This is a genomic window from Vandammella animalimorsus (assembly GCF_002285265.1).
Taxonomy (GTDB): domain Bacteria; phylum Pseudomonadota; class Gammaproteobacteria; order Burkholderiales; family Burkholderiaceae_C; genus Lampropedia.
Map to the genome: position 1 here is coordinate 1 of NZ_NSJB01000003.1, position 362,125 is coordinate 362,125.

Below are 362,125 nucleotides of genomic sequence, written 5' to 3' on the forward strand. Positions count from 1 at the left end.
GCCCGCCCCGCCCGCGCCCGTGCCACCCCCGCCAGCGCCACCGGCGCCGCCGGCTGCGCCCGCCGCGCCTGTGGCCCCCAGCGCGCCGGTGATCGAGCGCCACGAGGCCCGCAATGCCGCCGCCGTGCGCAATGCCGGCATCAGCTATCCGTCACAAAGTCAGCGCCTCAGAGAAGAAGGCGTGGTGCGCGTGCGCGTGCTGGTGGGCGCCAATGGCCGCATCAAGGAGGCCGTGCTGGCCAAGAGCAGCGGCTTCGACCGGCTCGACCGCGCCGCCATCGAAGGCCTGCTGCGCAATGGCCGCTTCACGCCCACCACCCGCAACGGCGTGCCCATCGACGACTGGTACATCCTGCCGGTGAGCTTCAAGCTCCAGCGCTGAGCGCCAGGGCGCGTCATTCCCCCAACACCTTTCACCACTGGTTTTGCTTTTTCCCTCAAGGAGTATTGATTCATGGGTTCCGAATTTGGATTGGTCAGCGCCTGGAACCAGGCCGATGCCGTCGGGCGCAGTGTCGCCGTGCTGCTGCTGCTGATGTCGGTGGCCACCTGGGTGGTCATCCTGGTCAAGGGCCTGGGCCTGATGCGCTACAAGCGCATGGTCAAGGCCAGCAAGGACTTCTGGCACAGCGAAAACCTCGATGCCGGCATCCAGAAGCTGGGCAGCCAGGCCGACAACCCCTTCCTGCTGCTCACGCTCGAAGGGCGCGACGCCGTCAACCACCACCGCAACACCCAGGCCCACCTGCACGACAGCCTGGACATCAGCGACTGGGTCACGCGCAACCTGCGCTACTGCATCGAAGGCTTTACCGCGCGGCTGCAGGCGGGCCTGTCCATCCTGGCCACCGTGGGCTCCATCGCGCCCTTCGTCGGGCTGTTTGGCACCGTCTGGGGCATCATCCACGCGCTTTTGGCCATCGGCGCCAGCGGCCAGGCCACCATGGACACCGTGGCCGGCCCCATTGGCGAGGCCCTGGTCATGACTGCCGCCGGCCTGGCCGTGGCCATCCCGGCCGTGATCGGCTACAACGCGCTGGTGCGCGGCAACAAGTCGCTGCTGCTGCAGGTCAACGGCTTCGCCCACGACCTGCACGCCTTCTACGTCACCGGCGCGCGCGTGGCCCACGGCAGCGAATCGGCCAAGGTGCTGCAGCTCAAGCGCAGGGGGTAAGCAGCCATGGCCTTCTCCAACCCCGAGCAGGATTCGGGCGACGTGCTCAGCGAAATCAACATGGTGCCGCTGATCGACATCATGCTGGTGCTGCTGATCATCTTCATCATCACCGTGCCGGTCATCAAGCACGCCGTGAACATCGAGCTGCCCCAGGCCAGCACCGAGCAGGAAAAGATCGAGCCCGAGACCATCAGCCTGAGCATCGACCAGGACGGCCAGTTCTTCATCGACAACAAGCCCATGACGGACGAGCAGCTGCTGGCGCACTTGCGCCAGGCCTCCACCAAGGAGCCCGAGCCCGCGCTGCACATCCAGGGCGACAAGAACGCCCGCTACGACCACGTCATGCGCGCCATGGCCATGGCGCACGAGGCCGGGCTGAGCAAGATCGGCTTCATCACCGAGCCGGAACAGGCCGCAGCGCCCTGAGGCGGCCTGCCCCCCGGCGCAGCGCACAAAAAACGGCTTGCGATCGGGCCCACTGCTGCCCGGCCCCATCGGGGCCTGGCAAGCAGGCCACAGGCCGCGCCAAACCATGCCCGCGCCAAGCCCCCCGGCTTTTCTTGGCCAGACGAGAGACAGCAAGCTGCAGCGCCGGGCGCGCATCCCGGGGCTGCGGCCCACCCCTGAGCAGGCGGCAGCGACCGGGCGCGGGCGCAATCGCCCGCAGCCGCGGCCAAGGTTGCATAAGTGACTGGAGCGACCAGGCCCGCGCGGTAGGATGCGCGGCATTTTTGCGCTGCGGCCTGGCACTGGCCGCGGCGCTTGCCGCACCACCTACGCCCAATTGCACACCATGAGCCTGCGCGACACCCTGGACTTTCTGCTCTACGACTGGATCGATGTTCAATCCCTGAACCAGCGCCCGCGCCACGCCGATCACTCGCGCGAGACCTACGACGCCGTGCTGCAGACCTGCGAGCGCATTGCGCGCGAGAAGTACGCGCCCTTCAACCGGCTGGTCGATACCGAGGAGCCGCACTTCGACGGCGAAAAAGTCATCCTGCCGCGCGCCACCTACGAGGCGCGCCAGGCCTATGCCGACTCGGGCATGCTCAGCGCCGCGCAGGACTACGACATCGGCGGCATGCAACTGCCCTTCGTGGTCGAGTCGGCGGCCAACACCTTTTTTGCCAAGGCCTCGATCAGCATCGGCTCGAACATGCTCACCAGCGGCAATGCCAATTTGCTGATGGCGCACGGCAGCGCCATGCAGCAACGGGTGTTCGCGCACAACGAGTTCAACGGCCGCTTCACCGGCACCATGTGCCTGTCCGAGCCGCAGGCCGGCTCCTCGCTGAGCGACGTGGCCACGCGCGCCGTGCCCGATGGCGCGGATTTCGAGGCCGACCCGCTGGGCCCGCGCTACCGCCTCAGCGGCAACAAGATGTGGATTTCCTCGGGCGACCACGAGCTGGCCGAGAACATCGTGCACCTGGTGCTGGCCAAGGTGCCAGGCCCGGACGGCAAGCTGGTGCCCGGCGTCAAGGGCATCTCGCTGTTCATCGTGCCCAAGCACCTGGTGGATAGCGACGGCCAGCGCACCGGCGAGCGCAACGACGTGGCTTTGGCCGGGCTGAACCACAAACTCGGCTGGCGCGGCACCACCAACACCTTGCTCAACTTCGGCGAGGGCAAATACCCGGTGCGCGGCAGCGCCGGGGCCATCGGCTATCGCGTCGGCGCCGTGGGCGATGGGCTGCGTTGCATGTTCCACATGATGAACGAAGCGCGCATCGCCATCGGCATGGCCGCCACCATGCTGGGCTACGCCGGCTACGAGGCCAGCCTGGAATACGCCAAGGCCCGCCCGCAGGGCCGGCCGCTGGGCGCAGCCGGCAAGGATGCGGCCAGCGCGCAAGTGCCCATCATCGAGCACGCCGACGTGCGCCGCATGCTGCTGGCGCAAAAGGCCTATTGCGAAGGCGCGCTGGCGCTGAACCTGATGGCCGCGCGCCTGGTGGACGAGCAGCACACCGGCGCGCCCGAGAGCGCCGCGCAGGCGCGGCTGCTGCTGGAAGTGCTGACCCCGATCGCCAAGAGCTGGCCCAGCGAATGGTGCCTGGAGGCCAACTCCCTGGCCATCCAAATCCACGGCGGCTATGGCTACACGCGCGACTTCCCCGTCGAGCAGTACTGGCGCGACAACCGCCTGAACATGATCCACGAGGGCACGCACGGCATCCAGGCCAACGACCTGCTCGGGCGCAAGGTGCGCATGGAAGGCGGCGCCGGGCTGGCGCTGCTGGGCCAGCGCATCGAGGCCACAGCCGCCGCTGCCCAGGAGAGCGAGGCGCTGGCGCCGCTGGCTGCGCAGCTGCGCGCGGCCTGGCAGCAGGTGCTGCACGCCACCGAGGCCGCCTGGCAATGGGCACAGCGCACTGGCGATGCCAGGCGCACGCTGGCCAACGCCGTGCCCTACATGCAGGGCTTTGGCCACACCGTGCTGACCTGGGTCTGGCTGGACCTGGCGTTGGCCACGCTGCGCGCCGATGCGGCCCTGCACAGCCCGGCCGCGCAGGGCCGCATGGCCTGCGCGCGCTACTTCTTCGCCTACGAGCTGCCCAAGATCGGCGCCTGGCTGGGCGTGGCCGCCGCCGGCGACATGACCTGCGCCGAGCTGGACGCCGCCGCGTTCTGACCCTCGCCAATGCCCGCCAAAGATCACCCCGAAATCACCCCAAAAGATCACTCCCCGAGGAGACCCCGACATGACCCGCACCATCCAACAACTGTTCGACCTCAGCGGCAAGACCGCGCTCGTCACCGGCGGCTCGCGCGGCCTGGGCCTGCAAATGGCCCAGGCGCTGGGCGAGGCCGGCGCCAAGGTGCTGATCAGCTCGCGCAAGGCCGCCGACCTGGAGGAAGCCGCCGCCGCGCTGCGCGCCCAGGGCATTGATGCGCAGTGGCTGGCCGCCGATGCCTCCAACCCCGAAGACCTGGGCCGTCTGGCCGCCCACGCCCAGCAGCAGCTGGGCCAGGTGGACATCCTGGTCAACAACGCCGGCGCCACCTGGGGCGCGCCCGCGCAGGAGCACCCGCTCGAGGCCTGGGACAAGGTCATGAACCTGAACGTGCGCGGCTACTTCCTGCTCAGCCAGCTCATCGCGCGCCAGAGCATGATCGCGCGGCGCAGCGGCAGCATCATCAACGTCGCCTCCATCGCCGGCCTGGGCGGCAACCCGGCGCAGATGACCACCATCGCCTACAACACCTCCAAGGGCGCGGTCGTCAACTTCACGCGTGCGCTGGCCACCGAATGGGGCGCGCTGGGCATCCGCGTCAACGCCATCTGCCCGGGCTTCTTCCCCAGCAAGATGACGGCCGGCACGCTCAAGGCCATGGGCGGGGCCGATGCCGTGGCCCGCCACGCACCGCTGCAGCGCCTGGGCGATGACGAGGACCTCAAGGGCATCACGCTGCTGTTTGCCTCCGACGCGGGCAAGCACATCACCGGCCAGCTGATGGCCGTGGACGGCGGCGTCAGCGCGCTGATCGGTGGTTGAGAGCCACACACGCCAAAGGCCATCCCCATGAGCACCGCATACGACCTGGCCCACGCCAGCCCCGCCCAGCAGGGCGCAGCCCAGAAGGCGCTGGACAACCTGGGCTTTACCGTGCCCTTCATCGAGCACCTGGGCATCGAGTTTCTCAGCTACGGCGAAGGCGCCTCGCACCTGCGCATTGCGCCGCTGCCCGAGCACATGAACGCCTACGGCATGGCGCACGGCGGCGTGGTCATGACGCTGCTGGACGTGACCATGGCCTTTGCCGCGCTGGAGCCCGATCGCCCCGGCCTGGGCGCCATCACGGTGGAGATGAAAAGCACCTTTTTGCGCCCCTCCACCGGCGTGCTCACCGCGCGCGGCCGGCTGATCCACCGCACCCGCACGCTGGTGTTCCTGGAGGCCACCGTCTTCAACGGCGAGGGCCAGCCCAGCGCCCAGGCCAGCGGCACCTTCGTGCTCAAGGAGCGCCCCGCCGCCGCGCCAGCCCCCAGCGCCGGCAGCGCCCACAGCGCAGAAGGCGCCGGTAGCGCAGGCAACGCTGGCAGCGGCAACACTGCCAGCCGCTGAGGCGCCACCTTTTCCCATCCCATCACATTCCATTCCCATCGCAAGGAGACCCCGCCATGCCAAGCAACCGCCAAATCCTGCTGGACAACCGCCCCCAGGGCGAGGCCACGGCCAGCAACTTCAAGCTGGTGACCAGCCCAACCCCTGAGCTGCAAGACGGCCAGGTGCTGGTGCGCCACCACTACCTCAGCCTGGATCCGTACATGCGCGGGCGCATGAACGACTCCAAGAGCTACGCGGCCTCGCAGCCGCTGGGCGAGGTGATGATCGGCGGCACCGTCGGCGAGATCGTGCAAAGCCGCAGCGACAAATACGCCGTGGGCGATCTGGTCGTGGGCATGGGCGGCTGGCAGGAATACAGCGTCGTCGATGCCGGCCAGAGCGGCATGCTGCGCAAGGTGCCGGCCGGGCCGGTGCCGCTGTCCGCTTACCTGGGCGCAGTGGGCATGCCCGGCGTGACGGCCTACTACGGCCTGGTGCACATCATCGACCCCAAGCCCGGCCAGACCGTGACCGTCACCGCCGCCTCCGGCGCCGTGGGCAGCGCCTACGCCGCGCTGGCCAAGGCGCGCGGCTGCCGCGTCGTGGGCATTGCCGGCGGGCCCGACAAATGCCGCTACGCCGAGCAGGAGCTGGGCTTTGACGTCTGCATCGACTACCGCGCCCACAACCAGGACGTGCGCTCGCTGGCCAAGGCCCTCAAGGACGCCTGCCCCGATGGCATCGACGGCCACTTCGAGAACGTCGGCGGCTGGATCCTGGACGCCGTGATGCTGCGCACCAACGCCTTCGCGCGCATTGCGCTGTGCGGCATGATCGCCGGCTACGACGGCCAGCCCCTGCCCATGCTCAACCCCGCGCTGATCCTGGTCAACCGCATGCGCGTCGAAGGCTTCATCGTCAGCGAGCACATGCACGTCTGGCCCGCCGCCCTCAAGGAGCTGGGCGAGCTGGTGGCCAGCGGCAAGCTGCGCCCGCGCGAATCCATCGCCCAGGGCATCGAGGCCGCGCCCGAAGCCTTCCTGGGCATGCTGCGCGGCAAGAACTTCGGCAAGCAACTGGTCAAGCTGATCTGAGCGCGCCTGCCAAGGCGCTGCGCACTTAAAGAAGGAGAACCGCCATGATCCGCGACTTCGATGGCAAGACCGCCGTGCTCACCGGCGCAGGCTCGGGCTTCGGGCTGGAATGCGCGCGCATTGCCGCCGCGCGCGGCATGCACCTGGTGCTGGTGGACGTGCAGCAGGACGCGCTGGAGCGCGCCGCCGCCGAGCTGCAGCCGCAACTGGCCGCGCGCGGGCGCCAACTGCTGGCCCAGCGCGTGGACGTCAGCGACGCCGCCGCCATGCAGGCCCTGGCCCAGCAGGTGCAGCAGGCGCTGGGCGCGCCGCACTTCGTGTTCAACAACGCCGGCGTCTCCGCCGCCGGCTTGGTGTGGGAGAACACGCCCCAGGAATGGGCCTGGGTCATGGGCGTGAACCTGATGGGCGTGGTGCACGGCGTGCACAGCTTCACCCCCATGATGCTGCAGGCCGCGCGCCAGGATCCAGCCTGGCGGGGCCACATCGTCAACACCGCCAGCATGGCCGGCTTGCTCACGCCGCCCAACATGGGGCTGTACAACGTCAGCAAGCACGCCGTCGTGGCCCTGACCGAAACGCTCTACCAGGACCTGCGCCTGGTCACCGAGCAAATCGGCGCCAGCGTGCTGTGCCCCTACTTCGTGCCCACCGGCATCGCCGACAGTGGCCGCAACCGCCCACAGGCGCTGGCCGGGCAAGCGCTGACTGCCAGCCAGCGCGTGGGCCAGGCCATGGGCAAAAAAGCCGTGCAATCGGGCAAGGTCAGCGCCGCCGACGTGGCGCACATGGTCTTTGACGCCATCGCCCAGGATCGCTTCTACATCTACAGCCATCCCCAGGCCCTGGGCCCGGTGCAGACCCGGCTCGAAGACATCATGCAGCAGCGCAATCCCAGCGACCCCTTTGCCCACAAGCCTGAAGTGGGCGAGCAGCTGCGCCAGCAGCTGCGGCAGTGAAAGCCTGCTCCAATCTCGGCGCAAGCGGGCCTGAAAGCCTGTGCCCACGGCTGCCGCCCACCGGGCGGCAGCGCCGCTACCTCACGCCCACACGAGACACGCCATGCCCGCCTTCGCCCTCACGCCCGCCACCGCTGCCCTGCTGACCATCCCGCCGCTGCTGTGGGCCGGCAATGCCGTGGCCGGGCGCATGCTGGCGCCGCTGGTGCCGCCCATCACGCTGAACCTGCTGCGCTGGGCGCTGGTGGCGCTGCTGCTGTTGCCGCTGGGCTGGCGGCTGTGGGCGCTGCGGGGCCAGGCCCTGGCCAGCCTGCGGCCGCTGCTGCTGATGGGGCTGCTGGGCATCGGCTGCTACAACGCCTTGCAGTACATGGCGCTGCGCAGCTCCAGCCCCATCAACATCACGCTGGTGGCCGCCAGCTCGCCCATCTGGATGATGCTGGTGGGCGCGCTGTTCTTTGCCGAGCGCCCCAGCTGGCGTCAGGGCCTGGCCACGCTGTTCTCGCTGGCCGGCGTGCTGCTGGTGCTCACGCGCGGCAGCTGGCAGCAGTTGGCGGCGCTGTCGCTGGTGCCCGGCGATTTGCTGATGCTGCTGGCCGCGCTGTGCTGGGCCGGCTACAGCTGGCTGCTGCTGCGCGCGCCCGTTGCCGCCGCGCTGCGCGGCGACTGGGCGGCCTTTTTGCTGGTGCAGGTGCTGCTGGGCATTGGCTGGTGCGCGCTGGCCGCCGGGCTGGAATGGCACAGCGGCGCGCAACCCATCCACTGGGGCCTGCCGCTGGCCGCAGGGCTGCTGTTCATCGCCCTGGGGCCGGGGCTGATCGCCTACCGCTGCTGGGGCATGGGCGTGCAGCGCGCCGGGCCGACGCTGGCGGCGCTGTTTTCCAACCTCACGCCGCTGTTTGCCGCGCTGATGTCGGCCCTGCTGCTGGGCGAGGCCCCCCAGCCCTACCACGGCGCCGCGTTTGCGCTGATCGTCACCGGCATCGTGATCTCGGCGCGGCGCTGAAAGCGCCTGCAAGCATCTGCAAGATGCCGGCGCGCCCCTTGCCCTGGATGCGCGCAGGGGCCGCCGCCCTCACCCCGTGTTGCGCAGCGCTGCGGCGATGCCGTTGATGCTGATGTGGATGGCCGTTTGCACGCGCTCGTCGGCCCCGCCGGCGCGCCAGCGTTCGAGCAGTTCGACCTGGATGTGGTGCAACGGGTCGATGTAGGGGAAGCGGTGGCGGATGGAGCGCGCCAGGCCGGGGTTGCCCGCCAGCCGCTGGCGCTGGCCGGTCAGCAGCTCCAGCGCGGCCACGGTGCGCTGCCATTCGGCGCTGATCTGGGCGAACACCGCCTGCGCCAGCGCGGCCTCGGGCACCAGGCGGCTGTAGCGCTCGGCCAGCACCAGGTCGCTCTTGGCCAGCACCATGTCCATGTTGGAGAGCAGGGTTTGCAGGAAGGGCCACTGGCTGGCCATCTCTTGCAGCAGGGCCTGGCGCTGGGCGGGCGTGGCCAGCGGCGGCAGGGGCTGGCCGCCGGGCGGCGTGGCCGGCTGGGCCTGGCCTTCTACAAAAGCCTGCACGGCGCTGCCAAAGCCATACCAGCCCGGCAGCGTCAGGCGGCTTTGGCCCCAGCCAAAACTCCAGGGGATGGCGCGCAAATCCTGCAGGCGCTGGCCGGGCTTGCGTGAGGCCGGGCGTGAGCCGATGTGCAGCTCGGCGATTTCGCGCACCGGCGTGGCGTTGAAGAAGTAGCGGGCGAAGTCGGGCGTCTCGAACACCAGCGCGCGATAGGCGCGCATGCTGGCCTCGGACAGCGCCTGCGCCACGGCCAGGTAGTGCGCGGGCACAGGCTGGCGTTGCGGCAGCAGCGTGGCCTCCAGGGTGGCGGCCACCAGGGTTTCCAGGTTGCGGCGGCCAATCTCGGCGTTGGCGTATTTGGAGGCGATGACCTCGCCCTGCTCGGTCAGGCGGATCTGGCCGCGCACGGTGCCCGGCGGCTGCGCCAGGATGGCGTCGTAGCTGGGGCCGCCGCCGCGCCCGACGGCGCCGCCGCGACCGTGGAACATGCGCAGCCGGATCTGCCCGCCGTGGCGCTCGCCAATGTCGGCAAAGCACTGCACCAATGCAGTGCCGGCCATGTACAGCTCCCAGTGGCTGGTGAAGATGCCGCCGTCCTTGTTGCTGTCGGAGTAGCCCAGCATGATGTCCTGCTCACCGCCCGAGCGCAGCATCATGGGCGCAATGCCGGGGCAGTCGTAGTAGCCCTGCATGATGGCCGGGGCCTGGCGCAAATCGGCAATGGTCTCGAACAGCGGCACGACGATCAGGCTGGCCTGCGCCTGCTCGCTCAGGCGGCCTTGCACCAGGCCGGCTTCCTTGAGCAGCAGCAGGGCTTCGAGCAGGTCGCTAACGCTCTCGGTGTGGCTGATGATGCAGTGGCCAATGGCCTGCGGGCCGTAGGCCTGCAGCATCTCGCGTGCGGTGTCGAAGATTTCCAGCTCGCTGCGCGCCAGGGGCGAGTAGGCGTGCTCGGGCACGCGCAGCGAGCGCGGCTCATCCAGCAGTTGCAGCAACAGCGCCTGGCGCTGGGCTTCGTCCAGCGCGCCGTAGTCGGGCGCCAGCCGCGCCACGCGCAGCAATTCGGTCAGCACGGCCTCGTGCTGGTCGGAGCTTTGGCGCAAATCCAGCGTGCTCAGGCAAAAGCCGAATACGTCCACCTTGCGCATCAGCGGCAGCAGGCGCTCGGGCATCAGGGCCTGGCCGTGGTGGGCGTGCAGCGAGTCGGCAATCACCTGCAAGTCGGCCAGCAGCTCGCCCGCATGCGCGTAGGCCGGGCGCGGCATTTGCATGGGCCGGGGCGCGGGCAGTGGCGCGCTGCCAGGCCCGGCATCGCCCAGTTGCGCCAGGGTGGCGGCCAGGCGCGCGTAGATGCCGCTGAGGGCGCGGCGGTAGGGCTCATCGGCGCGGTGCGGGCTGTCGTCGCCCGAGGCGTCCGCCAGGGCCTGCAAGGCGGCGCTGACAGGCACGCGCCGCTCGGACATGGACAGCTCCGCGCCCAGCGCATGCACCTGGGCCAGGTAGTGGCGCAGCGCCACGCCGCTTTGGCGCGCCAGCGCGTAGCGCAGCGTGTGCGCGGTGACGTTGGGGTTGCCGTCGCGGTCGCCGCCAATCCATTGGCCCATGCGGAAAAAGCTCGGTAGCGCCAGGCGCGGCGGCGCGGGCTGGCCGGGCAGCAGCAGGGCCTGCAGCTGGACGTACAGCTGCGGGACTTCCTCCAAAAAGGTGGCCTCGTAATAGCTCAGCGCGTTGTCGATCTCGTCGTGCACCGTCAGGCGCGAGTAGCGGTTCAGCCGCGTTTGCCACAGCTGGGTGATGCGCGCGCGCAGCGCCGCTTCGTTGGCCGCCAGCCGCGCTGGCAGGCGCGCGTCGGGCTGGCCCAGCGCCGCGTCGCGCTGCGCCTGCTGCTGCAGGCGGCCGCGCTCGGCCAGCAGCTGGGCGATGCGCTTTTCCGTATCCAGAATGCTTTTGCGCTGTACTTCGGTAGGGTGGGCGGTGAGCACCGGCGAGACATAGGCCTGCGCCAGCGTCGCCAGCACCTGCGGCGCATCGACGCCGGCTGCGCGCAGCCGCGCCAGCGCATCGGCCAGGCTGCCGCGCGGATGCTCGCCGCGGCGCTCGTGCACCTCGCGCCGGCGCAGAAAGTGCTGGTCCTCGGCCAGGTTGGCCAGGTGGCTGAAGTAGGTGAAGGCGCGCGCCACCGTGACGGTGTCGTCGTTGCTCAGGCTTTGCAACAGCGGCTGCAGGCCGCTGCTGGCCTGGCCTGCCTCAGCCTGGCTCGCCCGGCGGTCGGCCACGGCCAGCTGGCGGATGCGCTCGATCATCTCGAAGGCGGCATCGCCATCCTGCTCGCGGATCACCTCGCCCAGCAAACGCCCGAGCAGGCGGATGTCCTCGCGCAGCGGCTGCTCCTTGTCCTGCTCGTGCGTGTGCTGCTGGGCTGCGTCTGTGGGCTCTTTGGTGTGCATGGCGCTCAATCTCCCAGTCGAAAAGCAAAGTGCATATGGTAGGGCCCGGCTGGCAAACCGCGCGTCGCACGCGCTGGTGCGCTGTGCGCTATGCGTCAGCGCGCGCCAGGTGCCGCTCCAGCCTGCGCAGCCCCAGGGTGAGCAAGAAGGTCATCAGCCAATAGGCCAGGGCGATGGCCAGATAAGGCTCCCAATAGCGGCTGTAGGCGCCGGCCACGGTGCGCGCGGCGTAGGCCATCTCGGCCAGGCCGATGGCCGAGACCAGCGAGGTGTCCTTGAGCAAGGCAATCATGTTGTTGCCCAGCGGCGGCAGCATGCGTCTGAAGGCCTGCGGCAGCACGATGTAGCGCATGCTTTGGGCGGGCGTCATGCCCAGCGACAGCGCAGCCTGGCGCTGGCCGCGCGAGATCGATTGGATGCCGGCGCGAAACACTTCGGAGATGTAGGCGCCGGAGTTCAGCGTCAGCGCCACCACGCCCGAGAGCAGCGCGCCGTAGTCCTGCTTGAGCTGGCGTGCCAACTCGCCGCTGACCAGCAGACCGTCCTGCGGATGGATGAACACCGGCATCACGGCAAAGTGCATCAGCATGATTTGCACGAACAGCGGCGTGCCGCGAAAAAAGCTGACGTAGGCGGTGGACGGCCAGCGCAGCACATAGCGGCACAGGCCACGCCAGGGCGCATGGCGCGCCTGGGCCAGCCTGGCCAGCGCCAGCAGCAGGCCCAGCATGCAGCCCATGAGCACGCAGGCCAGCGTCATGCCCACGGTGATCAGGGCGCCGTGCCAGAACAGGGATTGGTATTCGACCAGGATGTCGGCGCGGAACCAGCCGAACCAGGCCGTGGCGTTGTCATTCATGGTGGGTGGGGGCCGGCGCGCCTGTGGCGGCCAGCTGGGCAAGCAAGATCGGTTGTTTTGATAAGTGCGGCGCAGGCCGAAAAACAGGCACCAGCCCAAGGCCGAGCGCAGCGATGGCCCGGGCAAAGCCCCCTTCTGCCAGCGCCTGTGACGGTGGCCGGCCAGGGCGGGCAGGCCCACACACAGTGGGCCTGCTTCGTTCATCAAATTTCGCTGCGGCTGTTTGAGCGCAGCGGCAAAGCCGCGCAGCGAGTTTCCGCAGCATCCGCCCTGGCAGGCCATCGGCACAGGTCGCCCCGGCGCGCAGCGCCGGGGTCGCGGGCAGCGGGGTCGCCTTCTTTTGCCTCCTTTTCTTGGCGAGACAAGAAAAGGAGGTGCGCCGCCGGGCGCACATCCCGGCCTCGGCACTCAACACCGGCGCAGACGGCAGCTACTGGGTGCCCCTGCGCAGGTTGGCGCTGCACGGCTGCAGCGCGAAACTGGCAGAGCGGCGGCTCACGCCCCGCCCTCACGGCATCACTGCGCGATGTAGTCCTTGTCGAACCACTTCTTGTAGAGGCGGTTGTAAGTGCCATCGGCGCGGATGGCGGCCAGGCCGGCGTCGATCTTGGCGCGCAATTCGTCATCGCCCTTGCGCACCACGATGCCGAAATACTCCTTGGGGAAGTTGGGGTCGTCCACCGTCTTCAGCCCTGGCGTCTGCGACACGCGGTAGGCGATCACGCCGTTGTCGCCAATGGCCGCATCCACGCCACCAGCGGCCAGCTCGGCAATGATCAGCGGCGTGCTCTCGAAGCGGCGCACGTTCGGGCTGGTCTTGCCCAGCTCGCGGCTGGCCACGTCGTCGCCAGTGGAGCCGCTGACCACCGCCACCTTCTTGCCGGCGATGTCCTTGAGCGAGGCGATGGCGCTGTCCTGCGGCACGGCAATGAGCTGCTTGGCATCGAAGTACGGGGCCGAGAAATCGAAGCTTTGCTTGCGCTTGTCGTTGATGGTCACGCCAGAGATCACCAAATCCACATCGCCGTTGTTGAGCGCGGCAAAGATGCTGGAAAACGGCGTGTTGACCAGGCGCACCTTGAGCTGCTGCTGCTGCGCAATGGCGTTGATGATGTCGATGTCGAAGCCGACGATTTGCTTTTCCTTGTTCTCAAAGGCAAACGGCGCGTAGGTCGCGCTGGAGCCCACCACCAGCTGGCGGGCCTGCTCGGCCTGGGCCGGCGCCTGGGCGGCAAACAGTGCCGAAGCGGTGAACATCAGTGCGGTCAGGGTACGTTGAAAGCGCATGATCTGTAAGCTTTGTTTGACAAATAAAGAGGGCGGCGAGTATGACACGAAGCAGGCCTTGCAACCGCGACCTGGCCGCCCTTGCGCAAGTTGCGCGAGAGAGGGCCTGCGTGCCCAGCGCACCGCGCGCCTCTACAGATTCGTACAGCCCTCCCCTTGAGCAAGATGGGCAAGTTCTGCGGCCTACACTTGCGCCTACCTTGAGAATCTGACCCAAGCCTTTACTTTGTTGCCATGAAGCCTGCCAGCACTGCCCCTTCGGCCCATGATGCCACCCCCGCCACCACCATCGAACTGGCCGTCAGCGGCATGAGCTGCGCGGCCTGTGTCGGGCGCGTCGAGCGCGCGCTGGGCGCCGTGCCCGGTGTGGAGCAAGCCTCGGTCAACCTGGCCACGCAACGCGCCACGGTGCGCGGCGCCGCCAGTGGCCAGGCGCTGCTGGCGGCCATCGAGCGGGCCGGCTATGCCGCGCGGCAATTGGACGGCCCGGCCGGGCTGGAGGATGCGCAAGCCCAGGCCGAGCAAGAGGCCGAGCGTGCGCAGCTGCAGCGCGACTGGCTGCTGGCCACGCTGCTGGCACTGCCAGTGTTCGTGCTGGAGATGGGCGCGCACATGGTGCCGGGCATGCACCACTGGATTGCGCAGCACATCGGCGAGCGCAACAGCTGGCTGCTGCAATGCGTGCTGACTACGCTGGTGCTGCTGGGGCCGGGGCGGCGCTTTTACCGCCAGGGCATCCCGGCGCTGCTGCGCGGCGCGCCGGACATGAACTCCCTGGTGGCCGTGGGCACGCTGGCGGCCTATGGCTATTCGCTGGTGGCCACCTTTGCGCCACACTGGCTGCCACAGGGCGCGAGCCATGTGTATTTCGAGGCGGCGGCGGTGATCGTGGCGCTGATTCTGCTGGGGCGGATGCTGGAGGCGCGCGCCAAGGGCCGCACCTCGGCGGCGATTGCGCGGCTGCTGCGCCTGCAGGCCAAGACGGCGCGCGTGCGCCGTGGCGAGCAATTCGTCGATCTGCCCATTGACCAGGTGCTCGCCGGCGACGTGCTGCAGGTGCACCCGGGCGAGCGCATTCCGGTCGATGGTCAATTGCTCGAAGGCCAGAGCTTTGTAGATGAGTCGATGATCTCGGGCGAGCCGGTGCCAGTGGCCAAAACGCCAGGCCAGCAGCTGGTGGGCGGCACCGTCAACCAAACAGGCGCCTTCACCATGCAGGCCACGGCCGTGGGCGAAGCCACGGTGCTGGCGCAGATCATCCGCATGGTGCAGCAAGCCCAGGCGGCCAAGCTGCCCATCCAGGCGCTGGTGGACAAGGTGACGCTGTGGTTCGTGCCAGCCATCATGCTGATCGCAGCGCTGACCTTTGGGGCCTGGCTGCTGCTGGGCCCGGCCCCGGCGCTGACGCTGGCGCTGGTCAATGCCGTGGCCGTGCTCATCATCGCCTGCCCCTGCGCCATGGGCCTGGCCACGCCCACTTCCATCATGGTCGGCACCGGTCGGGGGGCGGAGCTGGGCATCCTCTACCGCAAGGGCCAGGCGCTGCAGGCCTTGCACGAGGTGCGGGTGGTGGCGCTGGACAAGACCGGCACCCTGACCGAGGGGCGCCCCACGCTCACCGATCTGGAAACCACTGGCGGCTTCACGCCCGAGCAGGTGCTGGCCCATGTGGCGGCGGTCGAGGCGCGCTCGGAGCACCCGATTGCGCGCGCCATCGTGCAAGCGGCCGAGCAACAGGCGCTGACGCTGCCAGCGGTGCAGGCCTTCGAATCCGTCACCGGGCTGGGCGTGCGCGCCGAGGTGGGCGGGCAGCGCGTGGAGATCGGCGCCGACCGCTTCATGCAGCAGCTCGGGCTGGACTGCGGCGTGTTTGCCTCCACCGCCCAGCGCCTGGGCAGCGAGGGCAAGACGCCGCTGTACGCCGCGCTCGACGGACGCCTGGCGGCCATCATCGCCGTGGCCGATGCCATCAAGCCCAGCACGCCTGCGGCCATCGCCGCGCTGCACGCACAAGGGCTGAAGGTGGCCATGATCACCGGCGACAACGCCCGCACCGCCCAGGCCATCGCCCAGCGCCTGGGCATCGATGAGGTGGTGGCCGAGGTGCTGCCAGGCGGCAAGGTGCAGGCCGTGCAGGCGCTGCGCGCCGCGCATGGCCCGGTGGCCTTCGTCGGCGACGGCATCAACGACGCCCCGGCGCTGGCCGAGGCGCATGTGGGCCTGGCCATCGGCACCGGCACGGACGTGGCCATCGAATCGGCCGACGTGGTGCTGATCTCGGGCAATCTGCAGGCCGTGCCCAACGCCATCGCGCTCTCGCGCGCGACCATGCGCAACATCGGCCAGAACCTGTTCTGGGCCTTTGCCTACAACACTGCGCTGATCCCAGTGGCCGCTGGCCTGCTTTACCCGCTATGGGGCGTGCTGCTCTCGCCGGTGTTCGCCGCCGGCGCCATGGCCTTGTCCAGCCTGTTCGTGCTGGGCAATGCGCTGCGCCTGCGGCGCTTTGTGCCACCGCTGGCAGCTTAGAGCGTGTATGCACTTTGCGCGAATCGCAGCGCACGCCGCGCTTCGCGCAGGCCTTTGTTGACTCACGATTTCTTGTTCGTCTGCCGGCTGTGCGCTGCAGCCGGCGCGGGCAGCGTGCCCTGGTGCAGGATGCCGCGGTGGTAGAGCAGCGGCGCCAGGGCCTGTGGGCACTGGGCCGGGTCGGCGCCGGGCAGCTCGCGCGGCCAGGCGCCACGGTAGCCCACGCGCTCGACCTGGCCGATGAAAATGGTGTGGTCGCCCGCCAGGTGCTGGGCGTGGCGGCGGCATTCGAACCAGGCCAGCGCACCAGGCAACAGCGGCACGCCGCTGGCAGCGCGGACGGTTTGCAGGTTGCGAAAGCGATCCAGGCCCGGCGTGGCAAAGCGCTGCGCCAGCAGCAGCTGGTCGGCAGCCAGCACGTTGATGGCAAAGTGCTGACAGTGCAAAAAGTCCTGCAGGTGGCTGGAGGCGTTGAGCAAACTCCACAGCACCAGCGGCGGCTCCAGCGACACCGAGGCAAAGGAGCTGACCGTCAGGCCCGCAGGCTGGCCCTGGGCGTCTAGCGTGGTGACGATGGTCACGCCGCTGGCGAAGCTGCCCAGCGCATCACGGAAGTGGCGGGTGCTGAAATGGCTTTGCAGGTGCTCGGCGCTGTCGGGCATGGTCAGGGGCGCTCCCAAAGACGGCGGGGGGGGAAGTCAAAAAACGTGGTGCGAGCAGGGCCTCATCGCAGCAGGTTCAGCCCTGCTGCTGCGCCTGCACCAGCGCCTGCAGCGCCTGATCGAGCGCCTCGTCGCGCGTGAAGGGTTGCAGCTGCGCGGCCAGCGCATCCAGCGCGGCGGCCCCTTGGCGCTTGAGCTGCTGCACGGCCTGGCCGGCTTCGCGCCCGCTGGCGTAGGCCAGGCTTTGCAGCAGCGGCGCACCGCGGGCGGTGGTGAGCTTGAAGTAGAACTGGCCGTCGGCTTCGCGGTATTGCTTGATCTGCGGCGGGGCTTCGGCCGCGGCGGCATCCGGCGCGGCGGGCCGGGCCAGTGGCTGGCGCAGGTCGCACAGGCCCACGGCGCGCTTGAGCTCTGCCAGATAGGGCGCGGCCTGGGCGCGGGCTTTTTCGGCGCCGCGCTGCAAGATGGCCTCGATGCGCGCCGGGTCGGCCATCAGAGCATCGAACTGCGCGCGCATCGGAGCAATCTCGGCGTCGATCAGCTCAAAGAGTTGCTGCTTGGCCTCGCCCCAGGCAATGCCCTGGGCGAAGGCTTGGCGCATGGCCTCGGTTTGCTCGGCGCTGGCAAAGGCCTGGTAGATCTGGAAGATGGCCGAGCCTTCGCTGTCCTTGGGCTCGCCCGGCGCGCGCGAATCGGTGGCAATGCCCATGATGAGCTTGCGCAGTTGCTCGCGCGGCGTGAACAAGGCGATGGTGTTGCCGTAGCTCTTGCTCATCTTGCGCCCGTCCAGGCCGGGCAGCGTGGCCACGTGCTCGTCCACCAGCGCCTCGGGCGGCACCAGCAGCTCCTGCCCGTGGCCGTAGATGTGGTTGAAGCTGGCGGCCATGTCGCGCGCCATCTCGATGTGCTGCACCTGGTCGCGCCCCACGGGCACCTTGTGCGCCTTGAACATCATGATGTCGGCGGCCATCAGCACCGGGTACATGAACAGCCCGGCGGTGACGTCGGCGTCGGGGTCGGCGCCCGTCTCGGCATTCTTGTCCACCGCGGCCTTGTAGGCATGGGCGCGGTTGAGCAGGCCCTTGCCGGTGACGCAGGTCAGCAGCCAGGTCAGCTGCGGGATTTCGGGGATGTCGCTTTGGCGGTAGAAGGTCACCTGCTCGGGGTCCAGCCCGCAGGCGATCCAGGTGGCGGCGATCTCCAGCGTCGATTGCTGGGTCTGCACCGGGTTTTGCGACTTGATCAGGCTGTGCAGATCGGCCAGGAAGAAGAAATGCTCGGCGCCGGGCTGGGCCTGCGAGCGCACCGAGGGCCGAATGGCGCCTGCGTAATTGCCCAGGTGCGGGATGCCCGAGGGGGTGATGCCGGTGAGGAAACGGGTGGTCATGGATGGCAAGCGGAAAAGAGTGAGTGGCAGCAGGCAGCGCCCGCATCATGGCAGCGGCAGCCCCAGCCATTGCAGCGGCTGCAGCAGCACCTGCAGCCCGGCTTCAAGCAGCGGGTAGAGCCAGTAGCGATCGAGCAGGTTCAGCCACAACAGGCCCAGCACGATGAAAAAGCCCAGCGGCTCCAGCCGCGCCAGATAGTGGGCCGGGCGCGCGGGCAGCAGGCCCACGGCAATGCGCCCGCCATCGAGCGGCGGCAGCGGAAACAAATTCAGCGCCGCCAGCACCAGGTTGACCATGATGCCGGCCCAGGCCATGCGGGCGAAGAAGGGCTCGTACAGGCCCTGCTGACCCAGCCACAGCAGCACAGCCAGCAGCAGCGTCCACAGCACGGCCTGCAGCAAGTTGGACAGTGGCCCAGCCAGCGCCACCCAGACCATGTCGTAGCGCGGGTTGCGCAGCTTGCGCGTATTCACCGGCACTGGCTTGGCGTAGCCGAACATCAGCGCGCCCTGCGAGGCGAACAACAGCAGCAAGGGCAGCAGCACCGTGCCAAAGGGGTCGATGTGCTTGAAGGGGTTGAGCGTGACGCGCCCGAGCAAGGCCGCCGTGGGATCGCCCAGGCGCCGCGCCACATAGGCGTGCGCGGCCTCATGGATGGTGATGGCCAACAGCACCGGCAGCGCCATCACCGCTGCATTTTGGATGAAGGAGGAGAAATTCACGGCGCGCGATTCTCGCAGAAGATGCGCGCCATTGCCTGCTGCAGGGCGGTAAGCAAGCTTTGCCATGGACTGGCGTTTTTTCTGCCCGTGCTGGGGATTGGGATAAAATCCGCCCTCGGCCCTGTGTGGGCCTGTCCATTGGGTCGTGGCGATTTTTTCTATCAGTTGCGCGGGCTGCGGGCTTTGATCTCGCAGCTTTTTTTTGCACTGCAGCACCCATGGCAGGCCCCTGCCAAGCAGGATTCTTTGATCCAGACAACGCTTATCTTTTATGAAAATCGCACAAGAAATCCGCGCCGGCAACGTCATCATGCATGGCAAGGATCCGATGATCGTCCTCAAGACCGAATACGCACGCGGCGGGCGCGGCGCGGCAACGGTGCGCATGAAGCTCAAGGCGCTGCTGTCGAACATGGGCACCGAGGTGGTGTTCAAGGCCGACGACAAGATCGACAACGTCATCCTCGACAAGAAGGAGTGCACCTACTCCTACTTTGCCGACCCGATGTACGTGTGGATGGACAGCGAATACAACCAGTACGAGGTCGAGGCCGCCAACATGGGCGACGCCCTGAACTACCTGGAAGACGGCATGAGCGCCGAAGTGGTGTTCTACGACGGCAAGGCCATTTCGGTGGAACTGCCCACCAGCGTGGAGCGCGAGGTCACCTGGACCGAGCCGGGCGTCAAGGGCGATACCTCTGGCAAGGTGCTCAAGCCCTCGAAGATCGCCACTGGCTTTGAAGTGGCCGTGCCGCTGTTCGTCAACCAGGGCGATCGCATCGAGATCGACACGCGCACTGGCGAATACCGCAAGCGCGTCTAAGCCCTTTGCGCGCTTGTGCGGCGCGCGGCAGGCTGGCCGCGCACCCCTTTGAAACCCTTGGTAGCCGATAGATCGAGACCCTGGCGCTGATCGCCGCCAGAGGCCAGGTGTGCGTGTGCACCAAGCCCCTCACGACGGGGCCTGGCGCGCCGGCGGCAGAGAGTGCGTGGAGATGGCGTCATACAGCCCCGAGGCCGTGCGTGCAGCACCTGCCCAGCGCCCTGAAAGCCTGCCCCAGACGCTGCCCCGGCCCGCCCTGTGCGTCTTCCACCCCAGTGTGGGGGACTTTGGCCACGAGCGCCGCAGCCGCGGCGGCGGGCGCGCAGGGCGTTCCGTTTGATTCTTTTTTGCAGGACTTCCCTACCATGTCTGATCTATCCCTCCAGCAATTTCTGGGCCACATCGCCCAACGCAACCCCGGCCAGCCCGAGTTCCAGCAGGCGGCCACCGAAGTGTTCGAGAGCCTGTGGCCCTTCATCAGCAAGCACCCGCAATACGCCGAGCACAACCTGCTGGAGCGCCTGGCCGAGCCCGAGCGCGTCATCATGTTCCGCGTCTGCTGGGTGGACGACGCGGGCAAGGTGCAGGTCAACCGCGGCTACCGCATCCAGCACAGCATGGCCATCGGCCCCTACAAGGGCGGCCTGCGCTTTCACCCCTCGGTCAACCTCTCGGTGCTCAAATTCCTGGCCTTTGAGCAGACCTTCAAGAACGCGCTGACCACGCTGCCCATGGGCGGCGGCAAGGGCGGCTCGGACTTCGACCCCAAGGGCAAGAGCCAGGGCGAGATCATGCGTTTCTGCCAGGCCTTTGCCGCCGAGCTGTTCCGCCACGTCGGCGCCGACACCGACGTGCCCGCCGGCGACATCGGCGTGGGCGGGCGTGAGATCGGCTACATCGCCGGCTACATCAAAAAGCTCACCAACCGCGCCGACTGCGTGCTCACCGGCAAGCCGCTGAACCTGGGCGGCTCGCTGATCCGCCCCGAGGCCACCGGCTACGGCACCGTGTACTTTGCCGAGGCCATGCTCAACGAGGCGCGCAACTCCTTCCAGGGCATGAAAGTGGCCGTCTCCGGCTCGGGCAACGTGGCGCAGTACGCCATCGAAAAAGCCATGGCCCTGGGCGCCACCGTCGTCACCTGCTCGGACTCCAACGGCACCGTCTATGACCCCGCCGGCTTCTCGCCCGAAAAGCTCGCCATCCTGATGGACATCAAGAACGTGCAGTACGGCCGCGTCAAGGACTACGCCGCCAAGGTCGGCGCCGAGTACATCGAAGGCAAGCGCCCCTGGCACATCCCGGCCGAAGTCGCCCTGCCCTGCGCCACGCAAAACGAGCTGGACGAGAGTGACGCCAAGACGCTGATTGCCAACGGCGTGGTCTGCGTGGCCGAAGGCGCCAACATGCCCTGCACCATCGAAGCGGCCAAGGCGTTTGAAGCCGCTGGCGTGCTGTTCGCGCCCGGCAAGGCCAGCAACGCCGGCGGCGTGGCCACCTCCGGCCTGGAGATGAGCCAGAACGCCATGCGCCTGGCCTGGACGCGCCAGGAAGTGGACCAGCGCCTGTTTGGCATCATGCAAAGCATCCACCAGGCCTGCCTGCAATACGGCCGCCGCGCCGACGGCAAGGTCAGCTACATCGACGGCGCCAACATCGCCGGCTTCGTCAAGGTGGCCGACGCCATGCTGGCCCAGGGCGTGGTCTGAGCCCGCTCTGCCGCAGCGCGGCGCGCTGTGGCACAACAGGAGCCCCATACCGATGGCGGACATCCAGCACAACGGCCTGCTCGACAGGCCGTTTTTCATTCTCACCGGGCCCACGGCCAGCGGCAAATCCGCCCTGGCCCTGGCCCTGGCGCAGGCGCTGGCGCCCACGCAGCGGCTGGAGATCGTCAGCGTCGATTCGGCGCTGGTCTACCAGGGCATGGACATCGGCACGGCCAAGCCCACGCGGGCCGAGCGCGCCCAGGCGCCGCACCACCTGATCGACATCCGCGCGCCGCAGCACAGCTACAGCGTGGCCGAGTTCCTGCGCGATTGCCGCCAGTGCATCGACGAGATCCTGGCGCGCGGCGCCTTCCCGCTGCTGGTGGGCGGCACGCTGATGTACCTGCAGGCCCTGCTGCACGGCCTGGACGCCCTGCCCCCGGCCAATGCCGCCGTGCGCGCCGAGCTGGAGGCGCGCGCGCAGCGCCAGGGCTGGCCGGCGCTGCATGCCTGGCTGGCCCAGGTCGATCCGCCCACGGCCGCGCGCCTGGCGCCGCGCGACGCCCAGCGCATCCAGCGCGCGCTGGAGGTCTGGCAGCTCACTGGCCAGCCGCTGTCGCAGCTGCAGCAGCGCGCCGGGCAGGCGCAGCCCGCCCTGGCAGGCTGGATCGCGCAGCGCATGCTGTCGGTGGAGCCGGCCGAGCGCGCCTGGCTGCACCAGCGCATCACGCAACGCTTTGCGCAGATGCTGCAGGACGGTTTTCTGGACGAAGTGCGCGCGTTGCGCGCCAACCCGCTGCTGCACGCGCAGCTGCCAGCCATGCGCGCCGTGGGCTATCGCCAGGCCTGGCAGATGCTCGACGGCCAGCTGCCGGCCGACACCTGGGTGGCGCAGGCCGAAGCCGCCACGCGCCAGCTGGCCAAGCGGCAAATGACCTGGCTGCGCAGCATGCCCAGCCGCCAGGTGCTGCACAGCGACCAGCTCACCGCCGAGCAACTGCTGCTGCAAGCCCTGCCTCGCCTGCAGCGCGCCATCTCCAGCGCCGCCGATTTGCCATGATGGGGCCCGGTTTGGTTGAAATCACCGCCAACACAGGTGACAATCGCGCTCTTGCGCGCAGCGGCCTGTGCTGCTGCGCTGTTTTTGTGTCCTTTGATTTTTCATTGCCTTGGGTACTTCGATGCTGAACCTGAAAAAACTCTTGCTCGCCCCCGTCGTTGCTTCTTTGCTGGTGGCCCACGGCCACGCCCAGACCACTGGCGAGGCCGCCAAGGCCGGCGCCAGCGCAGGCACCATCGTCGTGGGCCTGGACGACAACTTCCCGCCCATGGGCTTTCGTGACGAGAAAAACGAGATCGTCGGCTTTGACATCGACATGGCCCGCGAAGTGGCCAAGCGCATGAACGTCAAGGCCGAGTTCCGCCCCATCGACTGGGGCGCCAAGGAGGCCGAGCTCAACAGCAAGCGCGTGGACGTGCTCTGGAACGGCCTGACCATCACCGAGGAGCGCAAAAAGCACATCGGCTTTACCGCCCCCTACATGGAAAACCACCAGATCATCGTCGTGGGCGCCAAGTCCGACATCACCAACAAGGCCGGCCTGGCCGGCAAGGTGGTGGGCGCGCAGGAAGGCAGCAGCGCCGTCGAGGCCATCAACAAGGAAGCGGACGTGGCCAAGAGCTTCAAGCAGCTCAAGACCTTTGCCGACAACATCACCGCGCTGATGGACTTGGGCACAGGCCGCCTCGATGCGGTGGTGGTCGATGAGGTCGTGGGCCGCTACTACGTGGCCAAGCGCGCCAATGATTTCCGCGTGCTGGAAGAGAACTTCGGCACCGAGGACTACGGCGTGGGCATGCGCAAGGGCGACGCCGAACTGCTGCAAAAGGTCGACGCCACGCTGGCCGAGATGAAGAAGGACGGCACGGCGCAGAAGATCTCCGAGAAGTGGTTCGGCGCCAACGTCATCAAGTAAGCCGCGCTGGCAGCGGCGGGCGCGCCACGTCCGATGCTCGCCCGCTGCCGCACACCCACCGCTTTTCGCGCCTTGCGCCGCCTGTTGGCGGCGCGGCGTGAAAAGCGGCTTCTTTTTGGGCCTGGCTGGCACCGCATGGCAGCGGCAGCCGGGCCCCTGCGGCCCCGCTGCCGCCCCCTCTTGCCCCTTTGTCATGAACTACGTCCTCTCGATGCTGCCGGCCCTGTGGGACGGCCTGCAGGTGACGCTGACGCTGTTTGCCATCACCCTGTCGCTGGCCATTCCGCTGGGACTGCTGCTGGCACTGGCGCGCGTCTCGCGCCTGGGGCCGCTGAGCGCATTGGTCAACGGCTACATCTGGCTGATGCGCGGCACGCCGCTGCTGCTGCAGATCTTTTTCATCTACTTCGCGTTGCCGGGCATGGGCATCACCCTGCCGGACTTTCCCACCGCCGTCGTGGCCTTCGTGCTGAACTACGCGGCCTATTTCGCCGAAATCTTTCGCTCGGGCATCCAGTCGGTCGATCGCGGCCAGTACGAGGGCGCCAAGGTGCTGGGGCTGAGCTACACCCAGACCATGCGCCGCATCGTGCTGCCGCAGATGGTGCGCCACATCCTGCCGCCGATGAGCAACGAGACCATCACCCTGGTCAAGGACACCTCGCTGATCTACGTGCTGGCGCTCAACGATCTGCTGCGCGCGGCGCGCCTGATCGTGCAGCGCGACTTCAACACCACTGCCTTCGTGGTGGCCGCCGTCTTCTACCTGCTGATGACCTTGGTGCTGACCTGGCTGTTCCAGCGCCTGGAGCGACACTATGCCCGCTACGACCAGTAAGCCCCAGCCCCAGACCATGATCCGCGCCCAGGGCCTGGGCAAATCCTTCGGCGCGCAGCGCGTGCTCGACGGCGTGTCGCTGGACCTGGCCCAAGGCGAGGTGGTGGCCGTCATCGGCCCCTCGGGCTCGGGCAAGAGCACGTTTTTGCGCTGCCTGAACCACCTCGAAACCATCGACGCGGGCAGCATCCACGTGGACGGCCAGGCCCTGGCCGAGACCGACGCGGCCACCGGCCAGGTGCGCTACGCGCCCGATGCGCAGCTGCGCCGCATCTGCCGCAAGATGGGCATGGTGTTCCAGAGCTTCAACCTGTTTCCGCACATGACGGTGCTGGAAAACATCATCGAGGCGCCCATGACCGTCAAGGGCCTGGCGCGCGATGCGGCCATCGCCCAGGCCGAGGCGCTGCTGACCAAGGTCGGCCTGCTGGCCAAGCGCGACAGCTACCCCGGCAGGCTCTCGGGCGGGCAAAAGCAGCGCGTGGCCATCGCCCGCGCGCTGGCCATGGAGCCGCAGATCATGCTGTTCGACGAACCCACTTCGGCGCTGGACCCGGAGCTCACCGTCGAAGTGCTGCGCACCATGCGCGCCCTGGCGCAGGAGCGCATGACCATGCTGGTGGTGACGCACGAAATGGGCTTTGCGCGCGAAGTGGCCGGCCGCGTGGTCTTCATGGACCAGGGCCAGATCCTGGAGAACGCCCCCTCGGCGCAATTCTTCGCCAACCCGCAGCACGAGCGCAGCCGGGCCTTTTTGTGCCAGATGCTGTAGGAATCTGTGCAAAGCCTTGGCTTTGAACAGATTCCTGCCCGCAGGCCCATTGCCCAGATTCACCCACCATCCCAAGGCTCAAAGCGCAGCTGCCGCAGCCGGGCGCGGTGCTGGGCATAGTCGGGCTGGATGCGCTCGACCCAGGCCCAAAAGCGCGGGCCGTGGTTCATCTCGTGCAGGTGCGCCAACTCGTGCACCAGCACGTAATCGAACAGCTGCGGCGCGCACTGCGCCAGCCGCCAATGCAGGCGGATGTCGCCGCGGGCGCTGGCGCTGCCCCAGCGGGTCTGGGCATTGGTCAGCGCCAGACGGCGGGGGGCCACCCCCAGCAGTGGCGCGAAATGCGCGCAGCGCTGTTGCAGTTGCGCCATGGCCTGCGCGCGCAGCCAGCGCTGGGCCGCCTGGGCGATGGCGCTGGCGCTGGCATCACGGCGCAGCGGCAGGTGCAACAGCTGCCCGGCCTGGCAAGCCTCATTGCCCTCTTGCCTGGCATGGCCCAACCAGGCGGCGCGCCCGGCAATGCGCGCGCCGCTGGCCAATGCCACAGGCTGGGCCAGCGGCTGCAGCAGTGCGCGCCGCCCAGCCAGGCCCAGGGCAATGCGCAGCAGCTGGCCTTGCCAGACCAGGCCGCAGCCCTCGGCCCAGACCGCCGCTGCGCCAGCGCCCAGAGGGCCGTCTTGCCCCATCTTCTGCAAGGCCTGCCATTGGCCGATGAGCCAGCGCGCCCGCCCTTGCAGGATGGCTTCGAGCTGCGCCGCCCCCAGCCAGTGCGGCGCGCGCACCTGCAAGCCCAGCGCGCTCACGCGCATGCCCACGCTGCGCCGCTTCGCGCCTTGCCAGTGGTAGGCCACGCGCAGCGTCTGGCCGCCATGCTGCAGCACGACGTGGCGGTTGGCCTGCGGGTGCCGCCACAGCGCGCTGGCCGCGCTCGCGGGCTGTTGCGACTGGGTTTGGGGCAGCGCCAGCTCAGCCTGCTGCATCGGACGCGCCCTGCCCAGTCGGAGCCTGGTCTTGGGCCGGATAGGCCTGCGGATCAATGCGGCGCATCTCGGTCTCGATCCATTGCTGCACCTCGGCCATGACCTGCGGCGCGCTCTTGCCCTCGGTACTGATGGGCGCTCCGATGGACACATCCACCGTGCCGGGGTACTTGACGATGGCGCGCGGCGCCCAGCAACGCGCCGAGGCCACGGCCACCGGCACCACCAGCGCGCCCGTGTCCACCGCCAGCCGCGCGCCGCTGGACTTGTAATCGCCGGCCTGGCCGCGCGGCACGCGCGTGCCTTCGGGGAACATGATGACCCAGTTGCCCAGCGCCATGACCCGCTGGCCCTGGGCCAGCACCTTGCGCAAGGAGCGGATGCCCTGCTCGCGGTCGATGTGCACCATGTCCATGCGGCCAATGCCCCAGCCGAAGAAAGGGATGGCCAGCAACTCCTTCTTGAAAACGTAGGACAGCACGACGTGGCGCAGCACCAGCGGCATCAAGAAGGTCTCGTAAGTGGACTGGTGCTTGGCCAGCACCACGACCTTGGGCGTCTGGCCCTGGGCCTTGTCGTAGGCCGGCAGGTGCTCCAGGCCGCGCACGCGGTGGTCGATGCCCAGCAGCCAGCGGGCGCTGCGCACGCACACGTCCAGCCAGGCCACGCCAATGCGGTAAATGGGCTCGCCGCGCACGAACAGCGCCACCGCCAGCAGCGCCAGGGCATAGGGCACCATGCTGGCGCCCATGAGCAGCAGGTGCAGCCAGGAGCGCAACGCGGCCCAGGCATAGGCCAGGCCGCGCGGGCGCGCGGGCAACAGGGGACGGTGTTCATTGGGGGGCGGCAAGGGGGCTGGCATGCGAGAGCTGGGTCAAAATTGACGGGCAAACGCTAGGGGTTGTTGAGATTTAGCGTTGCGGCAGTGTTTTCCGCAACCGCTGCGTTGAAAATGCTTGCAAGGCGTCCGGGCCTTGCGCGCGTTTCCGCCTTGCATCTGCGGCTTTTGTCTCGAAAAACCGCTTCGCAAACCCAATCTCAACAACCCCTAGCGCCTGCTCATCCGGTCTGAGAGTTTTGCAGGAACGGGGTGTGCTGCAGTGCGTGCAGCGCCGTGTCCACGATGCGCGGCGCGGTGCGGCCCAGATCGAGCTGATCCGGCCTGAGCAGCCACAGCTTGACCAAGCCGAACACCAGGGATTTGAGGTACACCGCCGCCAACGCGATGTCCAGCGTCTGCGGCAGGCGCTGCTGCTGCACGCACAGGCGCAGCGCGCTGTGGATTTGCTCGCGCCACATGTCCTGATAGCGATCCATCACGCCCAAAATGGCGGCATTGTCCTCGGTGTGCTCGCACTTGAGATAGAGAATGCGGCAAAACTTGTGGTGCTGCGCATTGTGCTCGATGCGCTCGAAGTTGTTCAGCAGCGCCTGGCGCAGGCTTTGCAGCATGTCCGGCGCCTGGTTGCGGATGTCCTCTGCCAGGCTGTGGCTGAGATCTTCAAAAATGTGCTGGAACAGCGCATCGAACAAGTCCTCCTTGTTCTTGAAGTGCCAGTACAGCGCGCCGCGCGTCACGCCGGCGCACTGTGCAATTTCATTGAGCGAGGCGCGCGAGACGCCGCGCTGGTCGAACACGTCCAGCGCGGCGCGCATCAGCTGGTCGCGGGTTTCCTGGGCCTGGGCTTTGGTTCTGCGCATGTCGGGAGTTTCAAAACGCGGGGGATCTGCGACCGCCCTGGCAGAGCCATGCTGCGAGGTCTTCGGGCCGTTGCGAGGCGGGATTATAAATTCATCCGTGTATGTATATTTTGAGCAAAGCCGTATTGGATGATTTAAACATCCATTCATGCATGTATATAATCGCACGCTCGCAAGGCTGGCTCACGACGGCCCACGGCGGGCCAAAGCCTTCCAGCGACCTGACAGCACAGGCCTTGCCGCAGCCCCACTCCATCGCACACGCCAACAAGAACAGGATTTGCACATGGCGACTTCTCTGACACAGTTTCATGCCGCTGTGCGGCGCGCATGCTGGGCGGCGCTGGCCGCCGCCGGTACTTTGGGCCTGAGCGCCTGCAGCGACAGCCAGGCCAATGACGCGCCAGCGCAGCAGCAACAGCAGCAGGCCAAGGGCGAGCAGCCACAGCAGGCCCCATTGCCCGAGGTGCGCGTGGTGACGGTGCGCTCGCAGTCGGTGGGCACCCGTGCCGAGCTGCCCGGTCGCCTGGCCGCGCACCGCGTGGCCGATGTGCGCCCGCGCGTGGGCGGCATCGTGCAAAAGCGTTTGTTCAAGGAGGGCAGCTACGTCAAGGCCGGGCAGGCGCTGTACCAGCTCGATGACGCGCCCTACGTGGCGGCGCTGGAGAGCGCCCGCGCGCAACTGGCCTCGGCCCAGGCGGCGCTGGCCAAGGCCAAGGCGGATTTGCAGCGTTACAAGCCGCTGGCGGCGGCCAATGCCATCAGCCAGCAGGAGTACGACTCGGCCGTGGCCACGCAACGCTCGGCCCAGGCCAGCGTGAAGGCGGCCCAGGCGGCAATCAAGTCGGCGCAGATCAATGTGAACTATTCGCGCATCACGGCGCCGATTTCGGGCTACATCGGCCAGTCCTACGTCTCCGAAGGGGCGCTGGTGACGGCCGGTGACGCCAACAAGCTGGCCACCATCCAGCAAACCCACCCGATGTACGTGAACGTGACGCAGTCGGCCAACGAGGTGATGCAGCTCAAGCAGGACGTTGCCGATGGCAAGCGCCAATTGGTCGATGGCGCGGTGCAGGTGGGCATCAAGTTTGAAAACGGCAAGGAGTACCCGCACAAGGGCCGCTTGCTGTTTGCCGATTTGACGGTCAATGAATCGACCGGCCAGGTCACGCTGCGCGCGGAAGTCCCCAACCCCGACAACGTGCTGCTGCCCGGCCTGTACGTGCGCGTGGGCCTGCCCCAGGGCGACATCGGCAATGCCTTTCTGGTGCCGCAGCAGGCCATCACGCGCGGCAAGCAGGATGTGGCGCTGATCGTCGATGCGCAAGGCCAGATGCAGCCGCGCATGGTGACGGTGGGCGGCCAGCAGGGCGCGTATTGGATCGTCACCGGCGGCCTCAACGAGGGCGACAAGGTGGTTGTCGATGGCGCCATGATTGCGGGCATGAGCGGCGCCCGGCAGGTGCAAACGCGCGAGTGGACGCCCCCTGGCGCGGCGGCGGCCTCTGGCACAGCCCCCGGCGCAGCCCCGGCTGGCGCAGATGCGGCGGCCAAGCCCGGCGCGACCGCGCAGTAAACAGGCCATAGCGCCCCGTCCAGAACCAGGAGCTTGCATGGCCCAGTTTTTCATCAATCGCCCCATTTTTGCGTGGGTGATTTCGATTTTCATCGTCATCGCCGGCGTGATCGGCATCCGCAACCTGCCGGTGTCGCAATACCCGGCCGTGGGCGCGCCCACCATCACCTTGTCGGCCGCCTATCCCGGCGCTTCGGCGCAGGTGATGGAGGACAGCGTGCTGGCCGTGATCGAGCGCAACATGAACGGCCTGGAAGGGCTGGATTACATGAGCACCAGCGCCACGGCGGACGGCACGGGCTCGGTCAGCCTGACCTTCACGCCCGAGACCGACGAAGACCTGGCGCAGGTGAGCGTGCAAAACAAGCTCTCCGAGGTCACGGCCCTGCTGCCCGCCACCGTGCAGCAAAACGGCGTGCGGGTGAGCAAGTCGCGCTCGAACTTTTTGATGGTGCTGATGATGTCCTCGCAAACCATGGGCAGCGAGGAGGTCTCCGACTACATCGAGCGCAACATCAAGCCAGCCATCCAGCGCATCGACGGCGTGGGCGAGGCGCGGCTGTTTGGCTCCGAGCGGGCCATGCGCGTCTGGGTCGATCCGGCCAAGCTGCAGAACTACAACCTCTCGTTTGCCAACGTGACGGCGGCCATCGGCGCGCAGAACGCGCAGATTTCCGCTGGCGCCATTGGCGAGCAGCCCGTGGCCCAGGGCCAGGCCATCACGGCCACCGTGTCCGTGGATGGGCAACTGCGCACGCCCGATCAGTTCGGCAACATCATCTTGCGCTCCACCACGGGCGGGGCCAATGTGTATTTGAAGGACGTGGCGCGCATCGAGCTGGGCAGCCAGAGTTATGGCTCATCCACCACCCTCAACGGCCAATCGGCCGTGGGCATGGCGGTGATGCTCTCGAGCAGCGGCAATGCCATGGCCACGGCCGAGGCGGTGCGCGCGAAGATGGCCGAGCTGCAAAAGTTCTTCCCCGCCGATCTGCAATGGTCGGCCCCGTATGACACCTCCACCTTCGTCAAGCTCTCCATCGAGGCGGTGGTCAAGACCTTGCTCGAAGCCATCGTGCTGGTGTTCATCGTGATGTTCATCTTCCTGCAGAACATCCGCTACACGCTGATTCCCACCATCGTCGTGCCCATCTCGCTGATGGGGGCGTTTGCGGGCATTTGGTATCTGGGCCTGTCCATCAACGTGCTGACCATGTTTGCCATGGTGCTGGTGATCGGCATCGTGGTGGACGACGCCATCGTGGTGGTGGAAAACGTCGAGCGCATCATGAGCGAGGAGGGGCTGCCGCCCCTGCAGGCCACGCGCAAGGCCATGGGCCAGATCTCCGGCGCGGTGATCGGCATCACGGCGGTGCTGATCTCGGTGTTCGTGCCGCTGGCCATGTTCAGCGGCGCCACGGGCAACATCTACCGCCAGTTCGCGCTGACCATGGCGCTGGCCATTGCCTTCTCGGCCTTTCTGGCGCTGTCGCTCACGCCGGCGCTGGCAGCCACCTTGCTCAAGCCCGTGGCCAAGGGCCACCACATGGAAAAACGCGGCTTTTTCGGTTGGTTCAACCGCAACTTCAGCAAGCTCAACCGCGGCTATGAAGGCGTGGTGGCGCGGCTGCTGCGCCGCTCGGCCAGCCTGATGGTGGTGTATTTGGCGCTGGCCGCTGGCGCGGCATGGATGTTCACGCGCCTGCCCACCTCCTTCCTGCCCGAGGAAGACCAGGGCTCTCTGATGATGATCGTGCAACTGCCCTCGGGCGCGACCAAGGAGCGCACCGACGCCACGCTGGCCGTGGCCAGCCAGATCGCCAACAAGCTGCCGGAAGTGCAAAGCTTTGTGGGCGTCTCCGGCTTCAGCTTCGCAGGCGCGGCGCAAAACACCGGCATGGGCTTTCTGACCCTGACGGACTGGCAGCAGCGCACCGCGCCGGGCAGCGACGCCGCCTCGGTGGCAGGCAAGTTCACCGGCGCGCTGATGGGCAGCGTCAGCGATGGCTTTGCGCTGGTCATCAACCCGCCGGCCATCTTCGAGCTGGGCAACAGCTCGGGCTTTGAGATGTACCTGCAAGACCGCAGCAACGCCGGCCACGAGGCCCTGCTGGCCAAGCGCAATGAGCTGCTGGGCAAACTGCGCCAGAACCCCATGTTCGACCCCAGCCAAACGCGCGCCTCCGGCCTGGAGGATGCGCCGCAGGTGAAGATCGAGATCAACCGCGAGGCCGCCGCCGCGCAGGGCATCGACTTCGCCAGCATCCGCAGCGTGCTGGCCACGGCGCTGGGCTCGTCCTACGTCAATGACTTCCCCAACAACGGCCGCTTGCAGCGCGTCATCGTGCAGGCCGAAGCCACGGCGCGCATGCAGCCCGAGGACATCCTGATGCTGACCGTGCCCAACAGCGCCGGCCAGGCCGTGCCGCTGAGCACCATCGCCAGCGCCAGTTGGCAAAAGGGCATGCAGCAAAGCGTGCGCTTTAACGGCTATCCGGCCATGAAGCTCGAAGGCGCGGCGCGGCCCGGCTCGGGCTATTCCTCGGGCGATTTGATGGCCGAGGTGCAGCGCCTGGTCGACGAAATGCCCGGCTTCAGCCTGGAGTGGGCCGGCCAATCGCGCGAGGAGGCCAAGGGCAGCACGCAAACCCTGCTGCTGTACGGCTTTGCCATCCTGGCCGTGTTCCTGGCGCTGGCCGCTTTGTATGAGAGCTGGTCCATCCCGCTGGCGGTGATCCTGGTGGTGCCGCTGGGCTTTCTGGGCGTGGTGCTGGGCGCGCTGGGGCGCAACTGGTTCAACGCCCAGCTCTTTGGCCTGCCAGGGGCCTACCTCAACGACATTTACTTCCAGGTCGGCCTGATCACGGTCATTGGCCTGTCGGCCAAGAACGCCATCCTCATCATCGAGTTCGCCAAGGACTTGCAGCAAGCCGGCCGCAGCGCGCTGGAGGCCGCGCTGGAAGCGGCGCACCTGCGCTTTAGGCCCATTTTGATGACCTCGCTGGCCTTCATCCTGGGCGTGGTGCCGCTGTACCTGGCCAGCGGCGCCAGCGCCGCCAGCCAGCGCGCCATCGGCACGCCCGTGCTGTGGGGCATGCTGGTGGGCACCTTGCTGTCGGTGTTCTTCGTGCCGATGTTCTACGTCGTCGTGCGCAAGCTCTTCAAGGGTGGCAAGCCGCGCGCCGGCACGGATGGGGGCCAGGCCGTGGTGGCCGATGCCGCCGCCACACAGCGCACGCCCCATGCCGCCTGACCGAGAGGAGAATGCCCCCATGAACCCAAACCGTCCCGCCCTGCCCCGCCCCCTGCAGCCCCGGCAGCGCCGCCTGCTGCAGCGCCCTGCGCTGGGCGCGCTGGCTGCGTTGGCCGTGGCCGCCGCGCTGCCCGGCTGCGCCATGATCCCCGCCTATGAGCAGCCCGCCGTGAGCGTGCCGCAGCACTTTGCCTACGACACGCCCGCGCCGCAGGATCAAGCACCCATCCAGGCCGCATCGCTGGGCTGGAAAGACTACTTTGCCGATGCCCGCCTGCACCGCCTGATCGAGCTGGCCCTGGCGCGCAACACCGATTTGCGCAAGGCCGCGCTCAACGCCGAGGCCGTGCGCCAGCAGTACATGATTGCGCGCGCCGAGCAACTGCCGGCCCTGGGCGCCAGCGCCGGCGGCTCGCGCGCGCGCGTGGCCCAGGACCTCAGCCCCAGCGGCGCGGCCTACGTGGCCTCGTCCTACAGCGTGGGCCTGGGCATCACGGCCTACGAAATCGACCTGTTCGGCAAACTGCGCAGCGCCAGCGAAGCGGCGTTGCAGGCTTATCTGGGCAGCGCCGCCAGCCGCGACAGCGCCCATCTGGCGCTGGTGGCCGCAGTGGCCAAGGCCTACTTCAACGAGCGCTACGCTCAGCAGGCCATGGCGCTGGCGCAAAGCGTGCTCACCACGCGCGAGCAAACCTACGAACTCACGCAGCTCAAGCACCGCTCAGGCGTGGTCTCCGCGCTGGACCTGCGCCAGCAGGAGGCGCTGATCGAATCGGCCAAGGCCGACTACGCCGGCGCCGTGCAGGCGCGCCAGCAGGCGCTCAACGCCCTGGCCATGCTCATCAACCAGCCGCTGCCCGAGGACCTGCCCGAAGGCCTGCCGCTGGCGCAGCAGTTCAAGATCGAGCGCCTGCCCGCCGGGCTGAGCTCCGAAGTGCTGCTGAACCGGCCCGACATCCGCGCCGCCGAATTCGCCCTCAAGCAGGCCAACGCCCAGATCGGCGCGGCGCGCGCAGCCTTCTTCCCCAGCATCCGCCTGACCAGCAGCGTGGGCACCGGCTCCAGCGAGCTCAGCGGCCTGTTCGGCGGCGGCAATCACACCTGGAGCTTTGCGCCCGCGATCACGCTGCCGATCTTCAACTGGGGCAGCCTGCAGGCCAACCTCGACGCCGCGCGCGTGCGCCAGCAGGTGCAAATCGTGCAGTACGAAGGCGCGGTGCAGGCCGCCTTCCAGGACGTGGCCAATGCCCTGGTGGCACGCGAACAGCTCCAGCAGCGCCACGCCGCCAACACCCGCCAAAGCCAGGCCTACGAGCAGGCCCTGCAACTGGTGCGCCTGCGCTACCAGCACGGCGTGGCCAGCGCGCTGGATCTGCTCGACGCCGAGCGCAGCAGCTACGCAGCCAACATGGCGCTGCTGGCCAACCAGCTCACGCAGCTGGAGAACCTGGCCGATCTCTACAAGGCCCTGGGCGGCGGGCTCAAGCCTTGATGAGCGCCCACGATCTTGGCGCGAGTGGCCTGGCGCAAGTGGCCTGGTTCTGACGAAGGGCCGAGCCCAGCAATGGCCCGGGCAGAGATCCCTTTTCTGCCTGCGCCTGTGCGCATCGGCAAAACGAAGGGGGCGCAGGCAGCAGGGTCTTTTTCTTTGGTCACTTTCTTTGTTCAAAAAAAAGAAAGTGACTGCGTCGCCGGATGCTCATCCCGGCCTCAGCCCTCAAAGCCGCCACACGGCCGCCACACACGGCCACTACCGGGCGCCATCTTCATGGGGCGCTCGCACTGGGCAGCAGGCCCGCCTGCATGAACGCAGGCGCTCAACGCCCCCGGCGGCCCGGGCCGCGGCCTGCCGCGCCTGGCCGGCCCTTGCCGCCACGGCGCCCGACCATGGCCCCCAGCCCATCGGCGCCGATGTAGCCCTGGGCGGATTTGGGCTTGCCGCGCGGCGCGCTGCCAGCGCTGCCAGCGCCGCGGCTGCGCGCCGACGGCGCCGGGCCCGAGGGCTTGTTGCGCCCTCGGCTGCGGTCGGCCGGCGCACTGCGGCCCGCGCCCCGCTGGCCCGGCGCGCTGGCCTGGGGCCGGGGCATGCCGGCCTCCTCCATCAGGCGCGCCACGTCGCGCTCGGGCAGCTCCAGCCACATGCCGCGGCGCAGGCCGCGCATCAGCACCACGCTGCCATAGCGCACGCGGATCAGGCGGCTGACGGCGTGGCCGACGGCCTCCATCATGCGGCGCACCTCGCGGTTGCGGCCTTCGCTGATGGTGACCTTGTACCACTGGTTGACGCCCTCGCCGCCGCCGTCCTGGATGCTGCCGAAGGCGGCCTGGCCGTCTTCGAGCATCACGCCCTCGAGCAGTTGCTGGCGCTCGCTGTCGCTCAAAGCGCCCAGGATGCGCACGGCGTATTCGCGCTCCAGCCCGTAGCGCGGGTGCATGAGCCGGTTGGCCAGGTCGCCCGAGTTGGTCAGCAGCAGCAGGCCTTCGGTGTTCAGATCCAGCCGGCCCACGGCCTGCCACTTGCCATGCGCCAGGTGCGGCAGCTTGCGGAATACGGTCGGGCGGTTTTGCGGGTCTTCGCGCGTGACCATCTCCCCGGCCACCTTGTGGTAGGCCAGCACCCGCACTGCGGGCGGGGCCACGCGCAGGCGCAGGGGCTTGCCGTTGATCTTGATCTGGTCGCCATGCTGCACGCGCTGGCCGACGTGCGCGGGCTGGTCATTGACGGTGATGCGCCCCTGGGCGATCAGCGCCTCCATCTCCAGGCGCGAGCCCACGCCGGCCTGCGCCAGCAGCTTGTGCAGCTTGGGCTGCTGGGCATCGGGCTGCAGCACGCGCTTGTGCGCCTGGCGCTCGGGCCGGCTGGATGGGGCGGCGGCTGGCGCGGCCTCGGGCGCTGCGCCCTGGCGCGGGCTGCGGCGCGGGCGGGGCGCAGAGGGCACAGCGGGGGCAGAAGCCGCTGGCGGCCCGCCCCGGCCTTTGCCGGGCTTGCGGCTTGCTGCGTTGCGGGAAGGTTTCTTGGCTTGCATGGTGGTGGCTTTCGCTGGGCTGGCCGCCCGGCACCGTTCGGGCCGGGCGGCGGGGTTCTGGGATGCGCCTGCAGAGGGCTTGCCCTCACGAGGGCTGCAGGCCCTGGGATGGTCCCGGTGGCTCGGGCTGCTCGGCGGGCGGCATGGCGCTCACTGCTTCGACGGCTTGGGCCATGTCTTGGGTTTCGGGCTGCTGCGCCTCGGTCTCGGTCTCGGTCTCGGGCTCGGTCTGGGCCTGTGGCTGTGTCTGTGGCGGCCATGGCTGCTGGGGCCCATCCTGGGGCGGCTGCTGGGCTGGCGCGGGCTCCAAGTCCTCGGCAGGGTCTTCTGACGCTTCTTCCCAAGCCGCTTCAAGCGGCGCTTGGGCCGTGTCTTCGCGCGCACCCTCACGCGTATCTTCGCGCACATCTTCGGCTGGCGGCGCAGCAGAGGCCTCGGCGGCTTCGAGCGCGCTGCCTTCGTTGCCCTCGCTGCCGCCAGCTGGCGCAGCCGCAGGGCCCAGGCCCAGCTGCTGCAGCGTGGCCTCGCTGACGGCATCAACCTCGGGCAAATCGCGCAGCGAGGCCAGGCCCAGGTCGTCCAGGAACTGGCCAGTGGTGGCAAACAGCGCCGGGCGGCCCACGGATTCGCGGTGGCCGATGACTTCGATCCAGCCGCGCTCCTCCAGCTGCTTGATGATCTGGCTGTTGACGGCCACGCCGCGGATTTCCTCGATGTCGCCGCGCGTGACGGGCTGGCGGTAGGCGATCACCGCCAGGATTTCCATCGCCGCGCGCGAGTAGCGCGGCGTGCGCTCGGGCTCAAGCCGGGCCAGAAACGGCAGCACATTCGCGCGGCTTTGAAAGCGCCAGCCGCTGGCGACCTGCACCAGCTCCAGCCCGCGGTGCGCCCAGTCGATTTGCAGCTGCTCAAGCCAGGCCTGGATTTGCTCGGCATCGGGCGGCTGCTCGAACAAGGCCTGCAGGCTGGGCATGGCCATCGGCGCCGGGGCGCACAGCAAGGCCGCCTCCAACACGGAGATCGGATCGACAGGGGGGGCTGGCACAGAGTTCATGAATCACGGCAAATGGGATGGAAGGCGCAGGCCAGGGCGCAGCGCCAGCCGCTGCGGCGCGCATCAGCGATTGTCGGCGAACTGGCCTGCGCCGGGCGACTCGGCCTCGATCCCCTCGGCGGCCTCGGCAACTTCAGGCCAGGGCAGCTGCAGCGCCTGCAGCAGCTGCTGCATGTCCTGCGGCGGCGGCGCGCAAAAGCGCAGCGGCTGGCCGTGCAGCGGGTGCGCCAGGGCCAGCTGCCAGGCATGCAGGGCCTGCCTGGCAATGGCCGGGTGGGGCTGGCCACCGTAGGTGGCATCGCCCACCAGGGGCCAGCCCAGGTGCTTGGCGTGCACGCGGATCTGGTGCGTGCGGCCGGTGTGCAGGGCGCAGTGCAGCAGCGCAAAGCCGCCCTGCCGCGCCAGCAGGCGCATGTCGGTCTGCGCGGGCTTGCCCGGGTGGCGCTGCAGATCGACCACGGCCATGCGCAGGCGCTGCTGCGGGTCGCGCCCGATGGGGGCATCGACGCGCAGCGTCTGCCCGGCCTCGGGCCAGGCGCGTGCGCCGGGGCCGGCATGGGCCACGGCCAGGTAACGGCGCGCCACGGCGCGCTGCGCAATCTGCGCCACCAGCGCCGTGGCCGCCGGCAGGCTTTTGGCCACGACCATCAGGCCGCTGGTGTCCTTGTCCAGCCGGTGCACGATGCCCGCGCGCGGCAGCGTGGCAAAGACCGGGGCATGGGCCAGCAGGCCATTGAGCAAGGTGCCGCGCCAGTGGCCTGCGGCCGGGTGCACGACCAGCCCGGCCGGTTTGTTGAGCACCAGCAGCGCCTGGTCTTCGTAGACGATGTCCAGCGCCATGGGCTCGGGCACGAAGGCCTGGCTTTGTTCCGTGGGCTGCAGCGCCACGCGCAGGCATTGGCCCACGGCCACTTTCTGCGCAGGCTTGAGGGCGACCGCGCCATCGAGCCAGACCTGGCCGCTGCGGATGAGCTGCTGCAAATGGCTGCGGGAGAACTCCGGCGCCAGCTCCAGCAGCGCCTTGTCCAGCCGCGCGCCATGCAGCGCGGCGGCCACGGGCTGCTCGCGCAGCTCGCCGCTCAGATCAAACTCGGGCTGCGCCGCGCCCTGCAAGGATTCCAGATCGCTCATACCAAGGCGCGAAATGCCGCAGTCCCCCGAGCGCCGATCGGACTGGGGCGCAGCACACAAGCCAGGCAAGCTTCAGCGCTTGGGCAGATAGCCAGCGGGGTTGACGGGCTTGCCCTGACGGCGCACTTCGAAGTGCAGCTTGACGCGATCGGCATCGGTATTGCCCATTTCGGCAATCTTCTGCCCGCGCGCAACGCGCTGGTCTTCCTTGACCAGCAGCACGCGGTTGTGCGCATAGGCCGTCAGGTATTCGTCGTTGTGTTTGAGGATGATGAGGTTGCCGTAGCCGCGCAGGCCCGCGCCGGCATAGACCACGTGGCCATCGGCGGCTGCGACGATGGGATCGCCGGCCTTGCCGCCGATGTCGTAGCCCTTGTTGGTGCTCTCGTTGAAGCCTGCCAGCAAGGGGCCGTTGGCCGGCCAGGCCAGCTGAATGCCGCCTGCCGGGGCCGCCGGCGGGGTGCCGGCCGTCACGGTGGGGATGGGGGTGTTGCTGCGCACGACCGGGGGCTCGGCGGCCGAGCCTGCCGGCGCGATGGGGCGCACCTCCACGCCGCCGCTGGGCGCGCCCGATGGGCTGGACGCACCGGCGGCGCCAGCCACGGCCACAGGCGCCACGGCCGAGCCGCCGCCTTGGCCCGCGCCCGCCGCTGGCGGCACGGCGCCCGGCGGCACTACGCGCAGCACCTGGCCGACTTCGATCACGTCGGCATTGACCAACTGGTTCCAGGCGGCAATGTCCTTCCAGCTCTGGCCGGTCTCCAGGCCGATGCGGATCAGCGTGTCGCCGGGCTTGACGGTGTAGTGGCCCGGCGGGGCCGGCACGAGGGGCGCCACGCTGCCCACCTCACCCATGCCGGCGCGGTCTTCGACAGGCGCCTGATTGAGCGAGACGCTGGAGCAGCCCGCCACCAGCAAACAGGCAGCGATCACGCTGCCCGTACCAAACCATGGTTTTTGCAATTGCATCATCGAATCTTCCCTAAGAACCTGTTCACGACCTCGGCGCGAGTGGGCAAGAAGCGGTTGAGGATGGGCTGCAAGGCACAAAACGCAGCCGGGCCCAGTGGCCCGGCGAGGATTTGCGGGAGCTGCAGACTGCACGCAGCCGCAGCCGCACGCAGGCACTGCGATCCATGCAGGACATCCTAATCAACGCCGGATTTTAATGGAACGAAGTGTACGGCCTCCAGGGCCTGTTGCCGCAGGCCGGCGGGCGTTTTGTCCAGCACCATCAGCACCTGGGCGCCGCCCTGGGCCACGGTGGGGGCGATGATGCGCCCGCCCATGGCCAGCTGCTCGACCCAGGCCTGCGGGATGGCCTGGCCGCCTGCGGCGCAGACGATGGCCGCATACGGCGCGCCGCTGGCATAGCCGGCCATGCCATCGCCAAAGAGCAGGTGCAAATTGGCCACGCGCATGGGCCGCAGGTTGTGGCGCGCGCGCTCGTGCAGACCGCGCAGGCGCTCGATGGAATAGACCTCGGCGGCGATCTGGCTGAGCACTGCCGCCTGGTAGCCGCAGCCCGTGCCCACCTCCAGCACGCGCCCGGCGATGCGCCCGCCGCCAGTTGCCGTGTCCAGCAGCAGCGAGAGCATGCGCGCCACGACCGAGGGCTTGGAGATGGTCTGCCCAAAGCCGATTGGCAGGCTGTTTTCGTCGTAGGCCTTGCCGCCCAGCGCGGAGTCGATGAAGGCATGGCGCGGCACCTGGCGCATGGCTTCGAGCACCAGCGGATGCATGCCCGGCAGCGCCTCCAGGCGCTTGACCATGCGCTCGCGCGCGCCCTGCTGGCTGGAGGCATCGAGCGCTGCCGCCGGCTGGGGGGGCTGGCGCCAGGCGGCCGCCGGCGTGGCCAGCGCAGGCTGCGCCATGCTGCTGCGCACGGCGGCGGCAGCGGCGGGCCGCGCCAATGCGCCGGGCGCGCCGGGCAAGCTGGCGCGCGCTGGCGGCACTGCGGGCGCTGGCAGCACCTGGGCCGGAAAGCGGGCTTTCTTCTGCATCACGCCCCCGTTTGCGGCCAGGCCGCAGCGCCAAAGCCAGGCACATTCAGCCGCGCCTGCCAGGCCTGCAGTTGCGCGTGGTCGCTCAAGTCCACCTGCAGCGGCGTGACGGCCACATGCCCCTGGGCCGTGGCGTGGAAGTCCGTGCCCTCGCTGGCATCGCTGGCCGCGCCGCAAGCGCCGATCCAGTACATGGTCTCGCCGCGCGGGTTTTGCTGGCGGATCACGCGCTCGGCGGCATGGCGCCGCCCCAGGCGGCACCAGCGCAGCGGCCGCAGCGAGTTCAGCGGCAGGTTGGGAATGTTGACGTTGAGCAGCCAGGGCGTCTGGCCGATGAGCTGTTGCGCGCGCAGCTGCGCCACCAGCAAGGCCGCAGCCTGGGCAGCGCTTTCCAGATGGGCCCAGCCCTTGTCCACCTGCGACAGCGCCATGGCCGGGATGCCGAACAGATAGCCTTCCATGGCCGCGCCCACGGTGCCCGAGTAGATGGTGTCATCGCCCATGTTGGCGCCGTTGTTGATGCCCGAGACGATCAGATCGGGCCGGTAGTCCAGCAGGCCGGTCAGCGCGATGTGCACGCAGTCGGCCGGCGTGCCATTGACGTAGCGAAAGCCCATGGGCGCCTGATGGACGTACAGCGGCGCATTGAGCGTCAGGGCATTGGATTTGGCGCTGTTGTTGTGCTCGGGCGCGACGACTTCGACGCGCACATCGGGCAGCGCGCTCAAGGCCTCGTGCAGCGCCACGATGCCTGGGGCCAGGTAGCCATCGTCATTGCAAAGCAGGATTTTCAGCATGCGCGAAGTGAGATCAAAAAAGGGCCTGCACACAGGCCGGTGGGCAGCGGCGGCGGCTCTTGGAAAGGCAAGGTTCAGGGCTCCAGCAGGCTTTCGATCTGCTCATCCCAGAACACCGTGTGCACCTGCCACTGCGCCTGCGGCTTGTAGAAGGTGCAGGCCACGCGCAGGCCGTGGTGCTGCAGCTTGAGCAGGTACAGGTGCTGCACCACGCTTTTGCCGCCCTGGCGGCTGCGCACCCATTCGTGGCCCAGGATCTTGCCGCCACCGGCCAGCAATTGGCGCAACTGCCCTTCCGTCTCGGCCGCCAGCTGCGCCAGCTCGCGCTCGGGCAGCGGCCAGTGCGGCGCCAGCAGCTCAAAGGCGGCGGCAATCTGCATCTGCGCCATGCGCTGCAGCGCAGCATCGCACAGCGCGCGCGTGTGCTGCGGCTTGTCCAGGCGCTGGGGTGGCGTGGCTGCGGGGGATGCGGCAGTCTTGTTGCCTGCCCGGGACGCTGCCTGCGCACCCTGCCGATCTGGCCCGCCTTGGGCCGGCTGCTGCGGCAGCAGTGGCGCGTCCATCAACGGCACCACGCTGTCGCCGGGCAGCAGCGGGGCCTCGAGGGACGGGGCGCTGCCTTGCGACTGCGCCCAGGCCAGCGCACTGGCGGCTGCGCCTGCGGCAAACAGCAGCGCCCAGCGCCGTGCCATACGGCCTGGCCGGGCCATCATTTGATGCGCCGCAGCGCCGGGCGCTTGCCGGCCGGGCCGGGGGCACTGGGCGGGGGCGGCTCGTCATCGCCAGGGCCATGCTCGCCACTGGGCGGCGCAGGCTGCGCTGGCGGCGGCACGGCGCGCAGCACCGGGCGCGGCGCGGCCGCTGGCGGAGTGGATGGCTGCTGGGGCGGCTGGGCAGCGGGCGCGGCGTCATCGGCCACGGCCTCGCCCTGACCTTGATCCCCTTGATCCAGCTCTGGGCCGCTGGACGCCAGCACGGTATCGGGCACGGCAAACGCCATGCCCTGGCCGTTTTCACGCGCATAAATGGCCATGACGCGGTGCACCGGCACGAGGATGTGGCGCAGCACGCCGCCAAAGCGCGCCTGAAATTCGATGTAGTCGTTGCCCAGTTGCAGCTTGGAGGTGGCGTCGTAGCTGATGTTGAGCACGATCTCGCCATTGCGCACGAACTCAGGCGGCACACGCACCGAGCCATCGACCTTGACGGCCAGAAAGGGTGTCAGCCCGTTGTCGGTGCACCATTCGTGCAGCGCGCGCAGCAGATAGGGCTGCGTCGAAGGCAGGGGGGTATCGTCGTCAGCAGAGCTCATGGCAGCAGCAACCAGTGGGCATGGCACCGCTGGCCGATGCAGCGGCGGGGAGAAGGCCTGGCGCGCAGCGCCGTTTTCACGTGCAGCGCAACAGGCAAAAAGGCGATGCGCCCCAGGGCAAGATCAAAGACTTGCGCCTTCAGCGGCGCATGACCTTTTCCGAGGGCGTCAAGGCCTCGATGTAGGCCGGGCGCGAGAACAGGCGCTCGGCGTACTTGAGCAGCGGCGCGGCATTGCGGCTGAGCTCGATGCCGTAGTGCTCCAGGCGCCACAGCAGCGGGGCGATGGCCACGTCCAGCATCGAGAAGTTCTCGCCCAGCATGTATTTGTTCTTGAGGAAGTTGGGCGCCAGCTGTGTCAGGCGATCGCGGATGTGAGCGCGCGCCTTGTCCTTGGCCTTGGCATCGCCGGACTCCAGCGTGCTCACGTGCACGAACAGCTCTTTCTCGAAATTGAGCAGGAACAGGCGCACGCGGGCCCGGTCCACGGGGTCGCCAGGCATCAGCTGCGGGTGCGGGAAGCGCTCGTCGATGTACTCATTGATGATGTTGGACTCATACAGGATCAGCTCGCGCTCGACCAGAATCGGCACCTGCCCGTAAGGGTTCATCACACCGATGTCGTCGGGCTTGTTGAACAAGTCCACGTCGCGAATTTCGAAGTCCATGCCCTTTTCAAACAGGACAAAACGGCAGCGGTGGGAGAACGGGCAGGTCGTGCCCGAATACAAGACCATCATTGGTAGGAATTCCTCAAAAAAATCAACGCCGAGCCAGCGCCGGATTGGCCGATCCATGCCAAGGCCAACCACCTGTGCGACCAACCCGCGCGGCGCCCCCGCAGGGCAACGCGGCATCATACAAAATTCACACTGGCGATTTCAAGCCAGGGCCAGCCCGCCTGCGACGGGCCGCGGCAGGGTTTGTGCCGTTGGCAGGCGCCCTGGCCCCAGGCGTTTTTGTAACAGGGCGCTTCAGCGCCCATGCCGTGCGGCGCTGCGCCCTGCGGCCAGGCGCAGGCAGCGGCCCGGGCCCCTGCGCATGCAGCCAAGTACCGGCTTCACAGCAGAAAACCTTCTCATTTGCAGCCATTGCGGGCAAAAACGCCATACATCCGGCGTTTTCGGATGCCGCGTCGGTGGCGTCTGGGCCGAGCGCAACCGGCTGCCGCACTCGCACAGGCTGTCAAACAAGATGTTTCCATTCTCATGCAACCGCCGCCAAGGCGGCGCACAACAATGGCGCCCATCGTCATTACAGAGAGGATATCTGCATGAGCTTCTTCAAGGAATTTCGCGAATTTGCCATCAAGGGCAACGTCATCGACCTGGCCGTGGGCGTCATCATCGGCGGGGCATTCGGCAAGATCGTCGACTCCGTGGTCGGTGATCTGATCATGCCCGTTGTCGGCCTGGCATTTGGCAAGCTGGATTTCTCCAACCTGTTCATCACCCTCGGCGAAGTTCCCCCCGGGACAGCTCCCTCGCTCGAAGCCTACCGCGCAGCCGGCGTGCCCGTGCTGGCGTACGGCAACTTCATCACCATTGCGCTGAACTTCCTGATCCTGGCCTTCATCATTTTCCTGATGATCAAGCAGATCAACCGCCTCAAGCGCAGCGCCCCACCAGAGCCCGCAGCCACGCCCGAGGACATCGTGCTGTTGCGCGAAATCCGCGACAGCCTGCGCCGCTGAACCCCAGGGTCCCAAGCCGGCACACAAAACAAAAGCGCTCTGCCAGGAGCGCTTTTTTCATGCCCGCGGCCGTGCTGCCCCGGAGCCAAGGACAAGCGCCTTACGCCGGGTTGTCGATCTCGATGAATTCGTGCTCCAGGCCCAACTGGCCGGCGATGTGGCCGGCCAGCGCCGGCATGCCATAACGCTCGGTGGCGTGGTGGCCAGCGGCGATGAAGCTCACGCCGCATTCGCGGGCCAGGTGCGCCTGGGGCTCGGAAATCTCGCCTGTGACAAAGGCATCCACGCCGGCATCAATGGCTTTTTGGAAATAGCCTTGAGCGCCGCCCGTGCACCAGGCCAGGGTGCGGATGCTGCACCCGGCGTTGATGCAAATGGGCGTGCGGCCCAGCCTGCGCTGCAACTGCTCGGCCAGGGCCTGGCCATTGGCATAGGGCGTGGCCAGCTCTGCGCGAAACACCAGTGATTTCTCGCGCAATGGCGCGCCCGCGCCCCAGCCCATGTGCAGGCCCAGCTGGGCGTTGTTGCCCCACTCTGGATGGGCATCGAGCGGCAGATGGTAGGCCAGCACGTTGATGTCGTGCGCCAGCAAGCGCTGCAGGCGCTGCTTCATCCAGCCGGTGACCGTGCCGTCCATGCCGCGCCAGAACAGGCCATGGTGCACGACGATGGCATCGGCGCCTGCGGCGATGGCCGCGTCGATGAAGGCCGCGCTGGCCGTCACGCCGCTGACGATCTTGCCAATTTGCGGCTTGCCCTCGACCTGCAGGCCATTGGGGCCATAGTCGTCGAAGGCATCGGGGTCGAGAACCTGGGCAAAGGCATCGAGCAGGCGGTCGCGGGAAACAGTCATGGGGCGCTTTCAATCATTCAAGCCAACAAGCAGCACACAGCGCGGGCAGCAACGCACGCTGCCAGGCCACGCAAGGCGCGCCAATCTACCACCGCTGCAGCTGCCAGCGACCCAGACGCGCAGCGCCAGCGCGCTGCATATGCTCATGCCGCATTGTTATTTGTTGCCCTGCAACAAAGCGGCTAAGCTGCGCGGCGCCCGATCAGGATCGAAAGGATTCGGGCCCAGCCACACACCAAGGAACTGACCATGCCCGAAAACCCAACGCCACCCCAAACCCAGGCCGCAGCCAGCGACCGCGCCGCCCACTGGAAGCTGCAAACCATTGCCGTGCACGGCGGCTACACGCCCGATCCCAGCACCAAATCGGTGGCCGTGCCCATCTATCAGACTGTGGCCTACGCCTTTGACAGCGCGCAGCATGGCGCGGACCTGTTCGACCTGAAGGTGCCAGGCAACATCTACACGCGCATCATGAACCCGACCACCGATGTGCTGGAAAAGCGCCTGGCGGCGCTCGAAGGCGGCGTGGGCGCGCTGGCGCTGGCCTCGGGCCAGGCGGCCATCACCTACGCCATCCAGACCATTGCCGAGGCCGGCGACAACATCGTTTCGGCCAGCGCGCTGTATGGCGGCACCTACAACCTGCTGGCCCACACCCTGCCGCAGCTGGGCATTGGCACGCGCTTTGGCGACACGGCCGATCTGCGCAGCTTCGAGGGCCTGTTCGACGCGCGCACCAAAGCCTTGTACGTCGAATCCATCGGCAACCCGCTGGGCAATGTGACCGACATCGCCGCGCTGGCCGATCTTGCACACCGCCACGGCGTGCCCTTGATCGTGGACAACACCGTGGCCACCCCCTATCTGCTGCGCCCCTTCGAGCACGGCGCCGACATCGTCGTGCACTCGCTGACCAAATACCTGGGCGGCCATGGCACCAGCCTGGGCGGGGCCATCATCGACTCCGGGCGCTTTCCCTGGGCCGAGCACAAGGAGCGCTTCAAGCGCCTGAACGAGCCGGATGTGAGCTACCACGGCGTGACCTACACCGAGGCGCTGGGCGCAGCAGCCTACATCGGCCGCGCGCGCGTCGTGCCGCTGCGCAACATGGGCGCCGCGCTCTCGCCATTCAACGCCTTTTTGATCCTGCAAGGCATTGAAACCCTGGGCCTGCGCATGGAGCGCATCTGCAGCAACACCCTGGCCGTGGCGCAATACCTGCAGCAGCACCCCAAGGTGCAATGGGTCGGCTACGCCGGCCTGCTCGGCCACCCCGACCACGCGCTGGCGCAGAAGTACCTGGGCGGCCAGGCCTCTGGCGTGATGACCTTCGGCGTGCGCGGCGGCCGCGCCGCGGGCGAGCGGTTTCTTGACGCGCTGCAGCTGTTCACGCGCCTGGTCAACATCGGTGACACCAAATCGCTGGCCACCCACCCGGCCAGCACCACGCACCGCCAGCTCTCGGCCCAGGAGCTGACCCAAACCGGCGTCAAGGAAGAAACCGTGCGCCTGTGCATCGGCATCGAGCACATCGACGACCTGATCGCCGATCTGGAGCAGGCGCTGCAGGCCGTTTGATGGCCCGCCGCAAGGCGCATCGCCCGGCGCCTTGCACGCCCCCCGGCGCTGTGCCGCTGCGGCCAGTCATCACAGCCAAGGGCCGACGGCTTGGCCCGGCCGCATCCTGCGGCATGATGCGCGCCTATGCCCGAAACTGCCCGCCCCCGCCCTGCGCTGCTGCGCGTCCTGTTGATTGCCATGGCCCTGGTGGCCTTTGCCACGGTGCTGCTGCGCACGGCCTGGATTTCCGACGACGCGGCCATCACGCTGCGCACCGTGCTCAACACCATCCATGGCTGGGGGCCGCGCTTCAACCTGGACGAGCGCGTGCAGGCCTACACGCATCCGCTGTGGTTTCTGGCCCTGAGCGCGCTGAGCCTGCTGTGGCGCGGCGATGTGTTTGCCGCCAACCATGCGCTGTCCATCGGCGTGTCGCTGGTCACGCTGGCGGCCTTGTTGTGGGCCTTGGCGCCGCGTGTGCCGCAGCTGCTGTTGGTGACGCTGGCGGTGCTGTTGTCGCAGGCTTTCATCGATTTCTCGACCTCGGGGCTGGAAAACCCGCTGGCGCATGCGCTGGTACTGCTGGCCTATGGCTGCGCTGCCCATGCGCTGCGCCAGGGCCCTGTCAGCGGCACATTCCGGCCCGCCCCCCTGGCCACCTGCGCAGGCCTGTTCATCGCCTGCGGCCTGGCCTATCTGACCCGCCCGGACCTGGCCGTGCTGCTGGCGCCGCTGGCGCTGTGGCTGTCCTGGCAGCTGCGCAGACAGCCCAAGGCCCTGCTGGCCGCCTGGGCCCTGGGCGCATTGCCCGTGCTGGCCTGGACGGCCTTCTCCCTGTATTACTACGGCTGGCCGTTGCCCAACACGGCCTACGCCAAGCTGGGCACTGGCATTGCCTGGGATGAGCGCGTGGCGCAAGGGCTGCGCTACCTAGCGCACAGCGCCCGCACCGACCCGCTGACGCTGCTGGTCATCGCCCTGGGGCTGGTTGCCGGCCTGCGCCCCCGCACAGGCGCGCCAGCGCGCGCACTGGCCTTGGGCATTGCGCTGTACCTGGCCTACGTGGTGTCGATCGGTGGCGACTTCATGGCCGGGCGCTTTCTGACCGTGCCCTTCTTCGCCGCATTGATCGCTCTGCTGGCCAGCGCGGCGCACACAGGCAACACGCCACAGCATCCCGCCTGGACGTTTGCGGGCGCTGCCCTGCTGCTGGCCTTGGGCCTGGGCGTGCCGCGCACGCCCACGGTATTGAGCGACGCCAGCTACCACGCGCCCGAGATCAGCCCCAGCGGCATTGCCAACGAGCGCGGCCACTACTATCGCGACACCGGCTGGCTGCGCGGCCAGTTGCGCGCGCCCGAGGCCGCGGCCTGGCGCGCCAGCGGCCAGCGGCAGGTGTATGCCATCTGTGGCGGCCTGGGCTTTACCTCCATCCACCAAGGCCCGCACGCGCACTTGATCGACACCTGCGCGCTGGCCGATCCGCTGCTGGCCCGGCTGCCAGCCAAGGCCAGCACGCCGTGGCGCATCGGGCATTTCTACCGCGTGCTGCCGGCCAACTACATCGCCAGCATCCGTCAGGATCAGAACCTGCTGAGCGACCCAGCCCTGCACAGCGCCTACGACACGCTGCGCACACTCACGCGCGCGCCGCTGAACGACCCACAGCGCCTGCGCCAGATCGTTCAGGCCAATCTGTTCGGGCTGGACATGGGCGATACCAGCGCCTACCGCCAGGGCCTGCTTCCCACCAGCAGCAGCGTGCACCGCGTGGCGCTGGGCGCGCTGCAGGCGCGCTTCGACCTCGGCAAACCCTTCTACACCCAGCACTATCAAATCTTCGAGCACGCGCTGGAGATCGAACTGCCCCGCCCCATGGCCTTGGATCAGCTGGAGCTCTCGCTGGACCCAGGCGATGCATACCACGTCAGCGCCTGGGTCGATGGCCAGTGGCAGGCCATCGGCCACGTGCCCCCGGCAGCGTCCGTGGTCATGACCAACCACGTACTGCCAATGCCGCATGGCCCCATCACCACTGAGCGGCTGCGCATCACCGGCAGTGGCGGCGATGGGCTGTACGTGCTGGGCCACGCCATTGCCAGCCTGCAGGGCCAGGTGCTGGCCGTTGATACGCCAGCGCGTTGATCGTTGATGTCCTTGGCCGGCGCGCGTTGCGCGTCTGCCGCCAGCAGATTGGCTCAGCCTTTGCTGGCCTGCCTCAAGATGCGCAGCGCCAGCCGCAGCGCGGTGCCGGGCGCGACCAGTTGGTTGACGGTGCCGGCGATGGCGATCTGGCGCTGCGGGCAGTGCAACGCCAGGGCGCCAGACAGGCCCAGGTGCCCGAGCAGCGGCGGCGCGCGGCGCAGCGGATCGAGCAGCCAGGGTAGCTTCAGCCGCTGCAGGCCGACGCCCGCCTGCATGGGGAAAAACACCGACAGAGGGCGAAACACCTGCAGCTCGCGCAGATCGCTTGCAGGAAACAGCTCGCCACCGAAGAAGGCCTGCACGAAGCGCAGCAGCTCGGGCGCGGTGGACACCATGCCGCCATCGGCGCGGAAGGAGGCCATGGCCAGCGGCCGGTGCAGTGGCCGGACGTGGTCATAGATGTCGCGCGGTGTGCGGTCGGCAGGGTCTTGGTAGAGGTAGGTGCGCGTCAGCCCCAGCGGCGCGCAGATGTGCTGCGCGTAGCAGTGCGCCAGGGGCTGGCCCGTCAGCTGCTCGATCAACAGGCCCAGCAGCTGGTAGTGGCTGTCAGAATAGCACGCACGCCCGGTCGCGCCAGTTGGACGGGCCGGGCCAATCTGGCGGCTGCGCGCCAGTGCCTCGGCGGCGCTCCAGCCAAAGTCCGGGCCGCGCCGCAGCTGGCGCAGCCAGCACCGGCCCTGGGCATCGGCCCCCTCAAAGTAGTCGGGCAGCCCGGCAGTGTGGGCCAGCAGCTGGCGTGGCGTGAGCGTTGCGGGCAGGCTTTGCAGCAGGGCCGCGTCCGGATGGCGCGCCAGATGCCGCGCCACCGGCTCGTCCAGCGCCAGTGCGCCCGCGCGGCGCAGCTGCATGATGAGCGCGGTGGTGAACAGCTTGGTCACGCTGGCGATGAAAAACGGCGTGTCCAAATCCAAGTCGCCCGCTGCAGCGCCATTGGTTTGACCTTGGTGGCTCAGGCAAAAGGCCGCGCCGAAAATCCGGCTGCCATCGACGGTTTTGGCCAGTGTGTGGGCCAGCCAGGTTTGCAAATCCTGGGCGCCGTGTCGACTCATGCCTGGGCCTTGTCTCGCTCTTGTATGGGTGGGTCGGGCGTTTGAACGGCGGGTCAAAAACCGTGCAAAAGCTCAGCCATGCGCGCGCCCCAGCAGCAGGTTTTCAAACGGGTGCTGGCGCTTGAAGCGGTAGGCGCCAAAGTCGCGCTCGTCGGTGGTGAGGATGCGGCCGTGGCCCAGGTGCTCGGCCAGCAGCACCAGCGAGGTATCGGCCAAATCCATGGGCAGGGCTTGGTAGCGCGCCATCAGTTGCGACAGGCGCGCGTTCTGGGTGGCGGGCCAGTGCCAGGTGGCGATGCTGCCGTCGGCCACTTCGTCCAGCAGCGCGCGGGCGGCGTCGGGGCCGATCCAGCGCATGAGCAGGTGCGTGGCCTCGGTCAGCACGGGCCAGGTGGTCACCCAGCCCTCGGCCTGCGTGCCCAGCGCCGCCACGGCGCGGCTGTGCCAGGCATCGCGCCGGTCCACCAGCGCATAGAAAAAGCCGGCGTCGGCAATGATCATGCGCGGCCTTTTGGGGCGGCTTTACCAGCGCTTTTGGCGGCGCTTTGGGTTGCCTTGGGCCCGCCCTCGCCCGCCGTGGCAGGTGTGGCTGGGTACGGCGGCTGGGCAGGTTCAGCCACTTGCCAAGCCGGCGCGGCGGCGGGCGGCGCGTATTTGCCGGCCCAGCCTTCGGCCAGGCGCGCCTTGTAGCGGCCGGCCACGTCGGCGCGGCCGCTGTCGCCCTGGCCGATGAACGCGCCCAGGTGCCGCAGCCCGCTGCGCTGCGCGCGCACGGTATCGTAGTAATGCTGCACGCTGGTGCGCAGCACCTCGCTCACGCCCATGCCGGTCACTTCGGCCAGATAGGCCACTTGCTGCTGGGCTTCTTCATCAAAACGGGCATTGACACGCATGGCGCACTCCTTGGTCAACGGCAAAACGGCTTGTCATGCATTGTATGACAAGCCGTTTGGTTTGTGCAGAGCCTGTGCGCAGAGATTGTCAAACCATCAGCCGCATCTTGCGCGCGGCTTCGGTCAGCTCATCGCGGAACTTGGGATGGGCAATGGCGATGAGCGACTTGGCGCGCTCGTGCGCGGTGCGGCCGCGCAGCTGGGCCACGCCGTATTCGGTGACCACGTAGTCGATGTCGTTCTTGCTGGTGGTCACGTGCGTGCCGGGGCTGAGCACCGGGGCGATGCGCGAGATGGTGTCGTCCTTGGCGGTGGAGGGCAGCACGATGAAAGCCTTGCCGCCGCGGCTGCGGTTGGCCGCGCGCACGAAGTCGGCCTGCCCGCCCGTGCCCGAGTACACCTTCACGCCCTGCGACTCGGAGCCGCACTGGCCCAGAAAGTCGATCTGCATGGTGGCGTTGATGGCAATCAGGTGGTCGTTCTGGCCGGCCAGGTAGGGGTCGTTGGTGAAATCGACCGGGTGCATTTCCAGCGCCGGGTTGCGGTGCATGAACTGGTAGAGCTTCTTGCTGCCCAGGCCGAAGGTGGCCACCATCTTGCCCGGCAGGTAGTTCTTGCGGCGGTTGTTGACCACGCCCGCTTCCACCAGCGTCATGATGCCGTCGCCGATCATCTCGGTGTGCACGCCCAGGTCTTTCTTGTCGGTCAGCTGCATGACCACGGCGTCAGGAATGGCGCCGTAGCCGATTTGCAGCGTGGCGCCGTCGGGGATCATCTCCGCCACGTACTTGCCAATGGCCTGCTGCACCGGGCCGATAGTGGGCAGGCCCACCTCGAACACCGGGTCTTCACTTTCCACCAGCGCCGCCACTTGCGAGATGTGCACGTGGCAGTTGCCGTTGGCAAAGGGCACGTTGGGGTTGACCTCCAGCACCACGGCGCGCGCCTTCTTGATGGCGGCCATGGTGTAGTCCGGCCCAAGGCTGAGGGAGAACCAGCCGTGCTCGTCCATGGGCGAGGCCAGGCTGAACACCACGTCGGCGGGCATCAGGCCGCGCTCGATCAGCGCCGGCATTTCAGAGAAGTACGAGGGCCGGTAATCCACCCAGCCCTCCTGCCCGCCGGGGCGCGACGCACCGCCGAAGAAGTAGGCCACGTGGCGCACGTGGCGCACGGTCTCGGGGTCGAAGTAGTCGTACTTGCGCACCGGCAGGATTTGCGAGACCGTCACGCCCTCGAACTCGCGCCGCTGCGCCGACAGCGCCTCCAGCAGCTTGGGCGGCTCGGCCACGCCGGTGGGCACGACGATGGTGTCGCCGTTCTTCACCACGCGCACGGCGTCTTCGGGGCTGCGGCGTTTTTCGCGGTAGAGGGTGTCAAAGCGCATGGGCTGTTCCTTTGGCTTGATGTCGAGAATGGTTCGCAAATTCAGCAAAGCGCGATCATGGCACAAACCATCGCCCACAGTGGCCGTACCCGATCAATAGCCGGGCTTGGATCCCTTGCGGCGCTGGGCGAACAGGCCCACGCCACGCGCACCCTGGCGGGCGAAACGCTCACGCCGCGCCTGCTTTGGGTCCACCAACAGCTCACGGTAGGCTTCGATGCGGTCGCCATCGCGCAGCACTTCATCGGGCTGCGTGCGGCGCCCCCAAATACCCCAGCGCCACTGGCCCTGCAGCGCCTGCCAGGTCTCCTCATCCAGCGAGCAGGGCCGCTGCTGCAACAGCAGCGCCACGGCCTGCGCCAGCGTCGTGCCCTGCGGCAGCTGCAGCAGGCGCTCTTCGATGCAGCGCGGCGCCAGGCACAGCGCCACCTCCACCTGCAGCATGGGCGGCGCGCTCGAGTCGCTGGCAGCAACTGGCGGGCGGGGGGCACTCATAGCGGCTTCGACTCGTGCAGGTCTTGCTCAAGCGGGCTTGCCATAGAGCTGCTCGGCGCGCTGCACAAAGGCCTGCACCAAGGTATTGGCGATCTTGTCAAACACCGGCCCGACCAGCAGACGCAAGGCGGCGGAGTCGAAGTCATAGCGCAGCACCAGGCCGACCTTGCAGGCCTGCGATTGCTCGGCGCTTTGCCCGCCGATGGGCTGGAAGGTCCACTCGCCCTGCAGCGTGGAAAACGGCCCGCGCACCAGCTGCATGCGCACCTGCTCCTGCCCCACATGCTCGTTGCGCGTGACAAACGACTGGCGCACCCGCGCAAATGCCATGCCCACCTCCGCCAGCATGCCGTGCTCGTCTTGCTCCAGCACGCGGGCCTGATCGCACCAGGGCAGAAATTGCGGGTAGCTCGCCACATCGGTGACCAGCGCAAACATTTGCGCGGGGCTGAACCAGACCAGCGCGGATTTCTCGACGTGTTTCATGGGCGCTCGCCAGCGAGCCAGGCCGGGGCAGCCAGGCCGCATTTGCATACAATGGCCGGTTTCGCAGGCGGCGCTGCGCCCGGCGCGGGCAAAGCGGCGATTCTAGCGCCGCCCTACCTGCCCAAGCCACGCACACCAAGCGGACGCGCCGCGCAGCGCCCTCGCACCCCATCCCAGCCCATGGCCAGCAAAGACAAAAAATCCCCCCCCAGCCGCATTGCCGAGAACAAGCGCGCCTTCTTCAACTACTTCATCGAAGAGCGCTACGAGGCAGGCATGGTGCTGTACGGCTGGGAGGTCAAGGCGCTGCGCAGCGGCAAGGCCCAGCTCACCGATGCCTACGTGGTCATCCGCGATGGCGAGCTGTTTCTCATCGGCGGGCAGATCAACCCGCTCAAGTCGGCCTCGACCCACGTGCGCCCCGAGCCCGATCGAACCAAAAAACTGCTGCTGCACAAGGACGAGATCAAGCGCCTGGTGGGCAAGGTCGAGCAAAAAGGCTACACGCTGGTGCCGCTGCACCTGTACTGGAAGAACGGCCGCGTCAAATGCGAAATTGCGCTGGCCAAGGGCAAGGCCGAATACGATAAGCGCAACACCATCAAGGAGCGTGAAGGCAAGCGCGAAGTCGAGCGCGCCATGAAGTCGCGCCAGCGCTGAGCCGGCTCGCACCATCTTCTTTGCGCCCGCCCATGCCCACAACCCCGACTAACCAGATTGGCAACACAGGCGCCAGCGGCCCCGCCCCGGCCGACTTGCTCAAACGCTGTCGCCGCGCGGCGCTGGCGATGCTGCTGGCCGCCAGCATGGGCGCTGGCGCGCAAACCGCCCCGGTGCGCACAAGCGCCGAGCCGGCAGGCGCCTTGCCCGCCGCGGGCTTCGTGCTCATCACGCCCGATGGGCAGGCCCATGTGCATCTGTCCCGCCCGCTGGCAGCGGGCGAGCGCCTGTGGGTGCAATGGCCCGATCGCGCAGGCCAGCCCAGCTGCTGCCGGCGGCTGGCTGCCGATGCGCTTCAGCCCGTGAGCGCATCAGCGCAGAGCGCTGGGGACGACAAACCGCAACACCCCGTGGTCATGGCGCTGGATGGCAGCACGCCCGCGCACTACCGTCTGCGCGTCACCGACGAACTCGCTGGGGACAGTTTTTTGGGCATGGCGCTGGCAGCGCCGCGCGTGCGCGCCCAAGGTGCCTACGCATTGCACGCCGCGCCAGACATCCGCGTGCGCATGTGCGCAGGGGCCGAGGGCCTGAACCTGCTGACGCAAGCCGGCCAACGGCGCCAGGCGCTTTACCTGGGCCTGGGCTATCCGATCGAGTCATCCCACCCCTGCACGCTGCAAGACGAAGACTTCATTCGCCGCGCAAGTCAGTAAGAACCTGTTCAAAGGCTGAGCGTGTGCTGGAAAGCGCCGCCTCAGCCGGGGGCGGGCACCAGGCGCGGGATGCGCGCACGGCAGTTGGGGTAGGCCTGCTGCACCGTCACCTCGATCAGGCGCGCGGCCGAAGGCCAGTCCTGCCAATAGTCGCCCACTTCGTCGATCACGCGCGCCGTGCCGTTGATGCGCACGCGCGTGGCGCTGGCAAAGTCGATGAACAGCATGCCGATGCGCGGGTTGGTCAGCAGGTTGCCGATGCTGTTGAAGAAGTTGTTGCCGGGGTAGTCGGGGAAGACGATGGTGCGCTCATCGGGCACGGCCAGCAGCGGCTCCGGGTCGTTCGGCGGGCTGTGCTGGCGGCCGCGGTAGCTGCAATCGCAATCGCCGCGGTCATTGGCGGTGGCAATGAAGAAAAAGGGCTGGGCCTTGAGAAACGCGATCAGGCGCGGGTTGAGCCGGTCGCGCACCGAGGCGGCCAGCCCGCGCGTGAGGCGCGCCACGCCATAGCGCTGATGGGCTTGCAGCTCGCCGGGGTGGAAGACGCCGAAGCCGGGGTCGTCGTGGATGGATTCGCTCATGGCGGATACCTTTGCGAAAGGCCTCAAGAAAAAACGGCGGGCAAGCTGCCCGCCATTTCGGCGCATTTTCGGCGCATGCCAGCCCGCCTGGGCCGCCGCGCGGCGCGCGCCCGCGAAACAGGCAGGCGTCGCGCCATCGGCCTGGGTTGCCGCGGTCAGAAAAAGCCCATCGCGTTGGCGTTGTAGCTCACCATCAGGCACTTGGTCTGCTGGTAGTGCTTGAGCGCCATCTTGTGGTTCTCGCGGCCGATGCCCGATTGCTTGTAGCCGCCGAAGGCCGCATGCGCCGGGTAGAGGTGGTAGCAGTTGGTGAACACCCGTCCGGCCTGAATGCCGCGGCCCATGCGGTAGGCGCGGGTGCCATCGCGCGTCCACACCCCGGCAGCCAGGCCGAAGATGGTGTCGTTGGCAATGGCCAGCGCCTCTTCCTCGTCCTTGAAGGTGGTCACAGCCGCCACCGGGCCAAAAATTTCCTCTTGGAACACGCGCATGTCATTCTTGCCCAGCAGCATGGTCGGCTGTATGTAAAAGCCCTTGTCGATGCTGCCGCCAAGACTCCCGCGCGCACCGCCGATCAGCACCTTGGCGCCTTCTTTCTGGCCCACATCGAAGTAGCCCAGGATCTTGTCCAGCTGCTGCTGCGAGGCCTGCGCGCCCACCATGGTGTTGGTATCGAGCGGGTGACCCAGCTTCATCGTCTGCACGCGCTTGACGGCCTTGTCAATGAACTTCTCGTAGATCGACTCCTGCACCAGGATGCGCGAGGGGCAGGTGCAGACCTCGCCCTGGTTGAGCGCGAACATCGACAGCCCCTCCAGCGCCTTGTCCAGAAAGGCGTCGTCGTGGTCCATCACGTCGGCAAAGAAGATGTTGGGGCTCTTGCCGCCCAGCTCCACGGTGCTGGGGATGAGGTTCTCCGCCGCGCACTTGAGGATGTGCTTGCCCACCGGGGTGGAGCCGGTGAAGGCCACCTTGGCGATGCGCTTGCTGGTGGCCAGGGCGTTGCCCGCCTCCTTGCCGAAGCCGTTGACCACGTTGACCACGCCCGGCGGCAGCAAGTCGCCAATCAGCTCCATCAGCAGCATGATGGAGGCGGGCGTCTGCTCGGCAGGCTTGAGCACCACGGTGCAGCCCGCGGCCAGCGCCACCGGCAGCTTCCAGGCTGCCATCAACAGCGGGAAGTTCCAAGGAATGATCTGCCCCACCACGCCCACCGGCTCGTTGAAGTGGTAGGCCACGGTGTCTTTGTCGATCTCGGAAATGCCGCCTTCCTGCGCGCGCAGGCAGCCGGCGAAGTAGCGGAAGTGGTCGATCGCCAGCGGCACGTCGGCGGCCATGGTCTCGCGCAGCGGTTTGCCATTGTCGATGGTCTCGGCCACGGACAGGCGCTGGAGGTTCTGCTCCATGCGGTCGGCAATGCGCAGCAAGGTGTTGGCGCGCTCCTGCGGCGAGGTCGCGGCCCACTTCGGGAAGGCCGCGTGCGCCGCGTCCAGCGCCAGCTCGATGTCCTGCGCGCCCGAGCGCGCCACCTTGCAAAACGGCTGGCCGGTGATGGGCGAGACGTTCTCGAAATACTCGCCCTTGACTGGCGGCACCCACTTGCCGCCGATGTAGTTGTCGTAGCTGGCGCGGTAGGGGAAGTCGGTGTCGATGCCCATGCGCTTGAGTTCCTTGGCGTCCATGCGTGTCTCCTTCTTTTGAAAAATGCGTGGATGGTGAAAAGCCCGCCTGCGCAGCCAATCGCACAAATCGCACAGGCAGTACAGCACCCAAGGCAATATCCATACCAATTGCAGCGCACTGCGGGTTTATCCCAGGGCCTGCCGCCTTCATCGGCCCGCCTGCGGCCCCAACGCCGCCCGCCAAGGCCCCATTGGCCGCCCGACATGCTGCTGGGGGTACTGGCACCACAAAGTACAAACAAGCAACCCTGTACCGTTTTGGCACAGCCCGATGCGCCAAAACGGCACAGCTGCGCAGTGGCCGCAGGGTCAAATGCCCGCGTGCTAGGATGCCAGCCGCCCCGCAAGACGACGGGGCGCAATCCATGGCCTGCCCCACACGCCACGCCTGACGTGCCGCAGCTGACGTGCCATCTGCCAGGCCATGCAGCACACAGACCCGACACCCAAGTCGGGCTTTCCCAAGGAGACACCACATGGGAGCAATGCCTTTTCACGCACAGCAGCACCGGGCACCCGTGGGCGCCGACGCACTGCTGCAGCAGGCGCGCCGCGCACTGCAAACCGGCGCCCTGCCGGCCGAAGAGCTGTTGCCGCCGGCGCTGGCCTACGTCTCGCGCTCGTGGCAGCGCAGCGTCCAGGCCGGGCTGGACGCCTTTGCCCGCAGCACCCCCGCGCCGCACCACAGCCGCTTCGAGCTGGCCCGCGCCACCGAACGCCAGCACGAGCTACTTACCCACGCCCGCCCGGTGATGGACTACCTCATGGGCCAAACGCGCGAGCATCGCGGCATGGTCATCCTGGCCGATGCCGATGGCCTGCTGCTGCACGCCCTGGGCGATCTGCACTTCCTGCAGCGCGCCGAGCGCGTCGCGCTGGCGCCCGGCGCCTCCTGGCATGAGGCGCACCGCGGCACCAACGCCATCGGCACCGCACTGGCCGAGGCCGCCCCCGTCATGGTGCACGGGGCCGAGCACTTCCTCGAATGCAACGGTTTTCTCTCCTGCGCGGCCGCGCCCGTGCGGGCGCCCGATGGGCAGGTGCTGGGCGTGCTGGACTTCTCCGGCGAGCGGCGCCCGGCCTCGCCCCACTTGCTCGGCATGGTCAGCACGGCCGCGCACATGATCGAAAACCGCCTGTTCCAGGCCCGCCACGGCCATCAGCTGCGCCTGCATCTGCACCCATTGCCCGAAGGCCTGGGCACCGCGGCCGAAGGCGTGCTGGCCATCTCCGAGCAAGGCCTGATCGCCGGCGCCAACGCCGCCGCCCTGCAACTGCTGGGCCTGCAGGCGGCCGGGCTGAGGCAGCTGCACCTGCAGCACCTCTTCCAGACCGACCTGGAGCAACTGCTGCGCAGCGCCCATGCCGCGCAGCCGCTGGTGCTGCAGCGCGCCGCCCCGGGCCAGCCCACCCGCCTGCATGCCCGCGCCTGGCTGGCCAGGCCTGCGCGCCGCCAAAGCACAGCTGCCACGCCCACCCAGCCCGGCACATCCACTCAGCCCAGTGCCCGGCCCAGCGCCCTGCCCGCCCCCTTGCAGGCGCTGGACACCGGTGATGCCCACTGGCGCGGCCTGCTGGAGCAGGCCGCCAAAGTCTGCAACCACCCCATCGCCCTGCTGCTGCAAGGCGAATCGGGCACCGGCAAGGAAGTGCTGGCCCGCGCCATCCACCAGGCCAGCGGCCGCGCCGCGCAGCCACTGGTGGCCGTCAACTGCGCCGCCCTGCCGGAAAACCTCATCGAAGCCGAGCTCTTCGGCTACGCCCCAGGCGCCTTCACCGGCGCGCGGCGCGAAGGCGCGCCCGGCCTGATCCGCCAGGCCCACGGCGGCACCTTGCTGCTGGACGAAATCGGCGACATGCCCCTGGCGCTGCAGGCGCGGCTGCTGCGCGTGCTGCAAGAGCGCCAGGTCACCCCGCTGGGCAGCGGCCAAAGCGTGGCGGTGGACTTCGCCCTGATCTGCGCCAGCCACCGCGACCTCAAAGCCGAAGTGGCCGCCGGGCGCCTGCGCGCCGACCTGTACTGGCGCATCAACGGCCTGAGCCTGCACCTGCCGCCGCTGCGCCAACGCAGCGACTGGCATGCCCTGGCCCAGCGCCTGCTGCAGCAACACGCCCGCGAACAAGGCCGCTGCGCCTGCCCCACACTGAGCGATGAACTCGAACGCGCCCTGCGCCACTACCCCTGGCCCGGCAACCTGCGCCAACTCGACAGCGTGCTGCGCACCGCCGCCGTACTGGCCGCAGACAGCCCGCACATCGACTGGCAACACCTGCCCGGCGACCTGCGGCAAGAACTGCAGCGCCCACCAGCGCCACACGCCCCATCCGGGCCACAGCCCAACGCCCCGCCCGCATCCGCCCCGCCCACAGCAGAGCCCCCAGGGCAGCCAGAGCAACCACAGCCGCACGCCGCCGGCACCATGCCACTGGCACAGCACACCCTGCTAACCCTGCAACGCGCCGTGGCCGACGCCGGCGGCAACATCTCCCAAGCCGCACGCAACCTGGGCATCAGCCGCAACACCTTGTACCGCCACCTCAAGCGCCAGCGCTGAACAGCCGCCGTTACAACATAAAGGCTGCTTTGCAAAGCTCGCATTTGGAGCGGATACACACGTCCGTTTGCAGTGCAGTTTCTGGCCTGTCGCTGCAGTTGCGCGTTGGATTGACGCCGCCTGGGCTGCGGCAGAGAATCCGCGCTCTTTGTGGCCAGGGCCGGGGCTGTTGCCTTGCACTCTGGCGTTTTGTTTGCCTTGTTTTTCTTGCCCGCCGATGATGGCCGCCTTGGCGCAGGCCGGTTGCGCCAGCGCGGTGGGCGATGACTTTTGCCATGACTTCTGCTGCCTGCATTGCCATTTCCGAATCTGCCTGCACTGCCGCCGCCGGCGCGGCGCTGCTGAGCCCCGATGAGATCCGCACGCGTTTTTCCAGCGCCATGTCGGCCATGTACCGCGATGAGGTGCCGCAGTACGGCGCCTTGCTGGAGCTGGTGGCCCAGGTCAATGCGCAATACCTGGAGCAGCACCCCGAGGAGCGCGCCGCGCTGGCCGCGCAGCAGGAGCTGGAACGCCTGAACCTGGAGCGCCATGGCGCCATCCGCCTGGGCACGGCGCAGGAGCTGGCCATGGCGCGGCGCATCTTTGCCGTCATGGGCATGCACCCGGTGGGTTACTACGATTTGTCGGTCGCGGGCGTGCCCGTACATTCCACGGCCTTTCGCCCCATCAGTGACGAGGCGCTGTGCAAGAACCCGTTTCGCATCTTCACCTCGCTGCTGCGCCTGGAGCTGATCGAGGATGCGGCGCTGCGCGAGCAGGCCGCGCAGATCCTGGCACAGCGGCGCATCTTCACGCCGCGCGCCATCGCGCTGCTGGAGCAGGCCGAGCGCGCCGGCGGGCTGGACCAGGCACAGGCCGATGAGTTCGTCGCCGAGGTGCTGCACACCTTCCGCTGGCACAGCGAGGCCACGGTGGATGCGGCCACCTACCAGCGCCTGCACGATGCGCACCGGCTGATTGCCGATGTGGTGTGCTTCAAGGGCCCGCACATCAACCACCTCACGCCACGCACACTGGACATCGATGCCGTGCAGCGCGCCATGCCAGAGCGCGGCATGGCTGCCAAGGATGTGGTCGAGGGCCCGCCTGCGCGCCAACACCCGATCTTGCTGCGCCAGACCAGCTTCAAGGCGCTGCAGGAGCCCATCCGTTTCGTGGGCGCCGATGCCCCGGCCAGCGCCGGCACGCACACGGCGCGCTTTGGCGAGATCGAGCAACGCGGCGCGGCGCTCACGCGCAAGGGCCGCCAGCTCTACGACGCGCTGCTGGCGCGCGTGCGCGAGATCGGCAACGTCGGCAGCTCCGACGCCGGCTATGCCCAGCGTCTGCAGGCCGTGTTCGCCCAGTTCCCCGACGATCTGCAGCAGCTGCGCCAGCAGGGGCTGGCGTTTTTCCGCTACCGCGTGCTCGATGCCGCCCAGCTGCAACGCCTGGCTCAGGCCAACGATGCGCCACTGGATCTGGAGCAGGCCATCGCCTGCGGCGCGGTGCAGGCTAGCCCCATCACGTATGAGGACTTCCTGCCCGTCAGCGCGGCGGGCATCTTCCAATCCAATCTGGGCGGCGCCGAGCAAAAAAGCTATGCCGCCAACGCCGCCCAGGCCGCGTTCGAGCAGGCGCTGCAGGCGCCGGTGCTCGACGAGATCGAGCTCTACGCCCGCGCCCAGGCCGACTCGCTGCAGCAGCTGCAGCAGCAGTTTGCGCAATGCCGCGCCGCCGCCGCGGCCTGCGCCTGACAGGCTGAGCCGCACACCATCGCCATGACCGACTTGCCCAAGCCAAGCCCAGCGCCGCAGCAGGCGCAGGATCGCCGCCGCAGCCACGGCCTGTGGGCTGCCAGCGCCCCGCCCGCACCGGTCACCAGCGCGCTTGAAGGCTTGGCCGAGGCCGACGTGGCCATCGTCGGCGCGGGCTACACCGGGCTGTCCGCCGCGCTGCATTTGAGCGAAGGCGGCGCGCGCGTGGTGTTGCTGGAGGCCCAGGAGATCGGCTTTGGCGCTGCCGGGCGCAACGTCGGCCTGGTCAACGCAGGCCTGTGGGTCATGCCCCAGCGCCTGCCCGAGCTGCTCGGCCCCATCTATGGCCCGCGCCTGCTGCAATTGCTGGGCCAGGCGCCGCAGTTGGTCTACGCGCTGGTGGACAAGCACGGCATGGACTGCGAGGCCGTGCACCGTGGCACGCTGCATTGCGCTGTCGGCGCCAGCGGGCTGGAGGAAATCCGCCAGCGCCACCAGCAGTGGCAGGCGCTGGGCGCGCCGGTGCAATTGCTCGATGCCCAGGCCACGGCCCAGGCCACGGGCACCACGCTCTACCAGGGCAGCCTGCTGGATTTGCGCGCCGGCACCATCCAGCCGCTGGCCTATGCGCGCGGCCTGGCGCGCGCGGCCATGGCCGCAGGCGCGCGCATCCACACGCACAGCCGCGTCAGCGCCGCTGAGGATGCGGGCAGCCACTGGCTGCTGCACACGGCCGCCGGGCGCGTGCGCGCGCCCTGGGTGATCGTGGCCACCGATGCCTACACCGGCGCGCTGTGGCCGCAGCTGCAGCGCGAGCAAATCCGCCTGCCCTACTTCAACCTGGCCACCCGGCCCTTGAGTGCGCAGCAGCGCGCGCGCATCCTGCCGCAGGGCCACGGCGCCTGGGATACGCGCCAGGTGCTGGCCTCACTGCGCTGCGATGCCGCCGGCCGCCTGGTGCTGGGCAGCGTGGGCGCGCTGCGCGGACTGGGCGCGCAGCTGCATCCGCACTGGGGGCACAAGGTGCTGGCGCGCTGGTTTCCGCAGCTGGGGCCGGTCGAGTTCGAACACGCCTGGTACGGCCAGATCGGCATGACCGGCGATGCCCTGCCGCGCTTTCACCAGCTGGCGCGCAACACCATCAGCTTCAGCGGCTACAACGGCCGCGGCATTGGCCCGGGCACCACGTTGGGGCGCGAGCTGGCGCGCCTGGTGCTGGGCCAGATCGACGCCACGCAACTGCCCGTGCCCGTCACCGAGCCGCAGCGGCCCGCGCTCAAGCCGCTGCGCGAAGCGGCCTACGAATACGGCGCGCTGGCCGCGCACGCCACCGACCGCCTGCGGCCGCCGGCTTCGGCCTGAAGCCCTTGCCAACAAGGCAAGGCATGGTTGCAACTTGCGGCGCGGCGCCAGCGCCTGTTCAGTTCAATCAGCGCCTTGCTGGGCTGCGCCGCCTGCGGCCACGCTGGCCAGCTGCACCGGCGCGTGCTCGGCGTCGCCAGCCAGAAACAGCGCCCGCGTCGGATAGGCGAACTGCGCGCCGTGCTCAGCCACGATGTCCATGATCTTGAGCATCACCTGCTCCTTGATGGCGTGAAAGCGCACCCATTCGGTCGTCTTGGTGAAGCAATAGACCATGAAGTCCAGGCTGGAGTCGCTGCAGGCATTGAAGTGCACGATGATGGTTTGCTCCGTGGCGATGTCCGGGTGGCTGTGCAGCATGGCGCGCACCGCATCGCAGATGGCGGCCATCTTGTGCTGGTCTTCGTAGCGGATGCCCATGGTCTCGTGGATGCGCCGGTGCAGCATGCGCGAAGGGTTCTCCACCACGATGCTGGTGAACAGTGAGTTGGGCACGTACAGCGGGCGCTTGTCGAAGGTGCGAATGCGCGTGATGCGCCAGCCGATGTCCTCCACCGTGCCCTCGATCTGGCGGTCGGGCGAGCGGATCCAGTCGCCCACGGTGAAGGGCTTGTCCAGATAAATCATCAGCCCGCCGAAGAAGTTGGCCAGCATGTCCTTGGCGGCAAAGCCAATGGCCATGCCGCCAATGCCGCCAAAGGCCAGCACGCCCGAGACCGAAAAGCCCAACGTCTGCAAGGCCACCAGCGCCGCGGTGATGACCACCGACAGCCGCAGCAGCTTGCCCACGGCATAGACCGTGGTCTTGTCCACCGGGCGCTTGTTGCGCTGGGCGTCGGTCAGGTTCGCCTCCATGTTGCGGATAAAGCGCAGCACGAACAGCGCCGCAATGGCAATCAGCAACACGCGCCGGACTGCATCCACATGCGCAAACAGCGCATTGCGCTCAATGGCATTGAGCAAGGCCACTGCGGCCGACAGCCCGATGACCCACACCATCAGCCGCAGCGGCAGGCGCGCCGCCTGCAGCAGCGCATCGTCCCAGATCGAGCGCGTATGGCTGGTGACGCGGCCAAAAAAATCCAGCACCCGCAGCAGCACGAAATTGCAGCACACCGTGGCAAACACAATGGCAAACAACTGCACGGCCCAGATGCTGGGGTCGCTGGAGACCTGAAGATAAGAAGCAAGCAAACGCATAGAGAAAAGGTTGAATCACAGTTCGCAATCACAGCCCGAAGGCGCGCCCTGGCGCGTGAGCGGCCCGGCTGCCAGCCAGGCGCAGCGGCCGCGCCCTGTGCCGCCGGGCGGGCGATATTAACCGCGCCATCCATCCATAAAATGCTGGCGCCCCATAGCAATCTGCCCGCCCCCATGCCTTCTTCCACCACAACCACTTTTCTCTCCGGCCTGGCGCTGTCGCTGTCGCTCATCATGGCCATTGGGCCGCAAAACGCCCACGTGCTGCGCATGGGGTTGCTGCGCCAGCACGTGCTGCTCACCGTGCTGATGAGCGTGGCCGCCGACTGCCTGCTGATCTTCATCGGCGTGTACGGGCTGGCGCAGTTCGGCCACATGCCCGACAAGGTGCATGGCGCGCTGGTCGGCGCCGGCGTGCTGTTCTTGCTGATGTACGGCTGGCAGGCGCTGCAGCGCTTTTGGCGCGCGCAGCGCACGGCGCGCCACCAGGATGCCGCCGCCCAGGCCATTGATGATCTGGTGCAGGCGCCCGCCGCGCCGCTCATGGGCCGGGGCCAGGCCACGGCCACGGCGCTGGCGTTTTCCTGCCTCAACCCCCATGCCTGGCTGGACACGGCCGTGCTCATCGGCTCGGCCTCGCTGGCCTATGGCAGCCAGGCCATGGTGTTCGGCCTTGGCGCCATGGCCGCATCGCTGCTGTGGTTCACCTGCCTGGGCGGCGCATCGGCCTGGCTGGGCCAGCGCATCAACACGCCACGGCTGTGGATCTGGCTCGATGGCCTGGTGGCCGTGATGATGTGGGGCCTGGCCTGGTTCCTGGCCCGCAGCCTGTTCAAGTCATAACCCAAAGGCACGCCATGCTCATTGCCCCAGCTACCGCCGCCGAATGCCCGCGCCGCGCCGCCGCGCCCGATGCCCGCCTGGCCGGCCTGCTTGAGCAGGCCAACCGGCCCGATGCCCCGCTGCAATCGGCCCAGCTCACGCCCGCACTGGCGCGCGATGGCCTGGCCGGGCTGACCCACTCCCTGTGCGCCCCCGGGCCAGACATCGCCCAGGTGCGCCAGGCCACGCTGCCCGGCGCCGATGGCCCCATCGCCCTGCGCCTGTACGACCCCGCGCCGGCTGAGGCCAGCCTGCCCATTTGCCTGTATCTGCACGGCGGCGGCCACATGGCCGGCAGCATCGCTGTGTACGACCCCATTTGCCGCCGCCTGGCCATGCAGGCGCAATGCCGCGTGCTCGCACTCGAATACCGCCTGGCCCCGGAGCACCCCTACCCGCAGGGCCTGAAAGACTGCGCACAGGCCCTGGCCGCCCTGCCCGCATGGCTGGCCGCGCAGGGCCTGGCACTGCCAGGGGGGTTGGCCGGTGGGCTGACCGTGGCCGGCGACTCGGCCGGAGGCGCACTCACTGCCAGCCTGGCCGCACTGGCCCAGCAGCGCGCCGAGCTGCGCTTTGCCCGCCAGATCCTGATCTACCCCAGCCTGGACTACACCATGGCCCTGCCCTCGATCGAGGAAAACGCCAGCGGCTACCTGCTGGATGCGCGGCGCATCCGCTGGTACTTCGAGCAGTATTTCCAGAGCGCGCAGCCACCACAGCGCCGCGCCGCCTCGCCCCTGCACATGCCCGCCACCGCCGCGCTGCCGCCCACGCTGCTGTTCACCGCCGGCTTCTGCCCCCTGCGCGACGAAGGCTATGCCTACGCCCAGCAGCTGCAGGCCCAGGGCGTGCCCTGCACGCACTGGCACCTGCCGGGCATGATCCACGCCTTCATGAACATGCAGGCCCTGGTGCCCGATGCCTGCGATGCGGTCTATCAGCGCATGGGCCAGTTCATGCGGGCTTGAGCGTGTCCGCCCAAAGCCTCGGATCGCCAGGCAATTTGCCGACTTCATGTGTCGCGCAGGGCGCAAAAACTCACAGCAGCGCCTAAACCCTTGATGAACGCGGGCTTCAATCCCGGTTTAAAGGAAGCGGCCTATCATCGGTCTTTCATGGCGATGGCCTTGGGAAGGTCTGCACAAAATCACCGTGCCGTGTGCCAGGCCTGGTCAGCGCCCTCATTCATCACACTTTGGAGGATTCCCGTATGAACCGTGCATTCCTGCTGGCGTTTTTGGTTGGTCTTGGCGCCACGGCCTGTGGTGGCGGCTCTGACAGCCCAGCTCCCGCGCCCGCCCCTGCTCCGGCACCGGCCCCCACGCCAGCGCCGACGCCCGCCCCTACGCCAGCGCCGACACCTGCGCCTGCGCCGGGCCCGCAGCAGCCTGTGGCCGCGCTGTTTGACTACTCCGGCACCTGGAGGGATCACGATGAGCGTTGTGAATGGAGCCGCGCCGGTTACTACAAATGGGATGTGGATGTGGTGACGAAGAAGTCCGCCACCTTCTTCGAGCGCCAGGAGCACACGCTGGCCTACAACAACCCGCAGTGCACGGGAGCTCCGCTGCACACCACCCCGAAAGAGGTGGAGTACCTGAGCGTGGTGGGCCAGGGCCAGCTGGCCGATGGCACGCGCGTGGACTTGATCGACGAGAAGCGCCAGCCCAATGGCCCGGTGGTCGAGAAGTGCGTGGCCGTCATCCAGGATGGCAAGCTGTTCTCCGAGTGCCATGACGCGCCCCGTGGCTACCCCACGTATGTGGAGCGCCATGAGTGGGACGTGCGCCTGCCCTGATGCTGATCGCCTGATGCCCTTGCCGGCCTGCGCCGGCGCAAGACATCGCAGTGGCCAAAGGCTGCTGCCCAGGCATGAAAAAAGCGGCTTGCCCATGGGCAAAGCCGCTTTTTTCATGCGCAGGCCCGCGCCATCTTTCACATATCAAGCCGTGCTGCGCTCGATGTCCGCGCCCAGGCCGCGCAGCTTGGCTTCGATGGCTTCGTAGCCCCTGTCGAGGTGGTGCAGCTCGCCCACGATGGTCTGGCCATCGGCCACCAGGCCGGCGATGACCAGGCAGGCCGAGGCGCGCAGGTCGGTGGAGCTGACGGCCGCGCCGCTGAGCTGGGCGCCGCCTTCGATGACGGCCACCTTGCCATCGGCCTGGATGTGCGCGCCCAGGCGCGCCAGTTCGCTGACGTGCATGAAGCGGTTCTCGAAGATGGTTTCGGTGATGGTCGAGGTGCCCTGCGCCACGCAGTTGAGCGCCATGAACTGCGCCTGCATGTCGGTCGGAAAGCCCGGGTATTCGGTGGTGCGAAAGCTTTGCGCCGTGAGCTTGCCCGACGCCGCGCCCGGGCTGCGCACGCGGATGCCCTGCGCCTGGCACTCGATGTCCACGCCCATGTCGCGCAGCTTGTCCAGCACCGCGCCCAGGTGCTCGCAGCGCGCGCCGCGCAAGAACACGTCGCCGCCGGTGGCGGCCACGGCGCACAGAAAGGTGCCCGCTTCGATGCGGTCGGCCACCACGCTGTGGCTGCAGCCCTGCAATTGCTCCACGCCCTGAATGCGCAAGGTGGCGGTGCCATGGCCTTCGATGCGCGCGCCCATGGCGATGAGCATCTCGGCCAGGTCGATGATTTCGGGCTCCAGCGCGGCATTGCTCAACACGGTCTCGCCCTCGGCCAGCACGGCGGCCATGAGCAGGTTTTCCGTGCCAGTGACGGTGACCATCTCGGTGGTGATGTGCGCGCCGCGCAGCCGCGACATGCCCTGGGGCAGACGCGCGACGATGTTGCCGTGCTCGACCGCGATCTCCGCACCCATGGCCTGCAGGCCGCGGATGTGCTGGTCCACCGGGCGCGAGCCGATGGCGCAGCCGCCGGGCAGGGCCACGGTGGCGCGGCCGGCGCGCGCCATCAGCGGCCCCAGCGCCAGGATGGAGGCGCGCATGCTGCGCACCAGCTCATAAGGGGCTTCGGGCTCGCCCAGCTGTTGCGCCCGCAAGCGCACCGTACCCTGGGCATCGTGCTCGGCCTGCACGCCCATGTGCTGCAGCAGCTGCAGCATGGTGCGCACGTCCTGCAAGCGCGGCACGTTGTGCAGCGTCACGGCCTCGCTGGTGAGCAAGGCGGCGCACAGCAGCGGCAGCGCCGCATTCTTGGCGCCGGAGATGGGCACTTCGCCTTGCAGGGCGCGACCGCCACGGATCAACAGTTGTTGCATGGTGTTTGTTCAATCGGCAGAGGTTATTGCGCGTCCTGCTGGGCTTGCCATTGCGCGGGCGTGAGCGTTTTCATCGACAGGGCGTGCACTTCATCGGTGTGCAGGCGCTGGCCCAAGGTGGCATAGACCAGACGCTGGCGCTGGATCAGACTCAAGCCTTCGAAGGCGGGTGAGACGATGGTGGCAAACCAATGGCGGCCATCGCCTTGCAGCTCGATGTGCTGGCATTCAAGGCCTTGCTGGATCAGCAATTGAAGTTCTTCGGCGGTCATGACAGGGCAATGTGTGTGTGGATGAACGTGGCGTGGGCAGCAGGCCGCTGGCGGCGCGCGGCCATCAATGGCGGATTTTGTAGCCGATCTTGAGCAGGTGCAGCGCCAACCAGCTGGCCAGCGCCCAGGCGCCGCCGGTGATGGCCAGGCTCAGCAGCGGCGAGAAATCGCTGTGGCCCAAAAAGCCGTAACGGAAACCGTCGATCATGTAGAAGAACGGGTTGAGGTGGCTGATGGCCTGCCACAGCGGCGGCAGCGAGCCGATGGAGTAGAACACGCCGGAGAGAAAGGTCATCGGCATGATGAGAAAGTTCTGGAACGCGGCGAGCTGATCGAACTTATCGGCCCACAGCCCGGCGATCAGGCCCAGCGTGCCCAGCAGGCCAGCGCCGATGATGGCAAACAGCAGCGCCCACAGCGGATGGGCCAGGCTCAAGGAGGCGAACAGCAGCGTCACCAGCATCACCCCCAACCCAACGGCCAGGCCGCGCAGGATGGAGGAGCCGACAAAGGCCACATACCAGGCGCGATGCGACAGCGGCGTGAGCAGCAAGAACACCAGATTGCCGGTGATCTTGCTCTGGATCAGCGAGGAGGAGCTGTTGGCAAACGCGTTTTGCAACACGCTCATCATCACCAGGCCAGGCACCAAAAAGCTGGTGTAGTTCAGCCCGCCATAGACGGTGACGCGGCCATCGAGCACGTGGCCGAAGATCATCAGATACAGCAGCGCCGTGAGCACCGGCGCGGCGATGGTCTGAAAGGCCACGCGCCAAAAGCGCTGGACTTCTTTGATCAGCAGCATCTGCCAGCCAAAGGAAGGTGGGGCGGGGGTCGGGGGCATGTTCGATGGAAAAGGCAAAGAGCAAGAGGGGCTGGGGTGGCGCCAGGCCTGGCGGCCAGCGCGGGCAGGATGGGGTCAGTGGCCGCTGCCGTCTGGCGACTCGCCCATGATGGAGACGAACACATCTTCCAGATCGGCGCGGCGGATTTCCATGTCCTGCAGCTGCACACCCGCTTCGCGCAGCTGCGCCAGCAGCCGCTCCACATCACCGGGCTCGCGCGCCGGAATCTGCACCACGCGGCCAGTCACGCGCGCCTGTGCCGCCAAGGCCTCGGGCAGCGGCTGATCGGTTTTGAACTGCAACACGCTTTGCGTGGCGGCCGCCAGCAAGGCGGTGGTGTCTTCCAGAGCGATGATGCGGCCGCGCTTGAGCATGGCAATGCGATGGCACAGGGCCTCGGCCTCCTCCAGGTAATGGGTGGTCAGCAGCACCGTATGGCCTTCGCGGTTGAGGCGGTCGATGAAGTGCCACAGCGTCTGGCGCAGCTCCACATCGACACCGGCGGTGGGCTCGTCCAGCACGATGATCGGCGGCTTGTGCACCAGCGCCTGCGCCACCAGCACGCGGCGCTTCATGCCGCCCGAGAGCTGGCGCATGTTGGCATCGGCCTTGTCGCTCAGCCCCAGGTGGTGCAACAGCTCGTCGATCCAGGCCTCATTGCGGCGCACGCCGAAATAGCCGGACTGAAAACGCAGCGTCTCGCGCACTGAGAAGAACGGGTCGAAGGCCAGCTCCTGCGGCACGATGCCCAGCCGGCGGCGCGCCTGGGCGTAGTCTTGCTGCACGTCAAAACCCTGCACCGTCACCGTGCCCGAGGTGGCCTTGGCCAGCCCGGCCAGAATGGCAATCAGCGAGGTCTTGCCCGCGCCGTTGGGCCCCAACAGGCCGAGAAATTCGCCTTCGCGGATCTCCAGGCTGACCTCATGCAAGGCCTGGAACGGGCCGCGCGGCGTGGGGTAGATCTTGCTGACGGACTGAAAGGAAACGGCGGCATGGGTCATGGTGGGCGCCGATTGTAGGTCAAGGCCTTGCCCTGCCGCCTTGCGCATCTGCGGCCAGGCACGGATCGGCCGGGGCAACCGATACAATGCCCCGCGCATGACATCCACAGGCCCAGCCGCCGCTGCCTGCTCCCCCATCTCTCCAGCCATTTTCGTGCCTGCCTCACCCGCTGCGCCATCCCGGCCCGCATCTCTGCCCACCGCTTCGCCCACCGCCCGGCCCAAGCGGCAGCGCACACGGTCATGGCTGAGTGGCGGCGCCAGCCACGTCCGCTACGACCATCGCCAGCGCCCTGCGCGGCTGGATGTGCGCTGCCCGCGCTGCGGCCGGCGCGCGCTGGCCGCGCCGCCGGCGGCCCTGCTCGATGCCATGCCCGATGCGCGCATCGCCACTGACGGCAATGCCTTGTGGGACCAACCGTTTGACCTGCGCTGCACCGCCTGCCTGTATCGCGCGCAAGGCGTGGCCTACGGCCAGTTGCCCCCGCTGTTTCACCAAATCAGCGTGGGCGGCCGCACCCTGTGGGCCTGGAACAGCGGGCACCTGGACATGATTGCCCAGGCCCTGCAAGGCCAGGACGTGCGCCGCCACCCCTATGGCTTTTTTGCCACCTACATCCAGCGTGGTTGGATGCAGTGGCGCAAAAAATTCATCCACGCCATTTCCCAACACCAACGAAAGCACAGCACATGAAAATCGCCATCCTCCCCGGTGACGGCATCGGCACCGAAATCGTCGCCGAAGCCGTCAAGGTGCTCCAGGCCCTGGGCCTGCCGCTCGAAATGGAGCAAGCCCTGGTCGGCGGCGCGGCCTACGCCGCGCACGGCCACCCGCTGCCCGAGGCCACGCTGAAGCTGGCCAAGCAAGCCGACGCCATCCTGTTCGGCGCCGTGGGCGACTTCCAGTACGACACGCTGGAGCGCCACCTGCGCCCCGAGCAAGCCATCCTGGGCCTGCGCAAGGAGCTGGGCCTGTTCGCCAACTTCCGCCCCGCCATCTGCTACGAGCAGCTCACCCACGCCTCCAGCCTCAAGCCCGAGCTGGTGGCCGGGCTGGACATCCTCATCATCCGCGAGCTCACCGGCGACATCTACTTCGGCCAGCCGCGCGGGCGCCGCACCGCCAGCGACGGGCACTTCCCCGGCAGCCAAGAAGCCTTCGACACCATGCGCTACTCGCGCCCGGAGATTGAGCGCATCGCCCACGTGGCCTTCCAGGCCGCACGCAAGCGCGGCAAGAAAGTGCTCTCGGTGGACAAGGCCAACGTGCTGGAGACCTTCCAGTTCTGGCGCGACGTGATGAGCGAAGTGCACCAGCAATACCCGGACGTGCAGCTTGAGCACATGTACGTGGACAACGCCGCCATGCAACTGGTCAAGGCGCCCAAGAACATCGACGTGCTCGTCACCGGCAACATGTTTGGCGACATCCTGAGCGACGAGGCCGCCATGCTCACCGGCTCCATCGGCATGCTGCCCAGCGCCAGCCTGAACGAGAAAAACCAGGGCCTGTACGAGCCCAGCCACGGCAGCGCGCCCGACATCGCCGGCAAGGGCATTGCCAACCCGCTGGCCACCATCCTCAGCGCCGCGATGATGCTGCGCTACTCGCTGAACCAGCCCGAAGCGGCCGAGCGCATCGAGGCCGCCGTCAAGAAAGTGCTGGCCAGCGGCCTGCGCACGGCCGACATCTACAGCGAAGGCACGAAAAAAGTCGGCACCGCCGAAATGGGCGACGCCGTGCGCGCCGCGCTGTAAGAGTCTATTCAAGGCACACACGCCAGCCGCAGCATCAGAACGCCATGAACAACGCCCTGCCCCCAGCGCCAGAGTCGCCCCAGCCCGCCGCCCAGGACCACACCACCAGCCCCGGCCCGGTCGGCCAGCTCTCGGCCAGCGAAGTGCTGGTGCAACTGCTGGCGCGGCTGGACAAGCCCTCGTTCTCGGTGCGCGAGCTCATGGCCTTGATGGGCGACAAGGGCCTGCTGATGCTTTGCGCGCTCATGACGCTGCCCTTCCTTTTCCCGGTCTCCATCCCGGGCGTGTCCACCGTGTTCGGCTGCGCCATCTTGCTCATTGCGCTGTCCATCAGCCTGGGCCGGCTGCCCTGGCTGCCGCCCTTCATCGCCGACCGCCAGCTCAGCGCCGAGCGGCTGCGCCCGGTGCTGCAACGCGGCCTGGGCGTGCTGCGCAGGCTGGATGCCATCCTCAAGCCGCTGCGCATGCACCGCCTCACCGGCGGGCCCATGCGCAACCTCAACGGCCTGGCCATCATGTTTGCCGCCGTGCTGCTGATGCTGCCGCTGAGCCTGGTGCCGTTCTCCAACACCCTGCCGGGCATCGCCATCTTGTTGCTGTCGCTGGGCGTAGCCCAGCGCGACGGCCTGCTGGTGCTGGGCGGCTACCTGGTCACGCTGGGCTCGGTGGTGTACTTCGCACTGCTGGCCTGGGCAGCCTGGAAGGCCGGCAGCCATTTCTTCATCTGAACGGAACGCGCCCGCGCGCCCCATACCCTGGCACAGGCACAAGCCAGCAAGGCGGCGCGCCCACACCCCAGGCCGTGATTCGCCCCCGCATCACGACTTGCCTCCAAAGCCCAGTGCAGGCAGAGCATTGTGCGGTCTGGGCGGGGACATCGGGCTGCCAGGGGCCAATGCCACCGCCTCCCGTCAAGCCTGGCGCTTGCCCGGCAAGGCTTTGCAGCACGCTCAATCGACCCGAGGCCATGCACGGGCAGCCCATGCGGGAGGGGGGTTGAGCAAGCTCTGCGCCAGGGATTGACCCTGCCATGCCCCCCAAAAAAAACTGCCCCGCAAAAGCGGGGCAGGCATGACGGGGAAAATGACTCACGCAAAAACGCGATCCATTTCAAATGACAGGCCCGAAGGCCATCAACATGCTTGCCGGGCAAGCCTCTGAAAGACAGGGCCTGTCATCTCCTTCCGCCGGCCAAAGCGCGATCAGTCGCGGCGCAAGCGCAGAGCGCCCATGACGGCTGCCACCAGGGCCAGCAGCATCAGGCCCCATGGGCCCATCACAGGCACCGGCGTGGGCGAGAGTGCAGCAGCCGAGGACAGCATGATGGTCAACCTGGCCGTTGTGGCAGCGTCATAGCTGGCATTGCCCGCCTGCTTGATCTCAAGCACGCATTCGCCAGCGGCCAGCATCGTGACTTCACCGCTGTTGGCATCGACCGTGCACACATCGGGCGTGACGCTGCTGTAGCTCAGGGGCTCACCCGAGGCCCCGCCCATGATGCCGCTCAACATGAACTTGCCGCCAAGCACAAAGGTTTGCGCAGGCTGGGCCGGGGACGTGATCGTCTGCGGCTGCTTGCCAATGACAATGGTTTGGCTGACCGGCGCTGCCGCGCTGTAGTTGTCGTTGCCAGCTTGGTTCGCCGCGATCGTGCAATCGCCAGCGGCCAGCATCGTGACTTCACCACTGTTGGCATCGACCGTGCACACAGTGGGTGTGGTGCTGCTGTAGGTGACAGGGTTTTTCGAGTCACCGCCCTTGACGCCACTCAGCGTGAACGTGCCATTGGGGCTGAAGGTCTGCTTCTGCTGGGCCGGGAAGGTGATGGCCTGCACCTGCTTGCCAATGGCAATGGTTTGGCTGACCTGCGCTGCTGCGCTGTAGTTGTCGTTGCCAGCTTGGTCCGCCGCGATCGTGCAATCGCCAGCGGCCAACATCGTGACCTTGCCTGCGGCATCGACCGTGCACACAGTGGGGGTGCTGCTGCTGTAGGTGACAGGATTTTTCGAGTCACCGCCCTTGACGCCACTCAGCGTGAACGTGCCATTGGGACTGAAGGTCTGCGCAGGCTGGGGCGGGAAGGTGATGACCTGTGGCTGCTTGCAGTATTCACTGCGGCTGAGATCCACCATGGTCTTGCCCAGATTGGTGCGCTGGTTTGCCAGCAACTGATCTGGCGCCCAGTTGCTGGAATCGCCAGTCAGAAAAACGCATGCGCCTTGGCCCTTGTTGTTTTGGGCCTTGGGAATGAACAGCCCATAGGCATTGGTCTCTGTGCCTGGATCCGGGGCGGTGGTGGTGCCGTGGTGCAAGTACAGCGCATTCTCTGCAGGCACTTTGGTGATCAGACGATAGTCATGGCCGCGCATGGGATCCACGGCTGTGAATGCGCTGCGGTACGGAGATTTGCCATTCAATGGCAGCGAAGCATTGCCGCCAGGGAAGCGGTAAGGCTGGGCACTGAGGTCCATGCTCCAGCCAGTGGCCTCGTTCACAATGCCAACCAGCTGCTTGAGATTGCGGTCCCATTCACAACAGCCATCGGAGAAGATGGCGAAGGTCAGATTCGGGTTGTTCAGCATGGCCTGCTTGAGCACAGGCAGATGTACGGCATCCATGGGCTGGTAAATCGTCATCAGCACGACCAGATCCTTGCCGGCAAACAGGCTGCCATCGATGGCCGTGGTCTGGCTCAACAGGCCTCGCTGGTCGTCCACAGTGGCGCCAGCGTTTTGCAGACTATCGCGCACGCCGTTGAGGTAATAGGCCCCGCCTCCACCAGGCTCATGGGTAGAAAGAAAAAGCACTTGCTGCGCATGCGCGGCAAGTGCGAAAAAGAAAATGGCACACAGGCTTGAGATTTTTTTTAGCATGAACAAGCGTCTTTCAGGGAATGCCAGATTGGCTCTGCAGTGAGAACGCGCCGAGGCAATGCACCCCTTCGCTCTCTGCAGGAAACAGCGGGAAACAGCGCCAGACAAAACCGATCGCAAGCGCCGGATTTGCAGCGCAACCTTGGTAGGCCGTGCAGGACTTGAACCTGCGACCAAGGGATTATGAGTCCCCTGCTCTAACCAACTGAGCTAACGGCCCGATCTGCGGCTATGCGCGCGCCCATGCGCACATAGCGCCCAGCCGACTGGCCCGCACCCGGCTGAACAAAGCGCGCGATTGTAACTGCGAACGCAGTGCCGCAACAGCCGCCACAGGACGGCCGTTGCAGGCGCAGGCGGCTATTTGGGGCGGCTGAGTGCGTTAGTCAGCAAGCGGGCGGTGATGTCGACGATGTGCACCATGCGCTCGTAAGGCATGCGCGTGGGGCCGATGACGCCCAGTGTGCCGACGATCTGGCCGTCCACTTCGTAGGGGGCGCTGACGATGGACAGCTCGGAGACGGGCACGGCCTGGCTTTCGCCGCCGATGTAGATCTTCACGCCCTGGGCCTGGCCGGTCACGTCCAGCAGTTGCAGGATCTGGGTTTTCTGCTCGAACAGGTCGAAGGCGCGGCGGATGCTGTCCATGTCCTTGGAGAAATCGCTCACGGCCAGCAGGTTGCGCTCGCCGGAGATGACCACGTCCTGCCCGGCTGGCTGGGCGCCGCTGGCCGGGTCGCCGATGGCCGCCTCCATCAGCGCCGCGATTTCGCCGCGCAGGCGGTTGATTTCGCTGCGCAGGCGCTCGCGCACCTGGTCGACGCTCAGGCCGCTGTAGTGGGCATTGAGGTAGTTGCTGGCCTCCAGCAGGTGCTCTTGCGCAATGTCGTCCCGAGTGTGTACGAGCTTGTTCTGCACATTGCCGTCGGGCGAGACCAGGATGACCAGCACGCGCTGCGCCGACAGGCGCAGGAATTCGATGTGGTGCAACACGGCGCTTTTCTGCGGCGCCACGACCACGCCGACGAATTGCGACAGGTTCGACAGCAGCTGCGCGGCGCTGGTGATGACGCGCTGGGGCTGGTCGGGGCTGAGCGCCGCAGGGGCGCAGCCATCGTGCAGCTGCTCGTGCCAGCGCTCGCGCTGCACGGTCATCATGCTGTCGACGAACAGGCGGTAGCCCTTGGGCGTGGGCACGCGCCCGGCCGAGGTGTGGGGGCTGGCGATCAGCCCGAGCTCTTCCAGGTCGGCCATGACGTTGCGGATCGTCGCCGCCGAGAGCTCCAGCCCGGAGGACTTGGCCAGCGTGCGCGAGCCCACGGGCTGGCCGTCCTCGATGTAGCGTTCGATCAGGGTGGTCAGCAGGACCTTGGCGCGCTCATCCAGCATGGCGGCATCTTCCTTGCAGTGCGCTTCAGCAGTCCTGCTGCCCCAGCCCCGCCTGGGCGCCCAGGGCCTGCAACTGCTGGCGCAATGCGGCCACTTCTTCCATCAGGTCGGTGGTCAGTGCGGCCAGCTGTGGGTCGGCGTCGAAGGCATGCTCCAGGTGGGCGATGCGCCGCGCGCGCACCAGCGTGGCGCTGGCAAAGCGCCATTGGCCTTCGCCAGCGACCGCCTCGGCCTGCAGCACACCGGCCTGCACGCGCGCCAGCACCCAGTCGGGGGCCATGCGGCAGCCGCTGGCGAACTGCTCCAGCGACAGCGCCGCATCGTCGAGCAGCTCGATCAGGTCTTCGGAAATCAACGTCACGGCAGTGGTCGTTCTCGTCATGGCGGGCTCCTTGTTCTTGTCTCAGGCGCGGCGCAGGTCAAAGCCAGGGTAGGCCTCGCGCAATGCGGCCCAGGCGGCCTGCTGCGCCTCGGTCACGGCGCCGGGCACGGCCAGGTCCAGCTCCAGATAAAGATCGCCCGCAGTGCCAGCGGCGTTGGCCGCCGGGATGCCGCGCCCTTTCAGGCGCAGCCTGCGGCCGCTGCTGGAGCCCGCAGGCACGCCCACCTCCACCGTCGCGCCATCGGGCGTGCGCACCTGCACGTTGGCGCCGAGCACGGCTTCCCAGGGCGCAACGCGCAGCTTTTGCGTCACGTCGCGGCCCTGCACCTGCCAGCGCGCGTCGCTGCGCAGCTGCACTTCCAGAAACAGGTCGCCGGCCGCGCCGCCGTTCAGGCCCGGGCTGCCCTGGCCGGCCAGGCGAATGAGCTGGCCGGGCTTGACGCCCTTGGGGATCTTGACTTCCAGAGTGCGTTCCTCGGGCACGGGCTGGCCCTGGGCATCCAGGCGCATGCCGCGCAGCGTCAGGGTGCGCATGGCGCCCTGGTAGGCGTCGGGCAGCTCAAGCTCGATGTGCGCGTGCTGATCCTGGCCGCGCAGCGGCCCGGCCGCCGCGCCTCGGGCCTGGCCCTGGCGGGCACGCGCGGCGCGGCCGAACAGTTCCTCGAAGAAGGCGCTGCGCGCGCCCTGCTCACCTGCGGCATCGAAGTTGCCAAAGCCCCCGAAACCGCCAAAGCCATCGAAGCCATCAAAGCCTTGTGCGCCCTCCTGGCCGGAAAAGTCAAACCCAGCATTCCAGCCCGGCGGCGGGCGCACATCGTCGCCCGAGCGCGCGCCTGCCGCCCAGGCCTGGGCCCCGACGGTGTCGTAGGCAGCGCGCTTTTCGGGGTCGGAGAGCACGGCATGGGCCTCGTTGACCTCGGCCATGCGCTGCGCCGCATCGGGCGCCTTGCTCACATCCGGGTGGTATTGGCGCGCCAGCTTGCGGTAGGCCTTCTTGATGTCATCGGCGCTGGCGCTTTTGTCCACACCGAGGATTTGGTAGTAGTCCTTGTATTCCATGCGTTGCTGTGCTGTGGTGCAAGCGGCGAGCGCCTGCTGTCATGCCCCCTCGTGATCGCCAGGTCTTCCCGCCGCTGGCGGCACATTGCCTTGCAAAGCGGCTGCCCGGGCATCACGTCACGCCCATCAAATGGGGGCGCGGCCGGGCTTGTCAAGCGGCGCGGGCATTGTGCCCAAAAAGAAAGGCTGCGCCCCAAAGCGCAGCCTGTGCATGTGCATGGCGCGCGCCTGCGGCGCGCGGCCGGTGGCGCTCAGCGCCCGGTGGTCAGCGAGCGCTTGACGCGGATTTCCTCGAACTTGGTGCCGCCGATCATGGCGATCTTGGCGCTGCTGGCCTCGCGCTCGAAACCGGCGGTCTCGTGGAATTTCAGCGCGCGCTCGTTCTGCACCGGCACCCAGGCGGTGACGTTGGTGCAACCTTCTTCGTGCAGGCCCTCGCGCGCGGCATCCCACAGCGCAGCGCCCACGCCCTTGTTCCAGTGGTTGGGGGAGATGTAGATGGCCCAGATTTCGCCGGTGGTGGGGCGGGTCTTCTCATCGCGCGAGCGATCGAAGCCGACGAAGCCGACGATCTTGTCGTTCTCGATGGCGACCTTGACCTGGGGCTCGCAATACTCGATGGCTTCGCGCCAGTAGGCGATGCGCTTTTCCAGGCTGATGGACTTCAGGTGCTCGTCCGGCACCAAGCCTTTGTAGGCGGCTTGCATGGCGGCAGTGTGGATCTGGGCGATGGCTTTGGCATCACGAAGCGTGGCGGCGCGGACCTGAATGGCAGACATAGCGAAATGCAAAAAAGAACGATCAGTGTGTGAAAAAACGGCGTATTCTGCACCCAAGGGCCGGCAAATATCAATAGCCTCAAGGGCTTGACAGACAAAATCCGATGACAATTGCGCCGCCCGCTTGCGCCTGCGCGGGATTTGCGCCAGCGCCGTTTTCGCGCTTGGGAAGGTCGGCTCGAATCCAGATCAGTGTGCGCTGCGACTCGTGCAGACACATCCCTCAAGCCGCCGCAGCCAACAAGGGCTTGGTCAGGTCCTGGTAGCTACCCGGCTGGTAGCCCGCTGCGGTCATGAAGCTGGCACTGGCCAGGGCATCGGCCGGGGCCATGGCGGCCATGGCAGCGATGAGCTGCTGCGCCTGGGCGGCGCTGCTGCTCAGTGCGCTGTCCAGTGCGCTGCTTGGCGTGCTGCCCGGTGCGCCGTCTGCTCCTTCCCAGGCCTGGGCATGCCATGGGATTTGGGCCAGGCCGTGCTGGGGCTGCCAAGCCTGGGGCTGCAGGTCTTCGAGCGTCCATGCGGCGTTGGCGGCGCTGGCGGGCTTGGGCAGGGCCTGGGCGGCGGCCAGCAGTGCGGCGATGTCGGCACGCGCTGCTGCGCTGGGCTGCGCGGTCAGGCCTTGGTCGGCGCTGCCGTGTTTGCTGCCTGTGCCGTCAACTGTGCCGCTGCCGGGGTTGATGCCGGTATCGGTGCCGGTATCGCCGCCCTGTGTGCTGCCGCTGTCTGGCGCCGCGCTGTCGATGGCCTGCTGGGCGATTTGCTATGCGCTCAGCGAGACACCGTCGCTGAAGCGGATTTCTTCGATGGCCATGGCGCCGGCGGCGAATTGGTCTTGCACGATGAGCAGGTCCTGGCCGCCCACGCCGTAGTGCAGGTGCAGGTCTTGGCTCACACGGCGCAGTTGCCAGCTGTCGCTGGAGGCCAGTCCCCGCAGTTCGATGATGTCGTGCGCGGCGCTGTCGCCCAGCACTTCGATGAGGCGGCCTTGCCCGTCGCCAGCTTGCAGGATGTAGAAGTCGCTGTCGCTGCCGCCGCGGATGCGATCATTGCCCGCGCCGCCATTGAGCACATCACCCGCACGGCTGCCGTGGAGCATGTCATCGCCAGAGCCGCCGAGCAGCCAGTCGCCTGTGGCGGCACCTTCACTGTCGATGTCGTCTTCCATCGCCATGGCATACAGCACGTCGTCGCCAGCGCCCCCTTTGAGCTTGTCGCGCCCGGCGCCGCCAACGAGCACATCGTGGTCATTGGCGCTTGCCCCTGGTTCGCGCACGTCAGGGCCGGCCAGAATGAAATCCCCGCCTGCACCGCCATCGATGAAGTCATTGCCCAAGCCGGCCAGGGCAATGTCGTGGCTCTCGCCCAGGCTGATGTGGTCTGAAAAGGCGCTGCCGTTGACATAGTCCCGCTTGTCGCCAGTGCTGATCTGCACTGGCCGGTCTGCCGCCTCAAATGTGTCGTAGTAACGGTCTCCGCCCAGCGTCACCACATGGCGCTCGGGCTCGCCCAGCTCGTCGCTCAGCTGCAGGCCCAGGCCCTGGCCCTTCCAATCGAGCACATGGGCCAGTTGCCGCCACTGCGTGCCGTCGAGCCGGTACACCCCCAGCGTGTGTCGCCCGGCTGCGCCTGCCTGCCCCTCTGGCCCTTGCGATTTGGTGTGCACACCGTTTGGCAGCACGTCGATACGGGTGCGGCCATCGGCGCTGTAATAGCTCGTGCTCTGGCTGTGATAGCGCTTGTAAACACCCGAAATTGCGCTGCCATCCACTTCCAGGTGCCCATCGCCATCGACGTCCACTATCGTGTCCACGCCCGAGTCATCGCTGCTGAGCACGTAGGTGTCGTGGCCTTGGCCGCCTTCAAGATGGTCGCTGCCGCCCTTGCCCTCCAGCCGGTCTGCCTCATCGCCGCCGTAGAGGCGGTCATCAAACCCCTGGCCCTGCAGGTTGGAGCCCCCGGCTGCGCCAAACACAATCTGGCGGCGGTGGCTGCCAAAGCCTTGCAACACTTCTTGCTCGCTGCCCATGTCGTAGTAGCGCAGTCGCTGTGGATCCCGCAGCACACTGCCATTGCCCTGCTGCAACTCCTGGGTTTGCGCAATCAGAAAAGCCGCGCGGTCTTGCAGCCAGCGCTCGGTCAAGCGACCGGTGCCAGATTGCGCGTCGTAAATCTGCAAATGGCTGGTATCCAGGCCCACTGCGGCAGTGTCCACACTGAGAGCCGACAGCGCCTGCAAGGCATTGCGCACATCCACATCACTGCGGGCCATGCGCACCAGCTGCTCCTGCTCCATGGGCAGCATGCGGGCTCCAATGCCTTCGCGCTGCTGCGCGCTTATCGGGCTGAAAAAAGCGTAGGCCGCATCCTGAAACTGCGCATGCTTGGTTTGCCACAGCAAGGCTTGGCCCTCATACGCACTGCGCATCATGTCCAGGAAATTGGCCGGCCCCACATCGGCCATCAGGTTCACCGCTGGGCTGATCGCTGGCGAAAACGCTGCCACATCCTTGACCAAGCCAAGCCAATTGTCATTGGCCAAGTTGATTTCGATCTGCGCCGCAATGGATCGCAGATAGGCATCGTTGCCAGGCAAAAGCCTTCTTGTCTGCACAAAAGCGATGAAGCGCGCCAGCTCGTACGCAGCCACAGCGCCAACCTCGAAGGAGCTGGCCTTCCATGCCGCCTCATAGGCCGCAGTGGCAAACAAAATATTCTTGAAGTCATCGAAGGAATCGAGCCGCTGGTTCTCTGGGCGGCTGGCCGCCTCCAGCCCATCGCGGGCGGGCTCGGCCAACAGACGCCAGCTTTCAAAAGGCTCTTCACCGCCCAGCAAATTAAATCCCAGCGTGCCCGACCAGCCGGTATTGAAGACCACGGCATCATCTGATTCTGACAGATGGTCTGCATAGAGGTTGATGCCAATGGAACTGGCATCGTCTCTGGCAATCTGCACAATCGTTGGCACCGTCCAAGGGTCGTATCCATCAACCGATCTCAGGCCACTCAGCGACAGATAAAGATTCAACGTCACGCCATTGGACGCTTTTTGCATTTCCTCTGCAGAAAAATGGCGCCCTAATCGCAAATAACCTTGATAGTCAGTAAAAGCTCTAATAAAAGTGCTGTGCAAGCCAGCACCACCATTAGCACTAATGGCCACATCCGTCCACAATTTTACACTTTTGAAGTCTTGCAAGTCCGGACCTGTGACTGTACCTGCATCAATGTGTGCTCCCAAGATTTCAGATAGCTTGGTATAAAAAGCAACCCAATTTCCATGCGAGGAGGGTTCATCAAACTCAGGTGGGGCGCTTTCACGCGCCATTTTCAAAGTATTTCTTTCAGAATCTGAAAAAACGTACTTCTGATATTTTTGACTCATGACTCACTCCTCTTCCTCTATCAAGATAGTTGACAAAAAATCACTGATTTGCGTACTAATGAGATGAATATACGGAACCTGACTGCCTTGCAGCCTAATTGTCGCTCCAGTTTGACCGCTCCGACTATCCCACACCACCCCTTCACACCCCTGAGCGCTGCCAGGAGCTTGCGAAATTCTTGCATTGATCAACCAGCCTACATCTTTTGAATACTTTATTCTTTCGCTTACAGAAATTGATTCTGGCATCTCAAACCAACACTTGAAGATAGCAGGCCTCTTCCACCTTGGATGCTCAGTTCCTCTTACCCCCCAAAAAACAAAACCCTGAGCAACCCCATCAGAATGCTTCAAATCAGCCAAAGAATCTACGCCAAAATTCGGATATAAATCAATAGGATATCGAGAATGGGGAATTTTTGAGACCCATCTCCAGTCCTCATTAAATTTTTTAATATTGTCGCGAAAAGACTGGGACGGATTTTTGTAAGAATTGACGGAAATTCCATTAACAAGAACGTTTAATAATTTTTCTTGATCTTCATCATAATGAAGAATTTTTACCTTAAATAATCTCGGATAAGCGCTTAGAGCCTTACTGTCTTTGCAGCGCCAAAATTCACCTTCATCCGCCCTGATCAATAAACCGGAGATGGTTTCCACAACATCTTTTCCCTGGTGCTGAAACACTCGAATCTTGCAAGGGTTTTTCGCCGCTGCCAGCCGAGCCTCCAATCTGGCATCCATACGCAGCTTGTACGAGGTAATAAAATACGCCATGCCGCCTACCCCAAACACCATCAAGGCCACCAGCAATTTTTTTTGCCATTCCGGAATTCGCAATCTTTCGAGCATACCTCAATAACCGAACCATGAAATGATTGCAGCCCTCAGCACCAAGTTAAAAACCAAAATCAATTTAAAACATAGAAATCAGAAATTATTCTTTGGACTCTATCCTTGATTCGCCTCCAGTCTTTCAAATACATCTTATGATACCTAACCTCAACAGCCGTCGCTGATGAGGGCATATACAAGTGATGTCGACAATAGGAAAGCCTTGTATTGCTATTAAAGCACTCTACAACATCGGAAATTTCCTCACCCACATCCATCTTATAATAATAATTTTTATTATCCATATATGAAAAATCATCACTAAGATCCTGCTCCGGAAAACACCACTCCAAATCAAATACCCGACTTTGATTTTTCTTGTAATAAAATTTATTCTCAGCCAACCCTGTAAAACAAGGAGAAGAAAGACGCTTCATCTTGCGGTGACGATCTGGATAATTACTCCCAGAAAATACATAAATTGTTGTCCCATCCTCGAATTCCCCAATCTTCATCCTATCGCCCTGCCCACTGATCAGATATTCAAAATTGGTTCTCAATATAAATCCATTGATGATGTGCTCCTGCGTTTTGGGGTTCTTGGCATCGTCGTAGGACAATAAAAAAGCCCATCTCTTAGGCACTTCCACGGTGACCCCACCCAGGTCGCCACGGTAGTTCGCCCCTTTCTGGGACAGCTTGATGGACACGGAGTAATTTTCCTCACCGAATGGCGTACTTTCTTTCAGGATTTTTTGCAAATCCCGTATTTCCTTCATGACCTGGCTTTGGCTGACTGCGACCGGCCTTTGCTGGTCTGACAAGGCTTTTTTGGCGCGGTCGACTGCGCCCAGCAAGGCGATGACAATGCCTACGCCAAGAATGACGGCAATTGCAATGCGCCTACGGTTTCCAAAGATGTAATGCATGCTGCTCAGGCTGTGGGATAAGCTTTTGGATCACGACGAAGGACGGGCATAAAGCCATTGTGTTGAGGCTCGCATCTTGTACGAGTCACTGACAGGAAATACCACCATGCTGCGATTCGTTACGCTTTATAGCCCACCACTGCAAGCGGGTACAGCGGGTTAATGTCAAACATCGTCAAAGCGCAATGCAGAATGCATTAATCACCACACAATTGGCTTGAATTGGCGCGCAAGACATGGCGCGCGATTGGGCAGCCGTGTGCATCCCTGGCCAGCGCATGCAGCTGCGCACCGGCATATTCGCTGGCAAGCTCCAACTCCAGGGCCGCCGGCTTGGCAAACTGTGGGAAGGCCTGCACAAATCGCAGCGCCGTGTGCATCTGCGGATTCGGGCGGTCTGCGGCGTTGCTCGTCCTCGCAATGGCGGGGGCCATTGCTGCGGCTCGCGCCTTGCAGCCCATCCCGAACCGCAGCGCCCACTTTGCCGCTGGATTCGTGCAGGCCTTCGCTTGAATTATTCGGCGCTTGCTCTACACTTTCGCGCTTTTTCCGCGCCCTGGCCGGCATGCAGGCGGCATCTGCTGCGGCCTGCCCGGGCGCTTGTTGTGTGCTCATGAAATCGCTGCTTTCGGATCTGGCCGTGCTCTGGCGCATGCGCTCGCTGCTGCGCGTGCTCACGCGGCGCGAGCTGGCCGCGCGCTTTGCCGGCTCGGCCGGCGGCATCGTCTGGGCCTGGGTGCAGCCGGTCTTGACGATCGCCTGCTATTTCATCGTCTTCGATCTGGTGTTTGCCATGCGCCTGGGCGAGCACGCGCCGGCCGAGCGCGTGGGCACGTTTCTGATCGTGGGCATGGTCGGCTGGATGGCCTTTGCCGAGATGACCCAGCGCGCCATGCACAGCCTGGTGGACGTGGGCGGATTGCTGCAGAAGAATCCGCTGCCGCCGGTGCTGTTCCCGACCCGCTCAGTGCTCACCAGCGCCCTGGTCTACATCCCCCTGTTCCTGCTGCTGGCGCTGGCCTACTGGCCGCAGCACGGGGGCAGCAGCGCGCTGCTGGCACTGCCCGTGCTGGTGGGGCTGCAGGTGCTGCTGGCCTGGATGCTGGGCTTTTTGCTGGCCATGCTGATGGCGGCGCTGCGCGATGTGGCGCAAATCGTGGCCTTTGCGTTCTCGATCGGCGTGTTTGCTGCGCCCATCCTGTTTCCGCTGACGATGTTCCCCGAGCGCTGGCGCTGGCTGCTCTGGCTCAATCCGATGACGCCTTTCGTGCTGGGCTACCAGCACATTCTGCTGGGCGGGCATTGGCCGCCCGTGAGCATCTGGGCCGCCGTGGCCGCAGGGTTGCTGCTGGCGGCCTGGCTGCTCGATACCGTGTTGCGCCGCAGCCGCGATCAATTGGTGGACTGGCTATGAGCGGCAGCAGCACTCCCCAGGCCCAACCCGGCAGCGGCCCCGTCGTGCTGCGCGCCAGCGGCATCGGCAAGGAGTACAAGCTCTACGACTCGCCGCGCCAGCGCCTCAAGGCCCTGCTCACCGGGCGCGCCTACCACCGCAGCCACTGGGCGCTGCGCGATGTCTCGTTCGAGCTGCGCCGCGGCCAGTGCATCGGCATCATCGGCGACAACGGCGCGGGCAAGAGCTCGCTGCTCAAGCTGCTGGCCGGCACGCTGCAGCCCTCGGCCGGGCAGATCGAGCGCCTGGGCCGCATCACCGCCATTCTGGAGCTGGGCGCGGGCTTCCACCCGGATTTCACCGGGCGCGACAACTTGTATTTCGGCGGCAGCATGATTGGCATCGGCCACGAGCAGATGCGCGCGCTGGAGCCCGAGATCATCGCCTTTGCCGGGCTGGGCGACGCGCTGCAGCGCCCGGTCAAGACCTATTCCTCGGGCATGGTGGTGCGCCTGGCCTTTGCGCTGATGACGGCCGTGCCGCCGGACGTGCTGATCGTCGACGAGGCGCTGGCCGTGGGCGATCAGGTGTTCCAGAAAAAATGCGTCGAGCGCATCATGGCCTTCAAGGAGCAAGGCTGCACCATCCTGTTTTGCTCGCACAGCCCCTACCACATCCGCACGCTGTGCGACCAGGCCATGTGGCTCGATGGCGGGCGCATCAAGGAGTTCGGCCCGACCGAGCCCGTGCTGGGCGCCTACGAGATGCACACCCGCCTGCGCCAACAGGCCGAGCAGGCCGAGCAAGCCGCGCCGGCCGGGCCCGCGCAGCCTGACACGGCCGATGCCCAGGCACAGCCCGCCCCCGCGGCAGCGCCTGCCAATGCCCAAGCCACGCCCGCCGAAACCAATGCCACCGACGCGCAGGCCGCCGCACCCAGCGCAGCGCCCGAAGCCAACGTGGCCCATCTGCTGTCGGTGGTGATGGCCCACACCGATCCGGGCGAGGAAATCCCGCTGCTGCAAAGCCGCGATCTGGTGGTCACCATCACGGCGCGCGGCCAGGGCGATGAGCGCCCCAACATCGGCTTCATGCTGGAGCAATCCAAGGGCGTGGGCATCACCTCGCTGGCCACGCACGAGGAAGGCGCCGCGCCGCGCCAGCTCGCCGATGGCAGCTGGCAATCGGTGCTGACCTTTCCCGATCTGCCCCTGCACAGCGGCCAGTACGTCATCAGCGCCTTCTTGTTCGATGCCAGCGGCCTGGTCGTCTACGACGAGTGGCTGCGCTTCAAGCACTTTCGCTTCGTCACGCCCACGTTGATGCCCGGGCTGGTCAAGCTGCCGCACCACTGGTCCTAAAGCGCAGCGCCTGCGGTTTTCCCTTTGCCCACCACTTCATTGCCATGATGCCCATCACTGACCCCGGCGCCGCGCAGCAGCTGCTGGCGCAAGGCCAGGCCGCGCTGCAGCGCGGCGATCTGCCCGCTGCTGCCCAGGCCCTGGGCGCCGCCCGCGGCCACGCCGACACGCGGCTTGCGGCCCACAATCTGATCGAGCAGCACCGGCTCGACGGCGCCTTTGGCGCCTGGACCGGGCTGGACTGCACGATCTCGCCGGCCGACGACATCTTCCATTTCTTCGCCGGCCACCCCACCTCCATCAACCCGCTGCGCGACTACTTTGCCGATGGCTGGCGCACGCTGGCCGAGCTGATGCTGCTGATGGAGGCTGCAGGCAAGCCGCTGCTGGGCACGCAGCACTTTCTGGAGTTCGCCAGCGGCCACGGGCGCTTTACGCGGCATCTGGTCAAGGCCCTGGGCGCGCCGCGCGTGACGGTCTCGGACGTGGTGCCCGATGCCGTGGCCTTCGCCCGCCAGACCTTTGGCGTGGCCGGTTTCGTCTCCAGCAACGACCCGCAGGCCCTGGCCTGGCCGCGCCAGTGGGACGTGGTGTTCGTGCTCTCGCTGTTCAGCCATCTGCCCGCCTCACGCTGGAGCCCCTGGTTGGCGCATTTGTATGCTGCCGTGCAGCCCGGCGGGCTGCTGATCTTCACGACCCACGGCGCCGAGGCGCTGCGCAAGCAAAACGTCCAGCTCGACGAGAGCGGCTTTCGCTTCTTTGCCTCCAGCGAATCGAACGCCATCGACGCCCAGGAATACGGCACGACCTTCACCTCCAGCCAGTTCGTACGCCAACAGATCGCCCAGCATCTGCCGGGCAGCCAGCTGCTGTGCCACCAGGAGGCCTGCTTCTGGAGCCACCAGGACGCCTTCGTGCTGCAAAAGCCGCAACCCGCAGGCTAAGTACTGAACAGCCATGCGCAGCGCCAGCCCGACCATGCCCGCCGCCGCAGGCTGCCACCACAGCCGCCGGCCTGCCAGGCCGTTGCTGCCCGTGCGCTGGCTCATGGCCCTGCTGCTGGCGCTGGCCCTGCTGGCCGGGCTGGGCCAGGCCCGCGCGGTCACGGCCCCTGAAGCCATCGCCGCCACGGCCCCCAGCCAGGCCATCCCGGCCGAGACGCAGCAACAGCAGGCCGGCCAGGCTTTTCTGGAAAGCGTGCAGCTCGATGCCCAGCGGCGCCTGACGCTCTCTGGCTGGGCCGGGCTCTACCACGGCAACGCCTTCATCACCCAGGCCACCGTCTGGGTTGGCGACACCGCCATCTACACCGGCCGCCTGGGCTACGCCCTCGACCGGCCCGGCGTGGCCCAGCACACCGGACGCGCTCTATGGCAAAGCAGTGGTTTTTCCCTGCCGGTGCGCATTCCGGCGCACATCGCCGCCGGCCCGGCGCGCCTGCGCATGCAGGTGCTGGCCACCGATGGCAGTCGCATTGATGTGGTGCCGCTGCACGGCAGCGAACAGATCGACATCCCCCCTGCGACGCAGGCCCCGGCCGCTGCGCGCTGGATGCTGGGCCTGGCCCTGGCGCTGCCCTTGCTGGCCTGGTGCCTGGGCCTGGAGCGCCCGCGCCGCGCCGCCGGCCTACCCCCCTCGCCAACGACACCCGCCCAAGCCAGCGCCGCGCTGGCCGCCGATGCAGCGGGCGCGCGCCGCTTCGGCCTGGCCCTGCTGGCATCGCTGGCGCTGTTGGTCGGCGCTGGCTGGACGGGCTCCTCACTGCCGCTGTTGCTGGAGCAGGCCAACCGCGCCGCGCCGCTGGTGGCGCACGATGCCCAGCTGCTCTACGGCCAGGCGCAGGCCGTGCGCTCGGACGAGTGGCTGGTGGTCACGCCACTGGCCATCAGCCAGGCGCACGCCACGCCGCGCTGGCCGGGCATCAACCCCCTGCACGGCTGGCCGGGGCAGAACATGCATGTGGTGGGCATGACGGGCGTGCCCATCGCCCACTGGGCGACCCTGGCGCGCCCGGCCACTTGGGGCTTCTTTGTGCTGCCGCTGCGTCAGGCCCTGGCCTGGGCCTGGTGGCTGCCATTCTTTCTGTGCTTTGCCACGCTGTGGTGGCTGCTGCGCCGCACGTTTGCCCTGCCCTGGCGGCAGGCTGCGCTGCTGGCCACCAGCGTCAGCGCCTCGGGCTATGCGGTGAGCTGGTCGGGCTGGCCTGCCTATGCCATTGGCCTGGCTGCGGCCGTTACCCTGGCGGCCCAACAGCTGCTGCGCAGCCGCGGCCCCATACAGGCCGGGCTGGCCGCCGTCGCCCTGGGCTGGGCCGGTGCGGCGCTGGTGCTGCTGCTTTACCCGGCCTGGCAGGTGCCGCTGGGCTATCTGATGGCACTGCTGGGCCTAGCTTGGGCCTGGCAACAACGCCAGCAATTGCCCATGCTGCAAGCGCCGCAGTGGCGGGCCCTGGGCCTGACCGCCGCTCTGGCCGCGCTGACGGCCGCCGCCTTGCTGCTGGCCTGGCTGAACGAAGGCGGCCCGGCCATCGAAGCCTTGCGCCAGACCATCTACCCCGGCGCGCGCTCCACCGACCTGGGCGGCTATGTCGACCCCTGGCATCTGCTCAAGGGCATGACCAATCTGGTGACGCTGCACACCTCGTCGCTGTGGTCCATCCCCAGCGACTCGGGCGGCTACATCTACGTACTGCCGCCGCTGGCGCTGGCCACGGCGCTGCGCTGCTGGGCGCTGCGGCGTGTGGATGCCATGGCCCTGGCGCTGTGGCTGTTCATCGCCTGGCTGCTGGCCTATATGTTCATCGGCCTGCCCGGCTGGCTGAGCAAGGCCTCGCTGTGGAGCCTGGCGCCGGCATTTCGCACCGACATCGCGCTGGGCCTGGCCCAGGCCCTGGTGCTGGCCTGGCTGCTGGCACCGGCCAATCAGCCCACCACCGGCCAGGCCTGGCAGCAGGCGCCGCGCTGGCTGGCGCTGCTGGCCGGCCTGGGCTTTGCCTGGCACACGCACCAACTGCTGGGCATGCAGCCCCTGCCCAGCCAGGACTGGCTGCTGCCCGGCAGCTGGTGGCTGATCTGCGCCCTGGCCGGCCTCATCGCCGCCTGGCTGGTGCGCGGCCAGATCATGCAGGCCGTGACCCTGCTTTGCCTGTGGGGGTTGGCCACGGCCTTGCCCTTCAACCCACTGGGCCTGGCGCCCAGCCATTTGCGCCCAGCGCCCGCCTTGCAGCAGGCCCTGAGCGATTGGCCTGCGGCTGCGCCGTCGTCTGGTCAGGCAAGCAGCACGGGCCCTCGACTGGCCGTGGTCAGCGAACCTGCCTGGGCCAACGCATTGGCCGCCAGCGGCGTGGCCGTGCTCAACACCACCTTCTATGAGCCGCCCTTGGCCCTGTGGCAGCGGCTGGATCCGCAGCAACAGCTGCGCGAGCAATACAACCGCTATCAGCACCTGCACATCGTGCTGCAACCCCAGCCCAGCGCCGCTGCCGGCTGGAGCGCCGCGGCACCGAACATGGATCGGGTCGAGCTGCGCCTGGATCCGCAGCGCTTCGATTTCCGCCTGCTGCCCATCGACGCCGTACTGGCCAACTGGCGCGATGCAGGGCAACTGCAGGCCAATCCCAGCCTGCAGGAGCGGGCCAGGCAAGCCAATGCCAGCCAAACCGCAGATGGCGCCCAGGACGATGGCTGGGTGCTGTTTGCCGTGCAATCTGGCCAATGAATCGCCGGCCCTTGCCGCGCCCAGGCCCCGGGCACGCCGCGCGCCCATCCAGCCAACCCTATCGGCGCAAAAAAACAGGCCACACTTTCGTGTGGCCTGTTGGCATTTGGTTGCGCGAGGAGGATTTGAACCTCCGACCTTTGGGTTATGAGCCCAACGAGCTACCAGGCTGCTCCATCGCGCGGTAAGCCGCTAGTATAGCACCGTTTTATTCTGCCGCTTGCTTTTCTGCAGAAATTTCTTCCTGCTCTTCGGGGCGGTCGACCAGCTCCATCAGCGCCATGGGGGCGTTGTCGCCCACGCGGAAGCCCATTTTCAGGATGCGCGTGTAGCCACCGGGACGGGCCTTGTAGCGAGGGCCCAGCTCGGTGAACAGCTTGGTGACGGCCTCGCGATCGCGCAGGCGACTGAATGCCAGGCGGCGGTTGGCCACCGAGTCGTTCTTGGCCAGGGTGATCAGGGGCTCGACCACGCGGCGCAATTCCTTGGCCTTGGGCAAGGTGGTCTTGATCAGCTCGTGGTGAATGAGCGAATTGCTCATGTTGCGCAGCATGGCCTGGCGGTGTGCGCTGGTGCGGTTCAGTTTACGAAGTCCGTTGCGGTGTCGCATAGTGTTTCCTTATCAAAATGGCTGCGGGCCGGATCAGGTACCCGCAGGTGCAACAAAAACAGGGGGTAGGTCAAGAGAGTCTGTCTGGCAAGCCCAAGGCTGTGAAGCCTGGCTGGGCGGCAAGCCCAGGAAAAGGGGTAAGCCCCTTCACCCAAGCATCCGTCGCTGCGCCCAAGGACATCACTCCAGACCAGCGGGCGGCCAGTTCTCCAGCTTCATGCCCAGGGTCAGGCCACGCGAGGCCAGCACTTCCTTGATCTCGTTGAGCGATTTGCGCCCCAGATTCGGGGTCTTGAGCAGCTCGTTGTCGGTGCGCTGGATCAGATCGCCGATGTAGTAGATGTTCTCGGCCTTGAGGCAGTTGGCCGAACGCACCGTCAGCTCCAGCTCGTCCACCGGACGCAGCAGGATCGGGTCGAAGGTCGCGGCGCTGCGCGAGGCAGCAGGCGCATCGAAGGCGGCCAGATCGCCATCGTCAAGCTGTGCAAACACGGCCAGTTGCTCCACGAGGATCTTGGCCGAGGTGCGCACCGCATCTTCGGCCGTGATCGCGCCATTGGTCTCGATTTCCATGACCAGCTTGTCCAGGTCGGTGCGCTGCTCCACACGGGCGTTTTCCACTGTGTAGTTGACGCGCAGCACCGGCGAGAACGAGGCGTCCAGCACGATGCGACCGATCGACTTGTTCGACTCATCGCCAAAGCGACGCACCGTACCGGGCACATAGCCGCGGCCTTTCTCGACCTTGATCTGCATGTCCAGCTTGGCGCCTTGCGACATGTGGGCAATGACGTGCTCGGGGTTCACGATCTCCACATCGTGCGGCGTCTGGATGTCCGCCGCCGTGACCACGCCTTCGCCGTCCTTGCGCAGGCTCAGCGTCACTTCATCGCGGTTGTGCAGCTTGAAGACCACGCCCTTGAGGTTCAGCAAGATGCCGACCACGTCCTCTTGGATGCCATCGATGCTGGAGAACTCGTGCAGCACGCCCGCGATCGTGACCTCGGTGGGTGCATAGCCAATCATCGACGACAGCAGGACCCGGCGCAGCGCGTTGCCCAAGGTGTGGCCATAGCCACGCTCGAACGGCTCGAGCTCGACCTTGGCTCGGTTGTGGCCGATTTGTTCCACGCTGATGGTCTTGGGCTTTAGCAAATTGGTCTGCATATTTACTTCCTGTCAATACCCCCGGCTCGTTACACCGGTAAGGCTGGTGAAGCGAATAAACCGCGAACGGAGTCGCGGTTCAAATGAGTGATTCCATTTCCCGATGAAGGCTGCACACGAAGTGTTGCTGTAGACATTGGCAGGCCAAGGCCGGCGGGTGCTCCAGCAGCAATGCTTGCATCGAGAAATGGAATGAATCAGGCCGGATCAACGCGAATACAGTTCGACGATCAGCGATTCGTTGATGTCTGCACCGAACTCATCACGATCGGGGGCTTTCTTGAAAGTGCCCTCTGCCTTGTCGACAGCCACTTCCACCCAGCCCGGGAAGCCCAGTTGCTGTGCCAGTTGCAGCGCTTCCTGCACACGGGCCTGGTTGCGCGACTTCTCACGCACAGCCACCACGTCACCGGCCTTGACTTGGTAGGAGGGAATGTTCACCGGCTGACCATTGACCAGGATCGCCTTGTGCGAAACCAGCTGGCGCGCCTCGGCACGGGTCGAGCCAAAGCCCATGCGGTAAACGACGTTGTCCAGGCGCGACTCCAGCAGCGACAGCAGGTTGGAGCCGGTGTTGCCACGGCGGCGGTCGGCCTCGGCGAAGTAGCGGCGGAATTGCTTTTCCAGCACGCCGTACATGCGGCGAACCTTCTGCTTTTCACGCAACTGCAGACCGTAGTCGGAAGTGCGCGCACCGGAAGTGCGGCCATGCTGACCGGGCTTGGTATCGAACTTGGCCTTGTCGGCGATGGAGCGACGAGCGCTCTTGAGGAACAGATCCGTGCCTTCACGGCGGGACAGTTTGGCCTTGGGCCCAATATAACGTGCCACTTGATTTCCTTTGATTCAGCTGCTGCATGGCCCACAGCCATGCAGGAGCCACACGCGCCTCATCGCGGCAACGGTGGCGGTGGTCTTGACGAAGAGATTAGATGCGACGGCGCTTTTGCGGACGGCAGCCGTTGTGCGGAATCGGGGTCACATCGGAGATCGATGTGATGCGAATGCCCAGGGCGCCCAAGGCGCGCACCGAAGATTCACGACCGGGGCCTGGCCCCTTGATTTCCACATCCAGGTTTTTGATGCCGTGTTCGATGGCGGCGCGGCCAGCCACCTCGGAAGCAACCTGGGCAGCGAACGGGGTCGACTTGCGCGAGCCCTTGAAGCCCTGGCCACCGGAGGAAGCCCACGACAGAGCGTTGCCCTGGCGATCGGTGATGGTGATGATGGTGTTGTTGAACGATGCATGAATGTGGGCAACACCATCCGCAATGTTCTTGCGGACTTTCTTGCGCACACGCTGCGACGCGGAAGAGCCTTTAGCCATTGTGTTCCTTCAATGCCAACTGGATAAATCGCGACCCATTCCATTGCCCATCCCAGAGAAACCGATGATGGGCATACCACCCCCATTGAGCAGCGCAGCTGCATACTGCACCACGCCTGCTCATGCGGCAGCAACTGAGGCCAGGAATGGATGGTCGAGGTAATTACTTGACGCCCTTGCGCGGACCCTTGCGGGTGCGTGCATTGGTACGGGTACGCTGGCCACGCATGGGCAGGCCACGGCGATGACGGAAGCCACGATAGCAGCCGATATCCATCAGGCGCTTGATGTTCATCGTGGTTTCACGGCGCAGGTCACCCTCGATCGTGAACTGGGCGATCTGGTCGCGAATCTTCTCCAGGTCGGCATCCGTCAGGTCCTTGACCTTCTTGGAATACTCGATGCCTGCGGCTTCGCAGATCTTGCGTGCGCGCGAGCGACCGATGCCATAGATTGCCGTCAAGCCGATTTCTGTGTGCTTGTGCGGCGGTACGTTGATACCAGCAATACGTGCCATAACCGTCCTCTAATTCCTCAACCCTGACGCTGCTTGTGGCGCAGGTCTGTGCAGATCACGCGCACCACACCATTGCGGCGAATGATCTTGCAATTTCTACACATCTTCTTCACAGAAGCGGAAACTTTCATTGCGAACTCCCAAAATCCAAAAAGCCAAGATTCTCAAAAATCAATCCGAGCATGCAGGCATTCAAGACAACAGTTCCTCAACGGGCCGTGAGCTTGAAATTGCCCTTCTTCAGCAGCGACTCGTACTGCTGCGACACCACATAGTTCTGCACCTGCGCCATGAAATCCATGGTCACGACGACCAGAATCAGCAACGAGGTACCGCCGAAGTAGAACGGCACGTTGTACTTCAGTGTCAGGAACTCGGGGAAGAGGCAGACGGCAGTGATATAGATCGCACCTGCCAGCGTCAAGCGGGCGAGGATTTTATCAATATATTTCGCTGTCTGCTCGCCTGGACGAATCCCGGGCACGAAAGCGCCACTCTTCTTCAGGTTGTCTGCCGTTTCACGGCTGTTGAACACCAGCGCCGTGTAGAAGAAACAGAAGAAGATGATCGCCGATGCCAGCAGCAGTACATAGATGGGCTGACCCGGCGTGAGCTTGGCCGCCGCATCGCGCAGGCCGCGCATGAACCAGTTCGACGACTCGCCACTGCTGAGCCAGCTCACCAGGGTGGCCGGCAGCAAAATGATCGAGGAGGCGAAGATCGGCGGGATCACCCCTGCCATGTTCAGCTTGAGCGGCAGGTGCGACGCCGGGCTGGCATACATCTTGTTGCCGACCTGACGGCGCGCATAGTTCACCAGGATCTTGCGCTGCGCCCGTTCAACAAAAACCACGAAATAGGTCACCAGCACCACCAGGGCCATGATGAACAGCAGCGTGACGATGTGCATCGCACCTGTGCGCACCAACTCCAGCGTGCCCGAAATGGCGCTGGGCAAGCCAGCGGCAATGCCAGCAAAGATCAGGATCGAGATCCCGTTGCCGACGCCTCGCTCAGTGATCTGCTCGCCCAGCCACATCATGAACAGCGTCCCCGCCGTCAGCGAGACCATCGTCGTGACCTTGAAGCTCAGACCTGGATTGAACACCAGGCCAGGCTGGCTCTCCAGCATCACGGCAATGCCCATGGACTGGAACAGCGCCAGCACCAGCGTGAAATAGCGCGTGTACTGCGTGATCTTGCGCCGCCCCGCTTCCCCATCCTTCTTCAGAGACACCAGTGCGGGCACCACATAGGTCATCAACTGAATGATGATCGATGCGGAGATGTAGGGCATGATCCCCAGCGCCAGCACCGAGAAACGCTCCAATGCACCACCGGAGAACATGTTGAAGAGGTCGAGGATGCCCTGCGAGCCCGAGAACATTTCCTCAAGCCGCGCAGGATTGATCCCAGGCACCGGCACATGCGTGCCGATGCGGTAGACCACCAGCGCCAGCAGCAAAAACACCAACCTGCGGCGCAGGTCGGCAAATTTGCCGGGTTTTGCCAATTGAGCGGAATTCGTTGCCAAGATCAAGCCCCATTCATGGTAGGTCAATGCAGTGCAAGCCGTGCCTTGTGGCCTCAGCCTGACTTTCTTGTGGAAACGCCAGAGCCACACCCCACAGACAGAGCCGGCCGCTGGCCGGCTCTGTCACTGTACGCTTGTCGCGCAAGATGTGCCAATTCAGGCCAGCGAGCCGCCGGCAGCCTCGATCGCAGCCTTTGCCCCTGCCGTGGCGCCAATGCCGGTCAGCTTGACAGCTCGGGTCAGCTCCCCGGACTTGACCACTTTGACCACCTTGGCGATGGAACGCACCAGACCTGCCTGCTTGAGCACCAGGATGTCGACCTCGGCAGCGCCCAGGCGCTCCAGTTCGGCAAGTGTGACCTCGGCATTGAACTTCAGCGTCGTGGACTTGAAGCCGCGCTTGGGCAGGCGGCGCTGCAGTGGCATCTGACCGCCTTCAAAACCGACCTTGTGATAGCCGCCGGCGCGGGACTTCTGCCCCTTGTGACCGCGGCCTGCTGTCTTGCCCAGGCCGGAGCCAATGCCGCGACCGACACGGCGCTTGGCATGCTTGGCTCCCGCTGCGGGCTTGATGGTATTGAGTTGCATCATCCACCCCTTAGAGGACTCGGACCAGATAGCTGATCTTGTTAATCATTCCACGCACTTCGGGCGTGTCCTTGAGTTCACTGACGCTGTTGAGCCTGCGCAGGCCCAGGCCGCGCACCGTGGCGCGGTGCGATTGATTCGTACCAATCGGACTGCGAACCAGTTGAACCTTGATGGTTTGGTTTGTAGACATCGTGTGCACCTCTCTCAGGCCAGCAGGTCTTCGACCGACAGGCCACGCTTGGCGGCGATTTCTGCCGGCGTCGTCGAGCGCTTGAGCGCATCCAGGGTGGCGCGAACCATGTTGTAGGGATTGCTCGAACCGTGGCTCTTGGCCACGATGTCGGTGATGCCGACCACTTCGAACACGGCGCGCATCGGACCGCCAGCGATGATGCCAGTGCCCTTCGGGGCCGGCGCGAGCATGACGCGCGCAGCACCGTGCTGACCATGCACGCCATGGTGCAGCGTGCCATTCTTCAGCGAGACCTTGATCATGCTGCGGCGCGCTTCTTCCATGGACTTCTGCACAGCCGAGGGCACTTCCTTGGACTTGCCCTTGCCCATGCCGATGCGGCCATCGCCGTCACCCACGACGGACAGCGCAGCAAAGCCCAGGATACGACCGCCCTTGACCACCTTGGTGGTGCGGTTGACGGAGATCATCTTCTCCTTCATGCCGTCATCACGGCTGTCGTCTTGCGTTTTTGCTTGGTTTTTGGTTGCCATTGCCATTCGCCTCAATCAGAACTGCAAGCCCGCTTCGCGCGCGGCTTCCGCCAGCGCCTTCACGCGGCCGTGATATGCAAAGCCAGCGCGATCGAACGCCACCTTCTCAACACCGGCGGCCTTGGCCTTCTCTGCAATGCGCTTGCCCACGGCGGTGGCGCCTTCGGCGCTACCGCCCTTGACGGAGCCGCGCAACTCTCCTTCGAGCGAAGATGCCGTGGCCAGAACCTTGGCGCCATCCTCGGAGATCACGGTGGCATAGATATGCTGGTTGGTACGATGCACCGTCAGGCGTGCAACGCCTTGCTTGGCAATGCGTACGCGGGTTTGACGGGCACGGCGCAAACGCTGTTCTTTCTTGTTCAACATCTTGCAGCCCCTTATTTCTTCTTGGTTTCCTTGATCGTGACCACCTCATCCGAATAGCGGATGCCCTTGCCCTTGTAGGGCTCGGGGGGGCGCACTTCACGCACGACGGCCGCGAACTGGCCCAGCACCTGCTTGTTCGCGCTCTTGAGCACGATCTCGGTGGGCGTGGGCGTTGCCGCCGTCACACCTTCGGGCAGATCGAATTCGACCGGATGCGAGAAACCCACGGCCAGGTTGAGCTTGTTGCCGCTGACTGCAGCCTTGAAGCCCACGCCCACCAGGTTGAGCTTGCGCTCGAAGCCCTTGGAGACACCGACCACCATGTTGTTGACCAGCTGGCGCAGCGTGCCTGCCAGAGCATCCGCCTGGCGCGACTCGTTGGCGGGGGCAAACGTCAGCACACCGCCGTCCTGGCTGATCTTGACCTGCGCGTTGTCGGCCACGGACAGCTGGCCGCCAGAGCCCTTGACGGCGATCTGACCGTCCTTGATCGTCACTTCGACGCCGGAGGGAATCACCACGGGTGTTTTTGCAACTCGAGACATTTCAATATTCCTCCAATTGCGCATCAGGCCACGAAGCACAGCACCTCGCCGCCGACACCGGCAGCACGGGCTTTGCGATCGGTCATCACACCCTTGGGCGTGGTCACGATGGCCACACCCAGGCCATTCATCACCTGCGGGATGGACTTGCTGGGCTTGTAGACACGCAAACCAGGCTTGCTCACGCGCTCGATGCGCTCGATCACCGGGCGACCTGCGTAGTACTTGAGATCGACGCGGATGTCGGCCTTGGCGCCATCGCGCACAACTTCGAAACCGTCGATGTAGCCTTCGTCCTTGAGCACCTGCAGGATGGCCTGCTTGAGCTTGGAGGAAGGAACCGTCACGGAAGGCTTGGAGACCATTTGCGCATTGCGGATGCGGGTCAACAAGTCGGCGATAGGATCACTCATGCTCATGATTCATTACTCCCGTCTGCTTACCAGCTTGCCTTGATGACACCGGGGATATCGCCCGACATGGCCAGCTCACGCACCTTGGCACGCGCCAGACCGAACTGGCGGAAGGTGCCACGCGGACGCCCCGTCATTTCGCAGCGGTTGCGCTGGCGTGTCGGGTTGGCGTTGCGCGGCAGCTTCTGCAGCGCCAGGCGGGCTTGGTAACGCTCTTCGTCGCTGCGCTTGGCATCGTCGACGATGGCCTTCAATTCGGCGCGCTTGGCAGCGTACTTAGCCACCAGCTTCGTGCGCTTGAGCTCTCTTTCAATCAATGCTTTTTTAGCCACACTGCACCTCAATTCTTGAACGGGAAACGGAACGCAGCCAACAGCGCCTTGGCTTCCTCGTCCGTCTTGGCTGTGGTCGTGATGCTGATGTTCAGGCCACGCAGCGCATCCACCTTGTCGTACTCGATCTCAGGGAAGATGATCTGCTCTTTGACGCCCACGTTGTAATTACCGCGACCGTCGAAAGACTTGCCCGAAATACCACGGAAGTCGCGCACGCGCGGCAACGCGATGGTCACGAAGCGATCGAGGAATTCGTACATGCGCACGCCACGCAGCGTCACCATGCAGCCGATGGGCTGACCTTCGCGGATCTTGAAGCCCGCAATGGCTTTGCGCGCCTTGGTCACCACGGGCTTCTGGCCGGCGATCTTGGTCAGATCGGCCACGGCGTTTTCCATGATCTTCTTGTCGGCGACTGCCTCGCCCACACCCATGTTCAGGGTGATCTTGGTGATGCGCGGCACTTCCATGACCGACTTGTAGCCAAATTGCTTGGTCAGGTCGCCGACGACTTTTTCACGATAGAACTGTTGCAGACGCGCCATTTATGCCACCTTGATCGCTTCACCGCTGGAGCGGAACACGCGCACGCGGCGCGCACCCTTGTCCGCCGACAAATCCACCTTGATCGCCACGCGATCGGCCTTGCCGGTCGCGGGGTTGTAGATCGCCACGTTGGACTGATGGATGGGCATGGTCTTGTCCACGATGCCACCCATCTCACCCTTCATCGGATTGGGGCGCACGTGCTTCTTGACCACGTTCACACCCTCGACGACCAGATAGTTCTCATCCTTGCGCGAGAGCACCACGCCGCGCTTACCCTTGTCGCGACCGGTCAACACGATGACTTCATCGCCCTTGCGAATCTTGTTCATGCCACACCTCAAATCACTTCGGGAGCCAGGGACACGATCTTCATGAAGCGCTCGCTGCGCAGCTCACGCGTGACCGGGCCAAAAATACGAGTGCCAATGGGCTCAAGCTTGGCATTGAGCAGCACGGCCGCATTGCCATCGAACTTGATCAGCGAGCCATCCTGGCGGCGAATGCCCTTGGCAGTGCGCACAACGACGGCGTTGTAGATTTCGCCCTTCTTGACGCGACCGCGCGGCGCAGCCTCTTTGACGCTCACCTTGATAATGTCGCCAACGCTGGCATAGCGGCGCTTGGAACCACCCAACACCTTGATGCACAGCACGGACTTGGCGCCCGTGTTGTCGGCAACCTCTAAACGAGATTCTGTCTGGATCATTTGATTTAATTCCCAACTTAACCTGCGCTCATGAACGCAGTCGCATACGGCAAGCCGTCATGCGCTATGCGCCACACAGTCAGTCTTGGACCCGTCGCCGCAGCCGATGCCATCAACGCGCAGGCAGCAAGAGCCCACACCCAAAAAGCATCGCCCACGTCGTTTGGGCAGATACCCGCCTCGGGCGCTACCAGCAGCAAACAGCACCATGCCAAGCACAGCACCCGCAGCAAGCAGCCAAAAGGCGAAGCTGGCGATTATCGCGCGCAATCCTCTTGCACGTCAAGACTTTTTGTGCAATCGGGCCCGGATGCGGCTTTGCCACGCCAGCTCCAAGCCTCGCAACTCCGCTTGCGTTGCCTTGAAGCAACAGGCAGCCTGCCTCAGGCCAGCCCCTGGTACTGCTGGCACAGCGGCTCGAACGGTGCGGCCGAGACGGGCTGGCCCAACTCTTCGCTGAGGATTTGCGCCACGCGCGCGCTGGCCTGCTGCGCCGCGCTGGCGTGCAGGAACAGCAGGCGGTTGCGCCGCGCCAGCACGTCTTCGACAGTGCGGGCGTATTCGTGCCGCGCGGCAAAGCGCACCATGGCTTCGGTCAGGCCGCTTTGCGGCGCCAGCTGGGCATCGGCGCCTGGCAGGGCCTGCACCCAGGCGGCCTCATCGCCATAGGCGGCCAGGCCCTGCACCTCGCCCAGCCCAGCGGCGGGCGCGGCCTGCGCCTGGCTGCGGTGGCCCACCAACGGCAGCTGGCGCGTTGCGCTGGGCGGCAGCTTGGCCGGCAACAGCTGTGCCAGCTGGCAATGGCGCAGCACGTCCTCGGCCATGGCGCGATAGGTGGTCCATTTGCCGCCCGTGACCGTCACCAAGCCGCTGCCGGCCACGTGCACCGTGTGCTCGCGGCTGATGCTCTTGGTGCCGCCGGCCTCGCCCAGGGGTTTGACCAATGGCCGCAGCCCGGCCCACATGCTCAGCACATCGCCAGGGCCTGGGGCCTGGGCCAGATAGCGGCGCGCTTCGTCCAGGATGAAGCCCACCTCCTGCTGCAAGGGGCGCGGCTCCAGCGGGGTGTCGGGCCGGGCCGAGTCGGTCGTGCCCAGGATGACCTTGCCCAGCCAGGGCACGGCAAACAGCACGCGGCCATCGCGCGTCTTGGGCACCAGCAGGGCGTGCTCGCCGGGCCAGAAGCGGCGATCGACCACCACGTGCGTGCCCTGGCTGGGGCTGACCATGGGCTGGGCAGCCTGTCCGTTCTGGGCTTCATCGAGGTTGCGCACGGCATCGACCCACACGCCCGTGGCATTGATCACGCAGCCGGCTTCGAGGCGCAGCGGCGCGCCCGTTTCCTCGTCCTGCGCCTGCGCGCCGCACACGCGCCCGGCGCTGTCCTTGAGCAAGCCGGTGACGCGGCAGTAATTGAGCAGCAGCGCGCCATGCAGCGCCGCCGTGCGCGCCAACGCCAGCGCCAGGCGCGCGTCGTCGAACTGGCCGTCCCAATACTGCACGCCGCCGCGCAGCTGCTGCGGGTTGACATTGCCCAGCAGCGCCTGCACCTGCGCACGCGACAGGAACTGCGTCGCCCCCAGGCCCTGGCCAGCGGCCAGCATGTCGTACACGCGCAGGCCGGCGCCGTAGAACGGCGTCTCCCACAGGCGGTACGAGGGCATAACGAAAGGCAGCGGCCGCGCCAGGTGCGGCGCATTGCGCAGCAAGATGGCGCGCTCCTGCAAGGCCTCGCGCACCAGCGCAATATTGCCCTGCGCCAGGTAGCGCACGCCGCCGTGCACCAGCTTGGTGGCGCGCGAGGAGGTGCCCTTGGCGAAGTCGTGCGCCTCCAGCAGCGCCACCGACAGCCCGCGCGCGGCCGCATCCAGCGCCACGCCCAGGCCGGTGGCGCCACCGCCGATGACCAGCACGTCAAAACGCCCGGCCGCGGCCAGGGCTTGCAGGATCTGCGCCCGGTCGGTCACGGCCGGGGCGGCGCAGTTGTGGGGGGCGGAAGCAGCGGAAGAAGCGGACTCGTTCATGGATCAGCAGCCCCGCGCAAGGCGGCGGGACGAGAAGCGATGGCAAAGCCGCTTATTGTGCCCCGGGATGGGCCGCGCCCTGCCCTGCCGCGGGCGCAGTCGCAAGCGCCGCAGCAGGTGCGGGCGCGGCAAACCACTGCGGCACGGCACCGGCCATGCGCGCGAAGACGGTGTGCACATCCAGCGCATCGGCGCCCAGCAGGGCCTGCAGCACCGTGCGATTCTCGAACAGGCCGTGCAGATAACAACCCAGCACATTGCCCGGGCCATTGGCCCAGGCCAGGCCAGGCAGCACCGTTTGCAGGCCGTGGCCGCCAGCCAGCATGGCCGCGTAGGCCTGGGTCTGGCCCTGGTGGATTTCATAGGCCGTCAGCTCCAGCCCGGCCAGCGCCTGCCAGGGGCCTTGCAGCGCGCCCAGGCGATAGCGCCCGTGGCGCACCTGTTTGTGCGGCTCGAACTGCGTCACCAGCGGCAGCAGGCCCAGGCCGGGCTGGTTGCCCTGCGCGTGCTGCGGGTCGATCAGGCTCTCGCCCAGCATCTGCAGGCCGCCGCAAATGCCCAGCACCGGCTTGCCTGCCTGGGCATGGGCGGCGATGGCCGCATCCAGCCCATGCTGGCGCAGCCAGAGCAAATCGGCCGCCGTGGCCTTGGAGCCCGGCAGCACGATCCAGTCCGCCCCGGTCAGCTCTGCCGCGCTGCGCGCCCAGACCAGGCGCACGCCGGCGGCCTGCTTGAGCGGCTGGAATTCATCGAGGTTGCTGCTGCGCGGATAGGCCACGATGGCCACGGTGCGCAAGCCTGCGCCCGCGCTGCCCGGCGTGCTGCTGACGCGGGCGTCGAACAGCCCGTCTTCCTCGGGCAGGCCGTGGCGCGGCCACATCGGGATGGTGGCCACCACCGGCACGCCAGTGCGCTGCTGCAATTGCTGCGGCGCAGGCGCCAGCAGGCGGGCATCGCCGCGGAACTTGTTGAGCACAAAGCCCTGGATCAACGCCCGGTCGGCCTCCTCCAGCAAGGCCCAGGTGCCGTACAAGTGCGCGAATGCGCCGCCGCGGTCGATGTCCGCCACCAGCAGGCAGTGCGCCTGGCAATGGCGCGCCACGCGCATGTTCACCACATCGCTGCGCGCCAGGTTGATTTCCGCCGGCGAGCCCGCGCCTTCGATCACCACCACCTCGTAGGCGGCGCGCAGCCCGTCCAGCGCCTGCGCGATCACCGGCCAGACGCGCGGGCCGCGCTCACGCCAGGGCAAGGCCGTCAGCTCGGGCTCGACCTGCCCCAGCAGCACCAACTGGCTGTGCGTGTCGGCCTCGGGCTTGAGCAGCACCGGGTTCATGTCCACCTGCGGCACCACGCCAGCGGCCAGCGCCTGAAAGTACTGTGCGCTGCCGATTTCGCCGTAGCCGCCGTCCGGCCTGGCCACCACGCGGGCGTTGTTGCTCATGTTCTGCGCCTTGAATGGCGCAACGCGAAAGCCCTGGCGGCGGTACCAGGCGCACAGCGCCGTGGCCAGCCAGCTCTTGCCGGCACCGCTGCTGGTGCCCAGCACCATCACGCACAGCGCGCTGCGCTGGCCCGGTTGCGGCACAGGCAGATTGGGAAGTTCGGAAGCAGACATGGGATTGAATGGACAAGCAAGAAAGCAGCCGGGGCGCAGCCAGCGCGCATTGTTGCAGGCCGCGGCCGCATCGGGCGCATCGGGCGTATCAGCCCCCGCCCGCGCCCAGGGCCTGCCAGGCGCGCGCCAGGGCCTGCTGGCTGGCCGGCGGCTGCACGCTCAGGCGCCAATGCCCGGGCAGCCCCATGGAGCCGGTGTCGCGCACCTTGATGCCTTGCGCCCGCAGCGCCTGCTGCCACGCGCCCAGCGCCTGCGGCGGGCCGGGCCGCACCACGAAGTAATTGGCCAGGCTGCCGGGCAGCACCTGCCAGCCCAGGGCGCGGCACAGCGCCAGCTGCGCGCGCTTCCAGTCGCGCAGCTGTGCGCGGCTGGCGGCCAGCCATTGCTGCACCGGCGCCTGCATCCAGGCCTGCAGCAAGGCCACGCCGTGCGCGCCCAGCGGCCAGGAGGGCGCCAGCGCATCGAGCTGCGCCAGCATGGCCTGCAAGGATTGGCGCGCCGCCGCATGGGCCAGTTGCGGCGCAATCGCATAGGCCGCGCGCACGCCCGTCAGGCCCAGCGCCTTGTTGGGCGAGAACAGCTGCCAGCAGGCCTTCTGGCGCAGCCGCGCGCCGGTCAACCAATCGGGCCAATCGGAACCGGGCGCACCGGGCGCACCGGGCGCGCCGTCACCCAGCTCATCATCGGGCAGCAGCATCAGGGGGGCATAGGCCGCATCCAGAAAGCGCCGCGCCGCCTGCAGCGAGCCGGCCTGGGCCATCCAGTGGGCCAGCCGCGCATCGGCTGCGCCCAGCGGGCTGGAGGGCATGCACAGCCATTGCAGATCGGCCTCGCCGGCGGCCTGCTGCGGCCCTGGGCCATCCTGCACGGGCCGGTGCGACACATGCCGCACTTGCAGCCCCAGGGCCTGGGCCTGCTGGGCATAGTCGCCATAGGCCGGGCGGGGCACGGCCACCGTGCAGCAGCCATTCAGCCGCGCCCAGACGTGGATGCGGTGGATCAGCTCGCTGGTGCTGGCGCCCAGCAGCAGCCGCTGCACCGGCACGCCATGCCAGGCGGCCAGCGCGGCGCGCAGCTCGGTGTAGTGCGGGTCCGGGTAGTGGCGCGCATCGGCCTGCTGCACCGCCTGCAAGGCCTGCGGGCAAGGGCCGCAGGCGTTGCTGTTGGTGGAAAAGTCCAGCGGCGCCAGGCCCTGCGCATCGGCCCCGCCATGCTGGCGGCCCAGGCCCAGATCCGGGGTTTGCCCGGTCGGCGGCATCACAACGCTCCTTTGACGCTGGCGCCGGCCGCCAGCGCCCACAGTCCACACAACGCGGCCAGCAGCCAGGCAGCCAGCAGCCACAGGCCCAGCGCGCGCCCGGCCAGGGCCTGGGCCAGCGCCACCTGCGCCGGCTGGGGCGCGGGCGCTTGCGGGTGCAGCACATAGGCCCCGGGCTTGCCCAGCCGGCAGCCCAGCAGCAAGGCCGCGGCGGCCATGGGCCAGCCGCCGTTGGGCGATGGGGTCTTGCGCGCCTGCGCGCCCAGTTGCCGCCAGGTCTGCCTGCGCCAGCCGCCCTGGGCCGGGTTGGCCAGCATCAGCAGCAGCGCCGTCAGGCGCGCGGGCAGCCAGGACAGCGCGTCATCGGCGCGCGCAGCCCATTTGCCAGCCCACTGCCAATCGCGCCCGCCGCGCTGGCCCGGGTAGCCCCACATGGCATCGGCGGTATTGGCAAAGCGGTACAGCGCCGCGCCGGGCAGGCCCAGCAGGGCGAACCAGAACAGCGGCGCAACCACCGAGTCGCTGAGGTTCTCCGCCAGGGTTTCGATGGCGCTCTCGCGCACCTGGGCCGCGTCGAGCTGGGCCGTCTCGCGGCTGACCAGCCGCGCCAGCTGCGCCCGCCCGGCGGGCAGCGATTGGCCCAGCGCCTGCTCCACGGCCTGCACCTCCTGGCTCAGCATGCGCCAGGCCAGCAGCGGCTTGAGCAGCGCGCCCAGCAGCAGCGTCAGCGCCAGGCTGGCCAGCAGCGGCGGCATGCGGCCCTGGGCCTGCCAGGCCGCCTGCAGCAATGCAGCTTGCAGCGCCCAGGCCAGCGCCGTCCACAGCAGCGCCAGCGCCAGCCAGGCCAGCGCGCCGCGCCGCAGCCGCTGGCGCGCCTGGGCCGCGCCCTGCGCGCGGCCGCCAAACAGCCAGGGCTGCAGCCGCTGCAGGCTGCGCCCCATCCAAACCACCGGGTGCCAGCGCACGGGCGGCTCGCCCAGCCAGCGGTCCACGAGCAGCGCCGCGCTCATGCCCAGCGCCAGCACCAGCGGCCAGGCGCCCGGGGGCCAATGCCATGCGTCCATCGTCTGCCCTGGCGTGTGCAAGCTCAGTCTTCGATGCCGCGCTGCGCCGGCACGCCGACCTGGTAGGCGTGCTTGACCAGCTGCATTTCCGTGACGGTGTCGGCCAGATCGATCAAGGCCTGCGGGCAGCGCCGGCCGGTGAGCACCACGTGCACCTGCGGCGGGCGCTCGCGCAGGGTTTGCAGCACCTCCTGCAGCGGCAGCCAGCCGTAGATCAGCGGGTAGGTGATTTCATCGAGCACGACCATGAAATATTCGCCGCCGAGGATGGCCTGGCGCGCCTTGGCCCAGCCCTCGCGCGCCAGCTCGGCCGAGTGATCCAGGTCGCGGCTCTTCCAGCTGAAGCCATCGCCCAGCCCTTCGACGGGCACGCCCAGCTGCTCGAAGCTGCGGTGCTCGCCAAAGCGCGCCGAAGGCACTTTGACGAACTGGTAGATCTGCACCGCCTTGCCGCGCCCATGCGCGCGCAGCGCCAGCCCGAAGGCTGCGGTGCTCTTGCCCTTGCCGTTGCCGGTGTTGATCAGCACCAGCCCGCGGCGCTCGCCCTGGGGCTTTTGCCGCACCCGGTCCACCGGGGGTTGCTCGATCTGGATGTCCATTGCATTGCTCCTTGTCTTGAGGGTTCAAAGCCGCGGCAAGGGCTGGGCCAGGGCCTTGATATCGATGGCCTGGCCGGCCGCCACCAGCAGCACGTGGCGGCAATGCTGCGCCAGGGCCTGGTTGAGCAGGCCCAGCTCATCGGCATAGGCGCGCACGGCCCGCCCCAGCGGCATCACGCCCCAGCCCATTTCATTGCTCACCAGCACCACCGGCCCGCGCGCCTGGGCCAGGGACTGCAGCAGCGCAGCCTTGGCCGTGGCCAGTGCGGCGCGGCGCTGGCGCAGCAGTGCGGCCTCGTCGGGTGATGCATCCAGCAATCCGCCCTGTGTCGCACCCTGTGCCGGGGCGGGCGCGGCGGGCTCGGCGGGCATCAACCAGTTGGTCAGCCACAGCGTCAGGCAGTCCACCAGCAGCAGGCGCTGCGGCGCGCTGTGCGCGGCAATGCTGGCGGCCAGTTGCAGCGGCTCTTCCAGCGTCTGCGCCGCCGGCAGGCGCTGGCGGCGCTGCTGGCGGTGGCGCGCGATGCGCGCGCGCATTTCCTCGTCCAGCGCCTGGGCCGTGGCAATCACCAGCACCTCGCGCCCGGGCTGCTCGGCCAGCCAGGCGGCGGCCAGTTGCTCGGCATGGCCGCTCTTGCCGCTTTTCTGGCCGCCCAGCAGCAGCACATGGGCCGGGCCAACGGCCTGCTGCGGCAGGGGCTCATGCGCCATGGCCAGTCCCTGCAGGCGCTGCTGCAGGCGCTGCCGCCTGCGCCGCGCCTGCTGCATCTGCTGCATCTGCGGCCCCTGGCCCGAGCAGGCGCAGCACGGCCTGCGGGCTGGAGGGAAACCAGGCATGAAAGTAACTGGCCGTGAGGCTGCCCAGGCGATAGACGGCCTCGCCCGCATCGGCGCGCGCTGCGGCCGTGGCGCGGCGGTGCGCCGGTCGCTGCGTGCGGCCCCAGGCCGGCAGCTCGGTCTGCAGTCGGCTGTAGTGGAAGGTGTGGCCGCGCAAAGGCGGCTGGCCCGCTGGGGCATCGGGCGGCAGCCACTGCTGCGGCCCCAGAGCGGCCAGGCGCTGCTGCATCACAGCCTGGGCCGGCAGCAGGCCCCACAGCGGCTGCCGCTGCCCATCGGCCTGCTGCAACTCGGTGCACAGCGCCACCATGCCGCCACATTCGGCCCAGATGGGCTTGCCCTGCGCCCAGTGCTCGTGCAGGGCCTGGCGCAGCCCGGCATTGGCGTGCAGGCGCGCAGCGTGCAGCTCGGGGTAGCCGCCGGGCAGCCACAGCGCATCGCAGGCCGGCAGGCCATCGCCGGCCAGCGGCGAGAACCACGCCAGCCGCGCGCCCAGCGCCTGCAGCAGCTCCAGATTGGCCGCGTAGATGAATGCAAACGCCGCATCACGGGCGATGGCCACGGTCTGCCCGCGCAGCGGCTGGCGCTGCAGCAGCGCCGGGGCGGCGGCCAGGGCCAGCGCGTGTTCGGGCGGCAGGGCATGGCCCCGCGGGCCACTGGCCGCGCCTGTGGCGTCAGCGCCGGATGCGGGAGCGGCTGCGCGCGGCTCTGGCCCTAGCGCAGGCACAGGCTCAGGCGGTGCAAAGACCGCCTGCCAGCGCTGCAAGGCGGCGCCATCCATTTGGCCCAGCGGCGTCTGGGCCAGCGCATCGGCGGCCAGATCCAGACGCGCCAGCGCATCGCGCAGCTCAGCGCTGGGCACCAGGCCCAGGTGGCGCTCGGGCAGCAGCGACAGCGGCTTGGCGCCCGCTGCGGCCTGCGGCGGTGGCATCTGTTGCAACGGTGGCGTCTGTGGCTGCACCTGCTGCAACTGCAAGGGTGGCAAGGCCCCGAGCCAATCGCCGCCGGGCTCCAGCGCCGCCTGCAGCAATTGCGCGTGGTGGGCGCTGGCCACGCCATTGCACAGCACCCCGGCCCAGCGCAGACCGCTGCGGTAATGCTTGAGGCCATGCACCAGCGCCGCGCAGGTCTGCGCCATGGCCCCGGCCTGCAGCACCGGCATGACGGCAATGCCCCATTGCTGCGCCAGATCGGCGGCGCTGGGCGTGCCATCGAACAGGCCCATCACGCCTTCGATGAGGATCAGGTCGGCCTGGCTGGCCGCCGCGTGCAGGCGCGCGGCCACGTCCTGCGGGCCGGTCATCCACAAATCCAGGTTCTGCACCGGCGCGCCGCTGGCCAGCTCGTGCCAGTGCGGGTCGAGAAAATCCGGCCCGCACTTGAACATCCGCACCCGCCGCCCCTGGCGGCTGTGCAGGCGCGCCAGCGCCGCCGTCACCAGGGTCTTACCCTGGCCCGAGGCCGCAGCCGCCACCAACAAGGCCGGGCAATGGGCCACGGCGGCGGGCCGGGCCTGCTGCGGGCCGGCGGCCTGGAGGCCCGCTGCGGGCTGCTGCTGCGCTGGCATGGTCTTGGTCATCTCCTGTAGGGGGCTTTCTGGTGCGGCGGCGATTGTAGGGCGCGCCAGCCGGCCTGCCGCGCCCTGCGCTGCCACGCCGATCGAACGTCTTGCCTGAAGTTGGCTACAAACGCAAAACGCAGCCATGGCAAGGCTTTGCAACGCCGCGGGCCGCCCCAATCTGCTCCATTGCTCGCCGCGCAGAGACATTGAGCAGGTCCTTACGGCCCCACTGTCACCACAAGCGCTTTCCCGCATTGCATCCGCATGGGCTCGCCGCTATGCTGCGCAGCCCGCAGCGGTGGCGCTGCCTGCGCGCGCGCCTTGCGCCTTGATCGGGCTTGATCGGCCTTTTGGACGCGCGCCCCTCATTCATTGCAACCGAAAGGAGACTTTTTCCATGACACAGAACACTTGCCGCCCCAGCCGTGGCCTGGCTCTGCGCGGCATTGCCTGCGCCAGCATGCTGGCCCTGGCCGCTGGCGGGGCCCAGGCTGCCGAGCCCAAGCTGACCGATGGCCTGGTCAAGATCGGCGTGCTCACCGACATGGCCGGCCCCTACTCCAGCATGGGCGGGCCGGGCTCGGTGGTGGCTGCGCGCATGGCGGTGGAGGACTGCCTCAAGGCCGAGTGCAAGGGCATGAAGATCGAGGTGGTCAGCGCCGACAACCAGAACAAGGCCGACATCGCCGCCTCGCGCGCGCGCGAGTGGCTGGATGTGCAGCAAGTCGATGCGCTGGTGGACTTGACCAACTCCGCCGGCGCGCTGGCGGTGCAGCAGATCATCAAGGAGCGCGGCGGCATTGCCATGTACTCCGGCCCGGCCACCACGCGCCTGACCAATGCCGACTGCGCGCGCAATGGCTTTCACTGGATGTTCGACACCTATTCGATCTCGGCCGCGCCCGTGGCGGCCATGACCCAGGCCGGCGCGAAGAAGTGGTTTTTCGTGACGGTGGACTACGCCTTCGGCCACTCGCTGGAAAAAGACGCCACCGAGGTGCTCAAGGCCAATGGCGGCGAGGTGGTCGGCTCGGTGCGCCACCCGCTCAATGCCAGCGATTTCTCCTCCTTCCTGCTGCAGGCGCAGTCCTCGGGCGCCGATGCCATCGCGCTGGCCAATGGCTCGCAGGACACGGTCAACGCCATGAAGGGCGTGCATGAGTTCGGCCTCTCGGGCGGCAAGCAGCAGGTCACGGCGCTGCTGGTGTTCCTCTCGGACGTGCGCGCCATGGGGCTGGAGACGGCCAAGGGCCTGAAATTCTCCGAGGGCTTTTACTGGGATCTGGACGACAAGACGCGCGAGTTCTCCAGCCGCTTCGAGCAGCAGTACCGCGGCAACAAGCCGACCATGGTGCACGCGGGCGTGTATTCGAGCACGCTGCACTATCTGAAATCGGTGGCCGCCGCCGGCACCGACGACTGGAAGGTCGTGGCCGAGAAGATGCGCGAGCTGCCCATCGAGGATGCGGTGATGCGCAATGCCTCGATCCGCGACGATGGCCGCGTGATCCACGACATGTATGTGTTCCAGGTCAAGACGCCCGAGGAATCCAAGGGCGAATGGGATTACTACAAGCTGGTGAGCACCATCCCCGCCGACAAAGCCTTCCAGCCGCTGGCCACTTCGAGCTGCCCGCTGGTGAAGAAGTAAGCGCCAGCTCGCCCGCAAGTAGCCTGCAGCTGGCCTGCGCCGCATTCGCGCGCAGGCCATCTGCAGGCCTTTGCTTGGAAACACGCCCCTGCCCGGCTTGCCCAACAGGCCCGGCGGGGGCGTGTGGCTTCATAGCTCCATAGAATCTGGCCTTTGTCCTTCGCGCCTGCCGAGCACACATGAACACCCTCTCCCACCGCGCCACCCAGACACGCCCGTTTTACGTCATGGAAGTGGCCAAGGCCGCGCAGCGCCTCATCGAGGAGCGCGGCAACACGCCACCGATGCGCTACTTGAACATCGGCGAGCCCGATTTCACCGCCCCGCCCCTCGTGCAGCAGGCGGCCATCGCGGCCATCGAGGCCGGCCACAGCCAATACACCGCCGCGCTGGGGCTGGATGCACTGCGCCAGGCCATCAGCGGCTGGTATGCCACGCGCTTTGGCGTGCAGGTCGCGCCCGAGCGCATCGTCATCACCGCCGGCGCCTCGGCCGCGCTGCACCTGGCCTGCCTGGCGCTGCTGCAAGAGGGCGACCAGGTGCTGCTGCCCGACCCCTGCTACCCCTGCAACCAGCAGTTCGTGCAGGTCGCCGGCGCGCAGCCGGTGTGCATCCCCGTCGATGCGTCCAGCCGCTTTCAGCTCACGGCCGAACAGGTCGCGGCGCACTGGGGGCCGCAGACCCGCGGCGTGCTGCTGGCCTCGCCCTCCAACCCCACCGGCACCTCGATGCCGTTTGCGCAGCTGCGCGCCATCCACGATTTCGTGCGCGCCCGCGGCGGCGTGAGCCTGGTCGATGAGATTTACCTGGGCCTGTCCTACGACAGCGAGTACGGCCAGACGGCCCTGGCCCTGGGCGAGGACATCATCAGCGTCAACAGCTTCAGCAAGTACTTCAACATGACCGGCTGGCGCCTGGGCTGGCTGGTGGTGCCGCCGGCGCTGGTGGCGCCCATCGAGCGGCTGGCGCAAAACCTGTTCATCTGCCCCAGCACCATTGCCCAACATGCGGCGCTGGCCTGCTTTCACCCCGACAGCATCGCCGAGTACGAGCGCCGCCGCGCCATCTTTCGTGAGCGGCTGCAGAGCTTCATCGCCCCGCTGCCCGGCCTGGGCCTGCAGGTGCCCGTGCAGCCCGACGGCGCGTTCTACGTCTGGGCCGATTGCCGCGAGGCGGCCCAGCGCCTGGGCGTGCAAGGCAGCTGGGACTTTGCCTTTGCGCTGCTGGAGCAGGCGCGCATCGCCGTGGCCCCCGGCAAGGACTTCGGCCAGCACGGCATGGAGCATTTCGTGCGCTTTTCCATCGCCACCTCCAACGACAACCTGCGCGAGGCCATGGCGCGCATGCAGCAATTGCTCGGGCGTTAAGGCAACGCGCTGCCCAGGCCGTTGGGCGCTGCGCCCCCCGGTGGCGCCCCAGGGCGGCGGGGCATCGGTTCTATAATCGCCATTTCCCCCATCCCCCCAGACATGACCAAATTCGTCTTCGTCACCGGCGGTGTGGTGTCGTCCCTGGGCAAGGGCGTCGCTGCCGCCTCGCTGGCTGCCATCCTGGAATCGCGCGGCCTCAAAGTCACCCTCATCAAGCTCGATCCGTACATCAACGTCGATCCGGGCACCATGAGCCCCTTCCAGCACGGCGAGGTGTTCGTCACCGACGACGGCGCCGAGACCGACCTGGATCTGGGCCATTACGAGCGCTTCATCGAAACGCGCATGAAGCAGGCCAACAACTTCACCACCGGCCGCATCTACCAGAGCGTGCTGGAGAAAGAGCGCCGCGGCGACTACCTGGGCAAGACGGTGCAGGTGATTCCGCACATCACGGGCGAGATTCAGGAATTCATCAAGCGCGGCGCGGGCATTGGCACGCCCGACGCGGTGGACGTGGCCATTGCCGAGGTCGGCGGCACGGTGGGCGACATCGAATCGCTGCCTTTCCTGGAGGCCGTGCGCCAGCTGGCGCTCAAGCTCGGGCCCAACAACAGCGCCTTCGTGCACCTGACCTATCTGCCGTGGATTGCCGCCGCCGGCGAGCTGAAAACCAAGCCCACGCAGCACACGGTGCAAAAGCTGCGCGAGATCGGCATCCAGCCCGACGTGCTGCTGTGCCGCGCCGACCGCGCCATTCCGCAGGACGAGCGCGACAAGATCAGCCTGTTCACCAACGTGCCGGCCTGGGGCGTGATCTCCATGCCCGACGTGGACACCATCTACAAAGTGCCGCGCCTGCTGCACGAGCAGGGCCTGGACGGCCTGATCTGCGACAAGCTGCGCCTGAACACGCCGCCGGCCAACCTCAAGCGCTGGGACGATCTGGTGCACGAGACCGAGCACCCGCAGGGCGAGGTGCGCGTGGCCATGGTGGGCAAGTACGTGGAGCTGAGCGACAGCTACAAGTCCGTCAACGAGGCGCTGCGCCACGCCGGCATGAAAAACCACGTGCGCGTGCGCATCGACCACATCGACTCCGAAACGCTGGAAGGCCCGGCAGGCGCCGCCGCGCAGAAGCTGGCCGCCTACGACGCCATCCTGGTGCCCGGCGGCTTTGGCGCGCGCGGGGTGGAAGGCAAGATCGCCACCGCCCGCTACGCGCGCGAGCACCAGGTGCCCTACCTGGGCATTTGCTTAGGCATGCAGGTGGCCACCATCGAATACGCGCGCCACGTGGCCGGCTTGCGCAAGGCCAACAGCACCGAGTTCGACCCGCACACGCCCGAGCCGGTGATCGCCCTCATCGACGAGTGGGAAGACCAGGACGGCAGCATCCAAAAGCGCGACGCCAGCAGCGACCTGGGCGGCACCATGCGCCTGGGCGCGCAAAGCTCCGACGTGCAGCCCGGCACACTGGCGCACCAGATCTACGGCGACGTGGTGACCGAGCGCCACCGCCACCGCTACGAGGCCAACACCCACTACCTGGACAAGCTGCGCGAAGCGGGCCTGGTGATCTCGGCGCTGACCCAGCGCGAGCACTTGACCGAAATCGTCGAGCTGCCGCAAAGCGTGCACCCCTGGTACATCGGCGTGCAATTCCACCCCGAGTTCAAGAGCACGCCCTGGAACGGCCACCCGCTGTTCAACGCCTTCATCAAGGCGGCGATCGACCGGCAAGCCAGCGGAAAAACCAGGCCGCCGCGCGCCTGAAGCGGCGCAGCCGCCCGCCAGCCACCATGACCCACCCAGCGCCGCCAGTGCAACAGCCCGTCACCGTGGACATTGACGATGACCTGCTGGCGCTGGCGCAAGACACCGCTGCACGCCAGCGCATCACGCTGGGCCAGGCGGTATCGCACTGGATGCGGCTGGGCGCACAAGCCGCCGCCGCGCACACCGCCGAACAAGCCCCTCACGAGCGCCATCCACCCGCTGCGGCGCACCCGCCGCGCACCTCACTCACCACGACGCCCCCACCCATGAACCTCTGCGGCTTTCCCATCGGCCTGGATCGGCCCTTCTTCCTCATCGCCGGCCCTTGCGTGGTCGAATCCGAACAGCTGCAAATGGACGTGGCCGGGCAGCTCAAGGAGATCACCGCGCAGCTGGGCATCCCCTTCATCTTCAAAAGCAGCTACGACAAGGCCAACCGCAGCAGCGGCGCGAGCTTTCGCGGCCCGGGCATGGAAAAGGGGCTGGAGATTCTGGCCAAGGTGAAGAAAGAGCTGCAGCTGCCCGTGCTCACCGACGTGCACACCGAGGCCGAAATCCCTCAAGTTGCCGCCGTGGTGGACGTGCTGCAAACCCCCGCCTTCCTGTGCCGCCAGACCGACTTCATCCGCGCCGTGGCGCAGTCGGGCAAGCCGGTGAACATCAAGAAAGGCCAGTTCCTTGGCCCGCACGACATGAAAAACGTCATCGACAAAGCCCGCGCCGCCGCGCGCGAAGCGGGCCTGCCCGAAGACAACTTCATGGCCTGCGAGCGCGGCGCCAGTTTTGGCTACAACAACCTCGTTTCCGACATGCGCAGCCTGGCCATCATGCGCGAGACCGGCGCGCCCGTGGTGTTCGACGCCACCCACAGCGTGCAACTGCCCGGCGGTCAAGGCACTTCAAGCGGCGGCCAGCGCGAAATGGTGCCCGTGCTCGCGCGCGCGGCCGTGGCCGTGGGCGTGGCCGGCCTGTTCATGGAAACGCACCCCGACCCGAACAAGGCCCTGTCCGACGGGCCCAACGCCGTGCCGCTCAAACACATGAAGGCGCTGCTGCAAACCCTGCTGGCGCTGGATGCGGTGACCAAGCGAAACGGTTTTCTGGAAAACGACTTCAGCGCATGAGCGAGCACGCCCCGCCCAGCCCACAGCAAGCCAGCCAGGCCATCCGGCAATGCCTGCCGCAGGCGCGTGCGGCCTGGCTGTTTGGCAGCGCCGCACATGGCGGCGCGCGCTTTGGCCCGGGCAGCGACATCGACATCGCCGTGCGCCTGCCGCAGCCCCTGGGCGGGCCCGCGCTGCTGCACGCCGCAGAGCAACTGGCGCAGCGCCTGGGCCATGAGGTGGACTTGCTCGACTTCGACCGCCTGCCCACCGTAATGCAGGTGCAAGTCATGCACACGGGCGAGCTGCTATTCAACGACAGCGGCGCAGAGCACCTGGACCACTGCAGCCGCATCCTGACCGAATACCAGCACATCCAGCGCTGGCGCCAGCCCATGGTGCAGCAGCTGCTGGCACAACTGCAGCAGGCCCAGCCATGAACGCCACCGCCTTGCAAGACGCCCTGGCCCAGAAGGCCGACCGCATGCAGCGCTGCATCGCGCGCGCCCGTGAGGAGCTGCGCCTGGCCGGGGCGCATTTCGCCAGTGATTTCACCCGGCAGGATGCCGCCATCCTGAACGTGCAACGCGCCTGCGAGCTGGCCATCGACATGGCCAATATGTTCATCGCCCACCACCAATGGGGCCTGCCGCGCAGCGCGCGCGAGGCCTTTGCGCTGCTGGGCGAGCACCAGTTGCTGCCAGGCGAGCAGGTGCAGGCGCTGCAGCACATGGTCGGCTTTCGCAACATCGCCGTGCACCAGTACGATGCGCTGGACATGGACATCGCCGCCGCCGTCATCGCCCACCGGCTCGATGCCCTGACCCAGCTGGCCGCCGTGCTGCTGCAGCGCAGCCTCGATAGCAGCGCCCCTGAAAGCCCCTGATCCATGCCGCCAGCGGCGGCCATCGCCATACCCCAGAGGAACACCCCCATGCCCTACGGCTACGTCATCGCCAACGTCCACGTCACCAACCCCGAGCAAATGGCCGAGTACCGCCAGTGGAGCACCCAGGCCGCCCAGGCGCACGGCGGCGAATTCATCGTGCGCGGCGGCCAGCAGCAGGTGCTTGAAGGCCAGGCCCACGCGCGCACCGTGGTGCTGCGCTTTCCCAGCTACGCGGCGGCGCAGGCGTTCTATGATTCGCCCGAATACCGCAAGGCGCGCCAGGTGCGCGAAGGCGCGGGCGTGTTCAACATGCTGTGCGTCGAAGGGCTGTGAGCCCCTGTCGCTCAAGGCCTTTGCGCGCCTGAAGCCCGCCGCAGCGCCCGTTTTTCATCTCCCATTGACCTGAGCAAAGGAAACCACCATGAGTGCCATTGTTGACATCGTCGGCCGCGAAATCCTCGACAGCCGCGGTAACCCCACCGTCGAGTGCGACGTGCTGCTGGAGTCGGGCGTGATGGGCCGCGCCGCCGTGCCCTCGGGCGCATCCACCGGCGCGCGCGAGGCCATCGAGCTGCGCGACGGCGACAAGGGCCGCTACCTGGGCAAGGGCGTGCTCAAGGCCGTGCAGCACATCAACACCGAAATCTCCGAGGCCGTGCTGGGCCTGGATGCGGCCGAGCAGGCCTTCCTCGATCGCACGCTGATCGACCTGGACGGCACGGACAACAAATCGCGCCTGGGCGCCAATGCGCTGCTGGCCGTGTCCATGGCCGTGGCCCGCGCCGCCGCCGAGGAAACCGGCCTGCCGCTGTACCGCTACTTTGGCGGCATGGGCGGCGTGACCCTGCCCGTGCCGATGATGAACGTCATCAACGGCGGCGCGCACGCCAACAACAGCCTGGATCTGCAGGAGTTCATGATCATCCCCAGTGGCGCGCAGAGCTTTCGCGAGGCGCTGCGCTGGGGCGCGGAGGTGTTCCATGCGCTGAAGAAAATCATCCACGACAAGGGCATGAGCACCGCCGTGGGCGATGAAGGCGGCTTTGCCCCCAGCGTGGAAAACCACGAGGCGGCCATCGGCCTGATCCTGCAATCCATCGAGGCGGCCGGCTACCGCCCCGGCGAGCAAATCGCCCTGGGCCTGGACTGCGCCTCCAGCGAGTTCTTCAAGGACGGCGTCTACACCCTCGAAGGTGAAGGCGGCCTCAAGCTCTCGGCGGCCGAGTGGACGGAAAAACTCTGCACCTGGTGCGAGAAATACCCCATCGTCAGCATCGAGGACGGCATGGCCGAGGGCGACTGGGACGGCTGGAAGCTGCTGACCGCGCGCCTGGGCAAAAAGGTGCAGCTGGTGGGCGATGACCTGTTCGTGACCAACACCAAGATCCTCAAGGAAGGCATCGACAAGGGCATTGCGAACTCCATCCTCATCAAGATCAACCAGATTGGCACGCTGACCGAGACTTTCGAGGCCATCGAAATGGCCAAGCGCGCGCGCTACACCGCCGTCATCAGCCACCGCAGCGGCGAGACCGAGGACTCCACAATCGCCGACATTGCCGTGGGCACCAACGCCGGCCAGATCAAGACCGGCTCCTTGAGCCGCAGCGACCGCATGGCCAAGTACAACCAGCTGCTGCGCATCGAGGAAGACCTGGGCGACGTGGCCGTCTACCCCGGCGCCTCGGCCTTCTACAACCTGCGCTGAGCGCTGGCGCGCCCCTGAACGCACTGCAAGACGGCCCTGCCATGCGACTGCCCCTGCGCCTGCGCCATCTGACCACCGTCGCGCTGCTGCTGCTGCTGGCCTGGCTGCAGTGGCAGCTCTGGACTGGGCGCGGCAGCTACCCCAACGTCGAGCTGATGCGCGAGGAAATTGCCGTGCAGCGCCACTCCAACGCGCTGATGCGGCAAGACAACGAGCGCCTGCTCAACGACATCGCCGACCTGCGCGAAGGCCGCGAGATGATGGAGGAAATCGCCCGCCAGGAGCTGGGCATGATCCGCCCCAACGAAGTCTTCGTGCAATACACCAAGCCCTGAGCGCCAAGCCCCGGGATTAGAGCCCGTTCTGCTCGAACGTTGACAAATCCAGGACCTGGCCGCGGACTGGCATCGCACATTGCACATCGCAATCTCGCGGGTCGCTCTCGTCATGCCCGCGAAGGCGGGCATCCAGCGCCCCCCTTGCGCACGAGCGGGGATTGGCCAACGGCAGCGCCGCCCCTGTCAGCGTCGCAGCTGGACACCCGCCTTCGCGGGTGTGACGCGAACCAGCGGCGCTTGCAGGAAATGTCTTTATAAGAACCGAAACCGCTCTAGACAGGCAGGCCCACGGCCATGACGCCCAGCATCGCCAATCCCCCCGCACTGCTGCGCCAGCTGCTCGATGCGGCCATTGCCGCTGCGCAACCGGCGCAGCAACTGGCGCGACACCTGCCGCCGCTGCCGCCAACCATCGCCGCTGGTGAGGGCCGGGTACTGGTGCTGGGCGCCGGCAAGGCCTCGGCCGCCATGGCTGCGGCGCTGGAGCAGGCCTGGCCCCAGGCGCCACTGGGCGGGCTGGTGGCAACGCGCTATGGCCACGCCGCGCCCTGCCGGCGCATCGAAATCGTGCAGGCCGCGCACCCCGTGCCCGATGCCGCTGGCCAGGCCGCCGCGCAGCGCATGCTGGCGCTGGCGCACAGCGCCGGCGCGCAGGATCTGGTGGTGTGCCTGTTCTCCGGCGGCGGCTCGGCGCTGCTGCCGCTGGCCCTGCCGGGGCTGACGCTGGCCGACAAGCAGGCCCTGAGCCAAGCCCTGCTGCGCAGCGGCGCCAGCATCCAGGAGATGAACTGCGTGCGCCGCCACCTCTCGGCCATCAAGGGCGGGCGGCTGGCGCTGGCCTGCGCGCCCGCGCCAGTGCTCAACCTGCTGATCTCCGACGTGCCCGGCGACGAGCCGGCCGACATCGCCTCCGGCCCCAGCGTGCCCGATGCCAGCAGCTGCGCCCAGGCGCTGGACATCCTGCAGCGCTACCACATCGCCGTGCCCGAGGCGGCGCGGCAGCTGCTGCAATCGGGCGCGGGCGAAAGCATCGCCCCGGGCGACGCGCGCCTGCCAGCCATCACCACGCGGCTGATCGCCACCCCGCAGCAGGCCTTGCAGGCCGCTGCCGCCGCTGCTCGCCAGGCCGGGCTGCACGCCTACATCCTGGGCGATGCGCTGGAGGGCCAGGCCGCCGAACTGGCCCGCGCCCTGGCCGGCATGGCCCGCTACGCCCAGCGCCATGCGCCGCAGCCCACCCTGCCCTGGCAGCGCCCCTGCGTGCTGCTCTCGGGCGGTGAAACCACCGTCACGCTGGCTGGCAACGGCGGTCCGGCTGCCGCGCCGCGCAGCGGCCGGGGCGGGCGCAACGCGCACTTCCTGCTGGCCCTGGCGCTGGCGCTGCGCGGCGCGCCAGGCATCCACGCGCTGGCGGCCGACACCGACGGCGTGGACGGCAGCGAAGCCATCGCCGGCGCCTGCATCGGCCCGGATACACTGCAGCGCGCCCGCCAGCAGGGGCTGAGCGCCCAGCAGGCGCTGGACGGGCACGACGCGCACCGCTTCTTCGAGGCCCTGGGCGACGCCATCGTCACCGGCCCCACGCGCACCAACGTCAACGACTTTCGCGCCATCCTGATCCTATGACGCACGCCGCCCCCCGCCGCACGAACGCGCCCCCCAACGCCCGCCACACCCAGGCCAAGATCGTGGCCACCATCGGCCCGGCCACCGACGACAAGGCCCGCATCCGCGCACTGCACGAAGCCGGCGCCGACGTGTTCCGCCTGAACTTCAGCCACGGCAGCCATGCCGACCACCAGCGCCGTCACGCCTGGATCCGCGAGATCGAGGCCGAAAGCGGCCGCCCCATCGCCATCCTGATGGACCTGCAAGGCCCCAAGCTGCGCATCGGCAGCTTTGCACAGGGCTCGGCGCTGCTGGAGCCAGGCCAGCCCTTCCGGCTGGACATGGACACGGCCACACCCGGCAGCGAGCAGCGCGTGGCCATGCCGCACCCGGAAATCTTCGCCGCGCTGCGCCCGGGCACGGAGCTGCTGCTCGACGACGGCCGGCTGCGCCTGCGCGTGGCGCACTGCGGCGCAGACTATGCGCACACCGTGGTGACCGTGGGCGGCGTGCTCAGCAACCGCAAGGGCGTGAACGTGCCCGGCGTGCTGCTGCCCATCTCCGCGCTGACCGACAAGGACTGCGCCGACCTGGAATTCGGCCTCTCGCTGGGCGTGGACTGGGTGGCCCTGTCCTTCGTGCAGCGCGCCAGCGACATCGCCGAGCTGCGCCAGCGCATCGCCGGGCGCGCGGCCATCGTCGCCAAGCTGGAAAAGCCTGCCGCCATCGACGCGCTGCAGAGCATCGTGGCCGAAACCGATGCCGTGATGGTCGCGCGCGGCGACCTGGGCGTGGAAATGCCCGCCGAGCAAGTGCCCGCCATCCAGCGCCAAATCATCCGCGCCTGCCGCCGCCAGGGCCGCCCGGTCATCGTCGCCACGCAAATGCTCGAATCCATGGTTGGCTCGCCCGTGCCCACGCGCGCCGAAGCCTCGGACGTGGCCACCGCCATCTACGAAGGCGCCGACGCCGTCATGCTCTCGGCCGAATCAGCCTCGGGCCACTACCCGCTGCAGGCCGTGCAGATGATGCAGCGCATCATCGAGCACAGCGAAGCCGACCCCACCTGGCGCGAAGGCCTGCAGGCCAGCCAATGCGCGCCCGAGCCCACCGTCGCTGACGCCATCGGCCTGGCCATGCGCCACGCCATCGCGCTGCTGCAGGCCCCGGCCACCGTGGCCTACACCAGCTCCGGCTACGCCGCGCTGCGCACCGCGCGCGAGCGCCCGGCCGCGCCCATCATCGGCCTGACCCCGCACCTGGCCACTGCACGGCGGCTGGCGCTGGTCTGGGGCGTGCACCCCATCATCACCCCCGAGCTGGCCGTGGGCACCAGCGTCGAGCACATGGCCGAGGTGGCCGAGCGCAGCGCCTGCGACGCCGGCTTTGCCGGCCCGGGCGACTACCTGGTGATCTCCGCCGGCCTGCCCTTTGCCACGCCCGGCACCACCAACCTGCTGAAAATCATCCGCATCGCCGCGCCCGCCACCGGCGGCGCAGCAGCACCATGAAAGCGCCATGAAGATCGACCTGGCCTGCCAGCTGCCCTGCAGCATGGCCCAAGCCGCCGCCCAGGCGCGGCGCCCCCGCCTGCTGCACCACGTGGCCCACCCGCTGGTGCGGTTTCGCCCCCAGCAGCCGCAGCAACTGCCGGACACCTGGCAGGAAGGTTGCTATGAGATGCGCATGTATTTATTCAAACTGATTCCGCTGGGGCGGCAAAGCATCGTGATTTCATTTCCGGAACACGGCGGCGGCTTTGCGCTGCGTGACAACGGCCATGGCAGCCTGGTGCGCCGCTGGGATCACCTCATCACCCTCACCCCCAACGGCGCCGGCACTTGCTACCGCGATCAGGTCACCATCGAGGCCGGCTGGCTGACTGGGCCGGTATGGCTGTTTGCCCAGCTGTTCTACCGCCACCGCCAGCGGCGCTGGCGGCAATTGGCAGCGCGGGATTTCAAGGGGATTTAGAGCGGTTTCGATTCTGATGAAGACATTTCCTGCAAGCGCCGCTGGTTCTCGTCACACCCGCGAAGGCGGGTGTCCAGTGGCGACGCGGACAGACGCGCTGCCGTTTGCCAATCCCCCACTCGTGTGCAAGGGGGACGCTGGATGCCCGCCTTCGCGGGCATGACGAGCGAGCGCGACCTGCGAGATTGCGGTGCCAGTCGGCGGCCCGGTCTTGGATTTGTCAATGTTCGAGCAGAGCGCGCTCTAAGAATCTGCTCAAAAGCACTCCACCGCGCTGCGGCCAGAAAACGAGGCCAGCGGCAGGCTCACAGACGTTGAGCGACGCGCCCCCGCGCGCTCACCGTTCACGCCTCGCAGGCCTGGGCCAGTGGCGGCTGCGCCCACACCGGTTGCAGATCGGGCGGCAGCGGCGGCAGGCGGCCCAGCTCCACGCCGCCGTCGGTGGCGGGTGGGCGGTGAAAGTCGCTGCCGCGCGAGGCCAGCAGGCCGTGGCTGCGAGCCATGGCGGCCAGCTCGGCGATCTGCGCGGCAGGCTGCGGGCCGGAGATGACTTCGATGGCCTGGCCGCCGCTGGCCTTGAAGTGCTGCAGCAGAGTTTGCAGGGCCGGCGGCGGCAAGTCGTAGGCCAGCGGATGCGCCAGCACGGCCAGGCCGCCGGCGGCGCGGATGGCGGCGATGGCCTGCTGCAGCGGCAGCCATTGCGTGGGCACGAAGCAGCGGCCCTGCTCGCCCAGATAGCGCTGGAAGACCTGCTGCTCGCTGCCGGCCTGGCCGCTGTGTACCAGGTAGCGCGCCAGGTGCGGCCGCGCCAGCTGGCTGGGCTGGCCGCCGGCCTGCGCCAGCGCGCCTTGCCAGACGCCGCGAAAGCCGGCCTGCTCCAGGCACTGCGCCATGCGCCAGGCGCGCTGCACGCGCAGTTGCTGGTTGGCCGCCAGCGCCTGCTGCAGCGCGGCGTGGTCAATGTCCATGCCCAGGCCGACGATGTGCAGGGTGCGGCCTTGATACAGCGCCGAGACTTCCACCCCGCTGACCCAGGCCAGCCCCAGCGCACGTGCGGCCTGCGCGGCCTGCCGTTGGCCGGCCAAGGTGTCATGGTCGGTCAGCGCCCACAGCGCCACGCCCTGTCGTTGTGCGCGCGCGGCCAGCTCGGCCGGAGCCAGCGTGCCGTCCGATGCGGTGGAGTGGCAGTGCAGATCGGCCGCCAGCGCGGCGGCATCGCCCTGCTCCGGCGCGCCGGGCCGAGGATCCGGCCGATGAGCTGGCCTATCAGCCGGCCGCTCAGTCTGCCTATCAGTCTGCGTAGGGGTTGGCATAGCCCAGCCGCTCGAGGATGCGCACTTCCTGCGCCTCCATGGCTTGTGCGTCGGCCTCGCTGGTTTCGTGGTCCCAGCCCTGGGCGTGCAGCACACCATGCACCACCATGTGCGCGTAGTGCGCCTCCAGCGTCTTGCCTTGCTGGAGCGCCTCTTGAGCGATGACAGGGGCGCACAGCACCAGATCGGCCATGACCAGCGGCTGCTGCGCGTAGTCGAAGGTCAGCACATTGGTGGCGTAGTCCTTGTGGCGGTAGCTGTGGTTGAGCGCGCGCCCTTCCTCGGCATCGACGATGCGCACGGTGATTTCGGCATCGCGCTCCAGCGCATGGCGTATCCAGCGCGCCACGCGATGGCGCGGCAGGGCCTGGCGGTGCTGGCGCGCCTGCTCGGTGGGTGCGAATTGCAATGACAGCGACAGTTGCGGCAAGGCCATGGCGTCACTCCTGCGGCGCGCCTGACGCGCCTGACTCGCCTGGCGCCCCTGCGGCGCGCTGGCAGCCCTGCAGCAGCGGCACGTCCACGGCGGCGCTGCCTGGGGCCTTGATGCTCAGGCCGCCAGCGCCATCGCCCTGCCCGGCGCGCCAGCGGTAGCTGGCCTGCTGCGCACCCTGGGCCTGGGCCACGTAGTGCGGCTGCAGCGTTTGCACCACGGGCTGCATGGCGATGCGCTGCCCGGCAAATTCCACAATGGCGCGGCCTGCCAGGCGGCCGCCCTGGTGTTCGTAGCGCACCTGCAGTTGCTGGCCATCGGCGCAGCGGTAGTTCACCTGCTGCACCTGCGATGGCCGCTGCGGCTGCGATGGCGGCTGCGCCGGCGCGGCCGCCGCGCGCGCCGCCGGGCGGGCAGCCTGCCCTGCCGGGCCTGTAGTGCAGGCAGCCAGCAGCGCAGCGCCCAGCCACAGCCCGGCCCAGGGCCATGCGGCGCGGCGCGCCTGCCTGACTGCTGCTGCGACTGCAACTGCGGCAGCAGTGTGTGCGGGTGTGGGGGGCGGTACGTCACGCATGGCCGGCCTGCTCCTGTGCACCATCGCTGGCCGCTGCCGTGGCTGCAGCGCGGGCCGGGCTGGCGGCCTTGGCCCCTGCCTTGCCCCCTGCCTTTCCCCCTGTTTGCGCGGCAGCGGGGCGCGGGGCCACGCGGTCGTAGGCATCGACGATGCGCGCCACCAGCGGGTGGCGCACCACGTCGCCGCTGTCGAACTGCGTGAAGGCAATGCCCTTGACGTTCTTGAGCACGCGCCGCGCATCGAGCAGGCCGCTGACCGCGCCCTTGGGCAGGTCGATCTGGCTGGCATCGCCGGTGATCACCGCCTTGGCGCCAAAGCCGATGCGGGTGAGGAACATCTTCATTTGCTCGGGCGTGGTGTTCTGCGCCTCGTCAAGGATGACGAAAGCGTTGTTGAGCGTGCGCCCGCGCATGAAGGCCAGCGGCGCGATCTCCAGCGCGTTGCGCTCGAAGGCCTTTTGCACGCGCTCAAAGCCCATCAGCTCATAGAGCGCGTCGTACAGCGGGCGCAGGTAGGGGTCGACCTTTTGCGTCAGATCGCCGGGCAGAAAGCCCAGGCGCTCGCCGGCCTCCACCGCCGGGCGCGTGAGCACGATGCGCTGCACGGCATTGCGCTCCAGCGCATCGACCGCGCAGGCCACGGCCAGATAGGTCTTGCCGGTGCCGGCAGGGCCAATGCCGAAGGTGATGTCGTGCTCGGCAATGTGGCTGAGGTAAACGCTCTGGTTGGGCGTGCGGGCGCGCAAGTCGCTGCGCCGCGTGGACAGCCGGGCCGCGCCATCCTCGCCCTCGTGCACGCTGGCCGCATCGCCGGCGAGCATCAGCTGCACGTGCTCGGCCGAGATGGCGCGGCCGGCCATCTCGTACAGCGCCTGCAGCACCTCCAGCGCCTTTTGGGCATTGCGCTTGGCCCCTTCGATCTTGAAGGCGCCCTCGCGGCGGCTGATGGCCGTTTGCGTGGCCGCCTCGATGGTGCGGATGTGGGACTCCATCGGCCCCACCAGATTGGCCAGGCGCTGATTGCTGGCCGGCACGAAAGCATGGCGCAAGACTGTGGACAAGTGCGGACTCTCCCAAAGTGAAAAAACTCCAGCCGGACTCTGCGGCACCCTCTGCCGTGCAAAGTAGACTGCGCCTGCATTATCGCGGCGGCCGCGGCTGCTGCGGCCCATCTCAAACAGGCTTGCCATGATCGGAAAACTCACTGGAACCCTGGCGGAGAAAAACCCGCCGCACATCCTCATCGACTGCCAAGGCGTGGGCTACGAGGTGCTGGTGTCGATGAACACCTTCTACCACCTGCCCGCGCCGGGCGAGCGCGTCAGCCTGGCCACGCAGCTGATCGTGCGCGAGGACGCCCATCTGCTCTACGGCTTTGGCAGCGCGCAGGAGCGCAGCTGCTTTCGCGAGCTCATCAAAGTCTCCGGCCTGGGGCCCAAGACGGCGCTGGCCGTGCTCAGCGGCCTGACGGTGCAGGAGCTGGCCGCGGCCATCGCCCAGCAGGAGCTCGGCCGCCTCACGCGCATCCCGGGCATCGGCAAGAAAACCGCCGAGCGCCTGCTGCTGGAGCTCAAGGGCAAGATTGGCGACGCCGCCGATGCCAGCCTGCCCGCAGCGGCCGGCCAGCAGGCCGCGCCGGAACACGCCGACATCCTGCAGGCCCTGCTGGCGTTGGGTTATTCCGACAAAGAGGCCCAACAATCGTTAAAAAATCTACCAAACGCGATAAGTGTAAGTGAAGGTATCAGGTTCGCCCTAAAATCGCTCTCGAAGTGAGTTTGCGCATCGCCACGGCGCCCCGCTCTGGCCATGCGGGCAGAGGCATACATCGTTTTCCAACTGGAGAGGCACATATGAAGAAACTGAACATCCATGCCGCGCTGGCAGCAGCCATCGGCCTGAGCGGCGCGCACTGCGCCAGCGCCCAGGAAGCCGCGTTTGCGCCGTCCTACTACGCCCACGAGCAGGCCCCGCAGGCCAATGCCACATTCACGCCCGCCATCACCAAGCAGGCCCGCATCGCCCCAGCCGCCAAGCTGATCGCGCTGGGCGCCATGGATGAGCGGGCCCTGATCACCAAGCTGGCCAGCGCCCCCATGGCCGGCGCGCACCAGGTGGGCACAGCCCGCGCCAGCGCCGCCACCGGCACCGCCAAGGCCACGGCCCAGCACCTGCAGTGGCAGGCCCTGCCCAGCGGCGCGCACGCCGCCGCGCTGCAATACCAGTCGGACAACGCCTTCGCGCTGCGCCTGGGCCTGCTGGTCGATGCCCTGCCGGCCACGGCCATCGTGCGCGTTTACGCGCCCGGCCAGGCCGAGGCCGCCATTGAAATCAGCGGCGCGCACATTCAGGAAACCCTGGCCCTGAACGCCCGCAACAGCGTCGGCGCCGCTGGCCTGACGCCCGAGCAAATCAACACCTACTGGCTGCCCACCATCGCTGGCGATGCCGCCGTGCTCGAAATCGAAGTGCCCGCCGGGCTGGATCCGGCCAGCGTGCAAGTGGCCATGCCCACGCTGTCGCACTTCTTTGAGTCGCCCGAAGTGGCCCTGGCCCAGATGGACAAGCTCGAGCGCATCGGCATGTCCGAAGGCTGCAACTACGACGCCACCTGCGCCACGGAAATCAGCGAAGTGCGCAAATCCGTAGGCCGCATGCTGATGACCGTGGACGGCAACAGCGGCTACTGCACCGGCACCCTGGTGGCCGACCAGGCGCGCTCGGGCACGCCTTACTTCATCACGGCCGAGCACTGCATCAGCACCCAGCCCGTGGCCTCCTCGCTGGAGACCGACTGGCGCTTCCACACCGAGACCTGCACGCCTGACAGCGGCGTTTCCAAGGAGCACAACCGCCTGTTTGGCATCGAGGCCGGCGCGCGCCTGGTCTATTCCGAGCGCCGCTTCGACACCACCTTGCTGGTGCTCAACGCGCTGCCGCGCGGCAATGTGCTGTTCTCCGGCTGGTGGGCCAACCGCGAGCTGAACCAATCGGTCTATGGCATCAGCCACCCCAGGGGTGATCTGCAAAAAGTCAGCTACGGGCGCATCAGCAGCTACGCCTCGTGCACGCCCTTCGATGCCGACGGCCTGACCTCCTGCCGCCCCGGCACGGCCGACTTCAGCGACTTCTTCAACGTCAACTACAGCTACGGCACCACCGAGCCCGGCAGCAGCGGCTCGGGCCTGTTCGCGCGCCATGCCGATGGCAACCACTACCTGATCGGCGTGCTCAGCTCGGGCAGCGCCTCGTGCAGCATGCGCGATGGCTCCAGCGTCTATGGCCGCTTCGACATGGCCTATGCCGATGGCCTGAAGTACTTCCTGGGCGAGAAAAACAGCACCTACCCCACGCTGCGCCCGATCTACCGCTTCTACAACCACGCCAGCGATTCGCACTTCTACACCCAAAGCCCTGAGCAGCGCGACATCGTGATCAACAACATGCCCGGCTTCACCTACGAGCATGAGCAGTTCATGGCCTACACCTACCAGGCCCCTGGCACAGTGCCGGTGCACCGCTTCTACAACCACGTGGTCGGCTCGCACTTCTACACCGCCAACGAGGCCGAAGCCCAGACCATGCGCACCCAGTTCGCCGACAGCCACATCTACGAAGGCGTGGCCTGGTTCGCCCGCACCACCCCGGGCGATGGCACCAGCCCGGTGATGCGCTACTTCAACACCCACCGTGGCACCTACTTCTACACCATGATCCCGGAGCAGCAACGCTTCATCGAGCTGAGCATGCCCTACTTCCGCAAAGATGGCGCGGCCTACTACGCCTGGCCCATGACCAGCCAGTAAGCAAGCCAAGGGGCAGCCCAGCGCCCCAACCCACAGGCCCCGCAAGGGGCCTGTTTTTTTGCGCTGGCGGCTTTGTCCATGGCGGCCCTTGCCCAGCCCTACAATGATTTGGAGCAGGCGCTCAGGCGCGCCGCAGCGCGCCGCAAGCCTTTGCAAACAACACCGAAGAGGGGCAAATCCATGGCACACAGGCTTTCACCGATTAGCACCCGCCTGCGCCGCAGCCGCGCCTGGCTGGCCGGGGCTTTGGGCGCGTTGGCAGCGCTGGGCGCGCAGGCCGCGCAGATCACCTCCATCACCCCCGCAGACGTGGCCAACCACCCCAGGCAGGTGCTGGTGACGCTGAGCGAGGCGGTCGTGCCCATCGGCCAGCCACAGGCCACGCCGCCGGTGACGCTGCAATGCGATGGCGCCCAGCCCAAGGGCCAGGGCCGCTGGCTGCACGAGCGCCAATGGGCCTACCAGTTCGAGCAGCCGCTGCCCGGCGGCATGCGCTGCCAGGTGGCGCGCAACCCGCAGTTTCGCGACCTGGGCGGCCAGCCCCTGGCCGAGCTGGCCGAACACCGCTTCAACACCGGCGGCCCCAGCATTGTGGACATCCACCCCTCGCACTGGGATGGCGTGATCGAGGAGGAGCAGTACTTTCTGCTCACGCTCAACAGCCCCGTCGATCCGGCCAGCCTGGCCAAGCACGCCTGGTGCCAGATCGAGGGCGTGGGCGAGCGCGTTGCGCTGCGCGTGCTGCCCGATCAAGAGCATCAGCAGATGCGCGAGCTGCTGCGCGAGCGCCGGCGCAGGCACGATGAGCACACCGGCCCAACCCTTGCCGTGGCCTGCCAGCGGCGCATGAGCCCCGGCGCCACCTTGACGCTGGTCTGGGACAAGGGCATGGCCGCCCCCAACGGCGTCACCACCGAAAAACGCGAGCACTACGACTACACCGTGCGCCCGCAATTTGCCGCCACCTTCAGGTGCACGCGCGAGAACGCCAGCAAGAAATGCATCCCCATGCTGCCCATGGATTTGCACTTCAATGACGACGTGCCCATGCAGTGGCTGCCGCACATCGTGCTGCGCGCCGGCGATCGGCAATGGCTGCCCAGCGTGGAGCTCGATGACGGCAGGCTCACGCCCGAGCAATGGCAGGCCCAGGCCAAGCAGCTCGAAGGCCGCCACATGAATTGGCTGCGCTTTGATGGGCCATTTCCTGAGAACACGCGCTTTGAGCTCGTGCTGCCCACCGGGCTGCAGGACGACTCCCAGCGCCTGCTGAGCAATGCCAGCGCCTTCCCACTGCAGGTGGCCACCGATGCCGCGCCGGCGCTGGCCAAGTTCGCCACCGGCGACTTTGCCATCATCGAGCGCTTTGCCGAGGGCTACCACCAGGCGCCGCTGCTGCCCATGACGCTGCGCAGGGTCGAGCAGGAGCTGCCGCTGCGGGTGCTGCGCCTGGACAGCGATGCCGAGATCATCGAATGGATGTACCGCACCGAGCAGCTGCGCCCGGGCGACTACGTGCATCGCCACTATGCGCAAAGCCTGGGCCTGTCGCCCCTGCCCACGCGCTCGAAAAAGCGCGACCCGGATGAGCGCGAGCCCAATTTCGTTCAGGCGCGCATGATCGGCCTGCTGGAGCACCAACCCCAGGCGCAAAGCCGCAGCATCGCCCCCAGCCCAGGCAATGCCGATCGCCAGGCCACGGAGGTCATCGGCATCCCGCTGGAGCCGGGCTTTCAGGTCGTCGAGCTGGCCTCGCCGCTGCTGGGCAGCGCGCTGCTCGACCCCAAGTTCGACGCGCCGCGCACGCTGTACGCGCGCACCACGGTGCTGGTGACCAACCTGGCCGTGCATTTCAAGCTCGGCGCGCACAACTCGCTGGCCTGGGTCACCTCGCTGGATACGGGCAAGCCCGTGGCCGGCGCGCGCGTGCAGGTCAACCAATGCGACGGCAGCGTGGTCGCCCAGGCCACCACCGATGCGCAAGGCCTGGCGCGCTTCGACGACGTGGCCGGCATGCCCGAGTGCGAGCGCGCCGAAGACCGCTACTGGCACCGCCACGCCTACCTGGTCAGCGCGCGCTCGCCCGACGGCAAGGACCTGGCGCTGGTCTGGAGCGACTGGCAGCGCGGCATCGAGCCCTGGCGCTTCCAGCACAGCTACAGCGACCACCTCCAGCCCCAGAACAAGACCAAGCTGCACACGGTGCTCGATCGCAACCTGCTGCGCGCCGGCGAAACCGTGTCCATGAAGCACTACGCCCGCGCCGAGGTGCCCAGCGGCCTGGCCACCCCGGCCGCCAACGCCCTGCCCGATACCTTGTTCGTGCGCCACCACGGCAGCCAGCGCGAGTTCGAGCAAAAGCTGCAATGGGAGCGCACCGCCGGCGGCGGCATGGTGGCCACCAGCAGCCTGAAGCTGCCGGCCATGGCGCCGCTGGGCCGCTACAGCATCAGCCTGCAACGCCAGGGCCCGAACCAGGTGAGTGCCACCACCGCCCAGTTCCGGGTCGAAGAGTTCCGCCTGCCGGTGCTGGAAGGGCGCATCACGCCCCTGGCCGCGGCCGAGGGCAAAGCGGCCGAGGGCGGGGCGCTGGAGATGGCCCTGCAGCTGTCCTACCTCAGCGGCGGCCATGCCTCGAACTGGCCGGTGAAGATCTCGGCCATGCTCGAGCCGCGCTGGTTGCAGTTCGACGACTACCACGACTATCAGTTCACGCCGCCGGCCCGGCCCAGCGAGCGGCCAGATGGCCACGGCCCACACGAGCAGGACGGGCCATCGTCCAGCGAACCGCGCCGCCTGCTGCTGGACAAACACCCGCTGACGCTGGACGCCCAGGGCCAGGGGCGCTTTACCGTGCCGGCCGCGCCCGCGCAGTATGCGGCGCAGCCGCACCAGCTGCGCATCGAGGCCAACTTTGAAGACCCCAGCGGCGAGACGCAGACCATCACCCGCCTGCAGCCCGTCTGGCCCAGCGATGTGCTGGTGGGCATCGCCACCGAGGAGTGGATCTCGGTCAAGAAACCGCTGAAGGTGCGCGCCATCGCGCTCTCGCCCCAGGGCCAGCCGCTGGCAGGCCAGGCCATCACCGTGCGCGCCCGCGCCCACACCACGCTGAGCACGCGCAAGCGCATGGTCGGCGGCTTCTACAAGTACGAGCACCACCACGAAACCCAGGATCTGGGCACCGTCTGCGAAGGCCGCAGCGACGCCCTGGGCCGCTTCGATTGCACGGCCGAGCTGACGCAGCCCGGCGAGATCGAGCTGGTGGCCAGCGTGCAGGACGCGCAGGCGCGCCCCTTCAGCGCCGCCACCAGCATCTGGGTCACGCGCGAGGGCGAGCAGTGGTTCGATGCCGACTCCTCCGACCGCATGGACGTGCTGCCCGAAAAACCCAGCTACCAGCCCGGCCAGACTGCGCGCTTTCAAGTGCGCATGCCCTATCGCCAGGCCCAGGCGCTGGTCACTGTTGAGCGCGAGGGCGTGCTGCACAGCCAGATCATCGAGCTCTCGGGCCAGGACCCGAGCTTCACGCTGCACATCGACCCGAGCTGGAGCCCCAACGTCTACGTCAGCGTGCTGGCGCTGCGCGGGCGGCTGCGCGAGGTGCCCTGGTACAGCTTCTTCACCTGGGGCTTTCGCTCGCCCATTCTGTGGTGGCGCGCCTGGCGCAGCGACACCGGCGAGGCCGTGCCGCCCACCGCGCTGGTGGACTTGAGCAAGCCCAGCCACCGCCTGGGCGTGGCGATGCTGCGCGTGGGCGAAGACGGCCACCGGCTGCGCGTGCAGGTCACGCCCGACAAGCCGCGCTACCAAAGCGGCGAGACCGCCACGCTGACGCTGCAGGCCCAGCTGCCCGATGGCAAGCCCGCAGCCCATGCCGAAGTGGCGCTGGCCGTGGTGGACAAGGCCTTGCTGGAGCTCTCGCCCAACCCCAGCTGGGCGCTGCTCAAGGCCATGATGGGCGAGCGCGCCTGGCGCGTGCAAACCGCCACCGCGCAGATGGAAGTGGCCGGCCGGCGCCACTACGGCCGCAAGGCCGTGCCCGCAGGCGGCGGCGGCGGCGAGGGCGAAGGCCAGCACGCCACGCGCGAGCTGTTCGACACCCTGCTGCTGTGGCAGCCGCGCATCGCGCTGGACGCCAACGGCCGCGCCAGCGTGCAGGTGCCGCTCAACGACAGCGTCACCACCTTCCACGCCCAGGCCATGGCCGATGCGGGCGTGCAGTTCTTCGGCGAGGGCAGCGCCGAGCTGCTGGCCACGCGCGATCTGCAAATCATCAGCGGCCTGCCGCCCGTGGTGCGCGAGGGCGACCGCTACGACGCGCGCCTCACGCTGCGCAACACCACCGACCAGCCGCTGACCGTGCAGGTCTCGGCGCGCCACGGCCAGCAGGAGCTGCCCGCCAGCAGCGTCAGCCTGGCCGCCGGCGCGGCGCAAACCGTGCAGTGGCAGGTCACCGCGCCCATGCTGGAAGGCGACCAGGCCCAGGCCAGCCTGGACTGGCAGCTGCAGGCCCAGGCCCAGCAAACGCCGGGCAATGACAAGGCCGCCCCGCAGGACAGCCTGCGCATCACGCAAACCCTGCTGCCGGCCGTGCCCGTGACGGTGCGCCAGGCCAGCCTGCGCCAGCTGGGCGCGGCCAGCGAGGCGCCGCTGCAACTGCAGGTGGCCATGCCCGAAGGCGCGCTGGAGGGGCGCGGCGGCATCGTGCTGCAGGCCCAGAGCCAGCTCGGCGGCGACCTGCTGCCCGGCCTGCAGCGCTGGTGGAAGCACTACCCCTATGCCTGCCTGGAGCAGCGCCACAGCAAGGCCATCGGCCTGCTCGACGAGCAGCTGTTCCAGTCCGTGCAGGCCGATCTGCCCAGCTTCCTGGACGACAACGGCCTGGCAGGCTACTTCCCGCCCAGCAGCCGCTACCCGGGCAGCGTGCCCCTGACGGCCCATTTGCTGCAGGTGGACGCCGTCATGCAGCAGCTGGGCATGCACCCCATGCGCATCGACGCCGACTCGCGCCAGCGCATGCTCAAGGCGCTGGAAGACTTCGTGCTGGGCAGGCTCGATCTCAAGGCCCCGCCCTACTACCCGAATGCACGGCATGAGCGCAGCGCCGAGCGCCTGATGGCCCTGGCCGCACTCAGCATGCACGGCGCGGCCCAGCCCAGCATGCTCGAACACCTGGAAATCACCCCCAGCGCCTGGCCCACCTACGCCGTGCTGGACTGGCTGCAAATCCTGCGCAACCTGCCCAGCCTGCCCCAGCGCGCCAAGCTGCAGGCCCAGGCCGAGCAAACCCTGCGCAACCGCCTGCAGCACACCGGCACGCAGCTGAGCCTGAGCCAGGACGGGCCGCACCGTGGCTGGTGGCTGATGCAAAGCCCCGACAGCGACGCCGCGCGCCTGCTGCTGCTCACCGCCGACCTGCCCGGCTGGAAGGACGACGCCGGCGCCCTGGCCAGCGCCCTGCTGGCGCGCCAGAGCAACGGCGCCTGGCGCACCACCACTGCCAATCTGTGGGGCCAGCTGGCGCTGCGGCGCTTCTCCAACCTGCACGAGAGCGAGCCCGTGGGCGGCGCGCTGCAAGCCCGCCTGGGCGGCGAGCAGCAGCAGCGCGACTGGCCCGCGCCCTCGACCAGCGAAGGCCAAGGCGCAGCGCACGGCGAAGGCAAGGGCATATCGCGCCTGCAAATGCAGTTTGCCTGGCCCGACGCCATCGCCCGCCTGGGCGATGCCCAGGCCGCCGCGCAGCTGGAAGTGGCGCAGCTGGGCACAGGCCGGCCCTGGCTGACCATCTCGGCGCTGGCGGCCATGCCGCTGACGGCCCCAGTGCACAGCGGCCTGCGCGTGGAAAAGCGCATCACCCCCGTGGTGCAGGCCACGCCCGGGCGCTGGAGCCCCGGCGACGTCTACCGCGTGCACCTGCTGCTCGACAGCGCCGCGCAGCTGAACATGACCGTGCTGACCGACCCCATCCCCGCCGGCAGCACCATCCTGGGCAGCGGCCTGGGGCGCGACTCGGCCATCGACAGCCAGGCCGGCGGCGACGAGGGCCACGATGACAGCTGGTGGCGCATCGCCTGGGTGGAGCGCAAGCACGACGCCATGCGCGTGTACTACCACGGCCTGCCCGCCGGGCAGACCCGCTACAGCTACACCGTGCGCCTGAACCAGCCCGGCCAGTTCCAGCTGCCGCCCACGCGCGCCGAAGCCCTGTACATGCCGCAGTTCTTCGGTGAAACCCCCAATGCCCAGTTCAGCGTGGCCGCGCCCGCGGCGCAGTAAGCGCCCGCAGCGCAGTCAACACAGTCAACGCGGCGCGGCGCGGCGCCTGCTGGCTGGCGGCCTGCTGCTGGCCGGCTTGGCGCTGACAGGCGCGGGCGCGCCGGCGCTGGCCGATGGCCTGCCCAGTTTTGAGCAGGTGCGGCAGGAATTCCATTCCTCCGAAACCTGGCTGCTGGACCGCCACGGCCAGCGCCTGCAGCGCCTGCGCACCGACTTCAGCGTGCGCCGGGGCGACTGGGTGGCGCTGCAGGCCGTCTCCCCCGCGCTGCTGCACGCCATCGTGCTGACCGAGGACAAGCGCTTTTACGAGCACAGCGGCGTGGACTGGGCCGCCGTGGGCGCGGCCGCCTGGGGCAATCTGTGGAACGAGCGCACGCGCGGCGCCTCCACCATCACCATGCAGCTGGCCGGCCTGCTCAACGAGGCGCTGCGCAGCCGCCCCGGCGGGCGCAGCTGGGGGCAGAAATGGCGCCAGCTGTGGTCGGCGCGCGATCTGGAGCAGGACTGGAGCAAGGCCCAGGTGCTGGAGGCCTATCTGAACCTGGTGCCCTTTCGCGGCGAGCTGCAGGGCATCGACGCGCTCTCGCGCAGCCTGTTCGACAAGGCCCCGCACGGCCTGGACCAGCGCGAGGCCGCCATTGCCGCCGCGCTGCTGCGCGCGCCCAACGCGCCCGTGGCGCGCGTGGCCGAGCGCGCCTGCCTGGTGCTGCAAGCGGCCCAATCGCCCTGGGGGCGCGACTGCAAGGCGCTGGCCTTCTACACCGAAGCGGCCCTGCGCCGCCGCCATTTCGAACCCGAGCAAGGCGATGCGCCGCACTTTGCCCGCTACGCGCTGCAGCAATACCAAGAGCAGCAAGCGCAGCAAGGGCCGCAAGATCAGCCACTGCCGGCCGAGCTCCCCAGCTCCCTGGACGCGGGGCTGCAGCGCCACGCCGCGCACACGCTGCGCCGGCAACTGCAGCAGCTGCAACACCAGAATGTGCGCGACGGCGCCGTGCTGGTGCTGGACAACGCCAGCGGCGAGGTGCTGGCCTGGGTCGGCTCCTCCGGGGCGCAGCTGAGCCAGGCCGCCGAAGTGGACGCCGTGCAGGCGCTGCGCCAGCCCGGCTCCACGCTCAAGCCCTTGCTCTACGCCCAGGCCATTGCGCAGCGCCGCCTGACGGCCGCCTCGCTGCTGGACGACTCGCCCGCGCGCATCCCCACCGCCTTCGGCCTGTACGTGCCGGAAAACTACGACCTGCGCTACCGCGGCTGGGTCTCGGTGCGCCAGGCGCTGGGCAGCTCGCTGAACATCCCGGCCGTGCGCGCGTTGGGCATGGTCACGCCCGAGGCCTTCGCCCAGCAGCTGCGCGCGCTGGGCTTTGCCCTGCCCGAGCCGGCCGGCTTTTACGGCCACAGCCTGGCGCTGGGCGGGGTGGACGTCAGCCTGCTGCAGCTGACCAACGCCTACCGCACCCTGGCCAATGGCGGCCTGCACGGCGCCGTGCGCAGCGCCCGCGCGCCAGCCAATGCGCCGCGCCCGGCCGACGATGCGCCACGCATCTGGGACGAGCGCGTGGCCTTCATCGTCGGCGACATGCTCTCGGACCGCCACGCCCGGCTGCTGACCTTCGGCACCGACAGCGCGCTGGCCACGCGCTTTTGGAGCGCCGTCAAGACCGGCACCAGCAAGGACATGCGCGACAACTGGGCCATCGGCTACACGCCGCGCTTTGCCATCGGCGTGTGGGTCGGCAATGCCGATGGCTCGCCCATGCACGACGTCAGCGGCATCTCCGGCGCGGCCCCGGTCTGGGCCAGCGTGGCTGCCTACCTGCACGCCCGCCACCCGGCCGCTGCGCCCCAGCAGCCTGCGGGCCTGGTGCGCCTGGGCGTGCAATACCAGCCAGAAAGCCCCGATGCCCCGCCCCCGATCGACAGCAGCCGCCAGGAATGGTTTCTGCCCGGCACCGAGCAGGCCCTCTTCACCCTGCCCGCGCCCACGGCCTCAGGCCATGCCGCCAGCGACAGCGCCGGCCACGCCACGGCTGCGCGCATCATCGAGCCGCAACCGGGCACCATCATCGCGCTGGATCCGGACATCCCGCCAGCCAACCAAATGCTGCGCCTGCAAACCCAGGCCGCGCAGGCGCAATGGTGGTTCAACGGCCAGCGCGTCACCGGCCTGGCCGATGCGCGCCGCTGGTACTGGCCCCCCATGCCCGGCCGGCACCACATCGAACTGCGCAGCGCCGATGGCCGCACCGTCTACGACCAGGTTCACATCGAAGTGCGCGGCGCCTGGCTCAAAACCGATGCGCCTTGAGCGCCTCAAACGCCGCAAAAGAAGAAAAGCCCCAGCAGCGAGAACGCCAACGGGACACTTGTCGCGCCTCAGTTCTCCGGCTCGAAACCTGAAGCAGACGGCGCATCCGGATGCAACCAGGCTGGCATGTCGCGCCGCTCATGCAGCACGCGCCAGACATCGACGTGATCTGATCGCGCGACGTAGAACACCCAATAGGGATAGCGCTTCAAAGGCCAGCTGCGCAGGCCGGGCAGGTCCAGCTCGTGCGCGTAACGCGGCGAGCCGGTGGCCGGATGGCGGGCGATCTGGGCATAGGCCTGCTCCAGCGCGTCAATGAAGCCCAGCGCAGCGGCCATGGCCTGTTCGCGCAGATAGTGCTCCAAGGCCTGGTCAACGTCCCGCCTGGCCTGGGCCCGGGGGATGACAGGCGGCAGGGCCTTCATCCCCGCGCACGCTGCACCTTGGCGCGCAGCGTGTCGAAATATGCGCCATCGGCAGGCGCGCCCGGCGCAGAAGCGGCGCCGGCCAGCAGCAGGCCGCGCAGTTGCTGGCGATCCTGATCGCGGCGGATCAGCTCGCGCACATACTCGCTGCTGGTGCCATAGCCACGCTGGCTGACCTGCTCATCGACAAAGGACTTCAGGCTTTCGGGCAGGGAGATGTTCATCGTGCTCATGGCGCCGCATGCTAGGCGCAATGGCAAATTTTGGCAAGGCAGGCGTGCGGGCCCGTCGGCAAGGCTTGACCAAGCCTGCTCACTCAGCCCCATCCAAGGGCTGCACCGAAAACGGCACGCGCTGGGCCACGGCGCACATCAGCTCATAGCCCACGGTCTGCGCGCAGGCGGCCACCTCGTCGATGGGCAGCAGCGCGCCGCCGTGCTCGGCGCTGGCCTGGCCCCAGAGCACGGCCTCGCTGCCAATGCCGCTGCCGCGCCCGGCCGCCAGCGGCGCGCTCAGATCAACGGCCAGCATGTCCATGCTGATGCGCCCCAGCGTGCGGCTGCGCACCCCGTCGATCAGCACCGGCGTGCCGGTGGGGCACAGGCGCGGGTAGCCATCGGCATAGCCGCAGGCCACGATGCCCAGCGTCATCGGCTGCGGCGCGGTAAAGCATGAGCCATAGCCCACCGTCGCCCCAGCCTGCAGCTGCTGCGTGGCGATGATGCGACTGCGCAGGCTCATGGCCGGCTGCAGGCCCCAGCTGGCGGCCGTGCCGGCCGGGTAATCGGGCGCACTGCCGTACAGCGCAATGCCGGCGCGCACCCAGTCCAGATGGGTTTGCGGCGCGCTGCCAAAGCGCAGCACGGCGGCGCTGTTGCAGATCGTGCGCTCGCCCGGCAAGCCCTGCGCGGCCTGCTCGAACAACGCCTGCTGCGCGGCGATGCCACCTGGGCCATCGGCATCGCTGAAGTGCATCATCAGCGAGATTTCATCGACCTGCGGCAAGGCGTTCAGCCGCGCCCAGGCGGCGCGAAAGCCCGCCGGGGCAAAGCCCAGCCGGTTCATGCCGCTGTTGAGTTTGAGGAACACTCGGTGGGGCGCATGCGTCTTGTGCGCGGCCAGCATGTCGATCTGCTCCTGGCAGTGCACGGTGTGCCACAGCGACAGGCGCGAGCACAGCTCCAGGTCGCGCGGCTCGAACACGCCTTCGAGCAGCAGGATGGGCCCGCGCCAGCCCAGCGCGCGCACGCGCTGCGCCTCCTGCAAATCCAGCAGCGCAAAGCCATCGGCGCCGCGCAGCGCCTCATAGACCCGCTCAATGCCATGCCCATAGGCATTGGCCTTGATCACCGCCCACAGCTTGGCATCGCCTGCGCGGGCGCGCACCGTAGCCAGGTTGTGCCGCAAGGCAGGAAGATGAACAGTGGCTTGGATGGGGCGCGGCATGGGCAAACAGCAGACAAAAGGGCCAAAACGGCGCGCGTATTGTGGCACCCGGAATACGCGTTCAACGCCTCGGTACGAGCAAGCACAGTCTCCAATCGCAGCAGCCTGCAAAAAAGTTTTTGACAACGTTTCGCGATTAGCCTGGCACGCCTACAATTCGCGCCCCCGCAGCTTGGCCCCTCTGGCACTGCGCGCTTTTTTTTGACTTTGCAGATTTTTTTGCACCATGACTTCACGACGCTTTCAACTGCAGGCCACTGCACTCGCTGCTCTGCTGTGCGCCACAGGCGCTGCTCAGGCCAAAACCTGGGTTCTGTCCTCCGACAAGGAAGGGCTGTCCAGCTACGACACAGGCATCAGCATCGTCAACTCCATCTACAGCACATTTGAAACTGCTGCTGGCGGCCCCGCAGAAACCGTTGACGGTCGCGGTCTGCTGCATGCCAGCGCAACCGAGGCCATGCCTGCCGACGTACCCGCCGATGTGGACATCGTGGTGGTCGCCTCCGTCCAACCCAATCAAACCGTCACGGGTGTGCAGCACGGCGTTGATGCCGCGCGCTTTGCCCAAGTCATGGATTGGGCCAAAACCCGCAGCGATCTGACCTTCGTCTTCCTCAACGACGGCTGCTGCCGCCCTTCGGACACTGGTAGCGTAGCGGGCTTTCTCAGCAACAGCCTGGGCCTGAGCGGCGCGGACGAGATCACCATAGTCGGCAGCGTGGCCCCCCAAGGCAATTCCGTCTATCTCAACACCAACTCGCCTTACAAAGACAGCTTCGCTGCCCTTGCCCCCCTGGCTGTCGAGGTCTATGGCAAATACGTCAACGTCCCTGCTCCCTACGCCGTCTATTTGGCCCCTGCCGCTGCCAATACCCCGCCCGCATCCATGCCAGCAGCAGCGGACAAAGTGCAGGCCTATGGCGTCGTCGTCCCCCGCGCAGCCACCAATGGCAGCGCTTGTGTGATCGCTTTTACCGACACCAGCCAATTTGCTCTGGCCTCCGCCCCGGCGCAAGCAGGCCAACTGGCCAATAGCATCATGGCTGCCGCGAAAGACTCTGCGGGCGCCTGCCAGGTGAAAACTGTGGCGACTGCCGATCTGGTGCCCTCCATCACCCTCTCTTCGCCCCTGCAAGTAGGCGGCAGCGGCACGCTCACCGTCAAGGTGGACAACCTCGGCCAAAGCGACAGCGCCGCTGGCGGCAAAGTCGTGGTCACTCTGCCAGCACAGGCGCAAGTGGATGACACTGCCTTGCCCACGGGCTGCAGCAAACCAGCGCCCTCGCAAGTGGAATGCACGCTGGGTGCCATCGCCGCACAAAGCCACAAAACATTCGCACTGCCCATCACCATCGTTGGCTCTGGCGCAGACAACACATTCAAGGCCCAAGTCATCGGCGGCTCCGCCCAAACCGGCGAACTGGCGCCCCAGTTGCAAAACAACGGCCCCATCGAGAGCAAAGTCACCATCGCCGCTCCCACAGCCACCATCAGCGGCCCGGCAAGCGCCCAACCCAACGCAGCCACCACCGTCACCGGCACCGCCACCGGCCTGGCCGATGGCACAGTCATCAATGTCACCGTCGATGGCACCACCGTGCAGGCCACAGTGAATGGTGGCCAGTTCTCCGCCAGCTTCCCCAATGGCTTCCCTGTAGGCCAGTACCCTGTGACCATCACCGGCCCCGGCGGCCAGAACCTGTCGCTGACTGCGCCGCACAGCATTGACGTCCAGGCGGCCCCTGCCTCGGCCACCATCAGCGGCCCAGCCACCGCCCAACCCGATGCAGCCACTACCATCACCGGCACCAGCAACGCCACTGACGGCACCATCATCCAAGTCACCGTCAACGGCACCACCGTGCCCGCTACCGTCAACGGCGGCCAATTCAGCGCCCTCTTCCCCAATGGCTTTCCCGCAGGCACCCACGCGGTGACCATCACGGGCGCCACGCTGACTGCACCGCACACCATCAATGTGACGGCTGCCCCCACAGCACCCAGCAACGCAGCACCCGTACCGGCGCTGAACGTTTGGGGCTTGGGTGCCCTGGCGGCCCTGTTGGGGGCGGCAGCCCTGCGCCGCCAGCGCAAGCGCAGCTAATTTCACGCCCCCATTGCTCTTCCAACCAGATCAGCGCAGGCAGCAATGCCTCGCACGCATGGTTTGGCGATTAAGCACGGGGCATGAATTGCATGAGTCACTTTGTGCGGCTACAGGCCACAGCACACACAGCGCCCTGCGGGGCGCTGTTTTTTTGCCGGGCCGCCAGGCTGGGCCATTGGCTTTGCCCCATGGCAGTAGTGATATAACCGACCGCTTTGCTGCCCGTGGCGCTGGCGCGCTGCAGGCATCCTCTGCCCCACTTGCGGCCGCTGCGCCTGCCTGTCATGAAACCTGGCTTTTCCACCATCATGTCCGCCCAGTTCTTCAGCTCTCTGGCGGACAATGCCCTGTTCGTGGTGGCGGTGGAGTTGCTGCGCCGCAGCGGCGCGCCCGAGTGGCAAAGCGCGGCGCTGGTGCCGATGTTTGCGCTGTTTTATGTGCTGCTGGCGCCGTTCGTGGGCGCCTTTGCCGATGCGCAGCCCAAGGGCCGGGTGATGTTCATCAGCAATGCCATCAAGGTCGTTGGCTGCCTGATGATGATTTCCGGCACGCCGCCGCTGCTGGCTTATGCCATCGTGGGCCTGGGGGCGGCGGCCTATTCGCCGGCCAAGTACGGCATCCTCACCGAGTTGCTGCCGCCTTCGCTGCTGGTCAAGGCCAATGGCTGGATCGAGGGGCTGACGATCGCCTCCATCATCCTGGGCGTGGTGCTGGGCGGCGCGCTGGTCAGCGATGCGGTCCATTCCTGGCTGCTGGCGCTGCAGCTGCCGGGGCTGGAGTCGGCCCTGCACAACCCGGTGCAGGCGGCCATGGCCTGCATCATCGTCATCTACGCGCTGGCGGCCTTCATCAATGTCTTCATCCCGCGCACCAGCGTGGCGCGCCGGCCGATGTGGAAGGGCTCGAACCTGGGCGTGCTGGGCAGCTTCCAGGCGATGATGCGTGACTTCGTCACCTCCAACAACCGCCTGTGGAACGACCGCCTGGGCCAGATCGCGCTGGCCACGACGACGCTGTTCTGGGGCGCCTCGGGCAATCTGCGCTACATCGTGCTGGCCTGGAGCGCCGTGGCCCTGGGCATGGGCACGACCGAGGCCTCGTCGCTGCTGGGCATCGTGGCGCTGGGCACGGCCGTGGGGGCCGTGGTGTCCTCGGCGCGGGTGCGGCTTGAGCGCGCCACCAGCGTGCTGCCCGTGGGCGCAGCCATGGGCGCGGTGGTGATGCTGATGCATTGGGTCGGCAGCCTGTATGGCCACTGGCACACGCCGGCGCACTGGAGCGGCCACCTGTACTGGGTGGTGCCCATCTTCGTGCTGGTGGGCCTGCTGGGCGGCTACATGGTGGTGCCGATGAATGCGCTGCTGCAGCACCGCGGCCACACGCTGATGGGCGCGGGCCGCTCCATCGCGGTGCAGAACTTCAACGAGCAGGCCTGCATCCTGGCGCTGGGCCTGCTGTATGTGCTGGCCACGCACCTGGGGCTGTCGGCCCCGGCGGCGATGACCGCCTTTGGCGCCGTGGTGCTGGGCATGACGCTGCTCATCATGGCCTGGCACCGGCGCAATCTGCGCACCGACGGCGCGCGCATCGCCCACGATCTGGAGATGATCCGCCAGGACCACCACCGCCTGGACTGACTGCTGCGCCGCCAGCCCCAAAGCCCCAAAGCCCCAAAGCTGCCATGCCCCAAGCCCCAAGCCCCCAGGCCGATGCCTGTGCCCCCGCGCTGGCACAGGCCATGATCCTGGCCGCCGGCCGCGGCCAGCGCATGCGCCCGCTGACCGACCACACCCCAAAGCCACTGCTGATGGTGCGCGGCCAGCCATTGCTGGCCTGGCACCTGGCGGCAATGGCCAGCGCAGGCATCGACTGCGTGCTCATCAACACCGGCTGGCTGGGCGAGCAAATCCCGGCGCGCCTGGGCAGCCATTTCGTGCCCGCCGATGCCGGCCATCCGGGCGCGCCTCAGCCCGCGCCGGCCGCCGTGCAGCTGCGCTACTCGCGCGAGGACCTAGACTTTGGCGGCGGCATCGAGACCGCCGGCGGCATCGCCCGTGCATTGCCCCAGCTGCAAGAGATGTTCTGGCTCATCGCCGGCGACGTGTATGCGCCGCAGTTTCGCTTCGATCCGCAGGCGCGCGCGCGCTTTGCCACCAGCGATGCGCTGGCGCACCTGTGGCTGGTGCCCAACCCGCCGCACCACCGGCGCGGCGACTTCCTGCTCGAGCGCGGGCTGGCGCGCCCATTGCCCGAGCCCGCCAGCGCCAGCGATGCGCAACCAGGCCCGCCGCATTGCCGGCACTACACCTACAGCACCATCGCGCTGCTCAAGCAGGCCTTGTTCGCCCCGCCCTGGTGCGAGCTGCCGCGCGGCAACCCCGAGGGCCAAGCGGCCGCGCTGGGGCCGCTGCTGCAGCGCGCCGCACGCGCCGGGCGCGTCAGCGCCAGCCTCTACCACGGCGACTGGACCGATGTGGGCACCCCGCAGCGCCTGGCGGCGCTGAACCAGCCGCCGACCTGAACACAGGCTGGCCGCGCACCCCTCCTCCAATTGGCATTTGGTAACGAGTCCAGCGCGGCGCAGCCGCCGTGGGCGCGCCACATTCGATTAGTATTGCCGCAGCGCATGGGCATCCGCCATGCATCGTCCGTCCAAGAAAAGGCCCTTGACCCATGTGGGATCGCATCAAGCAGCTCTGGAACAAAGCCCCCCGTCCGCCGCAAACCCTTCAGCTGCCGGAGCAGGAGCAGCGCAGGCTGCTCGCGCAAGCCCAGCAGGCCCTGGAGCAAGGCCAGTACGCCCAGGCCGAGCGCCAGGCCCATGAGCTGGCCGGCTCCAGCATCGACGAGCTGTCCGAGCAAGGCATGCGTCTGCTGGGGCTGGTGTACTTCCACCAGCAGCAATACCTGCAGGCCTGGCCCATCTTCCAGAAACTGGCCCAGCGCACCGGCAGCGTCAACGACTGGTTCAACGTCGTCACCTCGGCCACATTGGCCGGCGAAATCGCCCAGGGCGCCAGCGCCTTCGAAAGCGCCCTCAAGGCCCACGACAGCAGCGACGACAACCCCGCCCTGAGCGCCGCCAGCCTGCACCTGTACTACGCCTGCGCACTGCGCGACCGCGGCGAGCACGCCAAGGCCTTCGAGCACGTGCAGGTGCTGCGCGCCCTGTACGAAAAGCTGCCGCAGACCGACGCCCACACGCTGGAGCTGCGCAACTTCCCGCGGCTGGACGCCGTGCTCGACATGATGGCCGACGTACTGGCCCACTCCGGCGACATCCCCGAGGCCGAGGCCTGGCTGCGCAGCTTTGGCCAGCAGCTCAAGGGCGGCAACGTCCACAGGGACATCGCCCAGGCCATCGAACGCCTGCACCGCAACGCCCCGCCCGCCCCCGCCGCGCAAGCGGCAGAGGCAGACGCAGCGCCCGCCGCAGCCCCGGCACCGGAGCCAACCCCTGCCGCCAGCGCCCCCTCGGCCGATACCGGCGCCGCACAACAAAGCCTGCCCCTGGAGCGTCAGGACAAAGAACCGCGGCTGGACTAGGAGTTGTTGAGATTCAGTATTGCGGCGGTGTTCTCGGTCAAAACTGCGCAGCTGCAACGTTGAAAACGCTTGCAAGGCCGGAACACCTTGCAAGCGTTTTTGCCTTGCATCTGCGGCTTTTGCCTCGAAAAACCGCTTCGCAAACCCAATCTCCCCTCCCCTAAGAGCCCGTCTGCTCAGCGCAAGCGCCCGGTGCGCAGGTCGCACTGCATGGCCTGGCCGGCCTGGAAGTCGGCGATGCGCAGGCCCGAGTCGGGGTGGGTGGACAGCCAGTCCCAACCCGCGCTTGGCTTGCGGCCGGCTTGCCCCTGGCCCTGCGGTGCAGGCATGGGGGTTTCGGTGACGGCGGCAAACAGTCTGGCCAGCGGGCGGGTGTCCATCTTCTGGTGGCGCATCAGCGCCATGGAAAAGCAATCGGCCTCGCGCTCGTGCGCGCGGCTGTAGGCCAGCGTGGTCAGGCTGGTGCTGGCCAGCGCCACCCAGCCGGAGACATCGCTCAGCGCCATGCTCAGCACGGCATTGAGCACGGTCTGCTCGATCAGCGCGCGGCTGGAGTGGCGGTGCACGATGTGGCCGATCTCGTGCGCCAGCACGCCCAGCAGCGCGTCGTCGCCCAGCTTGTGCTTTTCGGCCAGGGCCACCATGTCATCGGTGAGCACCATCACGCCGCCGGGAAAGGCCAGCGCATTGGCGCCGATGAACTCGCTGGCGCGAAACTCCAGCCGCCACACTGGCTGATAGCCGCGGTAACGCCGCAGTGGCTCTGGGATATCGGCCAGCATGGCCTCAAAGCGCTGGCGCAGCGCCAGTTGGCGCGCCGCTGGCAGGCCGCTGGGCTTGAACACCCCGCCATCGAACTGGGCCAGTGCCTGCTGGCTGATCTCCAGCTCCCAGGCGATGGGCACGAAGCGCGCCAGTTGCGTGGCCAGCACCGGCGTGCCATAGCGAAACAGCAGCGCCAGCAGCAGCACGCTGGCGGCGGTAAAGCCCAGCAGCAGCTTCCAGCCCAGTTGCAGGCGCTCGGCCACCTTGCGCTTGCCGCCTGCGCGGCTGTAGGCCTCGTGCCACTGCGCGGCGCTTTGCACTTCCAGCGTGCCGTGCTCGCCCAGGGCCACGGTCAGGCGGTTTTGCGCCGTGCCGCGGCCATAGGTTTGCGGCCATTGCACCTGGCGGTGCGCCAGGCACAGGCCGTCGCCGGCCGCATCCAGGGGTTCGATGACCAATTGCGGGCCGCCGGCGGCCGGCTCGATCATGACCAGCACGCGCCGCCCGCGGCTGCTCAGGCCGTCATACCACAGCGCCTTGAGGGCGCGGCCAGGCTGGGCGTCGGTGGGCGCGCGATCTGCTTGCATGGTGTGAACAGGCCCCGGACCTTCAGGTGATGATGTCAAAACCGGCAAAGTCGGCGATGGCATCGGCCAGGGCGCCGCCTTCCTGCTGGATCACCAGCAGGCTCTTGATCTGCGAGACGCCGCCACGGATGTAGACGGTGGTGGAGTTCCACTTGGCGCGGTATTCGCGCACCCGGGCAAAGGGCCGGTAAAAGCCCAGCGTCAGCAGCGTCAGCAGCCAGTTCTGCAGGCGCAACCAGACGAAGCCCGGCACGCTCAAAGCGCAGCGAAAGCGCGCGATGTCGCTGATGCCGGTGCGGTTCCACACCAGCCGGTGCTGGGCCGCCTCGCGGTAGGCCAGCGCGGCCTGCACAGCAGTCAGCAGCGCCACCCAGCCAAACAAAAAGGCCAGCAGGATTTTCTCGAAGGATGGGGTCCAGCTCTCCAGCCGCTCCTCGTCGAATTGCTCGCAGGCCTGCGCCAGCGTGCTGTCTTGCGGCTGCCCGCCTTGCTGTTGTGCTGCTGGCGCTCGGGGCTGCTGCGCCTGCTCGGCCTGGCGCTGCATCTGCTGCAGGAACTCCTGCCATTGCTCCTCGGAGACGCCCTCGGGCCGCTCCATCTCGCGCAAGTCCTCATAGGTTTGCTGTTGCTGCAGCTGCACGGCGCACTGGTAGGCCTGCACCAGCCCGCTTTGCGCAAGCAAATAGCCCACGCCGCCGGCCATCACGGCCAGGCCCAGCAGGCCGATCAGCGTGCTGGCCAGCCAGATCTTGACGAAATCCCAGTAGCTGGCGCGGAACACGCCGCCTTCGATGCCCAGATAGCTGCGCTGCACCAGCAGGCGCTGGTAGTTGAACAGCACGCGCACCACGCACAGCCAGCTCACCAGCAGCGCCAGCGCAATCAGCGCCCAGCTGCCAGGGCTCAGGCCCAGCCAGGTCATGGGGCGGGTTTCCTCCAGCAGGCTGGGCGAGGTGAAGGTGGCGATCATGTCCAGCCCGACGTAGGCGAAAAACCAGCTGGCGGCCATCAAAAACACCGGCCAGCTGGCCCAGTAAATCTCCTTCCAGTTCGTGCCAAAGCGCAGCCGCAGGCCCCGCCAGCGCGTGGCCGTGACGCGAAAGCGCTTGGCGCTGCCCCACAGAAAGGGAATGGCCACGGCCGCGCTGCTCAGCGCCAGACCCACCAGCAGCAGGTTGTCGTGGCTGATGGCCCAGTCAAAGAGCTTGTACAGCCCCAGGAAGATGAAAAAGCCAATCACCATGCGCTTGATGCTGGCGTGAAACTCCAGCGGGCTGCGCGCGATCACGCTGTGGCTGAAGAAGTATTCGGCCGTGCGCTTGCGCGCCCAGGGCGTGTAGATGCCCAGCGTCAGGATCAGCAGCAGCACATTGACGAACCAGACACGGAAATACTGCGCGCCCGCGCCGGTGAACTTCAGCGGGTAGGCTTTGACGGGGATCTTGGATTTGTCGCCCCTGGCCACGGCCGGGCGCGCGGCCCTGGGCGGCGGCACGGCTCCATCGGGCGGTTGCGCTGGCGCGCTGGCGGCATCCTCATGCAGGCGCGACTGCGCCACCAGCTCCCAGTGCTCCGGGTCTGAATCAGGCCTGACAGGCGGCCCATTGCCGTGCAAATCGTTCTCGCTCATGCGCTTCCCCCAATCCCCCATGTACGCGCGCTTGTTGTCTTGCGCGGCCTGTTGCAAAAGGCAAAAGCCACGCCATGGCTGCAAACGCAAGCAAGTGTAACGTTTTGTCGCCCACTTCACGGCAAACGCAGGCCTGCGCCCGTGGCAGGCGCCTGTGGGCCCCCCTGCCCTGGCGCAGCCCAAGGCTTTTCAGAGGCCGCGCAGCGGCGCACAATCGCTGCTTTCGCGCGCACTCCAGCCGCGCCGCGCCCCGCTTGCCGCCCCTGCCGATCGTGAAATTCCGTGCCTACTGGCGCCGTGCCCGCCCGCTTTCAGGCCGCACCCGCACTGCGCGCAACAATCTGTGGTTGAGCCTGGTGCTGGCCTTCGTGGCCGGCGGGGCCAATGCCGGCGGCTTTCTGGCCGTGCAGCAATACACCTCGCACATGACAGGCATCGTGGCGCACATGGCCGACTCCATCGCGCTGGGCGCCTACCACGCGGCGCTCTCCGGCCTGGGCGGGCTGCTGTCCTTCATCATGGGCTCGGCCTGCACCGCCATCATGATCGGCTACGCCCGGCGCCACCGGCTCGAGAGCGAATACGCCATGCCGCTGCTGCTGGAGGCGGCGCTGCTGATGCTCTTTGGCGCGCTGGGCGCGCGCCTGCAGGCCCTGCCCTCGCTGCTGTTCATCCCCATGACGGTGGTGCTGCTGTGCTTCATCATGGGGCTGCAAAACGCCGTGGTCTCGCAACTGGGCGGCGCGCAGATCCGCACCACGCACGTCACCGGCATCGTCACCGACATGGGCATCGAGCTGGGCCGGCTGCTGTACTGGAACCGCACCGACCTGGGCGACGAGCAGCGCAAGGTGCGCGCCAACCGCCGCCACCTGGCCATGCTCGGCGCGCTGCTGCTGTGCTTCTTCGTCGGCGGCGTGGTGGGGGCCGTGGCCTTCAACACCATCGGCTACGTGTTCACGGCCGCGCTGGCGCTGATTCTGGTGACCCTGGCCAGCGCGCCGGTGCTGCTGGATCTGCGCATTGCCTGGCGACGCTGGCGCAGCGTGCGCCGCCGCCACCGCTGAGGACAATCCGCCCGGGCCGCGGCGCCCGCCTTGCCGCTGAGTTGGCGCAGCCCATCCCTGAGGCGGCGCGGCACAGGGCCGCTACAATCGCCCAGCCCATGCCGCGCCGCCATCGCGGCACACCCGGCCAGGCGCTCTGGGGCACAGCGCGCGATGCACCGGGGGGCTTGTTCAAACCTTGCTTGGCCGCTGCTTGCGTGCGCCATGCCTGCGCGATTTCCTATGCACACCACTGACCTGCTTCGCATTTGCAGCGCGGCCGCGCTTGCGGCCTTGCTCGCAGCCTGCTCCAGCACCTCGTCCGACCGCTCCGCCAACTGGTCGCCCGACCGGCTCTACACCGAGGCGCGCAGCGAAATGAATGCCGCGAACTTCGAGAAGGCCGTGCCGCTGCTCGAGCGCCTGGAAGGGCGCGCAGCGGGCACCACGCTGGCGCAGCAGGCGCAGATCGACAAGGCCTACGCCCAGTACCGCAATGGCGACAAGGCCGAGGCCATCGCCACGCTCGATCGCTTCTTGCAGCTGCACCCGACCAGCCCGGCGGCCGATTACGCGCTCTACCTCAAGGGCGTGGTCAACTTCAACGACAACCTCGGGCTGTTTTCCTGGCTGCACCGCCAGGATCTGTCCGAGCGCGACCAGCGCGCGGCCAAGGAATCCTTCGAAGCCTTCAAGGAACTGGTCGAGCGCCACCCCGATTCGCGCTACGCCCGCGATGCGCGCCAGCGCATGGTCTACATCGTCAATGCGCTGGCCGCGTACGAGGTGCACGTGGCGCGCTACTACTACTCGCGCGGCGCCTACGTGGCGGCCATCAACCGCGCCCAGCTGGCCATCCAGGACTACCAGGACGCCCCGGCGCTGGCCGAGGCGCTGCAGATCCTGGAGCGCTCCTACGACAAGCTGGGCATGACCGAGCTGCGCGACGACACGCGCCGCGTGATCGAGAGCTCCTTCCCGCAGGGCCTGCCCGGCGCGCAGCCGGCGCAGTCCAAATCCTGGTGGCGCTTCTGGCGCTGACCCCGCCAACCTGCTGAGCCGCTGACCACTACGAAAGGGCGCTGTCATGACACCTCTGCGAACCGCTTGCCGCACCTTGTTGCTGAGCGCCGCCCTGGCCCTGGGCGCTGGCGCGCCGGCCTGGGCCTGGATGAGCACCGATGGCGGCATGAGCCTGTCCATCGGCGCGGGCAATTACCTGCTCAGCAGCCAGGTGCTCAAAAACAGCTCTGGCGGCAGCAAAAAGGCCCAGGCCTCGCGCAAGGCCGCGCCCAAGCCCAGCGCCTACCGCTACCGCTACGCCCCGGCCGTCAGCCAGCAGGTGCGCGCAGAGTTCATGCAAGGCATGCGCCAGCGCATCAAACAATCCAGCGCGGGCGATGCCACCAGCCTGGCCATCGTCAACGCGCTGGCCGATTACGACGGCATTGCCTCCATGCGCGAGCAATTCAAGCGCATGGGCCACGACCCCGACAGCGTGGCCACGGCCATGGCCTTCTGGCTGCTGGGCAATTACCGCATCGTGCACGACATCGACATGGCCCAGATCGAGACCGCCGGCCTGCTCAAGCAGCTGCAAAGCGTGCTCAGCAGCGATTCAGGCATGCTCAAGCAAAGCGATGCCGACAAACAGCGCATGGCCGAGCTGCTGCTGTGGACGGCCATCGTGCAGCAAATCGCCTACAACCAGGCCGATGAAAAAAACGACGCCAGCGCCAAGGCCCAGGTCGCCAGCCAGGCGCGCGCCAGCCTGCAGCGCGTGGGCTTTGACGTCGATGCGCTGCAGCTGGACTCCAGCGGGCTGCGCCTGCGCTGACGCCCTGCCCCACCGCCGCCATCAACAGCCCCCAAAGCGCCATCAGCACTGCATGATGGCGTAGCCGTGCAGGCGCTCGTGCTCGGCCAGCGCAAAGCGGTCGGTCATGCCGGCGATGAAATCGGCCACGCTGCGCGCCGCGCCTGCGTCGCTGCCGGCCTGCTGGGCGCGGGCGGCAAACTCCGGCGGCATGCGCTCGGGCGCGGCCAAGTAGTGCTGGAACAAATCGGTGATGACCTGCTGGGCGCGCTCGGTGGTCTGCTGCACCTGCGGGTGGCGGTACAGGTGCTCAAACAGCGCCTGCTTGAGCTGCACGGCCTGGCGCTGCATGGCCTCACTGAAACGCAGCAGCGGCGGCAGCTGGCGCACGGCATCGGCGCTGGCCGGCCGGTGCTGGGCCAGGTGCGCGCCGGTGGTGTCGATGACGTCGTAGATCTGCGCGCTGAGCATGCGGCGGATGGTCTCGTACAGCCAGCGCCGGGGCTGCTGGCGCAACGCCGGAAACTCATCGGCGGCCTGGGCGTGGTGCTGGGCAAACAGCGCCACCTCCTGCAGTTGCTCGGCCTGCAACAGGCCCGAGCGGATGCCGTCGTCGATGTCGTGCGCGTTGTAGGCGATGGAGTCGGCCAGGTTGCACAGCTGCGCCTCCAGGCTGGGGCTGGGCCACTGCGCATCCAGAAAACGCCGCGCGATGCCGCCGGGCTCGCGCGCCTCGATGGCGCGGGCATTGCGCGCCGAGCAGTGCTTGAGGATGCCCTCGCGGGTTTCAAAGCACAGGTTCAGCCCATCGAACTGCGGATAGCGCTGCTCCAGCACATCGACCACGCGCAGGCTTTGCAGGTTGTGCTCAAAGCCGCCAAAGTCGCGCATGCAGGCGTGCAGCGCATCCTGCCCGGCATGGCCAAAGGGCGTGTGGCCCAGATCGTGCGCCAGCGCAATGGCCTCGACCAGATCCTCATCCAGCCCCAGCGGCCGGGCGATGGAGCGCGCCACCTGCGCCACCTCCAGCGAATGCGTCAGCCGCGTGCGGAACATATCGCCCTCGTGGTTGAGGAACACCTGCGTCTTGTAGACCAGGCGGCGAAAGGCCGAGGAATGCACGATGCGGTCGCGGTCGCGCTGAAAGTCGCTGCGCGTGGGTGCGGCCGCTTCGGCCACGCGCCGCCCGCGCGTGTGCGCGGGCTGGCAGGCATAAGGCGCGTGACGCGCGCTGGCGGGGGCGGAGCTCATGGGCGGGTGGTTTCTGCAAGGCATCACAAAGGGGTTTGGGCAACAGAGGGCAGTAAGCGCGCGGCGCATTGTGCCGTCTATCATGCGCTGCTGCGGCCACAGCGCCGCGCCCAAGAGCCGTGCAGGAGATGAACAACATGCGCATGCCCACCGCCGCGCCATTGGAGCGCTACTGGATCGTCAACCCGCACACCGTGGCCGAGGCCAATCTGCGCATGGGCGCGGCCTTGATCATGGTCATGGGCGGGAGCATCGGCGCGTTCTCGCTGCTCAAGATCGGCGGCTGGTTCAGCCTGCTGGCCCTGCCCTTTGCGGCCCTGGCGCTGCTGGCGGCACTGGTCTGGGGGCGGCTGTTTGCCTTTGCCTTTTTGCACCCCCAGCGCCGCCTGGCGCAGATCGACCAGCACGGCCTGCGTCTGGCGGTGGATCACAGCGTGCTGGCCGGCTTCTGGCCCCGCCAGCAACTGGGCCCGCCCATGCCCTGGCAGCAGCTGCAGGCCGTCTACGCCTACCAGACGCAGCGCATGGGCGAGCACGGCATGCTGTACTTCAGCCACCTGGCCGTGGTGTTCAAGGATGGCCAGACCCAGCGCTTTGACACCGACGTGCTGGGCCAGCACGCCGTCAGCGAAGACATTGCCGCCGCGGCCCAGGCCGTGCTGGCCGGCCAGCGCCCGCCCGCCGCGCCGGATGTGGCGCTGCACATCCGGCCGCTGGGCTGGCTGGTGGCGGCGCTCGGCCCGCTGTGCGTGCTGCTGCTGATCGCCCTGCTGGCCTTCAAGAGTGAGCTGCAGCCCATCCTGGGGCCCCACTTCAATCGCACCAGCGACTACGCCATGACGCTGCTGCTCCTGCTGATGTGCGCCCGCCTGGCGCCATCCTGGCAGGCGCAACAAGTGGAGCTGCCCGAGCGGCGGTAATGCGAGCAATGGTGCTTTGTGGCGCAAAGCAGCCGGTCTCGTGACGGCCGCGTGCAGCAGCGCCTGCCGAGCCGGCCACAGGCTTCAATGGCCCAATGACCAAGATTGGAGATTGACGTGCATGCGCATTGGCAGCGGATTCTGCGCTGCTGGCTTGGATAAGCCCAAGCATAAAAGCAAGTAGATATCCAAGAAAAAACCAATAACAAATCAATCAGTTAGGGATTTCTTCTTGGCTAACCCCTGGCTTTTCAATCCTTCTTGGCGCCTGGTTCTAGACAAGCTTGCTGCGCCGTCAGGCGCCATTGGGGGCGGGTCTTGCTGCCCGTGTTCACGATGATTGCATCGCGGCGCATGACCTGCAGCAGGTTCTTGATCTTGTTGGCCTTTTGCTGCTCGTCGAGCACCCCTGCGAGTTTGCCCAGCAACAAGTCATTGAGTTCCCCCCTGCTGGCCTGGCCGTATTTCTGCAAATACTCGATCACCAGCTGCTGGTAGTGGCGATCGTCCAGGCCGCGTTGATGGATGTACACGGCCCTTTGATCGGTCCAGTCCGCCACCTTGGATGAAATCAGGTAGTTCGGCGCTCGCCCTTCAATCAGGCCAGATTGTCTGAGCTCCGAGGCATCTTGCTTGCCGATCGGTTGCTTTTTCTGCACCTTGTCGAGCAGCAGAACCTGGCGCAACTCAAGATCGGCGCGCTTCATCAGCAACCGGGTGTATTTCGAATCCATCACCCGCCCCGGGATCGTCACCTCCACCCGTGGATGGCCTTGGGGACTCGTCTCGAATACGAAATCGGGCAAGGGAAAAAAGCGCTCACGTTGAGTCTGGAACATGCGGCGAATACCGCTGCCGACCTGATCGACCATGCGCAAGCGGATCATGCCGTCAATCAGCCATTGGTTGCGGTAGTGCTCAGGGGGAGACTGGTGCTCCAGCATCCACTCCACACTCGGGGGAATGAACTGCCCGAGATTGGTGAACACCAGCCTGTCGGGATGCTCTACGACGTTGACCTTGCCGCCAAGGCGGTAGTCCTGATGCGCGATGCAGTTGTGCAGAGCCTCCCGAATGACCCAGGCGTCGTATTGCTGCACCGCCACGGGAAACAGTGCGCCACCGGGCATCTCCTCGATCACATCGTTGCGAATCTGGCGAAAAATTCGCTCCGTGGCCAGCAAGAAAGGCATTCCGAAAGGGTGTGAAGGGCCTGCGGCATTGTCTGCGCCGCGCCGAATCCAGCTCAACTTGGCGTCCGCCGGGGCCAGGAAGTACGCCGCCTCATCCTTGCCAAGCAGCAGCAGTGCTGCCCGCGTGATGCGCCCAGCCTTGGTCAGGCGCGCCTTGTTCAACAGGGTCACCACATCCCAGCCCTGGACCTCGGCGCGAATGCGCTCATGCCGCTGTGTATCGGGCTCTGCCTTCAACAGGTATTCGGTAAAGCGCAAGCGTGCTGCGTCCAGCGCCTCCGGATCCAGATCTTCCAGCGTCGCATCAGGCACGATTTCGCCCGACCAATCGGTCTTTTGATCCAACAAGCCCCAAATGCGCGACTCCTTGTCGGGATGCTCACTCAGGCTGGTTTTGTGGCTGTCGATCCGGATGTGGCGCACACCGGCAAATGCCAACGGGGCCGAGCGCGGCGCCCAGATCTCCAGCACCACCACCCGACCTTGCGGGTGCTGCACTTCGTGAAACTCAAAATCCGGCTTCGGCCGTATTTTCTGCGTCAGCCACATGCCCAGCGATTGATTGCCCTCGCCCTTGGCGTTGAATGGGTCAAACGCTGTTCCTGTCACCTCATGCGTCTTGTCATCCACGCCCCACACCACGTAGGCCCGCTCGTGCTGCGCCAGCACTGCCGCATTGGCCAGGGCGGACACATACACGCCGATGTCCTGCGGCTCCTTCCAGTTCGACTTGAACTCCACCGTGCTGCTCTCCCTCGCCTGGGCGCGCAGCCGATTGACCAGCTCAATCAGATCGGTTTGCTCCACTATCACCAACTCCTGGCATCGGCCATCACGCGCCAGGCTGCGCCAGTGCCTGCAGCAGCAGGGCCTGCACGGTGGCGTCGTCCACCTTTTGCGTGATGGCCTTGCCCGGTTGCTGCAGCACGACAAAGCGCAGCGCCCCGGCCTGGGTTTTCTTGTCCACGCGCATCAGCTCCAGGTAGCGCTGGGCGCCGGCGGCGACATCGGCGGCCAGCGGCGGGGCCTGCACGGGCAGCCGGGCCTGTTGCAGCAGGGCCTGCAGGCGGGCGGCGAAGTCCTCTTGCACGGCCAGGCCCAGCCGTTGCGACAGCGCCGTGGCCAGCACCATGCCGGCGGCCACGGCGTGGCCGTGCAGCCATTGGCCGTAGCCCATGCCAGCCTCGATGGCGTGGCCGAAGGTGTGGCCGAAGTTGAGGATTTCGCGCAGCCCGGCCTCGGTTTCGTCGGCGCTGACCACGGCGGCCTTGATCTCGCAGCTGCGCCGGATGGCATGGCGCAGCGCATCGGTGCGGCGCGCCATCAGCTCGGGCATGTGCTCTTGCAGCCAGTCGAAGAACGCCATGTCGTAGATCGGGCCGTATTTGATGACTTCGGCCAGGCCGGCGCTGTATTCGGCCGCCGGCAGGGTTTGCAGCGTGTCCAGGTCGCAGACCACCAGGCGCGGCTGGTAGAAGGCGCCGATCATGTTCTTGCCCAGCGGGTGGTTGATGGCGGTTTTGCCGCCCACCGAGGAGTCGACCTGCGCCAGCAGCGTCGTGGGCACTTGCACGAAGGGCACGCCGCGCATGTAGCAGGCGGCGGCAAAGCCGGTCATGTCGCCGATCACGCCGCCGCCCAGCGCGTACAGCACGGTCTTGCGGTCTGCGCCCTGCGCCAGCAGCACATCGAAGATTTGGTTGAGCACCTGCCAGTTCTTGTGCACCTCGCCGTCGGGCAGCACGATGGTCTCGACCTTGGCGTAGTGCGGCTGCAGGCGCTGGCGCAGGGCCTGGGCCAGCAGCGGCGCCACGCGCTCGTTGCTGACGATGTAGGCGCTGCTGCCGGCCGGGAAATGCGCCTGGGCCTGCTGCCACAGGGCCTGGCCCTGGCCGATGAGGATGGGGTAGGAGCGCTCGCCCAGCGCGATCGGCACGAGGTCGATGGCGGCGTCCGCTGCGCTGGTCTGTGGGGTCGATGGGTTCATGTGCTTGGCGTGCCGCCCTGGGGCGGGCTGAAAAACAAGGGGACGAAAAACAAGCAGCGGCGCGGCCCCTCAACCGGGGCTGCCGCCGGGTGCGTGGCTGGCTGGCTGCGGGCGAATGCCCAGCGGGCGCAGATAGCGTTCGATGACCTGCAGGGTGCCGCGCAGGCCCAGGCCCTCGACCTGCACGGTGCAATCGGCCGTGTCCTGGTAGAGCGGCTGGCGCTGGGCGTGCAGCTCGCGCAGCCGCTGCAGCGGGTCGGCCACCTGCAGCAGCGGGCGCGTGCGATCCTGGCGCACGCGCTGCAGCAGCATCTCGGGCGGCGCGCTGAGGTAGATGGCGTGGCTGTGCTGGCGCAGCGCGGCGCGGTTCTCGGGCCGCAGCACGATGCCGCCGCCGGTGGAGATGACCAGGGGCTCGCTGCATTGCAGCTGCTCGGCCAGCACGCGGCTTTCAACGTCGCGAAAGGCCGCCTCGCCCATGCGCTCGAAGTATTCGGCGATGCGGCAGCCGATGTGCTGCTCGATGACGTGATCCAGATCGACGAAGGGGCGCCCGTAGTGCCGCGCCAGCTTGCGCCCGATGGTGGTCTTGCCGATGGCCGGCATGCCGATCAGCGCGATGTGCAATGCCATGCCTTGGCCTTCCCTGTTCAGGCCGCGGCGGCCTGCTGCGCCGCTGCCGGCAGCAGGCGCGCCACCAGTGCACCCTGGGCCGGCCCTTCGAGCGGGAACCACACGCGCAGCGGGTTGCCGGCGGCCACGTCGATCGACGCGCCGTCGGCGTTTTGCATGGTCTCCAGCTTGATGAGGCGGTTGCCGCTGGGGTGGATGATCTCCAGCGTGTCGCCCACGGCGAAGCGGTTTTTGGTTTCCACCTCCACCCAGCCATCGGCGCGCACGCCGCGCACTTCGCCCACGAACTGGCTGCGCTGGGCCACGGAGTGGCCGGTCTCATAGTTCTGGTAGCTGTGCGCCGGGCGGCGCTCAAGCAGGCCGCCGGTGTAGCCGCGGTTGGCCAGGCCCTCCAGCTCGGTGATCAGCTCGGGGTTGAAGGGGCGGCCGGCCACGGCATCGTCGATGGCGCGGCGGTACACCTGGGCGGTGCGCGCCACGTAGTACAGGCTTTTGGTGCGGCCCTCGATCTTGAGCGAATCGACGCCGATGCGCGTGAGGCGCTCGACGTGCTCGACGGCGCGCAAGTCCTTGCTGTTCATGATGTAGGTGCCGTGCTCGTCCTCCATGATGGGCATGAGCTCGCCAGGGCGGCCCACTTCCTCGATCAGATAGACCTGATCGGCCTTGGGGTGGCGGATGCCGTCGCCGCAGGCGGAAAAGGCCTTGTCGGCTTCTTCCTGCAGGCCCTGGAAGCTGAAGTCCCGGCCCAGTTGGTCGATGGCCAGCGCCTCGCCCGTGTTCGGGTCGACGGCGGCGGCGTGGGTCTTGTAATCCCAGCGGCAGGCGTTGGTGCAGGTGCCCTGGTTGGGGTCGCGGTGGTTGAAATAGCCCGAGAGCAGGCAGCGGCCCGAATAGGCAATGCACAGCGCGCCGTGCACGAAGACTTCGATCTCCATGTCCGGGCAGTCCTGGCGGATTTGCTCGATTTCTTTGAGGCTTAATTCGCGCGAGAGGATGATGCGCGAGACGCCCACCTTCTGCCAGAACTTCACCGAGGTGGAGTTGGTGGTGTTGGCCTGCACCGAGAGGTGGATGGGGATGTGCGGCCACTTCTCGTGCACCAGCATGATCAGGCCCGGGTCGGCCATGATGAGCGCATCGGGCTGGAGCGCAATCACCGGCTCGATGTCGCGCAAATACGTGCGCACCTTGTCGTTGTGCGCCAGCAGATTGCTGGTGACGAAGAATTTCTTGCCGCGCGCGTGGGCTTCCTCGATGCCTTGCTTCAGCTGCTCCAGGCGGAACTCGTTGTTGCGCGCGCGCAAGCTGTAGCGCGGCTGGCCAGCGTACACGGCATCGGCGCCAAAATCGTAGGCGGCTCGCATCTTTTCCAGCGAACCGGCCGGCAGCAGCAATTCAGGGCTGAATGTGGTGGTCATGGTGCAATCCCATACAGGCAGGCAGCGGCGCGGCGTACGACGTACGAGCGATCACGGCCGCAGCCAAGGCCGCGATTATCCCCGGCCAGGCCAGCGCCTGCCATGGGCGCGCCAGCGGGGCAGACAAAAAATTGCCGCACTTTGCCGAAGGCGGCCCAAAACACCCCTATAATCGCGAGCTTCGGCAAACAGGCGCGTAGCTCAGTTGGTTAGAGCACCACCTTGACATGGTGGGGGTCGTTGGTTCGAATCCAATCGCGCCTACCAATGCTGCAACAGCAGCATTGGCCAGGGCCATATGCCAGGCTGCGACGACCTCCTGATCAGGAGGTTTTTTTACGCCTGCCGCACCGCCCGCGCGCAGGCCACGGCCACAGGCTGCGCTGGCGCACCCCAGGAGGCATGCATGAAACAGCACATCGTCGTCTTCAGCGGCGCGGGCATCAGCGCCGAGAGCGGGCTGCGTACCTTCCGCGATTTCGACGGCTACTGGCACGAATACCGCATCGACGAAGTGGCCACCCCCGAAGGCTATGCCGCCAACCCCGCGCTGGTGCTGGAGTTCTACAACCTGCGCCGCCGCGAAGTGCGCGCCGCCCAGCCCAACGCCGCGCACCTGGCGCTGGCGCAACTGCAGCAGCGCTACGAGGTCACGGTCATCACGCAGAACATCGACGACCTGCACGAGCGCGCGGGCTCGGCGCGCGTCATCCACGTACACGGTGAGATCACCAAGGGCCAGAGCAGCCGCGACAGCCAGCTGGTCGTGCCACTGAGCAAGCCCGACATCACCCTGGGCGAGCTGGCGCCCGATGGCAGCCAGTTGCGCCCGCACGTGGTCTGGTTCGGCGAGGCCGTGCTGTGCCTGGACGAGGCGCTGCAGGCCATGGCCAGCGCCGACAAGGTGCTGGTCGTGGGCACCTCGCTGTCGGTCTTTCCCGTCGCCGCGCTGGTGCAGGAGGCCCCGCCCCATGCCGAGAAAATCCTCATCGCGCTGGACGTGCAGCAGGCGCCGCCGCACTACCAGTTCCGCCCTGGCCGCGCCACCGAGCTGGTGCCGCCGCTGGTGCAGCGCTGGCTGCAGCAGGCCGCCTGAACCTGGCCTGACGCCAGGTCGCTACCACCCCCACCAAGGCCGTCATCAAACCCATGCCAACCACCACATCGCCCCCGCTGGTCGTCGATCTGGACGGCACGCTGATCCTGACCGATTCGCTGCAAGAGCTGGCCCTGGCGCAGTGCAAAAGCAATCTGTGGCAGGCACTGCGCATCCCCGCCTGGCTGCGGCAGGGCAAGGCCCAGCTCAAGCAGGCCCTGGCCGAGCGCAACCGGCTGGACGCCGCCAGCCTGCCCTACCACCAGGAGCTGCTGCAATGGCTGCGCGCCGAGCAGGCCCAGGGCCGCACGCTGGTGCTGTGCACCGGGGCCGACCAGCGCGTGGCCCAGGCGGTGGCCGAACATCTGGGCCTGTTCAGCGCCGTCATCGCCAGCGATGGGCAGCACAACCTCACCGCCGCCCGCAAGGCCCAGGCCCTGGTGCAGCGCTACGGCGCGCAGGGCTTTGACTACGTGGGCAATTCGCGCGATGACCTGCCCGTCTGGCAGCAGGCGCGCCAGGCCATCGTCGCCAACGCGGCCCCTGCCGTGCAGCAGGCCGCGCAGCAACAAGGCAATGTGGCGCGCAGCTTCCCCGCGCCCGCGCGCGATGCGCGCAGCCTGCTGCGCATGCTGCGCCCGCACCAATGGCTCAAGAACCTGCTGCTGTTCGTGCCCCTGCTGGCCGCGCAGCAGTTCGGCAACGGCGCGGCCTGGGGGCAGCTGCTGCTGGCCTTTTTGTCCTTCAGCCTGTGCGCCTCGGCGGTGTACATCGGCAATGATTTGCTCGATCTGCAAAGCGATCGCCAACACCCGCGCAAATGCCAGCGCCCCTTCGCCAGCGGCCGCATCCCCTTGGCCTGGGGCGTGGCGCTGGCGCCGCTGCTGCTGGCCGCCAGCCTGGGGCTGGGGCTGCTGGTCGGCCCGGCCTTTCTGGGCTGGCTGGCGGCGTACTTTGCGCTGACCTGCTGGTATTCGCTGAGCCTCAAGCGCCTGGTGCTGCTCGATTGCCTGACGCTGGCCGGGCTGTACACGCTGCGCATCGTCGCCGGCGCGGCGGCCGTGGGCCTGGTGCTCTCGCACTGGCTGTTCGGCGTCTCGGGCTTCATGTTTCTCTCGCTGTCCTTTCTCAAGCGCTACACCGAGCTGCACATGCTGGCGCAGCGCGGCAGCGGCCAGGCCAGCGCCCACGGGCGCGGCTACCTGGCCCAGGATGCGCCGCTGGTGCAGGCGCTGGGCGTGGGCACGGGCTACGCCGCCGCCGTGCTGCTGGCCCTGTATCTGGACAGCAACACCGCGCGCACGATGTACCGCCTGCCCGAGGCCATCTTCCTGGCCATTGCCGTGCTGGTCTATTGGATCAGCTGGCTGTGGCTGCAGGCGCACCGCGGCCAGATGCACGACGACCCGGTGTTCTTCGCCATTAAGGACCGCACCAGCCTGCTGTGCGGCCTGGCCTTTGCCGCCACGCTGGCGCTGGGCATGCTGGGCCTGCCATGGGCATGAGCGCCAAGCAGCGCCAAGCCGCGCCGGCCACCGTGCCCGTCAGCGCCTGGGGGCAGCTGCAGGCGGCCGAGCACCAGCTGCTGGCGCCCGATGCGCTGGCCCCGCAGCAGCCCTGGCCGCAGGCGGCGCAAGGCGCCAGCGTGCTGCCGCACGGCATGGGGCGCAGCTATGGCGACGTCTGCCTCAACCCTGGCGGGGCGCTGTGGCTGGGCCGCGCGCTGGATCAATGGCTGGAATTTGACGCCCAGCAAGGCCTGCTGCGCTGCCAGGCCGGGGTGCAGCTGGGCGAGATCCAGCGCCTGCTGGCACCTCGCGGCTGGATGCTGCCCGTCACCCCCGGCACGCAGTTCGTCACCGTCGGCGGAGCCATCGCCAACGACGTGCACGGCAAAAACCACCACGTCATGGGCAGCTTTGGCGAGCACGTGCGCGCGCTGACGCTGCTGCGCAGCGACGGGCGTCGCATCGCCTGCGCCCCCGGCCAGCATGAGGACTGGCTGCACGCCACCATCGGCGGCCTGGGCTTGACCGGGCTGATCACCGAGGCCACGCTGCAACTGCGCCGCGTAGCCGGCCCCTGGCTGAAGGCGCAAAGCATTGCCTTCGAGCGCCTGGCCGATTTCTATCCGCTGGCCGAGCAGTCCGAGGCCGATTGGGAATACACCGTGGCCTGGATCGACTGCCTGCACCGGCAGGGGCGCGGCATCTTCATGCGCGCCAACCACTGCCAGGCGCACGAGGCCACGCCCGCGCACGCGCCCCGGCAGCCCCAGCGCAGCATGCCCGTCACGCCGCCGCTGTCGCTGGTCAACCCGCTGAGCCTGCGCGCCTTCAACTGGGCCTACTACCACCTGCAGCGCCGCAGCGCGCAGGCCACGGCAGGCCAGGCCGGCGGCGCCATCAGCCATTACCGGCCATTTTTCTACCCGCTCGATGGGCTGGCGCACTGGAACCGCATGTACGGGCCACGGGGCTTTTACCAGTACCAATGCGTGATCCCGTTCGCGCCCGCGCCGGGCTCGGCCGGGCCGGCCGGGGCCGATGCCATTGCCGCGCTGCTGGCACAGATTGCGCGCAGCGGCCAGGGCTCCTTCCTGGCCGTGCTCAAGACCTTTGGCCAGCGCCCAGCGCCCGGCATGCTCAGCTTCGCGCAGCCGGGCATCACGCTGGCGCTGGACTTTCCCAACCGGGGCCAGGCCACGCTGCGGCTGTTCGATGCGCTGGACGCCATCGTGCGCGCCGCCGGCGGGCGCCTGTACCCGGCCAAGGACGCGCGCATGCCCGCCGAGCTCTTCCAGGCCAGCTACCCGCAGCTGGCGCAGTTCCTGCCCTACCGCGACCCGGGCATCAGCTCGGCCATGTCGCGCCGCCTGCTGGGCGCATGAGCCAGGCGGCCCGCAGCCCCTGCAACGCCCGCATCCCCCCGCACCACCCACACCACACCATGAGCACAAGCCAATACATCGTCGTCATCGGCGCCACCTCCCACATTGCCCAGCAATGCTGCCGCCTCTGGGCCGAACAAGGCCCTTGTGAGTTCCTGCTGGTGGGCCGCGATGCGCAGCGCACCGAGCAGGTCGCGGCCGACCTGCGCGCGCGCGGCGCGGCCGTCAGCGCCCAGGTGCAAACGCTGGATTTCGACGACCCGGACGCCGCAGCGGCCCTGGCGCGCAGCGCACAGGCCCGCGGCCGCGTGGACATCGTGCTCATCGCCCACGGCGCGCTGCCCGATCAGGCCCAATGCCAGAGCGAGCTGCGCGCCGCGCAGCAGGCGCTGCACATCAACGGCCTGTCGCCCGCGCTGCTGGCCGAGGCCTTTGCCGGCCCCATGCAGCAGGCCAACCATGGCCGCCTGTGCATCATCGGCTCCGTGGCCGGGGATCGCGGGCGCAAGAGCAACTACGTCTATGGCGCGGCCAAGGGCCTGCTCGAACGCTACGCCCAGGGCCTGCAGCACCGCCTGGCCGGCACGGCCGTGCGCGTGACGCTGGCCAAGCCCGGCCCGACCGACACGCCGATGACGGCCCGCCTCAAGCAAGGCGGCGCGCGCCTGGCCAGCGCCCAGGCCGTGGCCCAGCGCATCGTGCGCGCCATCGAGGCCGGCCGCCCCGTGGTCTACGCCCCAGCCCAATGGGCGCTGATCATGCTGGTCATCCGCAACCTGCCGCGCCGGGTGTTTCACAAGCTCGATATTTGAGATGCGCCTGAGCCTGCTCTACAGCCTGTTTTGCGCCCTGGCCATTGCCGTCAACATCGGCACGCAGGAGGCCGTGGTGCGCCTGGGCCACTGGCTGCAGCAGCAGCTGGACATGGCCACGCCGCTGCCGGGCCTGATCCTGCTGTCCATCGCCGCGGGCACCGCCACGGGGCTGGTCGTCAAATACCTGCTGGACAAGCGCTACATCTTCCGCTTCCAGCCCCAAAGCGCCGCGCACGACGGCAAGACCTTTGTGCGCTACACCCTGATGGGGCTGGCCACCACGCTGATCTTCTGGGGCTTCGAATACGGCTTCTGGCTGATCTTCCAGAGCGCGACCATGCGCTACCTGGGCGGCGTCATCGGGCTGGTGCTGGGCTACGTCAGCAAATACCACCTGGACAAGCGGTTCGTTTTCAACCCTGCCGCAGCGGGATCGCAGGGCCGTTCGGCCTGAGTGCCTGGGCCTGAGTACCTGCCACGCACAGCCATGCCCGCCACCGACACTGCACCGCCGCCCCTGGCCTGGGACATCTTCTGCCGCGTCATCGACAACTACGGCGATGCCGGCGTCTGCTGGCGCCTGGCCTGCGACCTGGCCGGGCGCGGCGATGGCGTGCGGCTGTGGATCGACGAGCACAGCGCGCTGCGCTGGCTCAGCAGCGCGCCGGCCTCGCTCTGGGATGCGCCGCCGCCCTGGCAGCACCAGGGCGTGCGCATCCTGCCCTGGGCGCTGGCCGAAAGCCTGGCCCCTGGGCAACTGGCGACGCTGGCGGCGCTGGCGGCGCTCACGCCAGCTTCGCCCGCACAGCCAGCGCCGCGCCAAGTGCTGATCGAAGCCTTTGGCTGCGAGATCCCCGACGCCTACCTCAGCGCCCTGGCCCAGCTCGCTGGCGGCCAAGCCGGCCCTGCCAACGCCATTGGGCCGCGCCCCTGGCCGCTGTGGCTGAACCTCGAATACCTCTCGGCCGAACCCTACGTGGAGCGCATGCACCTGCTGCCCTCGCCGGTGATGTTCGGCCCGGCCGCAGGGCAGCGCAAGACCTTTTTCTACCCTGGGCTGACGCCGCGCACCGGCGGCCTGCTGCGCGAGCCGACTCTGGCGCAGCGCCGGGCGCGCTTCGATGCCACGGCCTGGCGCCGCGCCTTCCTGCAGGCGCAACCCGCCGCCGCACAGGCCTCCAAGCCGATCGACCACGCCACCCAGGCCAGTTGGATCAGCCTGTTCGCCTACGAACCCGCCTGCCTGCCGCAGTGGCTGCGCGCCTGGGCCCAGGCCGCGCAGCCCGTGCAGCTGCTGGCCGCGGCCGGGCGCTCGCAAGCCTGGCTGCGCCAGTGCTGGCAGCAGCTGGGCTGGGCCGGCGCGCAGCAGGGCGCGCTGACGGTGCACTGGCTGCCCTTCATGCCGCAGGCGCAGTTCGACGAGCTGCTGTGGGCTTGCGACCTGAACATCGTGCGCGGCGAGGATTCGCTGGTGCGCGCGCTGTGGGCCGCGCGCCCCTTTTTGTGGCACATCTACCCCCAGCACGACAACGCCCATCACGGCAAACTGCAGGCCTTCATGGACTGGCTGCAACCGCCTGAGCACTGGCGCGCCGCCTTGCTGCAACTCAACGGCATGGCCAGCGCCAACGCGCCGCCGCAGCCCTCGCCCAGCAGCGCCCTTCAAGGCACACAACAGGCAAGCTGGGCGCACTGGCAGGACTGCGCGCGCGCCGCCTGCAGCCGCCTGCAGGCCCAGCCCGACCTGGCCACGCAGCTGCGCGCCTGGGCCGCCACCGGTGCGCAGCAGCCCACGTAGAATGCCCGCCATGCTCCAATACCACACCCTCCCCGTCACCGCCTTTGCGCAAAATTGCAGCATCGTGTGGTGCGATGAAACCCGCGAGGCCGCCATCATCGACCCGGGCGGCGATCTGCCGCAAATCCGCGCCGCCATCGAGCAGCTGGGCCTGACGCCCAAGGCCATCTGGCTGACCCACGCCCACATCGACCACGCCGGCGGCGCGGGCGAGCTGGCGCAGGCGCTGGGCCTGCCCATCATTGGCCCGCACCCGCAAGACCAGTTCCTCATCGACAGCCTGCCCGCACAAAGCCAGGCCTATGGCTTTGCGCCAGCGCAGACCTTCACGCCCGCGCGCTGGCTGGGCGATGGCGATCAGGTGCAGATCGGCCAGCAGGTGCTCGACGTCTACCACACCCCCGGCCACACCCCCGGGCACGTGATCTTCCACGCCCCTGCCAGCGGCCTGGCCTTCGTCGGCGACGTGCTGTTTGCCGGCAGCATCGGGCGCACGGACTTTCCGCGCGGCAACCACCAGCAGCTCATCGACAGCATCGTGCACAAGCTCTGGCCGCTGGGCGACCAGACGCGCTTCGTGCCCGGCCACGGGCCCGAGAGCAGCTTTGCCCGCGAGCGCGCCAGCAACCCCTTCGTCGGCGGCACCTGAGCCCCGGCGCCACGGCGGCCCCCTGCCCTGCCGGGCCGGTGCGCCCGCCTCCCCTGCGCGCCACTGCCAACGCATTGCCCTGCATCCCGCATGCCCAGCCCCACACCGCCGCCGCCCGCCGCCGCGCCTGCCACGGCCGCCACGGCCGCGCCCGCCATGCACTGGTTGCAGGCGGCGCAGGTCTATCTTGAGCCGGCCTGCCTGCGCATGCTGCTGCTGGGCTTCTCGGCCGGGCTGCCCATGCTGCTGGTGTTCAACACGCTGGGCTTCAGGCTGCGCGAGGCCGGCATCGACCGCAGCACCATCGGCTTCATCAGCTGGGTGACGCTGGCCTACGGCTTCAAATGGGCCTGGTCGCCGCTGGTCGATCACCTGTCCATCCCCTGGCTGACGCGCCGCCTGGGGCAGCGGCGCAGCTGGCTGCTGCTGTCGCAGTGCTGCGTCATGCTGGCGCTGCTGGGCATGGCGCTGCTCGATCCGCGCCAGCAGCTGGGCGCGCTGACGCTGTGCGCCGTGGCGGTGGCCTTTGCCTCGGCCACGCAGGACATTGCGCTGGACGCCTACCGCATCGAAACCGGCGATACCCAGCGCCAGGCCGCCATGGCGGCGATGTACCAGGGCGGCTACCGCGTCGCGCTGATCTGGGCTGGCGCAGGCGCGCTCTGGCTGGCCGCGCGCGGCGAAAGCGCCGGCCAGACAGGCTACCAACAGGCGGCCTGGGCCTTTTCCTACATCGTCATGGCCGCCACCATGCTGGTGGGCATGATCGCCACGTTGCTGGCGCCTGAGCCGCAACGCCCGCCGGCAGCGCCCATGCGCGATCTGCGCCAATGGCTGGCGCAGGCCGTGGTCGCGCCCTTTGCCGACTTCATCGGCCGCTACGGCCGCCAGGCGCTGCTGATCCTGGCGCTGATCTCCGTCTACCGCATCAGCGACATCGTCATGGGCGTGATGGCCAGCGCCTTCTACGTGGACATGGGCTACACCAAGGACCAGATCGCCGCCGTCACCAAAATCTACGGCGTGCTCATGACGCTGCTGGGCGCCTTCGCCGGCGGCTGGGTGGCCATGCGCATCGGCGTGCTGCGCGTGCTGATGCTCGGGGCGCTGCTGTCCTCGGCCACCAATGTGCTGTTTGCCTGGCTGGCCCAGCAGCAAGGCCCGCACTTCATCGGCCTGGTGCTGGTGGTCTCGGCCGACAACCTGGCCGCGGGCCTGGCCTCCTCGGCCTTCATCGCCTACCTCTCCAGCCTGACCAACGTGCGCTACTCGGCCACGCAGTACGCGCTGTTCAGCTCCATGATGACGCTGCTGCCCAAGTGGCTGGGCGGCTTCTCGGGCCAGTTCGTCGATGCCCACGGCTACGCCCAGTTCTTCACGCTCACCGCCTGCCTGGGCCTGCCCGTGCTGCTGCTGATTGCCTGGATCGCCCGCCTCGACGCGCGCGCCGCGCCCCATCGGGATGGCGGCCCGGCGCAGCCAGGCAGCGCCTGACGCCCCCGTTTTTTGCCCCCGCCCCGATTGGCCCACCCCATGCGACAACTCTGGCACGACCTGAGCGCCTCGACCGCCACCGCCGGCTTTGTGGCCGTGCTGGTGGCCTTCACCAGCTCCACGGCCGTGATCTACCAGGCCGCGCAGGCGCTGGGCGGCACGCCGGGGCACATCACCTCGTGGATCTGGTCCATCAGCCTGGGCTGCGCCGTGGTGGCGCTGCTGCCCTCGCTGCTGCTGAGAAAGCCGGTGATGCCCGGCTGGTCCGTGCCGGGGGCGGTGGTCATCGCCACCACTGCCGCCTCGGGCGGCTTCACGCTGGCCCAGGGCGTGGGCGCGTTCATGATGAGCGCGGCGCTCATCGTGCTGGTGGGCGCCACGGGCTGGTTCGAGCGCATGATGGGCCGCATCCCGCTGGCCCTGGCCAACGCCCTGCTGGCGGGCGTGCTGGGGCGGTTTGCGCTCGATGGCTTTGGCGCGGCCCGCACCGCGCCGCTGCTGCTGACGCTGATGCTGCTGGCCTACCTGGCCGCGCGCCGCTGGCTGCCGCGCTACGCCGTCATCGTCACCTTGCTGGTGGGCATGGCCCAGGCCACGCTGGCCGGGCAGATGCAGTGGTCGGCCATTGGCCCGCTGCAGCTGGCGCGGCCCATCTTCGTCTGGCCCGAGTTCAGCCTCAGCGCCTTCATGAGCATGGCCTTGCCGCTGTTCATCGTCACCATGGCCTCGCAAAACCTGCCGGGCGTGGCCGTCATGCGCGCCACCGGGTACTTCATGCCCGTCTCGCGCCTGATCACGCTCACCGGCTTGGTGACGCTGGCGCTCTCGCCCTTTGGCTGCTTTTCGGTCAACCTCTCGTCCATCACCGCCGCCATCTGCATGGGGCCGGGCGCGCACGAGGACCCGGCCCGGCGCTACAGCGGCGCCGTGGTCTGTGGCCTGCTGTATTTGCTGGTGGGCTGCTTTGCCGGCATCATCACCGGCTTGCTGCTGGCCTTTCCGCAAGAGCTGGTGCTGGCCATTGCCGGCATCGCCCTGCTGGGCAGCATCGGCAGCGGCCTGGCCCAGGCCATGGCCGACGAAAGCCAGCGCGAAGCGGCGCTGATTTCCTTTCTGGTCACGCTCTCGGGCGTGAGCATCGCCGGCATTGGCTCGGCCTTCTGGGGGGTCGTGGCCGGCGCTGCCGCCTTGCTGATCCAGCGCTGGCGCGCAGCGCCCCCATCGCAGCCGTGAACACGCTCTAACTTAAGGAGAATCGCCACCATGGAGCATCCCACCCCCGAAAGCCAGCAATTGCTGCTGGCGCTTTGTCAGGCCCTGCGGCAAGACCCGGGCCTGATCGCGCCGGGCGCGGCCTGGCACAAGCTGATCGTGGTCGGCGTGCAGGGCAAGGGCCACAGCCGCATGTACGGCTACCGCTTTGACGCCCAGGGCGAGGACGAGGCCGTCTCCCCCGACGACGGGCACGCGCAAGACGCCTTGCGGCATTTGCAGCAGGCCATGCAGGCCGAGCACCCCGCAGGCCGCGCCTGGCAGGCCTGCCTGATTCGGCTGGGCAGCGACGGGCGCTTTGGCGTGGAGTTCGAATACGACAACGCGCAGCGCTGGGCCGTCACGCCGGCCAATTACCAGCAGCGCGTGCAGGAGTTTGCGCAAATGCCGGTGTGAGTGCCTGCTCAAACTCTCTGCACGGCGGGCAAGAGCGCAGATGTGAGCAGCCTCGTTGGCAACCCTCGAAGGGGCATCCAGCCTTGCTGCGGTTGCCGCCTTGTGCTCGGCCCCTGTAGGCCCCAATGCGATCTGCTTGCATAGTGCGCACAGGCCCTGAGTTTGAACTTCTCATGAAGTTGGTATCAAAAACCACCGCCGGGGACGCACAGCCCACCCGGCAAGCGGCACTGCCCAACTTGACGAGCACCGCTCTCTGGCCGTCTTTTGATGCCAAGATCGCCAATCTTGCCGACAACAGAACGTAAAAACCCGGCACGCCACGGCCGGGCCGATGCGCTGCCTGCAACGCGCCAGTCAGGGCCCGCGCACATCACCCATCTGAAAAGCCCAGCGCAGCTCACAGGGGCTTTGCCGGGTCTGTAGACTGTCGCCCGTCCAGAACCTCTACTCAGGAGTCACACCATGAAACTTATCCAAACCGCCGTTGCCGCCTCGCTGGCTTGCCTGTCGCTGTCGGCCATAGCCAGCGGCCATTCCGTCACCTACGCCTGCGAGGGCGGCAAGCAAGTGCAAGTGCGCTACCAGTTCAACAAGGCCGGCATCCCCACCCGCGCCGAAGCCCACATTCGGGGCGCCAAGCGCGTCATGGCCTACGACATGAACCGCTCGGACGACGTGGACACCTTCTTTGCCAACAAGTCCGGCTATCGCCTGTCCTCAGACTACATGGACGCCAAGAACTTCCGCAAGAGCAGCATCATGATCACGGCGCCCAATGATGAAATCCTGTTCAAGAGCTGCACGGCCCAGTCGGGTGCTTCATCGTCCGGGCGAAATGCAGGCGGCTCCCAAAACACCCTGCAAGTGGCCTATACCTGCAACAACGGCCGCCTCTCGGTGGCCTACCAGTTCAACTCCGCCGGCATCCCCGTCAGCGCCACGGCCCAGTTGCAAGGCAAGCGCCGCACCCTGAACTACGACCTGAACAACTCCAGCAACGTGGAGACTTTTTTCACGGCCCAGGGCTACCGCCTGGCCACCGATGGCATGACGCGCGACAACTTCCAGTCGCTGCCCATCATGGTCACGGCCCCGGGCAACAAAATCCTGCACAAGTCCTGCACGCCGAACTAAGCACGACAGCCTATGCCCAGCGCCCTGGCGTGACGGCATCGGCCTGCAGGCAGAAAAAACACCAAGAGGCCCCATCGGCCCTTGGTGTTTTTTCTGCGCCGCGCGCCATGACGTTGCCGTGGCCAATGGCGTGTTTTTTGCCGAGGCCCTATTGCAGCAGCTGCTCGATGCCCCGCAAGTCGAACGGGTGGCCATTGATGCTGGAGTGACCGCCCTGGTACTGCAAGACCGTGCGGATTTGGCCTGCCTCTTGCCGCACCAGGCCTTGCTGCACGAGCAGCTCCAGGTTCTCCTGGCCCTGCCAGTGCAGGGCCAGCGGCTGAGCAATCTCCAGCTGCACGCTGGCATGGAGCTTGGCCAGCAGGCTGTGCGGCAAGAAGCCCAGGTCAATGGCATGCAGCTGCGGCGCGCTGGCCTGGCCGCTCAGCGCCCATTGCCCTTCGGGCAACTGCCCCGCCAGGCGCTCAACCTTCAGGCGCAGGCCCTGCGCCAACAGCGCGGCCAGGCGCTCGCGCACCTGGCCTTGCTCGGCCAGCGGCAATTGCTCCCAGGCCGTCGAGGCCCCCATTTGCGCCAATAGCCAGCGCCAGCCCCAAGAACCTAAAGCCTCATAGCTAGGCAAGTGCAACTGCTCCACGGCGGCCTTGAGCTCCAGCGCGCTCAATGCCGGCTGATTGTTCGGCTGGCCGGCTGGCTGCTCGCCCCGCGCCTGCGGGCCATCGCCGGGCAGTTGCAGCCGCTGCAATTGCACCTGCAGCGGCAGGCGCAGCCATTGCCCGTCCTGGGCCTGGATGCCAAAGGCCAGCGCCAGGCCCTGCAATTGCCAGCCGCCCGCCTGCTGCCATTGCCCCAGGCTGTAGCGGCTTTGGCCCAGGTAGCTGTGCTGCAGGCCTGCGGCCCGCTGGTAGTCGTCACGCCCATGCAGTTGCTCGATGTGCAGCAGCTGCACGCCTTGGGCATTGCGCAGCGTCATGCCGCCCCATTGCAGGGCGCTGCGCAGGCTGCGCCCGTCAGGGCCGCGCTCGCCCTCCCAGTGCAAAGGCCGCATGTGCAGTGTTTGCGCCGCGCCCTGGGCATCCTCCCAAGGGCGTTGCCAGGCTGGGCCGGCCAGCCGCCAGTGCACGCTGCCGCCGTAGCCCAGCACGGCGTCGAGCACATAGGGCGGCGCATCGCCCAAACTGGGGCGCAATGCGGCCTGCCCCGCCGGGCTGAGCACTGGCGTGCTGCGCACAGCCACCCAGCCAGCGCGGTGCGGCGCGGCCAGCAGCGGCAGATGGCGGATGCGGTGCTCCAGCACGATGGTCTGGCCGCGCAGCCCTTGGCCGAAGAACCATTGCTGCTGCGGGGCGGTGGCCGTTGGGAGTACTGATGAGGTCGCGCCATGCTCCGGCGGCTCGATGCGCACGACGCTGCGCGCGCTGGAATGGAACAGGCCGCGCTCGTACTGGGTCAGCTGCGCCGAGACCCCCAGCGCGGCGCTGAACGCAGCGTGGGCCTGCTGCACATGCTGCTGCGTCTGCAGGCCCACATACCAGGCTGCGGCGCTGTAGCCCAGCCCCAGCAGCGCAACCAACAGCACCGCCGCCCCCACCATCTTCTTGCGCATAGGCCTGCCATTCCTCCATGTCTTTGCTGTGCGCGGCATTGTTTCACAGGCTTTGCCTGGCCAGCGCCATGGTGCCCGCTATAGTGCCGGCTTTTCAGCAAGGCACGGTCTGCACGAATCGCTGCGCCGCAAACCGCCCGGCTGCGGGGATGAGCGCGGCGCGAGGATTTGGATGACAGCCCACAGCCCCTCACAGCGCGCGCACCGGCCGGCACGGCCCGTGGCCAGCGCGCCATCTTCCAAGGAGTTTCATGTTCACCGGCATCATCACCGCCATTGGCCAAATCCAGCATGTCGAGGATCTGGGCAGCAGCCAGGCCCATGGCAAGCGCTTGAGCATCGCCTGCCCGCCGGGCTATCTGGACGACGTGGTGCTGGGCGACAGCATTGCCCTGAATGGCGCCTGCATGACCGTGACGGCGCTGGCGCTGGATGCACAGGCCTTCGTGGTCGAAGTCTCGGCAGAATCGCTGCGCCTGACTGCGGGGTTGGATCAAGTCGGCGAAGTCAATCTGGAAAAGGCCTTGCGCGCAGCCGACCGCCTGGGCGGGCACATCGTCAGCGGCCACGTGGATGGCATCGGCACCGTCAGCGCCCTGAACCCGGTGGGCGAAAGCCATGAGCTGCGCATCCTCGCCCCCAGGCAGCTGATGCCCTATCTGGCCGTCAAGGGCTCCGTCACGGTGCAAGGCGTCAGCCTCACGCTCAACAGCGTGCGCGATCTGCAGGAGGGCTGCGAGTTCAGCATCAACCTGATTGCCCACACCATGGCCCACACCACCCTCAAGCACCTGCGCCCGGGCAGCGCCGTGAACCTGGAGGTGGACCTGATCGCCCGCTACGTGGCCCGCATGCTGCAGACCGGCAGCGCCCTGCCAACCGGCCAGCCCCGCTAGAGCGGTTTCGATTCTGATGAAGACATTTCCTGCAAGCGCCGCCTTCTCTCGTTCTCGTCACACCCGCGAAGGCGGGTGTCCAATCGCGGCGCGCTGACAGACGGTGCTGCCGTTTGCCAATCCCCGCTCCGTGCGCAAGGGTGGCGCTGGATGGCCGCCTTCGCGGGCATGACGAGGCCTGCGAGATGGCGATGCCAGTGCGCGGCCAGGTCTTGGATTTGCCAACGTTCGAGCAGAACACGCTTTAGAGGCTGCGCCAACAAAAAGCCTGCTGGCATCACTGCACAGCAGGCTTTTTGCTTTGACAAGCGCCCGCTCGCATCGGCAGGCGGGCAGGCTTGCTTTGGTTTTGCGCAGGGTCTGTAATCAGGCCGCTGCGTCCGCACCGCCTTCGGCAGCCGGTGCGTCTTCTTCCACAGCCGGGGCGGCCGTGGCCGTGGCCAGCACGGGGTTGATGGCGGCCAGGCGCTTGACGGCGCTCACACCGCGGGGCAGTTTGATGTCGCGCAGGCGCAGCACGCCGTTCTTGCCCAGCTTGCTCAGGTTCACCAGGATGAATTCCGGCAGATCGGAAGGCATACAGCTCACGTCGATTTCCGTCGTGACGGTGCTCACCACCTGGCCTTCGACCTTGACGGCAGGGGACTCTTCAGCGCCTTCGTAGTGCACGGGCACTTTCATGTGCAGGCGGGTGCGCGCGTTGACGCGCTGGAAATCCACGTGCAGCACGAGCTGCTTGTAGGGGTGGTATTGCACATCGCGCAGCAGGACTTTCTCGGTCTTGCCGTCCAGCTCCAGATCCAGCACGCTGGAGTGGAACGCCTCTTTCTGCAGCGCAAACCACAGCGGGTTGTGATCGAGCTCGATCATCGTCGGCTCTTGATCGCCGCCGTAAATGATGCCGGGCGTACGGCCCGAATGACGCAGGCGGCGGCTCGCACCCGTGCCCTGCTTTTCACGTGCAAATGCAACTACTTGCATGTTTTCTCCTGATAGAGGCAGGTCGCGACCAACTCTGCCCCGGTTTGAGAGACTGCCCGCCAGGCACTGTGGCCCACAGGCAACCTCGAACAACGCACGGCCACAAAGCCATGCACGAAAAATCCCAGTCGCACCCTGGCACTGCCAGGCCCGACCTTCGGTATTCAGAACAGCCCGCCTTGCTCCTTGAACAGGCTCATCACCGAGTCGCCACGGGCAATGCGCTGGATGGTTTCGGCAATCAGCGGCGCCACCGTGAGCTGGCGAATCTTGCTGCAGGCGCGCGCCTGCTCGCTCAAGGGAATGGTGTTGGTGACCACCACCTCATCGAGCGCCGAGCCGGCGGCAATGCGTTCGATGGCCGGGCCCGAGAAGATCGGGTGCGTGCAGTAGGCATGCACGCTCTTGGCGCCACGCTCTTTGAGCACTTCGGCGGCTTTGACCAGCGTGCCGGCAGTGTCGATCATGTCGTCCATCACGACGCAGTTGCGGCCTTCGATCTCGCCGATGACGTTCATGACTTCGCTGACGTTGGCCTTGGGGCGGCGCTTGTCGATGATGGCCAGATCGCAGCCCAGCTCCTTGGCCAGTGCGCGCGCGCGCACCACCCCGCCCACGTCGGGCGAGACCACGATCAAATCCTCATAGCGCTTTTTGTTCAGATCGCTCAGCAGCACCGGCGAGGCGTAGATGTTGTCCACCGGGATGTCGAAAAAGCCCTGGATCTGATCGGCGTGCAAGTCCATGGTCAGCACGCGCGCCACGCCCACGGTCTGCAGCAGGTTGGCCACCACCTTGGCCGAGATCGGCACGCGGGTCGAACGCGGCCGGCGATCCTGGCGGGCATAGCCGAAATAGGGGATGACGGCGCTGATGCGCTCGGCCGATGCGCGCTTGAGCGCATCCACCATGATCAGCAGCTCCATCAGGCTGTCGTTGGTCGGCGCGCAGGTGGGCTGCACCACGAACACGTCGCGCGCACGCACGTTCTGCCGGATCTCGACCGTCACTTCCCCATCGGAGAAGCGCCCCACGTGCGCCGCGCCCAGCGATGTGCCCAGGTGCTCGGCAATCTCTTTGGCCAACGCGGGGTTGGCGTTGCCGGTGAACAGCATGAAGTCGGAGTGGTGGGAAACGCTCATAAGGCCGCCGCAATACTCAGCTTGAGGAGGAGACGAAGTTTTTTTCTGTCAGGGCCGGTGCCAGCAAACCCGCAGCAGCCGTCAGAAAAAACCATCAGCGCATTGGGGCACAGCCATATACAGCGCACCGCCAACGCGAGAAAACCCGTCAATCTAAAACAAAACGCCGCAAATGCGGCGTTATTCATCAGATCAAGCAATCAAACGATGGCAGGGGAGGAAGGATTCGAACCCTCGAATGCCGGAATCAAAATCCGGTGCCTTAACCAACTTGGCGACTCCCCTGCAAAGCCCATGCGCAACAGAGCACACAGACAAGAAACTATGCAGCACAGATCCAATCACTCAGCGGATGGCTTGGCAATCCATTGCAAAGCCTGACCGCCCAGCCTGAAGATGCGCCCCGCGCCGCTTCAAGCACATTGAGCAAATGCTCTTGGCTGCAATTCTGCGGCACTCTTGCGAACACTGCAGAACCAGAGCCCGTCATTCTAGCCTGAAATCCTTGCCCTGAAAGCCAATCGACGGCTTTTTTTATTTCGGGGCAGAGATTTTGTGCCACGGGCTGCAGGTCATTGCGACCAAATCCAAAAGGATCAGCACTGAAGCGCGAGATTGTAGCACGCTCGCTGGCCCTCTGAAGCGCTGGATGCGAAAAAATTGCCGCCGTGGCCACGCCGGCGGCAGGCTTGATGACGATGAAGCGCGCCGGCGGCAAGGCCTGCTCGCCCTGCAGGGGCGTGAGCTGCTCGCCAATGCCTTCGACCCAGGCGTTGCCGCCGCCCAGAAAGAACGGCACATCGGCGCCCAGCTGCAGGCCGATGTCCTGCAGCCGCTGCACCGGCCAGTGCAGGCCCCACAGGCGGTTCAGCGCCAGCAAGGTGCTGGCCGCATCGGATGAGCCCCCGCCCATGCCCGCCTGGGCCGGGATGTGCTTTTCCACCCGGATGTGCACGCCGCGGCGCTCGCCAGCGGCCTGCTGCAGGGCAGCGGCCGCGCGCACGATCAAATCGCGCTCCGGCAAGGGCTGGCCCAGGTCCTCACGGCTGATGCGCGGGCCTTCGGGGCGCAGCGCAAAACTCAGCCAGTCGCACCAGTCGATGAGCACGAAGGCCGATTGCAGCAGGTGGTAGCCATCCTCGCGGCGGCCCAGAATGTGCAAGAACAGGTTGAGCTTGGCCGGCGCGGGCACGCGCAGCAATTCGTCCGCGGCCGCCGGCGGCGCGGGCGCGTCACAGGCGGTCATCGGCATGGAGAATCACCCGCAGGCTCGCCCGCGGCAACGGTTGTTCGCGCAGCGCGTGAATGCGCCCTTGCCCGTAGCGCGACAGATCGACCTGCCAGCCCGGCTCCTGCCTGGCCTGGCCTGAGAGCCAGTCAAACAGCGCCGCAATGGGGATGGGCGCGCCGAACACCTGCGCCACCAGCGCATCGAGCGACTCGCTGGCGATTTGCTCCGAGCCCTTGTCCAGCAGGGCCTGCTGCGGGTTCCAGCGCAGGCGCGCAATGATGTTGCCCAGCGGGTTGTAGACCTCCAGCTCGCCTTGCTGCGGGCTGCCGCGCAAGGCGAATTCGGCGCTGAAGGACTGTGGGCGCTCTTCTTCGGTGTTCAGGGCGATGCGCCCGCGCCAGATGCCCTGGCGCAGCACGTAGGGGCGCGGCGCGGCGCAGGCGGCCAGCAGGCAGGCCGATACCAGCGCCGCCAGCCATGTGCGCCGGGTGCCGTGCGCCGCAGTCTGGGCCGCGGCCCTGTCGCAACCGGCCTTCATGGCGCCACCGCCGGCTCTTGCGGGCCAGGCGCCGGCTCGGCGGGCTCGGCAGGGCTGGGCGCCTCATGGCCGAGCACCAGCTCCAGCAGCGAGGGCCGGGCCTTTTGCCGCGCCTGTGCGGGATGGGCCTGCAACAAGGGGCTGCTCGCCCCGGCCAGGCGCCCGATGGTCTTGCGCAGCACCTCGTTGCGGGCGTTGCTTTGCAGGCCGCGCTCCCAAACGGCATTGGCCTCGCCCTGCCGCCCGAGCTGCCACAGCACTTCGCCCAGATGGGCGGCGATTTCCGCGTCCGCCTCGGTGGCGAAGGCCTTTTGCAACAGATCCAGGGCCTGCGCCAGATTGCCCTGGCGGTATTCCAGCCAGCCCAGGCTGTCGGTAATGTAGGGGCTGCCGGGCTCGAGCTCCAGCGCCTTGGTGATGAGGCGCCGCGCTTCGGCAAAGCGCACGCCCCGGTCTGCATAGGAGTAGCCCAGGGCATTGAGTGCATGGGCATGTTCGGGCGTGCGCGCCAGCAGGCTGCGCAGGCGCTTTTCCATCTCCTGCACACGGCCCAGGCGCTCGGCCATCAGCGCGTATTCGTAGAGCAGCTCGTCGTCATCGGGCTGCTGACGCAGCATGCTCTGCAGCAGGGCGTAGGCCTGCTGGTATTGGCCGCTGTCGCGCAGCAGCTGCACTTCGACGCGCGCCTTGAGCTGCTGGGTTTTCTCGTCCGGGGCGGCGATGGCGCGCACGACCTGGCGCGCCAGATCGAACTGCCCCTCCTCGGCCAGGATCTGCGCACGCTGGAGCTGCGCGCGCAGCAGCGTCTGGGGGTTGCCGACTTTTTCCAGCGCGCGCTGCGCCTGCTCATGCCGGCCCTGCAGATCGGCCATGTGCGCCCGCAGGATCTGCGCTTCATCCAGGCCACGCTGGCGCAGCGCCGGCCTGGGCACGGCGTCCAGCGTCTTGACGAAGACCACCAGCGATTGCTCGGCCGCGGCGAACTCCCCCTGCGCGGCCTGCAGCGCGGCCTTGGCGATCCAGGCCTCGGGCATCTGCGGCTGCTTGGCCAGCAGGCGCTCGAGCACCTGCAGCGCCTGGGTGTTTTCTTGCTGCGCCACCAACAGGCGCGCATAGGCCAGCAAAAAGGGCGTGCTCGCCGCATCCTGGCTGGCGTAATCCTTGAGCAGTGCCTGCGCGCTTTTTTCGCCATGGGCGGCCAGCTCCAGGGCCAAAAAACCCAGGCCGCTGGCCTGGGGGTTGACCGCATGCGCCTGGTTCAAGGTCTGCAGGGCCTGCGGCACATCCCCGGCCTGCAACTGCATGCGCCCCAGCGCTGCCAGGGCATCGGCCCGCCAGGGCGATTCGGGCTGGAGCTGGTCTTCCAGCGCGGCCTGCACCACCTGCAGGGCCTGGCGCTTGTCCGCCACGCGCTGATAGAGCAAGGCGATGGCCTGCAGGTTTTCGGCCATTTCATCGCCCTGCGACAGGCGCAATTCCTGCTTGAGATGCCACTGGGTTTGCGGCAGCTGGTTGAGCAGCACCAACACCTGCAGCACGGCCTTGTTGGCCTCGCGCGAATGCGGCAGCGTCCGGTGCCAGCTCTCGGCCGCGCGCAGCGCGCGGCGGCCATCGCCGAGCTGAAAGGCCGACTGGATGGCGCGCTGAAACAGCTCGTCCTGGCGCCGTGTCTGCGCGGCATGCAGCAGCAGCTCGTAGCTGGCCTGCCAATCACCGGCCTGCCCCAGCAACTCGCCCACCAGGGTTTCGTAAAAGCTTTGCGCCATGGCCCGCGAGCTGAGCAATGGCGGCTGGGGCTGCTCCTCCTGCACAGCCGTGTGCAGGCCCTGGGCCGGCGCATCGTGCACGGTGGCGGCCTGGCAACCGGCTGTGAGCACCGCTGCGGCCAGGCTGCTGGCCAGCAGGCCAGAGAGCCTGCCCACCTCCGTGCGGCGGGCCAACGGCACGGCCTTGGGCTGGCCGCTGCGGCCTGCACCGGGCCTGCGAACAGGCTCTGAACTTTGATCGTCTCTTTGCATGAGACGATAATAATTCAATTGCCCGCAGCGTCTGGTTTGGCCTGCGGGCTTTTGCACGCCATGCCAGAACTCCCCGAAGTCGAAGTCACCCGCCAGGGCATTGCCCCGGCCATTACCGGTCAGCGCATTGCCGCGCTGGTGCTGGGCAAGCCATTGCGCTGGCCGCTGGGCTGCGCGCCTGCGGCGCTGGCCGGCCGCACCGTGCAGGCCGTGCGCCGCCGGGGCAAGTACCTGCTGCTTGAGCTCGATGGCCCCGACCTGTTGCTGCTGCACCTGGGCATGTCCGGCAGCGTGCGCATCCTGCCGCTGGGCACGCCCGCCGGGCCGCACGATCACGCCGATCTGGTGTTCGGGCATGCGCTGCTGCGCCTGCACGATCCGCGCCGCTTTGGCGCGCTGGTGTATGCGCCCAGCGCGGATGCGCCCATCGTGCACAAGCTGCTGGGCCGCCTGGGGGTGGAGCCGCTGTCGGAGGACTTCACCGCCGCGCATCTGGCTGCCGCCCTGCGCGGGCGGCGCGTGAGCATCAAGCAGGCGCTGCTGGCGGGCCAGGCTGTGGTGGGCGTGGGCAATATCTACGCCAGCGAGGCCTTGTTCCTGGCCGGCATCGACCCGCACACGCCCGCCGGCCAGCTGCGCCGCCCCCGGCTGGAACGCCTGCACGGGGCCATCGTCCAGGTGCTCAACGAGGCCGTGCAGCGCGGCGGCAGCAGCCTGCGCGATTTCGTCGCCAGCGATGGCAGCCACGGCCACTTCCAGCTGGCCGCCCGCGTTTACGGCCGCCAGGGCCAGCCTTGCCCGCGCTGTGGCGCGGCCATCCGGCTCAGCACGCAGGGCCAGCGCAGCACCTACCACTGCCCGCGCTGTCAGCGCTGAACACGGAGCGCGGCCCTGCGCACCGGGGCAAAGCCCATGCGGTGCGCGCTGCAAGGGCCGTGTTGCTGCAAGGCCGCCAGGTGCAAGGCCGTGCCATAGCCCTTGTGCTGCGCAAAGCCGTATTGCGGCCACTGCCGGTGCGCCTGCATGCACCAGGCATCGCGGTGCACCTTGGCCAGGATGGAGGCCGCCGAGATGGCCTGCACCTTGGCATCGCCACCCACCACGGCCACGGCACTCATCGGCAGGGCCGGCGTGCGGTTGCCATCGACCAGCACCAGCTGCGGCGCGATGGCCAGGCCGGCCACGGCGCGCTGCATGGCCAGCATGGTGGCCTGCAGGATGTTCAGGCGCTCGATTTCCTCCACGCTGGCCTGGGCCACGCAGAACGCCAGGGCCTGGGCCTCGATGGCCTGGGCCAGTTGCTCGCGCCGGCGCGCGCTCAAGCGCTTGGAGTCGGCCAGGCCGGCAATGGGCCGGGCCGCATCGAGGATCACCGCCGCCGCAAAGACCGGGCCGGCCAGCGGCCCGCGCCCGGCCTCGTCCACCCCGGCCTGCAGCGCAGGCCCTTCGGGCTGCAGCGGCAGCTCGGCCTGGCCCTGGGCGGCTTCAGGCGTGCAGCAGTTGTTTGAGGACATGGGCGCTCAAGGCGGCGGTGTCGGCCTGCAACGATTGATGCAACGCCGTCAAGGCCTGCTGCAGCCGCTGCCAATCGGCATTGCGCTGCCGGCTGGCGTGCAGCCACTGGGCGCATGCCTGGGCCAGTGCGGCCGGGGTGGCCGCCTCTTGCAGCAGTTCGGGCACCAGCTCTTGCTGCAGCAGGATGTTGGGCAGGCCCACCCAGGGCTGCAGTTGCTTGCGGCGCATCAGCATCGCGCTCACCGGGTGCATGGCATAGCTGATGACCATGGGCTTTTTGAACAGCGCAGCCTCCAGCGTGGCCGTGCCGCTGGCGATCAGCGTCACGTCGCAAGCCTGCAGCGCCAGATGCGATTGACCGCTCAGCACGCGCAGCCGCCCCTGCAGCTGGCCCTGGCCTTGCACGATGGCCTGCACCCGCGCCAGCTGCGCCGGCACGCAAGGCAGGATCAGCTGCAGCCGGGGCTGCTCGGCCAGCAAGCGCTGCGCGGCGGCGAGAAAGCGCGGCAGCAGGTAGTCGATTTCCTTGCTGCGGCTGCCCGGCAGCAGCGCCAGCACCGGAGCGCCCGGCTCCAGTTGCAGCTGCTGGCGCGCCGCTGTGGTGGCCTGCTCGGCCTGCTGCGGCGATTGCAGGGCAATGGCCTGGGCCAGCGGGTGGCCGACGAAAGTGGCCTCGATGCCATGTTGGCGCAGCAGCGCAGGCTCGAAGGGGAATAGGCACAGCACATGGCTGGCGGCGCGGCGGATGGCGTGCACGCGCTCGGGGCGCCAGGCCCAGATCGATGGGCAGACGAAATGCACGGTGGGAATGCCCGCCGCGCGCAGGCGCTGCTCCAGGCCCAGGTTGAAATCCGGCGCGTCCACGCCCACGAACACATCCGGGCGCTGCGCCAGCAGGCTGTCGCCGAGCTGGCGGCGAATGCGCAGCAAGCCGGCCACGCGCTTGAGCACCTCCCAGCTGTAGCCGTGCACGGCCAGCCGCTCGGCCGGCCATTGCGCGTCAAAGCCCTGCGCCTGCATGTGCGGCCCGCCGATGCCCCAGCTGCGCAGGGCCGGCCACAGCGCCGGCACGTGCGCCTGCATGCCTTGCAGCAGCAGCGCGGCCAGCAAGTCGCCCGAGGCCTCGCCGGCCACCATGGCCAGGCGCAGCGGTGCGGCGGCAGGGTTGGGGCTCAACGCGCGATGCCCCGCTCGGCCTGCTGCAGGAACATCAGCATGCCCAGCAGCTCTTCCCAGCCATCGCCCTGCACGGCGCGGGTCTGCAAGTCCTGCAATTGCGCGCAGGCGTCCTGCAGGGTGCGGCCCTCGCGGAACACGATGCGATAGGCGGTTTTGAGCGCCGCAATCTGGTTGGCGTTGAACTGGCGCCGGCGCAGGCCCTCGATGTTCAGGCCGCGCACGGCAAACGGGTTGCCGCCTGCGAGCACGTAGGGCGGCACGTCCTGCGAGACGTGGCTGGAAAAACCGATCATGGCGTGCGCCCCGATGCGCGTGAACTGGTGCACGCCCGTCAGGCCGCCCAGAATGGCCCAGTCGCCCACGTGCACATGGCCGGCCAGCGCCACGCTGTTGGCCATGACGGTGTGGCTGCCGACCTGGCAGTCGTGCGCGATGTGCGCATAGGCCATGATCCAGTTCTCATCGCCCAGGCGGGTGACGCCGCCGCCCTGCACCGTGCCGGTGTTGATGGTGGTGAACTCGCGGATGGTGTTGCCATCGCCGATGTACAGCTCAGTGGGCTCGCCGGCGTATTTCTTGTCCTGCGGCGGGCCGCCGATGCTGGCGTGTGCGTGGATGGTGTTGCGCGCGCCGATGCGGGTGCGGCCATCGATGACGCAATGCGCGCCGATGTGTGTGTCGGCGCCGATGTGCACATGCTCGCCAACCACGGCGTAGGGGCCGATGCGCACGCTGGGGTGCAACTGGGCGCCCGGGTGCACGATGGCGCTGGGGTGGATCAAGGGGTCAGCCATAGGGGATTCGCGTTGCGGGCAGACAAAATGCGCGGCGCGGGCGTGCTGAGAATCTGTTCACGAGCCGCTGCGCGGCAGGCCATCACAGCGGCGCACACAACGCCATTCATGCCGCATGGCATTGCCAGGCCAGAGAAGAAGCTAAACGCCAAGTACCGGGCAGATGCAGGCCACTTGGCAGGCGGGCGCGCAAGGCCGCGCGCTGCCATGGGCCACGGCCATCAACCGCGCTCGACCGGGCGCATGGTACACATCAGGTCGGCCTCGGCCACGACCTGGCCATCGACCTTGGCCACGCCCTTGTACTTGTAGATGCCGCCGCGCACGCGGTCGATGCTGGCCTCCAGCACGAGCTGATCACCGGGCACCACCGGGCGCTTGAAGCGCGCGTTGTCGATGCCGACGAAGTAAAACACCTTGTCCTCGCCCGGCGCCTCGCCATAGGTCTCGAAGGACAGCAGCCCGGCCGCCTGGGCCAAGGCTTCGAGCACCAGCACCCCGGGCATGACGGGGTTCTTGGGAAAGTGGCCGTTGAAAAAGGGCTCGTTGACGGTCACGTTCTTGTACGCAACGATGCGCTCGCCCAGATGAATTTCCGTCACCCGATCCACCAGCAAGAAAGGGTAGCGGTGGGGCAGAAGTTCGAAGATCTTGTGAATGTTCATGATGGTCGTCATGCCGATGGTTGTGGCGGCTGCCCGCCCTGCAGGGCCGCCAGTTCTTTTTCCAGCGCCTTGATGCGCTCGCGCATTTTCTTGAGTTGGCGCAGCAGGGCCGCATTTTGTTCCCATTTTGCGTGGGGCTCGAACGGATACACCCCGGTATAGCGCCCCGGCTCGGTCAGCGAGCGCGAAATGACGGTCGCCCCCGAGACGTGGGTGTTGTCGGCCAGCTCGATATGGCCCACCACGCCCACACCACCGGCCAGGGTGCAGTTGGCCCCGATCTTGGTGCTGCCCGAGATGCCCACGCAAGCGGCCATGGCGGTGTTCTCCCCCACCTGCACGTTGTGCGCGATCTGAATCAGGTTGTCGAGCTTGACGCCGTTGGCAATCACGGTATCGCCCAGGGCGCCACGGTCGATGCAGGTGTTGGCGCCGATTTCCACATCATCGCCAATGCGCACCGCGCCAAGCTGCTCGATCTTGACCCAGACCTTGCCGCCAGCAGCGGCCGGGGCCTGCGCAAAGCCAAAGCCATCGCCGCCGATCACGGCACCGGACTGCACGATGCAGCGCGCACCGATCTCACAGTTGCGCTCGATCGTCACGCGCGCGCCGATGCGGCTGTGCGCACCAATGCGCACGCCCGGGCCGATCACCGTCAGCGGGCCGATGCTGGCCGTGGCATCGATCTGCGCCGAGGGATCGACCACCGCGCTGGGGTGGATGCCCGGCGCGGGCAGATCGCCCAGCCGCTGGCGCCACCATTGCGTCAGACGCGCGAAGTACAGATAGGGGTCGTCGGCCACGATGCAGGCCCCGCGCGCCTGGGCCTGCTCGGCATGGGCGGCCTGCACGATCACGCAAGCGGCCTGGCTGGCCTGCAGCAGCGGCAGCAGGCGCGGGTTGCTCAAAAAGCTGATCTGCGTCGGGCCGGCAGATTCCAGCGCCGCAATGGCCGTGATCGGCGTTGCGGCATCGCCATGCAACTGCCCGCCCAGTGCCGCGCAAATTTCTCCAAGCGTTGCCGCTGTCACACGTCGTTCCTGTCTGAAGAAGTCCCCGCGCTGCCCCTGGCCTGAGCCATTGGCACGAGCCTGCCGACACCAAGCCCCATGGGCTTGTCAGCGAGCGGGAAAAGATTGGGCGCCGATGTGCGCCTCAGAGCCTGTTCGCCGAAATTTTGAACAAGGCTCTTGGCTGGCCCATGCCTGGCAAGGCAGGCATGGGCGCAAAGCGCGCCACGACGGGCCCGCCTCAAAAAGCATCAGAAGGGGCGGTCTCACCCCACAAAGAGACGGCACGCTGCAGACGCCGCGACGGTCTCAATGTGGCAAAGCTGCCGCTGTGCCCAGCGCCGCGTGCACACGCCCACTTCTGCACAGCAGCAAGGCCACGAACTGCGCCGCCTGCCAGCGCTGCTGCCAAGCCCTGCCCTTCTATGGCCTTACCGCTCAGCGGCTGCCGTTGAGTGCGCGGATGACCTTGTCGGTGATGTCGTGCTGCGGGCTGACCCAGACGGCCTCCTGCAGGATCACGTCGTATTTCTCGCTTTCGGCCACTTGCTGCACCACGGCGTTGGCGCGTTCAAGCACCTTGGCCAGTTCCTCGGTCTTGCGTGCGGCCAGGTCCTCCTGGAATTCGCGGCGCTTGCGCTGGAATTCGCGATCCTGCTCCATCAACTGGCGCTGGCGCTGGGTGCGCTGGCTCTCCGAGAGGGTGGCGGCCTCGCGCTCGAAGCGCTCGGACGCGGCCTGCAGGCTGTTGCCCAGGTTGACGATTTCCTTCTCGCGGCGCGAGAACTCCTGCTCCAGGCGCTGCTGCGCGCTCTTGGCCATGTTGGCGTCACGCAGGATGCGGTCGGTGTTGACAAAGCCGGCCTTGAAGCTTTGCGCCATGGCAGGCGCACAGGCCAGGGCCGCTGCCAGAACGACGGCGGAAGAGAGTTTGGAGGTCAATGCTTTCATGACAGACGCTTTGAGGACAAGGGTTAAAAGGAAGTCCCGATCTGGAACTGGATTTCTTCGATTCTATCGCCAGCTTTCTTGCGGATCGGATGGGCGTAGGCAATGCGCAGCGGGCCCACGGGCGAAATCCAGCTCAGGCCCAGGCCGGTGGAGGCGCGCAGGTCGGAGAAGCTGACTTTCTCGTGCTCGCCAAACACGTTGCCGGCATCGACGAAGGCGAACACGCGCAGCGTGCGGTCGTTGCCGGCGCCCGGGAAGGGCGTGATGAACTCGACGTTCATGTTGACCTTCTTGGCGCCGCCCAGCGATGCCCCGATCAGGTCGCGCGGGCCCAGCGTGCCTTGCTCGAAGCCACGCACCGAGCCCAGACCGCCCGAATAGAAGTTCTTGAACACCGGGAAGGGCTGGCCGCTGAAGCCCTTGCCCCAGCCCAGCTCGCCGTTGAAGGCCAGCGTGTAGCGCTTGCTCAGCGGCAGGTATTGCTGGTACTGGTAGTTGCTCTTCAGGTAGCGCGTGTCGCCAGCGAAGGACCATTCGCTGTTGAAGCGCTGGTAACGCCCTTCGTTGGGCGCCAGCGCGCTGTCGCGGCTGTCGCGCGACCAGCCGATGGTGAAAGGCACCGAGGTGCTGCTGTAGCCAAAGGTGTCGGCGTAGTGCAGATAGGCCGCAGGGATGGCGGTGCCGGGCTTGATACGGTTGCGCTCCACGCCCAGGCCGAAGTAAACGGTGTCGATCTCACTGAAGGGCACGCCAAAGCGCAGTGCGCCGCCGTAGGTGACCAGCGAGTAATTGCCGCCCATGCGGTCGTAGGGTTTGTCGGTGCGGTAGTAGGCATCGAGCGTGCGCGACACACCCGACTGCGTGAAGTACGGATCGGTGGTGCTGAACACCAGCGTGCGGTTGTACTTGCTGGTGTTCAAGTCCACGCCCAGGTAATGGCCCGAGCCCATGAAGTTCTCCTGCTTGAGCGCAAAGGAGAACGAGAGCTTGTCGGCGCTGGAAAAGCCCGCGCCGATCTGCACCGAGCCGGTGGGCTTTTCGGCCACGGTGATCTGCAGATCGACCTGATCGGGCACGCCCGGCACCTCCTGGGTCTCGACTTCGACCTGGGTGAAATAGCCCAGCCGATCGACCCGGTCGCGCGAGAGGCGAATCTTCTCGCCGTCGTACCAGGAGGCCTCGTACTGGCGGAACTCGCGGCGGATGACCTCATCGCGCGTGCGCGTGTTGCCGGTGACGTTGATGCGCCGCACGTACACGCGCGCCTGCGGCTCCGAGCGCAGCACGATGGCCACGGTGTTGCGCTCGCGGTCCACCTCGGGCTGGGCCTGTACGCGGGCGAAGGCGTAGCCATAGTTGCCGAAATGCTCGGTGAAGGCCTCGCGGGTGTTGGTCACCTCCTCCTCGTTGAAGGGCTGGCCGGGGCGGATCTGCACCAGCGACTTGAACTCATCGTCGCGCCCCAGATAGTCGCCCTCCAGGCGCACGCCGGAGACGGCAAAGCGCTCGCCCTCGTGCACGTTGATGGTGATGGAGATGCTTTGCTTGTCCGGCGAGATCGCCACCTGCGTGGAGTCGATGCGGAAGTCCAGGTAGCCGCGCTGCAGGTAGTGCGAGCGCACGGTCTCCAGATCGGCGTTGAGCTTGGCGCGCGAGTAGCGGTTGGACTTGGTGTACCAGCTCAACCAGCCGCCCGTGTCCTGGTCCATCAGGCCCTTGAGGGTGGATTCGCTGAAGGCCTTGTTGCCGGTAAAGCGGATGTCGCCGATCTTGGCCACGCCGCCCTCGGTGACGGTGAACACCAGGTTGACGCGGTTGCGATCCACCGGCGTGACGGTGGTCACGACCTGCGCGCCGTAGTAACTGCGCGAGAGGTATTGGCGCACCAGCTCCTGCTCGGCGCGATCGGCCAGCGAGCGATCGAACGGCCGCCCTTCTGCCAGGCCCACGTCGCGCATGGCATTGACCAGCGCCTCGCGGTCGAATTCGCGCGTGCCGGCGAACTCCACGCTGCCGATCACCGGGCGCTCCTGCACCACGACCACCAGCACATTGCCATCGGCCTCGATGCGCACGTCATTGAACAGGCCCAGCGCAAACAGCGCGCGGATCGAGTCCGAGGCCTTGTCGTCCGTGTACTGGTCGCCCACGCGGATCGGCAGTGAGGCAAAGACCGTGCCCGGCTCGACGCGCTGCAACCCCTCGACGCGGATGTCGCGCACCATGAAAGGCTCGATGGCCCACAGCGGCAGGCTGCAGGCGCAGGCGGTCACGGCCGCTGCCGCGCGCATGGAAAAACGTTTTAACAAGTGGTTCATGGATTGCATCAATCGCGCGCCACGGCGCCTGGGCCGGGCGCGCCAACTAGGGCAGCAGCCGCGCCAAATCATTGAACAGGGCCAACGCCATCAACATGAAAAGGGCTGCAATGCCCAAGGCTTGCAGCCGCTCCTGCCAGAGCGCGGACACTGGCCTGCCAGTGACCGCCTCCCAAAGATAATATATCAGGTGCCCGCCATCGAGCATGGGCAGCGGCAGCAAATTCAGCACCCCCAGGCTGAGGCTGACCACCGCCAGGAATTGCAGGAATTGCGCCATGCCCAGGCGCGCCGATTGACCGGCATATTGGGCAATGCTGACAGGGCCGCTGAGGTTTTGCAGCGATGCCTGACCCAGCACCATGCGGCCAAACATGCGCAGCGTGAGCGCGGCCATCTCGCCACTGAGCTGCACGCCGCGCGCCAGCCCGTCCCAGGCGCCATAACGCACCCGCACCAGGGCCGTTGCAGGGCCGGGGCCCAGGTAGGCGCCCACTTCCGCCCAGCGCCGCTCGCCCTCCTGCCGCAGGCGCGGCTGCACCTGCAGCAGCAGCTGCTGGCCATTGCGCAGCACCGTCCAGCGCTGCACGGGCATGGCGGCCGCTGGCGCGCCGGGCAGGCCATCGCCCGCCTGGCCGGGTAGCGCATGCAGCAGGGCGATGAGCTGCTGCACATCGCCCATGGGCACGCCGTCCACGGCCTGCACGATGTCGCCCGGTTGCAGCCCGGCCTGCGCCGCCGGGCTGCCCGGCTGGATGCTGCCGAGCTGCGGCGGCGCCAGCGGCGCGAGCAGCCCGATGCGGCGCACCGCCTGGGCATCCAAATCCTGCAGCTGCAATGCCGACAGGGGCAGGCGCAGTTCCTGCTGGCCATCGCCACGCTGCACTTGCAGCCACACGTCCTGCTGCAGCAGCGCGGCGCGCTGCAGCGCCCAGCTCAGCTCGTCGAAAGACTGGATGGCCTGGGGCCGCCCGCCCTGCCCCACGCGCAGCTGCAGGACCCGATCGCCCTGGCGCAGGCCTGCCTGGGCCGCCAGCGAATCGGCCTCGGGCGTGGCCAGCAGCGCCTGCGGGGCCTGCACGCCCCACCAGTTGACGGCCGAAAAGCACAGCACCGCCAGCAGCAGATTGGCCAGCGGCCCGGCCAGCACGATGGCCATGCGCTGCGGCAGTGGCTGCCGGTTGAAGGCGCGCGCCAGCTCCTCTGGCGGCACGGGGCCTTCGCGCTCATCGAGCATGCGCACGTAGCCGCCCAGCGGCAGGGCCGAGAGTACGAACTCGGTCTCATTACCCGGGCGCCGCCAGCGCAGCAGCGGCCGCCCCATGCCGATGGAAAAGCGCAGCACCTTCACGCCGCAGGCGCGCGCCATGCGGTAGTGGCCATATTCGTGGATGGTCACCAGCAGGCCGATGGTGACGAGAAAGGCCAACAAAGTCAGCATGGCCGCGCCTGCAGGGTGTGCGCCATGGCTTCAGCCCAGGCGCGCCACGCTGGCCTGGGCCAGGCGCCGCGCCCGCTCGTCGAGCTCCAGCAAGGCCGGCAGCGAATCCACGGCCCCGGTGGCGCAGTGCTCCAGCGTGTGGGCGTTGACGGCATGGATGCGGTCAAAGCGCAATCGGCCTTGCAAGAAGGCTTCGACCGCCACCTCGTTGGCGGCATTGAGCACTGCCGTGCTGCCGGCCGGGCCCTGCAGCGCCTGCCAGGCCAGCGCCAGGCAAGGAAAGCGCCGCTGGTGCTGGGCTTCGTCAAAGGATTCGAACGTCAGCGCGCGCAGCGCCATGAAGTCCAGCCGCGCGCTGCCGGACTCCATGCGCTCGGGCCAGGACAGGCCGTAGGCAATGGGCACGCGCATGTCGGGCGTGCCCAACTGCGCGACGATGGAGCCATCGCGGTACTGCACCATGGAATGGATCACGCTTTGCGGGTGGATGAGCACCTGCAGCTGCTCGGGCGGCAGGTCAAACAGATAGCGCGCCTCGATCACCTCCAGCGCCTTGTTCATCATCGTGGCTGAGTCCACCGAAATCTTGCGCCCCATGCTCCAGTTGGGGTGGGCGCAGGCCTGCTCGGGGGTGACTTCGGCCAGCGTGGCCGGATCGCGCTGGCGAAACGGCCCGCCCGAGGCGGTGAGGATGATCTTCTCCACGCGCGCCGCCCAGGTCTCGGGCGACTCGGGCAGGGATTGGAAAATGGCCGAATGCTCGCTGTCGATGGGCAACAGCGTCGCCCCATGCGCGCGCACCTGCTGCATAAACCAGGCGCCGCCCACCACCAGCGCCTCTTTATTGGCCAGCAGCAGTTTCTTGCCGGCCTGCACGGCCGCCAGCGCCGGCGGCAGGCCGGCCACGCCGACGATGGCCGCCATCACGGCATCGACCTGCTCGTGCGCGGCCAGCTGCGCGATGGCCTGGCTGCCGGCCAGCACCTGCGTGCCGCTGACGCCCTGCTCGCGCAATTGCTGGCGCAGGGCCTGGGCCACGTGCTCCTGCGGCACGGCGGCGTAGCGCGGCTGAAATTGCACGCACTGCTGCACCAGGCGCTGCACGTTGCGCCCGGCCGTGAGGGCAAAGACTTCGAAACGCTCGGGGTGGCGCGCCAGCACATCCAGTGTGCTGACCCCGATCGAGCCGGTGGAGCCCAGCACGGTGATGCGCTGGCGCTCGGTCTGGGACGGAGCCTGGGGCTGAGCCATGAACTGCTGCACCATCACACGGCCCTCGCCAGCAAGGCCAGCACCAGCATGCCCATGGGCATGACGGGCAGCAGGCCGTCGATGCGGTCCAGCATGCCGCCATGGCCGGGCAGGATGGCGCTGCTGTCCTTCACGCCTGCGGCGCGCTTGATCAGCGATTCCAGCAGATCGCCCAGCACGCTCATGGCCGTCAGGGCCAGGCACACCCCGATCATCATGGTCAGGCCCTGCTGGCGCACCAGCCCGTAAAAGCTGCGCCCCCAGTCCGCGGCCAGCGAGCGATCCAGCCACAGCCACAGAAAGGCCAGCAGCACGACGCCGATCATGCCGCCAAAGACGCCCTCCCAGCTCTTGCCGGGGCTGACCGTCGGCGCCAGCTTGCGCGCCACCAGCTTCTGCCCAAAGGTGCGGCCGGCAAAGTAGGCGCCGATGTCGGCCATCCACACCAGCGCCATCAGCGACAGCAGGTAGTTGATGCCCAGCTGGTAGGCCCGCAGCACGGCCACCCAAACCACGGCAAACACCACGATGCCCAGCAGCAGCCGCAGCGCGCGCGGCAACGCCAGCCAGCCGGCCGTGCCTTCACGCAGCACGAATACCGCCCCCACCAGCCAAGCCATGGAAAAGAGCAGCCAGAACAGGCTGGGCTTGCTGACCTCTTGCACGCCGTTGAGCGCGGCCACCGTGCAGCCCAGCGCAAACACCAGCCCGACCACCTTCGCGGCCATGCCGCCAATGCCGTTGAGCCTGGCCCATTCCCAGGCCGTGATGCTCAGCACCGCCGTCACCAGCACCACGAAAGGCCAATCCCAGGGGGCGAACAGGCAGACCAGAATCACTGCCAGCAAGGCCAGGGCGGTGATGATTCTTTGCTTCAGCATCCAGGAATCCCCAATAGAAAAAGAAAGCTGCGGCGCAGCATGTTCAGCGTTCAGCGTTCGGCAATCAGGCTGCAGCCGTTGGCATGGCCAGGATCGGCAGCCACGGCCAACAGAGCCGCTCCCCATCTGCCACCCACTGGCACCGAGATTTTGAGCAGATTCTCAGCGCGCCACCTGCTCGCCCGTCTTGCCGAAACGGCGCTGGCGCTGTGCATAGTCGTGCAGCGCGGCATCCAGGTCCTGGGCGTCGAAATCGGGCCAGAGCACATCGGAAAAATACAGCTCCGTATAGGCCAGCTGCCACAGCAGAAAATTGCTGATGCGCAACTCGCCGCCGGTGCGGATGAGCAAGTCCGGATCGGGCACGTGCGCCAGCGCCAGCGCAGCCGACAGGCTGTCCGCATCGATGGGCTGGCCCTGCTGACGCAGGCGCTCGGCGGCCTGGGCGATGTCCCAGCGGCCGCCGTAGTTGAAGCACACGTTGAGGATCAGGCGCTCGTTGCCCGCGGTGTCCTGCTCGGCCTGCGCCAGGCTGGCGCGCACCTTCTCGCTCAGGCGGGAGCGATCGCCCACGCAATGCAGGCGCACGCCATTGGCCTTCAGGCTGGTGACTTCCTTGGCCAGCGCCGAGGCCATCAACCCCATCAGGCCATCGACCTCATCGGCAGGCCGGGCCCAGTTCTCAGAGGAAAAGGCAAACACCGTCAGCACCCGCACGCCACGCTGACCGCACAGGCCCACGCAACGGCGCAGCGCATCCACGCCTTTTTTGTGCCCCGCCAGGCGGGGCAGCATGCGCCGCTGGGCCCAGCGGCCATTGCCATCCATGACGATGGCAATGTGCTGGGGCAAGGCAGATGAGACTGAGGTCATCGACACTCCAAACAGCATGCAGGCAGCACGGCTTCAAGCAGGGGAACAACCAGAATGCGCCGCGCCCTGCCCTGCCTGCACGGCGCAGGCCCGACGCAACACGCAAGCCCTGCAGGATCGCTGCGCGGTCTCTCGGCAAAGCCTGCCCCCGCGCCATGCCCGCCATGCCGTCGATGGCGGGCACGAAAAGGAGCGAAACCGGCCTGCGCAAAGATCGTGAGCCCAGGCTCAGACTTCCATCACATCCTTTTCCTTGGCCTCGACCAAGGTGTCGATTTCCGCGATGAATTTGTCGGTGAGCTTTTGCACGTCGGCCTCGGAGCGCTTTTGCTCGTCCTCGGAGGCCTGCTTGTCCTTGACCAGCTTCTTGACTGCATCGTTGGCATCGCGGCGCAGGTTGCGCACGGCAATCTTGGCGTTCTCGCCCTCGCTGCGCACCAGCTTGGTCATTTCGCGGCGGCGCTCCTCGCTCATCGGCGGCATGGGCACGCGGATCAGCTCGCCCATGCTGGCCGGGTTCAGGCCCAGGTCGCTTTCGCGAATGGCTTTTTCAATCTTGGCGGCCATGTCCCGCTCCCAGGGCTGCACGCTGATGGTGCGCGCGTCGAGCAGGGCCACGTTGGCCACCTGGCTGATGGGCACTTGCTGGCCGTAGTACTCCACCTGCACGGTGTCGAGCAGGCCCGGGTTGGCGCGCCCGGTGCGGATCTTGGCCAGCTGGTTCTTGAAGGCAGCGATGGACTGCTCCATCTTGCCCTGGGTGGTTTTGCGAATATCGGCAATCGTCATGGCAATTCTCCTGGTTTCATGTCGGCGGCAAGTGGTCCAGGGCCTCAGAGCAGGCCCTCAGGCATAGACCAGCGTGCCCTCGTCCTCGCCGCGCACCACGCGCTGCAGGGCACCGGGCTTGACGATGGAAAAGACCTTGATGGGCAGCTTCTGGTCGCGGCACAGGGCGAACGCCGTGGCATCCATGATGCCCAGGTTCTTCACCATGGCCTCGTCGAAGCTGATGCGGCTGTAGCGCTGGGCCTGCGGATCCTTCAACGGGTCAGCGCTGTAGACGCCATCGACCTTGGTGGCCTTGAGCACCAATTGCGCGCCCACCTCGGCGCCGCGCAGCGCCGCGGCTGTGTCGGTGGTGAAGAACGGATTGCCCGTGCCTGCGGCAAAGACGACGATCTTGCCCTCTTCCAGATACTGCAGGGCCTTGGGGCGCACATAGGGCTCGGCCACCTGGTCGATCGAGATGGCGGACATGACGCGCGCGGGCACGCCCTTGCGGTCGATGGCATCGGCCAGCGCCAGCGAGTTCATCACCGTGGCCAACATGCCCATGTAGTCGGCCGTGGCGCGGTCCATGCCAGCGGCGCCGCCGGCCATGCCGCGAAAGATATTGCCGCCACCGATGACGATGGCCAGCTCAACCCCCATCTGGGCCACGGCGATGATCTCCTGCACCATCCGCTCGATGGTTTCCCGATTGATGCCAAAGGCATCATCGCCCATCAGGGCTTCGCCAGAGAGCTTGAGCAAAATGCGCGAATAGGCGGGGGTGGGGGCAGAGTCGGTCATCACGGGTGCGGCTGGTCAAATGTCACGGGGGCACTGGCTTGGCGATCTCCATTGATTGCGCAACAGCGCGGGCAGCGAGATCGCCAAGAGCCACCGGGCCGGGCTGCAGCAAAGCGCGCCCGCGCCCGGCTCAACTGGCGGCGGCGCGCCCCTCGAACAGGCCCATGCCACACCGCACGCCAGGCTCTCAGAGCATCAGCCCTTGGCCGCAGCCATCTGGGCAGCCACTTCGGCGGCGAAGTCGTCGACTTTCTTCTCGATGCCTTCGCCCACGACGTACAGCGTGAAGCCGTGCACCGTGGTGCCTTTTTCCTTAAGCATCTGGCCCACGTTCTGCTTGTCGTTCTTGACGAAAGGCTGGTCCAGCAGCGCCACTTCCTTGAGGTACTTGGCCACGGCGCCATCGACCATCTTGGCCACGATGTCAGCGGGCTTGCCCGACTCGGCCGCCTTGCCCTGGGCCACGCTGCGCTCTTTCTCGATCAGCTCGCCGGGCACGTCCGCGCCGGACAGCGCCACGGGCTTCATGGCCGCCACGTGCATGGCCACGTCCTTGGCGGCGGCTTCGTCGCCATCGAACTCGACGACCACGCCAATGCGCGTGCCGTGCAGGTAGTGCGCCAGCTGCTTGCCATTGGCAAAGCGGGCAAAGCGGCGCAGCGACATGTTCTCGCCGATCTTGCCGATCAGGCCCTTGCGCACTTCTTCCAGCGTGGGGCCAAAGCCGTCCTGGCTGTACTCCAGCGCGCCCAGCGCCTCCAGGTCAGCGGGGTTCTTTTCTGCCACCAGGCGGGCCGCCGCATTGGCGAACTCCAGGAAGCTGTCGTTCTTGCTGACGAAGTCCGTCTCGCAGTTGACCTCAACCATGGCGCCAGTCTGGCCCTGCATGGCCACGGCAATCACGCCTTCGGCCGTCACGCGCGATGCGGCCTTGCCGGCCTTGGTGCCGAGCTTGATGCGCAGCAGCTCTTCGGCCTTGGCCATGTCGCCATCGGCCTCGACCAGGGCCTTCTTGGCCTCCATCATGGGCGCATCGGTTTTTGCACGAAGCTCTGCCACCATACTTGCTGTCACTGCAGCCATCACGTTCTCCAATCCAAATCAGTACAAAAATCAAACTTCTGCCGCTGGCATACGAAAAAGGGGCACTCTGTGCGACGCCCCCTTTTGATCGATGCGCGCCGCCCTGGCGAGAGTGCCAGGCGGCATCGCGGCGCGGTGCGCGGGAGCTGCGGCTTACTCGGCCGCCTCCTGCACTTCGACGAATTCATCGCCTTGCTCGCCAGCGGCGAGCTTGACCACTTCCTCGACGGCGTTGTTGCGGCCCTCGATGATGGCGTCGGCGATGCCACGGGCGTACAAGGCCACGGCCTTGGCCGAGTCGTCGTTGCCGGGGATGACGTAGTCGATGCCTTCGGGGTTGTGGTTGGTGTCGACCACGCCGATCAGCGGGATGCCCAGCTTGTGCGCTTCAGACACGGCGATCTTGTGGTAGCCCACGTCGATGACGAAGATCGCATCGGGCAGCGCGCCCATGTCCTGAATGCCGCCGATGTCGCGCTCGAGCTTTTCGATCTCGCGCGAGAACATCAGCTGCTCTTTCTTGCTCATGGCCTCCAGGCCGGCTTCCTGCTGGGCCTTCATGTCCTTGAGGCGCTTGACCGAGGTCTTCAGGGTCTTGAAGTTGGTCAGCATGCCGCCCAGCCAGCGCTGATCCACGTAGGGCATGCCGGCGCGCTGGGCCTCCTGGGCGACGAACTCGCGCGACTGGCGCTTGGTGCCCACGAACAGGATGGTGCCGCGATTGGCCGCCAGCTGGCGCGCGAACTTCTGCGCCTCCTGGAACTTGGGCAGCGTGGCCTCCAGGTTGATGATGTGAATCTTGTTGCGATGGCCAAAGATGAAGGGGGCCATCTTGGGGTTCCAGAAACGGGTTTGGTGGCCGAAGTGCACGCCCGCCTCCAGCATTTCACGCATGGTGATCGACATAGCTGTCTTGTGCTTTCAAAGTCCGAAGGTTGATTTCCTAGACCGGCCCCGCACCAGCGAGCCGCGCTGCCATTGCCGAAAACACAATGGCAGCCAGCCCGCGCAGCACCCTGGATGAACCGGCCTGCTATTTGCCTTGCGCAATGCCAGCCTGCCAAAACCATTCAAGGTCATGACGCAGGCCGCATCAAGCAAAACCGGTGGATTTTAGCACAGCCGCCGCGCGCCGCAGCTTCGCGCCCAAAAGCCGGCGCTGGCCCCATGTTTTGTGGGAAAATCGCGTGTTTTGCGTGCGCTTGGCGGCCAGGCCGATCCACTGGATTGCCAACCGTGCAGAGACTTTGCACAGGCTCTCAGGCGCGGCACAGGCCGCGTTTTTGCTTTTTCACCCGGCATTTCTTCTTTTTGGGTTTCCCCATGATTCAGATCACCCTTCCCGATGGTTCGCAGCGCCAGTTCGAGCGCGCCGTCACCGTGGCCGAGGTGGCCGCCGCCATTGGCCCCGGCCTGGCCAAGAACACCGTGGCTGGCAAGGTCGATGGCCGCCTGGTGGATGCCAGCGATCTGATCGAGCGCGACGCCAGCGTGCACATCATCACCCCCAAGGATGAGGAAGGCGTGGAGATCATCCGCCACTCCTGCGCGCACCTGGTGGGCCATGCCGTCAAGCAGCTCTACCCATCGGCCAAGATGGTCATCGGCCCGGTGATCGACGAGGGGTTTTACTACGACATCTCCTACGAGCGTCCCTTCACGCCCGAGGACATGGCCGCCATCGAGCAGCGCATGAAGGAGTTGATCGCCAAGGACTACGACGTCATCAAGCGCATGACGCCGCGCGCCGAGGTCATCCGCATCTTTCAAGAGCGCGGCGAGGACTACAAGCTGCGCCTGATCGAGGACATGCCCGACGAACAGGCCATGGGCCTGTACTTCCACGAAGAATACGTGGACATGTGCCGCGGCCCGCACGTGCCCAACACGCGCTTTCTGAAGGCCTTCAAGCTCACCAAGCTGGCTGGCGCCTACTGGCGCGGCGACTCGCGCAACGAGCAGCTGCAGCGCATCTACGGCACGGCCTGGGCCGACAAGAAGCAGCTCGATGCCTACATCCAGCGCATCGAGGAGGCCGAAAAGCGCGACCACCGCCGCCTGGGCCGCGAGCTGGATCTGTTCCATCAGGACGAGCACTCGCCCGGCACCGTGTTCTGGCACCCCAAGGGCTGGATCATCTGGCAGCAAGTCGAGCAGTACATGCGCCGCGTCTACCAGGAAAACGGCTACCTCGAAGTCAAGGGCCCGCAAATCCTGGACAAGACCCTGTGGGAGAAGACCGGCCACTGGGACAAGTACCGCGAGAACATGTTCATCACCGAAAGCGAAAAGCGCGACTACGCGCTCAAGCCGATGAACTGCCCCGGCCACCTGCTGATCTTCAACCAAGGCATCAAGAGCTACCGCGACCTGCCGCTGCGCTATGGCGAATTCGGCCAATGCCACCGCAACGAGCCCTCGGGCGGCCTGCACGGCATCATGCGCGTGCGCGCCTTCACGCAGGACGACGGCCACATCTTCTGCACGCCCGACCAGTTGCAGGCCGAGGTGCAGCACTTCACCCAGGTGCTGCAGCGCGTCTACCGCGACTTCGGCTTCACCGACATCATCTACAAGGTCGCCACCCGGCCCGAGAAGCGCATCGGCACCGAAGAGAGCTGGGATCAGGCCGAGGCCGCGCTGATCGACAGCCTCAAGGCCACCGGCGTGCAATACCGCATCGCCGAGGGCGACGGCGCCTTCTACGGCCCCAAGCTCGAATACACGCTGCGCGATGCCCTGGGGCGCGAATGGCAGTGCGGCACCATCCAGGTCGACCCCTCGATGCCCGAGCGCCTGGACGCCCAATACGTCGGCGAGGACGGCGCGCGTCACCGCCCGCTGATGCTGCACCGCGCCATCGTCGGCAGCCTGGAGCGCTTCATTGGCATCCTCATCGAGCACTACGCCGGCGCCCTGCCCGTCTGGCTGGCGCCGCAGCAGGTCAGCGTGCTCAACATCACCGACGCCCAGGCCGACTACTGCCGCGAGCTTGTTGTAAAACTCCAAAAAGCCTTGCCGCACCAGCCCATCCGCGCCGAGTTGGATTTACGCAACGAAAAGATCACTTATAAAATACGCGAGCATGCCTTGCAGAAAGTGCCGTTCATCCTCGTGGCCGGCGACAAGGAAAAAGCCGCAGGCACCGTGGCAGTGCGCGGTCGCGGCAACCAGGATTTGGGGGTCATGCCGCTGGAGCAATTCATCGCGCTGATCAGCGAGAAAATTGCCGCCAAGCAATAGCACAGAAAGGGCCTTGCCGCCCGCCAATCCGCCCGGCCCTGCCGGGCGGCTTCTTGCAACCAACCATTTGAAGGTGAGAGCCATCGCTACTGAATACCGTGACCGTCGACACCGCGAAGAGCGCAAGCATCGACTCAACCGTGAAATCAATGCGCCCGAGCTGCGCGTGACCGGGCCAGACAACGAGCCCATCGGCGTCATCAGCCTGCAGGAAGCCCTGCGCATGGCCGGCGAGCTGGATGTCGATCTGGTCGAGATCGCGCCCACCGCCAATCCGCCCGTGGCCCGCCTGATCGACTACGGCAAGTTCAAGTACCAGGAACAAAAGCGCGCTGCCGAGGCCAAGGCCAAGCAGACCGTCATCGACATCAAGGAAGTCAAGTTCCGCCCTGGCACCGACGACGGCGACTACAACATCAAGCTGCGCAACATCCGCCGCTTTCTTGAAGACGGCGACAAAGTCAAGGTCACGCTGCGTTTTCGCGGCCGCGAAATCACCCACCAGAATCTGGGCCTGAACCTGCTCAACCGCCTGCGCGAGGAGCTGGGCGAGGCCATCGTCGTCGAGCAATTCCCCAAGCTCGAAGGGCGCCAGATGATCATGATGATCGCGCCGCAGAAGAAAAAAGCCAGCGGCGGCGGCAAGCCAAAGGCCACCGCCCAGCAGCCCCAGCTCAGCAGCGAAGCCGCCTCGGACTGATTCAAGCAGCGCCCCGGCCAGACCATCGCCCGCTCAAGGGCTGAGCCACAAGCGCCACCCACGCGCCGCACGCCATCACAGGCTGCGGCGCGTCGCCGTCTGCGCCGCGCCCTGCCGCCACATTCCCGATGCGCCAGGCGGGGCATGCCGATCGCTGGCGCACGCAGCCAGCGCTATCATGCAACTGGCGCGGGCTTGGCCACACGGCAGGCCCGCCGCCACATTCCCGAGGGGAGCCCCGCGCCAAGGGGCTGAGAAACTGTTGGCCAGCACGCCCGCAGCGCCTGCGGCATGCCCGGCAGCACAGTGACCCTTTGAACCTGATCCGGATCATGCCGGCGAAGGGACGGACACGCGCCCCGCACAGCGCCCACTGTCGTGCCCCCCTCGCAGGCCCAGTCCACACCGACGAGGAGCACACCATGACCGCCTTCACCGAACAACTGCGCCAGGCCAACCTCCAGACCTGGGAGCAGGCTGCCGAGCACCGCTTCGTCCAGGAGCTGTTTGCCGGCACCATCGACGATGCCGTCATGGCCCACTACCTGATCCAGGACCACCGCTTCCTCGACAGCTTTCTGACCTTGCTGGGCAGCGCCATCGCCACCGCCGACACCTTCGAAGCGCGGCTGCGCTTTGGCCGCTTTGCCGGCATGGTCTCGGGCGACGAAAACACCTACTTCCTGCGCGCCTTCGAAGCCCTGGGCGTGAGCGAGGCGCGCAGCCAGCAAGAGCCCGACACCGCCCCCACGCAGGGCTTTCAGGCCATCATGCGCGAGGCTGCCGCCACCCGAAACTACGCCGCCGTGCTGGCCGTGCTCAACGTCGCCGAATGGCTCTACCAGGACTGGGCCACGCGCGGCAACAAGCCCCTGCCCGAGCACTTCGTGCACGCCGAATGGGTCACGCTGCACAACAACCCCTTCTTCAACGACTTCGTGGCCTTCCTGCGCGCCGAGCTCGACCGCATCGGCCCGGCGCACAGCGACATCGCGCACGACTTCTTCCGCCGCGCCGTGGCGCTGGAGCTGGCCTTCTTCGACGAAGCCTACAACGCCTGAACAGGAAGCGCCCGCCCATGACGACCGTCTTCGAGCGCCTCAAGGCTGCCGCCCTGTCCGACTGGAACCGCTACGTCGACCACCCCTTCATCCGCCAGATGGAAGCGGGCACCCTGCCCCAGCCCGTGTTCCAGCAGTACCTGATCCAGGACTACCTGTTCCTGATCCAATACGCGCGCGCCCACGCCCTGGCCATCTACAAAAGCCGCACGCTGGAAGACATGCACATCGCGCAGGGCGGGCTCAATGCCATCCTGGGCGAAATGAACCTGCACGTGCGCCTGTGCGAGCGCTGGGGCCTGAGCCCAGCCCAGCTGCAGGCCGCGCCCGAGCACCAGGCCACCGTGGCCTACACCCGCTACGTGCTCGACTGCGGCCAAAGCGGCGACCTGCTGGACCTGAACGTGGCCCTGGCCCCATGCATGATCGGCTACGCCGAAATCGGCCGCCGCCTGGCCCCGGCCCTGGCCGCGCGGCCCGAGCACCCCTACCGCGAATGGATCAGCGAGTACTCCGGCCAAGCCTTTCAGCAAGCCGCCCAGGCCTGCATCGCCCACATGGACAAGCTCGCCGCCCACGCCATGACCGAGGCGCGCTTTGCCGAACTCACCGCCATCTTCGCCCAGGCCGCCCGCCTGGAGGCCGACTTCTGGCAGATGGGCTTCGAGCTGGCCGACCACAACGCCTGAGGGCCTGCCCTCACAGCCCTCGCGCCTGCGGGGCCGCCCATGCCAAGGGCGTCCCGCAAGCCGCCCTGCACTGGTTTCCCCCGATGGACTGGGCACCTGCTGGGCAATATTTTTCTTCTGCAAGCTCCACAGGCCCAGGTGCTGCTATCAGCGCCTGGGCTGGGGATCTCTTATTCGAAGTGCGCCGACCCAAAGGCCGATTCAGAACGAAGGCCAAGCCAGGCGCCCCAGTCTTCCAGGAGGAACCATGAGCACCCGCACACCCGCATTCCGTCCCTTTGCCGCCTTGGCCGGCGCCTGTGCGCTGGCCGTTTCACTGGGCGCTGCCAGCGCCGCATGGGCCAGCGAGCCCATCAAGCTGGGCATCGTGCAGCCCATGACCGGGCCGAACAAGCAGTACGGCGAGCAGATCGTCGCCGGTGCCATGACCGCCATCGAAACCATCAATGCCGCAGGCGGCGTCAAGGGGCGCAAGATCGAGCCCATCCTGATCGACGATGGCTGCGAGCCCAAGCAGGCCGTGCCGGCGGCCAACCAGGTGATCAAGTCCGGCGCCAAGTTCGCCGTGGCCCATGCCTGCTCGGGCACGGCCGTGCCCGCCGTCAATGTGTATGAGGAAGAGCGCATCGTGGGCATCACGCCCGGCGCCACCTCGCCGCTGGTGACCGACACCATCAAGCCGCATTTCTTCTTTCGCACCGGCGGGCGCGACGATCAGCAAGGCCCGTTTGCTGCGCGCTACATGCTCACGGCGATCAAGCCCGGCAAGATTGCCGTGCTGCACGACAAGCAGACCTATGGCTTTGGCGTGGCCAATGAAGTGCACAAGACGCTCAAGGAGCAAGGCGCCAACATCGTCATGTTCGAGAGCATCAACGCCGGCGACAACGACTACTCGGCCGTCATCACCAAGCTCAAGGCCCAGGGCGCGGACATGGTCTATTACGGCGGCTACCACGCCGAGCTGGGCCTGCTGCTGCGCCAGGCGCGCGAGCAGGGGCTGCAGGCGCAGTTCATGGCCCCCGATGGCGCAGCCAACCCCGATCTGGTGGCCATTGCCGGCCATGCCACCGATGGCCTGCTGGTGACCATGGGGGCCGATTTCACCAAGCGCCCGGAAAACGCGCAGATTCTTGCCGCCTTCCAGAAGGCCGGGCGCGAGCCCGAGGGCACCTTCCAGCTGCCGGCCTATGCCGCTGTGGAGGTGATTGCGCAAAGCATCGCCGCCGTCGGCGACGACCCCGTCAAGGTGGCCGATCACATGCACAGCAGCCGCTTCGACACGGCCGTGGGCGCGGTCGAGTACGACGCCAAGGGCGATCTCAAGACCTTCGAATTCGCCGTCTACCGCTGGGACGCCCAGGGCCGCCGCCAGCAGGTGCAGTGATGGTGCAATAAGGCCGCCACTGCGCCGTGCGCGTAGCGCGCATCAGGTGCGCGCCGCCTCGCGCAGGGTGACGAACTCCTCGGCGCTGGTGGGGTGAATGCCGATGGTGGCGTCGAACTGGGCCTTGGTGGCGCCGCATTGCAGGGCCACGGCAAAGCCTTGCACGATTTCGCCCGCGTCCTCGCCGACCATGTGCAGGCCCAGCACGCGGTCGCTGGCCTCGTCCACGATGAGCTTCACCAGAGTGCGCTCGGCGCTGCCGCTCAAGGTGTGCTTGAGCGGCTTGAAGTCGCTGCGGTAGACGCGAATGGCGCCGCCGCGCTGGCGCGCCTGCTCCTCCGTCAGGCCCACGGTTCCGATGGGCGGGTGGGTGAAAACGGCGGTGGGGATGTTCTCGTAGCTGAGCGTGCGCGCCGCCTGGCCGGGGGCGGGGCCGAACAAATGATCCACCAGCGCCATGGCTTCGGCCAGAGCCACGGGGGTCAAGGCCATGCGGCCCACCACGTCGCCCAAGGCATGAATGCTGGGCACGTTGGTGGCGTAGTGCCCATCGACCTCGATGTGGCCTTGTTTGCTTTGCTTCACGCCCACGCCATCCAGGTTCAGCCCGTCGACCAGCGGGCGGCGGCCGGTGGCGTAGAGCACGGCGTCGGCCTGCAACGCGCTGCCGTCGCTCAAGTGCACGCGGCGCTGCTCGCCCACGGCCTCGATGCGCTGGATGTCGGTCTGCACGCGGATGTCCACGCCATGCTGGCGCATCTGCGCGGCGGTGAAGTCGCGCACCTCGTCGTCAAAACCGCGCAGGATTTGCTCGCCACGGTAGAGCAGCGTGACCTGGGCCCCCAGGCCGTGGAAGATGCTGGCCATTTCGCAGCCGATGTAGCCGCCGCCGGCCACCACCAGCCGCCGGGGCAAGCTGGGCAGGTCGAACATGTCGTCAGACGTCAGCGCCAGTTCGGCCCCGGGCACCTCGGGCTTGAACGGGGTGCTGCCCGTGGCGATCAGGATGTGGCGGGCGCTGTGGCGGCGGGTGCTGCCGTCGGCGGCGCGCACCTGCACGGTGTGGGCGTCGATGAGCGAGCCATGGCCTTGCAGGCGGGTGACGCCGGCGCCGCTCATCAGTCCTTCGTAGATGCCGTTCAGGCGGGCGATCTCCTTGGCGCGCGCGGCCTTGAGCGCGGCCCAGTCCAGCGCGGGCGTGCCGGGCAGCTGCCAGCCGTAGCCGCGCGCTTCTTCAAAGCCCTGCGCGTAGTGCGCGGCGTAGCTGTAGAGCTTCTTGGGGATGCAGCCCAGGTTGACGCAGGTGCCGCCCATGCGGGCGCTCTCGGCCAGGGCCACGCGCGCGCCGCGCTGCGCGGCAAAGCGGGCCGCGCGCACGCCGCCGGAGCCGCCGCCGATGACGAAGAGGTCGAAGTCGTGGGCGTCTTGGGAATCTTTGGAATGGGTCATGGTGGTGGGAGTGGGGTGCGGCGCGCCTGGGGCGGCGCTGAGAACCTATTCAAAGCCTTTGCATGAGAGCAACAGGCGGTGGGCTTGAGTCGCCTCGCCTGCCCATGGGAAGGGCCTGCGCCAGCTTCACCGGGCAGGCCCTTGGCGGGCGCGGCGGGCTCAACCGCTCGCGCAAAGCCGCAAACAGCGGCGCAGCGGCTCAGATGTCGAACTTCACGCCCTGCGCCAGCGGCAGCTCGCGCGAGTAGTTGACGGTGTTGGTGGCGCGGCGCATATAGGCCTTCCAGGCGTCCGAGCCGGACTCGCGGCCGCCGCCGGTTTCCTTCTCGCCGCCGAAGGCGCCGCCGATTTCAGCGCCGCTGGTGCCGATGTTGACGTTGGCGATGCCGCAATCGGAGCCCGACGCCGACAGGAAGCGCTCGGCCTCGCGCAAGTCGGTGGTGAAGATGGCCGAGGACAGGCCCTGGGGCACGTCGTTCTGCAGCGCGATCGCCTCCTCCAGGCTGTCGTAGCCCAGCACGTAGAGGATGGGGGCAAAGGTCTCGTGGCGCACGGTCTCGCTCTGGGCCGGCATCTCGACGATGGCCGGGCGCACGTAATACGCGCCTGGGGCCTTGTCGGCATCGACGCGCTCGCCGCCGAACACCTGGCCGCCTTCAGCGCGCGCGCTGGCCAGGGCCTTCTCAAAGGCCTCGAAGCTGGCCTTGTCGATCAGCGGCCCGACCAGCACGCCCTCTTGCAGCGGGCTGCCGATGGGCAGCTTGGCATAGGCCGCCTTGAGGCGTTCGAGCAGCTGCTGCTTGACGCTGTGGTGCACGATCAGGCGGCGCGTGGTGGTGCAGCGCTGGCCAGCCGTGCCCGCTGCGGCAAAGGCAATGCCGCGCAGCGCCAGATCCAGATCGGCGCTGGGCGTGACGATCACGGCGTTGTTGCCGCCCAGCTCCAGCAGCACGCGGCCAAAGCGCTGGGCCACGCGCGGCCCGACCTCGCGACCCATGCGGGTGCTGCCCGTGGCCGAGACCAGCGCCACCTTGGGGCTGTCCACCACCACCTCGCCCAGCGTGCGGTCGCCCAGCACCAGCTGGTTCAGATGCGCCAGCGCAGCGCCGTCGCTGCGGTCAGCGCCAAAGCGCTTGAGCGCGCGCGCGAACAGGGCCTGCGTGGCCAGCGCCGTCAGCGGCGTTTTTTCAGAAGGCTTCCACACCACGGCATTGCCCGCCACCAGCGCCAGCGCCGCATTCCAGGCCCAGACGGCCACGGGGAAGTTGAAGGCCGTGATGACGCCCACCACGCCCAGCGGATGCCAAGTCTCCATCATGCGGTGGCCGGGCCGCTCGGAGGCGATCGTCAGCCCGTAGAGCTGGCGCGACAGGCCCACGGCAAAGTCGCAGATGTCGATCATCTCCTGCACCTCGCCCAGGCCTTCGGTGAGGATCTTGCCTGCCTCCAGCGCCACCAACTGGCCCAGCGCCTGCTTCTCGGCGCGCAGCTCCTCGCCCAGCAGGCGCACCAACTCGCCGCGCTGCGGCGCAGGCACATCGCGCCAGGCCAGATAGGCCGCATGCGCCTGGTCGATGCTCTGCTGCACCTGCGCGACCGTCTGCGTGTGCAGCTGGCCGATGACTGAGCCGTCGATCGGGCTGTGCACCGCCAGATTGCCGCCGGTGTACAGGGCCGGATCGACGCCCAACTGTTGCAACAGGGAACGGGTGAGTTCAGATGGCTTGGACATGGTGCGGGCAACCCTTTCGATGAGATCAAAAAAACGGCGAGCGCACACGGCGCGCGCCAGACAGTGCGGCTGTGCCGCAGGCAACTATACAGCGCCCAATACCTCTGCCCCTCATTGGAAACCCTGGCCCGCAGGCTGGCCACGGCAGGGCCATGGCGGGGCCATGAAAGCGGTGTGACACAGAAGGGGCGGGCGCAACGCGTTCTTGACGAATCTTGCGCCCGCAAGCGGCGACTTCGCAATCGCGCACCGCGCGCTGGCCGCCCTGCTTCAATCCACGCGCCCGCGAGGGCGCGACGCGAGCGAATCGACGATCTCGCGCATCAAGAACGAATTTCAACTCACGCGCCCGCAAAGACGCGACTGTGGCCGGTCAGCAGATAAGAGCCATCAATAGCTCAATCCACCCAGCCACAAGGCAAGCCATGCAAGGGACAAAGCCAAGCGCCCATTCACAAGATCCAAGCAAAGCGGCGGCCTGGCCAGCCGCCCCTTCTGCCTGCGCCTGTGTCGCGCCCGGGCCTGGGCGAGCAGGCCCGGCCGCGACACAAGGTCATCCCGTAGCGCAGCAAATGGGGCGCAAAGACCGCCATCAGGCCATTTGCGCCAAGCGCTGCTCCATCGCCGCGCGCGTGGCTTGGAGGGCCTCGGGCAGGCCTTGCTCCAGTTGCTTGAACAGCTCATCGTGCAGCGCGAACTCGGCCTGCCAGGCGGCGGCGTCGATGCTGGTGACGGTGGCGAATTGCGCGGCGTCAAAATCCAGCCCCGTCCAGTTGATTTCGCCGTATTGCGGGCTGATGCCGAAGTGGTTTTCCTGGCCCTGGGCCTGGCCTTCGATGCGGTCGATCATCCACTTGAGCACGCGCATGTTCTCGCCATAGCCGGGCCAGACGAATTGGCCATCGGCATTCTTGCGGAACCAGTTGACGCAGAAGATGGGCGGCAGCGCAAAGCCCTTGGCCTGCAGGCCCGCACCGGTATCCAGCCAGTGCTGGAAGTAGCCGCTCATGTTGTAGCCGCAAAACGGCAGCATGGCGAAGGGGTCGCGCCGCACCACGCCTTGCGCGCCAAAGGCGGCGGCGGTGGTTTCGCTGCCCATGGTGGCGGCCATGTAAACGCCTTCGGCCCAGTCGCGCGCCTGGGTGACCAGCGGCACGGTGGTGGAACGGCGCCCGCCAAAGAGGAAGGCGTCGATCTTCACGCCCGCGGGGTCGTCCCAGGCCTCGTCCAGCGCGGGGTTGTTGGTGGCGGCCACGGTAAAGCGGGCGTTGGGGTGGGCGGCTTTGCGCCCGGCCTTGCCGTCCTCGGGCGTCCAGTCCTTGCCTTGCCAGTCGATCAGGTGTGCGGGGATGTGGCCGCCCTGGTCTTTTTCCATGCCTTCCCACCACACGTCGCCATCGTCGGTCAGCGCCACGTTGGTGAAGATGACGTTTTTGTCCAGGCTTTTCATGCAGTTGGGGTTGGTGAGCATGTTGGTGCCCGGCGCCACGCCGAAGTAGCCCGCCTCGGGGTTGATGGCGCGCAGGCTGCCGTCAGCCTGGGGTTTGATCCAGGCGATGTCGTCCCCAATGGTGCTGACTTTCCAACCCTCAAAGCCCTTGGGCGGCACGAGCATGGAGAAGTTGGTCTTGCCGCAGGCGCTGGGGAAGGCAGCGGCCACGTGGTATTTCTTTCCTTGCGGTTTTTGCACGCCGAGGATGAGCATGTGTTCGGCCAGCCAGCCCTGGTCCTTGCCCATCTTGGAGGCGATGCGCAGCGCAAAGCACTTCTTTCCCAGCAGGGCGTTGCCGCCGTAGCCCGAGCCGTAGCTCCAGATCTCGCGCGTTTCGGGGTAGTGGACGATGTATTTCACATCGGGGTTGCAAGGCCAGGGGGTCTGGTCTTTTTCGCCTGCGGCCAGCGGCGCGCCCACGGTGTGCATGCAGGGCACGAATTCGCCGCTCTCGCCCAGCACGTCCAGCGCGCCCTGGCCCATGCGGGTCATCAGCTTCATGTTCACGGCCACGTAGGCGCTGTCGGTCAATTGCACGCCGATGTGGGCGATGGGGCTGCCCAGCGGCCCCATGGAGAAGGGCACAACGTACATGGTGCGCCCGGCCATGCAGCCGTCAAACAGCGGCTCCAGCGTGGCGCGCATCTCGGCCGGGGCCATCCAGTTGTTGGTGGGGCCGGCGTCCTCCTGGCGCTCGGAGCAGATGAAGGTGCGGTCTTCCACGCGGGCCACGTCCGAAGGGTCGGTGCGCGCCAGGAAGGAGTTGGCGCGCTTGGCGGGGTTGAGGCGGATGAAGGTGCCCGCTTCGACCAGCTCATCGCACAGGCGCTGGTACTCGGCATCGCTGCCATCGCACCAGTGGATGCGCGCGGGCTTGCACAGCGCGGCCATGTCGGCCACCCAGGCCAGCAGCTTGGCATGCCGCAGGCCGGCAGGCGCATTGAGCGCCGCCGCAGCGGGCGTCGGTGTAGAGGAATGCATGCTCGATCTCCTGAAGTAAAAAAACCGTCGTGCGGTACGGCCTGCAACGCCATGGGCCGCCAGCGCCGCCTGCCCTGCGCCGGGCAGGACAGGACAAAAACCGAGGATTTTAAAGAGCCTGACACAAAAAACCGAACGGGCAGGCCCAGCGCTGGCTGCGTCAATCGGTTGAACAGAGCCTGGCCCAGACCATGTGCATGTCCAGATTGCGCCGCCCCCAGGCAGTGCGCAGCAGCAGCCGCATCGGCCACGGGTAGCGGTGGCCGCAGGCCTGGCTCAAGCCTTGGTGCGCCAGCACCTGCAGGCCGAAGCTGGCCAGCTGCGAAACATCGCTGATGCCCCACTGGAATGCGGGCGGGTTCTGGCCCATTTTCTTCAGCGAGTCGTGCTGCCTTTGCCGCCCGACCAGCTTCTTGGGCAAGGCATCGAACACCAGCTGCGCCTGCGGCAGCTTGCGCGCCAGCCGGGCAAACCACGCTTGCAAGGTCTGGGCATCAAAGTACATGAACACGCCTTCGGCCACCAGCAGCACGGGCTGGCCGTGTGCGGCGGCCGTGTCCATCCAGGCCTCATCGAGCATGGAGGCGGGCAGGTACACATTGCCGGACTCGGGCAGCAGCTTGCGCCGCAGCGCAATGGCTGGCGGCAGATCCAGCTCGTACCAGGCGGTCACGTCTGGGCGGCCCAGGCGCTCGTAGCGCGCATCCAGCCCGGCGCCCAGATGCACCACCACCGCCTTGGGGTGCAGGGCGAGGAACTCGCGCACGTAGCCATCGAGCAGCACCGCCCGACCACAACAGCCGGCCTGCGAGGCCTTGGCACTGGCAAAGACGGAAAAATCGAAGTCGATCTGGCCCAGCATGCGCTGGGCCTGGGCATCGCGCAGCAGCGCATCGGGCCGCTCGCATTCGACGGCCTTGGCCCACAGCGGGATCAGCATGGTGGCCGAGAGCTCGCAGAGATCGGCGGGGGAGATTTTTGGGGCGCTCATGGCCTGCTCCTTTTCAAAACGGTGGCGGTGAAAGGCAGGGCAGTCTTGCGGCAGCTCCTGGCCCACTGCGCAGAGCAGCGGGACGGCAGGCATGGCAAGACAACATCGTGGAGCGACCCAAACCAGGCCATGGTGGTTGTGCGTGCCGGCGCTATTGTTCCCGATTTGTCGCGCTCGATGCGCAGCACTGCCCTGGGGCAATGCTGAACAAGTCCCCCGCGCACGGTGCGTCCCTGTCTGGGGCGGTCTGCTGCGTTACAAATCCTCGCAGTAGCATGAGCTATTGCTGTGGTTTGCGCCTTGCATTCCATCCCCACACAGGGCGCGCGCCGCACTGCGGAGACTTATTCAGCACTGCCCTGACGCGCTGCGGCGCGGCAAGCGCTGTGATACAAATGCAAGCTACTTTGAAAGGGCACTTGCCATGAAATTTTCTGCGCTGAAATTTGCCATGCTGTACAGCTCGCTGTTACTAGCCAGCGCCCCAACCTGGGCCGGCATCGACTGCGATCGGGCGCAGACGGGCCCGGAAATTGCCATCTGCTCCGACCCCAAACTCAAGGCCTTCGACGACTATCTGGCCCAGGCCTACAGCCGCATTCGCAGCGTCCTGCCCGAGGCACTGTTCGACGAGGTGCGCCGCAGCCAAAGGCAGTGGATCGCGCAGCGCGATGCGCAGTGCGGCGCGGACGTGCCCTGCCTGATGCGCGAGACCTACGAGCGCACGGCCGCCCTCAACGGCTTTGCCCAGCGCTATGCCGAGCAGCAGCGCGGCGCGGGCATGGGCGAGGCCGGCAGCGGCCGCAACCACCCAGCGCCTGGCATGGTCTCCAGCCCGGCATGGCCAGGGCCGGCCCCGGCACAGACGGCGCCGCAGACTGCGCCACAACCCGATGCCCCAAGCCCCATGACGGCGCAGCGCAGGCCCGCGCCCGATGCCGCAGAAACGCCCGGAAAAAGCCTCAGCCCCAAGCAGATCTACCAGGTGGGGGCGCAGTCCATCGTCGTCATCGCCGCCTACGCCAAGGGCAAGGACGGCGTCAGCCAGGGCAGCGGCGTGGTGATCGCCCAGGACGTGGTGGCCACCAACTGCCACGTGCTCGAAGGGGCCGACAACGCGGTCGTGATCTTCCAGGGCCAACCCCACGAGGCCGAGCTGGTCACGGGCAATCGCAAGATGGACTACTGCATTCTGCGCACGCGCGGCCTGCCGGCCCAGGTGGCGCGCATCGGCCGGCTCGACGAGCTCACGCCCGGGCAGCGCGTCTACAGCATCGGCTCGCCCCGCGGGCTGGAGCTGACCATTGCCGAGGGCCTGCTCTCGGCCGTGCGCAAGCAGGATGGCGTGCCCATGATCCAGACCTCGGCGGCCATCTCGCCGGGCTCCAGCGGCGGCGGCCTGTTCGACGAATACGGGCGCGTCATCGGCATCACCACCTTCTTGCTCAAGGACTCGCAAAACCTCAACTTCGCCCTGCCCGTGGAGCTGGCCGAAGTGCTGTTGCGCTGAAATACCTGCCGACTGTCGACGCGCTCGCAGTGAATAGGCAGGCAGCGCCTTGGGGCAGGCTTTGCCGCGCCGCAGGCCGCCCCAAGCCGCTGGCTTGCCCGCCGCGCCGCACACCAACGCCCCGCACCCCACGGCCCGCCGCATGACCATCGCCCTGTACCTGCTGACCGCCGCCCTGGCGCTGCTGACCCTGCTGCCGCTGCACCCGGCGCGGGTGTGGTGGGTGCGCATCTGGGATTTCCCGCGCCTGCAACTGGCGCTGCTGCTGGCGGCGCTGCTGCTGGCCCAAGCCCTGTGGCTGGACTTCTCCCGCTGGCACGCCTGGCTGGCCGTGGCCACGACCGCGCTGTGCGCCCTCTACCAAGTCTGGTGGATCCTGCCCTACACGCCACTGTGGCGCCATGAAGTGCGCTGGGCCGATGCCCACGAGCAAGGCCCGCGGCTGCGCATCATGGCCGCCAACGTGCTCACCCCCAACCGCAACGCCGACGCCGTGCTGGCCCTGGTGCGCCAGCACCGCCCCGACGTGCTGGTGACGCTGGAGACCGACGCCTGGTGGGAGCAGCAGCTGCAGCCGCTGCGCCAGCACTACCCGCACTACGTGGCCTGCCCGCAGGACAACCTCTACGGCATGCACCTGTACGCCCGCCTGCCGCTGGACGAGGTGCAGGTGCAATACCTGGTCGAGCCGCACGTGCCCTCCATCCACGCCAGCTTGCTGCTGCGCCCCGCCCAGGGCGCGCAGCCCGAGGTGCGGGTGCGCATGCACTTTCTGCACCCCGCGCCGCCCAGCCCGACGGAAAACGACGAATCCACCGAACGCGACGTGGAACTGCTGATGATCGCCAAAAGCCTGCAGGGCGAGCGCGGCCCGGTGATCGTGGCCGGCGACCTCAACGACGTGGCCTGGTCGCCCACGACGCGGCTGTTTCGCAAAATCAGCGGCCTGCTCGACGCGCGCGTGGGCCGGGGCATGATCAACAGCTTTCACGCCCGCTACTGGTTCGCCCGCTGGCCGCTGGACCACATCTTCCACAGCGACCACTTCGAGCTGGTGCGCGTGCAGCGCCTGCCCAGCATCGACTCGGACCACTTCCCGATCATGATCGAGCTGCAATACCACCCGGCCAACTCCGGCCAGCAAGAAGGCCTGCAAGCCAACGCCCAGGACCACCGCCAGGCCAGCCAAACCCTGGCCGAGCAAGGCGCCAGCGCCGCCGACGTGCCCGAGCCCCAGGCGCGCGGGCACTGAGCGCCTGCCGGCCATGACCAGCGCCAGGCTTGCCAGCCCACAGCCGCCCGGCCGCCACCATCCCGCCGCCACCCCAGACACCCACACCATGCCCAGCCGCACCAACCCACCCCTGCGCCATCTGCTGTACCTGCACGGCTTTCGCTCCTCGCCGCAATCGACCAAGGCCCAGCTCACGCGCGCCTGGTTCGCCCAGCACCACCCGCAGGTGCAAGTGCTCACGCCGCAGCTGCCGCCCTCGCCACAGGCCGCCGCGCAGCTCATGCTGGAGCTCACCAGCCACTGGCCCAGCGGCAGCCTGGCCGTGATGGGCTCCTCACTGGGCGGCTACTACGCCAGCTGGTTCGCCGTGCAGCGCCAATGCCCTGCCGTGCTGCTGAACCCAGCGGTAGAGCCAGCGCGCGACCTGGCGGCCTACATCGGCCAGGTCGCGCAATGGCACCAGCCCGAGGAATCTTTCGATTTCCGCCCCGAATACATCGACGAGCTGCGCGCCCTGGATACACGCCACGTACGCCCGCCCCCACCCACGCTGGTGCTGATGGCCAAGGGCGACGAAGTGCTGGACTGGCGCGAAATGCAAGCCCGCCACCCCGATGCCCAGCACATCGTGCTCGAAGGCGGCGACCACGCACTGAGCCAGCACTTCACCCCCCAACTGCCCGTGCTGGCACAGTTCCTGCTGTATCTGGGCCAAGCACCGGCCAGCGCAGGCTAAAGCGTGTTACGAAACACACCAGAAAAATATGGACAGATTCTTACTGACGATCAATGGCCTGATACTTTTCTTGACCGCCCTGTATGTCAACGAAACAAGCCATACCCACAGAGACAAAAGCCTGGCCTTTACTTTATTCTTCAACACATCCATCACATTCTTTTTATTTCTAATCATTCTTTTCATCATATCCATTTTTTCAAAAAATAAAAATAAATTTTCAACCCTCATGATTCACGTTTGCGCAATCATATTCTCATCCCTCATTGGAGTTCTTTCGACATCAGCCCGATTTTTACTCAAATGAAATTTTCACTAACCACCATTAGCCAATGATTGACTCAACGCTTGCACGCATGAGCCAATACGCCCAAAAATAAACTGACAGAAAAACTCAGCAGACAATGTCACTTTGAAATCCTGACCCGATGCAAGCAACCCATCCACCGGCCTCAAAAATTCTTGGAGCATCAAGGGATCTGCAAATGAAAAGAGCAAAAATACTATACGTAATATCTTTCATATTATTTCTTGTTGGCCAAGGCATGAATTTTGGACCAGCATTTCAACTACTCCACATCTTTTCCATTGCCTTGGTGATTTATTCTGGACTAATGGTGTACAAAGAATCCGAATCAGACCCCGGGGAGGCCCACTTATTCACACTCTCGTTCGCCCTTCTGCTAATTTACAGCATATACACTTCTATTTTTGGGTTTGTTTTCAACTTATTTATTGAAATATTTTTGTACATCGTCGGATTTTCAAATATATTCTTTTTATTTAGAGTCCTTTCCTTGAGGGTCAGGAAAATGAATAATAATTGATCTGAACCTAGAGGAAAAAAATTTTTCAATGCATGGCAACTTCTTGAGCTCTCAGAGAAACAGGTGCTGCCACCGTTTTGTTTTGAAGAGACACTTTCGGGTCAATCACAGCAATAACGATTTCTTCAAAGACTGCAAACACATCAACGACACCAAGTCTTTCTGGAGCTACGCAAAGCATCGAATGGCACAGTCCAGTGTGTAACTTGGGACAAGTTCGAGTTGCATCTCAAGAAAACCAAATCCCGCTCCAATCGCCTGCACCTTGACCTCTGCAATACGCTGCTTAAAATGCTCAGAGACGTCCCTTTGTAAAGCGTTTACCCCTTAAACCCAAAACGTTTACCCCTCAACAAAGTTTATGACAATATATTTCCTTTCCTTTTTATTATTCTTATCAGGCTGCACACTCAACAGGCTTGATGCAGGCCAAGAACCATGCGGAATCAAAAGTACCAATGAAGAAAATTCACTCAAAGATCCTCAAAATCATTCAAGAGATACCATCAAGTTGAATGACGTTGACGCTGAAGAATTATTGGCTCTAAAAATTTCTACGGAGAAGTTTTTTAAATCGAATGACACCTCGAACACATGGGATATAGATGACTGCCACTACCAAAAGAGTGGCGACAAATACTACGCATCCTGCGGCAGGAAAGGGGTTGACAAGTCCACCTGGACAGGCATACATGATGTTTTCATGATTTTTGACGAAAAATTTAATTTAATTGAGACGAATTAAAATTCCACAGAAATTATCCCACTCATCGCTTACCCAAACCTCACCGCCTACTCAAATCTCACTTGAGCACACCCAGAATTAAAATTTATAGCTGAGCAAAGCATCCCAGCACCTGCATACGCTATTTCTTCGTTCTCGCTCACTCTCATCCGTACAGGCGCATTCTCCATTACACCATCCTGGCCACCTTACCCATACCCTGGAGATCAACCGTGAAAAATATTATTTACTCCTTAACTTTCATCTTAAGCGGATGCGCCCTTCTCATTGAAGGCCCCAAAGACAGTGCCGGGGAAGGAAATTGGGTGAAGGTTGGCTCCTCAATTCTTGGCATAGTCAAGAAATATGAAATTACCAACGTGAAGCCAAACGACCCTAAAGAGTGGATTATTGAAGGCTTTCCATCGGGAGCATACACAGTTGGATTTAATTACTCAGAAAATCAATGCAAGAGTGAAATTTCTAGCTTATGGATTAATTTTTCAATTAGTTCGAAAGAAAAAATTATTGTTAATGAATCAGGATTTTTGGAGGAACAGGAATTCGGTTTTGGCCCTCCTGGGGATGAGCCTTATTACAGCCTCCTGGATGACACCAATAATGAGAGACTTATTGTTGGTTTGACCCCTGACGTCAAATACAATGTGAAATTTTTTTGGAAACAGGTAGGGAGCGAGGTAAATGATTGCTCAATGACTTTGAAATTTCTGATTTCAAAATTGCATTTTGGAGCTAAATAGAGGAGCCTTGTCTGCTGCCCGCCAATACATTTTCACCTGCATTCAACTCCATTTCTCACAAAATCAGGTGTTAACAATACGACCAGGACAGCAGCATCACCCACATCCAAAGACAGACAGGCGCTGACATCCAAGGCGGCACCGACTACCGCTACGACCCGCTCGACCGTCTCATCCAAGCCAGCCCCAGCCTCAGCCTGCAAGGGCTGGGCCTGCCCCACGAACACTACAGCTACGATGCCGTGCACAACCGCACCGCCAGCGCCCACCAGCCCGGGCCCTGGCAATACGCCAGCGGCAACCGCCTCACTCAATGGGGCCAACAGCAACAGAGCACCAGCTACCAATACAACCACAGCGGCCACATTACCCCAAAACCCAGGCAGAGACCAACAGCCCAGGCAATCCAGGCAACCCCAACGCCACAACCACCACCGGCTACCACTACGACGCCGCCCAGCGGCTGGTGCACATCGAACAAAACGGCCAGACCATCGCCCGCTACCACTACGACCCAAAAGGCCGGAGAATTGCCAAAACCACCGGCCAGGGCAGCGGGCAAACCACCACCTGGTACATCTACGCCGAAGAAGCACTGATTGCCGAAATCAACGAGCAAGGCCAAACCCAAAAAAGCTACGGCTTGGAACCGGACTGCCCCTGAAGCACGAAAATCAAATAAATGTGCGATTTAAATTTTCAAAGCTGTATGCTGGCTGCATGTGATCATGTAATGACCCACTGATTTCCTGCTCAGGTGTTACCTTCACTAGAGGAGACACCCAATGAGTGCAGTAATGGACGAAGAAATCAAACGTTGGACAGCGCGGCGCAAGTCGGCGCTGGTGCTTGAGATCATCCGGGACAAGACGACGGTGGCCGAGGCGAGCCGTCAGTTCGACCTGACTCCGGCAGAGGTTGAGGCTTGGGTAGAGGACGGCAAGCGAGGCATGGAGAATGCCTTGCGCGCCAAGCCCGAGGACGTTCGCCAGCAGTACGAGCGCCAGCTCAAGGAATTGTAGGAAGCCTATGGCGAAGCCATGCTGGAGCTGCGCGCCCGAAAAAAGCTGGCCGCCCTGCTGGGTACGGACGAGACCTGATGGTCACGATCCAGCAGGGGCTTCGGGAAGATGGTTTTGAAGTGTCGATGGTCAAGCTGTGTCGCTGGTTCGGCGTGGCCAGGCGCAGTGTGTACTACCGGCCAACCCAGGCGGCACCGAAGGTCAATCCAGCTTTAGCCGAGCCGATCAAGGCACTGATTGAGGCCGAGCCCTCGTTCGGTTATCGCACCGTGGCCGGTTTGCTTGGGATGAACAAGAACACAGTGCAGCGCATCTTCCAGCTCAAGGGCTGGCAGGTGCGCAAGCGTGCAGTGGGACGACGGCCACGTATCCAGGCGCTGCCTTCGGTCGCTACTGCCCCCGACCAGCGTTGGGCGACCGACCTGTGTCGGGTATGGGGAGGACGTGATGGCTGGCTGACGTTGGCACTTGTTATCGATTGCCATACCCGGCAATTGCTGGGCTGGCATCTCTCACGCAGCGGCAAGGCCAGTACCGCGGTGGCGGCATTGGAGCAGGCGCTGATTGCCCGCTATGGCGCGCTCGGGCGCGTGCCTGAGCCGTTCCTGCTGCGCTCGGACAACGGCCTGGTGTTTACCAGCCGCGATTACACGCGGCTGGTTCGCAGCTATGGCTTGCAGCAAGAGTTCATCACCCCGCATTGCCCGCAGCAAAAGGGCATGGTGGAACGCCTCATCCGCACCCTCAAAGAGCAATGCGTACACCGTCATCGCTTTGAGAGCCAGCAGCATGCCATGCGTGTGCTGGGCGACTGGATCCAGTTCTACAATCACCGACGCCCGCATCAGGCGCTCGGCATGAAAACACCCGCTCAAGCGTATGCTTTAGCAGCCTGACCTGTGCAGAAAGTGGTGGGTCATTACAATCAAGCAGGGTCGCAAAATACAGAATTTGAAGATGGCTGCAGAGCTATTACCAACGCTTAGTACAAGGCCGAAAAAACAATGGGATTCAGTGCCTTTTGCACCCCAGAACGAAAAGATCGGCGTCCCTGCAACGAAGAATTTCAAGATTATTGGAATCCTTCATAACCGCCCCCAATATTTACGAAAATTAATCATGAAAAAATTATTTTTAAGCCTTCTACTCTTTTTCTTGGGGGGCTGCTCGTCCGTCACGAAAGTCAACTATCAAGGGAGCAGTCTATGGCGCCCCATGAATTTCGGAATTCATTATGTATTGAAGAAGCCAGCTTTCTTGATAGAGGTGTTTGATGAAGAAAAATCTTATATCGCGCTTGTCCCTCCAAATACTAAGGACGCGTGGCATGTATCCCCAACTTCCATTGATGCATACTTAGCCAATCCTAAAGACTTGTCGTGGAACGGCGCAACAAATTCCGGCGGGGATAAAAAAGGAATTTTGGATTACATTAATAGATGGCATCCGGGATTTCCAAAAGAAGTTTTTGAAAAATTGAAAGATGCTCCGCTTTATGATTATTTTGATTTACTAAGAGACCATCCTGATCCATTTTTTAATCTCAATGCTTATTATTGCTGCAGAGCCGTTGGCATTGCCGATATTGACGCAATTATTGTTGCGCATGAGGCATATGCTGTAGACTATTTTAGTCCAATTTCATCCCCTGTAAACCATAGGAGGTACATGCGGTTTGCAAAATATAAAAATGAAAAAGATTTGATCGTCAATATTGACTCTGTGCTGGGGAAGAAGTTTCTCGAATATTTCGAAGAGGTCAATTAAAAAGAAAATTATGCCCAGTAAAAGCTTACGAGACCCAGGTATCCCACCCACTATCCACCGAAACTTTTCACCCGCCTTCATTCCCGTTTTTTCATAAACCGGAATGAAGCTTGCAGTTGAATAGGCCACAAACCCCAACACCAACGCCTACCACTACATCCACAGCGACCACCTGGGCACACCGCAAATCGCCACGGACAAAAACGGCAACCAGACCTGGGCGCAAGTGAGCGAAGCGTTTGGCAAGGCCACTGTCTCAGCCAACGCCAGCACCGAGATCAACATCCGTTTGCCTGGCCAGTACTACGACAAGGAAACGGGCACGCACTACAACTTCCATCGGCACTATGACCCGAGCACGGGGAGGTACTTGCAGAGTGATCCGATTGGGTTGCAGAGTGGATTTAATTTATACGTTTATGCGTCAGCAATGCCTTGAAAAGACTAGATATGTTAGATGATTCTTGCGATGAATGCTCCCCTGAAACGGATGAGCAATGTTGTGATCAATGGGAAAAAAGTGTTGCCAACAATATCAGAGTTGGAGCGCAACCCATTTGTTGCAATGGTCGCCTTGTTGCCTGTATGCGGAAAATATATATTCGAGAAATAAATACGAAGATGAAGCAAGTGCGCCATTGAACATGAGAGATATCATTTTAGAGACATGGAGCCCTGCAATGAAAAGCCTTGTGTTTATGTGGCGATTTGGCGAAAATATTGATTATAAGGAAGGGGAGTGTCAAGCATATAAGGCGCAGTTCATCTGTTTGCAAAAGAAGCTTTCTGGATGTACATCTCAAGCTTGCGTGGTGGTCATTACCGCAGAAATAAACTCAATGGAAAAGAGGGTTTCTCAAAAGCCACCAATGGGTTATTCTTGCGTGTTTTGATGGACTTAAAGATACGAGAAAAATTTTGATACTTGCAATGTTTGCTTCCGGATGCACAATCCACGATAACTTTAGTAGATGCAGTGTTAATTATATTGATGAGGTTATTGCACTAGAGTTACTCAACAAAGATCCTGGCAATCACAAAAAACACTCTATAGAAGATGTCTATATGCAGATTGATAGGGTTAACTGTGGCTACGTTGTATCTTATACATTCTTGCCACTAACTCCCGAAGGAACGCTTGTTTATATTTATGATAAAAATTTGCGGCTTGTGCATTCTTATTAATTCCAAACAAGACATCTTTACAGAGTGATCCGAGTGGTTTACAGAACGGAGTGAATAACTTTTCTTATACAGAAGGCAACCAAAATAAAAGAGTGGATTTTTATGGGTTGAGCAGCGAACCATGTGATGGGTGTGAGCCAAAAACTGATGAGGAATGTTGTTCATTTTGGCAAGGTTCTCTGGTAAAAGATTCCATCGCAGGAAATGTTGTTTGTTGCAATGGGCGTCCTGTCGCTTGCGGAAGAAGACCGCTTAGGCCGACAAGAGCAAACATAAAGGATGATGAATGCGTGATAGAGCACGAGAAATATCATTTTAGAGATCTTCAGCCTTGCGATACAGCAAAAGGCTGCATCTATATAGCGAGTTTTAGACATGACGTTGACCCAACAGAGAGGGAGTGTCTGCGCACACGCGGCTGGTCAAGAGTGTTTGAAAAGAAAGATTCGCGAATGCGCAAAAGTTGGAGATGTTGGATGCGTCATTTTGCCTCAGGCATCTATAAGTCAAAGCCAAAGACTTCAGCAAGATAGATATCGCTGTAAAGTCATTTAGTATTGTTGGTGCTTATGAAAATCTATCGTTTTGTTTTTTTGTTATTTTTGTCTGGTTGCGCACTCAATGACGCTGCAAATCAGGGGTTATGCAGGATTGAATGCATCGGAGAGAAAAAGGCATTTGAAATGCTAAACTCTATAAAATTAGGCGATATGCTTAGGTTCTCAAAAGAGAGTCATAAGGTAGCTATTGAAATATTACCTTGTGGATACAGGCTTGTTGTCGAGGGCAGAGATGAATTATCTCTTGAAAGGTTTGGGGAGTTTTTTTTCGATAAGGATTTTAATTTTATATATGGATTTAATTGATTGGAGGGGTTATGGGCTTGACGTGTTCTGACGGCGCATTATTTCGTCTGCTGGCATTTTTGTCTTTATTTTTTGTATTTTTGACAGGCTGCTCCAATAATAAATCAATCAAAAAACCCTGTGAGATGAAGATTGTACCCGAAGAGGTTATTCTTGAGAGGGCTGGTGATGGAAAAAATTCTTACGATAGGGATAAATGGGATGTTTATAATGACGTATTAGATTGTGGATATCGGATTATTCTAAGAAGAAAGGGAAATGAGTCTTCAGGTGTTAAGACAATTATATTGGACAAAGACCTTAACTTTGTTTACTCGTTTCGGTGATCTGAGTATTTTTATTTCAATTCTCGTCGGAGTGCTTCCGTTTGCCCCATTTTGGGTGCCGAGCGTCAGTGATTTCATACAGCAATCTTTCAATTTTCTGCCTGTTTTCTGTCAATTTGGTGCATAAAGGATTTCATACGCTTCAACACCCAATCCATTCCCCATGAAGAGCACGGACATCCCCCCACATGCCCACTGCTTTCCAGCCCCTCGCAGCAGCCCCAGCCGCCGATCTATGCCCTGGCTGCTAGCCCTGTCGCCCCTGCCCCCCTTGCCAGCGCAAGCGCAGCCGCATCTGTCGGGCACGGCCAGCCCCTGGGTAGCAGAAGTCGAACTGGGAGTGGGCCTGCAACTGAGCGCCAGCGCGCCCAGCGTGCGCCAGCCCAATGGCGAATACCGAGAAACCCACATCGACCTTCGCGTCAATACCCTGGGCGGGCTCATCGATATCGCGCGCAGCTGGAGCCAGGGGCGCTGGTGGCTCAACCCCGCCTGGGCGCCGCTGAACTTCGAGCTCGACCCGCTGGACGGCAGCGCCCGCCTCATCGAGCGCGCAGGCCTGATCTACGAGCGAAGCGGCAGCAACGAAATCTTCATCTCCAAAGCCAACAGCGACGCGCCCGCCTCCATCCGCAAGACCGCCAGTGCCTCTTGCAGCGGCCAGAGCGGGCCAGAGCGGGCAATAGCGCGGCCGGTCAGCCTGGCAAGCAGGCGACTGCCTGTCATTGGGCGCGCCGTGCAGAGTCCATAGAATCCAGCGCCAAAGGTTTCAGAGTCTGCTCCAAGTCTCTGGGGCCGGACGCACAAAAAAACATGCCGCCGCGCGTGCAGGCATGCGGAGACTTTGCATGATCGACAAGATCGTTCCATCCATTGAGGCGGCCCTGGCCGACGTGGCCGATGGCGCGACCATTCTGGTTGGCGGCTTTGGCACGGCCGGCGTGCCCGAGGCGCTGATCGACGGGCTGATCGCCCAGGGCGCGCGCGAGCTGACCATCGTCAACAACAACGCCGGCAATGGCGATTCTGGCCTGGCTGCGCTGCTCAAGGCCGGGCGGGTGCGCAAGATCATTTGCAGCTTCCCGCGCCAGGCCGATTCGCATGTGTTCGATGCGCTCTACCGAAGCGGCCGCATTGAGCTGGAGCTGGTGCCGCAAGGCAATCTGGCCGAGCGCATCCGCGCCGCAGGCGCGGGCATCGGCGCTTTTTTCTGCCCCACGGCCTACGGCACGCAGCTGGCCCAGGGCAAGGAGACGCGCGTCATCGATGGCCGGCACTATGTGCTTGAATACCCCATCCACGGCGATGTGGCGCTGATCCAGGCCGAGCGCGGCGACCGCTGGGGCAATCTGTGCTACCGCATGGCCGCGCGCAACTTCGGCCCGGTGATGGCCACCGCCGCGCGCACCACCATCGCCACCGTGCATGAGGTGGTGCCGCTGGGCGCGCTGGATCCGGAGAGCATCGTCACCCCCGGCATTTACGTCGATCGCGTCGTGCCCATCGCCCGCCGCGCCACGCGCCGCGCGGCGCACGGCGCCAGCGCCCCCACCCCCGCACAGCAGCAGGCCCGCCCATGAACCCAGTCGCATCCCCAAAGGCCGGCACGGCCACGCCCTGGCAGCGCCGCAGCAAGGACGAACTGGCGCGCCGCGTGGCGCAGGACATCCACGACGGCGCCTGCGTCAACCTGGGCATCGGCATGCCCACGCTGGTGGCCAACCACATTCCGCCGGGCCGCGAAGTCCTGCTGCACAGCGAGAACGGCATCCTCGGCATGGGCCCGGCGCCCGCGCCCGGGCAGGAGGATTACGACCTCATCAACGCCGGCAAGCAGCCCGTCAGCCTGCTGCCCGGCGGCTGCTTCTTTCACCACGCCGACAGCTTCGCCATGATGCGCGGCGGGCATCTGGACATTTGCGTGCTGGGCGCCTTTCAGGTCTCGGCCACTGGCGATCTGGCCAACTGGAGCACGGGCGAGCCCGGCGCCATCCCCGCCGTGGGCGGCGCCATGGACTTGGCCATCGGCGCGCGCCAGACCTGGGTGATGATGGATTTGTGCACCAAGGATGGCCAGAGCAAAGTCGTCGCCCAATGCACTTATCCGCTCACGGGCCTGGGCTGCGTCAAGCGCATCTACACCGACCTGGCCACGCTGGAGTGCACGCCCAGCGGCCTGCGCCTGATCGACACCGTGCCCGGGCTGAGCCCGCAGGCGCTGCAGGCCCTCATCGGCCTGCCGCTGCAGCCGCCGGCCTGAGCGCCTGTTCCACCACCCCCTTCCTTTCAGCAAGGAGCGCCCGCACCATGAGCCAGACCCAAGCCTTTCTCTGCGACGCCGTTCGCACCCCCATTGGCCGCTATGGCGGCAGCCTCTCGGGCGTGCGGCCCGACGATCTGGCCGCGCACGTGCTGCGCGCGCTGCTGCAGCGCAACCCCACGCTGGATGCCGCCGCCATCGACGACGTGCTGCTGGGCTGCGCCAACCAGGCCGGCGAGGACAACCGCAATGTCGCGCGCATGGCCGCGCTGCTGGCCGGCCTGCCCGAGGGCGTGCCCGGCGCCACGCTCAACCGCCTGTGCGGCTCCGGGCTGGACGCCATCGCCACCGCCGCGCGCGCCATCAAGGCCGGCGAGGCCCAGCTGATGCTCGCCGGCGGCGTCGAGAGCATGAGCCGCGCGCCCTTTGTCATGCCCAAGGCCGACAGCGCTTTTGCGCGCCACAACGCCGTGTACGACACCACCATCGGCTGGCGCTTCATCAACCCGGCCATGCGCGCCCAGTACGGCGTGGACTCCATGCCCGAGACCGCCGAGAACGTGGCAGATGAATACCGCATCGCCCGCGAAGACCAGGACCGCTTCGCCCTGGCCAGCCAGAGCAAGGCCCTCAAGGCCCAGGAGGCCGGCCTGTTCGACGCCGAAATCGCCCCCGTGACGCTGCCGCAAAAGAAAGGCGAGCCCATCGTCTTTGCGCGCGATGAGCACCCGCGCGCCACCACGCTGGAGGCCCTGGCGCGCCTGAAGGCCATCGTGCGCCCCGATGGCAGCATCACCGCCGGCAACGCCAGCGGCGTCAACGACGGCGCAGCCGCCGTCATCGTCGCCAGCGAGGCCGCTGCCGCTCGCCACGGCCTGACCCCGCGCGCGCGCATCGTCGCCAGCGCCGTGGCCGGCGTGGCCCCGCGCGTCATGGGCATCGGCCCGGCGCCGGCGGTGCAAAAGCTGCTGGCGCACACCGGCATCGGGCTGGATGCCATCGACCTGATCGAACTCAACGAAGCCTTTGCCGCCCAGGCCCTGGCCGTGCTGCGCCTGCTCTCGCTGCAAGGCGACGACCCGCGCGTCAACCCTTGCGGCGGCGCCATTGCGCTGGGCCACCCGCTGGGCGCCAGCGGCGCGCGCCTGGCCGGCACGGCCATGCACCAGCTGCAGCGCAGCGGCGGGCGCTACGCGCTGTGCACCATGTGCATCGGCGTCGGCCAGGGCATCGCCATGCTGCTGGAAAAAGTCTGAGCAACTAGAGCCATGGCTTGCCATGGCCAAACAAGCACACCTCTCAAGGAGACAAACACCATGAAACGCATTGCCACTACCACACGCCCCCTGCCCGCCCCCGCCCTGCCCCGCCGCCGCTGGCTGGGCCGCGCCGCACTGGCCCTGGCCGCCTGCGCCTGCCTGTGGGGCGCGCAGCCCGGCGCAGTGCAGGCGCAGGACTTTCCCGCCAAGGCCGTGACCATCGTCGTGCCCTTCCCCGCAGGCGGCACCACCGATTTGCTGGCGCGCATCCTCGGCCAGCACCTGAGCCAGCAATGGGGCCAGAGCGTGGTCATCGACAACAAGGGCGGCGCCGGCGGCAACATCGGCGCCCAGGCCGCCGCGCGCGCCGCAGCCGATGGCTACACGCTGCTGATGGGCACCGTAGGCACCCACGCCATCAACCAAAGCCTGTACAAGAAACTGCCTTACGACCCGGTCAAGGACTTCCAGCCCCTGAGCCGCGTGGCCCTGGTGCCCAACCTGCTGGTGGCGCACCCGCAGCAGCCCTACAAAACCGTGCAGGAGCTGCTGAGCTACGCCCGCGCCAACCCCGGCAAGGTGGACTTTGCCTCCTCGGGCAATGGCACCTCCATCCACCTCTCGGCCGAGCTGTTCAAGCAAATGACCGGCGTGGACATGCAGCACATCCCCTACAAGGGCAGCGCCCCGGCAGGCGCCGACCTGCTGGCCGGCCAGGTGCACATCATGTTCGACAACATGCCCTCGGCCATCCAGAACGTGCGCGCCGGCCGCCTGGTGCCGCTGGCCGTGACCACGGCCACGCGCTCGGCGCAGCTGCCCGATGTGCCCACCATCGCCGAGGCCGGCGTGCCCGGCTTCGAGGCCTACTCCTGGTTCGGCCTGTTCGCCCCGGCCGGCACGCCCGAGCCGGTGATGCAGCGCCTGAGCCAGGCCATCACCAAAGCCTTGAGCGACCCGCAAGTGGTGCAGAAATTCGCCGAGCAAGGCGCCGTCGCCCACCCCGAGACCCCGGCCGAATTCACCGCCTTCATCAGCGCCGAAGCCAAGAAATGGCAGGCCGTGGTCAAGGCCTCCGGCGCCAGCGTGGATTGAGCGCCCGCGCTGGCGCCGCAGCGCCCACCCGGCGCGCCTGCGGCGAATCGGCCGCCCATTCTCCGCAAATCATGCGGAGAATGGCTTGCACGAAACAGGTCGCCCGCGTGTAATGCGCGCATGGCATGTGCAACACCCACCTATATCTGGCAACACGCGCAATGGCCCCATTGGCGCTATGACCTGCAGGCGCTGAGCGGGCCGCTGGCCCAGGTCAGCCGCGCGCAAGGTCTGCTGCTGGGCCGGCTGGCCGATGCCGGTCTGGCGCTGCGCGCCCAGGCCAGCTTGGCCGCACTGACCGAGGACGTGGTCAGGACCAGCGCCATCGAGGGCGAAACCCTGAACGCGGCATCCGTGCGCTCGTCCATCGCCCGGCGTCTGGGCGTGGACATCGGCGCGCTGGCCCCCATCGATCGCAGCGCCGAGGGCGTGGTGGACATGGTGCTCGACGCCACCGCCCGCAGCGCCGAGCCCTTGAGCGCCCAGCGCCTGTACGGCTGGCATGCCGCCCTGTTCCCGACCGGTTACTCCGGCATGACGCCCATTGCCATTGGCCGCTGGCGCGATGATGCCGACGGCCCGATGCAAGTGGTCTCCGGCCCGCTGGGCCGGCGCCGGCTGCACTTTCAGGCACCGCCCGCACAGGCCTTGCCTGCCCAAATGCAATACTTTCTGGACTGGGCCAATGCCGATGGCCATGAACCGGCGCTGCTCAAGGCCGGCCTGGCCCATCTGTGGTTCGTGACCCTGCACCCCTTCGACGACGGCAACGGCCGCATCGCGCGCGCCGTCGGCGACTTGTTTCTGGCGCGCGCCGATGGCAGCCCGCAGCGCTTCTACAGCCTGTCAGCGCAACTGCAACGCGAGCGCAAGGATTACTACGCCATCCTGGAGCGTACGCAGCGCGGCGACCTCGACGTCACCGACTGGCTGGCCTGGTTCCTGACTGCGCTGGAGCGCGCCATCGCCCACGCACAGGCCACGCTCGATGCCGTGGTGGCCAAGGCCAACTTTTGGCGGCACTGGGCCGGCACGCCACTCAACGAGCGTCAGATCAAGGTGCTCAACCGGCTGCTCGATGGCTTCGAGGGCAAGCTCAGCAGCAGCAAGTGGGCCGCACTGGCCAAATGTTCGCCCGATACCGCATTGCGCGACATCACACAGCTGCTGGAGTTGGGCATGCTGCAGAAAACGCCGGGCGGCGGGCGCAGCACCGGCTACGCGCTGGCCTCCCCCTCGGAGCCTGTTCAAAGTCTCGGCACGGGTAGGTAACAAGTGGTTTGGGATGGGCCGCAAGGCGCCAAGCGCAGACGGACCTCGTGGCCCGGCGAGGCTTTGCGAGCGCGGCAGCCCCCCGAATCCACCTGGTTTTACCCGCCGTGCAAAGACCTTGGGCAGGCTTTCAGGGCATGGGCCAATCCAGCGCGCTGATCTCCTGCGCCAGCGCCAGCAGCTCGCTGGCGGCCTGCTGCACCAGCAGCGCGCCCTTGGCGGCGCTGGCGGCCAGGGCGTTGCCCGCTGCGCCCTGGCGGTTGTAGTCCTGCATCATCCAGCCCATCTTGGCGCTGTGGCCGTTGCCCAGGATGCGGTAGCGCTGCGCGCGTTGCTCGGCGCTGGTGCGAAAGTGCTGCGCCTGGGCCATGCACACCTGCTCGGGGTGCAGGTGCAGCATGATGGACGTTTCTTCCTCGCCGCCGTGGATGCCAAAGCGCGCCTCATGCGCGCTGGTCTGCGCCTGTGGCGCCTGGCTGCGCGGCAACTGGTACCAGCTGCTGCTGTAGGTCAGCAAGCCATGCGCCTGGCGCAGCTGGCGCGCCACGATGTCCATCACACTGGTCTGCCCGCCATGGCTGTTGAACAGCAGCAGGCGCTGCACGCCGCTGGCGGCCACGCCGGCACCAATGTCGTTCCACAGCGCCAGAATGGTGCTGGCCGACAGGCTCAGCGTGCCGGCAAAGGCGGCGTGTTCGGGGCTGAAGCCAATGGCCTGCAGCGGCAGGAACAGCACCGGCGGGCGCTGCGCCGGCGGCTGTTGCGCCCAGAGCTGCTGCGCCGCCTGCACAATACCGCGCGTGATCGCGGCATCGACGCCCAGCGGCAGGTGCGGGCCATGCTGCTCGGTCGCGCCCAGCGGCAGCACTGCCACGGTGCGCGCCAGCAGCGCCGTGCCGGCGCGGGCGCTGAAGTCGCGGGTGCTCAGGGCGTCCCACTGGCAGCTGGGCCAGGCGTCGGGCTCGGGGGCGGGCGGTGTGGCGGCGGACATGGCCGGCATTATCGGCCTTGCCAGCCCGCTCAAAGGCGCTCGGCACGGAACCTGGCGCGGCCTGTGCGCTCCAAGCGCGCCGGGCCCCTGCCCGGCGCCCTGCCCGACCCTTTGCCCGGCCCCTGCCCAATTCCTCGGCAGCGCCGCCCGGGCATGGCGCCATGCGTGAATATGAACAGTGAAGAATTGCAGTGAAAAACCACCATCCGATCGTGAATGAAGCATCCCCCCGCCCGCTGCGGGCCCAGGCCCTGACGGGGCAGGCCCGGCGGCAATGGCGCGCCGCGCTGCCGGCGCTGGCCTGGCTGGCCGCGTTGCTGCCCACAGCGCAGGCCCAGCAGCAGCCCATTGCGCCCAGCCAGGCGCCCGCGGCCTTGGAGCTGGCCGCCGCCGCGGCGCAGACCCCATCGCCGGCCCCGCTGGCGCTGCGCCTGAACGGCAGCAGTGCGGCAGCGGCCGAGGTGCGCACGCCGCACGTGCACGCCCGGCTGCTGGCCGATGCGCCCGAGGGCATTGCGCCGGGGCGCAGCTTCAGCCTGGGCCTGCTCATCGACCATGCGCCGCAATGGCATACCTACTGGCAAAACCCGGGCGATTCGGGCATGGCCACCGAGCTGCACTGGCAACTGCCCGATGGCTGGCAGGCCAGCGGCATCGCCTGGCCGGTGCCGCAAAAGCTGCGCATCGGCGAGCTGGCCAACTACGGCTACGAGCAACAAGTGCTGCTGCCGGTGCGCATTGAATTGCCCGCCCACTGGCAGCCCGGCGGCGCCAGCCAGGTGGAGATCGGCCTGGAGGCCAGCTGGCTGGTGTGCCGGCTCGAATGCATTCCCGAGCAGGGCAGCTTTCGCCTGAGCCTGCCGCTGGACGTGCCGCTGCAGGCGCATGCGGCGCAGTTTGCGCAGGCCCGCGCCGAATTGCCGCAGGCGCTGCCCGATGCCAGCGGCAGCGCCGCCGCGCAGGGCGAACGCCTGAGCCTGCGCGTGCAAGGGCTGCCCGCCGCGCTGCATGGCCAGCAGCTGGAGGTGTTTGCGCAGCAGCCGCAGGTCATCGCCCACGGCGCGCGCGCCGGGCAAGGCTGGCAGCAGCGCTGGGAGCAGGGCAGCTGGGTGGCCGAGCTGCCGCTCTCGCCCGATCGCGAAGACAGCCCGGCCACGCTCGATCTGCTGCTCACGCCGCTGGCGCGCAGCGAAGGCGGCCAGTGGGATCCGCAGGCGCACGACAGCGCCAGCGCCGGCCCCAAGGGCTGGGCCGTGCAAGTGCCCGTCACCGCCGGCTGGCGCAGCGCCGATGCGCTGGCCCTGCCCGCTGCCAGCACCCCGCCTGCCGCCTCCAGCGCCTCCGGCATGTCCGGGGATGGCGCAGGCCCGGGCGCTGGCACAGGCACAGGTACAGGCAGCAACGCCGCTGGCACGGCCACAACCCCGGCTGCGCCAGCCCCGTCGGCCGCGCTGGACTGGAGCCTGTCGCGCTGGGGCCTGATGCTGCTGCTGGCCATGCTCGGCGGTGCCGTGCTCAACCTCATGCCCTGCGTATTCCCGGTGCTGGCCATCAAAGCGCTGGCGCTGGCGCGCTACGGCAAGGACCGCACCGCCCAGCGCCAGAGCGCCTGGGCCTATGGCGCTGGCGTGGTGCTGTCCTTTGCCGCCATGGGCGCGCTGGTCATGGCGCTGCGCGCCGGCGGCGCGCAACTGGGCTGGGGCTTTCAACTGCAATCGCCCTGGTTCGTCGCCGCCTTGACGGTGCTGTTCACCGTCATGGGCCTGGCGCTGGCCGGCGTGATCGGCCTGCAGCTGTGGCTGCCCGCCGCCTGGCGCGGCGGGGCCACGCCGGGCGCGGCGCGCTCGCCCGTGCTCGAATCGCTGGGCGCGGGTGTGGTGGCGGTGCTGGTGGCCTCACCCTGCACCGGCCCCTTCATGGGCGCGGCGCTGGGCGCCACGCTGAGCCTGCCGGCCTGGGCGGCGCTGGCCATCTTCGTGGCCATCGGCGTGGGCATGGCCCTGCCCTTCATGGCGCTGGTGTGGTTCCCCGCGCTGCTCGATCGCCTGCCCCGGCCCGGCGCCTGGATGGAAACCTTCCGCACCGCCATGGCCTTCCCGATGTTTGCCACCGTCGTCTGGCTGCTGTGGGTGCTGGCCAGCCAGGTCGGCAGCAACGCCATGATCGCCTGGCTGTTCGCGCTGTGGGCGCTGTGCTTTGCGCTGTGGCTGCTGGGCAAGCGCCCGGCGCTGCAGCGCGGCCTGGCGCTGCAGGCGCTGTGGCTGCTGGCGCTGGCCGTGCCGCTGGCCGTGGCCGCCAGCGGCGGGCGCTACTTCAGCCAAAGCACGGCCGCCGCGCCCGAGGCCCAGGCGTTGGGCGCCCCAGCCGCCGCGCAGGGCTGGCAGCCCTGGTCGGCCCAGGCCCAGGCGCAGGCCCTGGCCGACGGCCAGCCGGTGTTCGTCGATTTCACCGCCAGCTGGTGCATCACCTGCCAATACAACAAGGCCACCACCCTGGCCGATGCCGAGGTGCTGGCCGACTTCCGCGCCGCCAATGTGCGCCTGCTGCGCGCGGACTGGTCGCGCCAGAGTCCGGAGATCACCGCCGAGCTGCAGAAACTGCAGCGCAACGGCGTGCCCACCTACGCGCTGCACGCGCCAGGCCAGCCGCCGCAAGTGCTGACCGAAATCCTCGACAAGCAGGCACTGCGCGCCCAGTTGCAGGCATTGCGCTGAGGACTTGGGCCTGTTGTTCAACCCGCAGCCTGCCACGGCCGCCAGCGCCGGCCAGGCCAGGCTTTGCGGGCGCGGCAGAGCGCCCAAATCCGCTTGATTGCCTGCTGCACCCAGGCCTTGATCAGGCTCTTAGAGCAGTTTCGATTCTTATGAAGACATTTCCTGCAAGCGCCGCCTTCTCTCGTTCTCGTCACACCCGCGAAGGCGGGTGTCCAGTTGCGACGCTGACAGGGGCGACGCTGACGGGGCGGCGCTGCCGTTGGCCAATCCCCTCTCGTGCGCAAGGGTGGTGCTGGATGCCCGCCTTCGCGGGCATGACGAGAGCGACTTGCGAGATGGCGATGCCAGCCAGCGGCCAGGTCTTGGATTTGTCAACGCTCAAGCAGAACACGCTCTAGGTCAGGCTGGTATCGACCACGCGCTTTTGCAGCGCCAGGTATTCCTGCGACTGCATTTCGTTCAGGCGCGAGACGGTGCGCGGGAACTCGTGCGCCAGCGGGCCTTGCAGATAAAGCTGCTCGGGCGCGACGGCGGCCGAGACCATCAGCTTGACGCTGCGGTCGTAGAGCACGTCCACCAGCCAGGTAAAGCGCCGCGCCTCCGAGGCCAGGTTGACCGACATCTGCGGGATGTCCGAGACCAGCACGGTGTGGAACTGGTTGGCGATCTCCAGATAGTCGTTCTGCGAGCGCGGGCCGCCGCACAGTTGCCTGAAGTCGAACCAGATCACGCCGCCAGCGCGGCGCTTGGCCGGGATGCTGCGCGACTCGATGCGCATCAGCGGCTCCTCGTCGGCGCTTTCGGCCAGTTGCTCGAAGGCTGCGGCCATGGCGGCGTCGGCCTCGGGGCCGTTGGGGCAGTGGTAGAGCTGCACGTGCTGCAGCGTGCGGCGGCGGTAGTCGGTGCCGTTGTCCACGTTGACCACTTCCATGCGCTCGTTGAGCAGGGCGATGGCCGGCAGGATGCGATCGCGGTGCAGGCCGTTGGGGTAGAGCTCATCGGGCCTGAAGTTGGACGTGGTGACAAAGCCCACGCCGTTGTCGAACAGCGCCAGCAGTAGCTTGTAGAGGATCATCGCGTCCGTGATGTCGGCCACGTGGAACTCATCAAAGCAGATCAGCTTGTAGCGCTTGGCAATGCGCGCGCCCAGCACGTCCAGCGGGTTTTGCGTGCCCTGCAGGGCGTGCAGCTCGCGGTGCACCTCGCGCATGAACTCATGAAAATGCAGCCGCACCTTGCGCTGAATCGGCACCTGCTGGAAAAAGCATTCCATCAAAAAACTCTTGCCGCGCCCCACGCCGCCGTACATGTACACGCCCTGCGGGATGTCGGGGCGGTTGAGCAGCTTCTTGAAGCGGTTCGAGCGCTTGCTCTTGTAGGCCGCCCACTCCTCGGCGCAGCGCTGCAGCGCCTGCACCGCGCGCAGCTGCGCCGGATCGGCCTGATAGCCCTTTTCCGCCAAACTGGCCTGATAGGCCTCTCGCACATCCATGCCTGTGTCACCTTCTGTTGTTGCGCCACGCCCTGCGGCCAAGCGGGCGATTGTCCCATAGCCCCGGCGCGCAGCCGCGCACGGCCCTGAGCCAGCCAGCGGCGACAATAGCCGCCTTGCACAGACCGCCACAGTCCCCACCCGCCGACACACTGCCGCCGCCCGCCCCATGCCCAGCCAAGACCCCTTCAGCCCCTGGCGCGCCGCAGGCGATGCCCACGACAACGCCGCCGCGCCGAGCGCCGCCCAGCGAGCGCCCGGCGCCAGGGTCTGGCCAGTGGGCGCGCTGTGCCTGGCCATTGGCGACGCACTGCAGGCGCGCTTTGGCGCCGTGGCCGTCGAAGGCGAAATCAGCGGCCTGAGCCGCGCCGCCAGCGGACACCTGTACTTCGCTCTCAAGGACGCCCAGGGCCAGCTGCGCTGCGCCATGTTCCGCCGCGCCGCGCAACTGGCCGCCTTCGAGCCGGCCGAGGGCGACCGCGTCATCGTGCAGGGGCGCGTCAGCGTCTACGGCCCGCGCGGCGACCTGCAGCTGGTGGTCGAGAGCATGCGCCGCGCCGGCCTGGGCAGCCTGTACGAGCAATTCCTGCAACTGAAGCAACGCCTGCAGCAAGAGGGCCTGTTCGACGCCGCGCGCAAGCGCCCGCTGGCGGCGCTGCCGCGCGGCCTGGCCATCGTCACCTCGCCCAACGCCGCCGCGCTGCACGACGCGCTCAGCGCGCTGCGCCGCCGCGCGCCGCACGTGCCCGTGCTGCTGGCGCCGGCCCTGGTGCAGGGCGCGGGCGCGCCGGCCTCGCTGCGCGCGGCGCTGGCCCAGCTCTACGAGGGCATCGCCCAGGGCCGGCTGCGCCGCGCCGATGGCCAGCCGCTGCACATCGACACCATCTTGCTGGTGCGCGGCGGCGGCTCCATCGAAGACCTCTGGGCCTTCAACGACGCCGAGCTGGCGCGGCTGATCGTGCAAAGCCCGGTGCCGCTGGTGGCCGGCATCGGCCACGAGACCGACTTCACCATCGCCGACTGGTGCGCCGACCTGCGCGCGCCCACGCCCACCGCCGCCGCCGAGCTGGCCGCCCTGCCCCGCCAGCAGCTGCTGCAAGCCTTGCGGCACAGCCACGACCGCCTGACCCAGGCGCTGGACCGCTACGGCATGGAGCAGCAGCGCCGCCTGCAATGGGCCGGCCACATGCTGGCGCGCCCCTCGGCGCTGCTGGCGCAGCACGCCGCGCAGCTGCAACGCAACGCCCAGCGCCTGCGCCACAGCGGCCAGCAACAGCTCGGGCGCCAGGCGCTGCGCCTGCAACAGCACGGCGCGCAATGGCCGCGCGCACTGCAGGCCAGCCTGCAGGCGCAGCAACAGCGCCTGGCCCAGGCCGCGCTGCGGCTGCGCATGCTCGACCCGCAACAGGCGCTCGAACGCGGCTACGCCATCCTCAGCACCGCGCAGGGCGAGATCGTGCGCGAACCCGCGCAACTGCAGCCCGGCCAAACCATCACCGCCCGGCTGGCCCAGGGCAGCGCCACGCTGCAGGTGCCACCGCACACGCCTCGCGCGTCGCCACACCCCCAGCCCAAACCCCCACCAGCGCCGCAGCAAAAGCTGCCGTTTTGAGAGCCTGCTCAAAGTCTCGGTCGAGTGGCAAGAAGCGATTTGGAATGGGCTGCAAGGCGCAAAACACCGCCATAGTCACAGCAATGGCGAGGCTTTTCGGGGCCACAGACCGCCCCACCCCGCTTTCATGCCGACCGTGCAGAGATTTTGAGCAAGGCTCTGTGCCTCAAAACCGCACTGGCTGCTGCAGGCGCAGCAGGCGCTGCTCTATGGGCGGGTGGCTGTCGAGCCAGCGCGCCAGGCGGCCATAGAAATCTTCGCTGGGGGCAATCCACAGGTGCGCAACGGCCAGGCTTTCCGCGCCGCTGCCCATCAGTTCCAGGTCTGCGAGGCGGTTGCGCGGCACGTCGTGGGGCAGGTTGTGCGCGCCGATCTTGCGCAGCGCGCCGGCCAGGCCACGGCTTTGGCGCGTCCATTCGACGGCCCGCGCATCGGCCAGGTATTCGCGCTGGCGCGAGATGCCCGCCTGCAACGCGCAGCCGGCCAGCCAGCCCAGCAGCCCGGCATAGCGCATCAGGCCGCCGAACAGGCGCGCCGCCCACAAGCCCGAATGCGCCAGCGTGCGACCATAGCCATAGACCATTTGCAGGCCGAAGACCATGGCCGCCAGCTGCATGTTCAGTGCGGTATCGCCTTCACGGATGTGGCTGAGCTCGTGCGCGACCATGCCTTGCAACTCATCGCGCTCGAGCTCGGCCAGCGCCTCGGCCGTGACCAGCACGGCCTGATCGCCGCGCCGCCAGCCAGCGGCCAGTGCGTTGATCTGCGCACTGCGATCCAGCACCATGATGGCCGGAGCGGGCATGCGCGCGGCCACGCACAGCTCCTGCACGACGTTGATGTAGACCTGCTCGCGCGGCTGCGCGGCATCGGCCATGCGCCCGCCCAGGCGCCGCGCCAGGGCCACGCCGCCGCCTTGCTGCAGATGGCTGTGCTCCAGCCACCAGCCTCCCAGGATCAGCAACAGCGCCATGCCTGTGTTGCTCCAGAAGAAACCACGCGGCCTGGCATCGAAATCCAGCAGCCATTGCAGCAGCCACAGCGGCAGGCTGAGCATGGCATGCACGCCCAGCGCCACCAGCGGCAGCACCAGCCAGAAGCCCAGGCGCAACCAGCCGCTGGTGCGGCGCGAGTGGCGTTGCTGGCGGCGAAATCCCATGGCCTTTGCCCTTCATCGCCCAGCGCAGGCGCTGTGCCTGCCCGGCCTGTGGATGGGAATGCGCAAGATGCTCAAAACCGCACCTTGGGCGCCTGGCGCTCTTGCTCGCTGCTGGTGGATTCGAGCATGGGCAGGCTGGCAAAGCGCGCCAGCGCCGCAATCAAATTGGAGGGGAAAGACTGCGTAGCGTTGTTGTAGGCCAGCACGGTGTCGTTGTAAGCCTGGCGGGCAAAGCCGATGCGGTTCTCGCTGCTGGCGATTTCTTCGCTCAGGCGACGCATTTCGCCATCGGCCTTGAGCTCGGGGTAGCCCTCGGCTACGGCCATCAGCCGGCCCAGGCCGGCGCCGAGCACGGCCTCCGCCCCGGCCAGCGCCTGCAGCGCGCTGCCGTCACCGGCGTGGGCGCGGGCCTGCCGCGCCGCGCTGATGGCTTGGTTGCGCGCCTCGGTGACGGCCTGCAGGGTCTCGCGCTCGTGCTGCATGTAGGCGCGCGCCACTTCGACCAGGTTGGGGATCAGGTCGTAGCGGCGCTTGAGTTGCACGTCGATCTGTGCGTAGGCGTTCTTGACCTCGTTGCGCAGCGCAATGAAGCGGTTGTAGGTGGCCACGGCCCAGACCAACAGCAGGGCCAGCAGGACGAGGATCACGATGGTGGTGGTGGACATGGCGCGGCCTCCTCAACAAATCCAGTGACAGACCTGCAGCCTGTGCGCAGGCAGACTGCAGAAAACGCAGCCCGATTATCACATGTGATCTATCACATGACTACCGGATTTGATGCTCTGGCGGGCCCGGCTGCCCGGCATCGCGGCGGGTTAGCAACATGCTGTCGCCGTAGCTGAAGAAGCGGTATTGCTGGGCGATGGCGTGCTGGTAGAGCGCACGCACGCGTTCGTAACCGGCAAAGGCGCTGACCAGCATCATCAGCGTGCTCTTGGGCAGGTGGAAGTTGGTCAGCAGCAGATCGACGACCTGGAATGCAAAGCCCGGGCGGATGAAGATTTGCGTCTCGCCCTCGGTCTGGCCGGTCTGCGCCCAGCTCTCCAGCGCGCGCACCGAGGTCGTGCCCACGGCCACGATGCGCCCGCCGCGGGCGCGGCAGGCGGCCATGGCCGCCAGGGTTTCGGGCGGGATGTGGTAGCGCTCGCTGTGCATGCGGTGCGCGTCCAGGTCTTCGGTCTTGACGGGCTGGAAGGTGCCCGCCCCAACGTGCAGCGTGATGGCCGTGCGCTCGATGCCAGCGGCCTGCAGCGCCGCCAGCGTGGCCTCATCGAAATGCAGGGCCGCCGTGGGCGCGGCCACGGCGCCAGGGGCGCGCGCGAACACGGTCTGGTAGCGCTGCGCGTCCTGCGCGGCGTGCGGGTCGTCGCCCTGGGCCTGCTGGCGCTCGATGTAGGGCGGCAGTGGCAAATGGCCCAGCCGCTCCATCAGATCCCAGGCGCTCTGGCCGGGCGGCGCCAAGAGGCGCAGGCGAAACAGCGGCCCCTGCTCGTCCGGGTAGCGGCCCAGCAATTGGGCATCGAAGCCGCCTTGCTCGCGCCCGCCGGCAAAGTGCAGCAGCGCGCCGACGGCGGGCTTTTTGCTCACGCGCAGGTGCACGGCCACTTCGTCGCCTGGCAGCACGCGCTCGACGAGGATTTCCAGCCGGCCGCCGCTGGCCTTGTGGCCAAACAACCGCGCCTTGACGACCTTGGTGTCGTTGAACACCAGCAGGTCACCGGCGCGCAGCAGGCCGGGCAATTGGTGGAACACACGATCGACCGGCGGCCAGCTGCGCCCATCGAGCAAACGCGCCGCGCTGCGCTGCGCTGCGGGGTGATGGGCGATGAGCTGCTCGGGCAGCGCGTAGTCGAAATCGGCCAGGGTGTAGGAAGGCATGGGCGGCAAAGGCGCCCATCGGGCGCGGCAGGTGGCACTTACTTGAGCTGCGGCAGCGCCTTGCCTGGGCAATGCCATGGCAAAGCTGCGGCGATGGGCGCAATAGGCGCGATAGGGGCGCGATGGGCGCAAGGCCGCCGATTGTAGGAGCGCCGCCAAGTCGCGCACGGCCGGCGCGCGTGGCATGGCCCCATGCAAAAGCCCCCGCAGCCAGTGCAGGCGGCGGGGGCTTTGTGGGGCCGGTGCGGGATGCTTCAGCGCTTGCGCTGCAGCAGCGCGATGGCTTCGCCCACGATGCCGCGGCGGAACAGCAGCACGCAGACGACAAAGATCAGGCCGGTGACGATGGTCACCGATTCGCCCAGCGAGCGGAACCATTCGATCTGGGTGAGCGAGGCGATCCACTCACCCCATTCGCCCACCTTGTTCTCGATGGCCACGACCACCACCGCGCCCACCAAGGGGCCGAGCATGGTGCCCATGCCGCCCACCAGCGTCATCAGCACGGCATGGCCGGACATGGCCCAGTGCACGTCGGTCAGCGTGGCAAAACCCAGCACCAGGGTCTTGAGCGCGCCGGCCAGGCCCGAGAGCGCGGCCGAGAGCACGAACACCAGCAGCTTGAAGCGGTTGGTGTCATAGCCCAGGGAGATGGCGCGCGGCTCGTTCTCCTTGATGCCGTGCAGCACGTGGCCAAAGGGCGAATGCACGATGCGCATGATGAACAAGAAGGCCACGGCCACGATGGCCAGGGTCACGTAGTACATGGTCAGGTCGCTGCTCAGGTCAAGCATGCCCAGCAGCTTGCCGCGCGGCACGCCCTGCAGGCCGTCCTCGCCGCCGGTGAACTTGGCCTGCAGCCAGACGAAGTACAACATCTGCGCCAGCGCCAGGGTGATCATCGTGAAGTAAATGCCCTGGCGCTTGATGGCCAGATAGCCCATGACCAGGCCGAGCAGCGCGCCAAAGGCCGTACCCAGCAGCAGACCCAGTTCGGGCGGCACGCCCCAGACTTTGAGCGAGTGGCCGGTGATGTAGGCCGCACCGCCCAGAAAAGCTGCGTGACCGAACGAGAGCATGCCGGTGTAGCCGAACAGCAGGTTGAAGGAGCAGGCAAACAGCGCGAAGCAAAACAGCTTCATCATGAAGATCGGATAAGCGCCGATGTGGGGCGCGGCGATCAGAGCCAGCAGCAGCGCCGCATAGCCGACGGCAACGAATGTCTTGTTCATAGTCTTGATTCCCGCCTTGTCATTGTTCCTTGCCAAACAAACCGGCAGGGCGCACCAGCAGCACGATGGCCATGATGACGAACACCACCGTGGACGAGGCTTCTGGATAGAACACACGGGTCAGGCCCTCGACCACGCCCAGCAGCAGGCCGGTGACGATGGAGCCCATGATGGAGCCCATGCCACCGATCACCACCACGGCGAAGACGGTGATGATGAGGTTCTGCCCCATCAATGGCGAGACCTGGTAGATCGGCGCAGCCAGTACGCCGGCAAAGGCCGCCAGTGCCACGCCGAAGCCGTAGGTCAGTGTGATCATCAGCGGCACGTTGATGCCGAAGGCCTCCACCAGGCGGGGGTTCTCGGTGCCGGCGCGCAGGTACGAGCCCAGGCGCGTCTTCTCAATCATGAACCAGGTGAACAGGCACACCGCCAGCGAGGCCACGACCACCCAAGCGCGGTACTTGGGCATGAACATGAAGCCCAGGTTCACGCCGCCCTTGAGCAAATCAGGCGTGCCGTAGCTCAGGCCGGAGACGCCATAGGCCGAACGGAACGCGCCCTCGATCAACAGCGTCAGCCCCAGTGTCAGCAACAGGCCATAGATGTGGTCGAGCTTGTAGATCCAGCGCAGAAAGAAGCGTTCGAGCACGATGCCAAACAGCCCCACCACCACGGGCGCGCCCACCAGCATCACCCAGTAGTTGATGCCCAGGTAGTTGGCGGCCATCCAGGCCACGACAGCGCCCATCATGAACAGCGCACCATGGGCAAAGTTGATGACGTTGAGCAGGCCAAAGATCACAGCCAGGCCAAGGCTGAGAATGGCGTAGAACGAACCATTGACCAGCCCCAGCAAAAGCTGGCTCAACAGGGCGGGCAGCGGTACTCCGAAAATGGTATCCATGGCAAAGATGCACTGGGTTGATCAGGCGCGAGACAATCGCTGGGGCCTGCTGCGCGGAGGCAATCAGCAGGCTAAGGCGCGCGCAAGCGCGCCACAAGAGCCAGGGCGCCGGGCAAGCCGGCGCCCCGCGCTACGGCGTCACTTCCAGAGCGCGCACTTGGTTTCTTCTTTCTTGAAGAACACCTCGCTGGCGGGCAGGGTCTTGACCACCTTCAGGTAATCCCACTCGCGCTTGGACTCGGCCGGCTTCTTCACCTCGACCAGGTACATGTCGTGCGCGTAGCGGCCATCGGGGCGGATCGTGCCCTTGGCATAGAAGTCGCTCAGCTCCTTGCCGCGCAGCACGGCGTTGACTTTTTCAGTCTCCAGCGTGCCTGCTTCCTCAACGGCCTTGAGGTAGTTCATCACAGCCGAGTAGTTGGCCGCGTGGATGGAAGTGGGCATGCGCTTGGCCTTTTCATAGAACTTCTGCGCCCAGGCGCGCGAGGCCTCGTCCTGATCCCAGTACCAGCTGGTGGTGAACTGCAGGCCCTTGGTGGACTCCAGCCCCATGCTGTGGATGTCGGTCAGGAACAGCAGCAAGCCAGCGAGCTTCATCGAGCCCGTGATGCCAAACTCGTTGGCAGCCTTGATGGTGTTGATGGTGTCGCCACCGGCATTGGCCATGCCCAGCACTTTGGCGCCAGAGGTCTGCGCCTGCAGCAGGAAGGAAGAGAAATCCGAAGCATTGAGCGGATGGCGCACATTGCCCTTGACCTCGCCGCCAGCGGCCTTGACGGTGGCGGCCGTGTCTTTTTCCAGCGCGTGGCCGAAGGCGTAATCGGCCGTCAGAAAGAACCAGCTCTTGCCGCCTTCTGCCACCACGGCCGAGCCCGTGCCACGCGCCAGGGCCATGGTGTCGTAGGCGTAGTGGATGGTGTAGGGCGCGCACTGCTCATTGGTGAAGGCCGTCGAGCCTGCGCCATTGACCAAATACAGCACGTTCTTTTCCTTGGTGATGGCGTTAACGGCCAAGCCTGCGCTGGAGTTGGTGCCGCCCAGAATCATCGACGCCTTTTGCGTGTCGATCCACTCGCGCACCTTGGCCGCAGCGATGTCGGCCTTGTTCTGGTGGTCGGCCGTGACCAGCTCGATGGGCTTGCCCAGCACCTTGCCGCCGAAATCGTCGATGGCCATCTGCGCTGCCAGCGCGCCGTTCTTGCCGTCCACGTCCGAGTACAGGCTGGACATGTCGGTGGCAAAGCCGATCACAACCTTGTCCTGCGCGTGGGCTGCAGTCACCAGGCCGGCGCCCAGCAGCGCCACGGCAGAGGCGGCAATGGCAGTCAATGGGGTTTTCATCATGATGGATCTCCTGTTCATCGCATGACAAAGTGGAAAAAACTGGGGGTGGGGTGGGCGCGCGCCATCACTTCCACAGCGCGCACTGGCTTTCTTCTTTCTTGAAGAAGACTTCGTTGCCCGGCAGGGTCTTGACGACCTTCAGATAGTCCCAGGGGCGTTGAGACTCCTGCGGCTTCTTGACCTCCACCAGGTACATGTCGTGCTCATAGCGGCCATCGGGGCGGATCCTGCCCTTGGCGTAGAAGTCGCTCAGCTCCTTGCCGCGCAGCACGGCGTTGACTTTTTCGGTCTCCAGCGTGCCTGCTTCCTCAACGGCTTTGAGGTAGTTCATCACGGCCGAGTAGTTGGCCGCGTGGATGGAGGTGGGCATGCGCTGGGTTTTTTCATAAAACCTCTGCGCCCAGGCGCGCGAGGCGTCGTCCTGATCCCAGTACCAGCTGGTGGTGAATTGCAGGCCCTGCGTGGTCTGCAGCCCGGCGCTGTGGATATCGGTAATGAACAGCAGCAAGCCAGCCAGCCTCATGCTCTTGGTGATGCCAAATTCGTTGGCTGCCTTGATGGTGTTGATGGTGTCGCTGCTGGCATTGGCCATGCCCAGAATCTTTGCGCCCGAGCTTTGCGCCTGCAGCAGGAAGGAGGAGAAATCCGAGGCGTTGAGCGGATGGCGCACGCTGCCCTTGACCTCGCCGCCGGCGGCCTTGACGGTGGCGGCCGTGTCTTTTTCCAGCGCGTGGCCGAAGGCGTAATCGGCCGTCAGGAAAAACCAGCTCTTGCCGCCGTCCTGCACGATGCCCGAGCCTGCGCCGCGCGCCAGCGCCATGGTGTCGTAGGCGTAATGGATGGTGTAGGGCGCGCATTGCTCGTTGGTCAGCACGGTGGAGCCCGCGCCATTGACCATGTACAGCACCTTCTTTTCCTTGGTGATGGCGTTGACGGCCAGCGCCGCGCTGGAGTTGGAGCCGCCCAGAATCATCGACGCCTGTTGCGTGTCGATCCACTCGCGCACCTTGGCCGCAGCGATGTCGGCCTTGTTCTGGTGATCGGCCGCGGCCAGCTCGATGGGCTTGCCCAGCACTTTGCCGCCAAAATCGTCGATGGCCATCTGCGCGGCCAGCGCGCCGTTCTTGCCGTCCAGATCGGCATACAGGCTGGACATGTCGGTGACGAAGCCGATGACGAGCTTGTCCTGCGCCTGGGCTGCGCCCATCGCGCCAGCAGCCACCAACAGGCTGCCCATTGCGGTCAATGCGCTCATTGCGGTTTTCATGGTGACGCCCTCCTTTGCAACGGTTCTTGCACGGTTGAAAAAACAGCGAAAAAGCCCAGGTGTTCCGTCAACAGCCACAGCGGCGGCGCGCCAATGCGCGCGCTCACACGCCCAGCAGCTCGTTGAGCAAATCCATCTTCTCCTGCAGCTGCGCGGCCTCGAAGTGCTCGATGACCTCGCCATGCTCGATGACGTAGAAGCGGTCGGCCAGCGGCGCGGCAAAGCGGAAGTTCTGCTCCACCATCACCACGGTATAGCCCTTGGCGCGCAAGGTGCTGATCATGCGCGCCAGCGCCTGCACGATCACCGGCGCCAGGCCTTCGGAGATTTCATCGAGCAGCAGCAGATTGGCGCCCGTGCGCAGGATGCGCCCCACGGCCAGCATCTGCTGCTCGCCGCCCGAGAGGCGCGTGCCTTGGCTGTGGCGGCGCTCCTGGAGGTTGGGGAACATGGCGTAGATCTCTTGCACGCTCATGCCCGCCTCCTGGCCCTTGCCCACGCTGCCGCCCAGCGCGCGCACGAAGCCCACGCCCAGCACGGGCGGCAGCAGCAGGTTTTCCTCAGCCGTCAGGCTGGAGAAGATGCCCCGCTCCTCAGGGCAGTAGCCAATGCCCAGGTGCGCGATGCGGTGCGTGGCCATGCCCACGGTCTCCACCCCGTTGACCTTGATGGAGCCGCTGCGCTTGCCGATCAGGCCGGTGATGGCCCGCAGGATCGAGGTGCGGCCCGCGCCGTTGCGGCCCAGCAGGGTAACGACCTCGCCGCGGCGCACCTGCAGGTTCACGCCGTGCAGCACGTGCGATTCGCCGTACCAGCCGTGCAGATTGTTGATTTCCAGGGCCAGCGGCGCCTGGCTTGCGCTGGTGCTCGTCATGTCAGTGCGCTCCTTGCAGTTGGCCTTCGCTCGTGCCCATGTAGGCCTCCATCACGCGCGGATCCTGCGAGACCTGCTCGTAGTTGCCCTCGGCCAGCAGCGCGCCGCGCTGCAGCACCGAAATGCGGTCGGCAATCGTCGAGACCACCTTCATGTTGTGCTCGACCATCAAGATGGTGCGGCCCTTGGAGACCTCCTTGATCAGCGCCGTGACGCGATCCACGTCTTCGTGGCCCATGCCCTGCGTGGGCTCGTCCAGCAGCATCAGCTCGGGCTCCATGGCGAGCGTGGTGGCGATCTCCAGCGCGCGCTTGCGGCCATACGGCAGGTTGACGGTGATCTCATCGGCCAGCTCGCGCAGCCCCACCTCGCCCAGCAATTGCAGCGCGCGGTCGTTGAGCTGATCGAGCGTGCGCTCGCTCTTCCAGAAGTGGTATTGCGTGCCCAACTGGCGCTGCAGCGCAATGCGCACGTTCTCCAACAAGGTCAGATGCGGGAACACGGCCGAGATCTGAAACGAGCGGATCACGCCGCGTCGCGCAATCTGCGCCGGCTTCTCGCCCGTGATGTCAATGCCGTTGAAAGTGATGGTGCCGCGCGTGGGCACGAGAAACTTCGTCAGCAGGTTGAAGCAGGTGGTCTTGCCGGCCCCATTGGGCCCGATCAGCGCATGGATATGACCGCGCTGGACCTGGAGGTTGACCTGGTCCACGGCGGTGAAGCCCTTGAACTCCTTGGTCAGATTCTGCGTTGCAAGAATGATGTCACTCATGGCCAAAAACGCGCCTGTGAAACGATGGTCGCCATTGCCCAAACAAGATTGTTGAACAAATCGTCAAAGCGTTTAAGCATACAGCCAATCAGACGCCATTGAAGCCAGCGCATATATGGGAAAACCCTTGGGATGCCTGCCCATGCCGGGCCGCAGCAAAGCCGCAGCCCGTGGCATGGGCGCTGCTTCTACAATCCAGCGCCCGATCCCTCGACAGCCTGTCCGCGCCTGCTGCCATGAACAACACCGCCGCCCCCTGCCCTGCCGACGCCAAGCCCGAGCTGGCCGGCCACACGCCGATGATGGCGCAATACCTCTCGCTCAAGGCCCAGCATCCGCACACGCTGCTGTTCTACCGCATGGGCGATTTTTACGAGATGTTCTATGAAGACGCGCACAAGGCCGCGCGTTTGCTGAACATCACGCTCACGCAGCGCGGCCAGTCCGCCGGGCAGCCCATCCCCATGGCCGGCGTGCCGTTCCACTCGGTCGAAACCTATCTGGCGCGGCTGATCAAGCTGGGCGAATCGGTGGCCATTTGCGAGCAGGTCGGCGACCCGGCCGCCAGCAAAGGGCCGGTCGAGCGCAAGGTGGTGCGCGTGGTCACGCCCGGCACGCTGACCGACAGCGCCTTGCTGCCCGACAAGCACGAGGCCGTGCTGCTGGCCATCAGCGAGGCCAGCGGCGCGCGCGCGCGCAGCCAGGCCGGCGGCGCCCAGTACGGCCTGGCCTGGATGAGCCTGACCCAGGGCATCGTGCACCTGGCGCAGTGCCCGGCGGCGGCACTCGACGCCTGGCTGGAGCGCATCGGCGCGGCCGAGGTGCTGCTCAGCGCCGGCGCAAGCAGCGCGCTGGAGGAGGCCTTGCGCCAGCGCCAGCAGGCCGGCGGCGGCGCTGGCGGCTGCGCGCTGCAAACCGTGCCGGCCTGGCAGTTCGACGCCACGCTGGGCGCCAACAAGCTCAAGGAGCTGCTGCAGGCGGCCAGCCTGCAGGCCTGGAGCGCCGAGGCCCTGCCGCTGGCGCACGCGGCCAGCGCCGCGCTGCTGCACTACGCCGCCCACACCCAGGGGCGCGAGGTGCCGCACCTGCAGCGCATCAGCGTGGAGCGCGACGACGCCGTGATCCACCTGCCGGCCACCACGCGCCGCAACCTGGAGCTGGTGCACACCCTGCGCGGCGAGGCCGGCCCCACGCTGCTGTCGCTGCTGGACAGCTGCGTCACCAGCCTGGGCAGCCGCCAGCTCAAGGCCTGGCTGCTGAACCCGCCGCGCGCGCGCGATGCGGCCGTGCAGCGCCTGGCGCACATCGGCGCGCTGCGCCAATGGCAGGGCGACGGCGCCCAGGCGCTGTGGCAGCACTACCGCCAGCAGCTGCAGGGCGTGGCCGACGTCGAGCGCATCGGCGCGCGCATCGCGCTGGAGCAGGCGCGCCCGCGCGAGCTGGTGGCCCTCAAGCACACGCTGCGCCAGGCCCAGGCGCTGGCCGAGGCCAGCGGCCATGCGGCGCTGCAGGATGTGCTGCAGGCCCTGACGCCCCCGGGCGAGGTCATCGCCCTGCTGCAGCAGGCCCTGCTGGAAGAGCCCGCCGCGCTGGTGCGCGATGGCAACGTCATCGCCCGCGGCTTCGATGCCACGCTCGATGAACTGCGCGACATCCAGAACAACGCCGACGGCTTTTTGCTGGCGCTGGAGGCGCGCGAGCGCGAGCGCACCGGCATCGCCAACCTGCGCGTGCAATACAACAAGGTGCACGGCTTTTACATCGAGGTCACGCAGGCCCAGCTGGAGAAGGTGCCCACCGAATACAAGCGCCGCCAGACGCTGAAGAACGCCGAGCGCTTCATCACGCCCGAGCTCAAGGCCTTCGAGGACAAGGCCCTCTCGGCGCAGGAGCGCGCGCTGGCGCGCGAGAAATGGCTCTACCAACAACTGCTGGCGCAACTGCAGCCGCACGTGCCGGCGCTGCAGCGCGTGGCGGCGGCGCTGGCGCAGCTCGATGCGCTCAGCGCGCTGGCCGAGCGCTCGGTCACGCTGAACTGGTGCGCGCCGCAATTTGCCATCGAGCCGTGCATCGACATCGAGCAAGGCCGCCACCCGGTGGTCGAGATGCGCCTGGCCGAAACCACGCAGGCGGCCTTCATCGCCAACGACACGCGCATGGGCGGGCGCACGCGCATGCAAATCATCACCGGCCCGAACATGGGCGGCAAATCGACCTACATGCGTCAGGTGGCGCTGATCGTGCTGCTGGCCAGCATGGGCAGCTACGTGCCGGCGCAAAGCTGCCGCCTCGGCCCCATCGACGCCATCCACACCCGCATCGGCGCGGCCGACGACCTGGCCAACGCGCAATCGACCTTCATGCTGGAGATGACCGAGGCCGCGCAAATCCTGCACAGCGCCACGGCGCATTCGCTGGTGCTGATGGACGAGATCGGGCGCGGCACCTCCACCTACGACGGCCTGGCGCTGGCCGGCAGCATCGCCAGCCACCTGCACGACAAGACGCGCGCCTTCACGCTGTTTGCCACGCATTACTTCGAGCTCACCGAGCTGCCCGCACAACTGCCGCACGCGGTGAACATGCACGTGGCCGCCGCCGAAAGCGGCAGCCGCATCGTGTTCCTGCACGAGCTGCAGCCCGGCCCGGCCAGCCGCAGCTACGGCATCCACGTGGCCAAGCTGGCGGGCATGCCCGCCGCGCTGCTGCACCAGGCGCGCGCCACGCTCGAGCGCCTGCAGGCCCAGCAACAGCCGCAACAGGCCCAGGCCGATTTGTTCAGCCCGCCGCCCGCGGCGCTCGAAGCTGCCGAGGCAGGCAGCGCCGGCAGCGCACAGGACGCCGCCGCCACCCAGGCCCTGGCCCAGCTGCAGACGCTGGACGTGGACGCCCTGACGCCACGCCAGGCGCTGGAGCAGCTCTATGCCCTCAAGGAGCTGTTGGCCCCCTGATGCGCCGCAGCGCAGGGCGCGCAGGAAACCCGCAGGCGGCGATGCTCAGCCGGCCTGCAGCTCCAGCCCGGCGTGCTCGCGCAGCGGGTGGAAGGTGATTTTCGGGAAGCGCTCCTGCGCCAGGCGCACGTCGTAGGGGCTGGTGCACATATAGGCCAGCGCGCCGGCGGCGTCGTGCGCCATGCGCAGCGGGTAGGCGTTTTCGAACTGGCGCAGCGCCTCCGGGGTTTCGGCCGTGATCCAGCGCGCGCTGGTGTACTGGCTGGGCTCCAGCCGCACTTCGGCGTCGTATTCGGTCTTCAGGCGGTGCTGCACCACTTCGAATTGCAACTGCCCCACCGCGCCCAGCAGCATATTGCCGCCCGCATCGGGTTTGAAGACCTGGATCGCCCCCTCCTCGCCCAATTGCAACAAGCCCTGCTGCAACTGCTTGGTGCGCAGCGGGTTTTTCAGCACCACGGTGGCGAACATTTCCGGCGCAAAAAACGGCAGGCCGGTGAATTGCAGATTCGCGCCGTCGGTGATGGTGTCGCCCAGCTGCACGCCGCCGTGGGTGGTGAAGCCGATGATGTCGCCCGCAAAGGCTTCTTCCACGGCCTCGCGGCGCTGGCTCATGAAGGTGACGACGCTGGTGGGGCGCAGCTCCTTGCCGGTGCGCTGCACTTTCATCTTCATGCCGGGCTTGTACTGGCCGCTAGCCACGCGCACGAAGGCGATGCGGTCGCGGTGGTTGGCGTCCATGTTGGCCTGCACCTTGAAGACCACGCCGGAAAAGGCCTTGTCCTCGGGGCGGATGGTGGTTTCCGTGGCCTCGCCACTCTTGGCGATCAGGCGGCTGATGCGCGGGCCGGGCGGGGGCGACATGTCCACCACGGCGTCCAGCACCTCCATCACGCCAAAGTTGTTCACGCCCGAGCCGAAGAACACGGGCGTGAGCTTGCCGGCCAGAAACGCCTCATGGTCCCACTCGGCCGATGCGCCCTGGGCCAGCTCCATGCTCTCCAGCGCATCGTCAAAGGTTTTGCCAAAGCGCGCACGCAGTTTGTCGGCCTCAGCCAAGGGGATGACTTCAAAATCCTGCGGGCGCTTTTCGGTGCCGGCCTGGAACACCGTCATGCTTTGCGTGCGCAGGTTGATGATGCCGCCAAAGCTCTTGCCCTGGCCCACGGGCCAGGTGATGGGGCAGCAGGGCATGCCCAGCTCGCGCTCCACTTCGTCGAGAATGTCCAGCGGGTCGCGCACCTCGCGGTCCATCTTGTTGACGAAGGTGATGATGGGCGTGTCGCGCTGGCGGCAGACTTCGATCAGGCGGCGCGTTTGCGCCTCCACGCCGTTGGCCGCGTCGATCACCATCAGCGCCGAATCCACGGCGGTGAGCACGCGGTAGGTGTCCTCGGAGAAGTCCTTGTGGCCGGGCGTGTCCAGCAGGTTGATGACGTGGTCGCGGTAGCTCATCTGCATCACGCTCGATGCCACCGAGATGCCGCGCTGCTTTTCGATCTCCATCCAGTCGGACGTGGCGTGGCGGCTGGCTTTGCGGCCCTTCACGGCCCCGGCGATCTGAATCGCGCCGGAGAACAGCAGCAGCTTTTCGGTCAGCGTGGTTTTACCCGCGTCCGGGTGGGAGATGATGGCAAAGGTGCGGCGGCGGCGGGTTTCTTTGGCGTAGGTCACGGCAGAAGGCTGGGGCAGGCAGGCCAGCGCGCCAAGGCTGGCGCTCAAGGCAAAACAAAAGCGCGCTATTTTAAGAACCTGTGCACAGCCCCCGCGCCCGGCTGGCTGGCAAGAGGCAGTGAAGCGGCGTCGATGGGCTGCAAGGCGAAAAACGCAGCCGCACCGGGTGGCCCGGCGAGGCTTTGCAGGCGCGGCAGACCGCCCAAATCCACTTGATTACCCGCCGTCCATGTAAAGCGTTCGACCAAGCTCAGAGCTTGGTCCAGGCCTGTGTGCGGCGGGCAACAAGTGGTTTGGGATGGACTGCAAGGCGCAAAACGCAGCCGGGCCGGGTGCCCGGCGAGGCTTTGCGGGCGTGACAGACCGCCAAAATTCGCTTCCATTGCACCGCCTCCTCACAGAGCCTTTGACCAAGCTCAGAGCTTGGTCAAGGCCTGGGTGCAGCGGGCAACAAGTGGTTTGGGATGGCTGCAAGGCGCAAAACGCAGCCGGGCCGGGTGCCCGGCGAGGCTTTGCGGGCGTGACAGACCGCCCAAATTCGCTTCCATTGCACCGCCTCCTCACAGAGCCTTTGACCAAGCTCAGAGCTTGGTCCAGGCCTGTGTGCGGCGGGCAACAAGTGGTTTAGGATGGCTGCAAGGCGCAAAACGCAGCCGGGCCGGGTGCCCGGCGAGGCTTTGCGGGCGTGACAGACCGCCAAAATTCGCTTCCATTGCACCGCCTCCTCACAGAGCCTTTGACCAAGCTCAGAGCTTGGTCAAGGCCTGGGTGCAGCGGGCAACAAGTGGTTTGGGATGGCTGCAAGGCGCAAAACGCAGCCGGGCCGGGTGCCCGGCGAGGCTTTGCGGGCGTGACAGACCGCCCAAATTCGCTTCCATTGCACCGCCTCCTCACAGAGCCTTTGACCAAGCTCTTAGGGTAATCCTGCCCATGACAAGCCCCATGACGCACAGCACAATACGCCCCCCAGCCGCGCTGCCCCCCAGCGTGGCATTTTGATGGCGGCCTGCTGCCTGCCTTTGGCGGCCCCGGCCACTGAGCTGTGCAGCCGCCTGCACGACACAACACTTCGACACTCACAAGGAGCTTCTCAGCATGATGCTTTCCTGGCGCACCCCCGTGCTGGCTGCGGCGGCCGCACTTTGCCTGGGCGGCGCGGCCCTGGCCGCGGACACGATCAAGATCGGCATTCCCCAGCCCATGACCGGGCCCAACACGCAGTACGGCGATCAGATTCAGGCCGGGGCCCTGACGGCCATCGAAACCATCAACGCCGCCGGCGGCGTGGTGGGCCGCAAGCTCGAGCCCATCCTGATCGACGACGGCTGCGAGCCCAAGCAGGCCGTGCCGGCGGCCAACCAGGTGGTGAACTCCGGGGCGCGCTACGCGGTGGCGCACGCCTGCTCGGGCACCACCATCCCGGCCGTGCCGATCTATGAGGAAGAGCAGATCGTCACCATCACGCCCGGCGCCACCAACCCGGCCGTGACCGACACCATCAAGCCGCATTTCTTCTTCCGCACCATTGGCCGCGACGACCAGCAAGGCCCGTTTGCCGCGCAGTACATCGCCGAGAAGCTCAAGCCCAAGAGCGTGGTGGTGCTGCACGACAAGCAGTCCTACGGCGCGGGCGTGGCCACGCAGGTGCGTGATGCGCTGCAAAAGCATGGCGTCAACATCAGCCTGTTCGAGAGCATCAACGTGGGCGACAGCGACTACTCGGCCATCATCACCAAGCTCAAGACCATGGCGCCGGATCTGGTCTATTTCGGCGGCTATCACCCGGAGCTGGGCCTGCTGCTGCGCCAGGCGCGCGAGCAAGGCCTGCAGGTGCAGTTCATGGGCCCGGAGGGCACGGCCAACCAGGATCTGGTGGCCATTGCCGGCCCGGCCATCGAGGGCCTGCTGGTGACGCTGCCGGCGGACTTCACCAAGCGCCCGGAAAACGCCGACATCGTCAAGGCCTTCCGCGATGCCAAGCGCGACCCGGACGGCGCCTTCCAGATGCCAGCCTATGCCGCCGTGGAGCTGCTGGCCACCGCCATCAAGGCCGTGGGCGACAACCCGGAGAAAGTGGCCGACTACCTGCACGCCGGCAGCTTCGACACCTCGATCGGCCGGGTCGAGTTCGATGCCAAGGGCGACCTGAAGAACTTCGAGTTTGCCGTCTACCAATGGGACAAGGCCGGCGGCAAAAAGCAGCTGTAAACAGACAGACGACGCCTTCTTAGTTCTGCCCGCAGCGCGCCTGCCAGGCGCCACCCGCCGCAGCGCGCGCCATCCTCCCACAAAGGGATTCCGAAGCCGGCGCCAGCCACACGCTGGGCGCCGGCTTCGTCAGGAGCCATTTCTACATGTCTGAACTTGCACAAATCGTCCAACAGATCTTCAACGGTCTGTCACTGGGGGCCATCTACGCCCTCATCGCCATCGGCTACACGATGGTCTACGGCATCATCGGCATGATCAACTTCGCGCACGGCGAGATCTACATGATCGGCGCCTACGTCGGGCTGGTCACGCTCACCGCTTTTGGCACGCAAAGCGGCCTGCCGCTGCCGCTCATCATTGCCGCCATGCTGCTGGTGGCCATGGTGGTGACCGCCGCCTACGGCTTTGCCGTCGAGCGCATCGCCTACCGGCCAGTGCGCGGCGGGCCGCGCCTGGTGGCGCTGATCTCGGCCATCGGCATGTCGATCTTCCTGCAGAACTGGGTTGCGCTGGGCCAGGGCGCGCGCGATCAGGCCGTGCCCACGCTGATCTCCGGCGCGGCCACGCTGGACATGGGCGGCTTCACCGTCACCCTGCCCTATTCGCGCATGCTCATCATCGGCATCACCGTGGCGCTGATGGTAGCGCTGACGCTGTTCATCAAGAACTCGCGCATGGGCCGCGCCTCGCGCGCCTGCTCGCAGGACATGAAGATGGCCAGCCTGCTGGGCATCGACACCAACCGCGTGATCTCCTTCACCTTCGTGCTGGGCGCGGTGCTGGCCGCCGTGGGCGGCGTGCTCATCGCCATCACCATCGGCAAGCTCAACCCCTTCATCGGCTTCATCGCCGGCATCAAGGCCTTTACCGCCGCGGTGCTGGGGGGCATCGGCTCCATCCCCGGCGCCATGCTCGGCGGCGTGATCCTGGGCCTGGCCGAGACCTTTGCCGCGGCCTACATCTCCTCGCAGTACAAGGACATCGTGGCCTTCAGCCTGCTGGTGCTGATTTTGCTGTTCCGCCCCACCGGCCTGCTGGGCAAACCTGAAGTGGAGAAGGTCTGATGTTGATGCGCGACGTTTTGAAAAATGCCTTCATCGCCGCCGCCATGACGGCGATCATCATTACCCCGATCTTCGGGCTGCAACTGGTGCGCCAGGGCTCCCAAACGCACTTGAATACGCAGTGGGGCCTGGTGGCTGCGGGCTGCGCCATCGTGTTCGTGCTGCAACTGCTCAAGCCCTCGCTGGCGCAGATCTTCAGCTACGCGCGTCTGCCCAGACTGCCGGCCATGCCGCGCAACGGGCAGAAGGTCTTGGGCCTGCTGCTGATCGCGCTGGCCATTGCCTGGCCGTTCTTCGGCACGCGCAGCCAGGTGGACATCGCCACGCTGGTGCTGATCTACGTCATGCTCGGCCTGGGCCTGAACATCGTCGTGGGCTTTGCCGGCCTGCTCGATCTGGGCTTCGTGGGCTTTTACGCCGTGGGCGCCTACACCTATGCCCTGCTCTTTCACTGGGCCGGCTGGTCGTTCTGGCAGGCCCTGCCGCTGTCGGGCGCGGCAGCAGCGCTGTTTGGCTACCTGCTGGGCTTTCCGGTGCTGCGCCTGCGCGGCGACTACCTGGCCATCGTCACGCTGGGCTTTGGCGAGATCATCCGCCTGCTGCTGATCAACCTGACCGAGTACACCGGCGGCCCGGACGGCATCTCCGGCATCCCCAAGCCCACCGTGTTCGGCTACGAGATGACGCGCCGCGCCAGCGAGGAAGGCGCGCAGACCTTCCACCAGATGATGGGCTGGACGTTCTCCAACCAGCACATGGTGATCTACCTGTACCTGATGGCGCTGATGCTGGCGCTGATCACGCTGTACGTCTCCAACCGGCTGATCCGCATGCCCATCGGCCGCGCCTGGGAGGCGCTGCGCGAGGACGAGATCGCCTGCCGCTCGCTGGGCCTGAACCCGACCAACATCAAGCTCTCGGCCTTCACGCTGGGGGCCATGTTCGCCGGCTTCGGCGGCGCCTTCTTCGCCGCGCGCCAGGGCCTGGTCAACCCCGAGTCCTTCACCTTCATCGAATCGGCGCTGATCCTGGCGGTGGTGGTGCTCGGCGGCATGGGCTCGCAGATCGGCGTGATCCTGGCGGCCATCGTACTGACCGTGCTGCCCGAGGTGGCGCGCGAATTTGCCGAGTACCGCATGCTGCTGTTCGGCCTGGTCATGGTGCTGATGATGATGTGGCGCCCGCAAGGGCTGCTGCCCACCAAGCGCCCCCACGTGGAGATCCAGCAATGACGACCGCACAGACCTTTTCCCATTCCGCCCCGGCCGCCATGGCCGGCGGTCAGGCGCCGCTGCTGAGCGTGCGCGAGCTGAGCATGCGCTTTGGCGGCCTGCTGGCCGTGGACAGCGTCTGCTTCGACGTTGCCCCCACCGAGATCTTCGCCATCATCGGCCCCAACGGCGCGGGCAAGACCACGGTGTTCAACTGCGTCGGCGGCTTCTACCGCCCCACCAGCGGGCAAATCCACATGGCCGGGCAGAACATTGCCGGCCTGCCCAGCCACAAGGTCGCGCGCCACGGCCTGGTGCGCACCTTCCAGAACGTGCGCCTGTTCAAGGAGCTGACCGCGCTGGAAAACCTGCTGGTGGCGCAGCACACCCAGGTCGAGAGCAACATGCTCAAGGGCCTGCTGAAGCTGCCCTCGTACCGCAAGGCCGAGCAGGACGCGCTCGAGCGCGCCGTCTGGTGGCTGGACTTCATGGGCATCCGCCAGTACGCCAACCGCGAGGCAGGCAATCTGGCCTACGGCCACCAGCGCCGCCTGGAAATCGCCCGCTGCATGATCACCAAGCCGAGGCTGCTGATGCTCGACGAACCGGCCGCGGGCCTGAACCCGCAGGAGAAGGTCGAGCTGCAGCACCTCATCGCCCAGCTGCGCGAGGACTTCAACGTCGCCGTGCTGCTGATCGAGCACGACATGAGCCTGGTGATGAACGTCTCCGAGCGCATCCTGGTCATGGAGCACGGCAAGCCCATCATCACCGACACCCCTGACGCCGTGCGCAACGATCCGCGCGTCATCAAGGCCTACCTGGGAGAAGAATGATGAGCCTGATCGTCGAAGAAACCATGACCGTCACCGCCCACGCCACGTACAGCGCCGCACCGCTCAAACCCATGCTGCAGCTGGAGGACATCCACACCCACTACGGCGCCATCCAGGCGCTCGATGGCGTCTGCATCCACGTCAACCAGGGCGAGATCGTCACCCTGATCGGCAGCAACGGCGCGGGCAAGACCACCATGCTCATGACCATCTGCGGCAACCCGCGCGCCACCAGCGGCCGCGTGCTGTTCGAAGGCCAGGACATCACCCGCCTGCCCACGCACAAAATCATGCAGGGCGGCATCGCCATCTCGCCCGAAGGGCGGCGCGTGTTCCCCGACCTGACCGTGGTGGAAAACCTCAAGATGGGCGGCTTCTTTCAGGACAACGACGCCATCGAGGCCGGCATCGAGCACGCCTTCGCGCTGTTCCCGCGCCTGAAAGAGCGCGCCCACCAGCGCGCGGGCACCATGTCCGGCGGCGAGCAGCAAATGCTGGCCATCGGCCGCGCGCTGATGAGCAAGCCGCGCCTGCTGCTGCTGGACGAGCCCACGCTCGGCCTGGCGCCGCTGATCATTGCGCAGATCTTCGAGATCATCCAGACCATCCGCGCCGAGGGCGTGACCGTGTTTCTCGTCGAGCAAAACGCCAACAAGGCCCTGCAGATCGCCGACCGCGGCTACGTGCTGGAGACCGGCAAGGTCGTGCTCGAAGACAGCGGCGCCAACCTGCTGGGCAACCCGGACATCCGCAAGGCCTACCTCGGCGCTTGAGCCACGGCAAGCCGCCGCGCGGCGCAACACGCATGGGCAGCCCACGGGCTGCCCATTTTCTTGATGCCGCACTCAGGCAAAGCACCCCGGCAAAGTGCCCAAACAAAGTATCCGAACAAAGCGCCCGGGCAAGCGCCTTGGCATGACGCCCTTGCAAAGGCCCGGCCTCTGGCCTGGCACCCCGCGCATCCATCGGCCCCGCTCAAAAAATTACACCCCATATAATTAGCCGGCATACAATACGCCGCATGATTAGCCTTGAGAAAAAATACCAGGCCCTGCTCGGCCAGGCCCAGCAGCGCGATCTGGCCGATGCGCAGAGCATGCGCCTGTGCTTCGAGCTACTCTCACTGAGCAGCGCCATCGACCGCGACTGCGCCGCCCGGTTGGCGCCGCACGGCCTGTCCGAAGGGCGCTTCGTGCTGCTGTTCCTGCTCGACGCTGCAGAGGGCGCAGCGCTGGCGCCCAATGCCCTGGCCGAGCAGGCCGGCATCAGCCGCGCCACCGTCACCGGCCTGCTCGACGGGCTGCAGCGCGAGGGCCTGATCGAACGCCAGCCCGACGCCCACGACCGCCGCGCACTGCGCATCGTGCTCACAGCCCAAGGGCGGCGCACGGCCCGCAAGGTGATCGCACAGCACAGCCAATGGATCGCCCAGCTGCTGGCCCCGCTCAACAGCGCCGAGCGCGGGCAGCTCCAGCGCCTGCTGGGCAAAATCGCCGCCGCCATGCAGGAGGCCGCCCCATGACCCAGGCCCCGGCGCGCAAGGGCGCCACCCGCGCCGCCGACATCCTGCCCGAGTTGCTGCAGGCGCTCTCGCGCGGCGAAGCCGCCAGCGCCACGCTGACCGAAGCCCTGGCCCTGGACCAGCGCCTGCTGGCCCGCAGCGCCTTGCCAGAGCTGAGTGCAGCCGCCCTGGCCCAGATCGACGCCGCCTGCCAGTTGGGCGTCCTCAAGCGCATGCAGGCGGTGGCCAGCTCGCTGCTGGCCGCGCTGGGCCCAGATGGCATTGCACGCTGCCAGCAGCACCCCAGCGATACCGTACGCGGCTGGGCCTGCTTCATGATCGGCGCCCAGCCCGGCCTGCCATTGCCGCAGCGGCTGACCGCCATCGCCCCACTGGCCGATGACCCGCACTTTGCCGTGCGCGAGTGGGCTTGGCTGGCCGTGCGGCCTCGGCTGACCGCCGAACTGGATACAGCCATCGCCGCACTGGCGCACTGGACGCAACAGCCCAGCGAAAACCTGCGCCGCTTCGCCAGCGAAGCCCTGCGCCCGCGCGGCGTCTGGTGCGCACACATCGCCGCCCTCAAACAAGCGCCGCAACGCGCCCTGCCCATCCTGCAGCCGCTGCGCGCCGATGGCTCGCGCTACGTGCAGGACTCGGTGGCCAACTGGCTCAACGATGCGGCCAAGGACCAGCCCGACTGGGTGCGCGCCCTGTGCCAGCAATGGCTGCAGCAATCGCCAGGCCCGGCCACGGCCCGCATCTGCCAGCGCGCCCAGCGCAGCCTGCCCGCACAAGCCCCATAGCGCCTGCTTTGCATAGCGTGAACAGGCCCTAACTGTTTGGATTTTTTGGAGGACAAGACCCATGACCCAGCAATACCTCGTCGAGCTTTACACCCCCAACGCCACATGGCTGGCCCTGCCTGCAGAACAAAGGCAAGCATTCATGAACCAGATCAATCAGGGCATGCAGGGCCTGGCTGGCGCAGGCATCGAGCTGTTGAGCCTGGCGCCCACCGCCAAGAATACCCCGCACGCCAGCGCGCACCGCTTCCTGGGCATTTGGCGCTTTGACAACGCCCAAGCCCGCGACGCCCTGCTGGCCGGCATTGAAGCCAGCGGCTGGTACCTGTATTTCGACCACCTCAACGCCGCCAGCGCCACAGGCGCACTGCAAGAGCATTTGCAGGATCTGCTGCACTGGCAAGGCGCGCCGCAACAACACGATGCAGCCCAGTGAAAAACCACCTATGGGCTTGGGCCGTCACAGGCGGCTGCATTGATCTGCCCAACGGGCTCATTGCGGTGGTGCGCATCCTGGATCGCTGACTTGGGGCTGTGGGCATTTGATGGACTACGCACCTGTCGCCAAAGTCGTTACGAATGGCTCTGCCCCAAGATGAGGTGGCCCGCAAGTCATAAAACATTCCAATCCGATTGACTGCCCACTCGCGCCGAGAATCTTGAGCAGGTGTTCATGCGCGCAAAAAAACCAGGCGACCCATACGGGCCGCCTGGTTTTCAATGGCGCTCAGCCCATCAGGCTACGCGGCGGCGCAGGCCGGCTGCAACCATCAAGGCCAGAGCCAGCAGCAGCACGCCACCCAGGCCCAGGGTCGGCACCGGCACTGTCGAGGGCGCTGGCGCCCCAAGTGTGGTGCGCGAGGGATTGTTGCCCGCGGCCGGATCGGTGCCGCCCTTGCTGTCGTTGTCAGCGCCAGTGCCGCCATGCACGTCCAGCGGGCTGGATGGAACCGGGAATGGGCTGGTTTTGCACACAATGCTCTCCCCCACGGCCAGCGTGGCCTGCGGCGAGTTGGGTGTGCAGCTCACGGTCACGCCCGAGGGCAGCGCCGAAGTGAAGCCACAAGTCGCATTCAGCGCCGCAGATGGCCCGTTGTTGGTACAGGTCAGTTCACACGTTGCCGATGTGCCAGAAACCGTGCAGGCAATGGCCGAGGTCATATCGCTTACCGCGCCCCGCTCGGCAAAGTTGTTGCCCGTCGAGCCGCCTGCCGTCAGGGTCGCAATGGTGATCACGCTGTTGTCGGTCGTGCCAGGCGCGCCGCCACCGCCATCAACGGCCCCGTTCGTGCCTGGGGTGTTGTAGGCGTTTTCGTAGCCCGTGGGCTGGCTCTCGGTGATGGTCACATCCGTTGCGCCGACCGGCAGGTCGTTGAAGCTGTAGCTGCCATCCGGCCCGGTCGTGACGCTGACCTCAACGGGCGCACCACCGCCCGGAGGCGTGTAGCGCAGCGTGACCGTCACGCCGTTGATGCCAGGGTCGGTGGCGTTGCCATCGTCGGCTGTGTTGCCATTGCCTTCGCGATAGACGCGGCCCGAGACCGAGGTGCTCTGGTGCTGCTCGGCAAAGTTGTTGCCCGTCGAGCCGCCTGCCGTCAGGGTCGCAATGGTGATCACGCTGTTGGTGGCGGTGCCGGGGTTGTCTCCGCCGTTGACCGCACCGTTGGTGCCTGGGGTGTTGTAGACGTTCAGGTAATTGGCGGGCTGGGTCTCGGTGATGGTCACATTGGTCGCGCCCACCGGCAGATTGCCAAACGTGTAGCTGCCGTCCGCTGCGGTCGTGGTGTTCAGCGTCACGGGCGCGCCGCCGCCGGGGGGCGTGTAGACCAAGGTGACGGTGACGCCGCCAATGCCCGGATCGGTGGCATTGCCATCGTCGCTGATGTTGCCATTGCTTTCGACATAGACACGACCAGAGACCAAAGTGGTCTGGCGCTGCTCGGCAAAGTTGTTGTTCTGCGAGCCGCCTGCCGCCAGCGTCGCAATGGTGATCACGCTGTCGGTGGCGGTGCCAGCGTTGTCGCCGCCATTGACCGCGCCGTTGGAGCCCGGGGTGTTGTAGACATTCTCGTAGCCCGAGGGCTGGCTCTCCGTGATGCTCACGTCGGTCGCGCCCACGGGCAGGCCGTTGAACACGTAGCTGCCGTTGGCCGTGGTCGTCTCGGTCAGCGTCACCTGGGCGCCGCCGCCGGGAGGCGTGTAGCGCAGGGTGACGGTGACGCCGCCAATGCCAGGGTCAGTGGCGTTGCCATCGTCGCTGGTGTTGCCATTGCCTTCGACATAGACGCGGCCCGTGACCGAGGTGAGCGCCTGCTCGGCAAAGTTGTTGCCTTGCGAGCCGCCGGCCAACAGCGTGGCAATGGTGATCACGCTGTTGTCGGTCGTGCCGGGCGCGCCGCCACCGCCATCAACGGCCCCGTTCGTGCCTGCAGTGTTGTAGGCATTCGCGAAGCCCGGGGGCTGACTCTCGGTGATGGTCACATTGGTGGCGCCCACCGGCAGGCCGCTGAAGGCATAGCTGCCGTCCGTTGCGGTCGTGGCGCTCAGCGTCACGGGAGCGCCGCCGCCCGGGGGCGTGTAGACCAAGGTGACGGTCACGCCGCCAAGACCTGGGTCGGTGGCATCGCCATCGTCGCTGGTGTTGCCATTGCCTTCGACATAGACGCGGCCCGTGACCGAGGTGAGCGCACGCTCGCCGAAGTCATAGCCGGTGGCATTGGCGTTGGGGTTGTTGCCATCGTTGGCCGGCAAATCAATGGCGCTGATGGTGTCGCCAGCGACCGCGCCGCCCGCCGTGCCGGCCTTGTTGCCGGTGGTTTCATAGCCTGCAGGCTGGGTTTCGAGCAGCGTGTATTGACCCGCTTCCAGGTCGCAGAACAGGTACTGCCCCACGGCCAGGCCGGCGGCCGGCACCGGGCACAGGCCGGGGCCGGCAGTGTCGGAGGCGCTGCCATCGGCCGGGTTGTAGAACTTGCCAGCGGCAATGTCGGCCGTGGCCGTCACTGCGCTGCGGTCGGCCATGCCAGCGCGCTGCAAGGTCACGGTCTGGCCGCCCAGGCCGGTGTCGCCGCCAGCCGGGTCAAAGCCGGCGCTGGCGCCATTGCCATCCGGGTCGGCGAAGACCGTGCCCTGGATGCTCGATGCAAACACCTTCACCTGCACGTTGTTGGAGGTCACGTCAAAGCGCGCGCCCGTGCCCTCCTGCACCGCCGTGCCCAGGCTGCCGTGGGCGCCGCTGAAGTTGTTGGCATACACGTCGTCATGGCGCGAGCCGGGCGTATTGAAGTCGAGCTGGAAGGCCCTGCTGGCTGCGCCCGAGGCAAAGTGCTCGGTGTCTTTCATCAAGAGCGCGGTGGCATCCGCTGGCACCGTCCAGTTCGCGCCGGCCTGGGTTGCCAGCACCCAGTTGGTGCTGCCGCTGTTGTGGGCGCAGCCGGCTGCCGCCGCGGGCACGCCTGGCGCGTACGCGGGCCAATTGCCAGTGACGGCGGTGATGTTGCTGGGGCACTTGGGGTTGCGGTTGATGGTGCCCGGCTCGTCGCTCGTGTAATAGACCGCGTAGCCCGTCGCCGCAGGCGCGCGCACCTGGGCGATGGGGCGAGTGCCGCTGAAGCGGGTGCCGCCGCGCGGCGGCTCGCCGTTGTAGGGCAGCACGTCGATCAGGCGGTGCTCATGCACCGTTTCGTTGCCCACGTTCTGGTAGCGCAGCTCCATGGTGAAGCCCGAGCCGATTTGCTTGAGGGCGTCGCCAATCACCGACTTTTGCACCACCAGGCCGTCGATGGCGCCCAGGCGCACGGTGCGCGTGGCTTGCCGCTCGGCCAGGCGCTGGGCCGCGGTCTGGTTGGCGCAGCTCAGTGCGCCGCCCGCGACGCTGGCTCCGGGGGCGCAGCCACGGATCTCAACCTGGTTGATCAGCGAGGCATTGGGGATGTTGCCCGGCGCATCGAGCATGATTTCCGCCTGGAACTCGATCACGGCGATGTCTGCCGCCGGGTTGCTGGCGTTCACGTTCGGCAGGCGGATCTGGAGGGTGGAGGCAGCGAAGGTGGCCGACTGGTCGTCCAGATGGAAATTGCCCGCCGGCACAGGCGCGCCGCCCCATTTGAGCGAGCCGCTGACAAAGCGCATGCCCGCCGGGATGGTGTCGGTCAGGATCAGGTCGTTCGGGATGGTCACATTCGGCTGGTTCGACACCAGGCGCGGCCACAGTTGGTAGGTCACGATCTGGCCCTTGGTCTTGGGCACGACCGGGTTGTCGGCCGCCGGGCCGCCAGCGGGGTCAACGCCCTCAATGCCTTTGCGGATGCTGACGGACTGCGTGGACAGGCGCAGGCGGTCGCTGTAGCTATCGTCGCAATAGCGGGCCGGGTCGGTGGCGCTGGCGGGATCGCAAGCGGCATTGTGCGAAGACAGCAGCGTGGCATTCGGGTCATTGCCCATGAAGGCACGGCTGGAATGCATCCAGTTGAGGGTGCCGGGCTCGAAGCCGGATGCGACCGAGCTTTGCTGCAAGCCGTAGTTGGGGATGATGCTGCCATCGGGCCAGGTAGCGCCATCATCCGGGTTCGCGGGCAGCGTGTTCAGGTGCACGAACATCTGGACGCGACCGCCTGCGGGAACGTTGGCATTGAGCAGGCGGGCCGAGTTGATGAACGGCACCAGCGCCGGGTTGGCCTCCAGCGCGCTCTGGGTGATCCAGCCGGAAGGCAGAATGCCGGTGGTCGCCACGCCGGCAGCGGCGGCGACGGCGCTCAGCGTGGAGTCGCCATCGTTGCAGCTCGCATCGCGCAGCATCGTTTCGTCGCCGTTGCCAAAGGCGGAGAAGCCGAACTGGACTTCTTCATCCTCAGGCTGCACACTGGCCGAGCTGACGCCACCCGCGGCGCCCGAGTCCCTGTAGAAGTGGGCGTAGCCGGGGCTGTAATCAGTGTTGCTGCTGATGGTGGGGAGCTTTTTCCAGCGGTAGGGGCTGTTGGCGCCTACGGCAGGATTGCTCGGCGGCGGCACCCAGATCCCGTGTACGGAGGGGTCGAACAGGTCGAGCCGCAGTTTGCGGTTGTCCCAGTGGTCGCACAGCGAAACCTGGACGGCACTGAGCCCGGTGTTGCTCCAGAGCAGGTAGGAATCGATGAAATCGCCCGGCCCGATCATGTCATTGCTCATGCGGTTGGAGGGCGCGTGGATCAGCGGCGCGGAGCGGCCCTTGCTCGTGGCGTAGAACAGCTTCTCGAAGGCGCCCGAACAAACGTTGATGTTGTTGGTCACCACCACGTTGTTGGCGGGCTCATCACTGCCGTTGGGTACGCCCGACAGGCCCGGGGCGGTGAACTCCGCGATCTCGTTCTTCGGCGAATACTGGCACCTGTTGCCGTTGTCGGTCACCGTGTCCTTGGGGACCCAGACGCGGATGTAGTGCAGCGCCGTGGCATTGGTCGCAGCCGCCCAGGGTGCCGTGATCTCGCCCGAAGTCAGCGGCGGATTGGTGGTGGAGGCGGTGACGGTGACCGTGTTGCCAGTCTGGCTATAGGCATAGGAGCCAGTGCCAGCATCCACCGGCGTGGTGCCCGGCACGCCGCCAGCGGGGAAGGTGTTGCCGTTGCGCTCGCGGTAGCTTTTCACCTCGTATACACAGGCGTCCGGCCCCAGGCCGCTGAGATCGTCGGTGTAGCTCCAGCCCTGTCTCAGCGATTCATGGCCTTTGGTTTCCGGGATGTTCAAGGCCACGGTGTAGATCAGCGCCACCCCCTTGCCGGTGGCGGGGGAGTTGCAACCAGCGGGCTTGTCCATGGCCCCGAGCCTGTCGATGAAGCGCTTGACCAAATCGATCTGCGGCTTGGCCACCACGGTCACGCCAGGCGCGGTACCGCTGGCGCCAGCGGCATCCTGATCGGACACGATCTTACCGGCGACGCTGCTCAGCACGCTGCCGTTCTGGGCCTGGCTGTTGGTGGTGACATCAAAGAACAGCGTGCCGGACTGGTTGGCAATAGGGCCATTGGGCGGATTGGCGCCGCTGCCGGCCAGCAGGCAGTCCACCGTGCGGCCATCGGCGCTGAGGGCACTGGTGGCATTGCGGCAGGCGGCCAAGCCGCCGCTGGTGGGGGCAAAGCGGAACGGCTCCGTGGCAGGCAGGCTCACCGTGATGCGGACGTTGTCCTGCGCCCCAGGCGGCGGCGAAATCTGGTAATCCACCTTGTAGCGCGCCTCGTCATTGGTACACAGCACGCCGTTGTTGACATCCGCATCCAATGCACAGCTGCCGGTGCCATCGTGCACCTTGGCAACAGCAACGCTCAGCCCGGCCAAAGCCTGGCTTGACCACGCGCTGCCCAGCACCAGCAGCGACAGCGCCGCCAACTGCTTTCTGTGACAGCGGAAAGAAGCGCTGAAACGCTTTCTGACTCCAATCCACATGATTAAAAAGCTCCCTTGCAAATGCAACTGGATTCGGCACCGTCAACCGTAGCAGAGCCGAAATGGCGGATAGTGTAGCCGTAACCTTATGAAACCTCTGCAAACTCTCAGGCCCTGTGTAAAACCTCGGAGCCAGCGAGCAACAAATGATTTTGGGATGGGCGGAAAAGCAGTGCAGGTTGCCAGCATGGGCAAAGCGGCGGACTCCATGAAAAAAGCCGCCTACGGGCCATACCTCCCATAGGCGGTTCAAGCTGCGATTGTGCCGGCCTCCTCTGGCAGCAGGCACAGGCCCTACGGCGCGTTAGCGCATGCGCCGCACCCCCAGAAAGGCCAGAGCGCTGGCCAGCAGCAGCAGCCCCAGCGGCGCATTGACCGGCACCGGCGTCGTCGAGGGCCCAACAATGAGCGAGGCCACCACCACCGTCACCGTCGCCTCGGCACAGTTCGGCGCCAGGGCATGACACACGCGATAGACCAAGGTGTAGCTGCCAACGCCCAGGGGCGATGCCATGCGGACACTGCCTGTGGCCGGATCCAGGCTCAGGTCGGGGTGGCTGCTGGAACGCTGCGTCAGCACCACCTGCGCCAGCTGCACAGGGTTACCGCCCAGCGTGTCATTGCCCAGCACGCTGGCCAATACCACACCCGTTGCCCCTTCGAACACGCGCACCTGATCGGGCTGGGCGACGATGTTGGTTGGCCCAGCGCTGCCGATGGTCACGGTCACCGTTGCCGTGTCACACGGAGCGCCGCCCGTGGCGCAGATGCGGTATTGCAGCGTATGCGCGCCCACTGGCAGGCCAGCTGCCGCCTGGACTGCGCCTGTGGCGGCATCGAGCGTCACCCCAGGATTGGAGCTGCTCACCTGGCTGAGCGTTACCGCGCCCAGGCTGGCCGGAGCGCCATTGACAGTGTCGTTGGCCAGCACATTGGCCACGGCCACGCCGCCTGCCACCGTGGCCGCGCCCGCATCGTCCACGGCATCAATGGCCGCTGCCGCCCCATTGACGCGCAGCACCTGACTGCCAACGAAATTGGCCACGTTGCTCAGATTCGTGATATTGGCCGTGCCATTGGTGTGGCTGCCGGGCACGTCCGAGGTCACGTCCACGGCCACTTGGCAGGTGCTCTCCGCACCGGCGGAGGCCGCAGCGGCCACGCTGGCGCCGCCGACCACGATGCTGCCCGCCCCGGCCGCGGCATTGACCGTCATGCCCGCTGGCAAGGCCCCCATGGCGCCGCCGGCCGGGCAGTTGGTCTGCACATTGGGCGTGGCCGCCACCTTCACGCCAGCGGGCAGGTTGTCGGTAAAGCCAATGCCGCTGACGTCTGAGGTGGTGCGGTTGTTGATGTTGAAGGTCAGCTTCGAGACCTGACCGGCATTGATGACTGCGGGTGCAAAGGCCTTGGTCAGATCCACCGCGCTTTGCGCGAAGCTGATCATGTATTCGACCTCAAATTGGGGCGCGCCCGCCGGCACGTTCCACTGCACGGCAATGCCGTTGTCGGTGGCTGCGCCGGTATCAACCTCGTTACTCAAATCGCCTGTACCGGTCTTGCAAGGAGCGCTGACGCTGGTGCCCGAGCAGATCTGGTAGCCCGCATTTGCATAATAGCCAGAGAAATAGCGATCCCACAGCGGCGTGTTCGAGCTTGGCGTATGCCATAGAGCCTCGAACTGGGCATCTCGCGTCACCCCGACCAGATCGGGCACGCCCGTAGTGTTCCAGGCGGCCGTGCGCACGATCCCTGGCCCGACATCATATCCAAGCAAATAGGTGTCGATATTCTGGTAGAGCTTGACGCTGGCGCCGCTGGCGGGCAGGCCCGAGAGCGACAGACGGCGCTTGATCCACAGCTCGGGGGCCACGTATTCGTCACGGACCGTCAGCGTGATGCCGGCATCGGCCGCCTCCGCTGGCTTGAGCACCGAGGTCACAGCCCAGGGCGAGGCGCTGGTGCCAGCGCCAGAGACCGCGCTTTGCGACACTTGCGTGAACTGGTAGCCCACATCGGTATTGGTATTGGAGTTGTGATAGACGCGCGTTTGCGCATCGCTACCCCGATCCACGCGCAAGAAGACGCTATTAAAGAGGCGTCCATTAGTGGGCGTATTGCCGGGCAAGTAAACCTGCCCCTCACCATTGAGCCAGACCTGAATCTGGCTGTTGCTGCCAATCATCCAACGCAGCCCGTCAGCGCCCTGGGGCTGCTGACCGCCAGTGGGATTGAGCTCCCTCTGAGTGTTGGCTCCGCCTGCCTGCACCGCGCAGGCCACTGCCAAGCTGGCTGCCCCCAGCAGCCATCCCTTGGCCCTGGCGGGCAGGCGCCGTCGCTTGACTTGACTCACTCTTCTCTGCATTTCCTTCACTCCTTGTTATTGCAATATGCGTGCGGCCCATGGCCTTGCCTGAGAGCTCGGGCAAAACCCACCCGGACACCACACGGGAAGCGGTAGTGGCTGAAAATTCTATGAAAGCCGAATATCAGCTACGGCAGGAATGCAGCAGTTCACAATCCATCAAGGACTGTTACGTAACAAAAAGCTGCAAGCATCACTTGTCGGATGTGCGCAGCGCTTGCCGGGCCAGGCAGCGCAAAAATTCAGGCGAGCGAAACCCGCCCCGCTTGCCTGTCGCGCGGGGGAGCAAAAGGATCGAAAAGGAATGAGCGCCTGGGCTACCAAGCCAGGCTGGACAGCGCGAAGCCCTGCGGGGCTTGCTTTTCGTCGCCGAAGCTCACCAACTCCCAGGCCTGCTCGTCGGCCAGCAGTGCGTGCAGCAGCTGGTTGTTCATGGCGTGGCCGGAGCGGTAGGCGCTGTAGGAAGCCAACAGGGGCTTGCCCAGGATGTAGAGGTCGCCGATGGCGTCCAGGATCTTGTGGCGCGCGAATTCGTCGTCGTAACGCAGGCCGTCCTGGTTCAGGACTTTGTAGTCGTCCATGACGATGGCGTTGTCGTAGCCGCCGCCCAGCGCCAGGCCGTTGGCGCGCAGCATTTCCACATCGCGCGTAAAGCCGAAGGTGCGCGCGCGGGCGATGTCGCGGGCGTAGTTGCCCTGGCCCATGTCGAAGCTCACGCATTGGCCGGTGGAGTCCACGGCCGGGTGGCTGAAGTCGATCTCGAAGCTCAGGCGGTAGCCGTGGTAGGGCTCCAGCCGGGCCCATTTGCGCTCGCCCAGTGACTCGGTGCGCACTTCGACGGGTTTGCGCACGCGCACGAATTGCTTGGGTGCGCCCTGCAAGGCGATGCCCGCCTTGCGCAACAGGTACACAAAGCCAGCGGCAGAGCCATCGAGGATGGGCACTTCCTCGGCCGTAAGGTCGATGTAGAGGTTATCGATGCCCAGCCCTGCGCAGGCGGACATGATGTGTTCGATTGTGCTGATGCGCGCACCCTCCCGGCCAATGGTGGAGGCCAGGCGCGTGTCGAACACGGCCTGGGCCGAAACCGGCACGGGCTCAGGCTCGGGCAGGTCGATGCGTGTGAAGACGATGCCCGTGCCCACTGGCGCGGGGCGCAGAGTCAGCTCGACCCGTTGGCCGCTGTGTAGTCCAACGCCCACGGCTCGGATCAGGGTCTGGATGGTTCTCTGGGCTAGCATGGGCGCGCATTCTATTGAAAAACGGTATTGGCCGCTGTGGGCCTGCCAGGGCCGTCCCCGGCTGCTGCCGGGGACGGCACTCCTTCACAAACCAAGCACGGGCTTTAGTCGGCCTGTTTGCGCAGGAAGGCGGGGATTTCCACGTCGTCCATGCCGCTGGAGGACATGGCATCCACGCGCGCGGCGGCGGCGCTGGCATCGCTGCCGCGTGAGGTGCGCCAAGCCGTGGGCACGGCCAGGTTGTTGAGCTGGCTGCTGCGCATGGGCACGGCCGCGCCGCCGGCCAGGCCGCCGCCGCGCACCATGCCTTGCATGCCTTGCAGCGGCAGGTTGTCCGTGCCGGTGCGCAGCGTGCTTTGCACCATGGTCAGGTTCTGACGGCGCTGCTGGTGGTTGACCAGGCCGGTGGCCACGACGGTCACGCGCAGCTCGTCACCCAGGCTGTCGTCGTAGGCTGCGCCGTAGATGACGTGGGCATCGTCGCTGGCATAGGCGTTGACGGTGCTCATGGCCAGCTTGGACTCGGACAGCTTGAGGCTGCCGCGCGCGGCCGTGACCAGCACCAGAATGCCCTTGGCGCCCGAGAGGTCGATGCCTTCGAGCAGCGGGCAGGCAATGGCCTGCTCGGCGGCGATGCGCGCGCGGTCCGGACCGGAGGCGCTGGCAGTGCCCATCATGGCCTTGCCCGGCTCGCTCATCACGGTCTTGACGTCGGCAAAGTCCACGTTGACGTGGCCGTGCTCGTTGATGATCTCGGCGATGCCGCCCACGGCGTTGCGCAGCACGTCGTTGGCAAAGCCAAAGGCCTCATCCTGCGTGATGTCGTCGCCATAGACGGTCAACAGCTTTTCATTGAGCACCACGATCAGCGAGTCCACATTGCGCTCGAGCTCGTCCAGGCCGGCATCGGCATTCTTCATGCGACGCGGGCCTTCCCAGTCGAAAGGTTTGGTGACCACGCCGACGGTGAGAATGCCCATCTCCTTGGCCACGCGCGCGATCACTGGCGCTGCCCCCGTGCCCGTGCCGCCGCCCATGCCTGCGGTGATGAAGAGCATGTTGGCCCCCTCGATGGCGCGGCGGATTTCCGACTCCGCCAGCACCGCAGCCTCCCGCCCCTGCTCGGGCTTGCTGCCCGCGCCCAGGCCGTTGGTGCCCAGCTGGATGATGCGCGCGGCCGAGCTGCGCGAGAGCGCCTGTGCATCGGTGTTGGCGCAGATGAATTCCACCCCCTGCACGTTGTTCTCGATCATGTGCTGCACGGCGTTGCCGCCACCGCCGCCCACGCCCAGTACCTTGATGCGTGTGCCTTGGGTGAACGATTCGTTGTCGATCATTTCGATGCTCATAGTGTTTCTCCTTGCGGGTTGGGGGATGGGGTGAAATCAAAACCAAAACAAAAATGAATGGGGCCGTGGCGATGCCTGAAAACGGCATCGCCGCGCCAGCGGTTGCAATCTGTAGGCAGCCGCCAGCGCCGGCGGCCGCGCTTGCGCAGGAACCAGCGCAACAGCTTGCGGGGGATGGGAATGGGTGGCGCCATGTCAGAAATTCCCCGCGATGAAGTCACGAATGCGCGCCAGCAGGTTCTTGACCGGCCCGCTCTTGGTGGCGACCTTGTAGCCGCGCGTGCGCTCGATGCGCGCGTCTTCGAGCAAGCCCATGACGGTGGCCGCGCGCGGCTGGGCAATCATGTCGGCCAGTGGGCCGTCGTAGTTGGGCACGCCCCGGCGCACGGGCTTGAGGAAGATGTCCTCGCCAAGCTCGACCATGCCGGGCATGACCGAGGAGCCGCCGGTGAGCACCACGCCCGAGGACAGCAGCTCCTCGTAGCCGGACTCGCGGATCACCTGCTGCACGATCGAGAAGATCTCCTCCACGCGCGGCTCAATCACGCCGGCCAGCGCCTGCTTGTTGATCAGCCGCGGGCCGCGGTCGCCCAAGCCAGGCACTTCGACCTGCGAATCCGGATCGGCCAGCATGGCCTTGGCGCAGCCGTTTTCGACCTTGATGTCCTCGGCGTCCTTGGTGGGGGTGCGCAGCGCCATGGCGATGTCGCTGGTGATCAGATCGCCCGCGATCGGGATCACGGCGGTGTGGCGAATCGAGCCGCCCGAGAAGATCGACACATCCGTGGTGCCCGCGCCGATGTCCACCAGCACCACGCCCAGCTCGCGCTCGTCGTCGGTGAGCACCGACAGGCTGGAAGCCAGCGGATTGAGCGCCAGCTGGTCAACTTCCAGCCCGCAGCGGCGCACGCACTTGATGATGTTTTCGGCCGCGCTTTGCGCGCCGGTGACGATGTGCACCTTGGCCTCCAGGCGCAGGCCGCTCATGCCGATGGGCTCCTTGACCTCCTGGCCGTCGATGACGAACTCCTGCGAGGCCACCAGCAGCAGGCGCTGGTCGGAAGGGATGTGCACCGCCTTGGCGGTTTCCAGCACACGGCTGATGTCGGCCTGCGAGACCTCCTTGTCCTTGATGGCCACCATGCCGCTGGAGTTGAAGCCGCGCACGTGGCTGCCGGTGATGCCGGTGTAGACGCGCTGGATCTTGCAGTCGGCCATCATCTCGGCCTCGCGCAGCGCCTGCTCGATGCTTTGCACCGTCGCCTCGATGTTGACCACCACGCCGCGCTTGAGCCCATTGCTGGGCGCAGCGCCAAACCCGGCCAAGCGCAGCTGGCCGCCCTCCTGCACCTCGGCCACCACCGCCATGACCTTGGCCGTGCCGATGTCCAGCCCCACGATGACGTCTCTGTATTCCTTAGCCATTTTCATCAGGCCTTTGCGGCCAGTGTCCATTTCGTGTCGGTTGATCCATTGCCCATGCCCCGGCCCCCTCACTTGCCCTGCGCACGCGTCTCGGGCTGTGTGGCCACGCCGCGCAGGCGGATGGCATAGCCGTTGCTGTGCCGCAGATCGGCATACTCCAGCGCGCCAGGCTTGACGCCCAGCGGTCCCAGGGCCTGCGGCAAGGTGTCGATGAAATCCAGCAGCCGGGCGCCGACCTGGGCCTGCTCGCCAGCGCCCAGCTCCAGCTGCGCGCCGTTATCCAGAAACAGCTGCCAGTTGCCGCGCGGCGTCAGGTACAACGCCACAGCCTGTGCGGTCTGCGTAGTCGGCTGGCGCTGTTGCAACAGCTGCGCCAGATAGCGATACATCGCCAGCACCTGCTGCGACTGCCCATCCGGGCCAGCCAGACGCGGCAGGTTCTCGTGCTCGACCTCGCCACGGTTGGCCTCAAACACTTCGCCAAAACTGTTGAGCATGGCCTGGGCGTCCGAGCCGTCCCACATCGCCACGGGCTGGTGCTCTTGCAGCACCACCTCCAGCGTGTTCGGAAAGCCCCGGCGCAGCTCGGCCTGCCGCACCCAGGGCATTTGCTCGAAGGCCTGCTTGGCCAGCGCCAGGTTCAGCGTGAACAGATTTCCCTGCAGCTGCGGCAGCACATTGGCGCGCAGGCTCACGGCGCTGCTGTGCTGCGGGTTGCCGTGCACCACCACCTGCGCAATGGCAAAGGCGGGGTTGCGCAGCAGCCAGGCCACCAGCGCCGCGCAGGCCAAGGCGAACACGCCCAGGAACACCAACGAAGCCGTGGCGTTCATCAGGCGCACGTCCACTGGTGGCAGCTGGGTGGCGCTCATACCGTGGCAGTCCTTTCGTCCAGCTGCTGGCGGGGCGCTGCGCCATCGCAGCGCGCCGCCAGCAGGATTTGCAGGCACAAGTCCTCATAGCTGATGCCTGCAGCGCGTGCGGCCATCGGCACCAACGAGTGACCAGTCATGCCAGGCGAGGTGTTGATCTCCAGCAAAAAGGGCTTGCCATCGCTCTCGCGGATCATCACGTCCACGCGCGACCAGCCGCGGCAGCCCAGCGACTGGTAGGCCTGCAGGCTCATGCGCTGGATCTGCTCTTCCAGCTGCGCAGGCAGGCCGCTGGGGCAGTAGTACTGCGTGGCCTCGCCGAAATACTTGTTCTCGTAGTCGTAGTTGCCGCCGGGCGCGACGATGCGGATCACCGGCAGCGCGCGCGCCTTCTGCCCGGGCAGCTGCAGCACGGCGCAGGTGGTTTCCTCGCCCTCGATGAACTGCTCGCACAGCACCTGCGCGTCGTAGCGCGCGGCCAGCGCATAGGCCTGCTCGCACTGCGCGTTGCTGACGACCTTGGTCAGGCCGATGGTCGAGCCCTCGCGCGCGGGCTTGACGATCATGGGCGCGCCCAGCTCTTCAAGCGCCTGGGCCACGGCAGCGGGCGAATCGGCCAGACGCCAGCCGGGCGTGGCCAGCCCCTCGGCCTGCCACAGGCGCTTGGTCAGCACCTTGTCCATGGCCATGGCCGATGCCGTCACGCCCGGGCCGGTATACGGGATGCCCAGCAGCTCCAGCAGGCCCTGGATGGTGCCGTCCTCGCCGCCGCGGCCGTGCAGCGCGATGAAGCAGCGCGCAAAGCCTTCCTGGCGCAAGTCCCACAGCGGGCGCTTGCCGGTATCGAAGGCGTGCGCGTCCACGCCATGCGCGCGCAGGGCCTTGAGCACGCCCTGGCCGGACATCAGCGAGACCTCGCGCTCGGCCGAGGTGCCGCCCATCAGCACCGCCACCTTGCCCAGATCGGCCACGCTCAGCTCCAAATCCTTGTTCATTGTTTTGACTCCACTTCAATGCCTTGCGCCGCCGCCCTGGCCCGCAAGCGCTGGGCCCACTCGTCGGCGGCCGCGCCAATGCTGCCCGCGCCCATGAAGACCACCACATCGCCATCGGCCAGCGTGGCCTCGATGGCCTCGCCCAGCGCCGCCGCCGATTCGACGAACACCGGCTCGACCTTGCCGGCCACGCGGATGGCGCGCGCCAGCGAGCGCCCATCGGCGGCGACGATGGGCGCCTCGCCCGCGGCGTACACCTCGGTGAGGAACACGCCATCGGCCGCGCCCAGGGCCTGCACGAAATCCTCGAAGCAATCGCGCGTGCGCGAATAGCGGTGCGGCTGAAAGGCCACCAGCAGGCGCCGCCCCGGGAAGGCGCCGCGCGCTGCGGCAATGGTGGCGGCCACCTCCACCGGGTGGTGGCCGTAGTCCTGCACCAGCTCGAACTCGCCGCCGCGCCCGCTGGGCAGCGCGCCGTACTGTTGAAAGCGCCGGCCCACGCCCTGGAACTGCGCCAGCGCCCGCTGCATGGCCGCATCGCCTGCGCCCAGCTGCGTGGCAATGGCAATGGCCGCCAGCGCATTGCGCACGTTGTGCTCGCCCGGCAGATTCAGGCAGACCGGCAAATCCGGCAGGGCGCGGGCCGTGCCGTGGCCGCGCTGCACGGTGAAGTGCATGCGCGTGCCCTCGGCGCGCAGATCGACGCCGCGCACCTGCGCGCCCTCGTCCAGGCCATAGGTGGTCACGGCGCAGTTGACCTGGGGCAGGATGGCGCGCACGCCTTCGTTGTCGCTGCACAGCACGGCCGTGCCGTAGAAGGGCATGCGGTGCAGAAAGTCCACGAAGGCCTGGTGCAGGCGGCCCAGGTCGTGGCCGTAGGTTTCCATGTGGTCGGCGTCGATGTTGGTGATGACGGCCATCACCGGCGTCAGGCACAGGAAGGAGGCGTCGGACTCATCGGCCTCGACCACGATGTAATCGCCCTGGCCCAGGCGGGCATTGGCGCCGGCGCTGTGCAGCCGCCCGCCGATGACGAAGGTCGGATCCAGCCCGGCCTCGATCAGGATGCTGGTGACCAGGCTGGTGGTGGTGGTCTTGCCGTGCGTGCCGGCCACGGCAATGCCCTGGCGCTGGCGCATCAGCTCGGCCAGCATCATGGCGCGCGGCACCACCGGGATGCCGCGCTGGCGCGCGGCCACGACTTCAGGGTTGTCGGCCTTGACGGCGGTGGAGGTGACCACGGCGTCGGCCTGCGCCACCTGCGCCGCATCGTGGCCAATGAAGGTGCGAATGCCCAGCGACTGCAGGCGGCGCACGGTGGCGCTGTCTTGCAGGTCGGAGCCGCTGACCAGGTAGCCCTGGTTGTGCAGCACCTCGGCGATCGGGCTCATGCCCGCGCCGCCGATGCCCACGAAGTGAATCTGGCGCACGGCGTGCTTCATTCGACCAGCTCCTCGCAAGCCTGCACGATCTGCTCGACCGCATCCATTTTCGCCAGCGCCTGGGCCTTGGCGGCGCGCGCGCGCAATTCATCGCGCGTCAGGCGCTGGATGAACTCGGCCAGGGCCTGGGGCGTGAGCGCGTTTTGCTGCACCAGCCAGGCCGCGTCCTCGGCCACCAGATAGTTGGCGTTGGCCGTCTGGTGGTCGTCCACCGCGTGCGGATAGGGCACGAAGCAGGCCGCCGCGCCCACGGCGGCGATCTCGGTGACGGTGCTGGCGCCGGCGCGGCACAGCACCAAGTCGGCCTCGGCATAGGCGCGCGCGGTGTTCTTGATGAAGGGCGTCAGCTCGGCCTCGACGCCCGCCTGGGCGTAATTGGCCTTGAGCGCTTCGAGCTGCTTGGCGCCGCTTTGGTGCGTGACCTGCGGGCGCTGCGGCGCGGGGATCAGCGCCAGCGCGCGCGGCACGATGTCGTTGAGCGCCTGCGCGCCCAGGCTGCCGCCGATCACCAGCAGGCGCAGCGGCCCTTCGCGCTGGGCAAAGCGCTTGCGCGGCGAGGCCTGCTGGGCGAACTCGGCGCGCAAGGGGTTGCCCACCCACTGCGCGCCGCGCAGCGCCTTGGGAAAAGCCGTGAACGTCAGGCGCGCCACGTGCGCCAGCAAGCGATTGGCCAGGCCGGGCACGGCGTTTTGCTCGTGCAGCACCAGCGGGATGCGGCGGCTGAGCGCGGCCAGGCCGCCGGGCACGCTGATGTAGCCGCCAAAGCCCAGCACCAACTGCGGCTGCAACTGCGCCATCAGGCGCCGCGCTTGCAGCCAGGCCGAGCCCAGCCGCCAGGGCAGCAGCAGCAAGGGCTTGACGCCCTTGCCGCGCACGCCGGCAAAGGCCACGGTGTGCAGCTCCACCCCGTAGCCGGGCACCAACTGGTGCTCCATGCCGCCGGTGCCGCCCAGCCAGGCCACCTGCCAGCCGCTGGCCTGCAGCGCCTGGGCCACGGCGATGCCCGGGAAGATGTGCCCGCCCGTGCCGCCGGCCATGATGAGTACTCTTTTACCCGCTGCACTCATGTTGCCCTCTCCCCCCGGCTTTGTGCGTCGAGTCTTCTGCCCTGCATCAAAAGCCTGTTTTCATAATCCACCCGCAGCACCACGGCCATGGCCACCAGGTTCAGCAGCACGGCCGAGCCGCCAAAGCTCATCAGCGGCAGCGTCAGCCCCTTGGTGGGCAGCGCGCCCAGGTTCACGCCGATGTTGATGACCGACTGAAAGCCAATCCACAGCCCGATGCCCTGCGCCACCAGGCCGGCAAAAATGCGGTCCAGCGCCACGGCCTGACGGCCGATGACCATGATGCGGCGCGTGAGCCAGAAGAACACGGCAATGAGCACCGCCACGCCCAGCAGGCCGAACTCCTCGCCGATCACGGCCAGGATGAAGTCGGTGTGCGCCTCGGGCAGCCAGTGCAGCTTCTCCACGCTGCCGCCCAGGCCCACGCCCCAGCCCTCGCCACGGCCAAAGGCGATCAGCGAGTGCGTGAGCTGGTAGCCGCGCCCGAGCCGGTGCTCCTCGGCCCAGGGGTCGAGGTAGGCAAAGATGCGGTCGCGCCGCCAGGGCGAAGTCCAGATGATGAACATGAAGGCCAGGCCCAGCACCAGCAGCATCAGCAAGAAGCCGCGCAGGTTCACCCCGCCCAGGAACAGAATGCCCACGGCAATCACCGCCACGACCACGAAGGCGCCCATGTCCGGCTCGGCCAGCAGCAAAAAGCCAATCAGCCCCACGGCCGCGCCAATGGGCGCCACCGCGCGGAAAAAGTCTTCGCGCACGTCCATGCGCCGCACCATGTAGTCGGCCGCGTAGATCACCACGGCCAGCTTGGCCAGCTCCGAGGGTTGAAAGCGCATCACGCCCAGCGGCAGCCAGCGCCGCGCGCCGTTGACGGAAATGCCCAGCCCCGGCACCAGCACCAGCGCCAGCAGCGCCAGCGTGCCCAGCAGCAGCCAGATGGCGCTGGCGCGCCAGGTTTGCATCGGGATCTGAAACACCGCGATGGCGGCCACCAGCGCCACGATCATGGAGACGGCGTGACGAATCAGGAAGAACTCGTTGCTGATGCCGCCAAAGCGCGGGTTGTCGGCCAGCGCGATCGAGGCCGAATACACCATCACCAGGCTCCAGGCCAGAATGCCCGCCAGCACGCCCAGCAAGGTCTGATCGACGCTTTGGATGGTCACGGGCCTGGGCGAGGTGGTGTAGCGGTACTCCAGCCCGGCCGAGCGCACCGGCAGCTCCAGCGCGCCGCCCGGCTCGCGCCCGCGCAGGCCCAGGCGCTCCAGCCAGCCGCTTGTCTTGTTCGGTGTGGCCATGCTCATGTCCAGGCCTCCAGGCTTTGCCCTGCCTCCAGCGCCAGCGCCTGCACGCTGTCGGCGAACACCTGGGCGCGGTGCGCGTAGTCGCGGAACATGTCCATGCTGGCGCAGGCCGGCGAGAGCAACACGGCATCGCCGGGCTGCGCCAGCGCCGCGGCCTGGGCCACGGCTTCGGGCAGGCCATCGGCGTGCACCAGCGGCACGCCGCAATCGTGCAGCGCCTGGGCAATGGCCGGCGCGTCCTGGCCGATGAGCAGCACCGCGCGCGCCGCCTGGCGCACCGGCTCGCGCAGCGGCGCGAAATCCTGCCCCTTGCCCAATCCGCCCAGAATCACCACCAGCCGGCGGCTGGCGCGGGCATCGGGCGCCAGGCCGCACAGCGCCGCAGCGGTGGCGCCCACGTTGGTGCCCTTGCTGTCGTCGATGTACTCCACGCCCTGCACCAGGCCCAGCGATTGCACGCGGTGCGGCTCGCCACGGTATTCGCGCAGGCCGTGCAGCATGGGCGCCAGGGCCGCGCCCGTGGCGCTGGCCAGCGCCAGCGCCGCCAGGGCGTTGGCCACGTTGTGCTGGCCGCGAATGCGCATCGCATCGGCGGGCATGAGCCGCTGCACGAACCATTCGCCCGCCTGGGCCTTGCGCCCCTGGCCGCTGCGGCCTGCGGGCGGCGCCTCGCCCACGGCCCGCGCCAGCCAAGGCATGCCGTGCTCCACGACCACGCCCCAATCGCCCCATTGCTGCGGCGCTTGCAGGCCAAAGTGCAGCACCTGGCGCTGCGCCGCAGCCCGCCCGCCCTTGGGCGATTTGATTGCAGGCGCGGGTGTCAGCTCGGGCAGCAAGGCCATCAAGGCGGCGTCGTCACGGTTCATGACGACCACGCCCTGCTGACCATAGACCTTGGCCTTGGCCTGCACATAGGCCTGTTGGCTGCCGTGCCAGTCCAGATGGTCCTGGCTGATGTTCAGGATCACACCGGCCGTGGGCTCGAAGCCGCTGCTGTAGTCCAGCTGGAAGCTCGACAGCTCCAGCACCCAGGTCTGTGGCAGCGCGCGCGCCAGGGCGTCGGGCCCGGGCTGCGCGGCTGCGGCGGGCGGCTGCGCCGCGGCGTCGGCGTCGGCGTCGGTGACATCAGTGTCGGTATCGGCATCGGCTTCTGACTCGGCGCCAGCGTCCATGCCCGCGCCAGCCTCCTGCTCGGCAGCGGGCGCTGCGGGCGCGGGCTGCGCCTGGCCTTGCTGCTCTTCTTCCTGTTGCGCTGCGGCCTCGGCCTGGGCCAGGCATTGCGCCAAGGTGTCGAGCAGCGAGGGGCCGATGTTGCCGGCCACGGCCACGCGCTGGCCGGCGCGCTCGAGCAGCTGGGCCGTCAACGACGTCACTGTGGTTTTGCCATTGGTGCCGGTGATGGCCAGCACCTGGGGTTGGTAGCGGTGCTGCTGGCGCAAGTGGCGCAGCGCCTGGGTGAACAGATCGAGCTCGCCGCCAAAGAACACGCCGCTGCGCGCTGCGGCCTCACGCACGGCGGCCACTTCGGCCGGGGCCAGGCCGGGCGAGCAGTACACGGCCGAGACCTCGACGTGGCCCACGCTGCTGCACAGCAGCTGGGCCTGCAGCGGCTGGCCGAAGCGGCACTCCACGCCCGGCAGCTGCTGCAGCGCCTGCTGGCCGGGCGGGGCCGCGCGCGTGTCGGCCACGCGCACGCGCTGGCCCTGGCTGGCGCACCAGCGCGCCATGGCCAGGCCAGAAACGCCCAGCCCCAGGATCAGCACCAGGGGCGAGGCAGTGGTTGTCGGCGTTGGCATGTGCACAGGCATGGCTTACCTCAGCTTCAGCGTGGCCAGGCCCGCCAGGCACAGGAACATGGTGATGATCCAAAAGCGCACCACGACCTGGGTTTCCTTCCAGCCCTTTTTCTCGAAGTGGTGGTGCAGCGGCGCCATCAGCAGCAGCCGGCGGCCCTGGCCGTAGCGGCGGCGCGTGTATTTGAACCAGCCCACCTGGGCGATGACCGACAGCGCCTCGGCCACGAAGATGCCGCCCATGATGGCCAGCACGAACTCCTGGCGCACGATCACGGCGATGGTGCCCAGCGCGCCGCCCAGCGCCAGCGCGCCCACGTCGCCCATGAAGACCTGCGCCGGGTGGGCGTTGAACCACAGAAAGGCCAGGCCCGCGCCGGACATGGCGGCGCAGAACACCAGCAGCTCGCCCGTGCCCGGAATGTGCGGAAACAGCAGATAGCGCGAGAACACGGCATTGCCGGTGACGTAGGCGAACACGCCCAGCGCCGAGCCGACCATCACCACCGGCATGATGGCCAGGCCGTCCAGGCCATCGGTGAAGTTCACCGCGTTGCTGGCGCCGACGATGACCAGAAAGCTCAGGATGACAAAGCCCAGCACGCCCAGCGGGTAGGCCACGCCCTTGAAAAACGGCACGGTCAGCTGAGTGTTGAGCTCAAAGCTGGGCGAGAAGCCCGAGGCCACCCAATCGGCAAACAGCGCCAGCACGCGCATGTTGCTGACCTCGGAAATGCTGAAGGCCAGATACAGCGCCGCCACCAGGCCGATGATGGTCTGCAGCAGAAACTTCTGGCGCGAGCGCATGCCCTCCGGATCCTTGTGGACCACCTTGCGCCAGTCATCGGCCCAGCCGATGGCGCCAAAGCCCAGCGTGACCCAGAGCACGACCCAGACGAAGCGGTTACTCAAATCGGCCCACAGCAGCGTGGACACGGCAATGGCAATCAGGATCAGCACGCCGCCCATGGTGGGCGTGCCGCTCTTGACCAGATGGGTTTGCACGCCGTATTCGCGCACCGGCTGGCCGATCTTGAGCGAGACCAGGTAGCGGATCACGCGCGGGCCGGCCACCCAGCCGATGACCAGCGCCGTCATGGCGCCCATCATGGCGCGGAAGGTCAGGTACTGCACCAGGCGCAAAAAGCTCAGCCCCTCCGGGCTCAGGCCCAGCAGCCATTGCGAGAGCCACAGCATCATAGGCTGGCCCTCCCGCTGGCTGCGCCATCGAGCGCCAGCACGGCCTGCACCACCTGCTCCATGGCCATGCAGCGCGAGCCCTTGACCAGCATGCTGGCGGGCAGGTGCGCCTGCTGCGCCGTCGTTTGCAGCAGCGCCTCGCGCGACTCGAAATGCCGCGCCTGCGCACCGAAGGCGCTGGCCGCGTGTGCGGCCAGCGCGCCCAGCGTCCACAGCCCGTCGATGCCACGGGCGCGGGCGTATTCACCCACCTCGGCATGAAACTGCGGCCCCTGTGCACCAACTTCTGCCATGTCGCCCAGCACCAACAGGCGCGGTGCGGGCAGCGCCGCCAGCGTGTCGATGGCCGCGCGCACCGAATCCGGGTTGGCGTTGTAGCTGTCATCAATCAGCCACTGCTGCGTGCCATCGTCGTGGCAGAAACGGTGCAGCACGCCCCTGCCCTGCACTGGGCGGAAATCCTGCAAACCCTGGGCGATGGCCGCCAACGGCACGCCAGCAGCCCAGGCCGCAGCGACGGCGGCCATGGCGTTGCGCACGTTGTGCCGCCCCAGCACACCAAGCTGCAGCTCCAGCGCCTGGCCTTCGATGTCCAGCTCCATGGCCCAGCCGGCCTCGCCCCACTGGGCGCGGCGCAACTGCACGGCGCTGCCGGGCGCGCCGAAATCCACGATGCGCCGGCCCTGCGCCAGCTCGCGCCACAGCGGCGCAAAGGCATCGTCGGCGGGAAACACGGCCACGCCATCGGCCGGCAACGCCGCCAGCACGGCGCCGTTTTCCTGCGCTACGGCCTCGACGCTGTGCATGAACTCCTGGTGCTCGCGCTGCGCGTTGTTGACCAGCGCCACCGTGGGCTGGGCCACGGCCGCCAGCGCGGCGATCTCGCCCGGATGGTTCATGCCCAGTTCGAACACCGCCATGCGGTGCGCCGCGCGCAGCCGCAGCACCATCAGCGGCAGGCCAATGTCGTTGTTCAGATTGCCCTGGGTGGCCAGCGCAGCCTGGCCATGCGCGGCGCTCAGGATGCTGGCGAGCATTTGCGTCACCGTGGTCTTGCCATTGCTGCCGGTGACGGCGATGACGGGCAGCGCCAGCTGGCTGCGCCACTGCCCAGCCAGCGCCAGCAGGGCCTGGCGCGTGTCGGCCACTTCCAGGCAGGGCAGCTGCGCTGCGGCGCGGCCGCGCTGCACCAGCGCCGCGGCCGCGCCGCTGGCCTGCGCCTGGGCCAGGAAGTCGTGGCCGTCGAAGCGCTCGCCGACCAGCGCGACGAACAAATCGCCCGCGCGCAGGCTGCGGCTGTCGGTGTGCACGCGCTCGATCGCCACCTGCTCCTGGCCGGGCGCGGCGCGCAGCTCGGGCGCCAGCCCTTGCTGGCCGAGCCACTCAGCGGCCTGTTGCAACTGCATCATCATGCGGCCACCCCAGATGGGGCCTGGCCCCGTTTGTCGTTCTCGTCATTGCCTTCTTCTTGCTTGTTCTTGGCGCTGCCCCAGCTGGCCAAGGCTTGCTGGGCTTCATCCAGATCGGAGAAGGGGTGACGCACCCCTTTGATCTCCTGATAGGCCTCGTGGCCCTTGCCGGCCAGCAGCAGGACGTCGTGCGCGGCCGCGGCGGCCACGGCGGCGGCAATGGCCGCGCGGCGCTCAGGCAACACCTTGGCCGCGGCGCGCTGCGCTGGCGTCAGCCCGGTTTCGATCTGCGCGATGATGGCCAGCGGATCTTCGCTGCGCGGGTTGTCGCTGGTGATCCACAGCGCATCGGCGGTCTGCGCAGCGGCCATGGCCATCAGCGGGCGCTTGCCTGCGTCGCGGTCGCCGCCGCAGCCAAACAGCACGCTCAGCCGGCCGCCACGCTGCGCCGCCACCGGGCGCAGCGCCTGCAGCACGGCGCGCAGCGCGTCGCTGGTGTGGGCATAGTCCACCACCACCAGCGGCTTGCCCGGCTGCGCCAGCATCTGCATGCGGCCGGGCACAGCCGGCACCTGGCGGCACAGCTGCGCGGCCTGCTCCAACTCCAGCCCCATGGCGCGCAGCATGCCAAGCAAGGCCATCAGGTTCTGCACGCTGTAAAGCCCGGTAACGCGCGCGCGCACTTGCGCCTGGCGCAGCGGCGCACTGGCTTCGCCCTGGGCTGCGCTCTGGGCGGCAGGGGCGTATTCGAGCACCTCGAAGCGCACGCTGTCGCCATCGAACTGCACACCCTGGGCACACAGGCGCGCCGTGGCCGCCGGCAGACCATCGGCCTGCACGGCGTAATCCCAAAGGGCCAGTCCAGGCCGCGCCAGCAGCGCCTGGCGCAGGCTTTGACCGTAAGCATCCTGGGTATTGAGCACCGCAGCCTGCAGGCCGGGCCAGTCGAACAGCAGGCGCTTGGCTGCGCCGTAGGCCTGCATGCTGCCGTGGTAGTCCAGGTGGTCCTGGGTGAAATTGGTGAAGGCGGCCACGCGGATGCGCGTGCCGGCCAGGCGCGCCTGCTCCAGCCCGATCGACGAGGCCTCGATGGCACAGGCGCTGGCGCCCTGGCGCTGCATGTCGTGCAGCGCCGCTTGCAGCAGCAACGGCCCGGGCGAAGTCAGGCCGGTGTCGCGCAAAGCCTGCGGCGGCATGCCCACGCCCAGCGTGCCAACGTAGCCGCAGGGGCGCCCGGCCAAACCGAGCACATGGGCCAGCCACCAGGCCAGCGTGGTTTTGCCGTTGGTGCCGGTGACGGCCACCACATCCAGCGCCTGACTGGGCTGACCGTGCCAGAGCGCGGCGATCTCGCCGCTGGCCTGGCGCAGTTGCGGGTACAGCGCCAGCGCAGGCAATGCCTGGGCCTGGGCTTGCCCGGCCGCGCGTGCGGCCAACCAGGCCTGTGCGGCCTGGGCATCGACCAGCAGCGCAGCAGCGCCAACGGCGCTGGCGGCCTCAATGTGCGCGGCCAGTTGCGCAGGGCGCGCCAGTGGGCGACCTTGGGCAGACTGGCTGGGCAGCGCGAAGAAAGCATCGCCGGGCTGCACGGCCCGGCTGTCGTCGCGCAGGCTGGCGCCGGGCGCCAAGTGCTGTTGCAGCCAGGCCAGCGCTTGGCTGGGCTGTTGCAGGATGGGCGGCTGGCTCATTGCAGCACCTCCTCGTCCACGCCGGTGGCAATGATCTGCGGCTTGACGTCCATGTCCGGCTGAACGCCCAGCAGGCGCAGGCTTTGCTGCACCACCTGGCTGAACACGGGCGCAGCCACAGCGCCGCCGTAATACTGGCCGGCGCTGGGCTCGTCGATCATCACCGCAACGATGATGCGCGGGTTCTCCATCGGCGCCATGCCGACGAACCAGGAGCGGTATTTGTTGGCCGCATAGTGGCGCCCGATCTGCTTGCGCGCCGTGCCGGACTTGCCGCCTACGGAGTAGCCCACGGTCTGCGCGCGCTGGCCCGAGCCGCCCGGCGCAGCCGCCAGCATCAGCATGTGGCGCACGGCCCGCGCCGTCTTGGAGGAAAACACCTGCACGCCCACGGGCGGCTGGCTGCGCTTGAGCAGCGTCGCTGGCAGCAGCACGCCATCGTTGGCGAACACGGTGTAGGAGCGCGCCATCTGCAGCAGGCTGGCCGATAGGCCGTAGCCGTAGGACATGGTGGCCTTCTCCACCGGGCGCCAGGTCTTCCAGGGCCGCAGATTGCCGCTGGCCACGCCAGGAAAGCCAATCTGCGGGCGCTCGCCAAAGCCAGTGGCGGCGAACACGTCCCACATGTAGCGCGACTCCATCATTTGCGCCAGTTTGGTGGTGCCCACGTTGCTGGACTTCTGGATGATGCCCTCCACGGTCAGCGTGCCGAAGTTGCGCACGTCCGAGAGCTTGGCGCCAGTGACGGTGATAAAGCCGGGGCTGGTGTTGATGGGCGTCTTGGGGCCGACCAGGCCAGCTTCGAGCGCCATGGCCACGGTGATGGGCTTCATCACCGAGCCGGGCTCGAACACATCGGTCAGGGCGCGGTTGCGCAGCTGCTCACCCGTGAGGTTGCGGCGCGCGGAAGGGTCGAAGCTGGGGTAGTTGGCCAGCGCCAAAATCTCGCCGCTGCGGGCGTCGAGCACGACCACGCTGCCGGCCTTGGCCTTGTGGGCGGCCACCTGCTCGGCCAGTTTCTGGCTGGCGAAGAACTGCACCTTGCTGTCGATGGACAGCTGCACGTCCTGGCCGTCCACCGGCGCGACCGTGTCGCCCACGCTCTCGACGATCTGCCCCAGGCGGTTGCGGATCACGCGGCGCGAGCCGGCCTTGCCGCCCAGCGTCTGGTTGTAGGCCAGCTCCACGCCTTCCTGGCCCTGGTCCTCGACGTTGGTGAAGCCAACGATGTGCGCCGCGGCCTCGCCCTCGGGGTATTGGCGCTTGTATTCCTTGCGCAGGTGGATGCCATTGATCTTCAGCGCCATGATCTGCTGCCCCAGCTCCCAGTCGAGCTGGCGGCGCAGCCAGACGAAGGTCTTGTCCTCATCGGACAGGCGCGCCTGCAAGTCCTTGAGCGGCATGTTCAGCAGCCGCGCCAACTGCGCCAGCTGCTTTTGCACCTCGGCCTCGCCCTGGCGCACGTCCTCGGGAATGGCCCAGATGCTGGCCGCAGGCACGCTGGAGGCCAGGATCAGGCCGTTGCGATCGACGATCTTGCCGCGATTGGCCGGCAAATCCAGCGTGCGTGCGTAGCGCACCTCACCCTGGCGCAGGAAGAAATCGTTGCCGAAGACCTGCACGTGTGCGGCGCGCGCCACCAGGCCCATGAAGGCCAGCGCCAACGTGACGACCACCACGCGGCTGCGCCAGACCGGCGCCTTGCTGGCCAGCAAGGGGCTGGTGGCGTAGGCCACGGGGCGGCTGGCGCGCACGCGCTTGTTGCTGCTGCCGGCCGGCTTCATGGCCTGCCCTCCTGCGCCGCAGCCGCCGGCGCGCCCTCGTGCTGCTGCGCCTGCGGCAGCAGCGCCTGGCGCTGTTGCTCGGCCAGGCGCGCGCTGCGCCCGGCCGGCTCGCGCACGTAGCGCGTCGTGGCCGGCATGGCAGGCGTCATCTTCAGCTCAGTGCGCGCAAACTGTTCCACGCGCGCGGCCGCAGCCTGGGCGCGCACGGCCACTTGCAGCGTTTCGGATTCGGTCTCCAGCTGGCGGGCCTGCACCACTTCGCGGTCCAGCTCGGAATACAGGCGGCGCGACTCGTACTGAACGCGCACCAGCGCCAGCGCAGAACCCACCACGAGCAGCAGCAGCACGAGATTCAGGCGCACGATCATGGCGCCTCCGTTCTTTCAGCCACGCGCATGATGGCGCTGCGCGCGCGCGGGTTGGCCTCCACCTCGGCCTGCGTGGGCTTGATGCGCGCCACGGCGCGCAGCAGCATCGGGCGCTCCTGGGCCAGTGGCATGCGCCGGTCGTAGTGCTGGCGCGAGTGCTGCTCAATGAAGCGCTTGACGATGCGATCCTCCAGCGAATGGAAGCTGATCACCACCAGCCGCCCACCGCTCTTGAGCACCCGCAGGCTGGCCGTCAGCGCTTGCTGCAGCTCTTCAAGCTCTGCATTGATGAAAATCCGTAAAGCCTGAAAGGTGCGCGTCGCGGGGTTCTGACCCGGCTCACGGCTTTTGACCGCACCAGCCACGAGTGCGGCGAGTTCTGCGGTGCCTGTGATAGGCCCCCGCTCCTGTCGGCGAGCAACAATCGCCTTTGCAACGCTGCCAGCATACCGCTCTTGCCCGTATTCACGAATCACCTCTGCAATCTCGCCTTGCTCGGCGTGTTCCAACCATTGCGCCACGGTCTGCCCACGGCTGCTGTCCATGCGCATGTCCAGCGGGCCGTCCATGCGGAAGCTAAAGCCCCGGCGCGCGTCGTCAATCTGCGGGGAGCTAACCCCCAGATCCATCAAAATGCCATCCACACTGGCGGGCTCCAACCCAGCCAGCTGGGCAAAGCCCTCGTGGCGAATCTGCAGGCGGCCATCGCCCAGCGACTGGGCGTGGGCGATGGCCTCGGGATCTTTGTCGAACACCACCAGGCGGTCCTCGGCCGCCATGCGCGCCAAGATGGCGCGGCTGTGCCCGCCACGCCCGAAAGTGCCATCGACCCAGCAGCGCGGCCCGGGCGCAGCCGGCCCACCCAGCAAGGCCTGCACCGCTTCGTGCAGCAGCACCGTGGTGTGGCCCAGCGCCGCTGCGGCCTGCTGCGCAGCGGCGCAGGCCTCGGGCGCGCCGGGGTCCGCTGGCGGGGGCATGGCAGTTGAAGGCAAGGTCTTGCTCACAGCGTGATGTCCTTGATCGCATCGGGCATGGCCTGCTGCTGCAGAGTCTCGGCCTCTTTGGCCTCATAGCTGGCCTTGTCCCACAGCTCGAACACATTGCCCAGGCCCAGCAGCACGGCCTCCTTGCTCAGGCCGACGGCTTGGCGCAGCTCGGGCGGCACCAGCAGGCGACCGGCGCCGTCCATCTCCACATCCATGGCATTGCCCACCAGGATGCGCTTCCACCAGCGCACCGACTCGGGCAGGGCCAGCACTTTTTCGCGGTACCTCTCCCACTCCGGGCGCGGGAAGATCATCAGGCAGCCATCGGGGTGACGGGTGATGGTCAGCCGCCCCTCGAACTGGTTCGCGATGGCGTCACGATGCCGGGTCGGCACAGAAAGCCGACCCTTGGCATCAATGGTCACCGACGAAATCCCCTGGAAAAGCATGATTGCTAGCCGCGCCGGGTATGCGCACCCTCACCCCAAAATGAACTGCCGTAACCCACTCTAGCCCACTTTATGACTGGATTACGTCACTTAATTACACTTTAACAGGATTTTCCGGCGCCGCCGTCTGGCGAACAATTACTTTCAATGGAATCAATAAGTTAGCCGCCACCCCCTGACGAGGATGGCGGCTTAAATCTTTTTAAAAAAGAACGAGTTAGAAGAGCATTAGAAAATCTTTATGAGATTTGTACTGCCCTTTGCGACCGTGCTCACAAGATGTAGCGGGAGAGGTCCTCGTCGCGGCTGAGATCGCCCAGCCGAGCATCGACGAAGGCGGTGTCAATAAGGATGTTCTGACCACTCAGGCGTGCGGCATCGAAACTGATTTCCTCCAACAGACGCTCCATCACCGTGGCCAGGCGGCGCGCGCCGATGTTTTCCGTGCGCTCGTTGACCTCGTAGGCGATTTGCGCAATGCGCTCGATGCCATCGGGTTGAAACTGCAGCTGCACGCCCTCGGTGGCCAACAACGCCTGGTACTGCTTGACGATGGAGGCCTGGGTATTGGCCAAAATGGCCACGAAGTCCTGCACCGACAGCGAATCGAGTTCAACTCGAATCGGGAAGCGCCCTTGCAACTCAGGAATCAAGTCGCTGGGCTTGCTCAGGTGGAAAGCGCCTGAGGCCACGAACAGCATGTGATCGGTCTTGATCAGGCCGTACTTGGTTTGCACCGTCGTGCCCTCGACCAGCGGCAGCAGGTCGCGCTGCACGCCCTGGCGCGACACATCAGTGCCGGAGGCCTCGCTGCGCACGGCCACCTTGTCGATCTCATCGATGAACACGATGCCGTTTTGCTCGGCGTTATTCAGGGCGCGGCTGCGCAACTCCTCCTCATTGACCAGGCCAGCGGCTTCTTCGTCGATCAGCAGCTTGCGCGCCTGGTCGATGCGCAGCTTGCGCTTTTTCCTGCGGCCCTGCTGCATCTGGCCCATCCAGTCGCGCAGGCTTTCGGCCATGTCCTGCATGCCGGCCGGGCCCAGGATTTCCAGCTGAGGCTTTTGCTCCAGCAATTCCAGCTCGATTTCCTTGTCGTCGAGCTGACCCTCGCGCAGCTTCTTGCGAAACACCTGGCGCGCCGTGCTGTCGGAGGCGGCGCTGTCGCCCGAAGCCGTGGGGATCAGCACATCAAGAATGCGGTCTTCGGCCGCATCCTCGGCGCGGGTGCGCAGGCGGCGCATTTCGCTTTCACGCTCGAGCTTGACGGCCACTTCCACCAAATCGCGCACGATGGAGTCCACGTCCTTGCCAACATAGCCCACCTCGGTGAACTTGGTGGCCTCGACCTTGATGAAAGGCGCATCGGCCAGCTTGGCCAGGCGCCGCGCCAGCTCGGTCTTGCCCACGCCGGTGGGGCCAATCATCAAGATATTTTTGGGCGTGATCTCTGCGCGCAGGCTCTCGGCTACCTGTTGACGACGCCAACGGTTGCGCATGGCGATGGCCACAGAGCGCTTAGCTGCTTGCTGGCCCACCACATGGCGGTCGAGCTCAGAGACGATTTCCTGGGGTGTCATCGAGGACATAAAAGCACTTTCTTCGGGTCTGGATCGTCGCCTGGCTGGCCCGGCGCGCAGGCCAGCCAGGCGGGGCGAAAAGGCATGGGCAGCGCAGCCAGGGCGCAGGCGGGCAGGGTCAAGATCAGTCCAGCACTTCGATGGTGTGGCTGAGGTTGGTGTAGATGCACAGCTCGCCGGCGATTTGCAACGATTGGCGCACGATCTGCTCGGCCGAAAGCTCCGAGTGTGCCAACAGCGCCTTGGCCGCCGAATGGGCAAAGGCGCCGCCCGAGCCGATGGCGACGATGCCTTGCTCGGGCTCGAGCACGTCGCCGTTGCCGGTGATGATCAGCGAGACGTCCTTGTCGGCCACGGCCAGCATGGCCTCCAGGCGGCGCAGCACGCGATCGGTGCGCCACTCCTTGGTCAACTCGATGGCGGCGCGGGCCAGATGGCCCTGGTGCTTTTCCAGCTTGGCCTCGAAGCGCTCAAACAGAGTGAAGGCATCGGCCGTGGCCCCGGCAAAGCCGGCCAGCACCTTGCCGTGGTAGAGCTTGCGCACCTTGCGCGCCGTGCCCTTGACCACGATGTTGCCCAGGGTCACCTGGCCATCGCCGCCGATGGCCACCTGCATCTTGCCTGCCGCATCGCGGCGGCGCACGCTCAGAATCGTCGTGCCATGAAATTGTTCTTGCATCGCCGCCACGTAGGGGCGGCCCGCAGAACTTCAAGGGCGCGGCGGCAAAGGCGTTTTGAGTCTGTTCAAAGTCTTGTTGACGCGAACAGACAAAAAGCGGTTTGGGATGGTCTGCAAAGCGCAAAACTGGCCAACAGCACGGGCTATTGGCCAGTTTTGAGCGCCAGCGGGCCGCCCGATTCAGCGGATGCGCGCGGCGCGAAAATTTTTTGAGGACAGGGCCTAGTTCTTGCGCGGCAGCACGCGCGCGTGTTCGTTGATACCGATGACGTTGAAGAACACCGCCACCAGCCGATGCAGGTTGCTGAACACCACGACGCGGCCTTCGCTTTGCTGCTGCGCCGCCCAATTCAGCACCGAGCCGGCGGCGCTGAAGTCCATGGCGATGAGCTTGCCGCAGTCGATGTCCAGCGGCGCGCCGGCCGGCAGCGCCGCCACGGCCTCGTCGAGCAAGGCCGTGGCATCGTCCTCGATGCGCCCCTGCAGGCGGGATTTCTGCATGTCCAGGTGCGAGGACTCCTCGCCGGCCATGGCCGTGACCTCGCCCGCGGCATCGGGCTGGGCCGAGCCATCGCGGTACTGGGCCTTGGGCGGATCCCAGGCCGGCGGCGACTCCTCATAGGTGATGGTGTAGTCCAGCGCCGCCAGCTCGAACTGCTCGGCTTCGTTCATCAGGCGGTGCAGCGCCAGGCGCAGCAGCCACCAGTCGCGCGCCACGCTGGCGTCGTTGGCCACCGTCTGCTCCTGCACCAGGTTGAGCAGCACGTCGCCGCCCGTGAACTGCACCACGCCCTGCAGGCTGGCCAGCTCGCCGATGAGCTGCACCAGCGAGGCCACGGCATCGGGGTGGATGCTCTTGAGCCGGCTCCAGTTGAACTGGTAGGGCGAGGCCGCGCGCTGGCGCAGGGCCGAGGCCGCAGCCACCGTCTGCACGCTCACCTCGGCCGAGCAAGTCCATGAGAAGGGGCGCTTGGCCTCGCGCTGCTGCGCCAGCTCCGTGCCCAGCTGCTCGGGCAGCGAGAACCACACCGGGGCAGAACGGTCAAAGCGCCGTGCGAAATCCAGCGCCACGGCATCGAAGCGGTCTTGCGCGCCCACGGCGCGATACAGGTCGAACAAGGCCATCCAAATGTCCACCTGCTCCTGCGGCGGGTCATTGACGTGCTTGCGAATCACATCGACCAGGATCTTTTCAGCTTCTGCAACGCGGTTGCTGGCAAACAGTATCGAGGCCTCTTCCAGATCTGCCTGATGCACAAATTCCTCCTGCAATTCAAAAAATGCCAACACCTCGTCCATGCGCTGCAGCTTGGCCGCCATCTCCCGGCAGGCCTGCTGCTGCGCCGGATCCTGCGGCAGCTGCGCTGCCTGCGGATCCTGCAAGTACCTGCGCGCCTGGCGCACCTGCCTGGCCACCATGTCGGCAAAGAACAGGCTGTCGCTGGCAAATAAAAACTCCGTCTCCTCCTCCTGCAGATCCGATGGCGCATGCGCCGCGCCCTGGCGCCGGCCCTGTTGCCACCATTGCTTGGAAATCTGCTCCTCGATCTCGTTGATCTTCTTGAGCGTGCCCAGGCGGCTGCCCAGCGTCGTGGTCGGCTGGGCGCGCGCCTCTTCCGCGGCGTTCTTGTTGGCCGCCAGCTTGGCCAGCACGCTGGGCGGCACCTGCGCCTGCGGCTGGCGCTTCTTGCGCGCATTGATGATCTTGCGCCAGTGCGCAAACTCCTCCTTGCGGATGAAGTCGTTGCGGCGCTTGCGCTCGATGCGCTCGCGCAATTCCTGCGCGTTGACGTCCTCCTCGGGGCTGGACTCGGCCTGGTTCAGGCTGTCGAGCTCCTTCCAATCCTTGGTCGGATTGCTCACGAACCTGACCATCTTGGACAAGAACCCCGTCGCCGGAGTCCCTCCTGCTGGCGGCGGCGTGCTCTGGGTGGTCATGGCCAGACCTCGAATGGGGGGAGTTCAGTCCCCGAACATTTTCTGCTTGAGCTCGCGGCGCTGCTGCGCTTCCAGCGACAGCGTGGCCGTCGGGCGGGCCAGCAGGCGGCCTATGCCAATGGGCTCGCCCGTTTCATCGCAGTAGCCGTATTCGCCGGCATCGATGCTGGCAATGGACTGCTCGATCTTCTTGAGCAGCTTGCGCTCGCGGTCGCGCGTGCGCAGCTCCAGCGCGTGCTCTTCCTCGATCGTGGCGCGATCGGCCGGGTCGGGCACCACGGAGACTTCTTCGCGCAGGTATTCGGTGGTGGCGCCGGCCTTGCGCAGCATGTCCTCCTTGAGCTGCACCAGCTTGTTGCGGAAGAACGCCAGCTGCACGGCATTCATGTAGTCCTTCTCCGGCATGGCCAGCACATCCTGGTCGGTGAGCATCTGCACATCGCCGGCGGCCTTGCCGGCCGCGCTCTTGCCGTTGGTTTGGGCCGGCTTGGCCCGCGCTGCTGATGTACGCGCAGTGGTTTTAGTTGCCATGATTTCTCAACCGCCTCTCTCTTCTAGCTCTGGTGCAGCATGCCGTGCGCCGGGTGGCCTGCCGGGGGGGGAGCGCCTGCCGGGTTCGGGCTGGGCGCAAGGCCGCCGCCATCCTGCAGGCACAGTCCCAAAGGCCGATGGCGCCCAGTGTGCTGCACTGGTCTCCATGATCTTCTTGCCCCAGCCTCGCCTGGCTGGCGCGGCTGGGAACGGGCGCGGATTGTAGCCACAATCGCCCGCACTGCGATGCCCTGGAATGTAGCGCATTGCCCCGCGCTTTATTGCGGCACCAGGCATTGCTCCAGGCCTTGCACCAGAATGTCGCGCGGCAGGTCGATGCCGATGAACACCATCTTGCTCTGGCGCGGCTCGCCCTCGGCCCAGGCCGGCCCCAGGTCGCTGCCCATGAGCTGGTGCACGCCCTGGAAGATCACCTTGCGCTGCGTGCCGGCCATGTCCAGCACGCCCTTGTAGCGCAGCATCTTGGGGCCATAGACGTTGACGATGGCGCCCAAAAAGTCCTCCAGCCGCGCCGGATCGAAAGGCCGCGTGGCGCGGTAGACAAAGCTCTTGACGTCGTCGTCATGGTGGTGGTGGCTGGGGTGGCTGCACTGCGCCCCATGGCTGTGCCCATGGCCATGCTCATGTCCATCGCAGCATGCGTGCCCGTCGTGCTCGTGGCTGTGCCCGTCGCAATGCTCATGGTGGCAGTGGTCGTCGTGATCGTGGTCGTGTGCATGCGCTGGCGCGCCCGCATCCAGCAGCGCTGGCTCCAGATCGAGCTTGGCGTTGAGGTTGAAGCCGCGCACATCCAGCACCTGCTCCAGCGGCACCTGGCCAAAGTGCGCCACGCAGATCTGCGCGCGCGGGTTCATGCGCTGCAGGCGCTGCACCAGCGCCTGGCGCTGCGGCGCATCAATCAAATCGGTCTTGCTCAGAAAGATGCGGTCGGCAAAGCCGACCTGGCGGCGCGCCTCCTGACGGTCGTCGAGCTGCTGCTGCGCGTGCTTGGCATCGACCAGGGTGATGACGCTGTCGATCAGGTACTGCTCGGCCACTTCGTCGTCCATGAAAAAGGTCTGGATCACCGGCCCGGGGTCGGCCACGCCCGTGGTTTCGATGATGACGCGATCGAACGCCAGCGCCCCGCTGCGCCGCTTGGCCGCCAGATCGCTGAGGGTGCTGCGCAAGTCTTCGCGGATCGTGCAGCAAATGCAGCCATTGCTCATCTGCACGATTTGCTCGTCCCCCTCGCGCACCAGGATTTCGTTGTCGATGTTCTCCTCGCCGAATTCATTCTCGATCACGGCAATGCGCTGGCCGTGCGACTCCTGCAGCACGCGATTGAGCAAGGTGGTTTTGCCCGCGCCGAGAAAGCCAGTCAGGATGGTGGTGGGGATCAACGCCATGGATACACAAGTCCTCGAAACAACGGCCGCCCGCGCAGGGGCGGCGGCCAAAAAACCAAAAAAACCAGTGTAGCGAGCCTGTCAAGCCCTTGGGCGCGCGCACTGAGCTGGCATTCATACCCAGCCCAGCGCGCGGCTGACGGCCTGGGCCTCGCGCTGCACGGCCTGGGCGATGGGGCCGTCCAGCCCTGCATCGAAGCCGCCGCTGGCGCCCAGCGCCGTGAGCACGGCCACGACCTTGCCGCCGTGGTCGCGAATGGGCGCGGCCACGGCGCTGATGCCTGGCAGATTGGTGTCGCGCACCGCCAGACATGGTGCCTGACCCAGCTGGGCGCGCAGCGCCTGCAGCGGACGGCTGGGCGCCAGCTGGCTGCGCTGTTGCGGCGTGCAGCGGCGCAGCTCGGCCTCGGCCATGCGGGCCATGGCCGCATCGTCCAGATGCGACAGGAACACCCTGCCCGTGGCCGACCACAGCAGCGACAGCACCGAGCCGGCGCGCACGTTCACGGTCACCGGCAGGCTGGGCTCCTCAAAACGCACGATGGTCGGGCCCTGGTTGCCCATCACGGCGATGAAGCAGGTCACGGCCAGCGTTTCGCGCAGGCGCAGCAAGGCCGGCTCGGCCAGGCGAATCGGGTCTGCCTGGCGCATGGCCGCCAGCCCGATGCGGATGGCCTGCGCGCCCAGGTAGTACTGCTGCGAGGCCGGATCCTGGGCCACCAGCTCGGCCTCGACCATGCTCATCAGATAGCGGTGCACCTTGGCCAGCGGCAGCTGCAAATGCTGCGACAGCGCCGTCAGGCTGGCGCGGCCATCGAGCTCGGCCAGGCCCTTGAGCACATCCATGCCAGTCTGCGCGGCCTGCACGCGCTGGCGCCGCTGGCGATCAGCCGGCGCAGCGGCCGTTGGATTGCGAGGGGTCGAAGAAGCTGGCATGGCAGGACAAAAGGGCCAAATCAACGCAAGGCGCAGGCCATTCTATCGGGGTAAACACGCAGGCGGGCATTACGCCTTGCGTATATGATTTACGCAAAGCATAAGAACCTGCCCCAAGCGCCGGCTGAGCCGCCTCCCCCCGTACAGCCCAGACACACCCTCCTCGCCAAGGCATTGCCGTGGCGGGGTTTTTTCGGCGCCGGCGCGGCGCTTCGGTCAGGCCTCGATGCTTGCCACACCTGCAAAGGCTGTGCCCCGCTTGCGGGCCAAGCGCCCTGCCGGCGCTCTTCCCCCACCACCTGCTTCACCACAAGGAAAAAAACACCATGAAAAAACTGCTTGCTGCCCTGTGCCTGGCCGCCCCCTTGCTTCAGCCGATGCCCTCGGCCGCCGCTGACTGGCCCAGCCAGTCGCTGCGCTGGCTGGTGCCCTACCCGGCCGGCGGCGGCTCGGACTTCCTGGCCCGCACCATCGGGCAAAGCCTCTCTAACCGCATCGACCAGGCCGTGGTGGTGGAGAACAAGCCCGGCGGCAACACGGGCATTGCCGCGTCCGAGGCCGCGCGCGCTGCGGCCGATGGCCACACCATGGTCTCGGCCGACAACGGCACGCTGGTGTTCAACCCCGCGCTCTACCAAAAGCTGGTCTATGACGTCAAGGGTCTGGCCCCGGTCACGCTGATGGGGCGCTTCCCAATGATTTTGGTGACCTCGCCCGAGCTGCCCGCCAAGGACCTGGCCGAGTTCACCGCGCTGGTCAAAAGCAGCGCCAATGGCTTCAACTACGCCTCGGCCGGCGCGGGCAGCCCGCACCACCTGGCCATGGAGCTGTTTCGCACCCAGGCCAAGCTGGACATGACGCACGCGCCCTACCGTGGCGCCGCCCCGGCCCTGTCGGACGTGGCCAGCGGCCAGGTGCCGGCGATGATGGTGGACCTGGCCGCCGGCGCGGGCTTCATCCGCAGCGGCAAGGTGCGCCCGCTGGCCGTGGCGCACTCGCAGCGCCTGGCCCAGCTGCCTGAGGTACCGACCTTCGCCGAGCTGGGCCTGCCAGGCGTGGAGGCCGCCGCGCTGGTTGGCCTGGCCGTGCCCGCGGCCACGCCCAAGGAGACCATCGCCGCGCTCAACCGCGCCGTGGTCGAGACCATCCGCGAGCCGCAGGTGGAGAAAAAGCTCATCGAGTTCGGCATCGAGCCGGTGGGCAACACGCCCGAGGAGTACGCCGCCTTGCTGGAAAGCGAGACCACGCGCTGGCACCGGCTGATCCGCGAGTTGGGCATCGCGCTGGACTGATGCGCAGTGGGCGCGGTGGCTGACCGCATGGCCGGCCACCGCGCCCCCGAGAACACGACAACGCCCCACGACCTCTGCCCCATGCCCAGCCCCTCCCACACCCAGGCGGCCGCAGGCTGCCCATTGAGCGGCGCCGCCAGCGCCGCCGCGCTGGCGCCCAATGGCTGCCCCGTCAGCGCCCAGGCCGCACAGTTCGACCCCTTCAGCGCCGCCTACCAGCAGCACCCGGCCGATTACGTGCGCTGGGCCCGCGAGCAAGAGCCCGTGTTCTGGAGCCCCCAGCTGGGCTACTGGGTGGTCACGCGCTATGCGGACGTCAAGGCCGTGTTCCGCGACAACCTGCTGTTCTCGCCGGCCAACGCGCTGGAGAAGATCACCCCGCCCACGCCCGAGGTCAGCGCCATCTTGCAGCGCTATGGCTACGCCATGAGCCGCACCATGGTCAACGAGGACGAGCCCGACCACATGGAGCGCCGCCGCCTGCTGCTCGACGCCTTCCTGCCCGAGCGGCTGATCCATTTCGAGCCCATGGTGCGCGCGCTGGCGCGCCAGTACATGGACCGCTTCATCGACAAGGGCCGCGCCGACCTGGTGGGCGAGATGTTCTATGAAATCCCGCTGGCCGTGGCGCTGAAGTTCCTGGGCGTGTCCGACGAGGGCGTGCAGCAGCTGCAGCAATTTGCCGCCGCGCACACGCTCAACACCTGGGGCCGGCCCACGCCGCAGGAGCAAATCGACATCGCCGAAAACGTCGGCCAGTTCTGGGCCACGGCGCAGCGCATCCTCGACGACATGCTGGCCCAGCCCGAAGGCCAGGGCCAGGGCTGGATGTACGAAACCATCGCCCAGCACCGCAAGCACCCGGACGTGGTGCCCATGTCCTACCTGCGCTCGATGATGATGGCCATCCTGGCCGCCGCGCACGAGACCACCTCCAACGCCACGGCCAACGCCTTCATGACGCTGCTCACGCAGCGCAGCGCCTGGCAGGCCCTGTGCGACAACCCGGCGCTGATCCCCAACGCCGTCGAGGAATGCCTGCGCGTGGCCGGCTCCATCATCGCCTGGCGGCGCGTGGCCACGGCCGATGCCGTCGTCGGCGGCGTGCCCATCCCCAAGGGCGGCAAACTGCTGCTGCTGCAGGCCTCGGCCAACTTCGACCCGCGCCACTTCGAAAACCCTGGCGAGGTCGATCTGTACCGCGAGGCCGCCGTCGAGCACCTGAGCTTTGGCTACGGCGCGCACCAGTGCATGGGCAAGAACATCGGCCGCATGCAAATGCGCGTCTTCCTCGAAGAGTTCGTTCGCCGCCTGCCGCACATGCGCCTGGTGCCCGGCCAGACGCCCAGCTACCTGCCCAACACCTCGTTTCGCGGCCCCGACGCGCTGTGGGTTCAGTGGGATCCGGCGCGCAACCCCGAGCGCCTGGCGCAAACCCTGCCCGAGCCCGCGCCGTTCTACATCGGCCCGCCCGCCAAGGACAGCATCGCCCGCCCCGTCGTGGTGCGCGAAAAGCACCAGGAAGGCCAGGGCCTGTGGCGCCTGGTGCTGGCCAGCGCCACGGGCGAGCCGCTGCCGGCCTGGAGCGCCGGCGCCCACGTGGACCTGATCGCCGGCGGCTTTCGCCGCAAATACTCGCTGTGCGGCCCGGCCGGCCCGAACGACCAGAACAACCCGAGCGGCGCGTGCGACACCCTGCAGGTCGTCGTGCAGCGCGAGGACGAAGGCCGCGGCGGCTCGCGCTTTTTCTGCGACACGCTGCAGCCGGGCAGCCAGCTGCAACTGTCCGGGCCGAAAAACCTGTTCCGGCTCGACGAGGGCGGCCAGCGCTTCGTGCTCATCGCCGGCGGCATCGGCATCACGCCCATGATGGCCATGGCCGACCGCCTCAAGGCCCTGGGCAAGCCCTACACCCTGCACTACGCCGCGCGCTCGCGCGCGCACATGGCGCTGCTGGCGCGGCTTGAGCGCGATCACGCTGCGGCGCTGCGGCTTTACGCCAAGGACCAGGGCCAGCGCATGGACCTGGCCGCGCTGCTGGCCGACGTGGACGCCGACACCCGCGTCTACGCCTGCGGCCCGGCGCGGCTGATCGAGGCGCTGGAAACCATGGCCGAGGACTGGCCCGAAGGCGTGCTGCATTTCGAGCATTTCCACACCGACAGCGCCGTGCTCGACCCCGCCAAGGAGCACGGCTTCACGGCCCACCTCAAGGATTCGGGCCTGGACATCCCCGTGGCCGCCGACCAGACCCTGCTGCAGGCCCTTCAGGCTGCGGGCTTCGACATCCCTTGCGACTGCGGCGAGGGCCTGTGCGGCACCTGCGAAGTGGCCGTTGCCCAAGGCCAGATCGACCACCGCGACAAGGTGCTGACCAAAACCGAACGCGCCGCCAACACCCGCATGATGGCCTGCTGCTCCCGCGCCGTGGGCGACAAGATCGTGCTGTCGTTGTGAGAGCCTGCCCACCCAGCCAAGCCCTGTGATGTCGAGGTGTGCGGCAACCAGTGGCGCGAAGCAGTGGGCGCAAAGCGCCCACCCAAGGGCCGAGCGCAGCGATGGCCCGGGCAGAGCCCCCCTTCTGCCTGCGCCTGTGCCGCTGGCCTGCCAGGGCGGGCAGGCCCACACACAGTGGGCCTGCTTCCAAAAATCAAATTTCGCTGCGGCTGTTTGAGCGTAGCGGCGCAGCCGCGCAGCGAGTTTCCGCAGCACCCGCCCTGGCAGGCCAGCGGCACAGGTCGCCCCGGCGCAAAGCGCCGGGGTCGCGGGCAGTGGGGTCGCCTTCTTTTGCCTCCTTTTCTTGGCGAGACAAGAAAAGGAGGTGCGCCGCCGGGCGCACATCCCGGCCCCGGCACGCAACGCCCGTGCAGGCCGCAGCTACTGGGCGCCATCCTCTTTGGCCTGTGCATGCCCCCAAAGCAGGCAACACGCCCATCACTCCAGCACCGCCAGCAAACCGCCCGCAGCCACGCTGCTGCCCTGCTGGGCGTGCAGGCGCAGCATGCCGGCGGCCGGGGCGGTGATTGGCGCTTCCATCTTCATGGCCTCCATCACGGCCACCACCTCGCCGGCCTGCACGGCCTGGCCATCGGCCACCAGCCAACGCAGCAAGGTGCCCGTCAGCGGGGCCAGCAGCATCCGGTCCTGTGCGGCCGTGGCCGGGGCTTCTGCCGCCTGCTGCAGCTGCTGCAGCGGCTGGCCGCTGGCGGCAGCCAGGCTTTGCGCGGCGGCCGCGCCCAGCCAGTGCGCTGGCAGGCCCAGCGCCACGCGCCGCCCGTCGATCTCGATAAAGCTGCGCTGCATCGCCGGCGCGGGCGGCTCGGGGCGTTCGGCCATGGGCCAGGGGGCCTTGAACTGGGTTTCGATCCAGCGCGTGTGCACAGCAAAGGGGCTGTGCTCGGCGGTGAAGTCCGGCTCCTGCAGCACCGCCTGGTGAAAGGGCAGCGTGCTGGCCACCCCCTCAATGCGAAACTCGCGCAGCGCGCGGCGCGCGCGCGCCAGCACCTGAGCGCGGCTGCTGCCGCTGACGATGAGCTTGGCAATCAGCGAATCGAACTGGCCCGGCACGGGCGAGCCGGCCTGCACCCCGGCATCGAGGCGCACGCCCGGGCCGCCCGGGGCCTCGAACATGGCGATGGTGCCCGGCGTGGGCAGGTAGCCGCGCGCCACATCCTCGGCGTTGATGCGAAATTCCATGCTGTGGCCACGCGGCTCGGGCGTGTGCGTAATGGCCAGCGGCAGGCCGTCGGCAATGCGCAACTGCTCCAGCACCAGGTCCAGGCCGGTGGTTTCCTCAGTCACCGGGTGCTCGACCTGCAAGCGAGTGTTGACCTCCAGGAAGGACAGCTGCCCGCCCTGGCCGAGCAAGAACTCCACCGTACCCGCGCCCACGTAGCCCGCGGCCTGGCAGATGGCCTGCGCGGCGCTGTGGATTTGCTGGCGCTGCGCATCGCTGAGGAAAGGCGCGGGCGCTTCCTCGACCAGCTTTTGGTTGCGCCGCTGCAGCGAGCAATCGCGCGTGCCCAGCACCACGACCTGGCCGTGCGCATCGGCCAGCACCTGGGCCTCGATGTGGCGCGGCTGGTGCAGGAATTGCTCGACGAAGCACTCGCCCCGGCCAAAGGCGGCCGTGGCCTCGCGCACGGCCGATTCGTACAGCTCGGCCACTTCCTCCATGCGCCAGGCGATCTTCAGGCCGCGCCCGCCGCCGCCAAAGGCCGCCTTGATGGCGATGGGCAGGCCGTGCTGGCGGGCAAAGTCCAGCACCTGCTGGGCGCTGTACACCGGGCCATCGCTGCCGGCGGCCAGCGGCGCGCCGACCTGGCGGGCGATGCGCCGCGCCGCGACCTTGTCGCCCAGCGCCTCGATGGTCTCGGGCCGCGGGCCGATCCACACCAGCCCGGCCTGCAGCACGGCGCGCGCAAATTCGGCGCGCTCGGACAAGAAGCCGTAGCCCGGGTGCACGGCATCGGCGCCACTGCGCCGCGCCACGTCCAGCAGCTGGTCAATGTTCAGATAGGTTTCGGCCGGACTCTGGCCGGGCAGCGCCCAGGCTTCGTCGGCCAGGCGCACGTGCAGCGCGTCGGCATCGGCGTCGGCATAAACGGCCACGGACTGCACGCCGTAGTCGGCGCAGGCGCGCGCCACGCGCACGGCGATCTCGCCTCGGTTGGCGATCAGGACCTTGCGAATCATCGCGGGGGTTCTTTCATGGTGGTGGTTATGGAGGTGGCAGCGTCGGCCTGCGCTGCGGGCAAGGCCGCGTCGCCCTGCGGCCAGCGGCCTATGGGGCGAAAGCGCAGCTGGACATCGGCGGGGATTTGCGCCGCCAGGTCCAGATGGTGGCTGGCCAGCACGGCCAGCACCGGGTAGCCGCCGGTGAGCGGATGATCGGCCAAAAACAGCACCGGCTGGCCGCTGGCGGGCACCTGCAGCGCGCCAGCCACGGTGGCCTCGCTGGGCAACTCTTGCCCGGCCCATTGCGGCGCGCGCTGCAAGGGCTTCGCCCCGGCCAGGCGCATGCCCACGCGGTTGGACTGCGGCGTGACCTGCCAGGGCTGGCCCTGCAGCAGCTGCAGGGCCTCGGGGCCGAACCAGTCGGCTCGCGGGCCGGGCAGCACGTCCAGCGCCACGGTCTGGCCGGGCTGCGGCAGCGCGCGGGCCGCCGCGCCCCAGGCCAGGCCATCGGCATCAACGGCTTGCAAGGGCCCCAGCGCGCCCGCTGGCAAGAGCGGCAGGCGCGCGCCGGCGGCCAGCGGCTCGGGGCCGATGCCAGCCAGCGTGTCGGTGGCGGCGCTGCCCAGCACCAGCGGCGCCTGCAGGCCGCCGCGCACGGCCACGTAGCAACGCGCGCCGGCGCGCGGGCTGCCAAGCTGCAGCTCATCGCCCACATTCAGGGCCAGCGCGCAGCCGGTGGCGGCCTGGCGGCTGCGGCCATCGGCGCTGCGGATGCGCAGCGGCACGTCGGCCCCGGTGACGGCCAGCACGGCAGGCCCGGTGGCCACCAGCGCCAGCTGGCCCAGCAGGTTTTCCAGCACGGGCGTGCCCGGCGGGTTGCCCACGCAGCGGTTGGCTGCGCGCATGGCCCAGCCATCGAGCGCGCCGCTGCGCCCCACGCCCAGGGCCGTCTGGCCCGAGCGACCGCCATCTTGCAGCAGCGTTTGCAGGCCGGGCGAGCGCACCTCCAGGCAGGCGCCAGGCTGGGGCGGCGGCGCAATCGGTGCTTGCTGCGCTGGCGCCGGGGGTGCCAGGGACGCAGCGGGCGGCGCGGGCGGCAAGCTGATGCTGGCGCCGGGGCGCTCCAGGTCGTGAAAGCGCACGCGCCAGCCGGGCTGGATCAGCGCCGGCTCGGGGCGCTGCAAATCCCACATCACGCAGGGCGTGCTGCCGATGAGCTGCCAGCCGCCCGGGCTGGCCTTGGGGTAGATGGCGCTGAAGTGCCCGGCCAGCGCCACGGCCCCGGCCGGCACGCGGGTGCGCGGCGTGGCGCGGCGCGGCACTTGCGCAAAGCAATCATGGCCGCCTGCCAGGTAGACGAAGCCCGGCGCAAAGCCGGCAAAGGCGGCCAGATAGTCGCAGCCGGTGTGGCGCTCGATGAGCTCGCGGCGGCTCAGCCCCAGCAGCTCGGCCAGGGCGTCCAGATCTTCGCCGTCGTAGCGCACCGGGATGGGCACGCAGCGCGCCGCACCCTCCTGCGCCCCTTGCAGCGGCTGCGCCCCGGGCGGCTGCGGCAGCGGCTGCAGCAACGGCTTTACGCGCGCCAGCAGCTGCGCCGCCGTGCATTGGTGCGGGTCGAACTCCAGCAACAGCGTGTGCGCCGCCGGCACCATCTCGCCCAGGCCGGGCAGCAGGCCCTGCGCCTGGGCGGCCTGCAGTCGCGCCAGCAGCGCCAGGGTCTGGGGCAGATCCTCCAGCTCCAGCAGCAGGGCCTGATCGCCCGCAGGCAGTGCGCGCCAGTGCATCACGCCGCGCCCCCGGCAATGGGCGCGGCCGCGGCTGCGGCAGCGTCGGCGGGCTTGGCAGCCAGCTCGCCAGGCAGCGGCGCGAACGGCTGCAGCGCCACGCCAGCGGCCTGCAGCTGTTGGCGCAGTTGCTGCGCCATGGCCACGGCCGCCGGGCTGTCGCCATGCACGCAGATGGAGTCGGCCTGCAGGCGGATGCGCTGGCCGTCGATGCTGGGCAGGCAGCCGGTGTGCACCCAATCGAGCATGCGCTGCGCCGCCTGCTGCGCATCGTGCAGCACCGCGCCGGGCGTGCCACGCGGCACCAGCGTGCCCTGCGCGGTGTAGGCGCGGTCGGCAAAGATTTCCGCCACGGTGCGCAGGCCGCGCGCCTGGGCCCAGCCCAGCAGCGGCGAGCCGGCCAGGCCCATCAGCACCAGTTGCGGGTCCACGGCCAGCATGGCCTCGATCACGTCCTCGGCCTGGCGCCGATCGTGCGCGATGGTGTTGTACAGCGCGCCGTGGGGCTTGACGTAGCGCACGCAGGTGCCTGCGGCGCGCGCCAGGCCCTGCAAGGCGCCGATCTGGTAGATCACGTCGGCCACCAGCTCGCGGCTGCTGGGGCTCATGTTGCGCCGCCCAAAACCCACCAGATCGGGGTAGGCCACGTGCGCGCCAATGGCCACGCCCTGGGCGGCGGCCAGGCGCAGCGTCTGCAAGATGCCGGCCGGGTCACCGGCGTGAAAACCGCAGGCCACATTGGCGCTGGTGACGATGCGCAGCATCTGCTCGTCATCGCCCATGCGCCAGGCGCCAAAGCCCTCGCCGAGGTCGCTGTTCAAGTCCATGCACTTCTCCTGTCGATATGATTGCGCGCTGCCATTGACTGCCGCCACTGACTGCGCCGCTACTGACCGCCCTGCCCCGATATGCCCCGCTCGACCACTTTGTCCAGCACGACCTCCGACCACCCCGCCGCGCCCAGCCTGACCGAGACCGTGGCCGACGTCATCCGCCAGCAGCTCATCTGCGGCCAGCTGCGCGCCGGGCAGCACCTGTCGGAGGCCGCCATGTGTGAGCAGCTGGACATCTCGCGCAACACGCTGCGCGAGGTGTTCCGCATCCTCACCAAGGAGGGGCTGCTGCACCACGCGCCCAATCGCGGCGTCTCGGTGGCGGTGCCGCGCATGGCCGACATCATCGACATCTACCGCGTGCGCCGCTTCATCGAGTGCCCGGCGCTGGCCCAGGCCTGGCCGCGCCACCCGGCGCACCAGCTGATGTGCCAGGCGTTGCAGCGGGCCCGCCAGGCGCGCGATGCCGGCGACTGGCAGGCCGCCGGCACGGCCAACATGGCCTTTCACGCTGCCATCGTGGCGCTGGCCGACAGCCAGCGGCTCTCGAGCCTGTTTGCCAACGTCGCCGCCGAATTGCGCCTGGCCTTTGGCCTGCTGGACGATGAGCAGTACCTGCACGCGCCCTACGTGGAGCAGAACGCGCAAATCCTGCAGCGCTTCGAGGACGGCCAGCCCGCCGCTGCGGCGCAGATGCTGCAGGAGTACCTGGTGCAATCCGAACGCATGGTGCTGGCCGTGTACGGGCGCTGCAGTCTTTGAAGCGATGCCAGCGCCGCATCGGCAGGCATTGGGGAATCTACGGGACAGAATGACAGACCAAAGCAGAGTAGGATGCACATTGTTGAACAATCTTGGCCATTAGATCAACAACCAGTCGGAATTTCAACCACGCACAGGCCGCCGGCGGCACGACACAGGCCTGTTTTTTGCCAACCCCCAGGGGGATAGCCCGCCGCCCCCCCTTGCCCAACCAGTCAGGAGCCTTGTCCATGCAACGCCGTTCCTTCATTGCCGCCGCTGCCGTGCTCAGCAGCGCCCTTGCAGCTCTTCCCGCCCAGGCCCAGACCAAGTGGGATCTGCCCTCGCCCTACCCGGCTTTCAACTTCCACTCGGAAAACATCGCCCAGTTCGCCAAGGACGTGGAAAGCGCCACTGGCGGGCAGCTGCGCATCACGCCGCACCCCGGCGCCTCGCTGTTCAAGGGCCCAGAGATCAAGCGCGCGCTGCAGGGCGGCCAGGTGCAGGCCGGTGAGTTCCTGCTCGTGGGCCACCAGAACGAGTGGCCGCTGTTTGGCGCCGATGGCCTGCCCTTCCTGGCCACCAGCTATGAGCAAGCCCAGCAGCTGTACCAGGCGCAAAAGCCGTTGCTGGAGAAAAAGCTCGGCGAGCAAGGCATGGTGCTGCTGTACGCCGTGCCCTGGCCGCCGCAGGGCCTGTTCTCGAAAAAGCCCATCGAATCGGCCGCCGAACTCAAGGGCATGAAGATGCGCGCCTACAGCCCGGCCACCTCGCGCATTGCCGAGCTGGTCGGCGCGCAGCCGGTGACCATCCAGGAGGCCGAGCTCTCGCAGGCCCTGGCCACCGGCGCGGTCGAGACGCTGATGACCTCGGGCTCCACCGGCACCGACAAAAAGCTCTACGAGAGCATGAAGTACTACTACGACGTGCAGGCCTGGCTGCCCAAGAACATCGTCGTGGCCAATGCACGCGCCTTCAAGGGCCTGGACGCCGCTGCGCAAGAGGCCGTGAAAAAGGCCGCCGCCGCCGCCGAGGAGCGCGGCTGGGCGCGCTCCAAGGAGGTCACGCAGCAATCCCTGGACAAGCTCAAGCAAGAAGGCATGCAAGTGCTCGAACCCAGCGCCCAGCTCAAGGCCGATCTGGCCAAGGTGGGCGAGACCATGCAGGCCGAGTGGCTCAAGAGCGCCGGCGCGGACGGCCAGACCCTGCTGGACGCCTACAAGAAAGGCCAGTAACCCAAGGCCTGAGCATCGCCCCCTCGCCCTCAATACAGCCAGTGAGAGGGCAATGCCCTTGGCAAAACGCTGCGCCTGATCGCCCGCGTCTGGCCTTGCCCTGCCGCCCGGGTGCGCCCACCAGATGCGCCCAGTCTGCCGGGCGCAGCGTTTTGCCCTCCTCCTCATTTCTTCCCACCCACACCCCCAAGCCAAGGCCATGCGCAAGACACTCGATGCCCTCTACGCCGCCAGCCTGTGGCTGGCTGGCCTGTCCATGATCGGCGTGCTGCTCATGGTGCTGCTGAGCATCGCCAGCCGCCTGCTGGGCTTTTCCGCCGCCGGCAGCGATGCCTATGCCGGCTACGCCATGGCCGGCGCCGGCTTTCTGGCCCTGGCCGGCACGCTCAAAAGCGGCGAGCACATCCGCGTCACGCTGGTGCTGGGCATGCTGCGCGGCCGCGCGCGGCGCGCGCTGGAAATTGCCGCGCTGGCCATCGCCAGCCTGCTCTCGGCCTTTCTGGCCTATTACTCCGCGCGGCTGGTGTGGCAGTCCTACCAGTTCAACGACATCTCCACCGCCAGCGACGCCACGCCGATGTGGATCCCGCAGCTGCTCATGGCCGCGGGCACGCTGGTGCTGAGCATCGCCTTCATCGACGAGCTGCTGCTGGCGCTGCGCGGCCAAAGCCGCCCAGCCAGCCTGCAGGAGGAGCGCCACCATGAGTGAAATCGCCGCCAGCATCACGCTGCTGACCGTGCTGTTTGCGCTGCTGGCCGGCGGCGTCTGGGTCGGGCTCACGCTCGCCGGCGTGGCCTGGTTCGGCATGCAGGTGCTCAGCGGCCGCCCCGCGGGCGACGCCATGGCGCTGACCATCTGGGGCTCATCGAGCAGCTGGACGCTCACCGCCTTGCCGCTGTTCGTCTGGATGGGCGAAATCCTCTACCGCACCAACCTCTCGGAAAACATGTTCCGCGGCCTGGCCCCCTGGGTCGAGCGCCTGCCCGGGCGGCTGCTGCACACCAACGTCATCGGCTGCACCATCTTCGCCTCGGTCTCGGGCTCCTCGGCCGCCACCTGCGCCACCGTCGGCAAGATGAACATCCCCGAGCTGCGCCGCCGTGGCTACCCGGAGATGCAAATCATCGGCTCGCTGGGCGGGCCGGCCACGCTCGGCCTGCTGATCCCGCCCTCGATCATCCTCATCGTCTATGGCGTGGCCGCCGACGTCTCCATCGCCCGGCTGTTCATGGCCGGCGTGCTGCCCGGCCTGCTGCTGGCGGCGCTGTTCTCCGGCTGGATCATGCTCTGGGCGCTGCGCCACCCAGGGCGCGTGCCGCGCGCCGATGGGCCCAGCAGCCTGGCGCACAAGCTGCGCCAATCGCGCCACCTCATCCCCGTGGTGCTGCTCATCCTCAGCGTCATCGCCAGCATCTACAGCGGCATCGCCACCGCCACCGAGGCCGCCGCCGTGGGCGTGCTCGGCGCGCTCATTCTCTCGGCCCTGCAGGGCGCGCTCAATTGGCGCACCTTCCGCGACGCCCTGCTGGGCGCCACGCGGCTGTACTGCATGATCGCGCTGATCCTGGCCGGCGCCTCCTTCATGACCCTGGCCATGGGCTACATCGGCCTGCCGCGCCAGCTGGCCGAGTACGTCGGCGGCCTGGGCCTGTCGCCAGGCATGCTGATCCTCGTGCTGGGCCTGTTCTACATCCTCATCGGCTGCTTTCTGGACGGCATCTCCACCATCGTGCTCACCATGGCCGTGGTGCTGCCCATCATCCAGGCCGCCGGCATCGACCCGCTGTGGTTCGGCATCTTCCTGGTCATCACCGTCGAAACCGCCCAGATCACCCCGCCCGTGGGCTTCAACCTGTTCGTGCTGCAAGGCATGACCGGCAAGCAAATCACCACCATCGGCAAGGCCTGCGCGCCCTACTTCCTGCTGATGGCGCTGGCCCTGACCATCCTCTGGTTCTTCCCGGCCATCGTCACCTGGCTGCCAGGCAGGATGTGAGCGCGCTCTTGACTTGAGCGCGCAAAATCGCAAGCATGCCTCTCATTTGCCTTCCACCTCACTGGGGATCTGAGATGAAAAAAGCATCGCTCGCATTGCTCTTTCTGCTGATTTCCAGCGCCGCGCAGCCTCAGACTGGCGCGCCCAACCACACTCGCTTTTTGACGCTCGAAGAAGCCATGGCCGAAGTGCCATACCACCCCATGGATGACGAGGAAAACATTCGACTTTCCAAGGAAATCTACAAGGACTACGACGCCATCCGGGCTGACCTTGGGGACGATTTCGGCGGGCTGTGGCTGGAATTCAACCCATACGGCAAGGTCTATCCCGTCATCGCAGTCGCCAACGGCAAAGCCATTGATCGAAAGTGGCTCAAGCACGGCGCCGTGGTCGTGCAGGTCGCGCGCAGCGTCAAGCAATTGACTGCGATGCAGGACGTCATCATGGATGCCATGGGCAGCAGCGACCCGCACGACGAGCTGGCCATTTACAGCAGCTACGTCGACGAGAAAAGCAACCGGGTCGCCATCCGCGCGCCGCTGCGGCATCGGGAAAAAATCATGGCGAACATCCAATCCCTGGGGGTCGATGCCTCGGTCATTCTGTTCGAGGAGCAGGCTCACCCCATCACCTTCTACGGCATCGAGCGAGCCGATTGAGCAAGAGCATCGCCCCAGGCCATCACCAACACACTAAACGCTGTGCACCACACGACAAAACCCCCGCCTGGCATGCGCCAGTGCGGGGGTTTTACATGGCCGGGCTGCCCCGGCCGTCACGATCTAGGCCGCCGCGCCAGCTGCGCGCGGCCCTGCCGATCACATGTGATCGATCATCACCTGGCCAAAGCCCGAGCAGCTGACCTGGGTGGCGCCTTCCATCAGGCGGGCGAAGTCGTAGGTGACTTTCTTGCTGGAGATGGCCTTACCCATGGCGCTGATGATGATGTCGGCGGCCTCGGTCCAGCCCATGTGGCGCAGCATCATTTCGGCGCTGAGGATTTCGCTGCCGGGGTTGACGTAGTCCTTGCCGGCGTACTTGGGCGCGGTGCCGTGCGTGGCCTCGAACATGGCCACGGTGTCCGAGAGGTTGGCGCCCGGGGCGATGCCGATGCCGCCGACCTGCGCGGCCAGCGCGTCGGAGATGTAGTCACCGTTGAGGTTGAGCGTGGCGATCACGCTGTACTCGGCCGGGCGCAGCAGGATTTGCTGCAGGAAGGCGTCGGCAATGCTGTCCTTGATGACGATGTCCTTGCCGGTCTTGGGGTTCTTGACCTTCAGCCATGGGCCGCCGTCGATCTCCTCGCCGCCAAACTCCTTCTTGGCCAGGGCATAGCCCCAGTCGCGGAAGCCCCCTTCGGTGAACTTCATGATGTTGCCCTTGTGCACCAGGGTGACGCTGGGCTTGTCGTTGTCGATGGCGTACTGGATGGCCTTGCGCACCAGGCGCTCGGTGCCCTCGCGCGAGACGGGCTTGACGCCGATGCCCGAGGTCTCGGGGAAGCGGATCTTGTTGACGCCAAAGTCGTCCTGCAGGATTTTGATGAGCTTCTTGGCCTTGTCGCTCTCGGCCTCGAACTCGATACCGGCGTAGATGTCTTCGCTGTTCTCACGGAAGATCACCATGTCGGTCTTGTGCGGCTCCTTCACGGGCGAGGGCACGCCGGCAAAGTACTGCACCGGGCGCAGGCAGACGTACAGATCGAGCTGCTGGCGCAGCGCCACGTTCAGGCTGCGGATGCCGCCGCCCACGGGCGTGGTCAGCGGGCCCTTGATGGAGACCACGTAGTCGCGCACGGCCTCCAGGGTTTCGTCGGGCAGCCAGACGTCCGGGCCATAGACCTTGGTGGATTTTTCGCCGGCGTACACCTCCATCCAGTGGATCTTGCGCTTGCCGCCGTAGGCCTTTGCCACGGCTGCGTCCACCACCTTGATCATCACCGGGGTGATGTCCATGCCGGTGCCGTCGCCCTCGATGTAGGGGATGATGGGGTTGTCCGGCACATTCAGCGAGTTGTCGGCATTGACGGTGATTTTCTGGCCCTCGGCAGGCACCTTGATGTGCTGGTAAGTCATGTGTGAACGTCTCCTGTGACCGCGCCCGATGCCGCAGGCCGCGCGCACACGCAAAAACAAAATCAAGCGCGGCGCGGCGGCGGTGGAACGCAAACGATGCGCAAGGGCCATGCCCTGCGCGAACAAAAAAGCGCCCCATTCTAGCGGTAAACCACCCCCCGGCCGGGCGGGCCAGGCTGGGGGGCGATGCTGCGCCTGGGCGCTGCGCTACACTGCCCGCGCCCGGCCGCCTGCGCCGCCCTGCCCCCCATCCATGCCATGAAAAAACCTCTGCTCTGGTTCCTCGCGCTGACCACGCTGGCGCTGCTGGCCTGGGGCGGCACGCGGGCCTGGCAGCGCGAGCAGGCCCGGGCCCAGGCCCTGCAGCAGGAGATGCAGCAGCGCCAGGCGCTGCGCGTGCGCCTGTTGCCCAGCGAGATCACCACCGTGCAGGCCCTGGCGCTGCCGCAGCAGGTGCCCGCCAGCGGCACGCTGCGGCCCGCGCAGCGCCTGAGCATCAAGGCCCAGGCCGGCGGCCGGGTGCAGCAACTGCAGCTGCGCGAGGGCCAGGCGGTGCGCGCCGGGCAGCGGCTGTTCGTCATCGCCGCGCCCGATGCCGCCGCGCGCGTGCAGCAGGCCCAGCAACAGGCGCGCGCCGCGCAGGCGCAGCTGAGCATGGCGCAGCGCACGGCCGACAGCGACCGCGCCCTGGCCGAGCAGGGCTTTGTCTCGCCCACGGCGCGGGCCAGCAGCGCCGCGCAGCTGCAGGCCGCGCGCGCCCAGCACCAGGCGGCGCTGGCGGCAGTCGAGGTGGCGCGCAAAGGCCTGGGCGACACCCAGGCGCACAGCCCCATCGACGGGCTGGTGGCGGCGCGCCACGTGCAACCGGGCGAGGTGGTCGCCCCTGGCCAGACGGTGCTGGAGATCGTCGCCCCGCAGGCCTTTGAGTGGCAGGCCGAGGTGGCCGCCGCCGATGCCCGCCACCTGGCCCCCGGCCAGCGCGCGCAACTGTGGATCGAGGGCAGCGCAGCGCCCTGGCAGGCCGAGCTGGAGCGCATCGGCCCGGCCACGCAGGCCGGCAGCCGCAATGTGGCGGTCTTTCTGCGCCTGCTGCCGCCCGGGGCGGGTGGTGAAGGCACGGGTGAAGGCGCAGGCAAAGCTGCAGGCCAAGCCGCGCCCGACGCGGCCCAAGGCGCTCAGGCGGGCGATGCCGCCCTGCTGCGCGATGGCCTGTTCGCCCACGGCCACATCCACACGGGCGCGCAGCAGGTGCTGGCCGTGCCGCAGACGGCCATCCGCACCGAGCGGCCCCAGCCCTATGTGCTGGTGCTGCAGGGCCAGCGCGTGCAGCTGCGCAGCGTCACGCTCGGCCCGCGCGCGCTGCTGGCCGGCCAGCCCTGGCAGGCCATCGAGGGCGTGGCCGCCGGCACGCCCATCCTCAGCGGCGCGGCCGGCCTGCTGGCCGATGGCACGCCGGTGCAGATCGAGGCCAGCGCCGATGTGGAGGCCGATGTCGAGGCCAATTTCCAGGCCGAGGCCGGGGCCGCTGCCAGCGCCGCTGCGCCCGGCCCCGCCGCCGCGCCGCCCCGGCCGTGACGCGCCATGTGGTTCACGCGCGTCAGCCTGCACAACCCGGTCATGGCCACCATGGTCATGCTGGCCTTCATCGTGCTGGGCGGCTTTTCCTACCAGCGGCTCAAGGTCGATCAGTTCCCCAGCATCGAGTTTCCGGTCGTGGTGGTGGTCACGCGCTACCCCGGCGCCTCGGCCGAGATCGTCGAGAGCGAGGTCACGGAAAAAATCGAGCAGGCCGTCAACACCATTGCCGGCATCAGCCAGCTGAGCTCGCGCAGTTACGACAGCGTCTCGGTGGTCATCGTGCAGTTCGCGCTGAGCATGGACGGGCGGCGCGCCACCGAGGACGTGCGCGAGAAGGTCGCTGGCATGCGCAGCCTGCTGCGCGAGGAGGTCGAGGACCCGGCCGTGCAGCGCTTTGACCCCGAGGACCGACCGATCTGGTCGCTGGCCGTGGTGGCCGATCCGGCAGCGGCCAGCACCGCAGCGGCTGTGCCAGCGGGGGCGAGCGCAGACAGCGCCGCCAGCGCCCATGCCGCGCTGGCGCTGCACGACCCTGTGGCCCTGACCAACTGGGCCGAGCAGGTGCTCAAGCGCCGGCTGGAAAACGTGCGCGGCGTGGGCGCGGTGCAGGTCGTGGGCGGCGTGCAGCGGCGCATCCACATCGAGCTGCAGCCGCAGGCCTTGCGCGCCTGGGGCATCAGCGCGCAGCAGGTGGCCGACGCCCTCGAAGGCGAAAACCTGGACTTGCCACTGGGCAGCCTGCGCTCGCCCGAGCGCGAGCGCCTGGTGCAGCTGCAGGCGCGCGTGGCCTGGCCGGCCGACTTTGGCGAGCTGATCGTCGCGCGCCGTGGCGACGCGCCCGTGTACCTGCGCCAGCTGGCCCAGGTGCGCGACGGCGCCGCCGAGCTCGATTCCCTGGCGCTGTTCAACGGCCAGCGCACGCTGCTGCTGAGCGTGCAAAAGGCCCAGGACGAGAACACCATCGAAGTGGTCGATGGCCTGAACGCCGCCGTGGCCGAGCTGCAGGCGCAGCTGCCCGCCGGGCTGCGCCTGCAGACCGTCAGCGACGATTCGCGCCCCATCCGCGTGGCCGTGGCCAGCGTGCAGCGCACGCTGCTCGAAGGCGCGCTGCTGACGGTGCTGATCGTCTATCTGTTTCTCAACTCCTGGCGCTCGACCATCATCACCGGCCTGACCCTGCCCATCGCGCTGGTGGGCACCTTCATGTTCATGGGCCTGCTGGGCTTTTCCATCAACATGCTCACGCTGATGGCGCTGAGCCTGTGCGTGGGCCTGCTGATCGACGATGCCATCGTGGTGCGCGAGAACATCGTGCGCCACCTACAAATGGGCAAGAGCGCCTACGACGCGGCGCTGCAGGGCACGCAGGAGATTGGCCTGGCGGTGCTGGCCACCACGCTGTGCATCGTGGCCGTGTTCCTGCCCATCGGCTTCATGGGCGGCATCATCGGCAAGTTCTTCCACGAGTTCGGCCTGACCATCGCCGCGGCGGTGCTGATCTCCATGTTCGTGGCCTTCACGCTCGACCCGATGCTCTCATCCGTCTGGCACGACCCGCAGGTCAGCCCCGCGCTGCGCCACAGCCTGCCGCCGCAGCGCCACGGCCCCGTCACCGGCCGCATTGCGCGGCTGTACCAGGCCACGCTGGGGCGGCTGACGCGCTGGTTTGCGCACGTCACCGAAGCGCTCTCGCAGCTCTACCAGGATGCGCTGCGCTGGGCGCTGGGCCACCGCCTGCTGACGCTGGCGCTGGCGGCGCTGGTGTTCGCGCTCAGCCTGTTCATGCTGCGGCTGCTGGGTACCGAGTTCGTGCCCGCCTCGGACTACTCCGAGGCCACCATTCAGTTCCACACCCCGATGGGCTCGTCCATCGAGCACACCCAGGCCAAGGCGCGCCAGGTGGACGCCATCGTGCGCGCCCTGCCCGAGGTGCGCTACACCGTCACCCGCATCAACAGCGGCAACGCGCCGGGCAAGCACCAGGCCAGCATGTACGTGCGGCTGGTCGAGCGCCAGCAGCGCACGCGCAGCGTCAACGACATGGCGCTGGCGCTGCGCCGCCAGCTGGCCGAGGTCGCCGGCATCCGCGTCACGCACGTGGGCCTGCTCGACCCCGTGGGCGGGCAAAAAGAGCTGGAGTTCTCCCTCAAGGGGCCCGATCTGGGTGAGCTCGGCCGCATCACCGCGCAGCTGCAGCGCCAGCTCGAAGGCATCCCCGGCCTGGTCGATCTGGATGCGCGCACCCAGCAGCGCGTGCCCATCGTCAGCGTGCAGGTGCAGCGCCAGGCCGCCTCCGCCCTGGGCCTGCACCTGCAGGACATTGCCGCGCCGCTGCGCGTGCTGCTGGCCGGCCAGAGCGTGGGCAACTGGCGCGCCCCCGACGGCCAGACCTACGACCTGCGCCTGGGCCTGGCGCCCCAGGCGCGCCAGCACCTGCAGGACCTGGCCCAGCTGCCGCTGAACGTGCGCAGCGCCAGCGCCCAAGCCGCCGCCAATGCCGGCGGCCCGCCCCAGGTCGTCACGCTCGGCCAGGTGGCGCAGCTGCACGAGGGCAGCTCGCCCAACGTCATCGACCGCCACAGCATGCAGCGCGAGGTGCGCATCACCGCCAACACCGCGCTGCGCTCGCTGGGCGAGGTCTCCGCCGACGTCGAGCGCGTGCTGCAGTCCACGCCCATGCCGCCGGGCTACGGCTACAGCTTCGGCGGCGCCTCCAAGGACATGGCCGAATCCTTCCAGTACGCGCTGATGGCCCTGGCGCTGGCCGTGGTCTTCATCTACATGGTGCTGGCCAGCCAGTTCCAGAGCTTTTTGCAGCCCATCACGCTGATGATGTCGCTGCCGCTGACGCTCATCGGCGTGGCCGCGGCCCTGCTGGTGTTCGGCTCGCGCATTTCCATGATCTCGGTCATCGGCATCGTCATGCTCATGGGCCTGGTGACCAAGAACGCCATCTTGCTGGTGGACTTCGCCAACCGCGCCCGCCAGCCGCACGACGACGAGGACGGCCAGCGCGTGCCCGGCCTGCCGCGCGATCAGGCCCTGCTCAAGGCCGCGCGCGTGCGCCTGCGCCCCATCCTGATGACCACGCTGGCCATGGTCTTCGGCATGCTGCCGCTGGCCCTGTCCAGCGGCGAAGGCTCCGAGGCCATGGGCCCGCTGGGCCAGTCGGTCATCGGCGGCGTCATCACCTCCTCGGTGCTCACGCTGGTGGTCGTGCCCGTGGTCTACGGCTACCTCGACGATCTGGGCGCCTGGTGCCAGCGCCTGTGGCAGCGCACGCATCTGTAAGAGCCCACGCGGTCGCACCTGATCGCCACAGCGCCGCAGGCCCCGGAGAGCCGGCCAACACGCTCTAAAATGCCGGGCTGTCCAGCGCCAGGCGGCCCGCGCCGCCCCAACGCCGCGCCACCACAGCACGCCCGGAGTACACGATGACCCTGCCCCTGAACCGCCTGCACGAATTCGCCCACCCCGATGAAGCCGCGCGCTTCAACATGATCGAGCAGCAGATCCGCCCCTGGAACGTGGACAACCCCGTGGTGCTGGCCACGCTGGCGCGTATCAAGCGCGAGCATTTCGTGCCCGAGCCCTACCGCGCCCTGGCCTTCATGGACATCAGCGTGCCGCTGCTGCCCGAGGCCCAGGCCCTGGCGCGCCCGGACTGCTGCATGCTGCCGCCCAAGATCGAGGCGCGCATGCTCAACACCCTGGACGTGCAGGCCCACGAGCGCGTGCTGGAGATCGGCGCTGGCTCGGGCTACATGGCCGCGCTGCTGGGCGCGCTGGGCCACGAGGTGGTGACGCTGGAGATCGCGCCGGACATGGCCGAGCTGGCCCGCGCCAATCTGCAGCAGCAGCGCAGCGCCAACGTGCAGGTGCTGCACGCCAATGGCGCGCAAAGCCTGCCCGCCGGCGGCTTCGACGTCATCGTGCTCAGCGGCTCCGTGGCCGAAGTGCCGCAGCAGCTGCTGGGCGCGCTCAACGAAGGCGGCCGCCTGCTGGCCTGCGTGGGCCAGGAGCCGGTGATGCGCATGCAGCTCATCCGCAAGGAGCAAGGCCGCCTGCACAGCAGCACGCCCTGGGACTTCAACCTGCCGCGCCTGCTGGGCTTTGCCGAGCCCAGCGGTTTCGAGTTCTAACGCTCTGACAGCCTGAAGCCGCCCCGGCCGGCATTCATTGCCCATGCGCCCACTTGCCCTGCTGAGCACAGGCCTTGGCGGCGCCTTGCTGCTGAGCGCAGCCGCCCTGCTGGCCTCGGCCCGGCAGGCCCAGCCGCCCCAGACGCTGCTGCTGGCGCCGATGCTGGAGCTGACCGACACCTGCGTGCTGCCGGGCAGCGCCCAGGCCACGGTGCCACACAGCCTGCAAGCGGCCTGCACCGGCGGCGCCGCGCCATCGGCCGCCGCGCTGGTGGCGCAGACCCTGGCCCAATTGCCCCAGCCGCAGCCCGGCACAGCCGCAGGCCAGCGCTACACGCTGGGCTACACGCTGCCCATCCCGCTGCTGCAGCTGTTCGCGCAGGACGCGCAAGGCCAGTGGCGCATCCAGCCCGAGCGCGTGCAGCGCTTCGTGCACACGCTGCGCGACGCGCCGCAGCCGGCCATCCTGTACCTGTTCTCCACCCACTTCAGCGCCCACGCCCCGCTGGAGCAGGCCCTGGCGCAGGACAGCGCCAACCTCGCCCACGCGCAGGACGGGCCGCTGCCTGTCAGCCAATACCTGGGCAGCGCGCTGTACCCCTGGTCGGTGGCGCGCACCGACAACGCGCTGAGCCATTACCGCGCCCAGGCCATCGACGCCGTCGCCCAGGCCCTGTGCGAAGCGGGCGAGCCGGCGCTGCGCAAGCTGCGCGGCATCACCCTGCTGGGCGAGGTGCACCAGCTCTTTCCGGACTTCGAGACCAACCCCGGCTACGCCCAGCCCTACCGCATCAGCGACTACAGCGACGCCTCCGTCGCCCAGTTCCGCCAGTTCCTGCAGCGGCGCTTTGGCAGCCTGCGCGCGCTCAACCGCGCCCTGCACTCGGCCTATACCGACTGGGCGCAGATCGATGCGCCGCGCAGCGATCTGCTGACCCTGCCGCGCGCGCAATGGGCCACGCAATGGCCCGCGCGCCTGCACAGCCACATCGACGCCTACGCCCACGGCCAGCTGCCCGTCAGCGGCTGGGCCTACCTGGCCGACGCGGCTGAGCACGCCCAAAGCCGCATCCTCGTCTATGCCAATGGCCAGCAGCTGGCGCGCCTGCCCATCGCCCAGGGCCGGCAGGACGTACTCGAAGCCCGGCCCGAGTTTGCCGGCCGCGCCGTCGGCTGGCAGACCCAGCTGGACTACCGCCACTGGCCCAGCGGCCCGCAGCGGCTGGACTTCTACCTGCACACCCCCGGCCAGCCGCTGCGCCACTTGGACACGCGCCACATCGAAGTCCACACCCGCCGCGGCCCCCGCCACGACAAAGACAGCGGCACTGGCAAAAGCAGTGGCAGCGAACGCGCACTGCCGCGCAGCATCCCGGCCGCAGCCACCCCGGCCACGCAGTTGCAGGCCTACGTGGATCTGCCCCTGGGCCAGCGCCACTACCTGCACAATCCGCTGGCCGAGCAATGGCACGCCTTTCGCCAGCAACAGGTGGCGCGTTACCTGCGCCATTTCGCTGCGCAGCTGCGCCAGCACCGCTGCCTGGCCGACACGCCGCTGTACCTGCACCAGATCGTGCCGCACACCAACCCCGGCTGGGATCCGCAGAAATTCGCCATCCAGCACAGCCTGCAGGCCCTGCCCGACCTGCAACTGGGCGTGAGTCTGTACGGCGAGCCGGGCATGCGCCGCGACTTCATCGACGGCCTGCTGCTGCAAGGCCATCGCGGCTATGGCATCACCGAGTTCCACCCCCTCAAGCCCATCGACGCCGGGCAAATGCACGAGACGCTGGAGCTGCACCGGCGCAGCGGCGCGGCGTTCTTCTCATTCTTCCTGGAGCCCGTCTGGCAGCAGCGGCCCGTCGAGCGCCGCGCCAACCCGTTCTCGCTCTCGCCGGCCAACCCTTTCAAAGGCTCGGACAGCGCCTTCGAGGCGTTGCGCAGCGTGCTGCAGCAGTGACTTCTGTCCGTTCAACAGCAAAACGCCCCTGCCATGTGCAAGGGCGTTGCTGCAGGGGCGTTGCTTTTACAGATGCGGTCAGGCTCGCGGGCCGCTGAACCCTCAATCCTTCCAGCAAAACTGCTCGTCCACATGCCGGGCCTTGCGCTGGGCCTGGTACTCGGCCCGGCGCTTGGGGTCGGCCAGGTGATCCTGCTCCTGCCTGGCCATGTCACGGATGTCTTGCAGGCCCTGGGCGAAGTTCTGCCGGCGATCGCCGGGCTTCGCGGGCAGCTGCTGCATCCACAGCGCGGCATAGGGGTGCTGCTGCGTCCAGGCGATGCTCTGGCGCAGCAGGCGCTGCTGCTTGTCCAGGTCGCAAAAGGCGTAGCTGTTGATGTAGGGGCCGGCCAGCGACAAGAAGCTGCGCGAGGCGTGGCCGGCTTGCGACAGACTGGGGTGGCTCACATCCAGCACCGCCTCCAGCGTCAGGTAGCGGTTCTTGGCCGCGTAGAACCAGAACACCGCCTCATCGCGCAGACCCACGTCGTACAGGCGAATGGCCAGCACCATCAAGGTCATGGGCGTCAGGCTGCCTGGCTCCTTGGCGATGGCATCGCGGGCGCGCTCGATGTCCTGGCGCGCGCTGGAGGCCAGCAACGCATCCAGCGGCGCAAACACCGCCACGCGCGGGCGACCGCCCTGCTGCGCGGCCGCCTCGTAATAGGGGCTGACGTAGATGTCGATGGTCTTGATGGGCGCGCGCGCTTGAGTCTGGGTCTTGGCCTGGGCCTGGGCTTGAGCCTGGGCCAGCGTGGCCGTGCACAAAGCGCAGGCCGCCAGAGCGGCGGCGGCGCGACGGAGGATGAGGAAGTGCCTGCGGTTCATGGCGGGCATTGTTGCCCTGCCGCCGGGTTTGTCAACCGGCCGCGCCGCGCGCGGCCTCGGCGCGCTGCTGGGCGATGGCCAGCAGGCCGTCGAAGATCAGGCTTTCGACCAGCTCGAAGGGGCGCGTCATGCTGGGCGCCATCTTCCAGCCTGCGCCGCCGGTCATGATGCACAGCGGCTCCTGGCCGGTGCGCTGCTGCAGGTGCTGGATCATGCGCTCGACCGCGCCGGCAATGGCGTAGGTGCCGCCGCTGGTGAGCGCATCGCTGGTGTTGGTCGGGAAGGGGCAGACCTCGCCCGTGGGCACGTGCAGCCCGGCCGTGCCCGATTCCAGCGCGCGCAGCATGATGCCGTGGCCGGGCAGGATCAGGCCGCCGAGAAAGTGGCCGCGCTCGTCAATGGCCTCGACCGTCACGGCCGTGCCGACCATGACCACGATCAGCGGCCTGCACTGGCCGCGCGCCAGCATGCGGTTGCGCGCGCCGATCATGGCCACCCAGCGGTCTGCGCCCAGGCGGCCTGGGTGGTCGTAGCCGTTGACCAGGCCGGCCATTTCGCGGCTGGCGTGCACCCAGGCGGGCTCCACGTCCCAGATTTCCAGCTGCTCCATGACGCGGTAGCGCACCGCATCGCCGGCCACGGCGCAGCCCAGCATCATGCTGGGCGCGGGCAGGCTGGCCCAGTGGTTTTCGGACAGACGGTCCACATGGTCGAGAAACTCCACGCCCTGCGCCAGCAGGCTGGCGCCCCAGCGCGCCTGGCTGTACAGCGCCCATTTGAGCCGGGTGTTGCCGATGTCGATTGCAAGAAAGGGCATGGGGAAAAACACAAACAGGCCAGCGCGGCCCAGGCAGGGCGCAGGCGCACGGGCCAGAAAAAGCCCGCCCAGGTGGCAGGCAGCAGCGGGCGCCGATCATAACCGCGCCCCGCAAACACGGGCCTTAGCAAAAACGCTACACTGCCCCCAGCCCCGCACGCGGCAGTTGCTGCCCGCCGCCCTGGCGGCGGGCTTGGCTTTTGCCCGGTGCGGGCCGTTTCTTTTCGTTATTCAAGGAGTGAACACCATGGGTCTGTTCAAATTCATCAAGGAAGCTGGCGAGAGGCTGTTTGGCGGTCAGGCGGCCAAGGCCGAAACCGCTGACAGCGGCAATGCGGCCCAGGGCACGCTCGACGCCACGGCGGCCAAGGCCATCGAGGCCTACATTGCCTCGCAAAAGCTCAACGTCAGCGATGTGCAGGTGGCGTTCGACAGCGCCTCGGGCAAGGTCACGGTCAAGGGTCAGGCACAGACGCAGCAGGATCTGGAGAAGGTCACGCTGTGCTGCGGCAACGTGGCCCAGGTCACGGAAGTGGACAACCAGATGACGGTGCTCAACCCCGAGCCCGAGGCGCAATACCACGACGTGGTCAAGGGCGATACGCTCTCGGCCATTGCCAAGAAGTACTACGGCGACGCCAACAAGTACCAGCAGATCTTCGAGGCCAACAAGCCCATGCTCAGCCACCCGGACAAGATTTATCCGGGCCAGAAGCTGCGCATCCCCCCTGCGCAGTAAGGCCGCAGCAAGGCACATCGCAGCCACTGCCAGGCTGCTTCAAGTCTTTTGCCTCAAGCCCTGCCAAGGCCTGTGCCTTGGCGGGGCTTTTTCATGTCTGCCCGGCAGCGCCGGGCTGCGGATCGGGCTTCGGATCAGGCCGCTGTTGGGCCAGCTGCGCGGCCAGCGCGGTGTATTCGTGCACGGGGATTTCCTCGGCGCGGCGCTGCAGGTCGAATGGCCCGTCAAAACCGCGCGCCTGCAGCCATTTGCCCAGGGTGTGGCGCACCAGCTTGCGCTTTTGGCTGAAGGCGGTCTTGACCAACTCCTCCAGCAGGGGCTGGGGCACGCGCGCCCAGTCGCTGCGCGGCACCATGCGCACTACGGCGCTGTCGACCTTGGGCGGCGGGTCAAAGGCCGCTGGCGGCACGTCCAGGATGCGCTCCATGGCATAGCGCCATTGCAGCATCACCGAGAGGCGGCCAAAAGCGGAGCTGCCGGGCTGGGCCAGCATGCGGTCGATGACTTCCTTTTGCAGCATGAAGTGCTGGTCCTGCACCACGTCGATGGCGCCCAGCAGGTGAAACAGCAGCGGCGAGGAGATGTTGTAGGGCAGGTTGCCGACCACGCGCAGCCGCGCTGGTTGCTGCGGCGCGCCCAGCTGCTGGGCCAGCGCGGTGAAGTCCACCTGCAGCACGTCGCTGGCCACGACATGCAGGCGCGGATTCAGGCGCAGGCGCGCGACCAGGTCGCGGTCCAGCTCGATGACGCTCAGGCGCGGCAGGCGCTCGAGCAGCGGCGCGGTCAGCGCGGCCATGCCCGGGCCGATCTCGACCACGGTCTGCTGTGGCTGCGGGTCGATGGCCGAGACGATGCGCGCGATGACGGCATCGTCGATCAGAAAGTGCTGGCCAAAGCGCTTGCGGGGGATGTGGCGCATGGCGCGCTCCTGTGGGGCAAAGTGTGGGGCAGGCAGGCCGCGGCGCTCAGTCGCGCACGGGCTCGTCGCGCATTTCGATGAAGGCGCGCGCGCGCAGGACGTCGATCCATTTGACGAAGGCCTCCTGCACTTTTTGCTCGCGCACTTGGCCGCGCACCATTTCGCGCAGCTCGCTTTGGCTGACCTTGCGCTGGCGGCGCTCGAGCAGCTGGATCAGGTGCAGGCCAAAGCGCGAGACCACCGGCTGGCTGATGTCGCCGGGCTGCAGCTCGTCGAGCACGGCCTGGAACTCGGGCACGAACATGCCCGGCCCGGCCCAGCCCAGGTCGCCGCCCTGGGCGGCGCTGCCGTCTTCGGAGTATTCGCGCGCCAGCACGGCAAAGTCCTCGCCGCCTTGCACGACGCGCTGGCGGATTTCCTGCAGCATCTGCCCGGCGCTTTGCGCGCTGCGGCCCGGCGCGGGCTTGATGAGGATGTGGCGCGCGTGGTTTTGCACCACCATGCCCGCGCCGCCGGCCTGGCGTTCGAGCACCTTGAGCAGGTGGTAGCCCGCGCCCGAGCGGATCGGCCCGGCCACGTCACCGATGGCGCGGCCTTCGGTGGCCTGCAGGAACAGCTCCGGGTACTGCGTCACCGGGCGCAGGCCCAGCTCACCGCCGCGGCTGGCCTCGCCCGCGTCGGAGAACTCGCGCGCGACCTCGGCAAAGTCGCGCCCCTGGGCCAGCTCGCTGGCGGCCTGCTCGATGCGCTGCTTGTACTGGGCCTGCTGCGCGGGCGTGGCCTTTTCGGGCACGATCACCAGCACATGGCCAAGGTTGATGGCATCGGGCAGTTGCTGGCCGGCGTCGATGGGGTGCTCGCGCAGGTAGCGGTCCAACTCCTGGTCGCTGACGCGCACGCGCGCCTCGACGGCGCGCTCGCGCACGCGCATGAGCATGATCTGGTTGCGCAGCTGGTTGCGAAACTGCGCCCGGCCAATGCCGGCTGCGGCCAGCTCCTGGTGCATGGCCGCCAGGCTGACGCCGTTTTGCTCGGCCACGTTCTGCTCGGCCTGGTCGAGCGTGTAGTCATCGACCTGCAGCTTGCTCTCCTTGGCCTCCTGCAATTGCAGGCGCTCGGCAATCAGCAGGTTGAGCACTTCCTGGCGCAGCACCGATTCGCTGGGCGCCTGGCCCTGCTGGGCCAGCACGGCGCGCGCGCGCTGCATGCGGTTTTGCAGCTCCACATGGGTGATGGGCTCGGAGTTGACCAGGGCCACGATGAAGTCGGCCTGGCGCTGGCCGCCCGATGCCTGGCCGGCCGAGGAGGCCACGGCGTTGGAGGCGGCATCGCGCAAATCATTGGCAAATGGCGCCGGCCCGCCCTGGCGGCGGTCAGTGCCGCGCCCAGTGCGGCCGGCACGGGCGCTGCCGGCGCTGCCAGTGCTGCCGGCGCTGCTGGCGGAGCTGTCGGCCATGCCGCCCATTTGCAGGCCGGTGCCGCTGGCCCCCGCAGTGCCCGGCATGCGCAGGCCCTGGGCCTGGGCGCTGGGCGGCAGCAGCAGGGCCGCCGCGCTCAGCCAGCACGCAGCAAAGCCCAGCAGCCTGGGCAAAAGGCGCGCCCTGGCGGGGGCAGGATGTGCGCGGCAAGGGGCGGGGCGCGGCAGGGGGCGGGGCTGGTTGGTCATCATCAACAGGCCATGGCAAGGGGGATGGGGGGAAAGACCGGGGCGGCGCATGCGGCGCTGCGCGGTGCGCTCAGCGCCGGCTGGCAGCGGCGGCTGCGGTCGCGGTGGCGGGCAGCGGCAGGCGGTGGCAGCGCGGCCCGGATCACTGGCCGTACTCGCTGAAGCGGCTCGCCGGCGGCAGGTTTTGCGGGCGGATTTCCTGGTAGTAGGGCACGTGATTGCGCAGCGAGTTTAACGGGTTGGAGCCCACGTTGATGCGCGAGATGCCAGCCAGCTCCAGCTGCAGCAGCAGGCGGGTGTTGGCGTTGCGCGCGCTGTTTTGCAGGCGCTCGACGACCACGCGGCCAATCCAGCAGCAGCCGTTGTATTCCACGCCCACCACGGTATCGACGAGCTTTTTGTCGCGCATGCTGTAGTTGAGCCGGCCCACGCTGTACCAGCGCCCGCCCTGGCCGGGCGCATCGCCCCACCAGGCCAGCGGCCATTGCCAGCCCAGCTCGGCGTGCTTGCTGGCATCGGCCTTCATGCGGTAGCCCATGCTCAGCACACGGTAATCGCCGGGCTTGTAGTGGCCGGTGAGCGTGTAGCGCGCCGTGCGGCGCTCGTCCAGGTTGTACTGGATGATGCCGCTGCTGGCCCAGCGCGGCGACCAGTTGATAGCGCCGCCCAGCAGGATGTCGGACCAGCGCGCGGTGTAGGGCGCCACGCCCGGCGCAGTCACGCGCTGGTCTTCAAAACGCAGCCGTTGGGCAATGCTCAACCGCGCCAGCTCGGCGCCATCGCCAGCGCCCAGAAAGCGCGAGCTCAGGCCCAGCGTCAGCACGTTGTCGTCGGCGATGCGGTCGTGGCCGACGAACGAATTGGGCGCATAGATGCTGGCGAAGGTGAAGTCCAGCTCGGCCGTGTCGTACATCGGCAGCATGCTTTGGTCGCGGTAGGGCGTGTAGGTGTAGAAGGCGCGCGGCTCCAGCGTCTGCAGCAGATCGCGCCCCAGCCAGCGCAGCTCGCGCTCGAACACCAGCCCCGCATCCAGGCTGTAGGTGGGCAGAGCCCGGCTGTGGCGACGCAGGCCGCCGCTCAGCGGCGCATCGAAGCGGTACTGGCTGGCGTGCAGCTGCACGGCCGGCGTGATGAAGCCCTGCGGCGCCACCCAGGGCCGGCTCAGGCGCGCCAGCGCGTAGCTGCGCTGGCCATCGGTGAGCTGGGCGGCAAAGTCGCGATCGGCGCGAAAGCGCGTGCTGTCGAACTCCAGGTGCAGATCCAGGCCGTGGCCCAGCGCCCAGGGCTGGTAGCGCAGGTTCAGCTGCGGCAGCATGTCGTAGGGCGGCAAGATGATGGCGTCCGCATCCTGCAGCGTCTGCCACTTGAGCGCGCGCAGCCGCAGCTGCCAATCGCCACGCTGCCAGCGGGCGTTGAGCTCGCTGGGCAGCAGGCGCTCGTTGAGGCCGTAGCCGCTGCGCGGAAAGTCGCGCCAGTAGTCGTTGTCGCTGACGCGGTTGAGCTGCGCGCCCAGCTGGATGTCGCCCAGCGGCGAATGCAGCGTGTGCCGGTGGCGCGCGGCCATGCTCCAGCGCTCGCGATCGCGCAGCCGGTCGCTGGGCATGTAGCGCGCCGCCAGCTCGCCGCTGAAGCTGCGCTCCAGATAGCGAAACTGCCCGCCCAGGTCGATGCCGCGGCGCGCCATCAGCGTCGGGCTCAGCGTGGCATCGCGGTTGGGGGCGATGTTCCAGTAAAAGGGCTGCGTGTACTGCAGGCCCGAGACGCTGTCCAGCCCCAGCGTGGGCGGCAGCAGGCCGCTCTTGCGCCGATCCGACAGCGGAAAGCTCAGGTACGGCACGGGCAGCACCGTCACGCCCATGAACTCCAGCGCCGCGCCCCGCGCCACGCCCACGTCGGCCACGCGGTCCAGCCGCAGCTCGCGCGCGCGGATGCGCCAGGCCGGGCGCCAATCGGGGTCGTACTCGCTGCGCTGGCAGGTGGTGTAGTCGCCCTCGTGCACCACGTAGCGCTCGCGGTCGAGGAAGTCCACGCGCCGCGCCTGGCCGTGGGCCCGGCTCTCGCGCAGCTGGTAGCGCACATCGTCGAAATGGCCCTGGTAGGTCTGCACGTTCAGCTGCAGGGCGCTGCCCTGGTAGCGGCCGCTGTCGGCCTCGATCTGCACCTGGCCGCTGGCCGTGGCCGTCTGGCTGGCCTGGTCGTAGTGCAGCTCATCGGCCTGAATCAGCGCATCGGCGCGCCGCAGCCGGGCATTGCCGCGCACGCGCACCGGCCCGCTCTGGCTGCCTTCGATGGACTGGCCGCTCAAATGCACCGGGCGGCGCGCGGCCTGCTCGGGCGGCACGCCCTCTTGCAACTGCACCGTGCCCTGCAATTGCAGCGGCGCGCGCAGCGGGCCATTCCAATCGCCCGCCCCGGCCGGCTGCGGCGGCGCGGCCTGCGCATGGGCCGCAGAGGCCAGCACCGCGGCAGCGGCAGACAAGGCACCGGCAGCGCCCCGCAGGCGCTGCCGCGCAGGCACGGCGGCGTGTGTCACAAAAATCCCCTGTATCCCGTGCGGGCCGCGGCCCGGCGTTGCAGCGTCAAAAACAAAGGCGCGAATATACCAGCAGGCCCTGCGCGCGCTTGGCACACATCGGCGCGGCATCGGCCGCTGCGGCGCATGCCCAGCCTCCCTACAATCGCCGCCCATGACTTGCACCAGCCCCCCCATCGCCTGGCCCGACCCGGCCCGCCAGGCCCTGTTCGAACAATGGCTGCAGCGCGCCGCCGCCGAGCACCAGTTGCTGCCCGCCAGCCTGCGGCACGCCTCGGCCGATGCCAGCTTCCGGCGCTATCTGCGCGTGCAGGACGCCGCCGGGCGCAGCCGCGTCATCATGGACGCGCCGCCGGACAAGGAGCCGCTGGCGCCCTTTCTGGCCAGCGCCGCGCTGCTGCGCGAGGCCGGCCTGGCCGTGCCCGAGCTGCTGGCCGTGGACGAAGCCGCCGGCTTTTTGCTGATGAACGACCTGGGCCAGCACACCGCCTTGCAGCACCTGGCGCCGGACTACGCCCCCGAGCGCGCCCGGCCGCTGATGCTGCAGGCGCTGGACTGGCTGGTGCAAATGCAAACCCGCGCCCGGCCCGATGCCCTGCCCGCCTACGACGCCGCCGCGCTGCAGCGCGAGCTGCAACTGTTTCCCGACTGGTACATCGCCGCGCACCGCCAGGTGCAGCTCAGCGATGCGCAGCGCCAGCAGCTGCAAGGCGTGTTCGACACCCTGGTGGCGCACAACCTGCAGGCGCCCAGCGTGTTCGTGCACCGCGACTACATGCTGCGCAACCTGATGGTGGCCCCGGCCGAGGCCGGCGCGCCCGCGCGCCTGAGCGGGCTGCTGGACTTTCAGGACGCGCTGCGCGGCCCGCTGACCTACGACCTGGCCAGCCTGCTGCGCGACGCCTTCCACAGCTGGGAGGAAGACTTCGTCATCGACCTGGCCGTGCGCTACTGGGAGCGCGCGCGCCAGGCCGGCCTGCTGGCCGCGCGCCCGGACTGGGCCAGCGACTTTGGCGAGTTCTACCGCGCCGTCGAATGGATGGGCCTGCAGCGCCACCTCAAGGTCGCCGGCATCTTCGCGCGGCTGACGCTGCGCGACGGCAAGCCCCAGTACCTGGCCGACACGCCGCGCTTCATCCACTACATCCGCAGCACCGCCAGCCGCTACCGCGAGCTGCGGCCGCTGCTGCGCCTGGTCGATGCCATCGAGCAAACGCCGCAGACCGAGGCCTTTTCCTTCGGCCGGATGTAAGACAGACCGCCCATGAGCGCCACCGCCCCACGCATCCACGTGCCCGAGCCGCTGACGCCCGGCGCCGAGCTGGCCCTGCCCGCGCGCGCCGTGCGCCACGTGCAGGTGCTGCGCATGCAGCCCGGGCAGACGCTGTGCCTGTTTCCCGGCGCCGATGCGGACAGCCACAGCGAATACCAGGCCACCATCACCGCCATGGGCCGCAGCCACGTGCAGGTGCGCATCGACGGCCAAACCCAGCGCCCGCGTGAGAACGCCCTGGCCCTGCACCTGGCCGTGGGCATGCCCAGCAACGAGCGCATGGACTGGCTGATAGAAAAAGCCACCGAGCTGGGCGTGGCCAGCATCCTGCCGGTGATGACCGAGCGCAGCGTGCTGCGCCTCAAGGGCGAGCGCGCCGACAAAAAGCGCGCCCACTGGCAAGGCATCGCCATTGCCGCCTGCGAGCAATGCGGCCGCAACCGCGTGCCCGCCATTGCCGAGCCCACCACGCTGGCCCAGCTGCTGCGCGACCCTGCCCTGCCCGGCACGCGCCTGCTGCTCAGCCTGGCGCCAGACGCCACGCCGCTGGCGCAATGGCTGGCGCAGCAACAGCTGCTGCCGCCGGCCGCCACCGCCGCCGCGCCGCCCCACACCAGCGGGCCGTGCAGCCTGTGCGTGCTCTCCGGCCCCGAAGGCGGCCTCAGCCCGGCCGAGGAACAACTGGCGCGCCAGCACCAATTCCAGCCCATCGGCCTGGGGCCCCGCACCCTGCGCGCCGACACCGCCCCGCTGACCCTGGCGGCCGTGCTGGCCTGCCTGGGCCAAGGCGCAGCGCCTGCGGCATTCTGAAATGCCGCCCAGAGCCACGCGCGCCAAGGCGCCGCCGGGGCAAGCAGGCAGCCGGCAAGCCATGGGCGCGACAGCGCCCTGACAAGGGCCGAGTCAAGCAATAGAGCGTGTTCTGCTCGAACGTTGACAAATCCAAGACCTGGCCGCTGACTGGCATCGCCATCTCGCAGGTCTCGTCATGCCCGCGAAGGCGGGCATCCAGCGCCACCCTTGCGCACGAGCGGGGATTGGCAAACGGCAGCGCCGTCTGTCAGGGGCGTGACTGGACACCCGCCTTCGCGGGTGTGACGAGAACGAGAGAAGGCGCGCTTGCAGGAAATGTCTTCATCAGAATCGAAACCGCTCTAGCGGCAATGACCACAATGGCCGCAAACCCGAAGGACAGGGCCTCTTGCGACCTGCGCCTGCGCCGCTGCCGGGCGGCGCGGCGGCTGCAGCGCGGTCAGTCGTAGCTGCGCGCGTCCTCGATGACCTTGCCGTCGTTGGGCAGGCTGCCCGGCGGCACCAGTTGCACCTCGCCGCGCAGCTTGGTGACTTCGCGGATGGTCTCGGCGATCTGGCCGGCCAGGCCGCCGGAGGTTTCGCTGGTTTCCACCAGCAGCTGCATCTGGTCGCTGGCCATGGCGCCGCTGACGACCAGGCGCGCCTTCTGCACCTGCGGGTAGCGCCGCGCGATTTCGGCCACCTGGGCCGGGTGCACGAACATGCCGCGCACCTTGGTGGTCTGGTCGGCGCGGCCCATCCAGCCCTTGATGCGGGTGTTGGTGCGGCCGGTGGGGCATTGGCCGGGCAGCACGGCAGAGAGGTCGCCGGTGCCAAAGCGGATCAGCGGGTAGTCCGGGTTCAGCGTGGTGACCACGACCTCGCCCACTTCGCCCTCGGGCACGGGCTCGCCGGTGCCGGGGCGCACGATTTCAACGATCACGCCTTCGTCGAGCACCAGGCCCTCGCGGGCCTCGGTTTCATAGGCGATCAGCCCCAGATCGGCCGTGGCATAGCACTGGTAGCCTTCGATGCCGTGCTGCTGCAACCATTCGCGCAGCGAGGGCGGGAAGGCTTCGCCCGAAACCAGGGCTTTTTTCAGGCTGCCGATGTCCAGCCCCATGGCCTGGGCTTTTTCCACCAGCAGTTTGAGGAAGCTGGGCGTGCCGGCATAGGCGGCCGGGCGCAGCTCGGCAATGGCCTGGGCCTGTTGCTCGGTCTGGCCGGTGCCGGCGGGAAAGACGGTGCAGCCCAGCGCATGGGCGCCGGTCTCCATCATGGAGCCCGCGGGCGTGAAGTGGTAGCTGAAGCTGTTGTGCACCAGCTCGCCGGCCTTCAGCCCGGCTGCGCGCAGCGCGCGCGCCATGCGCCAGTAATCGACCGCCACGCCCTCGGGCTCGTAGATCGGGCCGGGGCTGGCGAACACGCGCCGCATGGCCGGGCCGAAGCCGATGGCGCTGAAGCCGCCGAACAGGTCCTGCGCGCGCTGGGCCTTCTGGCGCTCGAGCAGCTCGTACTTGCGCGTCACCGGCAGCTGGGCCAGGGCCTGGCGGCTGGTGATGGCGCTGGCGTCCACGCCCTGCAGGGTTTGCGCGAAGGCGGCGCTGCGGCGCTGGGCGTTGGCCACCTGGGCGGCCAGGGCCGCCAGCAGGGCCTGCTCGCGCTCTTGCGGGGCGCGGGTTTCCAGGGAGTCCAGGGTGGGGCTGGTCATGCAGTCTCCAATCAAACGAGTCGGTGATGGCGCTGGCGCATCAGGCCAGCCAGCGCTTGCGCCGCTTGTAGCTCTTGATGTCGCGGAAGCTCTTGCGGCCTTCGCCGCCGATGCCCAGGTAGAACTCCTTGACGTCGGCGTTGTTGGCCAGCTCTTGCGCCGGGCCGTCCATGACGATGCGGCCCGATTCCATGATGTAGCCGTAGTCGGCGTACTTCAGGGCCATGTTGGTGTTCTGCTCCGCGAGCAGGAAGGTGACTTTTTCCTTGGTGTTGAGGTCCTTGACGATGTGGAAGACCTCTTCGACGATCTGCGGCGCCAGGCCCATGCTGGGCTCGTCGAGCAGCACGATGGAGGGGTTGGCCATCAGTGCGCGGCCGATGGCGCACATCTGCTGTTCGCCGCCGGAGGTGTAGGCCGCCTGGCTGGTGCGGCGCGTCTTCAGGCGGGGGAAGTAGGTGTAGACCTTCTCCAGGTTGCGCGCGATCTCGGCCTTGTCGGTGCGGGTGTAGCTGCCCGTCATCAGGTTTTCCTCGATGGTCAGGTGGGCAAAGCAGTGCCGCCCTTCCATGACCTGCACCACGCCGCGCTTGACCAGATCGGATGGCGAGAGGTTTTCGATGCGCTCGCCGCGCAGCTCGATGCTGCCCTTGGTGACCTCGCCGCGCTCGGCCTTGAGCAGGTTGGAGATGGCGCGCAGCGTGGTGGTCTTGCCCGCGCCGTTGCCGCCCATCAGGGCGACGATGCTGCTCTCGGGCAGGGCCAGCGACACGCCCTTGAGCACCAGGATCACGTGGTTGTAGATGACCTCGATGCCGTTGACATTGAGCACGATGGGGGCGGTGGTGGATGCGGCGTTGTTCATGTGAGAAAACCTCGTCGTCGAAATGGCCCCGCCGCCGCAGCGGCGGGGCGATGCGTGCCAGCGGCTGGGCAGGCGGCGCGGCTTCTCAGCAGCGCCCACTGCCAGCCATCAGGCCCGCTCAGCTGCAGTCGGATTCAGGGCGCACGGGCACCTTCTTCTCGTCGGCATAGCGCTTGGCGGTGGCGTCCACCAGCGGCTTGATGCGGGCCTCGTCGGCCTGGATCCAGTCGGTGGTGTAGCCCCAGGCCTTGCCGTCCCAGGTGTGGATGCGCGCCTGCATGTTGCCCATGTGGTCCTTGCAGCTGGTCTTGATCGGGCTGAGCACGCCCTTGAAGCCCAGCGCGTCGAGCTTGTCCTGCGTCAGGTTCAGGTTTTCCAGGCCCCAGCGCACTTGATCGCCGGTCATGACCTTGCCCGAGCCGAATTTCTCCTGTGCGGCGCGGATGCCTTCCACGCCGATCATGGCGCTGAACACGCCGCGCAGGTACAGCACGTCGCCCACTTCCTCTTTCGGGCCGGTGCCCTGGCCCTTGTCGTGCAGCGTGGCCAGGATTTCCTTGACGATGGGCGAGTTCTTGTCGGCCGAGTGCATCAGCGTCACGGCGTTGTAGCCCTTGGCGCCTGCGCCCACGTCCTTCACATCAGGCTCGGCGCCGGCCCACCACACGCCGTACATCTTCTCGCGCGGATAGCCAGTGGCCTGGGCTTCCTTCAGCGCGGTGGAGTTCATCACGCCCCAGCCCCACAACAGCACGTAGTCGGGGCGGTCGCGGCGCACCTGCAGCCAGGTGGACTTTTGCTCCACGCCCGGCGCGGTCACGGGCAGCATCTGCAGCGTAAAGCCCTGCTGCTTGGCCATTTCCTGCAGCAGCGGGATGGGCTCCTTGCCAAACGGGCTGTCGTGGTAGACCAGCGCGATCTTCTTGCCCTTGAGCTTGTCCATGCCGCCTTCCTTGTCGGCAATGGCCTTCATGATGACGTCAGCGGCCACCCAGTAAGTGCCGCCCAGCGGGAAGTTCCACTTGAACACCATGCCGTCCTGGCTTTCGCTGCGGCCATAGCCGGTGGTGATCAGCGGCACCTGGTCCACGGGGGCCTTCTCGGTCAGCGCGAAGGTCGCGCCGGTGGACCAGGGGTGCACCAGCGCGGCGCCGCCGCCCTTGGTTTTCAGGCGCTCATAGCACTCCACGCTGCGCGCCGTGTCGTAGCCGGTCTCGCACTCTTCGAAGGCGATCTTCACGCCGTTGACGCCGCCCTTGGCGTTGATGTACTTGTAGTAATCGACCATGCCGTTGGCGATCGGCGTGCCGTTGGCGGCGTAGGCGCCGGTGCGGTAGGTCAGCACCGGAATGAACTGCTCCTGCGCCATGGCGGCAGGCGCGGCCAGGGACGCGGCCACGGCAACCGCAGCGGTGATCAGGTTCAGGGAACGTTTCATGGTTGTCTCCTTTGAGGGGGGTGGAAAGAGTCGGGCGGGGCGCAGGCAGCGCCCGCCCAGGCAGCGCCAGGCATCAGTGCGGGAAGGGCCAGACGCGCAGTTTTTGCTTGGCCGTGGACCAGAGCTTGGCCAGGCCGTGCGGCTCGACGATGAGGAACCACACGATCAGCGCGCCGAAGATCATCAGCTCGGCGTGCGAGACCGCGGTGGTGGAGAACTCCACACCCACCAGGCCCGCCAGCACCGGCAGGATGCGCGTGAGCGCAATGGGCAGCACCACGATGAAGGCCGCGCCGAAGAAGCTGCCCATGATGGAGCCCATGCCGCCGATGATGACCATGAACAGCAGCTTGAGCGACATGGCCTCCAGCGAGAACGCCGCCGGCTCCCAGGCGCCCAGGTAGATGAAGGCCCACAGCGCGCCGGCCAGGCCGACGATGAAGCTGCTGACGGCAAAGGCGCTGAGCTTGGCGTACAGCGGGCGGATGCCGATCACGCTGGCGGCCACGTCCATGTCGCGGATGGCCATCCACTCGCGCCCCGTGGCGCTGCGCACCAGGTTCTTGGCCAGCATGGCCACGATGACCAGCACCACCAGGCAGAACAGGTACTTGGCCACGGGCGAATCCAGCGGCATGCCCAGCACCTTCAGGTTGGACACCGACACCGAGCCCGAGGGCGAATCCATGGTGAACCAGGTCACGCGCAGGAACATCCAGTCGGCAAAGAACTGCGCCGCCAGCGTGGCCACGGCCAGGTACAGCCCCTTGACGCGCAGGCTGGGCAGGCCAAACAGCACGCCAAACACCATGGCGGCAATGCCCCCGATGATCAGCGCCACCACCAGCGGCATGCCGGGAATGCGCATGTAGGCGTTGTAGGCCGCATATGCGCCCATGGCCATGAAGGCGCCCGAGCCCAGCGAGATCTGGCCGCAGTAGCCCACCAGGATGTTCACCCCCAGCGCCGCCAGCGACATGATGACGAAAGGCAGCAAGATGGACAGGAACAGGTAGTCACTGGCCAGCAGCGGCACGCCGATGAAGGCAAAGGCCAGGATCAGGCCGATGGCGATGCGATCCTGCCGGATCGGGAAGATCTGCTGATCGGCCCGGTAGCTGGTCTTGAACTGACCGTTTTCTCTGTAGAACATGCTTTATGACTCCTTGGATCCTGTGTGTCACACACGGTCGATGATCTTCTCGCCGAACAAGCCCTGCGGCCTGAACAGCAGGAACACCAGCGCCAGCACATAGGCGAACCAGATCTCGATGCCGCCGCCCACGTAGGGGCCCAGGTACACCTCGGAGAGCTTCTCGCCCACGCCGATGATCAGCCCGCCGATGATGGCGCCGGGCACCGAGGTCAAGCCCCCCAGGATCACCACCGGCAGCGCGCGCAGCGCCACCGTGGCCAGCGAGAACTGCACGCCCAGCTTGCTGCCCCAGATCATGCCGGCCACCAGGGCCACCATGCCGGCCACCGTCCAGACGATGACCCAGATGCGCGAGAGCGGAATGCCGATCGATTGCGCCGCCTGGTGGTCGTCGGCCACGGCGCGCAGCGCGCGGCCCGTGCCGGTTTTCTGGAAGAACAGCGTCAGCAGCGCCACCAGCGCAGCGGCAATCAGCGCGGCGATCAGGTCTTCCTTGTTGACCAGCACGCCGCCTTCGAACATGGACTCCAGCACGAACACCGGATCCTTGGGCATGCCGATGTGGATGGAATAGATCTCGCTGCCGAAGATGGTCTGGCCCACGCCCTCCAGAAAGTAGGTGATGCCCAGCGTGGCCATCAGCAGCGTGGCGCCTTCCTGGTTGACCAGGTGGCGCAGCACCAGGCGCTCGATGAACCAGGCCACCACGAACATGATCAGCGCGGCGATCACGAATGCGCCGATGTTGGCAAACCAGGGGTTGTCGATGCCCGTCCACTTGGGCAGCCACTCGGAAAAGCGCGCCATCGCCAGCGCGGCAAACAGCACCATCGCGCCCTGCGCGAAGTTGAACACGCCGCTGGCCTTGAAGATGAGCACAAAGCCCAGCGCCACCAGCGAATACAGCATGCCCGTCATCAGGCCGCCGAACAGGGTCTCAAGAAAAAATGCCATGATGGGTCTCCTTCGATTTCCTGCAGCCCCTGCTCAGTGCGACGTGCCCAGGTAGGCGCGGATCACGTCTTCGTTGTGCACGACTTCCGAAGGCGGGCCATCGCCGATCTTCTTGCCGTAATCAAGCACCACCACGCGGTCGGAGATGTCCATCACCACGCCCATGTCGTGCTCGATCAGCACGATGGTGGTGCCGAACTCCTCGTTCACGTCGATGATGAAGCGGCTCATGTCCTGCTTCTCTTCCAGGTTCATGCCGGCCATGGGCTCATCGAGCAGCAGCACCTGCGGCTCCATGGCCAGCGCGCGGCCCAGGTCCACGCGCTTTTGCAGGCCGTAGGGCAGCTGGCCCACGGGCGTCTTGCGGTAGGCCTGGATTTCCAGAAAGTCGATGATGTGCTCGACGAACTCGCGATGGCGGATCTCCTCGCGCTCGGCCGGGCCCCAGCGCAGCGCCTGCAAGAAGATGTTGCTTTTGATCTTCAGGTTGCGCCCGCTCATGATGTTGTCGATCACGCTCATGCCCTTGAACAGCGCCAGGTTCTGGAAGGTGCGCGCCACGCCCATCTCCGCCACCTGACGGCTGTTCATGTGGCTGAAGGTCTGGCCGCGGAAGGTGATGGAGCCCTCGCTGGGCGTGTACACGCCGTTGATGCAGTTGAGCATCGAGCTCTTGCCCGCGCCGTTGGGGCCGATGATGGAGCGGATCTCGTGCTCGCGCACATCGAAGCTGATGTCGGTCAGCGCCTTGACGCCGCCAAAGCGCAGGCTGATGTTCTTGATGTCCAGGATGACATCGCCGATTTTTCTGCTGCTCATGCTCAGGCCGCCTTTCTTGCCGCAGGGTAGGTTTTCGCCTCGAGGATCTGCAAGGTGGCGCTGACGCTGCCGGTGCGCCCGTCCTCGAACTTCACCTGGGTTTCAATGAACTGTTCCTTCTTGCCGCCGTACAGCGCGTCGATCAGCACGGCGTACTTCTCGGCCACGAAGTTGCGGCGAATCTTGCGCGTGCGCGTGAGCTCGTCGTCGTCCGGGTCCAGCTCCTTGTGCAGCACCAGAAAGCGCGTGACCTGCGTGGCCTCCATGCCCTCCTCGCTGGCCAGCTCCTGGTTCACCTTGGAGACGCACTCGGCAATCATCTCCAGCACCGGCTGCTTGCCCGCCAGGTCCACATAGCCGCCGTAGGGCAGGTTGCGCTTCTCGGCCCAGTTGCCCACGGCCTCGTAGTCGATGTTGATGAAGGCGCAGACCTCGTCGCGGTTGTGGCCAAAGCACACCGCCTCCTTGACCTGCGGGAAGAACTTGAGCTTGTTCTCGATGTAATTGGGCGCAAACATCGCGCCGCCGTTGAGCTTGCCCACGTCCTTGGCGCGGTCGATGATGCGCAGATGCCCCTCGGAGTCGAGCACGCCGGCGTCACCGGTGAGGAAGTAGCCCTCCTCGTTGATGACCTCGGCCGTGGCGTCCGGGCGCTTGTAGTACTCCTTGAGCACCGACACGCCCTTGACCAGCACCTCGCCGTTGTCGGCGATCTTCAACTCGATGCCCGGCGCCGCCTGGCCCACGCTGTTGAGCTTGACGTGGCCGTTCTTCTGGATGCAGACATAGGCGCAGGTCTCGGTCTGGCCGTAGAGCTGCTTGAGGTTCACGCCGATGGAGCGGAAGAACTTGAACAGCTCCGGCCCGATGGCCGCGCCGGCCGTGTAGGCCACGCGGATGCGCGAAAAACCCATCACATTGCGCAGCGGCCCATAGACGAAGAAGTTGCCCAGCGCGTACTTGAGGCGATCGAGCCCGCCCACGCTCTTGCCGTCCAGGATGTCGGCGCCCACGCGCTGCGCCACGCCCATGGCCTTGGCGTACATCCAGCGCTTGAGCGGCGAGGCATCCTCCATGCGGATCGAGACATTGGTCAGCAGCCCCTCGAACACGCGCGGCGGCGCAAAGTAATACGTCGGGCCGATCTCCTGCAGGTCGATCTGCACCGTCGCCGAGGACTCGGGGCAGTTGATCGTAAAGCCCGCCACCAGCCACTGCGCGATCGAGAACAGGTGATCGCCCACCCAGGCCGGCGGCAGGTAGGAGATCACGTTGTCGTCCTTGTTCAGCCCATCGACCTGCACCCCGCCCTGCGCGGCCGTGGCAAAGGAGCGGTGCGTCTGGCACACGCCCTTGGGCTTGCCCGTCGTGCCCGAGGTGTAGAGGATCACCGAAACATCATCGGGCTGGCCGGCCTGCACCTGCTGCTCGAACGCGCCTGGATGCTGCTGATCCCACTGGCGGCCCATCTCCAGCAATTGCTCGACGCTGACCAGGCAATCTTGCTGGTAGCTGCGCATGCCGCGCGGGTCGTCATACACGATGTACTGCAGCTGCGGGAAGGTCTCGCGGATCTCCAGCAGCTTGTCCACCTGCTCCTGGTCCTCGGCAAAGACTACGTGCACCTCGGCATCGGCCACGACATAGGCCATCTCCGAGGCCACCGCATCCTGGTACATCGGCACCGGCACCGCGCGCAGGCACTGCGCGGCCAGGAAGCTCATGTACGCATAGGGCCGGTTGCCCGACACCAGCGCCAGATTGCGCCCTTGGCTCAAGCCCAGCGCCGCAAAGCCGCAGGCCAGGTGGCGCACGTCGCGCGCCACCTCGCGCCAGCTCCAGGTCTGCCAAATGCCGTATTCCTTTTCCCGGATTGCCGGATCCTCGGGCCGTTGCTGGGCGTGCTGAAGCAGCAGCCGGGGAAATGTCGTCTCCATGTCCTGTGCCTTTCTCTGCAAGAACGGGTCTTTCAAGCGCCTGCACCACCTCACCGGCCCTGGGCGCAGGCTGCGCCAGCGGGCGCGCCGCCAGCCGGCCGGGATGAATGCAGGGCGGCATGATAGCCAGCACTTTGACGCTTTTCTGTCCTTTCAAAGACAATTCTGGGTAAACCCTAGGCAGGTGTTTCCCTGGTTTTTCCAGCGTGCAACTGCCCCTATGTTTCGCAGCATGAGAAGCCCCGCCCCAGAACGCCGCCTGCCCGCCGTCGTGCAGCAACGTCGCGCACCCACCGAGGACGAGCTCGCCGCCATCCCCTGGCTGGAGCGCCTCAAGCCCCAGGACCGGCGCTTTGCCGAAAAAGCCATCGAAGTGGGCCAGATCCCGCAGGGCGACTACATCTGCATTGCCGGCAAGCCCGTGCGCTACTGGCTGGGCGTGGTCGATGGCCTGTTCAAGATGAGCAACCACCGCATCGACGGCACCACCATCAGCTACGCCGGCATCCCCAAGAGCTGCTGGTTCGGCGAGGGCACGGCCCTCAAGCGCGAGCCCTACCGCTACAACATCCAGGCGCTGCGCAAAAGCACCATCGCCGCGCTGCCACTGGAGGCCTTCCACACCCTGCTGGATCGCTCCATCGAATTCAACCGCGTCATCATGGGCCAGCTCAACGAGCGCGTGGGCCAGTTCATCGCCGGGCGCGAGATGGACCGCCTCTCCAACCCCGACGCGCGCGTGGCGCGCTCACTGGCGGCGCTGGTCAACCCCGTGCTGGCCCCCAACGCCGACCGCAGCCTGCGCATCACCCAGCAAGAGCTGGCCTATCTGATTGGCCTATCGCGCCAGCGCGTGAACATGGCGCTGGTGCGGCTGCAGGCCCAGGGCCTGGTACAGCTCGAATACGGCGGCCTGCAAGTGCTCGAGCCCGCCACGCTGGCGCAGTACGAATAGCCCGGCGCGCCCGCAATCCATGCCATGATGGCCCGCGCCGCTGATGCCGGCCATCACCCATCCAACGAACCGAGGAGACACGCCATGCGCATTTCACGCCGCCACTTCAACCGCCGCTTCAGCCACTATGGCACGGCTGCCGCCATCGCCCTGGGCCTGGGCCTGGGCAGCAGCAGCGCGCTGGCGCAGTCGGACTACCCCAGCAAGCCGGTGCGCATCCTGGTGCCGTTTGCCGCCGGCGGCACGACCGACATCATTGCCCGCGCCATTGCCGAGCCGCTGGGCAAGCAGCTCGGGCAGGCCGTAGTGGTCGAGAACAAAGGCGGCGGCGGCGGCACCATCGGCGCGAGCGAGGCGGCGCGCGCCCCGGCCGATGGCTATTTGCTGAGCATTGCCACGGTGTCCACCACCGCATCCAATCCGGCCATCAACCCGAAGGTGGCCTACAACCCGCTGACCGATTTCACCCCCATCATCAACATCGCCGCCACGCCCAACATCATCGCGGTGCATCCCTCATTTCCGGCCAAGAGTTATGAGGAGTTCGTCAAGGCCGTGCAGGCCAAGCCCGATGGCTATGCCTATGCCTCATCGGGCACGGGCGGCATTGCCCACCTGCAGATGGAGCTGTTCAAGACCTTGACCAGCCTGTCCATGCAGCACATTCCCTACCGCGGCTCGGGCCCGGCGCTGGCCGATGTGGTGGCCGGCCAGGTGCCGATCCTGTTTGACAACCTGCCCTCGTCGATGCCCTTCATCACCAGCGAGCGGCTGCGCCCGCTGGCCATTGCCGCGCCCGAGCGCATTGCCGCGCTGCCGCAGGTGCCCACCTTCAAGGAGCTGGGCCTGGAGCCGGCCAACCGCATGGCCTATTACGGCATCGTCGGCCCCAAGGGCCTGCCCGCGCCCATCGTGCAGAAAATCCACGCCGCCACCGCCCAGGTGCTGCAAGACCCCACCGTGCGCAAGCGCATCGAGGACACGGGCGCGCAAATCGTCGCGAACAGCCCCGAGGAGTTTGCCGCGCAGATCAAGGCCGAGTACCAGGTCTATGTCGACGTGGTCAAGAAACAGAAGCTGACGCTGGAGTGAACGGCCACCGCGCCCACAGCAACCACAGCAACCACAGCAACCACAGCAACCACAGCAACCACAGCAACCACAGCGGCCGCGCTGCCCGATGCCGGCGCCGGGCAGCGGCTGCGCCGCGGCAAAGCTGGGTATATTCGGGCGCAATGCGCGCACCGCATGGGTGCGCGCCATCTTCTTGCCCGCCCCCTGCCGCCACGGCGCTGGGGCGTGGCCGCCTTCTTCCACCGGAACCCAACAGGAAACGATCTTCATGACGCTGTCCCGCCGCTGCTTCACCCGCCAGCTTGCCTCTGCGCTGGCTTGCTGCTGCACCCTGGGCCTGGGCGCTGGCCAGGCCATGGCCGAGCAGGCCGAATACCCCGTGCAGCCCATCGAGCTGCTGGTGCCCTTTGCCGCAGGCGGCACGACCGACATCATCGCCCGCGCCATTGCCGAGCCGCTGAGCAAGGCGCTGGGCCAGCCGGTGCAGGTGAGCAACGTCGATGGCGAAGGCGGCATCCTGGGCGCGCGGCAGGCCGCCCGCGCCGCGGCCGATGGTTATCGACTGAGCATCGCCACGGTGTCCACCACCGCCTCCAACCCGGCCATCAACCCCAAGGCGGGCTACCACCCGCTGACCGACTTCAGCCCCATCATCAACATCGCCGCCACGCCCAATTTGCTGTCGGTGCACCCGTCCTTCCCGGCCAAGAGCTATGCGGAGTTCGTCAAGGCCGTGCAGGCCAAGCCCGATGGCTACCGCTATGCCTCCTCGGGCACGGGCGGCATCGGCCATTTGCAGATGGAGCTGCTGCAATCGCTCAGCAGCCTGGCGCTGCAGCACGCCCCCTACGGCGGCGCCGGCCCGGCGCTCAACAGCGTGGTCACGGGCGAGGTGCCCATCCTGTTTGACAACCTGCCCTCCTCGCTGTTTTCCGTCACCAGCGGCAAGCTGCGCCCGCTGGCCATTGCCGCGCCCGAGCGCATTGCCGCGCTGCCGCAGGTGCCCACCTTCAAGGAGCTGGGCCTGGAGCCGGCCAACCGCATGGCCTATTACGGCATCGTCGGCCCAAAGGGCTTGCCCGCGCCCATCGTGCAGAAAATCCACGCCGCCACCGCCCAGGTGCTGCAAGACCCCACCGTGCGCAAGCGCATCGAGGACACGGGCGCGCAAATCGTCGCGGCCAGCCCCGAGGAGTTTGCCGCGCAGATCAAGGCCGAGTTCGAGGTCTATGAGGAGTTGGTCAAGCAGCGCAATCTGACGCTGCAATGAACGCCGGGCCGCACGGCGCAGCGCCCGACGACCAGGCGCTGATCGAGCGCTTTGCCGACAGCCTGTGGCTGCACGATGGCCTGTCGCACAACACGCTGTACGCCTACCGCAAGGACCTGGAGCTGTTTGCCGCCTGGCTGGCGCGCCAGCGCCCACCCGTGGCGCTGCAATCCGCCGGCGAGGCGCACATCCAGGGCTACTTCGGCGCCCAGCACGCCGGCACCCGGCCCAGCACGGCCAACCGCCGGCTCACGGTCTTCAAACGCTTTTTCCGCTGGCTGCTGCGCGAGGGCCTGCGCAGCGACGACCCCACGGCGCGCGTGCTGGCTGCGCGCCAGGGCCTGCGCATCCCCAAGAGCATGAGCGAGGCCCAGGTCGATGCCCTGCTGGCCGCGCCCGACACCGGCACGCCGCTGGGCCTGCGCGACAAGGCCATGCTGGAGCTGATGTACGCCAGCGGCCTGCGCGTGAGCGAGCTGGTGGCCCTCAAGACCCACCAGCTGCGCATGGCCGAGGCCGTCGTGCACATCAGCGGCAAGGGCGGCAAGGAGCGCCTGGTGCCCTTTGGCGCCGTGGCCCAGCAATGGCTGCAGCGCTACGCGCAGCAGGCGCGCGCGGCCATCCTGGGCGGCCAGCTCAGTGAGGACTTCTTCGTCACCGCGCGCGGCCAGGGCATGGGGCGGGCCATGTTCTGGGTGCTGGTGAAAAAGTACGCGCAGCAGGCCCAGATCACGCAGCCGCTGTCGCCGCACACGCTGCGCCACGCCTTTGCCACGCACCTGCTCAACCACGGCGCCGACCTGCGCGCCGTGCAAATGCTGCTGGGCCACAGCGACATCTCCACCACCACCATCTACACCCACGTGGCGCGCGAGCGCCTCAAGCAACTGCACGCCAGGCACCACCCGCGCGGTTGAATGCGCGCTTGAATGCCACGCTGCTGCGGCGCAGCGAATGTCACTGGTCGCGCGGCGCTGCATCCTCCGGGCCGGCGGCGGGGGCCTTGGCGGCAATCTCGGCGCGCAGGGCGCGCAACTTGGCCTTGACCAGGCGCGCATGCTGCGGGCCGATGCGCACCAGGATTTTCTGCCCGGCCGACAGGGCTTCGAGCTGCGCATCCTCGAACTCATAGCGCACCCAGGGCTGCAGCGAAGGCACCTGCCCACGCACCGGCATCAGGCGCACGCGCGGCGCCTGTGGCTCCGGGGCCTGCAGCAAGTGGTCGATGACGGCCACCAGCCGGTCATTGAAGTACGCCTGCGGATAGCCCAGCTCCTCATAGGCCTGCTGGAACAGCGGGTAGTGCTGGCGGTAGCTGCGCGCCAGCTCGGCCGCGTCCAGCCTTTGCAGCAGCGCCACGGCGGGGCCATAGCGGGCGTTGTTGGCCTGGGCGATGGCCGTGCCGCCCTCGGCGGCCAGCTCCTGCACCGTGAAGCGCTCGCCCGTGGGGTGCACCGGCCAGAGCATGGCCGAGGCGCGCGGCCGGCTGAGGTTGTCCACCGTGGCCACGAAGCGGCGCACGAAGCGGTCGCTGCGCACCAGCGCCTGCGCGGGCTGCGGCCCGGCCAGTGCCGCCAGCACGCCGGCCATGGCCGCGTCCGAGGCGTCCAGCGCGGGCAACGCAGCGCGGGCCTGGGCGAGGGCCTGGGCGTCTGCGCCTTCCTGCCCCGGCACCGACCAGGGCGCGATGGGATGGCGCGGCGCGGCCGGCGCGGCATCCAATGCATGCCCCAGCGCAGCGGCGCCATCGGCCCCGCCCGCCTGTGGCGCGCTGGCCTGGGCATCGCCCGCACTGTCGGGGGGCGCAGCCGCAGGCTGGGCCGGCTCAGCCGGGCGCTCGTCATCGCGCAGTTGCTGCGTCCACTGCCGGGCCTGCTGCGCGCCCTGCTCCAGGCTGCGGCGCACCGGCTCGGGCAGCGCCCCGGGCGTGCGCCAGGCCCACCACAACGTCGCGGCGGCCAGCAGCAACAGCGCCAGCGCGGCCCAGCCCCAGGGGAAGCGGCGGCGCGCCGCATGGATGCGGTCAGCGCCCGCGCGGACTCGTTGGCTCATGGCAAATCTCCCAAAGTATGTTCACCAGCTCGGTGCGGGCTGGGTTCGTGAGCAGGCTCTTATGAGCTTTGCGCCCGTGCGAAGTTCATCGCCTTCACATGGGCTCTGCTGCGGCAGCGGCCTGCTCGCCTTCCGCGCCCTCTGCGCCCTCTGCGCCCTCCTGGGGCTCGGCGGGCTCGTGCTGGCGCGCCAGCACGTAGATGGGGGCAAAGGCTTCGGCCTGCACAACTTCGATCAGGGTTTCCTTGGCCAGCTCCAGCAGCGCGATGAAGGTCACCACCAGCACGGGCACGCCCAGCTCGGGGCGGAACAAGGCCTCGAACGGCACGTAGGGCTTGCCCTGCAGATCGCGCAATACATGGCTCATGTATTCGCGCACGCTGAGTTTTTCGCGCGTGATGGTGTGGTGCGCCACCAGCTTGCTGCGCCGCACGATGGCCAGCCAGGCGCGGCGCAAATCTTCGGGCTCGACATGCGGCAGCACGGGCGCGAGCTCCAGGTCGAAATGCGCCTGCGTGGGCCAGAAGTCGCGCCCCTGCTGGGGCAGGGCATCGAGCGCGCGCGCGGCCAGCTTGGTTTTCTCGTATTCGAGCAGGCGCTGCACCAGCTTGGCGCGCGGGTCGGGCTCGTCCTCCTCCTGGGCGGCGGGCGGGCGCGGCAGCAGCATGCGCGATTTGATCTCGATCAGCATGGCCGCCATCAGCAGGTATTCGGCCGCCAGCTCCAGGTTGCGGCTGCGGATTTCCTGCACATAGCCCATGTACTGCTGGGTCAGCGGCCCCATGGGGATGTCGAGGATGTTGAAGTTCTGCCGCCGGATCAGGTACAGCAGCAAGTCCAGCGGCCCCTCGAAGGCCTCAAGAAAGATTTCCAGCGCATCGGGCGGGATGTAGAGGTCGGCGGGCAGCTCGAACAGCGGCTCGCCGTACAGGCGCGCCAGCGCCTCTCCCTGGTGCAGCTGGTGCGGCTGGGGCAGCGCCCCGTCTGGCGCGGGCGCATCAGCGGCGGGCGGCGCGGCAGCGGCCTCCATCACCGGCTCGGGGTTGCCGTTCACGCGGATTCAACCACCAGCGGGCGCGCAGCCTGCGCCCGCCTCAGCCCTGGCTGCCGGGGCCGGGCTGCTCTTCGGCAGCGGCCGGCTCGGCGTGATCGGAGTTCGTCTGGTAGACGTAGGGCTTTTGCGCCACCTGGCCAGCGCGGAACTGAGCCCACAGGCGCGGGTTGACGTCCTTGTCCCATAGCAGCTCGCGCCCGGCCTGCTGCTGCGCATCCAGATAGGGGCGCTCGGCCTTGAGCTGGTCGAGAAAACGGGTGGCGTCGGACTCGTAGTGGGGGCGTTGGAAGATTGACATAGACTTGGCTTGGCGGGGCAGACACAAGTTGCCGATTCTACGCCGCCCACCTTTGCCTTTGCCTTTCACTCTCTTTCGCCATGGCCCATTCCTTGCGCATCCTCCCCGCGCTGCGGCGCACGCTGCTGCTGGCCGCCCTGCCGCTGCTGCTGCAGGCCTGTGACCCCATCGCCCTGGACAAGCTCTCCATCGGCCAATCCACCGAGGCCGACGTGCGCGACGCCATGGGCGCGCCGCACCAGGTCTGGCACGAGGCCGACGGCAGCCGCACGCTGGAGTACAACCGCCAGCCCGCCGGCCACGTCAACTACATGCTGGTGATCGGCCCGGATGGGCGGCTGCAGGCCATCCGCCAGGTGCTCACCGCGCAGGAGTTCGCCAAGGTGCGCCCGGGCATGCACTACGACCAGGTGCGCCGCCTGCTGGGCAAGCCCGCCAAGGACGTCTGGTACCCGCTGCAGCAGGAGCACCACGTGGACTGGCGCTATCTGCAGGACGCCACCACCAAGGGCATGTTCACCGTCGTGCTCGACGCCCAGCGCGTGGTGCAGCGCGCCCACACCGGGCCGGACATGGACGAGGAATACCGCTCGGGCGGGCGGCGCTGAGCCCGGCACTGCCGCCTTGCCCACACCCCGAAAGGCGCGCCAACCGCTTGATTTACATGGCGTTTACCTGGTAGTCCACAAAATCTGTGGATAACTTTGTGGAAAAGCCCTGGGCAGCCGCAGCCAATGCTTGTCATTGCGTGCACGGCACTGGGTCGCACAAAAATTCAGCAAGCGCCAAAAAATCGAAAATATCATTTCAAATCAATTGCTTGCAGGCCAATATTGAAAACATGCGCTTTGCCCGCCATCGCCCACGGGCGCGGCGCAGCGGCCCACTTGACAGGCCCTGGCAATGTGCATAACTGCCTGCAGCGCGCCCTGGGGCCGCGCCTCGTGCGAAGGCGCTGCCACAGCTTCTACAATCGCCGCGCTAGATTCACCACCACAGGAGACCTCATGAAAATCCAAGGCAATGCATTCATCGTCACCGGCGGCGCCTCCGGCCTGGGCGAAGGCACGGCGCGCATGCTCGCCGAGCAGGGCGGCAAGGTCGTGATCGCCGACCTGCAGGTCGAGCGCGGCGAGGCCGTGGCCAAAGAAATCGGCGCGGTGTTCGTCAAGACCGACGTCACCAACGAGGCCGATGGCCAGGCCGCCGTGGCCGCAGCGCAAAAGCTGGGCAAGCTCTCTGGCCTGGTCAACTGCGCAGGCATCGCGCCGGCGCAGAAAACCGTGGGCAAGAAAGGCGCGCACGATCTGGCCACCTTCAGCAAGGTGGTGCAGATCAACCTGGTGGGCAGCTTCAACATGATCCGCCTGGCCGCTGCCGCCATGGTCGGCAACGAGCCCGAGGCCACCGGCGAGCGCGGCGTGCTGATCTCCACAGCCAGCGTGGCCGCCTACGACGGCCAGATCGGCCAGGCCGCCTACAGCGCCTCCAAGGGCGGCGTGGTGGGCATGACGCTGCCCATCGCCCGCGATCTGGCCCGCGATGGCATCCGCAACATGACCATTGCCCCCGGCATCTTCGGCACGCCCATGCTGTTTGGCATGCCCCAGGAGGTGCAGGACGCGCTGGCCGCCAGCGTGCCCTTCCCCAGCCGCCTGGGCACGCCGCAGGACTACGCCAAGCTGGCGCGCCACATCATCGAGAACGACATGCTCAACGGCGAGGTCATCCGCCTGGACGGCGCCATCCGTCTGGCACCCAAGTGAGGCCTCAGCAGTGAGCATCCGGGGCGCACGCAGAGCGCAGCGCCCCGCACGCCCGCTGCTTGCCATCGCACGCCACAGCCATGGCGGCCTGCCGCCGCGCCAGCCGGTTTCGGCTGGCGCGGCGGTTTGCGTTACGATACGTTGCTTCTCAACTTCCCGCCACGCCCCGGTGCGTGGTGCGGCCTGCAGGCCTGGGCCAGGCCCTGCACCTGCCCGCACCCGCGCCACAAGGCGTGGCGATTGCCTGATGGAACCTCCCAGTTGCCGCTGGCACATGCAGCCAGCCCGCACCGCCGCCTTCGCGCCCCTGCCCCCGCCCAGCCGCCGCACCCACGGCGCGGTTGAGCCCGCCCTGTACGGAGGCCCGGCATGGCGGTGCTGATTCTCGTGGGCCTGGTGGTGCTCAATGGCATGTTCGCCATGTCCGAGATCGCGCTGGTCACGGCGCGGCGCGCGCGCCTGCAGGCCATGGCCGACGAGGGCGACACCGGCGCGGCCCTGGCGCTCAAGCTCGGCCAGGACCCGACGCGCTTTCTCTCGGCCATCCAGATCGGCATCACCTCCATCGGCCTGCTCAACGGCATCGTCGGCGAGGCCGTGCTGGCCGCGCCGCTGGCGGCCTGGCTGGGCGCGCTGGGCATGCCCGCCACCACGGCCAGCATCGTCGCCACGGTGGTGGTCATCATCGGCGTGACCTACATCTCCATCGTCGTGGGCGAGCTGGTGCCCAAGCGCCTGGGGCAGATCGCGCCCGAATCGGTGGCGCGCATCGTGGCCTTCCCGATCCACTGGCTGGCGCTGCTGACGCGCCCCTTCGTCTGGCTGCTGGCCTTTTCCACCAACGCCTCGCTCAAGCTGCTGGGCGCGCGCCAGGCGGGCGATGACGGCGTGACCGCCGAGGAAATCCGCGCCGTGCTGGCCGAGGGCTCGCAGTCCGGCGTCATCGACCAGAGCGAGCACGACATCGTGCGCAATGTCTTTCGCCTCGACGACCGCGAGGTCGGCTCGCTGATGACGCCGCGCACGGACATCGTCTTCATCGACCTGCAGGCCTCGGACGAGGAAAACCTGCGCCGCATCACCGAATCCGGGCACACGCGCTTTCCGGTCTGCAACGGCGGGCTGGACCAAATCCTGGGCTACATCCACGCCAAGCAGGTACTGGCGCGCGTGACCAGCGGCCAGGGCCCGGACTTCGCGCGCGACCTGCACACCAGCCTGTACGTGCCCGAGACCCTGACCGGCATGGCCCTGCTGGAGCAGTTTCGCGCCAACAGCCTGCAAATGGCCTTCGTCGTCGATGAATACGGCGAGACCGGCGGCATCGTCACCTTGCAGGACGTGACCGAGGCCCTGACCGGCGAGTTCACCACGCGCAACGCCGACGACGCCTGGGCGCGCCAGCTCGGCGATGATGTCTGGTCGCTGTACGGCACCATCCCCAACGTGGAGCTCAAGGACCGCCTGGGCCTGAGCAGCGTGCCCGAGGAAGAGCGCGGCCACTACCACACCCTCAGCGGCATGTTCATGCTGCTGCTCGAGCGCATCCCCCAGGTGGGCGACACCATCGAATGGCAGGGCTGGCGCTTCGAGGTCGTGCAAATGGACGGCAAGATGGTCGAGCGCGTCACCGCCACGCGCCTGCCGCCCGGGCCGCCCCCTGCTGCGGCCAGCTGAAGGGCCCCGCCGCATGCGCCAAGAGCACAGCCCCCACGCCAGCCTGGCCCAGCACGAGGACGCCCAGGCGCCCGAGCTGCTGCGCATCGTCACCTACAACATCCACAAGGGCGTGCAGGGCCTGGGGCCGCTGAGCCGGCTGGAAATCGGCAACCTGGGCCTGGCCATCGAGCAGCTCGACGCCGACATCGTCTGCCTGCAGGAAGTGCGCAAGCACAATCTGCGCGGCCAGGCGCGCTTTGCCCACTGGCCGGCGCAGCCGCAGGCGCAGTACCTGGCGCCCGAGGGCTACGAGGCCGTCTACCACACCAATGCCATCACGCGCCACGGCGAGCACGGCAACGCCCTGCTGACGCGCTGGCCCGTGCTGCGCTCGCAGCAGCGCGACATCTCAGACCACCGGCTGGAGCAGCGCGGCATCCTGCACGCCGAGATCAACGTCGGCGGCCACATCGTGCACGTGCTGGTGGTGCACCTGGGCCTGATCCACATCAGCCGGCTGCGCCAGATCGCCATGATCCGCGAGTTCGTGCGCGAGCACATCCCGGCGCACGAGGCCGTGGTCGTGGCCGGCGACTTCAACGACTGGGGCGACCAGACCGGCCTGCTGCTGCGCGAGACCGGCTTCATCGAATACGACGCCCAGCGCGCCTTCACCTACCCCTCGCGCCTGCCGGTGGTGCAGCTCGATCGCATCTTCGTGCGCCGGCTCGTGCCGCAATCGATCTTCGTGCCACGCGGGCGCATCTGGTGGCGCATGTCCGACCACCTGCCGCTGGTGGCCAGCTTCCGCTTCGCGCAATAAAGGGCGGTGTGCGACGGGCAACCCAGGCCCGCGCAGCGCCCATCACATCCCCATCACTCCAGTGCATCGGGCCGCTGCGCCAACCCTGCACAGCCCTCAGCGCCGTCGGCGCGCGGGGCCAGCCACACGGGCAGCATGCGCCAGGCCATCAGGGCGAAGGCGGCGCACCACAGCGCGGCGGCCAGGCCCAGCCAGAGCGAAGCCGGCGCGGCCGCGTAGGCCAGCTGCCGGCACAGCGCGCCCAGCAGCAGGCAGGCCGCGCCCGCTGGCACCCAGGGGCGGCCTGCCTTGTCCAGGCCGCTGTGGGTGTAGCCAGCGATGACTATGACCACGAACACCGCCAGCCCCATGGCGCCCACGGCCAGCAGGTGCCAGCCCGCGCCCGGTGGCAGGCCCAGGCCCGCATCCAGCCCCAGGCCGGCCAGGCCCAGGCCGGCCAGGCCCAGCAGGCCGTAGCCCGCGGCCATGCAGGCATAGACCAGATACAGCAGCAGCGGCCAGCGCGTCAGCAAGGGCCGGCCCACGTGCCAGTCGCCCATCAGCGCCAGCATGGCGGCGCTGGCGGCCAGCGCCAGCCAGCCGCCCATGGCCGGCAGCGCCGCCCAGCCCCAGTGCTGCTGCGCCCATTGCGCCAGCGCGTACAGGCCGATGCACAGCAGCGCCATGTTGCGCCGCGGCGGGCGCGCCAGGTAGGGATCGGGCAAGGCGGCATGGGCGTCGGCCGTGGTGTCGGCCGTGGCGCCGGCCCGGGCAGCGGCATGGGCGTCGATCGCGTCGTTGACCACGCGCATGGAGATGCGGCTCATGGCGATGACGATCAAGGCCATCAGCACGCCCAGCAGCGCGTGCAGCCAGCGCATGGGGTACAGGCCGCGCAGCGCGTCGGCATAAAAGCCCGCCGCCGCCACGGCCATGAGGGCGATGGCCCACAGGAAGGAGAGGTGGCGCCGCTGCGCATCGCGCCACAGCGGCGGGGCCAGCAGCGCCGCCAGGCCCAGCAGCAGGCCCAGGTGCGCCAGGGCCGAGAGCGCCAGCGCCGCCTGCGGCCACCAGCCGCTGGCCCAGAAGGCCAGGCGCCCGGCCAGCCACAGCAGCGCCAGGCGGCGCACGGCGCGGGCGCTGGCCGGCCGGGTGTGGGTGAACTCAGGCACCGCCGTCAGCGCAAAGCCGGCGGTGGCGGCCAGGGCAAAGCCCAGCAGCAGCTCGTGCGCATGCCACACGAAGGGCCCGCCGGGCACGGCCGGCAGCGGCCAGCCCAGCAGCAAAAACAGGCCCCAGGCGGCCATCAGCCCCAGGGCAGAGAGCACGGCCAGGGCGAAAAAGGGCCTGAAGGGGCACAGCCACAGCGGGTGCGCCAGGCTGCCCAGGCGGGCCAGGCCGCGCCAGTGCAGACCGCGCCAGCCGGGCTCGGGGGGCGGGCGGCTCAGCATCCCAGCCTTTCGGGCGGCGCGGCCGCCACGGCCTGGCCGGTGGCAAACAGGCTGGCGTCATCGCTCAGAGCGCCAGATGCCGCCGCATCGCCCGGCCCGGCCTGGGCCGGCGCGGGCAGGCCAAAGGCGGCGCGCACGGCCGGCTGGGCCAGCAGCAAGGCGCTTTGGCGGTGCACCCAGGCTTCGCTGCGCTGGGCGGCGGGCAGGGGCAGATCCAGGCGCCAGCACACGCGCCCGGGCTGGCCGGCCATGACGAGCACGCTGTCGGCCAGGGCCACGGCCTCCATCACGTCGTGCGTGATCATCAGCACGGCCAGCGGGCGGCGCGCCCGCTCGGCCAGCAGCAGGCGGTGCATCTGGGTTTTCAGGCCGATGTCCAGCGCGGCGAAGGGCTCGTCCAGCAGCAGCAGATCGGGCGCCAGCACCAGCGCGCGCGCTAGGGCGGCGCGGCTTTGCATGCCGCCGGAGAGCTGGTGCGGGTACTGCGCCAGGGCCAGCGCGTCCAGGCCCAGCGCCATGCCCATTTGGCGCGCGGCCTGCAGGCGCTGCGCACGCGGCAGGCCGCGCGCCTTCAGGCCCAGGGCGATGTTGTCCTCGATGCGCTTCCAGGGCAGCAGGCGCGGCTGCTGAAACAGCATCACGCTGTGGGCAAAGCCGTTGTCGATGCGCCCGGTCTGCAGCGGCTCCAGGCCGGCGCACAGGCGCAGCAGCGTGGTCTTGCCGCAGCCCGAGGGGCCCAGCAGCGCCATGCAGCGCCCCGGCGGCAGGTGCAGCGACACGCCCTGCACGGCCAGGCGAGGGCCCCAGGCGTGGTCCACGCCGTGCAGGCGCAGACCGGGCGGCGGCGCGGCGGGCGCGGCCCCTGCGGCGGCGGGGTGAGCGGCGGGGTGAGCGGCGCTCATGGCGCGGGCTCCCGCCAGCGCTCGATCTCGCGCTTGATGGGCTCCAGCACCAGGTATTCCAGCGCCAGCAGCAACAGCACCACGGCGCCGATCCAGGCCAGCGTGGCGGGCATGTCCAGCTGCGCGCGGCTGGCCGCCAGCGCCGCGCCCACGCCGGTGCTGGAGGAGAGCAGCTCGGCCATGACCACCACGCGCCAGGCGCTGCCCAGGGCCACCACCCAGGCCGGAAACAGGTAGGAGAGCACGTGCGGCAAATACACGTCCCAGACGCGGTCGCGCCAGCGCAGGCCGTAGCCTTGCGCCAGCTCGCGCCAGTGCGCCTCCAGCGTGCGCGCGCCCTGCAGGGCGCTGGCGAACACCACGGGAAAGCAGGCGATGAAGACGGTGAACACCGGCGTGCCATCGCCGCTGCCAAACCACAGCATGGCCAGCACCAGCCAGGCAATGGGCGGCGTGCCCATGAGCACCGTGACCCAGGGCCGCGCCAGCAGCGCGGCGGTGGCGAAGCTGCCCGCGGCCACGCCCAGCAGGCTGCCCGCGCCCACGGCCAGCGCCAGCCCGGCCAACGCGCGCCGCGCGGTGATGGCCAGCTCGGCCCACAGCGGCCCGCCCTCGGCGGCCAGCGCGCGCAGGCTGTGCGCGGCCTGCAGCGGCGTGGGCAGCACCAGCGGGCCGTACAGCGCGGCCAGCGCCTCCCACGCGGCCAGGCCCAGCAGCAGGCTGGCGATGGCGCCCCAGCCGCTCCACAAATACCCGGGCAGCCGGGCCAGCCATTGGGCGAGCAGTTGCATCATAGGCCTTCACTATTTTTTTGAGAGCGGCTCGCGCTTGGTGGCCAAGCGCGAGCGCCTTGTTCATTCAACAGACGCTGTGCGCGGTCACGCGCCGCCATAAAAGCCCGCATCGGGCAGCTGGCCACCGATCAGGCCGGGCTGGCGCGCGTGCAGTTGCGTGAAGAAGAACTCCAGCTCGGGCCGGGCCTGGGCCGCGGGCACGACTTGGCCGGGCACGGCGCGGATGGCGTCGGCCACGCCCTCGGGCGTGAGCACGGGCACGCGCGCGGCCACGGCCTGGCCGCAGGCCTCGGGCTGGGCGTTGCACCATTGCTGGGCCTGGGCATAGGCCTGCGCGAAGCGCGCCAGCAGGGGCGCGTTGTCCACATGCCGGCCCATGGCGGCGATGCCGGCCTGTGGCATGCGCGGCGCGCGGCCGAAGGCGCGGCCCCATTCCTGCTGTATGTCCACGCTGCGGTGCAGCTCGGGGGCGATGGCGCTGACGGGCAGGCTGCGCGACTTGCGCAGCCCCACCGAGACGGCCGGCTCGGCCAGCAGGGCGTGATCGGCGCGGCGGGTGAGCAGCAGCTGCATGGCATCCAGCGGCGTGGCCGCATAGCGCAGGCCGATGCTGCCCGCGCCGCTGTCCACTGGCAGGCCCAGCTTGTCGGCCACGGTGCGCAGCACGATGTCGGGCATGTCACCACGAAAGGGCATGACCAGCTCCTGCCCTTTCAGGTCCGCCAGGCGCTGGATGGTTGGGTCGCGCGAGACGACGAACAGCAGGCCCCAGATGCTGATGTTCTGCAATTGCAGCTTCACGCCCCGGTTGTAGAGGTTGGCCGCCACGTTGCTGGGCATGGCGATGAAGTCGGCCCCGCCCTGCACGGCCAGGGCGCGCAGTTGGTCTGGATCTTTCCAGGCCGTGAACGTGACCTGCTCGGCCACGTCGCCGAGCAGGCCCGCCTCCACGATGCGGATCAGCGGGTTGCTGACCGAGGCGCTGGGCCCGGCCAGCTGCAGCTTGGGCAGCCTGGCTGGAAGTGGCTGGCCCTGGCCAGGCGCGGGGCTGGCCGTGGGGCCGGGCGTGGCACTGGTCTGAGCGCGCAGCCAGGGCGCGGCCAGGGCGGCGCCGGCGATGAGGCCGGTCTTGAACAGCAGGGTGCGTCGGGTCGTGGTCATGGCTTCAAGCGGGTCAGAAACGTGCGTTCCAGGAAAGGGCCAGGCTGCGCCCTGGCGCGGGCAGCTCGGTGCCGGGCAGGCCCTCGGTCAGGTGCGTGTGATAGCGCCTGTCGGTGAGGTTCTTGACCGCCAGGCGCAGGCTGTGGCCCGGGCGGTAGCGCCAGGTGGCGCCCAGGTCCAGCACGCTGTGGCCGGGGGTGGGGTTTTCCGTGCCGCGCGAAAAACGCGTGGCCACGCGGTCCTGGCGCGCCACGATGCGCGCCTGCGCGTCCAGGCGCCAGCCGGCAGCCAGCTCGCCCTCCCAGCCCAGGCTCAGGCTGTCGGCGGGCATCTGGTAGAGCGGCTCGTCCAGGTCGCGGTTGTCGCCGCGCACGCGCGAATAGGCCGCCCACAACCAATGGCCGCGCACTGGCTGCCAGCGCAGGTTGGCCTCCATGCCCTGGATTACCACGCTGCCCAGGTTGGCATTGCGCTTGCAAATGGCTGCGTAGGGCTGGCCACAGGCGGCCAGGGCCTGCGCGCCCGTCAGCGGCACGCCGGTGATGTAGTCGCTGATGCGGTTGCGGTAGAAGGACAGCGCATAGTCCAGCCGCGCGTCGCTGCCCTTGAGGCCGATCTCGAACTGCGTGGCCTTTTCCGGGCGGATCTGCGGGCTGCCGGCGTAGAAGGAGCCATCGCCGCGCAGGCCGGACTCGAAGCGCTCGCGCAAGTCCCCGGCGCGGAACGCGCGCGCAAGGTTGGCGTAGGGGCGCAGCAGCGGCGTCAGCTCGTACATCAGCCCCAGGCTGGCGCTGCTGGCGCCATCGCTGCGCGACAGCCCCTGCGTGAGTGCGCCATTGGCCATGGACGCGGCGCGGCCGCGCACGCGGTCGTGGCGCAGCCCGGCCAGCACGCGCCAGGCGCCAAATTGCATATCGTCCTGCACGTACAGGCCCAGCGCCTGCAAGCGCCCGTCCTCGAAAGGCACGTTGCGCGCAAAGCGCGTGAACGCCGGCGGCGCCGCCTGGTAGCGCTCGGGGCTGGCGCCCATGCGCCAGGCATTCAGGCCCAGCGACAGCAGGTGCTGCGGGTGCGCCAGCCATTCGGCCTTGGCGTCCAGGCCGTCGGTGGCGAAGTTCACCTCGTTGGTCACCACGTCGCGCCCCAGCCGGTTGCCAAAGGCGTAGATGGTGCGCTGCATCTCCTGCCGGTACAGGCGCAGATCCAGCCCCAGCGGCGCATCCGCGCTGCGCGCGCGGCTGTAGCCCAGCTCGTACAGGCGGCGCTGCTGGCGCGGCGAATGGATGGTGATGGAGGCCACGGGCGGCGCCGGGTGCGGCCGCGTCGAGCCGCGGTACCACACGTCGTCGTCGCGGTGCTGCTGCAAGGACAGGCGCAGCTGCTGGCGGCCGTCGATGCGCCAGCGGTACTGACCGATGAAGGCGCGCGAGTCGTAGCCCGTGCGCGGCTGCTTGCCATCGGGCGAGCGGTAGTCGCCCCGGTGCAGCAGCGCCGCGCCCAGCATCAGCGCATGGTCGCCGCCGCTGGCGTTGAGCAGCGCCATGGCCTCGGTGCCGCCGCTGGCGCTGTCCAGCCCCAGGCGGGCGCGCCCGCTCAGCGCCGGCTGCCCTGGCTCGGCAAAGCGCGCCTGCGGCAGGCGCACGTTGATGGCCCCGCCCAGCGCACCTGTGCCATACAGCACCGATGCCGGGCCCTTGAGCACCTCCACCTGCTCGGCCAGGCCCAGCGACATGAAGGAGGCCACCGCCCCGGCCGGCTGGGCCGAATTCAGGCGCATGCCATCGACCAGCAGCACCACGCTGTCCTTCTTCAACCCGCGGATGACCGGGTTCAGCCCCTGCGCGCTGTCGCCCGAGACGGCCAGCCCGGCCTGGCCGCGCAGCGCCTCGCCCAGATTGTGCGCCTGCTGGCGCGCCAGCTCCTCGGCCGTCAGCACCGTCAGCGCCGCGGGCGTCTCGGCCGCCTGCGCCTCATAGCCCTTGGCCGTGACCGTCACCGGCGCCAGCACCGTCGCTTCAGCGGCTTCAGCGGCTTCAGCGGTTTCAGGGGATGATGGCCCGGGCTGGGACGCCGCCGGCATTTGCGCCTGCGCCGCGCCCGCCAGACCCAGCGCCGCGCACACCAGGCACGCGGCCGCCACGGGGGTGTAGCTGTTCATGCAAGTTCCTCTGCTCAAAAAAACCGGGGGCGCTTTCGGCCTTGCAGCTGCCTGTACGAAGGTGTACGAAGATGTACGAAGGCCGCTGAACCGAATGCGAATCCACGCGAATTCTATCGATAATGATTCACATTAATTACAAATCCTTGCTCGCCCACCTGCCATCTGGCCATGAAAAAACCGCCGTGCAGCCAGCCACTGCACGGCGGTTTTTCAGTCACTGACAGCTGCTGGGCTCAAGCGCTCAGCGCAGCAGCGGCACGCCGGTTTTTTCCTGGATTTCCTCAAAGCTCACGCCATCGGCCAGCTCCACCAGCTTCAGCCCCTCGGGCGTGACGTCCATCACGCCCAGGTCGGTGATGATGCGATCGACCACGCCCACGCCGGTCAGCGGCAACGTGCATTCGGGCAGGATCTTCAGGTCGGTGCTGCCATCCTTTTTGCGCGCCACATGCTCCATCAGCACGATGACGCGCTCGACGCCGGCCACCAGGTCCATGGCGCCGCCCATGCCCTTGACCATCTTGCCCGGGATCATCCAGTTGGCCAGATCGCCCTTGCCGGTGACTTGCATCGCGCCCAGGATGGAGAGGTTGATCTTGCCGCCGCGGATCATGGCAAAGCTCTGGTCGCTGCCGAAGATGGACGAGCCCTTGAGCGTGGTGACGGTCTGCTTGCCGGCGTTGATCAGGTCGGCGTCAACCTGGTCTTCAGTCGGGAACGGGCCGATGCCCAGCATGCCGTTCTCGCTTTGCAGCCAGACCTCGATGTCGGCCGGCACGTGGTTGGCCACCAGCGTCGGGATGCCGATGCCCAGGTTGACGTAGAAGCCGTCTTGCAATTCCTTGGCAGCGCGCGCTGCCATTTGGTCTTTGGTCCATGCCATGGTCTTCAGCCTCCCGCCTTGGGTGTCACAGTGCGCTGCTCGATGCGCTTTTCCGGATTGGGGTTGTGCACGATGCGGTGCACGTAGATGCCGGGCAGGTGGATGTCGTCGGGCGCGATCTCGCCCACCTCGACGATCTTCTCCACCTCGACCACGGTGATCTTGCCGGCCGTGGCCACTGCCGGGTTGAAGTTGCGCGCCGTGTAGCGAAAGCGCAGGTTGCCGGCCTTGTCGGCCACGTCGGCCTTGACCAGCGCCACGTCGGCCACCAGCGATTGCTCCATCACGTAGGTCTGGCCGTTGAATTCGCGCGTTTCCTTGCCCTGGGCCACCAGCGTGCCCACGCCGGTCTTGGTGAAGAACGCCGGAATGCCCGCGCCGCCGGCGCGCAGCTTCTCGGCCAGCGTGCCCTGCGGGGTGAACTCCAGCTCCAGCTCGCCGGCCAGGTACTGGCGCTCGAACTCCTTGTTCTCGCCCACGTAGGACGAGATCATCTTCTTGATCTGGCGCGTCTGCAGCAGCTTGCCCAGGCCGAAACCATCGACGCCGGCGTTGTTGGAAATCACGGTCAGGTTCTTCACGCCGCTGTCGCGCAGCGCGTCGATCAGGGCCTCGGGAATGCCGCACAGGCCAAAGCCGCCCACGGCCAGCGTCTGGCCATCGGCAACAATGCCCTTCAATGCCTCGGCGGCCGAGGGGTAGAGCTTGTTCAAGATGTATCTCCTGTCTGGGTTGTCATCACGCAAGGCAAGGCGCAGCCAGTCTGGTTGCCTGCTGCCTTTTCCCACCTTGCGAGCGCGCTACGATACTACGTAAATTGATACGTAGTTTTGCGTAAATGACATCCCCTAATCCGCCTTGGAGCGAAGCCGCCGCGCCCCTGCAATGCGCGCAGGACTACCGCCTGGCCTTCGAGATGGCGCCCGTTGGGCTGGTGCTCTCGCGCCACCGGCGCATTGCCGACTGCAACGAGCAGCTGTGCGAGATCTTCCTGACCACGCGCGAATCGCTGCTGGGCCGCTCCTTCCAGGAGCTCTACCCCAGCGCCGAGGAGTTCGAGCGCCTGGGCCAGCGCATCGCCCCGATCCTCAACGCCAAGGGCTGGTACTCGGACAGCCGCATCATGAAGCGCGCCAACGGCCAGTTCTTCTGGTGCCACGTCAGCGGCCGCGCCTTCGACCGCAGCCAGCCGCACGCCGCCGGCATCTGGAGCTTCGAGGACATCAGCGCCCAGCGCCCCATGGCCGCCGGCGCGGCCCTGACCGGGCGCGAGCGCGAAGTGGCCGCGCGCGTGCTGGAGGGCAAGACCTCCAAGCTCATCGGCCGCGAGCTGGGCATCAGCCACCGCACGGTGGAGCTCTACCGCGCCCGGCTGATGCGCAAGTTCGGCGCCGCCACCACTGGCGAGCTGATCCAGAAAATGCTCAGCCAGTGAGGCGTAAAAAAAGCGCTGAAAGCGGCATCGCCTTCAGCGCCTTGAAGACAAGAGCCAGCGCCGACGAGATCGCGGGCAGGCTCTTTTTGAACCGTCTCTCAAGCCTTGGGGTCGAAAGCCAGCGACATGCCGCCGCCTTGCTCGGGCTCGGGCCAGCGCTGCGAGACGGTCTTGATCTTGGTGTAGAAGCGCGCCGCATCCGGGCCGTAGAGGTGGCCGTCGCCGAACTTGGAGCGACGCAGCCCGCCGAAGTTGAAGTAGGCCGCCGGCAGCGGCACGGGCACGTTCACACCGATCATGCCGGCCTCGACCTCGCTCATGAAGCGCTGCGCCGACTTGCCCTCACGCGTGAAGATCACCGCGCCGTTGCCGTATTCGTGGGCGTTGGTGATGGCAATGGCCTCCTCCAGCGTGGCCGGGCGCATCATGGCGCGCACCGGGCCGAACACTTCTTCGCGGTAGAGGTGCATGTCGGTGGTGACGCGATCGAACAGGGTCGGCCCGATGTAGTAGCCGCCCTCGCAGCCGGACACCTTCAGGCTGCGGCCGTCGGTCACCAGCTCGCCGCCCTCGGCGATGCAGCGCTCGATGGCCTGCAGCACGGCATCGCGCGATTGCGCCGAGACCACCGCGCCGTAGTCGGCCTGCGGATCGTCGTAGGGGCCGACCTTGAGCTGGCCGATCTTCTGCACCACCAGCGCGCGCAGGCGCTCGGCCGTCTCCTGCCCCACCGGCAGCAGCAGCGACACGGCCATGCAGCGCTGGCTGGCCGAGCCATAGCCCGCGGCCACGAAGGCGCTGGCGGCGGCCTCCAGATCGGCATCGGGCATGACCACCATGTGGTTCTTGCCGCCGGTGAACGCGGCCACGCGCTTGTTGTGCGAGGTGCCCTTTTGGTAGACGTACTCGCCCACCGCCGTGGAGCCCACGAAGCTCACGCCGGCAATGCCAGGGTGCTCCAGGATGGCATCGACCATCTCCTTGTCGCCCTGCACGACGTTGAACACCCCGTCAGGCAGGCCGGCCTCCTGCCACATGCGCGCGAACTCCAACGCCGCGCTGGGCACCTTCTCCGAAGGCTTCCAGACCACGGCATTGCCCACCGAGACGGCCATGGTCATCATCACCGCCGGCACCATGATGGGGAAGTTGAACGGCGTGATCGCCCCGACCACGCCAATGGGCACGCGCATGGAGAACACGTCGATCTCGCCGCCGACGTTGCTGGCGAACTCGCCCTTGGTGACATGCGGCGCATTGACGGCAAACTCGATGCCCTCGATGGCGCGGCCAATCTCCCCCTTGGCATCGGCCAGGGTCTTGCCGTGCTCGCGGCCGATGATCTCGGCCAACGCATCGGTGCGCGCAATCATCAGCTCGCGCAGCTTGAAAACCACCGCCTGGCGCGTGGCGTGCGAGGCGCGCGCCCAGCGCCGCCCGGCCTCCGTGGCCACGGCCACGGCGCGCTCCAGCGTGGCGCGGTCGGCGTAGTCGCAGCGCGCGATCTCCTGCCCCGTGGAGGGGTTGAACACCGCCCCGCTGCGCGCGCCGCTGCCCGGCTCGATCTGGCCTGCGATGAAATGTCCGATGTGTTGCGTCATGCCTGTCTCCTGAAAATCCGCACGAGCGCGCCGCCTCGCAGCGCGGCATCGCACAAAGTTGGAAAAAGAAAACCAGAGATTGCGCCACTGCCACTGGGCACTGCGCCTGCAACGGATTGTGCGCCCCTCAAGGGGCATTGCCGCCCACCCGGCCAGGGCGCAAGTCCGCTCGGGGACAGCCCCGCCGGCGCATCGCGGGCAGCGGCCCAGCAGCATCAAGGCGCCAGGCTGCGCGCCAGGCGAAAGCCATAGTAGTGCGAGCGCATGGCAGCGCTGTTTTCAAAGCGGTTGGCCGCACGCGCCGCACTGGCGCCGCCGCCCCAGGAGCCGCCGCGCAGCACCCGCAAGTCCTTCTGGCAATTGCCCGCCCGCCACGCACTGCCATCCTTGGGCGCGCCCCGGTAGCTGTCGGCCCAGCAATCCTGCACCCACTCCCAGACGTTGCCGCTCATGTCGTACAAACCAAAGGCATTCGGGGCCTTTTGCGCCACAGCCTGCTGCTGCCCATCGCTGTTGGCGTCGTACCAGCCCAGGGCCGGTAAATCGCTGCCGCCACAGTGGCTGTGGTGCTGCACGCCCGCGCGGCAGGCGTACTCCCACTCGGCCTCACTGGGCAAGCGCCAGCCCTCGCCCTGGGTTTGGTTCAGCCAGGCGATGAAATCCTGCGCATCCTGCCAGCTCACCCACACCACAGGGGCGTTGTCGCCATAGGCGTTGCTGCTCAAAAAATCTGGCGTCAGCAAATCATCGCGCCCCGCCGCGCGCGCATACCGCCTGAACTGGCCCAGCGTCACCGGCGTCCGGCCCAACTGGAAGGCCGGCACCACCACCTGCCGCCTGGGGCCCTCGTCCCCATGGGCATGCACATCGGGCTCACTGCAATCGGTGGCCTGCGCCGCAACACCGCGCAAGCCATCCACAGGCAGGCAAGAGCCCATGACGAAATGCCCCGCCGGGATGGCCTGCATCTCAATTGCCAGCGCGGCCCCGAGCTGGGCCAGCACCGGCTGGGCCAGCGCCCAGCACCCCAGCGCCAGGGCACTGGCCTTCCAGCCCCCCGCAGCAGGCCCGGCATGCCATCGGCGACGCATCACAGCCCCTGCGGCCCGGCCATCACACGCCACCGGCCAGGCGGCCTTGAGCGCAGGCCTGAAGCCCCTTGACTGCCCGCACGCGCGCCAGCGCCCGCTTGGCGGAAATTGCACCCATGCGCACCAGGGCAGCGCAAAAAAATGCTGCCCGCAGGGAACTTTCAGCGCCCGCAGATCCAAGTGCTGCGTGCTGCGTGCTGCGTGCTGCGTGCTGCGTGCTGCGTGCTGCGTGCTGCGTGCTGCGTGCTGCGTGCTGCGTGCTGCGTGCTGCGTGCTGCGTGCTGCGTGCTGCGTGCTGCGTGCTGCGTGCTGCGGCCAGTTGCCAATGATTCATAGGGCGCCGATTGTAGTCAGATGCAAGCAACTGCATAAATCTGCATCAAACCACCGGCAAGGTTGCGTGTGCGCTTGATTGCCATGCACTTTGCGGCGTGCACTGTCCCTCAGCGCGAACCGACTGCTATTTACAGTGCGGTCAGCTTGGCCACGCTCAGCAGCAGCAGTTTGGTGCCGTGGCGGGCGAAGTGGACTTTGGCCTTGCTGTCGGCGCCCTGGCCTTCGATGTGCAGCACCTGGCCCTGGCCGAACTTGGCGTGAAAGACTTGCTGGCCGACGTGCAAGCCGTGGCTTCCGGGGCTGCCGGGGTTGCTGGCCGCAGCGCCGGGGCCTGGGCGGTGGCGCGTGGCGGCAGGCGCCGTGGTTGACGCCGCCGCTGGCAGGGCGTCCCAAGGCGCGGGCTGGCGGGCCTGCTGCCAGCTGCCGCTGGGGCGCGCGCCCCAGCCCAGGCTGGCCTGGGGCGTGGCGCTGCGCGGCGGGGTGAGCCAGCGCACGGCGTGCTCGGGCAGCTCGTCGAGGAAGCGGCTGGGCGAGTTGTACTGTGTCTGGCCGTTGAGCATGCGCTCGCGCGCCAGGCTGAGGTACAGCCGCTTGCGCGCGCGGGTGATGGCCACGTACATCAGGCGGCGCTCTTCCTCCAGGCCGTCCTGGTCGCTCAGGCTGTTGTAGTGCGGGAACAGGCCTTCTTCCATGCCGGCGATGAACACGGCGTCGAACTCCAGCCCCTTGGAGGCGTGCACGGTCATGAGCTGCACGGCGTCCTGCCCGGCCTGGGCCTGGTTGTCGCCCGCTTCGAGCGCGGCGTGGCTGAGGAAGGCGGCCAGCGGCGTGAGCGCCTCGCCGGTGTCGGCGTCGTAAAAGGACAGCGCCTGGGCATCGAGCGCGGCCGGCTGCTGCTCCTGCTGCTCCTGCCAGGGCGGCGCGGCATCAAACTGCAGCGCCGCGTCGCCCTGCAGGCCCTGGCTGGCCGGGCTTTGGCGCAGCGGCTGGCCTTGCGCATCCTGCGGGCGGGCGCTGCCGGTCTGGCCTTCCTGCACGATGAAGCTCTCGGCGGCGTTGAGCAGTTCTTCGAGGTTTTCGACGCGGTCCACGCCGTCCTTCTCGCCCTGGTAGTGGGCGATCAGGCCGCTGCGCTCGAGCATCAGCGCGATCAGCTCGCGCAGCGTCAGGCTGGCGCTGTCCTGGCGCAGTTGCTCCAGCAGCTGCGCAAAGCCGCGCAGCTTGTCGCCGCTTTTGCCCGGCAGCAGCGCCACGGCGGCGTGCAGCGCCAGGCCCTGCGCACGCGCGGCGTCCTGCAGGGCTTCGAGGGTGCGCGCGCCAATGCCGCGCGCGGGGAAGTTGACCACGCGCAAAAAGCTGGTGTCGTCGCTGGGGTTCTCCAGCAGTCGCAGGTAGGCCAGCGCGTGCTTGATCTCGGCGCGCTCGAAAAAGCGCAGCCCGCCATAGATGCGGTAGGGCACGTTGGCCGCCAGCAGCGCCGATTCGAGCACGCGGCTTTGCGCATTGCTGCGGTACAGCAGCGCGATTTCGTGCCGGGCAAAGCCGTCGATCTGCATCAGCTGGCGCACTTCATCGACGATCCATTGCGCCTCGGCGCCGTCGCTGGGCGCTTCGTGGATGCGCAGCGGCTCGCCCGCGCCCTGGTCGGTGCGCAGGTTCTTGCCCAGGCGCTGGCGGTTGTGCGCAATCAGCGCATTGGCCGCGTCAAGGATGTGGCTGTAGGAGCGGTAGTTCTGCTCCAGCTTGATGGGTGCGGCCACGCCGAACTCGCGCACGAAGTCGCCCATGTTGCCCACGCGCGCACCGCGAAAGGCGTAGATGCTCTGGTCGTCATCGCCCACGGCCACGACGCTGCCGCCCTGCCCCTGGGCGGTGGCGCTGCTGCCGGGCAGGCTGGCGCCGGCGATCAGGCGCAGCCACTGGTATTGCAGGCGGTTGGTATCCTGAAACTCGTCGATCAGCACGTGACGAAAGCGCTGCTGGTAGTGCTGGCGCACGGCGGCGTTGTCGCGCAGCAGCTCATAGCTGCGCAGCATCAGCTCGCCAAAGTCCACCACGCCCTCGCGCTGGCACTGCTGCTCATACAGCGCGTACAGCTCCACGCGCTGGCGCGACTCGGCATCGCGCGCGGGCACGTCGCCGGCGCGCAGGCCCTCTTCCTTGCAGTGGTTGATGAAGGATTGCAGCTTCTTGGGCGGCTGCAGCTCGGCGTCCACGCCCTGCTCCTTGAGCAGGCGCTTGATGGCCGAGAGCTGGTCTTGCACGTCCAGGATCTGGAACTGGCGCGGCAGGCCCACGGTTTGCGCGTGGGCGCGCAGCATCCGGTTGCACAGGCCGTGGAAGGTGCCGATCCACATGCCGCGCACCGACACCGGCACCATGGCCGACAGGCGCGCGACCATCTCGCGCGCGGCCTTGTTGGTGAAAGTCACGGCCAGGATGCCGGCGGGCGAGACCTGGCCGGTCTGCAGCAGCCAGGCGATGCGCGTGGTCAGCACGCGCGTCTTGCCCGAGCCCGCGCCGGCCAGGATCAGCGCATTGCCGCCGGCAAAAGTCACGGCCGCGCGCTGCTCGGGGTTCAGGCCGGCCAGCAGCGGCGCATCGGGCGCGGGGCGGGGCGTTGAGAAATCCATCGGGGGCAAGCTCATGGCCGGCGATTGTATGGCCCCCCAGCCCAGCGCCGCCCTGCGCCCTGGCGGCCTGGAGGCCTGGCTGCGCAGCGCCTGTTGGCGCCATGCCGGCAGTGCGCCTGGGCCGGGCGGACATGGCCAAGAAAAGCGAATGCAATCTGTTCTTATTGGCTTTGCCATCCCCGTAGAATGCGCCGGCCATGGGCGCCATTGCCCAGCACTTCGGGAGCGTTTTTTTTCATGCTTGCACCATTTCTCATCATGCTGCGCGAGGGGCTGGAGGCGGCCCTGATCGTGGGCATCATCGCCAGCTACCTGCGCCAGACGGGGCGCGCGCAATGGCTGCCCGCCATCTGGGTGGGCGTGCTGCTGGCCGTGGCGCTGTCGCTGCTGGCCGGCGCTGCCGTGCTGCTGGCCGGGCGCGAGTTCCCGCAAAAGACGCAGGAGCTGTTCGAGGCCATCGTCGGTCTGGTGGCCGTGGGCGTGCTCTCCTACATGGTGCTGTGGATGCGGCGCGCGGCGCGCTCGCTCAAGGCCGAGCTTCATGCGGGCATCGACGCCGCGCTGGATGCCAGCCGGGGCCAGGGCGGCGCCTGGGCGCTGATCGGCATGGCGTTTTTCGCCGTCGCGCGCGAGGGGCTGGAATCGGTGTTCTTCCTGCTGGCCATCTTCCAGCAAAGCCCCGGCCCGGCCGCGCCGCTGGGCGCGCTGGCGGGCATTGCCGTGGCCGTGGCGCTGGGCCTGGGCATTTACTGGGGCGGCGTGCGGCTGAACCTGCACAAGTTCTTCCGCTACACCGGCATCTTCATCCTGTTCGTGGCCGCGGGCCTGCTGGCGGGCGTGCTGCGCAACCTGCACGAAGCGGGCGTGTGGAACCTGCTGCAAGCGCCGGTGTGGGATTTGAGCCGCACCCTGCCCAATGCCAGCGTGGCGGGCACCGTGCTCTCGGGCCTGCTGGGCTACCACGAATCGCCCACCTGGGGCGAGGCGCTGGCCTGGCTGCTCTACCTCGCGCCCGCGCTGGCGCTGTTCCTGCAGCCGGTGAAAGAGGCCCCGCCCCGCTCTGCCTGAACTGCTCTGCCTGAATCTCCCCCCACCAGCCCACTTTTTTCAAACCGCCCATGCAGCCCACCGCCGCCCCCCAAACCCCGGCCAGCGCCCCAGGCCCCGGCAAATTCATCCACGTCGCGCTGGCGCTCTCGGCCTTGCTGGTGGCGGCCGCCATCGCCGTGTTTTATTACGCCACGCGCACGGCCAAGGGGCCTGAGCGCGGCCACACGCACAAGGTCATCGTCAACGACGCCACCTGCGAGCCGGCCGACTTCACCCTGCCTGCGGGCGTGACCACGTTCGAAATCCACAACGCCTCGCGCCGCCCGCTGGAGTGGGAAATCCTCGACGGCGTGATGGTCGTGGCCGAGCGCGAGAACATCGCGCCGGGCTTTCACTCGCTGCTGACCGTCAAGCTGCGCCCGGGCACTTTTGCCATCACCTGCGGCCTGCTGTCCAACCCGCGCGGCAGCCTCACCGTCACGCCCACCGAATCGTCCGAGGCCGAGCGCCTGCGCCCGCCCATCGAAGCCTTCATCGGCCCGCTGTCGGAAAGCCGCGTGCACCTCATCATGCAATCGGGCGCGCTGCACAAGCAGGCCCTGGCCCTGGCCGAAGCCGTTGCGGCGGGCGATGTGGCCGCCGCGCGCGCGCACTGGCTGCAAGCGCGCGCGGCCTACAAGCGCATCGAGGGCGTGGCCGGGCGCTTTGCCGATCTGGAAGCGCGCATCGACCCGCTGGCCAGCTACCTGGCCCAGCGCGAGGACGACCCCGCCTTCACCGGCTTTCACCGCCTGGAAAAAGCCCTGTTCCAACAAGGCAGCACCGCTGGCCTGAGCAACGCAGCCCAGCAACTGGCCGCCGATGCCGATGCCCTCAAAACCCGCCTGCGCGAGCTGCAACAAAAGCCCGAGGACTTGAGCGACAGCGCCCTCTGGCTCATCCACCGCCTGCAAGAAGGCGCGCTGGCGCAAGGCGAGAACCCCTACGCCCAGACCGACCTGGCCGATGTGCGCGCCAACCTGGAGGGCATGGAAAAAATCGTCCTGCTCACCGACCCGCTGCTGCAAGGCGCGCGGCCCGAGCTGGCCGCCCAGGTGCAGCAACGCTTTGCCGCCGTGCGCGCCGCGCTGCAGGCCCACCAAGTGCAGGCGCAAGGTGCAGCAGATGCCGAAAAAAGCTGGCCGCCCTACGCCCAGATCACGCCCGAGCAGCGCGCCCAACTCAGCGCCCTGCTGGGCGAGCTGGCCGACGCCATCGCCCAGATCAACCCCGCGCTGGGGCTGGAGTAGCCCGGCCATCGCCAACGGGCACGCCAGCCAGCCCGCGCGCCCATTTTTCATACCCACGGATCCATGCCATGACACGCGAGACATCCCAGGCAAACCCCCACAACCCCACCCCAGGCAACGACCGCCCCGCCCTGCCGCGCCGCCAGGCGCTCAAGGGCCTGGGCCTGGCCGGGCTAGCCGGGCTGGGTTCGGCCGCCCTGGGCGGCTGCGCCCACCAGGCCGCCGCCAGCGCAGGCGCTGCGGCCAGCCCCAAAGGCTCGGGCAAAGTCACCGATGCGCCCGTCAGCCACCGCGCCTCGCCGCAAGACCGCGTGGCCTTCTTCGGCCCGCACCAGGCGGGCATCACCACCGCGCGCCCGGCCAACGGCATGATCGCCAGCTTTGCGGCCCTGGCCGAAACGCCCGATGAGCTCGAGCGCCTGCTGCGGCGCCTGACCGAGCGCGCCCTGTTTCTCACCCAGGGCGGCACGCCGCCCGAGCTGGACCCGCTGCTGCCGCCGGCCGATTCGGGCATCCTCGGCCCCGACATCGCGCCCGATGCGCTGACCATCACCGTCTCGTTGGGCAGCTCGCTGTTTGACGAGCGCCCCTGGCTGGCGCCGCACAAGCCCGTGCAATTGCAGCGCATGACGCGCTTTCCCAACGACGCGCTGGACGCCTCCCTCTGCCACGGCGACATCAGCCTGCAAATCTGCGCCAACACGCAGGACACCACCATCCACGCCCTGCGCGACATCATCAAACACTTGAGCGACCAGCTCGTGCCGCGCTGGAAGCAAGAGGGCAACGTCCCCGTCATCGCCCCCGGCCCCGACGGCAGCGTCGAGAGCGCGCGCAACTTCCTGGGCTTTCGCGACGGCTCGGCCAACCCCAATGCCGACGACGACGCGCTGATGCGCCGCATCGTCTGGGTGGACAGCCAGCGCCAGCAAGAGCCGGCCTGGGCGCACGGCGGCAGCTACCAGGCCGTGCGCATCATCCGCAACTTCGTCGAACGCTGGGACCGCACCCCGCTCAACGAACAAGAGCAAATCTTCGGCCGCACCAAAATGAGCGGCGCGCCGCTGGACCAGCGCCACGCCACCGAATTCCAGGTGCCCGACTACAGCAAAGACCCCGAGGGCGAGATCACCGCGCTGGACTCGCACATCCGCCTGGCCAACCCGCGCACGAGCGAATCGGACAAACACCTCATCCTGCGCCGCCCCTTCAACTACTCCAACGGCATCGCCAAGAACGGCCAGCTCGACCAGGGCCTGCTGTTCATCTGCTACCAGGCCGATCTGGAGCAAGGCTTCATCGCCGTGCAGCGCAAGCTCGACGGCGAGCCGCTGGAGGAATACATCAAGCCCGTCGGCGGCGGCTACTTCTTCACCCTGCCCGGCGTGCGAGGCGAAGGCGACTACCTGGGCAGCGCCCTCATCGCCGCCGTGCGCCAGGGCGCGCCAAAAGCCCGCTAAGGCCAGCCAACCCACCCTGGCCAAACCATTTTTCCCACCCCAACGGCTGCACGCCAGCCAGGAGACTTGACCATGACCTTCAAACACCTCATCGCCGCCGCCGCACTGGCCGCCCTGGCGGGCAACGCCTTCGCGCAAGCCAAGGCCGCCGCGCTCGACCTCGTGGCCCCCATTGCCGAATACAAGCTCTACGTCAGCGAGAACGTCGATCAGCTCGTCAAGGACACCGCCGCCTTCGTCGAAGCCGTCAAGGCCGGCGACATCGAAAAGGCCAAGGCCCTCTACGCCCCCACGCGCGTGAGCTATGAAAAAGTCGAGCCCATCGCCGAGCTGTTCAGCGATCTGGACGTGGCCATCGACTCGCGCGCCGACGACTACGAAGGCGCCGAGAAAGACCCCGCCTTCCCCGGCTTTCACCGCATCGAATACAGCCTCTGGGCCAAGAAAACCGCCGACGACGTCAAGCCCGTGGCCGACAAGCTGCTGGCCGACGTCAAGGAGCTGCAATCGCGCATCGCCAAGCTGACCTTCCCGCCCGAGATCGTCGTCGGCGGCGCGGCCGTGCTGATGGAAGAAGTGGCCGCCACCAAAATCTCCGGCGAAGAAAACCGCTACAGCAAGAAAGACCTGTGGGACTTCAAGGCCAACGTCGATGGCTCCTACAAAATCGTCGAGCTCGTGCGCCCGCTCATCGCCGAGAAGGAAAAACCCTTCCTGGCCGAAGTGGACAAGAACTTCAACACCGTTTTCGACATCCTGAAGAAATACGAGGCCAAGGACGGCAAGGGCTACGTCGATTACGACCAGCTCAGCGACAAAGACCGCACCGTCATGGCCGCCGCCATCAACAAGCTGGCCGAAGACCTCTCCACCCTGCGCGGCAAGCTGGGGCTGAACTAAAGCTTTGCAGGCGCCGCCAGCCCCCAGGCGGCCGCGCTTTCGCAGACTGCGAACAGATCGCGCACAATCGGCGTTTTTTCACCCCCGCCGCTGCCCGCTGGCGCTGTGCGCGCCGCGCGCTGGCAGTGCGCCTGCTTTGCCGCCCGCCCCCATGCCCAGCCCCGAATCCCGGCCGCCATTGCGCGCCCGCAGCGCCGTTGCGGCGCTGTGCCTGATGTGCCTGTTTGCCCTGTCGCTGGCTGCCTGCTCGCGCCCCGAGGCGCCGCCCCCGCCGGTGCGCGCCGTCAAGCTGTTGACGGTGGGCGAGACCGCGCAGCAGCCGCCCATTCAGTACGCCGGCGTGGTGGCCGCGCGCAGCGAAGCGGCGCTGGGCTTTCGCGTGGCCGGCAAGCTATTGGCGCGGCCGGTGGTGCAGGGCCAGGCTGTGCGCAAGGGCCAGCTGCTGGCGCAGTTGGATGCGACCGATTACGAGCTCTCGGCCGCGGCGGCGCAGGCCCAGTTGCGCGCGGCCACTACGGAGCGCGATCTGCAAGCGGCCGATTTGCAGCGCTACCGTGAGCTGCGCGCGCAGAACTTCATCAGCGCGGCCGAGCTGGACCGGCGCAGCGCGGCGCTGAAGGCGGCGCAGTCGCGCGTCGAGCAGGCCCGCGCCCAGCTCAGCGCACAGGGCAACCAGGCCGAGTACACGCGGCTGGTGGCCGATGCCGATGCCGTGGTCACCGCCACGCTGGCCGAGCCCGGCCAGGTCGTGGCCGCCGGCACGCCGGTGGTGCGCCTGGCCCTGGATGGCGCGCGCGAGGTGCGCTTTGCCGTGCCCGAGCAGCGCCTGGCGCAGGTCAAGGTGGGGCAGGAGGTGACGGTGCGCGCCTGGGCCGATCAGCAAACGCCGCAAGCGGCGCGGGTGCGCGAGATCGCCGCCAGCGCCGATCCGGCCACGCGCACCTTTGCCGTGAAGCTGGAGATCCTCGGCCAGGCGCAGCCGCCGCTGGGCGCGACCGTCACCGTCGATTGGCCGCGCGCGGCGCAGGCCCAGCCCAGCATCCGCCTGCCGGGCACGGCCATCTGGAGCGATGAGGCCGGGCGCAGCAGCGTCTGGGTCTATGAGCCGGGCAGCAGCACCGTGCAGCGCCGCCACGTCGAGCTGGGCGAGGCCGATGGCAATCAATGGATCGTGCGCAGCGGCCTGCAAGCTGGCGAGCAGCTGGTGGCCACGGGCGCACACGTGCTGCAAGAAGGCGAGAAGGTGCGCATCTTCGAAGCGCCGGGCAGCGGCGAGGCCAGCGCAGCGGAGCCGACGCGATGAGCGCCGCCCACAACCCGCCCGTCTCGCGCCACAACCTCTCCAAGTGGGCGCTGGAGCACCCGGCGCTGACGCGCTACCTGCTGGTGGTGCTGATGGTGCTGGGCTTTTTCGCCTACTTCCAGCTCGGCCAGGACGAGGACCCGCCGTTCACCTTCCGCGCCATGGTGATCCAGACGCACTGGCCCGGCGCCACGGCCGAGCAAGTGGCCGAGCAGGTCACCAGCCGCATCGAGCGCACGCTGCAGGAGGTGCCCTTTGCCGACAAGATCGACAGCTACTCCAAGCCCGGCCAGTCGCAAATCATCTTCCAGCTCGACGACAGCAGCCCGCCGGCGCAGGTGCAGCAGCTGTGGTACACGGTGCGCAAAAAAGTCGGCGACATGGCCTGGCAACTGCCCCAGGGCGTGCGCGGGCCGTTCTTCATCGACGACTTCGGCGATGTCTATGGCGTGATCTACGCGCTCTCCGGCCCGGGCTACAGCCCGGCCGAGCTCAAGGCCCAGGCCGAGCGCGTGCGCCAACAGCTGCTGCGCGTGCCGGATGTGGCCAAGGTCGAGCTGTTTGGCGTGCAGCAAGAGCGCCTGTACATCGAGGCGCCCCAGCAGCGCCTCTCGCAGCTGGGGCTGAACATGAACCAGGTGCTGGCGCAGCTGGGCCAGCAAAACGCCGTGGCCGCCGCCGGCAGCGTGCACGGCGATGGCGAGCAGGTGCGCGTGCGCGTGCAGGGCCAGTTCGGCGCGCTGGAGGATTTGCGCGCCATGCCCATCCAGGCCGCATCGGGCCAGCAGCTGCGCCTGGGCGACATCGCCCAGGTCTGGCGCGGCTATGAAGACCCGCCGGCCGTCAAGGTGCGCTTTGAGGGCCAGCCGGTGATTGCGCTGGGCATCTCCATGGCCAAGGGCGGCGACATCGTGGCGCTGGGCCAGGCCTTGCACGCCCAGGCCGAGGCCATCGGCCAGGCGCTGCCCGCCGGCATGGCGCTGCGCAACGTGCAGGATCAGCCCGAGGCCGTCACCAGCGCCGTGGGCGAGTTCGTCAAGGTGCTGATCGAGGCCGTGGCCATCGTGCTGGCGGTGAGCTTTCTCTCGCTGGGCCTGCACAAGCGCGCCGGCGCCGCGCCGCTGTGGCGGCGCTACACGCTGGACATGCGCCCCGGCCTGGTGGTGGCCATCACCATCCCGCTGGTGCTGTCGCTGACCTTTCTGGTCATGCTCTACTGGGGCATCGGCCTGCACAAGATCTCGCTGGGCTCGCTGATCATCGCGCTGGGCCTGCTGGTGGACGACGCCATCATCGCCGTGGAGATGATGGTGCGCAAAATGGAAGAGGGCTACGACAAGTTCCGCTCCGCGCTGTTCGCCTACGACATCACGGCCAAGCCCATGCTCACGGGCACGCTGATCACCGCCGCGGGCTTTCTGCCCATCGGCATTGCCCGCTCCACCACTGGCGAGTACACCTTCGCCATCTTCGGCGTCACCGTCGTGGCGCTGCTGCTGTCGTGGATCGTCTCGGTCTATTTCGTGCCCTACCTGGGCGTGCTGCTGCTCAAGCCGCCCGCGCCCGGCGCGCATGGCGAGGTCTACGACACGCCGTTCTACCAGCGCTTTCGCCGCCTGCTCGACTGGTGCCTGGTGCACCGCTGGCTGACCACCTTTGCCACTTTGGCGCTGTTCGCGCTGGGCCTGGTCGGCATGGCCAAGGTGCAGCAGCAGTTCTTCCCGGACTCCAACCGAGCGGAGATCATGGTCGATCTCTGGCTGCCAGAAGGCGCATCCTTTCAGGCCATCGAGGACGTGGCGCTGCGCGCCGAGCAAACCCTGGCCGCACAGCCGGGCGTGCGCAACGTCGCCACCTGGATCGGCTCGGGCACGCCGCGCTTTTACCTGCCGCTTGACCAGATCTTCCCGCAGAGCAACGTGGCGCAATTCATCGTGCAGCCGCACTCGCTGCAAGAGCGCGACGCGCTGCTGCGCAGCCTGCCGCAGACCCTGGCCGAGCACCTGCCCGAAGTGCGCGCGCGCATCAAGCTGCTGCCCATGGGCCCACCCGTGCCCTATCCGGTGCAGTTCAAGGTCATCGGCCCCGAGCCGGCCACGCTGCGCGCGCGCGCCGATGAGGTCAAGGCCATCATGAGCGCCCATGCGCACATGCGCGGCGTCAACGACAACTGGAACGAGCGCATCAAGACCTGGCGCCTCGATATCGACCAGGACAAGGCCCTGGCCCTGGGCGTGAACAGCCAGTCCATCGCGCGCGGCACGCAGATGATTCTCGAGGGCGAGACCATCGGCCAGTACCGCGAGGACGACCAGCTCATCCCCATCGTGCTGCGCCCGCCGCCGGCCGAGCGCGACAGCCTCACGGCGCTGGGCAATGCCTACATCAACACCAGCTTCGGCGGCGCCATCCCGCTGTCGCAGATCGCCACCGCGCGCATGGACTGGGAATGGGGCGTGCTCTGGCGCAGCAACCGGCAGTACGCCATCACCGTGCAGGGCGATGTCACCGCAGGCCAGCAAGGCGCCACCGTCACCAACGCGCTGCTGCCCGCGCTGCGCGCGCTGGAGCAGCAATGGCACGCCGATGGCCAGCAGGAATACCGCATCGAAGTGGCCGGCGCCATCGCCGAAAGCGCTAAGGGCTCGGCCTCCATCGCCGCCGGCGTGCCGCTGATGCTGTTCATCATCTTCACGCTGCTGGTCATCCAGCTGCGCAGCTTCTCGCGCGCGCTGCTGGTGTTCCTCACCGGCCCGCTGGGCATCGCCGGCATCGCCGCCGCGCTGCTGGCCACGGGGCGGCCCTTTGGCTTCGTCGCGCTGCTGGGCGTGATCGCGCTGATGGGCATGATCCAGCGCAACGCCGTGATCCTGATCGACCAGATCGAGCTCGAACGCGCCGCCGGCACCCCCGCCTGGGACGCCATCCTCAACGCCGCCACGCACCGCCTGCGCCCCATCGCCCTGACCGCCGCCGCCGCCGTGCTGGCCATGATCCCGCTCTCGCGCAGCGTGTTCTGGGGCCCCATGGCCACCGCCATCATGGGCGGCCTGATCGTGGCCACCGTGCTGACCCTGCTGGCCCTGCCCGCGCTGTACGCCCTGCTGTTTCGCGTGCGCCGCGAAACGCCCGCCGCCGCCGGCAGCGCCGCATAACATGGGCAAAGGCCATCACGGATAATGCCGGCCCGCAAAAAAACCGCCCCACATCGCCCACCGCCCCACAACCCGCCCTACCATGCAAGCGCACGAACTGGAACTGCTCGCCCCGGCGCGCGATGCCGATATTGGCATCGAGGCCATCAACCACGGCGCCGATGCGCTGATCGTGCAGGACATGGGCTTGCTGGCGTTGGATTTGCCGCCCATCCAACTGCACGCCAGCGCGCAGACCGACATCCGCTCGCCCGAGAAGGCGCGCTTTTTGCAGGACGTGGGCTTTCGCAAATCGTGCCCGCGCGCGAGCTGACGCTGGACTGCACGAAATTGAGTATCTACAATAACTTGACCTCAAAAAATCTGAAATACACCCAAAATCAAAGAAAGAAAATCCAATGGACCCCATTGATTTTTTGCACTGCGCCGATATTCATTTAAATGAATTCATAAATAGCAAGCGCCGCATTATCGATCAAACCAAAGATATTATAAGCAACATCAAAAAATATACCGAATTAATAAATGAAAATGACGACAATCACAAAGACTCTATTGATGAGTGCAAAAGGATTCATTCGAGATTAATAATAGAACACAATCGAAGCGTTTTAAATCTAACAATTGGAATAGACCTGACTTCAGAGTTGATTGATTTTTATCGCAATACCTCCATTACAAAAGTTCCAAATGCTGACGATATAAATAAATTCATCAAACAGAAGAATATTGACATTATTCACGATAATGTTGATGAACTGCACGAGAAAATAACAAAGCTAAGAAATTTTATTGATGAGGAGTATAATAGAATTTACAGCGAAGGCGATTTAAGCGGCCCTCAACAAATAAGCTGTATTTAAAAATTTGCAAACCCCAGCCAAACCCGACCAAATCCTGGAGGATTTGGTCATGAAACATTGTTCCGAGTGTGGCGGCGCCAGGCATTACCGTCTGGGCGACGGACACTTCAAGTGCCGAGCCTGTGGCAGGCGCTTGAGCTGGACATCGGTTTGGAATTCAGTGCGACTGCCTGCCAAAGTCAAGCATCGTTTGCTGGACGTGTTTGTCCTGGGAGTGCCTTGCTATCGACAGCGCTTTGGTGATGAAGCCAGCAGCGCTGCCCGTGAACGCTTCTACCGCCTGCTGCGTGCCTGTTGCGCTCAAGCCGAGCAGCTCAGAGAGCCCTTCGAGGGGGCGCCATCGAATGTGATGAAACCACCTTTGGCGGGGCCAGAAAGGGCAAACGCGGCTGGGGCGCGACCGGCAAGGTCATCGTGTTTGGGCTCATCAAACGCAATGGCTGCGTGAAAGCCATGCCCATCGCTGCTCATGATCGGGTTTCGGTCATGCAGCAAATTCAGGCCCACACTCGTGAGGGGGTCTTGTACTACACCGATGAGTGGCAGGCGTACGCCACACTCAAGCTGCGCGGTGAGCATGTGGTGATTCGCAAGGAGAAGGGGCGCCCTGTCGGGCGCGAGCACATCAATGGCATCGAAGGTTTTTGGAGCTACGCCAAAAACTGGCTGTGCCCTTACCGTGGCGTACCACGCCAATACTTTCACCTTTACCTGGCCGAAGTTTGCTAGAGAAACTTTGATTGATAAGGTTACATAATAGGGTTTTCTACCAGCCGGAGCATGAGATGCGCGCCTATTCGCAAGACTTGCGAGACCGAGTGCTGGCAGCGCTGGAGCGCGGAGAGCGCCCCAGCGCCATTGCCCGTCGTTATGAAGTCAGCCGCATGTGGATATATCGCGTGCGTGCTCGCTTCGAGAAAGAAGGTGAGCGCAGCAGTCGGCAGCAAGGCGGCAAGCGTATCTCCCGGCTGGCGCCCG

At 67.2% G+C, this 362,125-nt stretch carries 309 protein-coding genes, 4 tRNA genes, 3 pseudogenes and 1 riboswitch; of the genes and pseudogenes, 142 read left to right on the forward strand and 174 right to left on the reverse strand.

Annotated elements, in window-relative coordinates:
* The 9 genes from CK625_RS06110 to CK625_RS06150 all read left to right on the forward strand — a co-directional run.
* Positions 1-382 (forward strand): energy transducer TonB (locus tag CK625_RS06110; RefSeq protein ID WP_172425102.1); only part of this gene is annotated, 382 nt, incomplete at its 5' end.
* Between the two features lie 72 nt (positions 383-454).
* Complete coding sequence (locus tag CK625_RS06115; RefSeq protein WP_095539435.1) at positions 455-1,174, forward strand: MotA/TolQ/ExbB proton channel family protein; 720 nt, start codon at positions 455-457, stop codon at positions 1,172-1,174.
* A 6-nt stretch (positions 1,175-1,180) separates the two neighbouring features.
* On the forward strand, positions 1,181-1,606 hold the full coding sequence (locus CK625_RS06120; protein ID WP_095539436.1) for an ExbD/TolR family protein: 426 nt from the start codon (positions 1,181-1,183) through the stop codon (positions 1,604-1,606).
* A 367-nt stretch (positions 1,607-1,973) separates the two neighbouring features.
* Positions 1,974-3,818: an acyl-CoA dehydrogenase gene (locus tag CK625_RS06125; RefSeq protein WP_095539670.1), complete on the forward strand. Its 1,845-nt coding sequence runs from the start codon at positions 1,974-1,976 to the stop codon at positions 3,816-3,818.
* Between the two features lie 70 nt (positions 3,819-3,888).
* Positions 3,889-4,683 (forward strand): SDR family oxidoreductase, encoded by a 795-nt coding sequence (locus CK625_RS06130; protein ID WP_095539437.1) that lies wholly within the window; start codon positions 3,889-3,891, stop codon positions 4,681-4,683.
* Positions 4,684-4,710: 27 nt separating this feature from the next.
* Positions 4,711-5,253 carry a PaaI family thioesterase gene (locus CK625_RS06135; RefSeq protein ID WP_095539438.1) on the forward strand — a complete coding sequence of 181 codons (543 nt, stop codon included), beginning with the start codon at positions 4,711-4,713 and terminating at the stop codon, positions 5,251-5,253.
* Positions 5,254-5,309: 56 nt separating this feature from the next.
* Positions 5,310-6,329 carry an NADP-dependent oxidoreductase gene (locus CK625_RS06140; RefSeq protein WP_095539439.1) on the forward strand — a complete coding sequence of 340 codons (1,020 nt, stop codon included), beginning with the start codon at positions 5,310-5,312 and terminating at the stop codon, positions 6,327-6,329.
* A gap of 44 nt (positions 6,330-6,373) precedes the next feature.
* A complete protein-coding gene (locus CK625_RS06145) occupies positions 6,374-7,288 on the forward strand; it encodes an SDR family oxidoreductase (RefSeq protein ID WP_095539440.1) in 915 nt (304 codons plus the stop codon).
* Between the two features lie 103 nt (positions 7,289-7,391).
* Positions 7,392-8,294, forward strand: a complete 903-nt coding sequence (locus CK625_RS06150; protein WP_095539441.1) for a DMT family transporter — start codon at positions 7,392-7,394, stop codon at positions 8,292-8,294.
* A 69-nt stretch (positions 8,295-8,363) separates the two neighbouring features.
* On the opposite strand, the gene ppc is transcribed toward CK625_RS06150, so the two are convergent.
* The 3 genes from ppc to CK625_RS06165 form a co-directional block, all read right to left on the reverse strand.
* Positions 8,364-11,297, reverse strand: a complete 2,934-nt coding sequence (gene ppc / locus CK625_RS06155; RefSeq protein ID WP_095539671.1) for a phosphoenolpyruvate carboxylase — start codon at positions 11,295-11,297, stop codon at positions 8,364-8,366.
* Positions 11,298-11,385: 88 nt separating this feature from the next.
* A complete protein-coding gene (locus CK625_RS06160) occupies positions 11,386-12,156 on the reverse strand; it encodes an amino acid ABC transporter permease (RefSeq protein WP_095539672.1) in 771 nt (256 codons plus the stop codon).
* A 516-nt stretch (positions 12,157-12,672) separates the two neighbouring features.
* Entirely contained in the window at positions 12,673-13,443 is a 771-nt protein-coding gene (locus CK625_RS06165) for a basic amino acid ABC transporter substrate-binding protein (protein ID WP_429001299.1), read from the reverse strand.
* Between the two features lie 234 nt (positions 13,444-13,677).
* Between CK625_RS06165 and CK625_RS06170 the strand changes: the two genes are divergently transcribed.
* Positions 13,678-15,972 (forward strand): heavy metal translocating P-type ATPase, encoded by a 2,295-nt coding sequence (locus tag CK625_RS06170; protein WP_095539442.1) that lies wholly within the window; start codon positions 13,678-13,680, stop codon positions 15,970-15,972.
* Between the two features lie 62 nt (positions 15,973-16,034).
* Here the strand turns inward: CK625_RS06170 and CK625_RS06175 are convergent, their stop codons facing one another.
* The 3 genes from CK625_RS06175 to CK625_RS06185 all read right to left on the reverse strand — a co-directional run bounded on the left by CK625_RS06175 (position 16,035) and on the right by CK625_RS06185 (position 18,744).
* Complete coding sequence (locus CK625_RS06175) at positions 16,035-16,634, reverse strand: flavin reductase family protein (protein WP_095539674.1); 600 nt, start codon at positions 16,632-16,634, stop codon at positions 16,035-16,037.
* A gap of 76 nt (positions 16,635-16,710) precedes the next feature.
* Entirely contained in the window at positions 16,711-18,021 is a 1,311-nt protein-coding gene (locus tag CK625_RS06180; RefSeq protein WP_095539443.1) for a tryptophan--tRNA ligase, read from the reverse strand.
* Positions 18,022-18,066: 45 nt separating this feature from the next.
* Positions 18,067-18,744: a site-2 protease family protein gene (locus CK625_RS06185; RefSeq protein ID WP_238944969.1), complete on the reverse strand. Its 678-nt coding sequence runs from the start codon at positions 18,742-18,744 to the stop codon at positions 18,067-18,069.
* Between the two features lie 271 nt (positions 18,745-19,015).
* Here CK625_RS06185 and efp point away from each other — a divergent pair, with 271 nt between their 5' ends.
* From efp to CK625_RS06215, 6 genes are all read left to right on the forward strand, one after another.
* A complete protein-coding gene (efp, locus tag CK625_RS06190; protein WP_095539444.1) occupies positions 19,016-19,570 on the forward strand; it encodes an elongation factor P in 555 nt (184 codons plus the stop codon).
* A gap of 365 nt (positions 19,571-19,935) precedes the next feature.
* Positions 19,936-21,279, forward strand: a complete 1,344-nt coding sequence (gene gdhA / locus CK625_RS06195; protein ID WP_095539445.1) for an NADP-specific glutamate dehydrogenase — start codon at positions 19,936-19,938, stop codon at positions 21,277-21,279.
* A gap of 52 nt (positions 21,280-21,331) precedes the next feature.
* Positions 21,332-22,339, forward strand: coding sequence for a tRNA (adenosine(37)-N6)-dimethylallyltransferase MiaA (miaA, locus tag CK625_RS06200; RefSeq protein ID WP_095539446.1), 1,008 nt, complete (start codon positions 21,332-21,334; stop codon positions 22,337-22,339).
* Positions 22,340-22,469: 130 nt separating this feature from the next.
* Positions 22,470-23,255: an amino acid ABC transporter substrate-binding protein gene (locus tag CK625_RS06205; RefSeq protein ID WP_238945561.1), complete on the forward strand. Its 786-nt coding sequence runs from the start codon at positions 22,470-22,472 to the stop codon at positions 23,253-23,255.
* A 193-nt stretch (positions 23,256-23,448) separates the two neighbouring features.
* Entirely contained in the window at positions 23,449-24,093 is a 645-nt protein-coding gene (locus CK625_RS06210; protein WP_095539676.1) for an amino acid ABC transporter permease, read from the forward strand.
* Positions 24,094-24,109: 16 nt separating this feature from the next.
* On the forward strand, positions 24,110-24,865 hold the full coding sequence (locus tag CK625_RS06215; RefSeq protein WP_095539448.1) for an amino acid ABC transporter ATP-binding protein: 756 nt from the start codon (positions 24,110-24,112) through the stop codon (positions 24,863-24,865).
* Positions 24,866-24,924: 59 nt separating this feature from the next.
* On the opposite strand, the gene CK625_RS06220 is transcribed toward CK625_RS06215, so the two are convergent.
* The 3 genes from CK625_RS06220 to CK625_RS06230 all read right to left on the reverse strand — a co-directional run bounded on the left by CK625_RS06220 (position 24,925) and on the right by CK625_RS06230 (position 27,546).
* Complete coding sequence (locus CK625_RS06220) at positions 24,925-25,845, reverse strand: M48 family metallopeptidase (protein WP_095539449.1); 921 nt, start codon at positions 25,843-25,845, stop codon at positions 24,925-24,927.
* Positions 25,832-26,707, reverse strand: a complete 876-nt coding sequence (locus CK625_RS06225) for a lysophospholipid acyltransferase family protein (RefSeq protein ID WP_095539450.1) — start codon at positions 26,705-26,707, stop codon at positions 25,832-25,834. Before CK625_RS06225 ends, CK625_RS06220 begins: the two co-directional genes overlap by 14 nt.
* A gap of 197 nt (positions 26,708-26,904) precedes the next feature.
* Complete coding sequence (locus CK625_RS06230) at positions 26,905-27,546, reverse strand: TetR family transcriptional regulator (protein ID WP_095539451.1); 642 nt, start codon at positions 27,544-27,546, stop codon at positions 26,905-26,907.
* 286 nt (positions 27,547-27,832) lie between these two features.
* Between CK625_RS06230 and CK625_RS06235 the strand changes: the two genes are divergently transcribed.
* From CK625_RS06235 to CK625_RS06245, 3 genes are read left to right on the forward strand one after another with little or no spacing between them, the layout of a single operon-like run.
* A complete protein-coding gene (locus CK625_RS06235; protein WP_095539452.1) occupies positions 27,833-29,125 on the forward strand; it encodes an efflux RND transporter periplasmic adaptor subunit in 1,293 nt (430 codons plus the stop codon).
* Between the two features lie 37 nt (positions 29,126-29,162).
* Positions 29,163-32,378 carry an efflux RND transporter permease subunit gene (locus CK625_RS06240; protein WP_095539453.1) on the forward strand — a complete coding sequence of 1,072 codons (3,216 nt, stop codon included), beginning with the start codon at positions 29,163-29,165 and terminating at the stop codon, positions 32,376-32,378.
* 19 nt (positions 32,379-32,397) lie between these two features.
* On the forward strand, positions 32,398-33,870 hold the full coding sequence (locus tag CK625_RS06245) for an efflux transporter outer membrane subunit (RefSeq protein WP_095539454.1): 1,473 nt from the start codon (positions 32,398-32,400) through the stop codon (positions 33,868-33,870).
* Between the two features lie 325 nt (positions 33,871-34,195).
* Here the strand turns inward: CK625_RS06245 and CK625_RS13895 are convergent, their stop codons facing one another.
* The 9 genes from CK625_RS13895 to CK625_RS06285 all read right to left on the reverse strand — a co-directional run bounded on the left by CK625_RS13895 (position 34,196) and on the right by CK625_RS06285 (position 42,440).
* A complete protein-coding gene (locus tag CK625_RS13895) occupies positions 34,196-35,317 on the reverse strand; it encodes a pseudouridine synthase (RefSeq protein WP_429001300.1) in 1,122 nt (373 codons plus the stop codon).
* Between the two features lie 172 nt (positions 35,318-35,489).
* Positions 35,490-36,458, reverse strand: coding sequence for an SMC-Scp complex subunit ScpB (scpB, locus tag CK625_RS13900; RefSeq protein ID WP_172425104.1), 969 nt, complete (start codon positions 36,456-36,458; stop codon positions 35,490-35,492).
* 63 nt (positions 36,459-36,521) lie between these two features.
* A complete protein-coding gene (locus CK625_RS06255; RefSeq protein ID WP_095539455.1) occupies positions 36,522-37,589 on the reverse strand; it encodes an RluA family pseudouridine synthase in 1,068 nt (355 codons plus the stop codon).
* 72 nt (positions 37,590-37,661) lie between these two features.
* On the reverse strand, positions 37,662-38,558 hold the full coding sequence (locus tag CK625_RS06260; protein ID WP_095539677.1) for a peptidoglycan DD-metalloendopeptidase family protein: 897 nt from the start codon (positions 38,556-38,558) through the stop codon (positions 37,662-37,664).
* Between the two features lie 179 nt (positions 38,559-38,737).
* Positions 38,738-39,592, reverse strand: a complete 855-nt coding sequence (locus tag CK625_RS06265) for a protein-L-isoaspartate(D-aspartate) O-methyltransferase (RefSeq protein WP_095539456.1) — start codon at positions 39,590-39,592, stop codon at positions 38,738-38,740.
* The gene (gene surE / locus CK625_RS06270) at positions 39,592-40,386 is read right to left on the reverse strand and encodes a 5'/3'-nucleotidase SurE (RefSeq protein ID WP_095539678.1); all 795 of its coding nucleotides are present in this window, start codon (positions 40,384-40,386) and stop codon (positions 39,592-39,594) included. The genes CK625_RS06265 and surE overlap by 1 nt, the downstream gene beginning before the upstream one ends.
* A 77-nt stretch (positions 40,387-40,463) precedes the next feature.
* Positions 40,464-41,081, reverse strand: coding sequence for a hypothetical protein (locus tag CK625_RS06275; RefSeq protein WP_095539457.1), 618 nt, complete (start codon positions 41,079-41,081; stop codon positions 40,464-40,466).
* Between the two features lie 17 nt (positions 41,082-41,098).
* A complete protein-coding gene (locus tag CK625_RS06280; protein WP_095539458.1) occupies positions 41,099-41,701 on the reverse strand; it encodes a ClpXP protease specificity-enhancing factor in 603 nt (200 codons plus the stop codon).
* Between the two features lie 139 nt (positions 41,702-41,840).
* Positions 41,841-42,440: a glutathione S-transferase N-terminal domain-containing protein gene (locus CK625_RS06285; RefSeq protein ID WP_095539459.1), complete on the reverse strand. Its 600-nt coding sequence runs from the start codon at positions 42,438-42,440 to the stop codon at positions 41,841-41,843.
* Positions 42,441-42,973: 533 nt separating this feature from the next.
* Between CK625_RS06285 and mscL the strand changes: the two genes are divergently transcribed.
* Positions 42,974-43,393: a large conductance mechanosensitive channel protein MscL gene (gene mscL, locus CK625_RS06290; protein WP_095539460.1), complete on the forward strand. Its 420-nt coding sequence runs from the start codon at positions 42,974-42,976 to the stop codon at positions 43,391-43,393.
* Positions 43,394-43,493: 100 nt separating this feature from the next.
* Here mscL and CK625_RS06295 read toward each other — a convergent pair whose 3' ends face one another.
* Positions 43,494-44,246, reverse strand: coding sequence for a Nif3-like dinuclear metal center hexameric protein (locus CK625_RS06295; RefSeq protein WP_095539461.1), 753 nt, complete (start codon positions 44,244-44,246; stop codon positions 43,494-43,496).
* Positions 44,247-44,495: 249 nt separating this feature from the next.
* Here CK625_RS06295 and CK625_RS06300 point away from each other — a divergent pair, with 249 nt between their 5' ends.
* Both CK625_RS06300 and CK625_RS06305 read left to right on the forward strand, forming a co-directional pair.
* On the forward strand, positions 44,496-45,827 hold the full coding sequence (locus CK625_RS06300) for an O-acetylhomoserine aminocarboxypropyltransferase/cysteine synthase family protein (RefSeq protein ID WP_095539462.1): 1,332 nt from the start codon (positions 44,496-44,498) through the stop codon (positions 45,825-45,827).
* A 126-nt stretch (positions 45,828-45,953) separates the two neighbouring features.
* The gene (locus CK625_RS06305; RefSeq protein WP_095539463.1) at positions 45,954-47,954 is read left to right on the forward strand and encodes a hypothetical protein; all 2,001 of its coding nucleotides are present in this window, start codon (positions 45,954-45,956) and stop codon (positions 47,952-47,954) included.
* Positions 47,955-48,007: 53 nt separating this feature from the next.
* Here the strand turns inward: CK625_RS06305 and CK625_RS06310 are convergent, their stop codons facing one another.
* The 6 genes from CK625_RS06310 to CK625_RS06335 form a co-directional block, all read right to left on the reverse strand.
* A complete protein-coding gene (locus tag CK625_RS06310; RefSeq protein ID WP_095539464.1) occupies positions 48,008-49,063 on the reverse strand; it encodes a serine hydrolase domain-containing protein in 1,056 nt (351 codons plus the stop codon).
* 72 nt (positions 49,064-49,135) lie between these two features.
* Complete coding sequence (locus CK625_RS06315) at positions 49,136-49,564, reverse strand: type II toxin-antitoxin system VapC family toxin (RefSeq protein ID WP_095539465.1); 429 nt, start codon at positions 49,562-49,564, stop codon at positions 49,136-49,138.
* Positions 49,561-49,956 carry a hypothetical protein gene (locus tag CK625_RS06320; protein WP_143325990.1) on the reverse strand — a complete coding sequence of 132 codons (396 nt, stop codon included), beginning with the start codon at positions 49,954-49,956 and terminating at the stop codon, positions 49,561-49,563. The genes CK625_RS06315 and CK625_RS06320 overlap by 4 nt, the downstream gene beginning before the upstream one ends.
* An 88-nt stretch (positions 49,957-50,044) precedes the next feature.
* Entirely contained in the window at positions 50,045-51,343 is a 1,299-nt protein-coding gene (locus CK625_RS06325) for an acetyl-CoA hydrolase/transferase family protein (protein ID WP_095539679.1), read from the reverse strand.
* Between the two features lie 93 nt (positions 51,344-51,436).
* The gene (locus CK625_RS06330; protein WP_238945544.1) at positions 51,437-51,838 is read right to left on the reverse strand and encodes an RnfH family protein; all 402 of its coding nucleotides are present in this window, start codon (positions 51,836-51,838) and stop codon (positions 51,437-51,439) included.
* A 27-nt stretch (positions 51,839-51,865) separates the two neighbouring features.
* Complete coding sequence (locus CK625_RS06335) at positions 51,866-52,324, reverse strand: type II toxin-antitoxin system RatA family toxin (protein ID WP_095539467.1); 459 nt, start codon at positions 52,322-52,324, stop codon at positions 51,866-51,868.
* A gap of 180 nt (positions 52,325-52,504) precedes the next feature.
* Between CK625_RS06335 and smpB the strand changes: the two genes are divergently transcribed.
* Together smpB and CK625_RS06345 are read left to right on the forward strand one after the other, a co-directional pair.
* Complete coding sequence (smpB, locus tag CK625_RS06340; RefSeq protein ID WP_095539468.1) at positions 52,505-52,984, forward strand: SsrA-binding protein SmpB; 480 nt, start codon at positions 52,505-52,507, stop codon at positions 52,982-52,984.
* A gap of 32 nt (positions 52,985-53,016) precedes the next feature.
* Positions 53,017-53,700, forward strand: coding sequence for a hypothetical protein (locus CK625_RS06345; protein WP_143326200.1), 684 nt, complete (start codon positions 53,017-53,019; stop codon positions 53,698-53,700).
* Positions 53,701-53,741: 41 nt separating this feature from the next.
* On the opposite strand, the gene CK625_RS06350 is transcribed toward CK625_RS06345, so the two are convergent.
* Complete coding sequence (locus tag CK625_RS06350) at positions 53,742-54,281, reverse strand: pyridoxamine 5'-phosphate oxidase family protein (protein WP_172425105.1); 540 nt, start codon at positions 54,279-54,281, stop codon at positions 53,742-53,744.
* A 155-nt stretch (positions 54,282-54,436) separates the two neighbouring features.
* The gene (exaC, locus tag CK625_RS06355) at positions 54,437-55,963 is read right to left on the reverse strand and encodes an acetaldehyde dehydrogenase ExaC (protein WP_095539471.1); all 1,527 of its coding nucleotides are present in this window, start codon (positions 55,961-55,963) and stop codon (positions 54,437-54,439) included.
* 476 nt (positions 55,964-56,439) lie between these two features.
* Between exaC and CK625_RS06360 the strand changes: the two genes are divergently transcribed.
* From CK625_RS06360 to CK625_RS06370, 3 genes are all read left to right on the forward strand, one after another.
* Positions 56,440-58,518, forward strand: a complete 2,079-nt coding sequence (locus CK625_RS06360) for a sigma-54-dependent Fis family transcriptional regulator (RefSeq protein ID WP_238945545.1) — start codon at positions 56,440-56,442, stop codon at positions 58,516-58,518.
* Between the two features lie 275 nt (positions 58,519-58,793).
* Positions 58,794-60,257: a 2-oxoadipate dioxygenase/decarboxylase HglS gene (gene hglS / locus CK625_RS06365; protein WP_095539473.1), complete on the forward strand. Its 1,464-nt coding sequence runs from the start codon at positions 58,794-58,796 to the stop codon at positions 60,255-60,257.
* 24 nt (positions 60,258-60,281) lie between these two features.
* Entirely contained in the window at positions 60,282-61,619 is a 1,338-nt protein-coding gene (locus CK625_RS06370; RefSeq protein ID WP_095539474.1) for an NAD(P)/FAD-dependent oxidoreductase, read from the forward strand.
* Between the two features lie 63 nt (positions 61,620-61,682).
* On the opposite strand, the gene CK625_RS06375 is transcribed toward CK625_RS06370, so the two are convergent.
* Entirely contained in the window at positions 61,683-62,819 is a 1,137-nt protein-coding gene (locus CK625_RS06375) for a mechanosensitive ion channel family protein (RefSeq protein WP_095539475.1), read from the reverse strand.
* 174 nt (positions 62,820-62,993) lie between these two features.
* Between CK625_RS06375 and CK625_RS06380 the strand changes: the two genes are divergently transcribed.
* From CK625_RS06380 to CK625_RS14090, 3 genes are all read left to right on the forward strand, one after another.
* Positions 62,994-63,662: a LysE/ArgO family amino acid transporter gene (locus CK625_RS06380; protein ID WP_095539681.1), complete on the forward strand. Its 669-nt coding sequence runs from the start codon at positions 62,994-62,996 to the stop codon at positions 63,660-63,662.
* 14 nt (positions 63,663-63,676) lie between these two features.
* Positions 63,677-64,669: an alpha/beta hydrolase gene (locus tag CK625_RS06385; protein ID WP_095539476.1), complete on the forward strand. Its 993-nt coding sequence runs from the start codon at positions 63,677-63,679 to the stop codon at positions 64,667-64,669.
* A gap of 242 nt (positions 64,670-64,911) precedes the next feature.
* Positions 64,912-65,499 (forward strand): hypothetical protein, encoded by a 588-nt coding sequence (locus CK625_RS14090; RefSeq protein ID WP_095539477.1) that lies wholly within the window; start codon positions 64,912-64,914, stop codon positions 65,497-65,499.
* A 144-nt stretch (positions 65,500-65,643) separates the two neighbouring features.
* Here CK625_RS14090 and murA read toward each other — a convergent pair whose 3' ends face one another.
* The 4 genes from murA to CK625_RS06410 form a co-directional block, all read right to left on the reverse strand.
* Positions 65,644-66,924: a UDP-N-acetylglucosamine 1-carboxyvinyltransferase gene (gene murA, locus CK625_RS06395; RefSeq protein ID WP_095539478.1), complete on the reverse strand. Its 1,281-nt coding sequence runs from the start codon at positions 66,922-66,924 to the stop codon at positions 65,644-65,646.
* Between the two features lie 23 nt (positions 66,925-66,947).
* Complete coding sequence (locus tag CK625_RS06400) at positions 66,948-67,196, reverse strand: BolA family protein (RefSeq protein ID WP_095539479.1); 249 nt, start codon at positions 67,194-67,196, stop codon at positions 66,948-66,950.
* Positions 67,197-67,260: 64 nt separating this feature from the next.
* Positions 67,261-68,040 carry an ABC transporter permease gene (locus CK625_RS06405; protein ID WP_095539480.1) on the reverse strand — a complete coding sequence of 260 codons (780 nt, stop codon included), beginning with the start codon at positions 68,038-68,040 and terminating at the stop codon, positions 67,261-67,263.
* A gap of 75 nt (positions 68,041-68,115) precedes the next feature.
* Positions 68,116-69,042 (reverse strand): ABC transporter ATP-binding protein, encoded by a 927-nt coding sequence (locus tag CK625_RS06410; protein ID WP_095539481.1) that lies wholly within the window; start codon positions 69,040-69,042, stop codon positions 68,116-68,118.
* A 154-nt stretch (positions 69,043-69,196) separates the two neighbouring features.
* Here CK625_RS06410 and CK625_RS06415 point away from each other — a divergent pair, with 154 nt between their 5' ends.
* Genes CK625_RS06415 through CK625_RS06425 form a run of 3 tightly spaced genes read left to right on the forward strand, consistent with a single transcriptional unit; the run spans position 69,197 to position 71,528 of the window.
* The gene (locus CK625_RS06415) at positions 69,197-69,736 is read left to right on the forward strand and encodes a hypothetical protein (RefSeq protein WP_143326201.1); all 540 of its coding nucleotides are present in this window, start codon (positions 69,197-69,199) and stop codon (positions 69,734-69,736) included.
* The gene (leuB, locus tag CK625_RS06420; RefSeq protein ID WP_095539483.1) at positions 69,733-70,800 is read left to right on the forward strand and encodes a 3-isopropylmalate dehydrogenase; all 1,068 of its coding nucleotides are present in this window, start codon (positions 69,733-69,735) and stop codon (positions 70,798-70,800) included. The genes CK625_RS06415 and leuB overlap by 4 nt, the downstream gene beginning before the upstream one ends.
* A gap of 44 nt (positions 70,801-70,844) precedes the next feature.
* Positions 70,845-71,528 carry an exopolysaccharide biosynthesis protein gene (locus CK625_RS06425; protein WP_095539484.1) on the forward strand — a complete coding sequence of 228 codons (684 nt, stop codon included), beginning with the start codon at positions 70,845-70,847 and terminating at the stop codon, positions 71,526-71,528.
* A gap of 474 nt (positions 71,529-72,002) precedes the next feature.
* Here CK625_RS06425 and CK625_RS06430 read toward each other — a convergent pair whose 3' ends face one another.
* The 10 genes from CK625_RS06430 to CK625_RS06465 form a co-directional block, all read right to left on the reverse strand.
* A complete protein-coding gene (locus CK625_RS06430; RefSeq protein WP_172425106.1) occupies positions 72,003-73,850 on the reverse strand; it encodes a hypothetical protein in 1,848 nt (615 codons plus the stop codon).
* Positions 73,817-73,893: transfer RNA gene (locus CK625_RS06435), tRNA-Ile, on the reverse strand. The genes CK625_RS06430 and CK625_RS06435 overlap by 34 nt, the downstream gene beginning before the upstream one ends.
* A gap of 140 nt (positions 73,894-74,033) precedes the next feature.
* Positions 74,034-75,062, reverse strand: coding sequence for a heat-inducible transcriptional repressor HrcA (hrcA, locus tag CK625_RS06440; protein WP_095539486.1), 1,029 nt, complete (start codon positions 75,060-75,062; stop codon positions 74,034-74,036).
* Positions 75,063-75,087: 25 nt separating this feature from the next.
* The gene (locus CK625_RS06445) at positions 75,088-75,444 is read right to left on the reverse strand and encodes a chaperone modulator CbpM (protein WP_095539487.1); all 357 of its coding nucleotides are present in this window, start codon (positions 75,442-75,444) and stop codon (positions 75,088-75,090) included.
* A gap of 21 nt (positions 75,445-75,465) precedes the next feature.
* The gene (locus CK625_RS06450) at positions 75,466-76,503 is read right to left on the reverse strand and encodes a DnaJ C-terminal domain-containing protein (protein ID WP_095539488.1); all 1,038 of its coding nucleotides are present in this window, start codon (positions 76,501-76,503) and stop codon (positions 75,466-75,468) included.
* Between the two features lie 251 nt (positions 76,504-76,754).
* On the reverse strand, positions 76,755-77,282 hold the full coding sequence (locus CK625_RS06455; RefSeq protein WP_095539489.1) for a GNAT family N-acetyltransferase: 528 nt from the start codon (positions 77,280-77,282) through the stop codon (positions 76,755-76,757).
* Positions 77,283-78,042: 760 nt separating this feature from the next.
* Positions 78,043-80,664: a calcium-binding protein gene (locus CK625_RS06460; RefSeq protein ID WP_095539490.1), complete on the reverse strand. Its 2,622-nt coding sequence runs from the start codon at positions 80,662-80,664 to the stop codon at positions 78,043-78,045.
* A gap of 3 nt (positions 80,665-80,667) precedes the next feature.
* The gene (locus CK625_RS13645) at positions 80,668-81,519 is read right to left on the reverse strand and encodes a hypothetical protein (RefSeq protein WP_143326203.1); all 852 of its coding nucleotides are present in this window, start codon (positions 81,517-81,519) and stop codon (positions 80,668-80,670) included.
* Between the two features lie 59 nt (positions 81,520-81,578).
* A complete protein-coding gene (locus CK625_RS13650; RefSeq protein WP_143326204.1) occupies positions 81,579-82,430 on the reverse strand; it encodes a hypothetical protein in 852 nt (283 codons plus the stop codon).
* 197 nt (positions 82,431-82,627) lie between these two features.
* Positions 82,628-82,864 carry a hypothetical protein gene (locus tag CK625_RS06465; RefSeq protein ID WP_143326205.1) on the reverse strand — a complete coding sequence of 79 codons (237 nt, stop codon included), beginning with the start codon at positions 82,862-82,864 and terminating at the stop codon, positions 82,628-82,630.
* A 179-nt stretch (positions 82,865-83,043) separates the two neighbouring features.
* Here CK625_RS06465 and CK625_RS06470 point away from each other — a divergent pair, with 179 nt between their 5' ends.
* From CK625_RS06470 to CK625_RS06485, 4 genes are read left to right on the forward strand one after another with little or no spacing between them, the layout of a single operon-like run.
* Entirely contained in the window at positions 83,044-83,844 is an 801-nt protein-coding gene (locus CK625_RS06470) for an ABC transporter permease (RefSeq protein WP_095539492.1), read from the forward strand.
* Positions 83,841-85,184: an ABC transporter ATP-binding protein gene (locus CK625_RS06475; RefSeq protein ID WP_095539493.1), complete on the forward strand. Its 1,344-nt coding sequence runs from the start codon at positions 83,841-83,843 to the stop codon at positions 85,182-85,184. The genes CK625_RS06470 and CK625_RS06475 overlap by 4 nt, the downstream gene beginning before the upstream one ends.
* A 44-nt stretch (positions 85,185-85,228) precedes the next feature.
* Entirely contained in the window at positions 85,229-86,128 is a 900-nt protein-coding gene (locus tag CK625_RS06480) for an SAM-dependent methyltransferase (protein WP_238945546.1), read from the forward strand.
* A 13-nt stretch (positions 86,129-86,141) separates the two neighbouring features.
* On the forward strand, positions 86,142-88,901 hold the full coding sequence (locus CK625_RS06485) for a DUF7657 domain-containing protein (protein ID WP_095539494.1): 2,760 nt from the start codon (positions 86,142-86,144) through the stop codon (positions 88,899-88,901).
* Between the two features lie 107 nt (positions 88,902-89,008).
* Here CK625_RS06485 and CK625_RS06490 read toward each other — a convergent pair.
* The 25 genes from CK625_RS06490 to CK625_RS06605 form a co-directional block, all read right to left on the reverse strand.
* A tRNA-Met gene (locus CK625_RS06490) sits at positions 89,009-89,085 on the reverse strand.
* Between the two features lie 24 nt (positions 89,086-89,109).
* The gene (rplQ, locus tag CK625_RS06495; protein WP_095539495.1) at positions 89,110-89,511 is read right to left on the reverse strand and encodes a 50S ribosomal protein L17; all 402 of its coding nucleotides are present in this window, start codon (positions 89,509-89,511) and stop codon (positions 89,110-89,112) included.
* Positions 89,512-89,691: 180 nt separating this feature from the next.
* Complete coding sequence (locus tag CK625_RS06500; protein WP_095539496.1) at positions 89,692-90,678, reverse strand: DNA-directed RNA polymerase subunit alpha; 987 nt, start codon at positions 90,676-90,678, stop codon at positions 89,692-89,694.
* Between the two features lie 207 nt (positions 90,679-90,885).
* Complete coding sequence (rpsD, locus tag CK625_RS06505) at positions 90,886-91,509, reverse strand: 30S ribosomal protein S4 (protein ID WP_095539497.1); 624 nt, start codon at positions 91,507-91,509, stop codon at positions 90,886-90,888.
* 97 nt (positions 91,510-91,606) lie between these two features.
* Positions 91,607-92,005 carry a 30S ribosomal protein S11 gene (gene rpsK / locus CK625_RS06510; RefSeq protein WP_095539498.1) on the reverse strand — a complete coding sequence of 133 codons (399 nt, stop codon included), beginning with the start codon at positions 92,003-92,005 and terminating at the stop codon, positions 91,607-91,609.
* Between the two features lie 163 nt (positions 92,006-92,168).
* Positions 92,169-92,522 carry a 30S ribosomal protein S13 gene (gene rpsM / locus CK625_RS06515; RefSeq protein WP_095539499.1) on the reverse strand — a complete coding sequence of 118 codons (354 nt, stop codon included), beginning with the start codon at positions 92,520-92,522 and terminating at the stop codon, positions 92,169-92,171.
* 17 nt (positions 92,523-92,539) lie between these two features.
* Positions 92,540-92,653, reverse strand: coding sequence for a 50S ribosomal protein L36 (gene rpmJ, locus CK625_RS06520; protein WP_084824836.1), 114 nt, complete (start codon positions 92,651-92,653; stop codon positions 92,540-92,542).
* Between the two features lie 77 nt (positions 92,654-92,730).
* Entirely contained in the window at positions 92,731-94,056 is a 1,326-nt protein-coding gene (gene secY, locus CK625_RS06525; RefSeq protein WP_095539683.1) for a preprotein translocase subunit SecY, read from the reverse strand.
* Between the two features lie 156 nt (positions 94,057-94,212).
* Positions 94,213-94,644, reverse strand: coding sequence for a 50S ribosomal protein L15 (gene rplO, locus CK625_RS06530; RefSeq protein WP_095539684.1), 432 nt, complete (start codon positions 94,642-94,644; stop codon positions 94,213-94,215).
* A 10-nt stretch (positions 94,645-94,654) separates the two neighbouring features.
* The gene (rpmD, locus tag CK625_RS06535; RefSeq protein ID WP_095539500.1) at positions 94,655-94,837 is read right to left on the reverse strand and encodes a 50S ribosomal protein L30; all 183 of its coding nucleotides are present in this window, start codon (positions 94,835-94,837) and stop codon (positions 94,655-94,657) included.
* 14 nt (positions 94,838-94,851) lie between these two features.
* Positions 94,852-95,373, reverse strand: a complete 522-nt coding sequence (gene rpsE, locus CK625_RS06540) for a 30S ribosomal protein S5 (RefSeq protein ID WP_095539501.1) — start codon at positions 95,371-95,373, stop codon at positions 94,852-94,854.
* 15 nt (positions 95,374-95,388) lie between these two features.
* Complete coding sequence (gene rplR / locus CK625_RS06545; protein ID WP_095539502.1) at positions 95,389-95,742, reverse strand: 50S ribosomal protein L18; 354 nt, start codon at positions 95,740-95,742, stop codon at positions 95,389-95,391.
* Between the two features lie 11 nt (positions 95,743-95,753).
* Entirely contained in the window at positions 95,754-96,287 is a 534-nt protein-coding gene (gene rplF, locus CK625_RS06550; protein ID WP_095539503.1) for a 50S ribosomal protein L6, read from the reverse strand.
* 23 nt (positions 96,288-96,310) lie between these two features.
* Positions 96,311-96,706 carry a 30S ribosomal protein S8 gene (gene rpsH / locus CK625_RS06555; protein WP_095539504.1) on the reverse strand — a complete coding sequence of 132 codons (396 nt, stop codon included), beginning with the start codon at positions 96,704-96,706 and terminating at the stop codon, positions 96,311-96,313.
* 20 nt (positions 96,707-96,726) lie between these two features.
* Positions 96,727-97,032, reverse strand: coding sequence for a 30S ribosomal protein S14 (gene rpsN, locus CK625_RS06560; protein ID WP_095539505.1), 306 nt, complete (start codon positions 97,030-97,032; stop codon positions 96,727-96,729).
* Positions 97,033-97,040: 8 nt separating this feature from the next.
* The gene (rplE, locus tag CK625_RS13905) at positions 97,041-97,580 is read right to left on the reverse strand and encodes a 50S ribosomal protein L5 (protein WP_095557455.1); all 540 of its coding nucleotides are present in this window, start codon (positions 97,578-97,580) and stop codon (positions 97,041-97,043) included.
* Positions 97,581-97,913 carry a 50S ribosomal protein L24 gene (gene rplX, locus CK625_RS13910; RefSeq protein WP_095557454.1) on the reverse strand — a complete coding sequence of 111 codons (333 nt, stop codon included), beginning with the start codon at positions 97,911-97,913 and terminating at the stop codon, positions 97,581-97,583. It lies immediately after the preceding gene.
* An 8-nt stretch (positions 97,914-97,921) separates the two neighbouring features.
* Positions 97,922-98,290 carry a 50S ribosomal protein L14 gene (gene rplN, locus CK625_RS06570; RefSeq protein ID WP_095539506.1) on the reverse strand — a complete coding sequence of 123 codons (369 nt, stop codon included), beginning with the start codon at positions 98,288-98,290 and terminating at the stop codon, positions 97,922-97,924.
* Positions 98,291-98,673: 383 nt separating this feature from the next.
* Positions 98,674-100,314 carry a glycerol-3-phosphate dehydrogenase/oxidase gene (locus CK625_RS06575; RefSeq protein ID WP_095539507.1) on the reverse strand — a complete coding sequence of 547 codons (1,641 nt, stop codon included), beginning with the start codon at positions 100,312-100,314 and terminating at the stop codon, positions 98,674-98,676.
* A gap of 52 nt (positions 100,315-100,366) precedes the next feature.
* Complete coding sequence (locus CK625_RS06580; protein WP_095539685.1) at positions 100,367-101,866, reverse strand: cobyric acid synthase; 1,500 nt, start codon at positions 101,864-101,866, stop codon at positions 100,367-100,369.
* 154 nt (positions 101,867-102,020) lie between these two features.
* Positions 102,021-103,190: an aminotransferase class I/II-fold pyridoxal phosphate-dependent enzyme gene (locus CK625_RS06585; protein WP_095539508.1), complete on the reverse strand. Its 1,170-nt coding sequence runs from the start codon at positions 103,188-103,190 to the stop codon at positions 102,021-102,023.
* Positions 103,190-104,254, reverse strand: coding sequence for an adenosylcobinamide-phosphate synthase CbiB (gene cbiB, locus CK625_RS06590; protein WP_095539509.1), 1,065 nt, complete (start codon positions 104,252-104,254; stop codon positions 103,190-103,192). Before cbiB ends, CK625_RS06585 begins: the two co-directional genes overlap by 1 nt.
* 23 nt (positions 104,255-104,277) lie before the next feature.
* A complete protein-coding gene (gene cobO, locus CK625_RS06595; RefSeq protein WP_429001302.1) occupies positions 104,278-104,847 on the reverse strand; it encodes a cob(I)yrinic acid a,c-diamide adenosyltransferase in 570 nt (189 codons plus the stop codon).
* Between the two features lie 30 nt (positions 104,848-104,877).
* Positions 104,878-105,564 (reverse strand): bifunctional adenosylcobinamide kinase/adenosylcobinamide-phosphate guanylyltransferase, encoded by a 687-nt coding sequence (cobU, locus tag CK625_RS06600; RefSeq protein WP_095539686.1) that lies wholly within the window; start codon positions 105,562-105,564, stop codon positions 104,878-104,880.
* Positions 105,554-107,269, reverse strand: a complete 1,716-nt coding sequence (locus CK625_RS06605) for a cobyrinic acid a,c-diamide synthase (protein ID WP_238945547.1) — start codon at positions 107,267-107,269, stop codon at positions 105,554-105,556. The genes cobU and CK625_RS06605 overlap by 11 nt, the downstream gene beginning before the upstream one ends.
* A 379-nt stretch (positions 107,270-107,648) precedes the next feature.
* Here CK625_RS06605 and CK625_RS06610 point away from each other — a divergent pair, with 379 nt between their 5' ends.
* From CK625_RS06610 to CK625_RS06665, 12 genes are all read left to right on the forward strand, one after another.
* Positions 107,649-108,902, forward strand: coding sequence for an ABC transporter substrate-binding protein (locus CK625_RS06610; RefSeq protein WP_095539511.1), 1,254 nt, complete (start codon positions 107,649-107,651; stop codon positions 108,900-108,902).
* 179 nt (positions 108,903-109,081) lie between these two features.
* Positions 109,082-110,269 (forward strand): pyridoxal phosphate-dependent aminotransferase, encoded by a 1,188-nt coding sequence (locus CK625_RS06615; RefSeq protein WP_095539512.1) that lies wholly within the window; start codon positions 109,082-109,084, stop codon positions 110,267-110,269.
* A gap of 102 nt (positions 110,270-110,371) precedes the next feature.
* Entirely contained in the window at positions 110,372-112,048 is a 1,677-nt protein-coding gene (locus CK625_RS06620) for a CTP synthase (protein WP_095539513.1), read from the forward strand.
* 269 nt (positions 112,049-112,317) lie between these two features.
* Positions 112,318-113,175, forward strand: a complete 858-nt coding sequence (gene kdsA, locus CK625_RS06625) for a 3-deoxy-8-phosphooctulonate synthase (protein WP_095539688.1) — start codon at positions 112,318-112,320, stop codon at positions 113,173-113,175.
* On the forward strand, positions 113,172-113,594 hold the full coding sequence (gene mntA, locus CK625_RS06630) for a type VII toxin-antitoxin system MntA family adenylyltransferase antitoxin (RefSeq protein ID WP_095539514.1): 423 nt from the start codon (positions 113,172-113,174) through the stop codon (positions 113,592-113,594). The genes kdsA and mntA overlap by 4 nt, the downstream gene beginning before the upstream one ends.
* Complete coding sequence (hepT, locus tag CK625_RS06635) at positions 113,591-114,040, forward strand: type VII toxin-antitoxin system HepT family RNase toxin (RefSeq protein WP_095539515.1); 450 nt, start codon at positions 113,591-113,593, stop codon at positions 114,038-114,040. The genes mntA and hepT overlap by 4 nt, the downstream gene beginning before the upstream one ends.
* 48 nt (positions 114,041-114,088) lie before the next feature.
* On the forward strand, positions 114,089-114,376 hold the full coding sequence (locus CK625_RS06640) for a DUF1330 domain-containing protein (protein WP_095539516.1): 288 nt from the start codon (positions 114,089-114,091) through the stop codon (positions 114,374-114,376).
* Positions 114,377-114,464: 88 nt separating this feature from the next.
* Positions 114,465-115,751: a phosphopyruvate hydratase gene (gene eno / locus CK625_RS06645; RefSeq protein ID WP_095539517.1), complete on the forward strand. Its 1,287-nt coding sequence runs from the start codon at positions 114,465-114,467 to the stop codon at positions 115,749-115,751.
* 41 nt (positions 115,752-115,792) lie between these two features.
* Positions 115,793-116,086 (forward strand): septum formation initiator family protein, encoded by a 294-nt coding sequence (locus tag CK625_RS06650; RefSeq protein ID WP_095539518.1) that lies wholly within the window; start codon positions 115,793-115,795, stop codon positions 116,084-116,086.
* A 297-nt stretch (positions 116,087-116,383) separates the two neighbouring features.
* Positions 116,384-117,715, forward strand: a complete 1,332-nt coding sequence (locus tag CK625_RS06655; protein WP_095539519.1) for a glycerate kinase type-2 family protein — start codon at positions 116,384-116,386, stop codon at positions 117,713-117,715.
* Positions 117,712-119,208, forward strand: a complete 1,497-nt coding sequence (pyk, locus tag CK625_RS06660; RefSeq protein ID WP_095539520.1) for a pyruvate kinase — start codon at positions 117,712-117,714, stop codon at positions 119,206-119,208. Before CK625_RS06655 ends, pyk begins: the two co-directional genes overlap by 4 nt.
* A 7-nt stretch (positions 119,209-119,215) precedes the next feature.
* On the forward strand, positions 119,216-119,671 hold the full coding sequence (locus tag CK625_RS06665) for a hypothetical protein (RefSeq protein WP_095539521.1): 456 nt from the start codon (positions 119,216-119,218) through the stop codon (positions 119,669-119,671).
* 344 nt (positions 119,672-120,015) lie between these two features.
* Here the strand turns inward: CK625_RS06665 and CK625_RS06670 are convergent, their stop codons facing one another.
* The 4 genes from CK625_RS06670 to CK625_RS06685 are packed head-to-tail and all read right to left on the reverse strand — an operon-like array spanning position 120,016 to position 123,051.
* Positions 120,016-120,984: a PHP domain-containing protein gene (locus tag CK625_RS06670; protein WP_095539522.1), complete on the reverse strand. Its 969-nt coding sequence runs from the start codon at positions 120,982-120,984 to the stop codon at positions 120,016-120,018.
* Positions 120,962-121,420 (reverse strand): rRNA maturation RNase YbeY, encoded by a 459-nt coding sequence (gene ybeY / locus CK625_RS06675; protein WP_095539523.1) that lies wholly within the window; start codon positions 121,418-121,420, stop codon positions 120,962-120,964. The genes CK625_RS06670 and ybeY overlap by 23 nt, the downstream gene beginning before the upstream one ends.
* A gap of 4 nt (positions 121,421-121,424) precedes the next feature.
* Positions 121,425-121,991 (reverse strand): hypothetical protein, encoded by a 567-nt coding sequence (locus CK625_RS06680; RefSeq protein ID WP_095539524.1) that lies wholly within the window; start codon positions 121,989-121,991, stop codon positions 121,425-121,427.
* Positions 121,984-123,051, reverse strand: a complete 1,068-nt coding sequence (locus CK625_RS06685) for a PhoH family protein (protein WP_238945548.1) — start codon at positions 123,049-123,051, stop codon at positions 121,984-121,986. Before CK625_RS06685 ends, CK625_RS06680 begins: the two co-directional genes overlap by 8 nt.
* A 127-nt stretch (positions 123,052-123,178) precedes the next feature.
* Between CK625_RS06685 and ruvA the strand changes: the two genes are divergently transcribed.
* The 4 genes from ruvA to pbpC all read left to right on the forward strand — a co-directional run bounded on the left by ruvA (position 123,179) and on the right by pbpC (position 134,380).
* Positions 123,179-123,766, forward strand: a complete 588-nt coding sequence (ruvA, locus tag CK625_RS06690) for a Holliday junction branch migration protein RuvA (RefSeq protein WP_095539525.1) — start codon at positions 123,179-123,181, stop codon at positions 123,764-123,766.
* Between the two features lie 77 nt (positions 123,767-123,843).
* Positions 123,844-125,796, forward strand: coding sequence for a trypsin-like peptidase domain-containing protein (locus tag CK625_RS06695; RefSeq protein ID WP_095539526.1), 1,953 nt, complete (start codon positions 123,844-123,846; stop codon positions 125,794-125,796).
* A 180-nt stretch (positions 125,797-125,976) separates the two neighbouring features.
* Positions 125,977-132,075 (forward strand): alpha-2-macroglobulin family protein, encoded by a 6,099-nt coding sequence (locus tag CK625_RS06700; RefSeq protein WP_143326206.1) that lies wholly within the window; start codon positions 125,977-125,979, stop codon positions 132,073-132,075.
* Positions 132,038-134,380 carry a penicillin-binding protein 1C gene (gene pbpC / locus CK625_RS06705; RefSeq protein ID WP_172425107.1) on the forward strand — a complete coding sequence of 781 codons (2,343 nt, stop codon included), beginning with the start codon at positions 132,038-132,040 and terminating at the stop codon, positions 134,378-134,380. Before CK625_RS06700 ends, pbpC begins: the two co-directional genes overlap by 38 nt.
* 68 nt (positions 134,381-134,448) lie before the next feature.
* Here the strand turns inward: pbpC and CK625_RS06710 are convergent, their stop codons facing one another.
* The 3 genes from CK625_RS06710 to alr all read right to left on the reverse strand — a co-directional run bounded on the left by CK625_RS06710 (position 134,449) and on the right by alr (position 136,251).
* Positions 134,449-134,805 (reverse strand): type II toxin-antitoxin system RelE/ParE family toxin, encoded by a 357-nt coding sequence (locus tag CK625_RS06710; protein ID WP_095539528.1) that lies wholly within the window; start codon positions 134,803-134,805, stop codon positions 134,449-134,451.
* Positions 134,802-135,038 carry a type II toxin-antitoxin system ParD family antitoxin gene (locus CK625_RS06715; RefSeq protein WP_095539529.1) on the reverse strand — a complete coding sequence of 79 codons (237 nt, stop codon included), beginning with the start codon at positions 135,036-135,038 and terminating at the stop codon, positions 134,802-134,804. Before CK625_RS06715 ends, CK625_RS06710 begins: the two co-directional genes overlap by 4 nt.
* Positions 135,039-135,117: 79 nt before the next feature.
* Complete coding sequence (gene alr, locus CK625_RS06720; protein WP_095539530.1) at positions 135,118-136,251, reverse strand: alanine racemase; 1,134 nt, start codon at positions 136,249-136,251, stop codon at positions 135,118-135,120.
* A gap of 226 nt (positions 136,252-136,477) precedes the next feature.
* Between alr and CK625_RS06725 the strand changes: the two genes are divergently transcribed.
* From CK625_RS06725 to CK625_RS14095, 4 genes are all read left to right on the forward strand, one after another.
* On the forward strand, positions 136,478-138,358 hold the full coding sequence (locus tag CK625_RS06725; RefSeq protein ID WP_095539531.1) for an IPTL-CTERM sorting domain-containing protein: 1,881 nt from the start codon (positions 136,478-136,480) through the stop codon (positions 138,356-138,358).
* Between the two features lie 287 nt (positions 138,359-138,645).
* Positions 138,646-139,998 carry a lysophospholipid transporter LplT gene (gene lplT / locus CK625_RS06730; RefSeq protein ID WP_095539691.1) on the forward strand — a complete coding sequence of 451 codons (1,353 nt, stop codon included), beginning with the start codon at positions 138,646-138,648 and terminating at the stop codon, positions 139,996-139,998.
* A gap of 44 nt (positions 139,999-140,042) precedes the next feature.
* Complete coding sequence (locus tag CK625_RS06735; RefSeq protein ID WP_095539532.1) at positions 140,043-140,882, forward strand: nucleotidyltransferase family protein; 840 nt, start codon at positions 140,043-140,045, stop codon at positions 140,880-140,882.
* A 152-nt stretch (positions 140,883-141,034) separates the two neighbouring features.
* Positions 141,035-141,907 (forward strand): tetratricopeptide repeat protein, encoded by an 873-nt coding sequence (locus tag CK625_RS14095; RefSeq protein ID WP_095539533.1) that lies wholly within the window; start codon positions 141,035-141,037, stop codon positions 141,905-141,907.
* A 176-nt stretch (positions 141,908-142,083) separates the two neighbouring features.
* On the opposite strand, the gene CK625_RS06745 is transcribed toward CK625_RS14095, so the two are convergent.
* Entirely contained in the window at positions 142,084-143,259 is a 1,176-nt protein-coding gene (locus CK625_RS06745; protein ID WP_172425108.1) for a M48 family metallopeptidase, read from the reverse strand.
* 22 nt (positions 143,260-143,281) lie between these two features.
* Positions 143,282-144,889, reverse strand: coding sequence for a YjgN family protein (locus tag CK625_RS06750; RefSeq protein WP_172425109.1), 1,608 nt, complete (start codon positions 144,887-144,889; stop codon positions 143,282-143,284).
* 272 nt (positions 144,890-145,161) lie between these two features.
* Between CK625_RS06750 and CK625_RS06755 the strand changes: the two genes are divergently transcribed.
* The 3 genes from CK625_RS06755 (at position 145,162) to CK625_RS06765 (ending at position 147,772) form a co-directional block, all read left to right on the forward strand.
* A complete protein-coding gene (locus CK625_RS06755) occupies positions 145,162-145,956 on the forward strand; it encodes a YoaK family protein (protein WP_238945549.1) in 795 nt (264 codons plus the stop codon).
* 222 nt (positions 145,957-146,178) lie between these two features.
* Complete coding sequence (locus tag CK625_RS06760; protein ID WP_095539537.1) at positions 146,179-146,976, forward strand: outer membrane protein assembly factor BamD; 798 nt, start codon at positions 146,179-146,181, stop codon at positions 146,974-146,976.
* A 46-nt stretch (positions 146,977-147,022) separates the two neighbouring features.
* Positions 147,023-147,772 (forward strand): DUF6683 family protein, encoded by a 750-nt coding sequence (locus CK625_RS06765; RefSeq protein ID WP_143326208.1) that lies wholly within the window; start codon positions 147,023-147,025, stop codon positions 147,770-147,772.
* 42 nt (positions 147,773-147,814) lie between these two features.
* Here the strand turns inward: CK625_RS06765 and CK625_RS06770 are convergent, their stop codons facing one another.
* Positions 147,815-149,002 carry a deoxyguanosinetriphosphate triphosphohydrolase gene (locus tag CK625_RS06770; RefSeq protein WP_095539539.1) on the reverse strand — a complete coding sequence of 396 codons (1,188 nt, stop codon included), beginning with the start codon at positions 149,000-149,002 and terminating at the stop codon, positions 147,815-147,817.
* 128 nt (positions 149,003-149,130) lie between these two features.
* On the opposite strand from CK625_RS06770, the gene CK625_RS06775 reads away from it, so the two are divergent.
* The gene (locus tag CK625_RS06775; protein ID WP_143326209.1) at positions 149,131-149,922 is read left to right on the forward strand and encodes a hypothetical protein; all 792 of its coding nucleotides are present in this window, start codon (positions 149,131-149,133) and stop codon (positions 149,920-149,922) included.
* 251 nt (positions 149,923-150,173) lie between these two features.
* Here the strand turns inward: CK625_RS06775 and CK625_RS06780 are convergent, their stop codons facing one another.
* The 4 genes from CK625_RS06780 to yegQ all read right to left on the reverse strand — a co-directional run bounded on the left by CK625_RS06780 (position 150,174) and on the right by yegQ (position 155,156).
* Entirely contained in the window at positions 150,174-151,922 is a 1,749-nt protein-coding gene (locus tag CK625_RS06780; protein ID WP_095539541.1) for an RNA-binding domain-containing protein, read from the reverse strand.
* A gap of 25 nt (positions 151,923-151,947) precedes the next feature.
* Entirely contained in the window at positions 151,948-153,102 is a 1,155-nt protein-coding gene (gene aroB, locus CK625_RS06785; RefSeq protein WP_095539542.1) for a 3-dehydroquinate synthase, read from the reverse strand.
* A gap of 69 nt (positions 153,103-153,171) precedes the next feature.
* Entirely contained in the window at positions 153,172-153,735 is a 564-nt protein-coding gene (locus CK625_RS06790) for a shikimate kinase (protein ID WP_095539543.1), read from the reverse strand.
* Positions 153,736-153,752: 17 nt separating this feature from the next.
* Positions 153,753-155,156 (reverse strand): tRNA 5-hydroxyuridine modification protein YegQ, encoded by a 1,404-nt coding sequence (gene yegQ, locus CK625_RS06795; RefSeq protein ID WP_095539544.1) that lies wholly within the window; start codon positions 155,154-155,156, stop codon positions 153,753-153,755.
* Between the two features lie 190 nt (positions 155,157-155,346).
* Between yegQ and CK625_RS06800 the strand changes: the two genes are divergently transcribed.
* From CK625_RS06800 to CK625_RS14100, 12 genes are all read left to right on the forward strand, one after another.
* A tRNA-Val gene (locus CK625_RS06800) sits at positions 155,347-155,423 on the forward strand.
* 139 nt (positions 155,424-155,562) lie between these two features.
* Entirely contained in the window at positions 155,563-156,252 is a 690-nt protein-coding gene (locus CK625_RS06805; RefSeq protein ID WP_095539692.1) for an SIR2 family NAD-dependent protein deacylase, read from the forward strand.
* A gap of 53 nt (positions 156,253-156,305) precedes the next feature.
* Positions 156,306-157,757, forward strand: coding sequence for a UbiA family prenyltransferase (locus CK625_RS06810; protein ID WP_095539545.1), 1,452 nt, complete (start codon positions 156,306-156,308; stop codon positions 157,755-157,757).
* Positions 157,754-159,142 (forward strand): FAD-binding oxidoreductase, encoded by a 1,389-nt coding sequence (locus CK625_RS06815; protein ID WP_095539693.1) that lies wholly within the window; start codon positions 157,754-157,756, stop codon positions 159,140-159,142. The genes CK625_RS06810 and CK625_RS06815 overlap by 4 nt, the downstream gene beginning before the upstream one ends.
* Positions 159,143-159,201: 59 nt before the next feature.
* Positions 159,202-159,954, forward strand: coding sequence for an SDR family NAD(P)-dependent oxidoreductase (locus CK625_RS06820; protein WP_095539694.1), 753 nt, complete (start codon positions 159,202-159,204; stop codon positions 159,952-159,954).
* A gap of 1 nt (position 159,955) precedes the next feature.
* Positions 159,956-160,411: a GtrA family protein gene (locus tag CK625_RS06825; RefSeq protein ID WP_095539546.1), complete on the forward strand. Its 456-nt coding sequence runs from the start codon at positions 159,956-159,958 to the stop codon at positions 160,409-160,411.
* A 33-nt stretch (positions 160,412-160,444) separates the two neighbouring features.
* Entirely contained in the window at positions 160,445-161,755 is a 1,311-nt protein-coding gene (gene earP, locus CK625_RS06830; protein WP_095539547.1) for an elongation factor P maturation arginine rhamnosyltransferase EarP, read from the forward strand.
* A gap of 10 nt (positions 161,756-161,765) precedes the next feature.
* Complete coding sequence (locus CK625_RS06835) at positions 161,766-162,404, forward strand: MBL fold metallo-hydrolase (protein WP_095539695.1); 639 nt, start codon at positions 161,766-161,768, stop codon at positions 162,402-162,404.
* Positions 162,405-162,494: 90 nt separating this feature from the next.
* Entirely contained in the window at positions 162,495-163,898 is a 1,404-nt protein-coding gene (locus tag CK625_RS06840; RefSeq protein ID WP_095539548.1) for an AmpG family muropeptide MFS transporter, read from the forward strand.
* Positions 163,899-163,937: 39 nt separating this feature from the next.
* Positions 163,938-165,131: a benzoate/H(+) symporter BenE family transporter gene (locus CK625_RS06845; protein ID WP_095539549.1), complete on the forward strand. Its 1,194-nt coding sequence runs from the start codon at positions 163,938-163,940 to the stop codon at positions 165,129-165,131.
* 30 nt (positions 165,132-165,161) lie between these two features.
* The gene (locus CK625_RS06850; protein WP_095539550.1) at positions 165,162-165,566 is read left to right on the forward strand and encodes a hypothetical protein; all 405 of its coding nucleotides are present in this window, start codon (positions 165,162-165,164) and stop codon (positions 165,564-165,566) included.
* 465 nt (positions 165,567-166,031) lie between these two features.
* Positions 166,032-166,703: a DUF7606 domain-containing protein gene (locus CK625_RS14100; RefSeq protein WP_238945550.1), complete on the forward strand. Its 672-nt coding sequence runs from the start codon at positions 166,032-166,034 to the stop codon at positions 166,701-166,703.
* Positions 166,704-166,851: 148 nt separating this feature from the next.
* Here the strand turns inward: CK625_RS14100 and CK625_RS06860 are convergent, their stop codons facing one another.
* Positions 166,852-168,309, reverse strand: a complete 1,458-nt coding sequence (locus tag CK625_RS06860) for a DUF945 family protein (RefSeq protein ID WP_172425110.1) — start codon at positions 168,307-168,309, stop codon at positions 166,852-166,854.
* A gap of 251 nt (positions 168,310-168,560) precedes the next feature.
* Here CK625_RS06860 and CK625_RS06865 point away from each other — a divergent pair, with 251 nt between their 5' ends.
* A complete protein-coding gene (locus CK625_RS06865; RefSeq protein WP_095539552.1) occupies positions 168,561-169,205 on the forward strand; it encodes a riboflavin synthase in 645 nt (214 codons plus the stop codon).
* A gap of 366 nt (positions 169,206-169,571) precedes the next feature.
* Here the strand turns inward: CK625_RS06865 and CK625_RS06870 are convergent, their stop codons facing one another.
* From CK625_RS06870 to CK625_RS06895, 7 genes are all read right to left on the reverse strand, one after another.
* Positions 169,572-170,186 carry a 50S ribosomal protein L25/general stress protein Ctc gene (locus CK625_RS06870; protein WP_095539553.1) on the reverse strand — a complete coding sequence of 205 codons (615 nt, stop codon included), beginning with the start codon at positions 170,184-170,186 and terminating at the stop codon, positions 169,572-169,574.
* A 164-nt stretch (positions 170,187-170,350) separates the two neighbouring features.
* The gene (locus CK625_RS06875; protein ID WP_095539554.1) at positions 170,351-171,328 is read right to left on the reverse strand and encodes a ribose-phosphate pyrophosphokinase; all 978 of its coding nucleotides are present in this window, start codon (positions 171,326-171,328) and stop codon (positions 170,351-170,353) included.
* Positions 171,325-171,516, reverse strand: coding sequence for a hypothetical protein (locus tag CK625_RS13660; protein WP_143326210.1), 192 nt, complete (start codon positions 171,514-171,516; stop codon positions 171,325-171,327). Before CK625_RS13660 ends, CK625_RS06875 begins: the two co-directional genes overlap by 4 nt.
* A 20-nt stretch (positions 171,517-171,536) precedes the next feature.
* Positions 171,537-171,613: transfer RNA gene (locus CK625_RS06880), tRNA-Gln, on the reverse strand.
* A gap of 37 nt (positions 171,614-171,650) precedes the next feature.
* Positions 171,651-172,574: a 4-(cytidine 5'-diphospho)-2-C-methyl-D-erythritol kinase gene (ispE, locus tag CK625_RS06885; protein ID WP_095539555.1), complete on the reverse strand. Its 924-nt coding sequence runs from the start codon at positions 172,572-172,574 to the stop codon at positions 171,651-171,653.
* On the reverse strand, positions 172,561-173,097 hold the full coding sequence (locus tag CK625_RS06890; RefSeq protein WP_095539556.1) for a lipoprotein insertase outer membrane protein LolB: 537 nt from the start codon (positions 173,095-173,097) through the stop codon (positions 172,561-172,563). The genes ispE and CK625_RS06890 overlap by 14 nt, the downstream gene beginning before the upstream one ends.
* Entirely contained in the window at positions 173,094-175,043 is a 1,950-nt protein-coding gene (locus tag CK625_RS06895) for a tetratricopeptide repeat protein (protein ID WP_143326211.1), read from the reverse strand. The genes CK625_RS06890 and CK625_RS06895 overlap by 4 nt, the downstream gene beginning before the upstream one ends.
* 132 nt (positions 175,044-175,175) lie before the next feature.
* On the opposite strand from CK625_RS06895, the gene mutM reads away from it, so the two are divergent.
* Positions 175,176-175,991: a bifunctional DNA-formamidopyrimidine glycosylase/DNA-(apurinic or apyrimidinic site) lyase gene (gene mutM / locus CK625_RS06900; protein WP_095539558.1), complete on the forward strand. Its 816-nt coding sequence runs from the start codon at positions 175,176-175,178 to the stop codon at positions 175,989-175,991.
* On the opposite strand, the gene rnhB is transcribed toward mutM, so the two are convergent.
* The 15 genes from rnhB to rpsB all read right to left on the reverse strand — a co-directional run bounded on the left by rnhB (position 175,982) and on the right by rpsB (position 191,560).
* On the reverse strand, positions 175,982-176,629 hold the full coding sequence (gene rnhB, locus CK625_RS06905) for a ribonuclease HII (protein WP_095539559.1): 648 nt from the start codon (positions 176,627-176,629) through the stop codon (positions 175,982-175,984). The genes mutM and rnhB overlap by 10 nt on opposite strands.
* Entirely contained in the window at positions 176,601-177,806 is a 1,206-nt protein-coding gene (lpxB, locus tag CK625_RS06910; RefSeq protein WP_275250563.1) for a lipid-A-disaccharide synthase, read from the reverse strand. The genes rnhB and lpxB overlap by 29 nt, the downstream gene beginning before the upstream one ends.
* Positions 177,803-178,603: an acyl-ACP--UDP-N-acetylglucosamine O-acyltransferase gene (gene lpxA, locus CK625_RS06915; protein ID WP_095539560.1), complete on the reverse strand. Its 801-nt coding sequence runs from the start codon at positions 178,601-178,603 to the stop codon at positions 177,803-177,805. Before lpxA ends, lpxB begins: the two co-directional genes overlap by 4 nt.
* A 221-nt stretch (positions 178,604-178,824) precedes the next feature.
* Entirely contained in the window at positions 178,825-179,271 is a 447-nt protein-coding gene (fabZ, locus tag CK625_RS06920; RefSeq protein ID WP_095539697.1) for a 3-hydroxyacyl-ACP dehydratase FabZ, read from the reverse strand.
* Positions 179,272-179,276: 5 nt separating this feature from the next.
* The gene (lpxD, locus tag CK625_RS06925; RefSeq protein WP_095539561.1) at positions 179,277-180,302 is read right to left on the reverse strand and encodes a UDP-3-O-(3-hydroxymyristoyl)glucosamine N-acyltransferase; all 1,026 of its coding nucleotides are present in this window, start codon (positions 180,300-180,302) and stop codon (positions 179,277-179,279) included.
* Positions 180,303-180,719: 417 nt separating this feature from the next.
* Entirely contained in the window at positions 180,720-181,232 is a 513-nt protein-coding gene (locus tag CK625_RS06930) for an OmpH family outer membrane protein (protein WP_095539562.1), read from the reverse strand.
* Between the two features lie 23 nt (positions 181,233-181,255).
* On the reverse strand, positions 181,256-183,550 hold the full coding sequence (gene bamA, locus CK625_RS06935) for an outer membrane protein assembly factor BamA (RefSeq protein WP_095539698.1): 2,295 nt from the start codon (positions 183,548-183,550) through the stop codon (positions 181,256-181,258).
* A gap of 46 nt (positions 183,551-183,596) precedes the next feature.
* Positions 183,597-184,991 carry an RIP metalloprotease RseP gene (rseP, locus tag CK625_RS06940; protein ID WP_095539563.1) on the reverse strand — a complete coding sequence of 465 codons (1,395 nt, stop codon included), beginning with the start codon at positions 184,989-184,991 and terminating at the stop codon, positions 183,597-183,599.
* Between the two features lie 30 nt (positions 184,992-185,021).
* A complete protein-coding gene (gene ispC / locus CK625_RS06945; protein WP_095539699.1) occupies positions 185,022-186,242 on the reverse strand; it encodes a 1-deoxy-D-xylulose-5-phosphate reductoisomerase in 1,221 nt (406 codons plus the stop codon).
* Between the two features lie 14 nt (positions 186,243-186,256).
* Positions 186,257-187,123, reverse strand: coding sequence for a phosphatidate cytidylyltransferase (locus CK625_RS06950; RefSeq protein ID WP_095539564.1), 867 nt, complete (start codon positions 187,121-187,123; stop codon positions 186,257-186,259).
* Positions 187,124-187,285: 162 nt separating this feature from the next.
* Positions 187,286-187,996, reverse strand: coding sequence for a polyprenyl diphosphate synthase (gene uppS / locus CK625_RS06955; RefSeq protein ID WP_095539565.1), 711 nt, complete (start codon positions 187,994-187,996; stop codon positions 187,286-187,288).
* A gap of 228 nt (positions 187,997-188,224) precedes the next feature.
* Positions 188,225-188,785, reverse strand: coding sequence for a ribosome recycling factor (gene frr / locus CK625_RS06960; RefSeq protein WP_095539566.1), 561 nt, complete (start codon positions 188,783-188,785; stop codon positions 188,225-188,227).
* Positions 188,786-188,842: 57 nt separating this feature from the next.
* Positions 188,843-189,571 carry a UMP kinase gene (gene pyrH / locus CK625_RS06965; protein WP_095539567.1) on the reverse strand — a complete coding sequence of 243 codons (729 nt, stop codon included), beginning with the start codon at positions 189,569-189,571 and terminating at the stop codon, positions 188,843-188,845.
* Positions 189,572-189,766: 195 nt separating this feature from the next.
* Entirely contained in the window at positions 189,767-190,654 is an 888-nt protein-coding gene (tsf, locus tag CK625_RS06970) for a translation elongation factor Ts (RefSeq protein ID WP_095539700.1), read from the reverse strand.
* 153 nt (positions 190,655-190,807) lie between these two features.
* Positions 190,808-191,560, reverse strand: a complete 753-nt coding sequence (gene rpsB, locus CK625_RS06975; RefSeq protein ID WP_095539568.1) for a 30S ribosomal protein S2 — start codon at positions 191,558-191,560, stop codon at positions 190,808-190,810.
* A gap of 417 nt (positions 191,561-191,977) precedes the next feature.
* Here rpsB and thrS point away from each other — a divergent pair, with 417 nt between their 5' ends.
* From thrS to CK625_RS07000, 5 genes are all read left to right on the forward strand, one after another.
* Positions 191,978-193,897, forward strand: coding sequence for a threonine--tRNA ligase (gene thrS / locus CK625_RS06980; protein WP_095539569.1), 1,920 nt, complete (start codon positions 191,978-191,980; stop codon positions 193,895-193,897).
* Positions 193,898-193,970: 73 nt separating this feature from the next.
* Positions 193,971-194,597, forward strand: a complete 627-nt coding sequence (infC, locus tag CK625_RS06985) for a translation initiation factor IF-3 (RefSeq protein WP_095539701.1) — start codon at positions 193,971-193,973, stop codon at positions 194,595-194,597.
* A gap of 219 nt (positions 194,598-194,816) precedes the next feature.
* Positions 194,817-194,961, forward strand: a riboswitch (TPP riboswitch).
* A gap of 58 nt (positions 194,962-195,019) precedes the next feature.
* The gene (locus tag CK625_RS06990; protein ID WP_095539570.1) at positions 195,020-195,658 is read left to right on the forward strand and encodes a TenA family protein; all 639 of its coding nucleotides are present in this window, start codon (positions 195,020-195,022) and stop codon (positions 195,656-195,658) included.
* A gap of 17 nt (positions 195,659-195,675) precedes the next feature.
* Positions 195,676-196,347 (forward strand): thiaminase II, encoded by a 672-nt coding sequence (gene tenA, locus CK625_RS06995; RefSeq protein ID WP_095539571.1) that lies wholly within the window; start codon positions 195,676-195,678, stop codon positions 196,345-196,347.
* Positions 196,348-196,594: 247 nt separating this feature from the next.
* Entirely contained in the window at positions 196,595-197,734 is a 1,140-nt protein-coding gene (locus CK625_RS07000) for a high-affinity branched-chain amino acid ABC transporter substrate-binding protein (RefSeq protein WP_095539572.1), read from the forward strand.
* A 42-nt stretch (positions 197,735-197,776) separates the two neighbouring features.
* Here CK625_RS07000 and gorA read toward each other — a convergent pair whose 3' ends face one another.
* The 4 genes from gorA to CK625_RS07020 form a co-directional block, all read right to left on the reverse strand.
* Positions 197,777-199,183 carry a glutathione-disulfide reductase gene (gene gorA / locus CK625_RS07005; RefSeq protein WP_095539573.1) on the reverse strand — a complete coding sequence of 469 codons (1,407 nt, stop codon included), beginning with the start codon at positions 199,181-199,183 and terminating at the stop codon, positions 197,777-197,779.
* A 199-nt stretch (positions 199,184-199,382) separates the two neighbouring features.
* The gene (amaB, locus tag CK625_RS07010) at positions 199,383-200,915 is read right to left on the reverse strand and encodes an L-piperidine-6-carboxylate dehydrogenase (protein WP_095539574.1); all 1,533 of its coding nucleotides are present in this window, start codon (positions 200,913-200,915) and stop codon (positions 199,383-199,385) included.
* Positions 200,916-201,507: 592 nt separating this feature from the next.
* Positions 201,508-203,388 carry a phosphoenolpyruvate carboxykinase (GTP) gene (locus tag CK625_RS07015; protein ID WP_095539575.1) on the reverse strand — a complete coding sequence of 627 codons (1,881 nt, stop codon included), beginning with the start codon at positions 203,386-203,388 and terminating at the stop codon, positions 201,508-201,510.
* Between the two features lie 160 nt (positions 203,389-203,548).
* Positions 203,549-204,379, reverse strand: coding sequence for a class I SAM-dependent methyltransferase (locus CK625_RS07020; RefSeq protein ID WP_095539702.1), 831 nt, complete (start codon positions 204,377-204,379; stop codon positions 203,549-203,551).
* A 424-nt stretch (positions 204,380-204,803) separates the two neighbouring features.
* Here CK625_RS07020 and CK625_RS07025 point away from each other — a divergent pair, with 424 nt between their 5' ends.
* The 18 genes and pseudogenes from CK625_RS07025 (at position 204,804) to CK625_RS07090 (ending at position 221,223) form a co-directional block, all read left to right on the forward strand.
* Positions 204,804-205,889 (forward strand): trypsin-like peptidase domain-containing protein, encoded by a 1,086-nt coding sequence (locus CK625_RS07025; RefSeq protein WP_095539576.1) that lies wholly within the window; start codon positions 204,804-204,806, stop codon positions 205,887-205,889.
* A gap of 142 nt (positions 205,890-206,031) precedes the next feature.
* Positions 206,032-207,141: an endonuclease/exonuclease/phosphatase family protein gene (locus CK625_RS07030; protein ID WP_095539703.1), complete on the forward strand. Its 1,110-nt coding sequence runs from the start codon at positions 206,032-206,034 to the stop codon at positions 207,139-207,141.
* Positions 207,142-207,229: 88 nt separating this feature from the next.
* Entirely contained in the window at positions 207,230-207,859 is a 630-nt protein-coding gene (locus CK625_RS07035; RefSeq protein ID WP_095539704.1) for a YqiA/YcfP family alpha/beta fold hydrolase, read from the forward strand.
* Between the two features lie 1,188 nt (positions 207,860-209,047).
* Complete coding sequence (locus tag CK625_RS13665; protein ID WP_143326212.1) at positions 209,048-209,431, forward strand: hypothetical protein; 384 nt, start codon at positions 209,048-209,050, stop codon at positions 209,429-209,431.
* Positions 209,432-209,643: 212 nt separating this feature from the next.
* Positions 209,644-210,171, forward strand: coding sequence for a hypothetical protein (locus CK625_RS13670; protein ID WP_143326213.1), 528 nt, complete (start codon positions 209,644-209,646; stop codon positions 210,169-210,171).
* Positions 210,172-210,484: 313 nt separating this feature from the next.
* A complete protein-coding gene (locus tag CK625_RS07045; protein WP_095539578.1) occupies positions 210,485-210,835 on the forward strand; it encodes an RHS repeat domain-containing protein in 351 nt (116 codons plus the stop codon).
* Between the two features lie 121 nt (positions 210,836-210,956).
* Positions 210,957-211,271 (forward strand): annotated as a pseudogene (locus tag CK625_RS07050) (DUF1153 domain-containing protein).
* Positions 211,271-212,089 carry an IS3 family transposase gene (locus CK625_RS07055; protein WP_143326214.1) on the forward strand — a complete coding sequence of 273 codons (819 nt, stop codon included), beginning with the start codon at positions 211,271-211,273 and terminating at the stop codon, positions 212,087-212,089. Before CK625_RS07050 ends, CK625_RS07055 begins: the two are co-directional and overlap by 1 nt.
* A gap of 61 nt (positions 212,090-212,150) precedes the next feature.
* Entirely contained in the window at positions 212,151-212,960 is an 810-nt protein-coding gene (locus CK625_RS13675; protein ID WP_143326215.1) for a hypothetical protein, read from the forward strand.
* Between the two features lie 157 nt (positions 212,961-213,117).
* A complete protein-coding gene (locus CK625_RS14280) occupies positions 213,118-213,399 on the forward strand; it encodes an RHS repeat-associated core domain-containing protein (protein ID WP_095539579.1) in 282 nt (93 codons plus the stop codon).
* Positions 213,400-213,604: 205 nt separating this feature from the next.
* The gene (locus CK625_RS13680; RefSeq protein WP_143326216.1) at positions 213,605-213,853 is read left to right on the forward strand and encodes a hypothetical protein; all 249 of its coding nucleotides are present in this window, start codon (positions 213,605-213,607) and stop codon (positions 213,851-213,853) included.
* Positions 213,854-214,714: 861 nt separating this feature from the next.
* Entirely contained in the window at positions 214,715-215,011 is a 297-nt protein-coding gene (locus CK625_RS13685; RefSeq protein WP_143326217.1) for a hypothetical protein, read from the forward strand.
* Positions 215,012-215,572: 561 nt separating this feature from the next.
* Positions 215,573-216,088, forward strand: a complete 516-nt coding sequence (locus CK625_RS07065) for a hypothetical protein (protein ID WP_095539580.1) — start codon at positions 215,573-215,575, stop codon at positions 216,086-216,088.
* A gap of 97 nt (positions 216,089-216,185) precedes the next feature.
* On the forward strand, positions 216,186-216,917 hold the full coding sequence (locus CK625_RS07070; RefSeq protein WP_095539581.1) for a 3-oxoacid CoA-transferase subunit A: 732 nt from the start codon (positions 216,186-216,188) through the stop codon (positions 216,915-216,917).
* Positions 216,914-217,597, forward strand: a complete 684-nt coding sequence (locus CK625_RS07075) for a 3-oxoacid CoA-transferase subunit B (RefSeq protein ID WP_095539582.1) — start codon at positions 216,914-216,916, stop codon at positions 217,595-217,597. The genes CK625_RS07070 and CK625_RS07075 overlap by 4 nt, the downstream gene beginning before the upstream one ends.
* Before the next feature lie 47 nt (positions 217,598-217,644).
* On the forward strand, positions 217,645-218,853 hold the full coding sequence (pcaF, locus tag CK625_RS07080) for a 3-oxoadipyl-CoA thiolase (protein ID WP_095539583.1): 1,209 nt from the start codon (positions 217,645-217,647) through the stop codon (positions 218,851-218,853).
* A 60-nt stretch (positions 218,854-218,913) separates the two neighbouring features.
* A complete protein-coding gene (locus CK625_RS07085) occupies positions 218,914-219,951 on the forward strand; it encodes a Bug family tripartite tricarboxylate transporter substrate binding protein (protein WP_095539584.1) in 1,038 nt (345 codons plus the stop codon).
* 120 nt (positions 219,952-220,071) lie between these two features.
* A complete protein-coding gene (locus tag CK625_RS07090; protein ID WP_095539585.1) occupies positions 220,072-221,223 on the forward strand; it encodes a Fic family protein in 1,152 nt (383 codons plus the stop codon).
* A 130-nt stretch (positions 221,224-221,353) separates the two neighbouring features.
* Here the strand turns inward: CK625_RS07090 and CK625_RS07095 are convergent, their stop codons facing one another.
* Complete coding sequence (locus CK625_RS07095; protein ID WP_095539706.1) at positions 221,354-222,214, reverse strand: creatininase family protein; 861 nt, start codon at positions 222,212-222,214, stop codon at positions 221,354-221,356.
* A 212-nt stretch (positions 222,215-222,426) separates the two neighbouring features.
* On the opposite strand from CK625_RS07095, the gene CK625_RS07100 reads away from it, so the two are divergent.
* Positions 222,427-224,928: a thioredoxin family protein gene (locus CK625_RS07100; RefSeq protein WP_238945551.1), complete on the forward strand. Its 2,502-nt coding sequence runs from the start codon at positions 222,427-222,429 to the stop codon at positions 224,926-224,928.
* 394 nt (positions 224,929-225,322) lie between these two features.
* Here the strand turns inward: CK625_RS07100 and zapE are convergent, their stop codons facing one another.
* Positions 225,323-226,420: a cell division protein ZapE gene (gene zapE, locus CK625_RS07105; RefSeq protein WP_095539586.1), complete on the reverse strand. Its 1,098-nt coding sequence runs from the start codon at positions 226,418-226,420 to the stop codon at positions 225,323-225,325.
* A gap of 169 nt (positions 226,421-226,589) precedes the next feature.
* On the opposite strand from zapE, the gene xseA reads away from it, so the two are divergent.
* Positions 226,590-228,032 carry an exodeoxyribonuclease VII large subunit gene (xseA, locus tag CK625_RS07110; RefSeq protein ID WP_095539587.1) on the forward strand — a complete coding sequence of 481 codons (1,443 nt, stop codon included), beginning with the start codon at positions 226,590-226,592 and terminating at the stop codon, positions 228,030-228,032.
* A gap of 166 nt (positions 228,033-228,198) precedes the next feature.
* On the opposite strand, the gene CK625_RS07115 is transcribed toward xseA, so the two are convergent.
* From CK625_RS07115 to CK625_RS07155, 9 genes are all read right to left on the reverse strand, one after another.
* A complete protein-coding gene (locus CK625_RS07115) occupies positions 228,199-229,191 on the reverse strand; it encodes a M48 family metalloprotease (protein ID WP_095539588.1) in 993 nt (330 codons plus the stop codon).
* 71 nt (positions 229,192-229,262) lie between these two features.
* Positions 229,263-229,856, reverse strand: a complete 594-nt coding sequence (locus CK625_RS07120; RefSeq protein ID WP_095539589.1) for a LemA family protein — start codon at positions 229,854-229,856, stop codon at positions 229,263-229,265.
* A 100-nt stretch (positions 229,857-229,956) separates the two neighbouring features.
* Complete coding sequence (queA, locus tag CK625_RS07125) at positions 229,957-231,069, reverse strand: tRNA preQ1(34) S-adenosylmethionine ribosyltransferase-isomerase QueA (RefSeq protein WP_095539590.1); 1,113 nt, start codon at positions 231,067-231,069, stop codon at positions 229,957-229,959.
* Between the two features lie 254 nt (positions 231,070-231,323).
* A complete protein-coding gene (locus CK625_RS07130) occupies positions 231,324-232,301 on the reverse strand; it encodes a branched-chain amino acid ABC transporter permease (RefSeq protein WP_095539591.1) in 978 nt (325 codons plus the stop codon).
* A gap of 19 nt (positions 232,302-232,320) precedes the next feature.
* Positions 232,321-233,208, reverse strand: a complete 888-nt coding sequence (locus tag CK625_RS07135) for a branched-chain amino acid ABC transporter permease (protein WP_095539592.1) — start codon at positions 233,206-233,208, stop codon at positions 232,321-232,323.
* Between the two features lie 138 nt (positions 233,209-233,346).
* Positions 233,347-234,549, reverse strand: coding sequence for an ABC transporter substrate-binding protein (locus CK625_RS07140; protein WP_095539708.1), 1,203 nt, complete (start codon positions 234,547-234,549; stop codon positions 233,347-233,349).
* 67 nt (positions 234,550-234,616) lie between these two features.
* Complete coding sequence (locus tag CK625_RS07145; RefSeq protein ID WP_238945552.1) at positions 234,617-235,807, reverse strand: ABC transporter substrate-binding protein; 1,191 nt, start codon at positions 235,805-235,807, stop codon at positions 234,617-234,619.
* 115 nt (positions 235,808-235,922) lie between these two features.
* A complete protein-coding gene (locus CK625_RS07150; RefSeq protein WP_095539594.1) occupies positions 235,923-236,693 on the reverse strand; it encodes an ABC transporter ATP-binding protein in 771 nt (256 codons plus the stop codon).
* 1 nt (position 236,694) lies between these two features.
* A complete protein-coding gene (locus CK625_RS07155; RefSeq protein ID WP_095539709.1) occupies positions 236,695-237,465 on the reverse strand; it encodes an ABC transporter ATP-binding protein in 771 nt (256 codons plus the stop codon).
* A gap of 236 nt (positions 237,466-237,701) precedes the next feature.
* Here CK625_RS07155 and mutS point away from each other — a divergent pair, with 236 nt between their 5' ends.
* Positions 237,702-240,416 carry a DNA mismatch repair protein MutS gene (gene mutS, locus CK625_RS07160; RefSeq protein ID WP_238945553.1) on the forward strand — a complete coding sequence of 905 codons (2,715 nt, stop codon included), beginning with the start codon at positions 237,702-237,704 and terminating at the stop codon, positions 240,414-240,416.
* 45 nt (positions 240,417-240,461) lie between these two features.
* Here the strand turns inward: mutS and CK625_RS07165 are convergent, their stop codons facing one another.
* Positions 240,462-242,090: a peptide chain release factor 3 gene (locus CK625_RS07165; protein WP_095539711.1), complete on the reverse strand. Its 1,629-nt coding sequence runs from the start codon at positions 242,088-242,090 to the stop codon at positions 240,462-240,464.
* 1,095 nt (positions 242,091-243,185) lie between these two features.
* On the opposite strand from CK625_RS07165, the gene CK625_RS07170 reads away from it, so the two are divergent.
* From CK625_RS07170 to CK625_RS07205, 8 genes are all read left to right on the forward strand, one after another.
* Positions 243,186-244,298, forward strand: a complete 1,113-nt coding sequence (locus CK625_RS07170; protein WP_095539595.1) for a high-affinity branched-chain amino acid ABC transporter substrate-binding protein — start codon at positions 243,186-243,188, stop codon at positions 244,296-244,298.
* Positions 244,299-244,444: 146 nt separating this feature from the next.
* On the forward strand, positions 244,445-245,365 hold the full coding sequence (gene livH, locus CK625_RS07175; protein WP_095539596.1) for a high-affinity branched-chain amino acid ABC transporter permease LivH: 921 nt from the start codon (positions 244,445-244,447) through the stop codon (positions 245,363-245,365).
* 5 nt (positions 245,366-245,370) lie between these two features.
* Positions 245,371-246,597 carry a high-affinity branched-chain amino acid ABC transporter permease LivM gene (locus tag CK625_RS07180; RefSeq protein ID WP_172425111.1) on the forward strand — a complete coding sequence of 409 codons (1,227 nt, stop codon included), beginning with the start codon at positions 245,371-245,373 and terminating at the stop codon, positions 246,595-246,597.
* A 38-nt stretch (positions 246,598-246,635) separates the two neighbouring features.
* Positions 246,636-247,412, forward strand: coding sequence for a high-affinity branched-chain amino acid ABC transporter ATP-binding protein LivG (gene livG / locus CK625_RS07185; RefSeq protein WP_095539598.1), 777 nt, complete (start codon positions 246,636-246,638; stop codon positions 247,410-247,412).
* 71 nt (positions 247,413-247,483) lie between these two features.
* The gene (locus CK625_RS07190; protein ID WP_095539712.1) at positions 247,484-248,185 is read left to right on the forward strand and encodes an ABC transporter ATP-binding protein; all 702 of its coding nucleotides are present in this window, start codon (positions 247,484-247,486) and stop codon (positions 248,183-248,185) included.
* 251 nt (positions 248,186-248,436) lie between these two features.
* Positions 248,437-248,934 (forward strand): MarR family winged helix-turn-helix transcriptional regulator, encoded by a 498-nt coding sequence (locus tag CK625_RS07195; protein ID WP_095539713.1) that lies wholly within the window; start codon positions 248,437-248,439, stop codon positions 248,932-248,934.
* A complete protein-coding gene (locus CK625_RS07200; RefSeq protein WP_095539599.1) occupies positions 248,931-249,719 on the forward strand; it encodes a HEAT repeat domain-containing protein in 789 nt (262 codons plus the stop codon). The genes CK625_RS07195 and CK625_RS07200 overlap by 4 nt, the downstream gene beginning before the upstream one ends.
* A gap of 61 nt (positions 249,720-249,780) precedes the next feature.
* Positions 249,781-250,155: a DUF6616 family protein gene (locus CK625_RS07205; protein WP_095539600.1), complete on the forward strand. Its 375-nt coding sequence runs from the start codon at positions 249,781-249,783 to the stop codon at positions 250,153-250,155.
* 299 nt (positions 250,156-250,454) lie between these two features.
* Here the strand turns inward: CK625_RS07205 and CK625_RS07210 are convergent, their stop codons facing one another.
* From CK625_RS07210 to CK625_RS07325, 25 genes are all read right to left on the reverse strand, one after another.
* Positions 250,455-256,079 (reverse strand): MSCRAMM family protein, encoded by a 5,625-nt coding sequence (locus CK625_RS07210; protein WP_172425112.1) that lies wholly within the window; start codon positions 256,077-256,079, stop codon positions 250,455-250,457.
* 361 nt (positions 256,080-256,440) lie between these two features.
* The gene (locus CK625_RS07215) at positions 256,441-258,210 is read right to left on the reverse strand and encodes a hypothetical protein (RefSeq protein WP_143326218.1); all 1,770 of its coding nucleotides are present in this window, start codon (positions 258,208-258,210) and stop codon (positions 256,441-256,443) included.
* 608 nt (positions 258,211-258,818) lie between these two features.
* A complete protein-coding gene (gene lpxC, locus CK625_RS07220; protein ID WP_095539603.1) occupies positions 258,819-259,742 on the reverse strand; it encodes a UDP-3-O-acyl-N-acetylglucosamine deacetylase in 924 nt (307 codons plus the stop codon).
* Positions 259,743-259,846: 104 nt separating this feature from the next.
* A complete protein-coding gene (gene ftsZ / locus CK625_RS07225) occupies positions 259,847-261,091 on the reverse strand; it encodes a cell division protein FtsZ (protein WP_095539604.1) in 1,245 nt (414 codons plus the stop codon).
* The gene (locus CK625_RS13690) at positions 261,088-261,285 is read right to left on the reverse strand and encodes a hypothetical protein (protein WP_095549470.1); all 198 of its coding nucleotides are present in this window, start codon (positions 261,283-261,285) and stop codon (positions 261,088-261,090) included. Before CK625_RS13690 ends, ftsZ begins: the two co-directional genes overlap by 4 nt.
* Before the next feature lies 1 nt (position 261,286).
* Positions 261,287-262,516 carry a cell division protein FtsA gene (ftsA, locus tag CK625_RS07230; RefSeq protein ID WP_095539714.1) on the reverse strand — a complete coding sequence of 410 codons (1,230 nt, stop codon included), beginning with the start codon at positions 262,514-262,516 and terminating at the stop codon, positions 261,287-261,289.
* Positions 262,517-262,584: 68 nt separating this feature from the next.
* A complete protein-coding gene (locus CK625_RS07235) occupies positions 262,585-263,388 on the reverse strand; it encodes a cell division protein FtsQ/DivIB (protein ID WP_095539605.1) in 804 nt (267 codons plus the stop codon).
* Positions 263,385-264,383 (reverse strand): D-alanine--D-alanine ligase, encoded by a 999-nt coding sequence (locus CK625_RS07240; RefSeq protein ID WP_095539606.1) that lies wholly within the window; start codon positions 264,381-264,383, stop codon positions 263,385-263,387. The genes CK625_RS07235 and CK625_RS07240 overlap by 4 nt, the downstream gene beginning before the upstream one ends.
* A complete protein-coding gene (gene murC, locus CK625_RS07245) occupies positions 264,380-265,825 on the reverse strand; it encodes a UDP-N-acetylmuramate--L-alanine ligase (RefSeq protein WP_095539607.1) in 1,446 nt (481 codons plus the stop codon). The genes CK625_RS07240 and murC overlap by 4 nt, the downstream gene beginning before the upstream one ends.
* A complete protein-coding gene (murG, locus tag CK625_RS07250; protein ID WP_095539608.1) occupies positions 265,822-266,892 on the reverse strand; it encodes an undecaprenyldiphospho-muramoylpentapeptide beta-N-acetylglucosaminyltransferase in 1,071 nt (356 codons plus the stop codon). Before murG ends, murC begins: the two co-directional genes overlap by 4 nt.
* The gene (gene ftsW / locus CK625_RS07255) at positions 266,889-268,190 is read right to left on the reverse strand and encodes a putative lipid II flippase FtsW (RefSeq protein ID WP_429001303.1); all 1,302 of its coding nucleotides are present in this window, start codon (positions 268,188-268,190) and stop codon (positions 266,889-266,891) included. The genes murG and ftsW overlap by 4 nt, the downstream gene beginning before the upstream one ends.
* 2 nt (positions 268,191-268,192) lie before the next feature.
* Positions 268,193-269,992, reverse strand: a complete 1,800-nt coding sequence (locus tag CK625_RS07260; RefSeq protein WP_095539715.1) for a Mur ligase family protein — start codon at positions 269,990-269,992, stop codon at positions 268,193-268,195.
* A gap of 15 nt (positions 269,993-270,007) precedes the next feature.
* Positions 270,008-271,189, reverse strand: a complete 1,182-nt coding sequence (gene mraY / locus CK625_RS07265; protein WP_095539610.1) for a phospho-N-acetylmuramoyl-pentapeptide-transferase — start codon at positions 271,187-271,189, stop codon at positions 270,008-270,010.
* Positions 271,186-272,598 (reverse strand): UDP-N-acetylmuramoyl-tripeptide--D-alanyl-D-alanine ligase, encoded by a 1,413-nt coding sequence (locus CK625_RS07270; protein WP_095539611.1) that lies wholly within the window; start codon positions 272,596-272,598, stop codon positions 271,186-271,188. Before CK625_RS07270 ends, mraY begins: the two co-directional genes overlap by 4 nt.
* Positions 272,598-274,286 carry a Mur ligase family protein gene (locus CK625_RS07275; protein ID WP_095539612.1) on the reverse strand — a complete coding sequence of 563 codons (1,689 nt, stop codon included), beginning with the start codon at positions 274,284-274,286 and terminating at the stop codon, positions 272,598-272,600. The genes CK625_RS07270 and CK625_RS07275 overlap by 1 nt, the downstream gene beginning before the upstream one ends.
* Positions 274,283-276,070 carry a peptidoglycan D,D-transpeptidase FtsI family protein gene (locus CK625_RS07280; RefSeq protein ID WP_095539613.1) on the reverse strand — a complete coding sequence of 596 codons (1,788 nt, stop codon included), beginning with the start codon at positions 276,068-276,070 and terminating at the stop codon, positions 274,283-274,285. Before CK625_RS07280 ends, CK625_RS07275 begins: the two co-directional genes overlap by 4 nt.
* Positions 276,067-276,438 (reverse strand): cell division protein FtsL, encoded by a 372-nt coding sequence (ftsL, locus tag CK625_RS07285; RefSeq protein WP_343030383.1) that lies wholly within the window; start codon positions 276,436-276,438, stop codon positions 276,067-276,069. The genes CK625_RS07280 and ftsL overlap by 4 nt, the downstream gene beginning before the upstream one ends.
* Positions 276,435-277,442, reverse strand: a complete 1,008-nt coding sequence (gene rsmH / locus CK625_RS07290) for a 16S rRNA (cytosine(1402)-N(4))-methyltransferase RsmH (RefSeq protein ID WP_429001301.1) — start codon at positions 277,440-277,442, stop codon at positions 276,435-276,437. Before rsmH ends, ftsL begins: the two co-directional genes overlap by 4 nt.
* The gene (mraZ, locus tag CK625_RS07295; protein WP_095539615.1) at positions 277,439-277,873 is read right to left on the reverse strand and encodes a division/cell wall cluster transcriptional repressor MraZ; all 435 of its coding nucleotides are present in this window, start codon (positions 277,871-277,873) and stop codon (positions 277,439-277,441) included. The genes rsmH and mraZ overlap by 4 nt, the downstream gene beginning before the upstream one ends.
* 272 nt (positions 277,874-278,145) lie before the next feature.
* Complete coding sequence (hslU, locus tag CK625_RS07300) at positions 278,146-279,462, reverse strand: ATP-dependent protease ATPase subunit HslU (protein ID WP_095539616.1); 1,317 nt, start codon at positions 279,460-279,462, stop codon at positions 278,146-278,148.
* Positions 279,463-279,577: 115 nt separating this feature from the next.
* Complete coding sequence (gene hslV, locus CK625_RS07305; RefSeq protein WP_095539617.1) at positions 279,578-280,132, reverse strand: ATP-dependent protease subunit HslV; 555 nt, start codon at positions 280,130-280,132, stop codon at positions 279,578-279,580.
* A 222-nt stretch (positions 280,133-280,354) separates the two neighbouring features.
* Positions 280,355-281,995: an STAS domain-containing protein gene (locus CK625_RS07310; protein ID WP_143326219.1), complete on the reverse strand. Its 1,641-nt coding sequence runs from the start codon at positions 281,993-281,995 to the stop codon at positions 280,355-280,357.
* Positions 281,996-282,094: 99 nt separating this feature from the next.
* Entirely contained in the window at positions 282,095-282,502 is a 408-nt protein-coding gene (gene dksA / locus CK625_RS07315) for an RNA polymerase-binding protein DksA (RefSeq protein ID WP_420894208.1), read from the reverse strand.
* Positions 282,503-282,879: 377 nt separating this feature from the next.
* The gene (locus CK625_RS07320; protein ID WP_095539620.1) at positions 282,880-284,010 is read right to left on the reverse strand and encodes a CobW family GTP-binding protein; all 1,131 of its coding nucleotides are present in this window, start codon (positions 284,008-284,010) and stop codon (positions 282,880-282,882) included.
* A gap of 114 nt (positions 284,011-284,124) precedes the next feature.
* On the reverse strand, positions 284,125-284,946 hold the full coding sequence (locus tag CK625_RS07325; RefSeq protein WP_095539621.1) for an IclR family transcriptional regulator: 822 nt from the start codon (positions 284,944-284,946) through the stop codon (positions 284,125-284,127).
* A 326-nt stretch (positions 284,947-285,272) separates the two neighbouring features.
* On the opposite strand from CK625_RS07325, the gene CK625_RS07330 reads away from it, so the two are divergent.
* Both CK625_RS07330 and CK625_RS07335 read left to right on the forward strand, forming a co-directional pair.
* On the forward strand, positions 285,273-286,238 hold the full coding sequence (locus tag CK625_RS07330) for a Bug family tripartite tricarboxylate transporter substrate binding protein (protein ID WP_095539622.1): 966 nt from the start codon (positions 285,273-285,275) through the stop codon (positions 286,236-286,238).
* A gap of 81 nt (positions 286,239-286,319) precedes the next feature.
* Positions 286,320-288,695 (forward strand): cytochrome P450/oxidoreductase, encoded by a 2,376-nt coding sequence (locus CK625_RS07335; protein WP_172425114.1) that lies wholly within the window; start codon positions 286,320-286,322, stop codon positions 288,693-288,695.
* Positions 288,696-289,172: 477 nt separating this feature from the next.
* Here CK625_RS07335 and CK625_RS07340 read toward each other — a convergent pair whose 3' ends face one another.
* Genes CK625_RS07340 through CK625_RS07350 form a run of 3 tightly spaced genes read right to left on the reverse strand, consistent with a single transcriptional unit; the run spans position 289,173 to position 293,526 of the window.
* The gene (locus CK625_RS07340) at positions 289,173-290,930 is read right to left on the reverse strand and encodes an acetyl/propionyl/methylcrotonyl-CoA carboxylase subunit alpha (RefSeq protein WP_095539717.1); all 1,758 of its coding nucleotides are present in this window, start codon (positions 290,928-290,930) and stop codon (positions 289,173-289,175) included.
* On the reverse strand, positions 290,930-292,699 hold the full coding sequence (locus CK625_RS07345; protein WP_095539624.1) for a carboxyltransferase domain-containing protein: 1,770 nt from the start codon (positions 292,697-292,699) through the stop codon (positions 290,930-290,932). Before CK625_RS07345 ends, CK625_RS07340 begins: the two co-directional genes overlap by 1 nt.
* Positions 292,699-293,526 (reverse strand): LamB/YcsF family protein, encoded by an 828-nt coding sequence (locus tag CK625_RS07350; RefSeq protein WP_095539625.1) that lies wholly within the window; start codon positions 293,524-293,526, stop codon positions 292,699-292,701. Before CK625_RS07350 ends, CK625_RS07345 begins: the two co-directional genes overlap by 1 nt.
* A gap of 81 nt (positions 293,527-293,607) precedes the next feature.
* Here CK625_RS07350 and CK625_RS07355 point away from each other — a divergent pair, with 81 nt between their 5' ends.
* The 5 genes from CK625_RS07355 (at position 293,608) to CK625_RS07375 (ending at position 298,167) form a co-directional block, all read left to right on the forward strand.
* Positions 293,608-294,294, forward strand: a complete 687-nt coding sequence (locus CK625_RS07355) for a GntR family transcriptional regulator (RefSeq protein ID WP_095539626.1) — start codon at positions 293,608-293,610, stop codon at positions 294,292-294,294.
* A gap of 230 nt (positions 294,295-294,524) precedes the next feature.
* Entirely contained in the window at positions 294,525-295,508 is a 984-nt protein-coding gene (locus CK625_RS07360; RefSeq protein WP_095539627.1) for a TRAP transporter substrate-binding protein, read from the forward strand.
* A gap of 199 nt (positions 295,509-295,707) precedes the next feature.
* Positions 295,708-296,217, forward strand: a complete 510-nt coding sequence (locus CK625_RS07365) for a TRAP transporter small permease (protein WP_095539628.1) — start codon at positions 295,708-295,710, stop codon at positions 296,215-296,217.
* Positions 296,210-297,505: a TRAP transporter large permease gene (locus tag CK625_RS07370; RefSeq protein ID WP_095539629.1), complete on the forward strand. Its 1,296-nt coding sequence runs from the start codon at positions 296,210-296,212 to the stop codon at positions 297,503-297,505. Before CK625_RS07365 ends, CK625_RS07370 begins: the two co-directional genes overlap by 8 nt.
* Positions 297,506-297,579: 74 nt before the next feature.
* The gene (locus tag CK625_RS07375) at positions 297,580-298,167 is read left to right on the forward strand and encodes a hypothetical protein (protein WP_095539630.1); all 588 of its coding nucleotides are present in this window, start codon (positions 297,580-297,582) and stop codon (positions 298,165-298,167) included.
* Positions 298,168-298,326: 159 nt separating this feature from the next.
* On the opposite strand, the gene icd is transcribed toward CK625_RS07375, so the two are convergent.
* Positions 298,327-299,583, reverse strand: a complete 1,257-nt coding sequence (gene icd / locus CK625_RS07380) for an NADP-dependent isocitrate dehydrogenase (RefSeq protein WP_095539631.1) — start codon at positions 299,581-299,583, stop codon at positions 298,327-298,329.
* 258 nt (positions 299,584-299,841) lie between these two features.
* Between icd and CK625_RS07385 the strand changes: the two genes are divergently transcribed.
* The 4 genes from CK625_RS07385 to CK625_RS07400 all read left to right on the forward strand — a co-directional run bounded on the left by CK625_RS07385 (position 299,842) and on the right by CK625_RS07400 (position 307,263).
* Positions 299,842-301,158, forward strand: coding sequence for an efflux RND transporter periplasmic adaptor subunit (locus tag CK625_RS07385; protein ID WP_172425115.1), 1,317 nt, complete (start codon positions 299,842-299,844; stop codon positions 301,156-301,158).
* Between the two features lie 6 nt (positions 301,159-301,164).
* The gene (locus CK625_RS07390; RefSeq protein ID WP_095539633.1) at positions 301,165-304,452 is read left to right on the forward strand and encodes an efflux RND transporter permease subunit; all 3,288 of its coding nucleotides are present in this window, start codon (positions 301,165-301,167) and stop codon (positions 304,450-304,452) included.
* A 143-nt stretch (positions 304,453-304,595) separates the two neighbouring features.
* Entirely contained in the window at positions 304,596-305,303 is a 708-nt protein-coding gene (locus tag CK625_RS07395) for a protein-L-isoaspartate O-methyltransferase family protein (RefSeq protein WP_095539634.1), read from the forward strand.
* A gap of 43 nt (positions 305,304-305,346) precedes the next feature.
* On the forward strand, positions 305,347-307,263 hold the full coding sequence (locus CK625_RS07400; RefSeq protein ID WP_095539635.1) for a hypothetical protein: 1,917 nt from the start codon (positions 305,347-305,349) through the stop codon (positions 307,261-307,263).
* Between the two features lie 102 nt (positions 307,264-307,365).
* Here CK625_RS07400 and CK625_RS07405 read toward each other — a convergent pair whose 3' ends face one another.
* Complete coding sequence (locus tag CK625_RS07405; protein WP_143326220.1) at positions 307,366-308,130, reverse strand: hypothetical protein; 765 nt, start codon at positions 308,128-308,130, stop codon at positions 307,366-307,368.
* Between the two features lie 31 nt (positions 308,131-308,161).
* The gene (locus CK625_RS07410; protein ID WP_095539637.1) at positions 308,162-308,947 is read right to left on the reverse strand and encodes a type III pantothenate kinase; all 786 of its coding nucleotides are present in this window, start codon (positions 308,945-308,947) and stop codon (positions 308,162-308,164) included.
* 247 nt (positions 308,948-309,194) lie between these two features.
* Between CK625_RS07410 and lysM the strand changes: the two genes are divergently transcribed.
* Complete coding sequence (lysM, locus tag CK625_RS07415; RefSeq protein ID WP_095539718.1) at positions 309,195-309,686, forward strand: peptidoglycan-binding protein LysM; 492 nt, start codon at positions 309,195-309,197, stop codon at positions 309,684-309,686.
* 91 nt (positions 309,687-309,777) lie between these two features.
* On the opposite strand, the gene rsmA is transcribed toward lysM, so the two are convergent.
* From rsmA to CK625_RS07430, 3 genes are all read right to left on the reverse strand, one after another.
* Positions 309,778-310,605, reverse strand: coding sequence for a 16S rRNA (adenine(1518)-N(6)/adenine(1519)-N(6))-dimethyltransferase RsmA (rsmA, locus tag CK625_RS07420; RefSeq protein WP_095539638.1), 828 nt, complete (start codon positions 310,603-310,605; stop codon positions 309,778-309,780).
* A gap of 46 nt (positions 310,606-310,651) precedes the next feature.
* Positions 310,652-312,196: a peptidylprolyl isomerase gene (locus CK625_RS07425; RefSeq protein ID WP_238945554.1), complete on the reverse strand. Its 1,545-nt coding sequence runs from the start codon at positions 312,194-312,196 to the stop codon at positions 310,652-310,654.
* A gap of 217 nt (positions 312,197-312,413) precedes the next feature.
* Positions 312,414-314,804: an LPS-assembly protein LptD gene (locus tag CK625_RS07430; RefSeq protein ID WP_238945555.1), complete on the reverse strand. Its 2,391-nt coding sequence runs from the start codon at positions 314,802-314,804 to the stop codon at positions 312,414-312,416.
* A 154-nt stretch (positions 314,805-314,958) separates the two neighbouring features.
* On the opposite strand from CK625_RS07430, the gene CK625_RS07435 reads away from it, so the two are divergent.
* Both CK625_RS07435 and CK625_RS07440 read left to right on the forward strand, forming a co-directional pair.
* Entirely contained in the window at positions 314,959-316,056 is a 1,098-nt protein-coding gene (locus CK625_RS07435) for an aminoglycoside phosphotransferase family protein (protein WP_095539640.1), read from the forward strand.
* Between the two features lie 12 nt (positions 316,057-316,068).
* On the forward strand, positions 316,069-316,887 hold the full coding sequence (locus tag CK625_RS07440) for a 16S rRNA (uracil(1498)-N(3))-methyltransferase (RefSeq protein ID WP_095539641.1): 819 nt from the start codon (positions 316,069-316,071) through the stop codon (positions 316,885-316,887).
* Positions 316,888-317,329: 442 nt separating this feature from the next.
* Here CK625_RS07440 and CK625_RS07445 read toward each other — a convergent pair whose 3' ends face one another.
* From CK625_RS07445 to CK625_RS07475, 7 genes are all read right to left on the reverse strand, one after another.
* Positions 317,330-318,580 (reverse strand): phenylacetate--CoA ligase family protein, encoded by a 1,251-nt coding sequence (locus CK625_RS07445; RefSeq protein ID WP_095539642.1) that lies wholly within the window; start codon positions 318,578-318,580, stop codon positions 317,330-317,332.
* A 40-nt stretch (positions 318,581-318,620) separates the two neighbouring features.
* Complete coding sequence (locus CK625_RS07450) at positions 318,621-319,445, reverse strand: ABC transporter ATP-binding protein (RefSeq protein WP_095539643.1); 825 nt, start codon at positions 319,443-319,445, stop codon at positions 318,621-318,623.
* A gap of 118 nt (positions 319,446-319,563) precedes the next feature.
* Positions 319,564-320,883, reverse strand: coding sequence for an ABC transporter substrate-binding protein (locus CK625_RS07455; protein ID WP_095539644.1), 1,320 nt, complete (start codon positions 320,881-320,883; stop codon positions 319,564-319,566).
* Positions 320,884-320,956: 73 nt separating this feature from the next.
* Positions 320,957-322,036: a branched-chain amino acid ABC transporter permease gene (locus CK625_RS07460; protein WP_095539645.1), complete on the reverse strand. Its 1,080-nt coding sequence runs from the start codon at positions 322,034-322,036 to the stop codon at positions 320,957-320,959.
* A 27-nt stretch (positions 322,037-322,063) separates the two neighbouring features.
* Positions 322,064-322,993 (reverse strand): branched-chain amino acid ABC transporter permease, encoded by a 930-nt coding sequence (locus tag CK625_RS07465; RefSeq protein WP_095539646.1) that lies wholly within the window; start codon positions 322,991-322,993, stop codon positions 322,064-322,066.
* Between the two features lie 33 nt (positions 322,994-323,026).
* The gene (locus CK625_RS07470) at positions 323,027-323,812 is read right to left on the reverse strand and encodes an ABC transporter ATP-binding protein (protein WP_095539647.1); all 786 of its coding nucleotides are present in this window, start codon (positions 323,810-323,812) and stop codon (positions 323,027-323,029) included.
* A gap of 2 nt (positions 323,813-323,814) precedes the next feature.
* Entirely contained in the window at positions 323,815-325,749 is a 1,935-nt protein-coding gene (locus CK625_RS07475; RefSeq protein WP_095539648.1) for an AMP-dependent synthetase/ligase, read from the reverse strand.
* A 232-nt stretch (positions 325,750-325,981) separates the two neighbouring features.
* Between CK625_RS07475 and CK625_RS07480 the strand changes: the two genes are divergently transcribed.
* The 4 genes from CK625_RS07480 (at position 325,982) to xerD (ending at position 329,965) form a co-directional block, all read left to right on the forward strand.
* Positions 325,982-326,704 carry a Crp/Fnr family transcriptional regulator gene (locus tag CK625_RS07480; protein ID WP_095539720.1) on the forward strand — a complete coding sequence of 241 codons (723 nt, stop codon included), beginning with the start codon at positions 325,982-325,984 and terminating at the stop codon, positions 326,702-326,704.
* Positions 326,705-326,788: 84 nt separating this feature from the next.
* Positions 326,789-327,796 (forward strand): tripartite tricarboxylate transporter substrate binding protein BugE, encoded by a 1,008-nt coding sequence (locus CK625_RS07485; protein WP_095539649.1) that lies wholly within the window; start codon positions 326,789-326,791, stop codon positions 327,794-327,796.
* Positions 327,797-328,133: 337 nt separating this feature from the next.
* The gene (locus CK625_RS07495; protein WP_238945567.1) at positions 328,134-329,048 is read left to right on the forward strand and encodes a tripartite tricarboxylate transporter substrate-binding protein; all 915 of its coding nucleotides are present in this window, start codon (positions 328,134-328,136) and stop codon (positions 329,046-329,048) included.
* A complete protein-coding gene (gene xerD / locus CK625_RS07500; protein WP_095539652.1) occupies positions 329,045-329,965 on the forward strand; it encodes a site-specific tyrosine recombinase XerD in 921 nt (306 codons plus the stop codon). Before CK625_RS07495 ends, xerD begins: the two co-directional genes overlap by 4 nt.
* Before the next feature lie 40 nt (positions 329,966-330,005).
* On the opposite strand, the gene CK625_RS07505 is transcribed toward xerD, so the two are convergent.
* The 3 genes from CK625_RS07505 to CK625_RS07515 all read right to left on the reverse strand — a co-directional run bounded on the left by CK625_RS07505 (position 330,006) and on the right by CK625_RS07515 (position 332,452).
* Positions 330,006-331,100 (reverse strand): DUF3014 domain-containing protein, encoded by a 1,095-nt coding sequence (locus CK625_RS07505; protein WP_095539653.1) that lies wholly within the window; start codon positions 331,098-331,100, stop codon positions 330,006-330,008.
* Positions 331,101-331,194: 94 nt separating this feature from the next.
* Positions 331,195-332,130, reverse strand: a complete 936-nt coding sequence (locus CK625_RS07510) for a segregation and condensation protein A (RefSeq protein ID WP_095539721.1) — start codon at positions 332,128-332,130, stop codon at positions 331,195-331,197.
* A 64-nt stretch (positions 332,131-332,194) separates the two neighbouring features.
* On the reverse strand, positions 332,195-332,452 hold the full coding sequence (locus CK625_RS07515; protein WP_095539654.1) for a DUF3460 family protein: 258 nt from the start codon (positions 332,450-332,452) through the stop codon (positions 332,195-332,197).
* An 80-nt stretch (positions 332,453-332,532) separates the two neighbouring features.
* Here CK625_RS07515 and CK625_RS07520 point away from each other — a divergent pair, with 80 nt between their 5' ends.
* The 4 genes from CK625_RS07520 to CK625_RS07535 all read left to right on the forward strand — a co-directional run bounded on the left by CK625_RS07520 (position 332,533) and on the right by CK625_RS07535 (position 336,700).
* A complete protein-coding gene (locus CK625_RS07520) occupies positions 332,533-333,060 on the forward strand; it encodes an outer membrane protein assembly factor BamE (RefSeq protein ID WP_238945557.1) in 528 nt (175 codons plus the stop codon).
* 399 nt (positions 333,061-333,459) lie between these two features.
* Positions 333,460-334,218, forward strand: coding sequence for a 3-hydroxyacyl-CoA dehydrogenase (locus CK625_RS07525; protein WP_095539655.1), 759 nt, complete (start codon positions 333,460-333,462; stop codon positions 334,216-334,218).
* 369 nt (positions 334,219-334,587) lie between these two features.
* On the forward strand, positions 334,588-335,895 hold the full coding sequence (locus CK625_RS07530) for a hemolysin family protein (protein WP_095539656.1): 1,308 nt from the start codon (positions 334,588-334,590) through the stop codon (positions 335,893-335,895).
* A gap of 13 nt (positions 335,896-335,908) precedes the next feature.
* A complete protein-coding gene (locus CK625_RS07535) occupies positions 335,909-336,700 on the forward strand; it encodes an endonuclease/exonuclease/phosphatase family protein (protein ID WP_095539657.1) in 792 nt (263 codons plus the stop codon).
* A gap of 53 nt (positions 336,701-336,753) precedes the next feature.
* Here the strand turns inward: CK625_RS07535 and CK625_RS07540 are convergent, their stop codons facing one another.
* The 7 genes from CK625_RS07540 to CK625_RS07570 all read right to left on the reverse strand — a co-directional run bounded on the left by CK625_RS07540 (position 336,754) and on the right by CK625_RS07570 (position 344,744).
* On the reverse strand, positions 336,754-338,130 hold the full coding sequence (locus CK625_RS07540; protein ID WP_095539658.1) for an NnrS family protein: 1,377 nt from the start codon (positions 338,128-338,130) through the stop codon (positions 336,754-336,756).
* Complete coding sequence (locus tag CK625_RS07545; RefSeq protein ID WP_095539659.1) at positions 338,124-339,032, reverse strand: ABC transporter ATP-binding protein; 909 nt, start codon at positions 339,030-339,032, stop codon at positions 338,124-338,126. Before CK625_RS07545 ends, CK625_RS07540 begins: the two co-directional genes overlap by 7 nt.
* On the reverse strand, positions 339,029-339,823 hold the full coding sequence (locus CK625_RS07550; protein WP_095539723.1) for an ABC transporter permease: 795 nt from the start codon (positions 339,821-339,823) through the stop codon (positions 339,029-339,031). The genes CK625_RS07545 and CK625_RS07550 overlap by 4 nt, the downstream gene beginning before the upstream one ends.
* Before the next feature lie 87 nt (positions 339,824-339,910).
* Entirely contained in the window at positions 339,911-340,987 is a 1,077-nt protein-coding gene (locus CK625_RS07555) for an ABC transporter substrate-binding protein (RefSeq protein WP_238945558.1), read from the reverse strand.
* A gap of 13 nt (positions 340,988-341,000) precedes the next feature.
* Positions 341,001-343,145, reverse strand: coding sequence for a TonB-dependent receptor (locus CK625_RS07560; RefSeq protein ID WP_275250564.1), 2,145 nt, complete (start codon positions 343,143-343,145; stop codon positions 341,001-341,003).
* A 244-nt stretch (positions 343,146-343,389) separates the two neighbouring features.
* A complete protein-coding gene (locus tag CK625_RS07565) occupies positions 343,390-344,031 on the reverse strand; it encodes a CoA transferase subunit B (protein ID WP_095539660.1) in 642 nt (213 codons plus the stop codon).
* Positions 344,032-344,036: 5 nt separating this feature from the next.
* On the reverse strand, positions 344,037-344,744 hold the full coding sequence (locus tag CK625_RS07570) for a CoA transferase subunit A (protein ID WP_095539661.1): 708 nt from the start codon (positions 344,742-344,744) through the stop codon (positions 344,037-344,039).
* Positions 344,745-344,869: 125 nt separating this feature from the next.
* Between CK625_RS07570 and CK625_RS07575 the strand changes: the two genes are divergently transcribed.
* Positions 344,870-345,466, forward strand: a complete 597-nt coding sequence (locus CK625_RS07575; RefSeq protein ID WP_095539662.1) for a LuxR C-terminal-related transcriptional regulator — start codon at positions 344,870-344,872, stop codon at positions 345,464-345,466.
* A 98-nt stretch (positions 345,467-345,564) separates the two neighbouring features.
* Here CK625_RS07575 and CK625_RS07580 read toward each other — a convergent pair whose 3' ends face one another.
* The 3 genes from CK625_RS07580 to CK625_RS07595 form a co-directional block, all read right to left on the reverse strand.
* Complete coding sequence (locus tag CK625_RS07580) at positions 345,565-347,067, reverse strand: CoA-acylating methylmalonate-semialdehyde dehydrogenase (RefSeq protein ID WP_095539663.1); 1,503 nt, start codon at positions 347,065-347,067, stop codon at positions 345,565-345,567.
* Between the two features lie 215 nt (positions 347,068-347,282).
* Positions 347,283-348,158, reverse strand: a complete 876-nt coding sequence (locus tag CK625_RS07585; protein ID WP_095539664.1) for a formylglycine-generating enzyme family protein — start codon at positions 348,156-348,158, stop codon at positions 347,283-347,285.
* A 464-nt stretch (positions 348,159-348,622) separates the two neighbouring features.
* Positions 348,623-351,142, reverse strand: coding sequence for an ATP-dependent helicase (locus CK625_RS07595; RefSeq protein WP_172425116.1), 2,520 nt, complete (start codon positions 351,140-351,142; stop codon positions 348,623-348,625).
* Positions 351,143-351,364: 222 nt separating this feature from the next.
* Here CK625_RS07595 and efeU point away from each other — a divergent pair, with 222 nt between their 5' ends.
* The 10 genes and pseudogenes from efeU to CK625_RS07640 all read left to right on the forward strand — a co-directional run.
* On the forward strand, positions 351,365-352,195 hold the full coding sequence (gene efeU, locus CK625_RS07600; protein WP_095539666.1) for an iron uptake transporter permease EfeU: 831 nt from the start codon (positions 351,365-351,367) through the stop codon (positions 352,193-352,195).
* Between the two features lie 50 nt (positions 352,196-352,245).
* Positions 352,246-353,466, forward strand: a complete 1,221-nt coding sequence (gene efeO / locus CK625_RS07605; protein WP_095539667.1) for an iron uptake system protein EfeO — start codon at positions 352,246-352,248, stop codon at positions 353,464-353,466.
* A 68-nt stretch (positions 353,467-353,534) separates the two neighbouring features.
* Entirely contained in the window at positions 353,535-354,926 is a 1,392-nt protein-coding gene (efeB, locus tag CK625_RS07610) for an iron uptake transporter deferrochelatase/peroxidase subunit (RefSeq protein WP_095539668.1), read from the forward strand.
* Positions 354,927-354,953: 27 nt separating this feature from the next.
* Positions 354,954-355,826, forward strand: coding sequence for an iron uptake system protein EfeO (gene efeO, locus CK625_RS07615; RefSeq protein ID WP_275250565.1), 873 nt, complete (start codon positions 354,954-354,956; stop codon positions 355,824-355,826).
* A gap of 151 nt (positions 355,827-355,977) precedes the next feature.
* Entirely contained in the window at positions 355,978-357,129 is a 1,152-nt protein-coding gene (locus CK625_RS07620) for an efflux RND transporter periplasmic adaptor subunit (protein WP_238945559.1), read from the forward strand.
* Complete coding sequence (locus CK625_RS07625; protein WP_095539669.1) at positions 357,126-360,284, forward strand: efflux RND transporter permease subunit; 3,159 nt, start codon at positions 357,126-357,128, stop codon at positions 360,282-360,284. The genes CK625_RS07620 and CK625_RS07625 overlap by 4 nt, the downstream gene beginning before the upstream one ends.
* A gap of 82 nt (positions 360,285-360,366) precedes the next feature.
* A pseudogene (locus CK625_RS07630) lies at positions 360,367-360,602 on the forward strand (U32 family peptidase); the annotation flags it as partial.
* An 80-nt stretch (positions 360,603-360,682) separates the two neighbouring features.
* Positions 360,683-361,147: a hypothetical protein gene (locus tag CK625_RS13700; RefSeq protein WP_143326221.1), complete on the forward strand. Its 465-nt coding sequence runs from the start codon at positions 360,683-360,685 to the stop codon at positions 361,145-361,147.
* A 333-nt stretch (positions 361,148-361,480) separates the two neighbouring features.
* A pseudogene (locus tag CK625_RS07635) lies at positions 361,481-361,876 on the forward strand (IS1595 family transposase); the annotation flags it as partial.
* A 56-nt stretch (positions 361,877-361,932) separates the two neighbouring features.
* Positions 361,933-362,125 (forward strand): helix-turn-helix domain-containing protein (locus CK625_RS07640; RefSeq protein WP_172425117.1); only part of this gene is annotated, 193 nt, incomplete at its 3' end.

Coding starts and splice junctions, on each gene's coding strand:
- efeU (WP_095539666.1), top strand. CDS start 351,365: ATGCTTGCACCATTTCTCATCATGCTGCGCGAGGGGCTGGAGGCGGCC.
- CK625_RS06695 (WP_095539526.1), top strand. CDS start 123,844: ATGAAGAAACTGAACATCCATGCCGCGCTGGCAGCAGCCATCGGCCTG.
- hslV (WP_095539617.1), bottom strand. CDS start 280,132: ATGCAAGAACAATTTCATGGCACGACGATTCTGAGCGTGCGCCGCCGC.
- earP (WP_095539547.1), top strand. CDS start 160,445: ATGCCCGCCACCGACACTGCACCGCCGCCCCTGGCCTGGGACATCTTC.
- CK625_RS07180 (WP_172425111.1), top strand. CDS start 245,371: ATGCGCGACGTTTTGAAAAATGCCTTCATCGCCGCCGCCATGACGGCG.
- CK625_RS07555 (WP_238945558.1), bottom strand. CDS start 340,987: ATGACCACGACCCGACGCACCCTGCTGTTCAAGACCGGCCTCATCGCC.
- CK625_RS13675 (WP_143326215.1), top strand. CDS start 212,151: ATGGCTGCAGAGCTATTACCAACGCTTAGTACAAGGCCGAAAAAACAA.
- CK625_RS07370 (WP_095539629.1), top strand. CDS start 296,210: ATGAGTGAAATCGCCGCCAGCATCACGCTGCTGACCGTGCTGTTTGCG.
- CK625_RS07330 (WP_095539622.1), top strand. CDS start 285,273: ATGAAAAAACTGCTTGCTGCCCTGTGCCTGGCCGCCCCCTTGCTTCAG.
- ispE (WP_095539555.1), bottom strand. CDS start 172,574: ATGACCGCCTGTGACGCGCCCGCGCCGCCGGCGGCCGCGGACGAATTG.
- CK625_RS06305 (WP_095539463.1), top strand. CDS start 45,954: ATGCCCGAAACTGCCCGCCCCCGCCCTGCGCTGCTGCGCGTCCTGTTG.
- CK625_RS07550 (WP_095539723.1), bottom strand. CDS start 339,823: ATGCAACTGCTCGCCCAATGGCTGGCCCGGCTGCCCGGGTATTTGTGG.
- CK625_RS06950 (WP_095539564.1), bottom strand. CDS start 187,123: ATGCTGAAGCAAAGAATCATCACCGCCCTGGCCTTGCTGGCAGTGATT.
- CK625_RS07190 (WP_095539712.1), top strand. CDS start 247,484: ATGCTGCAGCTGGAGGACATCCACACCCACTACGGCGCCATCCAGGCG.
- CK625_RS06285 (WP_095539459.1), bottom strand. CDS start 42,440: ATGATGGTCTTGTATTCGGGCACGACCTGCCCGTTCTCCCACCGCTGC.
- CK625_RS14095 (WP_095539533.1), top strand. CDS start 141,035: ATGTGGGATCGCATCAAGCAGCTCTGGAACAAAGCCCCCCGTCCGCCG.
- CK625_RS06875 (WP_095539554.1), bottom strand. CDS start 171,328: ATGAGCGTTTCCCACCACTCCGACTTCATGCTGTTCACCGGCAACGCC.
- CK625_RS06225 (WP_095539450.1), bottom strand. CDS start 26,707: ATGCCAGCCCCCTTGCCGCCCCCCAATGAACACCGTCCCCTGTTGCCC.
- CK625_RS06120 (WP_095539436.1), top strand. CDS start 1,181: ATGGCCTTCTCCAACCCCGAGCAGGATTCGGGCGACGTGCTCAGCGAA.
- rnhB (WP_095539559.1), bottom strand. CDS start 176,629: ATGTCCTCAAACAACTGCTGCACGCCTGAAGCCGCCCAGGGCCAGGCC.
- CK625_RS06370 (WP_095539474.1), top strand. CDS start 60,282: ATGACCGACTTGCCCAAGCCAAGCCCAGCGCCGCAGCAGGCGCAGGAT.
- CK625_RS06360 (WP_238945545.1), top strand. CDS start 56,440: ATGGGAGCAATGCCTTTTCACGCACAGCAGCACCGGGCACCCGTGGGC.
- CK625_RS06775 (WP_143326209.1), top strand. CDS start 149,131: ATGAACAACATGCGCATGCCCACCGCCGCGCCATTGGAGCGCTACTGG.
- CK625_RS06715 (WP_095539529.1), bottom strand. CDS start 135,038: ATGAGCACGATGAACATCTCCCTGCCCGAAAGCCTGAAGTCCTTTGTC.
- CK625_RS06680 (WP_095539524.1), bottom strand. CDS start 121,991: ATGCGTGACGTACCGCCCCCCACACCCGCACACACTGCTGCCGCAGTT.
- CK625_RS07390 (WP_095539633.1), top strand. CDS start 301,165: ATGTGGTTCACGCGCGTCAGCCTGCACAACCCGGTCATGGCCACCATG.
- dksA (WP_420894208.1), bottom strand. CDS start 282,502: ATGCTCACCGACCAGGATGTGCTGGCCATGCCGGAGAAGGACTACATG.
- CK625_RS06300 (WP_095539462.1), top strand. CDS start 44,496: ATGCCCGAAAACCCAACGCCACCCCAAACCCAGGCCGCAGCCAGCGAC.
- hslU (WP_095539616.1), bottom strand. CDS start 279,462: ATGTCCTCGATGACACCCCAGGAAATCGTCTCTGAGCTCGACCGCCAT.
- CK625_RS06335 (WP_095539467.1), bottom strand. CDS start 52,324: ATGAAACACGTCGAGAAATCCGCGCTGGTCTGGTTCAGCCCCGCGCAA.
- CK625_RS07115 (WP_095539588.1), bottom strand. CDS start 229,191: ATGGGATTTCGCCGCCAGCAACGCCACTCGCGCCGCACCAGCGGCTGG.
- CK625_RS06175 (WP_095539674.1), bottom strand. CDS start 16,634: ATGCCCGACAGCGCCGAGCACCTGCAAAGCCATTTCAGCACCCGCCAC.
- CK625_RS06330 (WP_238945544.1), bottom strand. CDS start 51,838: ATGAGTGCCCCCCGCCCGCCAGTTGCTGCCAGCGACTCGAGCGCGCCG.
- CK625_RS07565 (WP_095539660.1), bottom strand. CDS start 344,031: ATGGCATGGACCAAAGACCAAATGGCAGCGCGCGCTGCCAAGGAATTG.
- CK625_RS06125 (WP_095539670.1), top strand. CDS start 1,974: ATGAGCCTGCGCGACACCCTGGACTTTCTGCTCTACGACTGGATCGAT.
- CK625_RS07480 (WP_095539720.1), top strand. CDS start 325,982: ATGAGAAGCCCCGCCCCAGAACGCCGCCTGCCCGCCGTCGTGCAGCAA.
- CK625_RS07350 (WP_095539625.1), bottom strand. CDS start 293,526: ATGGACTTGAACAGCGACCTCGGCGAGGGCTTTGGCGCCTGGCGCATG.
- rpsM (WP_095539499.1), bottom strand. CDS start 92,522: ATGGCACGTATTGCTGGTATCAACGTACCGCCGCACAAGCACACAGAA.
- CK625_RS07325 (WP_095539621.1), bottom strand. CDS start 284,946: ATGCCAGCTTCTTCGACCCCTCGCAATCCAACGGCCGCTGCGCCGGCT.
- CK625_RS07525 (WP_095539655.1), top strand. CDS start 333,460: ATGAAAATCCAAGGCAATGCATTCATCGTCACCGGCGGCGCCTCCGGC.
- CK625_RS13680 (WP_143326216.1), top strand. CDS start 213,605: ATGAGAGATATCATTTTAGAGACATGGAGCCCTGCAATGAAAAGCCTT.
- CK625_RS06380 (WP_095539681.1), top strand. CDS start 62,994: ATGCCTTCTTCCACCACAACCACTTTTCTCTCCGGCCTGGCGCTGTCG.
- CK625_RS07395 (WP_095539634.1), top strand. CDS start 304,596: ATGACCCTGCCCCTGAACCGCCTGCACGAATTCGCCCACCCCGATGAA.
- CK625_RS07620 (WP_238945559.1), top strand. CDS start 355,978: ATGCCCAGCCCCGAATCCCGGCCGCCATTGCGCGCCCGCAGCGCCGTT.
- yegQ (WP_095539544.1), bottom strand. CDS start 155,156: ATGACCACCACATTCAGCCCTGAATTGCTGCTGCCGGCCGGTTCGCTG.
- rsmA (WP_095539638.1), bottom strand. CDS start 310,605: ATGCGCCACATCCCCCGCAAGCGCTTTGGCCAGCACTTTCTGATCGAC.
- lpxC (WP_095539603.1), bottom strand. CDS start 259,742: ATGCTAGCCCAGAGAACCATCCAGACCCTGATCCGAGCCGTGGGCGTT.
- CK625_RS07360 (WP_095539627.1), top strand. CDS start 294,525: ATGCAACGCCGTTCCTTCATTGCCGCCGCTGCCGTGCTCAGCAGCGCC.
- CK625_RS06425 (WP_095539484.1), top strand. CDS start 70,845: ATGAACAACGCCCTGCCCCCAGCGCCAGAGTCGCCCCAGCCCGCCGCC.
- CK625_RS07435 (WP_095539640.1), top strand. CDS start 314,959: ATGACTTGCACCAGCCCCCCCATCGCCTGGCCCGACCCGGCCCGCCAG.
- rplX (WP_095557454.1), bottom strand. CDS start 97,913: ATGAACAAGATTCGCAAGGGCGATGAAGTCATCGTGTTGACCGGTCGC.
- CK625_RS06220 (WP_095539449.1), bottom strand. CDS start 25,845: ATGCAGCAGGCTGAGCTGGCGCTGCCCCAAACCCAGTCGCAACAGCCC.
- rpmD (WP_095539500.1), bottom strand. CDS start 94,837: ATGTCTACAAACCAAACCATCAAGGTTCAACTGGTTCGCAGTCCGATT.
- mraY (WP_095539610.1), bottom strand. CDS start 271,189: ATGATGCTGTGGCTCTCGCAATGGCTGCTGGGCCTGAGCCCGGAGGGG.
- mraZ (WP_095539615.1), bottom strand. CDS start 277,873: ATGCTTTTCCAGGGGATTTCGTCGGTGACCATTGATGCCAAGGGTCGG.
- CK625_RS06840 (WP_095539548.1), top strand. CDS start 162,495: ATGCCCAGCCCCACACCGCCGCCGCCCGCCGCCGCGCCTGCCACGGCC.
- CK625_RS06405 (WP_095539480.1), bottom strand. CDS start 68,040: ATGCCCCCGACCCCCGCCCCACCTTCCTTTGGCTGGCAGATGCTGCTG.
- CK625_RS07030 (WP_095539703.1), top strand. CDS start 206,032: ATGACCATCGCCCTGTACCTGCTGACCGCCGCCCTGGCGCTGCTGACC.
- CK625_RS07320 (WP_095539620.1), bottom strand. CDS start 284,010: ATGGCGTTGATCCCCACCACCATCCTGACTGGCTTTCTCGGCGCGGGC.
- CK625_RS07515 (WP_095539654.1), bottom strand. CDS start 332,452: ATGTCAATCTTCCAACGCCCCCACTACGAGTCCGACGCCACCCGTTTT.
- CK625_RS07505 (WP_095539653.1), bottom strand. CDS start 331,100: ATGAGCCAACGAGTCCGCGCGGGCGCTGACCGCATCCATGCGGCGCGC.
- ftsZ (WP_095539604.1), bottom strand. CDS start 261,091: ATGAGCATCGAAATGATCGACAACGAATCGTTCACCCAAGGCACACGC.
- efeO (WP_095539667.1), top strand. CDS start 352,246: ATGCAGCCCACCGCCGCCCCCCAAACCCCGGCCAGCGCCCCAGGCCCC.
- ruvA (WP_095539525.1), top strand. CDS start 123,179: ATGATCGGAAAACTCACTGGAACCCTGGCGGAGAAAAACCCGCCGCAC.
- amaB (WP_095539574.1), bottom strand. CDS start 200,915: ATGTCCAAGCCATCTGAACTCACCCGTTCCCTGTTGCAACAGTTGGGC.
- mntA (WP_095539514.1), top strand. CDS start 113,172: ATGAGCGAGCACGCCCCGCCCAGCCCACAGCAAGCCAGCCAGGCCATC.
- CK625_RS07530 (WP_095539656.1), top strand. CDS start 334,588: ATGGCGGTGCTGATTCTCGTGGGCCTGGTGGTGCTCAATGGCATGTTC.
- gorA (WP_095539573.1), bottom strand. CDS start 199,183: ATGACCCATTCCAAAGATTCCCAAGACGCCCACGACTTCGACCTCTTC.
- CK625_RS06260 (WP_095539677.1), bottom strand. CDS start 38,558: ATGCAATTGCAAAAACCATGGTTTGGTACGGGCAGCGTGATCGCTGCC.
- bamA (WP_095539698.1), bottom strand. CDS start 183,550: ATGAACCACTTGTTAAAACGTTTTTCCATGCGCGCGGCAGCGGCCGTG.
- CK625_RS06710 (WP_095539528.1), bottom strand. CDS start 134,805: ATGAAGGCCCTGCCGCCTGTCATCCCCCGGGCCCAGGCCAGGCGGGAC.
- CK625_RS06870 (WP_095539553.1), bottom strand. CDS start 170,186: ATGCAAGTAGTTGCATTTGCACGTGAAAAGCAGGGCACGGGTGCGAGC.
- CK625_RS06485 (WP_095539494.1), top strand. CDS start 86,142: ATGCGCAGCGCCAGCCCGACCATGCCCGCCGCCGCAGGCTGCCACCAC.
- ybeY (WP_095539523.1), bottom strand. CDS start 121,420: ATGGCCTTGCCGCAACTGTCGCTGTCATTGCAATTCGCACCCACCGAG.
- icd (WP_095539631.1), bottom strand. CDS start 299,583: ATGACTTACCAGCACATCAAGGTGCCTGCCGAGGGCCAGAAAATCACC.
- CK625_RS07275 (WP_095539612.1), bottom strand. CDS start 274,286: ATGAGCCAGCCGCCCATCCTGCAACAGCCCAGCCAAGCGCTGGCCTGG.
- zapE (WP_095539586.1), bottom strand. CDS start 226,420: ATGGATGTGCGAGAGGCCTATCAGGCCAGTTTGGCGGAAAAGGGCTAT.
- xerD (WP_095539652.1), top strand. CDS start 329,045: ATGAACGCCGGGCCGCACGGCGCAGCGCCCGACGACCAGGCGCTGATC.
- CK625_RS07495 (WP_238945567.1), top strand. CDS start 328,134: ATGGCCGAGCAGGCCGAATACCCCGTGCAGCCCATCGAGCTGCTGGTG.
- CK625_RS06890 (WP_095539556.1), bottom strand. CDS start 173,097: ATGAAGGCCGGTTGCGACAGGGCCGCGGCCCAGACTGCGGCGCACGGC.
- pcaF (WP_095539583.1), top strand. CDS start 217,645: ATGAGCCAGACCCAAGCCTTTCTCTGCGACGCCGTTCGCACCCCCATT.
- CK625_RS06805 (WP_095539692.1), top strand. CDS start 155,563: ATGAAACAGCACATCGTCGTCTTCAGCGGCGCGGGCATCAGCGCCGAG.
- CK625_RS06135 (WP_095539438.1), top strand. CDS start 4,711: ATGAGCACCGCATACGACCTGGCCCACGCCAGCCCCGCCCAGCAGGGC.
- CK625_RS06145 (WP_095539440.1), top strand. CDS start 6,374: ATGATCCGCGACTTCGATGGCAAGACCGCCGTGCTCACCGGCGCAGGC.
- rplN (WP_095539506.1), bottom strand. CDS start 98,290: ATGATCCAGACAGAATCTCGTTTAGAGGTTGCCGACAACACGGGCGCC.
- CK625_RS07560 (WP_275250564.1), bottom strand. CDS start 343,145: ATGAACAGCTACACCCCCGTGGCGGCCGCGTGCCTGGTGTGCGCGGCG.
- CK625_RS07055 (WP_143326214.1), top strand. CDS start 211,271: ATGGTCACGATCCAGCAGGGGCTTCGGGAAGATGGTTTTGAAGTGTCG.
- CK625_RS06455 (WP_095539489.1), bottom strand. CDS start 77,282: ATGTCTGCCATTCAGGTCCGCGCCGCCACGCTTCGTGATGCCAAAGCC.
- CK625_RS07205 (WP_095539600.1), top strand. CDS start 249,781: ATGACCCAGCAATACCTCGTCGAGCTTTACACCCCCAACGCCACATGG.
- pyrH (WP_095539567.1), bottom strand. CDS start 189,571: ATGACCGACTCTGCCCCCACCCCCGCCTATTCGCGCATTTTGCTCAAG.
- CK625_RS06460 (WP_095539490.1), bottom strand. CDS start 80,664: ATGAGTCAAAAATATCAGAAGTACGTTTTTTCAGATTCTGAAAGAAAT.
- aroB (WP_095539542.1), bottom strand. CDS start 153,102: ATGAACCCATCGACCCCACAGACCAGCGCAGCGGACGCCGCCATCGAC.
- leuB (WP_095539483.1), top strand. CDS start 69,733: ATGAAAATCGCCATCCTCCCCGGTGACGGCATCGGCACCGAAATCGTC.
- thrS (WP_095539569.1), top strand. CDS start 191,978: ATGATTCAGATCACCCTTCCCGATGGTTCGCAGCGCCAGTTCGAGCGC.
- CK625_RS06275 (WP_095539457.1), bottom strand. CDS start 41,081: ATGGCACGGCGCTGGGCGCTGCTGTTTGCCGCAGGCGCAGCCGCCAGT.
- CK625_RS07150 (WP_095539594.1), bottom strand. CDS start 236,693: ATGACGAGCACCAGCGCAAGCCAGGCGCCGCTGGCCCTGGAAATCAAC.
- CK625_RS07025 (WP_095539576.1), top strand. CDS start 204,804: ATGAAATTTTCTGCGCTGAAATTTGCCATGCTGTACAGCTCGCTGTTA.
- CK625_RS13650 (WP_143326204.1), bottom strand. CDS start 82,430: ATGCATTACATCTTTGGAAACCGTAGGCGCATTGCAATTGCCGTCATT.
- frr (WP_095539566.1), bottom strand. CDS start 188,785: ATGACGATTGCCGATATTCGCAAAACCACCCAGGGCAAGATGGAGCAG.
- livG (WP_095539598.1), top strand. CDS start 246,636: ATGGCCGGCGGTCAGGCGCCGCTGCTGAGCGTGCGCGAGCTGAGCATG.
- CK625_RS07410 (WP_095539637.1), bottom strand. CDS start 308,947: ATGCCCTTTCTTGCAATCGACATCGGCAACACCCGGCTCAAATGGGCG.
- CK625_RS06265 (WP_095539456.1), bottom strand. CDS start 39,592: ATGCAGAAGAAAGCCCGCTTTCCGGCCCAGGTGCTGCCAGCGCCCGCA.
- CK625_RS06240 (WP_095539453.1), top strand. CDS start 29,163: ATGGCCCAGTTTTTCATCAATCGCCCCATTTTTGCGTGGGTGATTTCG.
- CK625_RS06255 (WP_095539455.1), bottom strand. CDS start 37,589: ATGAGCGATCTGGAATCCTTGCAGGGCGCGGCGCAGCCCGAGTTTGAT.
- CK625_RS06480 (WP_238945546.1), top strand. CDS start 85,229: ATGATGCCCATCACTGACCCCGGCGCCGCGCAGCAGCTGCTGGCGCAA.
- rpsE (WP_095539501.1), bottom strand. CDS start 95,373: ATGGCAACCAAAAACCAAGCAAAAACGCAAGACGACAGCCGTGATGAC.
- rplQ (WP_095539495.1), bottom strand. CDS start 89,511: ATGCGACACCGCAACGGACTTCGTAAACTGAACCGCACCAGCGCACAC.
- CK625_RS07540 (WP_095539658.1), bottom strand. CDS start 338,130: ATGCTGAGCCGCCCGCCCCCCGAGCCCGGCTGGCGCGGTCTGCACTGG.
- mscL (WP_095539460.1), top strand. CDS start 42,974: ATGAGCTTCTTCAAGGAATTTCGCGAATTTGCCATCAAGGGCAACGTC.
- CK625_RS07085 (WP_095539584.1), top strand. CDS start 218,914: ATGAAACGCATTGCCACTACCACACGCCCCCTGCCCGCCCCCGCCCTG.
- CK625_RS06400 (WP_095539479.1), bottom strand. CDS start 67,196: ATGACCGCCGAAGAACTTCAATTGCTGATCCAGCAAGGCCTTGAATGC.
- CK625_RS07625 (WP_095539669.1), top strand. CDS start 357,126: ATGAGCGCCGCCCACAACCCGCCCGTCTCGCGCCACAACCTCTCCAAG.
- rpsH (WP_095539504.1), bottom strand. CDS start 96,706: ATGAGCATGAGTGATCCTATCGCCGACTTGTTGACCCGCATCCGCAAT.
- mutS (WP_238945553.1), top strand. CDS start 237,702: ATGAACAACACCGCCGCCCCCTGCCCTGCCGACGCCAAGCCCGAGCTG.
- CK625_RS07235 (WP_095539605.1), bottom strand. CDS start 263,388: ATGAGCGCCACCCAGCTGCCACCAGTGGACGTGCGCCTGATGAACGCC.
- CK625_RS07015 (WP_095539575.1), bottom strand. CDS start 203,388: ATGCATTCCTCTACACCGACGCCCGCTGCGGCGGCGCTCAATGCGCCT.
- CK625_RS07445 (WP_095539642.1), bottom strand. CDS start 318,580: ATGACCAGCCCCACCCTGGACTCCCTGGAAACCCGCGCCCCGCAAGAG.
- CK625_RS07545 (WP_095539659.1), bottom strand. CDS start 339,032: ATGAGCGCCGCTCACCCCGCCGCTCACCCCGCCGCCGCAGGGGCCGCG.
- CK625_RS06865 (WP_095539552.1), top strand. CDS start 168,561: ATGTTCACCGGCATCATCACCGCCATTGGCCAAATCCAGCATGTCGAG.
- CK625_RS06825 (WP_095539546.1), top strand. CDS start 159,956: ATGCGCCTGAGCCTGCTCTACAGCCTGTTTTGCGCCCTGGCCATTGCC.
- CK625_RS06700 (WP_143326206.1), top strand. CDS start 125,977: ATGGCACACAGGCTTTCACCGATTAGCACCCGCCTGCGCCGCAGCCGC.
- CK625_RS13645 (WP_143326203.1), bottom strand. CDS start 81,519: ATGCTCGAAAGATTGCGAATTCCGGAATGGCAAAAAAAATTGCTGGTG.
- CK625_RS06765 (WP_143326208.1), top strand. CDS start 147,023: ATGACACCTCTGCGAACCGCTTGCCGCACCTTGTTGCTGAGCGCCGCC.
- CK625_RS07130 (WP_095539591.1), bottom strand. CDS start 232,301: ATGAACAAGACATTCGTTGCCGTCGGCTATGCGGCGCTGCTGCTGGCT.
- CK625_RS06745 (WP_172425108.1), bottom strand. CDS start 143,259: ATGCAAGCAGATCGCGCGCCCACCGACGCCCAGCCTGGCCGCGCCCTC.
- efeB (WP_095539668.1), top strand. CDS start 353,535: ATGACACGCGAGACATCCCAGGCAAACCCCCACAACCCCACCCCAGGC.
- CK625_RS07135 (WP_095539592.1), bottom strand. CDS start 233,208: ATGGATACCATTTTCGGAGTACCGCTGCCCGCCCTGTTGAGCCAGCTT.
- cobU (WP_095539686.1), bottom strand. CDS start 105,564: ATGGCGCATGAGCCCCTGCCGCAGCAGGCCGTTGGCCCGGCCCATGTG.
- CK625_RS07400 (WP_095539635.1), top strand. CDS start 305,347: ATGCGCCCACTTGCCCTGCTGAGCACAGGCCTTGGCGGCGCCTTGCTG.
- CK625_RS07440 (WP_095539641.1), top strand. CDS start 316,069: ATGAGCGCCACCGCCCCACGCATCCACGTGCCCGAGCCGCTGACGCCC.
- CK625_RS06325 (WP_095539679.1), bottom strand. CDS start 51,343: ATGCGCTTTGACACCCTCTACCGCGAAAAACGCCGCAGCCCCGAAGAC.
- CK625_RS07045 (WP_095539578.1), top strand. CDS start 210,485: ATGGGGCCAACAGCAACAGAGCACCAGCTACCAATACAACCACAGCGG.
- CK625_RS06465 (WP_143326205.1), bottom strand. CDS start 82,864: ATGGCCCCCGCCATTGCGAGGACGAGCAACGCCGCAGACCGCCCGAAT.
- CK625_RS14090 (WP_095539477.1), top strand. CDS start 64,912: ATGAACCGTGCATTCCTGCTGGCGTTTTTGGTTGGTCTTGGCGCCACG.
- CK625_RS07075 (WP_095539582.1), top strand. CDS start 216,914: ATGAACCCAGTCGCATCCCCAAAGGCCGGCACGGCCACGCCCTGGCAG.
- hglS (WP_095539473.1), top strand. CDS start 58,794: ATGACTTCTGCTGCCTGCATTGCCATTTCCGAATCTGCCTGCACTGCC.
- CK625_RS06930 (WP_095539562.1), bottom strand. CDS start 181,232: ATGAAAGCATTGACCTCCAAACTCTCTTCCGCCGTCGTTCTGGCAGCG.
- CK625_RS07240 (WP_095539606.1), bottom strand. CDS start 264,383: ATGAACAAGGATTTGGAGCTGAGCGTGGCCGATCTGGGCAAGGTGGCG.
- murA (WP_095539478.1), bottom strand. CDS start 66,924: ATGCAACAACTGTTGATCCGTGGCGGTCGCGCCCTGCAAGGCGAAGTG.
- CK625_RS06735 (WP_095539532.1), top strand. CDS start 140,043: ATGCCCCAAGCCCCAAGCCCCCAGGCCGATGCCTGTGCCCCCGCGCTG.
- CK625_RS13690 (WP_095549470.1), bottom strand. CDS start 261,285: ATGGCGCCACCCATTCCCATCCCCCGCAAGCTGTTGCGCTGGTTCCTG.
- lysM (WP_095539718.1), top strand. CDS start 309,195: ATGGGTCTGTTCAAATTCATCAAGGAAGCTGGCGAGAGGCTGTTTGGC.
- murC (WP_095539607.1), bottom strand. CDS start 265,825: ATGAAGCACGCCGTGCGCCAGATTCACTTCGTGGGCATCGGCGGCGCG.
- CK625_RS06620 (WP_095539513.1), top strand. CDS start 110,372: ATGACCAAATTCGTCTTCGTCACCGGCGGTGTGGTGTCGTCCCTGGGC.
- CK625_RS07405 (WP_143326220.1), bottom strand. CDS start 308,130: ATGAACCGCAGGCACTTCCTCATCCTCCGTCGCGCCGCCGCCGCTCTG.
- CK625_RS07090 (WP_095539585.1), top strand. CDS start 220,072: ATGGCATGTGCAACACCCACCTATATCTGGCAACACGCGCAATGGCCC.
- hrcA (WP_095539486.1), bottom strand. CDS start 75,062: ATGCTGGATGAGCGCGCCAAGGTCCTGCTGACCACCCTGATCGAACGC.
- CK625_RS06445 (WP_095539487.1), bottom strand. CDS start 75,444: ATGACGAGAACGACCACTGCCGTGACGTTGATTTCCGAAGACCTGATC.
- scpB (WP_172425104.1), bottom strand. CDS start 36,458: ATGAACTCTGTGCCAGCCCCCCCTGTCGATCCGATCTCCGTGTTGGAG.
- CK625_RS07345 (WP_095539624.1), bottom strand. CDS start 292,699: ATGCACTGGCGCGCACTGCCTGCGGGCGATCAGGCCCTGCTGCTGGAG.
- CK625_RS06245 (WP_095539454.1), top strand. CDS start 32,398: ATGAACCCAAACCGTCCCGCCCTGCCCCGCCCCCTGCAGCCCCGGCAG.
- CK625_RS07580 (WP_095539663.1), bottom strand. CDS start 347,067: ATGACGCAACACATCGGACATTTCATCGCAGGCCAGATCGAGCCGGGC.
- livH (WP_095539596.1), top strand. CDS start 244,445: ATGTCTGAACTTGCACAAATCGTCCAACAGATCTTCAACGGTCTGTCA.
- CK625_RS07520 (WP_238945557.1), top strand. CDS start 332,533: ATGGCCCATTCCTTGCGCATCCTCCCCGCGCTGCGGCGCACGCTGCTG.
- CK625_RS07035 (WP_095539704.1), top strand. CDS start 207,230: ATGCCCAGCCGCACCAACCCACCCCTGCGCCATCTGCTGTACCTGCAC.
- CK625_RS06140 (WP_095539439.1), top strand. CDS start 5,310: ATGCCAAGCAACCGCCAAATCCTGCTGGACAACCGCCCCCAGGGCGAG.
- CK625_RS06725 (WP_095539531.1), top strand. CDS start 136,478: ATGACTTCACGACGCTTTCAACTGCAGGCCACTGCACTCGCTGCTCTG.
- CK625_RS13660 (WP_143326210.1), bottom strand. CDS start 171,516: ATGAATAACGCCGCATTTGCGGCGTTTTGTTTTAGATTGACGGGTTTT.
- CK625_RS14100 (WP_238945550.1), top strand. CDS start 166,032: ATGAAACTTATCCAAACCGCCGTTGCCGCCTCGCTGGCTTGCCTGTCG.
- ftsW (WP_429001303.1), bottom strand. CDS start 268,190: ATGGCCACACCGAACAAGACAAGCGGCTGGCTGGAGCGCCTGGGCCTG.
- tenA (WP_095539571.1), top strand. CDS start 195,676: ATGACGACCGTCTTCGAGCGCCTCAAGGCTGCCGCCCTGTCCGACTGG.
- cbiB (WP_095539509.1), bottom strand. CDS start 104,254: ATGGACGCATGGCATTGGCCCCCGGGCGCCTGGCCGCTGGTGCTGGCG.
- miaA (WP_095539446.1), top strand. CDS start 21,332: ATGGCGGACATCCAGCACAACGGCCTGCTCGACAGGCCGTTTTTCATT.
- CK625_RS07120 (WP_095539589.1), bottom strand. CDS start 229,856: ATGTCCACCACCACCATCGTGATCCTCGTCCTGCTGGCCCTGCTGTTG.
- lpxA (WP_095539560.1), bottom strand. CDS start 178,603: ATGGCTGACCCCTTGATCCACCCCAGCGCCATCGTGCACCCGGGCGCC.
- CK625_RS13665 (WP_143326212.1), top strand. CDS start 209,048: ATGACAATATATTTCCTTTCCTTTTTATTATTCTTATCAGGCTGCACA.
- CK625_RS07475 (WP_095539648.1), bottom strand. CDS start 325,749: ATGGAGACGACATTTCCCCGGCTGCTGCTTCAGCACGCCCAGCAACGG.
- CK625_RS07140 (WP_095539708.1), bottom strand. CDS start 234,549: ATGAAAACCCCATTGACTGCCATTGCCGCCTCTGCCGTGGCGCTGCTG.
- CK625_RS07385 (WP_172425115.1), top strand. CDS start 299,842: ATGAAAAAACCTCTGCTCTGGTTCCTCGCGCTGACCACGCTGGCGCTG.
- CK625_RS06180 (WP_095539443.1), bottom strand. CDS start 18,021: ATGACCACCCGTTTCCTCACCGGCATCACCCCCTCGGGCATCCCGCAC.
- CK625_RS07170 (WP_095539595.1), top strand. CDS start 243,186: ATGATGCTTTCCTGGCGCACCCCCGTGCTGGCTGCGGCGGCCGCACTT.
- CK625_RS06850 (WP_095539550.1), top strand. CDS start 165,162: ATGGAGCATCCCACCCCCGAAAGCCAGCAATTGCTGCTGGCGCTTTGT.
- CK625_RS06115 (WP_095539435.1), top strand. CDS start 455: ATGGGTTCCGAATTTGGATTGGTCAGCGCCTGGAACCAGGCCGATGCC.
- CK625_RS07260 (WP_095539715.1), bottom strand. CDS start 269,992: ATGCCAACGCCGACAACCACTGCCTCGCCCCTGGTGCTGATCCTGGGG.
- CK625_RS07510 (WP_095539721.1), bottom strand. CDS start 332,130: ATGGAGGCCGCTGCCGCGCCGCCCGCCGCTGATGCGCCCGCGCCAGAC.
- CK625_RS07595 (WP_172425116.1), bottom strand. CDS start 351,142: ATGAGCTTGCCCCCGATGGATTTCTCAACGCCCCGCCCCGCGCCCGAT.
- CK625_RS06210 (WP_095539676.1), top strand. CDS start 23,449: ATGAACTACGTCCTCTCGATGCTGCCGGCCCTGTGGGACGGCCTGCAG.
- CK625_RS06345 (WP_143326200.1), top strand. CDS start 53,017: ATGCCCACAACCCCGACTAACCAGATTGGCAACACAGGCGCCAGCGGC.
- CK625_RS07200 (WP_095539599.1), top strand. CDS start 248,931: ATGACCCAGGCCCCGGCGCGCAAGGGCGCCACCCGCGCCGCCGACATC.
- CK625_RS07000 (WP_095539572.1), top strand. CDS start 196,595: ATGAGCACCCGCACACCCGCATTCCGTCCCTTTGCCGCCTTGGCCGGC.
- CK625_RS06150 (WP_095539441.1), top strand. CDS start 7,392: ATGCCCGCCTTCGCCCTCACGCCCGCCACCGCTGCCCTGCTGACCATC.
- CK625_RS06450 (WP_095539488.1), bottom strand. CDS start 76,503: ATGGAATACAAGGACTACTACCAAATCCTCGGTGTGGACAAAAGCGCC.
- CK625_RS06665 (WP_095539521.1), top strand. CDS start 119,216: ATGAAGATCGACCTGGCCTGCCAGCTGCCCTGCAGCATGGCCCAAGCC.
- rplO (WP_095539684.1), bottom strand. CDS start 94,644: ATGCAACTCAATACCATCAAGCCCGCAGCGGGAGCCAAGCATGCCAAG.
- gdhA (WP_095539445.1), top strand. CDS start 19,936: ATGTCTGATCTATCCCTCCAGCAATTTCTGGGCCACATCGCCCAACGC.
- CK625_RS06845 (WP_095539549.1), top strand. CDS start 163,938: ATGCGACAACTCTGGCACGACCTGAGCGCCTCGACCGCCACCGCCGGC.
- CK625_RS06170 (WP_095539442.1), top strand. CDS start 13,678: ATGAAGCCTGCCAGCACTGCCCCTTCGGCCCATGATGCCACCCCCGCC.
- CK625_RS06575 (WP_095539507.1), bottom strand. CDS start 100,314: ATGAACGAGTCCGCTTCTTCCGCTGCTTCCGCCCCCCACAACTGCGCC.
- CK625_RS06235 (WP_095539452.1), top strand. CDS start 27,833: ATGGCGACTTCTCTGACACAGTTTCATGCCGCTGTGCGGCGCGCATGC.
- CK625_RS07065 (WP_095539580.1), top strand. CDS start 215,573: ATGCCCTGGCTGCTAGCCCTGTCGCCCCTGCCCCCCTTGCCAGCGCAA.
- ftsL (WP_343030383.1), bottom strand. CDS start 276,438: ATGATCGTGCGCCTGAATCTCGTGCTGCTGCTGCTCGTGGTGGGTTCT.
- CK625_RS06350 (WP_172425105.1), bottom strand. CDS start 54,281: ATGAGCGAATCCATCCACGACGACCCCGGCTTCGGCGTCTTCCACCCC.
- CK625_RS07020 (WP_095539702.1), bottom strand. CDS start 204,379: ATGAGCGCCCCAAAAATCTCCCCCGCCGATCTCTGCGAGCTCTCGGCC.
- ispC (WP_095539699.1), bottom strand. CDS start 186,242: ATGGCTCAGCCCCAGGCTCCGTCCCAGACCGAGCGCCAGCGCATCACC.
- CK625_RS06215 (WP_095539448.1), top strand. CDS start 24,110: ATGATCCGCGCCCAGGGCCTGGGCAAATCCTTCGGCGCGCAGCGCGTG.
- CK625_RS07145 (WP_238945552.1), bottom strand. CDS start 235,807: ATGAGCGCATTGACCGCAATGGGCAGCCTGTTGGTGGCTGCTGGCGCG.
- CK625_RS06670 (WP_095539522.1), bottom strand. CDS start 120,984: ATGCCAACCCCTACGCAGACTGATAGGCAGACTGAGCGGCCGGCTGAT.
- CK625_RS07485 (WP_095539649.1), top strand. CDS start 326,789: ATGCGCATTTCACGCCGCCACTTCAACCGCCGCTTCAGCCACTATGGC.
- CK625_RS06130 (WP_095539437.1), top strand. CDS start 3,889: ATGACCCGCACCATCCAACAACTGTTCGACCTCAGCGGCAAGACCGCG.
- CK625_RS07460 (WP_095539645.1), bottom strand. CDS start 322,036: ATGTTCTACAGAGAAAACGGTCAGTTCAAGACCAGCTACCGGGCCGAT.
- CK625_RS07155 (WP_095539709.1), bottom strand. CDS start 237,465: ATGAGTGACATCATTCTTGCAACGCAGAATCTGACCAAGGAGTTCAAG.
- CK625_RS07280 (WP_095539613.1), bottom strand. CDS start 276,070: ATGAAGCCGGCCGGCAGCAGCAACAAGCGCGTGCGCGCCAGCCGCCCC.
- CK625_RS06750 (WP_172425109.1), bottom strand. CDS start 144,889: ATGAGCGAGAACGATTTGCACGGCAATGGGCCGCCTGTCAGGCCTGAT.
- CK625_RS07470 (WP_095539647.1), bottom strand. CDS start 323,812: ATGAGCAGCAGAAAAATCGGCGATGTCATCCTGGACATCAAGAACATC.
- CK625_RS06605 (WP_238945547.1), bottom strand. CDS start 107,269: ATGACCAAGACCATGCCAGCGCAGCAGCAGCCCGCAGCGGGCCTCCAG.
- CK625_RS07375 (WP_095539630.1), top strand. CDS start 297,580: ATGAAAAAAGCATCGCTCGCATTGCTCTTTCTGCTGATTTCCAGCGCC.
- queA (WP_095539590.1), bottom strand. CDS start 231,069: ATGCCTTCCTACACCCTGGCCGATTTCGACTACGCGCTGCCCGAGCAG.
- CK625_RS06790 (WP_095539543.1), bottom strand. CDS start 153,735: ATGGCATTGCACATCGCGCTGATCGGCATGCCGGCCATCGGCAAGACC.
- CK625_RS06475 (WP_095539493.1), top strand. CDS start 83,841: ATGAGCGGCAGCAGCACTCCCCAGGCCCAACCCGGCAGCGGCCCCGTC.
- CK625_RS06580 (WP_095539685.1), bottom strand. CDS start 101,866: ATGGTGCTGGGCACCAGCAGCGGTGCCGGCAAGAGCTGGCTGGCCACG.
- CK625_RS06585 (WP_095539508.1), bottom strand. CDS start 103,190: ATGCCGCCGACCGGGCAAACCCCGGATCTGGGCCTGGGCCGCCAGCAT.
- rplF (WP_095539503.1), bottom strand. CDS start 96,287: ATGTCTCGAGTTGCAAAAACACCCGTGGTGATTCCCTCCGGCGTCGAA.
- CK625_RS07455 (WP_095539644.1), bottom strand. CDS start 320,883: ATGAAACGTTCCCTGAACCTGATCACCGCTGCGGTTGCCGTGGCCGCG.
- CK625_RS07365 (WP_095539628.1), top strand. CDS start 295,708: ATGCGCAAGACACTCGATGCCCTCTACGCCGCCAGCCTGTGGCTGGCT.
- CK625_RS06835 (WP_095539695.1), top strand. CDS start 161,766: ATGCTCCAATACCACACCCTCCCCGTCACCGCCTTTGCGCAAAATTGC.
- CK625_RS06655 (WP_095539519.1), top strand. CDS start 116,384: ATGACGCCCAGCATCGCCAATCCCCCCGCACTGCTGCGCCAGCTGCTC.
- CK625_RS07575 (WP_095539662.1), top strand. CDS start 344,870: ATGACATCCCCTAATCCGCCTTGGAGCGAAGCCGCCGCGCCCCTGCAA.
- uppS (WP_095539565.1), bottom strand. CDS start 187,996: ATGACCTCAGTCTCATCTGCCTTGCCCCAGCACATTGCCATCGTCATG.
- ftsA (WP_095539714.1), bottom strand. CDS start 262,516: ATGGCTAAGGAATACAGAGACGTCATCGTGGGGCTGGACATCGGCACG.
- CK625_RS07450 (WP_095539643.1), bottom strand. CDS start 319,445: ATGAACAACGCCGCATCCACCACCGCCCCCATCGTGCTCAATGTCAAC.
- CK625_RS06230 (WP_095539451.1), bottom strand. CDS start 27,546: ATGCGCAGAACCAAAGCCCAGGCCCAGGAAACCCGCGACCAGCTGATG.
- lplT (WP_095539691.1), top strand. CDS start 138,646: ATGAAACCTGGCTTTTCCACCATCATGTCCGCCCAGTTCTTCAGCTCT.
- CK625_RS06860 (WP_172425110.1), bottom strand. CDS start 168,309: ATGCGCAAGAAGATGGTGGGGGCGGCGGTGCTGTTGGTTGCGCTGCTG.
- CK625_RS06470 (WP_095539492.1), top strand. CDS start 83,044: ATGAAATCGCTGCTTTCGGATCTGGCCGTGCTCTGGCGCATGCGCTCG.
- CK625_RS06410 (WP_095539481.1), bottom strand. CDS start 69,042: ATGACCCATGCCGCCGTTTCCTTTCAGTCCGTCAGCAAGATCTACCCC.
- CK625_RS06770 (WP_095539539.1), bottom strand. CDS start 149,002: ATGAGCTCCGCCCCCGCCAGCGCGCGTCACGCGCCTTATGCCTGCCAG.
- CK625_RS07095 (WP_095539706.1), bottom strand. CDS start 222,214: ATGTCCGCCGCCACACCGCCCGCCCCCGAGCCCGACGCCTGGCCCAGC.
- smpB (WP_095539468.1), top strand. CDS start 52,505: ATGGCCAGCAAAGACAAAAAATCCCCCCCCAGCCGCATTGCCGAGAAC.
- CK625_RS06310 (WP_095539464.1), bottom strand. CDS start 49,063: ATGAGTCGACACGGCGCCCAGGATTTGCAAACCTGGCTGGCCCACACA.
- efp (WP_095539444.1), top strand. CDS start 19,016: ATGAAAATCGCACAAGAAATCCGCGCCGGCAACGTCATCATGCATGGC.
- CK625_RS07335 (WP_172425114.1), top strand. CDS start 286,320: ATGCCCAGCCCCTCCCACACCCAGGCGGCCGCAGGCTGCCCATTGAGC.
- rpsB (WP_095539568.1), bottom strand. CDS start 191,560: ATGTCGATCACCATGCGTGAAATGCTGGAGGCGGGCGTGCACTTCGGC.
- xseA (WP_095539587.1), top strand. CDS start 226,590: ATGCCCAGCCAAGACCCCTTCAGCCCCTGGCGCGCCGCAGGCGATGCC.
- ppc (WP_095539671.1), bottom strand. CDS start 11,297: ATGCACACCAAAGAGCCCACAGACGCAGCCCAGCAGCACACGCACGAG.
- CK625_RS07465 (WP_095539646.1), bottom strand. CDS start 322,993: ATGGCATTTTTTCTTGAGACCCTGTTCGGCGGCCTGATGACGGGCATG.
- hepT (WP_095539515.1), top strand. CDS start 113,591: ATGAACGCCACCGCCTTGCAAGACGCCCTGGCCCAGAAGGCCGACCGC.
- CK625_RS06815 (WP_095539693.1), top strand. CDS start 157,754: ATGAGCGCCAAGCAGCGCCAAGCCGCGCCGGCCACCGTGCCCGTCAGC.
- CK625_RS06650 (WP_095539518.1), top strand. CDS start 115,793: ATGCGACTGCCCCTGCGCCTGCGCCATCTGACCACCGTCGCGCTGCTG.
- CK625_RS06820 (WP_095539694.1), top strand. CDS start 159,202: ATGAGCACAAGCCAATACATCGTCGTCATCGGCGCCACCTCCCACATT.
- CK625_RS06375 (WP_095539475.1), bottom strand. CDS start 62,819: ATGCGTTTGCTTGCTTCTTATCTTCAGGTCTCCAGCGACCCCAGCATC.
- exaC (WP_095539471.1), bottom strand. CDS start 55,963: ATGGACGCCAAGGAACTCAAGCGCATGGGCATCGACACCGACTTCCCC.
- CK625_RS06810 (WP_095539545.1), top strand. CDS start 156,306: ATGCCAACCACCACATCGCCCCCGCTGGTCGTCGATCTGGACGGCACG.
- CK625_RS06500 (WP_095539496.1), bottom strand. CDS start 90,678: ATGCAGACCAATTTGCTAAAGCCCAAGACCATCAGCGTGGAACAAATC.
- CK625_RS07070 (WP_095539581.1), top strand. CDS start 216,186: ATGATCGACAAGATCGTTCCATCCATTGAGGCGGCCCTGGCCGACGTG.
- CK625_RS06610 (WP_095539511.1), top strand. CDS start 107,649: ATGACACAGAACACTTGCCGCCCCAGCCGTGGCCTGGCTCTGCGCGGC.
- CK625_RS06160 (WP_095539672.1), bottom strand. CDS start 12,156: ATGAATGACAACGCCACGGCCTGGTTCGGCTGGTTCCGCGCCGACATC.
- tsf (WP_095539700.1), bottom strand. CDS start 190,654: ATGGCTGCAGTGACAGCAAGTATGGTGGCAGAGCTTCGTGCAAAAACC.
- eno (WP_095539517.1), top strand. CDS start 114,465: ATGAGTGCCATTGTTGACATCGTCGGCCGCGAAATCCTCGACAGCCGC.
- CK625_RS07355 (WP_095539626.1), top strand. CDS start 293,608: ATGCCCCGCTCGACCACTTTGTCCAGCACGACCTCCGACCACCCCGCC.
- rplE (WP_095557455.1), bottom strand. CDS start 97,580: ATGGCGCGTCTGCAACAGTTCTATCGTGAAAAAGTCGTCGGCGACCTG.
- CK625_RS06165 (WP_429001299.1), bottom strand. CDS start 13,443: ATGCGCTTTCAACGTACCCTGACCGCACTGATGTTCACCGCTTCGGCA.
- CK625_RS06315 (WP_095539465.1), bottom strand. CDS start 49,564: ATGATCATTGCCGACGCCGGCTTTTTCTATGCGCTGGTGGACCGGCGC.
- mutM (WP_095539558.1), top strand. CDS start 175,176: ATGCCAGAACTCCCCGAAGTCGAAGTCACCCGCCAGGGCATTGCCCCG.
- pbpC (WP_172425107.1), top strand. CDS start 132,038: ATGCCCAGTTCAGCGTGGCCGCGCCCGCGGCGCAGTAAGCGCCCGCAG.
- CK625_RS07535 (WP_095539657.1), top strand. CDS start 335,909: ATGCGCCAAGAGCACAGCCCCCACGCCAGCCTGGCCCAGCACGAGGAC.
- kdsA (WP_095539688.1), top strand. CDS start 112,318: ATGAACCTCTGCGGCTTTCCCATCGGCCTGGATCGGCCCTTCTTCCTC.
- rpsK (WP_095539498.1), bottom strand. CDS start 92,005: ATGGCTAAAGGCTCTTCCGCGTCGCAGCGTGTGCGCAAGAAAGTCCGC.
- CK625_RS07585 (WP_095539664.1), bottom strand. CDS start 348,158: ATGCGTCGCCGATGGCATGCCGGGCCTGCTGCGGGGGGCTGGAAGGCC.
- rplR (WP_095539502.1), bottom strand. CDS start 95,742: ATGTTGAACAAGAAAGAACAGCGTTTGCGCCGTGCCCGTCAAACCCGC.
- CK625_RS06760 (WP_095539537.1), top strand. CDS start 146,179: ATGCACACCACTGACCTGCTTCGCATTTGCAGCGCGGCCGCGCTTGCG.
- rpmJ (WP_084824836.1), bottom strand. CDS start 92,653: ATGAAAGTTTCCGCTTCTGTGAAGAAGATGTGTAGAAATTGCAAGATC.
- alr (WP_095539530.1), bottom strand. CDS start 136,251: ATGCCGCGCCCCATCCAAGCCACTGTTCATCTTCCTGCCTTGCGGCAC.
- CK625_RS06385 (WP_095539476.1), top strand. CDS start 63,677: ATGCTCATTGCCCCAGCTACCGCCGCCGAATGCCCGCGCCGCGCCGCC.
- CK625_RS07270 (WP_095539611.1), bottom strand. CDS start 272,598: ATGATGCAGTTGCAACAGGCCGCTGAGTGGCTCGGCCAGCAAGGGCTG.
- CK625_RS06990 (WP_095539570.1), top strand. CDS start 195,020: ATGACCGCCTTCACCGAACAACTGCGCCAGGCCAACCTCCAGACCTGG.
- CK625_RS06295 (WP_095539461.1), bottom strand. CDS start 44,246: ATGACTGTTTCCCGCGACCGCCTGCTCGATGCCTTTGCCCAGGTTCTC.
- CK625_RS06320 (WP_143325990.1), bottom strand. CDS start 49,956: ATGCGTGTCAATGCCCGTTTTGATGAAGAAGCCCAGCAGCAAGTGGCC.
- rseP (WP_095539563.1), bottom strand. CDS start 184,991: ATGCTGACTTTGTTGGCCTTTCTCGTCACCATCGGCCTGCTGGTGACC.
- CK625_RS06640 (WP_095539516.1), top strand. CDS start 114,089: ATGCCCTACGGCTACGTCATCGCCAACGTCCACGTCACCAACCCCGAG.
- CK625_RS06615 (WP_095539512.1), top strand. CDS start 109,082: ATGAACACCCTCTCCCACCGCGCCACCCAGACACGCCCGTTTTACGTC.
- CK625_RS13700 (WP_143326221.1), top strand. CDS start 360,683: ATGGACCCCATTGATTTTTTGCACTGCGCCGATATTCATTTAAATGAA.
- murG (WP_095539608.1), bottom strand. CDS start 266,892: ATGAGTGCAGCGGGTAAAAGAGTACTCATCATGGCCGGCGGCACGGGC.
- CK625_RS13685 (WP_143326217.1), top strand. CDS start 214,715: ATGAAAATCTATCGTTTTGTTTTTTTGTTATTTTTGTCTGGTTGCGCA.
- pyk (WP_095539520.1), top strand. CDS start 117,712: ATGACGCACGCCGCCCCCCGCCGCACGAACGCGCCCCCCAACGCCCGC.
- CK625_RS06280 (WP_095539458.1), bottom strand. CDS start 41,701: ATGAGCTCTGCTGACGACGATACCCCCCTGCCTTCGACGCAGCCCTAT.